This window comes from Streptomyces sp. Edi2 (assembly GCF_040253635.1).
Lineage (GTDB): Bacteria > Actinomycetota > Actinomycetes > Streptomycetales > Streptomycetaceae > Streptomyces.
Genome location: NZ_JBEJGX010000003.1, coordinates 1,431,920 through 1,887,888 on the forward strand (window position 1 = coordinate 1,431,920; position 455,969 = coordinate 1,887,888).

392 protein-coding genes, 9 tRNA genes, 5 pseudogenes and 1 riboswitch (2 of these 407 running past the window's edge) are annotated in these 455,969 nt (G+C 70.7%); of the genes and pseudogenes, 139 read left to right on the forward strand and 267 right to left on the reverse strand.

From position 1 onward, the window contains the following. The 3 genes and pseudogenes from ABR737_RS09750 to ABR737_RS09760 form a co-directional block, all read right to left on the reverse strand. Positions 1–228, reverse strand: the 5' end (the start) of a protein-coding gene (locus ABR737_RS09750) for a pyridoxal phosphate-dependent decarboxylase family protein (RefSeq protein ID WP_350249790.1). The gene continues 1,455 nt to the left of window position 1, outside the view; the window shows 228 of its 1,683 coding nt (coding positions 1–228); the start codon lies at positions 226–228; its stop codon lies off the left edge, out of view. 39 nt (positions 229–267) lie between these two features. Further along, entirely contained in the window at positions 268–867 is a 600-nt protein-coding gene (locus ABR737_RS09755) for a DUF4254 domain-containing protein (protein ID WP_350249791.1), read from the reverse strand. Between the two features lie 193 nt (positions 868–1,060). Continuing rightward, positions 1,061–2,066 (reverse strand): annotated as a pseudogene (locus ABR737_RS09760) (IS5 family transposase). Positions 2,067–2,309: 243 nt separating this feature from the next. Between ABR737_RS09760 and ABR737_RS09765 the strand changes: the two are divergent. Continuing rightward, positions 2,310–2,960 carry an HAD family hydrolase gene (locus tag ABR737_RS09765; protein WP_502964302.1) on the forward strand — a complete coding sequence of 217 codons (651 nt, stop codon included), beginning with the start codon at positions 2,310–2,312 and terminating at the stop codon, positions 2,958–2,960. Between the two features lie 12 nt (positions 2,961–2,972). Further along, the gene (locus ABR737_RS09770; protein ID WP_350249793.1) at positions 2,973–3,842 is read left to right on the forward strand and encodes a DUF1932 domain-containing protein; all 870 of its coding nucleotides are present in this window, start codon (positions 2,973–2,975) and stop codon (positions 3,840–3,842) included. A 25-nt stretch (positions 3,843–3,867) separates the two neighbouring features. Here ABR737_RS09770 and ABR737_RS09775 read toward each other — a convergent pair whose 3' ends face one another. Together ABR737_RS09775 and ABR737_RS09780 are read right to left on the reverse strand one after the other, a co-directional pair. Next, the gene (locus ABR737_RS09775; RefSeq protein WP_350249794.1) at positions 3,868–4,419 is read right to left on the reverse strand and encodes a guanylate kinase; all 552 of its coding nucleotides are present in this window, start codon (positions 4,417–4,419) and stop codon (positions 3,868–3,870) included. Continuing rightward, positions 4,416–5,456 (reverse strand): AAA family ATPase, encoded by a 1,041-nt coding sequence (locus ABR737_RS09780; RefSeq protein WP_350249795.1) that lies wholly within the window; start codon positions 5,454–5,456, stop codon positions 4,416–4,418. The genes ABR737_RS09775 and ABR737_RS09780 overlap by 4 nt, the downstream gene beginning before the upstream one ends. A 355-nt stretch (positions 5,457–5,811) precedes the next feature. On the opposite strand from ABR737_RS09780, the gene ABR737_RS09785 reads away from it, so the two are divergent. After that, on the forward strand, positions 5,812–6,162 hold the full coding sequence (locus tag ABR737_RS09785; RefSeq protein ID WP_350256734.1) for a helix-turn-helix domain-containing protein: 351 nt from the start codon (positions 5,812–5,814) through the stop codon (positions 6,160–6,162). On the opposite strand, the gene ABR737_RS09790 is transcribed toward ABR737_RS09785, so the two are convergent. Beyond that, on the reverse strand, positions 6,051–6,419 hold the full coding sequence (locus tag ABR737_RS09790; RefSeq protein ID WP_350257156.1) for a hypothetical protein: 369 nt from the start codon (positions 6,417–6,419) through the stop codon (positions 6,051–6,053). The two genes, ABR737_RS09785 and ABR737_RS09790, sit on opposite strands and share 112 nt — an antisense overlap. On the opposite strand from ABR737_RS09790, the gene ABR737_RS09795 reads away from it, so the two are divergent. Continuing rightward, positions 6,369–6,602 carry a hypothetical protein gene (locus ABR737_RS09795; RefSeq protein WP_350249796.1) on the forward strand — a complete coding sequence of 78 codons (234 nt, stop codon included), beginning with the start codon at positions 6,369–6,371 and terminating at the stop codon, positions 6,600–6,602. The two genes, ABR737_RS09790 and ABR737_RS09795, sit on opposite strands and share 51 nt — an antisense overlap. Before the next feature lie 211 nt (positions 6,603–6,813). Beyond that, entirely contained in the window at positions 6,814–7,299 is a 486-nt protein-coding gene (locus ABR737_RS09800; protein WP_350249797.1) for a hypothetical protein, read from the forward strand. A gap of 124 nt (positions 7,300–7,423) precedes the next feature. On the opposite strand, the gene ABR737_RS09805 is transcribed toward ABR737_RS09800, so the two are convergent. Next, complete coding sequence (locus tag ABR737_RS09805; RefSeq protein WP_350249798.1) at positions 7,424–9,625, reverse strand: NACHT domain-containing protein; 2,202 nt, start codon at positions 9,623–9,625, stop codon at positions 7,424–7,426. A 292-nt stretch (positions 9,626–9,917) separates the two neighbouring features. Between ABR737_RS09805 and ABR737_RS09810 the strand changes: the two genes are divergently transcribed. Next, complete coding sequence (locus ABR737_RS09810; RefSeq protein WP_350249799.1) at positions 9,918–10,157, forward strand: hypothetical protein; 240 nt, start codon at positions 9,918–9,920, stop codon at positions 10,155–10,157. A gap of 496 nt (positions 10,158–10,653) precedes the next feature. Further along, complete coding sequence (locus ABR737_RS09815) at positions 10,654–11,766, forward strand: tyrosine-type recombinase/integrase (protein ID WP_350249800.1); 1,113 nt, start codon at positions 10,654–10,656, stop codon at positions 11,764–11,766. A gap of 3 nt (positions 11,767–11,769) precedes the next feature. Here ABR737_RS09815 and ABR737_RS09820 read toward each other — a convergent pair whose 3' ends face one another. Beyond that, positions 11,770–13,170 (reverse strand): C39 family peptidase, encoded by a 1,401-nt coding sequence (locus ABR737_RS09820; protein WP_350249801.1) that lies wholly within the window; start codon positions 13,168–13,170, stop codon positions 11,770–11,772. A 205-nt stretch (positions 13,171–13,375) separates the two neighbouring features. Here ABR737_RS09820 and ABR737_RS09825 point away from each other — a divergent pair, with 205 nt between their 5' ends. Together ABR737_RS09825 and ABR737_RS09830 are read left to right on the forward strand one after the other, a co-directional pair. Then, positions 13,376–13,960: a uridine kinase family protein gene (locus ABR737_RS09825; RefSeq protein WP_350249802.1), complete on the forward strand. Its 585-nt coding sequence runs from the start codon at positions 13,376–13,378 to the stop codon at positions 13,958–13,960. Positions 13,961–14,436: 476 nt separating this feature from the next. Next, positions 14,437–16,341, forward strand: a complete 1,905-nt coding sequence (locus ABR737_RS09830) for an AAA family ATPase (RefSeq protein WP_350249803.1) — start codon at positions 14,437–14,439, stop codon at positions 16,339–16,341. A gap of 62 nt (positions 16,342–16,403) precedes the next feature. Here ABR737_RS09830 and ABR737_RS09835 read toward each other — a convergent pair whose 3' ends face one another. The 11 genes from ABR737_RS09835 to ribD all read right to left on the reverse strand — a co-directional run bounded on the left by ABR737_RS09835 (position 16,404) and on the right by ribD (position 26,788). Then, on the reverse strand, positions 16,404–17,651 hold the full coding sequence (locus ABR737_RS09835; protein ID WP_350249804.1) for a serine hydrolase domain-containing protein: 1,248 nt from the start codon (positions 17,649–17,651) through the stop codon (positions 16,404–16,406). 170 nt (positions 17,652–17,821) lie between these two features. Next, on the reverse strand, positions 17,822–19,024 hold the full coding sequence (locus ABR737_RS09840; RefSeq protein ID WP_350249805.1) for a hemolysin family protein: 1,203 nt from the start codon (positions 19,022–19,024) through the stop codon (positions 17,822–17,824). Continuing rightward, the gene (locus tag ABR737_RS09845; RefSeq protein ID WP_350249806.1) at positions 19,021–20,394 is read right to left on the reverse strand and encodes a hemolysin family protein; all 1,374 of its coding nucleotides are present in this window, start codon (positions 20,392–20,394) and stop codon (positions 19,021–19,023) included. The genes ABR737_RS09840 and ABR737_RS09845 overlap by 4 nt, the downstream gene beginning before the upstream one ends. A 174-nt stretch (positions 20,395–20,568) precedes the next feature. Beyond that, positions 20,569–21,021, reverse strand: a complete 453-nt coding sequence (locus tag ABR737_RS09850) for a PH domain-containing protein (protein ID WP_350249807.1) — start codon at positions 21,019–21,021, stop codon at positions 20,569–20,571. 81 nt (positions 21,022–21,102) lie between these two features. Further along, positions 21,103–21,951 carry an ATP phosphoribosyltransferase gene (hisG, locus tag ABR737_RS09855; RefSeq protein ID WP_350249808.1) on the reverse strand — a complete coding sequence of 283 codons (849 nt, stop codon included), beginning with the start codon at positions 21,949–21,951 and terminating at the stop codon, positions 21,103–21,105. 51 nt (positions 21,952–22,002) lie between these two features. Then, the gene (locus ABR737_RS09860) at positions 22,003–22,275 is read right to left on the reverse strand and encodes a phosphoribosyl-ATP diphosphatase (RefSeq protein WP_046929067.1); all 273 of its coding nucleotides are present in this window, start codon (positions 22,273–22,275) and stop codon (positions 22,003–22,005) included. Between the two features lie 126 nt (positions 22,276–22,401). Continuing rightward, complete coding sequence (ribH, locus tag ABR737_RS09865) at positions 22,402–22,887, reverse strand: 6,7-dimethyl-8-ribityllumazine synthase (protein WP_086720683.1); 486 nt, start codon at positions 22,885–22,887, stop codon at positions 22,402–22,404. Positions 22,888–23,000: 113 nt separating this feature from the next. Continuing rightward, on the reverse strand, positions 23,001–24,341 hold the full coding sequence (locus ABR737_RS09870; protein ID WP_350249809.1) for a bifunctional 3,4-dihydroxy-2-butanone-4-phosphate synthase/GTP cyclohydrolase II: 1,341 nt from the start codon (positions 24,339–24,341) through the stop codon (positions 23,001–23,003). Continuing rightward, complete coding sequence (locus ABR737_RS09875; RefSeq protein ID WP_350249810.1) at positions 24,338–24,991, reverse strand: nicotinamide mononucleotide transporter family protein; 654 nt, start codon at positions 24,989–24,991, stop codon at positions 24,338–24,340. Before ABR737_RS09875 ends, ABR737_RS09870 begins: the two co-directional genes overlap by 4 nt. Then, positions 24,988–25,659 carry a riboflavin synthase gene (locus tag ABR737_RS09880; RefSeq protein WP_350249811.1) on the reverse strand — a complete coding sequence of 224 codons (672 nt, stop codon included), beginning with the start codon at positions 25,657–25,659 and terminating at the stop codon, positions 24,988–24,990. The genes ABR737_RS09875 and ABR737_RS09880 overlap by 4 nt, the downstream gene beginning before the upstream one ends. Before the next feature lies 1 nt (position 25,660). Further along, positions 25,661–26,788 (reverse strand): bifunctional diaminohydroxyphosphoribosylaminopyrimidine deaminase/5-amino-6-(5-phosphoribosylamino)uracil reductase RibD, encoded by a 1,128-nt coding sequence (gene ribD / locus ABR737_RS09885; protein ID WP_350249812.1) that lies wholly within the window; start codon positions 26,786–26,788, stop codon positions 25,661–25,663. Between the two features lie 149 nt (positions 26,789–26,937). Next, positions 26,938–27,068, reverse strand: a riboswitch (FMN riboswitch). Positions 27,069–27,239: 171 nt separating this feature from the next. Here ribD and ABR737_RS09890 point away from each other — a divergent pair. Continuing rightward, a complete protein-coding gene (locus ABR737_RS09890) occupies positions 27,240–28,016 on the forward strand; it encodes an SDR family oxidoreductase (protein WP_350249813.1) in 777 nt (258 codons plus the stop codon). 40 nt (positions 28,017–28,056) lie between these two features. Here ABR737_RS09890 and ABR737_RS09895 read toward each other — a convergent pair whose 3' ends face one another. Beyond that, positions 28,057–29,376, reverse strand: coding sequence for an ROK family transcriptional regulator (locus ABR737_RS09895; RefSeq protein WP_350249814.1), 1,320 nt, complete (start codon positions 29,374–29,376; stop codon positions 28,057–28,059). Between the two features lie 70 nt (positions 29,377–29,446). Here ABR737_RS09895 and ABR737_RS09900 point away from each other — a divergent pair, with 70 nt between their 5' ends. Next, on the forward strand, positions 29,447–30,694 hold the full coding sequence (locus ABR737_RS09900) for an MFS transporter (RefSeq protein WP_350249815.1): 1,248 nt from the start codon (positions 29,447–29,449) through the stop codon (positions 30,692–30,694). Positions 30,695–30,836: 142 nt separating this feature from the next. On the opposite strand, the gene ABR737_RS09905 is transcribed toward ABR737_RS09900, so the two are convergent. After that, the gene (locus tag ABR737_RS09905) at positions 30,837–31,325 is read right to left on the reverse strand and encodes an acyl-CoA thioesterase (protein ID WP_350249816.1); all 489 of its coding nucleotides are present in this window, start codon (positions 31,323–31,325) and stop codon (positions 30,837–30,839) included. Positions 31,326–31,548: 223 nt separating this feature from the next. On the opposite strand from ABR737_RS09905, the gene ABR737_RS09910 reads away from it, so the two are divergent. Both ABR737_RS09910 and ABR737_RS09915 read left to right on the forward strand, forming a co-directional pair. After that, complete coding sequence (locus tag ABR737_RS09910) at positions 31,549–32,100, forward strand: SMI1/KNR4 family protein (RefSeq protein WP_350249817.1); 552 nt, start codon at positions 31,549–31,551, stop codon at positions 32,098–32,100. Between the two features lie 187 nt (positions 32,101–32,287). Further along, complete coding sequence (locus ABR737_RS09915) at positions 32,288–32,926, forward strand: HhH-GDP family DNA glycosylase (protein ID WP_350249818.1); 639 nt, start codon at positions 32,288–32,290, stop codon at positions 32,924–32,926. Positions 32,927–32,987: 61 nt separating this feature from the next. Here ABR737_RS09915 and ABR737_RS09920 read toward each other — a convergent pair whose 3' ends face one another. The 3 genes from ABR737_RS09920 to ABR737_RS09930 all read right to left on the reverse strand — a co-directional run bounded on the left by ABR737_RS09920 (position 32,988) and on the right by ABR737_RS09930 (position 35,743). Further along, entirely contained in the window at positions 32,988–33,527 is a 540-nt protein-coding gene (locus tag ABR737_RS09920) for a cysteine hydrolase family protein (RefSeq protein WP_350249819.1), read from the reverse strand. A 70-nt stretch (positions 33,528–33,597) separates the two neighbouring features. Continuing rightward, positions 33,598–34,218 (reverse strand): DNA polymerase ligase N-terminal domain-containing protein, encoded by a 621-nt coding sequence (locus tag ABR737_RS09925; protein WP_350249820.1) that lies wholly within the window; start codon positions 34,216–34,218, stop codon positions 33,598–33,600. A gap of 139 nt (positions 34,219–34,357) precedes the next feature. Next, positions 34,358–35,743: a uracil-xanthine permease family protein gene (locus ABR737_RS09930; protein ID WP_350249821.1), complete on the reverse strand. Its 1,386-nt coding sequence runs from the start codon at positions 35,741–35,743 to the stop codon at positions 34,358–34,360. A 342-nt stretch (positions 35,744–36,085) separates the two neighbouring features. Between ABR737_RS09930 and ABR737_RS09935 the strand changes: the two genes are divergently transcribed. Beyond that, positions 36,086–36,748 (forward strand): DUF5995 family protein, encoded by a 663-nt coding sequence (locus tag ABR737_RS09935; protein WP_350256735.1) that lies wholly within the window; start codon positions 36,086–36,088, stop codon positions 36,746–36,748. Positions 36,749–36,854: 106 nt separating this feature from the next. Here ABR737_RS09935 and ABR737_RS09940 read toward each other — a convergent pair whose 3' ends face one another. The 3 genes from ABR737_RS09940 to ABR737_RS09950 form a co-directional block, all read right to left on the reverse strand. Then, on the reverse strand, positions 36,855–38,555 hold the full coding sequence (locus tag ABR737_RS09940) for a flavin monoamine oxidase family protein (RefSeq protein WP_350249822.1): 1,701 nt from the start codon (positions 38,553–38,555) through the stop codon (positions 36,855–36,857). 141 nt (positions 38,556–38,696) lie between these two features. After that, complete coding sequence (locus ABR737_RS09945; RefSeq protein WP_350249823.1) at positions 38,697–39,512, reverse strand: carbon-nitrogen hydrolase family protein; 816 nt, start codon at positions 39,510–39,512, stop codon at positions 38,697–38,699. Positions 39,513–39,808: 296 nt separating this feature from the next. After that, positions 39,809–40,840 (reverse strand): LysR family transcriptional regulator, encoded by a 1,032-nt coding sequence (locus ABR737_RS09950; protein ID WP_350249824.1) that lies wholly within the window; start codon positions 40,838–40,840, stop codon positions 39,809–39,811. A 54-nt stretch (positions 40,841–40,894) separates the two neighbouring features. Here ABR737_RS09950 and ABR737_RS09955 point away from each other — a divergent pair, with 54 nt between their 5' ends. Then, positions 40,895–42,379 (forward strand): MFS transporter, encoded by a 1,485-nt coding sequence (locus ABR737_RS09955; protein ID WP_350249825.1) that lies wholly within the window; start codon positions 40,895–40,897, stop codon positions 42,377–42,379. 73 nt (positions 42,380–42,452) lie between these two features. Here ABR737_RS09955 and ABR737_RS09960 read toward each other — a convergent pair whose 3' ends face one another. The 8 genes from ABR737_RS09960 to ABR737_RS09995 all read right to left on the reverse strand — a co-directional run bounded on the left by ABR737_RS09960 (position 42,453) and on the right by ABR737_RS09995 (position 50,593). Then, positions 42,453–42,908, reverse strand: a complete 456-nt coding sequence (locus ABR737_RS09960) for an Lrp/AsnC family transcriptional regulator (RefSeq protein ID WP_159747959.1) — start codon at positions 42,906–42,908, stop codon at positions 42,453–42,455. A 10-nt stretch (positions 42,909–42,918) separates the two neighbouring features. Further along, positions 42,919–44,382, reverse strand: a complete 1,464-nt coding sequence (locus tag ABR737_RS09965; RefSeq protein ID WP_502964303.1) for an amino acid permease — start codon at positions 44,380–44,382, stop codon at positions 42,919–42,921. Between the two features lie 399 nt (positions 44,383–44,781). Then, positions 44,782–46,245 carry a GuaB1 family IMP dehydrogenase-related protein gene (locus ABR737_RS09970; protein ID WP_350249826.1) on the reverse strand — a complete coding sequence of 488 codons (1,464 nt, stop codon included), beginning with the start codon at positions 46,243–46,245 and terminating at the stop codon, positions 44,782–44,784. Between the two features lie 178 nt (positions 46,246–46,423). Beyond that, a complete protein-coding gene (locus tag ABR737_RS09975; protein WP_336050903.1) occupies positions 46,424–46,867 on the reverse strand; it encodes a barstar family protein in 444 nt (147 codons plus the stop codon). Beyond that, positions 46,864–47,331 carry a guanyl-specific ribonuclease gene (locus tag ABR737_RS09980; RefSeq protein WP_350249827.1) on the reverse strand — a complete coding sequence of 156 codons (468 nt, stop codon included), beginning with the start codon at positions 47,329–47,331 and terminating at the stop codon, positions 46,864–46,866. Before ABR737_RS09980 ends, ABR737_RS09975 begins: the two co-directional genes overlap by 4 nt. A gap of 210 nt (positions 47,332–47,541) precedes the next feature. Continuing rightward, on the reverse strand, positions 47,542–48,558 hold the full coding sequence (locus ABR737_RS09985) for a sugar-binding transcriptional regulator (protein ID WP_350249828.1): 1,017 nt from the start codon (positions 48,556–48,558) through the stop codon (positions 47,542–47,544). A 281-nt stretch (positions 48,559–48,839) separates the two neighbouring features. Next, entirely contained in the window at positions 48,840–49,523 is a 684-nt protein-coding gene (gene rpe, locus ABR737_RS09990; RefSeq protein WP_129297384.1) for a ribulose-phosphate 3-epimerase, read from the reverse strand. A 161-nt stretch (positions 49,524–49,684) separates the two neighbouring features. Continuing rightward, positions 49,685–50,593, reverse strand: coding sequence for a LysR family transcriptional regulator (locus tag ABR737_RS09995; RefSeq protein ID WP_350249829.1), 909 nt, complete (start codon positions 50,591–50,593; stop codon positions 49,685–49,687). Between the two features lie 329 nt (positions 50,594–50,922). Between ABR737_RS09995 and ABR737_RS10000 the strand changes: the two genes are divergently transcribed. Then, the gene (locus ABR737_RS10000; RefSeq protein WP_350249830.1) at positions 50,923–51,615 is read left to right on the forward strand and encodes an SDR family oxidoreductase; all 693 of its coding nucleotides are present in this window, start codon (positions 50,923–50,925) and stop codon (positions 51,613–51,615) included. 87 nt (positions 51,616–51,702) lie between these two features. Here the strand turns inward: ABR737_RS10000 and ABR737_RS10005 are convergent, their stop codons facing one another. Further along, positions 51,703–53,136, reverse strand: a complete 1,434-nt coding sequence (locus tag ABR737_RS10005) for an RsmB/NOP family class I SAM-dependent RNA methyltransferase (protein WP_350249831.1) — start codon at positions 53,134–53,136, stop codon at positions 51,703–51,705. Positions 53,137–53,279: 143 nt separating this feature from the next. After that, positions 53,280–54,218, reverse strand: coding sequence for a methionyl-tRNA formyltransferase (fmt, locus tag ABR737_RS10010; RefSeq protein WP_350249832.1), 939 nt, complete (start codon positions 54,216–54,218; stop codon positions 53,280–53,282). A 249-nt stretch (positions 54,219–54,467) separates the two neighbouring features. Here fmt and ABR737_RS10015 point away from each other — a divergent pair, with 249 nt between their 5' ends. Further along, a complete protein-coding gene (locus ABR737_RS10015) occupies positions 54,468–55,025 on the forward strand; it encodes a hypothetical protein (RefSeq protein WP_350249833.1) in 558 nt (185 codons plus the stop codon). 129 nt (positions 55,026–55,154) lie between these two features. Here ABR737_RS10015 and ABR737_RS10020 read toward each other — a convergent pair whose 3' ends face one another. From ABR737_RS10020 to pyrR, 14 genes are all read right to left on the reverse strand, one after another. Next, positions 55,155–57,293, reverse strand: a complete 2,139-nt coding sequence (locus ABR737_RS10020) for a primosomal protein N' (protein ID WP_350249834.1) — start codon at positions 57,291–57,293, stop codon at positions 55,155–55,157. 123 nt (positions 57,294–57,416) lie between these two features. Further along, entirely contained in the window at positions 57,417–58,625 is a 1,209-nt protein-coding gene (gene metK / locus ABR737_RS10025; RefSeq protein ID WP_350249835.1) for a methionine adenosyltransferase, read from the reverse strand. Positions 58,626–58,878: 253 nt separating this feature from the next. Further along, positions 58,879–60,114: a bifunctional phosphopantothenoylcysteine decarboxylase/phosphopantothenate--cysteine ligase CoaBC gene (gene coaBC, locus ABR737_RS10030; RefSeq protein WP_350249836.1), complete on the reverse strand. Its 1,236-nt coding sequence runs from the start codon at positions 60,112–60,114 to the stop codon at positions 58,879–58,881. Positions 60,115–60,243: 129 nt separating this feature from the next. Then, complete coding sequence (gene rpoZ, locus ABR737_RS10035) at positions 60,244–60,516, reverse strand: DNA-directed RNA polymerase subunit omega (protein WP_005319902.1); 273 nt, start codon at positions 60,514–60,516, stop codon at positions 60,244–60,246. A 71-nt stretch (positions 60,517–60,587) separates the two neighbouring features. After that, a complete protein-coding gene (gene gmk, locus ABR737_RS10040) occupies positions 60,588–61,208 on the reverse strand; it encodes a guanylate kinase (protein WP_350249837.1) in 621 nt (206 codons plus the stop codon). Between the two features lie 38 nt (positions 61,209–61,246). Then, on the reverse strand, positions 61,247–61,570 hold the full coding sequence (locus ABR737_RS10045; protein ID WP_006607450.1) for an integration host factor: 324 nt from the start codon (positions 61,568–61,570) through the stop codon (positions 61,247–61,249). A 215-nt stretch (positions 61,571–61,785) separates the two neighbouring features. Further along, on the reverse strand, positions 61,786–62,694 hold the full coding sequence (gene pyrF / locus ABR737_RS10050; protein WP_350249838.1) for an orotidine-5'-phosphate decarboxylase: 909 nt from the start codon (positions 62,692–62,694) through the stop codon (positions 61,786–61,788). Further along, positions 62,691–63,800 carry a quinone-dependent dihydroorotate dehydrogenase gene (locus ABR737_RS10055; RefSeq protein ID WP_350249839.1) on the reverse strand — a complete coding sequence of 370 codons (1,110 nt, stop codon included), beginning with the start codon at positions 63,798–63,800 and terminating at the stop codon, positions 62,691–62,693. The genes pyrF and ABR737_RS10055 overlap by 4 nt, the downstream gene beginning before the upstream one ends. 80 nt (positions 63,801–63,880) lie before the next feature. Next, positions 63,881–67,192: a carbamoyl-phosphate synthase large subunit gene (gene carB, locus ABR737_RS10060; protein WP_350249840.1), complete on the reverse strand. Its 3,312-nt coding sequence runs from the start codon at positions 67,190–67,192 to the stop codon at positions 63,881–63,883. Then, positions 67,185–68,354: a glutamine-hydrolyzing carbamoyl-phosphate synthase small subunit gene (carA, locus tag ABR737_RS10065; protein ID WP_350249841.1), complete on the reverse strand. Its 1,170-nt coding sequence runs from the start codon at positions 68,352–68,354 to the stop codon at positions 67,185–67,187. The genes carB and carA overlap by 8 nt, the downstream gene beginning before the upstream one ends. After that, entirely contained in the window at positions 68,351–68,947 is a 597-nt protein-coding gene (locus tag ABR737_RS10070) for a PH-like domain-containing protein (RefSeq protein ID WP_350249842.1), read from the reverse strand. The genes carA and ABR737_RS10070 overlap by 4 nt, the downstream gene beginning before the upstream one ends. Further along, positions 68,944–70,230 (reverse strand): dihydroorotase, encoded by a 1,287-nt coding sequence (locus tag ABR737_RS10075; RefSeq protein WP_350249843.1) that lies wholly within the window; start codon positions 70,228–70,230, stop codon positions 68,944–68,946. Before ABR737_RS10075 ends, ABR737_RS10070 begins: the two co-directional genes overlap by 4 nt. Before the next feature lie 2 nt (positions 70,231–70,232). Continuing rightward, positions 70,233–71,228, reverse strand: a complete 996-nt coding sequence (locus ABR737_RS10080; protein ID WP_350249844.1) for an aspartate carbamoyltransferase catalytic subunit — start codon at positions 71,226–71,228, stop codon at positions 70,233–70,235. A 93-nt stretch (positions 71,229–71,321) separates the two neighbouring features. Then, entirely contained in the window at positions 71,322–71,912 is a 591-nt protein-coding gene (gene pyrR / locus ABR737_RS10085) for a bifunctional pyr operon transcriptional regulator/uracil phosphoribosyltransferase PyrR (RefSeq protein WP_350249845.1), read from the reverse strand. Positions 71,913–72,133: 221 nt separating this feature from the next. Between pyrR and bldD the strand changes: the two genes are divergently transcribed. Beyond that, the gene (bldD, locus tag ABR737_RS10090; RefSeq protein WP_030987313.1) at positions 72,134–72,634 is read left to right on the forward strand and encodes a transcriptional regulator BldD; all 501 of its coding nucleotides are present in this window, start codon (positions 72,134–72,136) and stop codon (positions 72,632–72,634) included. Positions 72,635–72,830: 196 nt separating this feature from the next. On the opposite strand, the gene nusB is transcribed toward bldD, so the two are convergent. The 14 genes from nusB to ABR737_RS10160 form a co-directional block, all read right to left on the reverse strand. Continuing rightward, positions 72,831–73,265: a transcription antitermination factor NusB gene (nusB, locus tag ABR737_RS10095; protein ID WP_350249846.1), complete on the reverse strand. Its 435-nt coding sequence runs from the start codon at positions 73,263–73,265 to the stop codon at positions 72,831–72,833. A 2-nt stretch (positions 73,266–73,267) separates the two neighbouring features. After that, entirely contained in the window at positions 73,268–73,834 is a 567-nt protein-coding gene (gene efp / locus ABR737_RS10100) for an elongation factor P (protein ID WP_030076436.1), read from the reverse strand. 66 nt (positions 73,835–73,900) lie between these two features. After that, complete coding sequence (locus ABR737_RS10105; RefSeq protein ID WP_350249847.1) at positions 73,901–75,007, reverse strand: aminopeptidase P family protein; 1,107 nt, start codon at positions 75,005–75,007, stop codon at positions 73,901–73,903. 75 nt (positions 75,008–75,082) lie between these two features. Continuing rightward, positions 75,083–75,940: a Pro-rich N-terminal domain-containing protein gene (locus ABR737_RS10110; RefSeq protein ID WP_350249848.1), complete on the reverse strand. Its 858-nt coding sequence runs from the start codon at positions 75,938–75,940 to the stop codon at positions 75,083–75,085. A gap of 279 nt (positions 75,941–76,219) precedes the next feature. Beyond that, positions 76,220–76,660: a type II 3-dehydroquinate dehydratase gene (aroQ, locus tag ABR737_RS10115; protein ID WP_350249849.1), complete on the reverse strand. Its 441-nt coding sequence runs from the start codon at positions 76,658–76,660 to the stop codon at positions 76,220–76,222. Next, a complete protein-coding gene (gene aroB / locus ABR737_RS10120) occupies positions 76,657–77,796 on the reverse strand; it encodes a 3-dehydroquinate synthase (RefSeq protein ID WP_350249850.1) in 1,140 nt (379 codons plus the stop codon). Before aroB ends, aroQ begins: the two co-directional genes overlap by 4 nt. Beyond that, on the reverse strand, positions 77,793–78,350 hold the full coding sequence (locus tag ABR737_RS10125; RefSeq protein ID WP_350249851.1) for a shikimate kinase: 558 nt from the start codon (positions 78,348–78,350) through the stop codon (positions 77,793–77,795). Before ABR737_RS10125 ends, aroB begins: the two co-directional genes overlap by 4 nt. Next, a complete protein-coding gene (gene aroC / locus ABR737_RS10130) occupies positions 78,347–79,531 on the reverse strand; it encodes a chorismate synthase (protein WP_350249852.1) in 1,185 nt (394 codons plus the stop codon). The genes ABR737_RS10125 and aroC overlap by 4 nt, the downstream gene beginning before the upstream one ends. Positions 79,532–79,669: 138 nt before the next feature. Continuing rightward, entirely contained in the window at positions 79,670–80,497 is an 828-nt protein-coding gene (locus ABR737_RS10135) for a shikimate dehydrogenase (protein WP_350249853.1), read from the reverse strand. Beyond that, a complete protein-coding gene (gene mltG, locus ABR737_RS10140; RefSeq protein ID WP_350249854.1) occupies positions 80,494–82,212 on the reverse strand; it encodes an endolytic transglycosylase MltG in 1,719 nt (572 codons plus the stop codon). Before mltG ends, ABR737_RS10135 begins: the two co-directional genes overlap by 4 nt. Positions 82,213–82,339: 127 nt before the next feature. Continuing rightward, the gene (ruvX, locus tag ABR737_RS10145; protein ID WP_350256737.1) at positions 82,340–82,804 is read right to left on the reverse strand and encodes a Holliday junction resolvase RuvX; all 465 of its coding nucleotides are present in this window, start codon (positions 82,802–82,804) and stop codon (positions 82,340–82,342) included. A 14-nt stretch (positions 82,805–82,818) separates the two neighbouring features. Beyond that, positions 82,819–85,488 (reverse strand): alanine--tRNA ligase, encoded by a 2,670-nt coding sequence (alaS, locus tag ABR737_RS10150; RefSeq protein ID WP_350249855.1) that lies wholly within the window; start codon positions 85,486–85,488, stop codon positions 82,819–82,821. Further along, on the reverse strand, positions 85,488–85,832 hold the full coding sequence (locus ABR737_RS10155) for a DUF6167 family protein (protein ID WP_350249856.1): 345 nt from the start codon (positions 85,830–85,832) through the stop codon (positions 85,488–85,490). The genes alaS and ABR737_RS10155 overlap by 1 nt, the downstream gene beginning before the upstream one ends. Positions 85,833–85,840: 8 nt before the next feature. After that, on the reverse strand, positions 85,841–86,275 hold the full coding sequence (locus tag ABR737_RS10160; RefSeq protein WP_350249857.1) for a DUF948 domain-containing protein: 435 nt from the start codon (positions 86,273–86,275) through the stop codon (positions 85,841–85,843). Positions 86,276–86,468: 193 nt separating this feature from the next. Between ABR737_RS10160 and ABR737_RS10165 the strand changes: the two genes are divergently transcribed. After that, complete coding sequence (locus ABR737_RS10165; protein WP_350249858.1) at positions 86,469–88,700, forward strand: ATP-binding protein; 2,232 nt, start codon at positions 86,469–86,471, stop codon at positions 88,698–88,700. Positions 88,701–88,773: 73 nt separating this feature from the next. On the opposite strand, the gene rpsD is transcribed toward ABR737_RS10165, so the two are convergent. Then, positions 88,774–89,385, reverse strand: a complete 612-nt coding sequence (gene rpsD, locus ABR737_RS10170) for a 30S ribosomal protein S4 (protein ID WP_030987289.1) — start codon at positions 89,383–89,385, stop codon at positions 88,774–88,776. A 182-nt stretch (positions 89,386–89,567) separates the two neighbouring features. On the opposite strand from rpsD, the gene ABR737_RS10175 reads away from it, so the two are divergent. Next, complete coding sequence (locus ABR737_RS10175) at positions 89,568–90,320, forward strand: DUF2470 domain-containing protein (protein WP_350256738.1); 753 nt, start codon at positions 89,568–89,570, stop codon at positions 90,318–90,320. Between the two features lie 22 nt (positions 90,321–90,342). On the opposite strand, the gene ABR737_RS10180 is transcribed toward ABR737_RS10175, so the two are convergent. The 4 genes from ABR737_RS10180 to ABR737_RS10195 all read right to left on the reverse strand — a co-directional run bounded on the left by ABR737_RS10180 (position 90,343) and on the right by ABR737_RS10195 (position 94,771). Further along, entirely contained in the window at positions 90,343–91,716 is a 1,374-nt protein-coding gene (locus ABR737_RS10180; RefSeq protein WP_350249859.1) for a replication-associated recombination protein A, read from the reverse strand. 90 nt (positions 91,717–91,806) lie between these two features. Next, on the reverse strand, positions 91,807–92,448 hold the full coding sequence (locus tag ABR737_RS10185) for a vitamin K epoxide reductase family protein (RefSeq protein WP_350249860.1): 642 nt from the start codon (positions 92,446–92,448) through the stop codon (positions 91,807–91,809). Positions 92,449–92,783: 335 nt separating this feature from the next. Then, a complete protein-coding gene (gene hisS, locus ABR737_RS10190) occupies positions 92,784–94,046 on the reverse strand; it encodes a histidine--tRNA ligase (RefSeq protein WP_350249861.1) in 1,263 nt (420 codons plus the stop codon). An 11-nt stretch (positions 94,047–94,057) separates the two neighbouring features. Then, entirely contained in the window at positions 94,058–94,771 is a 714-nt protein-coding gene (locus ABR737_RS10195; protein WP_350249862.1) for an MBL fold metallo-hydrolase, read from the reverse strand. A gap of 162 nt (positions 94,772–94,933) precedes the next feature. Between ABR737_RS10195 and ABR737_RS10200 the strand changes: the two genes are divergently transcribed. Then, positions 94,934–95,761 (forward strand): peptidylprolyl isomerase, encoded by an 828-nt coding sequence (locus ABR737_RS10200; protein WP_350249863.1) that lies wholly within the window; start codon positions 94,934–94,936, stop codon positions 95,759–95,761. 250 nt (positions 95,762–96,011) lie between these two features. Next, positions 96,012–97,241 (forward strand): DUF349 domain-containing protein, encoded by a 1,230-nt coding sequence (locus tag ABR737_RS10205; protein WP_350249864.1) that lies wholly within the window; start codon positions 96,012–96,014, stop codon positions 97,239–97,241. Positions 97,242–97,374: 133 nt separating this feature from the next. Here the strand turns inward: ABR737_RS10205 and ABR737_RS10210 are convergent, their stop codons facing one another. The 15 genes from ABR737_RS10210 to pgsA form a co-directional block, all read right to left on the reverse strand. After that, entirely contained in the window at positions 97,375–100,017 is a 2,643-nt protein-coding gene (locus tag ABR737_RS10210) for a RelA/SpoT family protein (protein ID WP_350249865.1), read from the reverse strand. 174 nt (positions 100,018–100,191) lie between these two features. Beyond that, positions 100,192–100,740 (reverse strand): adenine phosphoribosyltransferase, encoded by a 549-nt coding sequence (locus tag ABR737_RS10215; RefSeq protein ID WP_350249866.1) that lies wholly within the window; start codon positions 100,738–100,740, stop codon positions 100,192–100,194. Continuing rightward, positions 100,737–101,858 (reverse strand): protein translocase subunit SecF, encoded by a 1,122-nt coding sequence (gene secF / locus ABR737_RS10220; protein WP_350249867.1) that lies wholly within the window; start codon positions 101,856–101,858, stop codon positions 100,737–100,739. Before secF ends, ABR737_RS10215 begins: the two co-directional genes overlap by 4 nt. Position 101,859: 1 nt before the next feature. Next, complete coding sequence (gene secD / locus ABR737_RS10225) at positions 101,860–103,644, reverse strand: protein translocase subunit SecD (RefSeq protein WP_350249868.1); 1,785 nt, start codon at positions 103,642–103,644, stop codon at positions 101,860–101,862. Between the two features lie 151 nt (positions 103,645–103,795). Continuing rightward, on the reverse strand, positions 103,796–104,344 hold the full coding sequence (yajC, locus tag ABR737_RS10230; protein WP_350249869.1) for a preprotein translocase subunit YajC: 549 nt from the start codon (positions 104,342–104,344) through the stop codon (positions 103,796–103,798). A gap of 162 nt (positions 104,345–104,506) precedes the next feature. After that, positions 104,507–105,598: a Holliday junction branch migration DNA helicase RuvB gene (gene ruvB, locus ABR737_RS10235; protein WP_350249870.1), complete on the reverse strand. Its 1,092-nt coding sequence runs from the start codon at positions 105,596–105,598 to the stop codon at positions 104,507–104,509. A gap of 82 nt (positions 105,599–105,680) precedes the next feature. Next, on the reverse strand, positions 105,681–106,301 hold the full coding sequence (gene ruvA / locus ABR737_RS10240) for a Holliday junction branch migration protein RuvA (protein WP_350249871.1): 621 nt from the start codon (positions 106,299–106,301) through the stop codon (positions 105,681–105,683). Further along, positions 106,298–106,876: a crossover junction endodeoxyribonuclease RuvC gene (gene ruvC / locus ABR737_RS10245; protein ID WP_350249872.1), complete on the reverse strand. Its 579-nt coding sequence runs from the start codon at positions 106,874–106,876 to the stop codon at positions 106,298–106,300. Before ruvC ends, ruvA begins: the two co-directional genes overlap by 4 nt. A gap of 170 nt (positions 106,877–107,046) precedes the next feature. Then, positions 107,047–107,799, reverse strand: a complete 753-nt coding sequence (locus tag ABR737_RS10250) for a YebC/PmpR family DNA-binding transcriptional regulator (RefSeq protein WP_350249873.1) — start codon at positions 107,797–107,799, stop codon at positions 107,047–107,049. Between the two features lie 131 nt (positions 107,800–107,930). Next, positions 107,931–108,524 (reverse strand): pyridoxal 5'-phosphate synthase glutaminase subunit PdxT, encoded by a 594-nt coding sequence (pdxT, locus tag ABR737_RS10255; protein WP_350249874.1) that lies wholly within the window; start codon positions 108,522–108,524, stop codon positions 107,931–107,933. 8 nt (positions 108,525–108,532) lie between these two features. Continuing rightward, the gene (gene pdxS, locus ABR737_RS10260) at positions 108,533–109,444 is read right to left on the reverse strand and encodes a pyridoxal 5'-phosphate synthase lyase subunit PdxS (RefSeq protein ID WP_350249875.1); all 912 of its coding nucleotides are present in this window, start codon (positions 109,442–109,444) and stop codon (positions 108,533–108,535) included. Positions 109,445–109,605: 161 nt separating this feature from the next. Continuing rightward, entirely contained in the window at positions 109,606–110,157 is a 552-nt protein-coding gene (locus ABR737_RS10265; protein WP_350256739.1) for a LemA family protein, read from the reverse strand. Positions 110,158–110,867: 710 nt separating this feature from the next. Then, entirely contained in the window at positions 110,868–112,028 is a 1,161-nt protein-coding gene (locus ABR737_RS10270) for a glycosyltransferase family 4 protein (protein WP_350249876.1), read from the reverse strand. Next, complete coding sequence (locus tag ABR737_RS10275; RefSeq protein WP_350249877.1) at positions 112,025–112,999, reverse strand: phosphatidylinositol mannoside acyltransferase; 975 nt, start codon at positions 112,997–112,999, stop codon at positions 112,025–112,027. The genes ABR737_RS10270 and ABR737_RS10275 overlap by 4 nt, the downstream gene beginning before the upstream one ends. Then, entirely contained in the window at positions 112,996–113,652 is a 657-nt protein-coding gene (gene pgsA, locus ABR737_RS10280) for a phosphatidylinositol phosphate synthase (protein WP_350249878.1), read from the reverse strand. The genes ABR737_RS10275 and pgsA overlap by 4 nt, the downstream gene beginning before the upstream one ends. Before the next feature lie 276 nt (positions 113,653–113,928). Between pgsA and ABR737_RS10285 the strand changes: the two genes are divergently transcribed. Together ABR737_RS10285 and ABR737_RS10290 are read left to right on the forward strand one after the other, a co-directional pair. Beyond that, a complete protein-coding gene (locus ABR737_RS10285) occupies positions 113,929–116,127 on the forward strand; it encodes an elongation factor G-like protein EF-G2 (RefSeq protein ID WP_350249879.1) in 2,199 nt (732 codons plus the stop codon). A gap of 209 nt (positions 116,128–116,336) precedes the next feature. Beyond that, the gene (locus ABR737_RS10290; protein WP_350249880.1) at positions 116,337–117,992 is read left to right on the forward strand and encodes an AbeC-like domain-containing protein; all 1,656 of its coding nucleotides are present in this window, start codon (positions 116,337–116,339) and stop codon (positions 117,990–117,992) included. A gap of 35 nt (positions 117,993–118,027) precedes the next feature. Here ABR737_RS10290 and ABR737_RS10295 read toward each other — a convergent pair. From ABR737_RS10295 to ABR737_RS10305, 3 genes and pseudogenes are all read right to left on the reverse strand, one after another. After that, positions 118,028–119,231 (reverse strand): annotated as a pseudogene (locus ABR737_RS10295) (YncE family protein). Then, positions 119,231–120,019 (reverse strand): polysaccharide deacetylase family protein, encoded by a 789-nt coding sequence (locus ABR737_RS10300; protein ID WP_350256740.1) that lies wholly within the window; start codon positions 120,017–120,019, stop codon positions 119,231–119,233. Before ABR737_RS10300 ends, ABR737_RS10295 begins: the two are co-directional and overlap by 1 nt. A gap of 124 nt (positions 120,020–120,143) precedes the next feature. Continuing rightward, the gene (locus ABR737_RS10305) at positions 120,144–120,701 is read right to left on the reverse strand and encodes an HIT family protein (RefSeq protein WP_350249881.1); all 558 of its coding nucleotides are present in this window, start codon (positions 120,699–120,701) and stop codon (positions 120,144–120,146) included. Between the two features lie 67 nt (positions 120,702–120,768). Between ABR737_RS10305 and ABR737_RS10310 the strand changes: the two genes are divergently transcribed. Next, a complete protein-coding gene (locus ABR737_RS10310) occupies positions 120,769–121,410 on the forward strand; it encodes a potassium channel family protein (protein WP_350249882.1) in 642 nt (213 codons plus the stop codon). A gap of 82 nt (positions 121,411–121,492) precedes the next feature. Here ABR737_RS10310 and thrS read toward each other — a convergent pair whose 3' ends face one another. The 3 genes from thrS to ABR737_RS10325 all read right to left on the reverse strand — a co-directional run bounded on the left by thrS (position 121,493) and on the right by ABR737_RS10325 (position 125,339). Beyond that, the gene (thrS, locus tag ABR737_RS10315) at positions 121,493–123,472 is read right to left on the reverse strand and encodes a threonine--tRNA ligase (RefSeq protein WP_350249883.1); all 1,980 of its coding nucleotides are present in this window, start codon (positions 123,470–123,472) and stop codon (positions 121,493–121,495) included. Between the two features lie 122 nt (positions 123,473–123,594). Further along, entirely contained in the window at positions 123,595–124,773 is a 1,179-nt protein-coding gene (locus tag ABR737_RS10320) for a hypothetical protein (RefSeq protein WP_350249884.1), read from the reverse strand. Beyond that, positions 124,773–125,339 (reverse strand): DUF4365 domain-containing protein, encoded by a 567-nt coding sequence (locus ABR737_RS10325; RefSeq protein ID WP_350249885.1) that lies wholly within the window; start codon positions 125,337–125,339, stop codon positions 124,773–124,775. Before ABR737_RS10325 ends, ABR737_RS10320 begins: the two co-directional genes overlap by 1 nt. A gap of 199 nt (positions 125,340–125,538) precedes the next feature. Between ABR737_RS10325 and ABR737_RS10330 the strand changes: the two genes are divergently transcribed. Then, the gene (locus tag ABR737_RS10330) at positions 125,539–126,264 is read left to right on the forward strand and encodes an exonuclease domain-containing protein (protein WP_350256741.1); all 726 of its coding nucleotides are present in this window, start codon (positions 125,539–125,541) and stop codon (positions 126,262–126,264) included. A 136-nt stretch (positions 126,265–126,400) separates the two neighbouring features. Here ABR737_RS10330 and ABR737_RS10335 read toward each other — a convergent pair. From ABR737_RS10335 to ABR737_RS10350, 4 genes are all read right to left on the reverse strand, one after another. Then, a tRNA-Val gene (locus ABR737_RS10335) sits at positions 126,401–126,472 on the reverse strand. A 117-nt stretch (positions 126,473–126,589) separates the two neighbouring features. Next, a complete protein-coding gene (locus tag ABR737_RS10340; protein ID WP_350249886.1) occupies positions 126,590–127,051 on the reverse strand; it encodes an SRPBCC family protein in 462 nt (153 codons plus the stop codon). A gap of 86 nt (positions 127,052–127,137) precedes the next feature. Continuing rightward, positions 127,138–127,209 (reverse strand) — tRNA-Val (locus ABR737_RS10345). Positions 127,210–127,263: 54 nt separating this feature from the next. After that, a complete protein-coding gene (locus tag ABR737_RS10350) occupies positions 127,264–127,695 on the reverse strand; it encodes a TIGR02611 family protein (protein WP_350249887.1) in 432 nt (143 codons plus the stop codon). Positions 127,696–127,885: 190 nt separating this feature from the next. On the opposite strand from ABR737_RS10350, the gene ABR737_RS10355 reads away from it, so the two are divergent. Together ABR737_RS10355 and ABR737_RS10360 are read left to right on the forward strand one after the other, a co-directional pair. Next, a complete protein-coding gene (locus ABR737_RS10355; RefSeq protein WP_003959770.1) occupies positions 127,886–128,299 on the forward strand; it encodes an SsgA family sporulation/cell division regulator in 414 nt (137 codons plus the stop codon). Between the two features lie 227 nt (positions 128,300–128,526). Beyond that, complete coding sequence (locus ABR737_RS10360; protein WP_350249888.1) at positions 128,527–129,096, forward strand: CGNR zinc finger domain-containing protein; 570 nt, start codon at positions 128,527–128,529, stop codon at positions 129,094–129,096. Between the two features lie 66 nt (positions 129,097–129,162). Here the strand turns inward: ABR737_RS10360 and ABR737_RS10365 are convergent, their stop codons facing one another. Next, positions 129,163–129,318, reverse strand: a complete 156-nt coding sequence (locus ABR737_RS10365) for a hypothetical protein (RefSeq protein ID WP_018087659.1) — start codon at positions 129,316–129,318, stop codon at positions 129,163–129,165. A gap of 68 nt (positions 129,319–129,386) precedes the next feature. Then, entirely contained in the window at positions 129,387–129,848 is a 462-nt protein-coding gene (locus ABR737_RS10370; protein WP_350249889.1) for a hypothetical protein, read from the reverse strand. Positions 129,849–130,041: 193 nt separating this feature from the next. Here ABR737_RS10370 and ABR737_RS10375 point away from each other — a divergent pair, with 193 nt between their 5' ends. Beyond that, the gene (locus ABR737_RS10375) at positions 130,042–130,569 is read left to right on the forward strand and encodes a DsbA family protein (protein WP_350249890.1); all 528 of its coding nucleotides are present in this window, start codon (positions 130,042–130,044) and stop codon (positions 130,567–130,569) included. 88 nt (positions 130,570–130,657) lie between these two features. On the opposite strand, the gene ABR737_RS10380 is transcribed toward ABR737_RS10375, so the two are convergent. The 3 genes from ABR737_RS10380 to ABR737_RS10390 are packed head-to-tail and all read right to left on the reverse strand — an operon-like array spanning position 130,658 to position 133,412. Beyond that, positions 130,658–131,488 (reverse strand): GNAT family N-acetyltransferase, encoded by an 831-nt coding sequence (locus tag ABR737_RS10380; RefSeq protein ID WP_350249891.1) that lies wholly within the window; start codon positions 131,486–131,488, stop codon positions 130,658–130,660. Between the two features lie 35 nt (positions 131,489–131,523). Next, positions 131,524–132,348 carry an aminotransferase class IV gene (locus tag ABR737_RS10385; RefSeq protein WP_350249892.1) on the reverse strand — a complete coding sequence of 275 codons (825 nt, stop codon included), beginning with the start codon at positions 132,346–132,348 and terminating at the stop codon, positions 131,524–131,526. Further along, positions 132,345–133,412 carry a chorismate-binding protein gene (locus tag ABR737_RS10390; RefSeq protein WP_350249893.1) on the reverse strand — a complete coding sequence of 356 codons (1,068 nt, stop codon included), beginning with the start codon at positions 133,410–133,412 and terminating at the stop codon, positions 132,345–132,347. The genes ABR737_RS10385 and ABR737_RS10390 overlap by 4 nt, the downstream gene beginning before the upstream one ends. A 177-nt stretch (positions 133,413–133,589) precedes the next feature. On the opposite strand from ABR737_RS10390, the gene ABR737_RS10395 reads away from it, so the two are divergent. The 5 genes from ABR737_RS10395 (at position 133,590) to ABR737_RS10415 (ending at position 134,060) form a co-directional block, all read left to right on the forward strand. After that, positions 133,590–133,662: transfer RNA gene (locus tag ABR737_RS10395), tRNA-Gly, on the forward strand. Between the two features lie 35 nt (positions 133,663–133,697). Next, a tRNA-Cys gene (locus tag ABR737_RS10400) sits at positions 133,698–133,771 on the forward strand. Position 133,772: 1 nt separating this feature from the next. After that, a tRNA-Val gene (locus ABR737_RS10405) sits at positions 133,773–133,844 on the forward strand. 38 nt (positions 133,845–133,882) lie between these two features. Further along, positions 133,883–133,954: transfer RNA gene (locus tag ABR737_RS10410), tRNA-Val, on the forward strand. 34 nt (positions 133,955–133,988) lie between these two features. After that, positions 133,989–134,060 (forward strand) — tRNA-Val (locus ABR737_RS10415). A gap of 135 nt (positions 134,061–134,195) precedes the next feature. Here the strand turns inward: ABR737_RS10415 and ABR737_RS10420 are convergent. The 3 genes from ABR737_RS10420 to ABR737_RS10430 all read right to left on the reverse strand — a co-directional run bounded on the left by ABR737_RS10420 (position 134,196) and on the right by ABR737_RS10430 (position 136,126). Continuing rightward, the gene (locus tag ABR737_RS10420; protein ID WP_350249894.1) at positions 134,196–134,474 is read right to left on the reverse strand and encodes a TFIIB-type zinc ribbon-containing protein; all 279 of its coding nucleotides are present in this window, start codon (positions 134,472–134,474) and stop codon (positions 134,196–134,198) included. Between the two features lie 74 nt (positions 134,475–134,548). Continuing rightward, positions 134,549–135,649, reverse strand: a complete 1,101-nt coding sequence (locus ABR737_RS10425) for a phosphotransferase family protein (protein ID WP_350249895.1) — start codon at positions 135,647–135,649, stop codon at positions 134,549–134,551. 267 nt (positions 135,650–135,916) lie between these two features. Then, positions 135,917–136,126, reverse strand: coding sequence for a hypothetical protein (locus ABR737_RS10430; RefSeq protein ID WP_350249896.1), 210 nt, complete (start codon positions 136,124–136,126; stop codon positions 135,917–135,919). Between the two features lie 611 nt (positions 136,127–136,737). Here ABR737_RS10430 and ABR737_RS10435 point away from each other — a divergent pair. Further along, entirely contained in the window at positions 136,738–138,093 is a 1,356-nt protein-coding gene (locus ABR737_RS10435; protein ID WP_350249897.1) for a serine/threonine-protein kinase, read from the forward strand. A 289-nt stretch (positions 138,094–138,382) separates the two neighbouring features. Here ABR737_RS10435 and ABR737_RS10440 read toward each other — a convergent pair whose 3' ends face one another. The 8 genes from ABR737_RS10440 to ABR737_RS10475 all read right to left on the reverse strand — a co-directional run bounded on the left by ABR737_RS10440 (position 138,383) and on the right by ABR737_RS10475 (position 150,370). Next, entirely contained in the window at positions 138,383–139,198 is an 816-nt protein-coding gene (locus ABR737_RS10440) for a TrmH family RNA methyltransferase (protein ID WP_350249898.1), read from the reverse strand. Positions 139,199–139,255: 57 nt separating this feature from the next. Beyond that, positions 139,256–140,488 (reverse strand): uroporphyrinogen-III C-methyltransferase, encoded by a 1,233-nt coding sequence (gene cobA, locus ABR737_RS10445; RefSeq protein WP_350249899.1) that lies wholly within the window; start codon positions 140,486–140,488, stop codon positions 139,256–139,258. 166 nt (positions 140,489–140,654) lie between these two features. Further along, a complete protein-coding gene (gene cobT / locus ABR737_RS10450; RefSeq protein WP_350249900.1) occupies positions 140,655–145,058 on the reverse strand; it encodes a nicotinate-nucleotide--dimethylbenzimidazole phosphoribosyltransferase in 4,404 nt (1,467 codons plus the stop codon). A gap of 236 nt (positions 145,059–145,294) precedes the next feature. Beyond that, positions 145,295–146,515: a precorrin-6y C5,15-methyltransferase (decarboxylating) subunit CbiE gene (cbiE, locus tag ABR737_RS10455; protein WP_350249901.1), complete on the reverse strand. Its 1,221-nt coding sequence runs from the start codon at positions 146,513–146,515 to the stop codon at positions 145,295–145,297. Between the two features lie 172 nt (positions 146,516–146,687). Continuing rightward, positions 146,688–147,323: a GNAT family N-acetyltransferase gene (locus ABR737_RS10460; protein ID WP_350249902.1), complete on the reverse strand. Its 636-nt coding sequence runs from the start codon at positions 147,321–147,323 to the stop codon at positions 146,688–146,690. A 287-nt stretch (positions 147,324–147,610) separates the two neighbouring features. Then, positions 147,611–148,468: a MetQ/NlpA family ABC transporter substrate-binding protein gene (locus tag ABR737_RS10465; protein WP_350249903.1), complete on the reverse strand. Its 858-nt coding sequence runs from the start codon at positions 148,466–148,468 to the stop codon at positions 147,611–147,613. 94 nt (positions 148,469–148,562) lie between these two features. Then, positions 148,563–149,297: a methionine ABC transporter permease gene (locus tag ABR737_RS10470; RefSeq protein ID WP_350249904.1), complete on the reverse strand. Its 735-nt coding sequence runs from the start codon at positions 149,295–149,297 to the stop codon at positions 148,563–148,565. After that, positions 149,294–150,370 carry a methionine ABC transporter ATP-binding protein gene (locus ABR737_RS10475; protein WP_350249905.1) on the reverse strand — a complete coding sequence of 359 codons (1,077 nt, stop codon included), beginning with the start codon at positions 150,368–150,370 and terminating at the stop codon, positions 149,294–149,296. Before ABR737_RS10475 ends, ABR737_RS10470 begins: the two co-directional genes overlap by 4 nt. A 651-nt stretch (positions 150,371–151,021) precedes the next feature. Between ABR737_RS10475 and ABR737_RS10480 the strand changes: the two genes are divergently transcribed. Beyond that, positions 151,022–151,390 carry a hypothetical protein gene (locus ABR737_RS10480; RefSeq protein ID WP_336054751.1) on the forward strand — a complete coding sequence of 123 codons (369 nt, stop codon included), beginning with the start codon at positions 151,022–151,024 and terminating at the stop codon, positions 151,388–151,390. Then, a complete protein-coding gene (locus ABR737_RS10485; protein ID WP_350249906.1) occupies positions 151,383–151,841 on the forward strand; it encodes a hypothetical protein in 459 nt (152 codons plus the stop codon). The genes ABR737_RS10480 and ABR737_RS10485 overlap by 8 nt, the downstream gene beginning before the upstream one ends. Before the next feature lie 112 nt (positions 151,842–151,953). Here ABR737_RS10485 and ABR737_RS10490 read toward each other — a convergent pair whose 3' ends face one another. Both ABR737_RS10490 and ABR737_RS10495 read right to left on the reverse strand, forming a co-directional pair. Further along, on the reverse strand, positions 151,954–152,490 hold the full coding sequence (locus ABR737_RS10490) for a GNAT family N-acetyltransferase (protein ID WP_350249907.1): 537 nt from the start codon (positions 152,488–152,490) through the stop codon (positions 151,954–151,956). A 371-nt stretch (positions 152,491–152,861) separates the two neighbouring features. Continuing rightward, positions 152,862–154,004, reverse strand: a complete 1,143-nt coding sequence (locus ABR737_RS10495; protein WP_350249908.1) for a glycerophosphodiester phosphodiesterase — start codon at positions 154,002–154,004, stop codon at positions 152,862–152,864. A gap of 307 nt (positions 154,005–154,311) precedes the next feature. Between ABR737_RS10495 and ABR737_RS10500 the strand changes: the two genes are divergently transcribed. Beyond that, on the forward strand, positions 154,312–154,980 hold the full coding sequence (locus ABR737_RS10500) for a lysophospholipid acyltransferase family protein (protein WP_350249909.1): 669 nt from the start codon (positions 154,312–154,314) through the stop codon (positions 154,978–154,980). A gap of 140 nt (positions 154,981–155,120) precedes the next feature. Here the strand turns inward: ABR737_RS10500 and ABR737_RS10505 are convergent, their stop codons facing one another. The 6 genes from ABR737_RS10505 to ABR737_RS10530 all read right to left on the reverse strand — a co-directional run bounded on the left by ABR737_RS10505 (position 155,121) and on the right by ABR737_RS10530 (position 162,853). Continuing rightward, positions 155,121–157,091 carry a bifunctional metallophosphatase/5'-nucleotidase gene (locus tag ABR737_RS10505; RefSeq protein ID WP_350249910.1) on the reverse strand — a complete coding sequence of 657 codons (1,971 nt, stop codon included), beginning with the start codon at positions 157,089–157,091 and terminating at the stop codon, positions 155,121–155,123. Positions 157,092–157,366: 275 nt separating this feature from the next. After that, a complete protein-coding gene (locus ABR737_RS10510) occupies positions 157,367–158,911 on the reverse strand; it encodes an MFS transporter (protein WP_350249911.1) in 1,545 nt (514 codons plus the stop codon). Then, positions 158,908–159,459, reverse strand: a complete 552-nt coding sequence (locus ABR737_RS10515) for a TetR/AcrR family transcriptional regulator (RefSeq protein ID WP_350249912.1) — start codon at positions 159,457–159,459, stop codon at positions 158,908–158,910. Before ABR737_RS10515 ends, ABR737_RS10510 begins: the two co-directional genes overlap by 4 nt. Positions 159,460–159,613: 154 nt before the next feature. Beyond that, positions 159,614–161,056, reverse strand: a complete 1,443-nt coding sequence (gene argH, locus ABR737_RS10520; protein ID WP_350249913.1) for an argininosuccinate lyase — start codon at positions 161,054–161,056, stop codon at positions 159,614–159,616. A gap of 117 nt (positions 161,057–161,173) precedes the next feature. Next, the gene (locus tag ABR737_RS10525; RefSeq protein ID WP_350249914.1) at positions 161,174–162,367 is read right to left on the reverse strand and encodes an argininosuccinate synthase; all 1,194 of its coding nucleotides are present in this window, start codon (positions 162,365–162,367) and stop codon (positions 161,174–161,176) included. Between the two features lie 117 nt (positions 162,368–162,484). Beyond that, positions 162,485–162,853 (reverse strand): DUF488 domain-containing protein, encoded by a 369-nt coding sequence (locus ABR737_RS10530; RefSeq protein WP_350249915.1) that lies wholly within the window; start codon positions 162,851–162,853, stop codon positions 162,485–162,487. A gap of 151 nt (positions 162,854–163,004) precedes the next feature. Here ABR737_RS10530 and ABR737_RS10535 point away from each other — a divergent pair. Further along, positions 163,005–163,078, forward strand: a tRNA-Pro gene (locus ABR737_RS10535). Between the two features lie 89 nt (positions 163,079–163,167). Here ABR737_RS10535 and ABR737_RS10540 read toward each other — a convergent pair. Together ABR737_RS10540 and ABR737_RS10545 are read right to left on the reverse strand one after the other, a co-directional pair. Then, on the reverse strand, positions 163,168–163,650 hold the full coding sequence (locus ABR737_RS10540; RefSeq protein ID WP_350249916.1) for an SAM-dependent methyltransferase: 483 nt from the start codon (positions 163,648–163,650) through the stop codon (positions 163,168–163,170). A 39-nt stretch (positions 163,651–163,689) separates the two neighbouring features. Beyond that, entirely contained in the window at positions 163,690–165,033 is a 1,344-nt protein-coding gene (locus ABR737_RS10545; RefSeq protein WP_350249917.1) for an NsdA family TPR-like regulatory protein, read from the reverse strand. Between the two features lie 277 nt (positions 165,034–165,310). Between ABR737_RS10545 and ABR737_RS10550 the strand changes: the two genes are divergently transcribed. Both ABR737_RS10550 and ABR737_RS10555 read left to right on the forward strand, forming a co-directional pair. Beyond that, entirely contained in the window at positions 165,311–165,727 is a 417-nt protein-coding gene (locus ABR737_RS10550) for an ATP-binding protein (RefSeq protein ID WP_350249918.1), read from the forward strand. Further along, the gene (locus tag ABR737_RS10555) at positions 165,724–165,918 is read left to right on the forward strand and encodes a hypothetical protein (RefSeq protein ID WP_350249919.1); all 195 of its coding nucleotides are present in this window, start codon (positions 165,724–165,726) and stop codon (positions 165,916–165,918) included. The genes ABR737_RS10550 and ABR737_RS10555 overlap by 4 nt, the downstream gene beginning before the upstream one ends. Before the next feature lie 196 nt (positions 165,919–166,114). Here ABR737_RS10555 and ABR737_RS10560 read toward each other — a convergent pair whose 3' ends face one another. The 7 genes from ABR737_RS10560 to ABR737_RS10590 form a co-directional block, all read right to left on the reverse strand. Further along, positions 166,115–167,236 carry a mechanosensitive ion channel family protein gene (locus ABR737_RS10560; RefSeq protein ID WP_350249920.1) on the reverse strand — a complete coding sequence of 374 codons (1,122 nt, stop codon included), beginning with the start codon at positions 167,234–167,236 and terminating at the stop codon, positions 166,115–166,117. A 268-nt stretch (positions 167,237–167,504) separates the two neighbouring features. Further along, a complete protein-coding gene (locus ABR737_RS10565; RefSeq protein WP_350249921.1) occupies positions 167,505–168,092 on the reverse strand; it encodes an arginine repressor in 588 nt (195 codons plus the stop codon). Between the two features lie 8 nt (positions 168,093–168,100). Further along, complete coding sequence (locus tag ABR737_RS10570; RefSeq protein WP_350249922.1) at positions 168,101–169,336, reverse strand: acetylornithine transaminase; 1,236 nt, start codon at positions 169,334–169,336, stop codon at positions 168,101–168,103. Next, the gene (gene argB, locus ABR737_RS10575) at positions 169,333–170,262 is read right to left on the reverse strand and encodes an acetylglutamate kinase (protein WP_350249923.1); all 930 of its coding nucleotides are present in this window, start codon (positions 170,260–170,262) and stop codon (positions 169,333–169,335) included. The genes ABR737_RS10570 and argB overlap by 4 nt, the downstream gene beginning before the upstream one ends. 67 nt (positions 170,263–170,329) lie before the next feature. Next, positions 170,330–171,508 carry a bifunctional glutamate N-acetyltransferase/amino-acid acetyltransferase ArgJ gene (argJ, locus tag ABR737_RS10580; RefSeq protein WP_350249924.1) on the reverse strand — a complete coding sequence of 393 codons (1,179 nt, stop codon included), beginning with the start codon at positions 171,506–171,508 and terminating at the stop codon, positions 170,330–170,332. A 67-nt stretch (positions 171,509–171,575) separates the two neighbouring features. After that, positions 171,576–172,604: an N-acetyl-gamma-glutamyl-phosphate reductase gene (gene argC, locus ABR737_RS10585; protein WP_350249925.1), complete on the reverse strand. Its 1,029-nt coding sequence runs from the start codon at positions 172,602–172,604 to the stop codon at positions 171,576–171,578. 293 nt (positions 172,605–172,897) lie between these two features. Further along, the gene (locus tag ABR737_RS10590; protein WP_350249926.1) at positions 172,898–173,422 is read right to left on the reverse strand and encodes a P-loop nucleotide/nucleoside kinase family protein; all 525 of its coding nucleotides are present in this window, start codon (positions 173,420–173,422) and stop codon (positions 172,898–172,900) included. 409 nt (positions 173,423–173,831) lie between these two features. On the opposite strand from ABR737_RS10590, the gene rox reads away from it, so the two are divergent. Continuing rightward, positions 173,832–175,298: a rifampin monooxygenase gene (gene rox / locus ABR737_RS10595; RefSeq protein ID WP_350249927.1), complete on the forward strand. Its 1,467-nt coding sequence runs from the start codon at positions 173,832–173,834 to the stop codon at positions 175,296–175,298. A 167-nt stretch (positions 175,299–175,465) separates the two neighbouring features. Here rox and ABR737_RS10600 read toward each other — a convergent pair whose 3' ends face one another. The 3 genes from ABR737_RS10600 to ABR737_RS10610 form a co-directional block, all read right to left on the reverse strand. Continuing rightward, entirely contained in the window at positions 175,466–176,863 is a 1,398-nt protein-coding gene (locus ABR737_RS10600) for a flavin monoamine oxidase family protein (protein ID WP_350249928.1), read from the reverse strand. Between the two features lie 88 nt (positions 176,864–176,951). Continuing rightward, positions 176,952–177,797: a class I SAM-dependent methyltransferase gene (locus tag ABR737_RS10605; protein WP_350249929.1), complete on the reverse strand. Its 846-nt coding sequence runs from the start codon at positions 177,795–177,797 to the stop codon at positions 176,952–176,954. 241 nt (positions 177,798–178,038) lie between these two features. Next, positions 178,039–178,644 carry a TetR/AcrR family transcriptional regulator gene (locus ABR737_RS10610; protein ID WP_502964304.1) on the reverse strand — a complete coding sequence of 202 codons (606 nt, stop codon included), beginning with the start codon at positions 178,642–178,644 and terminating at the stop codon, positions 178,039–178,041. Positions 178,645–178,755: 111 nt separating this feature from the next. On the opposite strand from ABR737_RS10610, the gene ABR737_RS10615 reads away from it, so the two are divergent. After that, positions 178,756–179,874: an FAD-dependent oxidoreductase gene (locus ABR737_RS10615; protein WP_350249931.1), complete on the forward strand. Its 1,119-nt coding sequence runs from the start codon at positions 178,756–178,758 to the stop codon at positions 179,872–179,874. 105 nt (positions 179,875–179,979) lie between these two features. On the opposite strand, the gene ABR737_RS10620 is transcribed toward ABR737_RS10615, so the two are convergent. After that, positions 179,980–180,363: a DUF5997 family protein gene (locus tag ABR737_RS10620; protein WP_350249932.1), complete on the reverse strand. Its 384-nt coding sequence runs from the start codon at positions 180,361–180,363 to the stop codon at positions 179,980–179,982. Between the two features lie 58 nt (positions 180,364–180,421). Here ABR737_RS10620 and ABR737_RS10625 point away from each other — a divergent pair, with 58 nt between their 5' ends. Beyond that, on the forward strand, positions 180,422–181,249 hold the full coding sequence (locus ABR737_RS10625; RefSeq protein WP_350249933.1) for a LysR substrate-binding domain-containing protein: 828 nt from the start codon (positions 180,422–180,424) through the stop codon (positions 181,247–181,249). Between the two features lie 94 nt (positions 181,250–181,343). Here the strand turns inward: ABR737_RS10625 and ABR737_RS10630 are convergent, their stop codons facing one another. Continuing rightward, positions 181,344–181,535: a DUF1059 domain-containing protein gene (locus ABR737_RS10630; protein WP_350249934.1), complete on the reverse strand. Its 192-nt coding sequence runs from the start codon at positions 181,533–181,535 to the stop codon at positions 181,344–181,346. 163 nt (positions 181,536–181,698) lie between these two features. Here ABR737_RS10630 and ABR737_RS10635 point away from each other — a divergent pair, with 163 nt between their 5' ends. From ABR737_RS10635 to ABR737_RS10645, 3 genes are all read left to right on the forward strand, one after another. Further along, positions 181,699–182,787 carry a class I SAM-dependent methyltransferase gene (locus tag ABR737_RS10635; protein ID WP_350249935.1) on the forward strand — a complete coding sequence of 363 codons (1,089 nt, stop codon included), beginning with the start codon at positions 181,699–181,701 and terminating at the stop codon, positions 182,785–182,787. 116 nt (positions 182,788–182,903) lie between these two features. Next, positions 182,904–183,653 carry a helix-turn-helix transcriptional regulator gene (locus tag ABR737_RS10640; RefSeq protein ID WP_350249936.1) on the forward strand — a complete coding sequence of 250 codons (750 nt, stop codon included), beginning with the start codon at positions 182,904–182,906 and terminating at the stop codon, positions 183,651–183,653. A gap of 204 nt (positions 183,654–183,857) precedes the next feature. Then, entirely contained in the window at positions 183,858–184,340 is a 483-nt protein-coding gene (locus ABR737_RS10645) for a YybH family protein (protein ID WP_350249937.1), read from the forward strand. A 117-nt stretch (positions 184,341–184,457) separates the two neighbouring features. Here ABR737_RS10645 and ABR737_RS10650 read toward each other — a convergent pair whose 3' ends face one another. The 5 genes from ABR737_RS10650 to ABR737_RS10670 form a co-directional block, all read right to left on the reverse strand. Then, a complete protein-coding gene (locus ABR737_RS10650; protein WP_350249938.1) occupies positions 184,458–184,832 on the reverse strand; it encodes a DUF4333 domain-containing protein in 375 nt (124 codons plus the stop codon). 16 nt (positions 184,833–184,848) lie between these two features. Next, positions 184,849–185,565 carry a GVDTG sorting domain-containing protein gene (locus ABR737_RS10655; RefSeq protein WP_350249939.1) on the reverse strand — a complete coding sequence of 239 codons (717 nt, stop codon included), beginning with the start codon at positions 185,563–185,565 and terminating at the stop codon, positions 184,849–184,851. A gap of 390 nt (positions 185,566–185,955) precedes the next feature. Beyond that, positions 185,956–186,528: a histidine phosphatase family protein gene (locus ABR737_RS10660; RefSeq protein WP_350249940.1), complete on the reverse strand. Its 573-nt coding sequence runs from the start codon at positions 186,526–186,528 to the stop codon at positions 185,956–185,958. A 43-nt stretch (positions 186,529–186,571) separates the two neighbouring features. Next, complete coding sequence (locus tag ABR737_RS10665; RefSeq protein ID WP_350249941.1) at positions 186,572–187,024, reverse strand: GNAT family N-acetyltransferase; 453 nt, start codon at positions 187,022–187,024, stop codon at positions 186,572–186,574. Positions 187,025–187,270: 246 nt separating this feature from the next. Continuing rightward, positions 187,271–188,776 (reverse strand): aminotransferase-like domain-containing protein, encoded by a 1,506-nt coding sequence (locus ABR737_RS10670; RefSeq protein ID WP_350249942.1) that lies wholly within the window; start codon positions 188,774–188,776, stop codon positions 187,271–187,273. Here ABR737_RS10670 and ABR737_RS10675 point away from each other — a divergent pair. Both ABR737_RS10675 and ABR737_RS10680 read left to right on the forward strand, forming a co-directional pair. Continuing rightward, a complete protein-coding gene (locus tag ABR737_RS10675; RefSeq protein ID WP_350249943.1) occupies positions 188,775–189,797 on the forward strand; it encodes a DMT family transporter in 1,023 nt (340 codons plus the stop codon). The two genes, ABR737_RS10670 and ABR737_RS10675, sit on opposite strands and share 2 nt — an antisense overlap. Positions 189,798–190,123: 326 nt before the next feature. Continuing rightward, positions 190,124–190,333: a DUF1918 domain-containing protein gene (locus ABR737_RS10680; RefSeq protein ID WP_350249944.1), complete on the forward strand. Its 210-nt coding sequence runs from the start codon at positions 190,124–190,126 to the stop codon at positions 190,331–190,333. A 162-nt stretch (positions 190,334–190,495) separates the two neighbouring features. On the opposite strand, the gene ABR737_RS10685 is transcribed toward ABR737_RS10680, so the two are convergent. Beyond that, positions 190,496–191,719 (reverse strand): glycoside hydrolase family 10-like protein, encoded by a 1,224-nt coding sequence (locus ABR737_RS10685; protein ID WP_350249945.1) that lies wholly within the window; start codon positions 191,717–191,719, stop codon positions 190,496–190,498. A 168-nt stretch (positions 191,720–191,887) separates the two neighbouring features. Between ABR737_RS10685 and ABR737_RS10690 the strand changes: the two genes are divergently transcribed. The 7 genes from ABR737_RS10690 (at position 191,888) to ABR737_RS10720 (ending at position 198,309) form a co-directional block, all read left to right on the forward strand. Further along, entirely contained in the window at positions 191,888–192,745 is an 858-nt protein-coding gene (locus ABR737_RS10690) for a 3-hydroxybutyryl-CoA dehydrogenase (RefSeq protein WP_350249946.1), read from the forward strand. 284 nt (positions 192,746–193,029) lie between these two features. Next, positions 193,030–193,155, forward strand: coding sequence for a hypothetical protein (locus ABR737_RS10695; protein WP_350249947.1), 126 nt, complete (start codon positions 193,030–193,032; stop codon positions 193,153–193,155). A gap of 144 nt (positions 193,156–193,299) precedes the next feature. Continuing rightward, positions 193,300–193,710: a hypothetical protein gene (locus tag ABR737_RS10700; protein WP_350249948.1), complete on the forward strand. Its 411-nt coding sequence runs from the start codon at positions 193,300–193,302 to the stop codon at positions 193,708–193,710. After that, the gene (locus ABR737_RS10705) at positions 193,707–194,246 is read left to right on the forward strand and encodes a type VII secretion system-associated protein (RefSeq protein ID WP_350249949.1); all 540 of its coding nucleotides are present in this window, start codon (positions 193,707–193,709) and stop codon (positions 194,244–194,246) included. The genes ABR737_RS10700 and ABR737_RS10705 overlap by 4 nt, the downstream gene beginning before the upstream one ends. A 510-nt stretch (positions 194,247–194,756) precedes the next feature. Beyond that, a complete protein-coding gene (locus ABR737_RS10710; RefSeq protein WP_350249950.1) occupies positions 194,757–196,103 on the forward strand; it encodes an MFS transporter in 1,347 nt (448 codons plus the stop codon). Between the two features lie 519 nt (positions 196,104–196,622). Continuing rightward, entirely contained in the window at positions 196,623–197,144 is a 522-nt protein-coding gene (locus ABR737_RS10715; protein WP_350249951.1) for a hypothetical protein, read from the forward strand. Beyond that, on the forward strand, positions 197,134–198,309 hold the full coding sequence (locus ABR737_RS10720; protein WP_350249952.1) for an MAB_1171c family putative transporter: 1,176 nt from the start codon (positions 197,134–197,136) through the stop codon (positions 198,307–198,309). The genes ABR737_RS10715 and ABR737_RS10720 overlap by 11 nt, the downstream gene beginning before the upstream one ends. A 305-nt stretch (positions 198,310–198,614) precedes the next feature. On the opposite strand, the gene ABR737_RS10725 is transcribed toward ABR737_RS10720, so the two are convergent. Both ABR737_RS10725 and ABR737_RS10730 read right to left on the reverse strand, forming a co-directional pair. After that, the gene (locus ABR737_RS10725) at positions 198,615–200,033 is read right to left on the reverse strand and encodes an aldehyde dehydrogenase family protein (protein ID WP_350256742.1); all 1,419 of its coding nucleotides are present in this window, start codon (positions 200,031–200,033) and stop codon (positions 198,615–198,617) included. A 159-nt stretch (positions 200,034–200,192) separates the two neighbouring features. Then, the gene (locus tag ABR737_RS10730) at positions 200,193–201,008 is read right to left on the reverse strand and encodes an SDR family NAD(P)-dependent oxidoreductase (protein ID WP_350249953.1); all 816 of its coding nucleotides are present in this window, start codon (positions 201,006–201,008) and stop codon (positions 200,193–200,195) included. A 572-nt stretch (positions 201,009–201,580) separates the two neighbouring features. Here ABR737_RS10730 and ABR737_RS10735 point away from each other — a divergent pair. Then, positions 201,581–201,838, forward strand: a complete 258-nt coding sequence (locus ABR737_RS10735) for a hypothetical protein (protein ID WP_350249954.1) — start codon at positions 201,581–201,583, stop codon at positions 201,836–201,838. A gap of 56 nt (positions 201,839–201,894) precedes the next feature. On the opposite strand, the gene ABR737_RS10740 is transcribed toward ABR737_RS10735, so the two are convergent. The 3 genes from ABR737_RS10740 to ABR737_RS10750 all read right to left on the reverse strand — a co-directional run bounded on the left by ABR737_RS10740 (position 201,895) and on the right by ABR737_RS10750 (position 204,588). Continuing rightward, entirely contained in the window at positions 201,895–202,425 is a 531-nt protein-coding gene (locus tag ABR737_RS10740; RefSeq protein WP_350249955.1) for an NUDIX domain-containing protein, read from the reverse strand. A 48-nt stretch (positions 202,426–202,473) separates the two neighbouring features. Next, positions 202,474–203,811, reverse strand: a complete 1,338-nt coding sequence (locus tag ABR737_RS10745; protein ID WP_350249956.1) for an NsdA family TPR-like regulatory protein — start codon at positions 203,809–203,811, stop codon at positions 202,474–202,476. A 183-nt stretch (positions 203,812–203,994) separates the two neighbouring features. Then, entirely contained in the window at positions 203,995–204,588 is a 594-nt protein-coding gene (locus ABR737_RS10750; RefSeq protein WP_350249957.1) for a TetR/AcrR family transcriptional regulator, read from the reverse strand. An 82-nt stretch (positions 204,589–204,670) separates the two neighbouring features. Between ABR737_RS10750 and ABR737_RS10755 the strand changes: the two genes are divergently transcribed. Further along, positions 204,671–205,609: an oxidoreductase gene (locus tag ABR737_RS10755; protein ID WP_350249958.1), complete on the forward strand. Its 939-nt coding sequence runs from the start codon at positions 204,671–204,673 to the stop codon at positions 205,607–205,609. On the opposite strand, the gene ABR737_RS10760 is transcribed toward ABR737_RS10755, so the two are convergent. From ABR737_RS10760 to infC, 8 genes are all read right to left on the reverse strand, one after another. Beyond that, positions 205,584–206,804 (reverse strand): PP2C family protein-serine/threonine phosphatase, encoded by a 1,221-nt coding sequence (locus tag ABR737_RS10760; protein WP_350249959.1) that lies wholly within the window; start codon positions 206,802–206,804, stop codon positions 205,584–205,586. The genes ABR737_RS10755 and ABR737_RS10760 overlap by 26 nt on opposite strands. Positions 206,805–207,212: 408 nt before the next feature. Next, positions 207,213–209,738 carry a phenylalanine--tRNA ligase subunit beta gene (gene pheT / locus ABR737_RS10765; RefSeq protein WP_350249960.1) on the reverse strand — a complete coding sequence of 842 codons (2,526 nt, stop codon included), beginning with the start codon at positions 209,736–209,738 and terminating at the stop codon, positions 207,213–207,215. After that, entirely contained in the window at positions 209,738–210,889 is a 1,152-nt protein-coding gene (gene pheS / locus ABR737_RS10770; RefSeq protein ID WP_350249961.1) for a phenylalanine--tRNA ligase subunit alpha, read from the reverse strand. Before pheS ends, pheT begins: the two co-directional genes overlap by 1 nt. A 227-nt stretch (positions 210,890–211,116) precedes the next feature. Then, the gene (locus ABR737_RS10775; RefSeq protein WP_350249962.1) at positions 211,117–212,277 is read right to left on the reverse strand and encodes a sensor histidine kinase; all 1,161 of its coding nucleotides are present in this window, start codon (positions 212,275–212,277) and stop codon (positions 211,117–211,119) included. An 83-nt stretch (positions 212,278–212,360) separates the two neighbouring features. Next, entirely contained in the window at positions 212,361–213,215 is an 855-nt protein-coding gene (locus tag ABR737_RS10780) for a TrmH family RNA methyltransferase (protein ID WP_350249963.1), read from the reverse strand. A gap of 130 nt (positions 213,216–213,345) precedes the next feature. Continuing rightward, the gene (gene rplT / locus ABR737_RS10785; protein WP_006607577.1) at positions 213,346–213,729 is read right to left on the reverse strand and encodes a 50S ribosomal protein L20; all 384 of its coding nucleotides are present in this window, start codon (positions 213,727–213,729) and stop codon (positions 213,346–213,348) included. A 105-nt stretch (positions 213,730–213,834) separates the two neighbouring features. Next, positions 213,835–214,029 (reverse strand): 50S ribosomal protein L35, encoded by a 195-nt coding sequence (gene rpmI / locus ABR737_RS10790; protein WP_006607578.1) that lies wholly within the window; start codon positions 214,027–214,029, stop codon positions 213,835–213,837. 127 nt (positions 214,030–214,156) lie between these two features. Beyond that, positions 214,157–214,867, reverse strand: a complete 711-nt coding sequence (infC, locus tag ABR737_RS10795; RefSeq protein ID WP_189098393.1) for a translation initiation factor IF-3 — start codon at positions 214,865–214,867, stop codon at positions 214,157–214,159. Positions 214,868–215,197: 330 nt separating this feature from the next. Between infC and ABR737_RS10800 the strand changes: the two genes are divergently transcribed. Beyond that, positions 215,198–215,578, forward strand: coding sequence for a DUF1844 domain-containing protein (locus ABR737_RS10800; protein WP_159479919.1), 381 nt, complete (start codon positions 215,198–215,200; stop codon positions 215,576–215,578). A gap of 86 nt (positions 215,579–215,664) precedes the next feature. On the opposite strand, the gene ABR737_RS10805 is transcribed toward ABR737_RS10800, so the two are convergent. From ABR737_RS10805 to ABR737_RS10820, 4 genes are all read right to left on the reverse strand, one after another. Beyond that, positions 215,665–216,435: an MIP family channel protein gene (locus ABR737_RS10805; RefSeq protein ID WP_350249964.1), complete on the reverse strand. Its 771-nt coding sequence runs from the start codon at positions 216,433–216,435 to the stop codon at positions 215,665–215,667. 116 nt (positions 216,436–216,551) lie between these two features. After that, positions 216,552–217,283, reverse strand: a complete 732-nt coding sequence (locus tag ABR737_RS10810; protein WP_350249965.1) for an SseB family protein — start codon at positions 217,281–217,283, stop codon at positions 216,552–216,554. A 77-nt stretch (positions 217,284–217,360) separates the two neighbouring features. Continuing rightward, on the reverse strand, positions 217,361–218,533 hold the full coding sequence (gene mycP, locus ABR737_RS10815; RefSeq protein ID WP_350249966.1) for a type VII secretion-associated serine protease mycosin: 1,173 nt from the start codon (positions 218,531–218,533) through the stop codon (positions 217,361–217,363). Continuing rightward, positions 218,530–219,828 carry a hypothetical protein gene (locus tag ABR737_RS10820; RefSeq protein WP_350249967.1) on the reverse strand — a complete coding sequence of 433 codons (1,299 nt, stop codon included), beginning with the start codon at positions 219,826–219,828 and terminating at the stop codon, positions 218,530–218,532. The genes mycP and ABR737_RS10820 overlap by 4 nt, the downstream gene beginning before the upstream one ends. A 235-nt stretch (positions 219,829–220,063) precedes the next feature. Here ABR737_RS10820 and ABR737_RS10825 point away from each other — a divergent pair, with 235 nt between their 5' ends. Beyond that, positions 220,064–221,317, forward strand: coding sequence for an amino acid deaminase/aldolase (locus ABR737_RS10825; RefSeq protein WP_350249968.1), 1,254 nt, complete (start codon positions 220,064–220,066; stop codon positions 221,315–221,317). A 33-nt stretch (positions 221,318–221,350) separates the two neighbouring features. On the opposite strand, the gene ABR737_RS10830 is transcribed toward ABR737_RS10825, so the two are convergent. The 4 genes from ABR737_RS10830 to ABR737_RS10845 all read right to left on the reverse strand — a co-directional run bounded on the left by ABR737_RS10830 (position 221,351) and on the right by ABR737_RS10845 (position 226,262). Continuing rightward, positions 221,351–222,619 carry an HAD family hydrolase gene (locus ABR737_RS10830; RefSeq protein ID WP_350249969.1) on the reverse strand — a complete coding sequence of 423 codons (1,269 nt, stop codon included), beginning with the start codon at positions 222,617–222,619 and terminating at the stop codon, positions 221,351–221,353. Between the two features lie 112 nt (positions 222,620–222,731). Beyond that, positions 222,732–223,517, reverse strand: a complete 786-nt coding sequence (locus ABR737_RS10835; RefSeq protein ID WP_350249970.1) for a 3-oxoacyl-ACP reductase — start codon at positions 223,515–223,517, stop codon at positions 222,732–222,734. Continuing rightward, positions 223,514–224,884, reverse strand: a complete 1,371-nt coding sequence (locus ABR737_RS10840) for an aldehyde dehydrogenase family protein (protein ID WP_350249971.1) — start codon at positions 224,882–224,884, stop codon at positions 223,514–223,516. The genes ABR737_RS10835 and ABR737_RS10840 overlap by 4 nt, the downstream gene beginning before the upstream one ends. Positions 224,885–224,894: 10 nt before the next feature. Then, entirely contained in the window at positions 224,895–226,262 is a 1,368-nt protein-coding gene (locus ABR737_RS10845; protein WP_350249972.1) for a glutamine synthetase family protein, read from the reverse strand. Positions 226,263–226,335: 73 nt separating this feature from the next. On the opposite strand from ABR737_RS10845, the gene ABR737_RS10850 reads away from it, so the two are divergent. From ABR737_RS10850 to ABR737_RS10860, 3 genes are all read left to right on the forward strand, one after another. Then, positions 226,336–227,067, forward strand: a complete 732-nt coding sequence (locus ABR737_RS10850) for a FadR/GntR family transcriptional regulator (protein WP_350249973.1) — start codon at positions 226,336–226,338, stop codon at positions 227,065–227,067. Between the two features lie 132 nt (positions 227,068–227,199). Beyond that, a complete protein-coding gene (gene eat / locus ABR737_RS10855; protein ID WP_350249974.1) occupies positions 227,200–228,687 on the forward strand; it encodes an ethanolamine permease in 1,488 nt (495 codons plus the stop codon). Between the two features lie 114 nt (positions 228,688–228,801). Continuing rightward, positions 228,802–229,500 (forward strand): gamma-glutamyl-gamma-aminobutyrate hydrolase family protein, encoded by a 699-nt coding sequence (locus ABR737_RS10860; protein WP_350249975.1) that lies wholly within the window; start codon positions 228,802–228,804, stop codon positions 229,498–229,500. 85 nt (positions 229,501–229,585) lie between these two features. On the opposite strand, the gene ABR737_RS10865 is transcribed toward ABR737_RS10860, so the two are convergent. Then, positions 229,586–230,518: a LysR family transcriptional regulator gene (locus ABR737_RS10865; protein WP_350249976.1), complete on the reverse strand. Its 933-nt coding sequence runs from the start codon at positions 230,516–230,518 to the stop codon at positions 229,586–229,588. An 86-nt stretch (positions 230,519–230,604) separates the two neighbouring features. Here ABR737_RS10865 and ABR737_RS10870 point away from each other — a divergent pair, with 86 nt between their 5' ends. After that, positions 230,605–231,801, forward strand: coding sequence for a TDT family transporter (locus ABR737_RS10870; protein ID WP_350249977.1), 1,197 nt, complete (start codon positions 230,605–230,607; stop codon positions 231,799–231,801). An 18-nt stretch (positions 231,802–231,819) separates the two neighbouring features. Here ABR737_RS10870 and ABR737_RS10875 read toward each other — a convergent pair whose 3' ends face one another. The 3 genes from ABR737_RS10875 to ABR737_RS10885 form a co-directional block, all read right to left on the reverse strand. Then, a complete protein-coding gene (locus ABR737_RS10875) occupies positions 231,820–232,557 on the reverse strand; it encodes a helical backbone metal receptor (protein WP_350249978.1) in 738 nt (245 codons plus the stop codon). Positions 232,558–232,650: 93 nt separating this feature from the next. Next, a complete protein-coding gene (locus ABR737_RS10880) occupies positions 232,651–235,260 on the reverse strand; it encodes an ABC transporter permease/substrate binding protein (protein ID WP_350249979.1) in 2,610 nt (869 codons plus the stop codon). Next, entirely contained in the window at positions 235,253–236,497 is a 1,245-nt protein-coding gene (locus tag ABR737_RS10885) for a quaternary amine ABC transporter ATP-binding protein (protein WP_350249980.1), read from the reverse strand. The genes ABR737_RS10880 and ABR737_RS10885 overlap by 8 nt, the downstream gene beginning before the upstream one ends. A 227-nt stretch (positions 236,498–236,724) precedes the next feature. On the opposite strand from ABR737_RS10885, the gene ABR737_RS10890 reads away from it, so the two are divergent. The 4 genes from ABR737_RS10890 (at position 236,725) to ABR737_RS10905 (ending at position 241,285) form a co-directional block, all read left to right on the forward strand. Further along, positions 236,725–237,639, forward strand: a complete 915-nt coding sequence (locus ABR737_RS10890; RefSeq protein ID WP_350256743.1) for a 5'-3' exonuclease — start codon at positions 236,725–236,727, stop codon at positions 237,637–237,639. Between the two features lie 49 nt (positions 237,640–237,688). Continuing rightward, positions 237,689–238,543 carry a siderophore-interacting protein gene (locus ABR737_RS10895; protein WP_350249981.1) on the forward strand — a complete coding sequence of 285 codons (855 nt, stop codon included), beginning with the start codon at positions 237,689–237,691 and terminating at the stop codon, positions 238,541–238,543. Between the two features lie 332 nt (positions 238,544–238,875). Continuing rightward, a complete protein-coding gene (locus tag ABR737_RS10900; RefSeq protein ID WP_350249982.1) occupies positions 238,876–240,396 on the forward strand; it encodes an FAD-dependent monooxygenase in 1,521 nt (506 codons plus the stop codon). A gap of 226 nt (positions 240,397–240,622) precedes the next feature. Beyond that, on the forward strand, positions 240,623–241,285 hold the full coding sequence (locus ABR737_RS10905) for an SGNH/GDSL hydrolase family protein (protein WP_350249983.1): 663 nt from the start codon (positions 240,623–240,625) through the stop codon (positions 241,283–241,285). Between the two features lie 173 nt (positions 241,286–241,458). Here ABR737_RS10905 and ABR737_RS10910 read toward each other — a convergent pair whose 3' ends face one another. Then, on the reverse strand, positions 241,459–244,275 hold the full coding sequence (locus ABR737_RS10910) for a DEAD/DEAH box helicase (RefSeq protein ID WP_350249984.1): 2,817 nt from the start codon (positions 244,273–244,275) through the stop codon (positions 241,459–241,461). A 285-nt stretch (positions 244,276–244,560) separates the two neighbouring features. Between ABR737_RS10910 and ABR737_RS10915 the strand changes: the two genes are divergently transcribed. Then, a complete protein-coding gene (locus ABR737_RS10915) occupies positions 244,561–244,848 on the forward strand; it encodes an alpha-amylase inhibitor (protein WP_350249985.1) in 288 nt (95 codons plus the stop codon). A gap of 260 nt (positions 244,849–245,108) precedes the next feature. Here ABR737_RS10915 and tatC read toward each other — a convergent pair whose 3' ends face one another. The 10 genes from tatC to ABR737_RS10965 form a co-directional block, all read right to left on the reverse strand. Continuing rightward, on the reverse strand, positions 245,109–246,071 hold the full coding sequence (gene tatC / locus ABR737_RS10920; RefSeq protein WP_350249986.1) for a twin-arginine translocase subunit TatC: 963 nt from the start codon (positions 246,069–246,071) through the stop codon (positions 245,109–245,111). A gap of 62 nt (positions 246,072–246,133) precedes the next feature. Then, positions 246,134–246,421 (reverse strand): Sec-independent protein translocase subunit TatA, encoded by a 288-nt coding sequence (gene tatA, locus ABR737_RS10925; protein ID WP_350256744.1) that lies wholly within the window; start codon positions 246,419–246,421, stop codon positions 246,134–246,136. Between the two features lie 208 nt (positions 246,422–246,629). Then, on the reverse strand, positions 246,630–246,833 hold the full coding sequence (locus tag ABR737_RS10930; RefSeq protein ID WP_350249987.1) for a hypothetical protein: 204 nt from the start codon (positions 246,831–246,833) through the stop codon (positions 246,630–246,632). 16 nt (positions 246,834–246,849) lie between these two features. Beyond that, positions 246,850–247,098, reverse strand: coding sequence for a hypothetical protein (locus tag ABR737_RS10935; RefSeq protein ID WP_350249988.1), 249 nt, complete (start codon positions 247,096–247,098; stop codon positions 246,850–246,852). Between the two features lie 70 nt (positions 247,099–247,168). Next, entirely contained in the window at positions 247,169–248,119 is a 951-nt protein-coding gene (locus ABR737_RS10940; RefSeq protein WP_350249989.1) for a helix-turn-helix transcriptional regulator, read from the reverse strand. Between the two features lie 16 nt (positions 248,120–248,135). Next, positions 248,136–249,104 (reverse strand): helix-turn-helix transcriptional regulator, encoded by a 969-nt coding sequence (locus ABR737_RS10945; protein ID WP_350249990.1) that lies wholly within the window; start codon positions 249,102–249,104, stop codon positions 248,136–248,138. Between the two features lie 164 nt (positions 249,105–249,268). Next, positions 249,269–249,643, reverse strand: coding sequence for an FKBP-type peptidyl-prolyl cis-trans isomerase (locus tag ABR737_RS10950; protein WP_018087767.1), 375 nt, complete (start codon positions 249,641–249,643; stop codon positions 249,269–249,271). Positions 249,644–249,700: 57 nt separating this feature from the next. Next, positions 249,701–250,609 (reverse strand): FKBP-type peptidyl-prolyl cis-trans isomerase, encoded by a 909-nt coding sequence (locus tag ABR737_RS10955; RefSeq protein ID WP_350249991.1) that lies wholly within the window; start codon positions 250,607–250,609, stop codon positions 249,701–249,703. A gap of 238 nt (positions 250,610–250,847) precedes the next feature. Further along, on the reverse strand, positions 250,848–252,209 hold the full coding sequence (gene pafA, locus ABR737_RS10960; RefSeq protein WP_350249992.1) for a Pup--protein ligase: 1,362 nt from the start codon (positions 252,207–252,209) through the stop codon (positions 250,848–250,850). Between the two features lie 9 nt (positions 252,210–252,218). Continuing rightward, complete coding sequence (locus ABR737_RS10965) at positions 252,219–253,481, reverse strand: MFS transporter (protein ID WP_350249993.1); 1,263 nt, start codon at positions 253,479–253,481, stop codon at positions 252,219–252,221. A 133-nt stretch (positions 253,482–253,614) separates the two neighbouring features. Between ABR737_RS10965 and ABR737_RS10970 the strand changes: the two genes are divergently transcribed. Next, positions 253,615–254,664, forward strand: a complete 1,050-nt coding sequence (locus ABR737_RS10970; RefSeq protein ID WP_350249994.1) for a LacI family DNA-binding transcriptional regulator — start codon at positions 253,615–253,617, stop codon at positions 254,662–254,664. Positions 254,665–254,734: 70 nt separating this feature from the next. Here ABR737_RS10970 and prcA read toward each other — a convergent pair whose 3' ends face one another. The 6 genes from prcA to arc all read right to left on the reverse strand — a co-directional run bounded on the left by prcA (position 254,735) and on the right by arc (position 260,882). After that, a complete protein-coding gene (gene prcA / locus ABR737_RS10975) occupies positions 254,735–255,613 on the reverse strand; it encodes a proteasome subunit alpha (protein WP_350249995.1) in 879 nt (292 codons plus the stop codon). 69 nt (positions 255,614–255,682) lie between these two features. Continuing rightward, on the reverse strand, positions 255,683–256,528 hold the full coding sequence (gene prcB / locus ABR737_RS10980) for a proteasome subunit beta (protein WP_350249996.1): 846 nt from the start codon (positions 256,526–256,528) through the stop codon (positions 255,683–255,685). Next, positions 256,480–256,872, reverse strand: a complete 393-nt coding sequence (locus tag ABR737_RS10985; RefSeq protein WP_350249997.1) for an endonuclease domain-containing protein — start codon at positions 256,870–256,872, stop codon at positions 256,480–256,482. Before ABR737_RS10985 ends, prcB begins: the two co-directional genes overlap by 49 nt. 47 nt (positions 256,873–256,919) lie before the next feature. Beyond that, positions 256,920–257,138 (reverse strand): ubiquitin-like protein Pup, encoded by a 219-nt coding sequence (locus ABR737_RS10990; RefSeq protein ID WP_088796879.1) that lies wholly within the window; start codon positions 257,136–257,138, stop codon positions 256,920–256,922. 189 nt (positions 257,139–257,327) lie between these two features. Next, positions 257,328–258,839, reverse strand: a complete 1,512-nt coding sequence (dop, locus tag ABR737_RS10995) for a depupylase/deamidase Dop (protein ID WP_350249998.1) — start codon at positions 258,837–258,839, stop codon at positions 257,328–257,330. Positions 258,840–259,115: 276 nt separating this feature from the next. After that, a complete protein-coding gene (gene arc / locus ABR737_RS11000) occupies positions 259,116–260,882 on the reverse strand; it encodes a proteasome ATPase (protein ID WP_350249999.1) in 1,767 nt (588 codons plus the stop codon). Between the two features lie 249 nt (positions 260,883–261,131). Between arc and ABR737_RS11005 the strand changes: the two genes are divergently transcribed. Beyond that, entirely contained in the window at positions 261,132–261,425 is a 294-nt protein-coding gene (locus ABR737_RS11005; RefSeq protein ID WP_088796882.1) for a ferredoxin, read from the forward strand. 45 nt (positions 261,426–261,470) lie between these two features. Here ABR737_RS11005 and ABR737_RS11010 read toward each other — a convergent pair whose 3' ends face one another. The 3 genes from ABR737_RS11010 to ABR737_RS11020 form a co-directional block, all read right to left on the reverse strand. Then, positions 261,471–262,043 carry a hypothetical protein gene (locus tag ABR737_RS11010; RefSeq protein WP_350256745.1) on the reverse strand — a complete coding sequence of 191 codons (573 nt, stop codon included), beginning with the start codon at positions 262,041–262,043 and terminating at the stop codon, positions 261,471–261,473. 202 nt (positions 262,044–262,245) lie between these two features. After that, positions 262,246–263,172, reverse strand: a complete 927-nt coding sequence (locus ABR737_RS11015; protein ID WP_350250000.1) for a tRNA (adenine-N1)-methyltransferase — start codon at positions 263,170–263,172, stop codon at positions 262,246–262,248. A 215-nt stretch (positions 263,173–263,387) separates the two neighbouring features. Next, a complete protein-coding gene (locus ABR737_RS11020) occupies positions 263,388–264,653 on the reverse strand; it encodes a site-2 protease family protein (RefSeq protein ID WP_350250001.1) in 1,266 nt (421 codons plus the stop codon). A gap of 174 nt (positions 264,654–264,827) precedes the next feature. Here ABR737_RS11020 and ABR737_RS11025 point away from each other — a divergent pair, with 174 nt between their 5' ends. Together ABR737_RS11025 and ABR737_RS11030 are read left to right on the forward strand one after the other, a co-directional pair. Then, positions 264,828–265,823, forward strand: coding sequence for a RecB family exonuclease (locus ABR737_RS11025; RefSeq protein ID WP_350250002.1), 996 nt, complete (start codon positions 264,828–264,830; stop codon positions 265,821–265,823). Positions 265,824–265,878: 55 nt separating this feature from the next. Continuing rightward, positions 265,879–266,550 (forward strand): response regulator, encoded by a 672-nt coding sequence (locus ABR737_RS11030; protein ID WP_088796887.1) that lies wholly within the window; start codon positions 265,879–265,881, stop codon positions 266,548–266,550. 95 nt (positions 266,551–266,645) lie between these two features. On the opposite strand, the gene ABR737_RS11035 is transcribed toward ABR737_RS11030, so the two are convergent. The 4 genes from ABR737_RS11035 to metH all read right to left on the reverse strand — a co-directional run bounded on the left by ABR737_RS11035 (position 266,646) and on the right by metH (position 274,828). After that, positions 266,646–268,244 carry an ABC transporter substrate-binding protein gene (locus ABR737_RS11035; protein ID WP_350250003.1) on the reverse strand — a complete coding sequence of 533 codons (1,599 nt, stop codon included), beginning with the start codon at positions 268,242–268,244 and terminating at the stop codon, positions 266,646–266,648. 89 nt (positions 268,245–268,333) lie between these two features. Beyond that, positions 268,334–269,941 (reverse strand): ABC transporter substrate-binding protein, encoded by a 1,608-nt coding sequence (locus tag ABR737_RS11040; protein WP_350250004.1) that lies wholly within the window; start codon positions 269,939–269,941, stop codon positions 268,334–268,336. 363 nt (positions 269,942–270,304) lie between these two features. Next, complete coding sequence (locus ABR737_RS11045) at positions 270,305–271,018, reverse strand: HAD family hydrolase (protein WP_350250005.1); 714 nt, start codon at positions 271,016–271,018, stop codon at positions 270,305–270,307. 300 nt (positions 271,019–271,318) lie between these two features. Then, positions 271,319–274,828 (reverse strand): methionine synthase, encoded by a 3,510-nt coding sequence (metH, locus tag ABR737_RS11050; RefSeq protein ID WP_350250006.1) that lies wholly within the window; start codon positions 274,826–274,828, stop codon positions 271,319–271,321. Between the two features lie 269 nt (positions 274,829–275,097). Between metH and ABR737_RS11055 the strand changes: the two genes are divergently transcribed. From ABR737_RS11055 to ABR737_RS11075, 5 genes are all read left to right on the forward strand, one after another. Beyond that, positions 275,098–275,862 carry an IclR family transcriptional regulator gene (locus ABR737_RS11055; RefSeq protein WP_350250007.1) on the forward strand — a complete coding sequence of 255 codons (765 nt, stop codon included), beginning with the start codon at positions 275,098–275,100 and terminating at the stop codon, positions 275,860–275,862. Between the two features lie 229 nt (positions 275,863–276,091). Further along, complete coding sequence (locus ABR737_RS11060; RefSeq protein WP_350250008.1) at positions 276,092–276,880, forward strand: MIP/aquaporin family protein; 789 nt, start codon at positions 276,092–276,094, stop codon at positions 276,878–276,880. Between the two features lie 49 nt (positions 276,881–276,929). Continuing rightward, positions 276,930–278,480 carry a glycerol kinase GlpK gene (glpK, locus tag ABR737_RS11065; protein ID WP_350250009.1) on the forward strand — a complete coding sequence of 517 codons (1,551 nt, stop codon included), beginning with the start codon at positions 276,930–276,932 and terminating at the stop codon, positions 278,478–278,480. A gap of 2 nt (positions 278,481–278,482) precedes the next feature. After that, positions 278,483–280,087: a glycerol-3-phosphate dehydrogenase/oxidase gene (locus tag ABR737_RS11070; RefSeq protein ID WP_350250010.1), complete on the forward strand. Its 1,605-nt coding sequence runs from the start codon at positions 278,483–278,485 to the stop codon at positions 280,085–280,087. Positions 280,088–280,342: 255 nt separating this feature from the next. After that, positions 280,343–281,014 (forward strand): FadR/GntR family transcriptional regulator, encoded by a 672-nt coding sequence (locus ABR737_RS11075; protein WP_350250011.1) that lies wholly within the window; start codon positions 280,343–280,345, stop codon positions 281,012–281,014. Positions 281,015–281,085: 71 nt separating this feature from the next. Here the strand turns inward: ABR737_RS11075 and ABR737_RS11080 are convergent, their stop codons facing one another. The 8 genes from ABR737_RS11080 to ABR737_RS11115 all read right to left on the reverse strand — a co-directional run bounded on the left by ABR737_RS11080 (position 281,086) and on the right by ABR737_RS11115 (position 290,180). Further along, the gene (locus ABR737_RS11080; protein ID WP_350256746.1) at positions 281,086–281,871 is read right to left on the reverse strand and encodes an SDR family oxidoreductase; all 786 of its coding nucleotides are present in this window, start codon (positions 281,869–281,871) and stop codon (positions 281,086–281,088) included. A gap of 217 nt (positions 281,872–282,088) precedes the next feature. Beyond that, the gene (locus ABR737_RS11085; protein WP_350250012.1) at positions 282,089–283,018 is read right to left on the reverse strand and encodes an amidohydrolase family protein; all 930 of its coding nucleotides are present in this window, start codon (positions 283,016–283,018) and stop codon (positions 282,089–282,091) included. A 79-nt stretch (positions 283,019–283,097) separates the two neighbouring features. Then, the gene (locus ABR737_RS11090; protein ID WP_350250013.1) at positions 283,098–284,099 is read right to left on the reverse strand and encodes an aldo/keto reductase; all 1,002 of its coding nucleotides are present in this window, start codon (positions 284,097–284,099) and stop codon (positions 283,098–283,100) included. A 7-nt stretch (positions 284,100–284,106) separates the two neighbouring features. Next, on the reverse strand, positions 284,107–285,138 hold the full coding sequence (locus ABR737_RS11095) for an ABC transporter permease (RefSeq protein ID WP_350250014.1): 1,032 nt from the start codon (positions 285,136–285,138) through the stop codon (positions 284,107–284,109). Continuing rightward, the gene (locus ABR737_RS11100) at positions 285,135–286,826 is read right to left on the reverse strand and encodes a sugar ABC transporter ATP-binding protein (RefSeq protein ID WP_350256747.1); all 1,692 of its coding nucleotides are present in this window, start codon (positions 286,824–286,826) and stop codon (positions 285,135–285,137) included. The genes ABR737_RS11095 and ABR737_RS11100 overlap by 4 nt, the downstream gene beginning before the upstream one ends. A 29-nt stretch (positions 286,827–286,855) precedes the next feature. Further along, positions 286,856–287,884, reverse strand: coding sequence for a sugar ABC transporter substrate-binding protein (locus ABR737_RS11105; RefSeq protein ID WP_350250015.1), 1,029 nt, complete (start codon positions 287,882–287,884; stop codon positions 286,856–286,858). 158 nt (positions 287,885–288,042) lie between these two features. Then, entirely contained in the window at positions 288,043–288,840 is a 798-nt protein-coding gene (locus ABR737_RS11110; protein ID WP_350250016.1) for an SDR family NAD(P)-dependent oxidoreductase, read from the reverse strand. After that, entirely contained in the window at positions 288,837–290,180 is a 1,344-nt protein-coding gene (locus tag ABR737_RS11115; RefSeq protein WP_350250017.1) for an enolase C-terminal domain-like protein, read from the reverse strand. The genes ABR737_RS11110 and ABR737_RS11115 overlap by 4 nt, the downstream gene beginning before the upstream one ends. A 260-nt stretch (positions 290,181–290,440) precedes the next feature. Here ABR737_RS11115 and ABR737_RS11120 point away from each other — a divergent pair, with 260 nt between their 5' ends. Continuing rightward, entirely contained in the window at positions 290,441–291,628 is a 1,188-nt protein-coding gene (locus ABR737_RS11120; RefSeq protein ID WP_350250018.1) for a PAC2 family protein, read from the forward strand. Positions 291,629–291,675: 47 nt separating this feature from the next. Here the strand turns inward: ABR737_RS11120 and ABR737_RS11125 are convergent, their stop codons facing one another. From ABR737_RS11125 to ABR737_RS11145, 5 genes are all read right to left on the reverse strand, one after another. Further along, a complete protein-coding gene (locus ABR737_RS11125) occupies positions 291,676–294,732 on the reverse strand; it encodes an NPCBM/NEW2 domain-containing protein (protein ID WP_350250019.1) in 3,057 nt (1,018 codons plus the stop codon). Between the two features lie 163 nt (positions 294,733–294,895). After that, positions 294,896–296,125, reverse strand: a complete 1,230-nt coding sequence (mshC, locus tag ABR737_RS11130; protein WP_350250020.1) for a cysteine--1-D-myo-inosityl 2-amino-2-deoxy-alpha-D-glucopyranoside ligase — start codon at positions 296,123–296,125, stop codon at positions 294,896–294,898. Between the two features lie 132 nt (positions 296,126–296,257). After that, entirely contained in the window at positions 296,258–297,145 is an 888-nt protein-coding gene (locus tag ABR737_RS11135; RefSeq protein ID WP_502964305.1) for an SCO1664 family protein, read from the reverse strand. Between the two features lie 5 nt (positions 297,146–297,150). Next, complete coding sequence (locus tag ABR737_RS11140) at positions 297,151–297,741, reverse strand: DUF3090 domain-containing protein (protein WP_350250022.1); 591 nt, start codon at positions 297,739–297,741, stop codon at positions 297,151–297,153. A gap of 120 nt (positions 297,742–297,861) precedes the next feature. Continuing rightward, entirely contained in the window at positions 297,862–298,560 is a 699-nt protein-coding gene (locus ABR737_RS11145; RefSeq protein WP_350250023.1) for a histidine phosphatase family protein, read from the reverse strand. 59 nt (positions 298,561–298,619) lie between these two features. Between ABR737_RS11145 and corA the strand changes: the two genes are divergently transcribed. Further along, complete coding sequence (gene corA / locus ABR737_RS11150; RefSeq protein ID WP_350250024.1) at positions 298,620–299,612, forward strand: magnesium/cobalt transporter CorA; 993 nt, start codon at positions 298,620–298,622, stop codon at positions 299,610–299,612. A 37-nt stretch (positions 299,613–299,649) separates the two neighbouring features. Here the strand turns inward: corA and ABR737_RS11155 are convergent, their stop codons facing one another. Next, positions 299,650–300,438, reverse strand: a complete 789-nt coding sequence (locus ABR737_RS11155) for a ferritin-like domain-containing protein (RefSeq protein WP_350250025.1) — start codon at positions 300,436–300,438, stop codon at positions 299,650–299,652. A gap of 281 nt (positions 300,439–300,719) precedes the next feature. Further along, positions 300,720–301,775, reverse strand: a complete 1,056-nt coding sequence (locus ABR737_RS11160; RefSeq protein WP_350250026.1) for an LLM class F420-dependent oxidoreductase — start codon at positions 301,773–301,775, stop codon at positions 300,720–300,722. Positions 301,776–301,902: 127 nt separating this feature from the next. Here ABR737_RS11160 and ABR737_RS11165 point away from each other — a divergent pair, with 127 nt between their 5' ends. Together ABR737_RS11165 and ABR737_RS11170 are read left to right on the forward strand one after the other, a co-directional pair. Beyond that, positions 301,903–302,886 carry an aldo/keto reductase gene (locus tag ABR737_RS11165; RefSeq protein WP_350250027.1) on the forward strand — a complete coding sequence of 328 codons (984 nt, stop codon included), beginning with the start codon at positions 301,903–301,905 and terminating at the stop codon, positions 302,884–302,886. Then, positions 302,883–305,672 (forward strand): helix-hairpin-helix domain-containing protein, encoded by a 2,790-nt coding sequence (locus tag ABR737_RS11170; protein ID WP_350250028.1) that lies wholly within the window; start codon positions 302,883–302,885, stop codon positions 305,670–305,672. Before ABR737_RS11165 ends, ABR737_RS11170 begins: the two co-directional genes overlap by 4 nt. 191 nt (positions 305,673–305,863) lie before the next feature. Here ABR737_RS11170 and ABR737_RS11175 read toward each other — a convergent pair whose 3' ends face one another. Further along, entirely contained in the window at positions 305,864–306,535 is a 672-nt protein-coding gene (locus ABR737_RS11175; RefSeq protein ID WP_350250029.1) for a hypothetical protein, read from the reverse strand. 47 nt (positions 306,536–306,582) lie between these two features. On the opposite strand from ABR737_RS11175, the gene ABR737_RS11180 reads away from it, so the two are divergent. Continuing rightward, positions 306,583–306,771: a DUF5703 family protein gene (locus ABR737_RS11180; RefSeq protein ID WP_006607658.1), complete on the forward strand. Its 189-nt coding sequence runs from the start codon at positions 306,583–306,585 to the stop codon at positions 306,769–306,771. Positions 306,772–306,857: 86 nt separating this feature from the next. Here ABR737_RS11180 and ABR737_RS11185 read toward each other — a convergent pair whose 3' ends face one another. From ABR737_RS11185 to ABR737_RS11195, 3 genes are all read right to left on the reverse strand, one after another. Further along, positions 306,858–307,625, reverse strand: a complete 768-nt coding sequence (locus ABR737_RS11185) for a chaplin (RefSeq protein ID WP_350250030.1) — start codon at positions 307,623–307,625, stop codon at positions 306,858–306,860. Between the two features lie 173 nt (positions 307,626–307,798). Then, complete coding sequence (locus ABR737_RS11190; protein ID WP_129297185.1) at positions 307,799–308,032, reverse strand: chaplin; 234 nt, start codon at positions 308,030–308,032, stop codon at positions 307,799–307,801. A 143-nt stretch (positions 308,033–308,175) separates the two neighbouring features. Further along, on the reverse strand, positions 308,176–309,501 hold the full coding sequence (locus ABR737_RS11195; protein WP_350250031.1) for a M20/M25/M40 family metallo-hydrolase: 1,326 nt from the start codon (positions 309,499–309,501) through the stop codon (positions 308,176–308,178). A gap of 461 nt (positions 309,502–309,962) precedes the next feature. Here ABR737_RS11195 and ABR737_RS11200 point away from each other — a divergent pair. The 7 genes from ABR737_RS11200 to ABR737_RS11230 all read left to right on the forward strand — a co-directional run bounded on the left by ABR737_RS11200 (position 309,963) and on the right by ABR737_RS11230 (position 325,358). Beyond that, positions 309,963–310,047, forward strand: a tRNA-Leu gene (locus tag ABR737_RS11200). A gap of 951 nt (positions 310,048–310,998) precedes the next feature. Continuing rightward, positions 310,999–312,267: an MFS transporter gene (locus tag ABR737_RS11205; protein WP_350250032.1), complete on the forward strand. Its 1,269-nt coding sequence runs from the start codon at positions 310,999–311,001 to the stop codon at positions 312,265–312,267. After that, positions 312,267–315,566 carry a type I polyketide synthase gene (locus ABR737_RS11210; RefSeq protein WP_350250033.1) on the forward strand — a complete coding sequence of 1,100 codons (3,300 nt, stop codon included), beginning with the start codon at positions 312,267–312,269 and terminating at the stop codon, positions 315,564–315,566. The genes ABR737_RS11205 and ABR737_RS11210 overlap by 1 nt, the downstream gene beginning before the upstream one ends. A gap of 47 nt (positions 315,567–315,613) precedes the next feature. Beyond that, the gene (locus tag ABR737_RS11215) at positions 315,614–322,960 is read left to right on the forward strand and encodes a MupA/Atu3671 family FMN-dependent luciferase-like monooxygenase (RefSeq protein WP_502964477.1); all 7,347 of its coding nucleotides are present in this window, start codon (positions 315,614–315,616) and stop codon (positions 322,958–322,960) included. 179 nt (positions 322,961–323,139) lie between these two features. Next, entirely contained in the window at positions 323,140–324,081 is a 942-nt protein-coding gene (locus ABR737_RS11220; protein ID WP_350250035.1) for a pseudouridine synthase, read from the forward strand. 137 nt (positions 324,082–324,218) lie between these two features. Beyond that, a complete protein-coding gene (locus ABR737_RS11225) occupies positions 324,219–324,893 on the forward strand; it encodes an HAD family hydrolase (protein WP_350250036.1) in 675 nt (224 codons plus the stop codon). A 15-nt stretch (positions 324,894–324,908) separates the two neighbouring features. Continuing rightward, on the forward strand, positions 324,909–325,358 hold the full coding sequence (locus tag ABR737_RS11230) for an NUDIX domain-containing protein (protein WP_350250037.1): 450 nt from the start codon (positions 324,909–324,911) through the stop codon (positions 325,356–325,358). Positions 325,359–325,446: 88 nt separating this feature from the next. Here the strand turns inward: ABR737_RS11230 and ABR737_RS11235 are convergent, their stop codons facing one another. The 3 genes and pseudogenes from ABR737_RS11235 to ABR737_RS11245 all read right to left on the reverse strand — a co-directional run. Next, positions 325,447–327,066: an ABC-F family ATP-binding cassette domain-containing protein gene (locus ABR737_RS11235; RefSeq protein WP_350256748.1), complete on the reverse strand. Its 1,620-nt coding sequence runs from the start codon at positions 327,064–327,066 to the stop codon at positions 325,447–325,449. A gap of 380 nt (positions 327,067–327,446) precedes the next feature. After that, positions 327,447–328,955 (reverse strand): cytochrome P450, encoded by a 1,509-nt coding sequence (locus ABR737_RS11240; RefSeq protein WP_350250038.1) that lies wholly within the window; start codon positions 328,953–328,955, stop codon positions 327,447–327,449. Positions 328,956–328,994: 39 nt separating this feature from the next. Next, positions 328,995–329,351, reverse strand: a pseudogene (locus ABR737_RS11245) (transposase); the annotation flags it as partial. Between the two features lie 90 nt (positions 329,352–329,441). Here ABR737_RS11245 and ABR737_RS11250 point away from each other — a divergent pair. From ABR737_RS11250 to ABR737_RS11260, 3 genes are all read left to right on the forward strand, one after another. Beyond that, complete coding sequence (locus tag ABR737_RS11250; protein WP_093492918.1) at positions 329,442–329,843, forward strand: hypothetical protein; 402 nt, start codon at positions 329,442–329,444, stop codon at positions 329,841–329,843. 264 nt (positions 329,844–330,107) lie between these two features. After that, positions 330,108–330,911, forward strand: a complete 804-nt coding sequence (locus ABR737_RS11255; protein WP_350250039.1) for a response regulator transcription factor — start codon at positions 330,108–330,110, stop codon at positions 330,909–330,911. Next, entirely contained in the window at positions 330,908–332,044 is a 1,137-nt protein-coding gene (locus tag ABR737_RS11260) for a sensor histidine kinase (RefSeq protein WP_350250040.1), read from the forward strand. The genes ABR737_RS11255 and ABR737_RS11260 overlap by 4 nt, the downstream gene beginning before the upstream one ends. Before the next feature lie 152 nt (positions 332,045–332,196). On the opposite strand, the gene ABR737_RS11265 is transcribed toward ABR737_RS11260, so the two are convergent. The 6 genes from ABR737_RS11265 to ABR737_RS11290 all read right to left on the reverse strand — a co-directional run bounded on the left by ABR737_RS11265 (position 332,197) and on the right by ABR737_RS11290 (position 338,890). Beyond that, positions 332,197–333,606 carry an MFS transporter gene (locus tag ABR737_RS11265; protein WP_350250041.1) on the reverse strand — a complete coding sequence of 470 codons (1,410 nt, stop codon included), beginning with the start codon at positions 333,604–333,606 and terminating at the stop codon, positions 332,197–332,199. Next, a complete protein-coding gene (locus tag ABR737_RS11270) occupies positions 333,603–334,214 on the reverse strand; it encodes a helix-turn-helix domain-containing protein (protein ID WP_350256749.1) in 612 nt (203 codons plus the stop codon). Before ABR737_RS11270 ends, ABR737_RS11265 begins: the two co-directional genes overlap by 4 nt. Positions 334,215–334,415: 201 nt before the next feature. After that, positions 334,416–335,126 carry a cytochrome b/b6 domain-containing protein gene (locus tag ABR737_RS11275; RefSeq protein ID WP_350250042.1) on the reverse strand — a complete coding sequence of 237 codons (711 nt, stop codon included), beginning with the start codon at positions 335,124–335,126 and terminating at the stop codon, positions 334,416–334,418. After that, complete coding sequence (locus ABR737_RS11280) at positions 335,110–335,862, reverse strand: molybdopterin-dependent oxidoreductase (protein WP_350250043.1); 753 nt, start codon at positions 335,860–335,862, stop codon at positions 335,110–335,112. The genes ABR737_RS11275 and ABR737_RS11280 overlap by 17 nt, the downstream gene beginning before the upstream one ends. An 80-nt stretch (positions 335,863–335,942) precedes the next feature. Beyond that, entirely contained in the window at positions 335,943–336,914 is a 972-nt protein-coding gene (locus ABR737_RS11285; protein WP_350250044.1) for a tetratricopeptide repeat protein, read from the reverse strand. A gap of 320 nt (positions 336,915–337,234) precedes the next feature. Then, on the reverse strand, positions 337,235–338,890 hold the full coding sequence (locus ABR737_RS11290) for an FAD-binding dehydrogenase (protein WP_350250045.1): 1,656 nt from the start codon (positions 338,888–338,890) through the stop codon (positions 337,235–337,237). Positions 338,891–339,097: 207 nt separating this feature from the next. On the opposite strand from ABR737_RS11290, the gene ABR737_RS11295 reads away from it, so the two are divergent. From ABR737_RS11295 to ABR737_RS11330, 8 genes are all read left to right on the forward strand, one after another. Then, positions 339,098–339,991, forward strand: coding sequence for a DMT family transporter (locus tag ABR737_RS11295; protein WP_350250046.1), 894 nt, complete (start codon positions 339,098–339,100; stop codon positions 339,989–339,991). A gap of 127 nt (positions 339,992–340,118) precedes the next feature. Then, positions 340,119–340,652, forward strand: a complete 534-nt coding sequence (locus tag ABR737_RS11300; protein ID WP_350250047.1) for an NUDIX hydrolase — start codon at positions 340,119–340,121, stop codon at positions 340,650–340,652. Between the two features lie 43 nt (positions 340,653–340,695). Continuing rightward, the gene (locus tag ABR737_RS11305; RefSeq protein ID WP_350250048.1) at positions 340,696–341,106 is read left to right on the forward strand and encodes a YidH family protein; all 411 of its coding nucleotides are present in this window, start codon (positions 340,696–340,698) and stop codon (positions 341,104–341,106) included. Between the two features lie 3 nt (positions 341,107–341,109). Beyond that, a complete protein-coding gene (locus ABR737_RS11310) occupies positions 341,110–341,469 on the forward strand; it encodes a DUF202 domain-containing protein (protein WP_350250049.1) in 360 nt (119 codons plus the stop codon). A gap of 182 nt (positions 341,470–341,651) precedes the next feature. Then, complete coding sequence (locus ABR737_RS11315; protein ID WP_350250050.1) at positions 341,652–342,623, forward strand: MBL fold metallo-hydrolase; 972 nt, start codon at positions 341,652–341,654, stop codon at positions 342,621–342,623. Positions 342,624–342,829: 206 nt separating this feature from the next. After that, positions 342,830–343,882, forward strand: a complete 1,053-nt coding sequence (locus tag ABR737_RS11320) for a phosphotransferase family protein (RefSeq protein WP_350256750.1) — start codon at positions 342,830–342,832, stop codon at positions 343,880–343,882. A gap of 7 nt (positions 343,883–343,889) precedes the next feature. Beyond that, positions 343,890–345,140: an acyl-CoA dehydrogenase family protein gene (locus ABR737_RS11325; RefSeq protein ID WP_350250051.1), complete on the forward strand. Its 1,251-nt coding sequence runs from the start codon at positions 343,890–343,892 to the stop codon at positions 345,138–345,140. A 149-nt stretch (positions 345,141–345,289) separates the two neighbouring features. Next, a complete protein-coding gene (locus ABR737_RS11330; RefSeq protein WP_350250052.1) occupies positions 345,290–345,931 on the forward strand; it encodes a MerR family transcriptional regulator in 642 nt (213 codons plus the stop codon). On the opposite strand, the gene ABR737_RS11335 is transcribed toward ABR737_RS11330, so the two are convergent. The 4 genes from ABR737_RS11335 to ABR737_RS11350 all read right to left on the reverse strand — a co-directional run bounded on the left by ABR737_RS11335 (position 345,919) and on the right by ABR737_RS11350 (position 350,242). After that, positions 345,919–346,548: a class I SAM-dependent methyltransferase gene (locus tag ABR737_RS11335; RefSeq protein WP_350250053.1), complete on the reverse strand. Its 630-nt coding sequence runs from the start codon at positions 346,546–346,548 to the stop codon at positions 345,919–345,921. The two genes, ABR737_RS11330 and ABR737_RS11335, sit on opposite strands and share 13 nt — an antisense overlap. 444 nt (positions 346,549–346,992) lie before the next feature. Next, positions 346,993–347,598, reverse strand: a complete 606-nt coding sequence (locus ABR737_RS11340; protein ID WP_350250054.1) for a TetR/AcrR family transcriptional regulator — start codon at positions 347,596–347,598, stop codon at positions 346,993–346,995. Positions 347,599–347,626: 28 nt separating this feature from the next. Beyond that, on the reverse strand, positions 347,627–349,288 hold the full coding sequence (locus tag ABR737_RS11345; protein WP_350250055.1) for an AMP-binding protein: 1,662 nt from the start codon (positions 349,286–349,288) through the stop codon (positions 347,627–347,629). Between the two features lie 180 nt (positions 349,289–349,468). Beyond that, positions 349,469–350,242 carry an SDR family oxidoreductase gene (locus tag ABR737_RS11350; RefSeq protein WP_350250056.1) on the reverse strand — a complete coding sequence of 258 codons (774 nt, stop codon included), beginning with the start codon at positions 350,240–350,242 and terminating at the stop codon, positions 349,469–349,471. A 273-nt stretch (positions 350,243–350,515) separates the two neighbouring features. Here ABR737_RS11350 and ABR737_RS11355 point away from each other — a divergent pair, with 273 nt between their 5' ends. Both ABR737_RS11355 and ABR737_RS11360 read left to right on the forward strand, forming a co-directional pair. Beyond that, entirely contained in the window at positions 350,516–351,793 is a 1,278-nt protein-coding gene (locus ABR737_RS11355; protein WP_350250057.1) for an exo-beta-N-acetylmuramidase NamZ family protein, read from the forward strand. A 211-nt stretch (positions 351,794–352,004) separates the two neighbouring features. After that, positions 352,005–353,258, forward strand: a complete 1,254-nt coding sequence (locus ABR737_RS11360; RefSeq protein ID WP_350256751.1) for an MFS transporter — start codon at positions 352,005–352,007, stop codon at positions 353,256–353,258. A 105-nt stretch (positions 353,259–353,363) separates the two neighbouring features. On the opposite strand, the gene ABR737_RS11365 is transcribed toward ABR737_RS11360, so the two are convergent. Further along, on the reverse strand, positions 353,364–354,386 hold the full coding sequence (locus ABR737_RS11365) for a LysR family transcriptional regulator (protein ID WP_350250058.1): 1,023 nt from the start codon (positions 354,384–354,386) through the stop codon (positions 353,364–353,366). 167 nt (positions 354,387–354,553) lie between these two features. Beyond that, positions 354,554–357,385, reverse strand: a complete 2,832-nt coding sequence (locus ABR737_RS11370; RefSeq protein ID WP_350250059.1) for a penicillin acylase family protein — start codon at positions 357,383–357,385, stop codon at positions 354,554–354,556. A 277-nt stretch (positions 357,386–357,662) separates the two neighbouring features. On the opposite strand from ABR737_RS11370, the gene ABR737_RS11375 reads away from it, so the two are divergent. Together ABR737_RS11375 and ABR737_RS11380 are read left to right on the forward strand one after the other, a co-directional pair. Beyond that, positions 357,663–358,283, forward strand: coding sequence for a hypothetical protein (locus ABR737_RS11375; RefSeq protein WP_350250060.1), 621 nt, complete (start codon positions 357,663–357,665; stop codon positions 358,281–358,283). A gap of 230 nt (positions 358,284–358,513) precedes the next feature. Further along, positions 358,514–359,956: an amidase gene (locus ABR737_RS11380; RefSeq protein WP_350250061.1), complete on the forward strand. Its 1,443-nt coding sequence runs from the start codon at positions 358,514–358,516 to the stop codon at positions 359,954–359,956. Between the two features lie 98 nt (positions 359,957–360,054). Here ABR737_RS11380 and soxR read toward each other — a convergent pair whose 3' ends face one another. After that, positions 360,055–360,669 carry a redox-sensitive transcriptional activator SoxR gene (soxR, locus tag ABR737_RS11385; protein WP_350250062.1) on the reverse strand — a complete coding sequence of 205 codons (615 nt, stop codon included), beginning with the start codon at positions 360,667–360,669 and terminating at the stop codon, positions 360,055–360,057. Positions 360,670–360,826: 157 nt separating this feature from the next. Here soxR and ABR737_RS11390 point away from each other — a divergent pair, with 157 nt between their 5' ends. Further along, positions 360,827–361,288 carry a MaoC family dehydratase gene (locus ABR737_RS11390; protein WP_350250063.1) on the forward strand — a complete coding sequence of 154 codons (462 nt, stop codon included), beginning with the start codon at positions 360,827–360,829 and terminating at the stop codon, positions 361,286–361,288. Between the two features lie 112 nt (positions 361,289–361,400). On the opposite strand, the gene ABR737_RS11395 is transcribed toward ABR737_RS11390, so the two are convergent. Next, positions 361,401–362,051, reverse strand: a complete 651-nt coding sequence (locus ABR737_RS11395; protein WP_350250064.1) for a TetR/AcrR family transcriptional regulator — start codon at positions 362,049–362,051, stop codon at positions 361,401–361,403. Between the two features lie 144 nt (positions 362,052–362,195). Next, entirely contained in the window at positions 362,196–363,347 is a 1,152-nt protein-coding gene (locus ABR737_RS11400) for an acyl-CoA dehydrogenase family protein (protein ID WP_350250065.1), read from the reverse strand. A gap of 151 nt (positions 363,348–363,498) precedes the next feature. Between ABR737_RS11400 and ABR737_RS11405 the strand changes: the two genes are divergently transcribed. The 3 genes from ABR737_RS11405 (at position 363,499) to ABR737_RS11415 (ending at position 365,970) form a co-directional block, all read left to right on the forward strand. Then, complete coding sequence (locus tag ABR737_RS11405; protein WP_350250066.1) at positions 363,499–364,146, forward strand: TetR/AcrR family transcriptional regulator; 648 nt, start codon at positions 363,499–363,501, stop codon at positions 364,144–364,146. A gap of 87 nt (positions 364,147–364,233) precedes the next feature. Next, positions 364,234–364,971: a hypothetical protein gene (locus tag ABR737_RS11410; protein ID WP_350250067.1), complete on the forward strand. Its 738-nt coding sequence runs from the start codon at positions 364,234–364,236 to the stop codon at positions 364,969–364,971. 411 nt (positions 364,972–365,382) lie between these two features. Then, positions 365,383–365,970: a GNAT family N-acetyltransferase gene (locus ABR737_RS11415; RefSeq protein WP_350250068.1), complete on the forward strand. Its 588-nt coding sequence runs from the start codon at positions 365,383–365,385 to the stop codon at positions 365,968–365,970. 218 nt (positions 365,971–366,188) lie between these two features. Here the strand turns inward: ABR737_RS11415 and ABR737_RS11420 are convergent, their stop codons facing one another. The 5 genes and pseudogenes from ABR737_RS11420 to ABR737_RS11440 all read right to left on the reverse strand — a co-directional run bounded on the left by ABR737_RS11420 (position 366,189) and on the right by ABR737_RS11440 (position 372,539). Then, on the reverse strand, positions 366,189–367,271 hold the full coding sequence (locus tag ABR737_RS11420; protein WP_350250069.1) for a Zn-dependent alcohol dehydrogenase: 1,083 nt from the start codon (positions 367,269–367,271) through the stop codon (positions 366,189–366,191). A 199-nt stretch (positions 367,272–367,470) separates the two neighbouring features. Next, positions 367,471–368,865: an aldehyde dehydrogenase family protein gene (locus ABR737_RS11425; RefSeq protein ID WP_350256752.1), complete on the reverse strand. Its 1,395-nt coding sequence runs from the start codon at positions 368,863–368,865 to the stop codon at positions 367,471–367,473. 162 nt (positions 368,866–369,027) lie between these two features. Beyond that, a pseudogene (locus ABR737_RS11430) lies at positions 369,028–370,102 on the reverse strand (MFS transporter). Next, positions 370,103–371,635 carry a CitMHS family transporter gene (locus tag ABR737_RS11435; RefSeq protein WP_350250070.1) on the reverse strand — a complete coding sequence of 511 codons (1,533 nt, stop codon included), beginning with the start codon at positions 371,633–371,635 and terminating at the stop codon, positions 370,103–370,105. It abuts the pseudogene before it with no gap. A 217-nt stretch (positions 371,636–371,852) separates the two neighbouring features. Beyond that, positions 371,853–372,539, reverse strand: a complete 687-nt coding sequence (locus ABR737_RS11440; RefSeq protein WP_350250071.1) for a TetR/AcrR family transcriptional regulator — start codon at positions 372,537–372,539, stop codon at positions 371,853–371,855. A 139-nt stretch (positions 372,540–372,678) separates the two neighbouring features. Between ABR737_RS11440 and hmgA the strand changes: the two genes are divergently transcribed. Both hmgA and ABR737_RS11450 read left to right on the forward strand, forming a co-directional pair. Then, complete coding sequence (hmgA, locus tag ABR737_RS11445; protein ID WP_350250072.1) at positions 372,679–374,028, forward strand: homogentisate 1,2-dioxygenase; 1,350 nt, start codon at positions 372,679–372,681, stop codon at positions 374,026–374,028. A 16-nt stretch (positions 374,029–374,044) separates the two neighbouring features. Next, complete coding sequence (locus ABR737_RS11450; RefSeq protein WP_350250073.1) at positions 374,045–374,791, forward strand: GntR family transcriptional regulator; 747 nt, start codon at positions 374,045–374,047, stop codon at positions 374,789–374,791. A gap of 629 nt (positions 374,792–375,420) precedes the next feature. Here the strand turns inward: ABR737_RS11450 and ABR737_RS11455 are convergent. Further along, on the reverse strand, positions 375,421–376,812 hold the full coding sequence (locus ABR737_RS11455) for an MFS transporter (protein ID WP_350250074.1): 1,392 nt from the start codon (positions 376,810–376,812) through the stop codon (positions 375,421–375,423). 215 nt (positions 376,813–377,027) lie between these two features. Here ABR737_RS11455 and ABR737_RS11460 point away from each other — a divergent pair, with 215 nt between their 5' ends. After that, the gene (locus ABR737_RS11460) at positions 377,028–378,290 is read left to right on the forward strand and encodes a type ISP restriction/modification enzyme (protein ID WP_350250075.1); all 1,263 of its coding nucleotides are present in this window, start codon (positions 377,028–377,030) and stop codon (positions 378,288–378,290) included. Between the two features lie 338 nt (positions 378,291–378,628). On the opposite strand, the gene ABR737_RS11465 is transcribed toward ABR737_RS11460, so the two are convergent. From ABR737_RS11465 to ABR737_RS11475, 3 genes are all read right to left on the reverse strand, one after another. Then, positions 378,629–378,892 (reverse strand): hypothetical protein, encoded by a 264-nt coding sequence (locus ABR737_RS11465; protein ID WP_328388142.1) that lies wholly within the window; start codon positions 378,890–378,892, stop codon positions 378,629–378,631. Positions 378,893–379,163: 271 nt separating this feature from the next. Continuing rightward, positions 379,164–379,970: an SGNH/GDSL hydrolase family protein gene (locus ABR737_RS11470; RefSeq protein ID WP_350250076.1), complete on the reverse strand. Its 807-nt coding sequence runs from the start codon at positions 379,968–379,970 to the stop codon at positions 379,164–379,166. A 336-nt stretch (positions 379,971–380,306) separates the two neighbouring features. Next, a complete protein-coding gene (locus ABR737_RS11475) occupies positions 380,307–381,017 on the reverse strand; it encodes a YoaK family protein (protein ID WP_350250077.1) in 711 nt (236 codons plus the stop codon). A gap of 222 nt (positions 381,018–381,239) precedes the next feature. Here ABR737_RS11475 and ABR737_RS11480 point away from each other — a divergent pair, with 222 nt between their 5' ends. The 6 genes from ABR737_RS11480 (at position 381,240) to ABR737_RS11505 (ending at position 389,541) form a co-directional block, all read left to right on the forward strand. Then, positions 381,240–381,665: a hypothetical protein gene (locus ABR737_RS11480; RefSeq protein ID WP_350250078.1), complete on the forward strand. Its 426-nt coding sequence runs from the start codon at positions 381,240–381,242 to the stop codon at positions 381,663–381,665. 1 nt (position 381,666) lies between these two features. Next, positions 381,667–382,767, forward strand: a complete 1,101-nt coding sequence (locus ABR737_RS11485; RefSeq protein ID WP_350250079.1) for a GNAT family N-acetyltransferase — start codon at positions 381,667–381,669, stop codon at positions 382,765–382,767. A gap of 467 nt (positions 382,768–383,234) precedes the next feature. Further along, entirely contained in the window at positions 383,235–384,050 is an 816-nt protein-coding gene (locus tag ABR737_RS11490) for a glycosyltransferase family 2 protein (RefSeq protein WP_350250080.1), read from the forward strand. After that, a complete protein-coding gene (locus ABR737_RS11495; RefSeq protein ID WP_350250081.1) occupies positions 384,047–385,183 on the forward strand; it encodes a glycosyltransferase family 2 protein in 1,137 nt (378 codons plus the stop codon). Before ABR737_RS11490 ends, ABR737_RS11495 begins: the two co-directional genes overlap by 4 nt. After that, the gene (locus ABR737_RS11500) at positions 385,180–385,983 is read left to right on the forward strand and encodes a polysaccharide deacetylase family protein (protein WP_350250082.1); all 804 of its coding nucleotides are present in this window, start codon (positions 385,180–385,182) and stop codon (positions 385,981–385,983) included. Before ABR737_RS11495 ends, ABR737_RS11500 begins: the two co-directional genes overlap by 4 nt. Positions 385,984–386,028: 45 nt before the next feature. Then, positions 386,029–389,541 carry a lipopolysaccharide biosynthesis protein gene (locus ABR737_RS11505; RefSeq protein WP_350250083.1) on the forward strand — a complete coding sequence of 1,171 codons (3,513 nt, stop codon included), beginning with the start codon at positions 386,029–386,031 and terminating at the stop codon, positions 389,539–389,541. 129 nt (positions 389,542–389,670) lie between these two features. Here the strand turns inward: ABR737_RS11505 and ABR737_RS11510 are convergent, their stop codons facing one another. Continuing rightward, entirely contained in the window at positions 389,671–391,017 is a 1,347-nt protein-coding gene (locus tag ABR737_RS11510; RefSeq protein WP_350250084.1) for a glycoside hydrolase family protein, read from the reverse strand. Between the two features lie 127 nt (positions 391,018–391,144). Between ABR737_RS11510 and ABR737_RS11515 the strand changes: the two genes are divergently transcribed. Continuing rightward, positions 391,145–392,257 carry a DUF5925 domain-containing protein gene (locus tag ABR737_RS11515; protein ID WP_350250085.1) on the forward strand — a complete coding sequence of 371 codons (1,113 nt, stop codon included), beginning with the start codon at positions 391,145–391,147 and terminating at the stop codon, positions 392,255–392,257. 197 nt (positions 392,258–392,454) lie between these two features. Further along, complete coding sequence (locus ABR737_RS11520) at positions 392,455–392,751, forward strand: hypothetical protein (RefSeq protein WP_350250086.1); 297 nt, start codon at positions 392,455–392,457, stop codon at positions 392,749–392,751. A gap of 329 nt (positions 392,752–393,080) precedes the next feature. On the opposite strand, the gene ABR737_RS11525 is transcribed toward ABR737_RS11520, so the two are convergent. The 7 genes from ABR737_RS11525 to ABR737_RS11555 form a co-directional block, all read right to left on the reverse strand. After that, positions 393,081–393,809, reverse strand: coding sequence for a nitroreductase family protein (locus ABR737_RS11525; protein ID WP_350250087.1), 729 nt, complete (start codon positions 393,807–393,809; stop codon positions 393,081–393,083). Positions 393,810–393,965: 156 nt separating this feature from the next. Then, positions 393,966–395,330, reverse strand: a complete 1,365-nt coding sequence (locus tag ABR737_RS11530; RefSeq protein WP_350250088.1) for an MFS transporter — start codon at positions 395,328–395,330, stop codon at positions 393,966–393,968. Next, complete coding sequence (locus tag ABR737_RS11535) at positions 395,327–396,214, reverse strand: thioesterase domain-containing protein (RefSeq protein WP_350250089.1); 888 nt, start codon at positions 396,212–396,214, stop codon at positions 395,327–395,329. The genes ABR737_RS11530 and ABR737_RS11535 overlap by 4 nt, the downstream gene beginning before the upstream one ends. Then, on the reverse strand, positions 396,207–399,398 hold the full coding sequence (locus ABR737_RS11540; RefSeq protein WP_350250090.1) for a non-ribosomal peptide synthetase: 3,192 nt from the start codon (positions 399,396–399,398) through the stop codon (positions 396,207–396,209). The genes ABR737_RS11535 and ABR737_RS11540 overlap by 8 nt, the downstream gene beginning before the upstream one ends. A gap of 138 nt (positions 399,399–399,536) precedes the next feature. Then, positions 399,537–400,643: an aminotransferase class I/II-fold pyridoxal phosphate-dependent enzyme gene (locus ABR737_RS11545; RefSeq protein WP_350250091.1), complete on the reverse strand. Its 1,107-nt coding sequence runs from the start codon at positions 400,641–400,643 to the stop codon at positions 399,537–399,539. 357 nt (positions 400,644–401,000) lie between these two features. Next, positions 401,001–402,008 (reverse strand): branched-chain amino acid transaminase, encoded by a 1,008-nt coding sequence (locus ABR737_RS11550; RefSeq protein WP_350250092.1) that lies wholly within the window; start codon positions 402,006–402,008, stop codon positions 401,001–401,003. 213 nt (positions 402,009–402,221) lie between these two features. Further along, positions 402,222–403,574, reverse strand: a complete 1,353-nt coding sequence (locus ABR737_RS11555; RefSeq protein WP_350250093.1) for a glutathionylspermidine synthase family protein — start codon at positions 403,572–403,574, stop codon at positions 402,222–402,224. Positions 403,575–404,742: 1,168 nt separating this feature from the next. Between ABR737_RS11555 and ABR737_RS11560 the strand changes: the two genes are divergently transcribed. The 4 genes from ABR737_RS11560 (at position 404,743) to ABR737_RS11575 (ending at position 409,332) form a co-directional block, all read left to right on the forward strand. Then, positions 404,743–404,910: a hypothetical protein gene (locus ABR737_RS11560; RefSeq protein WP_350250094.1), complete on the forward strand. Its 168-nt coding sequence runs from the start codon at positions 404,743–404,745 to the stop codon at positions 404,908–404,910. Positions 404,911–405,579: 669 nt separating this feature from the next. Then, positions 405,580–407,010 carry an isochorismate synthase gene (locus tag ABR737_RS11565; protein WP_502964306.1) on the forward strand — a complete coding sequence of 477 codons (1,431 nt, stop codon included), beginning with the start codon at positions 405,580–405,582 and terminating at the stop codon, positions 407,008–407,010. 588 nt (positions 407,011–407,598) lie between these two features. Beyond that, on the forward strand, positions 407,599–408,270 hold the full coding sequence (locus ABR737_RS11570; RefSeq protein WP_350250096.1) for a cyclase family protein: 672 nt from the start codon (positions 407,599–407,601) through the stop codon (positions 408,268–408,270). Between the two features lie 471 nt (positions 408,271–408,741). Next, positions 408,742–409,332: a GNAT family N-acetyltransferase gene (locus ABR737_RS11575; protein WP_350250097.1), complete on the forward strand. Its 591-nt coding sequence runs from the start codon at positions 408,742–408,744 to the stop codon at positions 409,330–409,332. Between the two features lie 268 nt (positions 409,333–409,600). Here the strand turns inward: ABR737_RS11575 and ABR737_RS11580 are convergent, their stop codons facing one another. The 10 genes from ABR737_RS11580 to ABR737_RS11625 form a co-directional block, all read right to left on the reverse strand. Continuing rightward, positions 409,601–409,723 (reverse strand): hypothetical protein, encoded by a 123-nt coding sequence (locus ABR737_RS11580; RefSeq protein WP_350250098.1) that lies wholly within the window; start codon positions 409,721–409,723, stop codon positions 409,601–409,603. Positions 409,724–410,026: 303 nt separating this feature from the next. Further along, positions 410,027–410,248 carry a hypothetical protein gene (locus ABR737_RS11585; RefSeq protein WP_350250099.1) on the reverse strand — a complete coding sequence of 74 codons (222 nt, stop codon included), beginning with the start codon at positions 410,246–410,248 and terminating at the stop codon, positions 410,027–410,029. Between the two features lie 78 nt (positions 410,249–410,326). Continuing rightward, positions 410,327–411,292: a pyrroline-5-carboxylate reductase family protein gene (locus tag ABR737_RS11590; protein WP_350250100.1), complete on the reverse strand. Its 966-nt coding sequence runs from the start codon at positions 411,290–411,292 to the stop codon at positions 410,327–410,329. After that, positions 411,193–412,347: a pyridoxal phosphate-dependent aminotransferase gene (locus tag ABR737_RS11595; protein ID WP_350250101.1), complete on the reverse strand. Its 1,155-nt coding sequence runs from the start codon at positions 412,345–412,347 to the stop codon at positions 411,193–411,195. The genes ABR737_RS11590 and ABR737_RS11595 overlap by 100 nt, the downstream gene beginning before the upstream one ends. A gap of 52 nt (positions 412,348–412,399) precedes the next feature. Further along, positions 412,400–413,656 carry a glutamate-5-semialdehyde dehydrogenase gene (locus ABR737_RS11600; RefSeq protein ID WP_350250102.1) on the reverse strand — a complete coding sequence of 419 codons (1,257 nt, stop codon included), beginning with the start codon at positions 413,654–413,656 and terminating at the stop codon, positions 412,400–412,402. After that, entirely contained in the window at positions 413,657–414,757 is a 1,101-nt protein-coding gene (gene proB / locus ABR737_RS11605; protein WP_350250103.1) for a glutamate 5-kinase, read from the reverse strand. Further along, on the reverse strand, positions 414,754–416,646 hold the full coding sequence (locus ABR737_RS11610; RefSeq protein WP_350250104.1) for a non-ribosomal peptide synthetase: 1,893 nt from the start codon (positions 416,644–416,646) through the stop codon (positions 414,754–414,756). Before ABR737_RS11610 ends, proB begins: the two co-directional genes overlap by 4 nt. Positions 416,647–416,713: 67 nt before the next feature. Then, positions 416,714–418,192, reverse strand: coding sequence for an AMP-binding protein (locus ABR737_RS11615; protein WP_350250105.1), 1,479 nt, complete (start codon positions 418,190–418,192; stop codon positions 416,714–416,716). Between the two features lie 7 nt (positions 418,193–418,199). Next, complete coding sequence (locus ABR737_RS11620; RefSeq protein WP_350250106.1) at positions 418,200–418,418, reverse strand: MbtH family protein; 219 nt, start codon at positions 418,416–418,418, stop codon at positions 418,200–418,202. A gap of 62 nt (positions 418,419–418,480) precedes the next feature. Continuing rightward, a complete protein-coding gene (locus tag ABR737_RS11625; RefSeq protein ID WP_350250107.1) occupies positions 418,481–420,280 on the reverse strand; it encodes a condensation domain-containing protein in 1,800 nt (599 codons plus the stop codon). A gap of 620 nt (positions 420,281–420,900) precedes the next feature. Between ABR737_RS11625 and ABR737_RS11630 the strand changes: the two are divergent. Continuing rightward, positions 420,901–421,234, forward strand: a pseudogene (locus ABR737_RS11630) (IS5/IS1182 family transposase); the annotation flags it as partial. A 9-nt stretch (positions 421,235–421,243) separates the two neighbouring features. Here ABR737_RS11630 and ABR737_RS11635 read toward each other — a convergent pair. From ABR737_RS11635 to ABR737_RS11655, 4 genes are all read right to left on the reverse strand, one after another. After that, positions 421,244–421,471, reverse strand: coding sequence for a hypothetical protein (locus ABR737_RS11635; RefSeq protein ID WP_350250108.1), 228 nt, complete (start codon positions 421,469–421,471; stop codon positions 421,244–421,246). Between the two features lie 412 nt (positions 421,472–421,883). Continuing rightward, complete coding sequence (locus tag ABR737_RS11645; protein WP_350250109.1) at positions 421,884–422,846, reverse strand: pirin family protein; 963 nt, start codon at positions 422,844–422,846, stop codon at positions 421,884–421,886. A 69-nt stretch (positions 422,847–422,915) separates the two neighbouring features. Further along, on the reverse strand, positions 422,916–423,692 hold the full coding sequence (gene ddaH / locus ABR737_RS11650) for a dimethylargininase (protein ID WP_350250110.1): 777 nt from the start codon (positions 423,690–423,692) through the stop codon (positions 422,916–422,918). Between the two features lie 37 nt (positions 423,693–423,729). Beyond that, complete coding sequence (locus ABR737_RS11655) at positions 423,730–424,116, reverse strand: GntR family transcriptional regulator (protein ID WP_350250111.1); 387 nt, start codon at positions 424,114–424,116, stop codon at positions 423,730–423,732. A 315-nt stretch (positions 424,117–424,431) separates the two neighbouring features. Between ABR737_RS11655 and ABR737_RS11660 the strand changes: the two genes are divergently transcribed. Beyond that, positions 424,432–425,361, forward strand: coding sequence for a GNAT family N-acetyltransferase (locus ABR737_RS11660; protein ID WP_350250112.1), 930 nt, complete (start codon positions 424,432–424,434; stop codon positions 425,359–425,361). Between the two features lie 22 nt (positions 425,362–425,383). On the opposite strand, the gene ABR737_RS11665 is transcribed toward ABR737_RS11660, so the two are convergent. Next, the gene (locus ABR737_RS11665; RefSeq protein ID WP_350250113.1) at positions 425,384–426,082 is read right to left on the reverse strand and encodes a class I SAM-dependent methyltransferase; all 699 of its coding nucleotides are present in this window, start codon (positions 426,080–426,082) and stop codon (positions 425,384–425,386) included. Positions 426,083–426,278: 196 nt separating this feature from the next. Between ABR737_RS11665 and ABR737_RS11670 the strand changes: the two genes are divergently transcribed. The 3 genes from ABR737_RS11670 (at position 426,279) to ABR737_RS11680 (ending at position 431,013) form a co-directional block, all read left to right on the forward strand. Continuing rightward, entirely contained in the window at positions 426,279–428,795 is a 2,517-nt protein-coding gene (locus ABR737_RS11670) for a SpoIIE family protein phosphatase (RefSeq protein WP_350250114.1), read from the forward strand. Positions 428,796–429,250: 455 nt separating this feature from the next. Continuing rightward, complete coding sequence (locus tag ABR737_RS11675; RefSeq protein WP_350250115.1) at positions 429,251–430,276, forward strand: lytic polysaccharide monooxygenase; 1,026 nt, start codon at positions 429,251–429,253, stop codon at positions 430,274–430,276. A 149-nt stretch (positions 430,277–430,425) separates the two neighbouring features. Beyond that, positions 430,426–431,013: a TetR/AcrR family transcriptional regulator gene (locus ABR737_RS11680; RefSeq protein ID WP_350250116.1), complete on the forward strand. Its 588-nt coding sequence runs from the start codon at positions 430,426–430,428 to the stop codon at positions 431,011–431,013. 157 nt (positions 431,014–431,170) lie between these two features. On the opposite strand, the gene ABR737_RS11685 is transcribed toward ABR737_RS11680, so the two are convergent. Then, entirely contained in the window at positions 431,171–432,097 is a 927-nt protein-coding gene (locus ABR737_RS11685) for an esterase/lipase family protein (RefSeq protein WP_350250117.1), read from the reverse strand. A 311-nt stretch (positions 432,098–432,408) separates the two neighbouring features. Here ABR737_RS11685 and ABR737_RS11690 point away from each other — a divergent pair, with 311 nt between their 5' ends. Then, positions 432,409–433,056: a pyridoxamine 5'-phosphate oxidase family protein gene (locus tag ABR737_RS11690; RefSeq protein WP_350250118.1), complete on the forward strand. Its 648-nt coding sequence runs from the start codon at positions 432,409–432,411 to the stop codon at positions 433,054–433,056. Between the two features lie 51 nt (positions 433,057–433,107). On the opposite strand, the gene ABR737_RS11695 is transcribed toward ABR737_RS11690, so the two are convergent. Continuing rightward, positions 433,108–434,268, reverse strand: a complete 1,161-nt coding sequence (locus tag ABR737_RS11695; RefSeq protein ID WP_350250119.1) for a DNA polymerase Y family protein — start codon at positions 434,266–434,268, stop codon at positions 433,108–433,110. After that, positions 434,265–437,900 (reverse strand): DNA polymerase III subunit alpha, encoded by a 3,636-nt coding sequence (locus ABR737_RS11700; protein WP_350250120.1) that lies wholly within the window; start codon positions 437,898–437,900, stop codon positions 434,265–434,267. Before ABR737_RS11700 ends, ABR737_RS11695 begins: the two co-directional genes overlap by 4 nt. Positions 437,901–438,206: 306 nt before the next feature. Between ABR737_RS11700 and ABR737_RS11705 the strand changes: the two genes are divergently transcribed. The 3 genes from ABR737_RS11705 (at position 438,207) to ABR737_RS11715 (ending at position 440,100) form a co-directional block, all read left to right on the forward strand. Beyond that, complete coding sequence (locus ABR737_RS11705) at positions 438,207–439,241, forward strand: DUF3533 domain-containing protein (RefSeq protein WP_350250121.1); 1,035 nt, start codon at positions 438,207–438,209, stop codon at positions 439,239–439,241. Continuing rightward, positions 439,238–439,561 (forward strand): nuclear transport factor 2 family protein, encoded by a 324-nt coding sequence (locus ABR737_RS11710; protein ID WP_350250122.1) that lies wholly within the window; start codon positions 439,238–439,240, stop codon positions 439,559–439,561. Before ABR737_RS11705 ends, ABR737_RS11710 begins: the two co-directional genes overlap by 4 nt. Positions 439,562–439,884: 323 nt before the next feature. Further along, complete coding sequence (locus ABR737_RS11715) at positions 439,885–440,100, forward strand: tautomerase family protein (protein WP_350250123.1); 216 nt, start codon at positions 439,885–439,887, stop codon at positions 440,098–440,100. A gap of 77 nt (positions 440,101–440,177) precedes the next feature. Here the strand turns inward: ABR737_RS11715 and ABR737_RS11720 are convergent, their stop codons facing one another. After that, positions 440,178–440,948, reverse strand: coding sequence for an SDR family NAD(P)-dependent oxidoreductase (locus ABR737_RS11720; RefSeq protein WP_350250124.1), 771 nt, complete (start codon positions 440,946–440,948; stop codon positions 440,178–440,180). Positions 440,949–441,092: 144 nt separating this feature from the next. Between ABR737_RS11720 and ABR737_RS11725 the strand changes: the two genes are divergently transcribed. Together ABR737_RS11725 and ABR737_RS11730 are read left to right on the forward strand one after the other, a co-directional pair. Then, entirely contained in the window at positions 441,093–441,761 is a 669-nt protein-coding gene (locus tag ABR737_RS11725; protein WP_350250125.1) for a TetR/AcrR family transcriptional regulator, read from the forward strand. Positions 441,762–442,130: 369 nt separating this feature from the next. Beyond that, positions 442,131–442,568, forward strand: a complete 438-nt coding sequence (locus ABR737_RS11730) for a subtilase-type protease inhibitor (RefSeq protein ID WP_350250126.1) — start codon at positions 442,131–442,133, stop codon at positions 442,566–442,568. Positions 442,569–442,757: 189 nt separating this feature from the next. On the opposite strand, the gene ABR737_RS11735 is transcribed toward ABR737_RS11730, so the two are convergent. The 3 genes from ABR737_RS11735 to ABR737_RS11745 all read right to left on the reverse strand — a co-directional run bounded on the left by ABR737_RS11735 (position 442,758) and on the right by ABR737_RS11745 (position 446,436). Beyond that, on the reverse strand, positions 442,758–443,834 hold the full coding sequence (locus ABR737_RS11735; RefSeq protein WP_350250127.1) for a S1 family peptidase: 1,077 nt from the start codon (positions 443,832–443,834) through the stop codon (positions 442,758–442,760). 500 nt (positions 443,835–444,334) lie between these two features. Further along, a complete protein-coding gene (locus tag ABR737_RS11740) occupies positions 444,335–445,279 on the reverse strand; it encodes a slipin family protein (protein ID WP_350250128.1) in 945 nt (314 codons plus the stop codon). 257 nt (positions 445,280–445,536) lie between these two features. Next, positions 445,537–446,436, reverse strand: a complete 900-nt coding sequence (locus ABR737_RS11745) for a S1 family peptidase (RefSeq protein ID WP_350250129.1) — start codon at positions 446,434–446,436, stop codon at positions 445,537–445,539. An 849-nt stretch (positions 446,437–447,285) separates the two neighbouring features. On the opposite strand from ABR737_RS11745, the gene ABR737_RS11750 reads away from it, so the two are divergent. Beyond that, positions 447,286–447,735: a cell division protein SepF gene (locus tag ABR737_RS11750; protein ID WP_350250130.1), complete on the forward strand. Its 450-nt coding sequence runs from the start codon at positions 447,286–447,288 to the stop codon at positions 447,733–447,735. Between the two features lie 105 nt (positions 447,736–447,840). Here ABR737_RS11750 and ABR737_RS11755 read toward each other — a convergent pair whose 3' ends face one another. Together ABR737_RS11755 and ABR737_RS11760 are read right to left on the reverse strand one after the other, a co-directional pair. Beyond that, positions 447,841–449,058, reverse strand: coding sequence for an acyl-CoA dehydrogenase family protein (locus tag ABR737_RS11755; RefSeq protein ID WP_350250131.1), 1,218 nt, complete (start codon positions 449,056–449,058; stop codon positions 447,841–447,843). A gap of 195 nt (positions 449,059–449,253) precedes the next feature. Continuing rightward, complete coding sequence (locus tag ABR737_RS11760; protein ID WP_350250132.1) at positions 449,254–450,906, reverse strand: MFS transporter; 1,653 nt, start codon at positions 450,904–450,906, stop codon at positions 449,254–449,256. 211 nt (positions 450,907–451,117) lie between these two features. Here ABR737_RS11760 and ABR737_RS11765 point away from each other — a divergent pair, with 211 nt between their 5' ends. Then, on the forward strand, positions 451,118–452,311 hold the full coding sequence (locus tag ABR737_RS11765; protein ID WP_350250133.1) for a putative hexosyltransferase: 1,194 nt from the start codon (positions 451,118–451,120) through the stop codon (positions 452,309–452,311). Positions 452,312–452,608: 297 nt separating this feature from the next. Beyond that, on the forward strand, positions 452,609–453,643 hold the full coding sequence (locus ABR737_RS11770; RefSeq protein ID WP_350250134.1) for a phosphatase PAP2 family protein: 1,035 nt from the start codon (positions 452,609–452,611) through the stop codon (positions 453,641–453,643). A gap of 106 nt (positions 453,644–453,749) precedes the next feature. Here ABR737_RS11770 and ABR737_RS11775 read toward each other — a convergent pair whose 3' ends face one another. Further along, positions 453,750–453,965, reverse strand: coding sequence for an I78 family peptidase inhibitor (locus ABR737_RS11775; RefSeq protein WP_350250135.1), 216 nt, complete (start codon positions 453,963–453,965; stop codon positions 453,750–453,752). Between the two features lie 533 nt (positions 453,966–454,498). Between ABR737_RS11775 and ctaD the strand changes: the two genes are divergently transcribed. Beyond that, a protein-coding gene (ctaD, locus tag ABR737_RS11780) for an aa3-type cytochrome oxidase subunit I (RefSeq protein WP_350250136.1) crosses the window boundary here: on the forward strand, positions 454,499–455,969 show its 5' portion. It continues 212 nt past the right edge of the window; the window shows 1,471 of its 1,683 coding nt (coding positions 1–1,471); the start codon lies at positions 454,499–454,501; its stop codon lies off the right edge, out of view.

Here is a 455,969-nt window from a genome sequence, read left to right on the forward strand (position 1 = left end):
CGAGGCAACAGGGTCGTCTGGAAGGTGTCCGCTGCCCACCGGTGAGCGCCCGTCTTCCTGACCCCAGCGCGGATACACGGGCCCCGCACCCTGATGGCTCAGCACCTCATCAAGTGCACCGCGGATGAGCTCGACAAGCACGTCCGCGTTGTCGCCATCGGGGCGCAGAAACAGGCCATTGCGCCAGTCTGCGAAACGATCCCCATACCCGGAGCAATCAGTTGTCATGGCGGACCCCAGTGCCTTGGAGGAGCAACACGACCGCGCTCATCGTCCGGGCTTCCCGTAGAGCTTCATGCGCTCAGGTCGGGACGTGCGCCGTCGGCCGGAGGCAAGGTCCTCACAGGCGACTGAGATAGACCACACGAGATCGTCACGCTGACGACGCACAACCGCGACACGTTCCGCGGCGCCAGCGTCACCCTCGACGAGTTGCTCGGCATGCATGATCCGCAGCGTCTCCACCGACAGGCGATCCAGCGCCGAACCGATCGACTCAGTAAGGGGAGGCACGTCTTGGTCCGCACTCCACGCCGCATCAAAGATTCGATCGATCTGCTCGATGAGTTCGTGGCGACGGCTGTTGAGTTCGTCGATCTCCCGCTTGATGGCCGGAATCTCCCCGTCTCCAGCTCGCCGCACCCGATCTTCGGCGTCCCACTGCCGGCTGTTGTTCAAATGCAGCCGGTTCAGCGGCGGCAGCAACTCCGACGAGCGAGGAAACGGCATCCCGGCGAGAGCATCCTCGCACCATCCACGTTGCCCATTTTGCATGTCGAGGCAGGACTTACCCTGAAGGATTACAGTTCGCGGGTCTTGATCACGCTCACCCGTATCCAGATCCAGCTGAGCTGGCATATTCGTCATCAGCGGTATCCCCCTTCGGTATCTCGTTGGATCAGCCCCTGCCGACGGCCATGGGAGACAGCCGTGAGCGCGAGCGGAGGGTGGATGCCAGAGTGGCTCATCGGCGCGAGTCGATCACATCACCGTTGTGATATGCCCATGACTCGCGCGCCAATCGATCACTGAAGCGATTAGGGCCTGTGTGATGTCGTGATCAATCGGCTGCTCGCAAGAGGTCTTCGATCCAGATCATCGAGGCGCGAACTTCGAGGCCGGCGAGGTAGCTCTCGGGCATCTTGTCGAAGCGTGTGGCGATGCCGCGCCAGTCCTTCAGCCGGTTGATCAAGCGCTCGACGGTGTTTCGTTCCTTGTAGAGGCGTGCGTCGTGGCTGACGGGCCTGCCTCCTCGGCTGCCTTTCTTCTTGCGGTTGGCGGCTTGGTCCTTCTTCTCCGGGATGACTGCCTTGATGTTGCGTTTCCGCAGGTAAGAGCGGTTGCCGCGGGACGAGTAGGCCTTGTCTGCGGCGACGGCGCCCGGCCGGGTGCGGGGCCGGCCGACCGGCAGGCGGACACGGATCTTCTTCAGCACGGGGAGGAACTGCGGGCCGTCCGCGGCCTGCCCGGCGGTCAGGACGAACGACAGCGGCCGGCGCTTCCGATCGGCGGCGAGGTGAATCTTGCTGGTCAACCCGCCACGGGACCTGCCGAGCAGGGCCTCCTTCAAGCGGAGCTTGCGCCGTCGCCGGACGCGTCGCCGCTCTTCCCGCTCGGGGCCGCTTCCGTCGTCCCGCCCGTTCTGTCCCGTCTCGCCGCCCCCCTTTTGCCGGGCCTGTTCCTGCTCGGCGGCAGCTTCGTCCAGGGCGTCCATGACGTCCTTGCCGATGCGCATCCCGGCGGCGTCGTGGTGGCCGCGGGAAGTGGTGGAGTCCACGCTGACCAGGGACAAGTCCGTCTTCCCCTGACGGGCGGCCTCGGCGATCAGACCCTCCAGAAGGGCCGTGAAGACACCAGCGTTCCGCCAGACCCGAAAGCGTCCGTAGATGGTGGGCCAGGGACCGAACTCGCCCGGCATCTCACGCCACTGCGCGCCTGTCCTGAACCGCCAGATCACCCCCTCGAACTGATCCCGCAGCCTCTCGGGGTACGGACGCGTACTCGCCTATCGGCAGATACGGCTCGATCAACTTCCACTGCTCGTCGGTGAGTTGCCTGCGCGTCACAGTCTTCGTTCCTACCGGATCCGCCCTCCCCGCGGATCCAGATCAGCAGGATTGATCACAACACCACACAGGCCCTAGCAGCGCCGCTGTGAACGTCACAGCACAGAGCAGGACTTGGCGAATCTGGGCCGCCTCGTCATCGACGCGCCCGCCGGCCGGCCAGCCCAACTGCGCGAGGTCTCGTCATCATGGCGCCCAACTGTGTGCTCCGGGCGAACCACGGGTCCCGTAAGGTCTGCTTCCATGCAGCGGTTGGCGATCTTCGATCTTGATAACACCCTTGTTGACCGCCAAGGTCCCCTGACCGACTGGGTCTCGGAATTCTCCTCACAGTACGCGCTGAGTGATCTCGACCGGGCGGATCTGCTCCAGTTGGTGCACGCGCGTGCCTACCCCTCGGCCTTCGAGGCGATCCGTGCTCAATACGGCCTTACCCCTTCGGCCGAGGCGTTGTGGCGTGACTACAGCGCATACATGGCTCGTTCGGTCACCTGCCCTGCTGATGTACTTGAGGGCCTGTCCACGCTCCGACGCATCGGATGGCAGGTCGTCGTCGCCACGAACGGCACCACCGAGATCCAGACCGCGAAAGTGGCTATGTCAGGGATCGTCGATCATGTTGATGCGGTGTGCGCCTCTGAGGCAGTCGGAGTGCGCAAGCCGGAGGTAGCGATGTTCGAGAAGGCTGCCGCCGCATGCGGAGCCGACCTCGCACTCGGCGGCTGGATGATCGGCGACGGCGTGGACACCGATGTCCGCGGCGGCAGAGCGGCCGGACTACGCACCATCTGGGTCAGCGGCAGCAGGACCTGGCCCGGAGGCGACGCGGAGCCGGACCACACCACCAGTGATGTATGTCAAGCGATCGCTCTCCTGCTCACCACCGTGGGCTGAAAGGACCTCGTCGTGGACTCTGAAGCGATCACGGTTGGGCTGCTGCATCCTGGCAGCATGGGCGCCGCCTTCGGCGCCCAGTTGCGACGGCACAACGTGCAGGTGTTGTGGTGCGCGGACGGCCGCAGCAGCCGGTCCCGGGCACGGGCCGAGAACGCCGGTCTGGAAGACGTACATCACCTTCCGCAGCTGGTGGCGCACTCCGATGTGCTGCTGTCTCTGTGCCCGCCTGCCGCGGCGGTGGATGTCGCACAGCAGGTGGCTGCCTGCGGCTTCGACGGCCGGTTGTACATCGAGGCGAACGCGATCACGCCGCGCCGCGTCAGGGATGTCGCAGAGCTTCTTCCCGGCGCCGTGGTCATCGATGGCGCGGTGGTCGGCTCCCCGCCGGTGGGTGGCAAGCAGCCCACGTTGTATCTGTCCGGCCCCGCTGACGGCTGCTCTCAGGTCGCGTCCCTGTTTGCCGCGAGTGACGTAAAACCCCATGTGCTGGGTGCCGAGGTGGGTACGGCCTCTGCGCTGAAGCTGTCGTATTCGAGTTACCAGAAGGTCTCCCGCATCCTGGCGGCGCTCGCCTACGGCGTCGCTGATGCGAACGGCGTTGCCGACGAGCTCGTCAAGATCGCCGGGAAACGGGGTGGCAGCTACCTGACCGAGACTGGCTACATCCCCAAGACTGCCTCCCGTGCCTGGCGCTGGGGCCCTGAACTGCACGATGCAGCAGATCTGCTGCGGGAGGCCGGGCTGCCGGACGATCTGATGCGAGCAGCCAGCGGAGTTCTTCACCAGTGGGCGGGCGCCCGAGACCGTGAACTCACCGTCGCCGAGGCGCTCGCGCTCCTGCATGTCGACCACGGTCGTGAGGGGCATGACGAACCATAGCCGGGTCCGCGCGGTTCGCCCGCGGTCAGATACCGCGGCGAATCAGCAGATCGATCTTTTGCGCCGCCTCTGCAGGCGAGATGACGTCGGTATCGATCCGTAGGTCCCAAGCGAAATCCGTGCTGGTCTCGATCTCCCGGGCCGTCGCGTCCCAGGCGGAGAGGCGGGCTTCGGTATCACTGTCACCACGCCCCTTGGAGCGGTTCGCGGTGCTCTCCCGCGAACACCACAGGAGCACGCTGTTCCACGAGGCGGGGAACTTCTCCGCCACCGCTTCAATCCCTGCGATCTGCCCGAGATGCAGGATGGGAATGCACCCGTCCTGCATGGCCTGGGCAAGGCTGGGACGGTCCACGAGGTAGATGTTGCCGTACCTGTGGTTGCGGTAGATCACGTCTCCGCGTGCCTCAAGCTCTGCGAGCTGCTCGGCGGTCCCCATGCGGTAGCCATGGGTGCGGCCACTACCAATCTTGAGACGCGTGAACGCGCGATAGGCGTCGTTGAAGTCGCACAGTGCCGTGGTGATGGTGTCCTTCCCGGATGCGGGTGGACCGTACAGCAGAATGCCCTGGCTCATGCGAACACGGTCCCGAAGACCTGCCGAACCTGATCAGTGAGGGAGATCGCCGTACCGAGACGGTTGTCGACCACCAAGTGCGGTACAACCGGCCGAATTTCCGGATCAATCGTCGCCGCGTACTCGTCCCAGTTCTGCAACTTCCAGCTGTCGCGGGCTGCCGAGCGGAAGCTGATGTACTCGTGCATGGTCTCAAGGTCACACCGGATCCAGATGACCGCCACCGTCACTCCCCGTGCCTCACACCGGTTGATCAACCGGCGCATCCACCGCTCGTCGCTCACCTCGGCAACGAATGGCGCGGTGAGCACAGTGCTGATCGAACAGTCGACATTGGCGTAGGCGGTCTCCAGCAAGCACTGGTACTCCAAGGGCCGCACCTTCTCCCGATATGCCGGGGAGTGGCGGTCGTTTGGATCGCTTCCCAACTCGACGAGCAGCCGCTCAACAAGCGGTCGGGTGATGGGATCTTTATCGAGGACCGGCCACCCGGTGAGCCGCGAGATGAACCGTGAGAACTCCGACTTCCCACTGCCGGCGAGGCCGCCCACCATCAAGAGGGTGGGTCGATTCGGATCGCCGCCCGTGTGACGACGTTTCCACGCATCAATGATGCGCTGCTGAACCTCCTGCCCCTTGCTGTCGGCACTACCCGGAGCGATCTGCAGTACCGCGCGCTCAACGGCTAGCACGTGGTCGCCGAGCGGCTCCACCTTCGAGGGCGTGAGCCGGAGCTGCGTCTGCTCACCCGGCAACGCCTTCCGGAACCCCAACTCAGGCTCGGTAGCCCGGTACAGAAGGCAGTAGGCCCGGCGGTAGTGCGGGCCGGGATACACCTCACCCTGCTCGTGCTGCCACAACGTTTGGAAGTTCGCTGCCGGCACGGTGAGTCCGGCGGCGCGCGCCACTTCACGTAGCCGCTCACCGGCACCCTCAAGCGTCAGGCCATGTGCTTCGCGCATGGAGCGAAGCTGGCCCGGATGCCACCCCGCGCGGGTCTTCGCCATGACTTCTACCGCCTGCCCGTTACTCACCATGATCGGGACACTAAGTCTGCCCCGCGCGAACGCATGTGTAAGCGGATGTTGAAAAGTCACGTCGCTCGATGATGAGCGGCTTGGCCAAGCACCAGTGATACTCCGCGGCACCGAACGCAGATGTGATGGGCCCCACCCCGGCGGAGGACCTGCCGGAGCCAAGGTTGATCACTCGGCGAGGGAGACGATCACAGTGTCGAGACCGCGAACTACCGAGGTAGCTGCTGCGTGGGGCGGTCGCCGGTGCACCGCCTGCCGGTGCCACTTGAGCCGGTATAACAGCGACACCGTCTGTTCCGCCTGTAACCGCACTGAGACTGTGGCACAGCCAGCGTGTCCCTTCGTCCCGACCCAGGTGTGGACCTACGAGGACATCAAAGACTCCTTAGTTCAGCGGGACTTCGGCAGGCTCTGCCAGCTCGTACGAGAACGCGGCCATCTCCGTCAGGAGGACATAGCGCTCCTGACAGGCCTGAGCCAGGCTTTCCTATCGATGCTTGAGTCTGGACAGCGGAGGCTCACGAACATCGATCGCATCATCGTGCTTCTGGACGGCTTGAACGCACCCGCTGATCTCACAGGCCCGATGCTCCGTCAGTCCCCCTCGGGCCGGCTCCACCGTGCCAAGCGGTGTCCTGACCCGGCCGCGGGCACGAGGTCGCCAACCAGCTCAAGTACCTCTCCAACGTCTTCCCCCTCACCCTGATCTACGTCGGTGTCGGCGTTCAGGAGCGCGGCATCCTGCACGAGGGCTTCGAGCCGGGCAACAGCCCGCTCGCCCAGTTCGGCCGCCGCACCACCGCGCTGACGCTGGCCCCGTTTCAGGTCGCCGACGAGGAAGGCCGCCGCCAGTGGCGGCTGCTGCTCAAGACGATCGAGCACAAGCTCGTCCTCGCCGACACCTATCCCGGCATGCTCGCCGAGGACCTCTCGGACTACCTCTTCGCCCGGTCCACCGGCCACTTCGCCTCCCTGATGGCGCTGATCAACCGCAGCTGCCTGCGCGCGATCCGCACCGGCGCCGAGCGCCTGGACGAGGAGCTGATGAGCCGCGACCGTTGCCGGAGCCCGGCTCGCCCTGGCAGGCCGATTCCTCCAATACCTCGGAGGCAACCTCACCCGCTCCGCCGAAAAGCACTGGCGTGACATGTTCGGCGACGGGGGCCAGGAGTACACGCCGACGAGCAACGCATCGACGGCGTAGTACGCGTCTTGCTTGCCCGGGCGATCGACCAGGCAGCCGAAAGGCCCGGGGCTTATGACCGCAGCCTTCTTCGCCCTGGAGGGTCAACGATGAAAAGGTTTACTGCTCAGATGAATGGAATCGGGGGCGGATCCACGAAGAGTCCGCGTTGAAATGGAAGCACGTTCCAGCTACCGCATCATGTGCCTGGCTGGCATCCGTCAACTCGACCTCACGCAGCACTGCCTGAAGACCTTCGCCGACTGTGACAAGCCCCGGATCGACCGGCGGAAGCAGCATCAGACGCTGTGGCTGCCGGCAACGAATCCGCCGGCTGCCTGGTATGTATACCCCCTTCCGTTCTCATGGGACTGGCCCCGGAATGCCCATCTGGCGTTTGAGCATGCGCCGGGCGAAACCTGGGAGGGCGACACCATGGTGCCCGGCATCGAGGTGCGGCTGGCTAACGCGCGGCCCATCTTCGGCTGGGGTGAGCACTCCATCCCGGCCGACGCTCCACTGCGTCGGGCGAGACTGCACCGGACCTGCCGCAACTGGCAGTTCGCCTGGTGGCTGCGGGCCAACCGAGCAGTTCCTGAAGCCGAACCCTCTGCCGCCACTGCACACCCCGAAGGTCCGGAGCAGTTGCTGCTCAGGTAGCCCAGAGCGGGGCCGGGTCACAGAACCTGGCCCCGCCTGGGTTCGTAAAGAGCGTCGAACCCGGTGGGGACAACCGACGTCCGCATTTGTGGGCATGCATGCGAAGAATTTATGGATTCCGACATTACCTCAAAAGACTCCTATAGACTTCCGAATGACGGAACTTATACGAGGGCCCCGCCTTCCGCAGAACACCGAGCTTATGGGCATGCTCGAGAAACGTCATGAGCCGCAGTGGCGTTTGACTGAGAATTGCCCTGAGTGGGCGGGCGATCACGAACATCCCCCAGGCCGTATATCGAAAGGCGAAAAAGATCCCAACGACAAGTCCGATAATCACTCCCAGACCACAGAACGCCACGGCAAACACCACCACAACCTCGTCTACCATTTCAGGAGGGGTGGTTGGCGGGAGGGAAAAGCACGCCCCTAGCACGGCGGCTACGGAAATCGCCGTAGAACCTGCCCATATAGCGAATATCTTCACGAACGTCCTACGGTCAATTCGCAGGCTTCCCAGTGGGCTAATTGGCAGCGCCGTGTCCGCGGTGCGTGGAGTCCAGCAAAAACCCATGAGGAATAGGACGACTCCGCAAGCAATCCACCCGATCGACTGAGTCGAGAAAAGAATGCTCGCCAGGTTCGGCCCTTCACGCATATGCAAAGTTCCGGCATAGCTCTCGTCCATCGACTGGCGCGTCATCCTGGCCACGCAGCCAGCCGCAGCGCCGATCAGGGCGATATAGGGCTTGAACTTCCAACGGACACCATTCGTCAAGACCCTGTAGGAGCTCCTGAGCACTGACCGCAAAGTAAGGAAAGTCAGCAACGCAAAGATAGCAGGGATCGTGAACGCGACGGCGGATACTCTCTCGTGGAGCAGAGGAAGGAAGAGAAGGAGGAAGGTCGCCAGTGCCAGTCCTAGACTCGTCCATGTCACCGTTCGTCGCGATACACGGTGGAAATCCCACCATCTGATCTCTGTTGCTCCGCCAAGGGTCAGGCTCATATGTCGGGCAATGGCACGATGTGCGCGCACCGCCCTCTCCGGGGTGAGTCGCCCTCGCGGACTTCCAGAGGCATCGCCTGAATACACAGCAGGGATATACGCACGAAAGAGATACTTCTTGACGGCTTCCGCATCGGGAAACCGGGATCGGTCACACAATTCGTCAGGTGAAGGTACCGCGTGTGCGCCACTCGCGGGTCTGGCCTTGTAAATAGTTCGACAGACAAACAGGGCCAGAGGCGTACGCAAGGCTTCTCCCAGCACGCTATTGCTACCGAGCTCTTGAACGATCGAGTCCCAGCGCCTCGCGGTCTGGGTGCCCGCACCCCCAGAGTCACGCAACAGGTAGTCGCGAGCTTCTGCCGCAGGCACGGGACTCACTTCAATCCCCGCCGCCCCGGTTAGGCGAATGCCAGCACCTGAACCAACCGTCAAGGCCGATCGGAAGTCTTCCGTACGACTGGACAAAACCATCGGCAGTCCCATCAGAAGGGACTGATTAATCTTATCTAGGACCGAGTACCTGCTCTGGCTGGGAACTTCGTCGAATCCATCCAGGATCGGCAAGATGAACTTTCTCTTGAGAAGAGCACTTGCCTTACTTGGGGAGCCTTCTTCATCCAGATAAGGGTACTCGGTGAACGGATGCTCAAGAATCAGCCGCTCACTCATCCAAGAGTGAAGGTCGTGATCGTCAGGGTTCCATTCAGCCAGCGGAAAGATAACTGGCACGGGACCTCCGCTTTCCCTCTTTTCCAGCAGGTCCCATTGGAGCCGGGAAAGCAAAATCGTCTTTCCGGCTCCAGGCTCCCCGAGCACAACGAGTCGGCCGGTCGGGCAACGTTCGAGTATCTTAGTTAGATCATTCCCCTGACCATCAAGATCATCAACGCGCGTGAGCCAATCAGCGGATTGGTCAGCCGTAAACCCTGGGAAGTTTCTGGCAACTTTACTTTGCTCTTCCAGGTCGTCAACTAGGTCGCTTGGGGCTGCCGTCCATGGAACTGGCATGGGGTAAGGATCGTTGAGGCGGAATCTGCGTTCTGTTTGAGCGCGTTCTTCGATAAGCCCTTGCGCCAGTCTGTCAGCCGCATCGTGCAAGCTCTTACCGCTTACGCGCTCGAACCGGGAAGTGCGTGAGCTGTTCCAGGTGATGAAAAGGCTCGCTACGCCCGAGAGGCCGGTGAAAGCCGCAAGGACTGGTAGTCCCTTCGAGCCCGACATGCTCAAGCCTCTTGCCGCCCAGAAGGCCATGCAGACAGCAAATGCCGCAAACGCTGCGACTGTGAACTTGTACCAAAACCCCCTGCGCATCATGCGGCAATTATGCCGCTGGGCTCCTCGAAGCCGCAGGACTACAGAGCATCAAGCGACGGCTCTCCTTCGGGCTTCGGTCCTTCAGTGAACGCTTCCTGGCGGTATGACTCGCTCGATGCTGGGTTGAGTGACCGGGCCAGCTACCGCCTGAGCGCGCTCGCGGAGCTGCGGAGTCCGGCTCATCAGCCCGAGGGAACTACCGCCTGCTCCGGCACCTGAGGTGTCTGCGCCAGTGGTCTGCCTCTTCAGTCAGAGATCATGGAGGTAGGCGCGGGGCCCAGGAGTCGTGTTCATGGGCCGCCCCGACCGCGCCACGCGGGCCGCCATCACTCAGCGCCGCGCCGACGCAATCGATCTGCGTCTGGCTGGGGTCGACTGGCTGACCATAGGCCGCAAACTCGCCGCCGCCCCGGCCATCAACAGCGACGGGATCGCGTATCCGCAGGGCTACGGCATCGAGAAGTACCGTCAGGGCCTGGAGCAGCCCAGCGACAAGCGGCTGATCGAGCTCGCCTGTAAGGATTCCCAATGATGCTTGTCAACTGGCGGGCGTCATGTTCCGCGTAGGCGGAGATCGCGCCGACAGAGCCGTCCACCCCCGCTCCCAGCGGGGGCAGCGCCTTGAGCAGCACGCAACTTCATTATCAGCATGGGTACCCCCATGGAGCGGCTGCTCAGACACCTCCGATGACCGCCCACCTCTGGGATTTTTCAGGGACTTTCAGCTCTGTCAGAGGGAGTTTCGAGGGACTTTCGGCCGCCTAAGGCGGCAAGCGCTTGAAAGGCCGGAAAGGGCCTCCGACGCAGGTCAGAGGCCCTTTCCAAGACGAAGTCCCAGGTGGCGGCGGACGAGTCGGCCTGTACGCCGGGTTCTGTGCCCCGATGCGGAGGCTTGCGCCCCCGGATGAGTGGCCACGTAGCAAAAATCTCTCCCGCAGCCCACATTTGGCACGGCCGGAATTCCGAGCTACAACAACACCCCCTGGCGGGAAGACCCGTCGGGGACGCTCGGACGGATTGGTGTGGATGTGGCTACGGTCCTGGACAAGGGCACTGGTGCACCTGGAAAGCGCTGGGTTGTCCGCTACCGGGAGCCCGGCGGGCGCAGTGCCCGGCAGCGCCAGAAGGCATTCGACCGCAAGAAGGATGCGGTGGACTTCGCCACGAAGGTGGAGAACGACAAGCGCGAGAACACGTACATCGACCCGAACGCCGGCAAGGTTTCCCTGCGTCGCTATACAGAGGACTGGCTCAACGGAGTGCTCATGTCGGGCGGCACCTGGGAATCGTACGAGCGCATCCTGCGGCTTCACGTCCTGCCGCACCTGGGGCGCAAGACGATCGCTCAGGTGACGGCCGCCGATGTGGAGGAGCTGTACGCGCGGTGGGCGAAGGGCGGGGCCAAACCGAACACTATCGACGCGCGCAGCATTGCACTGTCATCGCTCTTCTCCCACGCAGTGCGCCACAGGCGTATATCCAGCAACCCGGTCAAGGAAGCGGAGAAACCTGATAATCCGGTGGTTCCGGTCGACGAGCGCAGCCTTCCCAGCCTCGAAGAGATCAAGGCCATCGCACACGCCATCGGACCGCGCTTGGAACCTGCGGTGTGGCTGATGGCTTGCGGCGGACTGCGTATCGGCGAATCACTTGGCGTCTTTCCGGAGGATTTTCAGGACGGACTGTTGCGCCTACGGCGCCAGGTCGTCCGGTATCGGGATGAGGACGGACTCTATGTGGCGCGATACGCGCCCTTGAAACACCGGAAAGACGGTGAATGGCGCGACGTTCCGGTGCCGGAATTCTTCACTGCCGTCGCCGATCGGTTGCCCATTCTCAACCAGCAAGGCGGGATGACATATCCCGGGCTTGTCCGCGCTTCTTGGGATCGGGCCATCAAGCGGCTGGGGCTCACGCAATACACACCCCATGACCTCCGCCGCAAATGGGCGACCGTGACCTTGACGAACGGAGTGTCCATTCACGAGGTGTCCCGGTGGCTCGGACACCGGTCCATCAAGGTCACAGTCGATCAGTACGGCCACCTGACCCAGGACGGCCGCGAGCGCTGCCGTCAGGTGGTGGCGACGACCTTCCGGGGCTATCTCCCGGAGGAGCTGGCGGTCGGTCTGGCGGCCTGACCGCTACCGGATTCCGAGCTCGCGCAGGACCCGGTGCTGACTTGGTGCTGACTTCACCGGGAAGTAGAGGTAGCAGACACCCCCGGAACCGCTCTTGACCTGGCCTTTTTCATCGTAGCGCTTCGTCCGCAGCCAGATGTTCTCGAACTGGCGGCGCTTGTAGACGCGTCGGACCGCGGCGTCGTTCGGGGAGGCCGGGTCGTTGGCGATGACGTCGCCGTCCTTGGTGAAGCCGACGAGGGTCATCAGGTGGCCTGCGGTGCCGTAGCCCGCGCCGTCGAGTTCGGTCTTGAGGAAGGACTGGGAGGTGATGACCGGGATGCCTGCGTGGATGAGGCGTTCGGCGTCCGTGAGGGAGGAGAGGCGGGTGACGAGGGCCTGCAGGTCCCGGTAGGTGGCGGCGTAGGCGGCGTTGAAGGGCCAGTTGCCGCAGCCGTCGTACTGGTAGTCGAAGGTGTAGCGGGCGGCGTGGCAGACCTGGGGGTCGGCGTAGTCGGGGTTGACCCAGGACAGCTGCTGCCGGGTGGGCTTGCGGCCCCAGTATTCGACGATCATCTGGGAGGAGGTGGGGCTGCACCAGGCCTCGCCGCCGTTGTCGTACTCCGGGTACTGGCCCTTGTGGATCTCCTGCGAGTAGCGCGGGACGGTCAGCTCGCGGCCGACGAGGCCGGGCCTGGAGGCCGGCACCTCGAAGCGGTCGGGGAGGTCCGAGCCCATGGCGCCCAGCCGCCAGACGGTGGGGGTGCCGCTGCCACCGGGCTTGCGGTAGAGGGTGACGCGGAGCTCGTAGGAGGTCAGGCGGAGGCCGCTCGCCGGGGTGTCGATGGCGAAGGTGTCGGTCGAGATGCTGCTCTTGCCGTCCTTCTGGTCGTCGACGGAGGTACGGCGGATGTCGGCGTCGCTGTCGCCCGAGGTCCAGCGGCCCATGACATACCAGGGCGTGCGGCCGCCGTCGGAATAGGTGCCGCGCAGCTCGACGGCGATCCAGGTGCCGGGCGGGGTGTGCGCGTTCCAGGAGGCGACGACCTCGGTGGCCGGGACCGCGAGGCGGTGGACCGGCGACGTCCAGGTGGCGTACTCCCAGGTGGCGGATTTGCCGGTGTGGGGATCCCGGTAATCGAAGGTGCCGGCCGGGTGTGCCAGGCGGATGCCGGGCCGGGCGCCGGGCGCGAGGGCGGTGCCCTTGCCGCGGCCCCTGGCCCAGTCGGCTGTGGTGGTCCAGGCGTGATAGTCCACGAGGCTCTTCGGTCGGCGGGCGGGGGCGTCCGGGGTGGGGGCCGGGGCGGTGGTGCCCGCTGCGGGGCTGCGCGAGGCGTCGGCCGCCTGTGCCGAGGGAGCGGCGACACCCGCCGCGGCGGCGAGCGCGGCGGCCAGGACGGTGCGCCGGGGCGCGGAGCTGGTCATGGTGGAGGTCCCCCAGTCGGATGCGTACGCATGGGTGCGGGAGGTCGGGCCGGGGCCGCGGGCGGGCACGGGCGGGTCAGCAGTGGCTCAACTATTGCCGTTTCCGGCCCGCTTCGGAAGGCGCTGCGACGCGCGTCGCCCGAGGAATATTGGTGTGGACCACTGGCGTGCGAAGGGGCCCGGGTCCCGCGCGTACGCTGGCGCAATGGATCGTGATCTGGCGTCGCTCGCCGCCCGGCTGCGCGCCGTGCCGCCGTCGTGCGGGCCGGTGCGACTGATCGCGGTGGACGGGCACGCGGGGTCGGGCAAGAGTACGTTCGCCGACCGGCTGGCCGATGCCCTGGGTGGTGCGCCGGTGGTGCACACCGACGATCTCGCCACCCATGAGGAGTTGTTCGCCTGGAGCGAGCGCTTCACCCACCAGATCCTCCAGCCGCTTTCCCGGGGCGAGACGGCGCGCTACGGCGTCTACGACTGGGTGCGCGGGGAGTTCGGCGAGGTGCGTGAGCTGGTGCCCGCACCGCTGGTGCTGGTCGAGGGCGTGGGCGCGGGGCGGCGGGCGCTGCGCCCGTATCTGGCGTCCCTGGTGTGGATGGAACTGGCGCGCGAGCACTCCTGGGAAAGGGGGCGGCTCCGGGACGGACCGGGGCTCGCCGCGTTCTGGAGTGGCTGGATTCCGGCGGAGCGCGCGCACTTCGCAGCGGATCCTTCGCGTCCGTATGCCGACTTCCTGGTGCACCAGAAGCAGCTGGGGTACGAGGTGCTCATGGGACCGCCCACGACGCCCTGACCGGCCCCAGATCTCACGCTCCGTAGTGGACGGCGGCCGACGGGCCGAAAGGCGCCGACAGGGTCCCGCCGAGTGCCCCAACTCGGCTTGACCTGGGGGGCGTACAGGACTTACGTTCTCAATGTGCGGTTCTACGGACCGCCCGCAGATGCGAAGCCCCCGGTTGTTCCCCCGTGATCGGGGGCTTCGTTCTGTGCGAAATCCTCTCTTATCGCCGCTCGGCGCTGCCCCTTCCTTACCCTGGGTCACCGTATTCTTCGCGCCGCCGCGCCTCTCCCCCGCGTCCGCTCTTGCCCCGTACCGCCCTCTACGACCTGCACCGATCCCGCAGGTACGATGCGAGTCTGTGCCACCGCAGGCCAGGCCCGATGTGCGCGCGGCGAAGGTCAACTCCCGCTCTGCGTACGCCGGTTCCCCCGGTCGCGGCCGGGCACGCGCCCGGCGGTACTGGGGGACGTGTTGTGTGGGGGGACGGGATGGATGTCGGCGCTCAGGGTTCGCCCGCCCCGGCCGAGCTCGCCTGGCTGCGCGCGGTCGACGCCTACACCGTGGGCGCCTATCCGCAGGCGGAGGAGGAGTTCCGGGCCGCGGTACGACTCGATCCGTCGATGGCCGACGCCTGGCTCGGCCTGCACGCACTGCGCGCCGACACCTCCATCGCGCTGCTGCGGATGCACCGGCACCGTGATCGCTTCGGCGAGATGCGTGGCCGTCACCGACGCACCCTCAACTCCTGGTACTGGCTGGGGTGGTGGGTACAGCCGGTGCTGGAGACCGGCCGTGACCTGCTGCTCGCCCACGCCTCCCACTGGCTCGACGGCCGTCATGTCGCCGAGCTGGACCAGGCGCTGGCCGGCTGTCCGCCGGTCGACACCGACCCTCAGGTGCGCTTTCTGCACGCCTGCCGTGCCTATCTCGTCAAGGACTGGGACCAGCTCGTACGGCATACCGAGCCGCTGCTCGGCGATCCGGTGCTGGGCATCGAGGCGGGGCTGTTCGGCGGGATGGCGCGGGTGCGGCTGGAGATGTACGGACAGGCCGAGCCCCTGCTGTCGGCCGCGTTGATGCGTTGCCGCAGCGAGCAGCCGCAGCGCAAGGAGCTGCGCTATTGGCTCGCCCGCGCCCATGAGGGCACCGGTCGCAGTGCCGCGGCGCTCCCCCTCTACCGCGCGGTGCACCGCGTCGACCCGGCGTTCATGGACACCGCGGCGCGGCTCGCCGCCATCGCGGAGGGGGACGGGCTGGACGAGGGCGCCGATCTCGCGGCGGTCTCCGCATCCGGCCTGGGCCAGGAGGCGGGCGGCGATCTGGCCCCGCTCGATCCGGTCGACGGCCGTGAGCTGCTGGTGACCGGCGAGGCGGACGGGGCGGACGGGGCGGACGGGGAGATCGGTGGCATCCCGCCCATGGGCGATGCCGCGGCGCGGGTCAAGGCGGCGGCTCCGATGCCGCGCGGCGCCGAGCGGCTGCCCGCCGGGCCGGCCGATCCGGTGCTGCTGGAGAAGGCCCTGGCGGAGCTGGAGCGGATGGTCGGCATGGAGCCGGTCAAGCGGCAGGTGCGAGCGCTGTCCGCCCAGCTGCGCATGGCCCGGCTGCGCGCGAGCCAGGGGCTGCCGGTGCAGCCGCCGAAACGACACTTCGTCTTCTCCGGCCCCTCCGGCACCGGCAAGACGACCGTGGCGCGGATACTCGGGCGGGTCTTCTACGCCCTGGGGCTGCTGGGCGGGGACCATCTCGTGGAGGCCCAACGCTCCGATCTCGTCGGCGAATTCCTCGGGCAGACCGCCGTCAAGGCCAATGAGCTGATCGACTCGGCTCTGGGCGGGGTGCTGTTCGTGGACGAGGCGTACAGCCTGTCCAACTCCGGCTACAGCAAGGGCGATGCCTACGGCGACGAGGCGCTGCAGGTGCTGCTCAAGCGCGCCGAGGACAACCGCGACCGGCTCGTGGTCATCCTGGCCGGCTACCCGGAGGGCATGGACCGGCTGCTGGCCGCCAACCCCGGCCTGTCCTCCCGCTTCACCAGCCGCGTCGACTTCCCCAGCTACCGGCCGCTGGAGTTGACCGCGATCGGCGAGGTGCTGGCCGCGGAGAACGGCGACCGCTGGGACGAGGAGTCCCGCGACGAGCTGTGCAGCATCAGCGGCCATGTCGTCGACCAGGGCTGGATCGACGAACTGGGCAACGGCCGCTTTCTGCGCACCCTTTACGAGAAGAGCTGCGCCTACCGCGACCTGCGGCTCTCCACCTGGCGCGGCACCCCCACCCGCGACGATCTCGCCACCCTCCGGCTGCCCGACCTGATGCAGGCCTATGGCGAGGTCCTTTCCGGCCGCGGCCCGGACGTCCAGGGACCACCGCCGAAGGGGCTGGATCTCTAGGCGCCGGGCCCGCGGCCTCCCCTCAGCTGTGGAGCGGGACCGTGCGACCCACCCCCGGCAGATCACTTTGTCCGGGCCCCGGAGTTCCCGCCGCCACCGGCGTGGGAGAAGGCGGCTTGCACGATGCGCAGTACGTACGGCATCTCGCTGCTGTCCGGTGGAGCCGTGTAGTTGAGGGAGTAGACGAGGCGGCGGCCTCCGCCGGGGGTGGCGAAGACGGCATTGGTGTAGCCGGGCTCCGTGCCGGTCTTGCCCCAGAGCACGGTCTGGTCCGGCAGTGTGACACGCATGATCCCGCCCGCGCTGAAGCAGGGCACGGCCTTGCCCCCGGGCTCGGTGAGGCTCGCACAGTGGTGGTTGCCGCTGCCGTTGACCACCGAGCCGGGGTCGGGTACCTGGAAGACCAGCTTCTGCTGCGCGGACGGCAGAAGGCGGCCACGGAACAGGGCGGCCAGGAACCGGTCCAGGTCGCCCGCAGTGGAGATCATTCCTCCTTCGGCCCATGCATAGGGGCTCTGTTCGGTGACGTCGGCGAGGTGACGATGGTCCTTGTTGCCGGTGACGGAGCGGTACCCGTGGGCGTGCGGCGCCGGCAGGACCGGATCGTCGGCGTCCGGTACATACGTATGGCGCAGGCCGAGAGGTCGTGTGAGGCGCGTCCGTACTTCGTGCGCGTACGAATGGCCGGTTGCCTTCTCGATGATCAGCCCGGCGATGAAGTAGTTGATGCCGTTGTACTGCTGTACGCGGCCCGGCGGGGACTCAGCCGGCTGTCGCAGCGCCGCGCCGACCACCTCTGCTGGTGTCCAGGACCGGAAGCGGTGCCCGACGAACCATTCGTTCGTGCCGTCTCCGTCGAGCGCCGCATCGGCGGGCGGCAGGCCACTGGTGTGGTCGAGCAGCTGTCTGATCGTCACGTCCTTGAAGGCGGCCGGGATCAGGTCGGGCAGCCGACGCCGTGCGGGGGCCTCGAGGTCCACACGGCCCTCGGCGGCGAGCTGGAGCAGGACCGTGGCAGTGAAGACCTTGGAGATGCTTCCGATGCGGAAGTATGAGCGGGGGTTGACGGGCGCGCGGGTCGCGATGTCCGCCACTCCCCCGGTGCCGGACCAGGCTTCCCCCGAGCCGCGGACCTGGAGCAGAGCGCCGGTCACCGCGCTCTCCGGCAGCCCGGTGAGGGACGCGCGCAGGGCCGTGGGGTCGAGTGCCGGCAGCGGTGCGGCTGCCGCCGTCCGGTCGGAGGCGGATAAGGCGGGGACGGGTGCGGCGGGGACGGCAGCGGCGAGGACACATGCAGCCGTCAACGTCACAGCGGCCGCCACCTTCCCTCGGCGCCAACGTGCTGTTTTTCGTAATGCCTTCATGCCTGCGAGCTTGTCGCTCCACGATGATGCGGGGCATCAGGGACGACCCCTGAGCGGTCCCGGAACCGGATCGGGGATCTCCCTGATGACGCCCCCGGAGAAGGGCACCCACCGGCTCAGCGCGCCATGGCTTTGCCCTCGGCCGGCAGCGGTGCCTCCTCACGGGGCTCGCTGACCCGGTCGCCCGGAGCACGCTCGCCCGGAGCGCGCTCTCCCGGAGCACGGTCGCCCGCGGTCCGGTCTCCCGCGGCCCGCTCGCCCCTGGGGCGGTGGCCACGGGCGGCGGGGGCCCGGTGGTGGGCCGGGTCGCGGACCTCGCCGACCAGCATCTCCAGGACGTCCTCCAGCGCGACCAGGCCGAGCACCCGGCCGGTCGCGTCGGCGACCGCCGCCAGATGGGAGGCGGCCCGGCGCATCGCCGTGAGGGCGTCGTCCAGGGGCAGCTCGGCGCGTAGCGTCGTCATCGGATGCCAGATGCGCTGGGGCACCGCGCGGTCGCGTTCCTCCAGGTCAAGGACGTCCTTGACGTGCAGATAGCCCATGTACGCGCCGCCGGGCGCACACACCGGGAAGCGGGAGTAGCCGGTCCGTACGGTCAGCTCCTCCACCTGGCGGGGCGTCACCGTCGGTTCGACGGTGACCAGTGCCGCCCGGTCGAGGAGGACGTCCGTGACCGGCCGGCTGCCCAGTTCCAGCACGTCGGAGAGCTGTTCCTGCTCGGCCGGATCGAGCAGGCCCGCCTGCACCGAGTCCTCGACGAGATGGGTCAGCTGCTCACTGGTGAAGACCGCCTCGACCTCGTCCTTCGGCTCCACGCGGAAGATCCGCAGCACCCCGTGGGCGCAGGCGCCGAGCAGCGCGGTGACCGGGCGGCACAGCCGTGCGAAGGCGACCAGGCCCGGGCTGAACCACAGCGCGGTCTTCTCGGGTGCCGCCATCGCCAGGTTCTTGGGAACCATCTCGCCGATGACGAGGTGGAGGAAGACAACGAGCGCCAGGGCGATGACGTAGCCGAGCGGGTGGACCAGGGCGGCGGGCAGGCGGACCGCCTCGAAGACCGGTTCCAGGAGGTGGGCGACGGTGGGCTCGGCGACCGCACCGAGCGTCAGGGAGCAGACGGTGATGCCGAACTGGGCGGCGGCCATCATCTGCGGAAGGTTCTCCAGGCCGTGCAGCACCTGCCGGGCCCGGGAGGAGCCTTCGGTGGCCAGCGGTTCGATCTGGCTGCGGCGTACCGAGACCAGGGCGAACTCGGCGCCGACGAAGAAGCCGTTGGCGAGGACGAGCAGGACCGCGAAGAGCAGCTGGACCAGGGTCATCGGGCCACCTCCGCGACCGCCGCGACGGGCTCACGGGTCGGCTCGGGTGCGGCCGGCACCGTGACGGTGGCGGTCCGTACGATCCTTATCCGCTCGGCGCGGTGGTGCGACACCAGCCGTACCCGCAGCCGCCAGCCGTCGAGTTCCGCGATGTCGCCGGGGGCCGGGATCCGGCCGAGTATGTGTGCCACCAGTCCTGCCACCGTCTCGTACGGTCCTTCCGGGGCCTCCAGGCCGATCCGCCTGAGGGTGTCCACCCGGCAGCCGCCGTCCGCGTCCCACGCGGGGCGGCCCTCCTCGGGCGGGGCCTGGCCCAGTTCGGGCAGGTCCACCCGGTCGTGCTCGTCACGGACCTCGCCGACGAGCTCCTCGATGATGTCCTCCAGGGTGACCACGCCGGCCGTGCCGCCGTACTCGTCGACGACCACCGCTATCGGCTGTTCGCTGCGCAGCCGCTCCAGCAGCGCCTGCACCGGCAGGGTCTCGGGCACCAGCAGCGGCGGCACCGCGATCCGGCCCGCCGGGATGCGCAGCCGGTCGTGCGCGGGGACGGCCAGCGCGTCCTTGAGGTGCACCATGCCGACGACCTCGTCGAGGCGGGTGTGGTAGACGGGGAAGCGGGAGAGTCCCGTGGCGCGGGTCAGGTTCACCACGTCCTCGGCGGTCGCGGACGCCTGCAGGGCGCTCACCCGTACCCGCGGCGTCATGACGTTCTCGGCGGTCAGATCGCCCAGCGAGAGGGTGCGGACGAACAGGTCCGCGGTGTCCTGCTCCAGGGCGCCCGCGCGGGCGGAGTGCCGGGCGAGCGAGACCAGTTCGCCCGGGGTACGGGCGGAGGCCAGCTCGTCGGTCGGCTCCACGCCCAGGGCGCGCACCAGACGGTTGGCGACGGTGTTCAGCAGGGTGATCACCGGGCGAAAGAAGCGGGAGAAGGCGCGCTGGGGGCCGGCGACCACCCGGGCGACGGGCAGCGGCTTGGAGACCGCCCAGTTCTTCGGCACCAGCTCGCCGACGACCATCTGGACCGCGGAGGCCAGCAGCATGCCGACGACGACGGCGGTGCCGGGCACCGCGCCCGCGGGCAGGCCGGTGGCGGCCAGCGGTCCGGACAGCAGCTCGGCCAGCGCGGGCTCCGCGAGCATACCGACCACCAAGGAGGTGATCGTGATGCCCAGTTGGGTGCCGGACAGCTGGAAGGAGAGTTCCCGCAGGGCGGAGACGACGGTGGTGGCGCGGCGGTCGCCGTCGGCCACCGCCCGTTCGGCGTCCGCCTTCTCGACGGTGATGAGTCCGAACTCGGCAGCGACGAAGAAACCGTTGGCCAGGATCAGGACGAGAGCCGCGGCGAGCAGCAGCAAGGGGCCGGTCATGCCGCCGCCTCCGTGGTATGCGGGGGCTGGGGAGGGGCGGCGCAGGTACTACAGGACGATCCGTCCATTGCCGGAGGGAGTCACTCCTCGGGTCGGTGTTGGCCCCTTGAGGGGCAGGGCGCAGGGTGCGCCCCGGAGAACAGAGTAAACAGCGGGACCCTGATTAGGGCAGGCTCAACCGGCCGTGTGGTCGACAGCACCGTGCTTCTCGGTGAGATCGCGCAGCGCACGGGCGTCCCGGATGGCCTGCTCCCTGGCGATACCCGGCTGGATGCCCATGGCGGGCAGGCTGGTGCCGTCGGCGAGGTCGAGATGGACCCAGGGGTCGCCCTCGCGGAGGTTGACGCGCAGGACCTGGGCCCAGGCCAGGTCGCGCTTGGTGGTGAGGTTGACCACCGTGACGCCCTCCTGCCGCGCCACCACCTTGGGGCGGCCGAGCAGCAGGAGGACGGCGAGCACCAGCAGCCCGGTGACGACGAAGCTCAGCCGCTCGCCGCCGGTCAGCTTCGGCAGCAGCAGCGCGATCACGGTGAGGGCGGCGAGCTGGGCGATGCCGACGGTGTACAGGACGACCCGGGTACGGGTCGGCCGGAACGTCACCGGGAGGCTGGGCAGGGGCGCGGACACGTCGTCGGGTCTTCCATCGGGGAGGCAGCGGTGCGTACGGGGGTCAGGAGGCGCGGGGGCCGGAGCCGGCCCGGCCGCGGGTCAGAGCCGGCAGGCGTGGATACCGGTGGTCAGGATCGCGCGGGCGCCGAGGTCGTAGAGCTCGTCCATGATGCGCTGGGCATCCTGGGACGGGACCATCGAGCGGACCGCGACCCAGCCCTCGTGGTGCAGCGGGGAGACGGTCGGCGACTCCAGGCCGGGGGTGAGGGCGACGGCCTTCTCGACGTGCTCGACCCGGATGTCGTAGTCCATCATCACGTACCGGCGGGCCACCAGGACACCCTGCATCCGGCGCAGGAACTGGCGCACCTTCGGGTCGTCGTCCGGCGCACCGGTGCCGCGGATGACCACGGCCTCGGACTTCAGGATCGGCTCGCCGATGATCTCCAGCCCGGCGTTGCGCAGGGTGGTGCCGGTCTCCACGACATCCGCGATGATCTCGGCGACGCCGAGCTGGATGGCGGTCTCCACGGCGCCGTCGAGGTGGACGACGGAGGCGTCCACGCCGTTGTCGACGAGGTGCTGCCGGACCAGGCCGGAGAACGAGGTGGCGATCGTCATGCCGCCGAACTCGCTGACGTCCTTGGCGGTACCCGGACGGGTGGCGTAGCGGAACGTCGAGCCGGCGAAGCCGAGCTGGAGGATCTCCTCGGCCGGCGAGCCGGAGTCCAGCAGCAGGTCACGGCCGGTGATGCCGATGTCGAGCTTGCCGGAGCCGACGTAGACCGCGATGTCGCGCGGACGCAGGAAGAAGAACTCGACCTCGTTCTCGGCGTCGACCAGGACCAGTTCCCTGCGGTCCTTGCGCTGGCGGTACCCGGCCTCATGGAGCATCGCCGACGCAGGCTCGGACAGTGAACCCTTGTTGGGGACAGCGATGCGCAGCATGAGAGCGAATTCCTTTGCACTGAGGGGTGTTGCGGTGGGTGCGGGGGTGGATCAGAGGTGGGCGTAGACGTCGTCGAGGGAGATGCCCTTGGCGACCATCATGACCTGGAGGTGGTAGAGGAGCTGGGAGATCTCCTCGGCGGCGGCCTCGTCGGACTCGTACTCGGCGGCCATCCACACCTCGGCGGCCTCCTCGACGACCTTCTTGCCGATCGTATGGACACCGGCCTGTACCAGCTCGGCGGTGCGGGAGGTGGCGGGGTCGCCCGTGGCGGCCTTCTGCTGGAGCTCGGCGAAGAGCTCCTCGAACGTCTTCTTGGACATGATGGTGAACACCCTACGCGGTGATGTCACCGCGGCGCGCAGCGCCTCGACCGAAGGGTGGTGGCGGGCGACGGGCGGGCGTGCAACGCCTCGACTGAAGGGTGGCGGCGGGCGACGGACGGGCGGTCAGCGCCAGGGCTCGGACACGGTCCGCAGCGTCGCGGCGGTGGCGACCGCGGCGGTGACGGCCTCGTGGCCCTTGTCCTCGGTGGATCCTTCGAGGCCGGCGCGGTCGAGCGCCTGCTGCTCGGTGTCGCAGGTCAGCACGCCGAAGCCGACCGGTACGCCGGTGTCCACCGACACCTGGGTCAGGCCCTGGGTGACGCCCTGGCAGACGTAGTCGAAGTGCGGGGTGCCGCCCTTGATGACCACGCCGAGGGCGACCACCGCGTCATAGCCGCGGCCGGCCAGCACCTTGGCGACGACCGGCAGCTCGAAGGCGCCGGGGACCCGCAGCAGGGTGGGCTCGTCGATGCCGAGCTCGGTCAGGGCGCGCAGCGCGCCGTCCACCAGGCCGTTCATGACCTGCTCGTGCCATTGCGCCGCGATGACGGCCACCCGCAGGTCGCCACAGTTCTTCACGGTCAGTTCGGGTGCGCCCTTGCCGCTCACGGTTCTCCTCTTACGGGTGGTGGTGCTGGTGCCGTTCTTACGGGTGGTGGTGCTGTCTTAAGGGGTGGTGCTGTCTCAGGGGTGGTGCCGGGTGCTGGCGTGATGCCGGGTGGCTACTGGTTATCGCAGGTGGTGGCGGCGGTGGGTGCCGCGTCCGCCGCTCCGGCCGCCCCCGTGGTGGCACCGGGGTCGAGCCAGGGCAGGTCGTGCCCCATCCGGTCCCGCTTGGTCCGCAGATACCGCAGATTGTGCTCACCGGCCTTGACGGGCATCGGCTCCCGGCCGGTGACCTGCAGGCCGTACCGCACCAGGGCGGCGGTCTTCTCGGGGTTGTTCGTCATCAGCCGCAGCGAGTGCACCCCGAGGTCCTGGAGCATCTGCGCGCCGGCGGCGTAGTCGCGGGAGTCGGCGGGCAGGCCGAGTTCGAGGTTGGCGTCCAGGGTGTCGCGGCCGCGCTCCTGGAGCTCGTAGGCACGCAGCTTGGACAGCAGCCCGATACCGCGTCCCTCGTGGCCGCGGAGGTAGATCACCACGCCCCGGCCGGCTTCGGTGATCCGCTGCAGCGAGGCCGCCAGCTGGGGGCCGCAGTCGCAGCGCAGCGAGTGGAAGATGTCCCCGGTCAGGCACTCGGAGTGCACCCTGACCAGGACGTCCTCGCCGTCGCCGAGCTCGCCCGCGACCAGTGCGATGTGCTCGACGCCGTCGACGGTGGAGCGGTAACCGTATGCGGTGAACTCGCCGTGGGCGGTGGGCAGCCGGGTCTCGGCCTCGCGGCGGACGGTGGGCTCGGAGGACTGCCGGTAGGCGATCAGGTCCTCGATGGAGATGATCGACAGCCCGTGCTTACGGGCGAACGGCACCAGCTCGGGCAGCCGCAGCATCGTGCCGTCCTCGCCCGCGATCTCCACGATGGCGGCGGCCGGACGCAGCCCGGCGAGCCGGGCGAGGTCGACGCCTGCCTCGGTGTGGCCGTTGCGGACCAGCACCCCGCCGGGCCGGGCGCGGAGCGGGAAGATGTGGCCGGGCCGGACGAAGTCGCCGGCGACCGATTCGCCGGAGGCCAGCAGCCGCAGGGTGGTGGCGCGGTCGGCGGCGGAGATGCCGGTGGTCACGCCGTGGGCGGCGGTGGCGTCGACGGAGACGGTGAAGGCGGTCCGCATCGACTCGGTGTTGTGCTCGACCATCTGCGGGAGTTCCAGCCGGTCCAGCTCCGGGCCCTCCATGGGGGCGCAGATCAAGCCGCGGCACTCGCTCATCATGAAGGCGATGATCTCGGGGGTGGCCTTCTCCGCGGCGAGCACGAGGTCGCCCTCGTTCTCGCGGTCCTCGTCGTCCACGACGACCACGGGGCGACCGGCGGCGATATCGGCGATGGCCTGCTCGACGGGGTCGAGGGCCAGGGACACCTCGTCGCCGGCGTTCTCGGTGTCATACCAGCTCTTGAGGGCGGTCATGCCGCTGCTCCTTCCAGGACGGTGCGGCCGGCGGCGCGCGAACGCAGCCACCAGTCGCGCATGCCCCACACGACGAGGGCGAGATAGACGACGTAGACGAGGCCGGAGAAGGCGAGGCCGCTGCTGAAGGCGAGCGGGACGCCGACGAGGTCGACCAGCAGCCAGGCGCACCAGAACTCGACCAGTCCGCGGGCCTGGGCAACCATCGCGGCGAGCGTGCCGACGAAGATGTAGGCGTCCGGCCAGGGGTTCCAGGACAGCTGCGGGATCAGGGTGAACAGGGTGCCGACGGCCGCGGTGCCCACGGCGGTGCCGCCCAGCAGCAGGCCGCGCTCGCGCCAGTCGGCGAAGCGTACGGCGATGGAGCCGTCCTGCGCCTGCTGCCGGCCGCGCTGCCACTGCCGCCAGCCCCACAACGCCACGCCGATGACCAGGAGTTGCTTGCCGACGCCGCCGCTGAGGTGGGCGGAGGCATAGGCGGCGACGAGGATCACGCCGGAGAGGAACTGGGCGGGCCAGGTCCAGATGGAGCGCCGCCAGCCGAGCGCCAGGGCGGCCAGACCGATGGTGTTGCCGATCATGTCCGACCAGATGACGTGTTGTCCGAAGGCGGTGAAGGCGACGCCGTTCAGCGAGTCGAGGACGCTCACCGGTCCATCTCCTTGAGCTCGTCGAGATCCTTGAGGTCGCCGGTGCCCCGGCCGAGCAGCCGCTCGACGTACTTGGCGAGGACGTCGACCTCGAGGTTGACCGGGTCGCCGGCCTTCTTGATGCCCAGGGTGGTCAGGGCGAGGGTGGTGGGGATGAGGCTGATGGTGAAGTAGTCGTCCGCGGCGTCGACGACGGTGAGGCTGACGCCGTCGACGGTGATGGAGCCCTTCTCGACGACATAGCGGGACAGCGCGGCCGGCAGCGCGATCTTGACGATCTCCCAGTGCTCGGCGGGGGTGCGTTCGAGGATCGTGCCGGTGCCGTCGACATGGCCCTGGACGAGGTGTCCGCCCAGCCGCCCGCCGAGCGCCATGGGGCGCTCCAGGTTGACCCGCGCGCCGGCGGCCAGCGCGCCGAGGCTGGAGCGGTTCAGGGTCTCGGCCATCACATCGGCGGTGAATTCACCGTCGGCGGTGTCCACCACGGTCAGGCAGACGCCGTTGACGGCGATCGAGTCGCCGTGCTTGGCGTCCTCGGTGACGACGGGGCCGCGCAGTCGGAAGCGAGCGGAGCGACTGGGGGCACCCCCAGCGGTAGCTGGGGGAGCGTCACCGAGGTTGTCGACGGCGACGACCTCACCCAGTTCTTCGACGATTCCGGTGAACACTTCAGTTCTCCTCGGGGAGGGCGTGGCGGATGGGGCTGGCGGTGATGCGCAGGTCGGGTCCGAGCCGTTCGGTGTCGGTCACGTCGAGCCGCAACGCCTGGGCGATGGTGGTGATTCCGGCGTCGCCGACGGCGGCCGGTCCGGCACCGAGCAGCACCGGGGCGAGATAGCCGACGACCTTGTCGACGGCCTGGGCGGCGAGGAAGGCCCCGGCGAGCGTGGGGCCGCCTTCGAGCAGGACGGAGCGCACCTCGCGCTCGTACAGGGCCTGGAGCAGGGCGGGGATGGACAGCCCGCGTCCCGCTGCGGCGCGTGGGAGTCGGAGGAGCGGGGCGAGGCCTTCGAGGTGGCCGGCGTCGGCGTCCTCGGCGACCGCGATGAGGGTGGGGGCTGTGCCGTCCAGGACACGGGCGCCGGCCTTGACGGCGGTGGCACCGGAGTCGACGACGACCCGCAGCGGCTGGCTGATCTCGTCGTCGGCGAGTCCGCCGATCCGGGCGCCGAGCTGCGGGTCGTCGGCGCGGGCGGTGCCGGAGCCGACGATGACGGCGTCCGCGGCGGCCCGCAGCCGGTGCACATCGGCGCGCGACTGGGGCGAGGAGATCCAGCGGCTGGTGCCGTCGGCGGCGGCGATCCGGCCGTCGAGGGTGGCGGCGTACTTCCACAGGACGAACGGGCGGCGGCGCAGGACCGAGGTCAGCCAGGCCTCATTGCCGGCGGCGGCCTCGTCGGCGAGCAGTCCGCCCTCGACGTCGATCCCGGCGTCGGCCAGGGTGACCGCGCCACCGGTGGCCGTCGGGTCGGGGTCCGAGACGGCGTAGACGACGCGGGCGATCCCGGCGTCGATCAGCGCCTGGGCGCAGGGGCCGGTGCGGCCGGTGTGGTTGCAGGGTTCGAGAGTGACCAGTGCGGTGCCACCCCGTGCCCGCTCGCCCGCGGCACGCAGGGCATGGACCTCGGCGTGCGGCCCGCCGGCCCGCTGGTGCCAGCCCTCGCCGGCGGTGCGGCCGGCGGAGTCCAGGATGACGCAGCCGACGACCGGGTTAGGGCTGGTGTGCCCGAGACCGCGCGCGGCGAGCTCGATGGCTCGGCGCATCGCCGCGGTCTCGACGGGGGCTGCGGTGGCCACCGGGTCCTCCTGCCTCTCAGGGCACGGACTCCGGGGCTGTCTGGACGACAGAAAGCGGAACAACGCCACGGGAACACCGCGGCCGGAAAGGAGAACCCGTCCGGAAAACCCGGACGCGCCGCCGACGGCGGTGTACCGAAGCTGGCCCGCCGCGCACTGCCTCCCATCCGGACTTTCACCGTCGGTGCAGGAATTTCACCTGCTCAACCGGCCGCTGGCTGCGGACGGGTCGCGGACTGTTACCGCCGGTTCGGAATTACACCGACCCCGGAGTGCGCTGCTGCTTCTTATGTCAGTACAGCTTCAGTCTGCCACGCCCGGTAGTCGCCCATGCGGGCGAAGCGCTGTGGGCTGCCTCACAACACTCGGCGCGCCGCCTGTCACAGAGGGCGCACGTCATTCGTCATAGCGGAGAAGTACACACCCCTTCTCCCCCAAGGACTGATCCGCGATGGCGACAATTCTGGTGACCGGCGGCACGGGCACGCTCGGGCGGGCCCTGGTCGGCCGGCTGCTCGACGAGGGCCATGACGTCCGGTCGCTGAGCCGGCGGCCGCACACCGGCACGGCACGCCCGCGCCCGCATTCGTACGCGGTCGACCTGCGGGACGGCACGGGCCTGCCCGAGGCGTTGACGGGCGTGGACGCGATCGTGCACTGCGCCTCGTCACCGACGGGCGGGGACACGGAGGCGGCCGGGCGGCTCGTCGCGGCGGCGAGGGCGGCGGGCGTGGCGCACCTGGTGTACATCTCGATCGTCGGCGTGGACCGGGTCCCGATCGGCTACTACCGCACCAAGCTCGCCGTGGAGCGCCTGATCGAGGACTCCGGTATCGGCTGGACGGTGCTGCGGACGACGCAGTTCCACAACCTCGTGCTCGACGTGATCAAGGCGGGCGCCCGGTCGCCGGTGCTCCCGGTGCCGACGGGCGTACGGGTACAGCCGGTCGAGGTACAGGAAGTCGCCGCCCGGCTGGCCGAGTTGGCGGTCGGCGAACCGGCCGGGCGGGTCACCGACATGGGTGGTCCCGAGGTGCTGGACGCCCGGGATCTCGTACGGGCCACGCTGGAGGCGGGCGGGCGGCACCGACTGCTGATGCCGCTGTGGCTGCCGGGCGCGTCCGCCGCGGCACTGCGCCGCGGCGGCAACCTCACCCCGGAACACGCCGACGGACTGCGGACCTACGCCGAATTCCTTGCGGAGCGCGCGGGGGCCGGGGCCCGTTGATGTGTGCCACGGTTGGCGCGCATGCCATCACCTCGCCGGCTCACCCCGCGGACGTGAACAGCTCGTTCTGAGCGGCCTCGCGCGCGGCGAGGACGGCGCCGCGCAGCACCGCCCGCCCCCCGACCGTCCCCGCGCGGACGTCGGCGCGCAGCGGGGAGAGCCGGGCCAGCTGCCCGGCGACCCGCCCGGCGAGCTCCCGGCCGCCGCCCCGGCCGATCTCCCCGCCGAGGACGACACACCCGGGGTCGAGCACGGCGCACACCGCCGCCACGCCGAGGGCGATCCGCGCGGCCAGGGCGTCCAGGAAGGCGGCAGCGGCGTCGCCGTCGGGCCCGGCGGACACGGCGGACACGGCAGAGACGGCGGACACGGCGGTCCGTACGACGGCTTCAGCGGGCGGGGCATCGGCGTCGGCGTCGGCGTCGGCGTCGGCGTCGGCGTCGGCGTCGGACGGGAGCGTAGGCGCCGTCTCGGGCCCGGTGCCGGACGCGGTCGGCAACAGGCCGTGTTCCGCGGCCAGGGCGCAGATCGCGGTGGAGCCCGCCAGGGAGTGGAAGCCGCCGTCGCAGCCGCTCGCCGAGGGCAGCGCGGCGGTGCCGGGGACCGGCAGAAAGCCGATCTCTCCGGTGCCGCCCGAGGCGCCGCGCCGCAGCGCGCCGTCCAGGACGACCGCGGCGCCGGTGCCATGGCCGAGCCAGAGCAGGACGAAGGTGTCGCGGTCGCGGGCCGCGCCGTCCCGCTGCTCGGCGAGGGCGGCTAGATTGACCTCGTTCTCCAGCAGGACGGAGCCGGCACGCCGTGCGCGCAGCGCGCCGACCAGGGCGGCATGCCAGGACGGGACCCAGTCGGTGCCGCCGAGCCGCCCGGTGGCGGGGTCGACCAGGCCGGGGGCGCCGACGGCGATGGTGTGAGCGTGCTGTGCACCAGTCGCGGCAAGCGCCTTGTCCACGGCGACGAGGGCCGTGGCCACGGCCGCCTCGGGCGTGTCGTCGGCGCCGATGGGGACCGTGCGCTCGTCGCGTACCTCGCCGAGGAGGTCCGCGACCGCGACGGTGACACTGCGCGTCCGCAGATCGAGGCCGACGAGATGCGCCCGGTCGGCGACGATTCCGTAGAGCCGGGCATTGGGGCCGCGCCGCTGTGCGCCGCTCTCGCCGACCATGGCGATCAGCCCGGCCGCCTGGAGACGTTCGACGAGATCCGCCACGGTCGGCCGGGACAGGCCGGTCAGCGCGGTGAGCTGACTTGCCGTCAAGGGACCTTCGGACTGCAGGAGTTGCAGAGTCAGGCGGTCGTTGATCAGCCGTGCGGTGGCCGGGGAGGCGGTGCGGCCGGCCGCGGCCGCGCGCGGTGCATGCATGGCGTGAGTCTTCCCTCCGGTGGGGCCAACGCCCTTATTATCAGGCAGGGTTCCTGATAGTTTACGCGCCATGGCTGGCAACGGTGTCCCTCACGACGTCACCCCGCTCCCCCGCGAAGAGCTGCGCCGCGCCCGCCGCTCCGTGGCCCTGGTGTTCCTCATTCACGGCTCGGTCACCGGCAACTTCGCGACCCGTATCCCCTGGATCCAGGACCACACCAGCATCTCCCCGGGCCAGCTCGGCCTGGCGCTCGCCTTCCCCGCGATCGGTGCGTCCCTGGCGATGCCGCTGGCCGGCCGGATCACCCACCGCTTCGGCGCCCGCACCGCGCTGCGCGGTCTGCTCGCCCTGTGGACCCTGTCGCTGCTCCTGCCCGCCCTCTCCCCCGGCCTGTACACCCTGTGCCCGGCGCTGCTGCTGTACGGGGCGGCCGCCGGGGTGTCGGATGTCGCGATGAATGCGCTGGGTGTGGAGACCGAGGACCGGCTCGGCAAACCGATCATGTCGGGGCTGCACGGTATGTGGAGTGCGGGCGCCCTGCTCGGCTCGGCGGCCGGCACCGTGGCCGCGCACGCCGGGTGGGATGCCCGGCTCCATCTGACCGGTGCGGCGCTCGTCCTGACCCTGTTCGGCGGCCTCGCCTGCCGGGGCGTACTGGATCTGCGCAGCACGCCCGAGGAGCATCCGCCGCCGCGCTTCGCGCTGCCGCCGAGGTCGGCGCTGCTCATCGGGGCCCTAGGGTTCTGCGCGGTCTTCGCGGAGGGCGCCGGCCTGGACTGGTCGGCGGTCTACCTCCGCGACGCACTGGGCACCGATGCGGGCCTGGCGGCCGCGTCGACCACCGCCTTCGCCTGCACCATGGCCGCCGCCCGGCTGGCCGGGGACAAGGTGGTGGCCCGCTTCGGCGCGGTGCACACGGTGCGGGCCGGCGGGGTGCTGGCCGCCGCGGGCGGCCTGCTGATCATCGCGGCCCGGCATCCGGCCATGGCCATGGGCGGGTTCGGGCTGATGGGCCTCGGGATCGCGGTCGTCGTCCCGCTGGCCTTCGCGGCCGCCGGGCGCAGCGGTCCCGCACCCAGCCAGGCGATCGCCGGTGTCGCCACGATCACCTACACCTCCGGGCTGATCGCCCCGTCCGCGATCGGCGGCATCGCCCAGGCGACCTCGCTGACGGCGTCGTTCATGCTGGTGACGGCACTGGCGTGCGGGCTGGTGCTGGGCGCGCGGGTCCTGCGGGTACCGAGCCGTACGGCGTCCGGCGGCACCCCCGCGATGACCGGCGACCTCGGCGGCCTCGGCGACCTGGAGCGGTCGTGAGCACGGCCCGCTACGGATCGCCGATGGCTGCGGACGTGCGCCCGGCAGCTACGGGTCACCGACAGCCGCGGACGTCAGCGCGGCAGCTACGGATTACAGACAACTGCGGACGTGCGCCCGGCAGCTCCGGATCGCCGACGGGTCAGGCCGCGTCCGCCCCGGCGTCCGCGGCCGGCTCCTCCGGCCGGAGCAGCTGCGCCGCGACGCTCCGGGCGCGGTCGGACCAGGGAGTGGGGCGCAGCGTCTGCGCATCGACGCGGACCAGCACCCGGTGGCCGTGGGCGTAAGTCTCGCTGCCGTCGGCCGAGCAGATCCGGAAGCCGTAGGTGAGTCCGGTGCGGCCGAGGCGGGCGACCCAGAGGTGTGCCGCATAGCGGCCGGGCCGGGTGACCGGGCGCTCGTAGGAGACGCGCATCTCCTTGATGACGTTGCACATATCGCCCGCGGCGGCCCAGTCACCGTCGAAGCCGAAGCCATGGCCGTGCCAGTACTCCGCCCAGGCGCGCTCGGCCAGCAGCGGGTAGCGGGAGTTGTGGAGCATGCCGAGCGCGTCGAGGTCGTCGAAGTGGACGGTGACGGGCACCAGTTCGCCATACGGAACGGTGGTGGCCTGCAGGGTTTCGACGCTCACGGGTGGTGCTCCTGGGGTCTGGGTGCGCCGTCCGGCGCTGTTGATGCGGATGCCATCGATGATGCGGATGGCGTCAGCGGTACGGACGGCATTCATATGACGAACCGAGACCATGGTAAGCGGCCGCTTAGAATGCTCCGTCCCAAGAGGAGTCAGGCGACGCAGCGAAAGCAGCAACCGGACCGGAGGGGCGCCCCTTCTTGCCTGTTGCTACGGTCGCCGGATGGAGAGCTGGGACGAGGGCACCGTGCGCGCCCGGATACGCGAGATGGCCGCGCGGGACGGGGAGCGGGCGCGCTTCGGGGCGGATACCCACCGGTACGAGCTGGCGCCCGCGCTGCCGGAGGCGGAGATCAGGGCGTTCGAGGAAGCCCACGGGATCGGCCTGCCGGCGGAGTACCGGTCTTTCGTCGCGGTGGTGGGCAACGGTCCCGCCGGTCCCGGCCACGGGCTGATGCCGCTGACCACCCCCCGACCGGAGGCCGGGGAGGAGTGGGCCGTGGACGACGAGTGGGAAGAGGACCGGCTGCCGGGCCGGCTCGCCGCGCCGTTCCCCCTCACCGAACCCCTGCCCGGCCGGATCGGCGCATCGACCGGTGAACTGACCCGGGGCACGCTCATGCTGGCCGAAGAGGGCTGCGGCATGTACCTCCGGCTGATCCTGGCCGGCCCGCGAGCGGGCGAGGTCTGGCGGATCGACCCGGACTGGGGCGGCTTCGTCCCGGCGAGCCCCGGCTTTCGCGACTGGTACACGGAGTGGCTGCGGCAAACCTGACCACGCCGCACGCCGTCCGGGCCACGCTCGGCCCAAGCCTTCGGCTCGGAATGACACAGGATCGTTTGCACGCCGCAGGCCGCGGGGGGACGCTGAAATGGCCATCGAGTAGCTGCCGCGGCCGCTCGAACCGGCCTGGAGGGATGCGCGTTTCGCGCCGTGAGCCGCCCGGGAAGGTGAGTGCGTCATGAGCAAGAAGGACGAAGCCATCGTTCGGGCCCTGCTCGACCGGCACGGCCGCACCTACGCCGCCCAGGCGGGCATCAGGCTGCGGAGCACACCGGCACCGCTGTACCAGCTCCTCGTGCTCTCGTTGCTGCTGTCCGCCCGCATCCGGGCGGACATCGCGGTCGAAGCCGCCCGCGCACTGTTCTCCGCCGGGATGCGCGATGCCCGGCGGATGTCGGAGGCCACCTGGCAGCAGCGCGTCAATGCCCTCGGCGAGGGCGGCTACCGCCGCTACGACGAGCGGACCTCCACCCAACTCGGCGACGGAGCCGCACTTCTGCTGGAGCGGTACCAGGGCGACCTGCGCCGGCTGCGCGAGAGCACGGACCCGACGAAGCTCCTGCGGGACATCCCCGGCATCGGCCCCACCGGAGCGGACATCTTCCTCCGGGAAGCGCAGGCCGTGTGGCCGGAGCTCTCCCCTCGCCTCGACCGCAAGGTACTGGACGGGGCGCAGCGCCTCGGACTCCCCACCTCTCCCGAGAAGCTGGCGTCCCTCGTCGACGACGCCGACCTCCCGCAATTCGCCGCGGCGCTGGTACGGGTCGCCCTCGACAAGCGGAAAGCCGAGGAGGTGCGCTCCGCGGCAACAGCCTGAGGGCCGGACCTGATGAACGAGTCCTGCGCCCGGGGGGGCGGAGTCGGGCCGTCCTTCCCGCTCAGAAGATTTCCTCGGCGGTGCAGCTGACGATGCGGGCCTGCATATTGCGTTCCATCATCTGCAGGGCGGCTTCCGCGAGATCCCGGTGGATATGCGCGCAGGCGTCCTCGACGACGGTGACGCCGATGTGCCGGATATGAGCGTCGAGCGCCGAATAGAGCACGCATTGTTCGGTGACCTGGCCGCAGAGCACGATCGTGCCGATGCCGTGCTGGTGCAGGAGGTATTCCAGGGGCGTCTCGTAGAAGGCCGAGTGCCCCGCCTTGACCACGAACAAGGAGTTCTCATCCGGCCGCAGCGGCTCCACCAGGTCCGCGTGCGGGCCGCTGAGCACGGTGTCCAGCAGCTCGTCATGGTGCGAGCGCCACAGCCCGAAATTGTCGTTGACGTAAATGACCTCGGTGTCGCCGCGCCGGGCCCGTTCGATCAGTGACGTGAGGCGCGGCAGCACCGTGCGTACCGAGGGCAGGAGCAGTTCGGCGTCCTCGTGGTCGTAGGAGTTGAGCATGTCGATCACGATCAGTGCGGTGCCGGACATGGCGCGGCCCCCGGTCAGCCCCGGGCCGGACGCGCGCGGACCGCGTCCCCGGGCCAGGTGTCGTCGCTCATCACGGGCTCCCCTGCTCCCCGGGCTCCTCCTGGGCGACGCGCTTGAGGGTCCGGCCGCTGCGGACGGACCGGGCCCGGTGGGCGTCGGGGGTGCCACGGTGGCCGGCCCGCTCGTCGCTCTCCTTGACCAGCAGCCAGGCCTCCCGCTCCCCGGGGCCGCCGCCGCGGAACCGGGTGAGCGCATAGCCGCCGTGCAGCTTGCTGCCGTCGAGCCAGAACGAGGCATGGCCCCGCTCCAGTGCCTCGCCGAAGGTGCGGCTGCGGTCTTTCCTGCCCGGGAGAGGCCGGTAGCTGCCCTCGTCCCAGACGATCACGGTGCCTGCGCCGTACTCCCCCTCCGCGATGACTCCTTCGAAATCCCGGTACTCCAGCGGGTGGTCCTCGGTGGGCATCGCCAGCCGCTTGTCCTGCGGGTCGGCGGACGGACCCTTCGGTACGGACCACGACTTCAGTACGCCGTCGACCTCCAGCCGGAAGTCGAAATGCAGGGTGCGGGCGTCATGGATCTGCACCACGAAACAGGGCGCGTCACCGGACGGGGCCCGCCCGCCCTGCGGCTCGACGGTCCGGTCGAAGTGCCGCTTGCCACGGTACGTAGTCAGTCTGTCCCTGCTGGTCACGAGTCGGCTCACCTCTCTGCGCAGGCCGCACCTTTCACTGTGGCGTGCGGCGGACAGCGGCGCATGTGCACCCGCGGGCCCGCGCCGAGGCGACGGGCACCACCTGCCGGGCCGAGGGGGACGCCGGGCGTCGCAGGCATCAGTCCTCGCGGTCCGTGGGCTCGGTGTACTCGCTGGTCCCGGCGTCGAGGAGGGGCGTGCGTGACCGGCCGGCCGCCCCGGAGAGCCAGCGCAGGGAGTGGTAGCCGGTGAGCACGGTGAGCGTCCCCAGGGCGATGCCGCTCAGTTCGAAGTGCGCGCTGAACTTCAGCGAGACACCTCCGATGGCGATGATGATCCCGGCCGCGGCGGGAATGAGGTTCAGGGGGACCGAGAAATCCACCTTGTTCCGCACCCAGATCTGGGCTCCCAGCAGGCCGATCATGCCGTACAGGATGACGGTGATACCGCCCAGCACCCCGCCGGGGATCGCCGCCACCACCGCGCCGAACTTCGGGCACAGGCCGAAGAGCAGGGCGAAGCCGGCCGCCGCCCAGTAAGCCGCGGTGGAATAGACCCTGGTGGCCGCCATCACGCCGATGTTCTCGGCGTAGGTCGTGGTGGCGGGGCCACCCACCGCGGTCGACAGGACGGTTGCGGTGCCGTCGGCGATGATGGCCATGCCCATCTTGTCCTCCAAGGGGTCGCCGGTCATGGCGCCGACCGCCTTGATGTGTCCGGCATTCTCCGCGATCAGCGCGATGAGGACCGGCAGCGCGACCAGGACCGCGGAGGCGGAGAAGTTCGGTGCGTGGAAGGCGGGAAGGCCGATCCAGTCAGCCTTGGCGACGCCTGAGAAGTCGATGCGCCAGTGATCCGTGAGCTTGCCCGCACCGTTGACCGAGTGGATCTTTCCCGCGGTGCGGTCAAGAACCCAGGACAGCGCATAGCCGAAGACCAGCCCCAGGAAGATGGCGATCCGCGACCAGAAGCCTCGCAGCACGACGAGGGCGAGTCCGGTGAACAGCATCGTCGCCAGCGCCGTCCACTGGTCCTGGGGCCAGTACGTGGACGCCGTGACGGGGGCGAGGTTGAAGCCGATCAGCATCACGACCGCGCCGGTCACCACCGGCGGGAGCACGGCGTGGATCACCCGCGCCCCGACGGCATGGATGACGATGCCGCAGCCGGCCAGGGCGGCGCCGACCACGAGCATCGCCCCCGTCAGCGTGCCGGCGTCGCCCCCCTGGCCCGCGATCACGGCGGACACGCCCACGAAGGACAGCGAGGAGCCCAGGTAGCTGGGGATGCGTCCGCGGGTCATCACCAGGAACAGTGCGGTGGCCACCCCCGACGCCATCAGGGCAAGACTGGGGTCCAGGCCCATGAGCACGGGGGCGACAAAACATGCCCCGATCATCGATACGACATGCTGGGCGCCGAGCGCGATCGTCCGCCCCCACGTCAGGCGTTCCCCGGGCCTGACCACCTCGCCGGGCTTGAGATGCCGCCCGTCTCCATGCACTGTCCACCCGAGGCCGGCCATGATCACTCTCCACTCCGCGACGCCCTGCACGTCACAGAGCCGAGGTGATTCATAGTCGAACGACTGCGTCTGGACAAACCGAAGCCGCTGAGTAGCCGGGGAGCCTCGGCCCGAAGGCGGTCGCCGCGTCCACTCCAGCCCCCACAACGAGGCGCGCCGTTCGTTACCTCGTTCCGGTCAACGAGCGGGAGGCGGCCTCCCTATCCGTGATCGGAGTGTCACTCTGAGTGGATGACGACGACTCAGCGCTATGACATCCGCGGCAGGCCGGGCCCGGTCGCAGGGCCCGCCTCCCGGCCACCCGCCGCCCGGCCACCCGGCGGACCGGAGTCCACGGCCGCGATGGAGGTGGCGGATGTACTGGCCCGGATGCGGGCGCTGGCCGAGGCGCTGCCCGCCGAGGACGGGGTGGCCGTCTTCAACGGGGTCTACCTGGCGGTCACCGAAGCGGTAGCGCGGCAGATCGGGGACGGCGCGTTCCGGGACCCGGCGGCCGCGGGCGCACTGGACGTGCACTTCGCGCGGCGGTACTTCGACGCGGTGGACGCCACGGCCGCCGGGCTGCGGCCGCCGGCCTGCTGGCGTCCGCTCTTCCAGCTCCGCCGCCACCCGGGAGTGCATCCGCTGCAGTTCGCGATGGCCGGGATCAATGCCCACATCGGCCACGATCTGGCACTGGCGGTGCTGGACACCTGCCGGGCGCTGGAGTGCGAACCGGCCGCGCTGGAAAGCGACTTCGACCGGGTCGGCGGGGTGCTGACGGGCCTGGAGGAGCAGGTCCGCGAGCGGCTGATGCCCGGCCCCGATGTGCTGGACGTGGCCGATCCGCTGACGCATCTGATCGGGTCGTGGAGCCTGGACAAGGCCAGGGACGGTGCCTGGGTGGCGGCCAGGGCGCTGTGGAGCGTCCGCAGGCTGCCGGAGGTGGCCGAAGAACTCACCGAGCGGCTGGACGCCGGGGTGGGCCTGGTCGGACGGATGCTGCTGACTCCACTGCCCGGCTGATCCGCCGCCCCCACCCCGGCGACCTCGACCGCCCCGGCAACCCCAGCTCCTGCGACGGCACCGTGCGCCGCCCCAGGGGACTGCCCCAGGGGGCCGTCCCAGGGGCCTAATCCTCGGGCAGTTCGACCGGTGCGATCTCGTCGTAGACGTCGCCCGGGCCCGGGTTCGTGGCATCGGTCGCACCGCCGAAGTGGTGCATCACGCCCCACACCGCGTTCAGTGCGGTCTGCACGGCGCCCTCGGCCCAGCCCGCGGTCCAGGAGATGTCATCGCCCGCGAGGAACAGGCCCCGCTTGTCCCCGGGGAGCCGGTCCTGCATGAAGTGGGTGAACAGGCGGCGCTGGTAGCGGTAGTGGCCGGGGAGGTTCGCCTTGAAGGCGCCCATGAAGTAGGGCTCGTTCTCCCAGGACACGGTGACCGGGTTGCCGATGATGTGCTTGCGGATGTCGACCTTCGGATAGATCTCCGACAGCGACTTCAGCATGACCTCCATCCGCTCGTTCGCGTCCAGCGGCAGCCACTTGAGGCTGTCGTCGCACCAGGTGTAGGAGAGGCAGATGACGGCGGGCTCGTCCGGGCCGTTGTCGAGCAGGTAGGTACCGCGGGTCATCCGGTCCGTCAGCGTCATCGACATGACGTCGCGGCCGGTGTCCTCGTCCTTGTCGAGCCAGAACGGCCGGTCGACGGGCACGAAGAGCTTGCTGGACTCCATGTAGTGGGTGCGCTCCATCGCCGTCCAGTGGTCGATGGGGAACAGCGCGTCATCACAGTCGATCTTGCTCAGCAGCATCCAGGACTGCGCGGTGAAGACGGCGGCCTCGTAGGTGCGGATGTCGCCGTCGGCGTCGGTCACCGTGATGTGGTTGCCCGCGGTGCGGTTCAGGCGGGTGACCGCGGGCCGCGGCGTCCCGTCGTGCAGCGACGACAGCGAGGTGCCCGGCGCCCAGTGCACGATCTTCTGCGGCTCGCGCTCCCACAGGCGCAGCGGCAGCTGCTGGCTGCCGCCGACGATGCCGCGGTGGTGGTCGTCGGCCTCGGTGTAGACGACCCGCAGGATCTCCAGGATGGAGTTGGGGAAGTCGGTGTCCCAACCGCCGGTGCCGAAGCCGACCTGGCCGAAGATCTCCCGGTGGCGGAAGGACTTGAAGGCCGTCGAGTCGCAGAGGTAGCCGTAGAAGGTCTGGTTGTCGAGCTTTTCGACGAGCCGGGACCAGATCTCGCGGATGCGCGGGACGTCGCGCTCGCGGATCGCCTGGTTCATGTCGGAGAAGTCCGCGCCCTCTTCGAGGCAGGCGTTCCAGGCGTCCATGACCTGGTGGTAGACCTCGGGGAGGTCGTCGACCGTACGCGCGTAGTGGGACTCGCCCTTGAGGTCGACGACGGTCGACGGGGTGTCCGCCGCCAGCGGGTTGGGGAACGGCGTGGTCTTCAGGTCCACCAGGTCGATGTAGTGCTGGAGCGCCGTCGAGGACGGCGGGAAGCGCATCGCGCCCATCTCGGCGGACAGGCCCGCGGCATCGGCCGGAGTGCCTTCGAAGCCGACGGTCCGCAGCCGGCCGCCTATCTGGTCCGCCTCGTAGACGACGGGCTTGAGCCCCATCTTCATCAGCTCGTAGGCGGTGATGATGCCGGAGAGGCCGCCGCCGATGACCGCGACCTCCTTGCCGTGCCCGGTCGCGGGGATCTGGCCGAGGCCCGCCGGGTGAGCGAGGAAGTCGTCGTAGGCGTACGGGAAGTCCGGGCCGAACATGGTGATCGGCGGCTGGGCATCCGCGTGGTGGGCGGCGGTGGGCACCGTGGACGTCATCGGGGGCGGACTCCTTGCAGACAGGGCAGAGCAGGCAGGGCGGCGCGGGCCGGATGGTCCGGCCTGCGGCGGATCAGGGGGTCGGGCGGGGTCGGATCAGGGGGGCGGGCGAGGTTGGATCAGAGGCCGGGCGGGGCCGGTTCAGGCCAGCGGGCCGTACAGCTCCGGCCGGCGGTCGTGCAGATAGGGGTTGTCCGCCCGGGATTCCTTGAGGAAGGCGGGGTCGACCTCGGCCTGTACCAGCTGCTCGGTGCGGCCGGCGCGGGTGCGGACGACACCATCCGGGCCGGCCAGGCAGCTGAGGCCGACGAACTCGAACTCGCCCTCCGCGCCGACCCGGTTGACGTACGCCACGTACATCTGGTTCTCGAAGGCGCGGACCGGGATGACGGACTCGGCGACGAACTGGAAGGGGTGCATCTGCGCGGTGGGCACCAGCAGCAGGTCGGTGCCGGCCAGCGCATGAGCCCGGACGTTCTCCGGGAACTCCACGTCGTAGCAGATCAGCAGGCCGATGCGGAGGCCGGCCAGCTCGGCCTGGACGACGGCCCGCTCCCCCGGGGTGAACCATTCGTGCTCGAAGCAGCCGAAGAGATGCGTCTTGCGGTAGTTCGCGAGGCGCTTGCCGTCCGGCCCGATCAGCTGCGCCGAGTTGTACACCGCGGCGCTGTCGGTCTCGTCCTGCGCGGCGCGCTCGGGGTAGCCGTAGAGCACCGCGATGCCGTGCTCGGCGGCGATCTTCCCGATGGCCCGGGCGCTGTCGCCGTCGGCGGTCTCGGCGAGGCGGTGGACGTCGGCGCCGATGGCGTAGCCGGTGAGGAACAGCTCGGGGCAGGCGAGCAGCCCGGCACCGGTCGCCGCCGCGGCGCGGGCCGCGTCGTCGAGGACCCGCAGATTGTGCGCGACATCGCCGGGCCGGCCCGAACTCTGGAGCAGGGCGGTGTGCAGCGACGTCATGGGACCCCTCGGCGAGGACGGTACGGGCGGACGCATTGACGGTACGGGCCGCCGACGATTCGGGACAAGGAGTCACCGTTGCGCGCCGAGGGATGATTCATTGCGCGTTCAAGGGAATGTTCGGTGATTCGTTGCGCGCCACGCCGCCGGGACAGCGGGCCCGTGCACAGCCTGGCCCCTTGGGCACGCCCGGCCCCGGCTCCCGTGCACGCCCGGCCCCGCAGCGGGCAAACGAGCAGACCGCCCTCGGGGTCCGCCGAGCGGCAGCACCACGGCGGCCACGGCGGCCACGGCGCTCAGCCCTCGCCGGGCGGCAGGTCCGGGTCCCGGTCCAGGTCCAGGTCCCGGTCCGGGTCCAGGTCCGGGTCCAGGTCCCGGCCCGGGTCCAGATCCCGGTCCGGGTCCAGGTCCAGATCCCGCAGCATGTCCCGCACCATCTTCCGCACCGTCGCGCGCAGCCACCGGTGCCCCGCGTCCGCCTCGTGACGCGGATGCCATGCCATCTCCATGGTCATCGGCGGCAGCGCGAACGGGACCGGCAGGGTGCGCAGCCCCAGGCCGCGGACCATCGAGGCCGCGGCCCGGGCATTGGCCAGGCCGACCGCGTCGGTGTCCCGGACCATCATCAGCGACGCGGCGAAGGTCGGGACGGTGGCGATCACCCTGCGCCGGAGCCCGCGTTCGGCGAGCGCCGCATCGACCGGGCCGGTCAGCCGGCCGCGCCGGGAGAAATTGAGATGCGGGGCGTCGGCGAACCGCCGGGCGGTGAGCTTCCCCGTCGTCAGCGGGTGCCCCTCACGCACCACCGCGACGTTGTGGTCGACGAACAGCTCCTCCCTGCGGATCTCCGGCTCGGGGCTGTCGATGACGCCGAGCTCCAGGTCTGCCGCACCGTCCCGCAGCAGCGGCACATCGACATGACTCTCGCCGAGGAAGCGCAGCACGACCTGCGGAGCCTCCTTCGCCACGCGGGCGACCAGCCGCGGGCCGAGGGCGGTGACGAAGAGGTCGTTGGCGTAGAGGGTGAACACCCGGACCAGCTGGGCCGGGTCGGCCGGCGCGGACGGGGCCAGCACACCGTGCGCCGCCTCCACCAGCCGGCGCACCTCGGCCCTGATCTCCAGGGCACGCGGGGTGGGCACCATGTGGCGGCCGGCCCGCACCAGGACGGGGTCGCCGATGGTGCGGCGGATGCGGCCGAGCGCGCGGCTCATGGCGGGTCCGGAGAGTCCGAGCCGGTCGGCGGCCGCGGTCACGCTCTGTTCTTCGAGCAGGGCATCCAGCGCCGTCAGCAGGTTGAAGTCGATGTTTGCGTCTCGCGCAATCATGCAGTGCACACCTTGCATTTGAGGTCAACTCGCCAGGACTCTAGCGTCCCTGCCATGACCTCGACCGTGTCCCCTCCCGACTCCTCTCCCGGCTCCCATTCCCGTTCCTCTTCCGCCTCCGCCTCCTCCGACGCCCCCGCCCGGCGGCGCTCGGTGACGGCCGCGATGTGCGCCTGTGTGCTGGTCGCGCAGTCGCTGGTGGCCGCGATCAATCTCGCGATACCCAAGATCGCCGCCAGCGGGCTGCACCCCTCCCCCGCCCAGCTCCTGTGGATCGTCGACACCTACGTCCTGGTCTTCGCGGGGCTGCTGATCCCGGCCGGTGCGCTCGGCGACCGGGTCGGCCGCAAGGGCGTACTGCTCACGGGGCTCGGCGTGTTCGCCGCGGGTGCGCTGCTGAGCGCGTCGGCGGCCGGGCTGCCGGTGCTGCTGACCGGCCGGGCGCTCTCGGGTGCGGGGGCCGCGCTCCTGGTGCCGGCGACGATGTCCGTCCTGCTGCACTCTGCCCCGTCCGACCGCAAGGCCGGGGCGGTGGCCGCCTGGAGCACGGCGGTCGGCATCGGCGGGATGGCGGGCAACGCGGGCGGCGCGCTGATCCTGCAATACCTGCCCTGGCAGGGGCTGTTCTGGGGGTATGTGCCCCTCGCGCTGGCCCTGCTGCTCTGGGTCGCGACCGCCGCACCCCGGGTTCCCCGGCAGACCGCGGCGCTCGATCTGCCGGGCTCGGCACTGCTGATCCTCGGAGCGACGGCGCTGCTCTTCGGCATCATCGAAGGCCCGGGCCTGGGCTGGACCTCCGCCCCGGTGACCGGCGCCTTCGCCCTCGCGGTGGTGGTGTTGGCGGTGTTCGTCCGGCACGCGCTGCGGGCGGCGCACCCGGTGCTGGACCTCCGGCTGTTCCGGCTGCCGCGGCTGCGCGCAGGCAGCGTCGGCATCGCCGTCACCTTCTTCGGGATGTTCGCGCTCTTCTACGTCAACGCCCAGTTCCTGCAGTACGTGAAGGGGTACTCACCGCTGCAGACGGGCTGCGCGATCGTGCCGCTGGCCGTCGGGATGATGGCGGTGACGAAGTACGGGATGCGCGGGGCGCAGCGGGCCGGTGAGGCCAGGACGGCGGGCGCGGGGCTGGCACTGATCGCGGCCGGTCTGCTGCTGCTCTCCACCGCGGACGCCCACACCCCGTACGTCCTCTACCTGGTGTTTCTCCTGGTGATGTCGGCCGGTGCGGGGCTGGCGATGCCGACGCTGTCGCATGCGATCGTGGCGTCCGTCCCGGCCCGGCGGTCCGGCATGGGGTCCGGACTCCAGGGCGCCGCACGGGAGTTGGGGGCGGCGCTGGGGATCGCGGTGGTGGGCACCGTCCTGTCCGTGCGCTTCGCCTCGGGTACCGGGGACGGCGCCGCCGCGGCCACCGCGTTCACGGCGGCGACGGCGCTGGGTTACCGGATCGCGGCGGGTGTGGTGCTGGTGGTGGGCGTCGCCGTGGTGCGCGGCCTGCGTACCGGGGCGCGGGCCGAACGGAGCCGGGACGCGGCCTGATGGGGCGGCGTGCGCGCCAGGCGCCGCGGGCCGGTCCGCACCGGCTCGGAGGACCCCCCTGGCCCGGCGCCCCCTAGCCCGGCGCCCCCGAGCTGTAGCGCCGCAGCAGCGGCGAGAGCACCAGGACGGATTTCGTCCGCTCCACGAACGGTTCGCCCGCGATGCGCTCCAGCACCCGCTCGAAGTGCCGCATGTCGGAGGCGAAGACCTGGACGACGGCGTCCGCCTCACCGGTGACGGTGGAGGCGGACGCCACTTCCGGGTAGCGCGACAGGCCGCGGTGGATCGACTCGGGCGAGGTGTTGCGGCGGCAGTAGATCTCGATGAACCCCTCGGTCTCCCAGCCGAGCGCGGCCGGGTCGACCCGTACCGTGAAGCCGGTGATCGCGCCGTCGGCCCGCAGCCGGTCCACCCGGCGTTTGACGGCCGGCGCGGACAGCCCGACCTCCTGGCCGATATCGGCGTAGCTGCGGCGGGCGTCCTCGGCGAGGGCGTGGACGATGCGTTCGTCGAGATCGTTCAGTCGCACTGCGGGTGGATCACTTCTCTGCGGTGGCCAATCGGGAGCGGCGCAAGCCGTAACCGAAGTAGACCACAAGGCCCACGACCATCCAGACACCGAAGACCACCCAGGTCACGGCGCCGAGGCTGCCCATCATGTAGAGGCACAGCAGAAAACCGATCGCCGGGAAGAGCGGCGAGAGCGGGGTACGGAAGCTGCGCGGCATGTCCGGGCGGGTGCGGCGCAGCACGATCACCGCGATATTGACCAGCGCGAAGGCGAACAGCGTGCCGATGCTGGTGGCGTCGGCCAGCTGGCCCAGCGGCACCGCGGCGGCGAGGATCCCGCAGAACAGCGAGACGATCACGGTGTTGGCCCGCGGCGCACCGCTCTTCGGGTGCACCTTGGCGAACACCTTGGGCATCAGCCCGTCCCGGGACATCGCGAAGAGGATGCGGGTCTGGCCGTAGAGCACGGTCAGCACGACGCTGGCGATGGCGATGACCGCACCGAAGGCGAGCAGCACGGCCCAGAAGCTCTGGCCGGACACGTCCTTCATGATCCCGGCGAGCGCGGCCTCCGAGCCCTTGAACTTCTGCCAGGGCATCGCGCCCACGGCGATGGCCGCGACCAGGCAGTACAGCGCGGTGACGATCACCAGCGAGAGCATGATCGCGCGCGGCATGTCGCGCTGCGGGTTCTTGGCCTCCTCACCGGCGGTGGAGGCGGCATCGAAGCCGATGTATGAGAAGAACAGGGTGGCGCCGGCCGCGCTGACACCCGCCATGCCCATCGGCATGAAGTTCGCGTAGTTGCCCGACTTCACGCCCTGCACGGCGACGCCGCAGAACAGCAGCAGGGCAATGATCTTGACGATGACCATGATCGTGTTGGCGCGGGCGCTCTCCTTGGCCCCGCCCAGCAGGAACACCATCGCCAGCAGCACGACCAGCAGGGCCGGCAGGTTGAAGACGCCGCCGTCACCGGGCGGCTGGGACAGCGCGTCCGGGATGGTGAACCCCAGCGTGCCGTCCAGCAGCTCGTTCAGATACTGGCCCCAGCCCACGGCGACGGCCGCGACCGAGACGCCGTACTCCAGGATCAGGCACCAGCCGCAGACCCAGGCGACCAGCTCACCGAGGGTGGCGTAGGCGTAGGAGTACGACGATCCGGAGACCGGGATGGTGCCGGCCAGCTCCGCGTAGGACAGCGCGGAGAACAGGGCGGTGATGCCGGCGATGACAAAGGAGAGGATGACCGCGGGCCCGGCGTCCGGGACGGCCTCGCCGAGGACCACGAAGATGCCGGTGCCGAGCGTGGCGCCGATGCTGATCATGGTCAGCTGCCACATGCCCATCGAGCGGCGGAGCGTTCCCCCCTCGCCCTGGCCGCCCTCGGCGACCAGCCGCTCGACGGGCTTGCGCCGCATCAGCCGGGTGCCGAGGCCACCGGAGGACTGCGGTGGGGGCCCTGCGGGCGGGGCTGCGCCGTGCTCCAACACTGGGGTGGCTCCTTTATCGCTGCCGATCAGATAACGGTACGGAGGACGACGACCGGCAGCGGTCGGTACACGGGCATGCCGAAGCAACCCGCAGCAGGAGACCGCCGAGCAGACGGACTCCGTCACTCCACGTACAGCGCATGACCTTACGGCCCGCCGCTGACCTGCCGTAATGCAGGTTCCTTGCGCAACAGCGACAGATCGTTGCGCACCGGTGCGCCGGGCGGCCGTTCGTTGCGCGCCGGGGGTCGATGGTACGGGCTCCGAGAGGGTGAAGCGGAACCGGGGGCGCTGGTTCCGGGTAGCCGAACGGCCCCGCACCGAGTCGGACGCTGTGCGTCCGACTCGGTGCGGGGCCGGTGAGCGGCGGTGCCGGGACGGGGCAGGCCCCGTGGCGGGTCAGTTCCAGCTGTCGTGCAGCGGCTTGCCCTCGGCGTAGCCGGCGGCGCTCTGCACCCCGACCACGGCCTTGTCGGCGAACTCCGCCAGGGAGGCGGCGCCCGCGTAGGTGCAGGAGCTGCGGACCCCCGCGATGATCGTGTCGATCAGGTCCTCGACGCCGGGGCGCGCCTGGTCGACGAACATCCGCGAGGTGGAGATGCCCTCCTCGAAGAGTCCCTTGCGGGCCCGGTCGTAGGCCGACTCATCGCTTGTACGGTTGCGCACGGCACGCGCGGAGGCCATCCCGAAGCTCTCCTTGTACGGCCGGCCGTCGGCGGTGTGCTGGAGGTCGCCGGGCGATTCGAGGGTGCCGGCGAACCAGGAGCCGACCATGACGTTGGAGGCGCCCGCGGCCAGCGCCATCGCGACATCGCGGGGGTGGCGCACCCCGCCGTCGGCCCAGACGTGCTTGCCGAACTTCTTCGCCTCGGCGGCGCACTCCAGGACCGCGGAGAACTGCGGCCGGCCGACGCCGGTCATCATCCGGGTGGTGCACATCGCGCCCGGTCCGACGCCGACCTTGATGATGTCCGCGCCGGCCTCGATCAGATCGCGGACGCCCTCGGCGGCGACGATGTTGCCCGCCACGATCGGCACCTGCGGGTCCAGTCCGCGGACCGCCCGGACCGCGGTGATCATCGACTCCTGGTGGCCGTGCGCGGTGTCCACCACGAGGGTGTCCACACCGGCTTCCAGCAGCGCCTTGGCCCGGCCGGCCACATCGCCGTTGATACCGACGGCGGCCGCGATCCGCAGCTTGCCGTTGGCGTCCGTGGCGGGGGTGTACAGGGTGGCGCGGAGCGCGCCCTTGCGGGTGAGGATGCCGATCAGCATGCCGTCCGCGTCGACCGCGGGCGCGAGCTTGCGGTTGGCGGCGTCCAGGCGGTTGAAGGCCTCCCGCGGGTCGATGTCCGCATCCAGGACGAGCAGGTCCTTGGACATGACCTCGGCCACCTGGGTGAAGCGGTCCACCCCGGCCAGGTCGTGCTCGGTGACGACGCCGACCGGGCGGCCGCCCTCGACGACGATGCCCGCGCCGTGCGCCCGCTTGGGCAGCAGCGCCAGGGCGTCGGCGACGGTCGCGACCGGGGACAGCACGATCGGGGTGTCCAGGACCAGATGGCGGCGCTTGATCCAGGTCACCACGTCGGTGACGACATCGAGCGGGATGTCCTGCGGAATGACGACCAGACCACCACGGCGGGCGACGGTCTCGGCCATCCGGCGGCCGGCGATCGCCGTCATGTTGGCGACCACGAGAGGGATGGTGGTACCGGTCCCGTCGTGGGAGGACAGGTCCACTCCCTGACGGGAGCCCACGGCGGAGCGGCCGGGCACCATGAACACATCGTCGTAGGTCAGGTCGTAGGGCACCGAAGAACTCTCTTCGAGCGCGCCGTTCTTCGGATTCAGGAATCGCATACGGCCAGGATACGGGCCCTGACCAGGGCTCATGTGATAATCCGAGCCTTTCCCCGGCCGTGTGTGCGATCCGCCAAAAGCGCCGTGGACGGGCAGGTCGGGCCACGCCGGAACGGGGGCGCTCCGCCGCCCGGCGGGCCGCACCGCATCGCCGCCGGTCAGGCCTGGTGTGCCGCCGCTACACGCCCTGCCGGTCGCGTCCCCTGGCCATGATCACGGCCAGTCCGGTGTCCGTGTCGCGCCAGTAGCCCACCGCATCCGCCAGTACGCCCTCGACGATGCTCCACTCGTCCGGCGACGCGGCCGCATAGCCCTGCCAGCCCGTCACGACGAGCAGCCGGCCGCGGTCGGCGGGGCACCAGGACAGATCGGTGAGGCAGTCGGCGAGCGCGTCCCAGTTGCGGCCGAACCAGTCCGGCAGCCGCAGCGCGCGGGCGCACCGGTCCATGAAGGCGGCCTTGTCCGCGACCCCCTCCAGATCCAGGGACGTGCCGGTCCAGCCGGCGTCCCGCGCGGCGGCCAGCGCCTGGGCCACCGAGCGCTCCGCGGGCCAGGGCAGCACCCCGGGGGGCGTACGTCCGTCGAGCACCGCGGCGAGCGGCCGGGGCACGGAACCCGTCATCGAAGCACCGCCTTGAAGGTCCGGTAGTGGTCGTCGGTGTAGTACGTCTCATGGCTGTGTCCGGTGACGAGCCGGCGGGCTCCGCGGTCCGGCGAGCCGGGCGTGGGCACCGTGTACTCGTGGTAGTAGCCGCGCGGCTGACGGGGCAGCAGCCGCTCGCGGTTGCCGAAGACGGTGCCGTCCTGCGGATACGGGAAGGGACCGCCGGCATCGATGAGCCGGAGGGTGTCCCGGGCCGGGGCGGGCAGTGCGCCGGCCGGCACGACCGGCATGCCCCGCGGCCGGTCCGGGGCGCCGGAGGGTCCCGGCGCATCGGCGGCGGCCGTGGCGGTGGACCCCGGTAATCCGGACGAACTCCCGCCTGCGCCACCGCCCGTGGCACAGCCGGTCAGCACGAGGAGCAGCCCGGCGAGCAGCGTGCCGAGGACAGCGGCGGCACGACGCGGGACGGAGCGGATCACCATGCGCCGATGCTGTCACAGGGCCGCGCAGGCTGCTCGTCGATGACCGGCGCCGGGGGTGCACGGGGCGGGCGGCGGGGCGGTCGCGCAGGGGCGGGGTCGCGAGGCGCCGGGGCGGTCCGCACGGGCGGGCGCGCTCACGCACGGGTGGGGCGGCTGCCCGGTGGGGCGGTCACGCGGGGCCGTCCGCCGCCGCGTCCCGCCCGGCGTGGGTCACGCCCCGTCAGGGTCCGCCCGGTCCAGTGCGGGGCGCGGTCCGGGACCGGTCTCCAGCAGCAGGTGGTCGGCCGCGGCGGTGTCCGTGACCAGGCTGGTCACCAGGCCGGAGCGGAGCACCGCGCCGATCGCGTCGGCCTTGCGCCGGCCGCCGGCGATGGCGACGACCTCCGGGATACGGCGGAGCCGGTCCGCCTCGACGGTGATGCAGCGCTCGCCGAGGTCCCGGCCGATACGGCGCCCTTCGGCATCGAAGAGGTGCGCCGACATCTCGGCGGCCGCCCCGAGCGAGGCGTAGTGCTCCCGTTCCTGCTCCGACAGCATGTCGTAGACGGTCGAGACGCCCGGTTCCCAGGAACCGATGGAGACGCAGGCGACGGTGACCTTGTCGAAGTAGTCGAACGCGCGGGCGATCCCGGTCTGGCGGCGCAGCGCCTCGGCGGTCGCCGAGTCGGGCAGCAGCATCGGCGCGTAGATCGGATGCGCCTCGCCGCCGGCGACATCGGCCGCACGGCGCACCGCCTCGACCGAGCCGCGGTCGGCGGTACCGGCGTCGTAGACACCGGTCAACTGCACCACGGTGCACGGCGGGAGGCGGTGCAGCGCGGCCGCCATATGAATGGTCGACCGGCCCCACGCCAGCCCCAGCACATCGCCCTCGGTGACCAGCTCACCGAGCAGATCGGCGGCCACCTCGCCGAGGTTCTCCGGGTCGGCGGCGTCGTCGGGCGGGTTCTGCACGCCGAAGGCGGGGGGAGCGTCCGCGGGCGACTCGACGACGACCGCGTGCCGCAGGCCGTAGCGGGCCCGCAGAGCGTCGGAGCGTTCGGCGTCCAGCTCGGAGGGCACCCGGATCTCGATCCGTACGAGATCACGTTCCAGGGCGGTCTCCAGCACCCGCGCGACCTTGAACCGGCTGACGCCGAACTCCTCCGCGATCTGGATCTTCGACTTGCCCTCAAGATAGAAACGGCGGGCCATGGCCGCGGCCTGCACCAGCTCGGCAGGGCCCATTCCGGACTGTGGGCGGCTGGCTACCACGAAATTCTCCCCTTTTGCGCATCTGATCGAGTCTTTGCTCATCCTTTCAGAAACCCGGCGGCAACGGGGACCATGACCGCCCCGACCCTCGTGAACGCTCGGTTACCCCCCGTACAACGGGCAGCAGAGCCCCCGCCACGGCGGATTCCCGTGGCGTGAATCAGCCGGGCCGCCGGCTCCCGCCTCCAGGGCCTGTCTTCCCTCCCGCCTGCCCTACGGGCGAACGACGGGACTTCGACGACAGGCCCGCGCGCTCAGTGCGCGCAGCCCCAGCCCGCCGCCGCGGTCGCCGTCTCGGCCTGCTCGCGCAGGTCCCGGACCGCCTTGGCCGGGTCGTCCGCGCCGTACACCGCGGAGCCCGCCACGAACACATCGGCGCCCGCTTCGGCGCACCGCTCGATGGTGGCCGCCGAGACCCCGCCGTCCACCTGGAGCCCCAGCTGCAGGCCGTGCCGGGAGATCAGTTCACGGGTGCGGCGGATCTTCGGCAGCATGATGTCCAGGAACGCCTGGCCGCCGAAGCCGGGCTCCACGGTCATGATCAGCACCATGTCGAGCTCGGGAAGCAGGTCCTCGTACGGCTCGATCGGCGTGGCCGGCTTCAGCGCCATCGACGCCCGCGCGCCCTTGGCCCGGATCTCCCGCGCCAGCCGCACCGGCGCGGCCGCCGCCTCCACGTGGAAGGTCACCGACCCGGCTCCGGCCTCGATGTACTGCGGCGCCCAGCGGTCCGGGTCCTCGATCATCAGATGCAGGTCGAGGGGGGTGTCCGTCGCCTTGCTCAGCGACTCGACCACCGGCACACCAAGGGTGAGGTTCGGGACGAAGTGGTTGTCCATGACGTCGACGTGCAGCCAGTCGGCGCCCTTGACGGCCTGCGCCTCCTCGGCGAGGCGGGCGAAGTCTGCGGACAGGATGCTGGGGTTGATCAAGGCCATGCCCCCAGTATGGCGTGCGGGCCGGGAGCGAGCGGCGGCGGGAGGGACGGGGCTCGGCGGGCCTGGGACACCCGGCACCCCCGGACGCGGAGTGCAGGCCTCGAAGGCGCCGAAGAGCGCTCACCCGTGCTGGTGCTCCGCCTGGCGCCCCGCCCGCTCGGTCAGTCCGCGGACGCCGCGCGCACCGGTTCTCCGCCCGGGCGGCCGCTGCCGCCGGGCGCCGGGCTCGCGGCCCCGGCTCCCTCCGCCTTCGTCTCGCCGCCCTGTCGGCGCAGCGTTGCGGTGGCGATGTTCAGGAAGTCCGGTACGGGGCCCGCGCAGTTGTCCTCCGGGACCGCCAGGCAGGTCTCGACGGGCGGGGCATCGGTGACGGGCAGGTAGACGAGATCGGGGCGGGAGTACGACGCCGCGACGCTGAGGGGGACGAGTGCGAGGCCCTGCCCGGAGGCGATGAGCTCGAACTTCTCCTCCAGTGAGGAGGTCCGCCGCGTCCTGACGTCGAGGACCGGCTCGCCGTCGAGAGCGGCCGACGTGAGGGTGCGACGACCGGCCAGCCGATGGGTCACGGGCAGGCACGCGACCTTGGTCTCGTGACCGATGGGGACGGTGCGCAGCCCCGCGTCGTCGAAGGGGCGCCGGAGGTATCCGACATGCGCGCGGCCGTCACGGAGCGGCGCGTCCTGCTCCCACCAGCGCAGCGGAAACACATCGATCTCGACGTTCGGGTGGCTCGCCGTGAACGCCCGGATCGCCTCCGACACACGCAGGCCGGGCGAGAAGGCGACGACGAGCCGCTGCGCGCCCCGCTCGGCCTCGTGCACGCGCCGCAGCGCCGCCTCCACCACCGTGCTGATCCTGCGCGCCTCGTCGTACAACTGCCGCCCCGCGGCGGTCAGTTCGACGCTGCGCGTGGTCCGTGTGAACAGCAGGCAGCCCAACTCCTGCTCGAACGCGCGGATCTGCCGGCTGAGGACCGGCTGCGCGATGAACAACGCCTGTGCCGCCCGGCCGAACTGCCGGTGCTCGGCCACCGCGACGAAATAGCGGAGCTTGCGCAGATCCAAATCCATGCCCGAAAGGTATCAACGTGACGGAAAGGGTATTGGACGCCCGGGCGGAACCCCTCGGAGACTGACCTCATGATCGCCCTCGCCCCTCCGGCGGGCGGCACCCACGCGGACCTCCGCCCCGCGGCACGGCGCACCTCATGCCCGAGGTGCTGAACCGTCAAGTGGTCCACGCACGGCCTCCGTTGGACGGCCGTGCCGCCACGTTCACCGGCCAGGTCAACGAGGCTTCGCAGCAGCCCCGGCCCATATGCCCTTACCCCACAGTCCTGACCCACGCGTCCTGACCAACGCGTCCTGATCCACCCGCCCTGACCCACAAGAGGAATCACATGACCGACATCCGCAAGACCGCCCTCGTCATCGGGGCCTCCCGGACCCTGGGCCTCGGGATCGCCGCCGAGTACCTGCGCCGCGGCTGGGACGTCATCGGCACGGTCCGCGGCAGCCGGCGCACCGGTCTCCACGACCTGGCCGAAACGTCCGGTGGACGGCTGACCATCGAGTCGCTGGAGATGACCGAGCCGGAGCAGATCTCGGCACTGCGCGACCGGCTGGCCCGGCACACCCTCGACCTGCTCTTCGTCAACGCCGCCATCACGCGCGGCGACATCCCGATCGGCGAGGTCCCGACGGACATGTTCACCGAGGTCATGGTCACCAACGCCCTCAGCCCGATGCGCGTCGTGGAATCCCTGCGCCCGCTGGTCGCGCCCCACGGGACCATCGGCGTCATGTCCTCCGACCAGGGGAGCATCACCCTGAACACCGAGGGCGGCCAGGATCTGTACCGGGCCAGCAAGTCCGCCCTGAACCAGCTGATGCGCAGCTACGCCGTCCGCTATGCCGAGGACACGCACAGACTGCTCCTCGTCAACCCTGGCTGGGTACGCACCGAACTCGGCGGTCCTGAGGCCGAGCTCAGCGTGGAGGAGAGCGTTCCCGGGGTGGTGGAGACGATCGAGCACCACCGAGAGCCCGGTCTGCACTTCGTCGACTACCAGGGGCAGGTCGTGCCCTGGTAGACGCCGTGACCGGGCCCGACCGGGACTGACAGGTCCCGACCGGACCCCGCCGAGCCGTTGTTCCTGCTGAAGAGAAGCGCGCTGCGCTCAGCCGGTCCGGCGCAGCAGTGCCAGATACATCGCGTCCGTGCCGTGCAGATGCGGCCACAGCTGGACGTCCGGGCCGTCGCCGAGCGCCGGGACGCCGGGCATCAGCGGGCGGGCGTCGATCCACTCCACCTGCACCGGCTCACCGCCCCGCCCCTTGAGGACGTCGTCCACCACGGCCCGGGTCTCGGCCGGATGCGGCGAGCAGGTCGCATAGCCGACGACGCCGCCGACCCGTACGGCCGCGAGCGCCTGCCGAAGCAGTTCGCGCTGCAGCGGGGCGAAACCGTCCAGGTCCTCGGGGCGGCGGCGCCAGCGCGCCTCCGGACGGCGGCGCAGGGCCCCCAGACCGGTGCACGGCACGTCGACCAGCACCCGGTCGAAGGAGGCGGGCCGCCAGGCCGGGCGGGTGCCGTCGGCGGTGATGACCGCATACGGACCGGGGTTGCCGTCGAGCGCCCGCGCCACCAGACGTGCACGGTGCGGCTGCTTCTCCGAGGCCAGCAGGGCGGCACCGCGCTCGGCCGCGAGCGCCGCCAGCAGCGCCGCCTTGCCGCCGGGGCCCGCACAGCCGTCGAGCCAGGCGCGGTCGGGGCCCTCGACGGGTGCGTTCGCCAGCGCGAGGGCGACGAGCTGGCTGCCCTCGTCCTGCACCCCGGCGCGCCCTTCGCTCACCGGGCCCAAGGCGCCCGGCTCCCCGCCCTCCGCGAGCCGCACCGCATACGGGGACCAGCGCCCGGGGAGCGCCCGCTCCTCGCCGGCCGCCGACAGAAGCTCCTCGGTGGTGGCCCGTCCCGGCCGGGCCACCAACGTCACCTCGGGGCGTTCGTTGTCCGCCTCCAGCAGGTCCTCGATGCCGGCCCGGCCCCCACCGAGCGCGTCCCAGAGCGCCGAGACGATCCAGCGGGGGTGCGCATGCACGATGCCGAGGTGGTCCTCGGGGTCCTCGTCGTACTCCGGGGCGACCTGCTCCAGCCAGCCGTCCAGGTCATGGGCCGCGACCTTGCGCAGCACCGCGTTGACGAACTTCGCCCGCCCGTCGCCCAGCACCACCCGCGCCAGCTCGACGCTGGCGCTCACCGCGGCGTGCGTCGGAATGCGGGTGCCGAGCAACTGGTGCGCCCCGAGGGTCAGCACGTCCAGGACCGGCGGGTCCACCTCCCGCAGCGGCCGGTCCACACAGCGCGCGATGACCGCGTCATACGTGCCCTGCCACCGCAGCGAGCCGTAGACCAGCTCCGTCGCCAGCGCCGCGTCCCGGGCGTCGAAGTCGCCGCCCTCGCGTGCCTTGCGCAACAACGGCGGCAACACGAGGTTCGCGTACGCGTCCCGCTCGTCGACGGCCCGCAACGCCTCGAACGCGAGGACCCTGACCGGGTCCTTCTGCGGGCGGCGGTGGGGCTTGCTGGGGCGGCGGCGCGGCTGCTGGCTCACAGAAAAGGTGCTCCGGATACGAGATGAGGGGTCCCTCCCAGCCTACGCGGGCACGCGGGCGGACCGCGCGGAGAGGCCGGAGCCGGACCCCGGGGCCCGCCGCCCTCCGGCGGCTGCCGGCCCCTGGCAGCGGACGCGGGGGCTCAGTCCCCCAGCCGCTCCCCGCTCTCGATCCGCACCCCGCGCGCCCAATCGGCCGCCTTCATCGGCTTCTTGCCCTGCGGCTGGACCCAGCCGAGTTCGACGGGGTGGCTGCCGGTACCGGCGTACACCGCCTTCTTGGTCACGGCGAGTTCGCCGGGTGCGAGGGCGGGCTCGGTGTGGCCGGCTGCGTCAGCGGCCGACATCAGCTTGAGGCGCTCGCCGCGGAAGACCGTCCAGGCCCCCGGCGCGGGCGCACAGCCGCGGATCACCCGGTCGACCCGCAGCGCGGGCGCCGCCCAGTCCACCTTGGCGTCCTCGACCTCGATCTTCGGCGCGAGGGTGACCCCCTCGGGCGGCTGCGGCACCGCCTGCAGCGTGCCGTCCTCGATGCCGTCCATCGTCGCCACCAGCAGCCCGGAACCGGCGAATGCCAGCCGGGTGAGCAGATCGCCGCTGGTATCGGTCGGCCGGACCTCCTCGGTCAGCACCCCGAAGACCGGGCCGGAGTCCAGTCCGGTCTCGATCTGGAACGTCGAGGCGCCGGTCACCTCGTCCCCCGCCAGCACCGCATGCTGCACTGGCGCCGCGCCCCGCCACGCGGGCAGCAGCGAGAAGTGCAGATTGACCCACCCCTTGGCGGGAATGTCGAGCGCGGCCTTCGGCAGCAGCGCCCCGTAGGCAACCACCGGGCAGCAGTCCGGCGCGATCTCCCGCAGCCGGGCCAGGAAGTCCTCGTCGCGCGGCTTGACGGGCTTGAGCACCTCGATGCCCGCCTCCTCCGCCCGCTCCGCGACGGGGCTGGCGACCAGCCTCCGGCCGCGCCCCGCGGGCGCGTCGGGCCGGGTGACGACGGCCACGACCTCGTGCCGGTCCGAGGCGAGCAGGGCATCGAGGGCGGGTACGGCGACCTCGGGGGTGCCGGCGAAGACGAGCCTCATGGGTGGCGATCTACCTCTCACACGCAGCGGAACGACACACCAGTCTACGGGGACCGTCCCAGGCCATGGGCGGTGGATCAGGGGGCGTACGGCGTTTCCCGCGCCTTGTACGGAAGCTCGTGCGCCCCCATACCGTGACCAGAGCCGCTGCTGTCGCGTTGGTCAAACAGCATTGACCCGGACCGGGCCGCTTTGGCGGCCCGCTCCCTTTCACTCTTCCTTTTCCACGCCGGTTCGAGAGGCTTGCTCATGGCCGACCACGCAACCCACGACGCCCAGGCGCGCGCCAGCCTGCATCTCCTGGTGCGGGACATCGAACGGGTGCGCCGGCAGGTGGACGCACTGCGCACGCTGACCGCTCAGCTCGGCAACGTCTACCGGCCGCGGCGCACGGGCCCCTCCGCAGGCTTCGTCGTCTACGGACGCGCCCCCGCCCCGACGGTGCGCCTCGCCCAGGAGCTGCGGGACAGCGTCGAAACCCTGGTCACGGCCGCGGTCGACTTCGACCGTTCGCTGGGATTCTCCTGGGACGCGGTGGGCTCGGCACTCGGCGTCACCAAGCAGGCGGTGCACCGCCGTTACGGTGCCCGCCGGGCCGCCGCCCAGCCCTCCGCGGAGAGCAACGGCGGTGAGCCGACGGTGCGTTCGCCCGATGCCGCCGCCGCGAGCCGTGCGGTGACCATGACCGCGGGCCTGCCCGGCTCCCCGTCCGTCCCGGCCGCCCGCGCCATGCCCGCCCAGTCCTCCGCGGTCGCCCGCGACGAGCCGGCCCGCCCGGGCGCCTTCCCCGGCCCCCGCAACGGCTGAACCACCCCGGCACCGAGCGCCCTTGGCTCCCCCCGCCGCTCGCCAACGCCCCGGGACCACCCGCCGACAGCGGTCCCGGGGCGGCGCCATGTCCGAGGGCGCCGCCATGCCCGGCAGCACCCGGGCGCCTCAGCCCAGATCGGGCGGGTCGATCCGTACCCGCACCGCCTCGCCCTCCCGCTTGACCAGCCGGGCCGCGCGGGCGGCCTTGAGCGCCGCAGCGAGGGCGGCACCCTGGCCGGGGCGGACGCGGACCAGCGCGCGTTCCCACTGCTCGCCCGGCGGAGGGTCGCCGGGGCGGCGCGGGCGCGCGGGGTCCGACGCCGGCAGCGGAACGGGCCCCAACACCTCGGCGCCCTCGGGGAGTCCGGCGTCTTTCAGCAATGCGACGACATCCTCCGCGCGGCCGGCCACCGAGGCCATCCGCGACACCGGAGGGAAGCCCAGCTCGGCCCGTTCGGCAAGCTCGCGGACCGCATGGCCGGCCGGGTCCCAGCGCACCAGCGCCTGCACCGGCCGCAGCGTCGGCTCCGCGATCACCGCGACGGTGCCGCCCTCCGCCTGACCGCGGACCAGCGCGGCGGCGCCCAGCCAGCGGCGCAGCGCCTCCTCCCCCGCCCGCAGGTCCGGCCGCCCCAGCAGCGCCCAGCCGTCCAGCAGCAGGGCCGCCGCGTATCCGCCGTCCTCGGCCACCGGCTCCGCGCCCGGTGTGCTCACCACGAGCGCGGGCGCCCCCGGAACCGTTGCCAGCACATGATCACGCCCCGAGGTGCGCACCGGGACCGACGGGAACACCCGGCCCAGCTCCTCCGCCGTCCGCCGCGCCCCCACGACCTGAGCCCGCAGCCGCGCACCCCCGCACTCGGCACAGTGCCAGTCCGGCTCGGGCCGGCCGCACCAGGCGCAGGCCAGCTCGCCCGCGTCCTGCGACTCCAGCGGGCCCGCACAGGCCCGGCAGCGCGCGGGAGTACGGCAGCGTTCGCAGGCCAGGCGGGGCGCATACCCCCGGCGCGGCACCTGGACGAGCACCGGCCCGCGCCGCAGGCCCTCGCGCATCACCTGCCAGGCCATCGTCGGCAGCCGGGCGGCGCGCGCCGCGGCGTCCCGCGCCTCGTCACCGTCGCTGACCGTACGCACCAGCGGCGCAGCACTGCGCACCTGCTCGCGCTCGGCGGTCAGCGGGCGCGCCCAGCCGGTCTCGACGAGCTGGGCCGCCTCGACCGTGCAGCTCAGCCCGCCCAGCAGAAATCCGGCGCGCTCGTTGACCGACCGCTGGACAAGGACCTCACGGGCGTGCGGCTGGGGCGCATGCGGATCACTGTGGCTGGCGTCCCCGTCGTCCCACAGGGCGACCAGGCCCAGGCCGGCGACCGGCGCGAACATCGCCGCGCGCGTGCCGACCACGGCGCGCACCGCGCCACGGCTGACCGCCAGCCAACGGCGGTAGCGCTCCTCGGGCCCGGCATCGGCGGTCAGCAGCACATGCCGGCCCTCCCCGATCAGCTCGCCGAGGGCCGCGTCCACCCGCGCCGCGGCGCGCCCGTCCGGCACCACCACCAGCGCGCCACGCCCGCCGGCCAGCGCCGCGGCCACCGCTCGCGCCAGCTCCTGCGGCCAGGTCGCCCCGGGCAGCGCCGTCCACACCGCCCGCGGCACATCCCCCCGTGTCAGCGCCGCCAGGAACCCGGGGCCCGCGCCGTAGCGCGCCCAACTGCCGGGCTCGGGTGCGTCGTTGGGCGGAAGCGGGGCCGGCGACGGCTTGGCCTCCGCCCGCGCCCGGCGCGGCGGCACGGCCAGCTGCACCACATCGGCGAGCGTCCCGGCATAGCGGTCCGCCACCGCCCGGCACAGCCCCAGCAGCTCGGGCGTCAGCACCCGCTCGGACGACAGCACCTGCGCGATCGGGGCGAGCACCCCGCGATAGTCGCTCTCCGCGGCCCGCTCCACGATGAATCCGCTGACCAGCTTGCCGCCCTCACGACGGCCGCCCTTCTCCCCCGCCCCGAAGCGCACCCGCACCCGCACTCCGGGCTGGGCCTCGGCATCCATCGCCGCGGGTACCGCGTAATCGAAATAGCGGTCGAGGTGCACCAGCCCCTTGTCGACCAGCACCCGCGCCACCGGCAGCCCGGCGGCCAGCTCGGCGCCCCGCCACGTCCGCGGCTTGGCCCGCTCCGCCTTGGTCTCCCGCACGGCCTCCCGGATGAGGGCCAACTGCTCGCCCGCACCCGACGCCCCCGCCTCCGGTTGCCCGTTCTCCCTGCTCACAGCATCAGTCTTAGCAGATGGCACCGACAGCGCGGGGTGCCTGTGGACAGCCGACGGCCCCGGACCACTGGGGCGATCCGGGGCCGTCGGCCACTACACGGGCGGTTCGAAAACCGGGGAGTCCTAGAGACCCGCGGCCTTCTTCAGCGCCTCCACCCGGTCGGTGCGCTCCCAGGTGAAGTCCTCCAGCTCACGGCCGAAGTGGCCGTAGGCGGCGGTCTGGGCGTAGATCGGGCGGAGCAGATCGAGGTCGCGGATGATGGCGGCCGGGCGGAGGTCGAAGACCTCGCCGATGGCCTGCTCGATCTTGTCGGTGTCGACGGTGGCGGTGCCGAAGGTCTCGACGAAGAGACCGACCGGCTCGGCCTTGCCGATGGCGTAGGCGACCTGGACCTCGCAGCGGGCCGCGAGGCCGGCGGCGACGACGTTCTTGGCGACCCAGCGCATCGCGTAGGCGGCCGAGCGGTCGACCTTGGACGGGTCCTTGCCGGAGAAGGCACCGCCGCCGTGGCGGGCCATGCCGCCGTAGGTGTCGATGATGATCTTGCGGCCGGTGAGGCCGGCGTCACCCATGGGGCCGCCGATCTCGAAGCGGCCGGTCGGGTTGACCAGCAGCCGGTAGCCGTCGGTGTCCAGCTTGATGCCGTCCTCGACCAGCTGGGCCAGGACGTGCTCGACGACGAACTCGCGGATGTCGGGAGCGAGCAGCGAGTCGAGGTCGATGTCGCTGGCGTGCTGGGAGGAGACCACGACGGTGTCGAGGCGGACGGCCTTGTGACCGTCGTACTCGATGGTGACCTGGGTCTTGCCGTCGGGGCGGAGGTAGGGGATGGTGCCGTTCTTGCGGACCTCGGACAGGCGCTTGGACAGGCGGTGCGCGAGGTTGATCGGGAGCGGCATCAGCTCCGGGGTCTCGTCGCAGGCGTAGCCGAACATCAGGCCCTGGTCGCCGGCGCCCTGCTTGTCCAGCTCGTCGTCGTCGCCCTCGACGCGGTTCTCGTACGCGGTGTCGACACCCTGGGCGATGTCCGGGGACTGCGCACCGATGGACACCGAGACGCCACAGGAAGCGCCGTCGAAGCCCTTCTTGGACGAGTCGTAACCGATGTCCAGGATCTTGTTGCGGACGAGGTTGGGGATGTCGGCGTACGCCTTCGTCGTCACCTCGCCGGCCACATGCACCAGGCCGGTGGTGATCAACGTCTCCACGGCGACCCGGGAGGTCGGGTCTTCCTTGAGGAGAGCGTCGAGGATGGTGTCGCTGATCTGGTCAGCGATCTTGTCGGGGTGGCCCTCGGTGACGGACTCCGAGGTGAACAGGCGGCGGGACACATCGCTCCCTGGGGTTGCAGCGGCTGCTGGCTGATCATTGGCGGAAGGGCCGAGAGCTGCGCTCGGCCCGATCCACTCGCCAGTTTATCGGTCGTGTGCGGCGTTCGGGCACGCGGTCTCGATTTATGGACCCCCCGTGACCTGGGACACCACGGCCCTCGGTAGGACGATCACCTCGAGTATGGGCCGGGTCAAGGGGACATGCCGGAGTTTAGGCGGCCGGCAGGGTGACTCCGGGGTCCTTGCGGGCGTGTCAGGGGCGGGTATCGGCCAGGCGGGGCGCGACCAGGTCCCAGACCGTGTCGGCCAGGTCTTCCTTGGGGCCGTACGGGACCGGGGTCTCGGTTCCGTCGGCCGCCAGGATCACCGCCTCGTTCTCCGCCGAACCGAAGGTCTTGTGCTCGCCGACCTCATTGACGACCAGCAGGTCACAGCCCTTGCGGGACAGCTTGGCGCGACCGTTGGCGAGCACGTCATCGGTCTCCGCGGCGAAGCCGACCACGAGCTGTCCCGGTCGGGCCCGCTCGGCGGAGAGTTCGGCAAGGATGTCCGGATTTCGGACCAGAGTGACCGGTTCCGGCTCCTTCCCTTCGACCTTCTTGATCTTGCCATCGGCGTAGACGGCAGGCCGGAAATCGGCGACGGCGGCGGCCATGATCACCGCGTCGGCGTCCGCGGCGGCCTTCAGCACCGCCTCGTGGAGCTGACGGGCGGTGCCGATGCGGATCACGTCCACCCCGGCCGGATCGGGCAGCTCGGTGTTGCCGGCGATCAGCGTGACCCGGGCGCCGCGGGCCGCCGCCGTACGGGCGAGCGCGTAGCCCTGCTTGCCGGAGGAGCGGTTGCCCAGGTAGCGGACGGGGTCCAGCGGCTCGCGGGTGCCGCCCGCGCTGACCACGACGCGGCGGCCGGCGAGATCCTGCTCCGCCGCCCGGTCGCCGCGGGCCAGCACCCGGCGGCAGAAGGCGAAGATCTCGGCCGGGTCGGGGAAGCGGCCCTTGCCGGTGTCGACGCCGGTCAGCCGGCCGACCGCCGGGTCGATCACGAGGGCGCCGCGGCGCCGCAGCGTGGCGACGTTCTCCTGGGTGGCGGGGTGCTCCCACATCTCGGTGTGCATCGCCGGGGCGAAGATCACCGGACAGCGCGCGGTGAGCAGAGTGTTGGTCAGCAGGTCGTCGGCCAGGCCATGGGCCGCCTTGGCGAGCAGATCGGCGGTGGCGGGGGCCACCACGACCAGGTCGGCGGCCTGGCCGATCCGGACGTGCGGGACCTCGTGGACGGACTCCCAGACCTCGGTGCCTGCCGGCTTGCCGGACAGCGCCGACCAGGTGGCCTCCCCGACGAAGTGCAGCGCCGAGGCGGTCGGCACGACCCGTACGTCGTGCCCGGACTCGGTCAGCCGCCGCAGCAGCTCGCACGCCTTGTAGGCGGCGATCCCGCCGCTCACCCCCAGGACGACCCTGGGCCGCTCCCGCTCACGCCTGTCCATCGCTTCGCCGCTCCCCGGGCCTCGGTCCCTACGTGTATTGCCCCTATGACACACCAAGGGCCCGGCTGGGGCCCCTCCCAGCGTTAGCTGGGGGAGCTCCGCCGGGCCCTTGGCGAAGGATGCCGCTGCTTACTGGGCCGGGCCCTCGATGGCCTCGGAGGTCAGCAGGCCCGCGTTGATCTCGCGCAGCGCGATCGACAGGGGCTTCTCGTGGACGTGGGTGTCCACGAGCGGGCCGACGTACTCGAGCAGGCCCTCGCCGAGCTGCGAGTAGTACGCGTTGATCTGACGCGCGCGCTTGGCGGCGTAGATCACCAGGCTGTACTTCGAATCGGTGGCCTCGAGAAGCTCATCAATGGGCGGGTTGATGATGCCCTCGGGTGCGGTGATGGAAGAGGACACTCTCTACCTTCCGAAGGGGGATGAAGCAGGGGGGTAACGCAAAGTCTTCGACGGTCCGGGGAGCTACGCGGTCAGCCGCTGGTGTTCTCGTCTCCGGACCTGTCCAGCATCAAGGCTAGCAGCTCACGGCTGACGTCCTCGACGGAGGTGTTGACAAGCGTCGTATCGAACTCCTTCTCCGCTGCCAGTTCGATCCTGGCGGCGGCCAGCCGGCGCTCGATGACCTCCGGCGCCTCCGTGCCCCGGCCGGTGAGCCGGCGGACCAGCTCGTCCCAGCTCGGCGGGGCCAGGAAGACCAGATGCGCTTCCGCCATGGACTCGCGGACCTGGCGGGCGCCCTGCAGGTCGATCTCCAGCAGGACCGGCTCCCCGGACTCCAGGCGGTCCAGCACCGCCGTGCGGGGGGTGCCGTACCGGTTGCCCGCGAACTCGGCCCATTCGAGCAGCTCGCCGTTGGCGACGAGCTTGTCGAATTCCCCGTCGTCGACGAAGAAGTAGTGGACACCGTGCCGCTCCCCGGGCCGCGGCTTGCGGGTGGTGGCCGAAACCGAGAGCCAGACCTCGGGGTGGACCTTGCGCATATGCGCGACGACCGTGCTCTTGCCGACCCCGGAGGGGCCGGAGAGCACGGTCAGTCGCGGTTGTCTGGCCGGGGGCGCGGGGGTCGTCCCCCCGGAGACTGCAGAACTCATGCAGCGATTATTCCAGCTTCCCGGTGATGCCGGAAAATTCAGGAAGCAGTGCTGCCGAACTCGCGCTCCAGCGACGCGATCTGGTTGGAGCCAAGACCCCGGACACGGCGGCTCTCGGAGATCCCGAGCCGTTCCATGATCTGCTTGGCGCGGACCTTGCCGACGCCGGGCAGGGACTCAAGGAGCGCGGAGACCTTCATCTTGCCGATGACGTCGTTCTCCTGGCCCTGCTTGATGACCTCATGGAGGGAAGCACCGGAGTGCTTGAGCCGATTCTTGACCTCGGCGCGCTCCCGGCGAGCCGCGGCGGCCTTCTCGAGCGCGGCTGCGCGCTGTTCAGGGGTAAGGGGCGGAAGAGCCACGCCTACGTCACCTCGGATGTCGAACTGTCGGATACGGACCAGTGTGGAACCTAGTCACCCCGCACCTGCGGAGCAACGAGCAACGCGCTTACGTGCAGTGCTCTCGTCGGAGACTAGCGCCAGAGTGCGCCGGAGTCAGCGAGAACAAGCGAAAAGTCCTGGTCAGACTCTGCTGACCAGGACAATTCGGGACCAAAGTCCCCGTCGGAAGGCTCTCAATCGAGCGCGGTGCGCACTTCGCCGGCGAATCGGTCCGCCGCGGCGCGCAGCGCGGAGGTGTCCGGACCGTGCCGCAGCACCCCCCGGCTGACGCTCGGCACGACGTTGCGCACGGCGTCACCGAAGACCTTCGGGAGGTCGGCGGGGGTGGCGCCCTGGGCGCCGATGCCGGGGGCGAGCAGCGGGCCGTTGATCGCCAGGTCGAACGAGGAGAGATCGCCGAGCGTGGCGCCGACGACCGCGCCGAAGGAGCCCAGCGGCTCGGCACCGGCGTTCTCGGCGGCGAGGTGGCCGAGCATGGTCGCGGCGAGCGTGCGGCCGTCCTCGCGCACCGCCCGCTGGACCTCGGCGCCCTCCGGGTTCGAGGTGAGGGCGAGGACGAAGAGCCCGGCGCCGTTCTCGCGTGCCAGGTCGACGGCCGGCTTCAGTGAGCCGTACCCGAGGTACGGGGAAACGGTCAGCGCGTCGGAGAACAGCGGCGAGTCCTTGCGCAGGTAGGTCTCGGCGTAGGCGGCCATGGTGGAGCCGATGTCGCCGCGCTTGGCGTCCATCAGCACCAGGGCCCCGCGCTCGCGCGCCTCCTCGACTGCGGTCTCCAGGACGGCGAGGCCGCGGGAGCCGAAGCGCTCGAAGAACGCGGATTGTGGCTTGAAAAGTGCGACCGTCTCGCCCAGGGCCTCCACGACGGTCCGGGTGAACCGCGCCAGGCCCGCGACATCGTCGTTCAGGCCCCAGTCGGCCAGCAGCGAGGCGTGCGGGTCGATGCCGACGCAGAGCGGGCCGCGCTCGTCCATGGCGCGGCGCAGGCGGGCGCCGAAGGGGTTCGCAGACGAATCCTGCGGCCCGGAGGGCCTCGGTGAGGGGTGGTGGTCGGGCGACGGGCGGGCGCCGAAGGGCTCGGTCATGCGGTCACCTTCTTGTGCTCGGCGCCGACCGCGTCGGCGAGGGTGGCGTACGGGCTGTTGCGCAGACGGGCGGCGAGGCCCTTGTGGATCGCGCGGCACCAGAACGGGCCCTGGTAGATGAAGGCGCTGTAGCCCTGGACCAGGGTGGCGCCGGCCAGGATGCGCTGCCAGGCATCCTCGGCGTTCTCGATGCCGCCCACCCCGATGAGGGTGACCGTGCCGCCGACGCGGGCGTAGAGGCGGCGCAGCACCTCCAGGGAGCGCTCCTTGACGGGCGCGCCGGACAGGCCGCCGGTCTCGGCGGTCAGCGCCGGGTCCGAGGTCAGGCCCAGGCCCTCGCGGGCGATCGTGGTGTTGGTGGCGATGATCCCGTCCAGGCCGAGCTCGACGGCCAGATCGGCGACCGCGTCCACGTCCGCGTCGGCCAGATCGGGGGCGATCTTGACCAGCAGCGGGACCCGGCGGCCGGTGACCGTACGGTCGGCGGCCTCGCGGACGGCCGTCAGCAGCGGGCGCAGGTGGTCGACGGCCTGGAGGTTGCGCAGCCCCGGGGTGTTCGGGGAGGAGACATTGACGACCAGGTAGTCGGCGTGCCGGGCAAGCCGCTCGGTGGAGGTGACGTAGTCGGCGACGGCTTCGTCCTCCGGCACGACCTTGGTCTTGCCGATGTTGACGCCGACGGTGGCCGGGAAGACGGGGTTGCGGGCGGCCAGACGGGCCGCCACGGACGCGGAGCCGTCGTTGTTGAACCCCATCCGGTTGATCAGCGCGCGGTCCGCCACGAGCCGGAACAGGCGCTTCTTGGGGTTGCCGGGCTGCGTCTGGGCGGTGACCGTGCCGATCTCGACATGGTCGAAGCCGAGCATGGTCATCCCGTCGATCGCGACGGCGTTCTTGTCGAAGCCGGCGGCCAGGCCGAAGGGGCCGTGCATCCGGCGGCCCAGGGCCTCGGTGCGCAGCTCCCGGTAGCGGGGCGCGAGGGCGGCCGCCAGGAAGGTGCGCAGCACGGGGAGGCGCACGGCCAGCTGGATCCAGCGGAAGGCCAGGTGGTGGGCCTGCTCGGGGTCCATGCGCTTGAAGATCAGGTGGAAGAAGAGGCGGTACATCGTCGGGTGGGCCTTCCGGGGCGAGGAGTGCGAGGGCTCATGAAGAGGGGGACACCGCGTCGGTGTCCCCCTCCCGGCCGCTACTCCTCGCGGGCCGCGGTGAGATGTTCGGCGTGTTCCTGGAGGGAACGCACGCCCACATCGCCGCGGGACATCGCCTCGATGCCCTGGACCGCGGCGGCCAGCGCCTGGACCGTGGTCAGGCAGGGCACGGCGCGGGCCACCGCCGCGGTACGGATGTCGTAGCCGTCGAGCCGGCCACCGGTCCCGTAGGGGGTGTTGACGATCAGGTCGACCTGGCCGTCGTGGATGAGCTGGACGATGGTCTTCTCACCGTCCGGGCCCTCGCCCTCGGACTGCTTGCGCACCACCGTGGCGTTGATGCCGTTGCGGCGCAGCACCTCGGCGGTACCGGAGGTGGCGAGCAGTTCGAAGCCGTGCGCGACCAGCTCCCGGGCCGGGAAGATCATCGAGCGCTTGTCGCGGTTGGCGACGGAGACGAACGCCCGGCCCTTGGTGGGCAGGGCCCCGTAGGCACCGGACTGCGACTTGGCGTAGGCGGTGCCGAAGACCGAGTCGATGCCCATGACCTCGCCGGTGGAGCGCATCTCCGGGCCGAGGACGGTGTCGACGCCGCGGCCGTGGATGTCGCGGAACCGCGACCAGGGCATCACGGCTTCCTTCACCGAGATCGGCGCGTCCAGCGGCAGGGTGCCGCCGTCGCCCGTCTTGGGCAGCATGCCCTCGGCGCGCAGCTCGGCGATGGTGGCGCCCAGCGAGATCCGGGCGGCGGCCTTGGCCAGCGGTACGGCGGTGGCCTTCGAGGTGAAGGGGACCGTACGGGAGGCGCGGGGGTTGGCCTCCAGGACGTAGAGGATGTCGCCGGCCATCGCGAACTGGATGTTGATCAGTCCGCGGACGCCGACGCCCTTGGCGATGGCCTCCGTCGAGATGCGCAGCCGCTTGATGTCGTAGCCGCCGAGCGTGATCGGGGGCAGCGCACAGGCGGAGTCGCCGGAGTGGATGCCGGCCTCCTCGATGTGCTCCATGACGCCGCCGAGGTAGAGCTCGTGGCCGTCGTAGAGCGCGTCGACGTCGATCTCGATGGCGTCGTCGAGGAACCGGTCGATGAGGACCGGGTGGCGGTCGATCAGGCCGGCGTGGCGGGTGAGGTACTCGCCGAGCGACGGCTCGTCGTAGACGATCTCCATACCGCGGCCGCCGAGCACGTAGGACGGGCGGACCATGACCGGGTAGCCGATCTCGGCGGCGATCCGCTGGGCCTCGTCGAACGAGAAGGCGGTGCCGTACTTGGGCGCGGGCAGTCCGGCCTCGGTGAGCACCCGGCCGAAGGCGCCGCGCTCCTCGGCGAGGTCGATCGCCTCGGGCGAGGTGCCGACGATCGGCACGCCGTTGTCCTTGAGCGCCTGTGCCAGGCCCAGCGGGGTCTGGCCGCCGAGCTGGACGATGACGCCGGCGACGGGGCCCGCCTGGGTCTCGGCGTGCACGATCTCCAGCACGTCTTCCAGCGTCAGCGGCTCGAAGTACAGACGGTCGGAGGTGTCGTAGTCCGTCGAGACGGTCTCCGGGTTGCAGTTGACCATCACGGTCTCGTAGCCGGCGTCGCTGAGCGCGAACGAGGCGTGGACGCAGGAGTAGTCGAACTCGATGCCCTGGCCGATGCGGTTGGGGCCGGAGCCGAGGATGATCACGGCCGGCTTCTCGCGCGGGGCGACCTCGGTCTCCTCGTCGTAGGACGAGTAGAAGTACGGGGTCTTCGCGGCGAATTCGGCGGCGCAGGTGTCGACCGTCTTGTAGACCGGGCGGACGCCGAGGGCGTGCCGGACCTCGCGGACGACGTCCTCGCGCAGCCCGCGGATCGCGGCGATCTGGGCGTCGGAGAAGCCGTAGCGCTTTGCGTCCGCAAGGATCTCAGGGTGGAGCTTCTCGGCGGCCGCGATCTCGTCGGCGATCTCCTTGACGAGGAAGAGCTGGTCGACGAACCAGGGGTCGATCTTCGTGGCGTCGAAGACCTCCTGGGGCGTGGCGCCGGCCCGGATCGCCGCCATGACGGTGTTGATCCGGCCGTCGGTGGGGACCTGGGCCTTCTCCAGCAGCGCGGCCTTCTCGCCCGGCTCGGTGACGAAGTCGAACTGGCTGCCCTTCTTCTCCAGGGAGCGCAGGGCCTTGTTCAGCGCCTCGGGGAAGTTGCGGCCGATGGCCATGGCCTCGCCGACGGACTTCATGGTCGTGGTGAGCGTGGCGTCGGCGGCCGGGAACTTCTCGAAGGCGAACCGCGGCACCTTGACGACGACATAGTCGAGGGTCGGCTCGAAGGAGGCCGGGGTCTTCTCGGTGATGTCGTTGGGGATCTCGTCGAGGGTGTAGCCGACGGCGAGGCGGGCGGCGATCTTCGCGATCGGGAAGCCCGTGGCCTTGGAGGCCAGCGCCGAGGAGCGCGAGACGCGCGGGTTCATCTCGATGACGATGACCCGGCCGTCCTCGGGGTTGACCGCGAACTGGATGTTGCAGCCGCCGGTGTCGACACCGACCTCGCGGATGACGGCGATGCCGATGTCCCGCAGGGTCTGGTACTCGCGGTCGGTGAGTGTCATCGACGGCGCGACGGTGATCGAGTCACCGGTGTGCACGCCCATCGGGTCGAAGTTCTCGATGGAGCAGACGACCACGACGTTGTCGTTCTTGTCGCGCATCAGCTCCAGCTCGTACTCCTTCCAGCCGAGGATGGACTCCTCCAGGAGCACCTCGGTGGTCGGCGAGAGCGTCAGGCCCTGGCCGGCGATCCGGCGCAGCTCCTCCTCGTCGTGCGCGAAGCCGGAGCCGGCGCCGCCCATGGTGAAGGAGGGGCGGACGACGACGGGGTAGCCGCCGAGTTCGTCAACGCCCGCGAGGACGTCGTCCATGGAGTGGCAGATGACCGAGCGGGCGGACTCGCCGTGGCCGATCTTGGCCTGGACGGCCTTGACGACCTCCTTGAACAGGTCGCGGTCCTCGCCCTTGTTGATCGCCTCGACATTGGCGCCGATCAGCTCGACGCCGTACTTGTCGAGGGTGCCGGACTCGTGCAGCGAGATGGCCGTGTTCAGGGCCGTCTGACCGCCCAGGGTGGGCAGCAGGGCGTCCGGGCGCTCCTTGGCGATGATCTTCTCGACGAAGTCCGGGGTGATCGGCTCGACGTAGGTGGCGTCGGCGATCTCCGGGTCGGTCATGATCGTCGCCGGGTTGGAGTTCACCAGGATGACGCGCAGGCCCTCGGACTTGAGGACCCGGCACGCCTGGGTACCGGAGTAGTCGAACTCGGCGGCCTGGCCGATGACGATCGGGCCGGAGCCGATGACCAGGACGGACTGGATATCGGTGCGCTTAGGCACGCTGGCCCTCCATCAGGACGGTGTTCATCAAAGACGTGAAGCGGTCGAAGAGGTACGCGGCGTCGTGCGGACCCGCGGCGGCTTCGGGGTGGTACTGGACGCTGAAGGCCGGCTGGTCGAGGAGGTGCAGACCCTCCACCACGTTGTCGTTGAGGCAGACGTGGGAGACCTCGGCGCGGCCGAAGGGGGTGTCGGAGACGGTGTCGAGCGGGGCGTCGACGGCGAATCCGTGGTTGTGCGCGGTGACCTCGACCTTGCCGGTCGTACGGTCCTGCACCGGCTGGTTGATGCCGCGGTGGCCGTACTTGAGCTTGTAGGTGCCGAAGCCCAGCGCGCGGCCCAGGATCTGGTTGCCGAAGCAGATGCCGAACAGCGGCGTCTTGCGCTCCAGCACTCCCCGCATGACGGAGACCGCGTGGTCGGCGGTGGCCGGGTCGCCCGGACCGTTGGAGAAGAACACCCCGTCCGGGTTCACCGCGTAGACGTCCTCGACGGTGGCGGTGGCGGGCAGGACGTGCACCTCGATGCCGCGCTCGGCCATCCGGTGCGGGGTCATGCCCTTGATGCCCAGGTCGATCGCGGCGACGGTGAACTTCTTCGTACCGATCGCCGGGACGACGTAGGACTCCTTGGTGGCGACCTGCGTGGACAGGTCCGCGCCCTGCATCTCGGGGGCCTGGCGCACCTTGGCCAGCATCATGCCCTCGTCGGCCAGCGCCTCGCCGGAGAAGATGCCGACCCGCATGGCACCGCGCTCGCGCAGGTGGCGGGTCAGCGCGCGGGTGTCGACGCCGCTGATACCGACGACGCCCTGGGCGACCAGCTCGTCGTCCAGGGAGCGCACCGAGCGCCAGTTGGACGGGGTACGGGCGGGGTCGCGGACGACGTAGCCGGCCACCCAGATCCGCTGCGACTCGGGGTCCTCGTCGTTGACACCGGTGTTGCCGATGTGCGGGGCGGTCATGACGACGACCTGGCGGTGGTACGAGGGGTCGGTCAGGGTCTCCTGGTAGCCGGTCATGCCGGTGGAGAACACCGCTTCGCCGAAGGCCTCCCCCACCGCCCCGTAGGCGCGGCCGCGGAAGCTGCGGCCGTCCTCCAGGACGAGTACGGCGGGGATCCCCCTTGTGCCGTGGGCGGTGCCCCTGGTGGAGGTCGTCATCGTGCCCCTTCCGTTTCGGTGTGCTCGGTGGTGCTGGTGGTGTTCTCGGTGGTGCTCAGCCGGTTGACGGCCTCGACCCAGGCCGGGTGCGCGTCCGCCCGGTCGGAGCGGAAGCCGGAGTCGAGCTGCCGGCCGCCGTGCTCCCAGGTGACGATCAGCAGGCCGCCCTCGGTCAGGACCTTGCCGGCGATGCCCTTGTCGAGGCGGGCGCCGCGCAGTGCGGTGGCCGGCACGAAGAAGTCCGCCGCGCCCGGCCGTACGACGTCCAGGCCCTGCTCGGTGAGGGTCAGCTCGGCGCGGCTGCGGGTCCCCAGGCCACGCGCCACGATCCGGTCGAGCCACTGCCCGGCGGTGGTGGAGCCGTGGTAGCGGCCCGACAGGGTCAGCAGGGGGGTGCCGGGGTCGTCGGGGGCGGACGGCAGCTCGGGCAGGTCGCCCTGGAGCGTGCCGCGCCACTTCCAGCCCTGGCGCATCAGCCAGTAGACGAAGACGACGAAGACCAGCAGGCCGGCGACCCAGCCGAGCCGTGCGGCCCAGTCGGTGACCGGAGCGGAGTGCTGCGCCGCGGCCAAGGTGCTCAGTGGAGGTGTCACGCCAGCTTCCCGTCGACGACCGTTGCCCGGCCCCGCAGGAAGGTGTGGGTGACACGCCCCGGCAGCTCGCGGCCCTCGTAGGGGGTGTTGCGGCTGCGGGAGGCGAAGCCCGCGGGGTCCACCTCTCCACGGTAAGCGGAATCGAGCAGCGTGAGGTTGGCGGGCTCACCAGCCGAGACGGGACGGCCGTGGCCCTCCAGGCGGCCGATGTGCGCCGGGCGGAAGGACATCCGGTCGGCGACGCCGGCCCAGTCCAGCAGCCCGCTGTCGACCATCGTGTGCTGGACGACGGAGAGCGCGGTCTCCAGGCCGACCATGCCCATGGCCGCCGCGCCCCACTCGCAGTCCTTGTCCTCGTGCGGGTGCGGGGCGTGGTCGGTGGCGACGCAGTCGATCGTGCCGTCGGCGAGCGCTTCGCGCAGCGCCAGCACGTCGGCCTCGGTGCGCAGCGGCGGGTTCACCTTGTAGACGGGGTTGTAGCTGCGGACCAGCTCATCGGTGAGCAGCAGGTGGTGCGGGGTGACCTCGGCGGTGACGTTCCAGCCCTTGGACTTCGCCCAGCGGACGATCTCGACCGAGCCGGCCGTGGACAGGTGGCAGATGTGCACCCGGGAGCCGACGTGCGCGGCGAGCAGCACATCGCGGGCGATGATCGACTCCTCGGCGACCGCGGGCCAGCCGCCGAGGCCCAGCTCGGCGGAGACGATGCCCTCGTTCATCTGGGCGCCCTCGGTGAGCCGGGGCTCCTGGGCGTGCTGGGCGACGACTCCGTCGAAGGCCTTCACGTACTCCAGGGCGCGCCGCATGATCACGGCGTCGTCCACGCACTTGCCGTCGTCGGAGAAGACCCGGACGCCGGCCGCGGAGTCGTGCATCGCGCCGAGCTCGGCGAGCTTCTTGCCCTCCAGGCCGACGGTGACCGCGCCGACGGGCTGGACGTCGCAGTAGCCGGACTCCTTGCCCAGCCGCCAGACCTGCTCGACGACGCCGGCGGTGTCCGCGACGGGGAAGGTGTTGGCCATGGCGTGTACGGCGGTGAAGCCGCCGACGGCGGCCGCCTTGGTGCCGGTCAGCACGGTCTCGGAGTCCTCGCGGCCCGGCTCGCGCAGATGGGTGTGCAGGTCGACCAGGCCCGGCAGCAGGACCTTGCCGCCGGCCTCGATGACCTGCGCGCCCTCGGCGCCGAGCCCGCTCCCGACCTCCGCGATGATCTCGCCGTCGATCAGCACGTCCTGCGGTTCGCCACCGAGGACCTTCGCGCCGCGAATCAGGGTCTTGCTCATGGTTACTTGCTCTCCTCGGTGCGAGTGCTGGTGCCGTTGCCGGCGGTCAGGGCGGGCTCGTTGCCGCCCAGAAGCAGATAGAGGACGGCCATCCGGATGCTGACGCCGTTGGCGACCTGTTCGACGGCGGTGCAGCGGGGCGAGTCGGCGACCTGGGCGGTGATCTCCATGCCGCGGTTCATCGGGCCGGGGTGCATCACGATCGCGTGCTCGGGCATCCGGGCCATCCGGTCGCCGTCGAGGCCGTAGCGCCGCGCGTACTCCCGCTCGGTCGGGAAGAACGCCGCGTTCATCCGCTCGCGCTGGACGCGCAGCATCATCACCGCGTCGGACTTGGCGAGGACGGCGTCGAGGTCGTAGGAGACCTCGCAGGGCCACTGCTCCGCCCCGATCGGTACCAGCGTCGGCGGCGCGACCAGGGTGACCTCGGCGCCGAGCGTGGTCAGCAGGTGGACGTTGGAGCGGGCGACCCGGCTGTGCAGGATGTCGCCGACGACGGTGATGCGGCGGCCGGCGAGGTCCTGGCCCAGTCCCGCGTCGGCGCCGACGAGCCGGCGGCGCATCGTGAAGGCGTCCAGCAGTGCCTGGGTGGGGTGTTCGTGGGTGCCGTCACCGGCGTTGACCACGGAGCCGCCGATCCAGCCGGAGGTCGCCAGGCGGTGCGGGGCGCCGGAGTCGTGGTGCCGGATGACGACGGCGTCCGCGCCCATCGCCTCCAGGGTGAGGGCGGTGTCCTTGAGCGACTCGCCCTTGGAGACCGACGACCCCTTTGCGGAGAAGTTGATGACATCGGCGGAGAGGCGCTTCGCCGCGGCCTCGAAGGAGATACGGGTGCGGGTCGAGTCCTCGAAGAAGAGGTTGACGACGGTGCGTCCGCGCAGGGTGGGGAGCTTCTTGATCGGCCGGTCGGCGACCCGGGCCATCTCCTCGGCGGTGTCGAGGATCAGGACGGCGTCGTCGCGCGTGAGATCGGCGGCCGAGATGAGGTGACGCTTCATCCGGTTTTCTCCGTGAGTGAAGGAGGTGTACGGGAATATCCGTCGAGCGGGCATGCCTGCGGACCCGGGGTCACCGGGTCCGTGCGCGGTGCGCTATCGCTCGCCGGCCGGGGCGGGGTGCTTCACGCCGAGCAGCACGGCGTCCCGGCCGTCCTCCTCGGTGAGCTGGACCTTGACCGTCTCCCGCAGCGACGTGGGGAGGTTCTTGCCTACGTAGTCGGCACGGATCGGCAGTTCGCGGTGGCCGCGGTCGACGAGGACCGCCAGCTGTACGGCGCGCGGCCGCCCGATGTCGCCCAGCGCGTCCAGCGCGGCGCGGATGGTGCGGCCGGAGAAGAGCACATCGTCGACGAGCAGGACTACGCGTCCTTCGATGCCGTCGGCGGGGATGTCCGTGCGGGCGAGCGTGCGGGCCGGGCCCAGGCGCAGGTCGTCGCGGTACATCGTGATGTCGAGCGAGCCGACCGGGACCGTGCGGCCGGTGATCTCTTCGAGCTTGGCGGCGAGCCGCCGGGCGAGGAAAACGCCACGGGTGGGGATCCCCAGGAGCACCACATCGTCCGCGCCCTTGGCGCGCTCGACGATCTCGTGGGCGATACGGGTGAGCATCCGCGCGATGTCCGGGCCTTCGAGCACCGGGCGTGCGGGGAGCCGATCCGTCGTGTCGGCACTGCTTGCGTCCATATGAAACGGACCTCCTTCTCCGCCTCACGGGACGGACCTTAAAGGACGTCGGAATTACGCAGCCCAGGCTATCAGGACCCCTCACCGGAGCGGTCCGCACCCCTGACGGGTGAGGGTCTGCCCCGTTCCGCTTGACGAAGTCAGATTACGCTGCGTAACCTCACAGTGAGTTACCAGCCCGCGGCGGAGCCGCATGTCGATACAGCCGTCTGGGGAGTTTTATGTCCAGCGAATACGCCAAACAGCTCGGGGCCAAGCTCCGCGCCATCCGCACCCAGCAGGGCCTTTCTCTCCACGGCGTCGAGGAGAAGTCCCAGGGCCGCTGGAAGGCCGTGGTGGTCGGTTCGTACGAGCGCGGCGACCGCGCCGTGACCGTGCAGCGCCTTGCCGAGCTGGCGGACTTCTACGGCGTTCCGGTGCAGGAACTGCTGCCGGGGACGACACCGGGCGGAGCGGCCGAGCCGCCGCCGAAGCTGGTGCTCGACCTGGAGCGCCTGGCCCATGTCCCGCAGGAGAAGGCCGGCCCGCTGCAGCGCTACGCCGCCACCATCCAGAGCCAGCGCGGTGACTACAACGGCAAGGTCCTCTCGATCCGCCAGGACGACCTGCGCACCCTCGCGGTCATCTACGACCAGTCGCCCTCGGTGCTGACCGAGCAGCTGATCAGCTGGGGCGTGCTGGACGCGGAAGCGCGCCGTGCCGTGCAGCACGACGAGATCTGATCCACCGCACCACCTGCAGAAACGTGCCGCCGCTCCGGGTCTCCGGGGCGGCGGTTTCTGCGTACCGGCGCACAGACGGCGCACACCGGCGGCGCACAATGCGCCAGGAGAGCCCCCGTACGGCGTTCTGCGGGCATGCGAAGGGCCCGGAGCACTGGCCTTCGCTCCGGGCCCGTTCACACGCTCTGCCGACCGCCTACTGCGCCTCGCGCCGCAGGCTCGGCTTCAGCTCCTTGAACCGGCCGAGGAGGCCGTTGACGAAAGCCGGGGAGTCGTCCGTGGAGAACTCCCTGGCGAGCTGCACGGCTTCGTCGATCGCCACCGCGTCCGGCGTCTCGTCCACCCACAGCAGTTCATGGGCGCCGAGCCGCACGATGCTGCGGTCGGCCGCCGGCATCCGGTCCAGGTCCCAGTCGACCGCGTAGGTGGAAATCAGCTCGTCGATCCGGGCGACATGGTCCGCGTACCCCTCGACCAACTGCAGGGTGTATTCGTTCACCGGCGGCTGCCGTGGGTCGGTCCGGGCGTGCCGCATCCAGTCCGCGAGCACGGACTGCACATCGGCACCGCGCTGGTCGGCCTCGAAGAGAATCTGGAAGGCGCGCTTACGGGCCTTGGTACGGGCAGCCACGGTTAGCTGTTCACCCGGCCGAGGTAGTCGCCGGTGCGGGTGTCGACCTTGATCTTCTCGCCCTCGGTGATGAAGAGCGGCACCTGGATCTCGTAGCCGGTCTCCAGCGTGGCGGGCTTGGAGCCGCCGGTGGAGCGGTCGCCCTGGACGCCGGGCTCGGTGTGCTGGATGACGAGCTCGACGGCAGCCGGCAGCTCGACGTAGAGCACCTCGCCCTCGTGCTGCGCCACGACGGCCTCGAAGCCCTCGAGGAGGAAGTTCGCGGCGTCACCGACGGCCTTGCGGTCGACCATCAGCTGGTCGTAGGTGTCCATGTCCATGAAGACGAAGTACTCGCCGTCCATGTACGAGAACTGCATCCCGCGCTTGTCGACAGTGGCCGTCTCGACCTTCACGCCGGCGTTGAAGGTCTTGTCCACCACCTTGCCGGAGAGCACGTTCTTCAGCTTGGTGCGGACGAAGGCCGGGCCCTTACCGGGCTTGACGTGCTGGAACTCGACGACGGACCAGAGCTGGCCCCCTTCGAGCTTGAGCACCAGGCCGTTCTTGAGGTCGTTCGTGGAAGCCACGGTTGCGGAATCTCCTGGACTGCAGGTTGTGGGTACCTCGGAGCCGTACGCCGCAAGCCGTGGGGCTCACAGCGCGAGCAGCTCCTTGGTCGTGATCGTGAGTAGCTCGGGCCCGCCGTCCGCCTCGGGGCGGACGACGAGTGTGTCGTCGATCCGGACACCCCCGCGGCCCGGGATGTGAACCCCCGGCTCGACGGTGACCGGCACGCAAGCGTCCAGTTTACCCATGGCGGCAGGGGACAATTGAGGGTCCTCGTCGATTTCGAGCCCCACACCGTGCCCGGTCCATGCTCCCAGCCGCTCCCCGTACCCCGCGGCGTCCAGCACATGGCGGGTCACCCGGTCCACCTCGCGGCACTCCACATCCGGCGCAAGCGCCTCGCGCCCGGCCCGCTGGGCTGCGAAAACGAGATCGTACAGCTCGATCTGCCAGTCCGAGGGCGTGGTGCCGATGACGAAGGTCCGGCCGATCTCACAGCGGTATCCGCGGTAACTGGCGCCCAGGCAGAGGCTGAGGAAGTCACCCTCCTCGACCCGCCGGTCGGTGGGCAGATGCCCGGGGCGGCCGGCGTTCGGGCCGGTCGCGACGGACGTGGGGAAGGCCGGGCCGTCCGCGCCGTGGTCCACCAGCCGGCGTTCCAGTTCCAGTGCCAGATGCCGCTCGGTGCGGCCGACCAGGATCGATTCCAGGAGTTCCCCCAGGGCCTGGTCGGTGATCTCCGCGGCGATCCGCAGACAGGCGATCTCGTCGTCGTCCTTCACCAGCCGCTGCGCCTCGACCGCGCAGGCCAGGTCGGTCAGCCGCAGCCGGGGCGCGACCTGCGAGAGCGCACGGTGCCGGGTGACGGTGAGGTGGTGCTCCTCGACGGCCAGGGTGTCCGCGCCGGCCGTCGCGGCGAGGTCGGCGCCGGCCACGACCGGGTCGCCGCCACGGGTCGGCAGCACCGACACCCGTACGTCATCGGCCGGCCGGCCCTCGGCGGGATCACCGCTCAGCGGCATGCCGCACAGCAGCACCTCGTCGGCCGGGGCGAGCAGCAGCGCGGCGCCGGGCGGCGCGCAGCCGGTGAGGTAGCGGACGTTCGCGGGGCGCGAGATCAGTGCGGCGGCACTTCCGGCCCCGGCTACGCGGTCGCGCAGCCGCGTGCGCCGGGCCGCGTACAACTCGGACATATCACGAGCGTACGGCGGCTCCTCCGGGGCGGCCGGTCGAGCGGGGCCGCCCGGGGGACCGGGCTGCCGCGGCCGTTACCAGCTCGGCGGGCTGGCGATGCTGCGGGCGACGACGTCGTCCAGCACCCGCACCGTCGTGGCGACGTCGTGCTGGGAGTTGTCGATGATCGGCAGGCCGGAGCCGTACCAGCCGGCCATCCGCCCGTGGATCCTCGCCACCTCTTCGTCGGACAGCCGGCGGTTGCCGCTGCGCCGGGCGTTGCGCTCCAGGACGATCTCCAGGCCGGGCAGCAGCACGATCGGCAGCAGGCCGGGGCCCACGTGACGCTTCCAGCCGCCCAGACCGATGACCGGCCGGTCGGGGAAGACGGCGTCGTCGAGGATGCAGGAGATGCCGTTGGCAAGGAAGTTGCGGGCCGCGAAGCCGCAGGTGCGGCGGGCGAGGCGGTACTGCGCCTCGGAGTGGTCGTTCCAGCCGGCCTGCGGGTCGGCGAAGCCGGACCGGACCCATTCGCGGACGTCGTCGAGGCTGATGTGCGCGGTCGGCACCCGGCGGGTGTCGGCCCAGTGGCGCGCCACGCTGGTCTTCCCGGCCCCGGCCGGGCCGATGAGCAGCACCGCGACGGCCGCATGCGCGGCGTCCGGCGCCGTGGTGTCGGTGGGCGGGCTGGGCAGCGGCACCGGGGCGCCGGGGGGCAGCTGGACATGGCCGGTGATGTCCGTGCTGTGCGGCACGGGCGGGGCCTGCTGGGGCACGGGCCCGTGCCCGCCCTGGCCGGAGGCCGGCTGCTGCGCGGGCGGCGGCGGAGCGGCCGGGGCCGGCGGCGAGGCGGGCGGGGTGTGCTGTCCCGGGTGGGGCGTCCAGTTCATGGCGGCGCCGGGTGATGCCTGCCCGTGGGGCGGTGGCAGCGGAGCCCCCACTGCGTAGTGCATCCGGTGGCTCTCCGTCTCGTGCGGTCGACTCGTGCGGTCGATGTGGTGCGGTGCTCCTCCGGCTCGCGCCGGGTCGGGTGCCCCAGGCGCGCCCGGGGCTCGGCTGCCCGGTGCGCCCGACGGCAACCCGGCGGCCCCAAGGGGCCGTTGTGCCCCACGGCCGTCGGCGTGGGCGGGTGCTGCTGCGAACGGTACCCTCCCGGATGCGGAAGGGGCGCCCGCTGCCCCGGGCGCTCGGTGCGGGAACGGCCGGGGGCGGGACAAGGTGCCCGAGGGGCGTCAGCCGTTCAGTTCCTCGGCCAGCGCACGGAGCGCGAGACGGTAGGAGCCGATGCCGAAGCCGGCGACCGTGCCGCTGGCGACGGCCGCGAGGACCGAGTTGTGGCGGAACTCCTCGCGCGCGTACGGGTTCGAGATGTGCACCTCGATCAGCGGGGCGGTGCGCTGGGCGGCCGCGTCCCGCATGCCGTACGAATAGTGCGTGAAGGCACCGGGGTTGATGACGACCGGGAGGGATCCGTCGGCGGCCTCGTGCAGCCAGCGGATCATCTCGCCCTCGTCGTTGGTCTCCCGGACCTCGGCCTCGAAGCCCAGCTCCTTGCCGAGCCGGGCACACTCCGCGACCAGTCCGGCGTAGGAGGTGGCGCCGTAGACCTCGGGCTCACGGGAGCCCAGCCGCCCGAGGTTGGGCCCGTTGAGGACGAGCACCCGACGGGTCATGCCGCGATCTCCGCGTGGGCGGCGAGCAGCATCGCCGGGTCCGGGCCCTCCAGGACGGTCGGCTTGGCGAGGCCGTCCAGGACGATGAAGCGCAGCCGGTCGCCGCGGGACTTCTTGTCGACCTTCATCGTCTCCAGCAGCTTGGGCCACTGGTCGCCGCGGTAGGTCAGCGGCAGCCCGACGGACTCCAGCACGGAGCGGTGCCGGTCGGCGGTGGCGTCGTCCAGGCGGCCGGCGATCCGGCCGAGCTCGGCGGCGAAGACCATGCCGACGGAGACGGCCGCGCCGTGCCGCCAGTTGTAGCGCTCGTTCTTCTCGATGGCGTGCGCGAGGGTGTGGCCGTAGTTGAGGATTTCGCGCAGGCCGGACTCCTTGAGGTCCGCGGAGACGACCTCGGCCTTGACCCGGATGGCCCGCTCGATCAGCTCGGCGGTGTGCGCACCGTCCGGGCGCTTGGCGGCCTCCGGGTCCGACTCGATCAGTTCGAGGATCGCCGGGTCGGCGATGAAGCCGGCCTTGATGACCTCGGCCAGACCGGAGACGTAGTCGTTGACCGGCAGCGAGTCCAGCGCGGCCAGGTCACAGAGCACCCCGGCCGGCGGGTGGAAGGCGCCGACGAGGTTCTTGCCCTCGGCGGTGTTGATGCCGGTCTTGCCGCCGACCGCCGCGTCCACCATGCCCAGCACGGTCGTCGGCACCGCGATCCAGCGCACCCCGCGCAGCCAGGTCGCGGCGACGAAGCCGGCCAGGTCGGTGGTGGCGCCGCCGCCGACGCCGACGATCACATCGCTGCGGGTGAAGCCGGACTGGCCGAGCGCCTTCCAGCAGTACGCCGCGACCTCGGCGGTCTTGGACTCCTCGGCGTTCGGCAGCTGGATGGCGACGGCCTCGTAGCCCTGGGAGGCCAGGTCCTCGCGCAGCGCCTCGCCGGTGGCGGCCAGCGCCTCGGGGTGCAGCACCGCCACCCGCCCGCCCGTCGCCCGCCGCCGCCCCGAGTCGAGGCGCTCCGCGCCACTGTGACTCCCACCACCGATCAGGCCCGCGAGTTCGCCGAGCAGCTGCCGCCCGACAAGCACCTCGTACGGGTCGGTGCCCGCCGTGCCGCCGACCTGGATACGGGTGGCCTGCTCCGTCATGCCTGTTCCTCCCTGTGGGCGGCCCGCGGGCGGTGTCCCGCGGCCGGCCGTAGCTCCAAAGCGTCCAGGATCGCCTCGGCGACCTGCTCGGGGGTGCGCTCCCCCGTTTCGATCACGGCGCGCGCGGCCGCGGTGTACAGCGGGCGGCGGTGCTCCATCAGCTCGCGCCACTGCTTGCGCGGGTTGACGGCCAGCAGCGGGCGGGGCGCGTCCAGGCCCACCCGCTTGACGGCGTCGGCGAGTTGTACGTCCAGGAAGACCACCGGCAGCCCGGTCAGCAGCGTGCGGGTGCCGTCGTCCAGGATCGCGCCGCCGCCGAGCGAGAGCACCCCGGGGTGGCTCTCCAGCGCCTCGCGCACCGCCGTCCGCTCCAGCCCGCGGAAGTACGGCTCGCCCTCGTCGATGAAGATCTCGGCGACCGGCCGGCCGGCCGTGGCCACGATGTCGGCGTCGGTGTCCCGGTAGCCGACGCCCAGCCGCTCGGCCAGCAACGCGCCCACCGTCGACTTGCCGGCCCCGGGCGGGCCGATCAGCACGACGACCGGCGACGTCATCGGATCGCCAGGTGATCGAGGTAGGTCTGCACATTGCGGCGGGTCTCCGGCACGCTGTCGCCGCCGAACTTCTCCACCACCGCGTCCGCCAGGACCAGGGCCACCATCGCCTCGGCGACGATGCCCGCGGCCGGCACGGCGCAGACGTCCGAGCGCTGGTGGTGCGCCTTGGCCGCCTCACCGGTGCTCACATCGATGGTCGCCAGCGCCTTCGGCACCGTCGCGATCGGCTTCATCGCGGCACGCACCCGCAGCAGCTCGCCGGTGGTCAGCCCGCCCTCGGTGCCGCCGGAGCGGCCCGAGCTGCGCTTGATGCCGTCGTCGGTCGAGACGATCTCGTCATGGGCCTTCGAGCCGGGCACCCGCGCCAGGTCGAAGCCATCGCCGACCTCGACGCCCTTGATCGCCTGGATGCCCATGAGGGCGGCGGCCAGCCGGGCGTCCAGGCGCCGGTCCCAATGGACGTGTGAGCCCAGGCCCACCGGCACGCCGTACGACAGCACCTCGACCACGCCGCCGAGGGTGTCGCCGTCCTTGTGGGCCTGGTCGATCTCGGCGACCATCGCCTTGCTCGCGTCCGCGTCCAGGCAGCGCACCGGGTCGGCGTCCAGCCGCTCGACATCGGAGGGCTTCGGGTAGACCCCGTACGGGGCCTTGGCCGCGCCCAGCTCGACGACGTGCGAGACGATCTCGATACCGGCCGTCTCCTTGAGGAAGGAGCGGGCCACCGCGCCCAGGGCGACCCGGGCGGCGGTCTCGCGGGCGGAGGCGCGCTCCAGGATCGGGCGGGCCTCGTCGAAGCCGTACTTCTGCATACCGGCGAGGTCGGCGTGGCCGGGGCGGGGACGGGTCAGCGGCGCGTTACGGGCGAGTGCGGCCAGCTCCTCCGGGTCCACCGGGTCGGCCGCCATCACCTGCTCCCACTTGGGCCACTCGGTGTTGCCGACCATCACGGCCACCGGCGAGCCCAGCGACAGGCCGTGCCGCACCCCGCCCAGGAACGTGATCTCGTCCTGCTCGAACTTCATCCGGGCACCGCGGCCATAGCCGAGCCGGCGCCGGGCCAGGGCGTCCGCCACCAGTTCCGTGGTGATCGGGACTCCGGCCGGAAGGCCTTCCAGCGTCGCCACGAGTGCGGGGCCGTGCGACTCCCCCGCCGTCAGCCAGCGCAACCTGCTCAACGGTGCTCCTCATGTACTGCTCATCCGCGTACGGTCTTCCCCCGATCCTCCCACGTCGCGCGCGAGGGGCGGCGCCCAGTCCAGGGGGCGGACCGGGCGCGGGCGGACAGGCCGGACGGACCGGGCGGGGCCGGACGGTCAGCGGGCGGCGAGCGCCGCCTCTCCGGCCTTGCGCATCGCGACCAGGGGTGCCGGGGACCGCCCCGTCATCTGCTCCACCTGCAGTACGGCCTGGTGGACCAGCAGGTCGAGGCCGCCCACCACCCCGCCGCCGCGGGCGGCCCAGGCGGTGGCCAGCGTCGTCGGCCAGGGCTCGTAGAGGACGTCGAAGAGCGTGCCGGGCCGGTCGGGGACGGCGGCGGCGAGCGCGTCGGTGGTGCCCGCCGGGGTGGTCGCGATGGTCAGCGGCGCCTCGAAGGCCGCCGCGGCGTCCTCCCAGGCGGCGGTGCGGACCATGACGCCCAGCCGCTCGCCCCAGCCGCGCATCTCGTCGGCGCGTGCCCGGCTGCGGACGTATGCGGTGACCTCACCGGTGCAGATGCGGGAGAGCGCGGCCAGCGCCGAGGAGGCGGTGGCGCCGGCGCCCAGCACCGACGCCCGCCCGACCTGCCGCACTCCGCGTTCGCGCAGCGCGGCGAGCATGCCGGGGATGTCGGTGTTGTCGCCGAGGCGGCGCCCGTCGGCGGCGAGGACGACGGTGTTCACCGCCTCGACCGAGGACGCCGTGGGGCTGATCTCGTCGAGCAGCGGGATCACCGCCCGCTTGAGCGGCATGGTCAGCGACAGGCCCGCCCAGGTGGCGTCCAGGCGCTCCATGAAGGCGGGCAGCGCCGCTTCGTCGACCTCGTGGCGGTCGTAGGTCCAGTCGCTCAGCCCGAGTTCCCGGTAGGCGGCGCGGTGCAGCACCGGCGAGAGGGAATGGGCAATCGGGGATCCGAGCACCGCGGCTCGACGGGTGGCGCTCATTGCTTGTTTTTCTCTTGTTCCTTTTCGTAGATGCGCCGGTTTCGCTCGTGCTCTTCGTTCGTCTCGGCGAACAGCGTCTTTTCCGGGTTGATCGAGACGAAGTAGTACCAATTGCCCTTGGCCGGGGCGATGGCCGACTTGAGCGCCACTTCACCCGGGTTGCCGATCGGGCCCGGCGGCAGTCCCTTGAACTTGTAGGTGTTGTAGGGATCGTTGAAATTGCGCAGGTTGTCGACGGAGCCGGTGTCCAGCGTGCTCTGGGATTTCGCGTAATTCACCGTCGAGTCGAAGTCCAGCAGGCCGTACGTCTCGGTGTTGTTCGGCTTGAGACGGTTGTAGACGACGCGCGCGACCTTGACGAAGTCATGCTTGTACTTGCCTTCGGCCTGCGTGAGGCTCGCGACGGTCAGCAGCTGCATCGGCGAGTCGAGCTTGAGCGAGCGGGCCTTTCCTTCCAGGTCGTACTTCGTGTAGACCTGGTTCGCCCGCGCCACCATCTGCTTGAGGACCTCGGCCGGTTTCGTCTTTCCGCCGACGCTGTAGGTCGACGGGTAGAGGAATCCCTCCAGCGGGTCCTTTATCTTCGGCGAGTTGTTGGCCCACGACGGCAGCCCGAGGCTCTTGACGTCGCTCTTCGCCACGTCCTTGGTCGTGCCTGCCTTGATGCGCAGCTTTTGGTCGATGAGTTTGTAGACGTCGCCGGCCCGGAGCCCTTCACGGATCGTGAGGCCGTTACGGCTCTTGGGATCGAGCATCATCTCGATGGCCGCGGCGCCCGACATCTGCTTGCGCAGGGTGTACGTCCCCGGCTGCAGGCTCTTCGCCTTCTGGTTCTCGTCGGCCGCCTCGGTAAAGGCACCGGGGCTCTTGATGACACCCTCGCGCTGGAGGATCTGGCCCATTTCCGAAAGCGGCGAACCGTCCGGAATGTCGACCTGGATCTCGCCGGACCCCTCCCCCTCGTAGTCGGGGGCCGATCCGAAGTGGGCCATGAAGAAGTCATAGCCGAAGTAGCCGACCGCGCCGACGGCTCCGGCGAAGACCAGCGCGACGACCAGGCAGGCGGTGCCGCTGCGCCGTTTGTTCTTCTTGCCGCGGCGCTCGCGGTCGGCCCGGCGGGTCTCGCGCGGGTCGTCGTCGTGGTCGTCGTCGCCGCCCGCGAAGAACGCATGCTCCGGCTCCGGCTCGCGGGGCTCCGGCTCGGCCCGCCAGTCGTCACCGGGGCCGTCGCCCTCGCCGTAGTGCGGCTGGGGCTCCGGCTGCTGCGGATGCTGCGGGCTCTGCTGCTGCGGATGCGGCGCCTGCTGATACTGCTGCTGCTGCATCTGCTGCTGCTGCATCTGCTGCTGTTGCGCCTGCTGCTGTTGCGCCTGCTGCTGCAGATGCTGCGGCTGGGGCGGCGGATAGGCGTCAGGGGTCGCGTAGTAGTCGGGACTCGTCCCGCTGTACGGGTCGACCGGCGGCTGCTGCCCGTAGGGGTCGTACGGGTCGTACGGCAGCTGCCCGCCCTGCGTACCGTCCCAGCCGCCGTTGTACTGCTGCTCGGCATACGGGTGCTCGGCATACGGGTCGGCGTGTTGCTGGGGATACCGGGCGGCCTGCTGTCCGTCCCACGGGGGCTGCTGCGCCTGGCCTCTGGAGGCACCCTGCTCGCCGTAGAGCGGGTCCTCTGGATGCCACGGTTCGGAGCCGTAGCCCCGGCCATACTCGGTCATCGATCCCCTAGAGCCGAGAGGCGGTGTGCTCCGGACCGGCAGCGCGCTTGCTGAATCCGACCCGCCTCTACTTGCACGCGCGGCTGTTCGAACGCCGCACATCGCGCGGAACGTTACCGTACCGCGATCAGATGACCACTTCGACGCTCTCGCCCGGGGGTTCCCCGGAGACACGTTCGGCCTCCAGTGCGCTCTGCAGGATCACCACCGCGGCGGCCTGGTCGACCACCGAGCGGCCCTTCTTGCTGCGCACACCAGAGGCCCGCAGACCCTGGGTCGCGGTGACCGTCGACATCCGCTCATCGACCAGCCGGACCCCTACGGGTGCGATGTTCCGGGCCAGCTCCTGGACGAAGCCCCGGACCTTGGCCGCGGCCGGCCCCTCTCCCCCACTGAGGGAGCGGGGCAGACCGACCACGACTTCGAGGGGTTCGTACTCCTCGACGATCGCCTTGAGCCGCCGGTGCGCTGACGGAACGTCACGTCCCGGCACGGTCTCCACGGGGGTGGCGAGGACCCCGTCGGGGTCGCACGAGGCGACCCCGATACGGGCGTCCCCGACATCCACGGCGATGCGCCGTCCGCGTCGCATCTCACTCACGCGCGTCAGGCCGCCTCGGCGACAAGGCGCTCGACGGCCTCGATGGCCTCGGGCACCGCGGCGGCGTTCTGCCCGCCGCCCTGGGCGACGTCCGGCTTGCCGCCGCCACCGCCACCGAGCGTCTTGGCGGCCGTACGCACCAGGTCACCGGCCTTGATGCCGCGCTCACGGGCGGCCTCGTTGGTGGCGATGACCGTCACCGGGCGGCCGTTGGCGACTGTGAAGAGCGCCACAACGGCCGCCCGGCCGCCCTGGATGCGCCCGCGGACATCGAGCACCAGCTTGCGCAGGTCGTCGGCGGAGGTGCCGTCCGGGACCTGCCCGGCGGCCAGTGCCACCCCGCGGACGTCCTTGGCGCCCTCGGCCAGCCCGGCGGCGGCCTGCAGCACCTTCTCCGCGCGGAACTTCTCGATCTCCTTCTCGGCGTCCTTCAGCTTGGCCAGGACACCGGAGATCTTCTCGGGCAGCTCCTCCGGGCGTCCCTTGACCAGCTCGGTGAGCTGGGAGACGACGGTGTGCTCACGGGCGAGGAACTTGTAGGCGTCCACGCCGACCAGCGCCTCGACGCGGCGTACGCCGGAGCCGATGGAGGACTCGCCGAGCAGCTTCACCAGACCCAGCTGAGCGGTGTTGTGGACGTGGGTGCCGCCGCACAGCTCCTTGGAGAAGTCACCGATGGTGACCACTCGGACGCGGTCGCCGTACTTCTCGCCGAATTCGGCGATGGCGCCCTGCTTCTTGGCGTCGTCCATGCTCATGACCTCGGCATGGACATCGAGCTCACGGGCGAGCACATCATTGATCTTCTGCTCGACATCGGTGAGGACCGAGCCCGGCACGGCGGCCGGCGAGCCGAAGTCGAAGCGGAAGCGGCCCGGGGAGTTCTCCGAACCGGCCTGGGCGGCCGTCGGGCCGAGGGCGTCGCGCAGCGCCTGGTGGGTGAGGTGGGTGGCGCTGTGGGCGCGGGCGATGGCACGCCGGCGGGTGATGTCGATGGCGGCGTACCCGGCGGAGCCGAGCACCACCTCGCCGACCTGGACGACGCCCTTGTGGACGGTGACACCGGGCACCGGCTGCTGGACGTCGCGGACCTCGACGACGGCGCCGGAGTCCAGCTTGATCCGGCCGGTGTCGGCGAGCTGGCCGCCGCCCTCGGCGTAGAAGGGGGTGCGGTCCAGGACGACCTCGACGTCGTCACCCTCGTGGGCGGCGGGCGCCGGGACGCCGTTGACCAGCAGGCCGACGACGGTGGACTCGCCCTCGGTGGCGCTGTAGCCGGTGAATTCCGTGGCGCCGGACTTGTCGGCGACCTCGCGGTAGGCCGACAGGTCGGCGTGGCCGCTCTTCTTGGCCTGGGCGTCGGCCTTGGCGCGGTCCCGCTGCTCCTTCATCAGGCGGCGGAAGCCGTCCTCGTCCACCGACAGGCCCTGTTCGGCGGCCATTTCGAGGGTGAGGTCGATCGGGAAGCCCCAGGTGTCGTGGAGCAGGAAGGCCTTGTCGCCGGGCAGGACCGCGGAGCCGGCGGCCTTGGTGTCGGTGACGGCGGTGTCGAGGATGTTGGTGCCGGCCTTCAGCGTCTTGACGAAGGCGGCCTCCTCGGCGAGGGCGACCGTCTCGATGCGGCGGCGGTCCTCCAGCAGCTCCGGGTACTGCTGGCCCATGGTCTTGATGACCACGTCCAGCAGCTCGCCGACGACCAGCCCGCTCGCGCCGAGCAGGCGCATGTTGCGGATGGCGCGGCGCATGATGCGGCGCAGGACGTAGCCGCGGCCCTCGTTGCCGGGGGTGACGCCGTCACCGATGAGCATCGTGGACGTACGGATGTGGTCGGCGACGACGCGCAGCGAGACATCGGTGGCGTCCGAGGCACCGTAGTGCACGCCGGAGAGCTCGGTGGCCTTGTCGATGACGACGCGCAGGGTGTCCGTCTCGTACATGTTCGGGACGTCCTGCAGGATCATCGCCAGGCGCTCGAGGCCGAGGCCGGTGTCGATGTTCTTGCTGGGCAGCTCGCCGAGGATCTCGAAGTCCTCCTTGCCCGTGCCCGCACCCCGCTCGTACTGCATGAAGACCAGGTTCCAGATCTCCACGTACCGCTCGTCGTTGACGGCCGGGCCGCCCTCGACGCCGAACTCCGGGCCGCGGTCGTAGTTGATCTCGGAGCACGGGCCGCAGGGGCCCGGGACGCCCATGGACCAGTAGTTCTCCGTCTTGCCCAGCCGCTGGATGCGCTCTTTGGGCACCCCGACGACCTCGTGCCAGATGCGCTCGGCCTCGTCGTCGTCGAGGTAGACGGTGATCCAGAGCTTCTCCGGGTCGAGGCCGTAGCCACCGTCGGCCTGGGAGCCGGTCAGCAGCTCCCAGGCGTACGTGATGGCGCCTTCCTTGAAGTAGTCGCCGAAGGAGAAGTTGCCGCACATCTGGAAGAACGTGCCGTGCCGGGTGGTCTTGCCGACCTCTTCGATGTCCGGCGTACGCACGCACTTCTGGACGCTGGTGGCGCGCGGGGCGGGCGGCTTGACCTCACCGAGGAAGTACGGCTTGAAGGGGACCATGCCCGCGTTGACGAGCAGCAGCGTCGGGTCGTCCGCGATGAGCGACGCCGACGGCACGACGTTGTGCCCGCGCTCCTCGAAGAAGCGCAGCCAGCGGCGGCGGATTTCAGCCGACTCCATCAGTGGTCCTCTTTTCCAGTCGGTCCGGTCAGACCGGTGTGTCCGGTTGTTCTCGTGGTGCGGTACTGCGGTTCGAGCACCGCGCGGCGCGGCGCGGGCAGCTCGCGCACCTCGCCCGTCTCCCCGAGGCCCAGGGCCTCGTGCAGCTGCTCTTCACGGTCCGCCATTCCGGTCCGTACGTCCAATGCAAATTGGCGCAGCCGGTGTCCGGTCTCGACGGCCTTGTCCGCGGCCTGTGCGGCGAGGCTGTCGGGCTGCAGCTTGCGCAGCTTGCTGTGGACCTTGTTGGTGGCCCAGACCCCGGCGGCGGCGCCGGTGGTGAACCAGAATGCGCGGCGGAACATCGCTGTGATCAGTCCTTGGAGCGACGGTTGCGGCGCCCGCCACGGCGGGCGCCGGGCAGGATACGGCCGGGGACGACGGTGCGCCGGGACTCCGGTTCGCCCTTCATGCCGATCGCGCGGCGCACGCCGTAGCCGAACGCCGCGACCTTGACCAGCGGGCCGCCGAAGGCGGAGGAGACGGTCGAGGAGAGCGCGGAGGCGTTGGCGGTGACCTCTTGGACGTCGGCGGCAATGGCGTCGACGCGGGCCAGCTGGGTGTGCGCGGAGCGGACGGTCGCGGAGGCGTCGGCCAGGAGCGGGACGGCCTGCTCGGACACCTCGGCCACCATCTTGGTGGTCGCCTTGAGCGTCTGCGCGAGCCTCACCAGCACGAGGGCGAGGAACGACACGAGGATCGCCCAGAAGACGGCCACGAGGATCCCGGCCACCTCTCCACCGGACACGTTGGCACCACACTCCGACTGATTTGGTCTGGGCTCATTCCCGATCGGCGCTCCCGCTCGAACGGCACCCTTGACCTTATCGCGCCGTGACTGTCCGTCCGTACCCCGTTCCCCCTCGAACGCGGAGCGCGGGCCCGGGATTCCCGAGGCGTGATTGTACGGTCCGCATCCTGCCGAGTACGCTCCGTGTGCCATGCGACGCCTCACGCGCCCCGGCCCTGCTCCCCGTCCCTCCCCCGCGCGTCTGCGGGAGCCGGACCGGCCGGGGAATCTGCCCGCGGAGCTGGGCGGCTTCATCGGCCGCCACGACGAACTGGCCGCGCTGGCACGGCAGCTGGAATCCGCCCGGCTGGTGACCCTCACCGGCCTGGGCGGCGTCGGTAAATCGCGGCTTGCGCGCCAGGCGGCAGGGATCTTGCAGGATCGCTTCTGCGATGGGGTGTGGCTGGTCGAACTGGCCGCCCTGCGCGAGCCGCACCTCCTGGCACACACCGTCGCCGAGGCACTGGGAGCCACCGGCCACAGCGGCCGCCCGGTGCGCTCCGCCCTCTGCGACCTCCTCGCCGACCGGGACCTGCTGCTCGTCCTGGACGGCTACGAGCACCTGGTCGACGCCTGTGCCGAACTGACCGGGCAGCTGCTGCGCCGTGCCCCCGGGCTGCAGGTGCTGGCCGCGGGCCGGCGTCCGCTCGGGCTGGAGGGGGAGCGGACCGTGCCGCTGCCGCCGATGAACACCGCCGACGCGGCCGCCCTCTTCGCCGAGCGCGCCGCGGCCGTCGTCCCCGGGTTCACCGTGGGGCCGTCCGACGAGGCGGCGGTCACCGAGCTCTGCGAGCGCCTGGACGGCATTCCGCTCGCGCTGGAGCTGGCCGCCGGACGGCTGCGCGCCCTGTCCGTGGACCAGGTGCTGCACCGGCTCGACGACCGTTTCCGGCTGCTGACCGGCACCCGCCCGCGCCGCTCCCCCGAGTTCTCGGCCCCGTTCGCGCCGGAGGGGCACCGCGCCCGGCTCCCGGCCCCCCGCGAGCCGGGAGAACCCCCGCCGCGCCACCAGACGCTGCGTACCGCGATCGGCTGGAGCCATGAGCTGTGCACGCCCGAGGAACGGCTGCTGTGGGCGCGGTTGTCGGTCTTCGCCGGGCACTTCGATCTGGAGGCGGCCGAATACGTCTGCTCGGGGCCGGAGCTGCCGGCCGGCGAACTCCTCGACGTCCTCACCGAGTTGGTGACCCAGTCGGTCCTCGTGCGCGAGGAGACCGCGGCCGGGGTCCGCTACCGGATGCTGGACACCGTACGGGCCTACGGGGCGGGCTGGCTGGCGGTGACGCCCGACGGCGAGCGGCTGCGGCGCCGGCACCGCGACTGGTATCTGGGGCTGGCCACCTGGTGCGAACTGGACTGGTTCAGCTCCCGGCAGGCCGAGATCGCGGCCCGGATCGAGGCCGACCTGCCCAATGTGCGGGTGGCGCTGGAACAGAGCCTGGAGACCCCCGCCGATACCCACCTGGGCCAGTACCTGGCGGGCACGCTGTGGTTCTACTGGGTGGGCTGCGGCCGTCTCGCCGAGGGCCGGCACTGGCTGGACCGGGCCCTGGAGCTGGAGAGCACCCACGACGAGGCGCGGCTGAAGGCCCTGTGGGTGGCCGGCTATGTCGCGGTGCTCCAGGGGGACACCGTCGGCGCGCTGGGGGCCCTGCAGGAGTGCCGTGACAAGGCCGAGCGGACCGGCAACACCACCGCGGCCGCGTACGCACTGCACCGCACCGGCTGTCTGGCCCTGGTCAGCGACGACATGCCGCGCGCCGAGAAGCTGCTGCGCGCGGCGCTGGTCCGCTACCGGGAGATCGGCGAGCTCAACAGCAATGTGCTGCTGGGACAGGTCGAGCTGGCGATGGCGGTGGCCTTCCAGGGCGAGCTGGCGGACGCGGTGCGCCTGTGCGAGGACGTCCTGGAGGTGTGCGAGGAGCACGGCGAGCGCTGGACACTGGCGTACGCCCAGTACGTGCTGGCCTTCGCCGCCTGGTCCCGTGGCGACGGCAAGCGGGCCCGTGCGCTGCTGGAGGAGTGCCTGGCCATCGATCACACCTTCCACGATCTGCTCGGGGCGGTGCTGGCGATCGAGCTGCTGGCCCTGGTGACGCTCGGCGAGGGCGACGCGGAGGAGGCGGCGGTGCTGCAGGGCGCCGCCGGGCGGATCTGGCCGTCGGTGGGACTGCCGCTGTTCGGCTCACGCCACTTCAACCAGCCGCATGCCCGGTGCGAGGAGCAGGCGCGCGAGCGGCTGGGGGACGAGCGCTACGAGCACTGCCGGCGCGTGGGCGGGCGGCTCGACCTGGACGCGGCGGTGGCCCGGGTCCTGCGGCCCGCCGGCCTGCTGCCCGCACCGCCGCGCGCGGTGCGGAGCACGGCACCCGGGCACGAATGAGCCCGCCGCCTCCCCCTCCGCGAGGGCGGGGAGACGGCGGGCCGAGCGCGTGGCGCTGCGCCTGCTGTGGTGCTTAGCGGGCGTAGTACTCGACGACGAGCTGCTCGTCGCAGATCACCGGGATCTCCTTGCGGTTCGGGTCCCGGTCGAGACGGAACGCCAGAGCCGGCAGGTTGACCTCGAGGTAGCGCGGGGTCTCACCGTCGGTGTCGTAGCCACCCTCACGGGCGACCTGGAAGGGGTGCTTCTCGCGGCTGCGCTCGCGGACCATCACGACGTCGCCGGGGCGGACGCGGAAGGAAGGCTTGTCGACCTTGCGGTCGTTCACCGAGATGTGGCCGTGGACGACCATCTGACGAGCCTGGTAGATGGTGCGGGCGATGCCCGACCGCAGGACGAGCGCGTCCAGACGGCGCTCAAGCTCGATGATCAGCGCTTCGCCGGTCTTGCCTTCGACCTTCCGAGCGCGGTCGTAGGCACGCGCCATCTGGCGCTCGCTGATGTCGTACTGCGCACGCAGGCGCTGCTTCTCGAGCAGACGGACCTTGTAGTCACTGCTCTGCTTGCGGCCACGGCCGTGCTCGCCGGGCGGGTAAGGACGGGCCTCGAAGTACTTGACGGCCTTCGGCGTCAGCGCGATGCCGAGCGCGCGGGACTTCTTGACCTTGGGACGCGACTGGTTCACGTGGAACGTTCCTCCATGTAAGTTAGGTGAGGCTTACCTTAGCGCGAGGAGAACGCATGTTTCGACCTGGGATCCCCCTGCCCAGTGCACACCGCACCGAGGCGGGTCAGCCGCGTCCCGTGGAAGACGCCCAGCGGCCCTCCGCCGCCGAGCGCATACGAACCCTCGTCGAGTCCCATGGTATGGCGTCCTTGAGCATCCCCGGTGTCGAGGACCCCGACGAAGCCGGTCTCTCGGCTCCTGTCTGCCGGACCGTGACACCCGGCGGAGACGTGCTGTTGCTGGTTCCAGGCGACTCTGCGGCGGCTCGGGCGGCCGCACACGCGCAGGACGACGACGTCACAGCCGTGATGGAGATCACGGACGTCGCACCCGTTTCGGTGCCTCATCGCATCCGCGGACGGGCCTGGGTGGCCGGCTGGCTGACCCCCGTACGCAATGACCAGCGCGCCGAGGCCGCCATGCTGCTCGCCGAGCGGCACCCGGTGGGAGAGCTGCTGGGCATCGGTGAGGCGCTGCAGCCGGACCCGGCACCGGGCCTGTACGGGCGGACCGCCTGGATGATGCTGCGCCTGGAGGTCGGCGAGGGCGCGGTGGACGATCTGTGGGGCGCCGAGTCCGTCGAGCCCGACGAGTTCGCCGTCGCGGCCCCCGATCCGCTGGCCGCCCACGAGGCGGAGCTGCTGCAGCATCTGCACGCGGCGCACAGCGAGCAGGTGCGCGGGCTGTGTGCCCTGCTGGGCGACCGCCAGGAGACCTGCGGGCTGCGTGACCGGGCCGTGCCGGTGGGCCTGGACCGCTTCGGCCTGCGGGTCCGCTTCACCGACGCCGAGCAGCGGTCCTTCGACGCGCGGTTCGACTTCCCCGAGCCCGTGCGGGACGTGGCGGAGCTGCGGCGGGCGATGCATCTGCTCTTCGAGGCGGCGGCCGAGTAGCGGGGGCCCGGAGCGGCCGGGGCTATTCGGTGGCGGCGGCCTCGCCGGAGGCCGGGCCCAGGCGGATGCGGACCCGCTCGACCACATCGGCGTAGCGCGCCTCCGCGCCGTGGCGGGTGGGCTCGTAGTACCGCTTGCCGTGCACCTCGTCCGGCGCGTACTGCTGGGCCGCGATACCGCCCGGCAGGTCGTGCGGGTACTGATAGCCCTGGCCGTGGCCGAGCTTCTGAGCGCCCTTGTAGTGGCTGTCGCGCAGATGCGGCGGTACCGCACCCGCCTGACCGGCCCGGACGTCCGCCAGGGCGGCGTCGATCGCCATGTACGCGGCGTTCGACTTCGGCGCCAGGGCGAGCGCGATGGTGGCCTGGCTGAGCGTGATCCGCGCCTCCGGGAAGCCGATCATCGCCACGGCCTGGGCGGCGGCCACCGCGGTCTGCAGGGCCGTCGGATCGGCCAGGCCGATGTCCTCGCTCGCCGAGATCATCAGCCGGCGGGCGATGAAACGCGGGTCCTCCCCCGCCTCGATCATGCGCGCGAGGTAGTGCAGCGCGGCGTCGACGTCCGAGCCCCGGATGGACTTGATCAGCGCGCTGGCGACGTCGTAGTGCTGGTCGCCGTCCCGGTCGTACTTCACCGCCGCCCGGTCGACGGACTCCTCCAGCGTCTGGAGGGTGATCTCCTTCTCCCCCTTGGCCAGCGCAGATCCTGCACCGGCCTCCAGCGCCGTCAGCGCCCGCCGGGCATCGCCGCCCGCGATGCGCAGCAGATGCCCCTCGGTGTCCTCGGGGAGGGTGACCGAGCCCGCCAGACCGCGGGCGTCGCTCAGCGCGCGCCGCAGCAGCCCGCGCAGATCGTCGTCCGTGAGGGGTTCGAGGGTCAGCAGCAGCGAGCGGGACAGCAGCGGCGAGATCACCGAGAAGTACGGATTCTCGGTCGTCGCGGCGATCAGGGTGACCCAGCGGTTCTCCACGGCGGGCAGCAGGGAGTCCTGCTGGGCCTTGCTGAAGCGGTGGATCTCGTCCAGGAAGAGGACGGTCTCCTTGCCGAAGCCGCCGGAGGCGCGCCGGGCGCCGTCGATCACCGCGCGGACCTCCTTGACGCCCGCCGTGATGGCCGAGAGCTCCACGAAGCGCTTGTTCGTCGCCTGGCTGACGACGTACGCCAGGGTCGTCTTGCCGATGCCCGGCGGGCCCCACAGGAACACCGACGACGGCCCCGCAGGGCCGCCGTCGCCCTCGCCGACCAGCCGGCGCAGCGGCGAGCCCGGCTTGAGGAGATGCTGCTGGCCCACGACTTCGTCGAGGGTGCGCGGACGCATCCGCACGGCGAGCGGGGACCCCGCGGGGTCCTTCTCCTGACGGTCTTCGGCAGCGGCGGTGAACAGGTCGGGCTCCACGTCCACGAGCCTATGTCACCCCACTGACAACGCCCCGGGCGCCGTTGACGTGGACGGCGGCCGGGGCCTGCGGCGGATGCGCGCGGGTGACTAGATCAGCGTGCTCCAGTACGACCACCACTTGGTGAGGATCAGCATCGCGATCACGCCGTACCAGACCACGGGCACCACCCAGTGGAACTCCACCACGGCGGAGCGCAGCCCCGCGGGGGCCGGGATGATGCCGTGCTTGAGGTTGTGGGCGGTGGTGTACCAGAACATCAGGATGGTGACGCACCAGGTCAGCGTGCACCACAGGCACAGTGAGTTGATGCTGTACAGCGACTGGGACATCAGCCACATACAGAAGACCGCGGCCAGCCCGGTGCCGACGTTCAGGCCGATCCAGTACCAGCGGCGGAAGCGGGCGCCGGCCAGCAGGGCCATCCCGATCGCGATCACCACGCCGAAACCGACCAGCCCGGCCATCGGGTTCGGGAAGCCGAAGACCTCCGCCTGCTTGCTCTGCATGACACTGCCGCAGGAGATGATCGGGTTGAGGCTGCAGGCGGGCTTGAAGTTCGGGTCCTTCAGCAGCTCGAACTTGTCCAGGGTGATGATCCAGGCCGCCAGCAGACCCAGCGCGCTGGTGATCACCAGGAGCAGCGCGAAGCCGCGGCCGGAACCGATCCTGTCCGCGCCGCTCGCGCGGTCGTCGTCGGTGGACACGTCGTCAAGCGCTGTCGTCGTCATATCGCCGTTCCGTCGATCCCTGGGGAGATGGGGCTGAGAAAGCGGGTCCGCGAGCGCGGCACCGCCGTTCATTCTGCCCCAACTCCACCATGACCCACTGTGCGATGAACATAAAGCCGAAGGCTCCGTACACAGCGTTCTCTCAGGTTCGCGCCCTGCCCGCCCGCCCTGCCGCGCGCTGCGGCACCGGCCGCCGCCAGTGGCGGGGCGCGTCCAAAACCCTCCGCCGGGATGACGGCTCAGCGGGCGTTGACACCGGGCACCGGGCACCGGCAGCACGAGGGGCCCGGACGGCAGCTCGCCGTCGGGCCCCTCAGTTCTCTCGCCGCGCGGCCTCAGCCGAGCCTGCGCCGGACCTCCTCGGCCACGCCGTCCAGCGCCACCGCGGTCTGCTCGCCGCTCTCCAGGTCCTTGAGCTGGACGACGCCCTCGGCCAGGTCCCGCTCGCCCGCCACCAGCGCCAGCCGCGCGCCGGAGCGGTTGGCGGACTTCATGGCGTTCTTCAGGCCCTTGCCGCCGAACGCGAAGTCGGTGGCGACACCGGACCGGCGCAGCTCGGTGACCACGCCGAACAGCACCCGCCGGGCCTCCTCGCCGAGCGGGACGGCGTACACGGCGGTGGCGGCAGGGATGTCGAGCGTGATGCCCTCCGCCTCCAGCGCCAGCACCGTGCGGTCGACGCCCAGGGCCCAGCCGACGGACGGCAGCGCGGGGCCGCCGATCATCTCGGAGAGGCCGTCGTAGCGGCCGCCGCCGCCCACCGCCGACTGCGAGCCCAGGCCGTCGTGGACGAACTCGAAGGTGGTGCGGGTGTAGTAGTCCAGGCCGCGCACCAGCTTCTCGTCGTCCTCGAAGGCCACGCCCGCCGCGGTCAGCAGCTCGCGCACCTGCTCGTGGTACGCCTTGCAGGCCTCGCAAAGGTAGTCGCGGAGCTTGGGCGCCCCGTCGAGCTGCTTCTGCACCGCTTCGCGCTTGTCGTCCAGGACGCGCAGCGGGTTGATCTCGACCCGGCGACGGGTGTCCTCGTCCAGGTCGAGCCCGCCCAGGAAGTCCTGCAGCGCGGCGCGGTAGACGGGACGGCACTCCTTGTCGCCCAGGGAGTTGAGCAGGATGCGGAAGTTCCGCAGGCCCAGCGCGCGGTAGGCCTGGTCGGCCAGGATGATCAACTCGGCGTCCAGCGCCGGGTCTTCGGCACCGATGGCCTCGGCGCCGACCTGGGAGAAGTGGCGGTAACGGCCCTTCTGCGGACGCTCGTAGCGGTAGTACGAGCCGGAGTACCAGAGCTTGACGGGGAGATTGCCGGCCTTGTGGAGGTTGGCCTCCAGCGCGGCCCGCAGCACGGACGCGGTGCCCTCGGGACGCAGCGCCAGCTGGTCGCCGCCCTTGGTCTCGAAGGCGTACATCTCCTTGGTCACGATGTCGGTGGACTCGCCGACCCCGCGCGCGAACAGCTCGACGTTCTCGAAGCCGGGCGTCTCGATGTAGCCGTACCCGGAGTTCTTCAGCGGCGCGGCGATCGCCTCGCGCACCGCGAGATAGGTGGCGGACTGCGGCGGAATCAGGTCGTACGTGCCCTTGGGGGCCTTGAAGGTGCTCACGGAAACTCTCGTCACATTCCTCGTCGTGGAGCGGCGGTGAAGCCGTCTCCGCGGCCGGCGGCCACTTCCCGGAGGAAGGGGTTGGTGGCGCGCTCGTGGCCGATGGTGGTCTGGGGGCCGTGGCCGGACAGGACGACGGTCGAGTCCTCCAGCGGCAGGCACACACGCGCCAGCGACTGCAGGATCTCGGCGTGGTCGCCGCCCGGCAGGTCGGTGCGTCCGATGGAGCCGGCGAACAGCAGGTCGCCCGAGAAGAAGACCGGCGGAATGTCGGCCTGCTCGGGCATCCGGAAGGTCACCGACCCCTTGGTATGGCCCGGGGCGTGCGCGACGGAGAATTCCATCCCGGCGAGTTCCAGGGCGGCACCGTCGCTCAGCTCCTTGACGTCGTCCGGCTCGCCCACCGTGAGTTCGCCCAGGAGCTGCTGACCGATGGAGCGGCCGAGGGCCTTCTCCGGGTCGCTCATCATGTAGCGGTCCTCGGGGTGGATCCAGGCCGGGACGTCGTGTGCGCCGCACACCGGGACGACCGAGGCGACGTGGTCGATATGACCGTGCGTGAGAACGACCGCGACGGGCTTGAGCCGATGCTTTGCGACCGCGTCCTCGACTCCTGGGGCCGCCTGGTGGCCCGGGTCGATGATGACGCACTCCTCGCCTGCGGCGGGGGCGACCAAGTAGCAGTTGGTGCCCCAGGCCCCGGCGGGGAACCCGGCAATCAGCACGTTCGTCCTTACGGTCGGTGTGGAGGCCGGCCCGCAAGGCCGCTCCTCCCGGACATCTCGGCAGCTCCAGAGCCTACCGGCGGGACTCCCGGCAGGGCGAACCCGTATACCGTACGGCCACGGCGCACGAGCGCGATCGATGATCGGACAAGGAGACGACCGGTGGTCAGCAAAGATCAGCGGCGGCGGCAGCTCGCCCGCGAGAAGTACGAGCGTCAGCAGCAACGGCGGTCCGCGGCCCAGCGCAAGACCAAACGCCGCAATGTGATCATCGCGTCCGCCGCGGCAGTCGCGCTGGCCGCCGGCGCCGTCGTCTACGTCTCCGCGGGCCTCGCGGGCGGCAGCGACCAGGAGGACAGGGCCGCGGCCCCGACGCCGTCCAAGGCGCCGGACCCCTGCGGCCGGCCCGCGAAGGGCAGCCCGTCGAAGAAGACCTGGCCCAAGGAACCGGCGATGTCGCTCGACACCTCGGCCTCGTACTCCGCGAAGCTGGCGACGACCTGCGGCACCATCGGCATCACACTGGACGCCGGCAAGGCGCCGCACACGGTCAACTCCTTCGCCTTCCTGGCCGGCCAGGGCTACTTCGACCACAGCAAGTGCCACCGCCTGATGAACGAGGGGATTTTCGTCCTGCAGTGCGGCGACCCGAAGGGCACCGGCCAGGGCACCCCCGGCTACACCATCCCGGACGAGAACCTGAAGGACCCGCGGCTCAAGGGCGGCATCTATCCGGCGGGCACCGTCGCGATGGCCAACCGCTACGACGGGGCGAGCGAGAAGACCCGCAACTCCGGCGGCAGCCAGTTCTTCCTCGTCTACCAGGACAGCAAGCTGCCGGCGAACTACACACCGTTCGGCACCATCACGGGCGGTATGGACGTCCTGAAGAAGATCGCCAAGGCCGGATCCACGACCGACCCGCAGACCCGCAACAGCGCGCCCAACGCCACCGTCGTGATCGACAAGGCATCCGTGAAGAAGTCCTGACCGGCCGGACGACCTGGGGCGGCACCGCGGCGCCGCCCCGTGCGAACCGCGGAATTTCGTCGTGCTGGATGCGGACAGCGGACCGCAGGTCGCCTAGATTGGCGTTGTGTAGGGTGCCTGCTCCGACGGCTGCCACCCTCACCCGCAATTCAGCCCGTCGGACCGGCCAGGGCGCGGCTCTGCCGGACAGAAACTGTGGACGATGCCGGGGGGCCGCACGCCCCCGTCGGCATCATGTGGAGGAGGCGCTGTGAGCAGCGACCCATGGGGCCGCGTCGACGAGACGGGGACCGTGTACGTGCGTACCGCCGAGGGCGAGCAGGTCGTCGGATCGTGGCAGGCAGGAACTCCCGAGGAGGCCCTCGCCTACTTCGAGCGCAAGTATGAGGGCCTGGTCGTCGAGATCGGCCTCCTCGAGCGCCGGGTCAAGACCACCGACCTGTCGGCGAAGGACGCGACGACCGCGATCGAGCATCTGCGCACCCAGATCGACGAACACCACGCGGTGGGCGATCTGGACGCGCTGCGCAAGCGGCTGGACAAGCTCGTCGAGGCCGTCGAGTCGCGCCGCGAGGAGCGCAAGGCGCAGAAGGCGCGGCAGAGCGACGAGGCTCGCCAGGCCAAGGAGAAGCTGGTCGCCGAGGCCGAGGAGCTGGCGGCCAGTGAGCAGTGGCGGGCGGCCGGCGAGCGGCTGCGCGCGCTGGTCGACACCTGGAAGGGCCTGCCGCGGCTCGACCGCAAGGCGGACGACGAACTGTGGCACCGCTTCTCGCACGCCCGCTCGGCGTTCTCCAAGCGCCGCAAGGCACACTTCGCGTCGCTGGACGCGCAGCGCGAGGAGTCCCGTAAGGCGAAGGAGAAGCTGGTCGCCGAGGCCGAGTCGCTGTCGAACTCGACGGACTGGGGGGCCACCGCGGCCCGCTACCGCGAGCTGATGGCCGACTGGAAGGCCGCGGGCCGCGCCCAGCGCGAGCACGAGGACGACCTGTGGAACCGCTTCCGCGGCGCCCAGGACGTCTTCTTCCAGGCGCGCGGCGAGACCTTCGCGGAGCGCGACGCCGAGCAGCGGGAGAACCTGACCCGCAAGGAGGAGCTGGCCGTCGAGGCCGAGAAGCTGCTCCCCGTCTCGGACCTGAAGGCCGCGCGGTCGGCGTTCCGCTCGATCAACGAACGGTGGGAGGCCATCGGCCACGTCCCCCGGGACGCCCGCCCCAAGATCGAGGGCCGGATGCACGCCGTCGAGCGCGCCATCCAGGAGGCCGAGGAGAGCGAGTGGCGGCGGACGAACCCTGAGGCGCGGGCCCGCGCCGCGGGGCTGACCGGCCAGCTCCAGGACGCGGTCGACAAGCTGCAGAAGCAGATCGACACGGCCAGGGCGGCGGGCAACAACGCCAAGGCCGACAAGCTCGGCCGGGAGCTGGAGGGCCGCAAGGAGCTGCTGGACCAGGCGCTCAAGGGCCTGGAGGAGTTCGGCGGCTGATTCTTGCGCCTAAACCGGCGCCGCTTTCGCGGAAATGGTTGATCGCCGTTGGGGTTCCTCAATTGATGCCTGAGGTGCCTGACACGAAAAGGGGGCCCCGGTACCCAGGTACCGGGGCCCCCTTCCTTGGCGGCTACGGCCTACGGGCCGACGTCACCCGGTAGACGTCGTACACGCCCTCCACGCTCCGTACCGCCTTCAGGACGTGCCCCAGGTGCTTGGGGTCGCCCATCTCGAAGGTGAAGCGGGAGGTGGCCACCCGGTCGCGGGAGGTCTGGACGGCGGCCGACAGGATGTTGACGTGCTGGTCGGACAGGATGCGGGTGACGTCCGACAGCAGGCGGGAGCGGTCCAGCGCCTCGACCTGGATGGCGACCAGGAAGACCGAGGACTGGGTGGGCGCCCACTCGACGTCCAGGATCCGCTCCGGCTGCCGGGACAGCGAGTCCACGTTGACGCAGTCGGCGCGGTGCACCGAGACGCCGTTTCCGCGGGTGACGAAGCCGATGATGGGGTCGCCCGGCACCGGCGTACAGCAGCGGGCCAGCTTGACCCACACATCGTCGACGCCCTTGACGACCACACCGGGGTCGGCGCTGGAGCGGCGCTTGGAGCGCGGCCGGATCGGGGTGGACTCGGCGATGTCCTCGGTGGCCTCGTCCTGGCCGCCGAGCGCCTGCACCAGCTTCTGGACGACGCCCTGGGCGGCGACATGGCCCTCGCCGATGGCGGCGTAGAGCGAGGAGATGTCCGGGTAGCGCATCTCGTGCGCGAGGGTGACCAGGGAGTCGCCGGTCAGGATCCGCTGGATCGGCAGGTTCTGCTTGCGCATGGCGCGCGCGATGGCGTCCTTGCCCTGCTCGATGGCCTCGTCGCGGCGCTCCTTGGAGAACCAGCCGCGGATCTTGTTGCGGGCGCGCGGGGACTTGACGAAGCCGAGCCAGTCGCGGGAGGGCCCGGCGCCCGTTGCCTTGGAGGTGAAGACCTCCACCAAGTCGCCGTTGTCCAGGGTCGATTCGAGCGGGACGAGGCGCCCGTTGACCCGCGCCCCTATCGTGCGGTGGCCGACCTCGGTGTGCACCGCGTAGGCGAAGTCGACGGGGGTGGCACCGGCCGGCAGCGCTATCACATCGCCCTTGGGCGTGAAGACGAAGACTTCGTTGCGGGACAGGTCGAAGCGCAGCGACTCCAGGAACTCGCCCGGGTCCTCGGTCTCCTTCTGCCAGTCGAGCAACTGCCGCAGCCAGGCCATGTCGTTGACGGTGTCCTGGCCCTTGCCGGCGTTCTTCGGCACATCCGTACGGATCTTGGAGGCGCCGGCCACCGCCTCCTGCTTGTACTTCCAGTGCGCGGCGATGCCGTACTCGGCGCGGCGGTGCATGTCGAAGGTGCGGATCTGCAGCTCAACGGGCTTGCCGCTGGGGCCGATCACCGTCGTGTGCAGCGACTGGTACATGTTGAACTTGGGCATCGCGATGTAGTCCTTGAACCGGCCGGGGACCGGGTTCCATCGCGCGTGGATGGTGCCGAGGGCGGCGTAGCAGTCGCGGACGGTGTCGACGAGGACGCGGATGCCCACCAGGTCGTAGATCTCGGCGAAGTCGCGGCCGCGCACGATCATCTTCTGGTAGACGCTGTAGTAGTGCTTCGGGCGGCCGGTGACGGTGGCCTTGATGCGGGCGGCGCGCAGGTCGGCCTGGACCTCGTCGGTCACTATGGCCAGGTACTCGTCGCGCTTGGGCGCCCGCTCGGCGACCAGCCGGACGATCTCGTCGTACATCTTGGGGTAGAGGATCGCGAAGGCGAGGTCCTCCAGCTCCCACTTGATGGTGTTCATGCCCAGGCGGTGGGCGAGCGGAGCGTAGATCTCCAGCGTCTCGCGGGCCTTCTTCTCCTGCTTTTCCCGCTTGAGGTAGCGCATGGTGCGCATGTTGTGCAGCCGGTCGGCGAGCTTGATGACCAGGACGCGGGGGTCCTTGGCCATCGCGACGACCATCTTGCGCACCGTTTCGGCCTGCGCGGCCTCGCCGAACTTGACGCGGTCGAGCTTGGTGACGCCGTCGACCAGCAGCGCGACCTGGTCACCGAAGTCGCCCCGGAGGGTGTCCAGGCCGTATTCGGTGTCCTCGACGGTGTCGTGCAGCAGGCCGGCCATCAGCGTCGCCGGGTCCATGCCCAGCTCGGCGAGGATCGTGGTCACCGCGAGCGGGTGGGTGATGTACGGGTCGCCGCTCTTGCGCTTCTGGCCGCGGTGCCAGCGCTCGGCGACCTGGTAGGCGCGCTCGATCTGGCGCAGCGTGCCGGTCTCGATCTTGGGGTCGTTGCCGCGGACGGCCCGCAGCAGCGGCTCCAGGACCGGGTTGTACGGGCTGGAGCGCTGGACGCCGAGCCGGGCCAGGCGGGCGCGGACCCGGTTGGGCGAGCCGGAGCGGCCGGCGGAGGTGGGGGCCGGTGGCTTGGGCGGGGCGGGCTGGCCGGCCTTGGCGGGCGGCTTGGCCGCACGGGACGGCGCCGCCGGCTGGGGCGAGGAGGCCGCCGGGCCCGGCTTGTCCGTACCCGGCTCGGGCGCCGGACGGGGCCGCTCGGCGGGGGCCTGGGAAGCGGTCGATCCGCCGTCCTTCGGCCGGGGCGCGGTGGTGCCGTCGGACGCGCCCGGCCGCTCGGGCTGGGGCGCGTTCGAGGGCGCCGCGGCCGCCGGCTTCGGCTCGTCCGGGCGCGCGGCGTCGGATCCCGCCGGACGCAGTCCGGGGGAGAGCGGCTGGGCCTCGTCTGGCAAGAGCACTCCTCAGGCGGCTGGGACCCCAGGACCTCGAACGGGCCGGGGTGCCATGGTATCGACCTCGGGGCCACTGCTCCCCCGCGGCCGGGGTTCCGTACATGACACAGCAGCAGGGGCACCCGGATTCTTCCGGATGCCCCTGTTTGCGTGACGGTGCGCTGCGAGCGCGGCTCAGACCGTGATCAGGGCCTCCAGCACGGCGCCCTTCAGGCCCGGCTCCAGCCGTTCCCGCCCGGCCAGGAAGCCCAGCTCCAGCAGGACCGCCACGCCCGCGACCTCGGCGCCCGCGCGGCGGATGAGCTGCAGCGAGGCGTCGGCGGTGCCGCCGGTGGCCAGGACGTCGTCGATCACCAGCACCCGGTCGCCCGGGGCCAGCGCATCGGCGTGCATCTCGATCTCGGCCGTGCCGTACTCCAGCTCGTACGCCTGTCCGAGCGTCGCGCCGGGCAGCTTGCCCGCCTTGCGTACGGGGACGAAGCCGATACCGGCCCGGACCGCGACCGGAGCGGCGAGTATGAACCCGCGGGCCTCCAGGCCCACGATCTTGTCCACGCGGTGCCGCCCGCACAGCTCGGCGAACGCCTCGGTCAGCGCGCCGAAGGCGGCCGGGTCGGCCAGCAGCGGAGTGATGTCCTTGAACACCACGCCCGGCTGGGGGTGGTCCGGGACGTCCGCGATCCGGCTGAGCAGCAGCTCACGCAGCTCTGCGGGGGCGCTCACCGGCGCTTGCCCGACGGGCGGCCGCGTCCGCGGTTGCGGGAGGCGGGCTGCCGGCGGGGGCCGACGACCGCGGCGCCGTCACCGTCCTCGGCCTCAGCCGCGTCGGCGGCCTCGTCCTGGGCGTCCTCCTGGCCCGCGGCCTTGGCCTCGGCCGAGGCACGCTTCGCCATGACCCGCTTGGCCAGGGCCTTCATCTGCGGCTCACGGCTCTTCAGGTCCGCGACCAGCGGGGTCGCGATGAAGATCGAGGAGTACGCACCGGCGGCGAGGCCGACGAACAGGGCCAGCGAGATGTCGTTGAGCATGCCCGCGCCCAGGACACCGCCGCCGACGAACAGCAGACCGGCGACCGGGAGCAGCGCCACGACGGTGGTGTTGATAGAGCGCACCAGGGTGCCGTTGATGCTGCGGTTGGCGATCTCGCTGTAGGTGAAGCGGGTCTGCTTGGTGATGTCCTTGGAGGCTTCCTTGAGGCTGTCGAAGACGACGACCGTGTCGTAGAGGGAGTAACCGAGGATCGTCAGCAGACCGATGACCGTGCCGGGGGTGACCTCGAAGCCGACCAGGGAGTAGATGCCGACCGTGATCGTCAGGTCGTGGATCAGCGCGACCAGGGCGGCCACCGCCATCCGCCACTCGAAGGCGATGGCCAGGTAGAGCACCACGAGGACCATGAAGATCCCCAGGCCCAGCCATGCCTTGTTGGCGATCTGCTCACCCCAACTCGGGCCGACCAGCTGGGTGTTGACGTCGTTGACCGGGACGTTCAGGTCCTTGGCGAGCTCTTCCTGGACCGGCACCGACTGCTTGGTGTCCAGACCGCTGATCTGGATGCGCAGCGCGCCGCCGCCGAGCTTCTGCACCATGGCCTGGTGGCCGCCGGACACCGATTCGGCCTTGTGCTGGGCCTCCGAAGCGGAGACGGAGGTGTTCGGGGTGGTGAAGACCGCGCCGCCGGAGAACTCGATGCCCATGTTCAGGCCGCGCACCCCCAGACCGACGAGCGCCACGATGGTGATGAGGATCGAGAGGCCGTACCAGATCTTCCGCTTGCCGATGAAGTCGTAGCCGACCTCGCCGCGGTAAAGCCGGGCGCCGATGTTGCCGAGCTTGGACATCTCACGCCTCCTTCGTGGTGGGGGCGGCGCCGCGACGACGGCGCAGCGGCGGCTTGGCGCCCAGGCGCTTGGGGTCGAGGCCGGACCAGGAATGACCGTCGGAGAAGAACTTCCGCCGGGCCAGCAGGGTCATCAGGGGCTTGGTGAAGAGGAAGACCACGACGACGTCGAGGACGGTGGTCAGGCCCAGCGTGAAGGCGAAGCCCTGCACCTTGCCGACGGTGACGGCGAACAGCACCGCGGCGGCCAGGAACGACACGAAGTCGGAGACCAGAATCGTGCGGCGGGCCCGCGGCCAGCCGCGCTCGACGGCCGGACGGAGCGTGCGCCCCTCGCGGATCTCGTCCCGGATGCGTTCGAAGTAGACGATGAACGAGTCGGCGGTGATACCGATGGCGACAATGGCACCACAGACCGCCGGGAGGTTCAGCGCGAACCCGATGGCCGGGCCGAGCAAGGTCATGATCGTGTACGTCAGGACCGCCGAGACACCCAGGCTCGCCAGCGCGACCAGCGCCAGCCCCCGGTAGTAGGCGACCAGGTAGATGACGACCAGTGCGAGGCCGATCGCGCCGGCGATCAGACCGGCGTGCAGCTGATCGCCGCCGAGCGCCGCGGTGACCGTGGTCTCGTCGTCGATCTTGAAGGAGAGCGGCAGCGCACCGTAGGAGAGCATGTTGCCCAGGTCCTCGGCGGACTGTTGGGTGAAGCCGCCGGAGATGGTGGCTCCGCCGCCCATGATCGGCTTGTCGACCGACGGAGCGGACACGACCGCACCGTCGAGGACGATCCCGAACTGGTTCTGCGGCGGCGCCTTGGTGGCGAGCTTGCCGGTGATGTCCCCGAACTTCTTGCCGCCCTCGGAGGTGAAGTCCATCTGGACGATCCAGCCCTGGCCCTGCTGGCTGTCGAAGACGGCCTTGGCGCTGCTGACGTTCGTGCCCTCGACGCCGACGGGACCGAGCGCGTACTTCTGGGCGCCGTCCTCCTTGCACGCCACGATCGGGTCGGACGGCTTGGTGTTGGCGGCCTTCTTGCCTGCGGCGGCGCGGCTCTCCTTCGTGGAGCAGTCGAGCGCGTTGAGCTGCTTCTGGAGGGCCGGCGGGATGGCCGCTCCGCCCGGGGGCGTCGGCTGCGCCGGGGGCGCGGAGGGCTTGCCGGACGGGGTGGGCTTGGCGGACGGCGCCTTCTTCAGCGAAGCGGTCACCGCGCGGCCCTGCGTCGTCGGCTTGGAGTCCGGCGACTGCGGGGCGGAGGCCTTCTGCCCGTTGCCCTGGCCGCCCTTGGCCGGGTCACCGGCGGCCTTGTCGCCCTTGCCCTTGCCGTTCGCACCGCTCTGAGAGGGGCCGGGCTTGGGCTGCTCGGGGGTCTTGGCGCCCGCGGTGGTGGTCAGCACCGGCCGGAACCCGAGCTGGGCGGTGGTGCCGACCTGCTCACGCGCCTGCTTCGCGTCCGTCCCCTTGGGGATGTTCACGATGATGTGGTCCCTGCCCTGCGTCTGGACCTCGGACTCGGTCACACCGAGACCGTTGACCCGTCGCTCCATGATGTCGGCGGCGGTCTTCATATTGGTCTCGTTGATCGCGTTGGGCTTGCCCGGCTGGTTCTGGGCCGCCAGCGTGAAGCTGGTGCCGCCCGCCAGGTCGATGCCCAGTCGCGGCGTCAGCGTGCCGGAGTAGAACATGCCTCCGATCAGCCCTGCCATGGCGATCAGGACCAGGATCAGGGTGCGGCCCGGATGCCCCTGGCTCGCGGGCGCCCTGCGGCCCTTCTTCGGTGCTGCCACCTTCTCGTATCTCCCTGTCCAACCCCTCGGCCCGGGTTGCCGGCCGAGGAGCCACGAAGTCTTGTGGGGACGTGCCCCCGCCGGAGCCTAGACCGTCCCGGAACCGCGGCGCACGACACTCCACGCGTGCTCCGCGGTCCCGTGGGGCGGACTACTTCGCTTCGTCGTCGCCGGACTTCTTGTCGTCCTTGGCGGTGTCCGCGTCGGCCTTGACGGTGTCCTTGGCGTCGCCGGCGGCCTTGGTGTCCCCCGCCTCGGCGGCGGCAGGCTCGTCCGCGTCGGCCTCGGCGGCCGTGGTCTCGGTCTTGCCCAGGTCGATCTTGTCGCCCTTGTCACCCTTTTCGGTGGCCGGGGCGGCGGTTCCGGTCAGCGAGGAGGCGTCGTCCGGGACGACCGGCTCGTCGCCGTGGATCGGGTCGGCACCGTCCAGGATGCGGTTGTACTCCTCGTCCGCGAGCACCGCGCCGATGGCGTTCTTGGCGTAGATCGCGTGCACGCCGGGGGCGACCTCCAGGAGGACGGTTTCCTCGTGGATTTCCTTGACGGTGGCGAACATGCCGCCGATCGTCCGGACGCCGGTACCGGCCTGCATTTCGTTGCGCATCTGCGCGGCCGCCTGCTGCTTCTTCTTGGCAGACCGGGTCATCAGGAACATGGCCCCGATGAGGACGATGAAGGGGAGGAGAGTCACGATGTTCACGGGACGGAAATTCCTTCGCACGACCGCGGATGCGCGATCTCATATACGGGGGTGGGTATGCCGCCCATACGAACGGCATCGGCGGAGTCTAGGCGAGTCCCCACCAGTGGAACAACGCCCAGCATCCCACCGCAGTTCCTGACCGGGCGAGTCCCCGCGCCGTCACGCTCCGAACAAGCCCTGCTGGCCGCTGCTGCCGGTTTGCTGCTGCGGCGGAACGAGGCCCAGATGGGCCCATGCGGCCGGGGTCGCGATCCGGCCCCGAGGGGTCCTGGCCAGCAGTCCTTCCCGTACGAGGAACGGCTCGGCGACCTCCTCGACGGTCTCCCGCTCCTCCCCCACCGCGACCGCGAGGGTGGACAGGCCCACCGGGCCGCCGCCGAACAGCTTGAGCAGGGCCGTGAGCACGGCGCGGTCGAGGCGGTCCAGGCCGCGGGCGTCGACCTCGTAGACCCCGAGGGCCTGGGAGGCGATCTCGCGGGTGATCAGGCCGTCGGCCTTGACCTGGGCATAGTCGCGGACGCGGCGCAGCAGGCGGTTGGCGATACGCGGCGTGCCGCGGGAGCGGCCGGCGATCTCGGCGGCGCCCTCGGGTTCTATGTCGAGGTCCAGCAGCCCGGCCGAGCGGTGGATGACCCGCTCCAGCTCGGCGGGGGCGTAGAACTCCATATGGGCGGTGAAGCCGAAGCGGTCGCGCAGCGGCGGCGGCAGCAGACCGGCCCTGGTCGTGGCCCCGACCAGGGTGAACGGGGGGAGCTCCAGGGGGATGGCGGTGGCTCCCGGTCCCTTGCCGACGATCACGTCGACGCGGAAGTCCTCCATCGCCATGTAGAGCATTTCCTCGGCGGGCCGGGACATCCGGTGGATCTCGTCGAGAAACAGGACCTCGCCCTCCTGCAGGGAGGAGAGGATCGCGGCGAGGTCGCCGGCGTGCTGGATGGCGGGCCCGGAAGTGATCCGGATCGGGGCGCCCATCTCGGCCGCGATGATCATGGAGAGGGTCGTCTTGCCGAGGCCCGGCGCCCCGGACAGCAGGACGTGGTCGGCGGTGGCGCCGCGGGCGCGGGCGGCGCGCAGCACCAGGTCGAGCTGTTCGCGCACCCGCTCCTGGCCGACGAATTCCCCGAGGTCCTTGGGCCGCAGCGCGGCCTCGACGGCGGTGTCCTCGCCGTCCGCGTCGGCGCCGACCAGCCGGTCGGGCGCCCCCGGGTCGGCGTCCTCTGCGGTGTGCGGTGCGGTGTCGTCCCAGTTCACTGCGGATTGCCTCGTGGGGTCGGGGCGGCCGGGCCGCCTGCGTGGTCGTACGGTCGGGGGCGCGAGGCCCGGCCGGCGGCGGTCATCGCGCCCGGTTCAGAGTCTGCAGGGCCGCCTTGAGCAGCTGCGGCACCTGGGGGCTGCCGCCCTCGGCGACGGCCGCCTCGGCCTGCGGGGCGACCGCGGCGACCGCTTCGTCCGCCTCGCGGGTGGCGTAGCCGAGGCCGATCAGGGCGGCGTGCAGCTGGTCGCGCCAGCCGGCCGTGACGGCGCTGCCGACGCCCGCGCGGCCGGTGCCCACCGGCTCGCCGAGCCGGTCCTTGAGCTCCAGCAGCAGCTTCTGCGCCCCCTTCTTGCCGATGCCGGGCACGGCGGTGAGGGTCTTCTCGTCTCCGGTGGAGACGGCGAGGCGCAGGGTGTCAGGGGAGTGCACGGCCAGCATCGCCTGGGCGAGCCGGGGGCCGACGCCGCTGGCGGTCTGCAGCAGCTCGAAGGTCTGCCGCTCGTCGTCGTCGGCGAAGCCGTAGAGGGTGAGCGAGTCCTCGCGGACGACGAGGGAGGTGGCGAGCTTGGCCGGCTGTCCGATACGCAGCGCGGACAGGGTGTCCGGCGTGCACTGGACGGCCATGCCGATACCGCCGACCTCGACGACGGCGGTGTCCGGGGCGAGGGCCGCGACCGGGCCGGAGACGAAGGCGATCATCGGGTGCCCTTCTGGGGAGCCGTCCGGCGGGTGCCGGAGGACGGGACGGTGGCGGAGGCGGCGCGGCGGGCCGCGGCATGCGCCTGCTGGAGGCGGTTGACCGCGGGGGCGCGCCAGATGTGGCAGATGGCGAGGGCCAGGGCATCGGCGGCGTCGGCCGGCTTCGGCGGTGCGTCCAGCCGCAGCAGACGCGTGACCATCGCCCCGACCTGGGCCTTGTCGGCCCGTCCCGATCCGGTGACGGCGGCCTTGACCTCACTGGGGGTGTGCAGCGCGACCGGCAGCCCGCGCCGGGCCGCGCACAGCATGGCGACCGCGCTGGCCTGGGCGGTGCCCATGACCGTACGGACGTTGTGCTGGCTGAAGACCCGCTCCACGGCGACGTACTCCGGGCGGTACTCGTCGAGCCAGGCGTCTATGCCGCGCTCGATCTCGACGAGACGCTGCGCGATCTCGGCGTCCGCGGGGGTGCGGACGACGCCGACGCCGACCATGGTCAGCGGGCGCCCCGCGACCCCGTCGACCACGCCGACCCCGCAGCGTGTCAGCCCCGGGTCCACCCCCAGCACCTTCATCGCTCCCCGCCCCTCGCACTGTCGCCCGGCTGTTCCTGATCGGGGATCGCACGCCCCCGAGGAGAGCGCATGCCCCCTGATCAGCACAGTAACGGCTGCCACTGACAAACGGACGGGCCGACGGGGTGTGTCCCCGTCGGCCCGTCAGTCGACCGAGCGTGCCACGCCTGTCAGGCGTCGACCTTGGCCATCACATCGTCCGAGACGTCGAAGTTGGCGAAGACGTTCTGCACGTCGTCGCTGTCCTCCAGCGCGTCGATCAGCTTGAAGATCTTGCGCGCGCCCTCTTCCTCCAGCTCGACCTGCATGGTCGGGACGAAGTTGGCGTCGGCCGAGTCGTAGTCGATGCCGGACTCCTGGAGGGCGCTGCGGACCGCGACCAGGTCGGTGGCCTCGCTGAGCACCTCGAAGGACTCGCCCAGGTCGTTGACCTCCTCGGCGCCGGCGTCCAGCACCGCGCCCAGGACGTCGTCCTCGGACAGTTCACCCTTGGGGACGATCACCACGCCCTTGCGGTTGAACAGGTACGACACCGAACCCGGGTCGGCCATCGAACCGCCGTTGCGGGTCATGGCGACGCGGACGTCCGAGGCGGCACGGTTGCGGTTGTCGGTAAGGCACTCGATGAGCACCGCGACACCGTTGGGGCCGTACCCCTCGTACATGATGGTTTCGTAGTCGGCGCCACCGGCTTCGAGACCCGCACCGCGCTTGACCGCGGAGTCGATGTTCTTGTTGGGCACCGAGCTCTTCTTGGCCTTCTGAATGGCGTCGAAGAGGGTCGGGTTGCCCTCCGAGTCGGCACCGCCGGTACGGGCCGCGACCTCGATGTTCTTGATCAGCTTCGCGAAGAGCTTGCCGCGCTTGGCATCGATCACGGCCTTCTTGTGCTTCGTCGTAGCCCATTTAGAGTGGCCGGACATCCGCCTGTCTCCTTCGCGTAACCAACGTCTGGATGAACGTCTCAGATCCTACCGGGGCCGGGTCACACGGTGTTACTCCCGCCCGTCGCCCGGCCACGACCCCTGAGGGAGCGCCGGGGCCGCCCTCCGGATCAGCCCCGGGCCCGCCGCACCATGTCCACGAACAGGGCGTGGACCCGGTGGTCGCCGGTGAGTTCCGGGTGGAAAGACGTGGCGAGGACGTTACCTTGCCGCACGGCCACGGTGTGCCCGTCATACGTCGCCAGCACCTCGGCCGCGCCGCCGACCGACTCGACCCAGGGCGCCCGGATGAAGACGCCCTCGACCGGTCCCCCGGGGATCCCCGCGACGTCGACGGCCGCCTCGAACGACTCGTTCTGCCGCCCGAAGGCATTACGGCGCACGATCATGTCGATGCCGCCGAACGTCTCCTGGTCCTCACGGGCGTCCAGCAGCTTGTCCGCGACCATGATCATGCCGGCGCAGGTGCCGTAGACCGGCTTGCCCGCACGGACGAACGCGCGCAGCGGCTCCAGCATGCCGAAGACGACCGCCAGCTTGGACATGGTGGTCGACTCGCCGCCCGGTATCACCAGGCCGTCGATTTCGGCCAGTTCCTCGGAGCGGCGCACCGGCCGGGCCTGGGCACCGGCGTCCGCGAGCGCCTTGAGGTGCTCGCGGACGTCGCCCTGGAGGGCCAGCACACCGATGGTGGGAGTGCTCATCTGCCGTCCTACCAGCCGCGGTTGGCGTAGCGCTCGGTCTCGGGGAGGGTGTCGCAGTTGATGCCGACCATGGCCTCGCCCAGGTTGCGGGAGGCGTCCGCGATGACGGCGGGGTCGTCGTAGAAGGTGGTGGCCTTCACGATCGCGGCGGCACGCTTGGCCGGGTCGCCGGACTTGAAGATGCCGGAGCCGACGAAGACGCCCTCGGCGCCGAGCTGGCGCATCAGCGCGGCATCGGCCGGGGTGGCGACACCACCGGCGGAGAACAGCACGACCGGCAGCTTGCCGAGCTCGGCGACCTCCTTGACCAGCTCGTACGGGGCGCGCAGCTCCTTGGCGGCGGCGAACAGCTCGTTGTGGTCACAGCCGCGCAGCTTGGCGATCTCGCCCTTGATCTGGCGCAGGTGGCGGACCGCCTCGACGACGTTGCCGGTGCCGGCTTCGCCCTTGGAGCGGATCATGGCGGCGCCCTCGGCGATCCGGCGCAGCGCCTCGCCCAGGTTGGTGGCACCACAGACGAAGGGGGTGGTGAACGCCCACTTGTCGGAGTGGTTGACCTCGTCGGCCGGGGTCAGGACCTCGGACTCGTCGATGTAGTCGACACCGAGCGACTGCAGGACCTGGGCCTCGACGAAGTGGCCGATCCGGGACTTGGCCATGACCGGGATGGAGACGGCGCTGATGATGCCGTCGATCATGTCGGGGTCCGACATCCGGGCCACGCCGCCGTCCTTGCGGATGTCGGCGGGGACCCGCTCCAGGGCCATGACGGCGACGGCGCCCGCGTCCTCGGCGATCTTCGCCTCTTCCGGCGTGACGACGTCCATGATCACGCCGCCCTTGAGCTGCTCGGCCATCCCGCGCTTGACGCGCGCGGTTCCGGTCTCGGGGTTCTGGGGCGTGGTGGGCGTGCTGGACACGGTTCGACCTCACTCAATCCGGGTGGCTGTACTGCTGCGCCCACACAACCGTTGGTGAGCGGCCCGGGGAAAGGGCCAATTAGAGGTCAGTGGCTCGTCACTACTGGGAGTCGCAGAGTCCGGCACGCCCGCGCGGGACCCGCTGCCACCCCGCTGTCCGCTCAGTTCCCGGCCGAGCGGTCGTCCAGGACGACCGGCGGCTCGTCGTCCATCTCGAAGGCCAGCGGGAACGGCGCATGGCCCGCCAGCCGCAGATAGCGCACCACCCGGTGGCGGCGGACGGCACGCGCAGCCCGTACGGCATCGTTGTGGAACCGCCGGGCCATCGGGACCCGGCGCACGGCGGCCGTGAGCTCGGTGACCGTTCGCTCACCGCCCGGGGCCTCCCGTACGGCCTCCAGCTGGGCTTCCTCGGCGAAGATGGCCCGCAGCGCCTGGCTCAGCTCACTCTCCGCGACCTCGCGGTGGTCCTCCGCCGCCTGCCGGGCCTCGTGCGCGGCCTGGTAGAGCACGATCGAGGCGGCGGGATCGAGAATCCCCGACGTACCCACCTCCTGCGCGACGGACGCCCGCCGCAGCAGTTGGGCGTCGAGAGCCGCCCTGGCCGCGTCGATACGCGCGTGCAGGCGGTCGAGGCGGCCCGCCGTCCAGCTCAGGTAGATGCCGATGAGGACGATCGCGGCGGCGATCCAAATGAACGTGGTCACGGCCAGTCACCATACGCGCCTGCGGCGCGTTGTTTTGCCCCACGTTTTTGGCTGTCCCGCCGTGGGCGGTTGCCGCCGTTGCGCCTGGCGGCGGGCCGGGTCCGCTGGGCGGGGCTGTTGGGTGCCGGTGACGGGCCTGCGCGGGTGGGTGTCCGGACTGCTTCGCTTTACGTCCGGACACCCACCCGCTCCGGCCCGTCCCCTCCCATGGGGGGGGTGGGAAGAAGGCCGGTGGGGGTGGACCTGGGTGGTCCGGTGCGCGTCGCAGACCTGGGCAAAGGGCCGTGGGCAAAGGGAGCCCCATGGCTCAGGGAATGGCCGTGGCACAGGGAATGGCCGTGGCACGGGGAATGGCCCTGGCACGGGGAATGGGCTGCGGCACGGGGAAATGTCTGTGATCGACGCCCGCCCCCACCCACCTTCACCATCTCCCCCACGGGAGGGGACGGGCCGGAGGGGCCTGGTGTGTGGACGTAAAGCGAAGCAGTCCACACACCAGGCCCCGCAGGCCCGTCACCGCACCCACAGCCCCGCGCAGCGGACCCCGCCCGCCGCCAGGCGCAACGGCGGGAAAGCCAAAAACAGGGGCGAGGCAAAGCGCAGCGGACCCAGCCCGCCGCCAGGCGCAACAAGAGAAGCCCCCACGGTGGGGCGGCCGAAAACGTGGGCCCAAGGCAAAGCGCAGCGGAACGGCGGGAAAGCCAAAAACGTGGGGGTCAATCCTTGGCCAGCCACCGCCGGGCCCGAAGGCCCACCCTCTCGTCGGTGGCCACCGACACCGCCCCGGTGGTCACCGTCTCGTAGACGGCGAGAATGTCGGCACCAACGGTGCCCCAGTCGAAGCGCCGCACATGACGGGCGCCACGTTCCCGCAGCTCCGCGAGACGCGCCGGGTCACGAAGGAGCCGCACCGCCCCAGCGGCGAGCGCATCCGCGTCCTCGTTGGCGAACAGTTCGCCGGCCTCGCCCTGGTCCAGGACCTGGGCGAAGGCGTCGAGGTCGCTGGCCAGTACGGGCGCGCCGGCCGACATCGCCTCGACGAGGATGATGCCGAAGGACTCGCCGCCCGTGTTGGGCGCGACATAGAGATCGACGCTGCGCAGCAGCCGGGCCTTGTCCTCGTCGCTGACCATGCCGAGGAATTCGACCCGGGAGCGCATCTCGGCGGGCAGCGCGGCAACCGCTTCCTCCTCGTCACCGCGTCCGGCGACCAGCAGCCGGGCGTCCGGTACCTCGGCCAGGATCGCGGGCAGCGCCTTCATCAGGACCGGCAGGCCCTTGCGCGGTTCGTCGATCCGGCCGATGAAGCCGATGGTGCGGCCCTGCCACTCGGCCTTGGCCTCGGCCGAGCCGAAGAAGCCGACGTCCACGCCGTTGGGGATGACCACCGCATCGCCGCCGAGGTGTTCGACGAGGGTGCGGCGGGCGTATTCGCTCACTGCGATGCGGGCGCTGATCTTCTCCAGCGCGGGCTGCAGGATCGGATATGCGGCGATCATCGCCCGCGAGCGCGGGTTGGAGGTGTGGAAGGTCGCCACGATCGGGCCCTGTGCCGCCCAGCAGGCGAGCAGGCCGAGCGAGGGCGAGGCGGGTTCGTGGATGTGGATGACGTCGAAGGCGCCGTGCTGCAGCCAGCGGCGCACCCGGGCCGCGGAGAGGAAGCCGAAGTTGAGGCGGGCGACCGAGCCGTTGTACGGGACGGGGACGGCGCGGCCTGCGGAGACGACGTACGGCGGCAGGGGGGTCTCGTCGTCCGCGGGAGCGAGGACGGAGACCTCGTGGCCGAGCCGGATCAGGTGGTCGGCCAGGTCCCGGATGTGGAACTGCACGCCGCCGGGGACGTCCCAGGCGTACGGGCAGACGATGCCGATCTTCACGCGGTCTCCGTTCCGGACGCCGCGGTGCCGCCCGGGGCGCCGGACTGCTCGCGCGGCTCCAGGTCGGCGAGCCAGAGCCGCTGCAGCATGTGCCAGTCCTCGGGGTGGTCGGTGATGCCGGAGGCGAAGGCGTCGGCGAGCGCCTGGGTCATCTGGGCAGCTTTCTCGGCACGGGTACCGGTCTCCGGGGCCTCGATCTCGGGGTGGACCCGGCCGCGCATGACGGCGGTGTCGTCGAACCAGAGCGTGACGGGCAGCAGCATCGCACCGGTCTGGAGGGCGAGCACCGCGGGACCGGCCGGCATCTTCGCCGCCTCCCCGAAGAACTTGACCTCTATCCCGGAGGCGGACAGATCGCGGTCGGCGACCAGGCAGACCAGACCGCCGGCCCGCAGCCGCCGGGCGAGCGTGCCGAAGGCGGAGCCGCCGGTGTGCGGCAGCACCTCCATGCCCAGGCCCTCGCGGTAGGCGACGAAACGGTCGTAGAGGGATTCCGGCTTGAGGCGCTGGGCGACGGTGGTGAAGGGGACACCGAGCTTGGTGGTGACCCAGGCACCGGCGAGGTCGTAGTTGCCCATGTGCGGCAGGGCGAGGATGACACCGCGGTCGCTCGCGAGCCCGTCCACCAGGTGGTGCACGTCCTCGGGCGTGAAGCCGCCCCTTATCCGGTCCTTGCTCCAGGCAGGCAGCCGGAAGGACTCCATCCAGTAGCGCATGTACGAGCGCATCCCGGCCCGGGAGAGCTCGGCGAGCCGCTGCGGGGTAGCGTCCGGGACGACCCGGGCGAGGTTCGCCTCCAGCCGCAGGACGCCCTTGCCGCGGCGCTTCCAGACGGTGTCGGCGATCCGGCGGCCGAGCCCTGTGGCCACGCCCTCGGGCAGCTTCTTGACGGTGCTCCAGCCCAGCGCGTAGAGCGCGTCCGCCAGTTTTTCGGTGTCCAGCCGCGGCCGGCGCATGCTGAGTGGACTCATACGCCCGTTCCCCCTTGTGCCATGGCGTCGGCCTCGGCCGACTCCCGTCGTACCGTCACCACACGCTGGCCGAGGGTGACGGCGCTGCCGACGCCGACGATCCACAGAGCGATCGGCAGCAGCACCTCGACACCGGGCACCCCGAAGGCGTGCAGACCCGACAACCCGCAGGCGACCAGCGTGATGACCAGCCGCTCGGCGCGCTCCACCAGCCCGTTGACGTTCACCGGCAGCCCGATGGCCTCGCCACGCGCCTTGGTGTACGAGACCACCTGGCCGCTGGCGAGGCAGAAGATCGCCATCGCGCAGAGGATCAGGCTGTCGCCGCGCCCCGCGTACCAGAGCGCGAGCCCGCCGAAGATCGCCGAATCGGCGACCCGGTCGAGGGTGGAGTCGAGGAAGGCCCCCCACCGGCTGGAGCGCCCCAGCTGTCGTGCCATGTTGCCGTCGACCAGGTCGGAGAAGACGAACAGGGTGATGACGACCGTGCCCCAGAAGAACTCCCCCAGGGGGTAGAAGACCAGAGCGCCGGCCACCACGCCCCCGGTGCCGACGAGAGTGACCGCGTCCGGGCTGACGCCGATACGGATGAGCAGGGCGGCGAACGGCGTGAGAACACGCGTGAAGAACGCACGCGCGTACTTGTTCAGCATGGCCTTCCCGGAGGTCGATATGGGCCGCGCGGTCAAGGGGCCACCGGCTGGCCCATCGTAGCCAGGAGGTCTTGGGCCACCACGAACGCATCGCGGCGCGGAGCGCATCCCACGGCTCGGGGACGCCGCCGCGCGCCCGTGAACGCGCCCGCGGGCCCCGCCGGGCGCCGCTACGGGGCCCTTGGGAGCACAGGCGCCCCGTGCCATGTATGGACGTGGCATGGCCTCGGTGGAAAGCTCGAATCACCGCAAAGTGTCGACCTGGAGGCGAGACACATGAGCGAGAAATCGAGTACACACCCGCGAGCCGCCGGCAGGGCACCAACGGCCGGCCAGCCCACGGCCCTGCGGAATGTGGTGTTGGTCGGCCACTCCGGATCGGGAAAGACCACCCTGGTCGAAGCCCTCGCGCTGGCATCCGGCGCGGTCAACCGGGCGGGCCGGGTCGAGGACGGCGGGTGTCTGTCGGACTACGACGAGATCGAACACCGCCAGCAACGCTCCGTACAGCTCTCCCTGGTCCCGGTGGACTGGGGCGGAGTCAAGATCAATATCTTGGACACCCCCGGATACGCCGATTTCGTCGGGGAACTCAGGGCCGGTCTGCGCGCAGCGGACGCGGCCCTTTTCGTTGTCTCGGCGGCCGACGGCGTGGCCGGGGCGACCCGGATGGTCTGGGACGAGTGCGCGGCCGTCGGCATGCCGCGCGCGCTGGTCGTCACGCACCTGGAGGCGTCCCGCTCCGACTTCGACGAGATGACCGAGCTCTGCCGGGCCTCGTTCGGCGGCGAGGACCCGGACGCCGTCGTGCCCCTCTACCTCCCGCTGTACGGGACACCCGGCGCCGACGGCCACTCCCCTGTGCACGGCCTGATCGGCCTGCTCACCCGGAGGGTCTTCGACTACTCCTCCGGCGAGCGCACCGAGCGCGCCCCCACCGAGGACGAGCTGCCGCAGATCGAGGCGGCCCGCAACCGCCTCATCGAGGCGATCATCGCCGAGAGCGAGGACGAGTCCTTGATGGACCGCTACCTCGGTGGCGAGGAGATCGACGTCAAGACCCTGATCGGGGACCTGGAGACGGCGGTTGCCCGCGGCACCTTCCACCCCGTCCTGGCCGCGGCCCCGGCCGCCGAGGGTTCCAAACAGGGGCTGGGCACCGTGGAGCTGCTGGAGCTGATCAGCGGCGGCTTCCCGACCCCCGCGGAGCGCGAGGCACCCGCCGTGACCCGCCCGGACGGCACCCCGCGCCCGGCGCTGAGCTGCGACCCCGACGGCCCGCTCGCGGCGGAGGTGGTCAAGACCTCCTCCGACCCGTATGTCGGCCGGATCTCCCTCGTACGCGTCTTCTCCGGCACTCTGCGCCCGGACGAGATGGTGCATGTCTCCGGCCACGGGCTGGAGGACCGGGGGCACGAGGACCACGACGTCGACGAACGGGTCGGGGCGCTGTCCACCCCGTTCGGCAAGCAGCAGCGCCCGCTGCCCCAGGCCATCGCCGGCGATCTGGCCTGTGTGGCGAAGCTGACCCGCGCCGAGACCGGCGACACCCTGTCCGGCAAGGACGACCCGCTGCTGATGGCGCCCTGGACGATGCCCGACCCGCTGCTGCCGGTCGCCATCCAGGCGCACAGCAAGGCCGACGAGGACAAGCTGTCGCAGGGCCTGGCCCGCCTGGTCGCGGAGGACCCGACGATGCGCCTGGAGCACAATCAGGCCACCCATCAGGTGGTCCTGTGGTGCCTGGGCGAGGCACATGTCGATGTCGCGCTGGAGCGGCTGCGGGCCCGCTACGGCGTCCAGGTGGACACCGTGCCGCACAAGGTGTCGCTGCGGGAGACCTTCGGCGCCCCCGCCGCGGGCCGTGGACGCCATGTGAAACAGTCCGGCGGGCACGGCCAGTTCGCGATCTGCGAGATCGAGATCGAACCGCTGCCGGGCGGCTCCGGCATCGAGTTCGTCGACAAGGTCGTGGGCGGCGCGGTACCCCGGCAGTTCATCCCCTCCGTGGAGAAGGGCGTACGCGCCCAGGCCGAACGCGGGGTCGCCGCCGGACATCCGCTCGTCGACATCCGCGTCACGCTGCTCGACGGCAAGGCGCACTCGGTCGACTCCTCGGACGCCGCGTTCCAGACGGCGGGCGCGCTGGCGCTGCGCGAGGCGGCCGGTGAGGTCCGGGTCGATCTCCTCGAACCGGTGTCCGAGGTGAGCGTGATGGTTCCGGACGATTTCGTCGGCCAGGTGATGAGCGATCTGTCGGGGCGCCGGGGCCGGGTCGTGGGCACGGAGCAGTCAGGGGCAGGGCGCACGGTGGTGCGCGCCGAGGTGCCCGAGATCGAGATCGACCGGTACGCCGTCGATCTGCGCTCCCTCTCGCACGGCACCGGGCGGTTCTCCCGCGCTCACCTGCGGCATGAGCCGATGCCGCCGCAGCTCGCCGACAAGTGGCGGGAACAAGCCGAGAACGGCGCATAGTTAACGGCGGATCAGCCGTTGGAGCGGTCGCTGTCCGGCTCAACTCCCCTGGGCCGGCCGGCGGCTGTACGCTGAGTTCCTGCCGTTGCCTCAGGGGGCCGGCGGCAGGAACCGAGGTCACGGGCTCGAACACAGGCTCTCAGCAGGTGTGCCGTCGGCGGAAGTCGGGAAGAGCCGCATCATCGGATGTGTGGGGTGTGGGGGCGGTAGTGGCAGACGGCTTTGACTTCAGTCCCGGGGCACAGGTCCCGCTCTCGGGGAGCGCCGGGCAGACGGCGGCGACCCAGGCACTGGCCTCGGCCGCCTATCGGGACAGTCCGCTGGCCGATATCTCCAAGGCGGACTCCGACTCCGGCAAGTCCGCGATCAAGAAAGCCAAGCTGTCGCTGTTCGCGCCCAATCTCGGCGAGGCGTTCTCGCGTGCCGTGCAGGTGCGGATGCTCGGCGGCGGCCGCGCCGCGCTCATCCAGTCCTTCGGGACCGAGCCGCAGACCATCGTCGAGCACTGCCTGTCCGCCACCCGCGTCCGCAAGCAGCGGGACGCCAAGCTGACGGTGCTGATGGTGCTGTTCGGGGTGCTGTTCCTGCCCGGGGTGCTGGTGTGGCTGGGCGTTTTCCAGCTGCGGAAGATGCTCTCCAAGGACGGTGCGGGCAAGGGGCTTTCGCTGCTCGGCGGGCTGCTGCTGACGGTGCTGGCCGGCGTCGGCCTGTTCTTCATGATCAAGCTGCCGTTCACCGGCTTCTGGCCGCTGTACGCCCGCGCCATGGTCGTCGCCCCGGTGATCGGCTGGTGGCTGGCCAAGCAGATCTGTGAGAAGACCGCGGTGGCCATGCGGGACTCCTGGAAGGGGCTGCTGGAGGGCGGCGGCGTGGCCGCGAAGATCCCCGAGGCGGTGCCGCAGGACCCGAACCAGATCGCCGCCGAAACCCTCCGGCAGAACCTTGCCAAGATCTCCGCCGAGCAGACCAGCAACGTCGTCTTCTACGCCGGCCCCAAGGGGATACTCGGCATGGGAACGCGCTGGGGCAGCTGGCAGCTCGCCGAGGAGCTGACGCCGGCGCCGGGGACCGCCGAGATCCACCCGTTCCGCAGCTGGGACGTGATCCGGGCGATCCACGACAAGCTGCGGCTGCTGGAGCGCAGTCCGCTGCACACCGGCGGCTTCCCCACACCGTCCGTACGCCACTGGATCGTCTCACCGGTCGGAGAGAAGGCCGCCGCCGTCACCCGCCCCGAGGGCACCCATGTGGAGGCGTACCAGATCCGCGGGCACGAGATAGAGCGGATCTGCAACGAGCAGCAGTTCGGCAGCGGCAACCGCCACTACCTCGGCGTCCAGTTCGTGCTGTGGGACGGCCAGTTGGTGATCACCCTGATGATCACCGTCACGGTGCTGCACGAGACCCTGCGCATCGAGGTGACCGGTCACGCCCTCGGCCCGGTCAACGGCCTGTTCACGACGAAGCCGGAGCCCAAGACCAAGGAAGTCGCCAAGGTCGTCAAGTTCTGGGAGACCAGGACCCAGCACCTCCCGCTCATCGAGCCGCAGGAGGTGGTCCGGCTCGCCGCGCGCGCCCCGCTGACCTGGTTCCCGCCGGTCCTGGACTTCCTCGGTGGCAAGCTGACCCTCCCCGAGCCGTTCGGCCTGCGGCACGTCTGGGCGGACAAGCCCTGGCGCCACCGCTTCATGGCCGATGACGCGCTGCGCGCCGCCACCCCGGTGCTGCGCACCGTCCACGCCGCCGCGATGAGCGTCCTCAAGGAGAACGGCGTGGACACCGAGCGCTTCACCAACCGTTCCCTGGTGCTCAGCGGCATGATCCAGGGAGTGGAGCCGCAGAAGGCGGACGAGTACAACGCGTAGGACCTGCGAGACAGGCCCTACGAGAGGGTGTCCCTCTAGCGGAAGATGCCCGTGTGCCCGAGGGAGTACCGCCCCGGCTGCGGGTAGACCGCCAGTCCGTGCGGGCCCTGGCCGACGCGGATCTTGGCCAGGGTTTTGCCGGTACGGGTGTCCAGCGCGTAGACCTCGGAGTGGTAGCGGCCGGACAGCCAGAGGACCTTGCCGTCGGTGGACAGGCCGCCCATGTCGGGGCTGCCGCCGCCGCGGATGTGCCACTTGCCGATGAGGGAGCCGGTCTTGAAGTCGAGCCGGGAGATGGAGCCTTCGCCGCGGTTGGAGACGTACATGTAGCGCGAGTCGCGGCTGACGTAGAGGCCGTGGGCGCCCTTGCCGGTCGGCATGAGCTTGGGCTGTGCGAAGGTGTCGCCGTTGAGGACCCAGATGCCGTCGGCCATCATGTCGGCGACGTACCAGGTCCTGCCGTCCGGGGCGATCTTCACGTCCTGCGGCATCGCCCCCTCGAACGGCAGCTTCTCCTGGCCGATCACCTTCATCTTCTCGGTGTCGACCTTGAGCAGTTCACCGGAGAACTCGCAGGAGACGATGAAGTACCGCCCGTCGGGCGAGAAGTCGGCGTGGTTGACGCCCCCGCAGTTGACCGGCAGCGTCTTGCGGATCTCCATGGTGTGCGGGTCGCGGAAGACCAACTGCCGGTCCATCGAGGCCATCACGATGGCGTACTTCCCGTTGGGCGTGAAGTAGAGGTTGTACGGGTCGTGGACCTTGACGGGCTTGCCCGCCTTGCCGGTGGCGGGGTCGATGGGGGTCAGGTCGTGCCCGCGGTTGTTGTTGACCCAGAGCGTCTTGAGGTCCCAGGACGGCACGACGTGCTGCGGCTGTACGCCCACCGGAATGGTCTCGATGACCTTGTAGGTCTTCGGGTCGATGACGCTGACCGTGTCGGAGCCGGTGTTGGGGACGTAGATCCGCGAGGGGAAGTCCTTGACCTGCGGCGCCAGCTTGCCCGGCCGGTCCGCCGCGTAGAGGTCGTGCTCGTCCAGCAGCGGCGGCATCCCGGGCAGGCCGGAGGTGGCGGCCTTGGCCGGCGCGCGTTCGACCGGCCGCGGGCTGTGCCCGGCCCGCCCGGTCTCGCCGCCGCCGGCAGCCCGCCACCGTCAGCGCGCAGGCGAGGGCGAGCAGCGCGGCCCGGTGACGCGCGCGCGGACGGGGACGGTCATGGGTACGGTTCCGGTCAGCCATCAGGTCACTAGCTCCGTTGTCGTCACCGCGCGCAGACCGCGCCGGCGGAGGCCGTCGAGGATCGGGGGCAGCGCCGCCACCGTGCCGGCGTGCCCGAGGTGGAGGCTCACGATCGAGCCCGGCCCGACCGCGTCCAGGACCGTGCGCCGGACGGCCGGTGCTCCGGGGTCGTTCGCGTCGAGGGAGTCCACGTCGTAGGAGAGGACATGCGGATAGCCGGCCTTGCGGGCCAGCCCGGTTACCAGGTCCGTGGCGCGCTGGGCCTGCGAGGGGCGGAACCAGCTGCCGATGGTCCCGGTGAGGGCGCGCAGCCGGTCGGCGCACCCGGTGATCTCGGCGTAGGCCTCGGCGGCCGGCAGGGCGCAGATGTTGCGGTGGTGGAGGGTGTGATTGCCCAGCTCATGGCCGCCGTCGAGGATCCGGCGGGCCATCGCGGGCTGCTCGTCGAGCCAGTCGCCGACGGCGAGCACCGTGACGCGGGCGCCGGCCCGCTCGGCCTCGGTGAGCAGGGCGGTGGCCCTCTTGGGGTCGCCCCTGCCGTGGAAGGTCAGCGCGACCGCACGGCCGTTCCGCGGCCCGTGCGCGATCTGCACGGGCAGGCCGGGCACCCGGGCCGGCGGCCGGGCGGTGCGGGCCCGGGCGGGTGGCGCATGCCCCGCAGCGGAAGAGCCCGCACCGGAAGGGCTCGGCCCGCCGGACCGTACGGCGCCGGAGTCGTCGTCGCGGTGCGGGTCGCAGCCCGACACCAGTGCTCCGGCGGCCGCGGCCGAGGCTGCCGCGCGCAGCACGGAGCGGCGATCTAGGGAAGTCACCACCCCATTAGAGAGGCAACTAATCCGAATTAGAGAGATATGCCCGATTCATCCGGGGTGTGTCGCCTCGGATGCCGGCCCGGGACGTTGAAGACAGACCCTAGACCGGCCAGGCGTCCGCGAGCATCGCCCGGGTGTCGGCGAGGAGTTGGGGCAGCACCTTGGTGTGACCGACCACCGGCATGAAGTTGGTGTCGCCGCCCCAGCGCGGGACGACATGCTGATGGAGGTGGGCCGCGATCCCGGCACCGGCGACGCCGCCCTGGTTCATCCCGATGTTGAAGCCGTGCGCCCCGGAGGCGGTGCGCAGCGCGGTCATCGCCCGCTTGGTCAGCTCGGCCAGCTCCGCGGTCTCCGGCCCGTCCAGCTCCGTGTAGTCGGCGACGTGCCGGAACGGGACGATCATGAGGTGACCGCCGTTGTACGGGTAGAGATTCAGCACCGCATAGACGTACTCGCCGCGCGCGATCACCAGACCGTCCTCGTCCGACTTCGCGGGGATCGTGCAGAACGGACAGCCGTCGCCCGCCCCCGGGCCGGTCGGTTTGTTCTCGCCCTGGATGTAAGCCATCCGGTGGGGCGTCCACAGACGCTGGAAAGCGTCCTGCGTCCCGACTCCGATCTGCTGCTCCGGCTCGCTTGTCATACGGGCCAGCATATGGCGTCGCCCGTTGGCGCCGTGTCGTTGGGGCGCATACCTCGGCCCGCTCCGCGATGCTGAGCCGGTGGACAGGGAACAGCGGCTGCGGGCCTGGGAACGAACCGCCCAGCCCTATCTCCTTGCCGCCTCCCTCCTCTTCCTCGCCTCGTACACGGTCCGGGTCCTGGTACCCGGCCTCTCCCCCGGCTGGAAAACCTGGTGGGAACTGGTCACCGTCGTCACCTGGAGCATCTTCGTCGTCGAATATCTGGCCCGGCTGGCGCTCAGCAACGACCGGCGGCACTTCCTGCGCACCCGCTGGCTGGATCTGATCGTGACCGTACTGCCCCTGCTGCGGCCCCTGCGGATCGTCGACATGCACGAGCGGATGCAGCGGCGTCGGGACCATCCACGGCTCGTCCTCGAATCACGGGTGATGGCGTACACCGGGATCACCGCGCTGCTGCTGGGGTTCGCGGCCAGCCTGGCCGTTTACCACGACGAGCGCGCGGCCCCGGGCGCGAACATCCACACCTTCGGGGACGCGGTGTGGTGGGCCTGCTCGACGCTGACGACCACGGGGTACGGCGACGCCACGCCCGTCACCCCGCGCGGCCGGCTGGTCGCGGTGGCGCTGATGTTCGTCGGGGTGGCGCTGGTCGGAGCGGTGGTGGGCTCCTTCTCCTCCTGGCTGCTGCGCCGCTTCCGGCAGGACGGCGAGACATGAATACGACGGCGGGACATGAAGGGGGACAGGAAGAAGCCCCGGAGAGCGGGTCGCTCTCCGGGGCCCGGTGCTCACGCAGGCGTCACACCTGGACGCGGCGCTCCACGACGCCGAGGATCTCGGCGATCGCCTCGTCGCGCGGGATGCCGTTCTTCTGCGACCCGTCGCGGTAGCGGAAGGAAACCGCGCCGTTGGCGACGTCCTCGTCACCAGCGATGATCATGAACGGCACCTTGGCCTTCTGCGCGTTCCTGATCTTCTTCTGCATCCGGTCCGACGAGGAGTCCACCTCGATCCGCAGACCCTTGGCCTTGGCCTGCGCGGCGAAGTCCTGCAGGTAGGGGACGTGTGCGTCGCCGATCGGGATACCGGTTGCCTGGACCGGCGCCAGCCACGCCGGGAACGCACCCGCGTAGTGCTCCAGCAGCACCGCGAAGAACCGCTCGATGGAGCCGAACAGCGCACGGTGGATCATCACCGGACGCTGCTTGCTGCCGTCGGCGGCGGTGTACTCCAGGTCGAAGCGCTCCGGCAGGTTGAAGTCCAGCTGGACGGTCGACATCTGCCAGGTCCGGCCGATGGCATCCTTGGTCTGCACGGAGATCTTGGGGCCGTAGAACGCGGCGCCGCCCGGGTCCGGGACCAGCGGCAGGCCCTGCTTCTCGGCCACCTTGCGCAGCGTCTCGGTGGCCTCGTCCCAGGCCTCGTCGGTGCCGACGAACTTCTCCGGGTCCTTGGTGGACAGCTCCAGGTAGAAGTCGGTCAGACCGTAGTCGCGCAGCAGGTCGAGCACGAAGGTCAGCGTGGCGTCCAGCTCGTCCGCCATCTGCTCCTTGGTGCAGTAGATGTGCGCGTCGTCCTGGGTGAAGCCGCGGGCACGGGTGAGGCCGTGCACGACGCCCGACTTCTCGTAGCGGTACACGGTCCCGAACTCGAAGAGACGCAGCGGCAGTTCACGGTACGAGCGGCCGCGCGCGTCGAAGATCAGGTTGTGCATCGGGCAGTTCATGGGCTTGAGGTAGTAGTCCACGCCCTCGTCGAGCTGCATGGGCGGGTACATGCCGTCGGCGTACCAGTCCAGGTGGCCCGACTTCTCGAACAGCTTCCCCTTGGTGGCGTGCGGGGTATAGACGAACTCGTACCCCGACTCCTCGTGACGCCGGCGGGAGTAGTCCTCCATGACCCGGCGGATGATGCCGCCCTTGGGGTGGAAGACCGCCAGGCCCGAGCCGATCTCCTCGGGAACGGAGAACAGGTCGAGCTCGGCACCGAGCTTGCGGTGGTCGCGCTTCTCGGCCTCGGCCAGGAACTCCAGATGCGCCTTGAGCTCGTCCTTGGTCGGCCAGGCGGTGCCGTAGATCCGCTGCAGCTGCTTGTTCTTCTCGCTGCCGCGCCAGTAGGCGGCGGCCGAGCGCATCAGCTTGAACGCCGGGATGGCGCGGGTGCTGGGGAGGTGCGGACCGCGGCACAGGTCCTTCCAGCACAGCTCGCCGGTCTTGGCGTCGAGGTTGTCGTAGATGGTGAGCTCGCCGGCGCCCACCTCGGCGGAGGCCCCCTCGGCGGCCTCCGCGGCCGAGCCCTTGATCCCGATCAGCTCGAGCTTGTACGGCTCGTCGGCCAGCTCCTCGCGCGCGGCGTCATCGCTGACCGCCCGGCGCGCGAACTTCTGCCCGCGCTTCTGGATCTCCTGCATCTTCTTCTCGATGCGCTTGAGATCGTCGGGGTGGAACGGGGTCTCGACGTCGAAGTCGTAGTAGAAGCCGTCCTTGACCGGCGGACCGATGCCGAGCTTCGCCTCCGGGAACAGCTCCTGCACGGCCTGCGCCATCACATGCGCGGTGGAGTGCCGCAGGATGTTCAGACCGTCCTCGGAGGAGATCTCCACGGGCTCGACCGCGTCGCCGTCGGCGACCTCGTACGCCAGGTCCTTCAGCTCTCCGGCGACCCGCGCTGCCACGACGCTGCGCTCGCCCTGGAAGAGGTCGGCGGCCGTAGTGCCCGTGGTCACCACGCGTTCATCCCGCTCGGAATCGCGTTGGATGGTCACACGGACGTCTGACACCGGTCTCTCCTGACTCATGTCTCTTCACGTCAGCGATTGCTGCGCAGCCGAATCGTACCGAGCCACCGGACCCGACCGCGAAACGGTTTCACCACCCCGGCCCGAAAGCCGCCCCCGCGCGGCTATTCCTCGGCGCCGCACGCCTCCTCGAAGAAGTCGAGGTTTTCCTGCAGCGACTTCAGCAGCCGGTCCCGTTCCGCCTCGTCGACCTGTACGGGCGTGACATCGCGGCCGCCGGTGATCCGGCGGAAGCCGCCCCGGCTCTCCAGCCGTCCGCTCACCCGGATGGGCAGCCCCACCAGGTGCGCGTGTCCGGCGATGCGGTAGTCCTCCTCCCCCAGCGCGACCCGCACCTGCACCACGTCCGCCCCGGTGATCACCCGCAGCCGCACCGCGCCGGGCCCGCCAGGACGCTCCCTGCGCAGCCGTATCACCGCGCCGGTCACCCGGACGGGCAGCGACGGCTCGTCCCGTACATAGCGCTGGGCCGCCTGCTGCAGGGCGGGCAGGTCGCCGGGCGAGAACTCCACCGGTTCGGGGCGGGCCGGGCAGCCGGCCGGGGCACCGGCCCCGGGCGACCACTCGACCGCGATCCGCACCCCCTCCGCGTCCCGCACCAGCGCGATCAGGGCCTGGACCAGCTCATGGCAGACCCCCAGCTCGACGGCCGCGTCGAAGGCCTCCATCCCGCCGGTGGCCCGCTGGTAGTCGGTGGCGTCACGGGCCGCGTGCAGCGCCCGCTGCAGCCCGGCGACCGCAGCGCGACCGCAGCGCACCGGGACGAACCCGGTCAGCCGGCGCCCGGCCGCCACCGGACCGACCAGCACCTCGCCCAGGAACCCCTCGGCCTGCCGTTTGTGCCGGGCGCCGTAGTAGCCGGCCCTGCCGTACGTCCCCAGCGCCCCGGCGATCAGCATCGAGCGGGCCGCACCGCGCAACTGCTCCTGGGCGACCCAGTACGCCGCCCCCGAGCCGCCGTCGGGCACCTCGCGCTCCCAGCGCACCTCGTCGCTGGGCACCGCGAGCCCCACCAGCACCTCGCGGGCGGAGGCCGCGGAACTCTGCGCCAGCGCCGCCAGCGCCTCCGCGAGCAGTTCCCCGCTGTCGGGAAAACGGCGGTCGTGCGGCACCAGCAGGCTGGTACCGGCCGCGCCGCCGGGCGGTGTCCACCGGGCGTAGTGGCCCGCGGCCCCGCCCCGGCGCCGCCAGCCGTGCCGAGCCAGCAGCGCGCTGAGCACCGCCGGATCGAGCTGTGCGGGATCCAGGAGCCGCGCGTCATATTCGTCGGTCGGCCGGTACATCAAGGTCTCCCTCCCGCCCCGACCCGCGTCATGATCTCGCAGAGCGCACGGTCGTCGAAGATCCGCGCGGTCGGGATCCGCACGGTGGTCCTGCGCCGGCCGGTCACCGGATGACCGGCCAGGTTGATCCAGTAGCAGCAGTGCCGGAGCGCGAGACGGTCGTGGGAGGCCCGCAGCCAGTCCTCCTGGTTCCGCGGGACCAGCATCACGACCAGGATCTTGTGCACCGATACGGGCGTACGGGCCAGCTTCACCAGGTGGGCGTTGTCGAGCGTGAAGGCGAAGGTCGGCCCCGGCGGGCGGGGAGCGGTCTGGTAGGTGCACTTGAGCTGCACCTTGATGGTGACTTCGTCGTCGACGGTGTGGCCTGGCGCGCCATGACTGACGTGCCAGTCGATTCCGTTGTCCGGGAAGGGCTGCGCCAGCGAACATCCCGCGGCGGCGGCGACCGCGTGCAGATAACCCACCTGAAGGGTCTCCATGCACGCAGTGGTGGCGAGTCCGCCGCGCTGCGGTGTGGTCAGCTGAGGCAGCAGCCCGCCCGGTTCGGGCTGCGCGAGCGTCATCGCGGGGGTGCCTTCCGGGCTGTGCCGATCGGTACGGGTGGATGACGGGGAGAAGGCAGAACACGTCGGCCCGTCCCTCTGGTTGTCTCCGCGTCAAGTGCTCCGCAAACAAAGACGGTTCGAGCACCGGGCGGCTCGGGTATCACCAGCTCGGGTGGTGTGCATGCCATCCACCGTACGAGCGCGAGGAGTTGGGATGATGCCGTGCTGGTATGACGGACCGCTTGCCGCCTTCGACACCGAGACCACGGGCATCGACGTCGAGCGCGACCGCATCGTCTCCGCCGCCCTGGTGGTCCAGGAGACACCGCGTTCCGCGCCCCGGATCACCCGGTGGCTGATCAACCCGGGCGTCGACATACCCGAGGCCGCCACGGCGGTGCACGGCCTGACGGGAGACCATCTCGCACTGCACGGCCGCTGGCCCGCGCCGGTGCTGGAGGAGGTCGCGCGCGCCCTGGCTGCCCAGTCGATGGCGGGCCGCCCGCTGGTCGTGATGAACGCCCCGTTCGACCTCACGCTCCTGGAGCGCGAGTTGAAGCGGCACCGCGCCAGCTCGCTCGCCGCCTACCTGGGGGGCCATCCGCTGCGCATCCTCGATCCCCGCGTCCTCGACAAGCACCTGGATCGCTACCGCAAGGGCCGCCGTACGCTCACCGATCTGTGCGCCCACTACGAGGTCGAGCTGACGGACGCCCACGAGGCGGCCGCCGACGCGCTCGCCGCGCTACGCGTCGTCCGGGCCCTGGGCCATCGCTTTGCGGAGCGCCTGGAGGGGCTGCACCCGGCGGAGCTGCACACCCGCCAGGCCGTCTGGTACGCCGCCCAGGCGCGTGGCCTGCAGGCGTGGTTCGAGCGCAGCGGCAACCCCGAAACCGTTGATCCGCATTGGCCGCTGCGTCCCGAACTCCCCGCCGCGGCCTGATCTCTCATCAGCAATTCCGGCCCGGCCGGCAAAGGCACCTGGCTGAATTCCCGGTGCGGTGTTCTCCCACCGCGGTGCCGCCTTGGCCCAACGAAAAGAACCGGGCCGCTTTTTGCGGCCCGGTTCTTGATCCCGGTGGGCGATACTGGGTTCGAACCAGTGACCTCTTCGGTGTGAACGAAGCGCTCTCCCACTGAGCTAATCGCCCGGGTGCCTGCGGGGTATCCCCCGCGAACGAGCAGAACAATACAGGCCGCCCGGGGCTTCCATCAAATTCCTGTTCCGCCGTGGCCGGGGGCCGTCCCGCCGGGGCACGCGCGGTGCCTCATCCGCGGGCCAGCCAGGCGGCGAGCCCGCGGCGCCCGGACCGCATCATCAGCGCGTGATTGGCGACGAAGACCGGCCGGCCCAACAGCGCGATCCGCCGCAGCAGCGGCTTGCAGACCTCGACGTCCTGCTCGAAGACGGCGCGGGTGCCGCCGGCCCCGGGCACCACCGTCCAGCGCGCCCAGCCGGCCAGATCGCCGCGCATCCCTATCTCCAGCACCCCCGCACCGGGGTCCCGTACGCGCTCGCTCGCCACGACCGTCAGGTCGTACGGCAGCACCGAACGGAAGCGGGCGATACCGCTGCGGTCGTCGAGCGGGTTCACCTCGCGGACCTGCGGCCACCACCGGGGGTAGGCCTCGGCGCGTTCGAGGACGGCGTAGACGACGGTCGGCGGGGCGTTGAGCAGCCAGACGGTGCGGAAGCGGTAGCGGTGCAGTCGGCGTGACCGGGCGGGCATGACCCCAGTGTGCGCCCCAGGGCGGCGCATGCGCGCAACAACTGCGACGGCCCGGAGACTTGAAGTCTCCGGGCCGTCGTCCGGGGTGGGCGATACTGGGTTCGAACCAGTGACCTCTTCGGTGTGAACGAAGCGCTCTCCCACTGAGCTAATCGCCCGGGCGCACCGCCAACATTACCCCACGTCGGCGGGCACTTCTGACCATTGCGACGTCACTCGGAGATGTTCCACGGCATCGCGAGGCCGAACTTCCAGACATAGACCGCGAGCAGCGCGGCGATGATCACCAGGCCGATGGCGGTCAGGGTGATGTTGCGCCGCCGCACCTTGGGGTTGAGCGCCTTCCGGGCCGCTTCCGTGACCTTTCGCTTGGTCCAGCGCAGCACCAACTGGGCCCAGACGAATTCCGTCGCCCAGATCGCCATACCGGCGAAGATCACCAGCCAGCCCGGTCCCGGCAGCGGCAGCATGATCACGCCGCCCACCACGACCGCGAGGCCGACGACGAAGACTCCGACCTGCCAGCTCACGTGCAGCGGCCGGGAGCGCTTGATGAAGTGCGGCGCTCTCGAACCGAGCGGCTGCTCGGCCGGAGCGGCGTCCTCCTCCACCGTTCCCGGCCCCCCGTTACTCTGCGTATTCATACCCGCAAACTTACCGGACGGGATGGCTCCGGCGGAATTACCGCCGAGGACGATCTCGCAATCCGCCGGAAGAGGTACCTGAAGCCACACAAAACCGTCAGAGGGGTTTACAACGGCACCGTAGGTGGCATGTCGATTTCGCCGACGTGCGAATCCCCGAGCGCACACTGAGCGAAAGGCCCTGGCGCTTATGAACACCACGGTCAGCTGCGAGCTGCACCTGCGCCTCGTTGTGTCGAGCGAGTCCTCACTGCCTGTACCCGCGGGCCTGCGGTATGACACGGCCGATCCTTATGCCGTGCATGCCACCTTCCATACCGGAGCCGAGGAGACCGTGGAGTGGGTTTTCGCCCGCGACCTCCTCGCCGAGGGCCTGCACCGGCCCACGGGCACCGGAGACGTCCGCGTATGGCCGTCCCGGAGCCACGGACAGGGCGTTGTCTGCATCGCCCTGAGCTCCCCGGAGGGCGAGGCCCTGCTCGAGGCGCCCGCACGGGCCCTCGAGTCGTTCCTCAAAAGGACCGATGCCGCCGTACCACCCGGTACGGAGCACCGGCATTTCGATCTCGACACCGAGCTCTCCCACATCCTCGCGGAGAGCTGAGACGCAGCACGGTTACCGAAAGCACCCACCCGCTCACACTTGCGCCCGTCCGACTCGGGGAGACGGCGCAGGACCGACAAGTTCATACGGCACACTTCGGCGTCGTCGCCGCGGACCCACCGCGGAGTCGGCGCTGAAGCTTGTTCCGGGCGCTGGATTCGGCGACCATGCGGCAACCACACCGGGGGCGGTACCCGTCCGGCCCCACCCTGCCAGGGAGCGGAACCGTGCTGATCAGCCATGACACCCGGTGCGCACTCGACGCGGTCGTCGATCTGCTGAACACCGCTCCGGAGGGCGACTCGCCCGGAGCGCCGGACAGCCTGACCGGCCTCGCGGCCCTCGAGGACTTCGTCCGGCGCAATGACGTCAGCGACGTGGGGGCGCTCGGTGCGGGCGACCTGGCGGCCGTACGGTCCGTCCGCGCGCGGTTCGCGCGGATCTTCGCGGCCGACGACGACCGCACCGCGGCCGAACAGCTGAACTCGCTGGTCGCCTCGGCGGGGACCACACCGCAGCTGACCGATCACGACGGCTACGACTGGCACGTCCACTACTTCGCGCCCGGCGCGTCGGTCGCCGAGCACCTGGCCGCGGACGGCGGGATGGCGCTGGCCTTCCTCCTCGTTGCCGGAGAGCGCGAACGGCTGCGGCGCTGCGAGGCGCCGGACTGCCGGCATGCCTTCGTCGACCTCTCGCGCAACCGCTCCCGGCGCTACTGCGACAGCCGCACCTGCGGAAACCGGCTGCATGTCGCGGCCTACCGGGCGCGGCGGCGGGAGGCCGCGGCGGGCTGAGTGCCGGGCGCGGCACCCCGGCGCGGTGCACAGCGGCAGGGTGAGCGGGGGCGGCGCGCAGCCGCTTCACAGCAGGAAGAGGTCGTGCACCGCCCCGAGGAGGAGCAGAAAGCCGATGACGGCGAGGAAGAGCATCAGCGGCGGCTGGGACAGCGCGAACAGGCAACCGCGCGGTTCGGGGGACGGGGCGTCGTCTTGGGCGAGGGCGCACTCATCGTTCATCTCGCGCGCATCATGACGCAGATGATCGTGCCAATGCGCCCGATAAGCGCCTCAGCTGCGGTAGTTCATCAGATCCCGTGCTTTTTCAGGATCGCTTCGATGTCCGAGAAGTCATCCTTGGGTGCGCCGCCCTTGCCCTGAGCCGCCTTCCCCTTGGGTGCCGGCTGTGCCGCACCCCGGGCGGCGCCGAGGGAGGGCGCGGAGGCGGCCGGAGCCACCGCGTCGGACCGGCCGGCCGCCGCGGCCTTGCGCTCCTTGCGGCTGCCGAGCCCGCCCCTGCGGCGCTCCACTCCCCTGCTGATCATGAACAGCACGGCGGAGAGCGCGAGCACACCGAAGCCGGCCCAGACCGTGGGCTTGAAGACGATGTTGGTGACCCAGTCGATGACGCCCGTCATCACCAGGCCGATGGGAATCAGGGAAAAAGCGGCGATGCGGGTCGCGGCCAGGAACCGCTTGCGGTATGCCGTCAGCGCGGCGATGCCCAGGCCCGCTGCCGACACCGCGGCACAGACGGTCGAGGTCAGCATCCGGTCCTCCTGCTGCTGAAAGGGCGAGCAGGCGCTCTGCTCCCTTCCATCCTGCCTTGTCCGCCCGTGCCCGGGCCATGTTCCGGGACGGGCTCAGGGACATCTCGGGGTCGCGCTCCTCCGCAGGTGCCGGTTCGGTCACCGGCCGGGTACCACCGGGTGCCGGCCGGCGGCAGGCTGGAAGACTGGCCCCATGAACGACGCCACCACCTCCGCCACCCGCCCCGACCGCCCCGTTCTGGACGTGTGGTGCGAATTGCAGTGCCCGGACTGCCACACCGCCCTGGAGGACCTGCGGGCGCTGCGGGCGCGCTACGGCGACCGGCTGGACGTCCGGCTGCGCCACTTCCCCCTCCCCAAGCACAAGCACGCCTACGTCGCCGCCCAGGCCGCCGAGGAGGCCATCGAACAGGGCCAGGGCTGGCCGTACATCGAGGCGGTGCTGGCGCGCAGCGAAGAGCTCGGCACCCGCGGCGAGAAGCTGCTGCTGGAGGTCGCCGGGGAGCTGGGGCTGGACGCCGAGGAGCTGGACACCGCGCTGATCGACGGGCGGCATCTGCTGATCGTCGACGCGGACCAGGCCGAGGGCAAGGCGATCGGGGTGACCGGGACCCCCACGTATGTGATCGGCGGCGAGCGGCTGGACGGTGGCACGAGCCAGGAGGGGCTGCGCGCCCGTATCGAGGAGATCGCCGACCGGCTGCTGGCCGGGCAGGGCTGAGCCGGGCCGCACGGGCGCAGCCGCGCCTCACGGCGCAGGCGATCCTCACGGGCACCGGCCGGGCTTCACGGGCGCCGGCCGGGCCACCTCACAGGATCGGCTTCCACAGCAGGTACCCGGTGGGCCGGTAGCCCAGCGAGGTGTAGAGGCCGAGCGCCGGCGCGTTGTCCGCGTAGACGTTGAGGCCGAGGGTGGTGTGTCCGGCGGCCAGGCTCTCGCGCTCGGCGACCAGCATCAGGGTGCGGCCGTGGCCGTGCCCGCGGTGGGCGGGACCGACCCGTACATCGACGACGTAGCCGCCGGGCTGGTCCGGCATCCGCAGGGCGACCCAGATGCTGCCGACGTCCGCGCCGCGGTGGGCCAGGACGCGCAGCGCCTGGTCGGGCGTGTCCACACCGTCCGGCAGCAGTGCGCGATGGCCCGCGGCCGAGCTCTCCTCGGCGCGTGCGCGGGGCATCCCCTGGCCCAGCTGCGTCCGGATGTGCTCGGCGAGCGCGGCGTCGCGCCAGGCCGGGTACTCCGCCTCGCTCAGCGCACGGTCGCTGCTGCCCCCGGGCAGCCGGGGCGGGCCGTCGAGGGGTTTGCTCATCGTGCGGCTGCGCTCGGTGTAGCCCAGCGCCGCGGCGAGCCGGGCGGCGGCCCCGGCGCCGGCCGGGACGGTCACCTCGATCTGCCGGCAGCCCCAGCCGCGCAGCACCTCCTCGGCGGCGAGTGCGGCGACCGTGGCGCGGCCGCGGTGGCGGTCCGGCTCCTCGACGGTCAGCTCCGCGATCCGGCCCGCCGCCGGGCCGAACCGGGCATCCGTCGTCAGCCGGATCGCCCCGACCCGGCGGCTGTTGACGCAGATGTCGTACGAACGGGCCCGGCGCCCGTCGTCCTGTCGCTCTTCGGGTCCCGCAGGGCGCAGCGTTGTGGTCACGAGGACTTTCTACTCGCCCGTGCGCGGGCCCGTCATCACCGCGGATCGAAGTCGGCGGCGGACTGCTCGTCGAAGATCCGCATGGCCTCCGCGGTCACCGGGCCCGGGCCGTCGGCGAGTTGGCGGTCGTCGACACGGGTCACGGCCTGGACGTCGCGCAGGGTGGAGGTCAGGAAGATCTCCTCGGCCCGCTCCAGCGCGTCCAGCGGCAGATCGGTCTCCTTGGCGCCGGCCCAGCCGACGGTCAGGGCGCGGGTGATGCCCGCCAGGCAGCCGGAGTGCAGCGGCGGCGTGTGCAGTTCGCCGTCCAGGACGACGAAGACGTTGGAGCCGGTGCCCTCGCAGAGCGCGCCCACGGTGTTGGCGAACAGCGCCTCGGAGGCGCCCCCTTCACGCGCGCGGGCCAGGGCGACGACGTTCTCGCCGTACGACGTGGTCTTCAGGCCGGTGAGCGCCCCGCGTTCGTTACGGGTCCACGGGACGGTGACGGCCGCGGTGGTGTCGGGCCGGCGCGTGGTCTCGGAGAGCGCGATGACCAGGGTGGGGCCGGCGTCGCCGCGGTCCGAGCCGAGGGGTGAGACGCCCCCGGTGTAGGTGAGCCGCAGCCGGCCCAGGGCCATCGGGTTGGCGTCGAGGACCGCCGCGCAGCCGCGCCGTACCTCGTCGAGATCGGGATCGGGCAGTCCCAGTCCGCGGGCCGAGGTGGTCAGGCGCTCCAGATGACGGGTGAGGGCGAAGGCGCGGCCGCGTTCGGCCTTGATGGTCTCGAAGACTCCGTCGCCGACCGTCAGCCCGTGGTCGAAGACCGAGACCCGGGCGCCCTCGGCGTCCTGCAGCGTGCCGTTGAGCCAGATCTTCATCGCTTTCCTCCACTCGCCTCGTGCAGGCCCGACGCTACCGCGAGCAGCCTGCGCGCCTTCAACTCGGTCTCGGCCCACTCCCGCTCCGGATCGGAGTCCCAGATGATCCCGGCGCCGGCGCCGAAGCGGAGCACCGGGCCGCCGGGCGGGGTGCGGTCGATCCAGAACGTACGGATGCCGACCGCGAGCTCGCCGGTGCCGCGGTCCGCGTCGACCCAGCCGATGCCTCCGCAGTAGGGGCCGCGGGGTGCGGTCTCCAGTTCGTCGATGATCCGCAGCGCGCTGGTTTTGGGGGCACCGGTGACCGACCCGGGCGGGAAGGTGGCGTCCAGCAGATCCGCCCAGGCGGTCTTCTCGTTCGCTTCGGCCAGCTCACCGCGCACCGTGGAGACGAGGTGGACCAAGCCGGGGTGCTCCTCGACGGCGCACAGTGCCGGGACGGTGACGGAGCCGGTGGCGCAGACCCGGCCGAGATCGTTGCGGACCAGGTCCACGATCATCACGTTCTCCGCCCGGTCCTTCGCCGAGAGGTCCGCCGCGGTCCGGCCGGTGCCCTTGATGGGGCCGGAGGCGACGGTGCGGTCCTCGCGCCGCAGATACAGCTCCGGGGATGCGCTGGCGATCTCGACGCCGTGGCCGGGCAGCCGGATCGTGCCCGCGTGCGGCGCGGGGTTGCCGCGGGCCAGCACCGCGGACAGCGCGTCCACGTCGGCACGGGCGGGGTCGGGCAGCGGCGCGGTCAGTACCCGGCAGAGGTTCACCTGGTAGACGTCGCCGGCCGCGATGTGTTCACGGATACGCCGCACACCGCCGGTATAGGCGTCGCGGTCCAGGGAACTGGTCCAGGCGCCGGGTGCGGGGCCGCGCCAGCCGTCGGGGGCCGGGCCGTCCGCCGCGGTGGCCGGCCGTACGTCGCCGAAGCGGGCGCAGACCACCGCGCCCTCGAAATCGGCGGCCACGGCCCACCAGCCCGTGGAGTCCAGAGCCGCGGGATCGCTGGTCACATCCAGCAGGTCGGTGGCTATCAGGCCGCCGAAGCGTGCCATCGGAGCGAAGTCGTGCACGTCAGCGAGTCTATGGCGGCGGCCCCGAGGCTGCCTGTGCCGAGCGAGCAGCGCAGCACGCTGCACAAACGCGTTTTTGTACTGGCCCCGGAATCCGCTAGAGTTCAACACGTCGCCGGGACGCACAAGCGCCCCGGAGGACACGTAGCTCCCGGACGTAGTCTGGGAGAGACATCTGCGGACGTAGCTCAGTTGGTAGAGCACCACCTTGCCAAGGTGGATGTCGCGAGTTCGAGTCTCGTCGTCCGCTCGATGTGGGGGATCTTCCCGAACCCCCTCACTCCTGGTGGAGTGGCCGAGAGGCGAGGCAACGGCCTGCAAAGCCGTCTACACGGGTTCAAATCCCGTCTCCACCTCCAAGGACGATTAGCTCAGCGGGAGAGCGCTTCCCTGACACGGAAGAGGTCACTGGTTCAATCCCAGTATCGTCCACTGGATCCCCGAACGTGCTTGACCGGGGTTTCCGTCCCGCGCGATTAGCTCAGCGGGAGAGCGCTTCCCTGACACGGAAGAGGTCACTGGTTCAATCCCAGTATCGCGCACGCAGCTGTGGATCTTCGTGATCCGCGGTCCCGCGGACGATTAGCTCAGCGGGAGAGCGCTTCCCTGACACGGAAGAGGTCACTGGTTCAATCCCAGTATCGTCCACACCTGATCCCGAGGGCCGGAGCATTTCGCTCCGGCCCTCGGTCGTTGTTCGGGAGAGACAGGGTCCATTCGGCAGAGGCCGGGTTCAGGAGAGACCGGTCAGGACGAAGAGACCGTTCCCGACGAAGAGACCGGTCAGGACGAGAAGAGCATGTGGCCGAAGCCGCGGTGGTGTCCGTGGTGCCCATGGTGGCCGTGGTGGCCCTGGTGCGGGGCGCCCCAGGCGGGGGCGGCAGGGTAGGCCTGCGGGGCGGGCAGCGGCGGGGGCTGCTGGGACCACTGCGACTCGAGGCGGGTCAGCGCCTCCAGCTCCCCGTAGTCCAGGAAGATCCCCCGGCAGCCGGCGCACTGCTCTATCTGCACGCCATTGCGCTGGTATGTCTGCATCGGTGCATGGCACTTGGGGCACTGCATCGTCGGCTCCACTCCTGTCATCCGGCACTGCTCACTTGCGGCGCCGCCGGAACGTCCGCCCGGCGGCGGGGTGTTCACCTTACGTCCGGGCCGCCGGGCGCCAACCGGTCGGGCGGGGACGTCATCCGGTCGGGCAGGGAGGCCATCCGGGCGCAGGCGACGACGACCGCCGCCTCGGACTCGTCCAGGGAACGGGAGGCGGTGACGGCCTTGGCGACGGCGAGCGCGGCGGTCTGCACGGTCAGGGCGCGGGCCGGAACCTCCAGGTCGGGCCAGGGGTCGCCGGACGGCCGGACGGCGGGGCCGCCGGCGGCGCGGTAGGCGGCGAGGAAGCGTGCCCAGATCTCCGGTGCGAGCAGGCCGGTGGCGAACCACGCGGCGGGACGGGCCAGGTCCCAGGCACCGTCGCCCGTGCCGAGGTCATCGATGTCGATGAGGAGCCAGGGGCCGTCGGTGGCCGGGTGGCGGACCAGCTGGCCCAGGTGCAGATCTCCGTGGCAGAGGGTGCCGGTGCGCGGCGGCGGGGCGGCGCCCTGGGCCCACGGCGGCAACAGGGCCCAGGCCCGCTCGACGGCTGCGGCGGCCGCGGGCAGCGATCCCGGGCCGGACCGGAGTGCGGGCGCCGGGCCGTCGGCAGCGGCCAGGGCGGTGCGCAACCGGGCCAAGGCGCGGGCGGCCTTGGCGGGACCGCGCATCGGCGGTACGGGGCCGGGCAGTTGGCGCGGGTCGACGGTGTGCAGACGGGCCAGCAGGCGGGCGGTGTCCTCCCAGGGCGCGGCGCCCGGATCGTCGGGCGGAACGGGGCTGCCGTACGGCCAGCGGGTGAGGGCGCGGCCGTCCTCGGTGAAGGTGAGGAAGCCGCCGGGGGCGGTGACCGGGAGCGGGGGCAGCAGGATGCCGTGCAGAAGGGGGTGGGCGGCGACCTGCAGCCGGGTGGCCAGGTCGTGCGGGTCACCGTCGGGGGCGTGCGCCTTGGCGACCGTAGGGCCGCTGCGGACGACCGTGCCGTCGGGGCGGTCGGCCAGCACCTCTGGGGCCGGGGCCGGGGCGGCGGCCGGGTCGGGAGCGGTGGCCGGGTCGGGGGCGGCGGCCGGGGCGGGAGCAGTGGCCGGAGCACCGCGCCGGGGCGTCGCCGCGGACAGGGCGGCGAGGCTGTCGAGCAGTGAGGTGGCCATCGTTCCCCCTGGTGCTGCGCGAGCCGGATGGCGTCGTGGGTGGTGGGCCGTGAAGGGTGCGCCATGAGTGGTGCGAGCTGCGGGCGGCCCGGAGGGGGATCGTACGCGCGGTGCGGGCGGGCGGTGCAGGGCAGCGGCCGGGAAACCCGAAGGCCGGGCATCTCCCCAGATGCCCGGCCTTCGTGCCGTCCGCCGCACCCCCGTCCCCACGGGGCTAACAGCCGGAGGTCCCCGTCCCGGGCCGCTCTCCCGGGACCGGGGCGCCGCTCAGCGCCCCAACATTCCGACCACGGACGACGCCTGTGTCATCACGGCCTCCCAGCCGCCGAAGACCACGACGAGAACGCAGGCCAGCGGCAGCACCATGGCCACCGCGACGAGGGGATGGCGCGTGCCGGAGGGCGGCGAGCCGCCGGGCGCTGCGGCGGCTCGCCGCCCCTGCGCCCGAAGGGCCGTCCGCCCTGAGGTCTGCACCATCGTCCCGCTCCCGTCGTGACTGGGGCGGCGGGCGTCTGACCTCGGGGGACGAGTGCTGCGCCCGCCGCTTGTGGACAACAGTAGGCAGCCGGCCGGCCGCGGGCGTCATGCCGTCGTACCGATTGATCGGCCTCCGGGAGGATGACGGCCCGGCGCCACGTGTACTCCCCTGGGTGGAGAGACGGCGCCCAGGCCCCGGGGATCTCCCCCAAGGGGGAGAGTTGCGCTGCCCTGGCCCGCGCACTCCTGAGGGTGACCTCGCTCACGCCGCCCGCTCCCCCGCGCACCGCGATCCCGCCCCTGCGGACCGCGGCACACACCCCCTTTTTCCGCCTCTTGGCCGCATCCCCGGCATCCGGGACCAACCACACCCGATCCCGTTTCGTCCCGTCAATTTTCCTTCTACGGCGGGTCATTGGGATCCCTCACGGTAAGCCGGGACGCCCGGCGGCCGGATTTCCCCGCGCGCTGCGGGAATCGCACCCACCACCGGCAATCAGGCCGCCGACGCATGCGCGGCCTCTCAGCACAGCGTGCCGTCAATCCGTAAGCTGTGCCACGTCAGACGGTTGGCAGCGGAGGGGGCTCCCCACCGCAGGTAGGGGACGGACATGGCGATGATGCGGCTCCGACGCGAGGACCCGCGTGTCGTCGGGACGTTCCGGCTGCACCGCCGGCTCGGCGCGGGCGGGATGGGCGTGGTCTATCTCGGCTCGGACAAGCGCGGGCAGCGGGTGGCGCTCAAGGTGATCCGGCCGGACCTGGCGGAGGATCAGGAATTCCGCTCGCGGTTCGCGCGGGAGGTCTCGGCCGCCCGGCGGATCCGCGGCGGCTGTACGGCCCGGCTGGTCGCGGCCGACCTCGACGCGGACCGCCCCTGGTTCGCCACCCAGTACGTCCCGGGGCCCTCGCTGCACGACAAGGTCAACGAGGGCGGCCCGCTGTCCCCGGCGCAGGTCGCGGCCGTCGGCGCCGCGCTGTCCGAGGGGCTGTTGGCCGTCCATGACGCGGGTGTGGTGCACCGCGACCTGAAGCCTTCCAACATCCTGCTGTCGCCCAAGGGCCCGCGGATCATCGACTTCGGTATCGCCTGGGCGACCGGCGCCAGCACGCTGACCCATGTCGGTACGGCCGTCGGCTCACCGGGGTTTCTGGCGCCGGAGCAGGTGCGCGGGGCCGCGGTGACACCGGCGACGGACATCTTCGCGCTGGGCGCCACCCTCGCGTACGCCTGTACCGCGGACTCCCCCTTCGGGCAGGGAAGTTCGGAGGTCATGCTCTACCGCGTGGTCCACGAGGAGGCACAGCTGGCCGGGGTGCCGGACGCCTTGGCGCCACTGCTCGCCTCGTGCCTGGCCAAGGATCCGGCGGACCGTCCCAGCACGCTGTCGCTGTCGCTGCGCCTCAAGGAGATCGCGGCCCGTGAGGCGCACGGCCCGTCGGGCGGACCGCTGGAGAACGGCGCGGGCGCGGGCGCCGGCTGGCAGCGCGCGGAGCGCCGTCCTTCGGACCGGCCGACCGGGCAGCGTGCCGAGGAGTACGCCCGCCAGCGCACCGAGCGCCGGACGGCCGGCAACTCCTCGCCGCGTCCGCACCCGTCCCGCCCCCCGGCTCCGCACGACGCGGTCTCCCGGCCGTCCGGCCCGGCCCCGACCGCGGGGAAGAACCCGCGGAAGCCCGGCGGACGCACGGTGCGACGCGCCCCGGCCGCACGGCCCGCGGGAACGGGCGGCAAGCGCGCCCCGGTACGTACGACATCGGGCGGGCGCCGGCCCGGCCCCGACCGCCGGCTGCTGCGCCAGCGCGTCATTGTGTTCGTGGTGGTGACCCTGCTGGTGGCGCTCGGCATCGCGGCGGCCCAGGGGTGCCAGGGGCCGGCCCACGGGCTCGGCGTGCAGCGGCCGGGGACGGTTGCCTCGTCCGGGGGTGCGGAGGGGCCTTACGGGGTGGGGGAACAGAACCCCTAAGGGGTGCGGAGGCCCCCTCGGGGCCTCAACGCGGCGGGCGCGGGGCGGTATTCCCGTGTGGGGGCGGGGGCAGTTCCCGGGGAATTCGGCGTCCCGCGGGATTCGGTGCGGAATTCCTTTGGCTTTCGGGGCGGTACCCCATGGGCGGACGGGGCTGCCGGGAGGTGGCCGATCAGCCGGGGCGAGCCGACTGCCCGGACCGGCCGATCGGCCGGCTGACCGGGCAGGACAGCCAGGCGAACTGACCGGACGCGAAGTGGCCGCACCCTGACGGGCCGCAGGCCTTGCCCTAAGCCGGCCGGCCCGTCGCCACCGCGTAGAACGCCACCGCGGCGGCCGCGCCGACGTTGAGCGAGTCCACGCCGTGTGCCATCGGGATGCGGACCCATTCGTCGGCGGCCCGCAGGGCGCCGGTGCTCAGACCGCCGCCCTCCGCGCCCAGCATCAGGGCGGCGCGCTCCAGGGTGTGCGGAGCGGCTTCGGCGATGCCGGTGGCCTTCTCGGCCGGGGTGAGGGCGAGCAGGGTGAAGCCCGCTTCCCGTACGGCGGCCAGGTCCCGGGGCCAGCTCTCCAGGCGGGCGTACGGCACGGAGAACACCGCGCCCATGGAGACCTTGACCGAGCGGCGGTAGAGCGGGTCGGCGCAGTCCGGGGAGAGCAGCACCGCGTCCATGCCGAGGGCCGCCGCGCTGCGGAAGATCGCGCCGATGTTGGTGTGGTCGTTGACCGCTTCCATGACGACGATGCGCCGCGTCCCGGCGAGGAGTTCGGTGGCGTCCGGCAGCGGTTTGCGCTGCATGGAAGCCAGCGCGCCACGGTGGACGTGGTAGCCCGTCACCCGCTCGGCGAGGTCCGGGCTGACGGCGTAGACCGGCGCCGGGACCTCGTCGATCACATCGCGCATCACATCGACCCACTTGGCCGAGAGCAGCATGGAGCGCATCTCGTAACCGGCCTGCCGGGCGCGCCGGATGACCTTCTCGCCCTCGGCGATGAAGAGCCCTTCCGCGGGCTCGCGCCGGCGCCGCAGCTCGACGTCGGTCAGGCCGGTGTAGTCGGCCAGCCGGGGGTCGTCCGGATCGTCGACGGTGATGATTTCTGCCACGGGAAGAGAGTGCCTTGTCGGTGTCGGGGTGCCAATGCCGCGTCCGGGACCGGCTAGCTAAAGAGGGGCGGGGGCGACGGTGACGACGTCGCCGATGACGATGACCGCAGGGGGACGGACGCCCTCGGCCCGTACGGTGTCGCCGAGCGTGGCGAGAGTGGCGTCGACCCGGCGCTGGGCGGCGGTGGTGCCTTCCTGGATGACGGCGGCTGGGGTGTCGGCGGGCCTGCCGTGTGCGATGAGCTTGGCGGCGATGGCGCCGCTGTTCTCCACGCCCATCAGGACCACGAGGGTGCCGCGCAGCTTGGCGAGCGACGGCCAGTCCACGAGCGAGCGCTCGTCGTCGGGGGCGACATGGCCGCTGACGACGGTGAATTCGTGGGCGACTCCGCGGTGGGTGACCGGGATGCCGGCGGCGCCGGGCACGGAGATGGTGCTGGAGATGCCGGGGACGACCGTGCAGGGGATGCCGGCCTCGGCGAGCGCCTGGGCCTCCTCCATTCCGCGGCCGAAGACGAACGGGTCGCCGCCCTTGAGCCGGACCACGGCCTTGCCGGCCTTGGCGTGCTCAATCAGGGCGTTGTTGATGGCCTCCTGGGCCATGAACCGGCCGTAGGGGATCTTCGCCGCGTCGATGACCTCGACGTGCGGCGGGAGTTCGGCGAGCAGGTCGCGGGGGCCGAGCCGGTCGGCGATCACCACGTCCGCCTCGGCGAGCAGCCGGCGGCCGCGGACGGTGATCAGGTCGGGGTCGCCGGGTCCGCCGCCGACCAGCGCCACGCCCGGGGTGTGCGGTCGGCGGTGGTGCGGGGCGGCGATGCTGCCGTCGCGCAGGCCCTCGACGATGGCGTCGCGCACGGCGGCGGAGCGGCGGGGGTCGCGGCCGGTGAGCACGGCGACGGTGACGCCCTCGCTGCGGCCGGTGGCCGGGGTCCAGGCGGTGGCCGCCTCGGCGTCGTCGGAGCGTACGCACCACACCCGGCGGTCCTCGGCCTCCCGGGACGCGGCGGCGTTGGCCTCCGGGTCGTCGGTGGAGATCAGCGCGTACCAGGCCTCGGCGAGGTCGCCGTCCCGGTAGCAACGGCGCTCCCACCGGATCTCGCCGGCGTCGGCCATCGCCTCGACGGACGGGGTGGCGGACGGCGAGATCAGCAGCACCTCGGCGCCCGCGGCAACGAGGGTCGGGAGCCGGCGCTGGGCGACCTGCCCGGCGCCCAGGACGACCACCCGGCGGCCGGACAGCCGCAGTCCGACGGGGTAGGCGGCGTGTTCGGCGGCGTGATCGGCCATGGCGGTACGGCTCCTTGTGCGGATGCTGCGGGGTTCGGCGACCGGCTCAGCCGCTGCGGCTCTGGAGCGGCTGGTGCGAGGGACGGCCCGGGACGGCGGTACGGCCCCGGCCCACAGCCTATGGGGCTGCGGGCCGGGGGTCATGCGGGGACGGTGGCCGCCCCGCTCAGCTCTTCTCAGTGACTCCGGCGGAGTCGAAGGTGGCGACCTCGTGCATGGCGCGGGCGGCGCTCTGCACCACGGGCAGCGCGAGCAGGGCGCCGGTGCCCTCGCCGAGGCGCAGATCGAGGTCGACGAGCGGGCGCAGGCCCAGCTTGTTCAGGGCCGCGACATGGCCCGGCTCGGCGCTGCGGTGTCCTGCGATGCAGGCGGCCAGCGCCTCGGGGGCGATGGCACGGGCCACCAGGGCGGCGGCGCCGGCGCTGACCCCGTCGAGGATCACCGGCGTACGCAGCGAGGCGCCCCCGAGGATCAGTCCGACGAGGGCGGCGTGCTCCAGGCCGCCGACCGCGGAGAGGACACCGATGGGGTCGGCCGGGTCGGGCTGGTGCAGCTCCAGGGCGCGGCGGACAACATCGACCTTGCGGGCGTGCGTCTCGTCGTTGATGCCGGTGCCGCGGCCGGTGACCTCGACCGGGTCGACGCCGGTGTAGACGGAGATCAGCACGGCGGAGGTGGTGGTGTTGGCGATGCCCATCTCGCCCGTGAGCAGCGCCTTGTTGCCGGCCGCGACGAGGTCACGGGCGGTGTCGATACCGACCTCGATCGCCTTGAGCACGTCCTCCTGGGTCATCGCCGGGCCGGCCGTGAAGTCGTCGGTGCCGGCGCGCACCTTGCGGGGCAGCAGGCCCGGGGTGGCGGGCAGGTCGCTCGCGACACCGACGTCCACGACACAGACCTCGGCGCCGACCTGGTTGGCGAAGGCGTTGCAGACCGCGCCGCCGCCCAGGAAGTTGGCGACCATCTGGCCGGTGACCTCCTGGGGCCAGGGGGTCACGCCCTGGGCGTGCACCCCGTGGTCACCGGCGAAGATCGCGACGGCGGCCGGCTCCGGGATGGGCGGCGGGCACTTGCGGGACAGTCCGGACAGCTGCGCGGAGATGATCTCCAGCATGCCCAGCGCCCCGGCCGGCTTGGTCATCCGCTTCTGCCGCTCCCAGGCCTCGCCGAGCGCCTTGGCGTCCAGCGGCCGGATGCCCTGCAGGGTCTCCTGGAGGAGGTCGTGCGGGCTCTCGCCGGGCAGCGCGCGCCGGCCGTAGGTCTCCTCGTGGACGACCCAGGACAGCGGGCGCCGCTTGGACCAGCCGGCCTGCAGCAGCTCGGGCTCCTCCGGGAACTCGTCGACGTAACCGATGCACAGGTAGGCGACGACTTCGAGGTGTTCGGGCAGGCCCAGTTCGCGGACCATCTCCCGCTCGTCGAAGAAGCTCACCCAGCCGACGCCCAGGCCCTCGGCGCGGGCGGCGAGCCAGAGGTTCTCGACGGCGAGCGCGGAGGAGTACGGGGCCATCTGCGGCTGGGTGTGCCGGCCGAGGGTGTGCCGGCCGCCGCGGGTGGAGTCGGCGGTGACCACGATGTTCACCGGCGTCTCGAGGATGGCCTCGATCTTCAGCTCGCGGAACTGCTTGGCGCGCGCCTTGGGCAGCGACTTGGCGTAGGCCTCCCGCTGCGACGCCGCGAGCTGGTGCATCTTCTCGCGGGTCTCGTCCGAGCGGATGACCACGAAGTCCCAGGGCTGGGAGTGGCCGACGCTGGGGGCGGTGTGCGCCGCCTCCAGGACGCGCAGCAGGACTTCGTTGGGGATCGGGTCGCCGAGGAAGCCGTTGCGGATGTCGCGGCGTTCGCGCATCACACGGTGCACGGCGGCCCGCTCGGAGTCGTCGTACCCGGCGGCCGGGGACGGCAGATCGGCTGCGTCGGGCGCCTCGGGGCCGGAGCCCTCGGGCACCTCGGCGGGCTGCTCACCTGCCGCATGCGGCAGGTCGTCGCCGAGCTGGACGAGCGCGGCGGCGTCCTGCTGCTGAGGCGTCTCGTCCTGCTGCCGAGGCGTCTCGTCGGCGGGGGCGTCGGCAGCGGGGGCGCTGTCGGGCGCGGGCCCGGCCGTCGGGGGCTCGTCGGCCTTGGCCTGCGGGGCCGGGGCGTCCGCGGTGGACGGCTCGCCGGAGGCCTGGGCCGGGATGTGGACGGCTACGGGAGGGGCGTCGGCGGGCAGGTCCTCGGGGGCCTGGGGCTCGGAGGTGTCCGTGGGGACGGCCGTCTCTGCGGGCCCGGCCGTCTCTGCGGTCGGGGCGGTCTCGTCGGTCCCGGCAGCTTCGTCGGTACCGGTAGTTTCGGCAGTTTCGTCGGTAGCGGCAGGCTCGTCGGTCACGGAGATCTCGTCGGTCTCGGCGGTGTCGGCGGTGTCCGTGGTCGCGGCAGTTCCGGCGGGCTCGTCGGCCGGCGCGTCCGCGGCGGGGCCGGTGTCCGGGGTCGCTTCGGCCGTCGGGGCGTCCGGCTCGCCGAGCCGGTCGGGGGCGTCGGGACCGGCCCCTTCGGGCTGCTCCTCGACGGCGGTGTCCGCGGCCTGCGGGGCGTCCTGCAGTGCAGACACCTCCGCGGTCTGCTGCCCGGCGGCGTCGTCCACGGGGGCACCGGGCTGTGGCTCTCCGGCGGCCGGTTCCTGCGCCTCGGGCGGCTCTATGACCGCCTGCTCCAGGGGCGCGCCCTGCTCGGTGACGGGCTGACCGACGAGGTCCTGGGGCCCGGTGCCGGGGGCCGGGGCGACGGCGGACTCGGAAGCGGGGACGTCGGTGCCGGTGGCCTCGGCGGAGACGGCGTCGGCGTCGGCGTCGGCGTCGGCGTCGGCGGGGATGGTGTCCACGGCCTCTGCGGGAGCTTCCTCGGGGGCGTCGACAGGCTGCTCCAGGTAAGCGCTCTGCTCGTCCTGCGGTGCCGGGGCCGGGGCCTGGTCGGCGGCGACATCCGCCAACGGCTGTGCGGCGACGGGCTCCCCCGTAACCGGCTCCCCTGCGACGGGCTCCCCGGCCTGGGCGGCGGCGACGGCTTCGTCCGCGGCAGGGCCCGGGTCCCCGGCGGACTGCACCGGCAGCTCGGGCTCGGCTCCGGCTTCAGCTCCGGTTCCGGCAGGGCTGTCCTGGTCCGCGGGCTGCTGCAGGGCCTCGGCGGCGGCCGTCCCGGACTGCTGGGCGGCCACGGCGGAGTCGTCCGGTGCGGGCAGATCCGATGCGGGCACGTTCGGTACGGCGGCCTCAGGCGCGGCGGCCTCCGGCGCGGGAGTCTCCACCGCGGCTGTTTCCTCCATACCCGGCACGGCCGTATCCGGCAGGACGTCCGGAGCCACGTCCTGCGGCTGCGGCTGCGGCTGTGCCGACGCCTCGGCCGCGGCCTGCACGTCCGGCGCCTCCTGCACCGCATCGGCGACGCCGGCGGCCTCCGCGGCGACGGCCGCGACATCACCGGCCGCGGCTGCGCCCTCGGCCGGCAGCGGCATCGGCTGCGGCTCCACGGGCGGCACCGTGTCCTGCGGGACGGGCGGCGCGGGCTCGGCGACGGGGGCGACGGGCGCCTCGGGTGCGACAAGCGCCTCGGGGGCGACCGTTTCTGCAAGGGGGGCCGATGCCGTGGCCTGGGCCGCGGCCTCGTTCCACGACGGCACCTGCGAGGGGATCTCGCCGAGCTGCGGGCCGGGCAACGGGCCCTGGCCCGCGGCCCCATAGGTCTGCTCGGCGGACAACTGACCGCCGTAGGCCTGCCCACCGTAGGGCTGTCCGCCGTAGGACTGCTCGGCATACGGCTGCCCGGCATAGGGCTGCTCGCCGTGCGGCTGCCCGGCGTAGGACGCCCCCGCAAGGCCCTGCTCCGCCGTGGCCGCCTCCCCGAAGGGCTGCTCGGCGTACGGCAGGCCCGCGTCGGCCGACGACTGTTCGCCCACGATGGCCTCGGGCGCCCCGGCCGGGGCATCGAAGTATTCGGGTCCGCCGGTGGGCGGTCCCGCGTGCCTGCCGGCGGGCTGCGCGGGCGCGTCGGCCGGTCCGCGGTCGGCGAGCGAACGGACCACTCCGCCGGTCGCGTCGGGGACGGGCGGGCCCATGTGCAGCGGACGGCGCGGGGGCGTGGCGGGCGCCGCGGCGCGGGACTGCTGCGGCGCCGCGGGCTGCGGGATACGGACCGCGCTGAGGTCGACCGAACCGGAGTCCCGGCCGCCGCTCTCGTGGTCACCGGCCTGGGCGGGCATCGGCTCGGAGCCGGCGACCCCCTGGGCGGTCGCGTCGTACGGCTGCTGCTGCAGGCCGGGACCCTGGTGGGTCTCCTGCGGCTGCGGGAGCGGCTGGGCCGCCGACTGCTCGCTCCAGGCGCCCTGGGCACCCGGCATCAGCAGCAGATCGTCGTCCTCGACGACGCCGTCGGCCTGGTCGGCATAGGGGTAGGCGCCGGGAGGGGGCACCATGCCCGGCTGCTCCGTCGGTCCGGCGTCGGCAGGGGAGGGAGCGGCCGCCGGCTGCGGCTGCCCGGGATGTCCGCCTGCGTTCTCCGGCTGTCCCTCGCCCGGGACCTGGCCGGTGTCGGTCATGCGTACCCCTCGCCCATTGGTAGTGCTCCTTCCAACCGCTCGTGCGACGCGCTCGACCGGGGCGCGCCGACGCCCCGATAGCTAGAACGAGCGAGCACGCCTCGCGGCACGTCCGCTCTCCAGAGCTTCATATTCGGCCAAAACCACGGCATTTTCCGGATATTGGTGTACGAAGCCGAATGCGGAACGGCGGCGCAACGATCCGCCAGCCTACCTCGCGCGGGTTGCCGTGCTGGTCATGGGTGAGGAACGCGATAGCCGCTCAGCAAAAACACCACGGACCGCTCGCGTTCGACCCAGACGGAGGTGTCCAGGTCCACGGACTGCAGCAGCGCGCACTCGATTTCGTAGCCGCCGTCGGCCAGTGCCCGGCCCAGGACTTCGGCCTCGTCGCGGGTGGCGGCGTGGGTGACGATCCGTTCGGGACGGCGGGCCGCGCAGGCGGTGACGACCTCCGCTCCCCCGCCGCCGACCCGGATCACATCGGGCTCGGGCAGGTCCTCCAGGACCTGCGGCGCCCGCCCGTGCATGACCTGGAGTTGGACACCGTGGCGGCGGGCGAGGGCGGCGGTGCGTCCGCAGGCGTCGGGGTCGGCGTCCACCGCGATGACGGCGGCACCAAAGCGCCCGGCCTCCACCGCGGCGGCTCCGCTGCCCGCGCCGATGTCCCAGACGAGGTCGCCCACCTGGGGCCCGAGGCGGGCGAGTTGTGCGGTGCGCAGCTGGACGGACTCGCCCTCGCCCAGGGCGCCGCCGTAGGCCCGGGCCGGAAGTCCCCAGCCGCGCGCGCCCGTCGGATAGCCGACCTCGCGGCCGGCGATCCAGCCGGTCCCCTGGGCCGCGGCGCCGCCGGGCGAACCCCCGATGACAATGACGACATTGGGGTCACGCCAGACATGATCGGCGGCCTTGTCCGATGTGAGTACCGTCACCCGCTCCCGTTCGGTGCCCAGGTCCTCGCAGATGACGAAGGTGCGGTGGACGCCGCCGAGCAGCAGGGCGAGTTCGGCGGGCCCGGCGCCGGGCGAGGTGAGCACCGCGACCTTGGTGTGGGCGCGGCAGACGTTCACCGCGCGGCGCAGATCGCGGCTGTGGGCGACCACGACCTGGGCGTCGTCCCAGGGCATTCCGGCCCGGGCGAAGGCGGCGGCGACGGAGGAGACGGCCGGTACCACTTCGACTTCCAGGCCGTGCTCGGGTGCCCGCAGGGTGCGTACGACGCCGAAGAAGCCGGGGTCGCCGTCGGCGAGCACGACGGCGGTGCCGCGGTGCTGGGCGATGCGGCGGGCTGCCAGGGTCACGCTGCCGAGCCGGATCCGCTCGGCGTTCGGCGGGACTTCGGGCAGTGCGAGGTGGTGAGCGGCGCCGGCCACCAGCGTGGCGGCACCGAGGGCGGAGCGGGCGGCGGCGGCCAGCGCGGAGCCGTCCCATCCGATCACCGTGACCCGGTCGGCCATGCTCGTCAGTCTCCTGGGGCTGCTGTGGTTGTGCGCGGGGGCGGCAGGCGGACCGGCTGCGGGCGGCCGCAGGCCGGTGAGGTGCCGCTGGGGCGCTGGTCCGCGCGGGTCGCGCAGATGCGCGGCAGGCCGAGGGTACCCCGAGAGGTACGGACCGGAGTGCGGGCGTGGGTCAGTTCCACTCGGGGTAGGAAAATGCGTTCTCCTCCGCAGGCCCGCCCGGGATCGCGTCCAGGTCCTCGGGCAGCAGGCTCCACACGATCAGATCGGTGCGGATGTCCGTCCAACCGCCGTCCTCGGTGCGGCTGCGGACGATGAAGGCGTTGCGCAGCACGCCCTCGCTGATGCAGCCGATCTTCTGGGCGACCTGCTGGGAGGCGGTGTTGCCGGCAGCGGTGCGCAATTCGATGCGTTCGAATTTCTGGTCGTGGAAGAGCCAGTGGGCGACGGCGAGCGAGGCCTCGGAGGCATACCCCTCGCCGCGGGCCCAGGAGGCGACGACGTAGCTGATCTCGCTGGAGCGGATCCGCCAGTCGGTGTGGCGCAGCTGGATCACGCCGACCAGGCGCTGGGTGAGGAATTCGGTGACCGCGAAGTCGATGCCGTGGCCCGAGGTCCGTTCGGCGGGGGCGTTCTCGGTGGTCCAGGTGCGCGCGGCGGCCTCGGTGTACGGCTGGGGTATCGCGGTCCAGGCGGCGACCAGCTCGTCGTTCATCATGGCGGTGAGGGACGGCACGTCGGCCTCTTCGAAGGGGCGCAGCACCAACCGGTCCGTGCTGATGGAGATGTCCGGAAAGGTGGATGTCATGCCGCTGCTCCCACGCCGTTGACTGTGGTGTCCGGAACGTCGCGGGCTGTGAGACCGCGAGGTCACGGGCCGTCTTGACCGTCTTGAATGCACCAGCATGCAGCATCGGCCCGCGGGTGTGCACGCGCGTGGGCCCCGGCCGCGTGCTGCGCGGATCCGGGGCCCGGTGGCCACGCCTGCGGACGGCCGCCTTCCGGTGACCTGCGCAGGGGCGGCCGCACGTCCGCACCCGCCCCCCGAAGGAGGGTGGGCGGCGGGGAAAAACGCTCAGGACAGGAGCGGCGGCGTCAGCTCTTGGCGGGGCCGAAGGCCGGGATGACCGAGCCGTCCTTGTACTTGTCCTCGATGAACTTCTTGACCTCGGGCGAGTTCAGGAGCTTGGCCAGCTTCTTGATCCGCGGGTCGCTCTCGTTGCCCTTCTTGACGGCGAGGAAGTTGGCGTAGGGGTTGCCCTTCGCCTTCTCCAGGGCGAGCGCGTCGGTGGAGGGCTTGAGGTGGGCGCCGATGGCGAAGTTGCCGTTGATGATCGCGGCGTCGACGTCGTCGATGCGCGGCGCGGTCTGGGCGGCCTCCAGCTCGGTGATCTTGATGCCCTTGTCGTCCTTGACGTCGGTCAGCTTGGCGTCGGAGCCGACGCCGGGCTTGAGGGTGATCACCCCGTTGTCGGCGAGCAGCTTGAGCGCCCGGCCCTCGTTGGAGGGGTCGTTGGGGACCGAGACGGTGCTGCCGGACTTGAGCTGGGACAGCTTGTCGATCTTCTTGGAGTAGACCCCCAGCGGCTCGATGAGCACGTTCTGGACGGGCACGATGTGCGTGCCGTTCTCCTTGTTGAAGGTGTCGAGGAACGGCTTGTGCTGGAAGAAGTTGGCGTCGACCTGGCCGTCGTCGGTGACCTTGTTGGGGATCTTGTAGTCGTTGAACGGCTTGACGACCAGCTTGAGGCCCGCCTTCGCCGCCAGCTTGTTCTTGACGAAGTCGAGAATGGCGCCGTGCGGAGTGGGGCTCGCGGCGACGACGAGGGGGGCGTTCTTGTCGCCCTTGCCGGTGCTCGCGGTGGTGTCGGAGGGGGCCGAGCAGGCGCTCGCGCCGAGGGCGACGGCGGAGGCGGCGGCTACGGCGACGGAGATCTTGACGGTGTTGCGCACGAAGAGTGCCTCTTTCTTGTTGCCACGCGCGCGTTCACGCGTGATGTCCGCCCGGCAAAGGGTCCGGGCTGCGGGGTGGAGCGGTGCTCCGGTATCAGGCGGCCTCGGTAACCGCGGCCGGTTCCTCGGCACGGGCGCGGCGCAGGCCGACCCGCAGGAAGGAGGTACGGGTGCCGCGCTCGGCGAGCCGGCGGACGACGAGGTCACCGAGCAGCTGGACGAGGGAGACCAGGACGATCAGCTCCACCACGGTGGCGATCATCAGTGAGGTCTCGTACTGCTGGTAGCCGTAGGTATAGGCGAGGTTGCCCAGGCCGCCGCCGCCGACCGCACCGGCGATCGCGGAGTAGCCGATCAGCTGGATGACGAGCGTGGTGACGCCCGCGATCAGCGCGGGCAGCGCCTGCGGGAGGAGCACCTTGAAGATGATGGTCCAGGTGCCGCCGCCCATGGCGTGGGCGGCCTCGACCAGGCCGCCGTCGACCTCACGCAGTGCGGCCTCCACCAGCCGGGCGAAGAACGGGATGGCGGCGAGGGCCAGCGGGACCACCGCGCCGGTCGGGCCGATCGAGACGCCGACCAGGAGGCGGGTGAACGGGATCAGCACCACGATCAGGATCAGGAACGGGAAGGACCGCCCGATGTTCGCGATCCCGCCGAGCACCTTGTTGACCACGACGTTCTGCAGGATGGCGCCCCGCTGGGTCAGGTGCAGCAGCACACCGACGGGGATGCCGATGAGCACCGCGTAGAACGTCGACCACCACACCATGAAGAGGGTGTCGAGGGTGTTGTCGTACAGCAGCGGCTGCATCTCGGTCCAGGTCACTTGGCACCTTCCTTCTCCAGCGTGGCGCCGGCCGCGACGACGCTCAGCGCGTCATCGACCGCCTGGCCCGCAACATCCGCCACGTCCACCTGGAGCCCCTGCTCGCGCAGGAAGCCGATGGGCACGACGTTCTCCTCGAAGCGGCCGGGCAGCTCGATGCGCATCCGGCCGACCTGCTTGCCGCCGACGGTGTCCATGGCGGCGCCGAGGATCGAGATGTCGACGTTGTAGGTGCGCGACAGCTCGGAGATCACCGGGCGGGTGGCGGCCGAGCCGTGGAAGGTGACGTCGACGACGGTGCGGTCGTCGGCCGACGGTTCGCCGCCGACCGGGAACAGCTCCCTGGCCAGCTCGGAGCCGGGGGTGGCCAGCAGCTCGGCGACGGTGCCCTGCTCGATCACCCGGCCGTTCTTCATCAGCGCGGCCGAGTCGCAGATCGTCTTGACGACGTCCATCTCGTGCGTGATGAGCACGATGGTCAGGCCCAGCTTGCGGTTGAGGTCACGCAGCAGCTGGAGGATGGAGCGGGTGGTCTCCGGGTCCAGGGCGCTGGTGGCCTCGTCGGAGAGCAGCACCTTGGGGTCGCCGGCCAGCGCGCGGGCGATGCCCACGCGCTGCTTCTGGCCGCCGGAGAGCTGGGCGGGGTAGGCCTTGGCCTTGTCGGCGAGGCCGACGAGGTCCAGCAGCTCCAGCGCCTTGCGGGAGCGCTCACGGCGGTCGACCTTGAGGATCTCCAGCGGCAGCTCGACGTTGTCCTGCACGGTGCGCGAGGACAGCAGGTTGAAGTGCTGGAAGACCATGCCGATGTGGCTGCGGGCGGCACGCAGCTGGGCGCCGGCGCGCTTGCCGCGCCCGGCGATGGACGTCAGCTCCTGGCCGGCGACGGTGACCGTGCCGGAGGTGGGGCGCTCCAGGAGGTTGAGGCAGCGGATGAGGGTGGATTTTCCGGCGCCGCTCTGGCCGATGACGCCGTACACCTCGCCCTCGCGGACGTGCAGATCGACGCCGTCCAGGGCGGTGACTTCGCGGTCTCCTGAACGGTAGACCTTGGTCAGGCCCGTTGTGGTGATCACTAGGGAATTCCGTCACTGTCGAGTGCTCGGCGGCTCGCCCGCCGGGCACGGGGCATTCTTGCGAGTGCGGCAGAGGGGAACGGGGAGCGGCGGCGGGCGCGGGGCCCGGCTCCGGGTTCCGGTGACGCGGGGCGGCCGGGGGCGTCGGGAGTCCGACGTACGGCTCATGGCAGGGTCTCGCTTCGGGGCGCGAGGCTCAGGCGGGGGCCCTCAGCGGTCACACATTCGACACATGCAACGAGCACCGGGCGTCAGGTACGCCTCGGTCGCAGGGGTGCGGTTGCTCGTCGTGGTCATGGCGGCAAGTAAACCAGACAGCGGGATGGCCGGATCAAGCCAGTCCGCATGGCGGACACACCTGATCAATCCGTGGACAGGGCCGCACGGGACGCGGGTGACCTCCACCGATCCGGCCGTGGCCTGCGCGGATGCCGGAGGGAGCGTAGGGGCGAGGACACCCCCGGGCAGTACTTCCGCCCGGTGGGTTGTGGCCAACGCCACGGTCCGGTCCCGAGGTCATCGCCCCCGCGGTTTCCGCCGCCGGGCGGCCGGCCACGGTGGGGCCGGACGCCGCCACCCGCCCGCCGCCGATTAGCATCGCCCCATGCCCCACAACCCCACGGCGCGCAGCCACGTGGCCCGGAGGTCGCGGTGATCGACGCGCTGACGATCGCGGTCGCGGTGACCGCTCTCGCCCTCGCCGCCTGGTGCGGCTTCGCCGCCTTCCGCGACCAGCCGACCAAGGACTGGCACTTCATCGGCATGGCCCTGGTGTCGCTTCTCGGACTGGTCCAACTGGTCGTTGCCGGCGTGCAGTTGGCGGGTGGAGCGGCACCGGACAAGGGCACCGCGCTCTTTGTCTCGTATCTGCTCGGGGCGGCCGCCTGTGTGCCCGCGACCGGGTTCATGTCGCTCTCGGAGCGCACCCGCTGGGGTTCGGCCACCGTCGCGGCGGGTGCCGTGGTGCTGGCGGTACTGGAAGTGCGGCTGTTCGACATCTGGGGAGGCGGCAGTGCCTGAGACCACGGCAACCACGGCGGCGGACGGCACCGCGGCGACCGCCCCGGCGAGGCGTTCCCTGGGCACCGGCCCCGGGCGCCTGCTGGTCACGCTCTACGGCATCTTCACCGTCGCGGCCGCCTCCCGCTCGCTCTACCAGCTGATCGCCCAGTTCGACCGGGCTCCGCTGGCATACAGCCTCTCGGCGGTTTCCGCGGTCGTCTACGGGTTCATCACCTTCTCGCTGGTGCGCGGGGGTGAGGGCGCCCGCCGGGCCGCGATCGCCTGCTGTGCCCTGGAACTGCTCGGGGTGCTCGGCATCGGCACCTGGACGCTGCTCGACCGGTCCGCTTTCCCCGACGCCACGGTCTGGTCGGACTACGGCATGGGCTACCTCTTCATTCCGGTCATCCTGCCCGTCACCGGCCTGCTGTGGCTGCGCCGGGCCCGTACAGAGCAGCCCGCCGCCTGAGGGCGTCCCCCCAGGGAGCCGGAAGGCCGGAAGGGGGGTGTGGGCCCCGGCCGCGCGGCCGGGAGCCACACCCCCCTTTCTCATGCCGGGGCGGCTTCACGCCCGGGCTGCATCACGCCTGGGCGGCGAACTCCCCCTGGCTCGGTTCGGCGGGCGTCCCCACGGCCTCCGTGCGGAGCTCCTTCTCCAGCGTCACCACGCTCAGCCGGGGGGTGCGCTGCTCGGTGCCCACGGGCGCATAGCCGCGGCTGCGGTACAGCCGCAGATTGCCCTCGCTGCGGTGGCCGGTGAACAGGCGGTAGCGGGTGGCCGACCGCTCGGCCGCCAGCCGCGCCTCGACGGCGTCCAGCAGCCGCCCGCCCAGGCCGTGCCGCTGCATCCGCGGGTGCACGATGAGCTTGGCTATCCGCGCGGTGCCGTCCTCGTCGACCGTGCCGCGCACGGACCCGACCACCTCCTCGCCGAGCCTGGCCACCATGACGCAGCCCTCGCCCAGTTCGGCGCGCAGCGCCTGCAGCGTCTGGGTGAGCGGTTCGATGCCGTAGTCGTCGTACAGCGCGGCTTCCTGCTGGTAGCAGAGGTACTGGAGTTTGAGGATCTGCTCGGCGTCCTGGTCGGTCGCCGCAGAGATGGTCACGCTCGTGCCCATGCGCGTATGCCTCCCCTATTCGGTTCGTTGGTCCGGGCGCCGAGGGTGAGAGGGTGCGCCCGGAACGATGTGCCCTGACGGACGGCGCCGTGGGGTACCCGTCGCCGCCCTGACGTGGCTGACACTGCTTCTTCCGGGTTCCCCGGTATGTGGCAGCGGCAATCTCCGCCGCGAGCATTCTGCGCAGGCATATGGGGCAGACGGAACGGACCGGCACCGAGCTCTCCTGTGACATTCCCAACTCAGATGAGAGTGCTGGGGAGTCAGTGCAGTCGGAGGAGAGCGCAGGGGAGGTGGTGCCGGTCCGGACTCCGTCACGTCGGCGGTCCGACGCGAAGGGGCCGCACCGAGGCCGTGCCGGGCCCCGATGGTCAGCCCTTGCGGAACTCCGCGGCCGCCAGCAGCGCGGTGTCGGGGTTGTCGGAGAACAGGCCGTCGATCCCCGTGCCCAGGAGCGCCTTGAAGAAGGGCAGGGAGTCGCCGTAGGCGTTCGGGTCGGTGCCGCGGCGCAAGTCCGTCGGCAGGAAGGTGTTCTCGTTGCGGACGGTGTAGGGGTGCAGCACCAGTCCGGCGGCGTGCGCGTCCTTGACCACGGAGCTGGGCTTGCCGAGCTTGCCGTCGGCGTCCCGGGGGATGATCACGGTCAGGTCCGGGCCGATGCCCTGGGCGAAGCCGGCGAGCCACTTCAGGCCCTCGGGCTTGACCAGGTCGGCCACGGTGCGCGGGTCACCGGACACCGTGAAGTCCCAGGGCTGGTCCTTGAGCGTGCCCAGCAGGACCACCTTGGGGCAGTCGACCAGCTTGTCCAGGCGCTGGATGCTGCTCGGCTCGAAGGACTGCAGGAAGTTCGGGGAGTTCTTCCGGTGCCGGCCGTGCGCCCGCAGCGCCTTGGCCAGCCGCTCCTCCAGGCCGAGGCCGAGCTTCCGGAAGTAGGTGGGGTGCTTGGTCTCGATGTGCAGCCAGACGCGGCGGCCCCGCTTGCGGCCCTCGCGCTCGGCCCACTGCAGGACCTCCTCGAAGGTCGGCACCTCCCACACGCCGTCGTAGAGGGTGTTGTGCTGGCGGGTGCCCGGTATGCGCTCCTTGGCGCGCAGGGTCTTGAGCTCGGCGAGCGTGAAGTCCTCGGTGAACCAGCCGGTCAGCTTCACCCCGTCCACGGTCTTGGTGGTCTTGCGGTCCGCGAACTCGGGGTGCGCGGAGACATCGGTGGTGGCGGTGATGTCGTTCTCGTGACGGCAGACCAGATGCCCGTCCTTGGTGGGGACGAGGTCCTGCTCGATGACGTCCGCGCCCATGTCGAGGGCGAGTTGGTAGGAGCCGAAGGTGTGCTCGGGGCGGTAGCCGCTGGCGCCGCGGTGGCCGACGATCAGCGGCACCGGCAGTTCCTGGGGCGCGCCCTCCCGGGCACGGGCGCTCGCGCTCGCCTGGCCGGCTCCGCCGAATACCGCCGCTCCCGCGCCGAGCGCCGCGGCCCCCAGTACCGTCCGTCGTCCCGGCTGCTGCCGCTTGTGCATGCCCACGCTCCTTGTCCGAGGTGTTTTTGTTTGTTCCAGGTGCTTCCGGGTGTTTTCCGGCGTGCGGTGAGGCGTGTTGCACACCGGCCCACGGAACCAGGCTGATCGTAAGCACGGACGGGTCATGCCGGGGAGACGCCCACCAACATAGGGGGGAACATGGTGGAAACACACGTCAACCGTGGGTCAACTGTGCGTATCGACCTCGTGAACCCGGCGTGCGAGCGGGAGTGACCCGCGAGTATTGTCCTGGGCTGCAGAGTTCTGCGCCCGCTTGACGTTGACCAGTCGCGACCCGGAGGGCCCGTTGTCCCGCATTGTGCTGAAGGCGATTCTCGGATTCGTCATGCGTGTCCTGTACCGCCCGAAGGTTGAGGGCATGGAGCGCATTCCGGCGACCGGACCGGTGATCCTGGCCGGCAATCACGTCACCTTCATCGATTCGCTGTTCCTGGGCCTGCTGGTCAAGCGCCCGGTGTACTTCATCGGCAAGGACGAGTACGTCACCGGCAAGGGCCTCAAGGGCCGGCTGATGGCCTGGTTCTTCACCAGCACCGGCATGGTCCCGGTGGACCGCGACGGCGGGCACGGCGGGGTCGCAGCGCTGATGACCGGCCGCCGGATCCTGGAGGACGGCAAGGTCTTCGGCATCTACCCCGAGGGCACCCGCTCCCCCGACGGCCGTCTCTACCGCGGCCGTACGGGCATCGCCCGGCTCACCCTGATGACCGGCGCGCCCGTCGTCCCGTTCGCGATGATCGGCACGGACAAGGTGCAGCCCGGCGGCAAGGGCCGCCCGCGCATCGCCCCGGTGACGGTGCGCTTCGGTGAGCCGCTGGACTTCTCCCGCTACGACGGCATGGACCGCGACCGCTATGTGCTGCGGGCCGTCACCGACGAGGTGATGAGCGACGTGATGGAGCTGTCCGGCCAGGAGTACGTCGACATCTACGCCACCAAGGCCAGGGCCGCCTGACCTGCCCTCCACCCGCACCACGGGCCCCGTCCGATTTCCGGACGGGGCCCGTGGTGCGTGCGGTGCGTGCGGTGCTCCCCCCGGGGGGGCAGCAGGCACTCGGCCCGCCCGGGGTCAGCAGGCACCCGGCCCGCCCCGGATCAGCAGGGCACCCGGAAGCCGCCGGGGGCGCGCTGGCCCTCGGCGCCGCCGGTCAGCGCCGTACGCAGCGCCGCCTCGGGCCGCGGTACCACGCTGCCGTCGGCCTGCAGCAGTTGCTGGCGCTGGGTGACGGTGCCGGTGCGGGCGCCGGGCACCCCCGCGTTCTTGACCCGCACCCGGTTCAACGGTGCGGGCGTGAGCTGCTTCTTGGTGCGGACGAAGGAGATGAAGCTCTCGTAGTCGCGGGTGTGCCGGACCGGTGCGGTGAAGCCGGTGAAGGCGCTGAAGCCGTCCTGGTTGATGAGGGTGTACGAGGGGGCGGCGAGGCGGTAGCGGCGGCCGGTGTCGAGTGCGGAGCCGTCGATGAAGACGTCGGCGGGGTCGATCCGCCGGCCGACCGGTCCCGCGGCGTCGAAGGTGTAGCGGACGTTTCCGGAGACCGCCAGCGGTGAGAAGCCAAGCCCGCCGCCGGCCGTCGGCGCCCACTGTTCCTCCAGCGCGTCATGGATCTGCCGGCCGGTGACGGTGACGGTCAGGATCGGGTCGCCGAAGCCCACGGAGTTCCAGGCCTGCGCAAAGGTGAGGGTGCCGTCGGTCTCCTGGTTGCGGATCAGGTCGCCGGCGATCAGCGCCTGGCCGACGCGCGGGGCGACCGCGATCACGGCGAGGTCGGCGGGGGTGTTGGGGTGGTCGGCGGGGTCGTCCATCGGGCCGTGCGGCTGCCGGCCCGCCCACAGCGCCCAGTCGGCGACGAGGTTGCCCATGGTGGACTCCCCCAGCGTGTTGCGCCGCCGGGTGAAGGAGGCGGTCTGGGTGCCGATCTTGGTGCGGGCGCGGCGGGAGGCGTAGTCCGCCCAGTAGCCGGCGATCGAGCGCAGCTCGGGATCCGGCGTCACATCGCGGGTGTTGGGGTGGTTGGTGGAGGTGGTCAGCTCCCGGATCACCGCTCCGGTGTCCGGGTCGAGGCGGAGGTTGATCTCGTTGATGATCTGCCCGTAGCAGCCGGCCTCGACGAAGGGGCGGGGGTCGCCGTTGGGGTCGGGGAGCATCATGGTGAAGGCGCGGTGCCAGTGGCCGGTGACGATGGCATCGATGTCGGGCGAGACGCGCAGCGCCAGTTCGTAGGCGGGTCCCGAGGGGTTCTTGCCGCTGGAGAAGTCGCTGCCGGCCACCGCGCCGTCGTGCATGCTGAGCACGATCGCATGGACGCCGCGCTTCTTGAGCTCCGCGGCACAGCGGTTGGCGGTCTCCAGTTCGTCCAGGGTGCGCAGTCCCGGCTGGTAGGAGCCGGGGAACGACTCGGTGCCGATGGCGGTCAGATGGATGAAGCCGATCGCCAGCCGGCGGCCCTGCCCGGCATCCACGTACTCGATGTTGTACGGCGCCAGTACGGGCTCGCCGGTCGCGTTCCACACCATGTTGGCGCAGTAGTAGGGGAACTTCGCGCCCTCGAAGCGGCGCCCGGTGGAGTCCTTGAAGTCGTCGTCCCGTCCGACGACCGGGAAGGCGTCACCGTCGCCCATGTGCGAGGTCAGGAAGGCCGCCGACTTGTCGAACTCGTGGTTGCCGGTCGAGGCGAAGTCCATGCCCATGGCGTTGAGCGCCTCGATGGTGGGTTCGTCGGCGAAGGAGGAGGCGTCGAACTCCCAGCCGGAGAAGAGGTCGCCGGGGGCGAAGAAGAGCGAGTTGTCGCGGCCGTCTCTCAGCCGCTCCAGGTGGGCGGCCATATAGGCCACGCCGCCCACGGTGTACGTCTTCCCGCCGGCACCGGTGATGAGGGAGTTGGCGCCCGGGGCGCCCTGCAGGTAGCCGTGCAGATCGGTGATGTTGAGGAGCTGGACGTCGACGTATTCGTCGGCGGTGGCCGCGTCGCGGGCGTGGCCGGTGGCGTAGGCGTTGCTTCCGATGGCGCTCGCGGTGGCCAGGGCCCCCGCGGCGGTGAGGAAGGAGCGTCGTCCGATGTCGCGCACTGCGTCACTCTCCTGAACGAGCCGTCCGTAGGGGGACGACGGGAGAGTCAAGCGAGCCGCGCCGGACGGCCGGTCACCAGCACACGTACCGGGCGTGAACAGGCGAGGGACAGTCGCCCCCAGGGCGTGTCCCGTGGATCATGGCCGGTGCACGGCACCGTGATCCACAGGACACGCCCTGAGGCGCGGTGGGTGCCCGCCGTCCGGCGGATCGGCCCGGGAGTGTGCCCCGGTCTCGCGGGCCCGCGGGCCCGCGGAGTGCGGCGAAACACCCGCTAGCTGTTCGCCAGCTCCTGGCCGCGGAGCAGGAACCAGGCGGCCACCGCGGCGGACAGCAGGACCGCCGCACCCACCGCGGCCGCGGCGTCCACCCCGGCGACGAAGGAGTGCTGTGCGGCCTTGACCAGCGCCGCGGCCTGTTCGGCGGGGAGGTGGCGGGCCGCCTCGAAGGCGCCGCCGAGCGATTCGCGGGCGGCGTCCGTGGCCGGCGCCGGGACGCCGGGCGGGGCGGCGAAGCCCCGGTAGTTGGCGGTCACGATGGACCCCAGCAGCGCGATCCCGAGCGCGGCGCCCAGCTCGTACGCCGTCTCGGAGACCGCGGAGGCCGCTCCTGCCTCCTCCTTGGGGACGCTGGAGAGGATCACATCGGCGGTGACGGTGAACGAGAAACCGGCGCCGATGCCGACGACGAAGAGGATCAGGCACAGGGCGGCGGTGCCGGTGTCGCCGTGCAGGGTGGTGCAGCCGACGAGCGAGAGCCCGACCACGGCGAGGCCGCCGGCCACCACGATCCGTACGGACAGCCGGCGGGCGACCCAGCCGGCCGCAAGACCGGCGCCCACCGCACCGATCGCGGCCGGGAGTTCGGTGAGCCCGGCGTTGAGCGGCGAGCGCAGCTGCACCATCTGGAGGAACTGGGAGAGGAAGAAGACCAGGCCGGAGAGTCCGAGGATGGTCAGCAGGTCGGCCAGCACCGCCCCGGAGAAGCCGCGGTGGTGAAAGAGCTTCATGTTCAGCAGCGGCGAGGCGAGGGTGAGCTGCCGCCGGACGAACACCACCAGGGCGAGCACCCCGATGACGGCGGCCAGCGCGATGTCCCAGCGGTAGCCCTCCACCGCCGCTTCCTTGATGGCGTAGACGACGGCGACGATGCCCACCAGGGCCAGCAGCACACTGGGGATGTCCCACGGACCGGGATCCGGATTGCGCGACTCCGGGATGACCCTGGCGCCGACGGCCACCAGCAGCGCCATCACCGGCAGGTTGATCAGGAAGACCGAACCCCACCAGAAGTGCCCCAGCAGAAAGCCACCCAGGACCGGCCCCACGGCCATGCCGGCCGAGGCCATCGCACCCCAGATACCGATGGCCAGACTGCGTTCCCTGGGGTCGTGGAAGAGGTTGCGGATGAGCGCCAGGGTGGCCGGCATCAGCGTGGCGCCGGCCACGCCCTGCAGCGCACGGGCGGCGATCATCATCTCCGGGGTGGTGGCGTACGCGGCGAGCACCGACATGGCGCCGAAGCCGACGGAGCCGATCAGCAGCAGCTTCTTCCGGCCGATGCGGTCGCCGAGGCTGCCCATGGAGACCAGCAGACCGGCGATGACGAAGGAGTAGATGTCACCGATCCACAGCAGCTGCGTCCCGGACGGCCGGAGGTCTTCGCTGAGGAAGGGCGTGGCGAGGCCGAGGACCGTGGCATCGACGCCGACCAGCAGGACGGCGAGGACGAGGACGGCGAGCGCGAGCCAGCGTCCCGGCCGGGGCTGGTCGTCCACATGAGCCGAGCCGGCCGGTTCTGACGCTATGGTCTCGGTCATTTCTCCATGCTCCGTCGGATGCCGCCGAGCAGCAGCTCGGCGATCGAGTGGTTGAGGTCATTGCGGGCGACCCGTCCTTCGTGGACGGCCCAGGCCCCGGCACCGATCAGGCCGTAGAAGGCCTCGGTGAGCCAGGCGGCGCTCAGCTCGATGCGGAAGTCGCCCTCTTCCTGGCCGCGGCGGAAGAGGGCGGAGATACGGGCGTCCAGCTCCGCCCAGCCGGCGTTGATCTCGCCGTCCTCGAAGAGCTGGTTCTCGGTGAAGAGGAAGGCCAGGACGGCGGCGACCGGTTCGGCCTCGGCGATCAGACGGCGCAGCGCCTCGACCGCGTCCCCCTCCTCCAGCCGCGCCGCGTCCATCGCCTGCACGAACTGCGCGATGCCGTGCTCCTCCAGCGCCCTGATCAGGGCGTCCCGGCCGGCGAAGTGCCGGTGCAGCGTCGCGCGGCTGATGCCCGCGGCGCGGGCGATCTCGTCCATCGGCGTCGATGCCCGGCGCGTGAGCAACGCGGCGGCTTCCTTGAGTACCCGTTCACGATCCACAGCCATGAGACATATAATAGCTGAATGAGACGTTGATGTCTCACGCGACCCTCACCACACGCACGACGGCGGCCCGCCCCCGGTGTCTCCCGGGGGCGGGCCGCCGTCGCACACTCCTGCGACCAGGAGGTATCTCCCTCCAGGTCGGCTCGGTGGCCCGCTAGGCCGGCTCGGTGGCCTTCTTGGCCGCCGCCCACTCCTGCTGCTTCACCAGATCGGCCCGCACCTCGGCGAGCTGGACCGCCACCGCGGAGGGCGCGGTGCCACCCCGGCCGCTGCGCGAGGCGAGCGCGCCGGGGACGTTGAGGACGCCGCGGACCTCGGGGGTCAGATGCGGTGAGATCTTGGCGAACTGCTCGTCGGTGAGCTGGTCCAGCTCGATGCCGTGCGCCTCGCACTCCTTGACGCACTCACCGGCGACCTCGTGCGCCACCCGGAACGGCACACCCTGCTTGACCAGCCACTCCGCGATGTCGGTGGCCAGCGAGAACCCGGCCGGAGCCAGCTCTTCCATCCGCTCGCGGTTGACGGTCAGGGTCGCCATCATGCCGGTGAACGCCGGAAGCAGCACCTCCAGTTGGTCACAGGAGTCAAAGACCGGCTCCTTGTCCTCCTGGAGGTCACGGTTGTAGGCGAGCGGCAGCGCCTTGAGCGTCGCCAGCAGACCGGTCAGATTGCCGATGAGGCGGCCCGACTTGCCCCGCGCCAACTCCGCGATGTCCGGGTTCTTCTTCTGCGGCATGATCGAGGAGCCGGTCGAGAAGGCGTCGTGGAGCGTGACGAAGGAGAACTCCTTCGTGTTCCAGAGGATGATTTCCTCGGCGATCCGGGAGAGGTTCACCCCGGTCATCGCCGTGATGAAGGCGAACTCCGCGACGAAGTCACGGGAGGCCGTGCCGTCGATGGAGTTGCCTGCCGAGCCGTGCTCGAAGCCGAGGTCGGCCGCGACCGCCTCCGGGTCGAGCCCGAGCGAGGAGCCGGCCAGCGCACCCGAGCCGTACGGGGAGACGGCGGTGCGCTCGTCCCACTGCCGCAGCCGTTCCGCGTCCCGCGACAGCGACTGCACATGCGCCAGCACATGGTGGGCGAAGAGCACCGGCTGGGCGTGCTGGAGGTGGGTACGGCCCGGCATCGCGACGTCCGGGTGGGCCTCGGCGAGGGAGACCAGCGCCTCCTGGAGGTCGGCGATCAGCCCGCCGATGATCCGGGCGTGGTCGCGCAGGTACATCCGGAAGAGCGTGGCGACCTGGTCGTTGCGCGACCGGCCGGCCCGCAGCTTGCCGCCGAGGTCCGCACCGAGCCGCTCCAGCAGCCCGCGCTCCAGGGCGGTGTGGACGTCCTCGTCGGCGATGGTGCCGGTGAACGAGCCGTCGGCGACGTCCGCGGCGAGCTGGTCGAGCCCGGCGTGCATCCGGGTCAGCTCGTCCTCGGTGAGCAGCCCGGCCTTGTGGAGCACCCGGGCGTGCGCACGGGAACCGGCGATGTCGTACGGGGCCAGCCGCCAGTCGAAGTGGACGGACGCCGACAGTTGGGCCAGCGCCTCGGCCGGTCCATCGGCGAAACGGCCGCCCCAGAGCCGGACGTCACCGGTGTTGCTGCTCACTGCTGCTCCTCAAGGCTGCTTCGGATACGCGACCTCCCCCTGGGTCCCGGGGACCAGGGGGTACCCCCGCCGCGAGGGCGGGGAGGCGGGCCGTCGTACGGAGTTAACGAGACGGGCTCAGGCCAGGTCGCGCTTGGCCGCGATCTTGCTCGACATGCCGAAGAGCTCGATGAAGCCCTTCGAGAGCGACTGGTCGAAGGTGTCGCCGGTGTCGTACGTCGCGAGGTTGAAGTCGTACAGCGACTGGTCCGACTTCCGGCCGGTGACCACGGCGCGGCCGCCGTGCAGGGTCATCCGGATGTCGCCGGACACGGCCTGGTTGGCCTCGTTGATGAAGCCGTCCAGGGCGCGCTTGAGCGGCGAGAACCACAGACCGTCGTAGACCAGCTCGCCCCAGCGCTGCTCGACCTGCCGCTTGTAGCGGGCCAGTTCGCGCTCGACGGTGACGCTCTCCAGCTCCTGGTGCGCGGTGATCAGCGCGATCGCGCCGGGCGCCTCGTAGACCTCACGGGACTTGATGCCGACCAGCCGGTCCTCGACCATGTCGATCCGGCCGATGCCCTGGGCGCCGGCCCGCTCGTTGAGCTGCTGGATGGCCTGCAGGACGGTGACGGGCTTGCCGTCGAGGGCGACCGGGACGCCCTCCTTGAAGGTGATGACGACCTCGTCGGCCTCCCGCTGGACGGCCGGGCTCTCCGTGTACTCGTACACGTCCTCGATCGGCGCGTTCCAGATGTCCTCCAGGAAGCCGGTCTCCACGGCCCGCCCGAAGACGTTCTGGTCGATGGAGTACGGCGACTTCTTGGTGGTCGCGATCGGGAGGTTCTTCTCCTCGCAGAACGCGATCGCCTTGTCCCGGGTCATCGCGTAGTCGCGGACCGGGGCGATGCACTTCAGGTCGGGGGCGAGGGAGGAGATACCGGCCTCGAAACGGACCTGGTCGTTGCCCTTGCCGGTGCAGCCGTGGGCGACGGTGGTGGCGCCGTGCTTCTTGGCGGCGGCCACCAGGTGCTTGACGATGGTCGGCCGCGAGAGGGCGGAGACCAGCGGGTAGCGGTCCATGTACAGGGCGTTGGCCTTGATCGCCGGGAGGCAGTACTCGTCGGCGAATTCGTCCTTGGCGTCCGCGACCTCGGCCTCGACCGCACCGCAGTCGAGCGCACGCTTGCGGATGACGTCCAGGTCCTCGCCGCCCTGGCCGACGTCCACGGCAACGGCGATGACCTCGGCGCCCGTCTCCTCGGCGATCCAGCCGATACAGACAGAGGTGTCCAGGCCGCCGGAGTAGGCGAGTACGACGCGCTCGGTCACGGGTTTCTCCTTACGGTGCATACGCTGATGGGTATAAGTATGCACTCCACCGTATGTTTCGTCAACGGGAAGGCGAACACGCAGGTCAAACGGCGGGCCGTCGACGCCGCGGGACCCTCAGAAGCCCTCCCGCAGCACCTCGACCAGGACGTTCACATGACTCACGGACACATCCTTCGTGGCCGTCAGCAGCGTCAGCGGCCCCTGCGCCGCCCGCTCCCGCAGCCTCTCCAGCGCCGGCTGCACCGCCTCCTGCGCCAGCTCCTCGCGGTACCGCTCGGCGAACTCCGCGAACCGCGGTCCCTCGTGGTGGAACCAGCGGCGCAGCTCCGACGAGGGCGCCACGTCCTTGCACCACTCGGTCAGCTGCGCGTCCGCCTTGGACAGCCCGCGCGGCCACAGCCGGTCCACCAGCACCCGCGCCCCGTCCGCCGGCTCCGGCGCCTCGTAGACCCGGCGCACCCGGAGATCATTCTTCGCGGACATTTCATCCATAACACCATCGAACCACGCCGGCCGGGCCCCCGCCGGAGGCCCGCGACGACGCCTGCGAGCACCCGCTTTGGATTCATGGCCCCGGACAGGGTATTTTTCTTCTGCACGCCCCGGCCGGGAGTTCTCCGGCCGGCACGAGCACCGGGACGTGGCGCAGCTTGGTAGCGCACTTGACTGGGGGTCAAGGGGTCGCAGGTTCAAATCCTGTCGTCCCGACGGTGCAGTAAGGGCTTCGAGCCCAGGTCAGGGCCTTGCTCCCGCTTCGGGGGAGCAAGGCCCTTGATCGTTTTCTGCGGGATAACGCCTTACGCGCGAGGATCGGTGTAGTAGTCGGCCAGCATCTCCGAGGGCCAGGCGGGCTCGCGTACGCCGCCCTGCGGTCCCATCACGCTGAACCAGGGCTTGATGTCCAGGATTGGTGTGCCGTCCACGGCATCCAGTGCTTCCACGTGCAGATCCAGGCCGTCCACTTTGAGCAGGCGGCATCGGGAGATGCCCAGCCAGTTCATTCGGCGCATGTTGCGGTGGGCGAAGGTGCCGCCTGCCGGCCAGTCGGGGTTGCCGCGGGGGCGCCGGGGCTCAGGGTGCAGATCGGTGGGATCGGTCAGGTGGAAGCGGAAGACGACCTCGATGTGGGAGAAGTCCTCCAGACCGACGACGGCCCCCTCGGTGAACTGCTCCGGGTCGATACGGATGATGGAGCGAGTACCGCCCCAGTAATCGTCCGTGGGGTCGACGCGACCACCCACCACGTGGGCGACGGGTACGACCTTGAACTCTTCTGTCATGGGGACTGCACTCCTCGGGGAACTGGGTAGAACGGGTGGTCAGGCGGACTCGGCCAGGTAGGCGGCAGCACGGCGATCGAGTTCGGCCACCGTGGGAATGCCGCGCCCACGTACGGGCGACAGGGCACGACGCATGTCCAAGGCAGTACGACGGGCGCGCGCCGAACGAATGCCGTCCATGGAGTCCAGCGCACGCGACCAGGTGGCGCAGGCTTCCTCCATGGCTCCCTGCCTCGCCTGGACGGCACCGAGATACCCAAGGGTCACGGCGTGCGTGCGGGTGAACGAGGAGGCAGCGCGGGTGCGGACGCTGCGCCGGAACTGCTGCTGTGCGCCGTTCAGATCCCCGATGTCGCGCAGAGTACACGCGGTCTCATGCGCGAGGCTGGCCTCGCTGAAGAAGAACACCCGGGCCGGGTCCTCGTCACCGGAGCGGGCGGATGACAGGTCGTCCTCGGCGCGGAGCAACGCGGCGACGGCGGCCTTCTTCTGTCCGGCGGCGGCCAGCGCGCGGGCATGGACCACGCCCAGCAGTGCGCGCTCGCGCGGGGTCGCGAGAACGTAGCGAGCACCATCCATCGAGGCCGTGGCAACGTTCAGGGCGTGGCTCGGGTGTCCGAGGTCCACCGCCTGGTGAGCCATGGCGCGGAGGACGTGCCCCGCCAAAGGCGCGTCACCGGCCTCTGCCGCCAAGCTCACCGCAGTCGTGAAGTAGCGCTGCGCGAGAGAGTGTTCAGCGCTGTCGAACGCCATCCAACCGGAGAGGTAGGCCAGTTCACCGGCGGCGGAGAACATCTCCCGCCGCACACTGCCGTCCGTGTAGTGACCGTTGAGGTACGCGGCTACATCGGTCGTGAGGTACTGGACCGCTGCCGTGCGGGCGTGACCGCCGCCGTGTCGCTGATCGACACGGGAAAACATGGCCGCCATGTCTCGGACGGTCTCCAGGTCCCGGCGGCCGACCTTGGGGCGGTTCGTCGTGGAAGGCACGGTGGAGCGCTCAGCCATCTGCGTCCACCACGCGGGGCCGGGCACGGCCAGCGCGGCGACTGAGTATGCGGCGGCGGTGAGGGCACGCCTGCGCCCTATGTCCAAGTCGTCTCTCCCCAACTCGTTGAGCGCTGCCAGGGTATCCAGACGCCAGGCGGGCGCGTCTTCCAAGGGATTGGCGGCGAACCCGATCTCGCTCAACGTGACTGGTCTGCGGAGTTGGCGGGAGAGGGCTTCGGCCAGGTAACGCGCCGTGCATTCGGAGGGCTTGGCACCGGCCACCCAGTGGGCGATGGCGGAGCGGTTCGTACGCACAGCGTCTCCGGCCTCACCTCCGATGGAACGCACCGAACGGGCCAGCGTCTCGTACGTCACCCCAGCCGACTTGATCATGTCTTGGAGCAGGATGTTACGTAAGCGCTGCTGTCCGCCTGAGCCACCCATCCGACCTCCTCCCTGGTGACGCGGCCCCACCCAACCCCAGCCGGGTCGTGAGGCCAACGTCTAAACGCGTTAAACGCGTTGCTCCCTTGCACGCCCTTGGACACGTGGCGTGACGCTCGTTGACTGGAGCGTAGCCGCCGTCCAGGAAAGTACAGCGGCTCGAAGAAGATTGCCCGCCCCCGCACTCCGCCGGTGGTGGGCTGCAGCCGACACCGACGAGGTCCCGATGACCATGACCGCATCCCGTCGCACCGGACACCCCGGATACAGCGAGACGCTGCTGCGCAGACCCGAGAGCGTGGCCGTCGCTCGCCGTCTGGTGCGCTGCGCGCTGGCCGCCTGGGGCATGGAGGAACTGGCCGACGACGGAGCTTTGGTGGTCTCCGAGTTGGTGACGAACGCCGTGCAGCACGCACGGAGCGAGGTGATCCGGCTGGTCGTCAGCCGTCCCGGCCCGGACAGGGTGCGGATCGGGGTGGTGGACCGGTCGAAGGCTCCTCCACGGCACCGCCCGCCGGGGGACGAGGACGACAGCGGGCGGGGTCTCGTGCTGGTGGCCGGAGTGACGGCCGCCTGGGGTACCGACCGGCTCCCCTGGGGCAAGCGGGTCTGGGGCGAACTGCACAGGAAGGACAGCCGGTGAGCGGTGCGGGGAAGCCCTGGGTGGGCGATCTGGTGCACGACGAGAGTGCCGGCCGGACCGGCATCGTCAGCGATGTACGGAACGGCGTCTATGTGCTGCGACCGGAGAACGGGCCAGGGCACTGGCTCTGCGAGGTCCCCGGGCGGCTGACGGTCGTGGTTCGGCGTGAAGAGCGGCGGAGTGACGGCTGAGCTGAGGCGGGGTGAAGTGAGGCCAGGCCGGGCGAGGTGAGGTGGCGTGAGGCGAGGCTAGGCCAGGTGAGGTGCGAACCCGGCCGCCCCGGCGGGGAAAAGCCCGCGCGGGGCGGCCGGGTTCGCGACCTGGTTCACGGCCGGGGCTACGGCCCGGTTCGCGGCCCGGTTGGCGCGCCGGTTTCGCGGCCAGGGGCTACGGCACCGGCGGGACCGGGTCCGACAGGTCGCGCCGGTCCGAGAGGTCGCGCTGGTCCGACAGGTCCCGCTGGTGCGGTATGGCGATCTCGTCCGGCTTCTGGAGGGCCACGGTCCGGGCCGGGGAGGGGATCCGGATGCCCTCGGCGCGGTAGCGCTGGTGCAGCCGCTTGATGAACTCGTGCTTGATGCGGTACTGGTCGCTGAACTCGCCGACACCGAGGATCACCGTGAAGCTGATCCTGGAGTCGCCGAAGGTGTGGAAGCGGACGGCCGGTTCGTGGTCGGGGTCGCCGCCGTCGACGTCCTTCATCACGCTCTCGACGACCTCGGTGGTGACCCGCTCGACATGGTTGAGGTCGCTGTCGTAGCCGACGCCCACCTGCACCAGGATCGTCAGCTTCTGTTCAGGGCGGGTGAAGTTGGTCATGTTGGTGCCGGCCAGCTGGGCGTTGGAGATGATCACCAGGTTGTTGGAGAGCTGGCGGACCACGGTGTTCCGCCAGTTGACGTCCACGACATAGCCCTCCTCGCCGCTGCTGAGCCGGATGTAGTCACCTGGCTGCACCGTCTTGGAGGCGAGGATGTGCACGCCCGCGAAGAGGTTGGCGAGGGTGTCCTGAAGGGCCAGGGCGACGGCGAGACCGCCCACGCCCAGGGCGGTGAGCAGCGGGGCGATCGAGATGCCCAGGGTCTGCAGGACGACGAGGAAGCCCATCGCCAGGACGATGATGCGGGTGATGTTGGCGAAGATGGTCGCCGATCCGGCCACCCCGGAGCGGGACTGCGCGAAGGTCTTCACCACTCCGGTGATCACACGGGCCGCGGTGAGCGTGACGACCAGGATGAGCAGCACCATCAGCGTCCGGTTGACGGTGCGTCCGACCGCCTCCGTCAGCGGCAGCGCCGCGGCGGCCGCCGCCAGACCGCCGGTGACCGCCGCCCAGGGCACCACCGCCCGCAGCGCGTCGACGAGGATGTCGTCCCCGCTCCACCGGGTTTTGAGGGCGTGTTTGCCCAGCCACCGCAGGCTGACCCGCAGCAGCAGGCCCGCCACGATGCCGGCCGCCAGCGCGGCCCCGGCCACGATCAGATCGTGCAGTGTCACCGCGCGGTTCACCGGCCGGCTCCTCCTGCGACCGGAAGAAGCGGACCTGCTATGAGCCGGATGTGATGTCTCGTCACCATGCCACCTGCTTGTCTCTAGGGCTGCGTAGGCGCCGGGACATCCGGGGACGTCCCGGCGCGAACTGCCATCCTGCCGTATGGGGTTCGGCAGGCAGCGGGTGGCTCGGGTGGGATGGTGCACGGTGCGCACGGCCGCCGCCGGGGGCGGGGCGGTCCGCTCCCCGGCGTGACGAAAGGCGCGGGGAGCGGCGCGGGCGGTGTCAGTGCGCCTTTTGCGCCAGGCGCAGCAGATGGTCGGCGAGGGCCTGGCCGCCCGCCGGGTCGCGGCTGATGAGCATCAGGGTGTCGTCGCCCGCGATGGTGCCGAGGATGTCGTGGAGTTCGGCCTGGTCGATGGCCGAGGCCAGGAACTGGGCGGCGCCCGGCGGGGTGCGCAGGACCACGAGGTTGGCGGAGGCCTCGGCGGAGATGAGGAGTTCGCCGGAGAGGCGGCGCATCCGCTCCTCCTTGGCCGACTCCCCCAGCGGCGCCCGCGGCTTGCGGTCGCCGCCCTCGCTGGGCACCGCGTAGATCAGCTCGCCGCCGGTGTTGCGGATCTTCACCGCGCCCAGCTCGTCCAGATCGCGCGAGAGCGTCGCCTGGGTGACGGACAGGCCGTCGTCGGCGAGCAGCTTGGCGAGCTGGCTCTGGGAGCGGACCGGCAGCCGGTTGAGGATGTCCACGATCCGGCGGTGGCGGGCGGTGCGGGTCTGCGGTACGGCCTGGCCGCCGTTCTGCGCCTCGGTGTCCCGCGGCTCGTTGCCCTGCGGCTCGTTGCCCTGCGCCTCGTTGTCCTGCAGCTCGCTCATCGTTGTCGTCAGTCTCCGGCTCGTCGTTCCCCGTCGGCCCCTTGGCGGACCGTGTTCAGGACGCCGGGGAGCTTGTGGAGGAACACTTCCGCTTCGTCGTCGGAGACGATCAGCGGCGGGGCGAGCCGGATGACATCCGGCGCGACCGCGTTCACCAGCAGGCCCGCGTCCTGAGCCGCCTGCTGCACCTGTGGCGCGAGCGGCTCCGTCAAGACGATACCCAGGAGAAGGCCCGCACCGCGGACCTGGCCGACCAACGGGTGGCCCAGGGCCTCGGTCCCGTTCCTCAGCCGCTCGCCGACCCGCTTGACGTTCTCCAGGACTCCGTCGGCCTCGATGGTGTCCAGGACGGCGAGGGCGCCGGCGCAGACGACCGGGTTGCCGCTGAAGGTCGAGCCGTGCGAACCGGGCGTGAGCAGCCGGGCGGCCGGGCCGAAGGCCAGGGTGGCGCCGATCGGCAGACCACCGCCCAGGCCCTTGGCGAGGGTGACGATGTCGGCCTCGATGCCCTGCGCCTGGGACTCCAGCCAGTGTCCGGTCCGGCCGATGCCGGTCTGGATCTCGTCCAGGACCAGCAGGGTGCCGGTGGCGGCGGTGATCTCGCGGGCGGCCCGGAGGTAGCCGGGCGGCGGGACGATGACGCCGTTCTCGCCCTGGACGGGCTCCAGGATGACGAAGGCGGTGTCGGTGGTGACGGCGGCCCGGAGCGCTTCGACGTCCCCGTACGGGACGTAGTCGACGTCACCGGGCAGCGGCGCGAACGGTGCCTGCTTGGCGGGTTGGCCGGTGAGGGCGAGGGCGCCCATGGTGCGGCCGTGGAAGCCGCCGGCCGTGGAGACCATGTGGCGGCGCCCGGTCAGCCGGCCGATCTTGAAGGCGGCTTCGTTGGCCTCGGCGCCGGAGTTGGAGAAGTAGACCCGGCCGGGCCGTCCGGCCAACGCGAGCAGCCGCTCGGCGAGGGCCACGGTGGGCTCGGTGACGAAGAAGTTCGAGACATGGCCGAGGGTGGCGACCTGGTCGGAGACGGCGCGGACCACCGCGGGGTGGGCGTGGCCGAGGGCGTTGACCGCGATGCCGCCGAGGAAGTCCAGGTACTCGTTGCCGTCGGCGTCCCACACCTTGGCGCCCTCGCCCCGGACGAGCGGGATACGGGGGGTGCCGAAGTTGTCCATCATGGCGCCCTGCCAGCGGCCGGCGAGTCCTGCGTTGGTCACCGGGCCGTGGCCGTGTGCCGCGTCGTTCATGTCGCCCCCTCGATCGTGTTCGCGTCCGGCACGACCATCGTGCCGATCCCTTCGTCGGTGAAGATCTCCAGCAGAATCGAGTGCTGGACCCGCCCGTCGATGACCCGGGCGGTGTGGACACCGTTGCGGACGGCGTGCAGACAGCCCCGCATCTTGGGGACCATGCCGCTGGCCAGGTCGGGCAGCAGCTTCTCCAGTTCGCTGGCGGTGAGGCGGGAGATCACCTCGTCGCTCTGGGGCCAGTCCTCGTACAGCCCCTCGACATCGGTGAGCACCATCAGCGTCTCGGCGCCGAGGGCCGCGGCCAGCGCGGCCGCCGCGGTGTCGGCGTTGACGTTGAAGACACCGGAGGCCCCTGAGGCGGCGTCCTCCGCGTCGCTGCTGCGGGCAATCGAGGAGATGACCGGGATCCGGCCGTCGTCCAGGAGGGCGTGGACGGCCCCGGGGTCGATGCCGGTGATCTCGCCGACCCGGCCGATGTCCACCCGCTCGCCGTCGATGTCGGCGAAGTGCTTGGTCGCGGTCATCAGATGGGCGTCCTCGCCGGTCATGCCGACGGCGAGCGGACCGTGCTCGTTGAGCAGTCCCACCAGCTCGCGCTGCACCTGGCCGGCCAGCACCATCCGGACGACGTTCATCGCCTCGGGCGTGGTGACCCGCAGGCCGCCCTTGAACTCCGACTCCAGGCCGAGCAGGTCCAGCTGGGCGCTGATCTGCGGGCCGCCGCCGTGCACGACGACGGGGCGCAGTCCGGCGTGCCGCAGGAAGACCACGTCCTGGGCGAAGGCCCGCTTGAGCTCTTCGTCGACCATGGCGTTGCCGCCGAACTTGATGACGACGGTCTTGCCGTGGTGCCGGGTCAGCCAGGGCAGCGCCTCGATGAGGGTGCGCGCCTTGGGGAGCGCGGTGTGTTTGCGGGTACTCATGCGCCGGCCTCGCTTCTGGGGGCGTGCTGCGGGCACAGCACACGCCGGTGGTGGTGGGTGCACTCGCTCATGAGGAGTACGCGCTGTTCTCGTGGACGTAGTCGGCGGTCAGGTCGTTGGCCCAGATGACCGCGGACTCGGTGCCGGCCGCGAGGTCGGCGGTGATGCGTACCTCCCGGTAGCGCATGTCGACCAGGTCGCGGTCCTCTCCCACCGAGCCGTTCCTGCAGACCCAGATGCCGTTGATGGCGACGTTCAGCCGGTCGGGTTCGAAGACGGCGGAGGTGGTGCCGATGGCGGACAGCACCCGGCCCCAGTTGGGGTCCTCACCGTGCAGGGCGCACTTGAGGAGGTTGTTGCGGGCGATCGAGCGGCCGACCTCCACCGCGTCGTCCTCGCTCGCCGCGCCGACGACCTCGATCCGGATGTCCTTGCTGGCGCCCTCGGCGTCCCCGATCAGCTGCCGGGCCAGGTCGTCGCAGACCGTGCGCACCGCCTCGGCGAACGCGGCGGTGTCCGGTACGACGCCGGAGGCGCCCGAGGCGAGCAGCAGCACCGTGTCGTTGGTCGACATACAGCCGTCGGAGTCGACCCGGTCGAAGGTGGTGCGGGTCGCCTCGCGCAGCGCCGTATCGAGCGCGGCGGCCGGCAGATCGGCGTCGGTGGTCAGGACGACGAGCATGGTGGCCAGGCCCGGTGCGAGCATGCCGGCGCCCTTGGCCATCCCGCCGACGGTCCAGTTGTCCTGGGTGACGACGGCGGTCTTGTGCACGCTGTCGGTGGTCTTGATGGCGATGGCGGCCTTCTCGCCGCCGTGCGGGGTGAGTTGGGCAACCGCCTGGTCGACGCCGGGCAGCAGCTTGTCCATCGGCAGCGTGACGCCGATCAGGCCAGTCGAGCACACGGCGATCATGCCCGCCTGATGCCCGCCGGTTTCGTCGTACCCCGCGGTGTTCAGCGACTCGGCGACCTTCTCCGCGGTGGCGTGGGTGTCCTGGAAGCCCTTCGGGCCCGTACAGGCGTTGGCGCCACCGGAGTTGAGGACGACGGCGGACAGCTCGCCGCTCTTGAGCACCTGTTCCGACCAGAGCACCGGCGCCGCCTTGACGCGGTTGGAGGTGAAGACACCGGCGGCGGCCAGTCGCGGCCCGTTGTTCACCACGAGGGCGAGGTCCGGGTTGCCGTTCTCTTTGATCCCGGCGGCGATGCCCGCCGCCGTGAACCCTTGTGCTGCCGTGACGCTCACTGCTTCTTCTCCTCCATCGCTTCACCGGCCCCGCCGGTCACGCCCTGCTGCCCCGCGTCCGCCCCTGTCACGGCGCCACCCCGACCTTCGGCAGCCCGGTCCCCTCCGGGAGGCCGAGGGCGATGTTCATGCTCTGCACCGCGCCGCCCGCGGTCCCCTTGGTGAGGTTGTCGAGGGCGCTGATCGCGATGATCCGGCCGGCCGCCGCATCGAGCGTCACCTGCACCTGAGCGGTGTTGGAGCCGTACACGGCGGCGGTCGACGGCCACTGACCCTCGGGCAGCAGCTGCAGGAACGGCTCGTCGGCCAGCGCCTTCTCGTACGCGGCCCGTACGGCACCGGCGTCCACGCCGGGCTTCGCCTTCGCCGAGCAGGTGGCGAGGATGCCGCGCGACATGGGGGCCAGGGTCGGGGTGAAGGAGACGCTGATCCGCTCGCCGGCCACCGCGCTCAGGTTCTGGATCATCTCGGGGGTGTGCCGGTGCCCGCCGCCGACGCCGTACGGGCTCATCGAGCCCATGACCTCGGAGCCCAGCAGATGCGGTTTGAGGGCCTTGCCGGCGCCGGAGGTGCCGGTGGCCGCGACGATCACGGCCTCGGGCTCGGCGAGCCGGTCCGCGTACGCGGGGAACAGGGCGAGCGAAACGGCGGTGGGGTAGCAGCCCGGGACCGCGATGCGCCGGGTCCCCTGGAGCGCGGCGCGGCCCCCGGGCAGCTCCGGGAGGCCGTAGGGCCAGGTGCCCGCATGGGCCGAGCCGTAGAAGGCCTCCCAGTCGGCGGAATCGCTGAGCCGGAAGTCGGCGCCGCAGTCCACGACCAGCACATCCGGCCCCAGCTCCTCCGCGACCGCGGCGGACTGGCCGTGCGGCAGCGCGAGAAAGACGACGTCGTGCCCGGCCAGCACCTCGGCGGAGGTCGGCTGGAGCTCCCGGTCGGCCAGCGGGGCCAGGTGCGGCTGCAGCCCGCCCAGGCGCTGCCCGGCGTTGGAGTGCCCGGTCAGCGCCCCGATCTCCACCTCCGGGTGCCCCAGAAGCAGGCGCAGCACTTCACCACCCGCATACCCGCTCGCACCGGCCACTGCTGCTCGTACCGTCATGGACCTCTCCTCCTTGATGGCATGACTATACGGATAGTGGCAGTTTTATGCAATGGGGTGGGGGTGGAGGTGCGGAGGGGATGCGGGTGGGGATGCGGATGGAGATACTTCCTCGGCGGCGCGCTGCTGACGCTCGGGGCCTGCGCGGTGCTCCTCGGTGCGCGGGCGTCCGCCCTGCGGCGGGCGTCCGCACGGCTGTGACCACGCCCGTCCCACTGCACCGGCAACGGGATCACCAGCCCGACCGGCCCGCCCCCAGTTGCGACTCTTCGTTTTTGCGCAGCGGGCAGGCCTCAGCCCTTGACGGCCTCTGCGATCTGCAGGGCGGCCTGGGCAGGGGTGAGGTGCGCGGTGTCGACGACCTCGGCCTCGCTGTGCAGCCAGGTGCGGGCCGCCTCGGCGTAGGGCTCGAGGTATTTGAGGCGGAACGGGGAGTCGGGGCCGAGAACGGTGTCGCCCGCGATGCGCCCGCGGAGGGTGTCCTGGTCGGCGTGGAGGACGAAGTGCCGTACCGGAATGGCATGGTGGGCGAGGCCGGTGCTGATCTCGCGCCAGTACTCCTCGACCAGGACGGTCATGGGCATCACCAGAGTGCCACCGGTGTAGTCGAGTACGCGGCGGGCGGTCTCGACCACGAGCGGCCGCCACGGCGGCCAGTGCTGGAAGTTGTCCGTCCCCGGCAGCCCCGGCGTGATGTCCATGAGTGTCTCGCCGACCTTCTCGGCGTCGAACACCCGTGAATCCGGGATCAGCTGCTGCACGAGTGCACTGGTCGTCGTCTTGCCCACACCGTGGGTGCCGTTGAGCCATACGATCATGGGCCCCCACGCTAGCGCCGTACGGCCGCGGAACGGGCGTCGTCGCCGGGGAGTTTGTCCGTAAACCGTCCATGGCCGACGCCGGCAAGAAAAGGCAAAGGCAAGGAGGTTGCCCATTCCTTGCCACTCTCAACGTATAGCGCACCGGGGGGCTTGCGGCAAGGGCCGGGGTGTGCCGCAGAATGCTCGGCCAAGGCCAGGACCTGCGGAGATGGCAGATCGCGAAGGTGCGTGGGCTGTCGTCGGCGTATGCAGATGTGTGCCGACTGCATGCCGATGGATGTTGGCGTACGGGTTGCGCGGGGACGTCGGACCGCCAGTGGACTCGGCGGTGCGGTGGCGGTGCGGTGGCGGGGACTCTGCGCGGGGCAGTCGGCCGAAATCCGATTTCGTGAAACGGGGCGTTTTGATGATTGACGTGATCGTGGTCGGCGGCGGGCCGACCGGGTTGATGCTGGCATGTGAGCTGCGGCTGCACGGCGTGCAGGTGGTCGTGCTGGAGAAGCTGGCCGAGCCGACCGGGGAGTCCCGCGGGCAGGGTCTGCACGCGCGCAGCGTCGAGCTGATGGACCAGCGTGGCCTGCTGGACCGGTTCCTCGCGGTCAGTGAGAAGTTCCAGGTCGGCGGGCTCTTCGGCGGCATCATGAAGGCGTGGCCCGACGGGCTGGAAACGGCTCACCCGTACGCCCTCGCCACTCCGCAGCCGGTCACCGAGCGGCTGCTCCACGAGCGCGCGGTCGAACTCGGTACCGAGATCCGGCGCGGCTGCGAAGTGGTCGGGCTGAGCCAGGACGAGGACGGCGTGACCGTCGAGCCGGCGAGTGGGGATGCCCCTGGCAGCGGCGCAGCCGCCGGAGGGGGAGGCACGCGCCTGCGTGCGCGCTACCTCGTCGGGTGCGACGGCGGCCGCAGTACGGTGCGCAAGCTGCTCGGGGTCGGCTTCCCCGGTGAGCCCGCCACGGCCGAGACGCTGCTGGGTGAGATGGAGGTGACCGAGGAGCCGGAGACGATTGCCGCCGTCGTCGCGGAAGTCCGCAAGACCCAACTGCGGTTCGGTGTCGCCCCCGGGGAGAACGGGGTGTGCCGCGTCGTGGTCCCCGCCGACGGGGTGGCCGAGGACCGTGCGACCGCGCCGACCCTGGAGGAGTTCAAGCGGCAGTTGCGCGCGACCGCGGGCACCGACTTCGGGGTGCACTCGCCGCGGTGGCTGTCCCGGTTCGGCGACGCCACCCGGCAGGCCGGGCGCTACCGGGTGGGCCGGGTCCTGCTGGCCGGCGACGCGGCACACATCCACCCGCCGACCGGCGGGCAGGGGCTCAACCTCGGCGTGCAGGACGCGTTCAACCTCGGCTGGAAGCTGGCCGCCGAGGTCAACGGCTGGGCGCCGGAGGGGCTGCTGGACAGCTACCACGCCGAACGGCACCCGGTGGGCGCCGCAGTGCTGGACAACACCCGCGCGCAGATGACACTGCTGGGGAGCGATCCTGGGGCGACCGCACTGCGGGGGCTGTTCTCGAAGCTGATGGACTTCGAGGAGGTGAACCGGTACGTGACCGGGATGATCACCGCGGTCGGGGTCCGCTACGACTTCGGCGGGGGCCACGAACTGCTCGGCCGGCGGCTGCGGGACGTGCCGCTGAAGCAGGGGCGCCTCTACGAGCTGATGCACGGCGGCCGCGGGCTGCTGCTCGACCGGACCGGCCGGCTCTCGGTGGCGGGCTGGGCGGACCGGGTCGACCACGTCGTCGACGTCGGTGCGGAACTGGACGTGCCCGCGGTCCTGCTGCGGCCGGACGGCCATGTGGCGTGGGTCGGTGACGACCAGCAGGATCTGCTTCGCCGGCTGCCCAGGTGGTTCGGCGCTGCCGTCGGCTGAGCACGCGGCGCGCCGGCCACTTCGGGACGACCGGCCGGGCAAGCGGGGCGGTGCAGGTGGAGCGGTGCAGGTGGGGCGGTGCAGGTGGGGCGGGAGCCAGCGGGCGGAGAGGGGCGGGCGCGCGGGGCGGAGCAAGCGGATCAGAACAGGCAGTTAGGGCAAGCAGATCAGGACGAGCGGTCCGGCAGGCCGACGGCGTGCCGGGCGCGTGACAGCGCGAGCAGGGTTTCCTGGGCGGCCCGTTCGCCGGAGCGCACCGCTCCCTCCATCAGGCCGTGCATCAGCGTGGCCGACTCGGTGCTGGCCCAGTGGATACGGCCCACCGGCTCGCGCAGCGCACTGCCGTAATTGGTCAGGGTGCCCGGCGGGAAGTAGCCGATCATCCCGCCCAGCGACCACTGCTGGGCGGACCAGTCGGTCTCCAGGTACTGGGCGGGGTGACGTGCCTCGGGGCCGAACCGCTCGGCCAGCGCGTCCAGCCAGATCTCCCGTCGCCGGGCCGGGTCGAGGCGGCCCAGGTGCAGGGCTCCGGTGCTGAACGCGTAGCTGCTGAGCACTCCCGGCCGTCCCGACCGCGGCGTCTGGTCGATGGTGACCGGGACGGGCGACCCGGGTGCGAGGGTCTGTCCCGACAGCCGCTGCTCGCGCCAGAACGGCTGTGGGTACGCCGTGTGCACCCGGATGATCGCCCCCGGCACCACCCGCTGCAGCAGATGGCTGGAGCGGGCGGGCAGCGGCGGATCGAAGGTGATCCGCCCCGCCAGCACCGGGGGCGTGGCCACGATCACCCGCTGCGCCCGCACGGTGAGCGAGGGGGCGACCACCTCGATGCCGGTGGCGTCGTGGGCGATCCGCTGAACGGGGCTGGACAGGTGCACCCTTGCCCCCAGGTGCGCGGCCATCCGCCGCGCCACTTCGGGGGCTCCGCCGTCCACGAGGTGGGATTCGGTCTTTCCGGTGTCGGTGTAGTAGCCGAAACCGCCGCCGCCCCGGGCCAGGGTGAGGGCACCCAGCAGGGAGACCTCCGCCGGGTCCGCGCAGAACAGCAGGTTCATGGTCGATCCGAGCAGGGTGCGGGCGGTGGCCGAGGGCACATTGCGCGGGTCGGAGAGCCACTGCCCGAGGGTGCGGGAGTCCCATGCCCGGGCGCCCCGTGCGGACCACGGGGCATCCGCCGGGAGGCGCCGCGTCATCAGTTGCAGCCGCGCCATCGCCAGGCCGAGGGCGAGGAGCGTCTTGGGGCCGGTGGCGGGGAGGGCGCCGTGGTACCGGTGGTTGACTCCGTCGAGGCGCAGGAGGTGATCGCCCCGCTCGTACTGGCGGTACACCTCAAGTCCCAGTTCCCGGCAGAGCTGAAACATCCGGTGCTGCCCTTTGCCCAGCCAGGTCCCGCCGGCCGACACCACGGTCCCGTCGGGAAGTTCACGGTTCCACGCCCGGCCGCCCACCCGGTCCCTCGCCTCGACCACCACCACCTCATGGCCGGCCTGGACCAGTCGTCTCGCGGCTGCGAGTCCGGCGAACCCGGCGCCCACCACGCACACGTCTGCCTGCACCTGTGCCATGGCCCACCTCCAGGGTCAGCCTCGCCCACCGGGCCGGGCTCCGCCCGGCGAGTGATCCATCAGGGCGCGCGACCTCTGAGGTGTCTGCCTATCGGACGGTGGTACGCCCGGCGCGGAGCACATGCCCGCTGAACGCATCGGCGTCGGTGGCGGGGTCGGCGACGGCGTCGCCGTCGGGAGTGGCCCCGCCCAGGTACCGCGCGAGCAGTTCGGGCCCCGTGAAGTCCTCGATGTCGTCCAGCTTCATCGCGCGCAGCTCGTCGGCGATGCCGTCCGGGGTGAAGAGGCTGAGCCAGGGTTCGCCGAACTCCGCCACCCGCCGTGTGGCGGCCTCGTACGCGGCGCGGAGCTCCGGAGCCATCGACGGCGACGGTTCGACGAAATAGTCGAACACCACGTGGACGGGCGCGGTGTGCTCGGCCACGCAGCGCAGTGTGGCGAGGACGGCGTCCCGTGTCAGGTAGGGCGTGACCCCGAGCCAGATGAAGAACGCCGGTCGGGTGCGGTCCAGCCCGGCCGCGTCCAAGGCCTCGGCGAGGGTGTCGCGTTCGAAGTCGGTCGGGGCGAAGACCAGCGACGGCGGGAGGGCGATCCCGGCCGCGGCCATCTGCTGCCGCTTCCACTCCTGGGTGTCCGGATGATCGACCTCGAACACCGTCAGGCCGGGGTGGGGGTTGCGGTAGGCGAAGGTGTCCAGGCCGGCGCCGAGCACCACGGCCTGCCGGGTGCCGGCGGTCACCGCGGCGGCGAGCGAGTCCTCGGCGAAGCGGCTGCGCGCGGCGACGAACCGGATGTTGTGCCGGGCGACCGGGTCGTCGGGCGGCGGCAGCATCGCGTCGGGGTCGAGGTGGAGGAGGACCTTCGACGCCAGCGGGTCGGTGAAGACCCGCTGGGGATCGGCCTGGTGGCGCGCACGGGCGTGCGCTGTCCTCATCGCGGTACGGCTCGGCTGACCGGCTTCCATGTGTACCCCCAGTAACTTCCGGCTCAAGGACCTCAGGTATGTCGTGTGCGACGCCCGAGTATTCCGTGTGGGACGCCGGTCCGTCCGGGATTTTCGGTTTCCTCGCCCCGCCCGGAGCTGGTCGGTTCCGGTTGGTCCCGGTCGGCCCTGGCCGGTCCCGGTCGGTCTTGGTCGGTCCCGGTCGGTCTTGGTCGGTCCCGGTCGGTCCTTGTCAGTCCTCGGGGTGGGTGGCCGCCCAGCCGTGTTCGAGCAGGGCGAAGGCCCCTTCGGCGGCGCCGCGCGGGTCGGTGTGCCGCTGGATGAGCCCACGGGTCTCCAGCGCGAAACGGGCGAGGGCGGCGCAGGTGACGTCGCCCTCGGGGGCACCGGTCTCCTCGGTGATGGCCCGGGCGACGGCCGCTTCGTGCCGCATCCACATGCGGTGGGAGTAGTCGCGCAGGGTCGGGGTGTCCTCGACCATGCGCAGGAACGGGGCGCACCGCGGATCCTTGGCGAGGTCCTGTGTCAGCAGGATCTGCTCGCGCAGCGCCTGCGGGATCGACTGTCCGGGGGCGCGTTCCCGCACGGCGGCGACGAGCGCCGCCTCGATGTCGTCCTCCTCGTCGAAAACCAGCGCTTCCTTGCTGGGGAAGTGCTTGAACAGAGTGGTCACCGATACGTCGGCGGCGTCCGCAACCTCCTTGACGGAGACCTCGTCGTAGCCGCGGTCGAGGAAGAGCTCCAGTGCGGCGTCGGCCAGCGACTTGCGGGTTTGGGCCTTCTTGCGCTCACGGCGCCCGGTCGGTTCGGTCACCGTCGCAGCGTATCCCGAAGGCATCACGAAGCGCACTCACTGCGAAAGTTAACTCATTGCACTTATTTAGTGGATGTGCTTTCTTGGTTGTGCCGGATCTCCCGGCGGATCACCCACGTCCGAGGGGACAGCCCCATGAACGCCACTCGTCACCCCCGTATCGCCGTCGTCGGCGCCGGTCCGGGGGGCCTTGTCTGCGCCCGCGTCCTGCAGCGCCACGGTCGCCCCGTCACCGTTTTCGAGCGGGAGGCCTCCGCCGGAGCCCGCCCGCAGGGCGGCTCCCTCGATATGCACGGCGGCACCGGTCAGGCCGCCCTGCGCGCGGCGGGGCTGCTCGACGGCTTCCGCGCCCTCTCCCGTCCCGAAAGCCAGGAGTGGCGCCTGCTCGACCCCGCCACCGCCGCCGTCCTGCCCGCGCAGGGCCCGCCGGACGACCACGGCGAGGAGGACAGGCCGGAGATCGACCGCGGTCAGCTGCGCGATCTGCTCCTGGATTCGCTCACCGCGGGCAGCGTGCGGTGGGACCGCGCCGTCAGCGGGGTCACCCCGCTCGGGGACGGCACCGGCCGCCTGCTCTTCGCTGACGGGACCACCGAGGACTTCGACCTGGTGATCGGCGCCGACGGCGCCTGGTCGCGGGTGCGCCCGGCCCTGTCGGACGCCGTACCCGGCTATACCGGGATCACCTTCATCGAGGCCGGCTTCGACGACTGCGACACCCGGCATCCCGATCTTGCGCGGATGGTCGGCGCCGGCACCATGGTGGCCGGGGCCGACAGTAAGGTCCTGTTCGCCCAGCGCAACAGCAACGACCACATCCGGGTCTACATAGGCTTCCGCGGGCCGGAGGACTGGCAGGTGGCCGCGGGTGTGGAGCTCGGTGACACGGCGGCCGTGCGGGCGCACCTGCTGACGATGTTCAACGGGTGGGACGAGCGCCTGCTCGCTCTGCTGCGCGACAACGACGGCGCCTTCATCCCCCGGCCCCTCTTCGCGCTGCCCGTGCCGCCCACCTGGGAGCACGTCCCCGGCGTCACCCTGCTGGGCGACGCCGCGCACCTGATGCCGCCGCTCGGGCTGGGTGCCAATCTCGCCATGCTGGACGGCGCCGAACTCGCCCGGGCCCTCGTCACCGAACCCGGCGTCGACGATGCCGTCCGTGCGTACGAGAGCGTCATGCTGCCGCGCTCGGCCGAGGCCGCCAAGGGCTGCGCGGAGGGGCTGGCACACCTCCTGCCCCCGACGGGCGCCTGAGCACGCCCCGCTGCCACCACGGGTACGGGGTCGGGGTCGGGGCGGCCCGACGAGAAAGGAGCGGGAGCAGGACCAGGAGTGGAATCAGGAACGCGATCGGCCGGGCTACTCGTCCCGGGCCGCGTTCTTCTCCTTGATACGGACCGCTTCCTTGCGGACCTCGGCCTGGGTGGCGCGCTCCTTCTGCAGCCACTCGGGGCTGTCCTGCTTCAGCGCGTCGATCTGCTCCGTGGTCAGGGGCTCGGTGACACCGCCCCGCGCGAGGCCCGAGATGGAGATGCCCAGCTTCGCCGCGACCACCGGCCGGGGGTGCGGGCCGTTGCGCCGCAGGTCCTGCAGCCACTGGGGCGGATCGGCCTGGAGGGCGTTCAACTCGGTGCGCGAGACGACACCCTCCTGGAACTCGGCGGGGGTGGCCTCGAGGTACACACCCAGCTTCTTCGCCGCGGTGGCGGGCTTCATCGTCTGGGTGCTCTGGTGCGACGTCATGGTGTCCAGGGTATCGATCGTGTGCGCTACCTCCGACCACGACCGGTAACCTGTCCACGTGACTGGCTCGGCAGAATCCCCTTCGTTCCGTCTCGCGTATGTCCCGGGGGTGACGCCCACGAAGTGGGTGCGGATCTGGAACGAGCGGCTTCCCGACGTTCCTCTGACCCTCGTCGCGGTGTCCGCCGCGGAGGCGTTCGGCGTCCTGCGGGGCGGCGACGCCGACGCGGGCTTCGTGCGGCTGCCGGTGGACCGGGAGGACCTCAGCGCGATCCCCCTCTACACCGAGACGACCGTCGTCGTGGTCCCGAAGGACCACCTCGTGACGGCCGCCGACGAGGTGTCCGCCGAGGATCTGGCCGACGAGATCGTCCTGCACCCCCTCGACGACACCCTGGACTGGGAGCACCGGCCGGGGCGGCCCGCGAACGAGCGCCCGGCCACGACCGCGGACGCCGTGGAGCTGGTGGCGGCAGGGGTGGGAGTCCTCGTCGTCCCGCAGTCCCTCGCCCGTCTGCACCACCGCAGGGACCTCACCTACCGTCCGGTGTCGGACGCCCCGGCTTCACGGGTCGCGCTGTCGTGGCCGCAGGACGAGACCACCGACCTGGTGGAGGACTTCATCGGGATCGTCCGCGGGCGGACCGTCAACAGCTCACGCGGACGCCGCCCGGATCCGGCCCCGGCGCAGCCGAAGGGCAAGGGCAGCGAGACGGGCGGTGCCCGGCGGAAGCCCACGGCCGGGAAGACCGCCGGGAAACCGGCGGCGAAATCAGCGGGGAAATCGGCCGGGAAATCGGCGGGGAAGCCGTCCGGCAAGAGTTCACAGGGCGGCTCCGGCGGTGCGAGGGGCGCCAAGCGCGGCAAGCCCCGGCGCCGGTCGTAGCCCGCGGGCGCCCGTCCGCGGCCCTCGGGCGGCCGCATCCGGGCAGACCGACGCCGCCGTCCCGCAGCGGGGACGGCATACGGCCGGCCACGCCTCAGGCGTGCTGCGGAACCTCGTCCTTCATGGCCGCCCTGATCTGCTCCCGCAGCTCCGGGCTGTCCTGGTGGCCGTGAACGGATACCGCGTGTTCACTGGCGGCGCGGAGCACCTCTTCCTCCTCGCCGGCGATGACGAGGGTGCAGTTCATCTCGCTGGGCTGGTCCCGGCAGTCGATCTTCTTGCGCATGGTGCACCTCCTCTCCCTCTCCCCCCTTCCCAGTGTCGCCCCAGGTCACCACCCCCCGTATACGGCGAATCCCGTATGGCGCGCGGGGTCGCCGTCCTGCTGCAGTGGGACAAGCGACAAGGACGAGAGTGAGACAAGGACGAGGGTGGGAGAGGTGAGAGACATGGCTGCCTCCGCCGATGTCACCCCCGGTGCCACGGTGGACGAGGACCGGGTACAGGAGTTCCTGGAGAGAGTGACCGCCGACAACGGCGCCGCGATGGCCGGCCTGTGCACCTCGCTCGGCGACCGGCTCGGCCTGTACCGCGCGATGGCGGGCGCCGGTCCCCTCACCTCCGCACAACTCGCCGCCCGCACGGAGCTGGTCGAACGCTACGTACGCGAATGGCTGACCGCCCAGGTCGCCGGCGAGTACGTCAGCTACGCGCCCGGTACCGATACCTATCTGCTGCCCGACGAGCACGCCGCCGTCCTGGCGGACCCGGATCTGCCGACGTACGCGGCCGGGTTCTCCACCGTGCTGCAGGCGGTCTACGCCACCGAGGACATCCTCATGGAGGCCTTCCGCACCGGCGAGGGCGTCGGCTGGGAGGAACACGGGGCGGCGTTGTTCGCCGGCACCGCGAAGTTCTTCCGCCCCGGTTACTCGGCCGCGCTGGTACCGGAGTGGCTGACCGCGCTGGACGGTGTGGTGGAGAAGCTGGAGCGCGGCGCGCGCGTCGCGGACGTCGGATGCGGCTACGGCTACTCCACGACGCTCATGGCACAGGCCTTCCCCCGGTCACGCTTCGAGGGCTTCGACTTCCACCGGCCGTCCATCGAAGCGGCCCGCGGCATCGCGGCCGAGCGGGAACTGGACGACCGGGTCAGCTTCCAGGTCGCCACCGCCCAGGACTTCCCCGGCGAGGACTTCGACCTGATCACGTTCTTCGACTGCCTGCACGACACCGGTGACCCGGGCGGCGCACTGCACCACGCCGAGCAGGCCCTGGCCGACGGCGGCACCTGCATGGTCGTCGAGCCGAACGCCTCGGCAAACGCCCAGGAGAACGTCAACCCCGTCGGCCGGGCGCTGACCGCAGGCTCGGTTGCCGTCTGTCTGCCGTCCGCGCTGGCCCAGCACGGCCCGCAGGCGCTCGGAAACCACGCGGGAGAAGAGGTGATGCGGCAGCTCGCCGACGAGGCCGGACTCCACCACTGGCGACTCGCCGCGCAGAGCCTCGTCAACCGCGTCTATGCCGTCGGGCGCTGAGGCGCCTGACGCGCCCGGCCGGTCTTCCCCCGGCCGGCCGGGTGGCCGACGCGCGCCGGCCGTTACCCGCTCGGCGCGCGTTTGACTGCCCTGTGCCCCCTCGGCACGCTGGAGGTATGAGCGCGGCCGCGGAGGCCGGCCTGCGGCGCATTCTCGCCGTCGTGGACCTTCTGATCGATGCCGTCGACGAGGACACCCTGGTCCCGGCGCTGCTGCCGCTGCTGCTCGGTGCCCTTCCCGGCGACAGCATCATCTGGTCCCCCCGCGCCGGCTCCGCCGACCGGCCGCTCACCCTGCCCGCCGGCCTGTTGACCCAGGACATCCGGGAGGCGTTCGCCCGCGAGTCGGCGGCCGATTCCCTCGTCACCCACACCACCCTCGGCCCCGGCACCCCGATGCGCCGCTCCACGCTGCAAACCCGCAGCGCCTTCCACGCCCTCGCCGCCTATACCGACGTCTACCGGCCGCTGGACGCCGAACAGCAGCTCGCGATGTCGTTCCCGGCGGGCTACGCGGCCGGCGTGCCGCGCAAGGTGTGTGTGGCGATCAGCCGCAGCGGCAGCGACTTCTCCGACGACGACGTGGCGGCCGCGGCCCTGCTGCGCACCCGGCTCAGCCACGTCCTCAACCGGCTCGCCCCGCCCACACCTGCACCGTCCCCCGTCACCCGCCGCGAGTCCGCCGTACTCACCCTGCTCGCCCGCGGCCTGACGAACCAGCAGATCGCCCGGCGGCTGGCGATCAGCCCGCGCACGGTCGACAAGCATCTGGAACACGCCTACGCAAAGCTGCAGGTGGGCGGCCGGGTCGAGGCGGCGAACGCCTGGCTGACCCGGGGGCCGGCGGCGCTGCGGCTCGCGCCGTAGGCCAGGTGCCCGCGCCGCCTCCTCGGCCCCTCGCCTGCTCGACTGCTCGGCTCCTCGACTCTTCCTCTCCTTGACGCCCCACCTCGTCGACGCCGGCCGGGGTCGCTTCCCGCCGATGAGTTTCCGTCCGCGGCGGGGTCTACCGGTTGCACGGATATTCCGTGCGCCGCGCCGCCCCGGCGCCGTCCGACGGGAGGAGTCCTCGTGACCACCGACATCACACCCACACCCACAGCCACACCCACAGCCACACCCACAGCCGACGAGGTGCAGATCCGGGAGCTGCTGGAGGACCGGGCCGCCGCGACGACGGCGCGGGACGCGCGGCGGTTCCTCGCCGCCTGCGCGCCGGACCTGGTGGACTTCAGTCTCGCTCCTCCGCTGCAGTTCACGGGGCCACAGGCGCTGGACCAGCAGGCCGTCGAGGCCTGGTACGCAACCTGGGAGGGGCCGATCGAGGTGTCGCTGACCCAGGTCGAGATCACGGTCGGCGACGATGTCGCCTTCAGCCACAGCATCAACCGGATGCACGGGACGAAGAAGGACGGCTTCGAGGTGGAGCTGTGGAGCCGGGCAACCGTCGGCCTCCGGAAGATCGACGGCACCTGGAAGATCACCCATACGCACAGCTCGGTGCCGTTCCTGATGGACGGGTCGGGGCGCGCTGCCCTGGACCTCAAGCCGTAGGTCACGGGGCGTCCTTGACCGCTCCGCCTTGCCGGAGCCGGCCGGGGTGCGAGCCACCACCCAGCGCGACGGGCACCGGTCACCGCGGCCGGGACCGCCCAGCGCTGCCGGGACCTCTCACCGCGGCAGGGCGTGGCGCCGATAGGTGACCTCGTTGTGGCGGACCTGGGTGACCTCGACGCTCAGGTGCCGGTCCGGGCCGAGGGGGAAGTGGGCCGTACAGCGCACCTCGTCGTACGGCACGGGCCGGAGATCGCCGGAGCAGTGCACCGCATCGGGCCCGTGGCGGAAGGGCAGGGTGAGCTGGCCGCTGAGCGTCCTGGCGATCTCGGTGCGCAGCACGGTGTGGGTGCCGCCGTCGACCACGCTGGTGGCGTCGCGGGCACGGAGGTGGACGGCGGCGAGCGCGCACACGCCCGCGAGGACGAGGGCCGCGGTGACGGCGGTGACGAGACCGATGACCAGGCCGCGTCGTGGTGGATCTGCGGTCATTGTGCGCTCACCGCCGTCAGCTCCCGGTGCCGCGAGGGTGCCGCCGGCGGGCGAGGACTCCCCAGCCGGCCGCGGCCAGCAACAGCAGTCCGCCCGCGGTCGTGGCCGCCCCGCCGCTGCCGGCCGCGCCGCCGAGGCCGGTGTCCGCCCCGCCCTGGGGCACGACCTGGTCGGCACCGCCGGAGACGACCATGGTGCCGGTGAGGGTCTTCCGGCCGTCGCCGGACTGCTCCCCGTACTCCTCGCCGCCTCCGCTGCCGTGGTCGTCGCCGTCCTCCCCGCCGCGCACCCCGCCGTCTTCCTCGCTGCCCGCCCGTCCGGTGTCCAGGGCGCTCTGCCGGGCCCGGGAGGTGCCGCCGCAGGTGAGGGTGACGCGGTAGGAGCCGGGCGCGGTGTTCTCCGGGAGGATCGCGGTGCCGCCGAGCCGCCCGCTCCGGCCGGCGAGCTCCAGCGCGGGGATGTTCGCGTCGTCGAAGGTGGCCTCCGCGGTGTCACCGGAGCACTGCCCGCCGTCGGAGACGGAGAATGCGGCGCCCGGTGCCACCGGGTCGGGCTGTACGACCACCGCTTCCGCGGTGCCCGGCGCGGAACCGGCCTCGGCGGCGGCTCCGGTCACCGTCCCGGTGGCGGCTTCGGCGGCGGCATCGGCACCGCCGTCGTCGCCGAAGAGCAGGACGGACACCGCCAGGGCGCCGGCCGCCAGCGCGTACAGAGGAATCTGACGTATGGGCATAACCCGAGAGAAGCGTCCGGCCCGGCGGCGCGCACCTCGATGACGGGCCCCGGCGGGGCCAACTTCCGCGGGAGGCGCCGGGCCGCAGCCTCTTCCCGCAGGTCACAAGGGTGCGTACGCCCCGGACGGCGGAACGCGCCGGATGGGCTTTCCGGGTGGTGCCCGGGGGCGGCCCCGGCACTTGAACCTCACCCCGCGTGAGGAGGCATCGTTGCTCCGTTACTCCGTTACTCCGTTGCTGCCTGAACGCCGGCACCTGGAAGGCCGGGGCCCTCGCCGAGACGGGCGGACCGACCGTACGGGCTGGTCGCGCTCGTGTTCCAGGGTGTGCTGACCGGTGTGCGGCTGCGCCGGGGTCCGGTGGGTGGCGCGGCGTAGCGCGGGGCCGCCTCATGCCTCCAGCTGGAGGTCCCACTTCTTGTCGGACCGGCCGGTGAGGGTGGTCACCGAGAACGGCTGGACGTCTATCCGCCAGTACGTGTGCGGGGGTGCCTGGAGCACGTACACCAGGGCGGCGCGGACGACACCGGGTTCGGCGACCGCGAGGAGTCCGTCGGCGTCCTCGACCGGCCGGGTGTCCAGCCAGCCGCCGACGCGCCTGATGAAGGCCAGCAGGGACTCCCCGCCGTGCGGTGCCACGCGGGGATCGGCCAGCCAGGCCTCCACCGCGCGCGGTTCGTCGGCGGCCACCTCTCCCAGCGTGCGGCCCTGCCAGCGTCCCATGTCGCAGTCGCGCAGCGCCGGTTGCGGCAGCGGGCGCAGGCCGAGGGCTTCGCCGGTGTCGCGGCAGCGGGCGGACGGCGAGCAGTAGCGCAGTTCGGCGGCGGCGAGCCGGCACAGGACGGGCGCGGCACGCTCCGCCTGGTGCCAGCCCGCGGCGTCGAGCGGGCGGTCGTCGCCGAACCGCGTTCCGAGCAGCGAGGAGCTGCGGCCGGCGGCGATCAGCTTGAGTCGGACGCTCATCCGGCGATGGTAAGAGCAGTACCGCCGCAATGGCCCCTCTTGATCAGATCTCGACAGGACCCGGATCGACCAGCCCGAGGGTCATCCACTGCTCCGGGGACACCAGGGGGCGGAAGCCGACCTTTTCGTACACGCCGTGGGCGTCCTTGGTGGCCAGCGTCAGGCGGCTCGGCCCGCAGGACGCCATATGGTCGGCGATGGCCTCGACCAGGGCGGTGCCCAGGCCCTTGCCGCGGTCGTCACGGCAGATGTAGACGTCGCAGAGCCAGGCGAAGGTGGCGTGGTCGGTGACCACCCGGGCGTAGCCGGCCTGGCGGCCGGAACCGGCTTCGTACAGGCCGAAGTTGAGCGAACCCGCGACGGCGCGGTCATGCAGCTCCCGGGACCGGCCCACGGCCCAGTAGGCGTCCGCGGACAGCCAGTGGTGGACCAGGCCGGTGTCCAGGCGCGCCGGGTCGGTGGAGATCTCGTAGCCGTCGAGGGCGTGATCGTTCATGCCGGGAGGTTCGCAGAAGGGTGGGGTGGCGTCGAGCCGATACCGGCGTGGAGGGCTCCGGCAGCGTCGAGCCGATACCGGCGTGGAGGGTTCCGGCAGCATCGAGCCGATACCGGCGTGGAGGGCTCCGGCGGCGTGGAGTATTCCGGCAGCGTGGAGGGCTCCGGCAGCGTCGAGGGTTCCGGCCGCCCGCCGTTCTCAGTGGGAGACCCTGCGCGCACCCGCTCCCCTCCCCGCCCGTCCCGTTCAGTCCGCCGAAACCCCCAGCTCCTCGCACGCCGTGCGGAGCCTGCGGACGCCTTCCGTGATCGCGGCGGTGCCGGACGCGGCCGCGAAGCTCAGCCGCAGATGTGCGGCCGGCGGCTCGGCGGCGAAGTACGGCCGGCCGGCCGCGACCGCGACGCCCGCCCGCAGCGCCGCACCGGTCAGCGCCGCCTCGTCCGTGCCGTCCGGCAGCCGCAGCCAGAGGTGGTAGCCGCCCGGCGGGACGTAGAGACCGCCCGGCGCGGGGGCGTGGCCGTACGCCGCCCCGTGCCCCCCGCCCGGCCCGGCGAGTCCCGGCAGGTACCGGTGCAGGGCGGCGGTCAGGGCATTGCGGCGGACGGTCAACTCGCCGGAGACCAGCCGGAGATGGCGGGGCCAGGCGGGCGAGCCGACGAGTTCCAGAGCGGTTTCCTGGAGCGGGCCCGGCACGAAGAAGCTGTCGACGACCTGGATGGCGCGCAGCCGGTCGAGGACCGGACCGTGGGCGGCCAGGGCGCCCACCCGCAGGTGGGGCGAGGTGGCCTTGGTGAGCGAGCGGACATGGACGACCGTGCCGTCCCGGTCGTCCGCCATCAGGGTCGGCGGCAGCGCGGGGGCGTCGCCGTGGACCAGCAGCCGTGCGAAGTCGTCCTCGATCACGAAGGCACCGGCCGCGCGGGCCACCCGCAGCACCTCGCGCCGCCGGTCGTCGGCCAGCACCGCGCCGGTCGGGTTCTGGAACAGCGGCTGGCAGACGAACAGCCGCGCGCCGCTGGCCCGGAAGGCGTCCGCGAGCAGATCCGTACGGACCCCGTCCGCGTCCACCGGTACGGGCACCGGCCGCAGTCCGGAGGCGCGGGCCACGGCCAGCATGCCCGGGTAGGTCGGGGACTCGACGAGCACCGGCGCGCCGGGGGCGGCGAGGGCGCGCAGGGCGGCGTTCAGCGCGCTCTGGCCGCCCGCGGTGATCAGGACGTCGCTGGCGGCCAGCGGGCCACCGGGGCCGGCGATCTCGCGGGCGAACCAGGCCCGCAGCTCCGCCACCCCGCCGACCGTGGGGCGCGCCCAGACGCCCGGCCGCCGCCCGGCGCGCGCCAGCGCGGCGGCGAGGGCGCGTTCCGGCTGCAGATCGGGGTGCAGATAGCCGCCGATGAGTTCGATGACGCCGGGGGCCGGGGTGGCGAGCGTGGCGAGCACACCCGAGGCGTCGACACTGCGCGGCACCTGGTCGCCGGCCGGCTCGGCGCTCAGCGCGATCTCCTGCCAGGAGGTGTCGATCGGCCGGGGCGCCTCACCGCATGGCTCGGCGCGGAAGGCTCCCGCGCCCGGCCGGGTCACGACCAGGCCCTCCGCCACCAGCTCGGCGAGCGCCCGCGAGACGGTCACCGGACTGACGCGATGCCGCTCCACGAGGGCACGGCTGGAGGGCAGCTTCTCTCCTGGAGAGTAGCGGTTCAGCTCCACTCGAAGGGTCGCGGCCAGCTCAGCGCCGCTGCTACGCTCGTGCATGAGAGACAACGATAGCGCTACCGCCACGGTGCCGATAGCGGTCAGCACTCCGGGCGCCCCGGTCACCGCCGCTCCGGTCACCGCTGCTCCGGAGACCCAGCAGTCCCCCAAGGCGGGGGAGATCCCGGAGATCCCGGAGGCCGCCGCGCCCGCCGGCCCCGCCCCCGCCGGCCGGGGCGCCCTGCTCGCCGGGCTCGGCGTCGCCGCCTTCTCGCTCACCTTCCCCGCGACCGCCTGGGCGCTGGAGGGCATGGGGCCCTGGACGGTGGTGATGCTGCGCAGCGTGCTGGCCACCCTGCTGGCCGGCGGCGCGCTGGCCGCCTTCCGGGTGCGCCTTCCCGAGCGGCGGCACTGGCTGGGCATCGCGGTCGTCACGGGCGGTGTGGTCCTCGGCTTCCCGCTGCTGACCACCCTCGCGCTGCAGACCTCCACCACCTCGCACGCGGCTGTGGTCGTCGGCCTGCTGCCGCTGACCACCGCGGCCTTCTCGGCCGTACGGACCGGTGCCCGGCCCTCCCGGACGTTCTGGATCGCCTCGCTGGTCGGCGCGGCCGTCGTCATCGGCTTTGCGGTGCAGCAGAGCGGCGGGGCGCCGGGCCGCGGGGATCTGCTGCTGTTCGGATCGCTGCTGGTGTGCGCGGCCGGCTACACCGAAGGCGGCCGGCTCGCCCGCCATATGCCGGGCTGGCAGGTGATGGGCTGGGCGCTGGTGCTGGCGCTTCCGCTCACGGCGACGGGCGCGGCGGTGGCGCTGTCCGCGGAGCCGCTGCGGCTCACGGCGCACTCGGTCGGCGGACTGCTCTGGCTGGCGTTCGGCTCGCAGTTCCTCGGGATGGTCGCCTGGTACCGCGGGATGGCCGCGATCGGCATCTCCAAGGCGAGCCAGCTGCAGCTCGCCCAGCCGCTGCTGACCCTGCTCTGGTCCGTGCTGCTGCTGGGCGAGCGGCTGCCGCCGGCCGCCCCCGCGGCGGCGCTGGCGGTCCTGGCGTGCATCGCGGTCACCCAGCGGACCCGTGGATGACCGCGGGCGCACCGGGGGCGCCGGACCCGCGCCACGGGAACACCCGGCCGGGACCGCCGGACCGGGACCACCGCCCCGCCGGCCCGCCGGCGCCGCCGGGCCGGACCCACCGGGACCACCCGACAGCGACCACCGGAAAGGGATGAACCCATACCTTCCGGGGTGCGACCACGGCCCGCGGACGTAAACTTGCCGCGACGGCAGGTACCGCCGTCCGGGCCGTTGCCAGGCCCGTAAACCGTGGAAATCGTTGGCCGTTCAACCGTCGGCCGTCGCACTGGCCGGCCCGCGGGTCGTACGGCCGCCCCGAGGCGGGGAGGACCCTGATGCACGCAAGCAGGGGCGACCGGTTGGTGGTGCACGGCAGGACCGTCGGGCATCACGACAAGGTCGTCGAAATCGTCGAAGTACTGGGCCCGAACGGCGATCCGCCCTACCGCGTCCGCGCCGAGGACGGACACGAGGCGATCATGTCTCCCGGCCCCGACTCGGTCGTCCGGCACACCAAGGCCACCGACATCGGCACCGGCCGGTAGGCACCGGCACCGGGCGGTAGACATCAGCACCGGGCGGTAGACACCGCCACCGGCCGACGGCCCCCGGCCGGCGCACGCCACCCTGCCCGGCCCCGACCCGGTACCGGAATCTCCTCACACGCCGCGGTCCGCGCGGACCCTCCCGGTCGGTGCGGGCCGCCGCTACGCCCGTGCCGCGGCGTAGTGGTCACGCACGACCCTCGCCATGGCACCCGCCCGGTCCTTGGCCACCTCCTTCGCCGAGAAGAAGACATGGCCGCCCACCTGCGGATAGCCGCGGGCGAAGGTGAGGTGGCGGGAGAGTTCGGCCGGGTCCTTCCAGGCGGGGGGCTGTGCCTCGCCCGCCTTGTACAGGGCCTCGCCGATGTAGAGGTCCACACCGGTGCCGTTGACGGTCCGCGCCCACCAGGGCACGAGTTCGGCGTAGTCGGCGGCGCTGAAGCCGAGGGGCCAGTAGACCTGCGGCACGAGGTAGTCGAGCCACCCCTCACGCACCCAGCGGCGGGTGTCGGCGTACAGGTCGTCATAGGTCTGCACCCCGGCCTGGGTGCGGGAGCCCTGCGGGTCGGTGGCGCGATTGCGCCAGACCGCGAACGGACTGACGCCGAAACGCACCCGGCGCCCGGCCCGCCCGCCACCGTCCAGCCTGGCCGCCACCTCGTGGACCAGCCGGTCGATGTTGTCCCGGCGCCAGGCCGCCCGGCTCTTGAAGCCGCTGCCGAACTCGTCGAACGCCTCATCGTCGTCGAAGTCCTCCCCCGCGACCGGGTACGGATAGAAGTAGTCGTCGAAGTGCACCCCGTCGATGTCGTAGCGCCGCACCGCGTCGAACATCGCGTCCTGGACGAAGCCGCGCACCTCCGGCAGACCGGGGTTGTAGTAGAGCTTGCCGCCGTACGGCAGGACCCAGTCGGGGTGCCGGCGGGCCGGGTGGTCCGCTGTGAGCCTGCCGGGGTCGGTGTGGTTGGCGACCCGGTACGGGTTGAACCAGGCGTGGAGTTCGAGATTGCGCCGGTGGGCCTCGCGGACCGCGAAGTCGAGCGGATCCCACCCGGGGTCGCGGCCCTGCTGCCCGGTCAGGCACTGCGCCCATGGCTCGTACGGTGAGGGCCACAGGGCATCCGCGGTGGGCCGCACCTGGAAGAACACCGTGTTCAGCTTGCGGGCGACGGCCGTGTCGAAGTGGGCGCGCAGTTCGCGCTGTTGCGCGGCGGGCTGGAGCTTCGTACTGGAGGGCCAGTCCAGGTTGGCCACGGTCGCCAGCCACATGCCGCGCATCTCGCGCCGCGGCGAGCCGGCCGCGGGCGCCGCCGCCCCCGTGGTGAGCAGCGAAGAGGCGGCGCCCAGCGCGGCCACGGCGAACCCTCTGCGTGTGATATGCCTCATCAAGAATTCCCCAGGTTGTCCGGTTCGTCCCGTCCTGAGGGTTCACAATGCCCGCCCCGGCGCCCGTGGCACAGCACCGCGCGGAGTAACGTCGGGGCCGAGGCGGCCGCCGGACCCTTACGGCGTAACGGCGGATCGCCGGTCCTGAAGATCAGCGAAAGGCACGATGTGACCGACATCGAACGCGTCGGAGTGGTCGGTTGCGGCCAGATGGGCGCCGGCATCGCCGAGGTGTGCGCCCGCGCCGGGCTGGACGTCATGGTCGCGGAGACCACCGGCGAAGCTCTGGAGCTGGGTCGCACCCGCTTGACCAACTCCCTCGGCAAGGCCGCCGAACGCGGCAAGATCAGTACCGAGGAGCGCGACGCGACGCTCGACCGGCTCAGCTTCACCACCGACCTCGGTGAGTTCGCCGACCGCGATCTCGTCATCGAGGCCGTGGTGGAGAACGAGCAGGTCAAGACCGAGATCTTCCAGGTCCTCGACCAGGTGATCACCCGGCCGGACGCCATCCTGGCGTCCAACACCTCGTCGATCCCGCTGGTGAAGCTGGCGGTCGCCACCTCCCGGCCCGACCAGGTCATCGGGATCCACTTCTTCAACCCGGCTCCGGTGCAGAAGCTCGTCGAGCTGATCCCCGCCCTGACCACCGGCGAGGAGACCATCAAGCGCGCCGAGTCCCTGGTGCAGGACGTGCTGGGCAAGCATGCGATCCGCGCCCAGGACCGCTCGGGCTTCGTGGTCAACGCCCTGCTCATCCCGTATCTGCTCTCCGCGATCCGGATGTTCGAGTCGGGCATCGCCAGCCGCGAGGACATCGACAACGGCATGGAGATGGGCTGCGCCCACCCGATGGGCCCGCTCAAGCTGGCCGACCTGATCGGCCTGGACACCGTGACCTCGGTCGCCGCCTCCATGTACGAGGAGTACAAGGAGCCCCTGTACGCCGCTCCCCCGCTGCTCGCGCGCATGGTCGACGCGGGCCGGCTGGGCCGGAAGTCGGGGTCGGGCTTCTACCCGTACTGAGGCAGCGCGACGGCGCCGCCAAGTGGCGCTCTTCCAGGGTGAGTTCACCCTGGAACAGCGCCTTCGGCCGGCCCGGACCACCCCGGGTGGCTCCCGCCACCCCCGCCGGGCCCGCCTCCGCACAGCCTCGGAGGGCAGGCGTGTCTCTGCACGCATGGTGGTGCTACCGAGTGACGACGGCCGGTTGGGCTGTGTCGCCTCGCGTTACGTCGCCCAAAGGCGTCCGGCCACCGGCCGGCCATCGACAGAGACACCTCCGGGACGAAGGACCGGGACCGCCCGGGTTGTGGACCTCTCACGGCGCCGCGCACGCCTTCCATCAACCCAGCGCCCATGACGCCAAGACCTGGGCCGCTGACCACCTCACCACGGTCCTCGCAGGCCAGGCCACCCACGCCGCCGGCGATTGACCGCAAGCCATCAAGGGGGCCCGGGAGATCTTCCCCGACGGGACCAAAGGAGAATGGACGCCGCCCCCCCATACGAGCCTCAACGCCCGTCGCTCCCGCCCCTGAAGCACCGCCCGCCAGTCAACTGCCCGAAGGATGGACCCGATGAGTGGTCACCAGGTCCCCGACCGTTTCGAAGTTCTCGCCTTCAACGGCGACCAGCAGGCCGACGCCGTCCTGCGCTGGGAAGGCGACAACTACGATTTCACCGTGCTCGCCGACGGCCCTTGGGGGCATGTCACCGGCAGAGCGGATGACTGCTTCGAGGCGCTCACCCGCATCCGCGAGCAGATCGAACCCCAGGGGTGGCTCCTGGGTGTCAACGGCTCGCGTCGCGACACCTGGCCCTCCGGGATGTGCCGTGGGATGGGGGGTTTCCTCGTCTACTGGCTCAGGCCCGGGCTTCGCCCCACCGGCGCCGATCGCATCCAGACATTCCACCCCGCACCCCCCGAGACGCTGGCCACGGTCGCCGAGCAGATCGCCTTCGAAGAGCAGTGGAGCCAGTCGCTGTGACCACCCCAGCCGGCCCTGCCCCCGCCGTTCCCCCGGTCACCGCGGCTCTGCGCGCCCAGGCCGCACAGCAGCGCGGCGGCTACGTGTACGCGATCGACCCGTACTTCGACCCCAACGGCGCCGTCCCCCCGTACGGCATCGTCGGCGGCTGGTCCGTCGGCAGCTCCGGCCGGCTCGTTTCCTTCCAGCACAACCCGAAGTACCGCCCGTCGCCGATGGCGTTGGAGTTCCCGTCCCCTGTCACCGCCCTGGACGCAGCCCTGCAGCGCGCCGTCACCGGTTACGGCAGCGAGCAGGAACTCCTCGCGGCCTTCCGCGACGCCCCGCTCATCCTGTTCGCCCAGGAGGGGCAGACCGGCCTCTACACCGTCGTCGAGAACGACGGCAGCCGCTACATCCCGGCCTTCACCCACCCCACCCACACCCCCGGCACCTGGCACCGGTGGCACCAGACCACCGGCCATCAGCTCGCCGCCACCGGCCTCCCGATCCGCCTCAACCCCGGCCACCGCATCAGCCTGACCATCCCGGGATAGGCCGGGAATCAAGCCGGCGGCGAGAACGCCGGCCCCAACTCTCCGCCCTCCACCCCGTCCTCCGGCCTCCCCGGACAGAACACCTAGGCACTCGTGGAGGCCCCGCTGCTCGCCGCTGGCCTGCTCACGGCGCTCGGCCCCCGACGCCGCACGGCCCTGTGGCAGTCCGCCATGGGCGCCAAGGGCCGCCGCGCCCCGGAGCTTCGCCTCCTCGCCGCACAGCAGACCGAGGATCAGGCAGCGAAGATCGCCGAACTCCCGGACCCCTGCCAGGAACAGATCTCCGGCGCCAGGTGCGGGCCGTATCCCGGGACACGGGGGTCGTGCGACCCGAGACGGCCCCGGGCACTACGGAGCGGACGACATACCGTCAAGTCATTCGCCAAAACGGCAGTTCGGAATCATGCCAGGCGCTACGGCCGCGCTGTTGCACCGGTCTTCGCGTCCGCACACTGCTGATCAGTTGGTTCCGTTACGAACAGCCCGTCCCTCATAGTGATCTCTTGGAGCATGATGCGCCGGACCTCGCGCACGCCCACTGGACGCCCCCGGCTGTCCGCCGCCCACAAGGCGGGACTCGCCGGCCTGGTGGGAACCACAGTCGAGTGGTACGACTTCTTCGTCTTCTCCACTGCATCCAGCCTGGTCTTCCCAGAGTTGTTCTTTCCCGGAGCACAGCAGACCACCGGTCTGCTGGCATCGTTCGCGACGTTCTGGGTCGGCTTCCTGGGCCGCCCTGTCGGTGCAGCGCTATTCGGCCATTTAGGGGACCGGCTAGGACGAAAAAGCAGTCTGGTGGGGACGCTTCTGCTGATGGGGGCGGCTACCACGGGCATCGGTCTGCTGCCTAGTTACGACGAGGCGGGGATCACCGCTCCGGTGCTGCTGTGCGTCCTGCGGCTCGTCCAAGGGATCGCAGTGGGCGGCGAGTGGGGCGGCGCAGTACTGCTGGCCGGTGAACACGCGCCGCAGGGACGGCGGGTGATCCTGACGGCCATGGTGCAGCAAGGGACCCCGCTGGCCTCAATCCTGACCAGCGCGGTCTTCATCCCGTTCTCGCGACTGGGTGACGGCGAATTCCTGGCCTGGGGCTGGCGGGTCCCCTTCCTGCTCTCCACCGTCCTCATGGCCGTCGGCCTGGTCATACGGCTGAAGGTGCCCGAATCCCCGGAGTTCGAGGGACTGTCGGCGCAGGGGCGGGTGGCGCCCGCCCCGGTGCGCGACACCTTGCAGCGACACTTCCCGAAGATGGCCGTGTGCGTCGGGGCCTGCGCCGTTCCGGTTGCCGGGACGTATCTGGCCGGCACCTTCGTGCTGTCCTGGGCGACCGTGCACATCGGCTTTCCCCGGGAGAAGGTGCTGGGCGTGGTGTTGTGCGCGGCTGTCGCCCGGTTCCTGCTCCAGCCCGTCGCTGCGATAGCCGCCCAACGCTTGGGGGCCGCAAGGATCTGCGCCGTGGGGCTGGCTATGTACTTGCTCGCCATTCCGCTCACCGTCCTGGCGTTGGGGAGCGGTTCGCTGCTCCGGATCGCGCTGGGGGTGTGCGCGTTGGAGTCCGCCAGCGCCGTCGTCTACGCGGTGGTCGCCGCCCTGCTCGTCGATGCCTTCCCGGTCCGTGTGCGCTACACCGCGATCTCCTTGGCCCAGCAGTTGGCTGGTGTGGTGTTCGGGGGCACGGCGCCGGCCCTGGCCCAGGCCCTGGTCACGGTGGGGCACGGCTCGCTGTGGCCGGTGGCCCTCTACCAGGCGTTCCTGGCCGTCCTGTCAGCCTGTTGTCTGCCGGCTCTGGCGTCCGCCCGGCGCACCGCCACGGCGGCCGCACACCCCCGCCAGGAGGTGGCCGATGCGCCAGGGTAGTTTCCGTGGGGCAACACCATTGGCAGGGCTAGACTCTCTGCCCTCTTGGTGGACGCCGGGTCGGCTCCTGCCTCCGTTGGGAGACCTCTGTTGAGAAGGGCGGGAGATGCGCAGTAGCGGATCGGCACGCGGCGAGGACGACCGTCCGCTGCTGCTGCCCCCCGGGCAGCGCCTCAACAAGCTGATCGAGACGCTCTCTCCCGATGAACGTACCCGTCCCGGTTACGCGCGGCTCGCCAAGGAGATCCGTGAGACAACCGGAGGCGCCATCTCTGCTACCTGTCTCCGGGAGCCGGCTACCGGAAAGAGACGCAACCTCACGCTGGAACAGCCGGACATTCTTACGCAGGTCTTCGGAGCACCACCCGAGTCCCCCCGCAGCTGGACCCCGTGGCTGAGGCAGCGTGCCTTTAAAAAATGCCCAGGTGGGCCGGGTCCATTGTGATGTCACTGATGTGCCGGATCGCACGCGCCCCGAAAAGCGACCGGTCTTCCCCGCAGCAGGCTATTGGGAGAGGAATGCCCAAAAAATACGCTCGATTACATCAGCGTTGCCAGTCGGCTCTTGACCAACTCAGTCTGCCACGCCCTTTCACCATCGATGCTTTGTGCCAGGAGCTGGCCGCACAGCGCGGACGTCCGTTGCATCTGCATCCGCTGCCGAAACAGGCCGCCCGGAACAGCATCTGCGGCATGTGGCTCGCCACCAAGACCGACGACCACATATTTTTCGAGAAGCGCACCAGCCGCGTGCACCAGGAGCACATCGTGCTGCATGAGATCGGGCACATGCTGTTCGACCACCGTGGCACGGACCTGGGGCACGGCGAGGTCCCTCAGGTCCTGTTCCCCGATCTGAACCCGCAGTTGGTTCAACAGGTGCTCGGCCGCGCCAGCTACACCAACCGTCAGGAACAGGAGGCGGAGATGCTCGCCAGTCTGCTGCGCATCCGTGCTTCACCGTACGCCGCCCGAGCTCCGCACGGCGTGCTGGGCCGACTGGAAGCCGCGCTGGGCGCGCGTGCCGCGGATGAACGCTGAACCCTCCCACGCACTGCACTGGTTCGAGTACCTGTGTGTGGGCTGCCTGTGGCTGGCTCTGGCGATACGGGCCTCCGCCGCCATGCGCAGCCCTGAACAGCGTGGACTGTGGCTGGCCGTGGCCACCGCTTCGGTGGCCATGACGCTTACGCTCCCCGCCACGACCCAGCTCGCCTTCCAGGCCACCGGAGGGGTCCACGCCATCGCCCTGGCGAGGAACATGAGCGGAGTGCTCTCGTCGGGCGCGGTCCTGTACTTCGTCTCGGCGGCCGCCGGCGGCCGCCGATTGCGCCTGAGCGCGTGCTACGTGACGAGCCTGGCCATAGTTTCCCTACTGGTCCTGGATTTCCTGGCTCCACCACACCAGGAACATGCCGTGACGAGCCAGGGTGGGCCGACTCCCTCCACTGCCTATTGGCTCGTCTTGATTGTGGACCATCTCGCTGCGGACATCTCCTGCACCGCCTTGTGCCGCCAGTACGGCAGACGCACGGCCAACCCTGTCCTGCGGGCAAGCTTGCGGATGTTCGGAATCGGCACCGCGCTCTCCTGCCTGTTCTGGCTCTGCCAGCTCATCAACCTGCTGCACCGCACCGATCGGATACTGCCGCTCCTCCCGTACGTCATGAACATGCACGGGCTGCTGCGCGCGATCGCCCTCCTGACGCCCTCGTTGTGGGCCGTGCGGGGCGCCACCGCGGAGATCTGCACCATCTGGCGCCTGTGGCCGCTGTGGCGCGACCTGGTACAGGCTGTGCCACACGTCGCGTTCATCAAACCCCGCCACCGACTGCTGGAAATCGTGTGGCCGCATGCGTCCTGGCGGCTGCTGGCCTACCGCAAAATCATCGAGACCCGGGATGCCATCCTCGTTCTCAATGACTATGTCGCCGCCGGTGCGTGGGCTCGCGCGCGCCGCCATGTGGCCGCCGTGGGTGTCAGTCACGCCAAAGCCGATGCGACAGTCCTCGCGTGTGTGATGTCAGGGGCACGCAGCGCCAAGCTCGCCGGTCTGCCTCAGCAGCAGTCCGCCGGCACTCTCGTCAGCTTCGAAAACGACGACCTCGAAAGCGAGAAGGCATTCCTCCTCGACATGGCGCGAGCTTACGCCTCGGCCCCGGCCCGGAACTTCGCGATCCATCCGGACACATCCGACAGGAAGTGAATTCGGCATCGCTGTACTCGAAGCAGCTCAAACTCCACCAATGCGAGCCACGTTCACGCCATCTGACGCAGGCGAGTCAGCAGATATCCTCAACCAGCTCGTACGCGACATAAAGCGTGGCAGGGCAGGGAAATGACGAAGCCCCTTGTCGTTGGTGTACTGAGCGGAATCACGGAACCATCGAGAAGGGGCTTCGCCACGTCACCCCGCCTGCCCTGCTCTCTTCACCCTTCCGTCATGGGATGAAAAGGGTTCACTCAGAGTGCGGGGCAGAGCCGTCGGCGGCGTCACCAGGCACAGCACTGTCAGAGTTGTAGCGACTTTGTCTGCAGAAATTCCATGAGCCCATGCTTGCCGAGTTCTCGCCCGACGCCTGATTGCTTATGGCCGCCGAAGGGAGCGAGCGGGTTGTATGCCCCGCCGTTAACCGTCACTTGGCCGCACTCCATCGAGCGCGCAAAGGTGATCGCCTGCTCCTCCTCGGCCGCCCACACGGCCCCTGCCAGGCCATAGTCAGAGTCATTGGCGATGCGCAGAGCGTCCCCCTCGTCCTCGTACCTCATGAACGAGAGCACAGGGCCGAAGATCTCCTCGCGAGCAATGCTCATCTCGGCAGTGACGTCAGCAAAGACTGTCGGGCGGACGTAGTGGCCCTTGTCTCGTCCTTCAGGGGCCTCAGGTCCACCCGCGACGAGACGGGCGCCCTCTGCCATGCCACGACGGATGTAGTCGCGGACTTTCTCCCGCTGGGCGCTGCTCACCACCGGGCCCAGGCGGCAGCCGGGATCGGCCGGGTCGCCGGGAACATAGGAAGCAACCTCCTCGACGGCGATCCGAACCGCCTCTTCATAGTCATCGGCATGCACCAATGTGCGCGTCAACGCATTGCAGGACTGTCCTGCATTGCGCATCACGTCAGCGACATTGACGCGGACAGCCTGTGCCAGGTCCGCTCCGGGGAGGATGACACCGGCGGACTTGCCACCAAGTTCCAGGGCTACCCGCTTGACATCAGCGCCGGCAAGTGACCCGATGCGCTTCCCGACAGACGTGGACCCCGTGAACGAGACCATGTCGACGCCAGGGTGGCGTACGAGTGCCTCCCCAGCTTCCGTGCCCCTGCCGGTGACCAGGTTGAAGACCCCCATAGGGAGGCCCGCGGCTGCCACGCACTCGGTGAACATCTGGGCCGAAAGAGGAGTCAACTCCGCAGGCTTGAGCACCACCGTGCAGCCCGCGGCGAGTGCGGGAACAACCTTGCAGACGATCTGGTGCACCGGGTAATTCCACGGTGTGATGGCGCCCACGACTCCGACGGGCTCAAGCAGGACAAGCGAGTTGCCCACGCGCTCCTCGAAGGCGAAGTCGGCCACAAGCTCAGCATGCCGGCGCGTCGTGGTAACCGGCAGACCGGCTTGTACCCTGCGGGAGAACCCGATGGTGGTTCCCACCTCGGCGGTGATGAGTGAGGCCATCTGATCCTGGCAGGCGGCGAGTTCGTCAGCCAACGCAGCCAGTAACTCGGCACGGCGAGCAGGCGTGGTGGCCGCCCACCCCCGCAGTGCCGAACGAGCCGCGTTGACTGCGGCATCAACATCGGCTGCAGAACCGGCCGGGACAGCTCCGACAACACGCTCGTCCGCCGGATTGATGACCTCGATGACGTCTGTTCCTGCCGCAGGTCGCCAGTGCCCTCCGATGAACACCTCATCGTGTGCATTCACAAACATGCTCCTCCGTATGTCGGGCGGTAGCGGAAACACAGGCGTGAAGACTGTATGACACACCGACCTCGGTCATTCGTGAGAGGCCGTCGACTCGTTGGCAGCACTCAGCCGGCCCCGCCGCGGGCCCTGTGGAGCTGGCCCGCGGAGGGCGGTCCGCTACCGGCGCGGGGTGCGCGCCTCGATCCGGTGGTCGAAGGCGGCGCCGCCGACGCCGACCGTGGTCACCCCGCCGTCGACGGTGAGGACTGCCCCGTTGACGTAGGACGCGGCGGGCGACAGCAGCCAGTCGATCGCCTCGGCGACCTCTTCCGGTTCGCCCGGCCGCCTGGCGGGATTCAGCCGGTTCGCCTCCTCGTACGCCTCCTCGGCGCCGCCCGCCAGCCCCGCCTCCGCCGCGAACCGAGCCATCCGCTGGTCGGCCATCTCCGTACGCACCCAGCCCGGGCAGACCGCGTTGGCCCGCAGCCCCTGCGGCCCGTAGTCGACGGCGAGGGAGCGGCAGAGGTGGAGCAAACCCGCCTTGGACGTCGCATAGGCGGCGTTGCCGGCGCTGTTGCGGAGCGCGCCGACCGAGGCCACCGCAACCACCGCGCCGCGGGCAGCCAGCAGATGCGGCAGCGCGGCACGCAGCAGCAGGAACGGGCCGGTGAGGTTGGTCCGTATCAGCTCTTCCCAGTCCTCGACCTCGGTGTCGCCGACCGCGCCACCCCGCCCGATTCCGGCGTTGAGCACCACACCGTCGAGTCTCCCGTAGGCCGTCACCGTCGTCTCGACGAGCTCGCGCACGGCCTCGGGGTCGGCGGCGTCGGAAGGGTGGGCCAGCGCTCCGGTCTGCTCGGCCACCCGGCGCAGTGGCTCGGGCCGCCGCCCGGAGATCACGACCTGATGGCCGGCGGTGCGCAGCAGCCGGGCGGTGGCGGCCCCGATCCCCGTTCCCCCGCCCGTCACCAGGACAACACGCTGTTCCGACATGGTCGTTCGCCTCCGAAGTGGTCAGCTTCCGGTTCCCCGCACCGCGAGCATACGAAGCAGCGGCACCGCCAAGCCGACCGGGTACCGACGCCCTCGGCACCGCGACCGGGTGCGGGGCGAGGAACTACCGCGGCGGAGGGCAACGGCGAACAGCTCGCGAGCTGTCCCGAAGAGGGTCTTTCCGGCCGGCAGCTGCGGCCAACGCCCGCGCCCAGGGCATCACGTAGCCGGAGCCGCACGTGAGGGTGGCTGTCCGCCCGCCGCTCGGGGGAAAACCGGCGGGCGGACCCCGGGCCGGCGGGCGCCCGTCCGCCGGCTTCGGCCCCCGTGGCACTCTCGAGTCAACTCCGGTGCGGGCGCCCGCGGGAGCGTGTGAACCGCCCCGTCCGGGGTGCGCCATTCACACCCCGTGCGGACGCCACCCCGCCGGTCACGCCCCGTCATCTCACACGGGGTGTGAACCGCAGACCCGCATATCCCCGCCGCACACGCTCCCGCCCTTCGCCGCAGCGCAGTTGACTGCTGCCCGTACGGACAACGAAGTCGCTGACTGAAGGAATGAGGAGCGGACCGTGACCGCCCACCCCGAACCCGATCTGGTCACCGCCGACTTAGCCGAGCTGAGGCGTCTCCTGGACGTCCGCTCCGCCCGGGTCGACGGCCAACTCGCCCTGCTCGCCCAGCGCTCCGAGCAGCAGGCGCGCGACGCGGACGATGTGCAGGCCCGCGTCGCACGACTGGAGCACACCCGCTGGCCCCTGCCGTCCCTCGCCGCGCTCACGGGGCTCGCGGCGCTGATGGTCGCGCTCTGGCAGGCGCTCGGCCGGTGACCGCCGGGCCGCGGTCACCGGCCGGTTCCGGCCGGTTCCGGCCAGGTCCCGCCGGGTCAGCCCAGGCGGAGGTGATGCAGCATCAGCAGCGCGGCGGCCATGCCCGCGGCCGGCACCTCCCCCCGGGCCACCATGTCGGGCACCAGCTTCAACGGCACCCACTCCCGCCGCTCGGACTCGAAATCGTCCTGGGGCAGGCCGGTGTACTCGCCCTCCTCGGACCAGTAGACGTGATGCCGGGCATCGGTGAGGCCGTTGGAGGGCTCCACCGTGAGGAGGTGGTGAAGGGGGCCCGGGCGCCACCCGGTCTCCTCTTCCATCTCCCGGGCGGCCGCCGCCGCGATGTCCTCACCGTCCTCGACGACACCGGCGGCCAGCTCCCAGCCCCAGGTGTCGGTGATGAACCGGTGCCGCCACAGCAGCAGCACCTCTTGGGCCTCGTTGACCACCGTGGCCACGGCGACGGGCCGCATCCGGATCAGATAGTGATCCAGGTGTCGGCCGTCCGGCAGTTCCACATCGGCCAGGTTGACCCGGAACCACGGATTCGCATAGACGGGCTTTTCGCTGAGACTGTTCCAACGCACGTAACTGCCACCTTCCGCTGAGGAGCCGGCAAGGTGACACGAGCCCGGTCACAGCGGAACGCGCAGCACCTCGTCGATGAGATCGGCAGCCTCGTCCGTCGCGGAGCTCCCGGTCTCCGCCAGATGCTCGCGCACCGCCCGCAGCCGGTCCCGCAGCCGTTGCGACTCCATGCCCCGAGCCTGCTCCGTCATCTGCGCGGCATTGGCCACGGCCCGGTCCGCATCGCCTTGACGCAGCTCGATATGGGTGAGCATGGCCAGCCGGTGGACCCGGCCGCGGTCGTGTGCGGGGGTGTCGACGGCGGCGTCCGCCTGCTCCCGGGCGGCCCGCAGGTCACCGAGGCTGAGCAGCGCCTCCGCCACTTGTACGTTCACCAGGCCGGGCTGGACGTAGCCCGTCTCGGCCGGCTCCTGTCCGGGCCGGATACGCTCCGCGGCCGCCTCCGCACGCCGGATGCACGACAGCGCGCCCGCGCCGTCGCCGAGCCGTGCGTAGGCCTTGGCCTGCATCGCGTAGAGGTCCGCGGCGAGCGCCGGGGTGATCTGCGGGCCCGCGGCCCGCAGCGCCGCCTCCGCGAAGGCGACCGCCTGGCGGTACTCCCTCACGAAAAGGGACTGGTTGACCAGCAGCGCGATGACATACGCACCGAGGCCGCGGTCCCCGCTGGCCTTGGCCAGCCGCAGCGCCTGATGGAAGTAGCGCTGGGCCAGCCCGAGAGCGTCCGAGTCGTACGCACAGATGCCCGCGACCGAGACCAGCCCGCCGGTCGCCCGGTGGAGCTGACGCCCCGTCGCATCGCTGTAGCTGCCCCGCAGCAGCGGCGCCGCCTCGGCGTTGAGGAATCCCACGATGCGCGCTCTGGTAGCGATACCACCCGCCTTCCGGTACATCGTCTCGTAGTGCGTCCGCGCGGCGCGCAGCATCTCGATATCGGCCATACCGACCCGCGTCAGCCCGTCGCGCGACACATCGGAGTCCTCGGGCGGGTTCTCCCACTCCCATACGGGGATGACCGCGGAGGTGCCGGTGAGCGCGGGGGCGTCGAGGATATGCGGCCGTTGCTGCTCGTCGGAGCGCCACAGCGCGGTGGCCCGCTCGACGAAACCGGAGAGCGGGGTGCCGGCGGCACGCCCCGCCCCCGGGCCGCTGAGCCCGATGTCATCGAGCCCGACCGGCCGGTGCAGCCGTTCGCCGAGGATTTCGCAGATGAGGTCCGGTACCTGCCCGCGCGGCCGCTGGCCCTTCAACCACCGGGCCACCGCGGTGTGTTCGTACCGCAGTGCCAGGCCACGGCAGCGGCCGAGCCGATTGATGCGCGCGGCGAGGCCGGCATGCGAGATACCGGCCTCGTCGAGGATCGCGTCGAGCAGGGTGTTGGGCTCCATACCGGCCTCCCGGTGAGCCGGGCCCGCCCACGGACCATCAGCTCATGGCCTTGTCGACTTCACCACTGTGTCAGTCGAGCGTAGTAAAGCGCCCCTCACACGGGGTGTGAAGGGTGCCGGTCGCGGTGAAGGATGCCGGACGCCGGGGACAGGTGCCGGACGCGGGAGAAGGTGCCGGGAGACTCAACTCGGCGCGCAGCCGCGCAACATGTACGTGATGACCGCATCGAGGCCGGCGTCGACCTCCTCGGCCGAGAGCACCCCGCTCACCGCGAAGCTGGCGAAGCCGTGCAGGGTGGTGAACACCGGCATCCCGATGTCGTCGACGGGCCCCTCCCGCACCTCACCGCTGCGCTGCCCCTCCGCGACCAGCTCCACCGCCGTCGCCCCCAGCCGCTGGCCGGCCGTGATCAGCGCCTCGGACGCCGCCGGGTCGTGCTTGACCGCGTACATGAGGTCGAGCAGCTCGGCATTGGCGACGGCGAAGTCCACATAGGCGCGGACGAGTCCGCCGAGCCGGTCGGCGAAGGCCTCGCCCGCCGCCGCCAGGGACGCGGCCAGCGCCTCGTCCAGCCGGTCGAATCCGGCCAGCGCCAGCGCGTCGAGCAGCGCCTGCTTGTCCTTGAAGTGCCGGCTCGGCGCGGCGTGGCTGACGCCGAGGTCGCGGGCCAGCTCCCGCAGGGACAGGGCGCCCGGCCCCTTCTCGCGGAGCGTCTGCTCGGCGCGGGTGAGCAGCGCGGCGCGCAGGTCTCCGTGGTGGTAACGACGAGTCTGCATGACCGCCATCCTATCCCCCGTGTATGCACTGGCTACATTGTTGTCATTGACATCATTGTAGGCGTTGCCTACATTGACGCCCATGACTCACACCCCGAAGTGGAACGCAGCCGACCTTCCCGACCAGACCGGCCGCACCGCCGTCGTCACCGGCGCCAACAGCGGACTCGGCATCGCCACCGTCGACGCCCTCGCCCGCGCCGGTGCCCATGTCGTCCTCGCCGTACGCGACACCGCACGCGGCGAGGCCGCCGCCGACACCGTGCGGGGCGCCCGGGGCAGCGTCGAGGTCCGCCGCCTCGACCTTGCCGACCTCGCCTCCGTACGCGCCTTCGCCGCCGCCTGGCAGGGCCCGGTCGATCTGCTGATCAACAACGCCGGCGTCATGAACATCCCGGAGTCCCGGACCAAGGACGGCTTCGAGATGCAGTTCGGCACCAATCACCTCGGCCACTTCGCGCTGACCAACCTGCTGCTGCCCTACGTCACCGACCGCGTGGTGACCGTGGCCTCCGGCGCCCACCGGATGCCCGGGACCCGCATCCACTTCGACAACCTCAACCTGGCCGGCGCCTACCGCCCCATCACCGCCTACAGCCAGTCCAAGCTGGCCAATCTGCTGTTCACCCTGGAGCTCCAGCGCCGTCTCGCCGCCGCGGGATCGCCGGTGCGCGCCCTCGCCGCGCACCCGGGCTGGGCCGCCACCAACCTCCAGGGCGCCGACGCCAGCGCGCTGCGGCGCGCGGTGATGCGGGTGGGCAACCGCGTGGTCGCCCAGGACAACAAGGCCGGTGCGCTCCCCACGCTCTACGCCGCCACCCAGGACCTGCCCGGTGCCTCCTACCTCGGCCCCGACGGCCTCGGCGAGATGCGCGGCGCACCGACGATGGCCGGCAGGACCGCCGCGGCCAGCGACCCGGCGAGCGCCCGGCGGCTGTGGCAGGCGTCCGAGGAACTGACCGGCGCCACCTTCCCCTCCTCCCTCGGCGGGGAGGTCACCGCGCAAACCGCTCGCCGGTAGGCGGGCTGCCGGCCCTCGCCGCCGGCACCCGCACCCGGTCGTTGCTCAGCATCACCAGCGCCACGTCATCGGTGAGGCGCCCGTCCGCATGCCGCAGCAGCGCCTCCCGCACCTCCCCGACCACCCCCGCCGGCGAGGGTCCGCACGGCGCCGCGGCGGCCTCGACGCTGCTGCGTAACTCCTGGGCCAGCGGGAAGAACTCCCCTGCCGCGTCCCGGGCGTCGGCTGCCCCGTCGGTGTGCAGGAACAGCCCCTCCCCAGGCCGCAGTTGCCCGCACCGCACCGCGGACAGCTCCTCGGGCAGCGGGAACAGTCCCAGCGGCGGCATCGGCTCGGCCGGCGCGATCGGGGCGACCGCCCGGCCGGCGACCCGGTACGGCCAGGGATGCCCGCAGTTCAGCGCCGTGACGGACCCGTCCCGCGCCACCTCCAGAAGCAGCAGGGTCACGAACTCCTCGGCGAACGCACTCACCGGGCCCGCGTCACCGACCGCCGGCCGCTCCATCAGCGCCCGCTCCCGCAGATGCCGCTGGTGCGACCGCTCCAACCGCCGTAGTACCTCGCCCAGTTCGGGTTCGTCGTGCGCCACCTCGCGGAAGCTGCCGAGCATCGCGGCGACCGTGCCGATGGCCTCCAGACCGTGCCCGCGCACATCCCCGATCACCGCCCGCACGCCGTGCCGGGTCCCTACGACCTCGTACAGATCCCCGCCGACCATGGCCCCCTCGCTCGCGGAGAGGTGGCCGGCCGCCAACAGCACCCCGTCGACCCGCCGGGGCAGCGGCCGCAGCACCACCCGCTGCGCGGCGACGGCGACCTCGCGGGTGCGCTCCAGCTCCCGCACCAGCCGCAGCCGCCGCCCGGCCGTCAGATAGCTGGCGCCGATCACCGCGAGGATGGCACCGCAGGTCATCATGCGCGTGCCCACCCCGGTCCCGGGCTCCACCGCACCGAAGGGCACCAGCGCGATCAGCGCGCACACCCCGCCGAGCAGCACACACCGGCGGCGGCCGGTACCCGCACAGGCGATGGCCGGTGCGGCGGCGAGCAGCTGCAGCGGTTGGCCGCTGGTCGGACGGCACAGCTCCCAGGCCACCACGCCGAGCACCCACAGGCCGGGCAGAACGAACACGAAGGCGCGCCGGACGGCTGCCGCTCCGGCGCCGCCTCCGCCCGTCGCCCAGGTTCGGATCATGCCGATGGTCCCCCTAGCCGGTCCGGTGGTCCCCCGGGGGTCTCGTCGCACTCCCCAGCAGGCGTTGAGCGGCCCGGCCGGGCCCACCGCCGCGCTCACACGGGCCGCCGCAACCGGGTCGATTCTTGCGACGTTCCGTATCCGTCCGACGACAACCCGTACATCCGTCACCCGATCGAGTGATGGTGTCCGGATCCGATCGCCTCCCGCGGTCAGCGGGACGCCCACGGCGAACCACAACGCACCACAGCCTCAGCGCCTCCGGCCCGCCCCGGCGCCCCCACACAGCCCTCTCGGACCCGCCCGTCGCAGACCCCACTTCGCACACCGCACACGACGAGGGCGCGGACGGTCTCACCGTCCGCGCCCTCAGCCCTCAGCGCACGCCGTCGTGTGGCAGGCCCACGCTCAGCCGCGCAGCACCGCGCCCGTCCGCTCCACGGCCGCCGCGACCGCCGCGTCACGGGCCGTCGAGGCCTCCTCCGCGGTCAGCGTCCGGTCGGCGGCACGGAAGCGCAGCGCATACGCCAGCGACTTCTTGCCCGCGCCGACCTGCTCACCGGTGAAGACGTCGAACAGCCGCAGCGATTCGAGCAGTTCACCCGCGCCGTCGCGCAGCGCGTCCTCCACCTGCGCGGCCGGGACCGCCTCGTCGACCACGAGGGCGACGTCCTGGGTCGCGACCGGGAAGGCCGAGATCTTCGGCGCGCGCAGCGGGCCTGCCCCGGCCCGCTCCAGGCGGTCCAGGTCGATCTCCATCGCGCAGCTGCGCTCGGGCAGGGCCAGCGCCTTGATGACCCGCGGGTGCAGCTCACCGGCGTTGCCGACCAGGATCTCCTCGCCGTCGGCGACGGCGAGCAGCGCCGCGCAGCGGCCCGGGTGGAACGGAGCGTGCTGGTCCTGACGGACGATCAGCTCCACACCGGCCTCCCGTGCGACGGTCCGGCCCGCCTCGATGGCGTCCGCCCAGATCGCGGGGCGTGCGCCGCCCCACCAGCCGGCTTGCTCACGGCCCCCGGCGAGCACCACGGCGGCGCGCCGCGGCTGCTGCGGGAGGGAGGCGTCCAGCGAGGCGATCTCGTCGTCGGTCGGCCGGCGGTCGACGACCAGCCGGGAGGCCGGCTGCTCGTCACCGGTCGCCCGGAAGACCGGCCCGGTCTCGAAGAGCGCCAGATCGTGCGTACCCCGGCCGTAGTTGCGGCGCAGCGCGTTCAGCAGCCCCGGGATCAGGGTCGTGCGGAGGTCGGGCTCCTCGTCGGAGAGCGGGTTGACGAGGGTGACGGCCGCGCGGCGCGGGTCGTCGGGCTCGATGCCGAGCTGGTCGAGGATCGCCGAGCCGGTGAACGGGTAGTTCAGCGCCTCGACGTAGCCGGCGCCGGCCAGCGCCCGGCCGACCCTGCGGTGCAGCCGCTGACGCTCGGTCAGCCCCCGGCCGGCCGGCGGCTTCGGGAGGGTGGAGGGCAGGTTCTCGTAGCCCTCCAGCCGGATGACCTCTTCGGCCAGGTCGTTGGGCTCGCTGAGGTCAGGACGCCAGGACGGCACGGTCACGACCAGCTCGTCCTGGCCGTAGGCGTCGCAGCCGACCTGCTGGAGGCGGCGGACGACGGTCTCCCGGCCGTAGGCGACACCGGCGACCTTGTCCGGGTGGTCGGCGGAGAGGGTGATCGTGCGCGGCCCGCGGGGGGTGACGACCTCGGTGACGCCCTCCCCGGCGGTGCCGCCCGCGAGCAGCACCAGCAGATCGACGGTGCGCTGCGCCGCGGCGGACGCGGCCTCCGGGTCCACCCCGCGCTCGAAGCGCTTGGCGGCCTCCGAGGACAGCTTGTGGCGGCGGGCCGTACGGGCGATGGAGAGCGCGTCGAAGTGCGCGGCCTCGATCACGACGTCGGTGGTGCCGCGCTGCTCGCCGGTCTCCGGGTCGGTGACCCCGCCCGCGATCTCGGTGTTGGCGCCGCCCATGACACCCGCGAGGCCGATGGGGCCGCGGTTGTCGGTGATGACCAGGTCCGCGGCGTCCAGCACCCGCTTGGTGCCGTCCAGGGTGGTCAGCTTCTCACCCGCGGTCGCCCGGCGGACGCCGATCGGACCGTCCACGCTGGTGCGGTCGTAGGCGTGCAGCGGCTGGCCGAGCTCCAGCATCACGTAGTTGGTGATGTCGACGGCCAGCGAGACCGGACGCATCCCGGCCTTCTGCAGCCGGCGCTGCAGCCAGAGCGGGGAGCGCGCCTCGGGGTTCAGACCGCTGACCGTACGGGCCGTGAAGCGGTCGCAGCCGAGGGGGTCGGAGACCTGGACCGGGTAGCCGGCGGAGTTCGGCGGCGGCACGTCCAGCAGCGCCGGGTCGCGCAGCGGCAGCCCGTACGCGGTGGCTGTCTCGCGGGCCACCCCGCGCATCGACAGGCAGTAGCCGCGGTCCGGGGTGACGGCGATGTCCAGCACCTCGTCGACGAGCTCCAGCAGCTCGATCGCGTCGGTGCCCACCTCGTACTCCGGCGGCAGCACGATGATGCCGTGCGTGCCGTCGTCGCCCATGCCCAGCTCGTCGCCGGAGCAGATCATGCCGTGCGAGGTCTTGCCGTACGTCTTGCGCGCGGCGATCTTGAAGTCGCCGGGCAGCACGGCGCCGGGGAGGACCACCACGACCTTGTCGCCGACGGCGAAGTTCCGCGCGCCGCAGACGATTTCCTGGGGCTCGCCGGTGCCGTTGGCCTGGCCGACGTCCACCGTACAGAAGCGGATCGGCTTCTTGAAGCCCTCCAGCTCCTCGATGGTCAGCACCTGGCCGACGACGAGCGGGCCCTTGAGGCCCTCGCCGAGGCGCTCGACGGTCTCGACCTCCAGGCCGACGGCGATGAGCTTGGCCTGTACGTCACGGCCGGTCTCCGTCGCCGGCAGGTCGACGTACTCCCGCAGCCAAGAAAGCGGGACCCGCATCAGATCTCCATCCCGAACGGCCGGGTGAACCGGACGTCGCCTTCGAACATGTCACGCATGTCTTCCACGTTGTGCCGGAACATCAGCATCCGGTCGATGCCGAACCCGAAGGCGAAGCCGCTGTACTTCTCCGGGTCGACGCCACAGGCGATGAGCACCTTGGGGTTGACCATTCCGCAGCCGCCGAGCTCGATCCAGCCCTCGCTGGAGCAGGTGCGGCAGGGACGGTCGGGGTTGCCCACGGACTCGCCACGGCAGACGTAGCAGACCATGTCCATCTCGGCGGACGGCTCGGTGAACGGGAAGTAGTTCGGCCGCAGCCGGGTCTTCATGTCCGGGCCGAACAGCGCCCTGACCATGTGGTCGAGGGTGCCCTTGAGGTCGGCCATGGTCAGGCCCTCGTCCACGGCCAGCAGCTCGATCTGGTGGAAGACCGGGGAGTGCGTGGCGTCCAGCTCGTCGGTGCGGTAGACCCGCCCCGGGCAGACGACGTAGACCGGCGGCTCGCGGTCGACGAGCGTACGGGCCTGGACCGGCGAGGTGTGGGTGCGCAGCACGACGCCGCTCTCGTCGCCCTCGGTGCTTCCCCCGGACTCCGTCCGGGAGGTGCCCCCACCCTGGACGAAGAAGGTGTCCTGCATCTGGCGCGCCGGGTGGTCGGGCACGAAGTTCAGGGCGTCGAAGTTGAACCACTCCGCCTCGACCTCGGGGCCCTCGGCGACCTCGTAGCCCATCGCCACGAAGACGTCCGCGACCCGCTCCATGAAGGTGGTCAGCGGGTGCCGGGCGCCGGCCGGGGTGCGGTCGTAGGGCAGCGTGACATCCACCGCCTCCTCGACCAGCACGCGGGCGTCGCGCTCCGCCTCCAGCTCCTCCTGGCGGACCTTGAGCGCCTGGTTGACCCGGCCGCGGGCCTGGCCGACGCGCTTGCCGGCGTCCGCCTTGGCGTGCGGGGGCAGGGCGCCGATCTCACGGTTGGCGAGCGCGAGCGGCGAGCGGTCGCCGGTGTGCGCGACCTTCACCTCACGCAGCGCCTCCAGGTCGCCCGCGGCGGCGATGGCGGCCAGCGCCTCGTCCAGCCGTGTGGCGATCGCTTCCGGTTTCAGGGCTTCGACCTCGACAGGGTCGTACGACTTATTGGGTGCGGACATCTCTTCCCGTGCTTCCGGTGGACTGGCTTGGCTTGGCTCGCGTCGCCTCGGCTGTTCGATCACAAACTTCGCTCACAAACGTCGATGACGAACGTCGATCACGAACGTGGGATACCGAGCCCGCGTGTGCCCGCGATGCCTGTGCGCCAAAGGTGCCAAAGGTCAAGTCTAAGGGGGACGGGCCACGCGGCAGGCCCGAGCCCCTGCGGGGCGCCCGCCGCGTCCTGTCACGCCATGAAGGCAGGGGCCGCGACGGGCAGGCTAAATCGGAACTGGGCGCCGCCGGCCGGGGCGCGGCCGACCGTGATCGTCCCGCCGTGAGCCTCGACGATGCCCTTGACGATATAGAGGCCCAGGCCGGTGCCGCCGCGCTTGCTGCCCCGCCAGAAGCGGGTGAACACGCGGCTCATCGATTCCTCGGGGATGCCGGGGCCCTCGTCGCTCACGGTGACGCTCGTCCCCTCCCCGCTGGTCGTATCCGCTACCGGTCCGACCTCGATGGTGACCGTTCCCTCGCCGTGGCGCACCGCATTTTCCAGCAGGTTGCCCAGCACCTGGTCCACCTTGTCCGGGTCCGCCCACAGATCGGGCAGCGGTTCCAGCATCCGGATCAGGAAGCGGTCGGGCCGCTGGCCCGCGGTGGTCTGCGCCTGGACGTGCCGGCGGACCGCGGCGCTCATGTCCACTCGCTGGCGGCGCACCTCCAGCCGCCCCGAGTCGATCCGGGAGATGTCCAGCAGCTCGGCGATCAGGCGGGTGACGCGGTTGGCGTCGGCGTCCACCGTCTCCAGCATCAGCCGCTTCTGGTCGTCGGTGAAGCGTTCCCACTTCTGGAGGAGGGTGGCGGTGAACCCCTTGACGGAGGTCAGCGGTGAGCGCAGTTCATGGGCGACGGTGGCGATCAGCTCGGCGTGGCTGAGCTCCGTACGGCGCCGGGCCTCGGTGCCGCGCAGCGCGATCACCAGCCGCTGGACCGGACCGGTCGGACGGTTGCGGACATAGCGGGCGGAGACCAGCACCTCGCGGCCGCCGAGCAGCAGATTGCGCTCGGGCTGGCCGCGGCGGATGGCGAGGCCGCCGTAGGGATCGGTGAGCCGCCACCAGCGGCGGCCCTCGATGTCCTGGAGCGGCAGGGCGTGCTCCAGGGGGCGGCCGAGCGCGTCCCCGGGGAGAATGTCGGTGATCTTGGCCGCCGCTGCGTTGAAGCAGATCACCCGGCCGGTCTCGTCGGCGACCACCAGGCCGTCGGGCAGATCGTCGGGATCCAGCCCGAGACCGGTTTCCACCGCGTCCCGGCCTGCCGGAGCGGTGGACGACGGCCCGCGTGCCGGTCCGCCGGACGGGCAGCTGTCAGCGGTGACTGCGGTGCCGGAAGTCCTCAGATCCATCCCCGTTACCCCCTTCCGGGCCCCCGAGCACGCAAGCCTACTAGCTCGGATCGATGGCGCCGCGGAGTTCGTGAGGACGCCCCTCAGGCGGGTGACACCGCGCGGCATCCGCCGGGGCTGCGCTGGGCCCGGGCGGAGGCGTAGAGGCAGACCGCGGCCGCCGTCGCGAGGTTGAGGCTTTCGGCCCTGCCGTGGATGGGCACCCGCACCACCGCGTCCGCCAGCGCCCGGGTCTCCTCCGGCAGCCCCCAGGCCTCGTTGCCGAAGACCCAGGCGGTGGGGCCGCCCATCGAGCCGGTGTCCAGCTCGGCGTCCAGGTCACGGTCGCCCGCACCGTCCGCGGCGAGGATCCGTACGCCGGCGGCCTGCAGCCCGCTCACCACCCGCTCGACCGGGACGCCCACCGCGACCGGGAGGTGGAAGAGCGAACCCACCGACGCCCGTACGGACTTGGGGTTGTACAGGTCCACGGAGGCGTCCGTCAGCACCACGGCGTCCGCGCCCGCGGCGTCCGCGCAGCGCAGCACCGTACCGGCGTTGCCTGGGTCACGGACGTTGGCGAGCACCGCGATCAGCTGCGGGCGGGCGGCCAGGATCTCCTCGAACGGCGAATCGAGGAAGCCGCAGACGCCGAGCAGGCCCTGCGGGGTGACGGTCTGGGAGATGTCGGCGACGGTCCGGTCGTCGGCGAAGTGGACCCGCACCCCGGCCGCGCGGGCCGCCTCGATGATCTCGGCGTGCCGCTCGGCGGCCTCGACCGTGGCGAACAGCTCGGTCAGCGTGGGCACCCCGCCCGTGCGGTGCGCGATCGCCTCCCGTACGGCCTGCGGGCCCTCGGCGATGAACCGGCGCTCCTTGCCGCGGAAGGCACGGCGGGCCAGCCGCCTGGCGGCGGTGACTCGCGGGGAACGCGGGGAGATCAGCTCGGGGGTGCCCATGGGCGGCGGCTCGCTTCTGTGGTTCGGTGCGGGGGGCCGGTCTGCTGACGGGACAGGGCCGGTCCGGAAAAGCGGCGGACCCGCAGGCCGGGGCCTGCGGGTCCGCGTCACAACGTCGTCAGGCTGAAGTTCAGGCAGCCTTCGGGGCGTTGACGTCGCTCGGAAGCGCCTTCTGGGCGACCTCGACGAGCGCGGCGAACGCGTTGGCGTCCGTCACCGCGAGGTCGGCCAGGATCTTGCGGTCCACCTCGATGTTGGCGGCCTTCAGACCCTGGATGAAGCGGTTGTACGTCATGCCGTTGGCGCGGGCAGCGGCGTTGATGCGCTGGATCCACAGCTGACGGAAGTCGCCCTTGCGCTTCTTGCGGTCGTTGTAGTTGTAGACGAGGGAGTGGGTGACCTGCTCCTTCGCCTTGCGGTACAGGCGGGAGCGCTGGCCCCGGTAGCCGCTGGCCTGCTCGAGGATCGCCCGGCGCTTCTTGTGGGCGTTGACTGCCCGCTTGACGCGTGCCACTTGTTAACTCCTTGTAGCGGGGCCGTGGTTGTCGTCACACGGCCCGGTTCGATTGGGTCCCGGTCCGAGTCGCGCGCCCCCTCCTGTTCAGTGGGGCGCGGCGACTCACTTGCCGAGAAGCTTCTTGATCTTCGCGGCGTCGCCCGGGGCCATCTCGGCGTTGCCGGTGAGGCGACGCGTCACGCGGGACGACTTGTGCTCGAGCAGGTGGCGCTTGCCGGCGCGCTCGCGGAGCACCTTGCCGGAGCCGGTGATCTTGAAGCGCTTGCTGGCACCGCTGTGCGTCTTGTTCTTCGGCATGCGCCGTTCTCTCCTCGTCAGTGGCGCTCCCGCAGGCAGGGATCCGGCAAGCGGGAGCGTCAGATGTATCAGTTAGGTGTCCGCGGCGCGGTGCCCCGGACGGACTCCGGGGCGCACGCCTCGGGGATCACGCCTGGGCGTGCTCCTCGGTGGGCTCCTCGGCAGGCTCCTCCACGGACTGGTCCGCGGCGACTCCGCCCTGGCGCTCCGCCTTGCGGGCGGCCTGCGCCTCGCGGGCCTCGGCCATCGCCTCGGTCTTCTTCTTGTGCGGACCGAGGACCATGATCATGTTTCGGCCGTCCTGCTTCGGATTCGACTCGATGAAGCCGAGGTCCTCCACGTCGGACGCGAGCCGCTGCAGCAGCCGGAAGCCCAGCTCGGGGCGGGACTGCTCGCGACCACGGAACATGATCGTGATCTTGACCTTGTCACCCTGCTTGAGGAACCGGACGACGTGACCCTTTTTGGTGTCGTAGTCGTGCGGGTCGATCTTCGGCCGGAGCTTCATCTCCTTGATGACCGTGTGCGCCTGGTTCTTGCGCGCCTCACGGGCCTTCATGGCCGACTCGTACTTGAACTTCCCGTAGTCCATGAGCTTGCAGACGGGCGGGCGAGCGTTCGCCGCCACCTCGACCAGGTCGAGGTCGTACTCCTGAGCAAGCTCAAGGGCCTTGGCAAGCGGAACAATCCCGACCTGCTCGCCGCTGGGACCGACAAGTCGCACTTCGGGAACGCGAATCCGGTCGTTGATGCGGGGCTCGGCGCTGATGGATCCTCCTCGGTAGCACCACGCGACGGCCTGGCGGACTGCCGCGTAACGTCTTTTCGGTGTGACCAACCGCGCGGTACATGAAAAATGCCCCGGACGGGACACAGGCGGGGCTCCACATAGATCTGGAGCACCGTCGCGAAGTCTCCGCGGGGCGCAGCCGGACCGTTGACCCGCCAACCTGAGGTCGGCCGGGTGGGAGAACGGAGCCTCCACTTGTGGGCCGGTCACATGCGTGTCCGGCCGGTCGGAACACCAGAATACACGAGTCAAGAGGGTGGCACCCACTCCTGTGCCGCCGCGGCCTGCCCGGGGCCAGGATGACACTCCCGGACGCGGGGCCCGGGCCCCCTGCCCATAGGCTGGAGCCGACCCCTCAGCAGGAAGAAGCCCGAAGACATGAGCGACCAGACACCGCAGCAGCCCGACGTCCCGAACGCGGCGAACCCTGACTTCGACTCCATGACCCGTGACATCGCCGAGGTGCCGGCGGTCGAGGTGATCACCACGGTCGCGGTGCATCTGATGAGCTCGGCGGCGGTCAACCTCGGGCTCGCCGAGGAGGGCGCGGCGCACAAGGACCTGGACGAGGCGCGCAAGCTCATCCAGGCGCTGGCCGGGCTGGTCACCGCCAGTGCCACCGAGATCGGCTCGTACCACGCGGCGCCGCTGCGGGACGGTCTGAAGTCGCTGCAGCTGGCGTTCCGCGAGGCCTCGGTCGTGCCGGACGAGCCGGGCCAGGGCCCCGGGGAGAAGTTCACCGGGCCGGTCTACGGCTGAGCGGCGCCACGGAGATACACCGACGACGAGCCCCGGCCCGGGAAGGGCCGGGGCTCGCGGCGTCCGTGCCGGGGGCGGCGGGCCGGTCAGCCGGATTCGGCGGATTGCGTGGTGGCCTCGGGCGGCACCGCGTCGTCGGCGACGAGGACCGGCTCGTGCGGCGGGTGGGTGATCTGGTGCACCACCGCCGCGATGGCGCCGCCGATCAGCGGCGCGACGATGAACAGCCACAGCTGGGTGATGGCCGCGCCGCCCGCGAACAGCGCCGGGCCGATGGAGCGCGCCGGGTTCACGGAGGTGCCGTCCAGGGGGACGCCGATGAGGTGGACGGTGGCCAGGGCCAGGCCGATCGCCATTCCGTTGAAGCCGATCACGGCCACCTTGTGGGTGACCGACAACCAGACGTAGACCAGCAGGAAGGTCATCACCATCTCGGCGACGAACGCGCCGCCGAGGTTGAGGTGCACCGCCGAGCGGTCTCCCCAGCCGTTCGTGCCGAAGGCCCCATGGGTCTGCAGCCCCGGGACCTGCCGGGCCACCAGGAAGAGCAGCGCCGAGCCGACGATGGCGCCGACCACCTGGGCGATCCAGTATTCGGCGGCCGTCCGCAGGGTGAGCCTGCGGGCCAGCAGCATGCCCAGCGTCACCGCGGGGTTGAGATGGCAGCCCGAGATCGGGCCGAGGGCGTAGGCAAGCGCCACCATGGTGAAGCCGAAGGCCAGGGCGATGCCGAAGGTGCCGATGTATTCGCCCGCCAGCACGGCCGAGCCGACGGCGAAGAACACCAGGAGCAGCGTGCCGAGGAACTCGGATACGACCGTGCGGGTCAGTACCTTCGAGATCTCCGTTTTCTCCATGGGGGGCTCTCCTCGCGTGGATCTTGAGCTCTCCTCGCATTGTGCGGCCCCGGAGACGAACGCGCCCGTCGGCGGCCCGGGGCCCGCCCGTCGCACCCGGGCCCCGGCGGTGGTGGTCAGCGCCGGTAGAGCGGTTCCCCGGCCGTCGTGGTGCCGGGCGGCAGGAGGGCCAGGTCCAGGCCCTTCACTAGCCGGGCGCGCAGGATCTCGTCGGCGGCCAGCGCCCGGGCCAACCGCTGGGCGACCTCGGCGGCCGGGGCATCAGAAGCGAGGCCGAGGGCGAGGGTGGCGTCGGTCTCGCCGGACGGGGCGAGACGGGCGACGAGCACGCCGGGCTCGGCGTCGAGCAGGGCACGCAGGGCGTCGGTGACGGCCGGGTCGGCGAGCGGGTCGGCGCTCGTCCGGCCCTCGGCCAGGGCACGCAGGGCCGGACCGGTGAGCTGGTAGGTGACCGGGCCCGCCAGGTCGACGACGACCGTGTCGGCCTTCTCGTGGGAGGCGGCGAGCAGCGCCTGCTGCAGCGGGACCGCGACGGGGCGGGCGTCGGCACGCCAGCGCTGAAGTGACTCCATGCAGGTGAAGGCGGGCAGGGCGCAGCGACCGTCGGGGGCCTGGAGGGTGGGGACGGCCATATCGCTGGTCTTTTCGCGGCGCAGACCGTCGGGGCCGGTCTCCACCTCGCCGAGGACCGCCACCACGGGCACCAGGACGCGCGCGCCGGCCAGCGCCGCCAGGAGCTGGGGCTCGGCGGCCCGGTCCGTCCCGTACGCCGCCAGGGCTGCCGCGAGCGCGGGGTCGGCCGAGCCGTCGTCGTCGGAGAAACCGGGGTCCGGGATGTTCTTCTGCACGAGGTGAGCGTATCGGCCGGGGGTGGTGCCCCTGACGTGCGGTCCGGTGGGGTCCCGCGCGGTGGGGCGGGTGCCGGTCAGTGGTGCGCGGGGCGGCGGCGCCAGAGGACGACGGCGGCCGTGAGGAAGGCCAGGCCGGCGGTGCCGGCGGCCCAGGGCAGCCAGTTGGCGGGGGTGTCCGCGGTGTCGTCGGCGGTGGGTCCCGGGCCGAAGTAGCGGGTGGCGTAGCCGGCGGGGGCCGGCTTCTGCGGGGTGGGCTTGAGGTCCGCCGCGGCGTCGAGGGCGGCGGCCGGGTCGATCAGGCCGGCACCGTAGTCGTCGTCGCGGCCGCCCTCGGGGCTGTCCTGGGCGGTGGAGGTCAGCAGCCGGCGGATCTGGTCCGGGCTCAGGCCGGGATGTGCGGAGCGGATCAGGGCGACGGCCGCGGAGACGAAGGCGGCGGCGGGGCTGGTGCCCCAGCCCGAGAGGTAGCCGTCGTCGTTGTCGGCCATGACGATGTCGAAGCCGGGCGCGCTGACCGTGGCGTACCAGTGCCGGGTGGAGAACCGGGCCCTGCCCCCCAGATGGGTGACGGCGGTGGCGGTGATGACGCCCGGGTAGGCGGCGGGATAGGAGACGTGGTTGCCCTTCTGGCCGCCGTTGCCCGCGGAGGCGACGACGGGGATGCCCTTGCCGAGGGCGTACTGGATGGCGGCGTCCTCGCGTGGTTCGGGGTGCGCGGATTCGCTGTCGTCGCCCAGCGACATATTGATCACGTCGGCGCCGTGGTCGGCGGCCCAGCGGATGCCGTCGGCGAGCGCCCCCGCCTTCTCGGTGCGGGCCCGCTCGCGCTGGGTGTCGCTGTCCTCGAGGATCACCCGGACCGGCAGGATCTCGGCAGCCGGGGCGAGCCCGAGCACTCCGTTGTCGCGGCCGCCCGCGCCATGGCCGTGACCTGCGATGATGCTGGCCATGCCGGTGCCGTGCCGGGCCCAGGCGGAGTCTCCCGGCCCGGCGCCGAAGCCGACCAGGTCCTGCTCGGGCAGCACCTGTCCTTCCAGGTCGGGGTGGTTGGCATCCACGCCGGTGTCCAGGACGGCGACGGTGATGCCCTCGCCCTTGGTGGTGCGCCAGGCCTGCTGGGCGTGGACGGCTTCGAGGGCCCATTCCTGGGCGCGGACGGTGTCGGCCCGGGCGGGAACGGCGGGCAGCACGGCGAGCACCGCCGAGGCCAGCGCGAGGGCGGTACCGCGCCGCACGGACGTCGTCATGACGGGGCCTGCCTTGTCGGTGTCGGGCTGCCGGCCGCCTTGCGGAAGTCCGCCTCGATACGGTCCGCAAGGTCCTTCGCGTCGTGGCCCAGACCGGATTCGGCCGGGGCGGTGGTGGTGCCGGGCCGGACCGCGGCCTCGGCGGGCTGCGGCTCGGTGAACGTGCGGCCGTCGGCGAAACCGGAGACGGCGTAGACGACGGCCGGGAGGTCGGTGAGCACCCGGACGGTCCAGCTGGCCCGCTGGGCACGTCCGAAGTCCTCGGCCGCGGTGCCCTTGGCCGCGTACGGCAGCGGCATCAGGTCCGTGCGGGTGCCCAGGTTCTTGCTGCTGAAGCGGGTGTTGAGGGCCGTCATCGCGGACGGGCCGGCCTTGGTGGTCTGCGCGCCGACCGTGATGACGGCGCTGCGGGTGGCGTCGACGTAGGTGGCGCGCAGCAGCCGGACACAGCCTGCCGGGGCGAGCGTGGCCGCGAGCTTGGGGTCGTAGGCGCCGGTGCAGCCGGTGTCGGGGGCGACGGCGATCCGGGTCCAGGTCCGGTCGGCGCCGCCGGGGCCTGAGCCCAGGCCTTTGACGGTGCGGGGAAAGAGCGTGTCGACGGGGGTGTCGTGCCAGACGTCGCGGCCCTTGCTGAAGACGGCCTCGGCCGTGGGGGCGGCGCCGGAGGCATCCTCGGTGAGCCAACTCCCCGCCGCCGCACCGCCGATGAGCCCGATGCCGAGGATCAGGCAGGCCGCGGCGGTGAGCACCCGGGCGCCGGGGCGGCGGAAGGGGGCGGCCGGTGCGCCGGTCCCGTGCCCAACTCCCTGGCGAGGGAGGGGGCTACGGGGCCACGGCACCGGTGACGGGCGCCCGGCGGAGCGTTCGCCGGGGCCGCTCCACAGGTCCTGGCTGCGGGCGAGGTGGAAGGCTGCGGTGTCACGGAAGGCGGGGGTGTCACGGAAGGCGGTGGGCTGCGAGGGGCCGGGGGCGGCGGGTCCGGCGGCGGCCGGTCCGGTGGGGGCCGGGGAGCCGGGGGCGCGGTCCGGGCGGGGCGCCAGCGGCGCGCCGGCGGCGGGTGGCTGCGCGCGGGGCGGGGCGGCAGGGCGGGGCGGTACGGGGTGCGGGCCGGCGGCGGCCGGGGCGCCGGGCGCGGACGGCGGCAGGGGTGGCATCGGCGGCTCGGGCGGCACCCGGCGCAGCACGGCCGTCTGCGGGTCGTCGGCCGGTCCCGGTGCCGCGGCGGGCCGCCGGGGTGGCTGCGGGGGTATGGGCGGGACGCGTTGCGCATCGGCGAATTCCGCGTCGGTGCTCACCCGCGCTCCCCCTCGCGCCGCTGACCTCCGGGCCCGATCCGCAATCGGGGCACGGTGGTTCGTATCCGGACAACACGCCGCTGACCTGCTGGTTGCGGTGTTCGAGTCACTGTAAGCGCTGACGCCGTCGGTGCTCCAACCCATGTCCGCTCTGTCGCACAACTCCCCTCTACCCATTGGTAGGGGCACCTCCCACGCCCTTTTGGCGGCGGGGAAGGTCTGGCAGGCTGCGGCCATGCCCCCGCACACAGTCGATACATATGGCGACAAGGCCCCTCCTCATGCTCTCCACCCGGCCGGGGAGACCCCGTTCGACCGGGCCACCGCCCATCTCGACGCGCCGCTGGCCGTCGTCGACCTGCAGGCCTTCGATGCCAACGCCGCCGATCTGGTGCGCCGCTCCAAGGGCAAGCCGATCCGGGTGGCGAGCAAATCGGTGCGCTGCCGAGCGCTGCTGGAGCGGGTGCTGGCGCGGGACGGCTTCGCGGGGATCATGAGTTTCACGCTCGCCGAGTCGCTGTGGTTGGCGCGCTCGGGCTTCACGGACATCCTGCTGGCCTATCCGTCGGCGGACCGGGCGGGCTTCGCCGGGCTGACCGGCGACGCGCGGCTCGCGGCCGCGGTGACGGTGATGGTCGACGACCCGGCGCAGCTGGATCTGATCGATGCGGCCCGGCCGGCCGGCGGGGCGGGCGAGGAGGTACGGGTGTGTCTGGAACTCGACACCTCCTACCGGCTGATGGGCGGGAAGGTGCGGGTCGGTGCCCGCCGTTCGCCGCTGCGGACGCCCGACCGGCTGGCCGCGCTGGCCCGGACGGTGGTGCGCCGCCCCGGTTTCCGGCTGGTGGGGCTGATGGCGTACGAGGGTCATGTGGCCGGTGTGGGCGATGATGTCGCCGGTAAGCCGGTGTTCTCGCGGGCGATCCGGATGATGCAGGCAGCGGCGCGCAAGGAGCTGGCGCAGCGCCGCTGGGAGGCGGTACGGGCGGTGCGCGCGGTGGCGCCGCGCCTGGAGTTCGTCAACGGCGGCGGGACCGGCAGTGTCCAGCACACCGCGGCGGAGGCGGCGGTCACCGAGGTCGCGGCCGGGTCGGGGCTGTACGTGCCGCGGCTGTTCGACAACTTCCGTTCGTTCAGCGGGCGTCCGGCGGCGCTGTTCGCCCAGCCCGTGGTGCGCCGTCCGGGCCCCGGGGTGGTCACGGTGCTGGGCGGCGGCTATCCGGCGTCGGGGGCGGCGGGCCCCGACCGGCTGCCGGTGCCGTATCTGCCGGCCGGGCTGCGCTACGACCCGCAGGAGGGCCCCGGCGAGGTGCAGACGCCGCTGCTGGGTCCGGCCGCCGACGGGCTCCGGATCGGCGACAAGGTGTGGTTCCGGCACGCCAAGGCCGGTGAGCTGTGTGAGCGGTTCGATCAGCTGCAGTTGATCGACGGGGAGCGGGTGGTGGGGACGGTGCCGACGTACCGCGGCGAGGGCCACGCCTTTCTCTGACCCGGCGCGGCCCCCGCCCTGTGAGCGGTGCGCTCAGTACACCGTGTCCTTCTGGTCCGGGATGACCGAGCCGTCGGGGCGGTGGACCGGGCCGAGGGTGCCGTCCGGCCGCATGTAGCCCGTGGTCGCGCACGGGTACGCGTCGGCCTGGCGCTTCTTCGGCTCGATGAACATCGGGTTCACGAGCCAGCGGTGGTCGGCGTTGTCGTACGCACGGCACATCAGCTCCGCCTTGTTGCGGTTGATGGCCAGGTGCCCCGCGGTGGCATCGCCGACGAAGGTCACATCGGTCTCGGCGTCGCCCGCGGCGAAGGCGGGACGGTGCGCCCGGTCCTGCTGCTGCCAGGCCTTGGCGCCCTTGACGTGGAAGATCTCCTGGTTGATCCAGCAGCGCTTGCCGTCCATGTACGTCAGGACCTCGCCATGGGTGTCCTTGACGTCGCCGCAGCCCTGGACGCCGGTGGTGAGCCGGCCGTGGCTGACGAGGTTGCGGATGCCGATGGTGTGGGCGCGGTCGATGCCCACGCCGGGTGCCCAGGCGCGGACGAGCGGCTCCGCCGAAGCGGAGACGATGTAGACGTTGAAGCCGGCCTTCTTGAGGGTGCGGATGAGGTCGCGCTGCTGGGCGTAGTAGCGGACGTACCCCTCCATCGTGTGCGTGCCGACCTTCTGCTCGCTGCCGACCGGCGCGGCGAGGTTCTCGGCGCGGGCGGCGCGAGCGAACCCGGTCAACTGTGCGGGGCTGTGGCCGGCGAAAAGCTGGGTGATCCAGACGTACGAGGGCACCGTGCGGCGGTGGTTCCACTCGCCGGCGAACGCGGTCTTGCCGGTGGAGGTCTTCTCGTCCTGGTAGATGTCGAGGATCTCGTCGGTGCAGCCGGTGTCGGTCGAGGTCGGCAGCGGCCGGCCGGCCGGCACGGAGGTGCCGCAGGCCTTGGTGAGGGCGCGGGCGGCGTCCGCGGTCAGCCACTTGTTGGTGGCCTGCCAGCTCGCGGGGCGCAGCACCTTGTCGTGCCGCAGCATCCAGGCCAGGGTGGCGTCGGAGACGTCGTTCTTGACGACGGTGTTGTCCCAGTCGAAGGTCGCGACCGGCCGCGCGCCGTCGGAGCCGGCACAGCTGCCCTGCTCGTCGATTATTTTCTGCAGCTTGGCACGGTTGTCGCCGTACCAGCCCTTGGTGACATGGAGGGTGGGGCAGTGGCGCGGGGCCGGGCCCGCCATGGCCGTCTGGGCGGCCACGACGCCGCCACCCACGACCGCAAGGGCAGCACCCGCTGCAAGCCAGCGACGCTTGGTGAGCATGGAACGCACTCCTGTCGAATGAGGAACCGAAGGCGGACGCTAGCGTATGGCGGCCGGACGTCGTACGACGTCCGGCCGCCATCGCGCTGACGCGGAGGTGAACAGCGAGCGGTTACACCGGGGTGACGTAGGCGCCCGCGATACCGCCGTCGACCAGGAATTCGGCGGCGTTGACGAACGAGGAGTCGTCGCTGGCGAGGAAGGCGACGGCGGAGGCGATCTCCTCGGGCTCGGCGAACCGCCCGACGGGGACGTGCACCAGGCGGCGGGCGGCGCGCTCCGGGTCCTTGGCGAACAGCTCCTGCAGGAGCGGGGTGTTGACCGGTCCCGGGCACAGGGCGTTGACCCGGATGCCCTCGCGGGCGAACTGCACGCCCAGTTCACGGGACATGGACAGCACGCCGCCCTTGGAGGCGGTGTAGCTGATCTGCGAGGTGGCGGCGCCCATCACGGCCACGAAGGACGCGGTGTTGATGATGGAGCCGCGGCCCTGCTCGCGCATGTAGGGCAGCGCGTGCTTGCAGCAGAGGTACACCGAGGTGAGGTTGACCTCCTGGACGCGCTTCCAGGCGTCCAGGCCGGTGGTGAGGATCGAGTCGTCGTCGTCCGGGGAGATCCCGGCGTTGTTGAAGGCGATGTCGACCGAGCCGTAGGTGTCGAAGGCGGTCTTGTACAGCGCCTCGACCTGGTCGGAGTCGGTCACGTCGACCTGGACGAAGAGGCCGCCGACCTCGGCCGCGGCGGCCTTGCCCGCCGTCTCGTCGATGTCGGCACAGACGACGTTGGCACCTTCGGAGGCCAGTCGGCGGGCGGTGGCCAGGCCGATGCCGCTGCCGGCACCGGTGATCACGGCGGTACGGCCGACGAGGCGGCGGCACACTGCGGTCTGCTCGGTCACTTGGTCTCCTCGGTGCTGATGAAGATGTTCTTGGTCTCGGTGAAGGCGGTCAGTGCGTCCGGGCCCAGCTCACGGCCGAGGCCGGACTGCTTGAACCCGCCGAAGGGGGTCCAGTAGCGCACGGCGCTGTGGGAGTTGACGGAGAGGTTGCCGGCCGCGACGCCGCGCGAGACCCGCAGGGCGCGGCCGACGTCACGGGTCCACAGCGAGCCGGCCAGGCCGTAGTCGCCGGCGTTGGCGAGCCGTACGGCGTGGGCCTCGTCGTCGAAGGGGAGGACGACGGCGACCGGGCCGAAGATCTCCTCGACGGCCGTACGGTCCTCGGGGCGGCCTTCCAGGACGGTGGCCGGGTACCAGAAGCCCTTGCCCGCGGGCGCCTCGCCGCGGATGGCGGCCGGGGCGTCCTCGGGGACGAAGGACCGCACCCGCTCGCGCTGGGCGGCGGAGATCAGCGGGCCCATCTGGGTGGCGGGGTCCGCCGGGTCGCCGACGGTGAACGCCTTGACGGCGGGCTCCAGCAGCTCCAGGAAGCGGTCGTAGACGGAGCGCTGGACAAGGATGCGGCTGCGGGCGCAGCAGTCCTGGCCGGTGTTGTCGAGGAAGGAGCCGGGGGCGGCGGCCGCGGCGGCCTCGATATCCGCGTCGGCGAAGACGATGTTGGGGCTCTTGCCGCCGAGTTCGAGGGTGAGCCGCTTGGTCTGCGCCGCGCAGCGGGCGGCGATCTGCCGGCCGGTGGTGGTGGAGCCGGTGAAGACGACCTTGGCGACGCCGGGGTGGTCGACCAGCGCGGTGCCGGTGACCGGTCCCTCGCCGGGCAGCACCTGGAACAGGCCCTCGGGGAGCCCGGCCTCCAGGGCGAGTTCGCCGAGCCGGAGCGCGGTGAGCGGGGTGGTCTCGGCGGGCTTGAGGAGAACGGCGTTGCCGGCCGCGAGCGCGGGGGCGGTGCCCCAGGCGGCGATCGGCATCGGGAAGTTCCAGGGGGCGATGACGGCGACCACGCCCAGCGGCTCCTGGACGGTGAGGTTCAGGCCGCCGGCGACCGGGATCTGGGTGCCGGTCAGGCGCTCCACTCCCCCGGCCGCGTAGTGCAGCAGATCGCGGACGTTGCCCGCCTCCCACCGGGCGTTGCCCAGCGGGTGGCCGGCCTCCTTCAGTTCGAGGGCGGCGAGCGGTTCGATGTGCGCGTCGACGACGTCGGCGAAGCGGCGCAGGATGCGGGCCCGGTCGCCGGGTGCCACCGCGGCCCAGGATTCCTGGGCGGCCGCGGCCCGGCGGACCGCCGCGTCGACCTCTTCGGGAGAGGTGGTGGGGACGGTGGCCACCACCTCCTCGGTCGCCGGGTTGAGAATCTTCAGCTCGTGCAACACGCGTGGTTCCTTACATGCGCTCGAAGGAGCGGAAGCGCTCCCAGTCCGTGACGGCGGCGTCGTAGGCGTTCTGCTCGACGCGGGCCATGTGGCGGTAGTGGTCGACGACCTCGTCGCCGAACGCCGCCCGGGCGATCGGGCTGTTCTCCCACAGCTCGGCGGCGTCGCGCAGCGTGGTGGGGACATGGGCGGCATCGCCGGTGTAGGCGTTGCCGGTGGTCGCCTCGGGGAGTTCCAGCTCGTGCTCTATGCCGTAGAGACCGGCCGCGACCATGCCGGCGACCGCGAGGTAGGGGTTCACATCGCCGCCGGGCAGGCGGTTCTCCAGCCGGTGGGCGCGGCCGTGGCCGACCACCCGCAGGGCGCAGGTGCGGTTGTCGGGTCCCCAGGCGACGGCGGTGGGCGCGAAGGAGCCGGGGCGGAAGCGCTTGTAGGAGTTGATGTTGGGCGCGTAGAGGAGCGTGAAGTCACGCATCGCGGCGACCTGGCCTGCCAGGAAGTGCTGCATGGTCTTCGACATGCCGTACGGGCCGTCGTCGTCGGCCAGCACCGGGCGGCCGTCGGCGTCCTGCAGCGAGAGGTGGATATGACAGGAGTTGCCCTCGCGCTCGTCGTACTTCGCCATGAAGGTGAGCGACATGCCCTCCTGGGCGGCGATCTCCTTGGCGCCGGTCTTGTAGATGCTGTGCTGGTCGCAGGTGGTGAGCGCCTCGTCGTAGACGAACACGATCTCGTGCTGGCCGAGGTTGCACTCGCCCTTGGCGGACTCGACGGTCATGCCCGCCGCGCCCATCTCGTTGCGGATCCGGCGCAGCACGGGCTCGACCCGGCCGGTGCCGAGGACGGAGTAGTCGCCGTTCCACTGGTTGGCGGGGTTCATGTCGCGGTAGCCGCGGGACCAGCCGTCCTCGTAGGAGTCCTTGAAGAGCATGAACTCCAGCTCGGTGCCGGCGTAGGCGCTCCAGCCGCGCTGGGCGAGCCGGTCGAGCTGACGGCGCAGGATCTGCCGGGGCGAGGCGACGACCGGGGAGCGGTCGTGCCAGGCGAGGTCGGCGGTCATCAGGGCGGAGCCGGGGTTCCAGGGGATGCGGCGCAGCGTGCCGGGGTCGCCGTGCATGGCGAAGTCGCCGTAGCCGCGTTCCCAGGAGGACATCGCGTAGCCCTCGACGGTGTTGAGGTCGACGTCGACGGCGAGGAGGTAGTTGCAGCCCTCCGTGCCGTGGTCGAGGACGGTGTCGAGAAAGTATCGGGCCGCGAACCGCTTGCCCTGGAGCCTGCCTTGCATATCGGTGAAGGCGAGGACGACAGTGTCGATCTCCCCGGCGTCGACGAGGACCCTGAGCTCCTCGACGGAGAGTGGGGGCGTGCGGTCTGCCACGGTGTTGCCTCCTGTCACTGCATCCGGAGGTCATAAGGTAGGCACACGAACCATTGATTGGGAAGGGGTATCGATGGACGGTGCGGCGGACCGGTTGGCACCCGTACTGCGACCGGTGCGGGCGGGCAACGGTTTCGAGGAGGCGCTGGAGCAGATACTCCAGGTCGTCCGGCTCGGCCTGGTACCCCAGGGCGAACGGCTGCCCGCCGAGCGCGAGTTGGCGGAGCGGCTGCAGATCAGCCGGGTCACCCTGCGCGAGGTGCTGAAGGTGCTGCAGGACGAGGGCCTGGTGGAGAGCCGGCGCGGGCGCTACGGCGGCACGTTCGTCCGGGTGCGCTCGGAGAACCACGGCGAGGCCGAGCTGCGGCGCCGGATCGAGAAGGTCGACGTCGAGGACACCCTGCGCTTCCGGGAGGTGCTGGAGGTGGGCGCGGCCGGGCTGTGCGCGGCGCACGGGCTCTCCGGCGAGCAGAGCGGCCGGCTGCGCGAAGCGCTCGCCGCGACCCAGGACGCACCGCTCGCCGACTACCGCCGGCGCGACACCCTGCTGCATCTCACCCTCGCGGAGCTGTCCGGGTCGGCCTCGCTGGCGGCGCAGTACGCGGCGGTGCGGGCGCGGGTGAACGATCTCCTGGACTGCATTCCGCTGCTGGTCAGGAACCTGGAGCACTCCCAGACCCAGCACACCGCGCTGGTGGAGGCGGTGCTGGAGGGCGATGCGGACGGTGCGCGCGAGGTGATGCGCGAGCACTGCTGCGGGACCGCGGCGCTGCTGCGGGGGTTCCTGACCGCGCCGTCACCCTGAGCACCCGCCCGGGGACCGTGCGCGCGCGTTCACCATTCTTTTACGTACAGGTCTTGCGCCGAGCCGACCCGCCAGCAAAGGTATGCGGCTAAACCTTTGCTCGTTATCCCCTCGGCGAGGCAGGAGCGGCTCATGGCCGACAGCACGGAATCGCAGACCGCACCGCCCACCGCGTCCCCGGGCGGCAGCTCCCCGGACGGCGGCGCATCATCCGACGAGAGCTATCTGGAGCGGCGCACACTGCGCCGCGGCAGCGCGGGACCCCTGCTGCTGACCGGCCTGGGCGTCGCCTATGTCGTCTCCGGCGACTTCTCGGGATGGAACAACGGTCTGGCGCAGGGCGGCTTCGGCGGCCTGGCGATCGCCGCCGTCCTGATGGGCCTGATGTACACCTGTCTGGTCTTCGCGCTGGCGGAGCTGGCCTCGATCCTGCCGACCGCCGGCGGCGGCTACGGCTTCGCCCGGCGCGCCCTGGGCACCTGGGGCGGCTTTCTGACCGGCACCGCGATCCTCATCGAATATGTGCTGGCACCGGCCGCGATCTCCATCTTCATCGGTGACTACGTCGAATCGCTCGGCCTTTTCGGTCTGCACTCCAGCTGGCCGGTCTACCTCGCCTGCTTTGTGATCTTCATCGGGATCCATCTGTGGGGCGTGGGCGAGGCGCTGCGCTTCAGCCTGATCGTCACCGCCATAGCGGTCGCCGCGATCGTCGTCTTCGCGATCGCCGCCCTGACCGACTTCCATGTGGACACGCTCAACGACATCCCCGTGAAGGCCGGCGCGTTCGGGGCCAACTCCTGGCTGCCGTTCGGCATTCTGGGGATCTGGGCGGCCTTCCCGTTCGGCATGTGGTTCTTCCTCGGCGTCGAGGGCGTACCGCTGGCGGCCGAGGAGACCAAGGACCCGGCCCGGTCGCTGCCCAAGGCGATGGCCGCGGCGATGGGCATCCTGCTGGTGCTGGCGCTGATCACCTTCACCGCCGCCACCGGGGCACGCGGCTCGGCGGCGATCCAGTCGGTGGGCGACCCGCTGGTCCAGGCGCTGCAGCCGCACGGCGCGCCGACCACCATCAGCCGGATCGTCAACTACGCGGGGCTCGCGGGCCTGGTGGCGTCCTTCTTCTCCCTCATCTTCGCCGGCTCCCGCCAGCTCTTCGCGCTCTCCCGGGCCGGCTACCTGCCCCGTTTCCTCTCCCTGACCAGCCGGCGCAAGGCCCCCTACCTGGGGCTGCTGGTGCCCGGTGCGCTGGGCTTCGCGCTCGCCGCGGCCACCGGCGACGGCGCCCGGATGCTCAATGTCGCGGTCTTCGGCGCCACCATCTCCTATGCGCTGATGGCGCTCTCGCACCTCGTGCTGCGCCGCCGCGAGCCCGGGCTGCCCCGCCCCTACCGCACCCCCGGCGGCATGCTGACCTCGTCCGTCGCGTTCGTCCTGGCCTGCTCGGCGCTGGTGGCGACGTTCCTGGTCGACAAGGAAGCCGCCTTCATCGCCCTCGGCGTCTACGTCGTCGCGCTCGCCTACTTCGCCTTCTACTCCCGCCACCGGCTGGTGGCCGCGGCCCCCGAGGAGGAGTTCGCGGCGCTGGCGGCGGCGGAGGCGGAGCTCGAACGCGGCTGACCGGCACCCCCGGGACGCAGCCATGGCCGGCCGGGCACCTCCGGCCGGCCCCGTCCGTCCCCGCACGCACTCACTCCACCCGCCCCACTCACGCCCCACGGAGGACCGCACCCCATGTCCCAGCCCCTCATCGGCATCAGCACGTACCAGGAAGAGGCCCGGTGGGGCGTATGGGCCCTGCCCGCCGCGCTGGTGCCCGCCGGTTATCCCAAGCTGGTGCAACGCTCGGGCGGGCTGGCCGCGCTGCTGCCGCCGGGCGATCCGGACACGGCCGCCGCGGCCGTGTCCCGCCTGGACGGGCTGGTGATCGCGGGCGGCGCGGATGTGCAGCCGGCGCGCTACGGCGCGGAGCCGCACCCCAGGACCGGTCCGCCCGCCCTGGACCGGGACGCCTGGGAACTGGCCCTGATCGAGGCCGCGTTGGCGGGCGGCGTACCGCTGCTGGGCATCTGCCGCGGCCTCCAGCTGCTGAACGTGGTGCTGGGCGGCACCCTGGTCCAGCACCTCGACGGACATGCCGGAGCCCCCGGAGTCTTCGACCGGCACGACATCAAGCCGGTCCCCGGGACGCTGCTGGGCCGGGCGCTGCCCGAGCCGGTCTCCGTGCCGACGTACCACCACCAGGCCGTGGACCGGATCGGCCGCGGGCTGGTGCCGTCCGCCTACGCGGAGGACGGCACCATCGAGGCACTGGAACTCCCGGGCGCGTACGGCTTCACCCTGGCGGTGCAGTGGCATCCGGAGGCCGGGGAGGACACCCGGGTGATGGAGGCCCTGGTGGCGGCGGCGCGCGAGGCATCCGCCGCCAAGTGAGGGGGACGGGACGGGCCGCCGGGCCCGCGCCGCCCGCGGGCCCGGCACGTTCAGAGCGCCCCGTACGGCCCCGGGCCCGGCGCCCTCAGGACGCCCCGCGGGTCAGTCCCAGCAGGTCGCGGGCCGGGCCCGCGGGCCGCTGACCGGCGGGCCACACGGCCCGCAGCTCGCGGCCGAGCCGCAGCTCCCGCACCGGAATCTCGACCATCCGATGCGCGGTCAGCTCCTCGCCGACCGCGAGTTCGCTGAGCACGGACGGCGCCGCCTCGCTCACCACGGCCGCCTTCACGGCAGTGGTCGAGGCGAGTTCGAGGAGCGGTTCGGCCAGCCCGCCGTGCCCGGCGAGCGCCGCGTCCAGCACCTGGCGGGTGCCCGAGCCCCGCTCGCGCAGGATCAGCGGGGTGGCCGCGAGTTCGGCGGCGGTCAGCTCCCCCCGGCGCCGGGCCCACGGGTGCGACGGAGCGGCGACCACGACCAGCCGGTCCTGCCCGATGACCGTCCCGTCCAACCCCGCCGGCACCTGCAGCCCCTCCACGAAGCCGAGGTCCGCTTCGCCGCCCAGCAGCCGCTCGGCCACCGCGCCGGAATTGCCCGCAAGCAGCGATACGGCGGTCCCGGGCCGCCGCGCGCGCAGGGCGATCAGCCACCCCGGCAGCAGATACTCGGCGATCGTCATGCTGGCCGCGACCCGCAGCCGTGAATCGCGCTGCCCCCGCAGCGCCTGCGCACCGGCGTCGAAGGCCTCGGCAGCCTCCACCACCCGGCGCGCCCAGTCCGTCACCAGGGCCCCGGCATCCGTCAACCGGGAGCCGCGCGGCGAGCGTTCGACCAGCGCCACTCCCAACTGCCGCTCCATGGAGCGGAGGCGGCTGCTGGCGGCGGGCTGGGAGATGCCCCGCGCCCGGGCGGCCCGCCCCAGACTGCCGAGCCGGGCAATGGCGAGCAGCAGCTCCAGCGCACCGAGATCCGGGACCCGGTGTGCCAGCGATACGGCGGCCGGCCCGGCGTCATCACTCATAAGTCCCCCTGCACATAACGCCAGCTTATGCCCTCATAGACACGAGGTCCCTGGTGACGGCCGTCCCGGGCGCCCACGCTGTTCTCATGGCATCTCCCGCGCAAGCACCTTCCCGCCCCGGCACCGACCCCGGCACCAGCGCCGACACCGCCCCCCAACCCGGTCCCGCCGCCGGTCCCGTCCCCGACCCCGGCACACCCGATACCGCGCCCTCGGTCCGCCATCTCGGGCCGAACTGGTACGCCGCCGTCATGGGCACCGCGATCGTCGCCAACGCGGGCGCGGTCCTGCCGCACACCTCCCCCGTCCTGCACATCGCCTACCGGGTCGTCTGGGCGCTGTCGGCGCTGATGCTGCTGACGCTGCTGGCCGCGCGAGGTGTGCACTGGGTCCGCCACCGCGACCAGGCGCGCCGCCATCTGCTCGACCCGGCCGTCGCCCCCTTCTACGGATGCCTGGCCATGGCCCTGCTGGCGGTCGGCGGCGGCACGCTGGCCGTGGGCCGGGAGGTCATCGGCGAACCGGCCGCGGTGGCCGCCGACGCCGCGCTGTGGATCCTGGGCACCCTTGTCGGCCTCCTCTGCGCCGTCGGGATCCCGTACCTGATGGTGACCCGGCACCGTATCGAGCCCGGCAGCGCCTCTCCCGTCTGGTTGCTGCCGCTGGTCGCCCCCATGGTCTCGGCGGCACTCGGCCCGGCCCTGGTCCCGTATCTGCCGGCCGGCCAGTGGCAGGCGGCCCTGCTGTTCGCCTGCTACGCCCTGTTCGGCGTGTCGCTGCTGGCCACGCTGCTCGTCCTGCCGCTCGTGGTGTCCCGGCTGATCCACCACGGCCCGCTCCCCCTCGCGCTCACCCCCACGCTGTTCCTCGTCCTGGGCCCCCTGGGGCAGTCCACCACCGCGGTGGTCAACCTCGGCCATGCCGCACCGGGCGTCGTGGACGCCACCTCCGCACACGCCATGGGCGCCTTCGCGGTGCTCTACGGCGTCCCGGTCATGGGCTTCGCCCTCCTCTGGCTGGCGATCGCGGCCGCGATGGTGGTGCGCGCCGTCCGCAACGGCATGGGTTTCGCGATGACCTGGTGGGGCTTCACCTTCCCCGTCGGGACCTGCGTCACGGGCGCGGCGGGGCTGGCCCGGCGCACCGGCCTGACCGCCTTCGACTGGCTCGCGGTGGGCCTGTTCGCGCTCCTGGTGACCGCCGTGGCGGTGACCGCCACCCGCACCGCAGCCGGCCTGGTCCGTGGACACCTGCTGGCGCCGCCCCGTCCGGTCACGGCCTGAGGGCCGTACGCCGCTCCCTCACCGCGCCGCGGCCAGCGCCTCGGCCAGCTCGCCCGGAGCTCGCACCAGGGAAGGCCCGTACCAGGTCAGATACCGGCCGCTGACCAGCGCCGCGGGCAGGCCGGGGAACGCCTCGGGACCGTCCGCGGCGCTGAAGCGGTACGGCTCGTCGGGCAGCACCACGAGGTCGGCGGCAAAGGCCCGGAGCACATCGAGCGGGACACGGGGGTAGCGGTCGGCGTGGTCCGCGCAGAGATTGCGGACGCCCAGGCGCGCCAGGAGGTCCCCGGCGAAGGTGTCCCGGCCCAGCACCATCCACGGGCGCCGCCAGACGGGCACCACCGCCGCCCGCTCCGCCGCCGGGGCCGGCAGCTCACGCCAGGCGGCCTCGGCGCCGTCCAGCCACGGCGGCCGGGCCAGCCCGCAGCCGTGGACGAGGACCCGCTCCAGCTCCCGGAACGCCTGCGGCAGGGTCCGTACTTCGGTGACCAGCACCGAGATCCCGGCGGCGCGCAGCGCGGCGAGGTCCGGCTCCCGGTTCTCCTCCTCGTTGGCGAGCACGAGGTCGGGGGCGAGGGCGGCGATCCGCTCCGTGTCCGGGTTCTTGGTGCCGCCGATGCGTACGACATCGAGCCCGGCCGGCTCGCTGCACCAGTCGGTGGCCCCCACCAGCAGCCCGGGGGCGGTGCAGGCGACCGCCTCCGTCAGCGAGGGCACGAGGGAGACCACGCGGCGCGGCGGAGTGCGGCTCGTCATGGCGCCAGCCTCGCACGGAACGGACGGCCGAGCCCCGCCACCGAAGGATCCGGTGGCGGGGCTCGGCCGCGGCGGCGTGGGCGCCGATGAGGGTTACTTCACGGGTGCCATCTTGTCGACGATGCCCGGATGGGCATCGATCCACTTCTGGACGCCCTTGTTCTCGTTGCCCTTGCCGGCCGCCTGGATGTCCTTCTCCAGGCTGCCGAGCTCATCGGCGCTCATCTTCCAGTTCTTCAACCAGCCGTTGAACTCCGGGAATTTCTCCGGGAAGCTCTTGTTGCCGATCGTCTTGATCTGGTTGTTGGCGCCCCAGGTGCCCTGCGGGTCCTTGAGCTTGGTGAGGTGGTACTTGCTGTACGCCCAGTGCGGGGACCACAGGACCACCGCGATGGGCTCCTTCTTGGCGTAGGCCCGCTCCAGCTCGGTGAGCATGGCGCTGGTCCCGGCCTCGGTGACGTCGAAGCCGTCCAGGCCGTACGCGGGAGACACCACGCTCTTGAGGCGCTTCATCTCGCCGGTGCCGGGCTCGATCCCGATGATCTTGCCGCCGAAGGTGTCCTTGTGCTTGCGCAGATCGTCCAGGGTCTTCACGCCCTTGACGTAGGACGGTACGGCGATCTCCAGGGAGGTCTTGTCGTACCAGGCCCCGACATCGACGAGATCCTTTTTGTACTTGTCCCAGTACTGCTTCTGCGCCACCGGAAGCCAGCCGTCGGTTTCGACATCGACCTGCCCCGTCGACAAACCGGTCCACATCGGGCCGACATCGAGGTTCTGCAGCTTCGGCCTGTAGCCCCGCTTCTCCAGGATGTTCTTCCAGAGGTACGTGGTGGCGATGCCCTCATCCCACGCCGGGTAGCCCATGGTCGGGGTCTTGCCCGCGTCCTTGCCCTTGGCGTAATTGGCCTTGGCGGACGGCGCCAGCTTGTTGACCATGCCCGGGTGCTGCTTGAGCCAGGCGCGCACGCCCTCCTGCTCATGTCCCGTCCCGGCGTTCTTGACCTCGCTCTCCAGGCTGGTGAGCTGCTTCTCGTCCAGGTGGAAGTTCTTCATCCAGCCGGCGACCTGGGGCTCGTCGTGGGAGAAGCCCTTGCGGCCCAGCATGTGCAGGCTGTCCCCGGAGCCGAAGGAGCCCTTGGGGTCCTTGAGCTTGGTCAGCTTGTACTTGTCGTAGGCCCAGTGCGGCGACCACAGCGTGACGGCGATCGGCTTCTTGTCGTGGATCGAGCGGTCCAGCTCGGTGAGCATGGACGAGGTGCTGGACTCCACGACCTTGTACTCGCCGCCCAGGCCGTAATCCTTGAGGACCTTGTCCTTGAGGATCTTCATCTCGCCCGCGCCCGGCTCGATGCCGACGATCTTGCCGCCGAAGGTGCCGCCCTTGCCCTTGAGGTCGTCCAGGGTCTTGACGTCCTTCATATAGGACGGGACCGCGATCTCCAGGGAGGTCTTGTCGTACCAGGCGCCCAGGTCCTCGAGCTTGTTCTTGTACTTCTTCCAGTACTCCGCGTGGGTCGTCGGCAGCCAGGCATTGGTCTGTACGTCGATGTCACCACGGGCCTGGCCGGTGAAGAGCGGGCCGGCGTCCAGGGCCTGGGCCCGGGGCTTGTAGCCGCGCTGTTCCAGGATCTCCTTCCACAGGAAGGTCGTGGCCTTGCCCTCGTCCCAGTTGACGTAGCCGAGGCTGACCGGCCGGCCGTTGCCGTCGGTGCCCCCCGCGCCGCTGCCGCTGTCCTTGCCGAAGACGCTCATCCCGCCGGCGACCAGCGCGAGCACGACCACGGCGACCGTCGCCAGGGAGGTCGCGGGCTTCCAGTGGAGGAACTTCAGGCCGCCGAGCGCGGCCTGCGCCTTGGCCAGCGCGCGCCGGCCGAGCGGGGAGACCCGCTGGTTGAGCGCGCTGGTCATCCGGTCCAGGTACACCGCGAGGATGACGACCGCGAGACCGCCCTCCGCGCCCAGCTTCACGTCGACCGAGCTGAGCGAGAGGTAGACGGTGCCGCCGAGGCCGGCCCCGCCGACCATGCCGGCGATGACGACCATGGACAGCGCCAGCATGATGACCTGGTTGATACCGGCCATGATCGTCGGCAGCGCGAGCGGCAGCTGTACGCGGAAGAGCGTGCGCCGCGGATGGGTACCGAACGCGTCGGCGGCCTCGACCAGTTCACCGTCGACCTGCCGGATGCCCAGTTCGGTCATGCGGACCGCGGGCGGCATGGAGAAGACGATGGTCGACACGATGCCGGGGACGGCGCCCAGGCCGAAGAAGAGGATGCCGGGGATCAGGTAGACCATCGCGGGCATCGTCTGCATCAGGTCCAGGACCGGACGCACCGCTCCGCTGACGGCACGGTTGCGGGCCGCCCAGATACCGAGCGGGACGGCGACCGCGACCGTGATGATGCAGGCCACCAGCACCAGCGAGAGCGACTGCATGGTCTGGTGCCACTGCTCGATCGAGTCGATCAGGGCGAAGCCGATGAAGGTCAGCACGGCGGCCGGCAGGCCCCGCAGCCACCAGGCGATCACCGCGAAAATGCCCGTCAGGAGCAGCGGCGTGGGGCCGGAGAGGACCGCGAGGATGCCGTCGTAGAAGCCGCCCAGCACGGTCGTGACGAAGTGGAAAAGCCACTCGGCGTGGTCCCGCAGCCATTCGACCAGGCTGTCGGCCCAACTGCCTATCGGAATCCTAGGCACCGGCGTTCACCTTGTCCTCGGGGTCGTGGTCCGTGGACGTGTTCCCGGACGTGGGCTCGGAGGTCTTCTCCACCGGTGTCTTCGTCGGCGTCTTCTCCGCCGGCGTCTTCTGCGCGGCCGTCCCGCCGTCGGCCCCGGCCGGGACGGTGCCGGCCGGCGCCGGGCTCTGCTCCGCGGCCTCCCCGAGGACGGCCAGCAGCCGCTCGGCCGTGACGGCGCCGACCAGCGTGCCCTGCTCATCGGTCACGGCGACCGGAACGCTGCTGGTCGAGCAGGGCGTGAACAGCTCGACCAGCGGGGTGTCGGCACCGACCACCGCGGGCGCCGCGGCCCGGAACTCCGCCGCGGTGGTGAGCTTGCCGCCCTCCGGGGTCGTGGCGCCGAGCACGGTCCCGACCTCGGCCATGATCGCGCCCGCGGTCAGCACCCGGGTGCGGTCCACGTCCTGGGTGAAGGAGGCGACATAGTCGTTGGCCGGTGTGACGAGGATGTCCTCGGCGCTGCCGATCTGCACGATCCGGCCGTCGCGCATCACGGCGATCCGGTCGCCGAGGCGCATGGCCTCGTTCAGGTCATGGGTGATGAAGACGATGGTCTTCTTCAGCGACTTCTGCAGCTCCAGCAGCTGGTCCTGCATATCGCGGCGGATCAGCGGGTCGAGCGCACTGAAGGACTCGTCCATCAGCAGCAGATCGGCGTTGGTGGCCAGCGCACGGGCCAGTCCCACGCGCTGCTGCATACCGCCGGACAGCTCGTCGGGCCAGGACTTCTCCCAGCCCTTGAGCCCGGTGAGTTCCAGCGCTTCGGTGGCGCGCGCGATGCGCTCGGCGCGCGGTACGCCCTGCACTTCGAGGCCGTAGGCGGCGTTCTCCAGCACACTGCGGTGCGGGAAGAGCGCAAAGTGCTGGAAGACCATGGAGATCTTCTGGGAGCGGACCTTGCGCAGCTCCTTGTCGCTGAGCGACGTCAGGTCCTGGCCGTCGAAGCGGACGGTCCCCGCGGTCGGCTCCAGCAGCCCGTTGAGCGTGCGCAGCAGCGTGGACTTGCCCGATCCGGAGAGACCCATGACGACGAATATCTGGCCCTCGTCGACCTCGATCGAGGCGTCGATCACCGCGGCAGTGGTGCCCTCGGCCCGCAGCTCCTCCCGGTCGGCGCCGGCTTCGAGTTTGCGGACCGCGTCCTCGGGTCGTCTGCCGAACACTTTGTACAGGTGCTCGGCTTGCAGCCTGGCCACATATGCCTCTCTTGTCGATCGGAGGACGACCTGCCACCCCCGTAGCCAGGTCGCGGAGCGGGACGGGTTCCGCCCGCCTTTACCGGTCGAAAGGTTGAATCTCGACCGGGTCCACTCCGGCTGCGCACCTGCCCTTCTTTATCTGGCTCAAACAAAGCTGTGATTCAGCTCACTTCGGCGTGACGTATGGGGCATACGGCAAGATGCGGGATGTGACTCGACGCCTGATGCTCCTCGACACCGCCTCTCTCTACTTCCGCGCCTATTTCGGGGTACCGGAATCAGTCAAGGCCCCGGACGGCACCCCGGTGAATGCGGTACGCGGCCTGCTGGACTTCATCGCCCGGCTCGTCCAGGACCACCACCCCGATGACCTGGTCGCCTGCATGGATTTCGACTGGCGCCCCCAGTGGCGGGTCGACCTGATCCCCTCGTACAAGGCACACCGGGTCGCCGAGGAAGCCCCGTCGGGCTCCGCGGAGCCCGACGAGGAGGAGATCCCCGACACCCTCTCGCCCCAGGTGCCGGTCATCGAGGACGTCCTGGACGCCCTGGGCATCGCCCGCATCGGGGCGGCCGGCTACGAGGCCGATGACGTCATCGGCACCCTGACCGCGCAGGCGAAGGGCCCGGTGGACATCGTCACCGGCGACCGCGACCTCTTCCAGCTCGTCGACGACCGGCGCGGCATCCGCATCCTGTATCCGCTCAAGGGCGTCGGCACCCTCCAGATCACCGACGAGGCCCTGTTGCGCGAGAAGTACGGCGTGGACGGCCCGGGTTACGCCGATCTGGCGCTGCTGCGCGGCGACCCCAGCGACGGCCTGCCGGGCGTACCGGGGATCGGCGAGAAGACCGCCGCCAAACTGCTGGACACCTACGGCGACCTGGCGGGCATCATGGCCGCCGCCGGCGATCCGGCCTCGAAGGTGACCCCCGCCCAGCGCAAGCGGCTGCTGGAGGCGCGCCCCTATCTCGCCGTCGCCCCGAAGGTCGTGAAGGTGGCCACCGACGTACCCGTCCCCGCCGTCGACCCCACCCTGCCCGCCGAACCGGCCGACCCCGAGCGCCTGGAGGCACTGGCCGCCCGATGGGGCCTCGGTGGCGCCCTGCAGCGTCTGCTCCTCACCCTGAGCCGATGACCTGTTAGGTTAGGTATACCTAATAAATATCGTCTCAGGGGAGATTGCCGTGGCAGCAGAGCGTCCGTCCCGCAAGAAGCCCACCGTGCACCGCGCCCAGGTGCAGCGTACCGAGCAGCTCACCCCGCACATGGTCCGAGTGGTACTGGGCGGTGAAGGGCTGGCGGAGTTCACGGCGGGCGAGTACTCCGACCATTACGTGAAGCTGGTCTTTCCGCTGCCCGGCGTGCGCTACCCCGAGCCGTTCGACATCGCGCAGATCCGCGCCGACTTCCCTCGCGACCAGTGGCCCAGCACCCGTACGTACACCGTGCGCGCCTGGGATGCCGGAACCCGCGAGCTGACCGTGGACTTCGTGGTGCACGGCGACGAGGGCCTGGCCGGGCCGTGGGCGGCCACGGTGAAGCCGGGTGAGGAGATCTTCCTGCTCGGCCCCGGCGGCTCGTACGTCCCCGAGGCCGGAGCCGACTGGCACCTGCTGGCGGGCGACGAGAGCGCGCTGCCCGCCATCGCGGCCTCCCTGGCCCGGATGCCCGCGGGGGTGCCGGTGCACGCCTTCATCGAGGTGGCGGGCCCGGAGGAGCGCCAGGAACTGGAGGTACCGACCGGCGCCGAGGTCAGCTGGCTGTACCGCGGTGCCGCGCCGGTCGGCCGCGAACTGGTCGCCGCCGTACGGGGGCTGGAGTTCCCGTCCGGTCAGGTCCAGGCGTTCGTGCACGGCGAGGCCGGGTTCGTGAAGGAGCTGCGCCACCTGCTCCGCGTCGAGCACGCGATCCCGCGTGAGGCCCTGTCCCTCTCGGGGTACTGGCGCACCGGCCATAACGAGGACGGCTGGCAGGCCGCCAAGCGCGACTGGAACCAGCAGGTCGAGGCCGAACAGGAGTCTGCGGCAGCGGCTTCCTGACCGCTGCGGCCTCCTCCTGACCGCTGCGGCGGATTCCCCTGCGGCCCTTCCTTCCCCGCCGAACCGCCGCCCCGCCTTCCCTTCTCACCGCGTTCCCTTCTCCCCGCGTCCCCTTCTCCCCGCCTTCCGGACCGGAAGGCGGGGCAGTCGTCGTGCCCGTTTGCCACCGGCCCGGACCGGTGGAGCCGTGGTGTCGACGGCACATCGGGGGCTATCGGTCCGGTGTCGGCGGCATATCGGGGAATGTCGGTCCGGTGTCGGTGGGGTCCGGCACCCTTCGAGAGGTCCCGCCGGGTGTCCGTCCGGCTGGGGGTTGGAGAAGGGGATTTCTTGTGCATGACGTAGTGATCGTGGGGGCCGGCCCGGTTGGTCTGTTCCTTGCCTGCGAGCTCGGGCTCGCGGGTTGCTCTGTCCTGGTGCTCGAGCGGGAGCCGGGGATCGGCTCCCCGTTGAAGGTGAAGCCGCTCGGGATCCGGGGCCTGTCCGCCGCGTCGGTCGAGGCGTTCTACCGCCGCGGGATGCTGCGCCCACTGCAGACCGCATCCGGCATCCCACACGATCCCGGCGCGGAACTCGACGCGGACGAGCCGTCACGCCCTCGTGGCGTGGGCCATTTCGCCGGCATGATGCTCGATCCGGCCAACCTCGACCTCGCAGCCCTGCCGTACCGGCTTCCCAGCCCGGCGTCGGAGGGCATGCCGACGTACCTCGACACGGTCGAGACGCTGCTGTCCGAGCAGGCATCCACACTCGGCGTGGAAATCAGGCGCGGCGTCACCGTCTCAGCCATCGTCCAGAACGAGGAGAGCGCGATCGCGCAAGCCGGTGCGGACGAGTACGCGGCGCGCTGGGTCGTCGGCTGCGATGGCGGACGCAGTGCGGTGCGTCGGCTCGCGGGCTTTGAATTCGTCGGCTCCGAGCCGCAGTTCACCGGATATCTCATGCACGCCACCGTTGCCGATCCCGAGAAGCTGCGCCCTTGGTTCAACCTGACGCCGACGGGCATGTACCTCCAGATGCCCGCGCCGGGGCACATCGGCGTGATGGACTTCGACGGCGGCGCGTTCGATCGCTCGCAGCAGCCGACTCGCGACCACCTCCAGGCGGTGCTGCGCCATGTGTCCGGCACCGATGTGACGCTGAGCGACGTACATATCGCCTCGAGCTTCACCGATCGGGCGATGCAGACGACGACCTACCGGCGCGGACGCGTCCTGCTCGCGGGCGACGCCGCTCACATCCACTCGCCCCTGGGCGGGCAGGGACTCAACCTCGGCATCGGCGACGCCGTGAACCTGGGGTGGAAGCTCGCGGCGACCGTGCGGGGATACGCGCCGGACGGGCTGCTCGACACCTACACCCGCGAGCGCCATCCGATCGGCGCGGCGGTGCTCGACTGGTCGCGCGCCCAGGTGGCGGCCATGCGGCCGGACCCGCACGGCCAGGCGGTCCAAGGAGTGATACGCGACCTGCTCGGGACCCGTGACGGAACGACCTACGTGTTCCAGCGGGTGTCGGGATCGTCGATCCGTTACGACCTGGGCGGCGAGCATCCCCTGGTCGGCCGCAGCGCCCCAGACCTTCGCTTCGAAGACGGCACCCGCCTCGGCGACCTGATGCGGGACGGACGGGGCGTCGCGCTCGATTTCAGCACCGACCCATGCCTGCGCGGGGCAGCGAGGGGCTGGGAGAGCCGAATGCGGTATGCAGCCGGTCCGGCGCGGAACGACCTCGGCCTGGGTGCCGTGCTGGTCCGGCCCGACGGCGTCATCGCCTGGGCAGGTGATCGCGCCCCTGACCGTGAAGCGTTCGAGCGGGCCGCCGGCCAGTGGTTCGGCGCTCCGGAAAGCTGAAGCAGCCACCCCGTCCGCGTGAGCTGCTGCCCCGTTCTCCTCAGCTGCTGCCCCGTTTCCTTTCGTTCCTGCTCCTTCCTGCAAGCGCCAAAAGGCCGCGCAGGGAAGCGTTCCGATGCGATGTCAGCCGCCGGAACATCACCGTTCTCATCTTTTTCCTCTCCTCACCGGAGTTCTCACCCCGAGTTGTCACCCCGAGTTCCATTCCCGAGTCCAAGGAGCGCACATGACGATCACCATCCGGCCGGGAAGCACTGTGATGTTCACCGGCGATTCGATCACCGACTGCCAGCGGCTGGAGAGCGAGGACGGTCTCGGGTTCGGCTACCCGCTGCGCGTCGCGGGCGAGTGGGGACTCCGGCACCCTGACCGCCCCGTGACCTGGCTGAACACCGGGGTGGGCGGCCACAAGGTGAGGGATCTCGAAGCCCGCTGGCGGACAGACGTACTCGACGCGCGCCCGGACGTGGTGTCGATCCTCGTCGGGGTCAACGACATGGGCTGGCACACGCTGGACCCGGAGGGGTACGTGATCCCCGTGGAGGACTTCGAAGCGGGTTATGACCGTCTGCTCGCGCCCCTCGCCGAGGCCGGCACGGAGCTGATACTCATCGAGCCGTTCCTCCTGCCGATCCACGGCGTCGTCGAGGCCGGTGACGTGCTCATCGGAGAGAAGGAGCGGGAGGAATGGCGCACCGACCTGGACCCGAAGATCCAGGTCGTACGCAAGCTCGCCCGCACGTACGGCGCTCAACTGCTCGCCGCCGACGGCATGTTCGCCGAGCTCGCCGCGACGGCCGGGCCGGAGTACTGGGCCGCGGACGGCGTGCACCCGACGCCGGCCGGTCACGCCGCCCTCGCGGCGGCCTGGCTGCGCCTGGTCGCGTGACCGGGCCGCGCGGCGCGAGGAAGTGGCCGCACGCGACGCGCAGCGGGCGGCCGCCGACGGCCGGCGGGCGTGGGGCATCCGCCTCCGCCCGGTAGACGACAGCAGCCGGCGCCGCACCCCTGCCATGAGGGGTGCGGCGCCGTGGCACTGCCGGGCCGGGCCGGCCCTGCCGCTCAGCCCACCGACGAATACGCCACCACGCCGCGCAGCACACCGTCCACGGCCTTGCGGGCGGTACGCGCCACCGTGCCGCCGGGCGGGGCCGCCGCGGCGATCTGGCCGAGGACGTCGACCAGCTGCTTGCACCAGCGGACGAAGTCACCGGCGGGCATCTCCGCCTCCCGCAGGACCTCGTCGAGGCCGAAGCCGGAGGCCCAGCGGTACGCGGCCCAGGCGAAGCCGAGGTCCGGCTCGCGCTGGCCGACGCCCTCCGCCTGGTTGATCTTGTGGTCCTCCTCCAGGGCGTCCAGCCGGCCCCAGATGCGGACCATCTCGCCCAGCGCGTCCCTGGCCTTGCCGGCCGGCAGCTTGGGTGCCACCGCGTCGTCCGCCTGGCGTGCCTCGTACACCAGCGCCGAGGCGCAGGCCGCCAGCTCCGCCGGGCCAAGGTCCTCCCAGACGCCCTCGCGCAGGCATTCGCTCGCCAGCAGATCCAGCTCGCCGTAGAGCCGGGCCAGGCGGCGGCCCTCATCGGTGACCGTGTCGCCTTCGAGGTAGTCCAGCCCGGTCAGCAGGGCGCAGATCCGGTCGAAGGTGCGGGCGATGGTGTTGGTCCGCCCCTCGATCCGGCGCTCCAACTGGCGGGTGTCGCGCAGCAGTCGGTGATAGCGCTCCGCCCAGCGGGCGTGGTCCTCGCGTTCGGCGCAGCCATGGCAGGGGTGCGCCCGGATCTCCGTCCGCAGCCGGGAGATCTCGCGGTCGTCGGCCGCCGCCGAGCGGGGCTTGCGGTGCCGCGACGGCACCCTGTGTCCCGCCTTCGTCCGCAGCGCGGAGGCCAGATCGCGGCGCGACTGCGGGCTGCGGGCGTTGAAGGACTTGGGGATCCGCATCCGGTCCAGCGCCTCGACCGGCACCGGGAAATCGATCGACCCCAGCCGCTTGACCTGCCGCTCGGCGGTCAGCACCAGCGGACGCGGGCCGTCCTGCGCCTCGAAGCCACGATGGCCGTTGGTCCGCCCCGACGGCATACCGGGGTCGAGGACCAGCGCAAGGCCCGCGTATTTGCCGGTCGGCACATGGATGACGTCGCCGGGCTTCAGCTTCTCCAGCGCCGCCGCGGCCGCCACCCGCCGCTGTGCCGCGCCCTGCTTGGCCAGCTCCGTCTCCCGCTCCTTCAGCTCCCGCCGCAGCCGGGAGTACTCCTCGAAGTCGCCGAGGTGACAGGTCATCGAGCCGCGGTAGCCCTCCAGCCCCTCCTCGTTCTTCTGCACCTGCCGCGTGATCCCGACCACCGACTTGTCGGCCTGGAACTGCGCGAAGGACATCTCCAGCAGCTCCCGCGAACGGTGCCTGCCGAACTGCGAGACGAGGTTGACCGCCATGTTGTACGACGGCTTGAAGGAGGACCGCAGCGGATACGTACGGGTCCCGGCGAGCCCGGCCAGCGCGCCCGGGTTCATCCCCCGCTGCCACAGCACCACCGCATGGCCCTCGATGTCGATCCCGCGGCGCCCTGCGCGGCCGGTCAGCTGGGTGTACTCACCGGGGGTGATGTCGGCATGCTGCTCGCCGTTCCACTTCACGAGCTTTTCCAACACCACGGAACGCGCGGGCATGTTGATGCCCAGCGCCAGCGTCTCGGTGGCGAAGACGGCCTTGACCAGGCCCTTGACGAACAGCTCCTCGACGACCTCCTTGAACGTCGGCAGCATGCCGGCGTGGTGCGCCGCGATGCCCCGCTCCAGACCCTCCAGCCATTCGAAGTAGCCCAGCACATGGAGGTCGTCGTCCGGGATGCCGGCCGTCCGCGCCTCCACTATGCGGCGGACCTCCTCGCGGCCCTCCTGGTCGTTGAGCCGCAGGCCCGAATACAGGCACTGCTGGACGGCGGACTCGCAGCCTGCGCGGCTGAAGATGAAGGTGATCGCGGGCAGCAGGCCCTCGTTGTCGAGGCGGTCGATGACCTCGGGCCGGCTGGGCGTCCAGATCCGGGCACGCTGGCGCCGCTCACGCTCACGGTCCGCCTCGCGCAGATTGCGGCCCCGGCGCTTGTCCCGGCCGAACGTCGGCCGGCTGTTCTCCATCCGCGCCAGCCGCTCCAGATCGGGATTGACCTCGCGGCGGCCGCCGCTCCGCCCGTCCCGCTCCTCGAACAGGTCGTATATCCGGCGGCCCGCGAGGACGTGCTGCCACAGCGGCACCGGGCGGTGCTCGGAGACGATCACAGCCGTGTCACCACGGACCGTGTCCAGCCAGTCGCCGAACTCCTCGGCGTTGGAGACCGTCGCCGACAGTGACACCAGCGTCACCGATTCGGGCAGATGGATGATCACCTCTTCCCAGACGGCGCCGCGGAAGCGGTCGGAGAGGTAGTGCACCTCGTCCATCACCACATAGCCGAGGCCGACCAGGGAACGGGAACCGGCATAGAGCATGTTGCGCAGCACCTCGGTGGTCATCACGACCACCGGGGCTTCGGAGTTGACACTGTTGTCGCCGGTCAGCAGACCGACCTTGTCGGCGCCGTAACGCTTGACCAGATCCTGGTACTTCTGGTTGGACAGCGCCTTGATGGGCGTGGTGTAGAAGCATTTTCGGCCCTGCTCCAGGGCCAGGTGGACGGCGAATTCGCCGACGATCGTCTTTCCGGATCCGGTAGGGGCCGCGACCAGCACGCCCTTGCCGGCCTCCAGGGCCTGGCACGCCTCGACCTGGAACGGGTCCAGGCCGAAGTCGTACATCTCTCGGAAAGGGGCGAGTGCGGTGGCCTGCTCGGCCGCCCGGAGCTTGGCGGCGGCATAGCGCTCAGCAGGGGACATGTCCTCGGTCATCGTGCTTACGAGCCTACCGGCCACCTCTGACAACGACCGGATCTTTATGCCCAGCCTTTGCCCGGCCCCCTGCGGTCCCGGAACCCGGGGCACCCGCGCACGAGGCAGCGGACGGCCGGGTGCCGGACGGGAACAATATCGCTGTCATGATCACCAGCGAACCCCTAAGATCATCTTGATGATTCCGTGCCTCCGCGGGATGTCAGCGGCGCCTTATGACCGAAGGCGTCGCCCGCGGGCGGAGCGGAGGAGGCTGCGTATGCCTCCGACGACGAAGGGGGACCGATGAACAAGTTCAAGGCAGCAACGGTGTCCGCGGCGCTGGCCGTGACCGCGGTGGGGATTCCGATGGCGACGGCCGGTCCGGCGGCAGCTGCGGGCGTGGGCAAGTGCGTCAAGGCGACGTGGCACCCGAGCAAGAACTCCGTGTACATCGTCAACGACTGCACGAAGAAGATCAAGGTGCAGATCGCCGAGCGCTTCTGGCCCGACAGCGACTGCTACACGATCAAGCCGAAGGGCGAGCTCCACTACACGGGCACCGGCCAGCTGCAGGGCATCAAGTACTGCTGAAGCCGTACCGACCGGGGCAGCCCCGTCTCCGCGCTTGCCGCGGCCGGGCAGATCACGGTGAAGGGGCGGGGAGCCGGCCATACGGCCCCCCGCCCCTTCGTCCGCTCGTACCACGCGACGGACCGGCTTCGCGCCGCGCGAAAGGGGAGGCTCCGGTGGAGCCTCCCCTTTCACTCATTCTCCGGCGTTACGGGGCCACGTCCCCACGTCGCGCCGAGCCCGGGTGAGAGGGCATCAGCCCCCTCCGGCTGCTTCCTCCGTCAGGTGACGTCGTCGAAGCCGCGGTGCCTCGCGTCGCCGTCTCCGCTTGCCTGCTCCGGCAGCGCCGCGGTCGCCGGCACCGGCTCGATCTCACCGATGTCCTCAGGCGTCAGATCGAGGTCGGAGGCCTCGTCGTCGGCCGGCCCCGACGCGAGCCGTCGCCGCCGCCGGGCATCGTTGGCCAGCGCAATTCCGACCGCGCCGAAGTACAGCGCGACGATTGGGACCGCCAGGCCGAGCATGGTCACCGGGTCCGTACTCGGTGTCGCGATCGCCGCGAAGACCGTGATGCCCATGATCATCGCCCGCCACCAGCCGAGCATGCGCTTGCCGGTGATGACACCGGCGAAGTTCAGCATGACCAGGAGCAAAGGCAGCTCGAAGGACAGGCCGAACACGATGACCATCCGCGCGATGAGGTCGAGCAGCTTGTCCAGCGTGAGGAGGTTGCCGATGCCGACCGGGGTGAACTGGAGGAGGACGTCCGCCGTGGTGGGCAGCACCCGGTAGGCGAAGTAGCCGCCGGCCAGGAACAGCGGAAAGCCCACACCGACGAAGCTGAGCGCGTACTTCTTCTCGTTGCGGTGCAGCCCCGGGGCGAGGAAGGCCCAGAGCTGGTAGAGCCAGACCGGCGCTGACAGGATGAGACCGGCGACCAAGGAGACCTTCAGCGCGAGGGTGAAGGGGCCGAGCAGGTCCATCATCACGATGCTGGCGCACCGCGACCCCTTCTCCTGCTTGGCGAGGTCGGTGAAGAGTGAGTCGCAGCCCACCGACTGCAGCACCGGCTTCGTGAAGAAGTTGATGATTGCTTCGTAGAAGAAGGCCGCGACGACCGTCGCAATGACGATGGCCAGCATGCCTTTGGCGAGCCGGTTGCGGAGCTCACGCAGGTGCTCCACGAGAGGCATCCGCCCCTCGGGGTCCTTCACCTTTTGCTTTTTGGGGGCAGACTTGAGCAACCCACGTCCTCATCTCATGCGACGGGCAGCGGCCCGCGCCACTGCCACAGTCAAGCCCTGGTTCAGCGCTGCACGCTGTGATCGTTCTCGGCGACCGGTCGACCGCCGTTCACGTCACCAGGAGCCGCCTTGATGGTCCGGGGTGCACTCTGCGAGTCGGGGTTCGGCGGATCGGAGGGGGCTTCCTGCTGCTGGCCGCCCTCGGACTTCATCGCCTTCGCCTCGCTCTTGAGGATGCGGGCGGACTTGCCGAGCGAGCGGGCCATGTCGGGCAGCTTCTTGGCACCGAACAGCAGGACGACGACGACGAGAATGAGAATGATCTCAGGAGCGCCGATCTTTCCGAACAACATAAGCGTCTACCTTCTCACCGAGGCGGCTGGGATGGAGCCAGGCCGGACATCCGTCCGCCCGCCGTGCTAGCAGCGATCGTAACGCTCACCGGTAAACGCTGGGCAACCCCTGTGCGCACTCCCGGTAGCGGGCCGCGCCGCATACTTCGGCCCTGCGGAACAGCCTACCGTCCACACGTACGAGCGCTTCGGCCCGTCACGCCTGCTACTCCGTTTCTCGCCACTGCCCCGATGCGGCCAGCGGTGCCGCCGCCCGCTCCAGGTCCTCGGCGGCCCGCTGGATCCGCTCCGAACTCGCGCCGACCTGGCGGGCCAGCCGTCGCACCTCGGCGAAGACACGTACGGCCAGGACACCGAGCACGGCGATCCCGGCGAAGCCGAGGGCGATTGCGATCATGGGCCAGAGCATGGGGCGAGCCTATCGGTCAGCCCGTGTGCAGCCGCAGCGTGCGGACCCCGCCGCCGGTCAGCAGCTCGACGATCCGCTCACCGGCCGGTTTGCGCACCGCGCGGCGGCAGTCGGGGCAGGTGAAGGAGTAGAAGGTGGTGCGGCTGCTGGCGCCGATCGCCAGCCGGAAGGCGTCCGAGGCCAGCTCGAAGCGGCCCCGGCAGTCCGGGCAGGCCGCTTTGAAGAGCACCGGCGTGGACATGCCCGCCAGGGTGGTGGTCATCATCGTGGTCGTCATCCTTCGCTGCCGTCCCGTGCTCCCTGCGCACGGCGGTGCGCCGCCCGGCGCGCCGTCTTCACTCGCCGTACGCCGCGAGCGCCTGGTCGGCGGCCTGCCGCGCGCTGTCCGCGAGTTCCTGCGGCGCCACGATGCGGCCGTCCCGGCCCAGGCGCAGCGCCAGCCGCCGCAGCGAGGCCGGATCGGGGGTGCGCAGCGTGATGCGCAGTCCGCCGTCGGGAAGCTCCTCGGCGCTGTCGTGCGGGTAGTACTCGGCGACCCAGCGGCCGCCGGGCCCGACCTCGATGGACACCTCGGGGTCCTCGGCCGCGGGCTGCACCAGTCCCTCCGACAGGTCGCGCAGCTCGACCGGCGGCGGGTCGGCGGGGGCGTCCAGCAGCTTGATCTCGGCGACCCGGTCGAGCCGGAAGGTCCGCCGGGCCTCGGAGAGCCGGCACCACGCCTCCATATAGGTGTGGCCGACGGCGAACAGCCGGATCGGGTCGACCTCACGCTCGGTCAGCTCGTCGCGGGCCGGGGAGTAGTAGCGCAGCCACAGCCGCCGCCGCTCGGCGATGGCCCGGTCCACATCGGCGAAGACCCCGCCCTCGGACTCGAAGGTCACCGACAGCCGGGCACTGGCGCCGGCCGCCTCGCCGGCCGCCGCCTCCAGCTTGGCGGTGGCCCGCAGCAGCGCCTGCCGGTCGCCCTCGCGCAGTCCGGGGAGGGTCGCCACGGCCCGGGCCGCGACCAGCAGCGCCGTCGCCTCGTCGGCCGCCAGCCGCAGCGGCTCGGCGACATCGTCGGGGTTGTGCCACCAGATGCGGTCGCCGTCGGTGTCGATGTCCAGGAGGTCGCCGCCGCGGAAGCTCGTCCCGCACATCGGCAGGACGTCGAGGTCGCCGATCAGCTCGTCCTCGGTGATGCCGAAGGCGCGGGCGACGTCCCCGACGCGGGCGCCGGGGCGCTCGCGCAGATAGGTCACCAGTGACAGCATCCGGCGGGTCTGGTCGATCGCGTTCGTCGCCATGGGTCTCGTATCCCTCTCAGCCCTTGGCCACGGCACGCAGCCGGTCGATGACCTCGGCGCGCAGTTCCGCAGGTTCCAGTACGACCACATCGGGCCCGAACTCCACCAGCCAGGCGTCGAGGCCGTGGCCGTTGGGGATCTCCAGCTCGTCCCAGCCGCCGCCCAGCTCGCGGACGGTGAGCGCGCGGGCGCGCAGCGGATAGCCGTGCTCGGCGCGGAGCTTGATCCTGGCGGTGCCGGTCGCGGTCTCCCCGGCCCAGCTCTCGACGGTCTCGCGGACGGTGACGTGATCGGGCACCGGCGCGGTGAACGCCCCTTGCCGGGAACGGACCTTGCCGGTGATCCGGGAGAGCCGGAAGACCCGCTCCGCCTTGCGCTCGCGGTCCCAGCCGGCGACGTACCAATGCCCCCGCCAGCACTCCAGGATCCACGGTTCGACCTGCCGCTGCTCGGGGCGGGCGGCGTTCGACTTGCGGTAGTCGAAGACGACCGGGCGGCGGTCCCGGCAGGCCAGCATCAACGGCTCGAAGGCGGCCTCATGAGCGGGGATACGGGGTTCCAGGGCGCTGTGCGGCTGCCCGGCGTCGTAGTCCGTACCGTCCCCGGCCAGCGGCATACCGGCCGCGCGCAGCTTCTGGAGCGCACCGCTGGCGGCACCGGCCAGCCGGGCCTGCTGCCAGATCTTCGCGGCGAGCCCCAGGGCGGCGGCCTCCTCGGCGTCCAGGGTGATCGGGGGCAGGCGGTTGCTGTCGCGGCGGGCGAGGTAGCCGATATCGCCCTCGATGCCCTCGACGGTCTCGATGACCAGGCCGAGCTCGCGCAGATCGTCCTTGTCTCGCTCGAACATGCGGTTGAACGAGTCGTGGCTGCCGGCCTCGATATAGGCCTCGATGGACGACCTCAGCTCACGCTTGGTCAGCGGGCGTCGCGTCCCCAGCAGGCACAGCGCCAGATTCATCAGCCGCTCGGCCTTGGCAATGGCCATCGACGCCCTTTCTCGTTGAACTCCCGATCGTTGACCGTACCGCTCGGGGAGGTCAGGGCAAAGCCGGAACGGTAAGCAGGCGGACACGCCCGAGGGCCCGCGCCATGGCGGCACGGGCCCTCGGAAACGTCAGCGGCGGTCGCGCACCGCGACCGGCAGTGGTCTCAGACGGAGACCAGGTCGCAGACGAAGATCAGCGTCTCGCCCGGGGCGATCCGGCCGCCGCCGGCACCGCGGTCGCCGTACGCGAGGTGCGCGGGGATGGTGAGCCGGCGGCGGCCGCCGACCTTCATGCCCTGCACGCCCTGGTCCCAGCCGGCGATGACCTGGCCGGCGCCCAGCTGGAACTGCAGCGGCTTACCGCGGTTCCAGCTCGCGTCGAACTCCTCGCCGGTGCTGAACGACACGCCGACGTAGTGGACGGAGACGGTGTCCCCGGCCTTGGCGACCGGCCCGTCGCCCTCCGTCAGGTCCACGATCTCGAGCTCGGTGGGAGCCGGGCCCTCAGGAAAGTCGATCTCGGGCTTGTCGATGCTCACGAATGTGCTCCTACTTACGAATCTTTACGATTACGGCGTCAGTCTCGCAGATCTGCGTCAGCTGACGCTGAGCACGTCCACGGAGAACACCAGATCGGAGCCGATGGACTTCTGCTGCTGAGCGGTCAGCTTGCTCTTGGGGACCACGATCAGCACCCGGCTGCCGGCCTTCTTCCCCTTGAGGCCTTCCTTCCACCCCGGCAGCTGCGCGACCGGCACATCCTGCGCCCCGGGCTGTCCCGGCGCCCAGGTGTCGGCGATCACCTTGCCGTCCTTCCAGGTGACCACCGTGTAGTTGGCCCGCACGATGCTCTTGTCACTGATCGTCGCGCCCTTGCCCTGGATGATCGTCTCGCTCTTGACGTCCTTCGGGGCGTCCTGGCCCTTGGGCAGGGTGATCTTCGGCGCCTTGTTGTCGATGGCGGTCCCGACCTTGGGGAGATCGGAGTCGTTCTGCGCGACCGGCTTGCCCTCGATCTTGCTCGGCATGATCTTCTTGAGGTCGACGACGAAGACCAGCGTGGAGTTGGCAGGAATGTTCTGCTGCGCCTGGGCGCCGTATCCCTTGTCCGGCGGGATGACCAACTCGACACGGCTGCCGAGCTTCTGACCCACCAGGCCCTCGTCCCAGCCCTTGATGACCTTGCCGCTGCCGATCTCGAAGGTGGCCGGCGCGCCACGGTCCCAGCTGTTGTCGAAGGCCTTGCCGTCCCAGGTCTGGCCGAGGTAGTTGGCGTTCAGGGCCTCGCCCTTCTTCACCTCCGGCCCGTCACCCTTTTTGAGGACCTTGACCTGAAGCTTCTTGGGAGGGGCGCCCTCGCCCTTGTCGACCTTGGGCTTGGCATCCGCCTGGCCGCTCACCGCCGGCGCGGCGCCGGTCTGGGATGAGTCGTCATTGCCGCAGGCCGCTGCAGAAACGAGAAGCAGGGGCACGGCGATCAGGGCTGCGATTGGGCGTCGGCGCACGTATATCCCTCAAAACGGGCTGCGATCAGTGAATGGACAGATCCACTCTAGCCACGCGACACGACAATGGCGGGCCCGTGTCACACGGACCCCGCCACTGTCCCATCCGACCGGCCCCTTCACCGGCACCCCACGCCTGGGATACCGCTACTCCACCGGGCCGGAGTCCCTACCGTGCGTCACACAGGGACCCGGCCCGGCACCGGCGGCGGCACGCTCCCGCATCCGGTGCCTCCGGTCACATGCCGGCGATCAGCTTCTCCACCCGGTCGTCCACCGAACGGAAGGGGTCCTTGCACAGCACCGTGCGCTGCGCCTGGTCATTCAGCTTGAGATGCACCCAGTCGACCGTGAAGTCACGGCGTTGCTCCTGCGCCCGGCGAATGAAGTCACCGCGCAGCCTGGCGCGAGTGGTCTGCGGCGGCACCGACTTGCCCTCGAAGATCTTCACGTCATTACAGATCCGCGCCGCTTGCCCCTTCCGCTCCAGGAGGTAGTACAGCCCCCGGCGGCGGTGGATGTCGTGATAAGCGAGGTCTATCTGCGCCACCCGGGGGTGGGACATGGTGATGTTGTTCTTTGTGCGATACCGCTCGATCAGTTGATGTTTCATCACCCAGTCGATCTCGGTGGAGATACGGTCCAGCTCCTCCTCCCGGATCGCCTCGAGCGTGCGGCCCCAGAGTTCCAGGACCCGTTCGACGGTGCCCGTACGGATTCCGCGGCGGTCGCAGAAATCCACGGCCTTTTCGTAGTACTCCTGCTGGACCTCGAGCGCCGATGCCTCGCGCCCGCTGGCCAGCCGCACCTTGCGCTGCCCGGTGATGTCATGGCTGACCTCACGGATGGCCCGGATCGGGTTCTCCAGCGTCAGATCCCGCATGACCGTGCCCGCCTCGATCATGCGCAGTACGAGATCGGTGGCCCCGACCTTCAGCATCATGGTCGTCTCGGACATATTGGAGTCCCCGACGATGACATGCAGCCGGCGATAGCGCTCGGCATCCGCATGCGGTTCATCGCGGGTGTTGATGATCGGCCGGGAACGGGTGGTCGCCGAGGAGACCCCCTCCCAGATGTGCTCCGCGCGCTGGCTGACGCAGTAGACGGCGCCCCGCGGAGTCTGCAGCACCTTGCCCGCGCCGCACAGCAGCTGACGGGTGACGAGGAACGGGATGAGGATGTCCGCGAGCCGGGAGAACTCACCATGACGGGCCACGAGGTAATTCTCGTGGCATCCGTAGGAGTTTCCCGCCGAATCGGTGTTGTTCTTGAAGAGATAGACGTCGCCCGCGATTCCCTCCTCGTGCAGGCGGCGTTCGGCGTCGACGAGCAGGCCTTCGAGAATGCGCTCGCCGGCCTTGTCGTGCGTGACCAGCTCGGTCACGTTGTCGCACTCGGGAGTTGCGTATTCCGGGTGCGAACCCACGTCCAAGTACAGGCGGGCGCCGTTCCGCAGGAAGACATTGCTGCTGCGGCCCCATGACACGACACGGCGGAAGAGGTACCGCGCCACTTCGTCAGGCGACAGTCGGCGCTGTCCCCTGAACGTGCACGTGACGCCGTACTCGTTCTCCAGCCCGAAAATGCGGCGGTCCATGACTGAACATTACGCCTGACGGCCTGCTCTGAAACCGGGTTCGACGGCCCCGTTTCGATCATTTTCCGCCGGGGCCGCACCTGCCGTACGCAGCACGGGATCCCCGAGAAATCGCTTCGTCGACAAAAGGACGAGCAGCGCGGCGAGCCCACCGGCGCCGGCCACCGTGAAACCCGCCACCGCGCCGCCGCCTTCCACGGCCGGGCCCACCACGGAAGCACCCACCGCCGATCCGACACCGAACGTCGTCACCAGCCAGGAAAACGCCTCCGTGACCGTGCCCCGGGGCGCATGACGGTCCACCACCACGAACGCACAGGCCAGCGCCGGCGCCAGGAACACCCCCGCGACCCCGGTCAACACCGTCATTCCGGCCACCCCCGGCACCAGCACCAGTGGCAGATAGCCCAGCGCCAGCAGCCCGATCAGCAGCCGCAGCCGGCTCTCCGGCCGCCCCGGCCACTCGCGCGCGCCGTAGCCGAGGCCACCGATCAGCGCGCCGATACCCAGCGCGGACAGCAGCCAGCTGGAGACCGCCATCCCCCCGCCGTGCTCCTCCGCATACGCCACCGCCGCGACCGCGATCGAGCCCAGCGCCAGCCCCACGAAGAAGAACGCCCCGATCAGCACCAGCATCCCGGCCGAGCGCAACGCACCCAGCCAGTGCGCCTCACGCGGCCCGCTGCGCCACTGCCGGGACGGTTCGGAGACCACGACGGAGAGCGCCCCGAGGACCCCGAGCAGGTTGATCACCAACAGCGCCGCCCCCTCCGACCAGGCCGCCACGCACAGTGTCACCAGCAACGGTCCCACCGCGAACATGACTTCCTGCGCCACCGCGTCCAGCGCATAGGCGGCGTGCACCCGGTCCGCACGCTTGAGCACCCCGGGCCACAGCGCCCGCAGACCGCCCTCCAGGGGCGGGGTGAAGAAACCGGCGATCACCATGGCGGCGTAGGCGAGCCACAGCACATCCAGGCCGACGGCCGCGAGCAGCGCCATCCCGAGCGCGGAGAGCACCGCGGCGGGCAGCATCACCCGCGGCTGGCCGTAGAGGTCCACCGCCCGGCCCAGCAGCGGCTGGCCGATGGCGTTGCAGACGCCGTAGACCGCGGAGAGCGCACCGGCCAAGGCATAGCTGCCGCCCTCGGCGCGTACGAAGAGGACCACGGCCAGTGCCGCGGTGGCGTTCGGCAGCCTGCCGACCAGCGTCCCCGCCAGAAGCCGGGCCGCATGCCGGGTTCTGAGCAGCTCCGCATATCCCGCGGCCATCCCTGCCCCTTTTCTTCCGTCCGGACCGGTCGGACCGGCCGGACATGGTACGTATAACCTTCGCCGTTATACGTATCATGACCCTGATCCGCAGTCCACCCGCCATCGCCGTGCGCAAGGAGCGAAACCCCCGGTGACCAGCAACGAGACCAGCACACCCGGCCGGCGCCCGGCCGCCGCGCGCACGACCAGCCGGGACGTGGCCCGTGCCGCCGGAGTCTCCCAGGCCGCCGTCTCGCTCGTGCTGGGCGGCAAATGGCGCGGCCGGGTCTCCCCCGCCAAGGCCGAAGCCGTCCGCACCGCCGCCCGCGAGCTGGGCTACCGCCCCAACCTTGCCGCCCGCAGCCTGCGGATGGGCCGCACCCGCACCGTGCTGCTGGTCGTCCCCGCCCTGACCACCGAATTCTTCGCCCGCGTCTACACCGGAGCGGCCCGGGTCGCCGCCGAGCACGACTTCGGAGTGGTCCTCTACCCCTCCCCCGAGGGCATCGGCCCGGCCCGCGACCCCTTCGACTCCGCGGCGGCCACCCTGGACGGCGTGATCGCCTCGTCGATGGCCGCCGAAGCCCTCACCGCGCTCCGCGACGCGGACCTGCCGCTGGTCATGCTGGACAGCGACCCCGACGACGACCGGGCCACCGCCACCGTCAACCTCGACATCGCCGACGGCGTCCGGCAGTTGACCGGCCATCTGACGGCCCTCGGCCACCGCCGCATCACCCACCTCGCCGCCGATGTGGACTCCTGGACCTTCGAGCTGCGCGCCCGCGCCGTCACCGAGGCCCTGGAGGGCACCCCCGGCGCACTGCTGCGCCGGCAGCCGGCCGCCCTCCGGGTCGACGCCGGGCTGCACGCCGCCCACGCCGCCCTGACCGCCCCCGGCCCCCGCCCCACCGCCCTGCTCTGCGACGACGACCTCATCGCCGCGGGCGCCTGCAAAGCCGTACGCCGTCTGGGCCTGCGGGTGCCCGAGGACGTCTCCGTCACCGGCTTCGACGACCTGGCCCTGGCCCTCGCCGTCGAGCCGGAACTGACGACCGTACGGCTGCCCGCCGAGGAGTTCGGCGAGGCCGGGATGCGGGCCCTGATGAGCGTGCTCGACGGTCAGCCGGCCGAGGCCCCGACCCTGCCGGTCGAACTGATCACCCGGGGCTCCACCGCTCCGGCCGCGGACGTCCCGTGAAACGCAGCGCGCCCCGGCGGGCAGTGACCCACCGGGGCGCGCGACCGGGGACACGCCCCGCAGCCTGACGTCAGAGCAGGGGCTCCCCGTCGGAGCCCTCGTCGCCCGACGCTCCCTTGCTCTTGTCCTGCTTGCTTCCCTTGTCCTTCGCGCCCTTGTCGCCGCTTTCGCCGGCGGTGGCCCCGGACTCCCCGGCACCGGCGTCCGCATCCGCATCCGCGTCCGCCGCCTCACCGGCGTCCGCCCCGCCGCTCTCGTCCAGCAGCCGGGACAGCTGCCGCCCCAGGATCCGCTTGAACTTGCGCTGCTGGGGACGCGTACGGTCCAGCGTCGCGACCTCCAGCTGCTCGGCGGTCAGCCGGCGCTCGCTGCCGTTGTTGTCCCGCGACAGCGACTCCATGGCCAGCTTGAGCGCCTCGGCCAGCGTCATACCGTCGCGGTGGCGCTGGTCGAGGTAGCTGCTGATCTGGTCCGCGTTGCCGCCGACCGCCACCGAGCCGTGCTCGTCGACGATCGAGCCGTCGTGCGGAAGGCGGTAGATCTGGTCGTCCTCGGGGGCCGCGCCGACCTCGGCGACGATCAGCTCGACCTCGTAGGGCTTCTCGGCGGCGCTGGAGAAGATCGTGCCGAGCGTCTGGGCGTAGACATTCGCCAGACCCCGCGCGGTCACGTCCTCACGGTCGTAGGTGTAGCCCCGCAGATCGGCGTAGCGCACCCCGCCGATGCGCAGGTTCTCGAACTCGTTGTACTTGCCGACCGCCGCAAAGGCGATCCGGTCATAGATCTCGCTGACCTTGTGCAGGGCGCGGGAGGGATTCTCGGCGACGAAGACCACGCCGTCGGTGTACTGCAGCACCACGACACTCCGGCCGCGCGCGATGCCCTTGCGGGCGTACTCGGCGCGGTCCGCCATGGCCTGCTGGGGTGAGACATAGAACGGCGTCGACACCGGCTATCCGTCCCTTCCTGTCAAAAGCTCTCTCGGTAGCTGGGGGAGCATTGCGGAACATCCGTCCCGTCAGAGCAGCGCGGCGCGCGGGCCGTCGGGCTGTTCGAGGCGGCGCTCGTGCACGGCACGGGCGATCTGCGAGACCTCGTCGTCGGTGAGCCTCTTGAAGCCGTCCTCGGTGATCACCGTGACGATCGGGTAGATCCTCCGCCCCATGTCGGGCCCGCCGGTCGCAGAGTCGTCATCGGCCGCGTCATACAGGGCCTGGACGACGGCGGTGGCGGCCTGATCCTCCGTGAAATCCTCCCGGAAGAGCTTCTTCAGCGCACTGCGCGCAAAGACCGAGCCGGAACCCGTCGCCGCATAGCCGTGCTCCTCCGACCGCCCGCCGGTCACGTCGTACGAGAAGATCCGGCCCTTCTCGCGGTCGAGGTCATAGCCGGCGAACAACGGCACCACGGCCAGGCCCTGCATGGCCATGCCCAGGTTGCTGCGAATCATCGTCGACAGACGATTCGCCTTGCCCTCCAGGGAGAGTTGGGCGCCCTCGACCTTCTCGAAGTGCTCCAGCTCCAGTTGGAAGAGCTTGACCATCTCCACCGCGAGGCCCGCCGTGCCCGCGATGCCGACCGCCGAATACTCGTCGGCCGGGAAGACCTTCTCGATATCACGCTGCGCGATGACATTGCCCATGGTCGCCCGCCGGTCGCCGGCGAGCACCGCGCCTCCGGGGAACGCCGCGGCAACGATCGTCGTGCCGTGCGGCGCCTCGATGGCACCCTGCACCGGCGGCAACGGGCGGTTGCCCGGCAGCAGCGTGGGCGAGTGCTCACCGAGGAAATCCATGAAGGACGAGGATCCAGGCGTCAGGAAGGCAGCTGGCAGACGCCCGGTGATTCGGGTATTGGCTTCCACACGTTTCCTTCCAGATACTCGGCCGCCCGCCTCAATACGTCCGGCCGATCCTTGAATTGACCCAAGGCTGCACTGCAACTGAAGCACAGTACGCCTCGGACCTTACCCGTCTCGTGATCGTGATCCACCTGCACGGGGTGGGCAGTGCTCGCGGCCCGCCGGCACCACCACGCGCGGCCGGACGTTGCACCCCTTGGCCATCTGACGAGCCTGGTGGCAGGCCGGCGCGCACCCCCGGCAGCGGGCCGGCAACCCACCAAGCATCGCCCTGTTCCTTGCGAAGGCTGTCCGCGGCTTGTCCTCCGTGCACCACGGACAGCCTTCACGCCTGACTCTTCTGGCACTCGAAGCCCCCGCCGCCGCAAGCCTTCGATCCCAAGGGCATCGAGGCCTACTGACCGCCCTTTTGAACGAAGGAGCGCACGAAATCTTCTGCGTTCTCCTCGAGGACATCGTCGATCTCGTCCAGCACCGAGTCCACGTCGTCCGACAACTTCTCCTGGCGTTCCTTGAGGTCTTCCGAGGCCTGCGCGTCCTCTGTCTGCTCCTCGACCTCTTCCGTGGAACGCGTGGCCTTCGCCTGTCCGCCGCCGCTGTCCTTGGTCGCCATGTCCCTCACCCCGCTCGGTTCGCCCCGCTCGATGTGACCTTCAAGATCCGACCCTACAAGCAGGGTCCGACATCGGCCCTGCAGTTGCTGCAACGCCCGGGAGTCACCTCATTGATTCCCGCACCGCGGCGATTTCAGCCGCGGATCGGCTGTGGATCTTGAGGAATTCTGTCGTGCACCTGCCGAAACTCAGCGTCCGGACAGCGTCCTCACCAGCTCCTCCGCGGTACGGCAGCGGTCAAGAAGCTCCTTGACGTGCTTCCGGGTCCCCCGCAGCGGCTCCAGGGTGGGAACCCGTTGCAGGGAGTCACGCCCGGGCAGATCAAAGATGACCGAATCCCATGAGGCGGCCGCGACATCGTCCGCGTACTGCTCGAGGCAGCGGCCGCGGAAGTAGGCCCTGGTGTCCTCCGGAGGCTTCTGCTCGGCCCGCTCGACCTGGGGCTCGTCCAGGAGCCGCTTCATCTTCCCGCGGGCCGCCAGACGGTTGTACAGGCCCTTCTCGGGCCGCACGTCGGCGTACTGCAGGTCGATGAGGTGCAGTCGCGCCGCGTCCCACTCCAGGCCGTCGCGGCGCCGGTAGCCCTCCATCAGCTCCCGCTTGGCGACCCAGTCCAGCTCGCCGGACAGGCTCATCGGGTCGTTCTCCAGCCGGCCGAGCACGTCCTCCCACCGGGTCAGGACGTCCTTGGTCTGCTCGTCCGCATCCGCTCCGTAGCGGTCCTCGACGTATTTGCGGGCCAGCTCGAAGTACTCCATCTGGAGCTGTACGCCGGTGAGCGTGCGGCCGCTGCGGAGCGTGATCAGGTGTTGCAGGGAGGGGTCGTGCGAGACCTGGTGGAGGGTGCGCACCGGCTGGTCGACGGCCAGGTCGACGGCGATGAAGCCGTCCTCGATCATCGAGAGCACCAGGGAGGTGGTGCCCAGCTTCAGGTACGTCGAGATCTCGGAGAGGTTCGCGTCCCCGATGATCACGTGGAGCCGGCGGTACTTCTCCGCGTCCGCGTGCGGTTCGTCGCGGGTGTTGATGATGGGCCGTTTGAGCGTCGTCTCCAGCCCGACCTCCACCTCGAAGTAGTCGGCGCGCTGGCTGAGCTGGAAGCCGTGCTCGTGGCCGTCCTGGCCGATGCCGACCCTGCCTGCGCCGGTGATCACCTGGCGGGAGACGAAGAACGGCGTCAGGTGCCGCACGATGTCCGAGAAGGGGGTCTCCCGCTTCATCAGGTAGTTCTCGTGCGTCCCGTAGGAAGCGCCCTTGTTGTCGGTGTTGTTCTTGTAGAGGTGGATGGGCTGGGCGCCGGGTACCTGGGCGGCCCGTTCGGCCGCCTCGGCCATGATCCGCTCGCCGGCCTTGTCCCACAGCACGGCGTCACGCGGGTTGGTGACCTCGGGGGCGCTGTACTCGGGGTGGGCGTGGTCCACGTAGAGCCGGGCGCCATTGGTGAGGATCACGTTCGCCAGGCCGATGTCCTCGTCCGTGAGCTGGCTGGCGTCCGCGTTGTCACGTGCGAGGTCGAAGCCGCGGGCGTCCCGCAGCGGGTTCTCCTCCTCGAAATCCCAGCGGGCACGGCGTGCCCGGTGCATCGCGGCCGCGTAGGCGTTGACGACCTGGGACGAGGTGAGCATGGCATTGGCGTTCGGGTGACCGGGGACGGAGATCCCGTACTCCGTCTCGATTCCCATTACTCGCCGTACGGTCATGCGGCCCTCCTTGCCCGGCGGCGCCCCCGGATGGGGTCGGCGCTCAAGTACCGCTGTGCCTCCGGTCCGTGCGCGTGCCCCGCGCCCGCACAGGGTGACGCAGCGATACCGAAGAGCCTAGAACGCCTTTGCGGCGCTGGGGAGATCATTACAGTCATTGCTCCAGTCCGGTTTTCCCTGGTCCACCGCGCCCTTATGGGGTGCGGTTCCGGCTCCCCCGGAAATGCGTCCGGCTGCGGACGCCCCGTGCAGGACATCCGCAGCCGGAGAGCGGTGTTACAGGTATTGGCCGGTATTCGCCACCGTATCGATGGAACGACCGGTGTCCGCGCCCTGCTTTCCGGTGACGAGCGTACGGATGTAGACGATCCGCTCGCCCTTCTTTCCGGAGATACGGGCCCAGTCGTCCGGGTTGGTGGTGTTGGGCAGGTCCTCGTTCTCCTTGAACTCGTCCACGCAAGCCTGGAGGAGGTGGGAGACGCGGAGCCCCTTCTGATTGTGTTCGAGGAAGGCCTTGATGGCCATCTTCTTTGCGCGTCCTACGATGTTTTCGATCATCGCACCTGAGTTGAAGTCCTTGAAATAGAGGACTTCCTTGTCACCATTGGCGTAGGTGACCTCCAGGAAGCGATTCTCCTCGGATTCCGCGTACATCTGCTCAACGACCGACTGGATCATTCCGCTGACTGCGGCCTTCCGCGAGTCGCCGTGTTCGGCGAGATCGTCGGAGTGCAGTGGCAGCCTTTCCGTGAGGTACTTCGAGAAGATGTCCTTGGCGGCCTCCGCGTCCGGGCGCTCGATCTTGATCTTCACGTCGAGACGGCCGGGGCGCAGGATCGCCGGGTCGATCATGTCCTCGCGGTTCGAGGCACCGATCACGATCACGTTTTCCAGGCCCTCGACACCGTCGATCTCGGAGAGCAGCTGCGGGACAATGGTGTTCTCCACGTCCGAGCTGACACCGGACCCCCGGGTACGGAAGAGGGAGTCCATCTCGTCGAAGAAGACGATGACGGGGGTGCCCTCGCTCGCCTTTTCCCTGGCCCGCTGGAAGACCAGCCGGATGTGCCGCTCCGTCTCACCGACGTACTTGTTGAGCAGCTCGGGGCCCTTGATGTTGAGGAAGAAGCTCTTCCCCGCGGGCTGCCCGGTCACCTCGGCGACCTTCTTGGCAAGGGAGTTGGCGACCGCCTTGGCGATGAGCGTCTTGCCACAGCCCGGCGGGCCGTAGAGCAAGACGCCCTTGGGCGGGCGGAGTTCGTGCTCCTTGAAGAGGTCGGGGTAGAGGTACGGAAGCTCGACCGCGTCCCGGATCAGTTCGATCTGGCCGCCCAGACCGCCGATCTTGGTGTAGTCGATGTCCGGAACCTCTTCGAGGACGAGCTCCTCGACCTCGCTCTTCGGGATGACCTCGTAGACGTAGCCGGAACGGGGCTCGAGGAGCAGGGCGTCGCCGGGGCGGATGGTGATGTCCAGCAGCGGCTCGGCGAGCCTGACCACCCGTTCCTCGTCGGTGTGCCCGATCACCAGGGCGCGCTCGCCGTCCTCGAGGATCTCCTTGAGGGTGACGATGTCGCCGGCGCTCTCGTACTCCATGGCCTCGACCACGTTGAGCGCTTCATTGAGCATGACCTCTTGGCCGCGCCTGAGGTCCCCGGTCTCCACACTGGGGCTGACATTCACCCGGAGCTTTCTGCCTCCGGTGAAAATGTCGACCGTGTCGTCCTCGTTCGCCTGCAGGAAGACACCGAAGCCGGCCGGCGGCTGCGCGAGCCGGTCGACCTCCTCCTTGAGCGCCACGATCTGGTCGCGGGCCTCGCGGAGAGTATTGGCGAGACGCTCGTTCTGCGCCGAGACGCCGGCCAGGTTGGTCTGCAGCTCGACGATCCGCTCTTCGAGAATCCTCGTGTGACGCGGAGAGTCGGCGAGCTTGCGTCGCAGGACGGCGATCTCCTGCTCGAGATAGGCAACCTGGCCGGCGGGATCTTCAGACCCCCGCCCCGGCCGGATGCCGCGGTTGATGTCGTCGTCGTGGGCTGCCACGGTCCTCACCTCCTCCAAGGAGCTGGACGCTTCCTGACCCTACCTGGGCCGGTGCAGGTTGAAACCCCTAGATCGAAAAGACTGTCGGGGCGTGTCCGATCTTCACCCTTGCGCACGTCCTCACGCCAAGGGAATACCCACCCAACAACATCGGAAAGCGAGCGGTTGTATCGTCGAGTCGGTCAACACCCGTCAGGGCTGGCGCCACTTAGACAAAAACGGTTCACGTACGCAGGAACGGCAGGCGAGATGACCGCACAGGACGAAGCCCCAGAGCTGGAAGTATGGATCGACCAGGATCTGTGCACCGGGGACGGCATCTGTGCGCAGTACGCGCCGGAGGTCTTCGAGCTCGACATCGACGGGCTGGCTTATGTGAAGAGCACCGAGGACGAGCTGCTGCAGGACAAGGGGGCCACAACCCCCGTCCCGCTGAAGCTGCTCGATGACGTCCGGGACTCCGCGAAGGAGTGCCCCGGGGACTGCATCCACGTCCGCCGGGTCAAGGACCTGGTCGAGGTCTACGGCCCGGACGCGGAGTAGCCGGCGCGGCGCGGACCGCGCCGGCCGGACACATGATGTGACAGATCACAGACTCTGGGTGCTCATAGCCGCGGGGAGTTCGCTCTGGACGAACTTCCCGCCCTTCCACTGCCATTTGACGCTCTGGTGCACATCGGGGCAGCAGCGCGGGACGTCGAGCGTGGAGTAGCCCAGCAGGGCCGCTGAGATCGCGCCATCCTTGACCGTCAGGGTTTGGACGGTGCGGCGGCGGGCGGGGTCGAGGAGGGTCGCCACGATCCGGGGTGCGGCCTTGGGGCCGGACGGCTGCGCGAGGACGTAGACGCCGCTGGGCGGGGTGCCGGTCTGGCTGTGGCAGCGGACGACGGCAACGGTCTCTGTCGTGCCGTCGCCGTCGAGGTCCCCGGAGGCCTTCTTCACCACGTCGAGGCGGTTGGGGCCGCAGTCGACCGGAAAGGTCACCTTGCCCGGGTCGGGGGCCGCGGTGCGCGGGCCGGCGGCGGCAACAGGGGAGGTCGTGGCCTTGGCGGCGGGAGGCTGGACGAAGGATGCGGCCGCCACGACCGCCGAGATGGCAGTGGCAGTGGCGAGCCAGTGCATAGGGCGCGGCTGGGTGTGCAAAAGGTCCTGGCCTGCCATGGGCTGCACGCGGGGTAACTCCTGTGAAGTGCTGTAGCGGTGGGAGTGCCCAGCATCGTTCCACAGGAGGGTGCGCCAAGGAACCGGCCCGGCCGGAGTTTTCCGTGCAGATCCGGTGGGGGAAACGACGGAGCGCCGCCGGCGGTTCCCGGAGGGGAACTCGTCGGCGGCGCCTGGTGATTCGGTGGCCGGATCCGGGCGGTCAGCCGCGCTCGGCGGAGCTGCCCTGGGAGGCAGCCGCCTGGTCCTTGCCCGGTCCGGTGTAGTCCTCGCCGTAGGCGCCCTTGGCGGGGCGGCGGCGGCGCAGCGGGGGCTCGACGCCGTCGGCGAGCCGGCGGGCGGTCAGCAGGAAGCCGGTGTGGCCGATCATGCGGTGGTCGGGGCGGACGGCCAGGCCCTCGACGTGCCAGGTGCGGACCATGGTTTCCCAGGCCGAGGGCTCGTTGAAGGTGCCGTGTTCGCGGATCGCCTCGACCGTGCGGGCCATCTGCGTCGTCGTCGCGACGTAGGCGCAGAGGATGCCGCCGGGGACCAGGGCCTTGGAGACGGCCTCCAGGCACTCCCAGGGGGCGAGCATGTCGAGGATGACGCGGTCGACGTCGGCGTCGGAGAGGTTGTCCTGCAGGTCACCGACGGTGAGCGTCCATGCGGGGTGCGGACCGCCGAAGTAGCGCTCGACGTTCTGGGTGGCGATCTCGGCGAAGTCGGCGCGGCGCTCGTAGGAGTGCAGCATGCCGTCGTCGCCGATGGCGCGCAGCAGGAAGCTGCTGAGCGAGCCGGAGCCCACACCGGCCTCGACGACGCGGGCGCCGGGGAAGATGTCGGCCATCGCCAGGATCTGCCCCGCGTCCTTGGGGTAGACCACGGCGGCACCGCGGGGCATGGACAGGACATAGTCGGGGAGCAGCGGGCGCAGCGCGAGGTAGGCGACGTTCCCGGTGGTACGGACAACGCTGCCCTCGGGAGCACCAATCAGCTCGTCGTGGGGGAAAGCTCCCTTGTGGGTGTGGAAGCTTTTTCCCTCTTCGAGCGTGAAGGTGTAGTGGCGTCCCTTGGGATCGGTGAGCTGGACCTGGTCCCCGACCTTGAAGGGCCCGCGACGGCGGGCGGCACCGGTCGGTTCGGACATGTGACCAGCCTACCGGCCCGTTGGGACGCCGCGGACCAGTGGGCAGGGCGAGTGAGCCGAAGGGGGCGCGCCGGTGTCGAGAGGGCATGGGGGTGCCCCCTGGTCGAGCGCAGCCGAGAGCTTGGGGGAGAGCGCAGGGCCCGACGGAGGAGGGAGCGAGCGCGGTCGCTCCCTCGACACCGGCTTCTGCGCTCCCGGAGGCGAACCGAGCCCTGTTAAGCAGCCTTGCGGGCCATGGCGGAGACGAAGGCCCGCTCGACGTCGGCGGTGGACAGGACGCCGTAGATCTCGCCGGTCTCCTCGATGACGAGGTATTCGGTGGCGGGGGTGGCGCGCAGGTACTCCAGAAGGTCCTCGCCGGCGAGTTCGGCGGAGACCCGCATACCGTCCTTGAGGTCCTGGGCGAGGGTGCCGACGGCGACCCAGGGGCGGCGGTGGTCGGGGACGCCGATGATGGCGGCCTCGCGGACGAGGGCGGTGGGGGTGCCCTGGCGGTCGACGACGACCAGGGCGCGGGCGCCGGCGTCGTTGGCGCGGCGCAGCGCCTCGGAGAGCGGGGTGTCGGTCTCGACGGGGACGGCGCGCCGGGTCAGGGTGCGGGCGGTGAGGTCGGGGAGCCGTTCCCGTAGCCGGGCCATGCGCAGGCTGTTGCCGGCGCCGGTCCAGATGATCGCGGCGAGGATCGCGGCGAGCAGGGCGTCGGTGAGCGAGTCGGCGCCGCCGATCTCGGGGCGGGCGGTGCCGAGGACGCCGGTGTGGGTGACCAGCGGCAGGCCGATGAGGACGGTGACGGCGAGCGCGCGGCCGACCCAGGCGGCGGCGATGGTGCCGCTCATGGGTTTGCCGGTGATCTTCCAGACGATGGCGCGCAGCATCCGGCCGCCGTCCAGGGGGAGCCCGGGCAGCAGGTTGAAGATGGCGACGATGAGGTTGGAGATCATCAGGCCGGCGAGCAGGACGCCGGGGACGGTGCGGGGTTCGACCAGCTGCATACCGGCGTAGAAGACCCCGGCGAGGACGAGGGAGAGCAGCGGGCCGACGAAGGCGAGGACGAACTCCCTGCCGGGGGTCTCGGTCTCCTTCTCGATCTCCGAGACGCCGCCGAAGAACTGCAGCTGGATGCGCCGTACGGGGAGCTTGAAGCGGAGCGCGGCAACGGTGTGGGCCAGTTCGTGGACGAGCACCGAGGCGTAGAAGGCGACCGCGAAGAACAGCGAGACGAGATAGCGGGCGGCGCCGAGCTCGGGCAGTACGCGCTCCAGCTGGCCGCCGAAGACCCAGGTGATCAGGGCGGCGACGAGGAACCAGCTGGGCGCGACGTAGACGGGCACACCGAAGGGACGGCCCATCAGGATGCCGCCCCCGCCGGGCTTCCGCTTGCGCGGCGTGGGTGCCTTGGGCCCGTTGCTGCCCTCGGGCGGCTCGGGCGGCTGGGGCCGCACGGACTCCTCGGGGTCCTGCGACTTCCCGCTCTCGTCCACGGCGTCCCCTCATCGAATACGGCATTCGCCCCTGCTCGGCCTGATATCTCGATCATGCAGGGCGCAGGGGTCCAGGGTCGATGGTATGCGGAGTGCCCCGGCCCGATCCGCTGCGGGGCCCTTGCGCGGTGACCCGTCCGCGCCTGTCAGTGGCGGGCCGTAGGGTTTTGTGGCATGGGATGGAGCACGGAGCAGGCCGAGGCGGGCACACAGGGCGGGGAAGCCGGGGCGGGCACGGAGGCTGCCGGGGCGGGCACGGAGGCTGCCGGGGCGGGCACGGAGGCTGCCGGGCCGGGGGCGCCGGGCGGGGAGCGGACGCCGCGGCCGCCGGTGGCGCTGTCGCCGTCGCGGGCGAGCGATTTCATGCAGTGTCCGTTGCTCTACCGCTTCCGGGTGATCGACAGACTGCCCGAGAAGCCGAGCCCGGCGGCGACCCGCGGCACGGTCGTGCATGCCGTGCTGGAGCGGCTCTTCGATGCGCCGGCGGCGGAGCGTACGGCCGTCGGAGCGCGGGCGATGGTCCCGGGCGAGTGGGAGAAGCTGCTGGCCAAGCGGCCGGAGCTGGCGGAGCTGTTCGCGGACGACGCGGAGGGCGAGCAGCTGGCGCAGTGGCTGGCACAGGCCGAGGCGCTGGTGGAGCGGTGGTTCTCGCTGGAGGACCCGACGCGGCTGGAGCCGGCCGACCGGGAGCTCTATGTCGAGACGGTGCTGGAGTCGGGGCTGCAGCTGCGGGGGTTCATCGACCGGGTGGATGTCGCGCCGACGGGTGAGGTGCGGATCGTCGACTACAAGACCGGCAAGGCGCCGCGGCCGCAGTTCGCCGAGGGCCCGCTGTTCCAGATGAAGTTCTATGCGCTGGTGATGTGGCGGCTGCGCGGTGTGGTGCCGCGGCGGCTGCAGCTGGTCTATCTGGGCAGCGGCGATGTGGTGACGTACGACCCGGGTGAGGCCGATCTGCGGGCCGTGGAGCGGAAGTTGCTGGCGCTGTGGGAGGCGATCCGGCTGGCGACGGAGACCGGCGACTGGCGGCCGCGGCCGACGAAGCTGTGCGGCTGGTGCGACCACCAGGCGCACTGTCCGGAATTCGGCGGCACTCCCCCGGTGTATCCGCTGCGGATCCGCCCGCCGGAGGGCGGCGGGGTGCCGCAGGGCAGAATGGGGGACATCTAGCGCAGTTGCCCTACCAGGCGCCGATCGCCCGGACAGGCCTGTCAAAGGAGAGCTTGTGGCCATCCGCGTCCTGCTGGTCGACGACCAGCCCCTGCTGCGTACGGGATTCCGGATGATTCTGGAGGCGGAGCAGGATCTGGCGGTGGTCGGGGAGGCCGGTGACGGTCTGCAGGCGCTGGAGCAGGTGCGGGCGCTGCAGCCCGATGTGGTGCTGATGGACATCCGGATGCCCCGGATGGACGGCGTCGAGGCGACCCGGCAGATCACCGGGCCGGCGAAGGACGGCCCGGCGAAGGTGCTGGTGCTGACGACGTTCGATCTGGACGAGTACGTCGTCGAGGCGCTGCGGGCGGGGGCCAGCGGCTTCCTGCTCAAGGACGCGCCGGCCCATGAGTTGGTGCAGGCGATCCGCGTGGTGGCGGGGGGCGAGGCGATGCTCGCCCCGAGCATCACGCGCCGGCTGCTGGACAAGTACGCCGGGCATCTGCCGTCGGGCGAGGAGCCGGTGCCGGACACGCTGCACACCCTCACCGAACGCGAGGTGGAGGTGCTGAAGCTGGTGGCGCGCGGGCTGTCGAATGCGGAGATCGCCGCGGATCTGTTCGTGAGCGAGACGACGGTGAAGACGCATGTGGGTCATGTGCTGACGAAGCTGGGGCTGCGCGACCGGGTGCAGGCGGCGGTGTACGCGTACGAGAGCGGGCTGGTGCGCCCCGGCGCCCAGTAGCCGGCGGGGCCTGACGGCCCGGCAGACGAACGACGGCGGGGCCGGCCCGGGAAAAACCTCCCCGGGCCGGCCCCGCCGTCGTGTGACAGGTCCGGTCAGGCCTCGGACGACTTGCTGATCTCCCAGAACCGGAAGACGGTCGAGGGGTCCAGGGTCCATTCCAGGCCGGAGACCCCTTCGCGGGCCACCGCGTACTGCTTGCCCTGCCAGAGCGGGATCATCGGCACGTCCTGCGCGACGATGTCCTGCAGCCGCCGGAATTCGGACTTGGTGGCGCCCCGGTCCGGCTGGTCGGCCGTCTTGGGCAGCAGGTGCCCGGTGATGGTGGGCGAGCTGTAGTGGTTGGCCACCACGCTGTCCTTGCCGAAGAACGGCGCGGTGAAGTTGTCGGGGTCCGGATAGTCGGGGATCCAGCCCTTGACGTAGACGCCGAACCGGCCGGCGGCCACGCCCTGCTCGTACTGCTTGGTGGGCAGGGTGCGCACCTTGGCGTCGAACAGGCCGTTGGCGTTCAGCTGTTGGGCGATTTCCTCGAAGGCCGGGACGGTGCCGGGGCCGAAGCGGTCGGGGGTGGCCCACAGCGTGAGCGGCACCTTGCCGTTGAAGCCGGCCTGGCGCAGCGCCTCTTTCGCCTTGTCGGGCTTCGGGCTGTCGCCGTAGGTGTTGAAGAAGGAGGTGCTGTGGCCGGTGATGCCGGCCGGGACGATCGAGTACAGCGGTACCGCGGTGCGCTGGTAGACGTCCCGGACCAGGGTCGAGCGGTTCAGGAGGTAGGCGATCGCCTTGCGGACGCCCAGCTTGCCGGCGACCGGGTCCTTGACGTTGAAGACCAGGTGCATGACCTCGGCGCTGGCACCCTCCACGACCTGGGTGCCGTGCTGCTGCTTCAGCGAGGCGTTGTCGAGTGCCGCGATGTCCTTCATGGACAGACCGCGGTAGGCGACATCGACGTCGCCCTTCTCGACGGCCGTCTTGAGCTTGTCGGGGCGGTTGAAGAACTTCACGGTCATCCCGGAGTTCTTGACCTTGGCGGGGCCCTTGTACGAGCCGTTGACGCCGAAGACGGCCTTCTGGGAGCTGTACTCCTTGAGGGTGTAGACGCCGGAGCCGGTGGCCTTGCCGTCGGTGCGCAGCCGGTCGGCGGGGTAGTCCGCGTGGTCGACGATCGAGCCGGCGCCGGAGGCTATCTTCATCGGGAAGGTCGCGTCGGGCGTCTTCAGCCGGAAGATCACGGTCTTGGCGTCCGGTGCCTCGACCGAGTTGAGCGCGGAGAACATCACGGCGGGGCCGTTGCGGTCCTTGATGCGCCGGGTGCGGTCGAAGGAGTACTTGACGTCCTTGGAGGTCAGCGCGTCACCGTTGCTGAACTTGAGGCCGTCCTTGAGGGTGCAGCGGTAGACCTTGCTGTCACCGTCGGTGAAGCCGCAGCGTTCGGCGGCCTCCGGCTCGGGGGTGGTGCCGCCCTTGGGGAAGCTCAGCAGGGACTGGAAGACGTTGTTGAACAACAGCCATGATCCCGGCTCGTAGCCGGATGCCGGGTCGGTGGACTGGACCTTGTCCGTCATTCCCATGACCACGGGCTCGCCGGTGCCGGCCGCCCCCGAGTCGTCCGTGCCGCACCCGGCGACCGCGAGCAGAGCTGTGGCCAGCCCCGCTCCGATCGGGGCAGCCAGCCACTGGTCACGCTTCCTCACTAAACGGTCCTCACGTTCTGGGTGGTGCCTGTCGGGCCGTGGCGGGGAAGCCGCGGCAGGGGTGTACTGCATCGGTCGGACCCGCGGGCTCAGTCGGCGACGCCGCGGCCGAGCTCCCAGATCTGCAGCGACGAGGAGGAGTTGAGGGCCCACTCGATGCCGGTGACGTCATCGCGGGCGACCACGTACTGCTTGCCCTGCCACAGCGGGAGCAGCGGTACATCGTCGGCGATCAGGTCCTGCGCCTGCTTGAAGTTGGCCGCGGCGGCGTTGCGGTCGGTCTGCTGCCGGCTGTCCGGGATCAGCTGCGACTCGATCTTGGGATTGCGGTACGGGGAGCCGAGGAAGTTCTGCTTGCCGATGAACGGCGCGATGTAGTTGTCCGGGTCCGGGATGTCCGCGAACCAGCCCATGTTGTAGACGCTGTACTTCCCGTGCAGGGAGTCGGTCCGGTACTGCTGCCAGCTGTCGACGCCCTTGACGCTGACGTCGAACAGCTTGGTGCTGTTGAGCTGGGTCTGCAGCGCACGGACTTCCTTGCCGGTGCTGGAGCCGTAGTGGTTCGTGGTGTACGCGAGGGTGAACTTCACCGGGGTGGTGACGTTCGCCTGCTGCAGCGTCTTACGGGCCGCGGCCACACTGGGGTTCCCGTACTTGCTGAAGAACGAGTTGATGTGACCGGTGAGGCCGGTGGGAACCATCGAGAAGAGGGGGTCGCCGGTGTAGGCGTAGACGTCGCGCACCAGCTCCGAGCGGTTGACGATCTGCGCCATCGCCTTCCGCACGGCCTTGTTGGAGACGGCCGGGTCCTTGGTGTTGAAGGCCAGGTAGCGGATCTCCTGCCCGGGCATCTCCTGGATCATGACGTGCTTGTCCTGGGAGTTCTGCAGGCCCCGGATCTGGTCGGGCGACAGCCCGCGGTACATCAGATCGACATTGCCCTTGCGCAGCGCCTGCTCCGTGCCCTTGGAGTCGGCGAAGAAGCGCATCTCGACCTTGTCGTTCTTCACGTTCACCCCGCCCTTGTAGCCGGGGTTCTTGGTGAAGGTGGCCTTGGTGATGCGGTTGTTCTTGCGCTCCGTCTTCAGCGTGTACGGGCCGGAACCGACCACGTCGAAGCCGCTGTAGAGACGGCCCTTGGGGTACACCTCGCTGTCCACGATGGCCGCGGCGGGGGTGGCGAGCTTCTGCGGGAAGGTGGCGTCCGGCTTGCGGAGGTGGAAGACCACCTCCTTGTCGCTGGGCGCCTCGACCTTGTCGATGTCGTCGAGCAGCGAGACCGGACCGTTGGTGTTGTTGATGGTCCGCATCCGGTCGAGGGAGAACTTGACGTCCTGTGCCGTCAGGGCGTGTCCGTTCGAGAACTTCAGGCCACTGCGCAGGGTGCAGCGGTACTGCTCGTTCTGGGTGTCGCGGAACCCGCAGGACTCGGCGGCCTCGGGTACCGGCGCGGTGCCGGTCCTGGGCAGCCGCATCAGCGTCTGGAGGGTGCCGCGCAGCATGTTCCACGTATCGACGTCATAGGCCTGCGCCGGGTCGAGCGGCGCGGGCGCCGCCTTGGTCGCCTCGATCTCGGTGGAGACTCCCACGACGATCGGATCGCCGCCTTCGCCCGCGCCGTCCGTGCTGCCGCAGGCTGCGAGAACGGGGGCGAGGAGACCGGCCAGCGCCGGCAGCACCAGGGTCTTGCGATTCATCGTCGGCAGGTTCCTTATCAGCGCAGAGGTGTTGCTCGCGTCGACATTAGTAGGAACGGCCAGCCACTCTCAGACACAAAGGAGTTGATTCGATATGGGCTCCGGATAACGACGGGTGGGTGATCGATATCCGGACGGTGGAACGATTCGCGCGTTGCTCCACCAATCCGGACACTTACCCCCGCCCAAAACCCCCGGCAGCCCCTCTGGAACACCCATGGGCACCACTGTCGACGGCCCGGCACGTGAGAAACGTCACGCGTTCAAGGATCCGCGGCGAGGCCGGAATTCGGCCAGCACATTCGTCACGGAAAATGAGCGGGCCGCTCCCCTCGGTTCTGAGGGGCATTCTCCGGGACACGCTCAGTGCACGGCTCCCCGGCTTTCCGTGATGAGCGTACGGAGAAATGGCAGATCCACTTCTTCCAGCGAGGGCACGACCGTACGGCCCGCGACCGGCGGGATCGGCGCCACCGAGGGCACCGCGACGACCGGGCAGCCCGCGGCCTCACCTGCGGTCACACCGGTCAGCGTGTCCTCGATGACCGCGCAGCACGCCGGGTCGGCCCCCAGTCGCGCGGCGGCCGTCAGATACGGGTCCGGGTGCGGCTTGGTGCGCTCCAGGTCGTCGCCCGCCAGGGTCAGCCGGAAGTTCTCCGGGCCCAGGGAGTGCAGCATCTGGTCGACGATGGCGCGGTGCGAGGCGGAGACCAGCGCGGTCGGCACCTCGTGGGCGGCGAGTTCGGCCAGCAGTCTGCGGGCGCCCGGCATCAGCGGGACGCCGCGCCCGACCCGGGCCAGGAAGGCGGCGTTGAGCAGCACGCTGAGCTCGGTCAGGCTGATGTCGACGCCGGTGGCCTGAATCAGATACCCGGCACTGCGGGTCATCGGGCCGCCGACCACGACCTCGCGGTGGGCGTCGTCGAGGATGTGGCCGAGCTCGGCAAAGACTTCCGCCTCCGCCTCCCACCAGAATCCCTCGGTGTCGACGAGCGTGCCGTCCAGATCGAGGAATACGGCTTGGAGGGTCGCGGGTTCGGCCGTTCGGGTGCCGACTGCGGGGATGCTGCTGGTCATCCATCCACCTCCGTTGCGACGTCCCCGGAGGGACGAAAGGGCCGGTCGCCATCCCCGGCTGGGGAAACGACCGGCCACTACCGGACCGATAAGTGTACGACGGTACGGACCGGAATGCGTGGTGAGCGAGGTCAGGGCCGTTCCGGAGGGGTTTTGGGGCGGCCCCGGCCCGCTCACGGCCGTTCCGGAAGGGCCCCCGGGCGGGCCCCGGGCGGGCCCCGGCCCGCTCACGCGGGATCACCGAGCGTCACGACGACTCTCGCGGCGCTCCCGCCCCCGAGTTCGCGCCGGGGCGCCCCGCTACCGGGCGTTGAAGTACTTCGCCTCCGGGTGGTGGATGACGATGGCGTCGGTGGACTGCTCGGGGTGCAACTGGAACTCCTCGGAGAGCTCCACGCCGATCCGCTCCGGCTGCAGCAGGTCGGCGATCTTGGCGCGGTCCTCCAGGTCGGGGCAGGCGCCGTAGCCCAGCGAGAAGCGCGCGCCGCGGTACTTCAGCGCGAACATGTCCTCGACGTCGGCCGGGTCCTCGCCCGCGAAGCCCAGCTCGGCGCGGACCCGGGCGTGCCAGTACTCGGCGAGGGCTTCGGCCAACTGGACGGACAGGCCGTGGAGTTCGAGGTAGTCGCGGTAGGAGTTGGCCTCGAAGAGCTCGGCGGTGGCGCCGCCGATCCTGGAGCCGACCGTGACGACCTGGAGGCCGACGACATCCCTCTCGCCGGTCTCCTCGGGGCGGAAGTAGTCGGCCAGGCACAGGCGCCGGCCGCGGCGCTGGCGGGGGAAGGTGAAGCGGGTGCGCTCGGTGCCGTCCTCGTGCAGCAGGATCAGGTCCTCGCCCTTGGACACACACGGGAAGTAGCCGTGCACGACGGCGGCTTCCAGCAGGTTCTCGGTCTGGAGCTTGTCGAGCCAGCCCCGCAGCCGGGGGCGGCCCTCGGTCTCCACCAGCTCCTCGTACGTCGGGCCGTCACCGGTGCGGGCCTGCTTGAGACCCCACTGCCCCTTGAAGAGGGCGCCCTCGTCCAGCCAGGACGCATAGTCGGCGAGCTGGATGCCCTTGACGACGCGGGTCCCCCAGAACGGCGGCTCGGGGACCGGGTTGTCGATGGCGACATCGGAGCGCACCGCGCCCTCGGGCTCCTCGACCTCCAGCACGGCCGTGTCCCGCTTGGGCACCCGGCGCTGCTTGAGTTCGGGGAGGGTGGCGCCGGGCACACCGCGCTTGACGGCGATCAGGGCGTCCATCAGGCGCAGGCCCTCGAACGCGTCGCGGGCGTAGCGGACCTCGCCCTCGTAGATCTCGTGGAGGTCCTGTTCGACGTAGGCGCGGGTCAGCGCGGCGCCGCCGAGGATGACGGGGAAGTCGGCCGCCATCTTGCGCTGGTTGAGCTCTTCCAGGTTCTCCTTCATGATCACCGTGGACTTGACCAGCAGGCCGGACATCCCGATGACGTCGGCGCGGTGTTCCTCGGCGGCTTCCAGGATCGCCGAGACCGGCTGCTTGATGCCGAGGTTGACCACGTTGTAGCCGTTGTTGGACAGGATGATGTCGACGAGGTTCTTGCCGATGTCATGGACGTCGCCGCGGACGGTGGCCAGCACGATGGTGCCCTTGCCCTCGTCGTCGGACTTCTCCATGTGCGGCTCCAGGTAGGCCACCGCGGTCTTCATGACCTCGGCGGACTGCAGCACGAACGGCAGCTGCATCTGCCCCGAGCCGAACAGCTCACCGACGACCTTCATGCCCTCCAGCAGGGTGTCGTTGACGATGTCGAGGGCCGGACGGTCCTGAAGGGCCTCTTCCAGGTCGGTGTCGAGGCCGTTCTTCTCACCGTCGATGATGCGCCGCTTGAGGCGCTCCTCCAGCGGCAGGGCCAGCAGCTCCTCGGCCCGCCCGGCCTTCATCGACTTGGTGTTGACGCCCTCGAACAGCTCCATCAGCTTCTGCAGCGGGTCATAGCCCTCGCTGCGCCGGTCGTAGACGAGGTCGAGGGCGGCCTTGACCTGCTCCTCCTCCAGCCGCGCGATCGGCAGGATCTTGCTCGCGTGCACGATCGCGGAGTCCAGGCCGGCCTTGACGCACTCGTCCAGGAAGACGGAGTTGAGGACGATGCGGGCGGCCGGGTTCAGGCCGAAGGAGATGTTGGACAGACCGAGCGTGGTCTGGACGTCCGGATGACGCTTCTTCAGCTCGCGGATCGCCTCGATGGTGGCGATGCCGTCGCCCCGGGACTCCTCCTGGCCGGTGCAGATGGTGAAGGTCAGGCAGTCGATGAGGATGTCCGACTCGTGGATGCCCCAGTTGCCCGTCAGGTCCTCGATCAGCCGCTCGGCGATGGCGACCTTGTGCTCGGCGGTGCGGGCCTGGCCCTCTTCGTCGATGGTGAGCGCGATCAGTGCCGCGCCGTGTTCTGCCGCCAGCTCGGTGACCTTCGCGAAACGCGACTCCGGGCCGTCCCCGTCCTCGTAGTTGACGGAGTTGATCACCGCTCGGCCGCCGAGCTTTTCCAGGCCGGCCTGGAGGACGTTCAGCTCCGTGGAGTCCAGCACGATCGGCAGGGTGGAGGCGGTGGCGAACCGGCCGGCCAGCTCCTCCATGTCGGCCACCCCGTCCCGGCCGACGTAGTCGACGCACAGGTCGAGCAGGTGGGCACCCTCACGGATCTGGTCGCGGGCCATCTCCACGCAGTCGTCCCAGCGGCCCTCCAGCATCGCCTCCCGGAACTTCTTCGACCCGTTGGCGTTCGTCCGCTCGCCGATCGCCAGATACGAGGTGTCCTGGCGGAACGGCACCGTCTGGTACAGCGAGGCGGCGCCCGGCTCGGGGCGCGGCTCACGGGCGGTGGGGGCGGTGCCGCGGACCCGCTCGACGACCTGTCGCAGATGCTCCGGCGTCGTACCGCAGCAGCCGCCGACCAGCGAGAGGCCGTACTCGGCGACGAAGGTCTCCTGGGCGTCGGCCAGCTCCCCGGCCGTCAGCGGATAGTGCGCCCCGTCCTTGCCCAGCACCGGCAGACCCGCGTTCGGCATACACGCCAGCGGGATACGGGAGTGCCGGGCCAGGTAGCGCAGGTGCTCGCTCATCTCGGCGGGGCCGGTGGCGCAGTTCAGGCCGATCATGTCGATGCCCAGCGGCTCCAGCGCCGTCAGCGCCGCACCGATCTCCGAACCCAGCAGCATGGTGCCGGTCGTCTCCACGGTCACCGAACAGATCACCGGCAGGTTGGTGCCGGTGGCCTTGAGCGCCCGGCGGGCACCGAGAATGGCGGCCTTGGTCTGCAGGAGGTCCTGGGTGGTCTCCACCAGCAGGGCGTCCGCGCCGCCGGCGATCATGCCCTCGGCGTTCTGCTGATAGGCGTCACGCAGCGTGACATACGGGGCGTGGCCCAGCGTCGGCAGCTTGGTGCCGGGCCCCATGGAGCCGAGGACGTAGCGCTGCTGCCCGGTGGAGGCGGTGAACTCGTCGGCCACCTCACGGGCGATCCGTGCGCCGGACTCCGACAGCTCGAAGACCCGCTCGGCGATGTCGTACTCCGCGAGCGCGGCGAAGTTCGCGCCGAAGGTATTGGTCTCCACGCAGTCGACACCGACCGCGAAGTACTCCTCGTGCACCGAGCGCACGATGTCGGGCCGGGTGACGTTGAGGATCTCGTTGCAGCCCTCCAGCTGCTGGAAGTCCTCCATGGACGGATCCTGCGCCTGCAGCATGGTGCCCATCGCGCCGTCCGCGACGACCACCCGCGAGGCCAGGGCCTCGCGGAACGATGCGACGCGGGTCGTGCTGATGGGCGATGGCGTGTTCGAGGCCATGGAGATGCTCCCGTGGTTGCGACGGCTGTCGGCTTTGCACCCTCCTTCAGAGGGCGCACCCGGCCAGCGTAGCTGCCGGTCCGGTACACGTGTTCCCCGTTCCACGCCGTGGACAGCACTGCTGCGCCCCGCTTCCACCCCGCTGCGCGCCCATCCGTGATCGTTGGCAGACTCCGTTCGCCCAGCAAAAGGTTGCAGAACGCTGACTCCAGTCGGCATGGACCGATATCGTTCAGCATTGTCGAACCGCTCACTTCGGAGGTTGCCCGATGGCACGCACCATCCAGTCGCTGGAGCGCGCCGCAGCGATGCTGCGGCTGCTCGCGGGAGGGGAACGGCGACTGGGACTCTCCGACATCTCCTCCTCACTGGGACTGGCCAAGGGCACCGCCCACGGGATCCTGCGCACGTTGCAGCAGGAGGGTTTCGTCGAGCAGGACGCCACGTCCGGCCGCTATCAGCTGGGCGCGGAGCTGCTGCGGCTGGGCAACAGCTATCTGGACGTGCACGAGCTGCGCGCCCGCGCCCTGGTGTGGACCGACGACCTGGCCCGCTCCAGCGGCGAGGCCGTCTACCTGGGGGTGCTGCACCAGCAGGGGGTGCTGATCGTCCACCACGTCTTCCGCCCGGACGACAGCCGGCAGGTGCTGGAGGTGGGCGCGATGCACCCGCTGCACAGCACGGCGCTGGGCAAGGTGCTGTCGGCGTACGACCCGGTGGCACACAGCGAGATCGTCGAGGCGGAGCGAACGGCGTTCACCTCGCACACGGTGACCGGGCTGGCGGACTTCGAGCGGCTGCTGGACCTGATCCGGGCGCGGGGCTGGGCCGCGGACGTGGAGGAGACCTGGGAGGGCGTGGCGTCGGTGGCCGCACCGATCCACGACCGGCGGCGGATGCCGGTGGGCGCGGTGGGCGTCACCGGGGCGGTCGAGCGGGTCTGCCAGGAGGGCGATCTGCGGCCGGAAATCATCGCCGCTGTAAGGGATTGCGCACGCGCTGTGTCCCGGGATCTTGGTGCAGGGCGATTCTGACCGGATTCACCCCATAAGTTCACCTAAGTTTTTCGCCACGGAACCCTTGACGGGGTTCTACCGGTGAACAAAACTGCCGTTCGTCGGTCGGCATTGTCGAACACCTAACGGCAATATTCGTTATGGTGGGGCAGTGCCGCGGGCCGACCACCGCCCTCTAGGAGGGCGCGGACCACCGGACGGGACCCGGGGTTCGTCTTCCCCTGGACGAAGGACAAAGGAGTCGCGGGTGTCCAGCTCCGACATCTTCATCAGCGAGACCATCGGTACCGCTGTTCTGATCTTGCTCGGCGGTGGCGTCTGCGCCGCCGTCACGTTCAAGCGCTCCAAGGCGTTCAACGCCGGATGGGTCGCCATCGCCTTCGGGTGGGGCTTCGCCGTCCTCACGGGTGCCTACATCGCCGCGAAGTCCGGCGCCAACCTCAACCCTGCGGTCACCATCGGTCTCGCCATCAAGGGCGGCATCGAGTGGAGTCAGGTGCCGGTCTACTTCGGCGGCGAGATGCTCGGCGCCATGATCGGCGCGGTACTGGTGTGGATCACCTACTACGGGCAGTTCCAGGCCCATCTGAGTGACCCCGAGGTGCTGGCCGACCACTCCGGCGAGGAGGGACTGGTCGACCAGTCCGCTGCCCCGTCGGCCGGACCGGTCCTCGGCATCTTCTCCACCGGCCCGGAGATCCGGAACGCGGTGCAGAACCTGGCCACCGAGATCATCGCCACCACCGTGCTCGTGCTGTCGATCCTCACGCTCGGTCTGAGCGACAACGGAAAGGGCGTCGGCGCCATCGGCACCCTGCTGGTCGCGTTGGTCGTCACCGGCATCGGTCTGTCGCTCGGCGGTCCGACCGGGTACGCGATCAACCCGGTCCGCGACCTCGGCCCGCGCATCGTGCACGCGCTTCTGCCGCTGCGGAACAAGGGCGGTTCAGACTGGGGCTACGCCTGGATCCCGGTCGTCGGCCCGCTCATCGGCGGAGCCATTGCCGGGGGCATCTACCAGGTGGCATTCGCCTGAGCCGCCTGACCGCCCCGACTCCGCCCGCACCGACTTCTTGGAGCACACCATGAGCGACACCCCCAGCACCGCCTCGCACGGCCACGGCCCGTTCATCGCGGCCATCGACCAGGGCACCACGTCCAGCCGCTGCATCGTCTTCGACAAGGACGGCCGGATCGTCTCGGTCGACCAGAAGGAGCACGAGCAGATCTTCCCGAAGCCGGGCTGGGTCGAGCACGACGCCACCGAGATCTGGAACAACGTCCAGCAGGTCGTCGACAGCGCCGTCCACAAGGCCGGGCTCACCGCCGCCGATGTCAAGGCGATCGGTATCACCAACCAGCGCGAGACCACCCTGCTGTGGGACCGCACCACCGGTGAGCCGGTCCACAACGCCATCGTCTGGCAGGACACCCGCACCGACGCGCTCTGCAAGGAACTCGGCCGCAACGTCGGCCAGGACCGCTTCCGCCGCGAGACCGGCCTGCCGCTGGCCTCGTACTTCGCCGGCCCGAAGATCCGCTGGCTGCTCGACAACGTCGAGGGCCTGCGCGAGCGCGCCGAGCGCGGCGACATCCTCTTCGGCACCATGGACTCCTGGGTCATCTGGAACCTGACCGGCGGTGTCGACGGTGGTGTGCACGTCACCGACGTCACCAACGCCTCGCGCACCATGCTGATGAACCTTCACCGTCTCGAGTGGGACCCGAAGATCCTCGCGTCGATGGAGATCCCGGCGGCCGTCCTGCCGGAGATCAAGTCCTCCGCCGAGGTCTACGGCCGCGCCACCGGCGGTGTGCTGGCCGGTGTCCCGGTCGCCTCGGCGCTCGGTGACCAGCAGGCCGCGCTGTTCGGCCAGACCTGCTTCGAGCAGGGCGAGGCCAAGTCCACGTACGGCACCGGCACCTTCATGCTGATGAACACCGGCCACGAGCCGGTGAACTCCTACAACGGCCTGCTGACCACGGTCGGCTACCGCATCGGCGACCAGCAGCCGGTCTACGCCCTGGAAGGCTCCATCGCCGTCACCGGCTCGCTCGTCCAGTGGATGCGCGACCAGATGGGCCTGATCAACAGCGCGGCCGAGATCGAGACCCTGGCCAGCACGGTCGAGGACAACGGCGGCGCGTACTTCGTGCCGGCCTTCTCCGGCCTGTTCGCCCCCTACTGGCGCTCGGACGCGCGCGGCGTCATCGCGGGCCTGACCCGCTATGTCACCAAGGCGCACATCGCGCGCGCCGTGCTCGAGGCCACCGCCTGGCAGACCCGCGAGATCACCGACGCCATGACCAAGGACTCCGGCGTCGAGCTGACCGCGCTCAAGGTCGACGGCGGTATGACCTCCAACAACCTGCTGATGCAGACGATCTCGGACTTCCTGGACGCACCCGTGGTGCGCCCGATGGTCGCCGAGACCACCTGTCTCGGCGCTGCCTACGCGGCCGGACTGGCCGTCGGCTTCTGGTCCAGCACCGACGAGCTGCGCGCCAACTGGCGCCGGGCCGCCGAGTGGACCCCCCGGATGGAAGCGGCCACCCGTGACCGCGAGTACAAGAGCTGGCTCAAGGCTGTGGAACGTTCCATGGGCTGGCTCGATGACAGCACTGTCGAGGAGTAAACATGAGCACCCTGCAGAGCGCCCCGGCACTCGGGACGCACCCGGCCAGTGGTTCGCACGCGAGCCGCGCCGAGACTCGGGAGCAGCTTTCCAAGGCGACGTACGACCTCCTGGTGATCGGCGGCGGCATCCTGGGCATCTCCACCGCCTGGCACGCCGCCCAGGCCGGACTGCGGGTTGCCCTGGTGGACGCCGGTGACTTCGCCGGCGCCACCTCCTCCGCCTCCTCCAAGCTGCTCCACGGCGGTCTGCGCTACCTGCAGACCGGCGCGGTCAAGCTGGTGGCGGAGAACCACTTCGAGCGGCGTGCGGTGTCCCGCCAGGTGGCACCGCACCTCGCCAACCCCCTGACCTTCTACCTGCCCGTCTACAAGGGCGGCCCGCACGGCGCGGCCAAGCTCGGGGCGGGCGTCTTCGCCTACTCGGCGCTGTCCGCGTTCGGCGACGGCGTCGGCCACGTCATATCCCCGGCCAAGGCGCAGCGCGACGTGCCGGAGCTGCGGACGGACAACCTCAAGGCCGTGGCCGTGTACGGCGACGACCAGATGAACGACTCCCGGATGGCCCTGATGACCGTCCGTGCGGCGGCCGCGGCCGGCGCCACGGTCCTCAACCACGCCGAGGTCACCGGCCTGCGCTTCACCCAGGGCCGGGTCACCGGTGCGGAGCTCAAGGACCGTATGGAGGGCGAGGAGTTCGGCGTCAACGCCCGCCTGGTGCTCAACGCCACCGGCCCGTGGGTGGATCACCTGCGCAAGATGGAGGACGCGAACGCGGCTCCCTCCATCCGGCTGTCGAAGGGCGCGCACCTGGTCCTCAAGCGCACCGCCCCCTGGAAGGCCGCGCTGGCCACCCCGATCGACAAGTACCGCATCACCTTCGCCCTCCCCTGGGAGGACATGCTGCTGCTGGGCACCACGGACGAGGAGTTCGAGGGCGACCCGGCGGACGTGTCGGTCACCGAGAAGGACACCGCGCAGATCCTGGACGAGGCGGCCTTCTCCGTCCGTGACCAGCAGCTGTCGCGCGATCTGATCACGTACTCCTTCGCGGGTCTGCGGGTGCTGCCCGGCGGCCCCGGCGACACCTCCAAGGCCAAGCGCGAGACGGTGGTGACCGAGGGCAGCGGCGGCATGCTGTCGGTGGCCGGCGGCAAGTGGACGACCTTCCGGCACATCGGCCGTACGGTCATGAACAAGCTCGCGGCGCTGCCCGGCCACCCGCTGGCCGAGGACATGGAGCCGATCGCACACCTGCCGAAGAAGCTCCCGCTGCCCGGTATCGCCAACCCGAACGCGGTGGCGCACCGGCTGCTCGTCGACGGCGGCACGCCCGGTCCGCGGATGGCCCCGGAGACCGCCCGGCACCTCGCCACCCACTACGGCTCGCTGTCCTTCGACATCGCCCGGCTGGCGAACGAGAACCCGGCACTGGCCGAGCGCATCCACCCGGACGCACCGGAGATCTGGGCCCAGGTCGCCTACGCGCGTGACCACGAGTGGGCCGAGACGGTCGACGATGTGCTGCGCCGCCGCACCACGCTGATGATCCGCGGTCTGGACACGGAGGACGTGCGGACCAAGGTCAAGGACATGCTGGCCGGCTGACGGCGGCACCCGGCCGCTGCGGACGGCGGCCACAGAGCTGACGGCGCCTCACGGTGACGTACAGCGCAGGACGAGGGGGCGGTTCACGGGGCCGCCCCCTCTGTCGTCCCCCTGGGCAGCGCCGCATACGGGAGCGGACGGCGCGCACGAGGGCGGACGGGGGCGGCCTGCCGGGCCATAATGAGCTCAGACATCGGATGTCTGTGACGGCATCCGGATGGCGGTATCCGGGCGGGTGCGAGCGGGGAGGTCGGCATGGCGGTCACCGACGAGGCCATCGAGAAGATCAAGGGCATGATCGTCTCCGGCGCGCTGCGGCCGGGCGACCGGCTGCCGAAGGAGAGCGAGCTGGCGGCCGAGCTCGGCCTGTCCCGCAACTCCCTGCGTGAGGCGGTCCGCGCGCTCTCCCTCATCCGCATCCTGGATGTGCGCCAGGGCGACGGCACATACGTCACCAGCCTCGATCCGCAACTCCTGCTGGAGGCCATGAGCTTCGTGGTGGACTTCCACCGCGATGACACCGTGCTGGAGTTCCTTGCCGTCCGCCGGATCCTGGAACCGGCCGCCACCGCCATGGCGGCCGGCCGGATAGGCCTGGAGGAACTGAACGCCCTGGAGGCCCAGTTGAACGCGCTGGGGCCGAGCCCGTCGGTGGAGGACCTGGTCGCCTGCGATCTGGAGTTCCACCGCGGGATCGTCGCGGCGTCCGGCAACTCCGTGCTCTGCTCACTGCTGGACGGGCTGTCCGGGCCGACCACCCGGGCCAGGATCTGGCGGGGGCTGACGCAGAAGGACGCGGTGACCCGCACCCTCACCGAGCACCGCGCGATCCTCGGCGCGCTGCGCGACCGGGACGCGGAGGCGGCGCGGGCGTGGGCGACGGTGCATATCGCCAGTGTGGAGCAGTGGTTGCGCGCGTCGCTGTGAGGCCGGTTGCCGCCCACGGTTGAGGTCCCCCGGCGTTGTCGCCCCGGCGGATACCCCTACGGCGCTCCCGGTCAGGCCGCGAAGCCTCCGTCCACCGCGATCGAGGCGCCCGTGATGTACCGCCCGCCCTCGCCCGCCAGATGGGCCACGGTCGCCGCGACGTCCCAGGCCCGGCCGTACGTCCCCAGGGCGGTGAGCCCGGCCTGCATCGTCGCGCTCTCGCCGTCGGCCGGGTTCATATCGGTGTCGATGGGGCCCGGGGTGATGAGGTTGGCGGTGATGCCGCGCGGCCCCAGTTCCTTGGCCAGGGTCCGGGTCAGGCCGGAGAGGGCGGCCTTGCTGGTGGCGTAGAGGGTGCCGCCGGGGAAGGCCACCCGCTCGGCCATACAGCTGCCGATGGAGATGATCCGGCCGCCCTCGGCCAGATGGGCGGCCGCGGCCTGCGCCGCCAGGAACGGGGCCCGGACATTGGTCCGCAGCACCCGGTCGACATCGTCCAGGGAGATCCCCTCGAAGGGGCCGAGCACGCCGATGCCCGCATTGTTCACCAGGATGTCCAGCCGCCCGAACCGTTCGACGGTGCCGGCCACCGAGGCCCGCACCGCCTCCGCGTCACCGCTGTCGGCCCGTACCGCCCAGGCCTGCCCACCGCCCCGCTCGATCTCCTTGACGACCTGGCCGGCCTTGTCCTGCCGGCTCTGATAGGTCAGGGCCACCGCCGCGCCGTCGGCGGCCAGCCGCAGCGCCGTCGCCTCGCCGATGCCCCGGCTGCCGCCGGTCACCAGGGCCACCTTGCCGGTGAGCGGCCGGGGGCCGTTCGCCGCCGGGGCCCCCGCCGTCGCCGTCACGGCCGCCATCACGGTCGCCGTCGTCGCGGTCGCCGTCATCGTCATCACCTTCGCATCGAGTCGTCCGTCGTCGTGCGCGGCCGTCCGCAGTCTCACGGAGCCGTCCGCAGTTCTGCGGAGCCGGCCGCATTCCGCACCCGGTACACCGCTCTGCCGGCGTTCTCCGTGGTGCGACTCGATCCTCCGGCGGGACGGAATCCGAAGCTGGCGGAATCCGGACGCCGCGTCAGCGGCCCGGCGGCGCCTGCGTGGACGGCGGCTCCTGCGGGGCCCGTGACGTCTGCCCGGCCGGTGACTCCTGCCCGGCCGGTGACTCCTGCGTCGACGGCGTCCCGACGCCGTACACCCGCCCCGCCGTTCCTCCGAAGACGTCCGACCGTTCCGCCGGCCCGAGGTGGGCCGTCGCCGACTCCGCGAGTGCCACGACGTCCTCGTAGCCGGCCGCCAGCGTGCACACCGGCCAGTCGGAGCCGAACATCACCCGGTCGGGGCCGAAGGCCTCCAGGACGTGCCGGGCATAGGGCAGGATGTGCTGCGGCCGCCAGGCGTCCCAGTCGGCCTCGGTGACCAGCCCGGACAGTTTGCAGCTGACGTTCGGCAGCCCGGCGAGGGCGGTGAGGGCACTTGCCCAGGGTTGCCAGTCCCCCGTCGCGACCGCCGGTTTGGCGGCGTGGTCCAGGACGAAGGACAGCTGGGGCACGGCGCGTACGGCGGCGTGCGCGGCGGGCAGTTCGCGCGGGGTGACCAGCAGGTCGTAGACCAGCCCGGCGTCGGCCACGATGCGCAGGCCCCGGAGCACGTCCGGGCGGCGGAGCCAGTCGGGGTCCGTTTCGTCCTGCACCTGGTGCCGGATGCCCACCAGTCCTGCGGGCAGCGCCGCGAGCACTTCCGCGAGCGCAGGGTCGCGGAGGTCGGCCCAGCCGACGACGCCGGTGACCGGCCCCTCCCCCGCCGCGAGGGTGAGCAGTTCGGCGGTCTCCTCGTACGAGGACGACGACTGGACGAGGACCGTGCCGTCGAGGCCGTGCGCGGTCAGATGCGGGGTGAGATCGCTCAGCGCATAGCCGCGGCGGATCGGATCGGCCCACGGCCCGTCCATCCACGGCTGCTCGCGCCGGGTCGGATCCCACAGATGGTGATGGGCGTCGATACGCATCAGGGGCGCGCTCCGGGGTCGGGGTCGGGGGCGAGGTCGTCAGCCTCAGGGCGGTGGCCTCGGGGTCCTCGCGTCGGGCTCAGCCGTGCAAGGGCAGCGGAAGATCGGCGTCGAGCAGGCCGCGGGCGACGAGCGTATGCCACAGCTCGTCCGGGATGTGACGGGTGAACAGCGCGGCGTTCTCGGCCATCTCCTCGGGGCCGGCGGCACCGACGACGGCCGAGGCGACGGCACGGTGCCCGAAGGGGAACCGGAGCGCGGCGGCCTTGAGGGGAATACCGAACTCTGCGCAGACGGCAGCAAGTTGACGCGCCCGGTCGAGAACGGCGGCCGGCGCGGGCGCGTAGTTGTAGGGCGCGCCGGGTGACGGGTCGGCCAGCAGACCGGAGTTGTAGACGCCGCCGACGACCACGGAAGTGCCGCGGCGCTCGCACTCCGGCAGCAGATCGTCGAAGGCGGTGCGCTCCAGCAGGGTCCACCGGCCGGCGCAGAGCACCACGTCCACGTCCAGGTCGGCGACCAGGCGGGCCAGCAGACCGCTGTGGTTCATGCCGAAGCCGATGGCGCGCACCATGCGCTCGGCACGCAGCTCGGCAAGGGCCGGGAAGCCGGTCTCGTACACCTCCCGCAGCTGCTCCTCCACGTCGTGGAGGTAGACGATGTCGACGGCGTCCACGCCGAGCCGCTGCAGGGACGCGTCCAGCGTGGCGCGGATCCCGTCGCGGGAGAGGTCCCGTACCCGGGCCCGGGCGGGGGTGTCCACAAAGCCTTCGCCGGCCGCCCGCTCCCCCGGCGCGAGCGGCCGCAGCCGGCGGCCGACCTTGGTGGAGAGGGTGTAGGCGGCGCGGTCGCGGCCGCGCAGCGCCCGGCCGAGGCGTTCCTCGGACAGGCCCACGCCGTAGTGCGGGGCGGTGTCGAAGTAGCCGGCGCCGGTGGCGAGGGCGGTGTGGACGACGCGCTGCGCCTGTTCCTCGGGGACGGCGCGGTAGAGGTTGCCGAGCGGTGCGCAGCCCAGACCCAGGGGCGGGACGGTGACACCGGTCCGTCCCAGCTCCCTCGGTCCCTGTGGGGGACAGTGCATGCGGGCCTCAGTCCTGCTTCTCGCCGCTGGTGAACCGGGAGATGACCAGCGCGATGATGATGATCATGCCGTTGAGGAACTGCGTCCACAGCGGTGGCACGCCGCCCAGGGTCATCACATTGATGACCAGCTGGAGCGTGAGGACACCGGTGAGCGCGCCGAAGAGCGTGCCCCGGCCGCCCTTGAGGCTGATGCCGCCGATCACCGCGGCGGCGAAGACCTGGAAGATCCAGCCGTTGCCCTGGCTCGCGGAGACCGCGCCGTAGTGGCCGGTGTAGAGGATGCCCGCGAAGGCGGCGAGCAGTCCGCCGACGGCCAGCACGATCCAGGTGAGGCGGTCCACCCGGATGCCGGCCGCGCGGGCCGCCTCCGGGTTGCCGCCGATGGCGTACAGCGCCCGCCCGTGCCGCAGGTAGCCGAGGGCCGCGCCGCCGAGCGCGAAGAGGGCGAGACAGATCCAGACGGCGGCCGGGACGCCCAGCCAGTCGGCCTGGCCCAAATAGGCGAAGGACTCCGGGACATTGCCGATGGACCGGCCCTCCGAGAGGCCCACCTGCAGGCCGCGGAGCATGGTGAGCATGCCGAGGGTGGCGATGAAGCCGTTGACCCGCAGGACGAGCATGAGGAAGCCGTTGGCGGCACCGATCGCCGCGCCCACGGCCAGGCACAGCGGGATCGCGGCCCAGGCCGGGAAGAGTTCCAGCCCGGCGAAGCGGCCGCCGTGTGCGGGCATCACCAGCCACAGGGCGACCACCGGTGCCAGGCCGATGGTGGACTCCAGCGACAGGTCCATCCGCCCGCTGATGAGGATCAGCGCCTCGCCGAGCACCAGCAGGCCCAGCTCCGTGGACTGCTGGATGACGCCGACGAGGTTGTCCTGAGTGAGGAACGCGGGCGACACGATGAAGCCGATGACACCCAGCACGAAGATCACCGGCACCAGGGAGAGATCCCGCCAGCGGGCCGGATCGATCCGGGGCCGGCGGCGCGGTGGGCGCTCCGCCACATCGGTGGCCGGCGGCGAGACGGTCTCGGTCATGGCGCGGTCCCTCCCGTTCCTTGCGTTCCTTCCGTTCCCCGCGGGGTACGGGCCTCCGGCGCGGGATCGCGGCCCGTACCGGACGGACCGGGCCCGGCGTCGGCATCGGCATCGGTGTCCTCGCCGGCGCCTGCGCCCTCCGCCATGCCCTCCATCGCGGCGACGAGTTCGTGATCGCGCCAGCCGGCGGCGAATTCGGCGGTCACCCGGCCGTGGAAGACCGCCAGCACCCGGTCGCAGACCCGCAGGTCGTCCAGCTCGTCGGAGACGATCAAGGCGCCGCTGCCGCCGTCCGCGACCTCCCGTACGACGCCCAGCAGCGCGTCCTTGGACTTGACGTCGACGCCGTTGGTGGGCCGGACGGCAACCAGCACGGCGGGCTCGCGGGCCAGCGCACGGGCGATCACGACCTTCTGCTGGTTGCCGCCGGACAGCCCGGACACCGGCTGGCCGGGCCCGGTGGCCCTGATGTCCAGTGCCGCGATCATCCGGCGGGCGAACGCACGGGTCCGGGAGGGCAGTACGGTGCCCATCGGCCCGAGCTGGTCGGCGACGGTGAGCGTGGCGTTCTCGGCGACGCTGCGGCCCGGGACGAGCCCTTCGCGGTGCCGGTCCTCGGGCACGTAGCCGATGCCCGCGGCGAGGGCGTGCGGCACGCTGCCGGTACGGACCGACCGCCCGCGCACGGTGATCCGGCCGCCGTCGGGGGCGCGCAGCCCCGCCAGCGTCCGGCCGATCGCGGTGCTGCCGCTGCCCGTGGCACCCGCGAGCCCCACCACCTCGCCGGCCCGTACGGTCAGGTCGAGCGGCGCGAAGTGCCCTGCGGCGGCCAGGCCCTGGGTGCGCAGCACCGGCTCCCCGGGCGGGCGCGCGCCCGTCCGCGGCTTGCGCGCGGGACCCGCATCCTCACCCGTCATCGCCGCCACCAGCGCGTCCTCGGCCAGCCCCGGGACGGGCGCGGTCAGCACATGCCGGGCGTCACGGAAGACGGTGACGGTGTCGCACAGCTCGTGGACCTCCTGGAGGTGGTGCGAGATGAACAGGAAGGCCACACCCCGGTCGCGCAGCTCCCGCAGTTTGCCGAAGAGCCGGTCGATGCCGGCGGCGTCCAGCCGGGCGGTGGGCTCATCGAGGATGATCAGCCGGGCGCCGAAGGACAGCGCACGGGCGATCTCCACGAACTGCCGCTGCTCGACGCCGAGTTCCTTGATCCGGGCGGCCGGGTCGACCTCGACGCCGTACCCGGCGAGCAGTTCGCGGGCCCGTTCGCGCAGCGCCCGCCAGCGGATGGTGTGCCCGCCCTGGAATCGGCCGAGGTACAGGTTCTCCGCGACGGTCAGCTCCGGCACCGTCATCGACTTCTGGTAGACGCAGGCGGCCCTGCGCTGCCAGGCGGCGGTGTCGCCCCAGCCGGGCGCGGGCGCGCCGCCGAAGGTGACCCGGCCGGCGTCCGGGCGTGTCATGCCGGTCAGTACGGACACCAGGGTGGACTTGCCCGCGCCGTTACGGCCGACGAGGGCGTGCGCCTCTCCGGGGCGCACGGCCAGCCGGGCGCCGTCGAGGGCGACGGTGGGTCCGTAGCGTTTGACGATCCCCTCGGCGTGCACCGCCGCCGCGGGCCCGTGCACCGCGGGCCCGTTCACCGCCGGCTCGGCCCCGTTCCCCGCCGTCGCGGGCCGGCCGGACATCGCCTCGTCCGCCTCATCCGCCGCCACCGCTACTTCTTCTTCTCGAGCTGGTTGGCCCACAGTTTCTTGTCGTCGACGGTGTCCTTGGTGACCAGGGGCGCCGGCAGCTGGTCCTCCAGACCGTTCTTGATCTTCACGATGGTCGAGCCGTGGCCGGTGGGGCCCGGGGTGAAGGTCTTGCCCTCCAGTCCGGCCTTGGCGTAGTACAGCGCGTACTTGGCGTAGAGGTCGGCGGGCTGGGAGAGGGTGGCGTCGATCTTTCCGGCGCGGATGGCGTCCAGTTCGTCCGGGATGCCGTCGTTGGAGATGATGGTGATGTGCCCGTCGGAGCCGGCCGGCCGCAGGAGTTTCTTCTGTTTCAGAAGGGCGAGCGTCGGCTGCAGGAAGGCGCCACCGGCCTGCAGATAGATGCCGCCCACGTCCGGGTGCTGGGCGAGCAGGCTCTGCAGCTTGCCGGAGGCGACCTCGCCCTTCCAGTCGGTGGCCAGCTCATGCACGGTGATCTTCGGGAACTTCTTCTTCATGCACGCCGCGAAGGCCTCGGAGCGGTCCCGCCCGTTGATCGAGCTGAGGTCGCCCTGGAGTTCGGCGACCCGGCCCCTGCCGCCCAGTTTCCTGCCGAGGTAGTCACAGGACTTCTCGCCGTAGGCGCGGTTGTCGGCACGTACGACCATGTAGACCTTGCCCTCGTCGGGGCGGGTGTCGACGCTCACCACCGGGATCTTCTTCTCCGCCAGGCGCCGCAGCGCGGCGGCGATGGCCCCGGTGTCCTGCGGCGCCATGACGATGGCCTTGGCGCCCTGGTCGGTCAGCGCCTGCACATTGGAGACGACCTTGGCGATGTCGTTCTGCGAGTTGGACAGCGGCAGCGCGGCCGGCCCGCCGTGGGCCAGGTCCTTTTCGAGGTACTGCTGGTAGGAGTTCCAGAAGTCGGTGTCCGTACGGGGCATGTCGATGCCGATCCTGCCGCCCGCGGTGCTTCCGCGGTTGCAGCCGGCGAGCGCGGCGGTGGCGAGCAGCACGGCACAGGCCACCGCGCCGGTCGTACGCAGTCTCATGGTGGTCCCTCGGTCGTGGTGTGCGGCTGGTGCGGGGCGCTGTACGGGTCGGGGCGGATGCGGGCCGAGGCGGGGTACGGGTCGGGGCCGGATACGGGCCGAGGTCGGACAGGGGTCGGGGCCGATGACCGGTCTTGGCCGGTCAGGTGGCGGGCAGGTCACGTGACGGGCCGCAGCCGCAGCCCCTGCATCCCCCCGTCCACGGCGAGCGCCGTCCCGGTGATGCCGGAGGCGGACGGGGACGCCAAGGAGGCGATGGCGGCGGCCACTTCGTCCGCGGTGACCATCCGGCCCATCGGCTGGCGGGCGTTGAGGGCGGCGCGTTCGGCGGCCGGGTCGTCGGCCCGGTCCAGCAGCCGGCCGACCCACGGGGTGTCGGCGGTCCCCGGATTGACGCAGTTGACGCGGATGCCCTCCCGGAGGTGGTCCGCGGCCATCGCGAGGGTCAGCGAGAGGACCGCGCCCTTGCTGGCGCTGTAGAGCGCGCGCTGCGGCAGGCCCGCGGTGGCGGCGATGGAACAGGTGTGGGTGATGGAGACCCGGCCCGGGGCGCCGGCAGCGGTGCGGCGCAGCGCCGGGAGTGCGGCGCGGGCGGTGCGCACCAGGCCCAGCACGTTCACGTCCAGGACCCGGCCCCACTCCGCGTCGTCGTTGTCCTCGACCGTGCCGACGGCACCGATACCGGCGTTGCCGACGAGGGTGTGCAGGGCGCCCAGCTCCCCCACCGCTTCGCCGACGGCGGTGCGCACCGCGGCGTCGGAGGTGACATCGGCCGTGACCGGGATCGTCCCGGGGGGCGCGCCGGAGGGGTCCCGGTCCAGGACGGCGACCTTGGCGCCGCGCGCCAGCAGCAGGGCGGCGGTGGCCGCCCCGATGCCGGAGCCGCCGCCGGTGACGAGCGCCGCCATCCCCTCGAAGTCGGCCGGTGGCCGGGCGTGGTGCGGTGCGGAACTCATGCGGAGACCTCCTGTTCGCCGTGCCGGCTGTGCGGGGAGCGACGGGCGCGCCATACCGGCCCGTCGGGGAAGCGGTGGGCGGCGACCGAGGCAGGCTTCATCCGGGCCGAGAAACCGGGCGCGGACGGGGCGCGGTAGCGGCCGCGCTCGACGACGACGGGATCGCTGAAGTGGTCGTGCAGATGGTCGACGTACTCGATCACCCGGTCCTCCCAACTCCCGGACACCGCCACATAGTCGAACATCGCCAGGTGCTGCACCAGCTCGCACAGCCCGACCCCGCCGGCGTGCGGGCACACCGGCACGCCGTACTTCGCGGCCAGCAGGAGGATCGCCAGGTTCTCGTTGACCCCGGCCACCCGCGCCGCGTCGATCTGGACGAAGTCCACGGCGCCGGCCTGCAGCAGCTGCTTGAAGACCACCCGGTTGGCGACGTGCTCGCCGGTGGCGACCTTCACGGGCTGGCCGGAGCGCACCGCGGCATGCCCCAGGACGTCGTCCGGGCTGGTCGGTTCCTCGATCCAGTGCGGGGCGTACGGCGCGAGCGCGGTCATCCATCGGACCGCCTCGGCCACGTCCCAGCGCTGGTTGGCGTCGACGGCGATCCGTACGCCGGGGCCGACCGCGTCCCTCGCCAGCCGCATCCGCCGCTTGTCGTCGTCGAGGTCGGCGCCCACCTTCAGCTTGATCTGGCCGAAGCCCTCGGCCACCGCCTTCTTCGCCAGCCGCACCAGCTTGCCGTCGTCGTAGCCGAGCCAGCCGGGCGAGGTGGTGTACGCGGGGTAGCCCTCGGCCTTGAGACGGGCGGCGCGCTCGGCCCGGCCGGGCGCCGCGGCGCGCAGGATCGCCAGGGCCTCGGCCGGGGTGAGGGCGTCGGAGAGATAGCGGAAGTCGACGAGGGAGACCAGCTCCTCGGGTGTGAGCGCGGCCAGGAACTCCCACACCGGCAGGCCCGCCCGGGCGGCGGCCAGGTCCCAGGCGGCGTTGACCACGGCGCCGGCCGCCATCTGCATCACGCCCTTCTCGGGGCCGAGCCAGCGCAGCTGGGAGTCATGGGTGAGGTCGTGGTGGAGTGCGGCGAGAGCTGCGGCGGTGGCCGGTACGGGGCGGCCGACGACGTACGGGGCGAGGGACCGGATCGCGGCGGCCATGACCTCGTTGCCGCGCCCGATCGTGAAGCAGAGGCCGTGGCCCCGCGGCCCGCCGCCGGTGTGCAGCACGACATAGGCGGCGGAGTAGTCGGGGTCCGGGTTCATGGCGTCCGAGCCGTCGAGCTGTTCCGAGGTGGGGAAGCGGACGTCGTGGACCTCGAACCCGGTGACGGTGTCGGCCGCAGTCATGGGCATGCCCCCTGAGATGTTGCGGAAGAACATCGGACCTCTCCCGGTCATCCGATGTATAGACCCGCGCGTCGGGCACCGTCCAGACCCCGTACGGAAGTTGACCGAACGTGGCCGCAACAGATCGGATGAATCTCGACCCCCTCACGCAAAGGGGCTGCGAACCGGCACCACGGACGCCGTAGTCTTGGGAACGCACGCAATGGAACTGCTGCCGGCGGCCGCCCCAGGTGGCCGGACCGGTCGGAAGGAGGCGCTGGGTGATCGAGCTCGAGGGGGTGCCCGAGCTGATCGACCCGGTCATGGTGGCCGCGTTCGAAGGCTGGAACGACGCCGGCGACGCCGCCTCCGCCGCGGTCGCGCATCTCGACCGGGAGTGGAAGGGCGAGGTCTTCGCCGCGCTGGACGCGGAGGACTATTACGACTTCCAGGTGAACCGCCCCACCGTCTTCCTGGACGGCGGCGTACGCAAGATCACCTGGCCGACGACCCGGCTCTCCGTCGTCCGCGTCGGCGACAAGAACGGCAAGGGGCGGACCCGCGATCTCGTCCTGGTCCGCGGTATCGAGCCCAGCATGCGCTGGCGCTCGTTCTGCAACGAAATCCTCGGCTTCGCCCATGAGTTGGGCGTGGAGATGCTGGTGGTGCTGGGCTCGCTGCTCGGGGACACCCCGCACACCCGCCCGGTGCCGGTCAGCGGGGTCACCTCCGACGCGGAACTCGCGAGCCGCCTGGACCTGGAGGAGTCCCGCTACGAGGGCCCGACGGGCATCGTCGGCATCCTCCAGGAGGCGTGCACCCACGCCGGTGTCCCGGCGGTGAGCCTGTGGGCCGCGGTGCCGCACTACGTCTCCCAGCCGCCCAACCCGAAGGCCAGCCTCGCGCTGCTCAACCGCCTGGAAGACCTCCTCGACGTGCGTATCCCGCTCGGTGAGCTGAGCGAGGACGCGCGCGCCTGGCAGCTGGGCGTGGACCAGCTGGCGGCCGAGGACAGCGAGGTCGCCGAGTACGTCCAGTCGCTGGAGGAGGCCCGGGACACCGCCGACCTGCCGGAGGCGTCCGGCGAGGCCATCGCCCGCGAGTTCGAGCGCTATCTGCGCCGCCGTGACCCGCAGGCCCCTCCCGGTGTGGCGACCGAGGGCGGGCTCGCCGAGGGCCGGGACAGCTCCTACCTCCGCGACTCCGCCGGCGGCCGCGGCCGCCCGCCCCGCCCGGTGTCCAAGGAGCCGCGGGAGCCGAAGCCCGGCGACGACAGCGGTACGCCGCCGAAGGACACCGGTACGGGCCAGAAGGACTCCGGTACGGCGCCGGTGGACACCGGCAAGGGCAACAAGGGCTCCGGTGACGCGCCCGACCCACCGGCAGACCCGCCGGGAGGCGCCCCGGGAGGCGCGGACTCCGCCGACTCCACACGGCCGGAGGACGGCCCGGAGGACGCCGGAAACTGAACGCCCTGCGCTGCCCCTCCCCCCGAGGCGGGAGGGGCAGCGCCTGCTCACCCCGAGCAGTGGAAGCGCGCCCCCGCCCAGTCGCCGTGATCGCCGGACTTCTTGCCGTCGGTGTCGGTCACCTTGAGGCGTACGTGCCGGACGCCGCCGAGCGGCACGTCCACCGCCACCGGTGCCGAGGCGCCGGTCAGTTTCGGTGAGGTCCACAGCACCTTGCCGTCCCCCTCCACCGAGAAGGCGACCTGCCCGTAGTCGGCGATCTCGTCGTCGATCCCGGCATCCGCGGTGAAGGACGTACAGCGCCCGCCGGTGAAGAACTCCAGGTCCGAGTCGGCGTGCGTCCCGAGGCCCTTGGCGTACGTCTTCCCGGCGAGGGTGAGCGGATGGCCGTCCGCCGCCCCCGACTCGCCGTTGCTGCGGTCCCGTTCGGCCGGCCCGTAGCCATTGGTGCCGCTCAGCCACTCCAGGTCGCTCGCCCAGGTGTCCTGGGCGGGCGCCTTCGGGACGGCCCGCACCTCGAAGCGGTGCACCGCCGTGCGCGGCGCACCGGCCGAGCGGTAGCGGACGGTGGCGGTCACCGTGACCGGGTCCGCGCTCCTGGCGTCCTTCGGCGCGGTGAGCGTCGGCGTGTCGCGCAGGGTGGTTCCGGCCGCGATCCGCGCATGGCGCACCGGCGCCGAGACGGTCCAGCCCTTGGGCGCGGACAGGGACACCGACACCTCATGTGCCGTACGGGTGCCCGCGGTGAGCGCCGTCCGTACGGCCGTCGGCACGCCCTTGGTCACTTCCTGACCGCCCGGCGTGGATACCGCGACCGTCGCGCCCGGGGTCCGGCCGCCGACCGCGCTCGCGCCCTTCAGCAACAGGGTGAACGCGCGGCCGGTGGGGCGGGAGGCGGTCTTGACCCGGACGACGCCCGCGCGGTCGGCGGGGTCGTGGATCCAGCCCTCGTCCGCCGCCTCGAACGCGCCCGCGGACGGCAGCCGCTTCAGCGGACGGCCGTCCAGGGTGACGCCGCGCGGGGCGTCCCCGGTGTGCACGGTGAAGCGGTACGGCCGGGCCGTCTGCTTCCCCCGGAACGAGCCCCGCAGGGCGCCGATGCCGATCCGTACGTCGCCGCCGCCGGAGCGCGGTGCCGCCACCTGCACCCGCTGGGTGGCGCTGCTGCCGTCCCGGTGCGCGCGGGTCACCCCGTCGTCCTCGTAGAGGGTGAACGAGGAACGGCCCTGCGGATAGACGTCCCAGGCGAGCGGCGAGTGTGCCGTCCGGTCCTGGTACGACCTGATGCCGGGCCACATGGGCACGGCGGCACCGGCCCTGACGAAGAGCGGCAGGGTGTCCAGGGGCGCGCTGTAGCCGTTGATGGTGGCCGGCCCCCGGTAGGTGCGTCCGGTCCAGTAGTCGACCCAGGTGCCCTTCGGGAGGTAGATGCCGTCGCGGGTTCCGGTGTCCTGGTAGACGGGCGCCACGAGGAAGTCCTGGCCGGTCAGGAACTCGTACTTGGCGGCGTCGGTGGCGGCCTTGGGGTCGTCGGGGTATTCGAGCGACAACGGGCGCACCGGCCCGACGCCGGTCCGGGTCGCCTCGGCCGCGTAGGAGTACATGTAGGGCAGCAGCGACTCCTTCAGCTTCAGATACTTCCGGTTGACGGAGGTGTAGGGCTCGCCCTGGCGATAGGGCTGTTTGTCGCTGTCCGCCCAGCCGTCCATCGTCATCATCGCCGGGAGGAAGGACTTCCACTGCAGGTCGCGGACGTAGGTCCGGGGGCTGCCGCCGAAGATGCCGTCCACGTCGCCGGTCGTGTAGGCGAGTCCGGACATCGTCGCGCCCGCGTAGGTGGGTATCTGCCAGCGGATGTAGTCCCAGGTGCCGCTCTGGTCACCGGACCACTGGACCCCGCAGCGCTGGGCGCCCGACCAGCTCTCGGGGGCCCAGGTGAAGCCCCGGGCATCGCTGTTGTCCTCGATGCCCTTGTAGGCGTCCTTGCAGCCGTCCAGGGCGAATTTGTAGCCGTCGCCGACCCAGGCGACATCCAGTTTGGCGATCCGCTGGCCCGCCTTGACCTGGTCGGCGAGCTTGCCGATGCCGTCCTCGGTCCACAGTCCGAGCTTCATCTTCCGCTCGCCGAGGCCCTTGGAGGTCTCGGCCAGGTTCTCGTAGCCGCAGCCGTAGCCGTCGTTGACCAGCATCCAGCCGTTGGGCAGGTCGTGTGCCGTGTAGCCGTCGGCGACCTTCAGGGCGTCCAGGGTGTGCCGCTCCCCCCGGTTCGCATTGTGCAGATAGCAGTCCGAGTCGCCGATCTCCAGGCCGTACAGCGGCGGCAGGAAGGGCTTTCCGGTCAGCGAGGTGTACTGGCCGATGACGTCCTTGGCGCTCGGCCCGGCGAAGTAATAGGCGTCGAAGCGGCGTTCCTTCGCGCGCGTCGTCACCGGCTCGTCGAAGGCGTACGTATTGGGCGCGTACGTATTGCGGAAGACCCCGTATCCCGCGGACGAGAGGTAGAACGGGACGGAGTTGGGGTGTCCGCCGTCGTCCCAGTGGTAGTCGACGCCGACCTCGACGGTGTGGCCGCGGTGTGAGGTGTTGCCGCGCCCGTTCTGCATCCCGGCGCCGTAGAACTGCTCGTCGCTCCCCCGCGCCAGGGTCTGGGTGGTGGTCGCGTCGTCCCAGCTCAGCCCCTTCGCCTCGGACCACACCAACGAGCCGTCGGCCCGCCGCAGTTCGAAGCGCAGCGGCGCCTTGAAGGCCTTCAGGGTGACCTGCGAGGTGCTGAGTTCGTAGGCGTCCCCGGCGTCCCGCCAGTGGGTGGCGGGCGGTGCGCCCCGGGGCAGCACGATGTCCTTGCCGGTCGGGTCGGTGAAGGTGCCGTCCGGGGCGAGTTCGATACGGAAGGTCCGGTCCGTCACGAAGCTGACGCGTGCCTCGGCCCGGCCCGCGTGCAGACGGTAGACGGGTCCGTCCGCGGCGAAGCCGGTGATGTCGCCGACGGTCTGCGCGGGTGCGCGGCCGTCCGCCCGTACGCTGCCCGCCGGCCCCGCGACGGCCGCCACGAGTCCGAGCAGCGCGGCAACGACCGCCACCCGCAGTGCTGTTGGTTTCCTCATGCCCGCAGCTCTAGTGCGCGCCCGGGCCGCGCCACCATGGACTCTTGGGCCGGGTTGCTGGATTTCTGCGCGCCCGCCGGCCGGCGGGCCGGCACGAAGGATGGCAAGAGGGGCGCCTCCGCCGGTCGGCGAAGGCGCCCCTGAGGACGGGTGCGGCGGGTGGTTACAGGGCCACGCCGAGCAGTGCGTCGACCGCACGGGAGACGAGGCCGGGAGCGCCCTCGTCGCTGCCGCCGCCGGACTCCTGCGCCGCGGCCCAGCGGTCCACGGCCGCGAGGGCGGCCGGGGAGTCCAGGTCGTCGGCCAGCGCCGTACGGATCTCCTCCAGGAGGGCGTCGGCGGACGTGCCGTCGGGACGGGAGACCGCGGCACGCCAGCGCGCCAGCCGCTGAACGGCCTCCTCCAGCACCGCGTCGGTCCACTCCCAGTCGGCGCGGTAGTGGTGCGCCAGCAGCGCCAGGCGGATCGCCGCCGGGTCGGTGCCGTCGCGCCGCACCACGGAGACGAAGACGAGGTTGCCCTTGGACTTGGACATCTTCTCGCCGTTCAGGGCCACCATCCCGGCGTGCACATACGCCTTGGCGAAGGGGTACTCGCCGGTGAGCGCCTGGGCGTGCGAGGCGCCCATCTCGTGGTGCGGGAAGGCGAGGTCGGAGCCGCCGCCCTGGACGTCGAAGCCCATGCCGAGGAGGTCCAGGGCGATGGCGACACACTCGATGTGCCAGCCGGGCCGGCCGCGGCCCAGCGAGCCGCCGTCCCAGCTCGGCTCGCCGTCACGGGCGGCCATCCACAGCATCGGGTCGAGCGGGTTCTTCTTGCCTTCGCGCTCGGGGTCGCCGCCGCGCTCCGCGGACAGCAGCCGCATCGCCTCGGCGTCCAGCCCGGAGACCTCGCCGAAGTGCGGGTCGGCCTCGACGGAGAAGTAGGTGTCACCGTCCAGCTCGTAGGCGGCGCCGGCGTCGCGCAGCCGCTCCACCAGCGGGACGATGCCGGGTATCGCCTCGACGGCGCCTATGTAGTGGCGGGGCGGCAGCATCCGCAGGGCCGTCATGTCCTCGCGGAAGAGGGCGGTCTCGCGCTCGGCAAGCGCCGTCCAGTCGACGCCGGTGGCAACGGCCCGCTCCAGGAGCGGATCGTCGACATCGGTGACGTTCTGCACGTAGTGAACCTGGCGCTTCGTGTCGAGCCACACGCGCTGAACCAGGTCGAACGCGTTGTAGGTCGCCGCGTGCCCCATGTGGGTGGCGTCGTACGGCGTGATGCCGCACACGTAGATACGGGCGACGGGACCGGGGTCGAGGGTTACCCGTCCGCCGGTCGCGGTGTCGTGGATCCTCAGGTCGCGGCCCTGGCCAGGCAGGGCGGGGACCTCAGAAGCGGGCCATGCATGCATGAGATGAGCCTAACCGGACGGATGTTCCGTCTACGAACGGGATCAGAGGTCTGGCCGGAAAGGCGGTCTTGTGTTCAGCGTCCGAACATGCAAGCGGACCGGGCGGTGTCCCGCCGCGCCCACGGCGGAATCTCAGACCGGCGGCCAGGGGATGGCGGGCCATTCGCCGCTCGGCTCCGGGTGCCGGCCGCTGCGCAGCAGCCCGGCCACCCGCGCCCGCAGCGCCGCGACCTCGTCATCCGTGATCAGTTCGGCCAGTCGGGCGGCGAGCGGCCCGGAGTCCTCCAGTGCCTCCTGAAGGCCCCGCAGCACCTCCAGCGCCTCGTCGGTCAGCGGCTCCCCCGCCCACCCCCACAGCAGGGTGCGCAGCTTGTCCTCGGCGTGGAACGTGACGCCGTGGTCGATGGCGAAAAACTCTCCGCCGGCGCCGGGCAGCAGGTGGCCGCCCTTGCGGTCACTGTTGTTGATCACGGCGTCGAGTACCGCGAGCCGCCGCAGCCGTGGATGGTCGGCGTGCACCAGCAGCGCGGTGCGGCCCTCGCCGACCTGCGCGAAACCGACCGCCTTCCAGCCGGGGCCCGGCTCCTCGTCCTCCACCAGGGCCAGCAGCTCGGGCACCTCGTCGCTGCTCTCCGGCGGATCGATCCACTCCTGGACCATGCCGGTGCCGTGGGGGCCGTCGCGCAACACCGTGACCGGGATGAGGTCCCAGCCGCAGGCGCGGGAGATCTCGTACGCGGCGACCTCGCGCTGGGCGAGCGTGCCGTCGGGGAAGTCCCACAGCGGGCGCTCACCGGCGACCGGCTTGTAGACACAGGCGGCGGTGCGGCCGTCCTGCGCGACCGTGCAGTAGAGAACGGCGTTGGACGCCTCGGGGATGCGGCCGCGTACGGTCAGCTCACCGTCGGTGAACAGGGCGTCCGGCCGGTCCCCGGCGGGTTCCGGCGCGGCCGGCGGCGGGTCTTTCGGTGCGGCGGGGCCGGGCAGCGGCGCGGCCTGCCCGGCAGGTTCGACGGGCATGGCGCTCAGGCGTCCCGCCGGTATCCGTTCTGGCGCGGGCATACGTGTCCCTCCGGGTCGAGCGGCAGGCTGCACAGCGGGCACGGCGGGCGGCCGGCGTTGACCACTTCGAGCGCCCGCTTGGCGAACGCCCTGGCCATGGTTCCGGTGAGGCGCACCCGCAGCATCGGCGGGCCGTTCTCGTCGTCCTGGAGCAGCCGCTCCTCCGCGTCGGCGAGGTCTTCGTCGCTGTCCCCCTCCAGCTCGACCAGGGCCTGTGCCTCGACGATCATCCGCTCGTCCTCGCCGTCCCAGGCGAGCGCCATCGTGCCGACCCGGAACTCTTCCTCGACGGGCGATTCCAGCGGGGCGGAGTCGGCCAGCTCGGCGGGCGAGACGGCGGGAACCGGGGCGTTGCCGCCGCTGCGCCGTACGACCTCGTCCAGCAGCTCGTCGATCCGCTCGGCGAGTGCCGCGACCTGGGTCTTCTCCAGGGCGACGCTGGTGGTGCGGCCGGAGGCGGTGGCCTGGAGGTAGAAGCTACGGCGGCCAGGCAGCCCGACCGTACCGGCCACGAAGCGGTCCGGCGCGTCGTAGAAGAACACCTGACGGGACAACGTCCTGCTCCGATTGCTCGACTGCGGGGTCACTGCGGTCGCTGCACGTCCTGCGGTCACTGCGCGGATCGCAGGTGCGTGGCGGGCAGCGCCGTCGCACCACCCTACTGCGCCGACTGATCACGCTGCTCCCGCACCACCGCCGACGGCCGCGTCCCGGTCGGCCCCCGCGCTGCCGCCGCCCTCCCGGGGCGCGAGAGAGCCGAAGTCACCGGTGTCCCCGAGCCGTACGAGGTAGGGGCGCAGCCGGGTGTAGCGGATCGCGGTGACCGAACAGGGCTCGACGGAGATCCGCTGGAAGAGGTCGAGGTGCATGCCCAGGGCGTCGGCGACCAGGGATTTGATCAGGTCGCCGTGCGAGCACATGACGTAGGCCGCCTCGGGGCCGTGCGTCTCGTCGATGCGGGCGTTCCAGTCGCGTACCGCGTCCACCGCCCTGGCCTGCATCGCGCGCATCGACTCGCCGCCGGGGAAGGCGGCCGCTGAGGGGTGCTGCTGGACGACCTCCATCAGCGGCTCGTCGCTCAGCTCGGCGAGTTTGCGGCCCGACCAGTCGCCGTAGTCGCATTCGCTGATCCGGTCCTCGACGTGCAGGGTGAGCCACGGCCGGGATTCCAGCAGCGGCGCCACGGTCTCCCGGCAGCGCTGCAACGGGCTGGAGACGACCGCGGTCAGCGGCACCCGGGACAGCCGTGCGGGCAGCGCGGCGGCCTGGGCGGCGCCGTGCTCGTCGAGGGCGACGCCGGGGGCCCGTCCGGCGAGCACTCCGGCGGTGTTGGCGGTGGAGCGGCCGTGCCGCACCAGGATCAGCGTGGGCATGGGCGCCACCCTACGTTCCCGGTCCGTGTTCCTGGCGGGCGGCGGCGTGACGAGCGAGAATGCCAGGTGTGATCGTGGACTGCGCCATCTACCGGGACGGCCGCCGCGCCGAGTGTGCGACCGACTTCTCCCGCGCGCTGGAGGAGGCGCGGGCCAAGGGTGATGCCTTCCTGTGGCTAGGGATGTACGAGCCGACGGAGCGCGAGTTCGATCTCGTCAGCAGCGGATTCGGGCTGCATCCGCTGGCCGTCGAGGACGCGCTCAAGGCGCATCAGCGGCCCAAGCTGGAGGTCTACGACGACTCGCTGTTCATGGTGCTGAAGCCGGTCACCTACGACGACGAGGCCGCCACGGTGACCTCGTCGGAGGTGATGGTCTTCCTGGGCGAGGCGTTCGTGGTCACCGTCCGGCACGGCGAGGCCAGCCCGCTGGCGGCGGTGCGCCGACGGCTGGAGGAACACCCGGAGATCCTGCGGCACGGCCCCGGCGCGGTGCTCTACGCGGTCTGCGACGCCGTGGTCGACCACTACATCGAAGTGGCCTCCGAACTCCAGCTGGATCTGGAGGGGTTGGAGGCAGAGGTGTTCGCTCCGGTGCGCCGGGACACCAAGAACACCGCGGCCGAGATCTATGCGTTCAAGCGCGAGGTGCTGGAATTCCGGCGGGCGACCGGCCCGCTGGCCGCACCGATGACCCTTCTGCAGAACCCCGGCGTGCCCTACGTGCACGACCACGCCCGGCCGTTCTTCCGCGACGTCGACGACCACCTCACCCGCGCCAACGAGTCGGTGGAGAGCCTCGACCGGCTGCTCTCGGACATCCTCGCCGCCCATCTGGCGCAGATGGGCGTACGGCAGAACGACGACATGCGCAAGATCTCGGCCTGGGCGGCGCTGGCGGCCGTACCGACCCTGATCGCCGGCATCTACGGCATGAACTTCGAGCACATGCCGGAGCTGAAGTGGCGTCTGGGCTATCCGGCGATCCTGCTGGTGATGATCGTCATCGAGATCTCGCTCTACCGGCTGTTCAAACGCCGCGGCTGGCTGTGACCCGGGCGGTCCCGGCGGCCGGGCGCCCGCGGAGGGCTCAGACGAGCTCCGGCGCCGAGGTGGCCGGGCCGCCCAGCGCGTCCCGGCGCTCGGGCATCCGGAGGCTGACCATCCGCCGCCAGCCGCCCAGCCGCTCATAGCCGTACATCGCCCGGATCCCGGTGATGATCCCGCCGTTCTTCGCCTTCGGCCACCGCAGGATGCGGCCCATGTGGTCCATCACGGCCAGGCTGACGTCCCGGTAGATGACGATCTCGGCGTGGGCGCAGTCGTGCAGGATCCGCTGGATGGTCCGGCCGTGGCCGAGGCGGGCCAGCCGCAGCAGTTCCTCGTGGCAGTACGCCAGGTGGTTGTCCTCGTCGTGGGAGATCACCCGGATCGCCTTGCCCACCTCGGGGTGGTCGCCGAAGTACTTGGTGAGCATCACCATCTGGTCGGCGGCACGCTGTTCGGTGACCCGGCTGTGGGCGAGGTAGGTGATGATGTCGAGCTCGGTGAGCGGTTCGTCGCGGCGCAGCTTGTCGTGTGCCAGGCCGATGCCCTGCCGCTCCAGCAGCGCGGTGTAGTCGGTCTCCACGGGGACCGCGGCGGGCGTCAGGCCGCGTTTGCGCAGCAGGGCGTGGAAGATCCGGCCGTGCTTGTCCTCGTCCGCGCCGTGCCGGGTGACCTTGGGCGCCAGCTCGCGCAGCGCGGCGGGCACGAGGGCGGCGATCCGGCCGTTCTCCCAGCCGCCCTGGGCCTCTCCGCTGGCCGCGATGGAGCAGAACAGGCGGTAGGAGTCGTCGTTGTCGACGATCTCCTGGAACAGGCTTCGGGCCGAGATCATCTGCGCCACCTCCGAACGGACACACCCGTAGGAAAAGTCAAAGGGCGTGTTCCGCGGGAGGCAACCGGAGCGGCGGTCCGTACGGCTGTCCGGGCAATGTCCGTCCTGGTGGCGGGCGTAACCCGGGCGCGCATCACCGCGTTGTGCTGCCTGCCGGCCGTGGCGGGGAAGATCCCCCGAGCCCCCGCCACGGCCGCGGGGCCGACCGGCCCGGCGCTGCGGACGCCGGGCCGTGTGCCGGCGCCGGAGGGTTTCCGGTACGAGCCTGCCGGCCCGGTGGCCTACGCCAGGCCGGCCCGCTCCAGCGCCTCGGTGCCGGCCCGCAGCGAGGCGAGGCGGTCCTCCAGGGTGAAGCCCGCGGGGGCCAGCGTCAGGGTGGTCACTCCGGCCGCCGCGTAGGCCTGCATCCGCTCGGCGATCCGCTCGACGGAGCCGAGCAGCGTGGTCTGGTCGATCAGCTGCTCCGGGATCGCGGCGGCGGCGCCCTCCTTGTCGCCGGACAGGTACTTGCTCTGGATCTCGGCGGCTTCCTTGCCGTACCCCATGCGCTGGGCGAGCTGGTTGTAGAAGTTCTGCTTCGGGCTGCCCATACCGCCGACGTACAGGGCGGTGTACGGACGGAACATGTCGGCCAGCGCGCTGACGTCCTTGTCCGCGCCGACGGCCAGCGGCAGCGTCGGACAGACGTCGAAGCCCTCCAGCGTCTTGCCCGCCTTCTCGCGGCCGGCCCGGAGGTGCGAGATCGCGGTCTCCTCCAGGTGGTCGGCCGAGGGGAAGATCAGCAGAGCGCCGTCGGCGATCTCACCTGTCTGCTGCAGGTTCTTCGGGCCGATCGCGGCGATGTAGAGCGGGATGTGCTCACGCTGCGGGTGGACGGTGAGCTTCAGCGGCTTGCCGGGGCCGCCGGGCAGCGGCAGGGTCCAGTGCTCGCCCTCGTAGGACAGCCGCTCGCGGGTCATGGCCTTGCGGACGATGTCCACGTACTCGCGGGTGCGCGCCAGCGGCTTGTCGAACTTGACGCCGTACCAGCCCTCGGACACCTGCGGCCCCGAGACGCCGAGCCCCAGGCGGAACCGGCCCCCGGAGAGGGAGTCCAGGGTGGCGGCCGTCATCGCGGTCATCGCGGGCGCACGCGCCGGGATCTGGAAGATCGCCGAACCGATGTCGATCTGCTCGGTCTGGGCCGCGACCCAGGAGAGCACGGTGGCCGCGTCGGAGCCATAGGCCTCCGCGGCCCAGCAGACGGCATAGCCCAGGCGGTCGGCCTCCTGCGCCACCGCGAGATTGTCGGAGTCCATCCCGGCGCCCCAGTAGCCGAGGTTGATGCCAAGCCTCATGCCGCTCCCCTTACCGATCAGTAACGTCGCTGTTCCGGGGACTGTAGCGCGCACCCCCGCCGGCCGTCATCGGCGGGTTGTCCACAGGTCCCCTGTTCCCGGCTCATGCCCAGTAATCTCAAGGCCCATGGAGCAAAGGCACCTCGGCCGTACGGGCCTTCGCGTGTCCCGCCTCGGGCTCGGCACCCTGAACTGGGCCCGCGACACGGACGAGCAGGAAGCCGCCGACCAGCTCAAGGCGTTCTGGGAGGCCGGCGGCACTCTCGTGGACACCGCCGACATCTACGCCGACGGCGGCGCCGAGTACCTCCTGGGCCGGCTGACGGAAGGACTCGTTCCGCGCGAGGACCTGGTCATCGCGACCAAGGCCGGCAACGTCCTGGCGGCGGACCGCCGCGTCGACGGCTCCCGGCGCCATCTCCTCGCCGCCCTCGACGCCTCCCTGGAGCGGCTGGGCACCGAGTACGTCGACCTGTGGCAGCTCCACGCCTTCGATCCGCACACGCCGCTGGAGGAGACCCTGCAGGCCCTCGATCTCGCCGTCACCAGCGGCCGGGCGCGCTATGTGGGGCTGTCGAACTTCTCCGGCTGGCAGCTCGCCAAGGCGGCCACCTGGCAGCTGGCCGCGCCCGGTGTACGCAACCGGCTGGCGAGCACACAAATGGAGTACTCCCTGCTGCAGCGGGGCGTCGAGCGGGAGGTGCTGCCGGCGGCGCTGGACCTCGGCATGGGCCTGCTGCCGTCGTCGCCGCTCGGGCGGGGCGTGCTGACCGGCAAGTACCGCCATGCGACGCCGGCCGACTCGCGAGGCGCCTCGGAGCATCTGGCCCCGTTCGTCGCGCCGTATCTCGACGAGACGGCGGGCCGGGTCGTCGAAGCGGTCACCACCGCCGCCGACGGACTGGCCGTCACCCCGCTCCAGGTCGCGCTCTCCTGGGTCCGCGACCGCCCCGGAGTGACCGCGCCGATCCTGGGCGCCCGGACGGAGCAGCAGCTCAGAGCCGCATTGTCAGTGGAGACCCTTAGTCTTCCTGACGAGATCCGCCGGGCGCTGGACGATGTTTCGGCTCCGGTGCACCACTACCCCGATCACGACTGGAGCACGCTGTGAGTACCGACCGCCTCGCCGGCGAAACCCCGCCCGAGCAGGAGGCCGCGCCCGGGACTGCGGATGCCCAGACACCCGACGACGCCACGGCGCCCGAGGCCCCCGCGGCACCGGAGGGCGCCACGGCACCGGAGGACGACGCAGCGCCGGCGGGCGACGCCACGGTGCCGGGCCCGGACGCGACGGCATCGGAGGACGCCGCAGCACCGGAGCCGGACACGCAAACGGAGGTGGAGGCGGAGGCTGCAGCGGAAACGGCTGCAACGGGCACCGACGCGACGGCGCCGGAAAGCTCCCCGGCACCGGCCGCGGACACGGCAGCTCCGGTGAGCGAGCCGGCTCCCGCGGCACCCGGCACCGGGGACCGGGCTACCGACGCCGAGGACCGGGCTCCCGACTCCGGGGCGGCGCGGGAGACCGCGGCGCCCTCGGTGCCCGCAGCGCCCGCAGCGCCCGCAGCGCCCTCGGCGCCCGCGTCGGCCAAGGCGACCGCGGACGCGCTGGCCGCGGCGGTACGCGCGGTGGAGAGCGGCGAGCGCCTGGCCGCCTCGTTCTTCAACGATGCACCCCGTTCCGCCCCCCGCCCCGCCCAGCCGGCCGCACCCGCCGCCCGGCCCCGCGAGGACGGCCCGGAGAACGGCAGCCGCGCCCCGCAGCAGAGCGCCCCCCACGGCCCCGCCCCGGAGGCCGCCCGGCCCGGCACCGCACCCGACGCCGGCGGCCCGGCCAGTCCCCCGGTCACGGACACCGGCGCCATGAGCCCGGCCGCCGCACCGGCTCCGGCCGGCCCGGTTCCCGCCCCCCGCCCCGTCGTGGCCGCGGCCCCCGGCATCGAGGGCGTACGGCAGGTCCTCACGGCGGGCGGCGCGCCCCAAGCGCTGGCGGAGCCCGCCGCGGAGGTGCTCGGGGAGCGGGCCGCCGAGGCACTGAGCGAGGACCCCTGGCAGTTGCTCGGTGTGCCCGGGGTGCGCCCCGAGCAGGCCGACGGCTTTGCCCGGGCGCTGCTCGGCCCGGCCTGCGGCCCCGGCGACGAGCGGCGCGCACAGGCATTGGTCGGCTGGCTGCTGGAACAGGCCGCCGTGGCGGGGCACTCCGCCCTGGAGGCCGCCGCGCTGCGCGCCGCCCTGGCCCAGCGCTCGGTGCCCGACCCCGACGAGGCCCTGCAGACCGCCATCGCGGACGGTGCCGTACTGGTCTTCCAGGACGCGATCGAAGAACCGGGCCGGGCACGTCCCACCACGGGCGACGACGAGGACGACGAGCAGCCGGTCCGGATCCTGCTCGGCCTGGACCGGTTCGCGATGGCCGAGGAGAGCGTCGCCGACGGCCTGGCACGGCTGCTGAACACCTTCGAAGCGGTGGCCGGGCCGGAGCAGGACACCGCGGCGGACGGCGGGGAGCCCGGCGGCGGCACGGCAGCCGCGGAGCCGGCCGACGCCGACCGGAGCCCGGCCACGGAGAGTGCCGATGCCCCGGCCCCCGGCGCCGGAGACACCGGAGCGCCCGCCGACACCGACGGCACCACCACCCCCCGGCCCGTACGCCCCTCCGCCGCCGCCTGGGAGGCCGCGGCGGCCGCCGCACCGTCGCCGTCGGCCGCGGAGCTCATCCGCGCGGCGGCACACAGCGGCCTGGTGGCGCACACCGGTGCCGAGGCGGCCTGCGCGGAGCCCGCCGCGCTGATCGCCGCGGCCCGCTCGCTGGGCCTGCGGACGTACGGTGCCACGCACACCGAGAACGGCCGCCGGCGCCTGGCCGCCCACCTCGCCGCAAACGCTCCGGAGGCCGCCGGCGCGGCCATGGACCCCGGTGCGGCCGCGGCGACCGTGTCCGGCCTGCTGTCCGGCCGGCAGGGTCCGGGCCGCGACGCCGACGGCGCCCTGGCGCTCGATCTGCTGGTCGTGCTGGACGCCCCGCAGCTGGATCTGGAGGCCGCCGCGCTGCTCGTCGAGTCGCTGACCGACGGCACCCGCCTGGTGCTCAGCGGCGACCCGGGGGGGCTGTGGTCCGCCGGTCCCGGCCGGCTGTTCGCCGATCTGCTGGCGGCCCGCTTCTGCCCTCAGGTCGCCTCCCGCACCCCGGACTTCGGCCCGATCGGCGAGCTGGTGTCGGGCATCGGCATCGGCGAGCTGAGCCAGGTCGAGGCGCCCGGCAAGGAAGTGGTGATCGTTCCCGCGCGGGATGCCGGAGAGGCGGTGCACCGCACCGTCCAACTGGTCGCCGACTCCGTGCCCCGGGCGCTCGGTGTTCCCGCGGAGCAGACCCAGGTCATCACCGTCGGCCACGGCGGCGCGGCCGGCACCCGCGCGCTGAACGCCGCCCTCAAGGAACGGCTCAATCCCGGCCCCGGCCGATTCGGCGGATTCGACCCCGGCGACCGCGTGGCTTACACCCCGGCACCCGGCCGCACGGTGCCCGGCACGGTCACCGGCGCGGACGCATCCGGGCTGCAGCTCGACTGCGACGGCACCGCGACGGTGGTACCGCGCGAGCAGGTCGGTGCGGGGGCCGTACGCCACGGCTGGGCGCTCACCGCGCACCAGGCGGCCGGGATGCGCTGGCCCGCCGCAGTGGTCGTGCTGCCCGGGGACGCCGCCGCCGGCCTGACCCGCGCCTGGGTCTACACCGCCTTCAGCCGCGGCGAACGGCATCTGTCGGTCGTCCAGGGCGTCGATCAGGCGCTGCCCCGCGCCGTCGCCGAGGTACCCGTCAAGGAACGCACGACCCGGCTGCGCACCCTGCTCCAGCACAGCGTCCAGAGCACCGAGGAGCCGCCCGCGGCCGGCTGACCGGCTACCGGGCCCGCTCCCCCGCACCGCACGCCCCGCAAGCCGCTGCCCCGGTCCGTCAGCAGCCTCCTGCCGACGGACCGGGGCAGCGGTCGGTGTACGGGATCAGGATGCGGTGGCGGGGCCGGGGCAGCGGCTTGCGGGCCGGGGTACGGCGGCGGGGCAGGACCCAGCCCGCGCCCCGCGCCGGTCTACCTTCCGCGGTCGGGCGTTTCCAGATCGTCGTCGTCCAGCTCCTCGTCGAAGACCGCGCTGACGTCGAAGCGGCACACCACCCGCTGGGGGTCCGCCTGATCGAACGGCGCCGACAGCCACTCCCCCGGCTCGGCCGGGTCGTCGGCGGCCGCCACCCACAGGGTGGAGTCGCCCTCCTCCAGGCCGAATTCCTTGTGCCGGGAGGCGATCTCGTCCGGTTCGAACTCCCCGAAGAGCACGCCCAGCGCCGCATGCACGCTGGTACCGACGACCGCGGCGGCGTCGGCGCTGCTGCCGGCCGCCTCGTCGGCGGCGTCCGGATCGAGGTCGGCGATGCGCTGGGCCTGATGCAGCAGCCGCTGCGGTTCGGCGACGGTGTAATCGCGCCGGATCAGCAGGCTCAGCGCACTCGGCTCCTCCGGGCCCGCGTAGGCGGGCAGTGCGTCGCTCCCGGGGATCTCGAAGGGGGTGACCTCGTCGTAGGTGTCGTACAGCAGCTCGTCATAGACCTCTGCCGCCGCGGCGAGCTCGTCGAACGCGGCGTAGACGGCCGGATCGTCCTGCCCCGAGCGGCGTTCGACCGCGTCGAGGTGACGGTCCAGCGCGGCTTTGACCGCCTCGGCGGCGGCACGTACCTCGGCAGCGGAAGGCTGCGCAGCATCAGACATAGTGCAGACGCTATCCGTACCGGGGCCGGTCCCGCACAATAGATGCGATGCCGGAATACGAATTCTGCGATGTGTACGTGCCACGGGGAGTGTCCCGCAAGGCCGCCACTCGCCTGCTGACCGACCATGCCGAGTACGGACACTGGGAGTTGGACCGACTGCGCCTGAACCCGGACGGGAGTCGCAAGGTGCGGCTGCGCCGCCGGATCATCCGCCAGCTCCGCGCCACATGGTGAGCGCCACCGGCGTCTGAGCACGGCAGAGCGGGCCCCGCTGGGCAGGGCCCGCTCCCGTGGAACGCCGGTGCGCTATGTCGTGCTGCTCACCGACGGGCGGCGCGCGCCTTGCGGTAGATCAAGGCGCCCCCGAGCAGCAGCCCGGCGCTGGCCGGAATCGCGTAGCCGACCCCTCCGGCACCCGTCTGCGCGAGGTGACCGACAGGCTTGGGAGGCGTCACGATCTGGCTGTGCCCCCCGGTCTGCGGCTTCGTCCCCGGCGTGTGCGGCGACTGCTGGCTGGGCTTGCCCGGCTGATGGGGCTTGCCCGGGTGGTGCGGCTTACCGGGCTGGTGCGGCTTGCCCGGGTGATGCGGCGTGCCGGGCTGGTGCGGCTTGCCCGGGTGGTGCGGCCTGCCCGGGGCCGGTGTCGACCCATTGGCGCAGTGGTTGCCGAAGGCCGGGTTCAGCAGCCCGGCCGCCGAGACATTGTTGCCACAGGCATTCACCGGCACGTCGACCGGAGCCTGGACACTGTTGCCCGACGCGACACCCGGCGAGTTCGACGCCCCGCCGGCGGCGTTCGCACCGCCCTGGTGTCCGCCCTGGTGTCCGCCGACGTGACGGCCGCCGCCGACGTTGGCGCAGTGGTTGCCGAACGCGGGGTTCAGCAGCCCGACCACATTGACGGTGTTGCCGCAGGCGTTCACCGGAACGTGAACCGGTACCTGGACGCTGTTGCCGGACCCCACACCGGGCGAGTTCGCCGCGCCTCCGGCGGCTCCCGCGTCGGCCTGTGCATAGCCGGCGGCCATGGCGAGTACGCCACTGGCGGCCGCCATGGTGACCAGGCCCTTTCGTGCGACCTGTCTCATAGGTTGTTCCCCTGCCTAGTGCCTTACAGGAATACGGGCAAGTGAGGATCTTCGGAAAGATCCACCGGCCCGCCGAATACCCAGCGGCTCCGGAATGCGTGGTGCGCCTTCCGGAGCCGGACCGAGTCAGCCCCTTACCGGGTGCAAATACAACGCCAAAGGACGCCAGAAGGTCACTTGTTGACGCAGCCCGCGCCGAACGCGGGGTTCAGCAGCCCGATCACGGAGACCGTGTTGCCACAGGCGTTCACCGGAACGTGTACCGGCACCTGGATGGTGTTGCCGGACACCACACCAGGAGAGTTCAGGGCAGCACCCTGGGCACCCGAGTCGGCAACAGCCAGGCCCGCACCGGCGAGCACGACACCACCGGCCACTGCAGCAGCGGCGACGACCTTCTTGATCATTATTCCTCCTTGTAGGCAATTACGATCCCAGCCGCGGACCGCACTCACTGCAACGAGAAAAATGCTGTTGAAGCTACGAACACATCGGCGGGTTCACCCTTTTCAGCGAAGCCGGCGCGAAAGGCAGGTAATCCGCGCCGAATTCAGCTCTGGTCGATGAACCGGTCGAGCACCCGCACCCCGAACTTCAGTCCGTCCACCGGCACTCGCTCGTCCACACCGTGGAACATCCCTGCGAAGTCCAGCTCGGGCGGCAGCTTCAGCGGGGCGAAGCCGAATCCGCGGATCCCGAGATCGTCGAAGGACTTGGCGTCCGTACCGGCGGAGAGCATGTACGGCACGGCGCGCGCGATCGGGTCCTCGGCCTGCAGCGCCGACTGCATCGCCTCGACCAGCGCACCGTCGAAGGTGGTCTCCAGCGCCTTGTCGGCGTGGACGTCCTCCCGCTTCACCCGCGGGCCCAGGATCCGGTCCAGGTCGGCCAGGAACTCCTCCTCGTGGCCCGGCAGGAAACGGCCGTCGACATGAGCGGTGGCCTGCCCCGGGATGACGTTGACCTTGTAGCCGGCGCCCAACTGCGTCGGGTTGGCGGTGTTCTTGAGCGAGGCGCCGATCAGCTTGGCGATCCCGCCGAGCTTGGCCAGGGTGGCGTCCATGTCCTCGGGGTCGAGCTCGGTGCCCAGGGCGTCCCCGAGCTGGTCGAGGAAGGAGCGCAGCGTCTTGGTCACCCGCACCGGGAACTCGTGCCGGCCCAACCTGCCGACCGCCTCGGACAGTTCGGTGATCGCGTTGTCCTTGTGGATCATCGAACCGTGACCGGCGTTGCCGTCCACCGTCAGCTTCATCCAGTGCATGCCCTTCTGGGCCGTCTCGATGAGGTAGAGCCGCACCTGCTCGTTGACGGTGAACGAGAAGCCGCCGACCTCGCTGATCGCCTCCGTGACGCCCTCGAAGAGATGCGGGTGGTGGTCGACGAGCCAGCGCGCGCCGTAGGTGCCGCCGGCCTCCTCGTCCGCGAGGAACGCCAGCACGATGTCCCGCGGCGGCTTGCGCCCGCTGCGCAGCCGGTCACGGACGACGGCCAGCGTCATCGCGTCCATGTCCTTCATGTCGACCGCGCCCCGGCCCCAGACGCAGCCGTCGGCGATCTCCCCGGAGAACGGGTGGTGGGTCCAGTCGTCGGCGTTGGCCGGGACCACGTCGGTGTGCCCGTGGATGAGCAGCCCGGGCCGCGAGCGGTCCTCGCCCTCGATCCGGGCGACGGTCGAGGCGCGGCCCTTGTGGGACTCGAAGATCTGCGGCTCCAGGCCGACCTCGGCAAGCTTCTCCGCGACGTACTCGGCGGCGGCCCGCTCCCCCGGGCCGGAGTGGTCGCCGTAGTTGCTGGTGTCCATCCTGATCAGATCCCGGCACAGGTCGACGACCTCGTCCTCACCGGTGACCGCACGGCCCGACTGCGACTCGCTCATGCCGCACCCTCGCTTCGCCCGGCCCCGCATTCGCAGGACACGCACCTCTCCACGGTTCGCTCGCAAAGCTCGCTCATGCCGCACCCTCACTTCGCTCGGCCCCGCATTCGCGGGGCACGCACCTCTCCATGGTTCGCTCGCAAAGCTCGCTCATGCCGCACCCTCGCTTCGCTCGGCCCCGCATTCGCGGGGCACGCACCTCTCCATGGTTCGCTCGCAAAGCTCGCTCACAATGCCTCCTCCGGCTTCACGGCCGCGTCGCGCGCCCCGGAGAGCACGGCCCACGGCGGGGTCCACTGCCATCCTCCACCCGTCGCCCGCTGTGCCCAAGGCCGCAATACTCCCGACATGCCCTGGTCACAGCCCTGCTTCCGGCCGAATGCCGGGGTGATCGACCACCCGCGAATGTTTGCTATTGTTTTCCACGTCGGAACGGCCCAGGCCGCACCGGCAGACACCTTGTCCGGGTGGCGGAATGGCAGACGCGCTAGCTTGAGGTGCTAGTGCCCTTTATCGGGCGTGGGGGTTCAAGTCCCCCCTCGGACACTGACGGAACGGGCGGCATCGTGATCACGATGCCGCCCGTTCGGCGTTTCCGGGGACAGGGACAGGGACGCGGACCACTGACGGCGTGAGGCCGCCCGAGGTCCGCGTTTGGTTTGTTGATCTTCGCTTCCTCAGGCCTCGGGGGGCTGACTGCCGGGCAGCGGGTGGCCGGCCGCGACGACCAGCCGGGGGCGGCGTCGCGGCGACCAGGTGGCTGGTGGAGTGCCGATGGCCCGTGCGCGGAGGTCACCGTCGTCCCTTCGTCCCTCTGTGCCGCAGCCCGAGCCGTGGGCCGAGACGCGGATATTCCCGGAGGCCCTGCCGAGCCGGCGCGGTCCCCGCAGGCGTGAAGCGGAGCGGGGTAATCCCATTCCCCTTTTCCCGGCCCCACATCCCTCTCGGCAAAAGGGAATGCGTCCTAAGACCGCCGTAACTCGACCGGATTCCAGCGCGGCTGACCAGAAGTCTTGATCGGCCGGGGCGCACATGCTTGACTGGTGAATGAGAATGAGTAGCCGCTCGGGGCCTTCTATTGCTGCCGTGAGCCGGGGGGATGCGAGTCTGCGGCATGGGCGACTCAAGGCGAGTGTTGATACCGGCCGGCTCGGCGGGGATTTCGGGTGCCATGGTTCAGGCACCCCACGGATGACGCGGTGAAGTATCGGAGATGATACGGGAGTTGGCGACAGGAGAGGCCGCAAGAGGCCTCGGAACACGCGCGCAGGCTGCGGTTCGGGCCGGCCGCCGGAACCATGCATATACCACCTGACCTGGGAGTTCAGCAGCTCGGAGAATCGGCAATTCTGATATGCCTCCGGGTTGGTTCCAAGCCGTCTCCCCCCGTCGGGACGTGCGCTCCCCTTTCCGCCGGCTCGGCCGGTGACAAGGAGAGCAAACCGTTCCGCCTCAATTCATCGGTTCACGGCCTTCGGTGGACCAGAGGAAACGTGAATGGGATACTTCCGTCTGCTCGTCGTCGGGAATGGAATCTCGGCGTACGGCAGTTACCTGAATTTAGTGGCGCTGAACGTCTTCATCTACGACGTCACGGGCAGCGCGTTAGCCGCCGGACTCTTCATGGCCGTACGCCTGGCGACCAGCTTCGCGTCGGGCTTTGTGAGCGGCCGCCTCGTCGCGGCTTACGACCGCAAGCGCCTGATGATCGGCGCCGACCTCTGCCAGGCCATATCGCTGCTGACACTGCTGCTGGCCCCTGAGGGGGCGCGCGCCACGCTGCTCTACTTCCTCGCCGTGGTCACCGGCGGTTGCTCGACGCTCTCACAAGTGGCTCTGCGCAGCAGCATTCCGGAGATCGTCGGCAGCGAGCACCGGGCCCGCGCCAACGGCCTGCTGGTCGTGGGCCGGTCGCTGGCCATGATCGTCGGCTTCGCCTCGTCGGGCGTGGTGGTGGCGCAGTACGGCTACTCCACGGCCTTTGCGCTGGACGCCGTGAGCTTCGTGATCTCTGCGACGATCATGTTCCTGCTGCCCCTGCGCACCCGGGCAAAGGCGCCGGTGGAAGCCCCCGAGGGCGGCCCGGGGGAGGCCTCCGGTGCCACGGCGTGGACTGTCCGGATGCTGCTGCGGACGGCCCCGCTGCTGATGGTGATGATCGCCGTACGGGCGGCGGACGGGCTGGGCTCCTCTTCCCACAACATTGCCTTACCCCTCTATTCCCACGGCCTGGACCCCGGCCATCCGGCCACCTTCATCAGCCAGTTCTGGGCCACCTGGGCGATCGGCAACATCGTGGCTCAGCAAGTGTTCAGCCGGGTCGCCAAGCGGACCGGCCGGACGCCGGGCGAGCAGGCGTTCGCGCTCGGGGCATGTGTGATGTCGGCGGGGTTCATCGTGGTGTTCTGCGGGCTTCCCACCGTGCCGGCCATCATTGCCGCGCTCGTCGCGGGGGCCGCCGACGGATTCACCGAGACCGTGTACGTCACGAGGCTGCAGGCCGCCCCTGACGAGCAGCGCGGTCGCCTCTTCGGGCTCTCCGCCTCGGCCGAGAACGCCGGCTTCGGTCTGGGGATGCTCGTCAGCGGGGCGCTGCTGGAGACGTTCTCGCCGCTGCAGGTGGTGGCGTCCTTCCACGGCCTTGCCATCGTCCTGTGCGTCCTCCTGCTCCTGGTGAGCCTGCGACGGGCCGGCGCGGCCGTCCCGCGCAGGGAGGAACCGGCCGGCCCGGACCTGCCGGCGGCGGCGGCGGAGGGACGCAGCTGATGACGACAGGCACCCCCGACCCTCGCATCGCTGTCATCGGCATGGCCTTTCGGCTGCCCGGCGCCGCCACTCCCGAGGAGTTCTGGCGCATCATCCGCGACGGCACGGACTGCATCACCCGGTTCACGGAAGAAGAGTTGGCTGCCGCCGGTATTCCCGCTGAGCAGTACCGGGCGGCGGATTTCGTCGGCGCGTCCGGTGTGGTGGATGACATCGCCGGATTCGACGCCCAGCACTTCGGGATGAGCGCCCGCGAGGCCCAGCTCACCGAGCCTCAGCAGCGCCTGTTCCTGGAGTGCGCCCAGCACGCCCTGGAGAACGCCGGATACCCGGACGAGCGGGACGGCAACCGGGTGGGTGTCTACGCCAGTACGGGCTACCACCTGTACGCCCTGCAGAACTACCTGCTCCACAACGTGCTGCCCGGCCAGGCCGTCGACGACTGGATGGCCGGGATGCAGATCACGATCGGCAACTACAACGATTTCACGGCCACGCGCGTCGCCTACCGGCTCGGTCTCACCGGACCGGCCCTCAGTGTGCAGAGCGGGTGCTCCAGTTCCCTGGCCGGAGTGCAACTCGCCGCACAGTCGCTGCTCATGGGCGACTGCGACATAGCCCTCGCCGGCGCGGCCGCCCTCCATGTGCCGCAAGTACTCGGCTATCGCTACGTCAAGGGCTCGATTCTGTCCAGGTCCGGATGCCTGCGGCCCTTCGACGCCGACGCGGACGGGACGGTCGGCGGTACGGGGGTGGTGGCCGTCGTGCTGAAACGGCTGGAGCGGGCCGTCGCCGACGGCGACACCATCCATGGCGTCATCCGCGGCTGGGGCATCGGCAACGACGGTGCCGGCAAGAAGGCGTTCAGCGCTCCCAGCGCCCAGGGCCAGCGCGCCGCCATTCGCCAGGCGCTGGAGCGTGCGGGTGTCGGCGCGGAGACCATGGGCTACTTGGAGGCCCACGGCACCGGCACGCACAAGGGCGACCCGATCGAATTCGACGGTGCCACCGCCGCGTACCGCGAGGACACCGACCGCACCGGCTACTGCGCCCTCGGCTCGGCCAAGGCCAACATCGGCCATCTCGACGCGGCCTCCGGAGTGGCCGGACTCGTCAAGACCCTCCTGGTCCTGCAGCACGGCGTCATCCCGCCGATGGCGAACTTCAGCAAGCCCAACCCCGCCATCGGCCTGGACCGCAGCCCGTTCTACATTCCCCGGACCGCCCGGCCGTGGCCCGAGAGCGACACCCCGCGCCGTGCGGGCCTCTCCTCCCTCGGTGTCGGCGGCACCAACGTCCACCTCGTCCTCGAACAGGCCCCCGACCCCACGCCCCGGTCCGGCACCGCCGCCGTGCCGGACGTACTCCTGGTCTCGGGGAGCACCGAGGAGGCCCTGGCCGCCAACGCCGGCGCCCTGCGCGACAGCCTGCGGCAGCAACCCGGCGCACACCTGGCGGACCTCGTCACCACCACCGCCCTCGGCCGCGTCCACGGCCGGCACCGGCTCGCGGCCCGGGGCACGACCCCGGTCGCCCTCGCCGACGCCCTCGACGCCTGGCTGAGCGGCACCCACCCGGCAGCGGTGACGACGGGAACGCCCCTGCGGGAAGGCTCCGCCCGCGTGGCCTTCCAGTTCACCGGGCAGGCCAGCCCTTACCCCGGTATGGCCACCGCCCTGTACGAGCGCTTTCCCACCGTGCGCGACGTGCTCGACACCTGTGAGCGCCGTTACCGCGACCTCACCGGCGGCTCCCTGCTCGCCGGGCTGCTCGGGAACGGCTCGCAGACGGACGGGCCGTGGCACACCGACACGGCGCAGCCCGCCCTGTTCGCGCTGCAGTGCGCCCTCGTCGATCTGTGGCGCGACGCCGGTATCGCTCCGGACTTCGTGGCCGGGCACAGCGTCGGCGAGTACGCGGCGCTCCACGCTGCCGGAGCCCTGTCGCTCGACGAGGGGCTTCGCGTCACCGCCGCTCGCGGCCGGCTGATGCAGCAACGCTGTCTGCCGGGTGCGATGACCGCGGTAGCGCTCGACCGGGAGGCTGCCCAGGCGCTGGCCGCCGAGGTGCCGGGCCTGGAGCTGTCCGTGACCAACGGGGAACGGGCCAGGGTGCTCGCCGGGCCCGCCACGGCCGTGGACCGGCTGGACGCCCTGCTCGACGAGCGCGGCATACCGGGCGAGCGACTGCCCGTGGCGCGCGCCTTCCACACGGCCTTGATGGAGCCCATGCTGGAGGAATTCCGGACGGTCCTCGGCGAGGTGGCCTTCCGGCCGCTGCGCATCCCGTTCGTCAGCGGGCTCGACGGCGTGACACGCCCGCCCGGGTGGGCCCCGGACGCCGCGTACTTCCTCCGGCACACCCGTGAGCCGGTCCGCTTCGACGAGGCGCTGCGCGGCATCGGCCGTCATGAGCCCGATGTGCTGCTCGAGATCGGGCCGCACACCACCCTGAGTGGTCTGGCGCGCCGGGCGCTGCCGAGCGTGCGGTCGTTGCCGTCCATGCGGCGTGGCACCGCGCTCGGGGCGCTCTGGGGCGCGGCGGCCGCGTTGCACTGCGCGGGAGCGGACGTCAAATGGCGTGCGCTCCTGACGGGCTGCGGGGGCCGGCGGATACCGCTGCCCGGATACCGCTTTCAGCACAAAGACCACTGGACAGGGCCGGAGTTGCCGGTCCTGCCCACCAGAAACCCAGAGATACATGGAGTCGCAGTGGGACAGCACGAGGCAGTGATGGAGCGGATACGTCGAAGCATCACCGAGTCGACGGCGCGGCACCTCAGCCATGATCCATCGGCCATCACCAGCGACACCTCCTTCTTCGACCTCGGCGCCGACTCCCTGCAGATGATCAGCGTGCTGCGCGAACTGGAGCAGGAGCATCAGGTCAAGGTGACGATGCGAGAGCTGTTCGAGGAGACGGGGACGCCGGGCCTACTCGCGAAGCTCATCGCCGACCGGCTGCCTGGAGCAACGGCGGCGGTGGCGGAGCCGGTGGCGGAGCGGGCCTGGGAGCCGGAGTCCGCGGCGGAGCGGGCCTGGACTCCGGAGCCTGCCGACCGGCACTCCCCCGTCGTGCGAGAGCGAGAGCCGGTGGCCACCCACGCCCTGTCCGCTCCGGAGGCCGCGCCCGTCGCCACCGCTCCCGACTACGCCACGCGCCAGGAGCTGGAAGACCTCGCCCACAAGCTTCACCAGATCTCGCAAATACAGCTGCAGATGATGTCCCAGATCTCCCAGTTGCTCTCGCTCCAGGCTGCTTCGGCGACGCTCGGGGTCCACGGCAAGGCTGCCGAGTGACCGGGCTGAACGGCGTCGGTGCTGCCCTTGACCGGGATCTGGCGGCCATGGCCGAACTCTCGCAGCGCATCGCCGAGCAGATGGGCGCCGATGCACCCGCCGCGGAGCGACCTGCTGAGCCGCACCGCATGCACGGCCCCCGGGTAACCGTCCCGCGTGCCTCCGGCATGATCCAGGGCACCTCGCCGCGTTCCCAGCAGGAGCATCTGGACGACCTCGTACGCCGCTACACCGCCAGGACCCCGGCCTCGAAAAGGATCGCCCAGCGCTACCGCCGCGTGCTGGCCGACAGCCGTGCCGTCGTCGGCTTCCGCACCAGCACCAAGGAAATGCTCTACCCCCTTGCGAGCCGCCGGGCGAGCGGGGCGCGGCTGACGGACGTCGACGGCAACGAGTACGTCGACATCACCATGGGCTTCGGCGTGCTGCTCTTCGGCCACGAGCCGGCCTTTGTCACCGAGGCTGTCCGTGAGCACCTGTCGCGGGGCATCCAGCTCGGCCCCCGCACCACCGAGACAGGCGAGGCGGCCGAGTTACTGGCCGAGCTGACCGGCCTGGAGCGGGTGGCGTTCGCCAACTCCGGTACGGAAGCCAACTCCGCGGCCATCCGCCTGGCCCGCGCGGCCACGGGCCGAGGCAAGGTCGTCACCTTCCTGGGTGCGTACCACGGCCATGCCGACAATGTCCTCGGCCGTCCCCCGGGCGCAGGGGCGGATCGGGCCACCGTGCCCGTCTCCCGCGGTATCCCGCACAGTGCCGTCTCGGATCTGCTGGTGCTCGATTACGGCAGCGACGCGGCCCTGGAGGCGATCGAGCGGCAGGCCGGGGAGATCGCTGCGGTGGTGGTGGAACCGGTGCAGAGCAGACACCCCTCTTTGCAGCCCGTCGAGTTCGTACGGAAGCTGCGCGAGCTGACCCGCCGCCACGGCATCGTGCTGATGTTCGACGAGATGCTGACCGGCTTCCGCCCCGCGCTGCGCGGGGCGCAGGAGCTGTACGGCGTCCGCCCGGACCTCGCCACCTACGGCAAGCTGCTCGGTGGCGGCTTCCCCATCGGAGCCATCGCGGGCCGCGCCGACATCATGGACGGCGTCGACGGCGGCTACTGGACGTACGGCGACGCCAGTTACCCGCCCGCTGACACCACGTTCTTCGGCGGTACGTACCTCCAGCACCCGGTGTCGATGGTCGCCGCGCGCGCCGTTCTCGCGCACCTCAAGGAGCACAGCCCGCGCCTGCAGGAACAGCTCAACGCGCGTACCGCCGGACTGGCCGACACGCTCAACGGCTTCTTCGAGGCCGAGGAGTTCCCCCTGCGGATGAGCCACTTCGGCTCCCAGTTCCGTTTCGAGCACCGCGCCGACATGGAGCTCCTGTACCACCACCTGATGCTGCGTGGTGTGCATGTCTGGGAGTGGCGCAACTTCTTCCTGTCCACCGCCCACTCGGACGGCGATATCGAGTTCATCGCGGATGCGGTGCGGGGCTCGCTGCGCGAGCTGCGGTCGGCGGGCTTCTTCCCGGGCGGCCGGCCCGCGGCCCCGAAGACGGTGGTTCCGAAGACGGTGGTTCCGAAGGCGACGGTTCCGAAGGCAGTGGCACCGGAGCCGGCCGCCCCCACCGCGGCATCCGCCGCAGTGACCGCCATGCCCCGGAACACCGCTGCGGCCACCGCACCCCGCCCGGCCCCCGCGAAGGCGGCCGCGCCCCGCACCCCCGACTTCAGCGTCTACTTCTTCGGCGACTACCCACAGGACGCCGCCACGCCCCGCCACGGCAAGTACGAACTCCTCATGGAGACCGCCCGCTTCGCCGACCGGCACGGCTTTCACGCGCTGTGGATGCCCGAGCGCCACTTTCACTCCTTCGGGGGCCTCTTCCCCAACCCGGCGGTGCTCGCCGCCGCGCTGTCCCGCGAGACCGAGCGCATCCGGCTCAACGCCGGTTCCGTGGTGCTGCCGCTCCACGACCCGATCCGCGTGGCGGAGGAGTGGTCGATGGTCGACAACCTCTCCGGCGGGCGGGTCGGCATCGGCGTGGCCGGCGGCTGGAACGCCAACGACTTCGTCTTCTTCCCCGACCGCTTCGGCCGGCATAAGGAGGTGATGTACGAACAGGTGCAGCAGGTAAGGGACTTCTGGCGCGGTGAGGCGCTGCGGCGGACCACCGGTGACGGCGAGGGCGAGGTGCGGCTCTTCCCCCGGCCCGTGCAGGACGCCCCGCCCATGTACACCGCGGTGGTCGGCAACCCGGAGTCGTACGAGCTCGCCGCCCGCCACGACCTGGGCATCGTCACCAACCTGATGACGCAGAGCGTCGAACAGCTCCAGGAGAACATCGCCCGCTACCGCCGCACCCGCGCCCGGCACGGCCTGGATCCGGACGCCGGCCGGGTGGCCGTCCTGCTGCACACCTACCTCGCGGCAGACCACGACACCGCGCGGACCGGGGCGTACGAACCGCTGTCCCGCTATATGCGCGCGTCCCTGTCACTGTTCAGCGGCGTCACCAACAGCCTGGGGCACAGCGTCGACCTCGCCACCCTCAGCGAGGACGACCTGGAAACGGTGTTCCGCCGTGCGTACGGCCGCTACTGCGACCAGCGGGCCCTGATCGGTACGGTGGACAGCGTCGGCCCGGTGGTGGACGCGGTGACCACGGCGGGCGCCGACGAGATCGTCACACTGGTCGACTTCGGTGTCGCGCCGGACGAGCTGCGCGCGGGCCTCCCCCATATCGCCGCGTTGCGCCGTCGCTACCTGGAGAACCCGGAGAAGCCTGCTGCCCCGGCAGCCTCCGCGCCGGCCGCTGCCGCCTCCGTGGCGGCCGCCCCCGCACCCGTGCCTCGCGACACGCCTGGTGACGCGTCTGGTGACGCGCCGCTGTCGCCGGGACAGGAGCGGATCTGGTTCCTGGAGCGGCTGCTTCCGGGACGTACCGCCTACAACGAGGTCAAGGCGATCCGCCTGGACGGCCCGCTCGATGTGCCTGCTCTGCGCGCGGCTCTGCACGGCCTCATCGCCCGCCACGAGGGGCTGCGCACCGTCTTCCACGAGACGGGAGGCGAGCCGCGGCAGGTGGTGCAGGCATCGGCCCGGCCGGACTTCGAGGTCGTGGACGGCACCAGCCGTCCAAAGGCCGCGGTCCAGGAGGTCCTGGCGGCAGAGAGCGCCCGCCGTTTCGATCTGGCGGCCGGCCCGCTGTTCGTCAGCCGTCTGGTCAGAGTCGCTGACGAGGAGCACGTCCTCGTCCTCTCCCTCCACCACATCGTGGTCGACGCGGCCTCCGCCACCGTCCTGGCCCGCGACCTGTCCGCCCTCTACCGCGCCGGACTCGGCAAAACCGCCCCCGGTCTGCCGGTACTGCCCTGGAGCTACGCGGAGTACGCAAGCGAGCAGGCGGCGTCCGTGGACCATCCCAAGGCCGCCGAGGACCTGGGCTACTGGCTCCATGCGCTGGGCGGTGATCTGCCCGTGCTCGACCTGCCCGCCGACCGGCCGCGCCCCGCAACGATGACCTCCAACGGCCGGGCGGTCTTCCGCACCCTGGATCCGGAACTCTCCCGGCAGCTACGGGAGTTGAGCCGTACGCACCGGAGCACCCTGTTCATGACCCTGCTCGCCGGGTACGCGGCGATGCTGCACCGGGTCACCGGTCAGGAGGACATCGTCATCGGCGTCCCCGTCTCCGACCGGCCGAAGCGGGCCGAGGACCTGCTCGGGTTCTTCGTCAACACCCTCGCGCTGCGCTTCGACCTGTCCGGCGATCCCGGGTTCGGCGGGCTGCTGGACCGGGTGCGTACCGTCGCTCTCGACGCGTACGACCACGCCGGCGTGGCGTTCGAGACGGTGGTCCGCGAGCTCGCGCTGCCACGGGCGGTGGACCGTACCCCGGTGTTCCAGGTGCTCGCCGAGTTCCAGCGCAGCGAACCGTTCCGCTTCGACCTGCCCGGCATCGTGGCCACACCGCTGGACGCCGGTCCGGACAAGGCCCTGACGGATCTCACCCTCTACTTCACCGACCAGCCGGAGGGCATCCGCTGCCACCTGGAGTACCACACCGACCTGTTCGATCCGGACACCGTCGAGCGGTTCTTCACCACCTTCCGGGACCTGCTCACGGCGGCCGTCGACGCCCCCGAGGCACCGCTGTCCCGGCTTGCCGCCGTGGCGGCCTGCGGGGAGCCCGTACCGGAATCCTGGCAGCGCGGCCCCTCCCGTACGTCGCCGGACACCGCCGTGCACGAGCTGGTGGCCCGGCAGGCCGCCGCAGTCCCGGGCCGCACGGCGGTGATCAGCGGCGGCACCGTCCTGACCTACCGTGAACTGGACGAGCGTGCCGAGCAGTTGGCCGCCGTTCTCCAGGCACAGCACGCGGACGGCAGCGCCGGTGACGTGGTGGCCCTGTGGCTGCCACGCTCCGCCGATCTCGTCGTGGCCATGCTCGCGGTGCTCAAGGCGGGCCGCGCCTACGTGCCGCTCGACCCCTCCCTCGGCCGGGCGCGCGCCCAGCAGGTGATCGCCGAGTCCGGGGCCCGGATCGTGGTGTCCACGCGGGCCGAGGCGGCCGCACTGGCGCTGCCCGGCGGACTGACCACCGTGACACCCGACGCCACCCCGCGCCGGCCCCGTCGCACCGCGGCCGCCACCGACCGCGAGTCCCCGTGCTGCGTCCTCTACACCTCCGGCAGCACCGGCACACCCAAGGGCGTCGCGGTGCCCCACCGCGCCGTCGTCGACCTGTGCCGGTGGCACCACCGGCGCTTCGCCTTCACCACGGCCGACCGCAGCGCCGTCGTCTGCAGCCAGAGCTTCGACGCCTCGATCCTGGAGATCTGGCCGGCACTGACCGCGGGCGCCTCGGTCACGATCGCCGACGAGGCGGTCCGCAAGGACCCGCTCGCCCTCGCCCGGTGGTACGCCGGGCAGGGCGTCACCTTCTCCATCCTGCCCACGGCACTGGGCGAAGCGGTGCTGCAGCTGCCGCCCGGCAACCAGCCGCCGCTGCGTCATCTGCTGCTCGGTGGTGACGTGTTGCGCACCCGCCCGCGGCCCGAGGCACCGTACGAGACGGTGAACGTGTACGGGCCCACCGAGGTCACGGTGCTGTGCACGGTGGAGACCGTGGCCCCTCAGGGCTCTCCCCCGGCTGACGGGGCGATCGCCATCGGCCGCCCGGTCGACAATGTGCGCCTGCGCGTGGCCGACGAGTCGGGCAGCCCGGTGCCGGTCGGGACCGTGGGGGAGTTGTTCGTCGGCGGCCCGGGTGTGGCCCTCGGCTACCTGCACCGGCCCGAATTCACCGAGGAGCGGTTCCTGCCGGACCCGGACGGTGGCCCGGCCGCCCGCCTGTACCGCACGGGCGACCTGGTGCGCTGGACCACGGACGGAAAGCTCGAGTTCCGCGGCCGGACCGACGACCAGGTGAAGATCCGCGGCTTCCGGATCGAGCCGGAGGAAGTCTCCCGCGTACTCAACAGCCTGGACGGCGTGCGCGAGGCGGCCGTGCTGACCCGCCGCAACGAAGGGGACGAGGCATATCTCGCCGCCTACGCCATCCCCGCCGACCCGGTCGGCGAAGCCCCCGACGACCGGCAGGCGTTCGCCGACCTGATGGCCGACGAACTGGCCGCCCGGCTGCCGGAGTATCTCGTGCCGCGCGCCTGGGAAGTCCTCACCGAGCTGCCCCTGACAGGCAACGGCAAGCTGGACCGCGCCAGGCTCTCGCCGCCCGGCCTCGTCGCCGCGGCACCGCGGCGGGAGCGACGTGCCACCGGTGAGGAGGCGGATGCCGGCCCCGGCACAGGAGCCGAGCCCGGCCTTCGCACCGACCTCGTCGAGCGGCGGATACGGGAGCTCTGGGCGGCCGAGTTCGCCCTCGACGCCGACGGCATCGCGGCAGATGCCTCGTTCTTCGACCTGGGCGGCCACTCGATCACCGCGATGCGGCTGGTCAACCGGGTCCGGGAGGAGTTCGGGACCGAGTACCCCATGGTGCGGTTCTACCAGGAGCCAACGCTGCGGGCCATGACGTCCTGTCTCACCGGGGAAACAGGAGAACGCGGACCGTCCGGAGCCGATCACGGGAGCGGCGCCGTCGAACGCCGGGCGCCCGCCACCGAGCAGCAGGCGCGCTTCGCCTCGGTTCACGCCCGTCACCCTCTTCCGCAGGTCTTCAACGTCGCCATGCGGATCAGCTTCTCCGGGGCCCTGGACGTGGCGGCGCTGCGCACCGCACTGACCCGCCTCACAGAACGGCACGAGGGCCTGCGGACCCGCCTTGCCAAGGACGGCGAAGGCTGGCAGCAGGAGGTGCTTCGTCCCCGGCCGGTGGACCTCTCCGTCGAGGACCTGACCGCCCGGCCTCCCCAGGAGCGGGATGCCGCCTTGGCGCGCGCCGGCGCCGAGGCCGCGGAGACGCCGCTCGACCCCGTCGGCGGCGTTCCGATGACCCTTCGCCTGCTGCGCACCGGCGAGAAGACCTGGGTGCTGCTGTTCGCCCTGCACCATGCCCTGTGCGACGGATGGTCCGTCAGCCTGCTGCTGAAGGAACTGGCCGCGCTCTACACCGCGGCCATGACAGGTGTCCCGCACACCCTGACACCCGTGCCCTATCAGCCCATCCCGTACGCGCAGTGGCAGCGCGACCACGCCGATGCAGCCGCCGACGAGCGGAAACTGGAGTTCTGGCTGCGCCAGTTGGACGGCGTGCCCTTCGGCGTCGGCCTGCCGCTTGACCGGCCGCGGTCGACGATCGCGAGCGGGCAGGGCGGGATGGTGATGTTCACCGTGCCGGCCGAGGTGCGTACCGCCGTGGAGCAGCTGGCCAGGCAGCGGGGCACGACCCCGTTCGTGGTCACCGCAGCGGCCCTGGGGCGGATGCTGTCGCAGAAGTCCGGGCAGCCGGACGTCTTGTTCAATATTTCCTACGCCAACCGTGAGCGGCGCGACTTCGAGTCGCTGGTGGCCTGTGCGACCACGGGGTTTGCACTCCGGGTGCGCAATGGCGCGGCCGGTCCCTTTGCTTCTCTGACGGACCAGGTCGCCCGTACGACGGTGGAGTGCATCGATCAGGTCATGCCGGTACGCCGGATCGCCCCGGTGATGCGGGAGCGCAAGGGCATCACCATGCCCGACCAGCTGGCGGTCGGCTTCGCCTACCAGAGCTCGCTGGAGACCGACATCGAACTACCGGGGCTGACCACGACTGTCGAGGATCTTGCCCCGGCCGCATCCCGGGCGGACCTCACCGTCGGGCTCGTGCCCACCGGGGACGTACTCGCGGGTTTCATGGAGTACTCGGCCGACCTGTGGGACCGCGCGACCGTCGAGGGGTGGGCCCGTGACTACGTCGAGCTCCTGCGGAAGGAGGTGCGGCAGGCTCAGGGCGGCTGAAGGACAAGAAGGCCGGGGGCCACCGGGCCCCGGCCACCTTGAATGCCCTGGTCACGGCCGGTGTGCGGGCGGCGGCCCGCGGCCCCGGCCCGACTCTGCCGCGGACACGGAGCGGGCGGGTCCCCGAGCCGCCCCGGGCCCGCTTTGCGTTGCCGGCCGGGCTGGGGTTCTCTTGCCGGGTGAGACGCAGATCCCCGGCCCCTCCTGCCCCGCTCCCCCAGCGTGACGGTATCGATCCCGTACGGGTGCGGCTGCCCGCCGATCCGGACGGGGTGTGGGGCACGGTCCGGGAGCATCTGGTGCACCGGTTCCAGGGGGCGATCGGGGCGCAGCGGGTGGACGCGATGCTGGGCGCGGGGCGGTTCGTCGGGACCGGCGGCGCGCTGAGCGGGGCGGAGCCGTACGAGCCCGGGCGGTATGTGTGGTTCCACCGGGACTTCGCGCCGGAGGTGCCGGTGCCGTTCGAGGTGCGGGTCGTCCACCGCGACGAGCGGATCGTGATCGCCGACAAGCCGCACTTCCTCGCCACGACGCCGCGCGGGCGGCACATCACCGAGACCGCGCTGGCCCGGCTGCGGCGCGAGCTGGAGCTGCCCGCGCTGCAGCCCGCGCACCGGCTCGACCGGCTGACGGCGGGGCTGGCGCTGTTCGTCGTACGGCCCGAGGACCGGGGCGCGTACCAGGGCCTGTTCGGCGGGCGGCGGGTGCGCAAGGAGTACGAGGCGGTGGCGCCGTACGACGAGGCGGTGGCGCTGCCGGTGACCGTGCGCAGCCGGATCGTGAAGGAGCGCGGGGTGATGGCCGCGCGCGAGGAGACCGGTGCGGCCAATGCGGAGAGCCGGATCGAGCTGGTGGAGCGGCGGGGCGGGCTGGGCCGGTACCGGCTGCTGCCCGCGACCGGCCGTACCCATCAGCTGCGGGTCCATATGAACGGCCTCGGGCTGCCGATCCTCCACGATCCGGTCTATCCGGTGGTCGGGGACCCGGACCCGGACGACTTCAGCGCGCCGCTCCAACTGCTGGCGAAGGTGCTGGAGTTCACCGATCCGGTGGACGGCAGGACTCGGCGTTTCGAGAGCGGGCGGCGGCTGGCGGCGTGGGACCCGGCTCCGCCGGCGTGATCGCGGACCTGGCGGCGGGGCGCTCCCCTACCGCGTTCGGGCCGGCGGTGACCCGCACGGAATTTGCGGTGCGGACGGCGGCCGGGTCTGCCTAAGGTGCGCCGGTCGGTGGAAGCGGGAGAGGGACGGGCGGGCGCATGCTGATTTTCGATGCGGATGACACGTTGTGGGAGAACAACGTGGTCTTCGAGCGGGTCATCGACGAGTTCCTGGACTGGATGACCCTTCCCGGGCTCGACCGGGCCGGGGTGCGGGCCGTGCTCGACGGGATCGAGGCGGCGAACGCGGTGACCCTCGGATACGGCAGCAAGGTGTTCCTGCACAGCCTCGGGGAGTGCGTGGCGCGGCTGCGGGGCCGGGCCGCGACGGACGAGGAGACGGCGCGGATCTCCGGATGGGCCGCGGCCTTCGACCGGGACCACGTGGAGCTGATCCTCGGGGTGGCCGAGACCCTTGCCGAACTGGCCCGGCGGCACGATCTGCTGCTGCTGACGAAGGGCGACACCGAGGAGCAGCGGCGGAAGGTGGCGAACTCCGCGCTGGCCGGGTACTTCCGGGGCGTCCACATCGTGGCGGAGAAGAACACCGCCACGTATGAGGAGCTGACCCGCTCCTACGACCTGGAGCCGAGCTCGGCGTGGATGATCGGGAACTCCCCCAAGTCGGACATCCTGCCGGCCCGTTCCGCGGGCCTGAACGCGGTGTTCATCCCGCACGACCACACCTGGGTCCTGGAGCACGACGAGCTCGACGCCACCGACGAGAAGGTGCTGCGGCTGTCGGCGTTCGGTGAACTGCTGCGGCACTTCTGAGAAGAAGGGGGGGACATGACGGTGGTGGGACCCAAGGTGTCCTGTGTCTTCGTGTGCCATGACGGCGCCGGGCGGGTGTTGCCGGCCCGGCGGAGCACGGGGGCCAGGGACGAGCCGGGGACCTGGGACTGCGGCGCCGGGGCGCTGGAGTTCGGTGAGTCCTTCGAGACGGCCGTGGCACGGGAGGTGTACGAGGAGTACGGCGTGCGGCCGCTCGCCATCGAGCAGATCGGGGTGCGCAATGTGCTGCGCGGTGACCCGGTCGACTCGCACTGGGTCGCGGTGGTCTTCGCCGTACGGGTGGAACCGGACGAGGTGACGATCGGCGAGCCGCACAAGTTCGATGCGCTCGCCTGGTGCGCTCTTCAGGAGCTGCCGGTGCCGCTGCATTCGCAGTGCGGGGAGACCCTGGAGCTGTTCGGCACGGGGGCCGGCGCGCGGCGGGCCGGCCGGCCGCGGGGCTGACCACGGGGCCGGGGCCGCCGACGCGGGCGACGGGGCGGAGGACGAGGCAGGTGACGGGGCGGGGGACTTCTCCCCCGCCCCACTCCGTCTACAGCGGTGCGATATCGGTCAGTTCACCGTCCTCCAGGGCGAGCCGGCGCGTGATGCCGATGTCCCGGAGGAACGCCTGATCGTGGCTGACGACGAGAAGCGCGCCCTCGTAGGAATCCAGGGCCGTGACCAGCCGGCGGACCGACGCAAGGTCGAGGTTGTTGGTCGGCTCGTCGAGCATCAGCAGCTGCGGGGCCGGCTCGGCCAGCATCAGCGCGGCGAGCGAGGCGCGGAAGCGTTCGCCGCCGGAGAGCGTGCCGGCCTGCTGGTCGGCGCGGGCGCCCTTGAACAGGAAGCGGGCGAGCCGGGCCCGGATGCGGTTGTTGGTGGCGTCCGGCGCGAAGCGGGCGACGTTCTCGGCCACGGTCAGCTCGGGGTCGAGGACGTCCAGCCGCTGCGGCAGGAAGCGGTAGGGGACATGGGCTTCGGCCGTCCCTTCCTGCGGGAGGATCTCGCCGGCGAGGGTCCGCAGCAGGGTGGTCTTGCCGGAGCCGTTGCGGCCGGTCAGCGCGATGCGTTCGGGGCCGCGTACCTCCAGCTCGGCCCGGGCGCCGAAACGGGTGCGCAAGGCGTGCAGGGTGAGCACCGTGCGGCCCGGCGGCACGGCGGTGTGCGGCAGGTCGATACGGATCTCGTCGTCGTCCCTGACCGCCTCGGCCGCCTCGTCCAGGCGCTCTCTGGCCTCCTTGAGTCGTTCGGTGTGCAGGATGCGGTGCTTGCCCGCGGATACCTGGGCCTCCCTCTTGCGCTCGTTCATGACGATCTTCGGCTCGCGCTTGTTGGCGTTCATCTTGTTGCCGTAGCGCACCCTGCGTGCCAATTTGATCTGGGCGTCGGCCAGTTCGCGTTTCTGGCGCTGGACGTCCGCCTCGGCGGCCCGCACCGTCCGCTCGGCCGCTTCCTGTTCGACGGCCAGGGCGTGTTCGTAGGCGCTGAAGTTGCCGCCGTACCAGTGGACCTCCCCGTCGCGCAGGTCGGCGATCCGGTCGACGAGTTCGAGGAGTTCACGGTCGTGACTGACCACGACGAGCACACCGGACCAGCCGGTGACCGCGTCGTACAGCCGCCGCCGGGCCGGCCCGTCCAGGTTGTTGGTGGGCTCGTCGAGCAGCAGGACGTCGGGACGGCGCAGCAGCAGGGCCGCCAGCCGCAGCAGGACCCCCTCACCGCCGGACACCTCGCCGATGGTGCGGTCGAGGTCGAGGCCGGGCAGCCCGAGCTGGTCGAGGGTGGCGCGGGCCCGTTCTTCGACGTCCCAGTCGTCGCCGATGGCGGTGAAGTGCTCCTCGCTCGGGTCGCCGCCCTCGATGGCGTGGAGGGCGGCGCGCGCGGCGGCGATGCCGAGCGCTTCGTCGACCCGCAGGTGTGTGTCGAGCGAAGCGTGCTGCGGGAGGTAGCCCACCTCGCCGGCGACTTTGACGCTGCCGGCGGTCGGGGAGAGTTCGCCTGCGATCAGCTTCAACAGGGTGGACTTTCCGGCCCCGTTGGAGCCGATGAGGCCCGTACGGCCGGGGCCGACGGCCAGTTGGAGGTTTTCCAGGACGGGGCTGCCGTCGGGCCAGCTGAAGCCGAGGCCGGTGCAGACGAGGGCCGCGGACGACGCGGAGGTGGGTGGCATGGACACAGGGGTCTCCTGGGCGCGAAGGGGGGAGGGGAATGCGCTGGGAGACACCGCGTCATCGGCGCGTCGTCGAAACGCCGGGGTGCGTCGGGTACGCCGTACGTACGCCGAGGTCGCGGACGGGCCGCGCGAGGCATGAACCGCCGCTCCGGATACCGGAAGCGCAGGGCGGATCACCGTCGCGGGCGCGGTGTCTCAGGACCTCAGACGAGCAACGGCCTTCTCCGATCGGCGGCAATGGGACCGAGAACGAAGATACGGGGGACGCCGCCAAAACGCAAACGCTATTTTCGTTGCGTTTGCGTCGGCCGGTTTCGTGGGGGTTCCGTTCGCTTCCCACGGGGCGTGCGGCGTCCCCGGGCCCTCGGGGGTTCCCCCTACTCCCCCGCTCCGCCGCATGGGCGCAGGCGCACCCGGGCCGGACCGGTTGCCTGGAGGGTGATCCCGGCGGCGACCGGCACCTCCTGGTCCACGGCTTCGAGTTCGTACCTCCGCAGCAGCGTGGCCAGCGCCAGCACGGACTCCAGCATCGAGAAGTGCTGCCCGATGCAGGCGCGCGGCCCGCCGCCGAACGGGAACCAGGCGTAGCGGTGCCGTTCCGCCTCACGCTCGGGTGCGAAGCGCCGCGGATCGAAGCGTTCGGGGTCCTCCCACAGCTCCGGGCTGCGGTGGGTGACCCAGGGCGCGACGACCACATCGGCACCGGCCGGGATGCGGTATCCGCCGATCTCCGTGGCGGCCACGGCCCGGCGGCTGATGACCGGTGCCGCCGGATACAGCCGCATGGACTCCTTGAGCGCCTGGGTCAGATACGGCAGACGGTCCAGGTCGGCGGCCGAGGGGGTGCGCCCGCCCAGCACCCGGTCGATCTCCTCGCGCACTCTTTGCTGCTCTTCGGGGTGCCGGGCGAGGAGGTGGAGGGTGAAGGCGAGGGAGGTCGCGGTGGTTTCGTGCCCCGCCAGCAGGAAGATCAGGACCTGTTCGCGGACCTCGGTCGCGTCGAGGGAGCCGTCCTCGTCGTTGCCGGCCGCGGCCAGCAGGGACAGCAGGTCATCCCCCTCGTCCATCTCGTTCCTCTCGTCCCTCACCTCCCTCTCGCCCCTCTCGTCCGCCCCGCCCGCCTCGCCCGCCTCGCCCGCCGACGTGGCCGCCCCGCGCGCCGCCCGCCGGTCCGCGATGACGCGGTCGCACAGGGCGTTCAGCTCGTCGGTGGCGGCCCGGACCCGCAGGTTGGCGGGGGTGGGCCAGTCCCGCGGGACCTTCACGGGCACGTAGGCACGCCGTACGACATAGGAGTTGATGACCGGGGCGCACCGGTGGAAGGTGTCCTCGACCGCCGCCGCGTCCAGGCCGAACAGGATCCGGGCGACGGTGCGCAGCGCCAGCCGGTTCATCTCGGGGATCAGGTCGACGGTGTTGTCCCCGGCGGTGCGCCAGCGCTCGGCGAGGGTGCCGGCCTCGGTCGTGATCGCCGCGGCGTAGCTGTCGACCCGGCGCTTGGTGAACAGTGGCTGCACCAGCCGCCGCTGCCTGAGGTAGTCGGAGTCCTGGCTGGTGAGCAGGCCGTTGCCGAAGGCCTGCCGCACCTCTTCGTAGAGCGGGTGGTCCTTGCGGAAGTTGGCGGCCTGGGAGGCGAGGATCTGCTGTACGCCCTCGGGCGCGAAGACCGCGTGGAACACACTGCGCAGACCGGGCGGGCCGGCCGCCAGCCGCACCACATCGCCGTGCGTACGCCGCGCGTTGAGGAACGTGGTGAGGGAGTCGCGCCGCAGGTCGAGCATCGAGCCGAGCACGGGGAGACCGGCGGGCCCGGGGATCTCGCTCTCCGGTGCGGGGCCGGGGTGCGGACCGGGGCGGGGGTGGGGCTGGGAGTCGGTGTGGTGCATGCCGGATGTCTATCCAGCGGACCCGGGTTCCTACCGTTCCTAAAGACTGAGCGGGAGTGGGTCCTGTCGCCAGAACCCACGCTCAGCCGAGCGCCCCGAACGGTCTTGGGCGTTCTGGTCCACCGCGTTCCTGCCGCGTTCAGCTCCATCGGATCGTGTCCGTGGTCCGGGTACGCGGGGGCGGTTTCCCTCACGCCCCCGGTCACCTGGTCCGGCCTGGGCGGTCCGATGCCCGCGAGCATCGCTCTGGTGCTGGCGGGGCGGTGCCGTCCGTCGCCGGATCGGGTGTCCGAGGGAGCGCCTGCCGATGGCCACCGAGGCGGCGGCGTGTCGGCTGGTCTTGCGGTGTGTGGTGGTCAGCGGCTTCTGCCAGTGCTGCGCACCCCACATGCTGGTGTCACATACCCGACTTCGAGGGCCAGCAGTTGAAAACCCCGCCCGGACCTCCCGCATTGGGGCCGCGGCGCCGCCCGTAGCATGTGCCGGATGATCGACAAGCGTGCCGGACGGGCAGCCACCGCGGCCCCGTGCCGGGTCACCGTATGCCGCGGCTGCTGCTGCGGCGATGCGGCCAAGATCCCGGGCGTCGACCACGCCGGGCAGATACCGCGGTTGCGCGCGGCGCTCGACGGCGCGGCGCCGGTACGGGCCTCGGAGTGTCTGGACGTCTGTGACCAAGCGAATGTGGTCGTGGTCCAGCCGTCGCCCGCGGGCCGGGCGGCCGGCGGGCGCCCGGTGTGGCTGGGGCTGGTCAACGACGACGACGCGCTGGCCGATATCGCCGCGTGGATCCGGGCCGGCGGTCCCGGCCTGGCCGAACCGCCGGGAGTGCTCGACCTCTATGCGATCACGGTGTCACGACGGGTACGGGAGGGGCTGGAGGGCTGAGGCGCCACGACGGGGCACGATGGGCACGGGGGGGGCGGATGGGCCACCGGGGCCCGGCGGGGCCGTCGTGGAGCCCCGATAGGGCCGCCCTGGTGCCACGACGGTGCCGCGCCGCGCATCGAGCCGCCCGCTGCCCGCCCCCCCTTGAAGGACACCGCCACCGGTTACCGGAGTCTTACGACAGCGGGCCGGCCCGCCCGCCACCGCGCGTACTGGTGTTGGCTGGGACCATGACGCCTCTCTCCAGAAGGGCACGCTGAGCCCGTGCACCCCGCAACGCCGCCCTCCGCGCCCCCGCCCGTCCCGCTGCACGGGCCGCCGCGCCGTGTCCTGGTCGTCGAGGACGACCCGACCGTCGCGGAGGTCGTCACCGGCTATCTCTCCCGCGCCGGCTACACCACCCGGCACGCCGCCGACGGATTCGCCGCCCTCGACGGGGCCGCGGAGTTCCGTCCGCATCTCGTGGTGCTCGATCTGATGCTGCCCGGCATCGACGGTCTGGAGGTGTGCCGCCGGCTGCGCCGCGCCGACAACGGACCGGCGGTCCCGGTGGTGATGCTGACGGCCCGCGGCGAGGAGGCGGACCGCATCCTCGGCCTGGAGCTGGGCGCGGACGACTATGTGACCAAGCCCTTCAGTCCGCGGGAGCTGGTGCTGCGGATCGGCTCGGTGCTGCGCCGTGCGGAGTCCGCGCCGCCGGCCGCGGCACCCTCGGCCGTCCTGCGGGCCGGTGATCTCAGTGCCGACCCCGGCGGCCGGCGTGCCGACCGCGGCGGACGGGAACTCTCCCTCACCGCCCGAGAGTTCGACCTGCTGGTCTTCCTGATGCGCCACCCCGGTCAGGTCTTCTCCCGGGAGGAGCTGCTGGCCCGGGTCTGGGGCTGGGAGTTCGGCGATCTGTCCACGGTCACGGTGCATGTGCGGCGGCTGCGCGAGAAGATCGAGGCGGATCCGGCCGCGCCGCGGCTGGTGACGACGGTCTGGGGCGCGGGCTACCGCTTCGACCCCATGGAGGACGAGCCCCCGCCGGAGCCCGGGCCGCTGCCGGGAGGCGATCCGCTCTCATGACGGACTTCCTGGTCATCGTGGCGTTGGCGGCGCTGGGCGCGGCGCTGGCGGGCCTGCTCGCCGCGCCCGCGGTACGGGTGCTGCGGCGGCGTTCGGTCGCGCTGTCGCTGTTCGCGGTGGCGGTGCTGGCGGTGGCCGCGATGGCGGCGGGCACGGTGGCGGTCGCCCAGGCGATGTTCCTGTCCGGGCACGACCTCGGCGTGGTGATGGCCGTGGTGGCCGTCTCCGGGGTGGTGTCGCTGGCGGCCGCGCTGCTCTTCGGCCGCCGGATCGCGGCGGGCAGCCGGGAGCTGGCACGCTCGGCCCGTACGGTCGGCAGCGAGGGCGGCTTCGTGGCGCCGGCCGAGCCGCCCACCGCCGAACTGGCCGCGCTGTCCCGGGCGCTGGAGGAGACCAGCGGGCGGCTCGCCGACGCACGGGAGCGGGAGCGGGCGCTGGATGCCTCCCGGCGCGATCTGATCGCCGGGATCTCGCACGACCTGCGCACGCCGCTCGCCGGGCTGCGGGCGATGGCCGAGGCGCTGGAGGACGGGGTCGCCGAGGACACCGCGCGCTACCACGCACGGATGCGGGTCGAGGTCGACCGGCTGGCCGCCATGGTCGACGACCTCTTCGAACTCTCCCGCATCCAGGCCGGGGCGCTGGCCCTGACGCTGTCGCGGGTGTCGGTGTACGACCTGGTGGACGATGCCCTCGCCGGGGCCGGGCCGCTGGCGCGGGCCGGCGGGGTGCGGCTGGTGGACGGCGGGGTGGTACCGCTGCCGGTGCAGGTGGACGCCCAGCAGATCACCCGCGTGCTGGGCAATCTGCTGGTCAATGCGATCCGCGCGACACCGGCGGACGGCACCGTCGCGGTCAGCGCACGGCACGAGAAGGGCCGGGTGATCCTCGCCGTCGAGGACGGCTGCGGGGGCATCCCGCAGGAGGATCTGGCGCGGGTCTTCGACACCGGCTGGCGCGGCGGCTATGCCCGCACCCCGCGCGCGGACGGCAAGGGCGGCGCCGGGCTGGGCCTGGCGATCGTCCGCGGGATCGTGGAGGCCCATGAGGGCCGGGCGACGGTACGGAACACCGGGGCGGGCTGCCGCTTCGAGGTCGAACTGCCGTCGGCGGAGGTGGCGGTGGAGCCGTAGGGGGCGGCCGATGAGGCCGCGGACCCGGGGACGGGCTCGCGGACGGACCGCGGGCCCGAGCCTCCGCGGCCTGGGCGTACGGGCGCTCTGGCGCATCTCAGCGCCGTGGCGGCAGCTCAGCGCCCTGACACACCTCGGCGCCCTGGCACACTTCAGCGCCGCGCCGCCGCCCCGTCCCGGCCCTCCGGGTCCGGGCCGCGTTCTCCGGGCTCCTCTTGGTGCTCGGCCCGGTGCTCGGAACGGCACTCCTCCCGGCGTTCCTCCTGGCACTCGGCCAAGCGCTCCTCCCCGTGCCCCTCCCTGTGCCCCTCCCGACCCTCGTCCCCCGTCCGGCGCACCGGCAGGTCGCGGACGGCCCCGACCGGTGAGAAGAGCAGGATCAGGGCGGCCAGCGGCACCCCCGCGGTCATGATCCACATGGCCGTGCGGAGGCCGAGGGCGGAGCCGAGCGCACCGCCGAGCAGCGCGCCCAGGGGCAGCGTGCCGTAGTTGAGGAAGGAGCTGCCGGCGATCAGCCGGCCGAGCAGGGCCGGCGGGCAGTAGCGCTGCTGGAACCCCGCCTTGAGGGTGTTCCCGCCCACCGCGCCCGCACAGACACCGAAGCTGCCCGCGACGTAGAGCAGCGCCCCGGCGCCGTGGGCGGCGAGGGGGATGAGCAATGCGGTGCCGGACAGGCCCAGTTCGCACAGCAGCATGGCGCGGGCCGTGCCGAACCGTTCGGCGGCCCGGCGCGCCAGGAAGGCGCCCGCGATCCCGCCCGTACCGGCCAGCGCCAGCAGCCCGCCGACCGCACCGGGCGGCAGACCGACCTCGCGGACCAGGAAGACCGCCGCGATCGACTGGTACCCCATGAGCGCGAGGTTGGAGGCGGCACCGAAGAGCGTCAGGGTGCGGAACCACACATCGCCGGTGACCAGCCGCAGCCCCTCGGCGATGTCCGCGACCAGGGTCCGTGGTGCACGGTCGCGGGGGTCCGGGCGAGGTTCACGGTGCCGGATGCGGAGCAGGCACAGCAGGGATACCAGGAAGGTGGCCGCCTGGGCGGACAATGCGTGCACGGCGCCCGCCAGTTGGACGATGAGGCCACCCGCCCCCTGCCCCGCGATCTGCGCCGCCGAGGCGCTGCCGTGCAGCTTGGCGTTGCCCTCGGCCTGGTCGGCCGGTGCGAGCAGGCCGGGGAGATAGGCGCTGTAGGCGGTCTGGAAGACCACCGCCGCCGCACCTGCCAGCAGGGCCACGGCGATCAGCAGACCGAGGCTGAGCCCGCCGTACCCGGCGAGGACCGGTACGGCGGCGAACAGCACCAATGACAGGCCGGCGGCGCCCAGCATCAGCGGGCGGCGGCGCGTCCGGTCCACCCAGACACCCACCGGGAGGCCGATGAGCAGCCAGGGCAGCCAGCCGCAGGCGCTGAGCAGCCCTACCGCGAAGGTGGAGGCATGCAGGGTGGACACCGCCACCAGCGGCATCGCCACGGTGGTGACCGCCGCCCCGAACTTCCCCGCCGTCTCGCCGCACCACAACAGCCGGAAGTCACGATGGCGGCGCAGCAGTCCGCTCACCGCTCGTCACGCTCCTTGCGCGGGAAGGCCTGCAACTGGACGACGATGGGCTGTTCCTCGGGGATGCCCTCGCGGGTGCCCTCAGGGGCGCTCTCGGATGTGCCCTCGGGGGTTCCCTCGCCGGATCCACTGTGCGCCGCCGCCCGGTGCCGTGCGACGACCTGCTCCAACTCTTCATTCAGTGCGGCGAGTTGTTGGGGCGTCAAGCGCAGATCGTGCCACTGGGAGAGAGTGCCGGCGTCCCGCCATTCCGGGGCCCAGTCCTCGGCGAGGTAGCTGACGACCCGGTTGAAGTGCTGCTGGACGATTTCGTGCACATAGAGCGCCAGCGCGCCACGGGTGTCCGGATCGTCGCGGAATTCGGTGGTGTCGAGCCGGTGGGCGACCCGGACCGCCCGCCACCAGCGCTCGCGCTTGGTGCCGCGGCCGGTCTCCTCCTCGATGAAGCCGTGTTCGGCGAGGTGCCGCAGATGCCAGCTGACCGTACCGGTGTTCTCGCCGAGACGGCGCCCGAGCCCGGTGGCGGTGTCCGGCCCGTCGAGCCGTAGCAGCTCCAGGATGCGCATCCGCAGGGGGTGGGCGACCCCGCGCAGACTGCGGGCGTCCATCCGGCGGGTCGGAGGCGCGGCCGGCGGTGTAGACGTCGGCGTCGGACGGGGCGGCTGCTGTGGCATGGAGGCGTCGGACATGAACGGCAGCCTAGAGTTGCAGAGACTCCTCTGCATAGAGTTCCCTGCAGAGAGATCTTTGCAGAGAACTCTGTGCAGAGGAGTCTTGCCAACGGACGGGAACGACAACGCCGTTGAGGGCTAGGCCGTGTCCTGGCGCCCGGCTCCGTCCGCACTCTCCCCCGCTTCCCCGCCGTCGTCCCCGTCTCCGTCCGCCTTCCCCTCCCCGGGCACCCACAACGGATGCTCGCGCCGTGCCCACTGTGCGTCGACGGAGCCGGTGCGCAGACCGCGGCGTGACTCGGGGTCGCCGTACGCCTTCCAGACATGGCCGGCGATCACGATGATCACGGCGAGCGCGAGCCAGTCGTGGACGAAGGTGGCACCGGTGCGCCAGACCAGGGGCGCGAGACCCGTGAACCACATCAGCAGGCCGGTGCCGAGCATCACCAGGACCGCACCGGCGATCCAGGCGGCGTAGAGCTTCTGCCCGGCGTTGAACTTGCCGGCCGGGCGGCCGCCTCGGCGGCGCAGTGCGGCGCGCAGCCACTGGCGGTCGTGCGGGCCGTAGCGGTTGAGGCGGGTGAGGTCGGCGCGCAGGGCGCGGGAGCCGAGGCCCAGCAGCAGGGGGACGGGCAGCAGGATGCCGGACCACTCGTGGACGGTGACCATCAGGTGGCGGCGGCCGACGAGTTCGGCGAGGAAGGGGAGGTAGAGACAGCCCGCGGTGAGGACGCAGACGGCCATCAAGGTGGCGGTGGCGCGGTGCACCCGGTGTTCGGCGGGGGTGAAGCGCGGGACGCGGGGGCGTGCCGGGGTGGCCCCGGTCCGGCTCTCAGGTGGTCGGGGCATCGTCGCGTCCGTTCGACCGGCCGACCCAGGCGTCGATGTCATATCCGAGGTTCTCCCAGTAGCCGGGCTGGACATGGTCGGTGACGGTGATCCCGGAGAGCCACTTGGCCGACTTGTAGAAGTACATGGGCCCGACATAGAGGCGCACCGGGCCGCCGTGGGCGTGGGCGAGCGGCTTGTCCTGCATCCGCAGGGCGACCAGGACGTCGTCGCGGCGGGCCTGTTCGAGGGTGAGGGATTCGCTGTAGGTGCCGTCGAAGCAGGTGAAGCGGACGGCCTTGGCCTCGGGGCGGACGCCCGCGGCGTCGAGGAGGGCGGAGAGGCGGACGCCCTCGAAGGGGGTGGCGGGCACCCGCCAGCCGGTGACGCACTGGACATCGCGGACGAGCCGGGTCTGCGGCAGCCGGCGCAGACCGGCGAGACTCAGGGTGGCCGGGTGGCGGACCAGGCCGTCGATGGTGAGGCGGTAGGTGCGTGCGTCCTTGGCCGGTACGGAGCCGGTCACGGAGTAGTAGCGGAAGCCGCCGCCGCCCGGGAGCAGCCCGGTCAGGCCGGTGGGGTCCTGCTGTGCGGCGGCCCCGAGGGTGCTGTCGTAGGCGCTCTGCAGGAAGGGGGCCGCGGCGACGCCCGCGGCACCGGCGGCGAGCATGCCGAGCACCACCCGGCGGCCCACGGGGGTGCCGTGCCCGTCCTCGCCGCCGCCCGCCGGGCGGGGCCTCTTCGCGTCCTTGGTCACCCTTCGATTCGACCACCCCGCGGGCGCCCGGGCCAGCGTCCCGGCCCCGGCGTCAGACTTTCGTCATCAGCGCCGCCGGGTCACGGCGCGGCGGCTTCCCGGGCGCGGCACAGTGCGGTGGCCCGCGCGGCCCGGAACGCGCCCGCGCCGTCGCGGCCCGGGTACGACCACGGGGCGTGCGTGGCGTGCGGACCGATCCGCTGGAACAGCGTGGCGGCCTCGGCGATCCGCCCTTGGTGGAAGGCTGCATGGGCGAGGAAGTTGAGATCGATCTTGCGGCGCGGGTGTTCCTCGCCCTCCCACTCCAGCCACCAGTCGACGGCGGCCTGCAGCACCTGCCGGGCACGCCGGGTGGACCAGTGGCCCGAGTCCGCGGGGTCGCAGGGAGCAAGTCCCGCGGCGGCGAGGACACGGTAGCGCTCGGCGTACGCCACGACGGGGAGGAGAGCGAGCGGGGAGTCGGCGGGGGCACGGGCCGCCGCGCGGGCCGCGAAGACATGGACCGGGTGCCGCGGATCGTCGGTGACGCCGGTCAGCTGCTCGGCCAGGGAGGCCGTCATGAGGTGGTGTGCGTGGTGGTGGTCGCGGTGGCGGGCGCACACCTGGCGGAAGGCGTGGGCCCGTTCGTCCGGGGTGCCGGTGCGGCGGGCGAGGATCAGCGCGCCGAGCCAGGGGGTGGGGTCGTCGGGCAGCATCCGGGCGGCGGTGGCACAGGCTCCGGCTGCGGCCTCGGCGCCGCTCTCGCCGCGCAGGGCGAGATGGACGGTGGCGAGGGCCAGGAGGGTGGCGGCGTCACCACTGTCCGGTTCGGCGAGCAGCCAGTCGCCGGCCCAGGTGGCGCTGCCGGGGCAGGTGGCCAGGACGGTTAACCGGTGGCCGCGCAGATCCCAGTGCGCACCGGTCCCGGCGAGCAGGGTACGCACCCTGGCCCACTGGCCGAGTGTCAACGCCTCGGCCGCGGGGGCCAGTTCAGCGTCGTCCAGGGCCGGTGTGAGCACCGGGGTGCCGGGGCAGCGGGCGCGCCGGAGGGGTGGCGGCATCGTTGGCGACATCGAAATCACGGGTCAGGGGCTCCATCAGGGGCTCCACGGCGCGCCGCACCGGCCGTCCCACCGCACCGAGTCGTCCTCGGCAGGCGGGGACCGGATCCGCGCACCTCTACAGAGGGTGACGACTTGGTCCGCACCAGTCATCACGCACAGCAAAGCGGCCCGCAGAGCTCCGCGTCAAGGCGCGAAGGGGAATGGCCTGATCCGCCCCCTCTCTGCCGCACCGCCTTCCCCTCCCCTCCTCTCCCTCCCTCTCCCGCACCGCATCCCCCGCGGCACCGCACCGACCCTCTCCGTCAGGACGCCGCCCCTCCCCACCCCGGTCAGGACACCGCCCGCGCCGCCGCCCGTCCCGCCGTCCGCCCGGAGAAGAGACAGCCCCCGAGGAAGGTGCCCTCCAGCGAGCGGTAGCCGTGCACCCCACCGCCGCCGAACCCGGCCGCCTCGCCCGCCGCGTACACGCCGGGCAGGGGCGCGCCGCCGTCGGTCAGCACCCGCGAGGAGAGGTCGGTCTCCAGACCGCCGAGCGTCTTGCGGGTGAGGATGTTCAGCCGTACGGCGATCAGCGGGCCGGACTTGGGGTCGAGCAGCCGGTGCGGCGCCGCGGTGCGGATCAGGCGGTCCCCGAGGTAGGCGCGGGCCCCGCGGATCGCGGTCACCTGGAGGTCCTTGGTGAAGGAGTGGGCGATCTCCCGGTCCCGCGCCACGATCGCGTCGCGCAGCGCCTCCTCCGCTATCAGCGGCTCCTTGGTCAGCTCGTTCATCCGCCGCACCAGGTCGGTCAGCGAACGCTCGACGACGAAGTCCGCGCCACGGTCCATGAACGCCTGCACCGGCCCCGGTGCGCCGGCCCTGGCCCGGCCCAGCACCCCGCGGATGCTCTTGCCCGTCAGATCGGGGTTCTGCTCGGACCCGGAGAGGGTGAACTCCTTCTCGATGATCTTCTGGGTGAGCACGAACCAGGTGTGGTCATGGCCGGTCCGCATGATGTGTTCGAGGGTGCCGAGGGTGTCGAAGCCGGGGAAGAGCGGCACCGGCAGCCGTTTGCCGCGCGCGTCGAGCCACAGCGGGGACGGTCCGGACAGGATCCGGATGCCGTGCTGCGGCCAGATCGGGTTCCAGTTGTCGATGCCCTCGGTGTAGTGCCACATCCGGTCGCGGTTGATGATCCGGCCGCCGGCCGCCTCGGCGATGCCCAGCATCTTGCCGTCCACATGCGCGGGCACCCCGGACAGCATCCGCCGCGGGGGCGTGCCGAGCCGTTCGGGCCAGTTGGCGCGCACCAGCTCGTGATTGCCGCCGATACCGCCCGAGGTGACGATCACGGCCTGGGCCTTGAGCTCGAAGGCGCCGGCCACCTCACGGCTGCTGGGCCGGCCGCGCTCGGCGTCCGAGGGCTCCAAAACCTCGCCGCTGACGGTGTCCACGCTCCCCGCGGTGCGCGACAGCCCGGTCACCCGGTGGCGGAAGCGCAGCTCCACCAGTCCGCGGGCGGCCCCGGCCCGCACCCGGCGCTCGAAGGGGGCCACCAGCCCGGGCCCGGTGCCCCAGGTGATGTGGAAGCGGGGGACGGAGTTGCCGTGCCCCATCGCGTCGTAACCGCCGCGCTCGGCCCAGCCGACTACGGGGAAGAGCCGTACGCCCTGCCGGTGCAGCCAGGCGCGTTTCTCGCCGGCCGCGAAATCGACGTAGGCCTCGGCCCAGGAGCGCGGCCAGTGGTCCTCGGGCCGGTCGAAGCCGGCCGTGCCCAGCCAGTCCTGCCAAGCCAGCTCGTGGCTGTCGCGGATGCGCAGCCGGCGCTGTTCGGGGGAGTCCACCAGGAAGAGACCGCCGAAGGACCAGTGGGCCTGGCCGCCGAGGGACTGCTCGGGCTCCTGATCGAGGAGGATCACCTTCCGTCCGGCGTCCACCAGTTCCGCGGTGGCCGCCAGGCCCGCGAGCCCCGCTCCGATCACGATCACATCAGCGTCGTACGCCATCTCAGCAACTCCTCAACGGGGCTCGCCGGGCGCCCCGGCCGCCTGGTGGAACGATCCTCAGCGCACCCGACTGCCGCGTCAACCACCTGGTTACCGCGCAGTACACAGAGGCGCGCGGGAGAATGGTCGGTGACGAGGGCCACCCCACGCCCGCCGCCTGGTGACTATCCTCAGGCGCATCCCCCGCCCCCCGATACGAGGTGCGACGTGACGGTGATACTGCTCGCCCTTGGAGCGGCCTGCTGTCTGGGACTCGGTTTCGTGTTTCAGCAGGCCGCGGCGCAGCACGCTCCGATGAAGGACTACCTCTCGGTACGTCTGCTGCTCGACCTGGTGCGGATGCCGCTGTGGCTGGCCGGTATCGGTCTGATGGTGGTCGGGATGGCGCTCGGCGCGATAGCGCTGGGGATGGGCGACATCACCCTGGTGGAACCGCTGCTGGCGACCAACCTGCTGTTCGCGATGGCGCTGTCGCGGCGGCTGACCCGGCAGCGGCTGGGCCGGAGCGGCTGGGCCGGGCTGTGGCTGCTGGCGGGCGGGGTGACGGCCTTCATCGTGGCCGGACAGCCCCAGGGCGGGCAGCGCAGCGCGGATCATCTGTGGCAGTGGCTGATCATGGGCATGGTGCTGGGCACCGCGTTGCTGCTGGCGGCGGTCGCCAAGCGGGAGCGGGTGCATGTGAGCCTGGAGGCCGCCCTGCTGGGGGTCGCGGCGGGCCTGATCTACGGGCTGCAGGACGCGCTGACCCGGATCAGCGGGGAGCACTTCAGCCAGGGCGGCTGGTCGGCCCTGGTCACCAGCTGGCAGCCGTACGCCATCGTGGTGCTCGGGGTGCTGGCGCTGGTGCTGGTGCAGAGCGCCTTCGAGTCGGCGCCGCTGCGGCTCTCGCTGCCCGCACTGACCGCCGCCCAACCGCTGGCCGGCATCGCCTGCGGGGTGGGGTTCCTCGGCGACCAGCTGCGGGTGACGCCCGGGGCGCTGGCGTGGGAGGTGGCCGGGATCGTGGCCGTCGTCGCGGGCATCGTGCTGATCGGCAGCCATCCGGCGATGCCGCCGGGGTCCGGCCGGCGGGAGAACGTACGGGAGCTGCAGCCGCACTGACCACAGCCGCAGTGAGGAGGGCGTCCCGGGCCGCTCCCCCGCGGTGGTGACCGCCCCGGACAACCGCCGCCGGGGAGACCGCCGCCCGGAGAGCCGGGCCCGGGGCCCGGGTGGTTGCATGGCTGCCATGACCGATCAGCAACCGCTCAACGCGGACGAAATCCTCGACGTCGTCGATGAGAACGATCAGGTCGTGAGGCAGGCCCCACGCGGTGAGACCTACGCCCGCAGGATGCGCACCCGCTGCGCGTTCGTCCTCGCCAGGGACGAGGCGGACCGGATCTTCGTCCACCGCCGCACCCCGCAGAAGCTCGTCTTCCCCTCGCACTACGACATGTTCGTGGGAGGGGTGGTCGGCACCGGCGAGACCTACGACCAGGCGGCGCTGCGCGAGGCCGAGGAGGAGCTGGGGGTCCAGGGGCTGGAGCCACCCGAGCCGCTGTTCAAGTTCCTCTACGAGACGGCCGAGCACACCTGGTGGTCCGCGGTCTACCAGGTGCGCTGCACCCTGCCGGTCGCCCCGCAGGAGTCGGAGATCGACTGGTCCGCGTTCCTGACCGAACAGGAGCTGGCCCGGCGGCTGGACGAGTGGCCGTGGACGCCGGACGGGCTCGCCGCGTACCGGGAGCTGCTGGCCCGGCGGGAGACGGGGGACCTCTGAGGCGCCCCGGGCAGGGCACCGGACGGCCGATAGGGTTTCGGCCATGATCCTTACCGAGGCACTGCGGTCGGCCGGCGCCGCGGTACGCCTGTGGTTCTCGCCCGCCCGGGTCCGTGAGGAGGGCGAGACCCCCGACTACCGCTTCTCGCTCGCCAACGAGCGCACCTTCCTCGCCTGGCTCCGCACCGGGCTGGCGCTGATCGGCGGCGGTTTCGCGGTGGACCAGTTCCTGCCCCGGCTGCACCAGGGGCTGCGAGTGACCTTCACCGTCGTCCTGCTGGTGGGCGGCGCGCTGTGTGCGCTGCGGGCGGTCAATCACTGGGTGCGCTGCGAGCGCGCGATGCGGCGCGGTGAGGACCTGCCGGTCACCCGCTTCCCCACGGCGCTGGCGCTGAGCGTCGGCCTCCTGGCGGTGGCGGTGGTCGTACTGGTCCTCCTGGGCCGGACGACCTGACCGGTGGCGGGCACAGTGACCCCGGGCGCGGGGCCGCCGCGGCCGGCGCCCGACCGGGACCCGGGGCTGCAGCCGGAGCGGACCAGGCTGGCGTGGCGGCGTACCACGCTGTCCGCCACGGCGATGGCGGTGCTGGCCGCCCGTCAGCTGCTGCGGAACGCCGCTCCCGGGCCGGTGGAGGTGGTGCTGGCGGCGCTGACCGGCCTGTTGTGGATCGCGTTCGTGGCGCTCGCGCACCGCCGGATGCAGGCCATGGTCACCGGCCGCCCGCCGGGCCTCTCCCCGCGGACGGCCCTGCTGCTGGTCGGCTGCACCTTCGGGCTGGCGCTGTGCGGCGCGGTGATATTGCTACCGGGGCACTGAGCCGGGTGCCTGGCCGGGGTGCCGGGCCGGGAAGCTCAGCCGTAGTGCCGGGCAGGGGTGCGACGCCACCGCCGAGCGCGGTGGAGGTACCGTGACGCGACCCCCGCCGTCCCGGGTCGGGACCGACTCCCGCCCCGGCAGCGGGGCATGAGGGACCACCGGACGAGGGGACACAGACCCGCATGGGCGACTCGGCAGCACGGAACACGCCGGCACAGACCACGGCAGCACACACCTCGGCGGCACCGCCCCCCGAGCCCTACCTCACCGAACTGGCCGCCGGGGTGCACGCCTTCATCCAGCCGGACGGCGGCTGGTGCCTGAACAACGCGGGCTTCATCACCGACGGGGACGCCACCCTGGTCGTGGACACCGCCGCCACCGAGAGCCGGGCGCGCGTGCTGCGCCGCCGGATCGCCGAGAGCGGCGCGCCCGCGCCCCGCATGGTGGTCAACACGCACCACCACGGCGACCACACCTACGGCAACTGCGTCTTCGCGCCCGAGGCGACGGTCATCGGGCACGCCTCCTGCCGCCGTGAGCTGCTGGCCGCCGGACAGCAGTTGCACGCGGTCTGGCCCGAGGTGGAGTACGGCGACATCCGGGTGACGGCGCCCGAGGTCACCTACACCGACGAGCTGGCCCTGCACGTCGGGGACACCGAGGTGCGGCTGATCCACCCGGGCGTGGCGCACACCACCGGCGACACCGTCGTCTGGCTGCCGCGGCAGCGCATCGTCTTCGCCGGCGATCTGGTCTTCCACGGCGGTACCCCGTTCGTCTTCATGGGGTCGCTGTCCGGGTCGCTGCGGGCGCTGGAGCTGCTGCGCACCCTGGACGCGGTCACCGTCGTCCCCGGGCACGGCCCGGTGACCGGCCCCGAGGTGTACGACGGCATCGAGCGCTATCTGCGGTTCGTCGGCCGGCTGGCGCAGGAGGGCCGGGCGGCCGGCCTTACGCCGCTGGAGGTGGCCCGGGAGGCGGACCTCGGCCCGTTCGCGGAGCTGGCCGAGAGCGAGCGGCTGGTGGCGAATCTGCACCGGGCGTACGCGGAGCTGGCGGGCACCGCGCCGGGCGCCCCGCTCGACCTGATGGCCGGGTTCGGCGATATGACGGTGATGAACGGCGGGGTGCCGATGGCGTGTCACGCCTGACCACAGCCGTGCTGCCGGAGGCCTGAGAGGAGGCCGGGGCGAACGGGCCGGGGCGTCCCGGGCCTCCGGTACGGCGGAGACGTGGCGGAAAATCCTCGCGTGACCCACGCCCCACGCCCCGGCACTGGACGCCATACCGACTAGTCGGCATGATCGTGCTGCAACCGGTCGACCGACCGACCGTCCACTCCGTACGGAGGAGCACGATGAGCAAGGGCACCCCTCCCCCGCAGGCCCAGGACCGGGAGGATCCCCCCGGTCTCGACCTGGAGCGATTGCGTGAGCATCTGGGCCGGGAGCGGCCGGGGCTGGCCGGCGGCCCGCTGCGGGCCCGGCTGATCGAGGGCGGGCGGTCCAACCTCACCTACCGCGTCACCGACGGTGCCGCCTCCTGGGTCGTCCGCCGGCCGCCGCTCGGCCATGTGCTGGCGACCGCGCACGACATGCGGCGCGAGCACCGGGTCATCAGCGCCCTGCACGAGACGCCGGTGCCGGTGCCCGAGGCGCTGCTGCTGTGCGAGGACGAGTCGGTCATCGGCGCACCCTTCTATGTGATGGAGCTGGTCGAGGGCGTGCCCTACCGCACGGCCGACCAGCTGGCCCCGCTCGGGCCCGAGCGCACCCGGGCCGTGGTGCTCTCCCTGGTCGATACACTCGTGGACCTGCACGCGGTGGACCCGGAGGCGATCGGGCTCGGCGACTTCGGCCGCCCCGAGGGCTTCCTGGAGCGCCAACTGCGTCGCTGGGGCAAGCAGTTGAGCGCGTCGAAGAACCGTGACCTGCCCGGGATCGACGAGCTGCACGAGACGCTGGGCCGGTCGCTGCCCGCCTCGCCCGCCCCGGCCGTCGTCCACGGCGACTACCGCCTCGACAACGTCCTGATCGGGGCCGACGACACCCTCAAGGCCGTCCTGGACTGGGAGATGTCCACGCTCGGCGATCCGCTGACCGACCTCGGCCTGCTGGCGATGTACAGCTCGGACCTGGGCCTGCCCCGGTCGCCGGTGAGCACCACCAGCGGCGCCCCCGGCCACCCCTCGCCGGGCGAGCTGATCGAGCGCTATGCCACCCGCTCCGGCCGGGACACCTCCGCCATCGCCTGGTACACGGCGTTCGCCTGGTTCAAGCTCGCCGTGATCCTCGAAGGCATCCACTACCGCTTCACGCTCGGCCAGACCGTCGGCGCCGGGTTCGACCGGATCGGCGAGCTCGTCCCCGTCTTCATCGACCACGGACTCTCCACCCTCAAGGAAGGCTGAGGCACCCATGGACTTCGCATTCGACGCCCGGACCGAGGAGTTGCGCGCACGGCTCCTGACGTTCATGGACGAGCATGTATACCCGGCCGAGCAGACCGCCCATGAGCAGCGGGCCGCACTCGCCTCACCGTGGGACACCCCGGCGATCGTCGAGGAGCTGAAGGCCGAGGCCCGGCGGCAGGGGCTGTGGAACCTCTTCCTGCCGGACGCGGAGCACGGCGCCGGGCTGACGAACCTCCAGTACGCACCGCTGGCCGAAATCACCGGCCGCAGCCCCCAGTTGGCGCCCACCGCACTGAACTGCGCGGCGCCGGACACCGGCAACATGGAGGTGCTGGCGCAGTTCGGCAACGAGGCGCAGCAGAAGCAGTGGCTGGAGCCGCTGCTGGCCGGTGAGATCCGGTCGGCGTTCGCGATGACCGAGCCGGAGGTGGCCTCGTCGGACGCCACCAACATCGAGACGCATATCGCGCGGGACGATGGGGGCACCTCCCGCTCGAGCGGAGCCGAGAGTGGGGGAAGCTACGTCATCAACGGGCGCAAGTGGTACATCTCCGGCGCGATGAACCCGCTGTGCCAGATCTTCATCGTGATGGGCAAGACCGACCCGGACGGCGCGGACCTCCGCCGCCAGCAGTCGATGATCCTGGTCCCGCGGGACACCCCCGGCGTGGAGGTCAAGCGCGCCATGCAGGTCTACGGCTACGAGGACCACTACCACGGCGGCCACGCCGAGGTGGTCTTCCACGACGTGCGGGTGCCGGCGGGCAACCTGATCGGCGAGGAGGGCGGCGGCTTCGGCATCGCTCAGGCGCGGCTCGGCCCCGGCCGGATCCACCACTGCATGCGGCTGATCGGCATGGCCGAGCGCGCCATCGAGCTGATGTGCCGCCGCGCGGTGACCCGTACGGCGTTCGGCAAGCCGCTGGCCCAGCAGGGCGTGGTGCAGGAGTGGATCGCGGATGCCCGGGTGGCGGTGGAGCAGCTGCGGCTGCTGGTGCTGAAGACCGCCTGGCTGATGGACACCGTCGGCAACAAGGGTGCTCACACCGAGATCCAGGCCATCAAGATCGCCACTCCGCGCACCGTCGTGGACATCCTCGACAAGGCGGTACAGCTGCACGGCGCGGGCGGCGTCAGCCAGGACTTCCCCCTGGCGGAGCTGTGGGCCGGCGCCCGCACGCTCCAGCTGGCGGACGGCCCCGACGAGGTGCACCAACGGTCGCTGGCGCGCCGTGAGTTGAAGCGCTACCTGTAGGGACCGAAGGACCGGGGCCGCCCGGTACCGCAGCCGTGCCCGAGGGGGTGGGGACCTCGGGCACGGCCCGCGTACGCCGCGGGCGGGGCGCCTTGTCCACCGATCGGAGCGGACCCCGGCCCGGCGGGCCCCGCCGTTATCCTCGGGGGATGCGTATCGGCGAACTGGCGCGGCGGACCGGGGTGCCGGTTCCGTCGATCAAGTACTACACCCGGGAAGGCATGTTGCCCCCGGGCGAGCGCATCAGTCCGAACCAGGTCCAGTACGCCGAATCGCACATCCGGCGGCTGAAGCTGATCCGGGCACTGACCGAAGTGGGCGGCTTGTCCATCGCGGCCGCCGCCGAGGTACTGGCCGGCATCGACTCTCCGGGCACCACCCCGCACGGCATGCTCGGGACCGCGCAGTCGGCGGTCAGCAAGGTGGCCGCCGAGCGGGGCACCGACGAGATGTGGGAGCGCGCCGAGCGCGAGGTCGCGGAGCTGGTGCGGCGGCACGACTGGGCGGTGCGGCCGGAGAATCCGGGGTGGCGGACGCTGGTGCAGGTCGTGGTGGCCTACCACGAGCTCGACCAGAGCGCGCTGCTCGGCCTGCTCGACCGGTACGCGCAGGCCGCCGGGTCCCTGGCCGCCGCCGAGCTGGCGGCGTTCGACGGGGTCCCGAGCCTCGACGCCCAGATCGAGGGTGCGGTGCTCGGGACCGTGCTGGGCGACACGGCGATGGCCGCGCTGCGGCGTATCGCTCAGGAGGACGTGGCCCGGCGGGGGCAGGCGCGGTCTCAGACCGGGTGAACGGGGTCGCCGGCCGGCACGAGGTGATGCACCCGGGCCGGCGGCAGGTTGCCCAGCACCAGTTCGGTACGGAAGGTGTGCCGGTCGAGTATGCGGCGCAGCGCGTTCTGGCCGTCGAGGGCGTGGACCCGGGCGGCCGGGCCGCTGAACGTGCGGCGGACCGTGGCGCCGCCGACGTAGCCGAAGAAGGAGAGCGTGCCGCCGGGCCGCAGGGCGCCGAGCAGCCGGTCGAAGATGTCCGTCGTGGTGGGGGCGTCGAAGTTCGCGAACGGCAGGCCGCAGACGATCGTGTCGTAGGTGCCGAGTTCGTGCTCCTGCACCAGGCCGGTGAGGAACTGCAGCCGGGGGTCGCTGCCGTAGGCGCCGTGCAGGATGTCGACGAAGCGCGGGTTGGCCTCGACCAGGTCGAGGGTGTCCTCCCGGCCGAGCGCGTCGGCGATGTGGCGGGTCACCGCGCCGGTGCCGGGGCCCACCTCCAGGACCGCGCGGGAGCGGCCGGGGCTCGGGATCAGGTAGCGGGTCAGGGCCCTGCCGAGCCGGGGACTGCTCGGAGCAATCGCGCCCACCTCCCGGCGCGTCCGTGCGTACTCCCGGAGAAACAGCGTCACTTCAGCCACAAGGCCACCCACATCGGTAGTGATAGCAGAACTATCGATACCGTAAGTTACGGACCGCGGATGAGGACAGCCCCGAACCGTGACCGCCCCTTGAGTGTCGTTGCCCAGGAGCGCGTTCCCACAGGTCTTGCGCGCAATCCAATAAATTCCTGAAGATGCGGTGAAGGCCCTCAGGGGCGCGCCGAGAGGCGGTCCGGATCGGCCCGATGTGGCCGGTCCGGCACACAGGGCGAGGGAGTGTGAGGAACGCCACTCCGGCGCGTGTGGCCAACGGAACACCGCGGTCGGCCGGTGCGGACGGTCGACATCCTGGCCCGCGGCCGGGCTCGCACGCGGTGGCCGGGCGGGGCCGGAGGCGGTCAGTCCGCCCCGGGCCTCGGCCCCTGGGTCTCCGCCCCCGGGAGCTCCGGCCCCCGGACGCGGCGTGCGGCGTGCGGCGCGCGCCTACGGCCGCAGGGCGCGCAGCAGCAGATCCGCCAGGTGATCGGCGACCTGCTGCGGGCTGAGCGGTCCGTCCTCGCGGTACCACGTGCCCAGGTGGTGCACGGAGCCGAAGTGGTAGTCCACGACCAGGTCGGCGGGGATGTCGGCGGCGAAGACACCGGTGCGCTGGCCCTCCTCGACCAGGGCCCGGAACCGCTCGTGGTAGCGGCGCCGTTCGGCGCGTACCTGCTTGTCCTTCTCCGGGCTCAGCTGGTGCATCGAGCGGAAGAAGATCTTGGTGTCGTCGAGGTTCTCGATGGTGGTGACGACCACGTCGGCGGCGGCGTCCCGCAGTCGCTGCTCCACCGGCGCGTCGGCACCGGCGAAGTGGTCCAGCCGCTCCTGCTGGAGTCGCAGGACCCGGCCGTAGACCTCGTGGAGCAGATCCTCCTTGGAGCCGAAGTAGTGGTACAGGGCGCCCTTGGTGACGCCCGCCGTATCGACGATCTCCTGGACGGAGGTGCGGTCGTAGCCCTGCTCGGCGAAGAGCCTGGTGGCGGTCGCCAGCAGCCGCTGGGCCACCGGCTTCGCACTGCCGCTGCCGTTGCCGTCCTTCGTGCCGGCCATCGCCCTCACCTGCTCCTTCGTGCTCTCGTCATGCGCGGTGGCGCAGCTCCCGTCGGAGGATCTTGCCACTCGTGGTCTTCGGAAGCTCGGCCAGGATCTCCACCGCACGGGGATATTTGTACGCGGCGAGCCGTTCCTTGCAGTAAGCGGCCAGCTCGGCGGGTTCCGGGGACGTGCCGGGGCGCAGGCTGACATAGGCCTTGACCGACTCGCCGCGGTAGGCATCGGGCACGCCGACGACCGCCGCCTCGCGCACCGCCGGATGGCTGTAGAGGACGTCCTCGACCTCGCGGGGCCAGACCTTGAAGCCGGAGGCGTTGATCATGTCCTTCTTGCGGTCGACGACGTACAGCCAGCCGCCGGCGTCCATGAAACCGATGTCACCGGTCCGCAGCTCGCCGTCCGGGATGGCCTCGGCGGTGGCGTCGGGGCGGCGCCAGTAGCCGGGGACGACCTGGGGGCCGCGGACCGTTATCTCACCCTGCTCGCCGAACGGCAGGTCCCGGCCCCTCTCGTCGGTGATCCGCACGACGGTGTCGGGGCCGGGGACGCCCACGGCGAGCGTGCCGGAGACCTTGTCGACCGGTGCCTCCCTGCCGGGCGGGACGCTGGCACAGGGGGCGGTGCACTCGGTCAGGCCGTAGCCGTTGTGGAGGTAGGGCCCGAAGTCGGTGCGGAACTTCTCGACGAGGGCGGGCGGCAGCGGCGCACCGCCCGAGGACATGGTCCGAAAGGACGCGAAGTGGTCGCGGGTGACCTCGGGGTGCGCCATCAGCGCCATATAGGCGGTGGAGGGCCCGACCGTATAGGCGGGGCGGTGCTCCAGGAAGGCGTCCAGGACGACGCCGGCGTCGAAGCGGTAGGCGAGCGCGAGGGTGCCGGAGTTGGCGACACAGGCGGCCAGTTCGCAGACCATGCCGGTGATGTGGAAGAGCGGGGCGAGTGCGAAGTAGGTGGCGCCTTCGGGCAGGCCCAGGCCGGTGCGCTGGCGTTCGGCGTTGTAGGTGATGTTGCCGTGGGTGTTGGTGGCGCCTTTGGGGGTGCCGCTGGTGCCGGAGGTGTAGCTGATCAGCGCGAGGTCGTCGGCGGTGAGTTCCGGGTCGGTGGGCACCGCGCGGATCCTCCCCGCGGTGCGGGCGACGGTCAGCAGGTCGTCGGCGCCCTCCTGCGGGCCGAGCCGGTCACCGCGCAGCACCCGCCGGTCGTCCCGGGTCTGCAGGTCCCGCTCCCAGGCGGTGAGCGCGATCCGTACGGTCGGCGCCCCGGCGGCGGTGGCCCGCAGAAAGCCGTCCCAGGTGCGGTCGGCGCAGATGACGGCGGTGACCTCGGCGTCGTCCAGGATGTGCCGCATTTCGGCGGACTTGTACATGGGGTTGACCGGCACCACCACCCCGCCGGCCTTCCACACGCCGAGCAGGGCGAGCACGAAGTGCGGGGTGTTCTGCAGCATGACCGCGGCCCGGTCGCCGCGCCGGAAGCCGCGCTCGGCGAGGTGGGCGGCGATGCCGTCGGAGAGCGCATCGGTCTCGGCGTAGGACAGCCGGCCGTCGAAGTAGGCGAGCGCCGTACGGTCGGGGGCCCGGCCGACCGCGGACCGGAAGGCGTGCAGCGTCGAGGGGGGCGGCTGGACGGGGGCGCGCTGGGCGTCGGTGAGCTGTGCCAGCCACGGCATGTCCTGGTAGGAGGTCATCGGGGTGCGGCCCTTTCTTCCTGATCGCCTGAATCATCCCTGCGGGGAAACTGCCCGGGTGACGCGGGGTGGCGGGGGACGTGGGGTGGCAGGTGACGTGCGGTGACCTGCCGGGCCCGGCCGGCCGTCGGCCCGTCGGCCCGCCCGGCCCGCCCCCCTGCGCCGCCGGGGCGGGTGGTCCTAGGAGCCGTCTCCCTCGGCCTGCTCCAACTTCCGCTGGAGGTGGTTCATCCCGCCGAGCCAGCGGTCGGGGTCGGCCGCCCGCGCGGTGTAGTAGTCCGCGACCTCCGGGTGCGGCAGGACCAGGAAGCGGCCCTCGGCCATCGCGGCGAAGAGGGCGTCGGCGACGTCCTCGGGCTCCACGGCCGTGGGCGTCAGGACCAGGTCCCCGGCGACGCCGGTGGCGGCCAGCATGTCGGTACGGACGCCCTGCGGGCAGATGGCGTGGACGTCGATACCGCGGTGCCGGTAGGTCAGCGAGAGCCATTCGGCGAAGGCATAGGCGCCGTGCTTGGTGACGCTGTACGGGGCCGCGGCGACCATGGTGAGCAGCCCCGCGGCGGAGACGGTGGAGATGAAGCGCCCGCTGCCGCGCTCCAGCCACTCCGGCACCAGCTCCCGCGCGGCCCGGACATGTGCCATGACATTGACGTCCCAGGCCAGCGCCCAGTCCTCGTCGGGCGCCTCGGCCCCACCGCCGGTCCCCACCCCGGCGTTGGCGCAGAAGATGTCGATACCGCCGCCGAGCGCCGCCCGTGCGGCCGGGACGACGGCGGAGGCGTCGCCGGCGACCGCGATCGCCCCGATCTCCCCGGCGGTCTTCGCCGCCTTGGCCTCGTCCAGATCGTTGACCACGACCCGGGCGCCCTCGGCGGCGAACCGGCGGGCCAGCGCGGCGCCGATCCCCCCGCCCGCCCCGGTCACGACAACGGCCTTGTCCCGTACGGCTTCCACCCTGGGTCTCCCTCGGTCGGGTCGATTCGACTCAGGCAGACTAACCAGTCGGTATGTCCCGGCGGAAGAGTCCTTGCGGTACCGGCCGGGTCCGAGCGGACGCGTCCTTGCCGCAGCGGCCGCGCGCATACGGAGGAGTCCTTGCCGCACCCCGCCGGGCCCATGCCGAAGAGTCCTTGCCGTACCGGCCGGGTCCATTCCGCCACGCCCCGGAGCGGGCTAGCGTGCACACGACACGTACCCGGTTGATTCCCTGATCACGGAGGTGTGCGGATGGCTCTGTCGAGACGCGTTCTGCTCGGGCGGCTGGCGACGGCGGGAGCGGCCGGTGCGGCACTGGCCACGGGCGCGGGGCCCGCGCAGGCGGCGGACCCCGCGCACGGCGGCGGACGGCGGGTGCACACCGGCTTCGACCGGCTGGCCGCCGACGGCTACCGCCTCCTGGACGGCCACCGGGCCGGCCTCGTCACCAACCCCACCGGTGTCACCCGGGATCTGCGGCACATCGTGGATGTGATGCACGCCGACGAACGGGTGCGGCTGACCGCCGTCTTCGGCCCCGAGCACGGCTTCCGCGGCACCGCCCAGGCCGGCGGCTCCGAGGGCCGCTACGACGATCCGGCCACCGGCCTGCCGGTCTACGACACGTACAACAAGAGCGGCAGGGAACTCGCCGGCATCTTCGGCGCCTCCGGGGTGGACACCGTCGTCTTCGACATCCAGGACGTGGGCGCGCGCTTCTACACCTACATCTGGACGCTGTACGACTGCATGGTGGCGGCGGCGCTCGCCGGCAAGCGCTTCGTCGTCCTCGACCGGCCCAATCCGGTCACCGGCCGCTCGGCCACCGGCCCGGTGCTCGACAAGGCGTACGCCTCGTTCATCGGCCGGGAGCCCATCGCGCAGGCACACGGGATGACGGTGACGGAGCTGGCGCTGCTGTTCAACGGCGAGTTCGTGCCGCAGGCGGCCGGGCGCCCGGTGGAGCTGGAGACCGTACGGATGACCGGCTGGCGGCGCACCGACTTCTTCGACGCCACCGGCCTGCCCTGGGTGCCGCCGAGCCCCAACATGCCCACGCCCGACACCGCCCTGGTCTACTCCGGCACCTGTCTCTTCGAGGGCACCAACCTCTCCGAGGGGCGCGGCACCACCCGCCCCTTCGAGCTGCTGGGTGCGGACGGCATCGACCACCGCTGGGCCGCGGCCGCCACCGGACTGGGCCTGCCCGGCGTCCACTTCCGGGAGGCCTACTTCGCCCCCACCTTCTCCAAGTTCCAGGGCAAGACGATCGGCGGCGTCCAGCTGCACGTCCACGACCGCGAGGCGTTCGACCCGGTACGCACCGGCATCGGGCTCCTGGTGACCGCGAAGCGGGTCTGGAGCGGCTTCGCCTGGCGTCCCGACAACGGCATCGACCGGCTGACCGGCTCGTCGACCGTCCGCAAGATGATCGACGCGGGCGCGGATCCCGACGGGATCGTGGCCGCCTGGCAGGAGGGGCTGAGGCGCTTCCGGGCGGTGCGACGACGGTATCTGCGGTACCCGTAAGCGTTACCCGGCAGAGGCGTTGGGCGGTCTCAAGAACCGAGACAGCCCATTTCACCTCTTGACTGCCCCCTGCACCGAGCCGGAAAGTGCGCTGGTGAGTAGTGACGCGACATCAGCGCAGGGACCAGCGCATGGATCAGCACATGGACCAGCGCAGGCATCAGCAGATTCTCCCCCGGAGACGAAGGGGGAAGCCGGCGGCGGTGAGAGCCTGCGCCGGGTGGCGGTGGCCTCCTTCATCGGGACGGCCATCGAGTTCTACGACTTCTACATCTACGGGACGGCCGCCGCGCTCGTCCTCAACCAGGCGTTCTTTCCGACGCTCGACCCGGTCAACGCCACCCTCGCGTCCTTCTCCACCTACGCGGTGGCGTTCGCCGCACGGCCGCTGGGCTCGGTGCTCTTCGGCCACTTCGGTGACCGGGTGGGCCGGAAGTCCGTCCTGGTCGCCTCGCTGCTGCTGATGGGGCTCTCGACGGCGTGCGTCGGCCTGCTCCCCGGCTACGACACCTGGGGCGTCTGGGCGCCGTTGCTGCTGCTCGTGCTGCGCTTCCTGCAGGGCATCGGCCTGGGCGGCGAGTGGGGCGGGGCCGCACTGCTCGCGGTCGAGCATGCGCCGCGCAGGCGCCGCGGGCTGTATGCGGCCTTCCCGCAACTCGGCCCGTCCGTGGGGTTCTTCGCGGCGACCGGGGTGTTCTGGCTGCTGTCGTCCGTGCTCGATGACGCGGCGTTCGGCTCGTGGGGCTGGCGGGTGCCGTTTCTGCTGTCGTTCCTGCTGGTCGGCGTGGGGCTGTTCGTACGGTTGAAGATCAGTGAGACGCCGGTGTTCGCGAAGGTGCTGGACGCACAGGAAGCGAGCAAGGTCCCCGCCGTCGAGGTGCTGCGCCGTCATCCGCGCGAACTGCTGCTGGGCGCGGGCGGCATGATCGTCGCGTACGGCCTCTTCTACACCGCGACGACCTACTGCCTGTCCTACGCCACCGCCACCCTCGGCATCTCCCGCAACACCATGCTGGGGCTCTCCCTCGTCGCCTGCCTGTTCCTGGCCGCCGGTACCTGGCTCGCCGCCACCCGGTCCGACGCGGCCGGGCGCCGCAAGCTGATCCTCGCCGGGAGCGCTCTCGCCGTCGTGTGGGGTCTGGTGCTCTTCCCGCTGCTGGACACCGGGTCACCGGTGCTGATCGCCCTCGGTATCGGCGGCGCGCTGTTCTGCATGGGTGTGGTGTACGGCCCGATGGGCGCGTATCTGCCGGAGCTGTTCGGTGCGCGGGTGCGGTACTCGGGCGCCTCGCTGGCCTACAACCTGGGCGGCGTTCTCGGCGGCGCGGTGGCCCCGCTGGTCGCCACCCGGCTCCAGTCGGCATACGGATCGGCCTCGGTGGGCTGGTACGTCAGCGCGATGGCGGTCGTCTCGCTGCTGTGCGTGCTGGCGCTGCCGGAGACCCGGGAGCGGGAGCTGGTCTGACGAGCCGGTGACGCCGCGCGCTCGCAAGCCCCCGGTGACGCCGCGCGCTCCCCCCGAGCACCCGGTGACACCGCGCGCTCGCAAGCCCCCGGTGACACCGCGCGCTCACGAGCTCAGCCACCATCGCCCGCTCTCCCTCGACAGCGCGTCCCACAGGAGGTTGAGCGGGTGGCCGGGGGCGTAGGAGTCCCGCTCGCCGCGGCGGGTGAAGACGCCGACCAGCACCTCGGTGCGAGGACCCACCTCCCCGACGATCTCCAGGGTGCGCAGCCCGCCGGCTTCCGGGAGGCGGCCGTTCGCGGCGGCCTCGCCGATGCCCCGGGTGACCAGCATCGCCCCGCTGACCACCCCCGACCGCAGCAGTTCGAAGCCGTAGTGCGCGGCCTCGATCTCGGCCGCCACGGACAGCTTGTGCCGGTAGTCGGGGCCGTACCAGGAGGTCAGGAAGCGGCTGATCAGGCCGCGCGTCGAGACGACCAGCGGGAGCCGGGGCAGGTCGTGGGCGCTGAAGGAGGTGCCGGGGAGCCGTTCCGGCGGGAGGTTCGTCAGCAGGGAGAGCCCGCTGCGCCGCCATTCCATGACCTCGTACGGAGCCAGCAGTTCCGCTTCGTCGCCTTCGGTGACCACGACGCTGCCGCAGACCAGATCGAGCTCCTTGGAGCGCAGCTTGGTGAAGAGGTCGCCGGTGCGGACATGAGTGACCTTCAGGTCGACGTCGTCGCGCTCGTAGTCCTGGGTGACGCGTTCCACCGCGTCCAGCAGAAAGCCGAGGGTGTAGCGGGTGGTGCCGACGGACAGCGTCCGGCCGAGCCGGCGGCGGGCGTCGCGCACCCCGTCCGACCACTCCCCCAGCGTGCGCCGCGCCAGCTCGACCAGCGCCTCGCCGGTCGCGGTGAACAGGGCGTCCTGGCCCCGCCCTTGCTTGAGGACCAGCTCCTCGCCGCACAGCGCGGCAAAGGTGCGGTTCATGGTGTCCAGCTGCTTTTGCACACTGGACTGTTCGCGGCCCAGCCGCCGCGCGGCGCCCAGCGCGGTGCCCGCCTCGCGGACGACGATCAGTGTGCGCAGCTGGTCCATGGTGGTATCCAGCAGCTCCGTCGGGTACTGCTGCGGACCTGACAAGGCCATGCCTCGCTTTCCCATTCCCTGGAGTTCAGAACCCTGCAGCATAACCCCCGTGGAATCACGGCTCCGAGGGCAGTCGGGCTTACGGGAAGGGGGACGGCAAGGCACCGGACGGGCGCGCGAAGGCCCCGGGCGGTGATACCCCGGGGCCTCGCCGTGCCGCGCTCCCGCTACCGGTGTGCCGGGAACTCCACGACCTGCTGATAGGTCGGCCGGTTCTGCCAGCTGATGGTGTCGTGGGTCAGACCGCCCACCGCGCGGTGGATGATCGCGTCCGCGCACCACTGGTCGCCGGCCTTGCAGCTGTCGTCGCCGGGGTCGACCTGCTCGGCCGTCTTCCCGCTCGCCTGCTGGAGGGTGGCCAGCAAGGTGTCGCGGCAGGCGGACAGTTCACCGTTGCCGCAGTACGGCTGCGCCAGCGGGCCCGCCACCTTGTCGCCCAGCACCGACCGCAGATCCTTGTCCGCATAGCTCCACCAGCCGTACTGGAAGGCCGATCCGGCGTGCGCCCCGGTGGGGCCGTGGCCGGCCGACGGGGATTCGTCGATGCCGAGATTGGCCCGCAGCGCGTCATAGAGGTCGCCGCCCAGCCCTGGCTTGAAGACCGCGTCGATCATCAGCGGCCACCAGGCGTCCATCAGGCGTACGGCATCGGGGTGGGTGTAGGTGTGCGAGCCCGCGGCGGTCTCCTTCCGCTGGGCGCCGTCCTTGCGCCAGGCCTCCAGCTGCTGGACCGCGGTCTTCAGCTGAGGGTCGGTGACGGGCTTGCTGTTCAGGACCCGCAGGAGTTCGGGCAGCACGTCCTCGCCGCGCAGGTCGGTGACGGCGGCCTCGGACATGGCGCGGGTCAGCGAGGCCCGGGTCACCCCGCCGTTCTCGGTCAGGGCGCGCACCCGGTCGTCCAGCAGATTGCCGCGGTGCACCGACCCGTTGCCGAAGCCGGCCGAGTCGTAGTCCTTGGCCTGCTTGTTGTTCCACGAGATGTAGTAGTCCTGGTCGACGGACTGCGGGTGCTGGGCGGGCGGGGTGTAGTCGGTGGAGTTGGTGTCCGGGTCGTAGCCCTTCCACTCGTAGGCGTCCTCCGCCTTGACGGGCAGTGCGGGGTCGACATCGGGGTTGCGGACCGGGTTGAGCCCGCTGTTGTAGTACGCGATGTCACGGGAGTCGGCGTAGAACCAGTTGAAGGCGTAGCCGATGTGCCCGGCGGCCTGCTGGAACGTCTTGGCGTCGTGGACGTAGGACGGGTCGTTGAACATCTGGAAGCCGATGATCGAGTCGGCCTCGTGGCGGTAGGTGGAGCGCTGCGCGGTGTAGGCGACGGGCTTGCCGTCGACGGTGGCGCGGTGGGTGACGGTCCCGTACTTCGTCCGGAAGACCTGCATCCGGTAGGAGCCGGCCGCCGTCGGGTCGGCGACGGTGGGCTTCCAGGAGTTGGTGCGCTCCAGCTTCTCCATGGGGACGCAGGCGCCGCGGTAGCGGTAGGAGGCGGAGTCCTTGGTGGGCGCCGAGCCGTCCGCGTTGCACAGCTCCACGGCGTAGGTGTCGGTGATGTCCTGGCCGGCCGAGGTGGCGCTCCAGGCGTAGTCCTGACCGCGGCCGAGCTGGACGTACATCCCGACGCCCGCGAAGGAGGCGCCGCGGGCGCTGATGCCCGGCCCCTGGATCTCCTGGAGCATCAGGAGCTGCGGCGCGAAGTAGCCGGTCTGCGGGCCGAAGACGGCGACCGGGTGGCCGCTGGCGGAGTGCTTGCCGGAGACCAGCAGGGCGTTGGACATCCCGCGGTGCTGGGTCGGGTCGAAGCTCCCCTTGGGCAGCACCCCGTCCTTGAAGAGGCCTTCCAGCTTCCTGTACTTCTTGGGAGCCTTGACCGGGTCGCGGGGCGGTGTCCCGCTCTTGACGGTGGCCGCGCCGGTGCGGTCGAAGACCAGCGGCTCGGGGGTGACCGAGCCGCGGTCGGGCAGTGCGGTGCCCTTGGCCTTGGCCGGCTTGACCGCGTAGGGGAAGCTGCTGCCGTCGTGCAGGGTCTTGGCCGCCTCGGGGTCGTTGCGCTCCCGGAAGGACTCCCAGACCTGGGTGCCCTTCTCGACGCCGTACTTCTGCTGGGCGGAGAGCAGCGCGAGGGCCGAGGGGACCTCGCCGCCTCCGCCGTTGCCGAAGAGTCCGCCGACGACGGAGGCGAGGGCTATCAGGTCGGTGAGCTTGAAGGGCTGGATCTCACCGGCGTTGGTGATCGCGTCGACATGGCCGGTGAGGACGTACTCACCGGGGAAGTAGCGGCCGTTCTTGGACTGTTCGCGGTAGGCGTTGATGCCGTCGACGTAGGCCTGGGCGTCTTCCATGGCCAGTTTGCCGCGCTCGCCGTTGTGGTCCTTGATGTAGTCGACCTGCCGCTGCAGATCGTCCTCGGTGTACGGCGCCTGCGGCCAGAACTGCTGCTCCAGGCCCTGGTTGGCGAGCGCGCCGCCGGCGAAGGAGGTCAGTTCGCCGCGGCCGATGTGGCGGAAGAGGTCCATCATCCAGAGCCGGTCCTGGCCCGCGGCGTAGCCGGCGCCGTATTCGGTGCCGTAGCGGGTGGTGCCCTTGATGTGCGGCACCCCGGTCTTCTTGTCCCGGGTGATGGTCACGTCGCTCCGGGGCGTGGTGACCTTGCCGACCTGGTCCTGGGGGACGCCGAAGGAGGCGTCGTTGAAGAACTGGCCGAGGGTGTCGTCGGTGAGCGACTGGTAGCCGCTCGCCAGCGCGCCGTACGGGCCGAGCTGGTCGGTGGTGTGCTCGGGGTGGGTGCCGAACAGCTTGTTGCCGAGGATCTCCACCAAGGTGGCGTTGCCGGTGGCGCCGGGCGGCAGGATGTCGCCGCACTGGCCCTGGCAGTAGTCGTGGGCATCGTTCGGTGCGGCGGCCGCGGCCGCGGCCGCGGTGGGGGGCGGTGCCAAGAGCATGGCACCCAAGGCGAACAGGGCCGCCGCGGTGGCGGTCCTGAGCCTTCCGGTACGTCGTCGCATTCCGGCTCCTCGCTGGGGGTCCCCTGCCCGTCACGAGCGCGGGGGAGGGCGGGCGGGACGTTACCGCCGGTTATCCCTGACCGGAAGATGAACAACAGTCAACTTTTGCTCATCCGGCGGGAGTTTCCGCCGACGCCGCCCCGGCAGCCCGACGACCCGGCACCCCGACCCCCGGACCATCACCCCTGAAACCGCAAGAAAGTTCGAGGGATCCAGTTGGTGATCGGCTACGTCCCATCTCCGTTCAGTCGGATCCTCCCCACGGAGGTGGGATGAAATGGCCGGTTTCAGAGCCCTCGCAGAACAGGTCCGCAATCCACGACTCGTCGCGGCTCAGCGACGCACGGCCCTGCGCAAGTGCCTTGAACGCTTCGCCCCTTACGGGCATCGGGCGACCTGGCACCATCTGTGCACCCGGGCCGGTATCGCGACCCAGGACCGCGACCCCGATCCGGAGCGGCTGATGGCCGCGCTCGCCGAGCTGGAAGAGGCCCGCACTCTCTGGCTCGCGTACGAGCAGGAGTTCGCCGCCCGGCGCCGCAAGGAGAAACACGACGGCATCCGGCAGCCCGGCGCGATCGACGAGTGGCACCGGCGGACCTGGGGCGGCTGCGACATCGTGCCGTGCGAGTCACCGCAGCGCCACCCCGCGGCCCGCCTCGCGGTGGTGCTGCACCGCATGATCGTGGCGATGGAAACGGGCCGGCCGCGCCGCGACTGCCCGGTGTGCGGCGGCACCCGCTTCGCCTGGCTCCCGGATGCGGTGGACGCACCGGCGCCCGGGCCGGCCTGCCTGCAGTGCGGGGTGCTGGCCCCGCCGTCCGTGCTGACGCACGAGGCGCTGACCACGGCGGGCCGGGTGCGGGTGCACGAGGCGGAGGCGTTCGCGGCGGCCTGACCGGCGCCGGGGGGACGGCCGGCGCATGGGGCCGCGCGCCTTCCCGGCCGTCCCCGTCCGGCTCCGGGCGGGCATCCCGTTCCTTCTACGGCCTTTACGGGCAGCCCCTCCACCTGAAACAACTGTTCACGGGCCGGCCCCCGCACCGGCATCGCGCCCGGCCGGCGCCGGCCCTCCCGCCCGTACGACACCAGGGCCGTGCGGGCACCCTGAGGAGAGGCTGGACGTCCATGGCCGACCTGCACGATCTGACCGCGCTCGAACAGGCCGAGAAGATCCGGTCGGGCGAGCTCTCCCCCGTGGAGCTCACCGAGCACTATCTGACGCGGATCGAGCGGCTCGACGACTCACTCGGCGCCTTCCTCACCCGCACCCCGGAGATAGCCCGCAAGCAGGCCTCGGACGCCGAGAGCGAGGCCACCGCGGCCCGCCGGGAGGGCCGTGCGCTCCCGCCGCTGCACGGCGTCCCGGTCCCCGTGAAGGACCTCAACCAGGTCGCCGGGGTGCGCTGCACGATGGGTTCCCGGGCGCTGGACGGGCAGGTGCCGACCGTCGACGACCATGTCGTCCACAAGCTGCGGGCGGGCGGCACGATCCTGCTCGGCAAGACCAACACCCCCGAATTCGGGCTGCCGTGCTACACCGAGAACGACCTGGCGCCGCCCGCCCGCACCCCGTGGGACCCGGAGCTCTCGGCGGGCGGCTCCAGCGGCGGGGCGGCCGCCGCCGTGGCCGGCGGCCTCGCCCCGCTCGCGCACGCCAGCGACGGCGGCGGCTCGATCCGTATCCCGGCCTCGGTCTGCGGGCTGTTCGGCATCAAGCCCAGCCGCGGCCGGGTCAGCGGCGGCCCGCTGCTGCACGACATCTCCGGCCTGGCCACCTCGGGACCACTGGCCCGTACGGTCGCGGACGCGGCCACCCTGCTGGACGTCATGGCGGGCACGATGCCCGGCGATCCGTTCACCGCGCCGCCACTGCCGCCCGGCGAAACCTTCGCCACCCACGCCCGCCGCGACCCCGGACGGCTGCGGATCGCCTGCCTCACCGAGCCGCCCGTCCCCGGCATCGAGCTCCACCCCGACTGCCGCACCGCCACCACCGACACCGCCGCCCTGCTGACCGGGCTCGGCCACGAGGTCGAGGAGCTGTCCCTGCCGGCCGACGACGGCATCCTGCTCGCCTTCACCCGGGTCTGGTCGGTGCTCGCCGCGAGCCGCCCCGTGCCGCCGGAGCGCGAGGAGCTGCTGATGCCGCTCACCCGCTCGCTGCGCGCCCGCGGCGCCGAGGTCTCCGGTACGGACTTCGCACGCTCGATGTACGCGTTCCGGATTCTCGCCCAGTCCGTCGCGGACGGCCTGATGCCGCCGGGCACCGGCTATGACGTGATCCTCTCGCCGACCCTGGCCGCGCCCCCGGTCCCGGTCGGCGGGCTGCGCAACGACGCCGACCCCCAGGCCGAGTTCGCCGCCATCGGCGCCTTCACGCCGTTCACCGCGCTCTACAACGCCACCGGCCAGCCCGCGGTGAGCGTCCCGCTGCAGTGGAACGCCGAGGGGCTGCCGATCGGGGTGATGCTGGCCGGGCGCTACGGCGACGAGGCCACCCTGATCGCGCTGTCGGCGCAGCTGGAGCAGGCCCGCCCGTGGGCGGACCGCACCCCGTCCATGTGGTGAGGAATCCGGCACACCCGCGCCCGCCCCGTCATGGGGGCGGGCGCACCCGCGCTGGAGGTTGGGCGCGCATCCGCGCCACGAGGCGGACGCCTCCGCGCTCACGGCTCGTCGGTACAGCAGCCCCGCTCGTCCGTACAGCCGCCCTGCTCTTCCCGCTCGCCGGGCTGAGCCCTCTGAGCCCTCTGAGCCTTCGTATGCCGCTGCTGCCGCTGCTCACCGCCCGCGCGCTGCTGTGCCCCCTCCGGGTCCTGGACGCTCCGGTCGACCCGCAGCCGTCGCGCGCCGGGCCCCTGCTCACCGAGGTTGTCGTACGGATTGGACAGCCCGCAGGTCTCCAGCGAGAGGCAGCCACAGCCGATGCAGTCCGACAACCGGTCGCGCAACTCGACGAGTTGGGTGATCCGCTCGTCCAGCTCGGCGCGCCAGACCGCGGAGAGCCGGGCCCAGTCGGCGCGGTTGGGCGTGCGCTCGTCCGGCAGCTCGGCCAGCGCGTCACGGATCACCGCGAGCGGGATCCCCACCCGCTGCGCCGCCCGCACGAACGCGACCCGACGCAGCGCGTCACGGGTGTAGCGCCGCTGATTGCCCGCCGTCCGGGTGCTGCTGATCAGCCCCTTGGACTCGTAGAAGTGCAGCGCGGAGACCGCGGCACCGCTGCGCGCGGAAAGCTGGCCGACGGTGAGCTCGTGAACCTTGTACGGAAGCTGGGGCACGGTTCAACCCTAGGCGACCTCGGGGGTGGCTTCCCGGCCTGCGGGGCTCGCCGGACCGTTGACAGCGGGCACCCGCACTCAGCATGCTGAGCAAGCGCTTAGTAAGCATCGGCCGGTGCACCACAGCGGCGGATGGATCCCGAGGAGGCGGACGAAAATGGCACAGCCCCGAGTGTTCGGATCGCTCGACGAACTGCGCGAAGCAGTCGGTGAGGAGCTGGGCACCAGCGACTGGCTGGAGATCGACCAGAAGCGGATCGACCTGTTCGCGGAGGCCACCGGCGATCACCAGTGGATCCATGTGGACCAGGAGAAGGCCGCGGCCGGCCCCTTCGGCACCACCATCGCGCACGGCTATCTGACGCTGTCGCTGCTGCCCGCCTTCGTACCGCAGCTGATGCGGGTCGACAACGTGAAGATGGGCATCAACTACGGCACCAACAAGGTCCGTTTCCCCGCCACCGTCCCGGTCGGCTCACGACTGCGCGCCACCGCCAGGATCGCGGAGGTGACCGAGGTTCCCGGCGGCGTCCAGCTCGCCACGGTCGTGACCATCGAGCGCGAGGGCGGCGACAAGCCGGTCTGCGTCGCGGAGTCGGTCAGCCGCTTCTACCTGTAGCCGGGCGGCGGCCGGACCACGGACCGCGGGATTTCGCGGCTCCCGACGGCCCGGCCGGCCCGTGGCGTTCCGTTCCCGAAAGCGGGCCGCGCTCTCCCGCGCGGGCGGCGGTCTACCCCTCGCCCGCGGCGGCCCGGTCCACCGGCGCACCCACCATGCGCAGCACGAGGTCGGCATAGAGGGTGCCGACCTCGTCGGGCGTGCGCGGGCCCTGTGCCGTGAACCAGCGGGCGACGTCCACACACAGCGACAGCACCGCGAGGGTGGTGCCCGGCACGTCGTCGGCCTGGAACTCCCCGCTGTCCGCACCGTCCTGGATGATCTGCCGCAGCACCCGGTCCGTACGGCGGCGCAGACCGGTGATCTCGGTGTAGTGCTCGGGGCTCAGCGCCTGGAGCTCGTACTGGATGACCCGGGCGGTGGTGTGGTGCTCCGCATGCCAGCGGGCGAAGGTCCGTACGGCGTCGCGAAGGCGCTCGGTGGCGCTGCCCTCGGCCCCGGCGGCGGCGTCCATGATGCGCAGCGCCTTTTCGTGGCCGATGCCGCTGATGCGGTACAGCAGCTCTTCCTTGGTCTTGTAGTGGATGTAGAGGGCGGCAGGGCTCATACCGGCCCGGCCGGCGATGTCACGGGTGGTGGTGGCGTGGTAGCCACGCTCGGCGAAAGCCTCGACGGCGGCACTGACCAGGCGCCGCGCGGCGTCCGGGGTCACCCCGGCCCACTCCTCGTTCTCCGCTTCGGCCCGCTTCGCCGCCGCACCCATCGCGTACCCCGCTCCTCGATCCGCCAGGGACCCTCCTCTGACGGATCGAACACCATATCGCGCCGCTGAGCAAGCGCTTAGGGCCTGGCGGCAGGCAGCCGGTCCGCCCGCGGACGGACCGGTGAGCGCCCGCGGACGGACCGGTCAGAAGGCGGAGACCCCGGTCAGCGCACGGCCGATGACCAGCTTCTGTATCTGGCTGGTGCCCTCGTACAGGGTCATCACCCGGGCATCCCGCAGCAGCTTGCCGACCGGGTACTCGTCGATATAGCCGTAGCCGCCGAAGACCTGGAGGGCGTTGTTGGCGGCCCGCACCGCGGCCTCGGAGGCGAACAGCTTGGCCTTCGACGCGGCGGTGACGAACGGCTCGCCGCGTTCGATCAGATCGGCCACCTGCCAGGTCAGCAGGCGCGCCGCGTCCACGTCCACGGCGATATCGCTGATCAGCTCCTGCACCAGCTGGTGCCGGGCGAGGGGCTTGCCGAACTGCTCGCGCTCGCCCGCGTAGCCGAGCGCGGCGTCCAGGGCGGCCTGGGCGATGCCCACACAGCCGGCAGCCACCGACATCCGGCCCTTGGCCAGCGCGGACATCGCGACCGAGAACCCCTTGCCCTCGGGACCGAGCATGGCGGCGGCCGGGACCCGTACACCCTTCAGCACCAGCTCCGCGGTGGCCTGGCCGCGCAGCCCCAGTTTGCCGTGGATCTCCCGGCGCTCCAGGCCGGGGCTGTCCGCCGGGACGAGGAAGGCGCTGATGCCCTGGTGTCCCGGAGCGCCGCCGGTGCGGGCGAAGAGCAGGACGACATCGGCCCAGGTGCCGTTGGTGATGAACATCTTGGTGCCGTCGATGACGTACGCGTCCCCGTCGCGGACCGCCCGGGTGGCGAGGTTCGCGGGGTCGGAGCCGGTGCCCGGTTCGGTCAGACCGAAGCAGCCGACCGCCTCGCCGGAGGTGAGCCGCGGCAGCCACGCCCGCTTCTGCTCCTCGTCGCCCCACGAGGCGAGCGTCTTGGCCACCAGCCCCAGGGAGACCGAGACGATGCCGCGCACCGAGGAGTCGGCGCGGCCCAACTCCTCGGTGACCAGGACGTAGGAGAGGTGGTCGCCGCCGGAGCCGCCGTACTCCTCGGGGACGGTGAGCCCGAGGAAGCCGAGACCGCCCAGCTTCTTCACGATGCCGCGGTCGACCTGCTCCGCGCGGTCCCAGGCGGTGGCGTACGGGGTGATCTCGCGGTCGGCGAAGTCCTTGGCGAGCTGCCGTACCGCGGCCTGCTCCGCGCTGAGCTCCAGGTTCATCTCGGGCCCCTTGTGGACGAGAACGTGGACGAGAACGTGGGCATGAACATGAACGAGTACGTGGACGCGACCGCGTACACCGGTGGGCACATGCACCACACCACTTAATTAGCACTGCTAGTTTTTGTTCGACAGCCCTACTATGTGCGTCATGGCCCGACCCCGCAAGCCCCTGCTGAGCCGCGAGCGCATCGTCTCCACGGCGCTGGCGCTCATCGACTCCGAAGGGCTGCCGGCGCTCTCCACCCGGCGCCTGGCGGCGGAGCTGGGCGTGAGCGGGCCGTCCCTCTACAACCACTTCACGACCAAGGACGAGATCCTTGACGCGGTGGCCGACACGGTCATCGCCCAGGTCGATGTGTCGGGCTTCGAGGCGGGCGCGGACTGGCGCGCCGGGCTGCTCGCCTGGGCCCGCTCGTACCGCGCCGCGCTCGCCGCGCACCCGCAGATCGTGCCGTTCCTCGCCCAGGGACCCGGCCGCCGCCCGGCCGGCCTGAAGATGGCCGATGCGGCGTTCGGCGGGATGGTCGAGGCGGGATGGTCGCCCGCCCAGGCCACCAGGGTCTGTGCGATGGTCCGTTACTTCGTGGCCGGCTCCGCGCTGGGCTCGTTCGCCCGCGGCTTCGTGGACGACCCGAGCGCCTACGACCCCGCCGACTACCCGCACCTCGGCCAGGCTCACCTCCTGGCGGAGCATCAGCGCCAGGTGGACGAGGGCGCGTTCGAGACCGGACTGCAGGCACTGGTGGACGGCCTGGCCCTGCAGCACCCGGAACTCCTGCCGCCGGACGGCCGCTGAGGACGCAGGGCGCCCCGGGCACGTCAGCGATGTCAGCGGTGTCAGGCATGTCAGCGGTGTCAGCGGTCCGCCGTAAGCTCCTCGATCATGAGCGAGAACCGACTGGACGACCTGCTGCGGGCCGGCTTCACCGACCGGCTGGGCGAGCAGGACAGGAAGCTGCTGGCGCGCCGCGCCCTGCTCAAGGCCGTCGGCGAGAACCCGCCCTTCCACCTCCCGACCTGTTGGTGGTACGTGGTGCCCGCTGACAGCTACGAGGGCTTGTTCGCGGCACTGAACCTCCACGACCGGGTGCCGGTCACCTTCCGCGAAGGACTCGACGTGGCCGACCTGCCGGCCCGGCCGCACGCCGACCCCGTCTTCATCACCCCTGAAATCGACGGCTGGCGCCTGATATTCGGCAACCTCGACAGCGTCATCGGCCGGGGCTGGGACGACATGACGGGGGCCGTGGAGCGACTGAGCGCCCACTGCGGCCAGGCGCAGATGTTCTACGAAGACTTCGCGGGCGGGGCGGACATCTGGATGGTCGCCGAAGCCGGTCACATCCGGCGCCGGTACGCACAGGAGAGCACCCCCGAATGGGTGGGCGAGCCCCTGCCCTGGGAAACACTGGCTGTGGACGACGAGGACTTCGACCCGGAGTTCGACGAGGCCGAGCCCGACGAAGGCACCGCCGGCGCCATGGAAGCGTGCGAGCACTTGTCCGTGCACCCACGCCCGGTCGACGACGACGCCGAGATACGCGGCCACGGCTGGCTGGCCATGAGCGCCCCGCAGGTGGGCCACAAAGCACTGGAAGAACTGGCCCGAACACAGCCGTAGTTCTACGGAGCCGTAAACCCGTCGCGCAAATACCGGGGCGTCCCCTGCGCCAGCGCATCGACGGCCGCCGCGAAGCGAGGTCGCAAGCGCTGAGGAGGCACCGCGCCTTGGCCGAGGCATCGAACTGCGCAAGGATTTCCCTCAAGGGCGATATCGCCGTGTCCAGGCCGCTCCAGCGAGCTGTCCCCACCAGCCAACACAGACCCGGCCTGCGTCGCGCCACGACCACCCGCCCGCGACACGTGCACGCGGGTACGACCCGATGCGCTTCTTCACCGGAGGAGCACAGCTTTCTCCACGACGAACAGAACAGGGCCCTGAAGGCTTGTCCCGTAAGTGATCTCCGTTGGCCGACCGGCCAGTTGGAGCGATGCGCCGGGCAGCGCCGGGTCGTGGGAGATGATGCCGCTCATGACTTTTGCGATTACGCCCGCCATCCCCGCCGGGGCTCTCTCCGCTACCGACCAACCCGCCCTGCCGTCACCAGGCAGTGATGTGCTCCTGCGGCCCTGGGAAACGGACGACGCCCCCGTCCTGCAATGCGCCTTCCAAGACCCGTCCATCCAGCACTGGCACACGCACCACGTCACTTCTCGGGAGGAAGCCCAGGAGTGGATCACGACCTCCCATCGGTCCTGGCAGCAGGAGCAGGCCGCTCAGTGGGCCATCGCCAGGGCCGACAGCGGTGAGGTACTCGGACGGATAGCCCTGCGCTGGATGGACCTTCTCCACGGCCTTGCCGAGTGTGCTTACTGGGTCCTGCCGGATGCGCGCGGTATCGGCCTCGCTCCGCGTGCCCTCGCCACATTAGCCACCTGGGCGCTGGACGAGGCCGGCTTCCACCGCCTCGAACTCGCGCACTCGGTCGGCAATGACGCCTCCTGCCGAGTGGCCACCAAGACCGGCTTCGTACTGGAGGGCACCCGGCGCGGCGCGCATCTGCAGCGGGACGGCCGGCACGACATGCACCTCCATGCCCGTGTCCAGGGCGACACCTGAGCTGCTATCCGGCGGACGACCGTGACATGCGCCGACTTGAGTGAGTCAAAAACAGGGGCTTGGCGCCCCTTCTCGGCCACGGACGCGCGCCCGCCTCCGGGGAGGGCTGGGGACCGGAGCGGTGGCTGATGCTCCGTTCCCCGTTCCCGCCGCCGGGCCGGTCGTCCAGCCGCGACCGATGACGGCCCGACCCGGTCCCACCCTGCCCCTCCCGGCGCCTAGAACACCACCAACGCCCGCCCGCCCTTGCCCGCCAGCATGGCGTCGAAGGCGGACGGGATGCCGTCCAGGGTGATGCGCTCGGTGACCAGGGCGGACAGGTCGAGGGCGCCGGAGCGGACGTGTTCCGCGATGACGGGGAGGTCGCGGGCGGGGTCGCTGTTGCCGTAGACGCAGCCGGAGAGGGTCCGGCCGAAGTAGAAGAGCTCCAGGGCGGAGAAGGCGACCTGCTGGTCCTGTCCGCCGATGCCGACGACCGTCGTACGGCCGCCGCGGCGGGTCGACGACCAGGCCGTGCGGATGGTGTCGGCGCGCCCCACACACTCCACGGCGACATCGGCACCCACACCTGAGGTGAGCTTGCGGATGCGCTTGGCGGTGTCGTCGCCCGCCACCACGAACTCCGTCGCGCCGGCCGCGCGGGCCAGCTCCTCCTTCTCCGGTGAGACGTCCACGGCCACGATCGGGCCCGCACCGGCGATCCGCGCGGCCTGCAGCGTGGCCAGGCCCACCCCGCCGACGCCGAAGACCGCGACCGACTCCCCGGCCCGTACCCGGGCGTTGTGGTGCACGGCGCCCCAGCCGGTGAGTACCGCGCAGCCGAGCAGCGCCGCGTCGGCGAGCGGCACCCCGTCGGGCAGCGGCAGCGCGGCCCGCGCGGGCACCACGGTCTCCTCGGCGAACGCGGCGGTGCCGAGGCCAGGGTAGAGGTCGGTGGCGTCGGCGGCGAGGGTGGCGTACGGCGCCTCCGCGGCGTGGCCGGAGCGGGCGCACAGCCACGGCTCGGCCAGCCCGCAGAAGTGGCAGTCACCGCAGGACGGCGCCCAGTTGAGGACGACCCGGTCGCCGGGGGCCACCGTGGTCACCTCGGGCCCCACCGCGGTGACGGTGCCCGCGCCCTCGTGACCGAGGACGGCCGGGGCCGGCTGGCGCAGGGTGCCGTTGGACAGGGACAGGTCGGAGTGGCAGACGCCGGCGGCGGCGAGCCGGATACGGACCTGGCCGGGACCGGGCTCGGGCAGGTTGATCTCGGTGACCCGCAACGGGGCGTTGACGGCGGACAGTACGGCGGCGCGGATCACGAAGGACTCTCCTCGGTGCGGAGGCGGAGGGCGGGACTTGCAGGGCTGACGGGGGCCGGCGGGACTGGCGGGGGCGGCCGGCCCGGCGAGGAAAGGGGCGCGGCACGGCGGGATGCGGCACGGCGGGATGCGGCACCGGCCGAGCCCACCACCGCACCGCCCCGCACCGCCCCGCCGGGCCCCGCGCCGCCCCGCCGCATCAGAACTGCAGCGACTTGGTCTGCAGGTATTCGGTCAGTCCGTGCGGGCCCAGCTCGCGGCCGATGCCGGACTGCTTGTAACCGCCGAACGGGGCAAGGGGGTTGAACCGGCCGCTGTTGATGTCGACCTGCCCGGTGTCCAGGCGGCGGGCGAAGGCGACCGCCTCGGCATCGTCGCCCGCCCAGACCGCGCCGGCCAGCCCGTAGACGGTGTCATTGGCGATCCGGGCGGCGTCGTCCTCGTCCTCGTACTTCAGGATCGACAGGACCGGGCCGAAGATCTCCTCCTGGGCGATGGTCATCTCCGGCGTGACATCGGCGAAGACGGTCGGCGCGACGTAGAAGCCCGGCCCGGCGGGCGCCTCGGGGCCGCCCGCCACGACCCGCGCGCCCTCGACGATGCCCTGCTCGATGTAGCCGCGCACCCGGTCCCGCTGCTTGGCGCTGACCAGCGGACCGACCCTCTCCCCCGGGACGTACTTGGCGGCCGCCGCGGTCGCCAGCTCGACGGCCTCGGCGTACCGGTCCTTGTGGACCAGCATCCGGGTCCAGGCGCTGCAGGTCTGGCCGGAGTTGGCCATGACATTGGCGACGCCGACCGCGACCGCCTTGGCCAGATCGGCGCTGGGCAGGATGACATTGGCGGACTTGCCGCCCAGCTCCAGCGCCACCCGCTTGACCGCGGCCCCCGCGAGGGCACCGATCCGCTTGCCGACGGCCGTCGAGCCGGTGAAGGAGACCAGGTCGACCCCCTCGTGCTCGGCGAGCGCCTGCCCGGCGACCGGGCCGAGTCCGGTGACGAGGTTGAAGACACCGGCGGGTATCCGGGCCGCGTCGACGCACTCCGCGAAGAGCTGGGCGACCAGCGGGGTGTCCTCGGCGGGCTTGAGCACCACCGTGCAGCCGGCCGCGAGCGCCGGGGCGACCTTGGCGACGATCTGGTGCAGGGGGTAGTTCCAGGGCGTGATCGCGCCCACCACACCCACCGGCTCGTGCAGCACGGTGGAGTTGCCGATCTTCTCCTCGAAGGAGTAGGTGCCGGCCAGTTCGGCGTACGAGCCGCAGACCGCGAGCGGTATCCCGGCGTGCACCTTCGTGCTGAAGGCGAGCGGCGAGCCGAGTTCGGCGCTGACGGTCTCGGCGATCTCCTCGGCGCGCGCGGCGAGTTGGTCGCGCAGTGCGGCCAGCCGGGCCGCGCGCTCGGCGGGCGGGGTGGCGGCCCAGCCCGGCAGCGCCGCGCGGGCGGCGCGGACCGCGGCGTCCACGTCCTGCGCCGAGCCGGCCGGGACGGTGGCGATGACCTGCCCGTCGGCCGGGTTGACGACCTCGATCGTGCCGCTGCCCCCGGCGGGCCGCCAGCTTCCGTCGATGTACATCGCGTCGTGCTGCTTCACGTCGTGGTCCTCCCGGGCCGGCTGCTGGTCGTCCACCCAAACTAGCGCCGGTAGTTTTGTACGCGCCAGGAATCCGCCACACCGTGCGGGGTGACGGTCACCACGAGACTAGGGCGCGCCCGCAACCCCCCGCCCTGGTGGATGGACCCCATGTTTCCCGGGTCATGTGGGGGAATCCCCCCTTGCCGTGCACCGCGTCCGCTCTCCGGCCTGCCCCTCCCGTGACGGCGCGACCGGTCCGCCGGCCGCCCGCCCCGTACGGGCGGCCATCGCGCCGGAGGCCAGCAGCAGCGCGCCGAGCAGGACGAAGGGCGCGGCGGTGCCCGCGAGTCCGGCCAGCAGGCCGGCGCCGGCAGGGGCGGCGACCTGGCCGAGCCGGTTGCCGGTCAGGCGGAGCGCCAGCGCCGTACTGCGGGCCCGGTCGGGAGCCGCCTGGACGACCGTCGTCATCGACAGCGGCTGGCCGACGCCGAGACAGAAGCCGAGCGCGAGGAGTATCGCCGCCAGCGCCGCCACCGGAACCGGCAGCACCAGGCCCACGCACAGCAAACCGGCCAGCGCGCAGCTGCCGGCCATCAGCGCGGTGCGTCCCAGCCACCGGATCATCGGCGTCATCACCAGCCGGCAGGCAATGGTGGCCGCGGCCCGCAGGCTGAGCAGCACGCCGATGGCCGTCGGGGCGATGGCGCTCGTCGGGGCCATCCGGCCGTCGTGCTCGGAGATGACGAGTCCGGCGGCGACCGGGCCGATCAGCTGGCCCAGGGAGGCGCCGATGGTGAAGTGGCCGAAATTGCGGTCGCGTTCCTCCGGCGCGCTGCGGCGGGCGACGATCGACTGGGCGCCGATGACGAAGCAGAGGTGCCCCAGCCCCATCACCCCGCTCCAGGCGGCCATCACGGGCAGCAAACCGGCCAGCCCGCTGAGCGCACAGCCACCGCTGATCAGCGCCACCCCGACGACCAGCAGCGGGGCGCAGCGCCCGTGGTCGGTACGGCGGCCCAGCGGGACGGCGACGAGCAGCGGGAGCAGGGCGTAGACGGCGGTGATCACGCCGATGGCGCGTTCTTCCCCAAGCTCTCAACTACGTTCGAGCAGGGGAGACCCCAACCCCCAGGGCGAGGGCCCGGTAGGAGACGGCGGGCCTGGCCATGCTCACCGCTCCCTGAGCGAAGGAGAAGGTGAGGACCAGGCGCAGCAGCCAACCCCTGCCGGGCCTCGCGGCGCCGGTACCGGTCATCTAGAGGATGCCGAAGAGCACACCGGCGCACAGGACCACCAGGGAGGTCAGCGCGGCCCACTTGACGGTGAACTTGGTGTGGTCGCCGAACTCGACCTTGGCCATGCCCACGAGGACGTAGACGGCGGGAACCAGCGGGCTGGACATGTGCAGGGCCTGTCCGACGAGGGAGGCCCGGGCGATCTCGATGGGGGCCACGCCGTGGGCGGCGCCTGCCTCGGCGAGGATCGGCACGATGCCGAAGTAGAAACCGTCGTTGGACATGAAGTAGGTCAGCGGGATGCTGAGGACGCCGGTGACGATGCCCATGTGCGGGCCGAGTGCGTCGGGGATGCCGCTGACCAGCCAGCGGGCCATATGCTCGACCATGCCGGTGCCGGTGAGCACGCCGGTGAAGACGGCGGCGGCGAAGACCATTCCGGACACATTGAGCACGTTCTCGGCGTGCGCGGCGATGCGGGCCTTCTGGTCCTTCATGTGCGGGAAGTTGACCGTCAGGGCGAGGGCCGCACCGAGCAGGAAGAGGACCGGGATCGGCAGGGCCTGCAGGATCAGCAGGGTGAGCAGCGCGACGGTGAGCGCGGCGTTGAACCAGTAGAGCTTGGGGCGCAGGGTGGCCCGCTGCGGGTCCAGGACCTGGAGACCGTCGTCGTCGGAGTCTGTGACGGTCTCGCTGTCGCTGTCGGCATCAGCGTCGGCGTCGGACCGGTCCCCGGAGCCGGTGGCCGCACCGCGGTCCGCGTCCGTGCCGGTGCCCGCGCCGCCGGTGCCTCGCTGCGCACCGCCGCCGACGAGCCCCTTGCCGCCGGCGCCCCCCGCGCCACCGGCACCCGCGCCGACCAGCACCTGTTCGGTCTCCTGCACGGTCTGCTGCTCGTCCGGGGCCTCGGTCACCAGCCGGGTGTCGCCGAGGGTCAGCGTGCCGAGCCGCTTGCGCTCGCGCCGGCCGAGGACGTACGCGAGGGCGAACACCGCGACCAGGCCGACGGCCAGGGCCGGGATCATCGGGACGAAGATGTCGCCGGCGTCGAGCTTGAGGGCGGTGGCGGCGCGGGCGGTCGGTCCGCCCCAGGGGAGGGTGTTCATCACGCCGTTGGCGGTGGCGGCGACACCGGTCATGACCACGAGGCTCATCTTCAGCCGCTTGTAGAGCGGGTAGAGCGCGGAGACGGTGATCATGAAGGTGGTGGAGCCGTCACCGTCGAGCGAGACGATCGCGGCGAGCAGGGCCGTGCCGAGCACCACCCGCACCGGGTCGGCCTTGCAGAACTTCAGGATGCCGCGGACGACCGGGTCGAAGAGCCCGACGTCGATCATCACCCCGAAGTAGATGATGGCGAACATCAGCATCGCGGCCGTGGGGGCCAGGTCGCCGATGCCCTTGAGGACGTAGTCGCCCAGGTGCGCGCCCTGTCCGACCAGGACGCAGAACAGCGCGGGGATGAGCACCAGCGCGGCCATCGGTGACATCTTCTTCATCATGATCAGCGCCAGGAAGGCTGCGATCATGACGAATCCGAGGATTGTCAGCATTAGGGGTACCTCACGTTCGCCCTTGAACATCTGCCGGGGGGTGGCAGTTCAGGTGACGGTAGGTCCCGCCAACTTTTGTTAACAAGGCCTTGACATGCGAGCAATACGAGCAAAACCCCAGGTCAATACGGATCTCCCCGGACGGGCGTGCGCACAACCGGCAACCCGCCGCCGGCTGGGGCACCGGGACGCGGGGCCGCCGGAGCCCGGCCGGCCCTCACGCCTCCGCCGTCTCCCCCTCCGCCGTCTCCCCCTCCCCCGCACCCGCCCCGTCCAGATAACGCGCGAGGTAGGCCCAGAGCAATTCCTTGGTCTCCGTGACGATGGCAGGATCACCGGCCGGGTCCGTGCGGAAGGCGAGCTGGAGCAGTGCGTCGGCCGTCTCGACACCGACCAGGAAGGCGGTGCGCAGCCGCTCGTCGGCGGTGTCCAGACCGAGCGGGCCGGCGAAGAGGGCGCGTAGCCGGTCGGCGACCTCGTAATTGGCCTGCCGAGAGGCGGGCGGAGCGGGGACGGTGAACTCCACCAGGGCGAAGCCCGGCACGGTCCGCTTCATGGCGAGGTATTCGTCGACCACCACGTCCATCGCATGGCGCCACTGGAGCGGCCGGCCGGCCGGAGCGGTCAGCCGGGCGGTGATGCGGTCCGTATAGGCGTCGAGATTGCGCCGGGCAAGGGCCTCGGCCATGGCGCGCTTGTTGGGGAAGAAGCGGTAGACGGAGCCGATCGGGACACCGGCGCGGCCGGCCACGGCCCGGGTGCTCAACTCGTCGTAACCGGTCTCCTCCAGGACCTCGGCACAGGCATCGAGGATTCTGGCCAGGCGCCGGGCGCTGCGTTGCTGGACGGGTGCACGGCGCAGGGCGGCGGACGGGGGGCCGGGGCGGGGGGTCGGCTGCTGCACCCGTCCATCCTGCCCCTCGCCCGGACGGGCGGAGCGCCATCGCCGCGATCCGGCCGCCGCGGCCGGGAGTCTCCGTTGACGGCCCCCGACGGCAATCCTAAGGTCTTGCATAGGATTCCTTGAGCGGCGGGAGTACGCGATGGCAGGCACGGGCAACGAGCAAGCGAGGAAGACGGCCGAGGGGCTGGAGTACATCACCGGCTTCGGCAACGAGCACAGCTCGGAGGCCGTCCCCGGCGCGCTGCCGGTGGGCCGCAACTCCCCCCAGCGCGCCCCGCTCGGCCTGTATGCCGAACAGCTCAGCGGGTCCGCGTTCACCGAACCGCGCGACCACAACCACCGCTCCTGGCTCTACCGCATCCGCCCGTCGGCCGCGCATCCGCCGTTCGTCCGCGCCGGGCAGCGCGCCGTCCGCTCGGCCCCGTTCACCGACTGCGCCCCCGACCCCAACCGGCTGCGCTGGAATCCCCTGCCCGAACCCACCGGCCCGGCCGACTTCCTGGACGGGCTGTGGACGCTGGGCGGCAACGGCGACGCCACCCAGCGCACGGGCATGGCCGTCCACCTGTACCAGGCCAACACCTCCATGGAGCGGCGGGTGTTCGGCAACGCGGACGGCGAGCTGCTGATCGTGCCGGAGCGCGGCGGGCTGCTGCTACGCACCGAACTCGGCCTGCTGCACGCCGAACCGGGTGAGGTGGCGTTGATCCCGCGCGGCATCCGCTTCCGCGTCGAGCTGCTGGACACCGCCCACGACGGCGGGCAGGGCCCGACCGCCCGCGGCTATGTCTGCGAGAACTACGGCCGCCCCTTCCAGCTCCCCGACCTGGGCCCGATCGGCGCCAACGGCCTGGCCAACGCCCGCGACTTCCGCGCACCGGTCGCCGCCTACGAGGACGTCGAGGGCCCCGTCGAGGTCGTGAACAAGTTCTGCGGCAACCTCTGGACGGCGACCTACGACCACTCGCCGCTGGATGTCGTCGCCTGGCACGGCAACCACGTCCCGTACGTCTACGACCTGCGCCGCTTCAATGTCATCGGCTCGATCAGCTACGACCATCCCGACCCGTCGATCTTCACCGTGCTCACCGCCCCCTCCGACACCCCGGGGCTGGCGGGTGTGGACTTCGTGGCCTTCGCGCCGCGCTGGCTGGTCGGCGAGGACACCTTCCGGCCGCCGTACTTCCACCGCAATGTGATGACCGAGTACATGGGGCTGATCGAGGGCGCCTACGACGCCAAAGCGGAGGGCTTCATCCCGGGCGGCGGCTCGCTGCACAACATGATGTCGGCGCACGGGCCCGACCGGGAGACCTTCGACCGGGCGAGCGCCGCCGAGCTGCGGCCGCAGAAGATCGACGACGGACTGGCCTTCATGTTCGAGACCCGCTGGCCGCTGACGCTGACCGAACAGGCCCGGGACGCCGGCCATCTGCAGCGCGGCTACGACGACGTATGGCAGGGTCTGCAACGTCATTTCCGCCTGTGACACCGGGGAACGCCTCGTGACCACCTTCGCTCCCGACTCGCTCGCCCTGAACCGCAAACTGCCGCTGTGGTACCAGGTCTCGCAGTCGTTGCGCGCCTCCATACTGGGCCGCTCACCCGAGGCCTCGCTGCGGCTGCCCACCGAGGACGCACTCGCCGCGCACTACGGCGTGAGCGTGCTGACCATGCGCCAGGCCCTCAAGGAGCTGGAGGCGGAGGGCCTGATCAGCCGGCACCGGCGGCGTGGCACCTTCATCGAGCCGAGCGCGCAGCGCGGTGCGCCGGTGCGGCTGCTGGGCTCGGTGGACGCGATCGTGGCCCAGCAGTCCGGGATGAGCACTGAACTGCTGGAGCACGGCCCCACCGCCGTACCGTCCGAACTGTCCGAGTATTTCCCGGACATGACGGAGGTGGCCGGATTCCGCCGGCTGCGCAGCGACGAGAAGACCGGCGAGCCCACCAATCACGCACACAACTACGTACGCCCCGAGGTCGCCGAGCTGATCGATCCGGCGGATCTGCTGCGCTGGCCGATGACGAAGGTACTGCGGGACGGGGTGGGCATACGGATCAGCCGGATCACCGACAGCGTCGAGGCCCGGCTGGCCGACCCGGAGACCGCCCGCCTGCTGCAGGTCCCGCTGCTCAGCCCGATCCTGCATTACACGGGTGTCACCTACGGTGAGGACGGCGACGTGGTCGATGTCGCCCGGATTCATTACCGGGGCGACCGCTTCTCCTTCACGGTGACGTTGGAGGCGTAGCGGTTTGCTGCGCATTGCCTCGCCACGTTTTCGGCTGTCCCGTCGTGGGGGTTCGCCGCCGTTTCGCCTGCGGCGGGCCGGGTCCGCTGCGCGGGGCTGTGGGTGCGGTGACGGGCCTGCGGGGCCGGTGTGTGGGACTGCTTCGCTTTACGTCCCACACACCGGCCCCTCCGGCCCGTCCCCTCCCGTGGGGGAGGAAGTGACGGTGGGTGGGGGCGGGCGTCGATCACAACCAATTCGCCGTGCCACGGCCATCTCCCTGTGCCACGGCTATTCCCCTGTTCCCACGGGCATTACCTACGTCCACGACGCGCACTGGACCAGCCACAGTCACCCCCACCGGCCTTTTCCCACCCACCCAACGGGAGGGGACGGGCCGGAGCGGGTGGGGTGCCGGACGTAAAGCGAAGCAGTCCGGCACCCCACCCGCGGAGGTCCGTCACCGCACCCGACAGCCCCGCGCAGCGGACCCGCCCGCCGCAGGCGCAACGGCGGGACAGCCGACAACGTGGGCAGGGGCAAAGCGCAGCGAACCGGCCCGCCGCCAGGCGCAACGGCGGGCGCACCGCGGAGCGGGCGAAAAACGGCGCGCAACCCCCACGTCGGGCCAGACAAAAACGTGGGAAGCCTCAAATCCGCTCAAGGCTCCGCCCAGTACTCCGCGGCCCCAGCAGTGCCACGTCCAAACACAGCAGCACCATCAGCCCCGCCGACCCCGCGAACACCGCGGCCGCCCCGAGGTCGTTCAACACGCTCAGCGCGATGAACGGCAGCACGACCGACGTGAGCCGGGACAGCGAGTAGGCGATGCCGATCGCGCTGCTGCGCAGGCCGGTCGGGAAGAGTTCGGTCTGGTAGACGTGGAAGGCGTTGGAGAAGACATTGCTGCACACCGTCAGCAGGAAGCCGAAGGTGACGATGGCCCAGGAGGCGGTGGCGAAACCGAAGGCCAGACCGCAGCCGGCGATACCGAGCGCCGAGGCGATGATCAGCGTCCGGCGCTCGATCCGGTCGATGAGCGGGACGGACAGCGCGGAGCCGACCGGGTAACCGCAGAAGCTCAGCGCCGCGTACAGCAGCGACTCGGTGACGGTGTGGCCCTTCGCGGTGAGCACCACCGGCGCCAGCGACCCGAAGCCGTAGTAGCCGACGGTCTGCAGCACCTGGAAGATCCACCACATGACGGTGCGCCGCCGCTGGTCGCCCCGGAACATCTCGGCCAGCGGCACCTTCCGCTCCGGTACGGTCTCCGCCTCCGGTACCGACGGCAGACTGCCGCCGCTCTCCCGGGCCACCCGCTCCTCCAGCCCGGCCACGATGCGTTCGGCGTCCTCGCCACGTCCTTGCACCACCAACCAGCGTGGAGATTCCGGGAGTTGGCGGCGCATCACCTGGAGGAACCCGGCGCCCAGCGCACCGGCGACCAGCAGCCAGCGCCAGCCCTCGACGCCCAGTGGCTGATGGGCGGCCACCAGCCGGGCGCCGAGCAGCGCGGCGACCGGAACGCCGAGGAACCCGAAGGTGTACGCATGGGCGATATAGCGGCCGCGTACCGCCCGGGGCAGGAACTCCGCGAGATAGGTGTCGACCAGTACGAGTTCGGCGCCCAGCCCCAGGCCGGACAGGAAGCGCAGCACGAGGAACCAGGACAGGTCCGGGGCAAACGCGCACAGCAGTGAGAAGAGCGAGTACGCCGCCAGGTTGATCATGAACATCCGGCGCCGCCCGAAGCGGTCGGCGAGCACCGAGAGCACATTCGCGCCGACGAACATCCCGAGGAAACTCGCGGCGATCACCCAGGACTTCGCGGTGGGCCCGAGGTGCCACTGTTCGGCGAGGGCCGCGGCCAGCACGCCGCCGAGGAAGATCTCGTAGAGGTCGAAGAAGGCCCCGATGCCGACGACGAGGGTGATCCGGCGGTGCCACCGGGACGGCGGCAGCCGGTCCAGTCGTGCGGCGGCCCGGATGCCGGTGGGGGTCCCCCCGCGCCGTTCAGGCGTGGGAGAGGTGGTGTCCGTCATGGCGGTCCTCCCCTGAGCAGGTCCCGGCGCGCAGGACGGAGCCAGGTCCGCACCGCGTGGTCGGGCGTACGGCGAGGACCGTACTCCTTCAAGATCAGCAAGCGGAAGACCGCCTGCCCGCCCCGGACGGTGGAGGTGGCCTGCGGATTCGGTACCGCCGCGGGGCCGGTGGATACCATGCCGGGGTCAACCGAACGGTCCGGGAGGGGCTCCGCGTGACGGCGAAGCAGGACGCGCCACGGCTGTCCGATCTCATGCCCTGGTCCGTGGCGCCGCTGCGGCTCGGCCGCTCCTGGGTGCTGGCACCGGATCCGGCCACGCTGCGGGCCCGCTGGGCGGCGCTGGTGGACGCCGAGGACGCGGCGGCCCGCGAGCGGCTGTTCCGGCCGTCCCGGGTCCGGACCCTGCACTCCGCCGTCGGCCAGCTGCCCGGCCAGGCCACGGCGACCGAGCGGCTCTACCGTGCGAGCGGCCCGTGCCCCGAGCCGGTACGGGTGGCACACGGCCCGTTCGACCAGCAGTGGCTGCTGCCCGATCACCGGCTGATCGACGGCGCGCGGCCGGAGTTGTGGCGGGTGGCGGACGCACGGCAGCTGTTCGTGGTCGAGTGGGGGCAGGTGCCGCAGGTGCCCGGCCCCGCGGTGGTGTGCTCCGCGCTGCTGCCCGACGGGCGTTCACCGGCCGGCCGCCCCGGACGGATCCGTCCGTTCTACCGGCGGCCCGGCGGACACGAGCCCAATCTCGCCCCGGGCCTGCTCGCCCTGCTCGGCGGGCGCCTGGACCGCCCGGTGGCGCCGACGGACCTGCTCGCCTGGCTCGTCGCGAGCGCCCGGCACTCCCCCGAGGGCTGCACGGTCCCGCTCACCACCGACCCGGAGTTCTGGGACCGCGGCGTCGCCCTCGGCGAGCGGCTGCTCTGGCTCGCCACCCGGGGCGCCTACGCTCCCGGGGCGGACGGCGGGCACGGCAGCGAGGGGCCCCGGATGCCGGGCGGCCGGCGCCCGTACGTACGCTCCGCACTCCCCGCCCGCGGGCTGCCGCAGGACGTCGCCTACGACCCGGCGGAAGAAGCGCTGCTGCTCGGCGGCGGCCGGATCGCTCCGGTGCCGCCGGGCGCCTGGGACTTCCACGCGGGTGGCGTACGCGTCCTGGAAGCGTGGCTGGCCGAGCGCACCGGCACGGCCGCGGCGGGCCCGGACGCACCCGAGGCCGGTTCGCTGGCGGCGCTGCGCCCCGCCGACTGGCCGCAGGAGTGGACCTCCGAGCTGCTGGAGCTGATCACCGTGCTGGCGCTGCTGTCCGAACTGCAGCCGCGGTGCGAGGAGTTGCGGCGGCAGACGGAGGACGGTGGTCCGCAGCTGTCGGCCGGCGAACTGCGGGCAGCCGGCATTCTCCCGGCGCCCGTCTCCGCACACCGCCCGGCCTCGGTGCTCGACCACCACGAGGAGGGCCCGGAAGGGCAGTTCGCGCTGCTGTGAGCCGCGGGGGCCGGGGGGCCGGGGGGGCTGGAGGCACGGGCGCTTCTCCGGGAAGCGGCCGACCCGGCGGCCCGGGTCTCGCGGAGGGCCCGGAGCGCCCCGTCAGAGCACACAAAACCACCCGTTGCCGGGCAACGGGTGGTGGGGAGTGCTGCGCCGGCCGGGTGGGGGACGGGGCCGGAGCAATCGAGCGGGTGCCTCACGGCATCTTCGGGGCAAGGATTCCCGCCCCGGCGAGCACACCGACGAGCTGCCGGCGCCCTGAGCCTGACGAGCGATCGGACCGCGGTGCCGCGCCGGGACGGTGTGATCGCCCGAGATGCCGCTTCAGCAGCGGATCAGCCGTGACCCCCGAACAGCGAGCGCCGCAGCCTGCGCAGCGGCGCGAACAACGACACCCTGGCGCCGCGGCTGTTCCTCACACGCGAGCGATCACGCGCGGTGAGCTCCTGCATCAGCGAAGTCGCGCCCTCCACCTCGCGCTGCGGGATGGCGGGACCACCCAGCACCGCGAAATGGCGGTCGAGACGCGCACTGGACGCACCGCTCCCGCAATTGATGGCAGGGACTCGCGCCCTGCTACGCACTGTTATCTGTTCCATGACTCTCCCCACCCTACGAGGGCACCCCGGCCCGGGCAGGGTAACCCTATCTCTCTCGGAGGACACGCGTGCAGACCGGTCAACGGATTCACCTGCCCCGCCTTGACGTTGACGAACACCATACGGAATGTCACGTACACCGCATGGACCAGGGCGAGTTGAGCGACATCGGGCTGTGGTGGGGCCGCACGGGGCGCCTGACGGGCCGCCAGGGCGCACGAGGAGAGACCGGGATCTCACTGCCTTTCCCCGGCGCCCGGCGAGCGGATGATTACGCAGCGGAGGCGAACACCGGCAGATAGCCGCCGGACTGCCCGGCGGCGGTGGGGTGGTAGGACTCCAGGACGGGGAAGGTCACGCTGTGCAGCCAGGCGCTGCCGGAGCAGAGCTCATGGCCGGAAAAGGTGGCGTTGACATCGGCGAAGGTGAAGCCGTGGTCGGCGGCCCGCTTGGCGGTGACGCCGTTGATGTCGTCGGCGGCCGCGTTGATCGCGGCACGGGACTTCTCCGAGAGGCCCGCGATGCAGGTGCCGCGGAGTTTGTAGAAGTGGGGGTATCCCACGACCACCACATGCGCGGCCGGGGCCTTCTGGGAGATGGCGCTGTACACCCCGTCGAGCTGATCGGGCAGGGTGGTGTCGATGTAGGTCCTGGCCTGCGCCACCCGGGCCAGGCAGGCGCTCTCCCCCTGGAGCGCACAGGTCGTCATGGTGTCGGCGAAGCCTGCGTCGTTGCCGCCGATGGTGATGCTGACCAGGCCGGTGGAGCTGTCGAGCGGGGCGAGCTGACCGCTGAGAACGTCACCCGTTCGGGCGCCGGAACAGGCGGTGAAGCGGAAGGAGGAGGGGGAGTGCGCGGCGGCCCACAGGGCCGGGTAGGCCTTGGTGCTGCGCTTGCAGGAGCCGCTGGCACTGTCGTAGCTGCCGGCCCCCACACCGGAGGAGTAGGAGTCGCCGAGGGCAACATAGCCCGTGGTGGTGGGGAGTTGGGCCGACACGGCGGCGCTCGCGCCGGTGAGCGCGAGCGCCGTGGTGACGAAGAAGGCGGACGTCAAGGCCGCAAATCGGGACAGTCTCATGGAACCTCCCTTAGCAGGGTCTCTGCCACATTCGTCGTAGCAAAACTCGTGGGTAGCCGGAAGTGTCCATGCCAAAAATCATCGGCAGTTCACGGCAAATATCCCGATACGAGGGGATGTTCACCCTCCCGTCACGGCGCCGACTCCGGGGACACGGGTGCTTCTCCTGTCGGTGCTTGTCCTGCGGGTGCTTCTCCTGTGGGTGCTTCTCCTGTGGGCGCTTCTCCTGTGGGCGCTTCTCCTGTGGGCGCTTCTCCTGTGGGCGCTTCTCCTCTCCGTATCTCGGCGTCCTCCTCTGCGGGCCGGTGTGCTGCGGGCCGACGTGCGGCGGACCGGTCATTCCTCGGAGGGGCCCAGGCGGCCGGTGAGGCCGGGAACGAGGAAGGCGGTGGCCGCGATGACCACGGCCACCAGCAGGATCACCAGCGTCGGACGCGTCCCCAGACCGAGCAGTCCGGCGCCGAGCAGGCCCCCGGCGAACATCGCGGAGACCGAGACCAGCCGGCGGCCCGCGACGTGGCTGCCGTACCCAAGGCGCTTGTCGTGCCCCAGCGGTGAGCCGCTGACCAGGGCCGTCATCGCCCGGGTCTCCACCGTCGTCGTGAAGTCGGGGGCGGCGGTCCGTATGGCGGTGACATTGCGCATGCCCATCGCCACCGCCATCAGCCCGACGACCACCAGGCGCCGCCCCGGCGGCAGGCCCCGGACCGGCCCCCACTCCCATGCGGCCGCCGCGGCCCCGGCCAGCAACGTCGCCTCCGTCGCCAGCGCGACCGGGAACCACTGGCGCCGCCGCACGGCCAGCGCCGATTCCCACCGCGCCCCGAGCGCCGCGCCCAGGGCGAAGGCGCCGAGCGACACCACCGTCGCCAGGACCGGCAGACCGCCCTGACCGGCAATGCCGAACCCGAGGAAGAGCAGATTGCCGGTCTGGGTGGCGGTGAAGACCTGACCGAGCGACAGAAAGCTGACGGCGTCGAGCACTCCGGTGGCCACGGTCAGACACACCATGATCACCGTCAGGGCGATTCCGCTCGGCGGCTCCACGGGCACGGCTCCTTCCGGCGGTCACCTCACCTCGCGGCACGTCCCCCCAGTCTCCGGACGACCGGCCCGCGCCACCGCCATTGCGCCGTCCGAGGGCGGCCCGGCGTCTTCACCCCCGCACGGTTGCGTAGGTTTCCGGCCTTCGTCATGTCTTGACGGTGCTCCGAGCGTTGCGCGACATTGAGGCCCGGCATCCGGCGCTTATGGGGGGCAAAGCTGCCAATGCACACCAAGACCATCGCTCGTCACGGCTCGCACGACCTGCCGCCACCCGGGGAGCGACCGGCGAGCGCCACCGCGTCGCTGGTCGCGGGGATGGCGGTCGGCATCGGCATCATGGGAGCCGTCCTCGCGCTCGCCGATATCGGCTCACCACTCCGGGCACCGTTCACGCTCTTCTTCCTTCTGATGGCACCGGCCGCCGCGCTCGCCGTGGCACTGGGCCGGATGGATCCGCTCGGCCGCGCGGTCGCCGCCGGGGCCGGGGCGCTGGCCGTCGATCTGCTGGTGGCGCAGACCATGCTGGCGCTGCATCTGTGGTCGCTGCGCGGCGGCGTGCTCGCGGTGGCGGCGCTCAGCGGCGTCCTGCTGCTGGCCGGCTCGGTACGGCGGCGCACAGGCCGGGGCCCCGGAAGCCGGGCGGGTTGAGATGGACGTCGCGGTGTACCGCCCCGGCGAACTGACCGGGGCCGACCGGAGTGCCTGGACCGCCCTGCAGTCCCGGGCACGGTCCCTGGGGACGCCGCAGCTGGCGAACCCCTTCCTCTCCCCCGAGTTCGCGCTGGCCGTCGGCCACTGCCGGAGCGGCGTACGGATCGCGGTGCTCCACGAGCACGGCGAGCCGGCCGCGTTCCTGCCCTTCCAGCGCTCGGCGCTCGGGACCGGGCGGGCGGTCGGCCTGGGCGTCTCCGATGCGCAGGGGCTGGTGCACCGGCCCGGGTTCCATTGGGACGCCCGGGAGTTGCTGCGGGCCTGCGGGCTGTCGGTGCTGGAGTTCGATCACCTGGTGGCCGGTCAGCACCCCTTCGAGACGGCCGCGTTCAGTGGTCACGCCTCACCCGTCATCGATGTGGACCAGGGCTTCGAGGCCTATCTGGCAGGGCTGCGGGCCCGGTCGCCGAAGTTCACCCGCACCACTCTCGCCAAGGAACGCAAGCTCGGCCGGGACGTCGGGCCGCTGCGCTATGTCCACGACGAGCGGGACCCGGCGGCGCTGCGGACGCTCATGCAGTGGAAGTCGGCGCAGTACCGCAGGACGGGGCGCAGCGACCGCTTCGCGCACCCCTGGATCGTCCGGCTGGTGCAGCACCTGTTCCATACCCGCAGCGCTTCCTTCGCGGGGCTGCTGTCGGTGCTGTACTCGGGCGAGCGGCCGGTCGCGGCGCATTTCGGGCTGCGTTCGGAGTCCGTACTCGCCTGCTGGTTCCCGGCCTACGACCCCCGGTTCGCGAAGTTCTCCCCGGGACTGGTGCTGCATCTGCGGATGGCGCAGGCGGCGGCCGCGGAATCCCTCGGGTATCTCGACCTGGGGCGTGGCGCTAAGGACTACAAGGAATCCCTCAAGACCCGTGAACTGCTGGTGTCCGAGGGGTGGGTGATGCGGCGGCATCCGGTGGCGCTGGGGCATCGGGCGCGGCGCGCGCCGGTGCGTGCGCTGCGCAATGCGGTGCTCGCCAGACCGGAGCTGTTCGCGCCCGCCGACCGCCTGCTCAAGCGGGTGGGCCGAATCCGGTCGGGCGGTGACGCATAGCCCGTCAACGGCGGTCCGTGGCGGGGTTTTGCGGAGTTCCGGAGGGCGCAACGGGGCGTGCGCCGGTGCATTCATACGGGCGTGCCCCCGAGTGCACCAGTCAGTTGCCGCAAAGGGTATTTGACGTGGAAGGGCGTGCCCTACAGTCCCTGACATCAATACCGACGCACATCCACCCGCACCGGACGATCATCACAAGACGGCTCTGGGGAGAGCCCGCGCGACACGATGCAACGACCGGTGCGGTGCGCGGTGGGGGGGTCCCGTGCGCACGGTCTTCGCTTGCCGATCACAGCTTGCCGAGGGCCGGAGCACGAGCCGCGCAGCCGGAATCACGCGTGCCTGCTGCCCTGTCCGCACGGTGAACGCTGCCGTGCGACCGGGGTGTGAACCCCCCTTTCGACCCGGATAACCACAGAGACCGCCCGGGGGTGGGCGGTCCACCGGACGAGAGGGCAAGAAACCCGATGAGCTCGTTCCTTCGCCCGGCCGACGCGGAAGAACCGCCGCTGACGCTGCTGCCGGACCAGGCCGTCTACCGTCCCGTTTCCTCGCATCTGGCCATTGCTCCACCGGTCAGTGTCGTCATCCCGGCGATGAATGAAGCGGAAAATCTCCCGTATGTCTTCAAGACCCTGCCGGACTGGATCCATGAAGTGATCCTGGTCGACGGGAATTCCACCGATGACACCGTTCAGGTCGCCCGTGACCTGTGGCCGGACGTCACGGTCGTACCGCAGCGCGGCAAGGGCAAGGGTGACGCGCTGATCAGCGGTTTCGCGGCCTGCACCGGCGAGATCATCGTGATGATCGACGCGGACGGGTCGGCCGACGGCGGCGAGATCGTCAGCTATGTCTCGGCACTGGTCTCCGGGGCCGACTTCGCCAAGGGCTCGCGGTTCGCCAACGGCGGCGGCACGGACGACATGACGCCCGTACGCAAGCTCGGCAACCGCGTACTGACCGCCGTGGTCAACACCAAGTTCGGCGCCCGGTACACCGATCTCTGCTACGGATACAACGCCTTCTGGCGGCACTGCCTGGACGAGATAGCTCTGGACTGCGCCGGGTTCGAGGTCGAGACGCTGATGAACATCCGGGTGGTCAAGGCCGGGCTGCGGGTGCAGGAGATCCCCAGCCACGAGTACAACCGCATCCACGGCGTCAGCAATCTGCGGGCGGTGCGGGACGGGCTGCGGGTGCTGCGGGTGATCCTGAGCGAGCGGAGCTCCCGGCGGAACCGGGCGGCCCGGCCCGCGCTGATCACCGGGAACGTCCGGTGAGCGCGGCGAGACCGGCGGCCGGCCCGGCACCACGGATCTCCGTCGTCATCTGCGTCCACACCGAGGACCGGTGGGACGACATCCTCGCCGCGGTGGCGTCGGTGGACGGCCAGTCGAATCCCGCCCATGAGCTGGTGGTGGTGGTGGACCACCACCCCGCGCTCCTGGCCCGGCTCAGGGAGCACTTCGGGGGCGCTCGCGCGGGCGCATCAGCATCTTGTGCGCCCGCAACTCCCGTGCGGATCATGGCCAATTCGGGACCCCGCGGGTTGTCCGCGGGGCGTAACACCGGTGTTGCCGTGGCCGGCGGCGAGGTCATCGCCTTCCTGGACGACGATGCGGTGGCCGAGCGGGACTGGCTGCGCCACTTCGCCGCGGCCTACGCCGACCCGGCGGTGATGGCGGTCGGCGGGCGCACCGAGCCGGTCTGGGCGTCCGGCCGCCGTCCCGCGTGGTTCCCCGAGGAGTTCGACTGGGTGGTGGGCTGTACGTACCGCGGTCTGCCGCCGGGCAGGGTGCGGGTGCGCAACGTCCTGGGCGGCAATGCCTCCTTCCGCAGGGTGGCGTTCGATCTCGTCGGCGGGTTCGCCGTCGGTATCGGCCGGGATGCCGGGCGGCGCCCGCTGGGCTGCGAGGAGACCGAGCTGTGCATCCGGATCAGCCGCTCGCTGCCGGACGCCGTGCTGCTGATCGACGACCGGTCGGTCATCCACCACCGGGTCCCGGCCGTGCGGGAGCGGTTCGGCTACTTCCGCAGCCGGGCGTATGCCGAGGGCCTGTCCAAGGCGCTGGTGACCCGCAGCGTCGGCGCACGGGACGGGCTGTCGGCCGAGCGGCGCTATACGACCCGGGTGCTGCCCGTAGGGGTGCTGCGCGGGGTGCGCGACGCGCTGCTGGGCCGGCCGGGCGGCGCCGGGCGGGCGGGCTCGATCGTGGCCGGCGTGACCGCCGCCGCGGCCGGCTATGCGTGGGGCACCGCACGGGCACGGGCACGGGCACAGGCACGGACACGGGCGCAGAAACGATCGTGGTCACGGGCACGCGGAAAGCCCTCGGGGAGACGGGGAGTTGGCCGGCCTGCGGAAGGTGCGGCCGCGGGGGCGGCACCGGAGCGCGAGGGGGCGGAGGTATGAGCGAACGGCCGCCTGTGGTGCCGATAGTGATGTACCACGCGGTGACCTCGGCTCCGGCGCCCGCCGTGCGGGCGCTGTCCGTGCCGCCCGAGGCCTTCGCCGCGCAGGTCGCGGTGCTGGCCGACGCCGGCTTCACCCCGCTGACCACCGCCGCGCTCGCGGCGGCCTGGCGGAGCGGCGGGCCGCTGCCGGCCAAGCCGGTGCTGATCACCTTCGACGACGGCTACGAAGGCGTGTACCGGCACGCGCTGCCCGCGCTCGCCCGGCACGGTTTCCCGGCCACTCTCTTCGTCTCGACCGGCTGGCTGCCCGGCCCGTACGACACCGGTGGCGCCCTGGACACCATGCTCGACTGGGACCAGGTGCGGAAGCTGGCCGCGGCGGGTGTGGAGATCGGCGGGCACAGCCACAGCCATCCGCAGCTCGACGGCCTCGGTGACGCGCGGCTGCGGCACGAGGTGCTGCGGTGCAAGGAGATCATCGCCGAGCAGGTCGGCACCCCACCGGAATCCTTCGCCTACCCCTACGGCCACTCCAGCCGGCGGGTACGGCGGACGGTGCGCGCGCTGGGATTCTCGCAGGCGCTCGCGGTGGGCAATGCGCTCGCGGCCCGCCGTCAGGGGCCGTACGCCCTGGCCCGGCTGACGGTGCGGCGCCGTACGGACACCGAGGAGTTCGCCCGGATCATCGAGGGCCGCGGGCTGGTCCGCGCCTTCGCCGGGGACCGGGTGCTCACCAAGGGGTACGCGGTGGTCCGCAGGGCGCGGCAGGCGGTCCGGCTGTGCACACCGGGCCGCTGAGCACACCGCGGCACGCCCGCGGCGGAGGAAGGGGCAACGGAGCCGGTGTCTGACACCACCACCAAGGCCGAGGAGCATGCGAAACCGGAGCCCCGGGGAGGCGGCGGCCGCGCGCTCCGGCTCCCCGGGCGGGGCGGCGGAAGTCCGCTGTTCCGCAACGCCTATGCGCTGATGCTCAACACCGGCGTCTCCGGGCTGCTCGGTCTGGGGTTCTGGCTGGTCGCGGCCCGTTACTACACGGAGTCCGCGGTCGGCCAGGGCTCGGCGGCCATCGCCGCGATGAAGCTGCTGGCCGGGCTGACGGCGGTGACCCTGACCGGCGCGCTGGCCCGCTTCCTCCCGGTCTCCGGGCGGAGCACCGGCCGGCTGGTACTGCGGACCTACGCGGTCAGTTCGGCCGTGGTGGCCGCCGCCGCGGCCGTCTTCCTGCTCACCCTCGGCCTCTGGGGGCCCTCCTACCGCTTTCTGCACGGCCCGCTGAACGGCCTCGGCTTCCTGCTGGCCGTGGTCGCCTGGTCGTTGCTCACCCTGCAGGACGGGGTGCTGACCGGGCTGCGCAGCGCCCTGTGGGTGCCGTTGGGCAACCTCTCCTTCTCCACGGTGAAGCTCGGGCTGCTGGTGGTCTTCGCCGCGGCGCTGCCCACCGCCGGGGTCTTCGTCTCCTGGGCCGCGGCGATCGCGGTATCGGTGATTCCGCTGGGCTGGCTGATGTTCCGGCGGCTGGTACCCCGGCACGTACGGGCCACGCACCACACCGCACGGCCGCCGTCGCTCCGGGAGATGGGCCGCTTCCTGGCCGGCGACTCCACCGGGTCGCTGTTCTCGCTCGCCGTGGTCTATCTCGTGCCGGTCCTGGTGGCCTCGCAGGTCAGCGCGGCCGACAATGCGTACTTCTACATCACCACCACCATCGGCGGCACGGTCAATCTGCTCGCCCTCAACATGGGCGCCTCGCTGACCGTCGAGGGGGCGCACGATCCGGCGCAGCTGGCCCACCACACGCGGGCCGCGCTGCGGCGGATGGCCCGCATCATGCTCCCGGTCTGTGCCGTCCTGTTCGCCGGCGCTCCCCATATTCTGGGGATCTTCGGCCCGGGGTACGCGGAGGCGGCCACGCCGCTGCTGCGCTGGTTCGCGGTGGGGGCGGTGCTGCGGGTCGTGATGGAGGTCCATTTCGCGGTGCTGCGTGCCCAGAGCCGTACGTCCGGACTGGCCGCGCTGCAGGGCCTGTTGTGTGTGCTGGTGCTCGGGCTGACACTGGTGCTGCTGCCGCGGATGGGGCTGACCGGCGCCGGTGTCGCCGAGATCTCCAGCCTGGCGGTGATCGTCGCGATCGCCGGGGTCCGGCTGAGCCGGGTACTGCGCGGGACGGTGCCCGCGCCGGCCACCCGCACACCGGCGGGCGGCCCCGCCGCCCCCGACGGGGTTGCGGCGGACCTGTCCGTCCACGGGGACCTGGGGGATGCGGTGCGAGGGGACCGGGCGCAGGGCGAGCCGGCGGTCACCACCGTGCCCGACTCGCTGCCCGGGGACGGTCCGCCGGGCCGCCGCGCCCCCCTCGTACGCCTCCGAAGCCGCCCCGACCTCGCCGTCTGGGCGCTGCTGGCCACCGCGCTCGCGCTGTTCTGGCTGCCGCTGCGCGGGATGGGCGACACCGCGCTGGACCGGATGGACGGGCTCGGGCTGATCTCGGTGCTGCCCGTGGCGACGCTCGCCGGGGTCGCCTTGCTGGTGGCGGCCTTCGGCGCGGCGTTGTCGCTCGCCCGGCCGCGGCGGGCGCTGCTCGCCGCGGTGCTGCTGCTGACGGTGGTGGCGCTGCATGCGCTGCCGGCCGTACTGGAGACCGAGCCGCGCTTCCCGACGGCCTGGCAGCATCTGGGATTCCTGGACTACCTCGGCAGAACCGGCACCGCGGTACCGGACCTGGACGCCCGCTGGAGCTGGCCCGGCTTCTTCGCCGCGGTGCAGTTCGTCGCCGGGGCCTGCGGGGTCACGGACTTCACCGAAGTGCTGCGCTGGTGGCCGCTGACCGTACAGCTCCTCTACCTGGCGCCGCTGTTCCTCCTCCTGCGGGCGGTGCGGGCGAGCTGGCGGGCGAAGTGGTGTGCCCTGTGGCTGTTCGCGCTGTGCGGCTGGGTCGGCCAGGACTACTTCTCCCCGCAGGGGTTCACCTACCTCCTCTACCTGGCCTTTGTGGCGATCCTGCTGGTGTGGTTCCGCGACCCCCGTCCGACGTGGGGCCGGCGCCGGCCGGGCGAGGCGGAGGTGCGGCCGGCCGGCCGCGGTCAGCTGGTGACGCTGCTCGGCGTGCTGATCGCCCTGTTCACGGCGTCGGTGGCGGGCCATCAGCTCACCCCGTTCGTGATGCTCGGTGTGCTGACCTTCCTGGTGCTCGCCCGCCGCTCCAGCCTCTACGGTCTGCCGCTGCTGTGCGGCGTCCTGGTCCTGGCCTGGATCGGGTTCCTGGCGGAGCCCTACTGGTCGGGCCACTTCGACGAGCTGTTCGGCGGGCTCGGCGGCATCGGCGGCAATGTCGCCTCGTCCGTCACCGACCGGATCGGGGGCGGCGATCCCACCCACAAGCTGGTGCTCTACACCCGGGTGGCACTGGCGGGCGGGGTACTCGCGCTGGCCTGCTGGGGAGTGCTGCGACGGCGGCGGGCGGGCTTCACCGAACGCGCGCTGCCGGTGCTGGCCTTCGCGCCCTTCCTGGCGTTCGGGATGCAGTCCTACGGCGGCGAAATGGCGCTCCGGGTCTTTCTGTTCGCGCTGCCCGGCGCCGCGGTGCTGGCCGCGCTGGCGCTGTTCCCGCGCGAGACCGGCGCCCGGCGCGGTCTTGGTCCGCTCGCCGCGCTGCTGACGGGCCTGCTGCTGGCCTTCGGCTTCCTCGTCGCCCGCTGGGGCAACGAGCCGTTCGAGCGGGTCCGGCCGGGCGAGGTCGCGGCGATGGACTACGTCTATGCGCACGACCGGCCGACCGCGCGGCTGCTGTGGCTGAGCAGTGACCCGGTCAACAGCGTCACCCCGGCGATGCCCTGGGGCGCCAAGGACATGGAGCGGGTGCAGTACGCACCGGTCCTGGCGCCCCGCGATCCGGACCGGGTGGGCCCGGTCGTGACCGCCCTGCGGGACGCGGGGCCGCAGTCGTACCTCATCGTCAACCATGCCCAGTCGGAGTCGCTGCGGCTGGATTCCGGGTACCGCAAGGACTGGGAGGCCCGGCTGCGCGCCGCCCTGGACCGGCGCCCCGAGCTGCGGCGGGTGCTGTCCCGTCCGCAGGCGGCGGTGTACGAGCTGACGCGGCGCCCGGCGGGCGAGGTCCCGCCGCCCCGGCCCGGCAGGGCGGGCCCGCAGGTGACCTGGACGCCGTGGTCGGTGCTCGGTGCGCTGGCGGCGCTCGCGCTGCTCGTGGTGCTGGCGGCCCGCGAGGTACTGCGGGTCGCGGTCTTCCCCGGTGTGCGTCAACTGCACTGGATCCAGGGGATGTTCTGGTTCTCGCTGCCGCTGCTGGTGGTGTTCCTGGCGTCGCTGGTGCAGCGGTTCCTGACGATGTCGTGAGGGATAGCCGGGTGCATGCCGTCGTGAGGGATACCGAGTGCACACCGTCGTGAGGGATGCCGCGAGCACGCCGCCGAGGAACCGTCCGGGAACGCGGCACGCGCGGGTCAGGTGCGGGTCAGATGCCGGTCAGGTGCGGCCGATCCACCGCACCTCGTATCCGGCGAGGGTGACGTCCTTGCCGTCCACTCTCGCCACGGCGCGGCGGTCCCTGGTGTTGACCAGCAGCGCCGTCCGGTCATCGGCCAGCCCCCGTACCGTCGTACCGCCGGTGTCCAGGTCCTGCGGCCGCTCCCCCGGCGGAAAGGCGCGGGAGAACCGGGACAGCAGGTCCATCATCGGCAGCTCCGTCCCCCCGTCGTCCCGTGCGGTGCTGGTCCACAGGCATCCGGGGCAGTGCGCTCCCTGGGTCTCCGGGTTCCAGTAGAACCCGCTGCCGGCGCCGCCGGCCGCCATCTCGATCAGCGCAGTGGCCTGTACGGCGGTGCGGCGGCGCTCGCTCCAGCCCGCCCGGTCGTCGTTCCCGTCCGGGATCTCGACGTACCACTCCGCCCACCACAGCGGCAGCCCGCTCTCCTTGCGCAGCCACCGTCCCACGTCGGCGAATTTGCGGGTGGCGGCGAACGCGTCCGGGGCGTACCGGTTGTCCTTGCTGTAGCTGGAGCCGTCGACGACCAGGAAATCCGCGCCGGCCTTGTGCCGGTTCCAGTACGCGAAGGCGTCGAGGGTGCGCCGGTCGATGCTGCCCCAGGGGCCCTTGAGGGGGGAGGCGTAGGTGTCGTCGCCCGGGACGTAACTGTCCATCACCAGATACGGGCCACCGACCTGATTGGCGCTGTTCACCTTCTTCACCGCGCGGTAGACCAGGTTGTACAGGCGGGTATAACCCTCGTAATTCCAGCGGCCCGTGGCGTCGTCGAAGAATCCCTTGAATTCGTTCCAGACGACGAAGTGCCGGACGTCCGGATAGCGCTGGGCAACCTTTCCGGCGAGCGCGGCGAAGTCCGCGTAATGCGCCGGTTCCGGCGCCTTTTCCAGGGTGCTCCAGTCGGTGTGTCCCGCCGTGCCGCCCTTCATCCAGTCCGGTGCGCAGCACAGGGTCAGTACGGGGGTGCCGACGGTCTTCCGGATCAGCGCGAGCCGGCGGTCCAGGTCGGCGAAGTCATAGCGGCCCGGACTCGGTTCGGGGTTGTCCGCACCCCAGCCCATCAGGTGCTGGTTCTGCGGCATCGGGTGGGCGGACAGCAGCCGGGCGGCCCGTGCGGTGGCCGCGTCGGTGCCGTCGTCCGCGCTGAACTGGGTGTGGGTGAACCCCCAGCCCACCGTGGGGCCCGCGACGCGCGGGCGCGCGGGCCGCTTCCCGTCCCCGCCCTCGTCACCCGGAAGGCAGCACAGGACCAGCAGTATCGCCAGCACCGCCACCCCCGCCGCGATCGCGAATCCCCGGGCCTGACGTTCCCCACCATGGCGTCGCACAATGGGCAGATTAGCCAGCGAACCACCCGCTACGCCCGAGTTTCTGAGTAACAGTTCTGTTCTGGTACAGGGAAAACGCCGGGATAATCCGTGTACGTGGCGGGCGGCCGTGACAGATCATGGCGGCATGTGTGCCGATCACGTCCAGCCGTCCGCCGCCGAGGAGTCCCTTCCGCTCCGGCTGACCATGGACGACAGCGATGCGCCCGCCGATGTCGTCGATGCGCTCTTCCTCGGGCGGTTCGCCAAGGGAGAGCAGCCGTACTCCCGCAGCCGGTCCATGGACCGGGTGAAGTCCGGACTGACGCTGCTGCCACCGGGCGCACGGGTCCTGCGCTCGGCGAAGGACGAGGACCGCAGCGCCACGCTCGCCGAGGGCGACGGTTTCACCCTGCTGGTCTCCCGCTGGAACCGCGGCGCCGATGTGACGGTCACCGCCGTCACCGACGAACTCGCCGAGAAGGTGCTGGGCCAGGCCGCCGACGGCGCGCAGGACGAGCCGGAGCCGCAGCCGGAGAACGTCCCGATGGGCTTTTGGTACTTCTCCCCGCGCCGCGGCCCGCACCGCACGTCCCGGCAGATCTCGGCGGGCACCTGGGAGGAGATCCGGCCCAACTACACCGCGCCGGTGGCCGAGGCCATGGACCGGCTGATGAAGGTGGCGCCCGAGGAGATCGCCGGCCGGCTGCTGTTGCTGCACGGCCCGCCCGGTACGGGCAAGACCTCCGCGCTGCGCACGCTCGCCCGCTCCTGGCGCGACTGGTGCCAGGTGGACTGCGTCCTGGACCCGGAGCGGCTGTTCAACGACGTCGGCTATCTGATGGACATCGCGATCGGCGAGGACGACAGCACCGGCAAGGGCCGCTGGCGGCTGCTGCTCCTGGAGGACTGCGACGAACTGATCCGCGGTGAGGCCAAGCACGCCGCGGGCCAGGCGCTGTCGCGGCTGCTCAATCTGACGGACGGCCTGCTGGGCCAGGGCCGTAACGTCCTGGTCGGGGTGACCACCAACGAGGATCTGGAGCGGATGCACCCGGCCGTGATCCGCCCCGGCCGCTGCCTGGCCCGGATCGAGGTCGGGCCGCTGACCCGCCCCGAAGCCGTGCGCTGGCTCGGCACGGAGCAGGGCATCGGCCGCGAGGGCGCCTCGCTCGCCGAGCTGTACGCCCTGCGGCGCGGCACCCGGCCCGCGACGGTCCCGGCCCAGGACTCGGGGGCCGATGCCGGGCTGTACCTCTGACCGGCGGTCACCGGCGGTCCGCGCCGGTCCGCCGTCTTCCCGGGCCTCGTGAGCACCCCCGCCCCCGCAGCCCCGGAGATCCCGTCAAGGACGGCCGTACCGCTGCCACAACGCCGGACCGCGGTGCGGCAGCGGCTGACCTCCAGCCGACACCGGCGGCATGGCGCATCGACGCCCGATCCGCGATCGTATGCGGCATGGAGTCCGACGAAACCGAGATGCGCGCAACGGTCCGCCAGCTGGCCGAGGCACTGGAGACGATGCTCAACCTGATCAGAGCCGACGCGCTTCCCACCACTCCCGAGGCGCACCGCCTCATGCGGACGGCGATGGCCTTCCTCGACGAGACGTCCCACCGGATCACCGCCCCGGACGGGCCGGGAGAGATCCTCCCCCTGGCCGTCGCACTCAACAAGCTGATCATCAAGGGGCGGGAGCAGATCCTCGACGACGCCATCGCCGCTTCACCCGTACCCGACCATCCGGACGTGTGAACAGGCCGCACAGGGTGAACACGCCGCGCCGGCCCGGAAGGAACGGAGGCAGCGTCCGCGCCCTCGGCTCCCCTGGTTTCGTGGGTTCCCTGGGTTCCCTGGGCGTCTCGGCATCGGCGGTCAGCAAACCGAAGCCTCGGAGATCTTGAACCACTTGCGGTCCGCCTCCGAGCGATCGGGGCCCTTCTCACCTGGCCGGTCATGCCGGGAACCCGACTGGCTGCGTCGCCATCGCCCCGCTCGTCACTTCGCATAAACATCACGGTCATCGGCGTCGATGCCTTGCGTCCTGCCATGGAGTGCTCGCCATGTACGGAGACGACGATGCGTTACACAGTCCAGGGCTCCCCCCAACGCTCACGATATGTCACTTCCCGGACAGGACGACGGCGACCGACAGCGAAGGAAACAGCAGGCCAGCCAAGAGGGATTAGTGCGCCGGGAACGACACCGTCGGGTATTCCCAAGATCTGCTTGAGTTCTTCGTACAGCGTGAGTGAGGCACTGGGGAGGGATTCGACAGTGGGGATGTCAAAGGCTTGCAACGTCGTGAGCGTGGCTCCGAGTCCAACGGATCGAGCGGCCAGCAGCAGGTTCTGCACTGCGGGGTAGATCGAAGCTCCGCCGAAGAAGTCTGCTGGGTTACGGCTTGCCGGGAGAAAGCAGGCGATAATGATAACTGGGACTTCATCAAAGTTCGCGGCGAGCGTGGCCCCCGAAGAAATCTGACGCTCCTCGTCGGGAATCCGTTCATTTCGCACTTCAGGAGAGTTGAGCCGGGCTTCGTGGTGGTACCAGCCTCGCTGGTACCACCGAGTGAGCTGTTCCTTTATGCAAGGGTCACGGACAACGATGAACCGCCACGGCTGGCGATTCTTTCCCGAACCTGCCTGTATGGCATGACGAAGCACGTAGTCAATAAGTTCTGGAGACACATCAGCTCGTCGAAACCTACGCACCGAATTTAAGGTACGGATGCAATGCGAAACCGCATCGATCGACGCCATTGAAAGCGCTTCACTATCGACGGCTTGACTATTCAGTGTGGGGGATTCCATGACGCCCTCAACCCTTGACAGTATCAATTGGCAGTAACACTTGACTGAGCGCGGAGAACTCCACAGCGCATAGATCGACATTCGAAAACATGGGAAGTCTCCGCGACGGGCCAAGCCTCAGTCGCATATCCGGATCCGAGCTGCGACGCGAAGACACTAATTTGGTACCGCTAACGATGCTTCAACCTGCGACGCCGCAGCCGCCTTGGCCGGCAGCGATTTCAGCCTTGTCACCGGCGAGAGCGCAATGGGCACCAACATCACAGCAGACGCCCCTGCTGCAACCCAAAGAGCGGAATGCAGTCCGACCTGGTCGGCAACGAGCCCACCGACTGGGCCTCCCAGCGCTCCACCACCGAACATGAGCATCCTCGTAGCGGCACTCATTCGCCCCATCAACGGATCGGGAGTGATGGCCTGGCGCAGACTCACGATGACGACGTTAGCGACGCTTACTCCCATATAGGCGATAAAGAAGGATGCGATGAACAGGCCCCACAACACTGGCTTGGGACCCCTTGCCGCCGGAATCAATAACGGTCCGAGAAATATCACTGCGACCGATACCGCATAGATCCTTCCTACCGCAAATCGGCGAACGATCGGCCCCGAGACAACGGCACCAATCAGCCCGCCCACCGAACCTGCTCCAAGTATGAAACCCACACCGGAGGGAGACAGCCCGGCATTTTGCACCGCGTACAGCAGGAACAGCGATGAGACCATAATCATGAAGAAATTACAGGAGCTGCCCACCAAGGCAATCGCCCGAAGATATCGATTGCCAAATACCCACCGTAAGCCCTCGGCCAGATCTGTTCGCAAACGTCGCTTCTCGACAGATGCTGATACAGGTTCAGGAGCCCGGATGGAGAAGAGGGAAACCACTGACACCGCATAGGATACGGCGTTTACAGCCATTGCCGTCGGCGCAGAAAGCGAGCTCACCAGCAGGCCTGCGATTCCCGGGCCGACCACCTCGGCACTTGACGATGTCGTGCTCAGTTTCGCATTGGCATCGAGGAGCGACCGGCGATCTCGGACGATCGATGGAACATACGACATCCAGCTGACGTCGAAAAGCACCGATGCGATGCCGATGCCCAGTGCCAGAACGTACAGCACGGGCAAGTTCAACAGACCGGTCATGGAGAATACCGGCACCAGACCGATCAAGACCATGCGGGATATATTCGCACCCAGCATCATCGGACGCTTCTTGGATCTATCGACCCAAACGCCGAAGAGCAGTGCCAGACCCAGGTAGGGGACCATCTGCACGAAGCGCAGCATACCCAGCTCGCCAGGACTTGCCTGGAAAACCAGAACAGCGGTCAAGGGGAGCGCGAGTGCCGTGATCTGGATCCCGTACAAGGACAGCGTCTCGCCGCCCCAGAACCTGAGAAATTCAGCATTCCGCCAAAGACTGGCCGGCGGGGATTCCCCGGACGGGGCGACGTTGGTCTCCCCACCGTCACTCCCGTCGCCTCCCCCAGGGGCATCGTCCACGTTCTTCGTCATACGGCGCCTCCATCACAGGCATGGGCCGAGTGTGCCTGGGCCAAGGTGCGCCGAACGATGTCAGTCAGGGTCACGAGCGCGTCACCAACCCAAATCGAGTGATGGTTGCCCATGACAATGTGCTCCGCTACGGCTTTACCCCAGTCCTGCCAGCAGAGCGTCTCGCCCGGCGTTCGGGGATCAGCTGCCGTCCCCGGACAGCCCTGCTCGGCCACCGATTCGCTCGCCCTGATGAGGGTGATCAAACCGGGATACCCGATGCCCTCCACACGGTGATCGAAAAGCGCCACGACATGAGCCCTGAAGACCGTATAGCGATCCAGCAGGAACTCTGCATCGATTTCGTCAGGGAACAGATCAGCCTGCTCTACAGCCGAAAAAACCATCTCAGGCGACGGCTCCTCCCCAAGCCCGGCGAGGACCGAGTCCACATCGGAGGATACGCCTCGCGATGCCCCTATAAGATCCTCCAGGAACTTGTGCAGCAGGACCTTCTCAGATGGCAACGGTTCTGGATTGGGAACCTCTGCATCAACAATCACAAGAACGGGGACTTCCTCCCCAAGAAGGATCAGCTTCCTTGCTACCTCGAAAGCTACCGTGCCACCCAGGGACCAGCCCAACAAGCAGTAAGGCCCCTTGAGGTTGGACGCTATGAGGGATTTTACGTGCGTTGCAGCCAGCTCTTCGATAGACCCTGCCAGCGGGGCACCACCATCGAAGCCTGGCGCTTCGAACCCGTAGACGGGTTGTTCCGAACCGAGTTCTCGGGCCAGATCAACATAGGCATAGGCAGAGCCGGAGACCGGATGAACACAATAAAGCGGAGGGAGACTACCGGATGGGCGTAGAGGCACCAGCGTCCCAGAATATTCGTCAGCCACAGTTCCCTCCCACCTCCGGCTTTGAGGCGACCAGGTCGTCTATCGCAGCAGCCACGGCCCCCACCGTTGCGGTCCCGTAAAGCATCCGCACACCAATCTTCACACCGAACCTCTTATTGAGACGGCTCACTGCCCGCATTGCCTGCAGGGAGTTGCCACCCATATCGAAGAAACTGTCCTCCACCCCGACATTGGGCCTGGATAGCACCGCAGAATAGACATCGGCGACTCCCGCCTCGCTCATCGTGACGGGCGCCCCGGACTGCCGGTCAAATCCTTCCACACTCATCTCTTCGGGAAGAGGCAGAGCAGCCCGATCTATCTTCCGGGCAGGCGTCAGGGGAAATTCATCAAGCATCACCCAACTGGTCGGCACCATGTACTCGGGCAGCTGCTTCGCGAGATGGCTACGAAGGTCAGCTGTGTGCAGGGCATCGCTATCGTGAGTCGTAACATAGGCGACCAGCCGCTTCTCGCCTCGCGAATCAGGCCGCAGCAGCACCGTGGCCATTTTGACTCCCGGGTGAGTGAGGAGAATGGACTCGATCTCACCGAGCTCGATACGGAGGCCTCTGAGTTTCACCTGGTTATCGAGGCGACCCATGAAGTCCACTTGCAGATCTTTGGTCCAGCGAACTTGGTCACCACTGCGATAGACCTTGCCACCCGGGTGAAATGGATCATCGATGAACTTCTCTGCCGTCAAGTCCGGCTGGTTGAGGTAACCTCGTGCTAATCCCTCATCGCCTCCGATAAGGAGCTCACCAGGAACTCCGCGCGGCACCAGGTTCCCATCGCTGCCTACGATGTAGACACGGCGGTCGAACTCTGGAGCTCCGATCGGCGGCGAAGACTGCCATATTGTCTTCTCGCAGTTGTACTCAAGACAGGCAATCGCCGCCTCGGTCGGGCCATAGAGATTGACGAACTGACGGCCAGGCAAATTCCACTTGTTGACCAGCTCCGCAGGGAGTGCGTCCGCGCCACCCATGACGTACTTCAGGTCCGGGTAGGGGCCGGCCACAACCAGGGAGAGCATCGCCGGCGACAGCCCCGCGTAGGTGACCCGCTGATCGCGCATAAGTGTGGCCAGAGCTTCCGGGGAGGAAGCGTCCACGGGTGCCACCAGGACCAGCGACGCGCCGCCGATAAGTGCCGTGAAGATCTCTCCGATAGACATGTCGAAGGTGAGCGCAGGGAGCTGCAGCAGACGGTCGTCGGGCGTGAAGCCGAACGTGCGCCAGTACGCCTCGATGAAGCAGCGCAGAGCGCGATGTTCAATCAGTACGCCCTTGGGCCGACCAGTCGAGCCGGACGTGTAAAGAACGTAGGCCAGAGAGTCACGGGTCGCCCACTCCTCTATGGACGAATCCACAGCTGAAGATTCCAGGTCCTCCCATTGGGTGTCCAGCAAGAGGGTGTTCCAGCCGTCGGGCTCTGGCAAATCCCCGACCATCGTAGAACGGGTGATGACCAGGGGTGTCTGGGTATCGTGCAGGATATGATCCAGCCTGGACACCGGGTGGGAAGGGTCAATCACGGTGAAGGCTGCCCCAGCCCGGAGGACTCCGACCAGCGCCACGAGTGTGTCGAGATCGCGGTCCATGGCAATAGTCACGACTTGCTCATGGAGTACACCCTGCGCGCGCAGGTAATGCGCCAGAACATCGGCCCTACGGATGAGTTCACCGTATGTCAGCTCGACCCCACGGCAAATGGCGGCAACCCTGTCCGGTCCTTCGGCGGCCACTCGCGCAATGGTGGCATGAACTGGTTCGGAACTATAGGGAAACTTGCCGCCGTACCCGGCTGCAAGGATCTGCTCCCGCTCGGAGCCGGTAAGTATCGAGAGCTTGGAGAGCGGAAGACTCGGACTCGCAGCTGCTGAAGCCAGTACGCTCTGCAGGTGTGCAGCCATGGCCTCGATACGCCACCGGTCGAATAGGTCGAGTGCATATTCGATAGTCAGTGTCAGGCCTTCGCCCGATTCGGTGAAGGCCACCGCGAGATCGTAGCGGGCTCGCGTAACCGCGGCTGCAACCGGCTCAACCTCCAGGCCGTCCAGCACGAGTCCGGATCCGGACGTGTCATCGGAAAGGACCTGAACTCCGACCTGGAAAAGTGGATTTCGGCCGGACGCACGGACGGGCTGTACACGAGCCACAACCTGATCGAACGGGACATCCTGGTTGTCATAGACATCCATATTCGATCCGGAAACTCGATCGATCAGCTCGGAAAAGGTCGGGTCACCTGAGAGGTCCGAGCGCAGCACGGCCATATTAATGAATAGACCGACGACCTCCTCAAGCTCTTGTTCCATGCGACCCAATACGGGGATCCCTACAGAAATGTCTTCCTGACCCGTGTAACGACTGAGCACCACGTTCAATGCAGCAGTGACGACCATGAAGAGAGTCGCGTTCTCCTGGCTCGCCAACGCATAGATGCTGCGGACCAAACTGGTTGGCAACTCGACTCTGACAACATCACCCCGCTGACTTGCTACTGCGGGTCGGATCCGGTCACTGGGGAGCTCCAGGGCAGGAAGCCCCGCAAGCGCATTTTCCCAGAACTGTAGCTGCTGTTCCCACGACGCTGACAGGCTGCGCTGCCGCAATACGTGCTCAGCATAGGTGGCACGTGGCTCGGGCAAGGAGGGATCACGACCGCCAATGAGCTGCTGATAAGCAACGCTGAGTTCATGGCTTAACACCCCCGCCGACCAACCGTCAGTGACGATGTGGTGGAAACTCAATGCCAACACGTGCTCGTTATCTGCAAGGCGGATCAAAGAAAACCGATGGAGTGGCCCCGTCTCCAGATCGAAGGGCGTGTCACCTGCTTCTTGCAGCCACTCGTCAAGACGGCGCTGGCATTCATCGGCCGGGAAGTCGCTAAGATCAATCTCCGCAAGGCGAACCTCTGCAATGGGTGAGATCACCTGGTACGGAACGCCGTCGTTGGCATGGAAGGTGGCGCGCAGCTGTGGGTGCCGTGCGACCAAGTAGCTCAGTGCCTTGTTGAGTGCAACCGTGTCCAACTCACCGCGGATTCGGTATGAATTGAGCAGATTGTACGCAGTCTCGCCGCGGTTGAGCTGTGCCAGGAACCACAGTTGGTCTTGCTCGAAGGACAGCCCGAGCCGCTGTCCCGGGGTTTCCTGTTCGGGTATTTTACTCATCTCGCACTACTCCGATTCATGACGATCTGACACCGTTAAGCAAGCGGCAACAACTGCTCCGGCGCTCTCCTTGCACCTCAACCGACGGAGCCAACTCCGAGTTCTCGCGCCGGCGCGGAAATACCTCTGGCCCCGCTTTCAGCCGGAAGTAAAAACCTTCGGCGGCCTGAGCACGGATTCGATCCGCCGTAAACCTTCGGTTAGCGACTGGGGCTCGCGGGCAAAACAGAGACGGAACCCGTTTCCGGACCCAACTGTCTCGCCGGGCATCACCATGACCCCCAGGTCAAGTGCACGCTGAGCGAAGGCCATCGGCGGTTCGCCGGTCATCAACTGGATCCAGGCGAAGGGCGTTCCATGTGGTGGCACAAGCTGTATCGCATCTGAATGACGATCGGCCCACTCGCGCAGCAGCGCCAGACCGCCCGACGTGAGACGCCTGTATTCCTCGATGTACTGAGCACGCTGCTGCAGCACTTCGACAGCAAGGCTCTCGCACAGGACCGAGTTGGAGATGGTGGTGAGATGCTTTCGCTCAATGCAGGCTGACACCAGGTCAGGTGTGCCGAACAGCCAGCCGATGCGTAGGCCCGGAAGACCGTATACCTTCGACAGGCTGGATACCGAGAGAACACGATCGCTGCGGGTGGCGAGAGAAGTCGAGAGGTCGACCGAGTACTCCTCGTCAAGGAGCAGATACCCGTCATGACGCTGAGCCAGTGACACCAGCGCGTCGAGGTCGGCAGCATTGATGCGCTGGCCAGTCGGATTGCACGGTGTACTGGCGACGATCAATCTGAGTTTGGGACCAGCAATTGCTGCAGCTGCCTCGACGTCGACAGTCAGATCTGGCCGAAGGCCAATAACGTCAACATCGGCGCCTAATGAAGACGGCGCCTCCGCATGCTGCTGCCACCCGGGGCTGAAGGTGATGACTTGATCGCCAGGACGGAGCAGGGCGCTGTACACGAGGTAGAGTGCTTCCTGGGCTCCATGAGTGATCAATGTCGAGTTGAGCTCGCCGCTGTACAACCGAGCCACCATCTCGCGCAAGCGCTCGGTGCCCCGGTCGTGCCCGTAGTCGAGCACGAGGCCATCGTGGACCTTCAAACCCGCCAGGGTTCCACACTGCACGTTGCTGTCGCCTAAGTCGATATCGAACCGGCCTGCAGCATCTTCGAACACCCAACGCCGCATGGGGTACGCAGCTGACCGATTGGCCGTGTCGACCGGTAGAGAGGTCATCGGTGGCTCCTCTGCGGAACGGAGGGGACACGGGCCCCGAGCCGTTCCCGAAGCGTGGGGCCGAAGGAGCCTTCCGCAATGCGCTCCGCAGGACCGGTCGTGTTGATGTGTCCGCCATCGCTGACCTGGATCTCCAGTTCGCCACCGGGCATCCGCACCGTCGGCTCAGGGTCAACAAGAGCAGGGCAGCTCAGCCGAGCGGATATCTCCTCGAACAGTCCCTGGTAGGTACTGACTGGTTCTGGGCTGAGGACGGAAGGATGCAGGGTAGACAAAATATGCTCCTCTGAATTAGATATTCACCCACCGTCCGCAAACCATCGATCCGAGTGGGCTGCACGACACTTCTAAGGCCTCTTAGCTTGGCGAGTCGAAGTTCAAAGGAACCTCTGTCAGCCAGTCTTTGTGTCTCGCGGACTCACCACGGACGACTTCGGCATAGGTCTCTTCCAGCCGAGAGGCGACCGGCCCCATGATGCCTTCGCCAACTCGGAGCCCATCCACACTCGTGATAGGCAGGATTTCCCACGCGGTACCGAGGAAGAAAACCTCGTCGGCAAGGTACAATTCAGTGCGGTCCACCTCCCTCTCCTCGACCGTGATGTCTGCCTCACGCAGCAAAGTGATCGCACTTTCACGAGTGACGCTTTCCAGAACGCCACTTGTGATGGATGGAGTGATGACAACTCCATCACGAACTAGTGCGACACAGGCTCCAGGCCCCTCACTCACCTTGCCTCGCTCATTGAGGAGGATCGGCCAGTCATGGCCGTTCTCACGCGCCTCCAGCACAGCCAGCCGACCATTGTGGTAGTTCGAAAATGCCTTGGCTCGGGGTGGCATCGTGGTTTCGTTAATTCGCGCCCAGGAACCAAATGCAGCGCGACAGCCGCGAGCTGCGAAGAGATTACTGCTCATCCGCCAGGTATCGATTACCACCTCGCAGTTCACATCGGCTGGTACCAGCATCTCCCGTAGTGGGTCACCAGGGAACGCCCAGGGCCGGATGTAGACGTCCTCACGATATCTATTGAGAAGCAGGAGCTCCAATACAGCTTCACGTAATTCTGCAAACGAGTACGGGAGACGTAACCGGCAGAGACGCGCTGAGGCAAAGAGCCGGTTTAAGTGCTCATCCAACCGGAACACGAAAAGTCTCTGCCTATCGGCAGAGAGGTACGCCCTGAGACCCTCGAAGACAGCCGAAACTGATGAATGACCAACCGCTCTCACATGAACCGTGGCATTGTCCCACGCTATGTTCTCGCCGCTGCGCCAGATCCATTCGGGATGCCGGTCAGGAGCGCCGGCACAATCTTCATCCGGCTGTTTCAAAGGCTCGGTGTCATTGAGTTCCTTCGTCATGGGTGCATGGCCATCCTGTGCTATAGGTGCGTGGTCAACTTACAGAATCCCGCCGCCAGTTGCCCGCGGCAGAAGTCTTACCTGCCGAACCGTTGGGCCTTGGGGAGTTACGTGTTCGGTGATCCAGGCCCGAAGCTGTCTGGACTTTTCTTGAAGTCCACAGCACATCACTTGGTGGAACGCCAATCTCGGCGCATCATTCAGTAAGAAAACTCAGACGTCTGCAGAATGAAAGACGGTCCCGACTCCGACGGAAGCGCTAGTCCCCAGATTGATGATTGCATCCTCGCCGGCTGGAATTCCTCGGATCTGAGATCCGGCATATCCATCCGGAGTGATAAACACGCCCCAGACCGCATCCCAATTCTGGATGCGACGAGACTCGGGATTCACGACGGGCTCGTTTCGGGGAATCACCCTACGCTGCACGATGTACCCGTCTTTGGACGCCGACGAGAGCGCTTCTTTCCAATCAGCAGCAGTGGATTCCCATCCTGCTACGATGCCATCCCCACTGTAGCCAACATGCGGCTTCAGAATGAGATGCTCTCGGTTGTCCTTGCAGTAGTCAATGAGATCGACCAACCCTTCGCTACTTTCTGTAGGGCCCGCCACAAGGGTCCGGGTCCAGGGCAGTATTCGATCTATAACGTCCTTTTCTGTGGATGAAAATGCGTGACGCCACCGCGGGTCAGATAACAGCGCCAGACATCCTTTATTTGCGACGAGCCCGCTCTGCATCTTCGTCCAAAGAATTACCTTGCCGTCCTCATGGGCACGGAAGATCGGTTCAACAGCGCGATCGCCAGCGGGGTCCGCAAGCACCTCGTCGATGTCGAAGCACCGCAATATGACGTCGATCGGTTTGCCCTGGAGAAATAGCCGCCCGCCCTGGCTACGTACCTGGCTCACCTCGCCCAGCACGACGTCCAGCCCGAAGCGGCGCATCATTTCTTGGTATGAACGGTATACCGAGAGATATGGGTTCAGGCCGCCGTTGGTTTCAACGAAGGCAACTACCGGATCCGCGCCACCTGTTAAAGGTTGCGATACCCTTCGCAGAATTTTCGCAATCCGCTCGCCAGTATGAATGTAGTCGAGCTGGAATTCCTCGGCGAATTCACGAAAAGCTTTCACCTGCAACAGCAGCCGGGAGATCTCGGCCCGGTCTATCCCGCCCAATGCGCTGTCCACATTGTATTCAAGAAGCTTGAAAGAGCTTCCATCGTGATAGAGATCGGCGCGTCCGTACATCTCAGGCAAGCCGGTTAATCGGCGCATCAACCCGGCACGTCGGGGGTCGATGCCGAGAGCTGCACAGTACGCTGTGGTGTCGCCGTCGAAGAGTCGCTCAGGGAGCGAGGACATGAGCCCAAAGAGATCAACGAGGTCAGCAGCACAGCGCTGAATTTCGGTCTCGTCGACAAAGAAAGGACGGGGAATCAGGCGACCGGCGCAAGCGGCCGATAATACTGGCGGGATGTCGATGCTCTGCATAACATCAAGTAATCCCGAGTTACCGTCTAGACAACGTTGTAAATATCCGTCAGTGGCACGATCGTTCATCAAGATCAGCTCTTTTGCGGTCTACTCTGCGCTAGTCACAGTCGCTTATCTGCAGGGATACCCAGAACGAAATTGGACATATCTCTTGCCTCACGTCCAGACACCGCGCACCCACCGCGTCTGGAGTTTGACCCTAATCGCTGACTGTCTATACCTGACAGTCATTCATGACACCCGGAAGCTCTATTATCCTGCCATGTACCGCCTTGGATGGCAAGGAATATTGTCGATACGACACACGACTGAGCATTTAACGCAAGTTGAGCACATAGCGACATGTTGTCCATTTTGTGATCATCCGGGTGGCATCCGCTTTGGTGAGATTGGCACCTGAGTCTGGAGCAGCAGTGCATGGCTTTCGCCAGGTGCGACGCCGGCACTTGTCTCAGCTTGGCTTTAACTCAATGCCACTGCCTTGGGGCCGGCAGTGCGACTGCCTCCATGCCCTGAAGGTTTCAGCTGGCCAGCGGGATAACCGCGGTGATCGTGGGCGTCGAGTTGCCGGCATGGGTGGCGTTTTTCCGCCACTGCGCCGGACTGCTTGTCGTGCAGCGGCTTCGTTGCGCCGCTCAGGGGCCGGCAACCGCGACGGTGTACGACTACCTGGTGCGCGAGGATCCGCAGTCCGGTGCAGGCCGCCGACTGCACGCACATTCCCTGGAACACCACCCCGGGTCCCTTGCGAGGCAGGGCCGTCAGGGTGCTCTCAGTCAATCCCCTCGCTGATGCCTTTCCATCTGACTGCAGAGCCGTGGTGTGGGAGCCGGCGACTCTACGGAACGACAAAACTCCAGACAGTGGGTTCTCGACCGCCATCCCCCATGCTGCTGCCGGGCACCTCGCGTGCTTATCCACCCATCGGCCGATGTGCTCAACCGCAGCCTGCGGCATCCGGTCTGGGCAGCTCGTCGTCCTGCTGGGGCGGATCAGAGCCCGGCAGAGGCGCTCGCCGAATGAATTCCCGCCAGTGGCAATCACTCGCCAGTCTGCACGCGGAGCACGACACCGTACTGGTCAGCCCGCCACTATCTGCGCTCCGTCGTCAGCCGCCGACCGGGAAGCGGGCTCTCAAGTCGCCTGCTTTCAAGCTCTGATGACGCAACGGATCGCCGAACTCTATCCCGTGAGGCCGAACCCGATACTCACCAACTTGTGCACCATCGCCAGCGTGGCACGACCCATGACGCACCCCCTCCGCAGCGCCCACCTCGCCGACGAGACGGTCGTCGGGCCGAAGATGATCGTCAGGTTCGACGACGGCCTGGCCGGCGCAGCTACCGCGTCTCCAACCAGCTGCGAGTCACAGAGCCCCGGGCCCTACTTCGCCCCCCGGTAGTCATGCCCGACGTCATCAGGCGTCATATCCGGTCAACGGCATACCTGATCATCCGGACACGTCACCGCAGCGCCAGTTCTTCGCACCTCGACCGAGCACACGAGCCCTCTTCTACCTCGCCGATGTCGAGCCGGCGCATCCTTCGCGATGCTCCGCGGCGGGCCCTCTGCCACCCCCAACGCCACCTCGGCATCCTGGCGAAGCCCAAAAGGAAGCAGTGGCGATGCACCGCTACGACGTTAGCTTGGCACGCGGTCCAGTGTGGCAAAGCAACTCGTTCGACAAGATCGAGCTTCCGCTGGTTTATTGGTGTCACGCCCTGGCGATGCTTCCAGCTGTGCTGGTGCTGTAGTTCTGGCCGGACGCCGGGACCGATGTGGCTCACGATGCACCCGATCACCACCCAACGTGAGCAGTCGATCAAGCCGGCGACCGGCCTGCTTCCTCGGCCCTGTCCCCTTGCTCGGCAGCTCTCCCGCTGATCGACGCGCTCCAGTGTCGTTCTGTCCAAACGCGATCAGCTCGGCGATACCCGCTGCCTTCCCTCTTTTCCCGTACGCATTCGCCGACACGGCCAGGCCACTATCGTCGCCGTCTGGGTTTCGTGTATTTACTCTTCGATGAACGGCATGATGAGTCACGTGATTCACCCAATGGAAGGACGTCTCGGTGATTGACCATCACATACCCTGTCGCGACCGCGCATTCCAGTTCGCCACTGAACTCTCCTCGGCAGCGGTCAAGGAGAACTCCCCCCTTCTCATGAGCTGGTCAACGCGGATACCCGCAGTTGACCATGTGAAATTCTGGGCTAGCGCGCAAGCGCTTACTGATAACGCTTTCCTTTGGCTTTCGTCTTGGGGAGGCCCACGGATCGTTACGGCCGGCAGCACCGTAGAGCTTAACGGATCCGGTCCGGAACGGTTCATCGATGTCCGACGGGCCTGGTCGCGTATTTCCATGACTGTGCGTCGAAATTGCAACCTCCCAGACGCGCCGGGTCCGATACTCGTCGGCGGATTCACCTTCGCTCCCCAAGAGGGGAAGCACAACGACGCGCACTCGCTGCCCGACGGCCGGATGACTGCTCCTGCAGTTCAGTTGGTCGACTATCCCTCTGGCGATACCTACCTCACGGTAAACCTACGTATCGAGCCGGGTACCAGTGCTACGCAGGCGCTCACCGACCGGTTCACGCTGGTTGACAAGTTGATCAACGGCAAATTTCCGCACGGTGGAAAGGTCGTCAACCGGCAAGTGGTGTCGAAAACTGAAGTACCACTCGGGGCAGACTTCCAGAAGCTTGTTGCACAAGCAGTGGATGAGATCCGCAACGGGACCTTCGAGATGGTGGTGACGGCTCGCGAACTCCAGGTCAGGCTGGGCGAAGACTTTGACCTGCTGACAGCGGTCGAAAGCCTGCGCTCCTCCTCCCTTGGGGCAACCGTATTCGCAGCGCACACACGAAACGAAGGGCTTAAACAATGCTTCTTGGGTGCCACGCCTGAATATTTGGTACGCCTCAAGGGTGACACTGTACAAACCCTGGGGCTGGCCGGATCAACACCGCGGGGTCTCGATCCAGAAGAGGACTATGCCCTGGAACGCGAGCTGCTGGCGAACGAAAAGCTCCGCCATGAGAATGCAGTGGTGACAGAGATGCTGAGTCGGGCACTTTCTGATGTTTGCCATCGGATCGAGGTAGCGAAGGAGCCCACAGTCCTAAAGTTGACCAACATACAGCATCTGGCCACGCATCTATCCGGGCAACTGGCATCTTCTCCGCCTTTAGGCATCCTCGACCTGGTGGCCAAGCTGCACCCCACTCCCGCGCTGGGCGGCTATCCGCGGCACGCGGCGCTCAACTGGCTTGGGCAAAATGAGCCGATCAATCGAGGCTGGTTCGCCAGTCCGGTTGGATGGGTCGACGGTCACGGCACGGGCGAATTCGCAGTGGCTATCCGCTCGGCTCTTGTGCAGGGCGAACTCGCCTCACTTTATGCCGGCTGCGCAATCGTTGAGGGCTCAGAGCCCGACGCCGAGTACGAGGAAACGAGCATCAAGCTGCGTACGATGGCCTCCGCGCTTGGCTGCTTGTGAAGACGAGGGTCTCCAATGTGCGTCAACACCGGTGTCAGCTGCAGATATAGAGTGCCGTAGGTGCGGCCTTGCGGGACACAGGCGCCCCCAGCCCCGGCAAACTGAAGGTGCACGTGGTGACCGGGAGGCATACCTGGGATGTGCGCAGGTGCTCCCTCAGCCACACGTGGGTGGGCTTGCTGCTACGCGAGGCGAGGTTGTCGGTGACGATCACGGTCCCGCCGGCGGTGTTGGCGTCGCCGCCCCGCTCCAGAAGCCGCTGGTGGTTGACGCTGGTGCGCAGACATGGTGTTCTGCCGGCCGCCCGTCGGCAGGGCCCCAGATACCCACGTCCGCTCCGGCCTGCGGGTGCAGTCCAGATGGGCCTGGCATGGCAACTCGCCGACGAACAGCAGCAGTCGGCACAGGTTGCGGTTACTGATACCGGGCCACCGCAGATCTCGACGATACGTCGCCAACTCACCTTGGATGCGACAGACTGTCATGGGAGAGGTCAACATGCCTCCCACTGCCAGGAGTTGGCAGACTACACACAGGATGTGCCCAAGAATTTACGTTTGGTCGCAGACAGCGCAGTGAGGGTAAGTAATGACATTCGTTGACATTAGTCAGGGTTGGTACGTGGGCATGCCGTCGTACGATGCCGACTGGTACCCAAAGTTCTCGGTTGATGCCGTCATGACGCCAGAAACGGATCCAGCGAGCGTCGGTCGCACATTCACCGGGTTACACATCTTCCCGCATAACGGCACACACATCGAGAGTGGATTTCATTTCTTTGCCGACCGCGAGAAGATTGACGAGGTTCCGCTCGAAACCTTCGTCGGGCCGGCGCTGATCGCTGACCTGTCGCACAAACAGGATCTTGAGCCCATCACTGCCGATGACCTCGACAAGGCTGTCGGCGAAGTATGGCAGCCCGGACATCGGTTGCTCGTCCGTACTGATCACCCCATGCGTCACCTTGGGAAGTCCGATTACTGGGACACACCGCCCTACCTGACGCCCTCTTCAGCCGCCTGGATGGTGGACCATGACGTAAGTCTCGTCGGCCTTGACTGCCTCACCGAGCAACCAGGTGACCGCACATCACCGGTCCATCGAAGGCTACTTGAGGCTGGGATTCCGATCTTGGAGAACATTCAGAACCTCCATCTCGTGAGCAGCAGAGACGTCCACTTGGTCGCACTGCCGATCAAGGTCAGCGGCGTGGAAGCGGCTCCAGCACGTGCACTTGTATTCGAGAACTGGGGGCGCTGACAAGCGCCTGAGGAGAACCGAGGCAAACCCACTGCACCAGTCGGCGGCCGAGCCGAGCCGGGCGGTACGGGGGATGGCGGCATTGTTGTGGCCGCCATCCCCCCAGGTCTTTCACCACGATGCCCGGACGACCTACGGCCAGGTAGTCGAAATCTTCCTGCCACCGGCCTCGGCCGTGCGCCGCGCGGCCGTTCCCCTCACCGTGAGCGGCAAGCCGAGTCTCTGGCAATGATCGCCAGGCGCCGGAGCCCTGCGCCGTCGCGCGCGACTGGTGACTCGTGCAGCTGTGCCCGGCCAGGTTCTCCCGGCTCGTCACGCCACGAGAGCCGGCCCAACCAGCGCCCGGCGGCACCGACACGTCATGCGGTAGGCACGCCGGGAACAGCTTGCCTGCTTTGACCTTCCCGTCACCCCCGCAGACCCGATCTGATCACCGACCTTGGGCCTGAAGGGAGTTGACATAATGCGCCCATGACCTTAATTGACCCCGTATCCGCCGTCGTTCCCGCCGGCATGATGAGTCGGCACGAACAACCCGTGATTCAGCTTGCAGGAGGCGTGGAGCTGCGACCATGGCAGCAGACAGATGCGTCAGCTTTGGTCGCCTCCAGTCTCGATCCCGCAATCCGACAGTGGAACCGGGTCCGCCCCCTGTCACCCGAGGAAGCGCGGCAGAAGATCGCCCGATGGCACGAGCGCTGGCGGACTGAATCCGCAGCGGTCTGGGCTATCTGTCGCACGGCTGACGAAGAGATCCTCGGGTTGATCGGCCTCGGCGACATCGACCTCCACGGTGGCAGTGCCGAATACCTTTACTGGGTTCTGCCGGCCGCCCGCGGTACCGGCGTTGCGACACATGCGACAGTCGCACTCAGCCGCTGGGCCTTCGACGACTTGGGGTTGCACCGACTCCAACTCACCCACTCGACCGCCAACGAAGCGTCCTGCCGGGTTGCCACCAAGGCGGGGTTCGAACTGGAGGGAACCATGCGAAGCGCACTGCTGCACGCAGACGGGTGGCACGACGAACACCTGCATGCTCGTGTACGAGGTGACGAATAGGGAATTGGCGGGCGGGGAGCTCCCCCGTCACCATGCATCGCACACGCCGGCTGGTCGCGCGGGCCGATCCGGCCGAGGCCCTGACCGTGGGCGGCGATGTGGCAGAGGGGCCCGTTCAACAGGTGCAGGACCCGGCACCTGCCAGGGCAGTGGCGCAAGGTCCCGGTCGCCGGATCCCTCGTGCCGCGGCGTGGGGAGGGGACGAGGGTAGAAGTGCTCGCGTCGGACTACCGCCTGCGCCACCTGCGGAAGAGGCATATACGCGGTCTCATGCGGGGAATTCGCCGGGAACAGAGTGCCACTTGACGCCATTGTCGGTGACGAAGAACATCGCGCCGGTCTTCTGCCGGTTGCGGTAGCCCTCCGGCTGCCCGCCCGGCCCTCCAGCCACGCCGGCACCGGCAGTGCGTCGCGGACCACCGCCCACTGGGCGTCCGTCATGCCGGAGGGATACCCCCGCGTCCTGGGCGGGCGGTCGGCCGCGTTCCCGAATCGGTGCCCGAGGCCATCGCACGCCGACGGCGTCGAGTTGAACTCGAAAGACGAAACCACGGGCTCGCGAACGGCACTTGCGTGCTGGTCGCCGAATGCCCTGCACTCACCACGGTGACGATGCCGTCACGTGTGGTGAGCGCAGGGGTGGGGTGCAGAAGCGTCATTCTTGACGCCCAGACGTGCGGTGCCCTCGTGCCGGTTAGCGCGCGACACGGATGGTCACCGATGCAGATGTGCGGTCCGTCCTCGCGTGCTGGTGGTGCTTGTCGGTCGAGTACAGCACCGAACGGAACTGCAGCTCGCCGGTGTACCTGGCCTTGACGTTGACGCGTGCATCACCGCTGAAGTTCTGCTTCCCCTTCCGCCAATGGCCCCTAGAGATCGCGCGGGCCCCGGCCCGGCTCCAGCTGCTGGTCACCATCCCCGGGATCGGCCTGCGCACCAGGGACCGTGTTCGACCAGAACCATCCTCGTGATCTATAGAGAGACGGCTTCTCCCTCACTTCGATGGACCGCACCGTGGCAACGCAGAGCCCGCGTGTTGGTCCAACGGGGGCTCCCCAGTAGCCAGACGGCTCAGCGACAGGTCCACCGCCGCTTCCAGAGCTGCCCCCACCGCGCCCGTCAACTCGCGTTTCTCGAGAATGTCCAGAGCCGCTTCCGTCATCCCCCCGGGAGAGGCCACCGAATCGACGACGGCATCGGGCGTAAGCCCGCCCCCGGTGAGCAGTGCACCGGTGCTCTTCACGGCATGTGCCGCGAGTTGGTCAGCCACCTCGCGTCCCAGTCCCTGAACGGCGGCAGCCTCCGCCAGCGCCTGCGCGAATCGGGCAACCAGGGCCGGCCCTGCGCCGGACAAACTGCTCACCGTCTCCATCTGTGCCTCGTCCACGCCAAGTACACGACCGAGTGAACCAAAAACACCGCGCGCCAGTTCCAGATGCTCTCGATCTGCGCCAGAGCCCACCGAGAGCGCGGTGACGCCTGCACACAAAGCGACCGCCACGTTCGGCACCGCGCGTATCACCGGAACACCCGGCAATGCCGCAGCCACGGCATCGGTGTGCCAGGAGGCAACCAGAGAGACCAGAAGCTGGTCGGCACTGACCACTTGCACGAGACCGCCCAGAACCTGCCTCATCTCGTGAGGGTGTACAGCGAGGATGACGATATCCGCGCCCCGTACGGCCTCCGGGGCGCTGGGCATAGCCACCAGGCCGAATTCCGCAGCCAGAGCGCGGGCCCCGGCTCCGGTGCGGGACACGCCCCGGAGCCGTTCCGGTGACCAGCCCGCCGTGACCAGGCCGCTCACAACAGCTCGTGAGATCCGGCCACAGCCGATGAACGCTATCGTGGTCCGCGCCCTCAACTCGTCTCCTCGATCAGACCGGCCACCGCGGAGATCCCGCGCAGCAGTCGCTGCTCCGGCTCGGTTCCTACGGAGATCCGGACGAACCGATCGCACGAAGCTCCATACCCGGTGCCCGGAACAACGCTCACCGCATGCCGGCGCAGCAGCTCCTCAGTAAAGTGCTCCGCATCCAGTCGAGACTTCCCCAGGGACGCGAACAGATAGAACGTCGCGTCACCCGGCATGCACGCGACGCCTCGCGAGGCGAGCTCCCCGGCCATCCGATTGCGCATCGATACGACGCGTGCGATCTGCGGACGCGTTTGCTCCAAGATCGTCTCGAAATGCTCGGCGAGATAATGGCACAGTATCGTCGGTGCACAGGTGATGATGTGTTGCTGGAGCTTGATGATCTGGTCGATCAACAGCTGATGCGCCACCATATAGCCTACGCGCCAGCCTGAGATGCCGTAATTTTTCGACATCGAGTTGCAGACGATCGTGTGATGCTTATGTGGATCGAATGAACCAACGGACAGGAACTCGGCTCCCTCAGGAACGAACTCGTGGTACGCCTCATCGGCGATGATGAACAGGCCATGCTGTTCGGCTAGTTCATGTAGTCTCCGCAGTTCGTCCACACCGAGCCTGCGCCCAGAGGGGTTTTGTGGGTTGTTCACGATGATCGCCTTGGTACGTGGGGTCACATACGAGGCAAAGTCATCGACCGAGTCCTGCCACGGAGTCATCACCGGCACGCCCCTGCACAGGCGTACTTGCTCGGGGTAACTCACCCACAGTGGCTCCGGGATGATGACCTCGTCGCCCGGATCCAAAATGGCGCTCAGCGCCATGAAGATGGCCGCCTTCGAACCAGCGGTCACGATGATTTCGGTTTCGGGATCGAGGGGCAGTCCGCAATCTAACTCGTAGTACTTGGCCAGCTTCTCGCGGAGTAACGGCAGTCCACGTGAGTGTGAGTAATGATGGATCTTCGCCTGCGGCAGATCATCGAAGGACGGTACCGGGATGTCGAAGAAAGCCTCACCGAGCGACAGTGTCACAATATCTGCACCGTCGCCTTGCATCTCGTAAACCCGATTATTATGGCTTATCGAAGAGGCCTCGGCGAGGCTGTCGAGAAGGCTCGCATGGCGAGGTATGGGCATCTCGTCGCCTCTCGTGGTCAGCGGGGGCCCAGACGGGAACTGAGGCGATTGGTCAGAGAACACGGACCTGCCCGCTCCCCCACACGACGTTCTTTACACAGGTCAACGATTCAAGGCCCATGGGTCCACGAACATGAAGCTTCTGCGTGGAGACACCGATCTCGACTCCGTAGCCGAACTCGCCGCCGTCAGAAAAACGAGGGGAGCTGTTGACAAATACGCTGCCGGAGTCGATCGACCGCGCGAAACGCCGGGCTACCGCGATGTCCTGAGCAACGATAGCGTCAGCATTGCGGGTGCCCCACCGGTTGATGTGCGCCACTGCCGCATCGAAGTCGGGCACAACCTTGACCGCGAGAATCATGTCGAGGTACTCAGTCCCCCAATCGCTCTCTCGCGCCGGCTCCGCGTTCGGCCAGACTTGCTGTGTTCGAGCGTCGCCTCGTATTTCCACGCCAAGCCCCTGGAGTTCATCCAGGACCTTCGCCAGCCATGAATCAGCGAGATCCTCGTGGACCAACAGCGTCTCCACTGCGTTGCACACGCTGGGACGCGAAGTCTTGCCGTTGATGACGATTTCCGTGGCCATGTCCAGATCGGCGGTGTGATCCACGTACACATGGCAGTTGCCATCGCCATCGATGACAGTCGGCACAGTGGCGTGGTCCTGCACCGTCTTGATCAAGCTGGGTCCACCACGCGGGACGAGCAAATCCACGTAGCCATCGGCGCGCAGCAGTTCCAGAGCAGCCTCACGAGAGGAGTCTCGAATCAGTTGCACCGCGTCCTTTGGCACTTCGTCATAGCGCTCCAGAACACGAGCAATCACGTCGGCAACGGCCACATTCGTGTGCATAGCGATCGACGACCCTCGCAGCACAGCGGCGTTTCCGGATTTCAGACACAGGGCAGCGACATCGGCGGTTACGTTCGGCCGGGCCTCGTAAATAACTGCGATGACCCCGAGAGGGTCACGCACCCGGTCGATCTGGATACCATTGGGGCGAGTGTCGCCCTTGACCACCTGTCCTACCGGGTCGGGCAAACCCATGATAGTGCGGATCGCGTTGACCATTCCCGTGATGCGCGAATCCGTGAGAGTGAGGCGATCCACCAGAGTGGCTGAAGTCCCCGCCGCGCGGGCTGCCTTCACATCGAGCGAGTTAGCGGTCTTCAGTTGATCCCGGCTCTTGTCGATGGCAACAGCCATCTCGTCAAGAACCCGATCCTTGATTTCCGTATCCAACTCACGCACCCTGACTGATGCTTCACGGGCACGACGGCAGACATCGATGACTGAGATGGACATTCAGCTCTCCAATAGACTTATGTAATCGGATGGGTGAAGTACGACCTGGCCGTCCGCCAACTGGCGTGGTGCGACCTGGGACATGTCTGGGGCAGCGACGCTCGAACGGCCACGGGCGATAACACCATGGGAATCAACAACCACGTCCACTACATCACCGGACTTGAAATTCCCCTCAGAAGCCTGCACATGGCCTTTCGTCAGGGGTCGGCCGTCAGCGGCTGCGGCTACGGCGGAGGGATTGCACAACAGCCGGCCGGTGGGGGCAGCAGACAGTGCGCGCCATAGCTGGCCCAGATCTGCACGCTTCTTCGGCTGCCGGGGACGCACCAATGTGCCGACGTTCTCCCCTCTCACAGCTCCCTCGATTGAATCTGCCACGGAAGCACCAGCGATCACACAGGCGACGCCCGCCAACGTCGCGATCCAAACGGCGCACAGCTTGGTGGGCATACCACCGGTTCCCGGCCCTTCGACCGGACTCCCTGCCAGGTGTTCCACTTCCGGTGTCATGGCATCCACGACAGGAATCCGGCGCGCATCTGTACTCTGGCGCGGATCGCTCTCGTACAGGCCGGAGACATCGGTCAGCAGGACGAGCAAACCAGCTCCCAGCGTGGCGCTGAGCAGGGAAGCGAGCACGTCATTGTTTCTGACCATGACGGCATCGTTCTCGTTCACCACGGGCACCCACCCCCGGTCGAGTGCCTCTTCCAGCGCATCGCGGACACCGTCACGGTGATCGGGCCCGGTCAAGTCGAACGGGGTGAGGAGGAACTGAGCTGCTTGCAGGCCATTCTCTTCCAAGCTGCACCGGAACGCATCGAACAGAAGACCCTGGCCGATCGCTGCGGCCAATTGCCGAGAGCCGGCACGTCCTTCGGCGTGACGGTTCAGGCGCACATCGCCCAAAGCAATGGCGCCGGAAGCGACAAGCAGGATTTGATGACCGTCCGTCCGAAGCTTGGCGACGGCCTCAACCAGCGTGGCAAGTTTCCGCTGATCCACTTCACCATCAGTGATGAGAGAGGACGTCCCGACTTTGATGACGATACGTTTGAGGTGAGCGTTTTGAGGAGCAGGGGTCCTGGTGATGCTCATGAAGAATCACCCAGCAACTCACTCATCTCATCTTGCGATAGATTCGAGATCTTCTCTTTGAGTAGCAACCCGACTTCCACCGCAAGGGAAGAGACTGTGGGCGACTCAAAAAGTCTCGCCAACGGTAGCTCGACCCCGAACTTTTGCCCCACGCGGTTGACAACCCGAACAGCCAGAAGCGACTCACCGCCAAGATGGAAGAAATTATCCGTGACGCTCACTCGCTGCACATCAAGGATGCTGGCAAATATATCCGCCAACTCCTCCTCCACAACGCCACGGGGAGCGGTGTAGATCTCGTTCGAAGTGGCCAGTGAATCGTCGAGAGCCGACAATTTCCCACGATCGACCTTGCCACTCCCATTGAGGGGCATCTGCTCAAGAAAAAAGAACGAAGAAGGCCTCATGTAGTCAGCAAGGTGTCGACTCACATGGTCACGCAATTCATCGGCAGAAACCCTACGACGCGAGTGCAAGTGTGTCACGTATGCGACCAATCGCTTAAGCCCGTTTGCAGACTCCCGCACGCCGGCCACGGCTTCCTTTACCAGGGGGTGCCTGGAGATTACAGCCTCGATGTCTCCCAATTCGACGCGCATCCCGCGAATTTTAACCTGGTGATCCTCGCGTCCGGCATAACGAAGACAGTGATGAGCGTCAAAGTATCCCCGGTCACCGGAACGGTACATCCGTTCACCCGAATGCAGGGGGTGGGGGATGAAATTCTCTGCCGTCTTGGCAGGGTCCCCCAGGTAACCGCGAGCCAACCCGATGCCACCCATATAGATGTCTCCGACCACTCCAGTCGGCACCGGATCCAGATCCTTGTTCAGGACGTAAACTTGATTGTTCGCGAATGGGAGTCCGATGCTCACCGAGCCGTCGACGAGCCCATCGGCGGGACTGCACGTGTAGGTGGTGGAATCGATGGATACTTCAGTCGCTCCCCACGTGTTGTGCAGCTCGCCAGGCATGGACTCGAAGAACCGGGCCACCGTCGCCGGGAGCAGTGCTTCACCGCTCGAAACGGTGCACCGCAGTTTGGGGAGTGATATTTGCGCGTCCTCTTCTATCACATCCAGAACCATATTCAGCATGCTGGGCACTACCTGGAGGAGTATCGTCCCGTAGCGGGCTGCGGCCTCAAGTACTGCACGAGGGTCCTTGTGTGCACCTGGACGAACCAAGGCTACTCGTCCGCCGAATGCGAGTGGCCAGAAGAGTTCGAGGGCTGAATCATCGAAAGTAAGAGTGGTCTTGTGCAAGACCGTTTCGCCGGGCTGAAGCTGGTGCTCTTGCTGCATACACAGCATGCGGTTGACCCAACCTAGATGGGTGCTCCCGACCCCTTTGGGTGTCCCGGTGGAACCGGATGTGAAGTACACGGATACCAGATTATGCGGTGTCACCGGGACCGCTGGACTCGCCTCTGAAAACGAGGAAATAACGGGCCAGTCCGAGTCGGGGCAGATGATGAACGCCTCTGTGGCCAAATGGGATCGATAGCGGTTATCTCCGATACAGAATCGGACGCCGGCTTCGTCCAGGATCTGATTGAGCCGGTTGCTCGGCACTGTGGGATCAAGTGGCACATACGCTCCGCCCGCCTTCAAAATTGCGAGCAAGGCCACGACCAAATCTGGCGATCGATCCATGCATAGAGCGACCGGACTATCTAACTGCAGCCCATGCTCTAAAAGGAAATTGGCCAGCTGATTTGCGCGCGCATCAAGCTGTCGATAGCTAAGCTGTTGGTCACCGAGGACCACCGCGGTATGGTCCGGGGTTGCCATGGCCTGAGCTTCAAAGAGATGATGCATGCACTGAAATGGCGAAATTTCAAGGCTCCGGTTTTCCGGACCGGAGACCGGCACGCGTACGCGCTTCATGGGAAGTCCCCTCCATCAGAGCTTTCATTCATCCGTCACTCAAAATCCGCGAATCATGAAGAGTGGACTATGTGTTTCCGGCAAGAGCCCGTCGATCAACTTTACCGTTGGGCGTCAGCGGAAAATCCTTGAGCGCAACAAATTCGCTGGGCACCATGTACTCAGGAAGGGCATGCAGGCAGGCATCCCGCACGTCCGAGGGGGTAACTTCCGTACCCTGCTCGGCCGTGTAATAGGCCACGAGATTCAGACGATCAGCCTTACGGTCGCCTACAACCACTGCACGGCGCACACCCGGAAGGCTGACGATGGCGGCCTCTACCTCCCCGGGTTCGACTCTGTATCCGTTCATCTTTAGCTGATCGTCTACACGTGCAATGAAGTGGAAATTATCTCCGTCGAACAGCACTCGATCACCCGTGAAATAGCACCTGAGCTTTCTGCCATCTTGATGCCTGATGTTCCTGAACTTCTCCTCCGTGAGTTGCCTGTCGCCCAGATAGCCGGTTGCTACACAACGACCGGAAATAACAAGCTCACCCTCCTCCATCGATCGGAAGGGGCGAAGCCGCTCACCATCGGACATCAGCAATTCGGCGCTGACAACTGCTGTACCAATCGGCGGGAAATCTGGCCACGCTTCAGGATCTCCCGCAAGCCTATATTGGGTCACCAGATGCGTCTCGCTGGGACCGTACTGGTTGATCAATCCAATTTCGGATTTGCCGCAAAACTCCCTCACCTCATCGTTGATGACCAGCTTCTCGCCAGCCACCGCGATCTCCTGCAGAGCGGGAAGTTTGGTATCGGTGGCGGTGGCCACCAATGCCAAACTATGCAGGGCGCCAACCGGCATAAAGAGCCGGCTCACCTCATTGCTCAGTGCTAGCTGCATCACTTCGAAGGGATCGCGCCGCTCTTGATCGTCGGCTATAACAAGCTTGGCGCCAGACGACCAGGTGGCGACCATGTCCTCATAAATTACGTCAAAGCCAATGGAAGACGCATGCAGCGTGTGGGGAAGAGCGGTGTGATCCCAATGCTCAACATGCCATGCAGCCAGATGCTCGAGAACCACCGGAGGAACCGCGACTGATTTCGGCTCCCCTGTTGAGCCGGACGTCGCAATGACGTAGGCAACCTCAGCGTCAGCGAGTTGCCGACGAGGTCGGCTGCGGACTTTGGAGTAGTTGTATCGAGGAAGGTCGGAATCGATATGCCACTCGATCTCATCGTGCAGAACCAGCGTGGGACCAGCGCTATTGAGGATCCGCTGTGTCCGCGCTGCGGGCATACTGGGATCGATCGACAGCACACCTGCGCCTGCCCGCCATGCACCAAGTACTGCAGCACACCGCAACCAGGAACGTGTGTCGTAGAGGCAGACGAGGTCGCCCTGTCCGATTCCCTTTTCTACGAGACCGCCACACATTTCTGCAGATAATTGGTCGAGGTCGCCGTACGTATAACTTTTCCCGTGATCGACGACTGCTATGGACTGACTGTGTCTTTCTATCGAAGCAACAAGCGACTGGATCATAGACATCAGATACTCACCGACCTCGTGCTTCCGTTGTGTTGCGAAGACTCAATGGACGCATATCTGCCCAAGTTTCGGTGATGTACTTTAGGCATTCCGCTTTGGAGCCGATTCCATCCACCCCACGCCAACCTGCTGGTATGACCTTGCCAACCGGCCAAAGAGAGTACTGTTCTTCGCCATTCACCACCACCTGGAAGGCGGCATGAGTCTCATTCTTCTGGCTGTCCATGCGATTCCTTGAGCTCAGGTGAGTTCTGACCGATCCCTAACTCGCCGCCTCGGTGATACCTGTTAGATTCCCGCGTTGCTGCCGGGCTGTGCAGATTTCACGAGGGCGCCGATCCGAACAGCAAGATCCTCAAACACGGGACACTCGAACATAAGCCTCACGGTGGGCTCTATGTTCCACGTCTTGCGAATGCGCAGGATCACCTTTGTGGCCAGCAAGGAGTTCCCTCCCACGCTGAAGAAGTGTGCTCCACGAGGAACTACTGGTACCCCCAGCACCTCGGACCATATTGCGGCCAATTGAATCTCCGTCGGTGACCGGTCACCGTTGGGGGTTGACTCAAGGCCGGGATTTGTTTCTCGTTGGCCCGCCTGAGCGCTATCCTCAACGAGCTTTCCACAACGAGCACTGTGGGCGGTGCGACTCTGGGGAAGACCTGGGATGCTTTCGACTGTTCTGCTCTGGTCCGTGACCAGAGCAGTCAATATTGTGCGATAGTCCGACGCCAGATCCTGGATTACGGCGTGATCAAAGAGGGCATGTGGGAACTCGAACCAGCACTTCAGTCCCATTGAATCATGGATTGCTTTGAATTCTAGATCGAACTTTCCCGTCAGAGTTCGCATTTCCTCAAGCTCGACGGATACCCCCGGAAACTCGGGAGCCGGGACGGCATCGTTAACCGTGCACATCACCTGGAAGACCGGGTTGATTCCTGCGTCGCGTTTCACCTGCAGCGCATCTACGACCTGATCAAAAGGAACCCGTTGGTGAGAGAGTGCATCGACGGAAGCGGTCCTGACTCTTCGCAGTACGTCGCCCAGAGGCGTGTCGCTGGTAACTTCTGCCCTGATCGCTACCGTGTTCACAAACAGGCCTACGATCGACTCCCACTCCGGACGCGACCTATTGGCAACTGGCGCACCAATAATTATGTCCTCGTTGCCAGAATGACGGTGCAGCAAGATCAGAAGGGCTGATGCAGCGATAGTGAACAGCGAGATATTGTCCCTCTGCTGCAGTTTTGAGATCGCGGCGACGAGGTCAGACGGGAGATCGATATCTGCCCATCCACCAGCTCTGGAAGCATCATCAGAGCGGGGCCTGGTACAGGGTAGCGTGAGTACCTCTGGCGCGTCCTTGAGCTGCTCTGTCCAATAGCTCAGCTCCGAGCTGAAGCAGTCGCGCTCGGCTAAGTCGGCTTCCCATATTGCGTAGTCGGCGTATTGCAGATCCAGAGCCGGCAGCCCGGGCTCCCGGTCGGCTATCCGTGCGGAGTACAGACTCCCCAGTTCTTGGAAGAGGATTTTTTCCGACCAGCCATCAGTCACGATGTGATGGATGTTGAGCATCAGGTAGTGGTCCCGTGGCGCGAGACGCCATAAGGTCGCGCGTATCAGGGGCTCACCGATGAGCTTAAAGGGGCGGTTGGCTGCAGTTTCCAGCTCCCGCTGCATTACAGTTTCTCGTTCTTGCTCCGAGAGCCCGGCCATGTCGACACAGGGGATATCCAGATCGAGAGACGGCGCGATGACCTGTATTACTTCGTCCCCGGAGTGAGAAAATGTCGTACGGAGGCTCTCGTGGCGACTGACCAAGTCGCCTATTGCGTGCCGGATTTCGTCCACCTGGAGTTGCCCCCGCAGGCGCAGAACGAACGGCGTATTGTACGACTGATTTATCCCCTCCAGTTGGTTGATAAACCACATGCGCTTTTGTGCGGACGAAGCCGGTAACACGCCGTCGCGAGAGAACGGAGTTATGGTCTCCTGCGGGTCGACGCTAGAAAGTCGTTGTAAAAATCTCCGCAAAAGATCTTCCTGATTCCGAGCCTGCCCGCCGGCGGAATACCCGGTACTCATCATGGTTCCTTTCAGGACATGCAAGGAGAGGAGATTTTGACGCCCAGCTGTGTGAGATCGAACGAGCCTTCGCCGCATCGAGTGCATACGAAGCTGTCAGTTCTGTCAACCTCTATTCCTCACCGGCGACCGCCGCTGATCTGAACAACGGGTTCAGTGCCGCAGGTCACCGCCTGCGAGCGGTCAGGGTTCGCATGATTCGCGCCCTACAGTGGGCAATATCCCGTTTTGCCCAACTATTACAACTCGCCGTTGGCGCCATTTTCAGCCACGGGCCTCGATTAAATGTCCCCTGGCATGCGATTTCTGATGTAACAATTCGGGCGAACGCGGCCAGATGACCCCAGGGCGGTAGTTAAAGGTGTCCAATTCCCCTCTTGCCGTACGGAATGCGCCAGTCGTAGCTTCTTGATCCATGTGTTCCTGGATGGAGATGGATACCTGCCAGGCGGGTCGCCATTTCCGTGGTTGTTTTTTTACAAGCTTGACTCACATTTGGGCCCGGATAGACATTAGTTAGGCCAACGATTCCTTTGTGCCTAACGGTTGGCATCTTTCCATCATGCGCGAAGGAGTCGGATCTCGTTGGTTGGCTCTCAAGTGCCGATGTGAACGGCATTGAGCCGCTCGTCCGCAGCATTCCGCCCGTCCGTTCCCCTCGCGGCCCGCGCCGCTGCAGGCCGGCGAAGCTGCACGCCGACAAGGGCTACGAACTACGCCCCCGTGCGCCGATGGCTCCACAAGCGTGGTTTCCGGCACCGCATCGCCCGCAAGGGCATCGAGTCCTCGCAGCGGCTCGGCTTTCCCCGCTGAGGCCTCGAACGGACCGATTCCCGGCTCGCCGGCTGTCGCCGACTCCACTGCCGCTACGAGCGTAAGGCCGACCACTTCTTCGCCTTCCTCGCCTTCCTCGGCATAGCCGCAGCTCTCATCTGCCGCCGCCTCACCCAATGAAGCGACACCTTAGCCAGGTAAGTTCAGGAGGTATTCAGCTGCGATCCCGGCCTGGTGGACAGCCAGATCGTGCGAGGAGAGGCCGACGGCGAGTGCCGTAAAGGCCGCGGTCATCCATTTTCCGCTACGAAAGCTTGAGCCGTCGAGCGTCCACAGCTGGACACTTAAGGCCGAGGCAAGAGCGCGGTCGGGATTTACTGAGGGCAGGCCGTGCCTGTCCGACTGCTCAGCCACCATGTGGTCAGGGGCAGGCGCCAGGGTGCCGTAAACGATGAGCGCAGCATCCTTGTGGAACCGTTTGCGCGGCGGCAGCGCCAGCTATGTCACGAAGCCCGTCGTGCCTCAGCGACGCTGCCCATAGGCGGGAATCTGCCGGCCCTGCGACTCCCCCACCGCAGAGCTCCAGCGCGGCCGTCTCATCATGGTTCACCTGAACTTGCCGGATTCCCCGCCCCCACACGTGACGCCATGTCAGCAACGTCGGCACGGGGTCGGCATGAGGCTGACCAGACTGGTCACAGACGGCCGACCCGCAACTCCCGCGCTGCTCGCTGCAGCGCCCAGATCGGCTGGCCGGCTCACCTCGGGCGTCTCCTCTCGGGTACAAGAAGCCGCGCCGGGTAGCTAAGGGCTGTCCCGTAGGCCCAGGTCAGCGTACTCGTCCCCGCGCCTTCAGGGGCCCGGGCGGAACTTCGGGGGCAATCAACCGGTCACCGTCGTAGCCCTGCACCTCGCCAAAGCGAGCACCGTCCATCCAGTCCGAACGCGCCTCTTCGATCTCTTCCTGCGACCGCCCCACGAAGTTCCACCACATGAGGATCTTCTCCTCGAACGGTTCGCCGCCGAGCAGCATCAGGCTGCTGTCGGAGTCGGCGCGCAGGGGCAGTTCGCTGCGTCCACAGCCGAGGTAGAGGAGGGCGCCGGGGGCGAGGCGCACCCCGTCGACCTCGCTCTCGCCGGAGATGGCCAGCGCCGCGTACTCGAAGTCGGGGTCGACCGGCAGGCGGGCGTCCGTGCCGGCGGCGAGCGTGAGGTCGGCACCGGCCAGCGGGGAGTAGGTGGTGCCGGGTGAGGCGGCGCCGGCCAGCTCGCCCAGGACGACGGTGGCGGACAGTCCGCCACCGCCGGTGATCACCGGCAGTTCGGTGTGGTGCTCGAAGGCCGGGGCGGTGTCGCGGTGTCCGCCGGGCAGCGCCACCCACAGCTGGGCGCCGTGCAGGATGCGGCCATGGCCGGCCGGTGACTCCTCGGAGTGGGCGATGGCCCGGCCCGAGGTCATCAGGCCCAGCTCCCCCGGCCGTACGGTCTGCAGGCTGCCGAGGCTGTCGCGGTGCAGGACCTCGCCCTCGCGCAGCCAGCTGACGGTCTGCAGGCCCATGTGCGGGTGCGGCGGCACCTGCATCCCGGGCTCACCGGCGATGTCGTCGGGGCCGTAGTGGTCGACGAAGCACCAGGCGCCGACCATCCGCCGGCCGAGGTTCGGCAGGAGTCTGCGGACGACGGTGCTCTCACCGAGCGGCACCTGCTTACCGGGCTGGACGTCGCGGACCGGGCCCGTACGGCCGTTGCCGCCGCACGGATGGGGCGCGGGTCTGAGGTCGAGGTTGCTCATGGCGCCACGATAGGCACGGCCGGGGGTACGGCCCGGGCAGGCGCACGAGCTGCCCGGGGTGACGCCCCGTCACACATACAGCTCGCGCAGCCTCACGGACAGGCAGGTCACACAGCCCTCCAGCTTCTCGAACTCGCTGATGTCCACAGCGACCGGCTGATACCCCAGGTCGGTGAAGAGCTCCGCGCTCTTGGGTGCGGAGGCGGCCATCAGCAGGGCGCCGCCGCCGAGCAGCACGACATGGGCACCGGATTCCTCGGGGACGGGCAGGAAGCGGGTGAAGGCGGCGGGGTCGTCGACCAGGGGCGGATAGCCGATGACGGTGCCGTCGGGGAGGGCGGTCACCGCGGACTTGAGGTGCAGCACCCGGCTCACCGGTACGGCGACCACGCGGGCCCCCAACGGTTCGAAGACGGCGCGGAGTTGGCGTATGCCCTCGGCGTTGGTGCGGCCGCCGCGGCCGACGTAGAGGGTGTCGCCGACCTTCAGGACGTCACCGCCGTCGAGGGTGCCGGGCTCCCGGATCTCGTTGACGGAGCAGCCGAGCGCCTCCACGGCCGCGCGGGCGCCGGGCACCTCGGCCCTGCGGACGCCGGCGCCGGGGCGGGCGAGCAGCGCCACATTGCGGAACATCACCAGGGCGTCCTCGACGAAGACCGCATCGGGGCAGTCGTCGGCGGGACCGGCCTCGACGGTGTGCCAGCCGTGGTCGCGCAGCACCTGGACGTAGGCCTCCCACTGGCGCAGGGCGAGCACGGGGTCGACCGGATGCCGTTCGATATGGGTCACCAGGCCCTCGGCGAGGCGGGGGCCGGGACGGCGGACGAGCGCGTGCTTGCTGGGCATGCGGATCCTTTCGGGCATGGAGCGCGGTGGCTGCGGTTCAGGCGTCGGGGTAGGTCGCGCGCAGGGCGTTCTCGACGGCGGCGAGGGCGGCACGGTGGTCCAGGCCGAGGCGCCGGGCGCGGTGGGCGTAGCTCTCGGCGGCCGCGGCGGCTTCCTTGTCCGCGGCCTCCCCGGCCGCCGCGATGAAGCTGCCGTTGCGGCCCCGGGTCTCGATCACCCCGTCGGTCTCCAGGGCGCGGTAGGCCTTGGCGACGGTATTGGCGGCCAGGCCGATGTCTTCGGCCAGGCCGCGGACGGTGGGGAGTTTGTAGCCGACCGGGAGGCCGCCGTCCCTGGCCTGGTCCGCGATCTGGGTGCGTACCTGCTCGAACGGCGCGGCGGCCGCCGCCGGATCGATGGTGAGGGTCAAGGTCTGCGGGGACACGGTGGCGCTCCTGGTGCTGTGGGTGGGGCGGGCGGATACGGGGCGTGCTCGTACCCCTGAGGCCTCGGCCCCGGGATACGTGCCGTGCTCGCACCCGTCCGTCGGTGCGCGGTTTTGTCGCATCCATTGTGCGTCAGGAGCGCGGGCGGTGCGGGAAGGTGTGCGGGGGTCACTCCTCGGAGGGGTGACACCGACCGGGAGCGGCACCGATCGGGAGCGGCCCCGACCGGGGTGTGTGACACCGACCGGGAGAGCCGTCGAGGGCGCGGAAAAAGCAGCGGCACGACGGCGCACCGGCGCGTACTCTCCGCCGTCATGACACCTACCGTGCGCGACTACCGCCCTGCCGACGCCAAGGCCGTCGCCGACCTGCGGCGGGCCGTTCTGCCCTACCGGCTCGCCACCCCGCAGGGCATCGCCTGGGAGGTCTCCACCGCCCCCGCGGCGCAGTGTCTGCGGCTGTTCGTCGCGCAACGGGACGGCCGGATCGTCGGCGCGGTCCAGGCCGGGATGCTGCACGACGCCCAGGCCCCCGGCCAGGCCGCGGTGTCCCTTCAGGTCCACCCGGGACACCGTGGCCGGGGTACCGGCCATGCCCTGCTGACGGCGGCCGAGGACCACCTCTTCGCGGCAGGCGCCGACCGGATCTTCGTCCGGGCGGCCGACGAGCCCGGCACCCCGGCCTTCGCGCAGCGCCACGGCTACCGCCGTGCCCGCCCGGCCCACTACCTGCGCCTCGACCTCACGTCCTGCGGCCTGCCACCACTCCCCTCCGCGCTGCCCTCCGGCGTCCGGCTGCGCACCGGCGCGGACTTCGAGGCCGACCCGCGCCTGCTGTACGCCGCGGATACCGAAGTCACCGCCGACGAACCGGGCGAGGTGACCGTCGACGCCATGGCCTACGAGGACTGGCTGCTGCACACCTGGGAACACCCCGATATCGACCTGGACCTGACCTCGGTGGTGACCGTGGACGGGAAGATCGCCTCCTTCGCCCTGGCCGCAACGGACGGTGACGCCCGCTACTCCTCCGCCATGACCGGCACCCGCCGCGCCTTCCGCGGCCGGGGCCTGGCCCGGCTGGCCAAGGCCTTCTCCCTCCACCGCGCCCGCGACGCCGGCTGCGCCGAGGCCTTCACCCACAACGACGCCGGCAACACGGCGATGCTCGCCCTCAACCGCGCCTTCGGCTACCGGCCGTTCGCCGCGACGTGGCGGTATGTGCGGGAAAGGGCCGCGGACTGACGCGCCCTGACGCGCCGCCCGGTCACTTCGGTATGCCGGGCGGAAGCTCGGCGATCAGCGCATACCGCTCGTCGGCCACCTCCTTGCCCCACAGCACCGGGTCGTGCGAAAGGTCGTCGACACGGGTGTGTGCCGCCAACGGCTCGACCAGGGCGGCGAGTTCGCCGGCCGGGATGCCGATCGGCTCGGCCTCACCCCAGCGGCCCTCGACCAGTACCAGCCGCCCGCCGGGAGCGAGCAGCCCGGCCCAGTGGCGCAGGACGGCCGAAGGACCGGGCAGCGCCCACAGGACATGGCGCACCAGGACGGCGTCGAACCGCTGCTCTCCCACGGGTGGTTCGGTGGCGTCCCCGACCAGGAACGCGGCGTCGTGGCCCGCGAGCTTGCCGCGCGCCTGCGCGATCATGCGCGGGGAGCGGTCGACGCCCGTGACCCGGTGGCCCTGCTCGGCGGCGAGCAGGGCCAGGCTTCCCGTGCCGCATCCCAGGTCGAGGACGGCGGCGGGAGCGGACGGGAGCCAGGAGCGCAGCCGGGCGGCCCAGGCGGAGCGGACGGCGGTGTCGCGAAGGCCGTGGTCGGGCTCGTCGTCGAAGGAGGCGGCGGCTTCTTCCCAGTAGGCGGCGTCGGCGGTCGGCAGGGCCGATTCCCCCTGGCCGGCAGGGGGGTTGGGAAGGCCGGCGGAGGGCAGGAGGGCCGGGTCGGCGGGCGCGTCGGTACTCATACGCCGATGGTGCCAGGGACCACTGACAACGCCGGGTGGGCGCGTTCCCGCCGGGCCGGGGACGCCCCCGCGCCGGGCGCCGGGAAGAGCGCCCGGACAGGGTGAGGGAGTACCGTTGTAGGGGCCGGTCTGCAGCGGTGGCGCCGCCCCGGACAGAGCGCCTGCCGCATGGTGGGACCGGCATTGGACCGGTCAGATGAGTGCTTCCCAGAGCAGCCGTCTCTCCGGAGACGGGGTCTTCGACCTCACACGGACGGCCGTGGTGATGGCCGATCGCGCAGGGGTGGCGCAGGGCTGGACCGCGGGCGCCGAGCGGCTTCTGGGGTATCGGGTGTCCGAGGCCGTCGGCCGGCCGCTGGCGGACCTTTTCGCCGGGGTGGGTGCAGGCTCGGAACAGGACGGCAGGTGGGAGACCCGGCTGGCGTCGGCGGACGGCTGGAGCGGGCTGGAGGCCGTACGCCACAAGGACGGGCACCGGCTCGACCTGGAGTTCCGCGTGCTGCCGGTCATGGATGCCCACAGCGGCTTCTCGCGTCTGGTCCTTGCCGCCGAGATGGCTCGGACGCCGTGGTCAGGGGCGAGCCGGTCGTTTCTGGAGGGCATTCTCGGCATGTCGCCGATCGGTGTGGCCATGGTCAACGCCGATCTGCAGTTCGTCTGGCTGAACGACGCCCTGGAGCAGATGGGCGGTACCAGCCGCGAGCAGCGCCTCGGGAAGCGCCTGGCGGAGGTGCAGCCGGGCTTGGCCGTGGAGGCCATCGAGGCGGAAATGGGCCGGGTACTGCGTACCGGCACCCCCTCGGTCGGCTACGAATACCTCGGGCGCCCGCAGTCCGATCCCGAGCGCGAGCACGCCTACTCCACGTCGTTCTTCCGGCTGGAGGACGAGGCGGGACAGGTGCTCGGCATCTGCTACATGGTCCTCGATGTCACGGAGGGTTACCGGGCCCGGCAGCGGATGGCGCTGCTGAACAAGGCAGGGGAACGCATCGGCAGCTCCCTGGACGTCTGGCAGACCGCGCAGGAACTCGCCGATGCGGCGGTGCCGGATCTCGCCGACTTCGTCACCGTCGATCTGCTCGATGCGCTGCTCTCCGGGGAGGAGGCGGCGCCAGGACCGCTGGATGCGGCGGATCTGCTGACCATGCGCCGGGCGGGAGCGCAGTCCGTCCACGAGGGCTGTCCCGAGGCGGGGGTCGCCATCGGGGAGCCGACCGCCTATCCCCCGTCGGCGCCCGTGGTGGCGAGCCTCACCAAGGGCGAATCCACGCTGTTCGGGACGCTGGATCCCGCCGACGGTGACCGGTCGGCCGAGGACCCGGTCCGGGCGGCGCATCTGCGGGCCCTGGGCTTCCACTCGCTGATGGTGGTGCCGCTGCGGGCGCGGGGCGTCTTCCTGGGAGCGGCCGCGTTCGCCCGCTGGCAGGCCACCGGGCCGTTCCAGCCCGACGACCTGGTGCTCGCCGAGGAATTCGTCACCCGCGCCGCGATCTCCATCGACAACGCCCGCCGGTACACCCGCGAGCACACCGCGGCCCTCACCCTCCAGCACAGCCTGCTGCCGCGCGATCTGCCCGAGCAGTGCGCGGTGGAAGCCGCCTACCGCTATCTGCCGGCCGATTCGCTCAGCGGGGTCGGCGGCGACTGGTTCGATGTGATCCCGCTGTCCGGGGCCCGGGTCGCGCTGGTGGTCGGCGATGTGGTCGGTCACGGAATGCATGCCGCGGCCACCATGGGACGGCTGCGCGCCGCGGTACAGGCGCTCGCGGACCTGGACCTGTCCCCGGAAGAGGTGCTGGCGCATCTGGACGACATGCTCAACCGGGTCGCCCACGACACGAACGCCGACGACGGCGTCATCGGAGCCACCTGTCTGTACGCCGTCTACGACCCCGTCAGCTGCCGCTGCACGCTGGCCCGCGCCGGCCACCCGGCCCCGCTGCTCGTCGGCCCCGACGGCGCGGGCAAGCTGCTGGATCTGCCGACCGGCCCGCCGCTGGGGCTGGGCGGTATGCCCTTCGAGTCCGTCGAACTGCCGTTGCGGGAAGGGAGTCTGCTGGCCCTTTACACCAACGGGCTGCTGCTGGGGAAGGCCCTCGACCTCGACGGCGGGATCAGCAGGCTGCGGCAGGCACTGGCCGATCCGCAGGCTCCGCTGGAGGACATCTGCGAGACGGTGATCGGCGGTCTGCCGGGCGGGCGGCCGGTCGACGATGTGGCGCTGCTGCTGGCCCGTACCCGGGCCGTGCCCCACTCCCGGCTGGCCACGTGGGAGATCCCCGCCGACCCGTCCGCGGTCGGCGAGGCCCGCCGGACCGCGGCCCGCCTGCTGCGGGAATGGGATCTGGAGGATCTCGGCTTCTCCACCGAACTGATCGTCAGTGAACTGGTCACCAACGCCATCCGGCACGCCTCCGGGCCGATCGGCCTGCGGATGATCCGCGCGGGCGAGCTGATCTGCGAGGTCTCGGACGCCAGCAGCACCACCCCGCACCTGCGCCATGCGCGGACCACCGACGAGGGGGGCCGCGGGCTGTTCCTCATCGCCCGCTACGCCCAGCGGTGGGGCACCCGCTACACCGCCCAAGGAAAGATCATCTGGGCCGAACTGCCGCTCGGCCCGGCCACCGGGACCGCCCCGCCGGCCGACCTCGGCCCCCTCCTCGAAGACCGCGACGACCAGGCGGACTTCACGGGGGCGGAGGGGCGGTAGGGGGCGCTGAGGGCGGGAGCCGGGGAGCCGCAGGGGGAGCCAAGGGGGAGCCCCCGGAGGCGATCGAGGCGGACCGGCCCGGACCGTCACCGACTGCCGGACCGTCACTGACTACCGGACCGTCACTGACTCCGGTGCATCACGGACGTCGACGCGTCACGGACTGCCGACGCAGCAGTCCCAACTCCCGATGCCCGTTTCCTCCCCGCCTGCCTGTGCCCCCGCTTAGCGGCTCCTTAAGCCCGCCATAAAGATCCTCAGGACCCCCTCTCCAGGGGCAAATCCGCTGTTCAGCGGGGCTAGCGTGCTTCTCGTAAGGCAGCACTGCGGGCCGTCGTCGCCGCTCACCGGGGGACGGCGCCGTGGTCCGTATCCCGACCCCCCACCCCTGTGCCGCCTCGCACCCCGCTCGATGCAACGGATGCTCGATGCAACGGATGAAGGAGACCCCCACGATGACCGCTCGTCGCAAGGCCGCCGGGATCGCACTGGCCGGTATCGGCCCGCTCGCGCTCACCGTGCTCACCGCGAGCCCGGCCGCCGCGCACGGTTCGATGACGGACCCGGTCAGCCGGGTGTCGGCATGCTTCGCGGAGGGGCCCGAGAGCCCGAAGTCCGCGGCGTGCAAGGCGGCCGTGCGGGCCGGCGGCACCCAGGCGCTCTACGACTGGAACGGCGTACGGGACGGCGAAGCGGGCGGCCGGTCCAAGGCCCGTATCCCGGACGGCAAGCTGTGCAGCGCCAACAACCCCGAGTACAAGGGCCTGGATCTGCCCCGCGCCGACTGGCCCTCCTCCAGGATGCGGGCGGGCAGCCACACCTTCCACTACAAGGCCACCGCGCCCCACAAGGGGTACTTCGAGCTGTACCTCACCAAGAGCAGCTACAACCCGGCCAAGCCGTTGAAGTGGTCCGACCTGGAGTCGAAACCGTTCGCGAAGGTCACCGACCCGAAGCTGACCAACGGGGAGTACGTCTTCAACGGAAAGGTTCCGGCCCGGTCCGGGCGCCATCTGATCTACAGCATCTGGCAGCGGTCGGACAGCCCGGAGGCGTTCTACACCTGCTCGGACGTGGTCTTCGGGAAGGACAGCGGCCAGGCGGCGGCGAAGCCCGCGCCGACCGCCTCGGCACCGACCGCCCTCCAGCTCGCGGCGGGCGCCGACAAGTCGTCCATGGACATGAGCGGGCACGACCATGGAGGCAGCGGCACCGGCACCCACACCGATGCCGGCGCCCACTCCGGTGCCGTCACTCCGGCGGACGCCGATGCCCCCGCGCCGGGCGGCAGTTCGCAGGCCGGCGGCAACGCCCCGCAGGCCCAGGGCGGCGGCAAGCCGGCCGGGGGCCAGCAGCTGGCGGAGACCGGTGGTGACGGCTCCACCGCCCCGCTGGCCATCGGCGGCGCCGCCGTCCTGGCCATGGGCGCCGGGGTGCTGCTCGCCACCACCCGCCGCAAGGCCGCCCGGCACCGCGGCTGACGGCCGCACCGGGCTGACGCCCGCGCCCCGGCCGTCCCGGGAACGGCGCCGCCCCCTCCTTCGCCCCGGGGGCGGCGTCGCCGCGCGCCGGGCCGTCCGCCCCGCTCCGGAGGATGCTCTCCCCCGTAGTGGAGAGTACCCTCTAGAACATGGCCAGGCCCTCCCGCTTCGCTACCCCGCAGCTCCTCGACGCCGCCGTACGGCTGGCAGCCGAGTCCGGGCCGTCGGGCGTCACCATGTCCGCGGTCGCGGCGGCCGTCGGCGCGCCCAGCGGCTCGCTCTACCACCGCTTCGCCGGCCGCCCGGCGCTGCTCGCCGAGGTGTGGCTGCGCACCGTCGAGGACTTCCAGGAGGGCTACTTCACGGCCCTTGAATCGTCGGAGGACCCGCGCGCCGGGGGCCGGGCGGCGGCCCGGCACATCGTCGCGTGGAGCCGCACCCATCCGGCCGAGGCCTCGCTGCTCCTGTACGGGGAGCACGACTTCGGGTGGGACGACTGGTCCGACGAGCATCTGCTCCGTGCGGAAGAGGGGAACATCCAGGTACGGGCGGCCATGGCGGCGCTCGCGGGGGCGCTGGGGTGGCACGGCCGAGCGGGCCTGGACCGGGTGACGCTCGCCGTCATCGATCTTCCGCTGTCGCTGGTGCGCCGCCACCTGCACGGCAGATGCCCGCTGCCCGCGCACGCCGAGGACCTGGCGGAACAGTGCACCGATGCCCTGCTGGCGGACGACTGACGGCGGCGGTCCACCGCGCGTACGTGACCGCTGACGGCAGCCGGTCCACCGCCCCCGTACGGGGCGAGTCCCCTCCCCTACCGAGTGACTGACGGCAGCACTCCCCCCCCCATACGGGACGAGCCCACCCCCCGTACAGGCAGTGGGCCGCACCCGCTCAGCCGGACAGGCAGGTGGTCGGGGTGGCGTGCGCCGGGTCGAGGGCGTTGGCCGTCTCGTGGAAGGCGAGGCGGTCGGCGAGCCCGATGGCCACATGCTCGGAGATGTCGACGGCGCACAGGTCCTGGAGCACGACGTTGTGCACGTCGGGGCCGCTCAGGAACTGGGTCCGGTAGGGGGTGACGACCTCGTCGTACTTGGTCGCGATGACGGTGTAGTGCACTCCGGGGACGGTGTCGCCGCCCTCGTTGAGGCGGTTGAGGATGTCGGAGCCCACGATCTGGTCGGACAGCCCGGGGGTCGCCTTGTCGAGGTACTGCTTGGCGCCGGGGAAGTAGGGCAGCAGGCGGGTCAGCCCGTCCAGGTCGGTGCCGTGATTGTCGGGAGCCAGCCCGACCAGCGCGTTCACCTTGCCCGCGCCGCCGTGGAACTTCAGGTACACCCGCGGCATCATGCCGCCCTGCGAGTGGCCGACGATATCGACCTTCGAGGTGCCGGTGGCGGCCAGCACCCGGTCCACGTAGTCGGCGAGCTGCTGGGCGGAGGCATCGACCGGCCCCAGCCCGTGGAAGAACGGGACGCCGGGCAGCTGCCCGTAGTCCAGGGAGAAGACGCAGTAGCCGCGGGCCACCAAGTAGGGCGCGAGACCCAGCCAGTTGTCGATGGCGTTGCCCAGGGTGCCGTGCACCAGGACCACCGGCCGCGGGTGGTCGGCGGAGGGCTTGCAGGAGTAGTTGTTCCAGCCGCTGCGGACGGTGAGATGAGAGGGGCGGCGCGCAGCGTCTCCGGCCGGGGTGGTGGCGGGCGACGGGTGGGCGACGGCGGGCGTGGTGGGGGCCTCGGCGACGGCGGGCGTGGTGGTGACACCGAGGGCCAGGGCGAGGGCGGGAAGGAGGGTGAGCGCTCTTGACCAGCGCAGCTTCATACGATGCTCCTTGCGGGGTGAGGGGACTCCGAAGTGCTCGGTGAGCCGTTCACGCGATCCGGATCGCAAGGGCCAACGCAGTTGACTGGCAAGTAAGTTACGGCTGGGTAAGCGCGGAGTGCCAGCGGTGTGACGGTGAAGGAAGCCGCACACGACCCTCACCGGACGTCCGGGGCGCAGAGCGCCGGGGGTGTGCCTGCGCCCGGTCCCGCGCGTCGCGTCCGCCCGGGTGGCCGGAACCGCCCGTGCGCCGGAGCGGTCCCGTACAGTCGATCACGCCTTGACCAGCGAGATGGCATGAGGGGACACCGATGGAGACGGCAGGGACAGCGGATCTGACCGGCATTGTGGAGGTTTCGTCGGAGGGGGAACTGCGCGAGCTGATCGGCGAACCCAGCTCCCACGCGGCGCACAAGACCCGCCATCGGCTGCACGACCTCGACCGCCGGTGGCTGGCCCGCTCGCCGTTCTGTGTGATCGCCACCGCGGATGCGCGAGGCCGGTGCGATGTCTCGCCCAAGGGCGACCCGGCGGGCTTCACCCACGTCCTGGACGACACCACCCTGGTGATCCCGGACCGCCCCGGCAACAAGCGCCTGGACGGCATGATGAACATCCTCGGCAATCCGCATGTCGGGCTGGACTACTTCGTCCCGGGGCGCGGTGACACCCTGCGGATCAACGGCCGCGCCCGGCTGCTGCGCGACGCCCCGTTCTTCGACGAGCTGACCGTGAAGGGCAACCGCCCGCGACTGGCGCTGCTGGTGGAGGTGGAGGAGGTCTTCTACCACTGCTCCAAGGCGTTCCTGCGCTCGGAGCTGTGGAATCCGGAGACCTGGCAGCCGGACGCCATGCCCTCGCGGGCCCGGATCGTCAAGGGCGTCGAGCTCCAGGACATGCCGCTGGAGGAGCTGGAGCGGCACTACGGCCCGGAGTACGCAAAGAGGCTCTACGGCTGAGGCACCGGGGGCACCGGGGCTGTAGGGGGCACGCCCTCGGGGAGATGCCCCCTACGGCCGGGCGGCCCCGGGGCCGAGGGGCTTGGTGCCCGGGGGCGGGAGCGGAGGCGGGGGCGTACGGCCGTGCGGGCCGAGTGTCGCCGCGGGGCGTACGCTCCCCGCGCCGAAGCGCGCCTTGGCCCGGTCGACGGCCGCCTCGATGCGGTGCGCCTTGTCGTCGGAGGGGTCGAAGGTCAGCTGCCGCGCGGCGAGTTCGGCACGGCACAGATCCTCCGCGCGCAGCGCCACGGACCGTACCCGCGCCCGCTGCAGCCCGAGCGCGGCATGCAGCGCATAGGCCGCCCCGGTCAGCGCGGGCCCGTGCGCGGTCGGCCCGTCCAGCCGCCGGGTGCGGGTCGTGGTGGAGCGGTCGGCGTAGCGGACGGTGAGGGTGAGCGCACGGGCCACCTGCCCGCTCGCGCGCATCCGGGCACCGAGGTCGTCGGCGAGCGAGAGCAGCGCCCGGCGGCGTCTGGCCGGGTCCAGTTCGTCGTGGGCGAAGCGGTGTTCCGCGCCCATCGAGCGGGCCGCGGCGTTGGGCGTCACCGGCGTCGGGTCGATGCCGCGGGCCCGCTCGTACACGAGGCGGCCGGTCTTCGCGCCGAGGATCCGCTGCAGGGTCGCGGGCGGTGCGGCGGCGACCCGGCCGATGCTGTCGAGCCCGTACGCGCACAGGGCGCGGGCGGTGGCCGGGCCGACGCCGTGCAGTGCCGAGGCCGGGCGGCGGTCGAGGAAGGCGGCGACGGCCTCGGTGTCCTCGGGGACGGCCCGGATCTCCCCGGGTGCGGCTGCCCGGGCCGCCATCCGGGCGAGCAGCGGGTTGGCGCCGATCCCGATCGTGCACCGTACGCCGTGCCAGGCCAGCGCGCGCAGCCGCACCAGTTCGGCGATGCCCGCCGCGTCCCGGTCGAAGTAGCGCAGCGCACCGCGCACATCCGCCAGCACGGCGTCCGGCGGCAGCGCCTCGATCACCGGGGTGAACCGCGCCAGCAGCCGCAGCAGTTGCTCGAAATCTCCGGCGCTCACGGGGGTGTCGTCGGCGGCCCGGAAGCGGATGTGGAGCATGCCCGGCTGCTGCGGGGCGGCGGACGGCTCCACGGGGGCTGCGGACGGCCTCGACGGTACGCCGGACGGCTCCGGCGGTAGCGCGGGCGGCCTCGGCGCGGGGGTCATCCCGCGCTCCCCGGGCTGGAGTGCCACAACTTACGTCCGGTGGCGGCGCGTTCGCCCGCGGGCTGGAGGTCGGCCCACGGGTGCAGCTCATAGCCGGTCTCCAGCCGGATGGTGCGACCCGGGGCAGCGTCCGGGGCGGCGTCCGGCCCGGGCTCCCGGCCCGCCCCGCGCCCCTCCCCCGGCCCCTTGTCCGCCCCGTCCTGCCCGTCATCCGCCTCGGCCGCCGGCTCACCCGGTCCCGCCGCGAGCCGGGCGGCGACCGCCTCCAGCCCGCCCTCGCGGCGGAGTTCGGCCAGCTCGGCGAGGTTCCAGGCGGCGGCGCCGACCACGCTGAGGCTGCGCGGGCCGCGCCGCTGGACCGTACCGCGTACCAGCAGCAGCCAGGAGTGGAAGACGGTGTGCGCGCACGCCTCGTGGGAGTCGTCGAAGAAGGCGCAGTCGACCAGGCCCGTACTGTCGTCGAGGGTGGTGAAGATGACCCGGCGGCCGGAGCGGATCGGCGGCGTCTGGGTGGCCGCCTTGGCCCCGGCGACCAGCACCGTCTCGCCGTGCCGGGCGCCGCGCAGCAGCCGGGCCGGCAGCGCGCCCAGCTCGGCGAGGAAATCCCGGTGGTCGGCCATCAGATGGCGGGAGGTGTCCATGCCGAGGACGCCCAGCTCGGCGCTGAGCCGTTCGACATCGCTGAGGTCGGGCAGCCCCGCCGGCTCGACCTGATCGGCCGGCGCCGCCCGCGGTGCACCCGCGCCGTCCAGGGCCCCGGACGGCAGCGTCAACTGCCCGTCGGACGCCTGCCGTCCATGACGGTGCAGCTCGGCGAGGTACAGCAGCAGGTCCCGCCGGTTCGCGCCGAAGGCGTCCAACGCGCCCACCCGGGCGAGGCGTTCGGCCACCGGGCGGCTCGGCCTGGCCCGCTGCCACAGGTCCTGGAGGGAGTGGTAGGGCTGCCCGGCCGCGATCCGCCGCGCCTCGGCCTCGCTCATGCCGTGCACATCGCAGAGCGCGAGCCGCAGGCCCCAGACCGCACCGGAGCGGGGTCCGCCACCACCAGAACCGGACACCAGTTCGATCCGGTGAGCGACCGCCGACCGGTTCACATCCAGCGGCAGCACCGGCACCCCGCGCCGCCGCGCGTCCGCGAGCAGCAGCCGCTTCGGATACATCCCGGGGTCGTGGGTGAGCAGCCCGGCGTAAAAGGCCGCGGGGTGGTGCGCCTTGAGCCAGGCGGACTGGTAGGTGGGCACCGCGAAGGCCACCGCATGCGCCTTGCAGAAGCCGTACGAGCCGAAGGCCTCGACGATCTCCCAGGTGCGCGCGATGACCTCGGGCGGATAGCCGCGCCGCTCGGCGCACCGGGCGAACCAGGCGCGGAGCCGGCCCTGCAGCTCGGGGTGCGACAGGGCGCGCCGCTTCTCGTCCGCCTCGTCCCTGGCGCAGCCCGTCATGATCCGCAGCAGCTCGATGATCTGCTCGTGGAACACCACCACCCCGTAGGTCTCGCGCAGCGGTTCCTCCAGGTCAGGGTGCGGGTAGTGGACCGGCTTGCGGCCGTGCCGGGCCTCGATGAAAGGCCGCACCATATCGGCGGCGACCGGCCCCGGCCGGAAGAGGGAGATGTCGACGACCAGATCGTGGAAGGTGGCGGGCTGCAGCCTGCCGACCAGGTCGCGCTGGCCCGGCGACTCGATCTGGAAGCAGCCGAGCGTCTCGGTCGAGCGGATCAGGTCGTAGGTCGCCCGGTCGCCGGGCGGCACCTGCGCGGGGTCGTCGAGGTCGATCCGGCGCCCGGTGGCCCGGCCGATCTCGGCGACCGCATGCGCCATCGCGGACTGCATCCGTACGCCCAGCACATCGAGCTTGAGCAGCCCCAGGTCCTCCACGTCCTCCTTGTCGAACTGGGACATGGCGAGCGGGGACATGGCGAGCGGGCCGCCCTCCCCGCCCCCGGTGTGGGGGACCTCGGTACTGGTGGGCACGACGGGCGTACGGTCCAGCAGCGTGGCGTCGGAGAGCAGCACCCCGCACGGGTGCATGGCGATCCCGCGCGGCAGCGCGTCCAGCGCCTCGACCAGCTGCCACAGCCGCTCGTCGCCGGCTTCCCGGACCCCGCGCAGCTCCGGCAGCTCGGCCAGCGCCGCCCGTGCGTCACGGGCGCGGATGTGCGGGAAGGCCTTGGCGAGGCGGTCCACCTGCGCCGGGTCCATGCCCAGGGCGGCGCCCACATCGCGTACGGCGTGCCGTACGCGGTAGGTCTCGGGCATCGAGACGGTCGCGACCCGCTCCGCGCCGAAGCGGTCGAAGATCGCCCGGTAGGCCTCCAGCCGGCGGGCGGACTCGACATCGATATCGATATCCGGCAGCGCCGCCCGCCGCTCGGACAAGAAGCGCTCCATCAGCAGCCCGTGCTCGACCGGATCGGCGTGGGCGATGCCGAGGAGGTGGTTGACCAGGGACCCGGCGCCGGACCCGCGGGCCGCGACCCGGATGCCCATCTCCCTTACGTCGTCCACCACTTGAGCAACCGTCAGGAAGTACGAGGGGTAGCCGAGCCGTTCGATCGTGCGCAGCTCGTCGTCCAGCCGCGCCCAGCGCACGCGGTCGCGGTCGTAGCCGCGCAGCACCATCCCGGCGGCGCAGCGCGAGCGCAGCACCCGGGCGGCGGTGCGGCGGCCGGCCCCGACCAGGCGGGGCTCGGGGAAGTGGACCCGGCCGAGCCCGATGTCGTCCTGCGGGTCGACCAGGCACGCGCCGGCGGTCTCCTCGGTCATGGTGAGCAGCCGGTGGGCCAGGCCGCGCCGGAATCCGGCCGCCTCGGCGATCCGCTCGGCGGTGTGGCGCATGGTGGCGGCGTCCTTGAGCCAGCGCTCGCCGCTGTCCCAGGACTCGGGCCGGTGCCGGTCCACCGGCACCAGACGGCGGGCGGAGTCCAGGACATCGGCGACCGGCCCCTGACCGGGATCGGCATAGCGGACCGCGTTGGTCAGGACGGCGCGGACGCCCTGGTCGACGGCGAAGCCGAGGGTACGGGCGGCCAGCCGCCCGGAGCCGGGGCCGCTGCCGGGCCGCCCGTGGTCGACGACCTCCAGGCACAGCGCCTCGCCGTACAGCTCGCGCCAGGGGGCGAGGAGCCGGGCGGCGCGGTCCGGGCGGCCGGCGGCCAGCGCCCGGCCGACCTCGGAGTCCGGTCCGAGCAGTACGGTCAGCCCGTCCGTGGTGGATTCCAGGGCGCTCCACGGGAGGACGGGCCGCTCGGCCCGGCCGGCGTGGGCAGCGGAGACCAGCCGGCACAGGGTGGCCCAGCCGGCCGCTCCGTCGCGGGCCAGGAAGACGGCGCGGGCCGCGGACTCGTCGAGGAAGGCGCCGCCGCGCACCGGGGTGCGCCGCCGCGCGGTAGCGGTGCCGACGGGGCCCGCTCCGTGCTCCGCCACGGCGAGTTCGGTGCCGAACAACGGGCGGATTCCGGCCTCGGCGGCGGCCTTGGCGAACCGTACGGCCCCGGAGAGCCCGTCCCGGTCGGTCAGCGCGAGGGCATCCATCCCGCGTTCGGCGGCACGCGCGGCGAGCCGCTCCGGATGGGAGGCGCCATAGCGCAGGGAGAACCCCGAAGCGGTGTGCAGATGCGTGAACCCGGACATCCGCACCTCCTGCACCTCACCCGCCCCCGGCCGACCTTGCGTCCCTCATGTCTCTCGTTCCTCCCCTCCACCATAACCCGCTCATCGAACATTCGTACGAACATGTGCCCCGGGGCCGCCTCCCGCCCTCCACCGATCAGCCCCACCCGCTCTGCACACCCCCACCGCCCACCGGAAGATGGCGAAACAAAAGCACAAGAATCACCCGTATCACCTGCAGCACCCGCACTACCTGCAGCACCCGCATCACCCACAGCACTCAAGAGCCCCGGACCGGCAGCCGGAAGTGTGGCGAGGAGCAACCGCATGGCCACAACGGACGACGGCGCCCGCACCACCTTCCTCGGGGAGGTGAAGAGCGCGGTGACGCCCCATGCGTCGCTGCTGGTGCTCGGCGTGCTGGGGCTGATGATCGCGTTCATCACCTCGTACACCGGCGCCTTCCACCACCCCAGGCCGACCGGTGTGCCGCTCGCCGTCGTCGCCCCCGCACAGGTCAGCGGGCAACTGGTGGACAAACTGGACCGGCTGCCCGGCTCCCCCCTGGACCCGCGCGCGGTGCCCTCCGAGCGGGCGGCGCGAGCGCAGCTCGCGGACCGGACGGTCGACGGCGCACTGCTCGTCGCCCCGCGCGGCCGCACCGACCGGCTGCTGGTGGCCGGTGGCGGCGGCGCCTCCCTCGCCCAGGCGATCGAGCTGGTCGTCCGCTCGGCGGAGAAGGCCGAACACCGCACCGTACGCACGGTGGATGTGACCCCGGCGGCTCCTGGTGACAGCCGCAGCCTGTCGTCCTTCTACCTGGTCGTCGGCTGGTGCGTCGGCGGCTATCTCTGCGCCGCGATCCTCGCGATCAGCGCCGGGGCACGCCCCTCCAACGGGCACCGGGCGGTCATCCGGCTGGCCGCGCTCGCCCTGTACGCGATCGCCGCGGGACTGGCCGGAGCGATCATCGTCGGCCCCGTCCTCGGCGCCCTGCCCGGCGCCTTCCTCGGACTGTGGGGGCTGGGCGGCCTGGTCGTGTTCGCGGTGGGCGCCATCACCCTGGCCTGCCAGGCCCTGCTGGGCATCATCGGCATCGGCCTGGCGATCCTGCTGATCGTCATCCTCGGCAACCCGAGCGCGGGCGGCGCCTACCCCTATCCGATGCTGCCCCCGTTCTGGCGCGCCCTCGGTCCCGCCCTTCCCCCGGGGGCGGGCACCTGGGCCGCGCGCTCCCTTGCCTACTTCCGCGGCAACGCGGTCACCGGCCCGCTCCTGGTGCTGTCCGCCTGGGCGGTGGGCGGCACCTTGATCACCCTGGCACTGTCGATCTTCCGCAAGAAGGGCGAGACCCCCTCATGACCATCTCCCCCAGCCGACTGGCCCACCCCGCGGTACGCGCCCTGGTCACGGCCCTCAACGGCAATGACGAGCAGGCCTTCTTCGCCGCCCTCACCCCTGACGCCACCATGTCCGACGACGGCTCCGACCGGGACCTCCGCGAGTGGTGCGAACGGGAAATCTTCACCACGCGGGGGCACATGGACGTGCAGTCCGAGTCGCACCAGGGCCTGTCCCTCGTGGCGGACTACCGCAACGACACCTGGGGCGGGATGCGTACCCGCTGGCGGTTCACGGTGGAGGACGGAAAGGTGAGCCGGTTCGAAACGGGGCAGGCCTGATGCCCGTCGAAGCCGGGCAGGCGGGATGCCCGTCGGGGCCGGGCAGGCGGGATGCCCGTCGGGGCCGATCTGCGACACTGGGAGAACCATGCCGGCGCAAGCAGCGACTGACACCGGCGTCACGGCTCGACGGCGAATCGGGCAGGCCGGACGAGGGCCGGGAGCCGGTCACGAGCTGTTCGGGCAGCCCACGGCAAGCCGCGCGGATCGCCGGCCCTCTTCTCCCCCAAGTGGACACCGAGCCCACCGAGCCCACACCGCATTCGGCCCCGGTACTCGGGGGGCATGACGACCGGGTCTCACCCTCACCTGGGAGGCATCCGATGCCATTCATCGACATCAAGGTGATCGCAGGGGTATTCACCCCCGAAGAGAAGCAGAAGATGGTCGAAGATGTCTCCGAGGCGTTGATCGCCATCGAAGGTGAGGCACTGCGCCCGGTGACGCATGTCGTGATCACCGAGACGCCCAGCGGCGACTGGGCAATCGGCGGCAAGACCCTGACGGCCGAGGACGTCCAGGCCAAGAGGGCCGGCTAGCACGCCACACCGCCCTGCTGACCCGACTTCGCCGCCCGCGGACACCACGTCCCCGAGCCCAGTCCGCACCCTGGGGCTCACATATGCGTGCCGCCGTCGATCCGGATCTCCGTGCCGGTGATGAACGCGCCGTCCTGCGAGGCGAGCATCGCGATGACGCCCGCGACCGTGTCCGGGCTCGCGAAGCCCTTGCCGAGGGCCGGGGTGAGCTTGACGAACAGGCTCATGTCGGCGTCCTCGGGCAGGCCCGGGACGCCGTCGCTGGTCATGCCACTGGCAATGGAGCCCGGCGCCACGCAGACCGCGCGCAGCCCCTGCTTGCCGTACTCGCTCGCGAGGGCGTGCGTCATGGACTGGATGCCGCCCTTGCTCGCCGCGTACGCCGACATGTACGGGTGCGCGAACGAGGCGGAGGTGGAGCTGAAGTTGACCACGACCGGCGCACGGCCTTCCAGGAGCGCGGGCAGCGACTCACGGATCATCAGGAACGTGCCGGTCAGGTTGATCGAGATGACCTGCTGGAAGTCGGCCAGGGCGGTCTCGTGGGTGTGCGAGGCACGCAGGATGCCGGCCGCGTTGACCAGGACGTCCAGGCCGCCGAGGCCGGCCACCGCGGCGGGGACGGCGGTGCGGACCGCCGCCTCGTCGGCGATGTCCAGCACCGCGGTCTCCAGCCGTCCGGCGGCGCCTTCCGCGGCCGCACGGTCGGCGGTGACCCGCAGCCCTGCCGCCTCGATGTCCGCCGCCACCACCCGGCCGCCCTCGGCGAGGATCCGGTGAACAGTGGCCTGGCCGATGCCGGAGCCGGCCCCGGTGATCAGGGTGCGGCGGCCGTCAAAGCGGTTCATGGTCCGGTTCCGTTCTCGAGGTGCGGTGGTGCGGTGGTGCGGTGGTGTGGTGCGGTGAGGCATTGGCACCGTACGCCTGCATGGCACATCGTGCCACCCTCGCGTTACGTGCCACTACGGCACGAAGTTCCGTAGGCTGAGGTCATGCCGACCCCGCCGCACCCGACCCCGCTCCCTCGCCCCTCGCTCACCGAGCGGCGCAAGGCCGAGACCCAGCTGGAGATCGCCCGTACCGCGGCGGCCCTCTTCGCCGAGTGCGGCACCGCCGTCACCGCCGACGACATCGCACGCGCCTCAGGAGTCGCCCTGCGCACCTTCTACCGCTACTTCCGCACCAAGGAGGACGCGGTGACGCCGCTGCTCGCCGACGGGGTGCGGCAGTGGACCGACGAGCTGGCCGCCGCGCCGGCCGGAGCGGGCGCACCTCCCGTACGCGAAGTGCTGGAGCGGTCGGCCCGCCGGTCGCTGACCCCCGCCGACGAACCGGCCGCGGAGGCGCTGCGCTGGACTCGCGGACTACTGCGGGCGATGCCGGGCGATCCCGCGCTGCGCGCGGTCTGGCACCGGGTCCACCACGACGCCGAGGAGGCACTGATGCCGCTCCTGGCACGGCTGACCGGCGCAGGCCCGCTGGAGGTGCGGCTGGCCGCGGCCGCCGCGAATACCGCGATGCGGGTCGCGGTGGAGGAGTGGGCGGCGGGAGACGGGGCGCCGGACGGCCCGCGGGGGCCCGGCGAGCTGGTGGTCCGGTGCCTGCGGACGCTGACGGCCGGGCTGCCACAGCTCGACGGGGCGTACGGGCGGGCCCGGTAAGCCGAGCTGCCGGTGGCCGGTTCTTACCTCAGCGGGCACCCCGGGCCGCACGGAGGGCGCCTCGGGCCCCGCTCTTCGGCCAATCGCCGGAGATCGAAACCCGCCCGAACGGCCGGTCGGCGGCCGGATTCCTCCCTTCCGGGTGCGGGTGACCTTTGCCAGGGGCATGACCGGCACCGCATCCCCGCTGGCCGAGCCCCCTTCCCCCCGGGCGCCACGTACCGCTTCCGGTTGCGTTCGCGCCATTACTCTCAGCTTTCGCCTAATGACTCAAAGCGATCGCCTGATGCGCACTCAGGATGCTTTCGGGGTGCGGTTGGGCCAGACTCCCGTCCGGTATCTGCACCTTCGAGCAAGGGAGTGTTCGTCATGCGGTACATCACTGGGGCGGTCGCGCTCGGCGCGGCGCTGGTCCTGGGCACGCTGGCCACCACCGCACAGGCCGCCGCACCGGCGCAGCCGGCGCGGACCGGTGGTCTGTACGCCCCGACGGAACTGGTGCTGACGGTGGGCCAGGGCGAAAGCCGTGCGACCGCCACGGTGCAGCGCGCCGTGACGCTCAGCTGTATGCCCGGGGCCAGGGGTAGCCACCCGGACCCGCAGGCCGCCTGCACCCAGCTGCGGGCGGTGGCCGGCGACTTCAACGCGATAACCGGTGCCACCTCGGACCGCCTGTGCACCAAGGAGTGGAACCCCCTCGTGGTGACCGCGGACGGTGTGTGGCAGGGCAAGCGGGTCTCGTACAGCTACACCTTCGCCAACCCCTGTGCGATGCGCAGCGACAGCGACGTGGTCTTCGCGTTCTGAGCTGAGCTGCTTCAGATCCCCGGGCACCGGAGGGTGGTGCCCGGGGATAGTCATGTGCGGCAGGCATCGTGGCCCGGCGGCCGCTCCGGGACGTCAAGCGTGTCCAGGAGCCGGTGCCGTGCACGAGGAGCCGGTACCGCGCGCCGGGAGGAGTGCACCGCCATGGAGGAGTGCACCGCCGTGCGAGGGTCAGCCGATCTTCGCGCCGTAGGCCTTCAGGGCCTCCGGGACCGGCTGGAAGAAGGTTTCGCCGCCCTGGGAGCAGTCACCGCTGCCGCCGGAGGTGAGGCCGATCGCGGCATCGCCGTCGAAGAGCGCGCCACCGCTGTCACCGGGCTCGGCGCAGACATCGGTCTGGATCAGACCCTCGACCGTGCCCTCCTGGTAGTTGACGCTGGCGTTCAGCGCCTTGACCGTGCCGTCGTGGACCTGGGTGGTACTGCCGCTGCGCTGCACCTTCTCACCGACGGTGGCCTCCGCGGCCTTGGTGATCTTCTGCGTGCTGCCGTTGTAGAGGTCCACCGCGCTGGGGTGCGCGGTGTCACCGGTGTACTTGGCGAGGGAGAAGTCGTCGCCCGGGAACTTGGAGTCCTCGGTGGTCGCGATCGCCGAGCCGCCCTGCTTGTCGGACCAGCTCTTGATCTCGTTGCCGCAGTGGCCGGCCGTCAGGAAGTACGGCTTACCGTCCTTGACGACGTTGAAGCCGAGCGAGCAGCGGGCTCCGCTCCCCCAGATCGCGTCGCCGCCGCCGATGAAGGGTTTGAACTCACCCTTGCTGTGGCGCACCTCGACCTTGTCGCCGAGGGCCTTGGCGACCTTGGTGAGCCGGTCCAGCTTGGTGCCCTTGACCGTACGGTCGGCGGTGACCACGACCTTGTTGCTCTGCGGGTCGATGCCCCAGGACGTGCCGGGAATGGTCGCCTTCGACTTCAGCGTCCGCCGGGCCGAGTCGAGCTGGGCGAAGGTGTGCCGGACGAGTCTGGCTTCCGCCCCCTTGGCCCGCACGGCACGGGCCTGCGCCTTGTTCACCACATTGACGACCAGCTTCTTGGCCTTGGTGTCGTAGAAGGAACCGGCCGTGTCCGTCTTGAGGTGGGAGGCGAGGGTCGCCGCCGCGGTGGAGGTCAGCTTGGCGAGCGCCGGGGTGCGCGCGGGGGCCGTGGACGCATTGGCGTTGGCGAGGGTGACAGTGGCGGTGGCGGCGAGCGCAAGGGCTCCCGCACCTGCGACGATGACGCGCCGGTTGGGTATGCGACGGTGCTTCAAGTCAGGGCCTCCGTGGGGGGAAGAGCCCGGAAACTGTGGGGAGTTGCGCGGGCCCGGAGAGTGAGGAGTCACGGCAGGAACGGATCTGCCCGGGGAGCGGATCCCGGGAGGCGCGTCCATGCCAACGTGCGGGGCCGAGTATTGCCATCCGCCTCACTCGCGCACAAGACCGGGTTCCGGTCTCACATACGGGAGTTCACCATTTCGCCACACGACGGTCACACCGGTGTCCGCACATCTCGACCCCGAGTGCGGACATCAGCAGGCACCCCAGGCGCGCGGCGGACAGCAACGTGTGAGGACTATAGCTGGCCGGAAAATGGCGTCCGGGAACCGGCCCCCGTACAGCAGGGAACGCGGCAAGTGCCTGGATAAGAAGGCATATACAGCCACCAGGCGGACATCGGGGATGAAGCGCCCACTACCCCGCTACGACTTCCACCGGCCTCCGCCGACCTCCGCCGAACCTCCCCCACCCCGGCCTCCGCCGGCCTGCCCCGCTACGACAGATCCTCGGCGTCCGGAAGGTCCTCCAGCTCCGGAGTCGGCGCGCCCTCCTCGACGCCCTCGACGGCCGCACCCGAGGCCCCGGACCGTCCCGGTCCGGCCGGCCGGTCTGCCGGACCGGCCGTCCGCCGCTCGGCGGCCCGCTCCGCTTCGGTCGCCGCCGTCTGCGCCTGGGCCTGCAGCCCGGAGCGCTCCAGGAACCGCAGCAGTTCGACCGGGAAAGGCAGGACAAGGGTGGAATTCTTCTCGGCGGCGACCGCCACCACGGTCTGCAGCAGCCGCAGTTGCAGCGCCGCGGGCTGGTCGGACATCGCCAGGGCCGCCTCGGCCAGCTTCTTGGACGCCTGCAGCTCGGCATCGGCGTTGATCACCCGGGCCCGCCGGTCCCGGGTCGCCTCCGCCTGGCGGGCCATCGACCGCTTCATCGTCTCCGGCAGCGAAACGTCCTTGATCTCCACCCGGTCGACGGTGACCCCCCAGCCGATGGCCGGGCTGTCCATCATCAGCTCCAGGCCCTGATTGAGCTTTTCCCGGTTGGACAGCAGGTCGTCCAGTTCGCTCTTGCCGATGATCGACCGCAGTGAGGTCTGTGCCATCTGCGAGACCGCGAAGCGGTAGTCCTCGACCCGGATGACCGCGTCGGCGGCGTCCACGACCTTGAAGTAGACGACCGCGTCGACCCGGACGGTCACGTTGTCCCGGGTGATGCCCTCCTGGGCGGGCACCGGCATCGTGACGATCTGCATATTGACCTTGCGCATCCGGTCGATGCCCGGAACGATCATGGTGAATCCCGGCCCGCGCACCTCGGAGACCAGCCGCCCCAGCCGGAGCACCACACCCCGCTCGTACTGCTTGACCACCCGCGCCGCGGCCACGAGATACACGGCCCCCACGGAGGCCAGCGCCACCCCGGTCGTCACCAGTTCTTCGACCATCACGGCTCCCTGACATGTGCCGCGCGCCGTCCGAATCGCGCTGTTTACCATGGTATGCCCGGGCCAGGGAAGGCGGGCGAGGAGGCTCACACCGGGCACGGGCGGGCGCGGCCGAGCCCCCGTCCACCGGTGGACGGGGGCCCTTGTGCTGCCGGAGCCGGTTCCGGCGATCGATACGGTTGCCCTTTGCGCGGTCGCCTCTCCGTACGGGTCCCGGCGCGCGCGGACCGGCCCGTACGGCGGTCATCCGGCCGGCGTCAGTAGACGCTCACCCCGTAGGCGCTCAGCGCCTCGGTGACCGGCTGGAAGAACGTGGTGCCGCCGGACGTGCAGTCGCCGCTGCCGCCGGAGGTGAGGCCGAGCGCCTTGGTCCCGGAGTAGAGAGGGCCGCCGCTGTCGCCGGGCTCGGCGCAGACGGTGGTCTGGATCAGTCCGGAGACGATGTCGCCGCCGCCGTAGTTGACGGTGGCGTTCAGCGCGGTCACCTTGCCGCTGTGGATGCCGGTGGTGGAGCCCCGGCGGGTAACCGTCTGGCCGACGGAGGGGGTGCCGGCGCTGGTGATGTCCTGACTGCCGACCGTGCCCTCGTGGGAGACCGAGCCGGTGTACTTGATGATGCCGTAGTCGTTGCCGGGGAAACTGCTCCCCGCGGTCGGTCCGATGCTCGCACCGGAGCCGGTGGTCCACGGCGGATTGCCGTCGGTGCAGTGACCGGCGGTCAGGGCGTAGTAGGTGCTGCCGCTGCGGACGTTGAAGCCCAGAGAGCAGCGCCAGCCGGGGGCGTAGATGGCGTCGCCGCCGGAGATGAACTTGCGGAAGGTGCCCGCGATCCGGTCGATGCGGACCGCACCGGCGTTGCCGCCCGCGGCCCGCTCGATCTTGGCGATCTCCGCCTGGGAGACCGTGCGGTCGGCGGTGACGACCAAGGTGTGGCTCTTGCTGTCGACCCGCCAGGCGGTGCCCGCGACATCCGCGGTGCGTACCGCCTGGCCGGCGGCGGTGAGCTGAGTGGCGCTGAACGTCCTTGCGGGGGCGGGGTCTTGCGCATTGGCGGTGGGGATGGCGATGGCACCGACGGCCACCAGTCCGGACGCCACGGCGATCAGCCGGGTGCGTCTCGCTACGCCGCTGCGGGGGGTGGTGCGCTCGTTCCTCACTGATTCCTCCGAGGGGGATCGGGGGCCGCCGATGGGCAGGCCCGTGAGGCGCAGCCGAAGGGCACGCAAGAATCCGCACGTTCATTTTCGGCGTGCCCCTGACAAGCGCTGAGCGGAGTTTCGGGCGCGCCGCCCCCGCAGCGCAAGAGGGCCACACGCTTGTCTTGTGCCGGATACACGTGCTTCATGGCCGCACCACCCGCAACACTCCGCCCCGGCAGCCTCGTTGACGGCTGCCGGGGCGGCGCTGACCCCCTCGGTCGGGGGTGGGACGGGTCGGCGGGCGATGCGGTTCCGCCCCCGGGCGGTGGAGCGACGGGCGCGGTGGTGCGCCGGGCAGGGCGGTGCCGGGCGGCGGGAAGAGCCGACGGGTCAGGAAGAGCCGGCGAGTCAGGAAGGGCCGGGGAGCGCGGCCGGGGTCCCCATGGCCGTCGGTCCCCCTACGGGGTGTACGGGCGACGGTGGGGAGCGGGCCGGTCCGCCCGGCGGCGGGCAGGACGTGGGCCGGCACGGCGAGCGCACCGAGTCCGGGCCGGGCGAAGCCGCCGGCCGACCGCGAGGGGGCGCGCTTCGGCGGGGCATGTGCGCTGGTCCCGCCCATGAACCTACCCGCCGGTCCGGTCCGCCTCCCACTGACCGCTTCCCGTCAACGGAGGGTCAGGTACCGACCGTGAGGTTCTTCATACTGTCAGTTTCCTTACGGGGCGCATAAGGTGATGGCGCGCCACCCTCTTTGCACCAGATGTGTCACGAACCCCCCGTGCGGCGGCTATCCACTTGGCACACTGTCGGCCTGATGGACGACGATAGGGGTACACACACAGACACCGCGGGTGAGAGGAGGCGTCAATGGGATCGGTGCGCAAGGCGAGCGCCTGGCTTGGCCTCGTCGACGACAGTGATGACGAGCGCTACTACGACGACGACTACGCCGAGGGACCCGATGCCGGCGACTCGGGTGACAGCCCCTGGGTCACCGACCCCCGGGTCCGGGTGGCCGACGAGACCGCCCAGGACCAGGGCACCCGCATCGCCACGGTCACCCCGGAGAGCTTCCGGGACGCCCGCGGCATCGGCGAACTCTTCCGGGACGGCGTCCCTGTGATCGTCAACCTGACGGCCATGGAGCCCTCCGACGCCAAGCGGGTGGTGGACTTCGCGGCCGGTCTGACGTTCGGTCTGCGTGGTTCGATCGAGCGGGTCGCCACCCGGGTGTTCCTGCTGACCCCCGCCGACTACAAGGTCGTCAGCGGCGAGGCCCGCGCCCACCGCAACGGCGGTTTCTTCAACCAGAGTTGAGCGCGACCCGCGCGCTTCCGGCCGGGGGTCCGGGGGCTCGCGGCGGCAGCCGCCGGTGGCGGGCCCCCGGATCACGCAGCGACCCGAGTCAACGGGCGAGGCCGCTCACCGGAAGGCGTCCAGGCCGGTGAGCGCCTTGCCGAGCACCAGTTGGTGCATCTCGACGGTGCCCTCGTAGGTGAGCACCGATTCCAGGTTGGTCGCATGCCGCATGACGGGGTACTCCAGCGAGATCCCGTTGGCCCCGAGGATCGTCCGCGCCGTACGGCAGATCTCGATCGCCTCCCGTACGTTGTTCAGCTTCCCGAAGCTGATCTGCTCGGGGCGCAGCCGCCCCGCGTCCATCCGCCGCCCCAGGTGATGGGCCAGCAAAATTCCCTTGTGCAGTTCGACGGCCATGTCGGCGAGCTTGGCCTGGGTGAGCTGGAAGCCGCCGATGGGCTTGCCGAACTGCTCCCGCGTCTTCGCGTAGTCCAGCGCCGCCTCGAAGCTGGTGCGGGCGGCCCCCATGGAGCCCCAGATGATGCCGTAGCGGGCGTGGCTGAGGCAGCCGAGCGGACCGCGCAGCCCGGTGACCTCCGGGAGTACCGCGTCGGCCGGCAGCCGTACGTCGTCCAGGACGAGTTCGCTGGTCACCGAGGCCCGCAGGGACCACTTGTGCTTGATCTCGGGGGCCGAGAACCCCGGAGTGTCCGTGGGGACCAGGAAGCCGCGGATGCCGTCGTCGGTCCGGGCCCAGACCACCGCGACGCCGGCCACCGAGCCGTTGGTGATCCACATCTTGCGCCCGTTGAGCACCCAGTCGCCGCCGCCCTCGCGCTTGGCGTGCGTCCGCATCGCGGCGGGGTCGGAGCCGATGTCCGGTTCCGTCAGGCCGAAGCAGCCGATGACCTCGCCGGCAGCCATCCGGGGCAGCCACTGCTGCTTCTGCTCCTCGGAGCCGAACCGCCAGATCGCGTACATGGCGAGCGAGCCCTGGACGGAGACCAGGGAGCGGATACCGGAATCCGCGGCCTCCAGCTCCAGGCAGGCCAGGCCGTACTGGACGGCGGAGGCGCCCGCACAGCCGTAGCCGGTCAGGGACATCCCGAGGGCGCCCAGGGAGCCGAGTTCGCGGGCGAGTTCACGGATGCCGGGCAGTTCGCCGCGCTCGTACCAGTCGGCGATGTGCGGCAGGACGCGGTCGGTGGCCCACCCCCGGACGGTGTCCCGGACGGCACGGTCCTCGTCGGTCAGCAGATCGTCGAGGCCCAGCGGGTCGCCGGGGTCGAACGGCGGGACCGCCGAGGACGCCGAGGACGTGGCGGACGGCTTTGCGGGCATGGCGGGGCCTCCGGCGGGTTCAGCGCTGGCGAAAAACTAGCAGCGGTAGTTATTCGCTTCCGACGGTACGGCCCGCGGTGCCGCGCGGCAAGGGTCACCACCGCGCGGCGGAGCGGGCACACACCGGGCGGGGCAGACACACACCGGGCAGGCACCCACAAGGCGGGGCAGCGACGCCCGGAGGGGAAGCGCCGGTCAGCGGCCGGAGCTCGCCGGGGCGGGCTCGCCGCTGCCGCGGCCGGCACCGGCCGTGCCGTCGCCCGGAGCAGGCTCCCCGTCCGCCTCGGCCCGCTCCGTGGACTCCGCCGCCCGGCGCGGCAGCCGCAGCGCGATCCCCGCACCGACCAGCAGCAGCACGGCGCTGGCGACGAGGGTGACGTGCAGCCCGCGGACGAAGGACTCCCGGGCGGCCTCACGCAGCGCCGCCTTGGCGCCCTCCCCCAGGCCGACGGCCACCTTGTAGGCCTCGCCGAGGGAGTGCGAGGCCGAGGCGGAGGCCCGCCCGGGGACGCCGTCGACATGGTTCAGGCCCGGGGCGTAGGCGGCGTTCATGACGCTGCCGAGCAGGGCGACACCGATCCCCGCGCCGAGTTGGTAGGAGGTCTCCCCGATCGCGGCGGCGCCGCCCGACTGTTCGGCGGGCGCCTCGCTGAGCATCGACTCGTACGCCCCGAACAGCGTGGACTGGAAGCCGAAGCCGAGCAGGACGAAGCCCGTGGACAGCAGCCAGGGCCGGTCCTGGCTGCTCATCGCGGTCAGACAGAGCACCGCGACGGCGGTCAGCACGAAGCCGAGGGAGACCATGGCGCGCGGGCCGACGGCCTGCAGCATCTTCGAGCCGGTCAGGCCGGCGGCCATCGCGGCGAAGACCAGCGGCAGCATCCGCAGACCGGTCTGCAGCGGGCTCAGTCCGAGCACGAGCTGGAGGTACTGGACGGCGATCAACTGCAGGCCCACCAGGGCCAGCATGGCCAGCACGATGCAGCCGACGGAGGTGCCGAAGGCGGGCCTGGCGAACAGCCGCATATCGATCAGCGGGTGCTCGCGCCGGCGCTGGCGGCGGACGAACAGGACCAGCAGCAGCACGCCGAGGACGATGGGCAGGAGCGTGGTCGGGCCCAGCACGGCCGCGCCGCTGCCGATCCGCTTGACACCGAGGACGATGCCCAGCACACCGAGCGCCGCGACGATCGCACCGATCACGTCCCAGGGGCCGTTGCGCTCCCCGCGCGATTCGGGCAGCAGCCACCGTCCTATCAGCAGCATCGCGGCCATCATCGGGATGTTGATGAGGAAGACCGAGCCCCACCAGAAGTTCTCGACGAGGAAGCCGCCGAGGACCGGGCCGACCGCGGCGCCGACCGCGGCCACCGCGCTCCACACGCCGATGGCCATCGCACGCTCGCGCCGGTCGGGGAAGACCTGCCGCAGGATCGACAGCGTGGCCGGCATGATCATGGCGCCGCCGATACCGAGCAGGGCGCGGGCCACCATCAGGATCTGCGGGTTGGGCGCGAGCGCGGCGGCGGCCGAGGCCAGGCCGAAGAGTCCGTAGCCGAGAAGGAGGATGCGGCGGCGGCCGACGCGGTCGCCGAGGGTGCCGAACAGGATCAGCAGCGAGGCCGCGATCAGCGGGTAGACGTCGACGATCCAGAGGAGCTCCACCGGGCCCGGTCGCAGGTCCTCGGTGACGGAGGGCACGGCGACGTACAGGATCGTGGTGTCCAGTGCGACGAAGAGCAAACTGACGCAGAGCACGATCAGCACGGTCCAGCGGTTCGCGCCGCCGCCTGAAAGCCGGGGAACACCAGCCGTCCGTCCACTGCCGGACGCGGTCGTCCCGGACATGCAGCACCTCCAGTCATGCTCTCGCGGCCACGGATCAGGGCGCGAAAACGCCCCGGTGGAACCGGCGGCACAAGCGAGTAGAGAAGTCAGACTACGCGAGTCCCGGTGGGTGCCGCGTGGCTCACCTCACGATGAGACGCTCATCGCAGGGCCGTGCGTTCCCCACCCCGCCGTCGGCAATCGTTCTTCGGCCACCTGGATAATCTCCCGGATGAACGATCTTGCCTCCGCGGCCGTTCCCGGCCGGCCCGTGTGCGACGTGCCCGCCGCACGGGCCACGCTGCGCCGGGCCGCGCCCGCGCTGGCTGCCTTCGCGGCGGTCCGGCTGCTGGGGCTCGTCGTCCTCGGGGTCTGGTCCACGGCCAACGGCAAGGACTGGCACACGCTGCTGGCCGGCCGCTGGGATGCGCTCTGGTACACCCGGGTCGCCGAGCAGGGCTACGGCTACACCGTGCAGCTGCAGAACGGCGCTGTGCACTCCGACCTGGCGTTCTTCCCGCTGCTGCCGGCTCTGGAGCGGGGGCTGTCCGCCCTTGTGCCGCTGTCGCCCGCCGACGCCGGGCTGGTGGTGTCCTGGCTGGCTTCGCCGGCCGCCGCCTGGGCGCTGTACGCGACCGGCGAGCGGCTGCACGGGCACCGGGCCGGGGTTGCCCTGGCGGCGCTGTGGGCCGCGGTGCCGGTCGGGATCGTGCAGTCGATGGCGTACTCGGAGTCGCTGTTCACCGCGCTCGCGGCCTGGGCCCTGTATGCCGTGCTGACCGGGCGCTGGGTGTGGGCGGGGGCGCTGGCCTCGCTGGCCGGGCTGACCCGGCCGGTGGGTGCGGCGGTGGTCGCGGCGGTGTGGGTCACCGCGGCGGTGACGCTGTGGCGGCAGCGCTCCGGCGGCGTACGGGGGCGCTCGGCGCTGCGCGCGCAGCCGGGCCTGCTGCCCGGTGTGCTGCTCGCCCCGCTCGGCTGGTGCGGCTACTTCCTGTGGGTGGCGGCGCGGCAGGGCTCGTTCACCGGCTATCTGGACGTCCAGGCGGGCTGGGGCAACGGCTTCGACGGGGGAATCGCCTTCGGTGCCTTCATCGGGGACCAGCTGTCGGGGCCCTCGTTCGCGGCCGGACTCGGGCTGCTCCTCGGCGTCGGGCTGGTGATCTGGCTGTATCTGCGCGGCGTACGGCAGGGCCAGCCGCTGCCGCTGGCGGTCTACGGCGGCACGGTGCTGCTGCTCGCACTGACCGCCAAGGGCTACTTCGGGTCCAAGCCGCGGCTGATGCTGCCGGCCTATCCGCTGCTGCTGCCCCTGGCGGCCGGGCTCGCGCGCCGGCACCCGGTCCGGTCCTGGCTGGTCGTCGGCCTGGTGGCGGCCGCCTCCGCGGCGTACGGGGCGTTCTGGCTGAACGGTTCGGGCCCGCCGTGACCCCTGGAAACCCTTCACCACAACCCTTCGTAACCGTACGAGCACTTTCTGCGACACCCCTCCGGGGGAACGTCGCGCGCCCTCCGGACGGCGGGCGGATAAACTCTGCCGGAGAAAAGCAGATAAGGCGCTCATGGTGACGACACGCGGGCCGCGGGAAGCGATTGAGAATCGCCGGGAATTCACCGCCAAATCCCAGCTCCGAAGCCTCGATTGAGACACATTCCACATCACATCGTCATTACAAAGCGCACAGTTTGACCAAGCACCTACATCACACGCGGTAACGTCGATTGAGTGCGTACCGATGACAAGCTCGACCAGATGGAGGAGCAGCGCCCGACCGATCGCGTCCGGCCGCCCAGCATGACCCGGACCCGCCTGTGGCTGTTCTGGGGAACGCTGGCGGTATACCTCGCGATCGTGGCCGGGGTGCTGGTCACCTCCTGGCTGGTCACGTTCGACTGGCAAGTCATGTTCTTCAGGCCCTACAAGCAGTGGCCGGAGATCCATGCCTTCCTCGACTACTTCGTTGTACTGGGGCAGCGCGGACCGACCGCGGTGGCGGTGGCGGCATGGCTGGGCTGGCGCTGCTGGCGCCAGCGCAACCTCCACCCGCTGCTGGTGCTCGGCGCCTCGCTGCTGCTGCTGAACCTCACCGTGGGCGCCGCCAAGCTCGGCATGGGGCGGCTCGGCCCGCACTACGCGACCGTGGTCGGCGCCAACGAGATGGGGCTCGGGGGCGACATATTCCCCTCGGGTCACACCGCGAACGCCGTGGTCACCTGGGGTGTGCTGGCCTACCTGGCGACCACCTCGCTGCGCCGCCGCACGCTGTCGGTGATCGCCGCGCTGGGCGCGCTGGGCGTCGGCATGACCACCGTCTACCTCGGCACCCACTGGGTCAGCGATGTGCTGCTCGGCTGGGCCGCGGGGCTGCTGGTGCTGCTGGCGATGCCCTGGCTGGAGCCCGGGATCACCTGGTTCGAGGACCGCCTCATGGGCATCCTGCTGCGGCTGTGGCTGCGGCTGCGCCCCGATTCGCTGCGCGGCCCGCTGCCGGTCGGCTCGCTGGCTCCCGGGGTGTCCCGGCAGCGCATCGCCTCCGATGGCGAGGTCCTCGTCCGCGAGACGATCTCCGCGGGTACGGGCGGCCGGTCCGCCGCCCACAACCCGGACGCCTGGCCGCACCACGCCTCACGCCCGTACACCATCCGTTCGGAGCGCGCCCCGGTCACCCCTGCGGGCAGCCGGCGGCCGCCGCACGCGGACCGTTCGCGCACCACGCCGCTCAGCCCGATCTCCGGGCGCGGCCGCAACGCGAACGGCTGAGCACAGCGCAGGCAGCGGGGCCGGTACGCACACCCCGCCCCGCAGCGAAGGCCCCGGCCGCTCCCCTCGGAGGGAGCGGCCGGGGCCTTCGTCGTACGTACGGCGCTCAGCCCTGCCAGGTGCGGTGCACCGTGCCGTCCTTGACCTCGAAATTGAGCCGGCCGGCCAGGTACTCCATGGTGATGATCGCGCCCGGCGGCAGCGAGCGGACCGTGCTCCAGCCGCGCCCTCTGGCCTGCTCTTCGGCGTCCTGCTGAGCAAGGCCGGCATACGCCTCGATGTCGTCCTGAGGGTTGTCCGGAAGGTTCGGTACGTCAGCCATGACAGCCACCGTAGGCGTCCGGGGCGGCCCGCGGAAGCCCGGCCCTCTCACGCCTCGGTGACCTCCCGGTCCGGCCTTGGTCACACTTGTGTCACAGCGAACACTGGTGCGTTTGCCGGAACTTCCGTCACCCGTACGCGCCGTGTGATGGCGCAACCGGGTGGAAAATTAAGCGGCCGGAATTCCGCCTTGATCAAATGCGAAACGGGATGGGTCACTCGGCACATCACGGCAAGCCGTCCGAAAATAATCCCCGGTAAGTTTCGGATTACCCGCACCCGCCGCTCTTTATCGGCCGCCGGGAAATTGTCCAAGGAGACACACTCCGCACACATTTCCCGCACATCGCCCCGCTTGCCGCCTCCGTGCCCGCCCCTGCCCCGTCGGCCGGACCGTCCGGCGCTGTCCGCCGTGCCGTCCACCGGACCGCCTGATCCCACCGGAACGGACCGGAGCGCCACCTCGCTCTGCGCCCGCCGCGCGAGCATCATGTGCCGGGCCCCAGTACACCGTCGACGAACGAGGTGCAGCGGATGGCTACGGACACCGGCCGGGCGGCCCCGCGGCCTCCCAGGGCGCGGCGCCGCGGGTCGGTGCTGGTCGACTGGCTGACGACCACCGACCACAAGAAGATCGGGCACCTCTATCTGATCACCGCGTTCGGATTCTTCCTGGTGGGCGGCCTGCTGGCGCTGGTGATGCGCGCCGAACTGGCCCGTCCGGGGCTGCAGATCATCAACGCGGAGCAGTACAACCAGGCGCTGACCATGCACGGCACGATCATGCTGCTGCTCTTCGCCACCCCCGCGTTCGCCGGTTTCGCCAACGAGATCATGCCGTTGCAGATCGGCTCGCCCGATGTGGCCTTCCCGCGGCTGAACATGTTCTCGTACTGGCTGTTCCTCTTCGGCGGCCTGATCGTGCTGGGCAGTTTCCTCACGCCGTTCGGCGGCCCGGCCTTCGGGTGGACGGCCTACGCCCCGCTGAACTCGATGGTCCGCTCCCCCGGCGTCGGCGCCGATATGTGGATCATGGGACTGGCGCTGGCCGGCTTCGGCACCATCCTCGGTGCCGTCAACTTCATCACCACGGTCATCGTGCTGCGGGCGCCCGGGATGACGATGTTCCGGATGCCGGTGTTCACCTGGAACATCCTCTTCACCTCGATCCTGGTGCTGATGGCGTTCCCCGTGCTGGCGGCGGCGCTGCTGGTGCTGGAGGCGGACCGGCAGTTCGGTTCGGTGGTGTTCGAGGCGCAGTGGGGCGGTGCGCTGCTGTGGCAGCACCTGTTCTGGTTCTTCGGCCATCCCGAGGTCTACATCATCGCGCTGCCGTTCTTCGGCATCATCACGGAGATCATCCCGGTCTTCTCCCGCAAGCCGATCTTCGGCTACGTCATGCTGGTCGGCGCGACGATGGCCATCACGGCCCTGTCGGTGATGGTCTGGGCACACCACATGTTCGCGACCGGGGCCGTGCTGCTGCCGTTCTTCTCCCTGATGTCGTTCCTGATCGCGGCCCCGACCGGGGTGAAGTTCTTCAACTGGATCGGCACCATGTGGCACGGCTCGGTGTCCTTCGAGACGCCGATGCTGTGGTCGGTCGGCTTCCTGGTGAGCTTTCTGTTCGGCGGCCTGACCGGCGTCATCCTCGCCTCCCCGCCGATGGACTTCCACGTCACCGACTCCTACTTCGTCGTCGGCCACTTCCACTACGTCGTCTTCGGAACGGTCGTCTTCGCCACGTACGCGGGCTTCTACTTCTGGTGGCCGAAATTCACCGGCAAGATGCTCGACGAGCGGCTGGGAAAGATCCACTTCTGGACATTGTTCATCGGCTTCCACACCACCTTCCTCGTCCAGCACTGGCTGGGCGTGGAAGGCATGCCGCGGCGCTATGCCGACTACCTGGCCGCCGACGGCTTCACGGCCCTGAACACCCTCTCCACCGTCGGCTCCTTCCTGCTCGGTCTGTCCACGCTGCCGTTCCTCTACAACGTCTGGA

Excerpts from the sequence above, each read along its gene's own strand:
- ABR737_RS09755 (WP_350249791.1), bottom strand. The coding sequence starts at position 867 with ATGACGAATATGCCAGCTCAGCTGGATCTGGATACGGGTGAGCGTGAT.
- ABR737_RS09765 (WP_502964302.1), top strand. The coding sequence starts at position 2,310 with ATGCAGCGGTTGGCGATCTTCGATCTTGATAACACCCTTGTTGACCGC.
- ABR737_RS09775 (WP_350249794.1), bottom strand. The coding sequence starts at position 4,419 with ATGAGCCAGGGCATTCTGCTGTACGGTCCACCCGCATCCGGGAAGGAC.
- ABR737_RS09780 (WP_350249795.1), bottom strand. The coding sequence starts at position 5,456 with ATGGTGAGTAACGGGCAGGCGGTAGAAGTCATGGCGAAGACCCGCGCG.
- ABR737_RS09795 (WP_350249796.1), top strand. The coding sequence starts at position 6,369 with ATGCTCGCCGAGGACCTCTCGGACTACCTCTTCGCCCGGTCCACCGGC.
- ABR737_RS09800 (WP_350249797.1), top strand. The coding sequence starts at position 6,814 with ATGGAAGCACGTTCCAGCTACCGCATCATGTGCCTGGCTGGCATCCGT.
- ABR737_RS09805 (WP_350249798.1), bottom strand. The coding sequence starts at position 9,625 with ATGATGCGCAGGGGGTTTTGGTACAAGTTCACAGTCGCAGCGTTTGCG.
- ABR737_RS09810 (WP_350249799.1), top strand. The coding sequence starts at position 9,918 with ATGGGCCGCCCCGACCGCGCCACGCGGGCCGCCATCACTCAGCGCCGC.
- ABR737_RS09820 (WP_350249801.1), bottom strand. The coding sequence starts at position 13,170 with ATGACCAGCTCCGCGCCCCGGCGCACCGTCCTGGCCGCCGCGCTCGCC.
- ABR737_RS09825 (WP_350249802.1), top strand. The coding sequence starts at position 13,376 with ATGGATCGTGATCTGGCGTCGCTCGCCGCCCGGCTGCGCGCCGTGCCG.
- ABR737_RS09830 (WP_350249803.1), top strand. The coding sequence starts at position 14,437 with ATGGATGTCGGCGCTCAGGGTTCGCCCGCCCCGGCCGAGCTCGCCTGG.
- ABR737_RS09840 (WP_350249805.1), bottom strand. The coding sequence starts at position 19,024 with ATGACCCTGGTCCAGCTGCTCTTCGCGGTCCTGCTCGTCCTCGCCAAC.
- ABR737_RS09845 (WP_350249806.1), bottom strand. The coding sequence starts at position 20,394 with ATGACCGGCCCCTTGCTGCTGCTCGCCGCGGCTCTCGTCCTGATCCTG.
- hisG (WP_350249808.1), bottom strand. The coding sequence starts at position 21,951 with ATGCTGCGCATCGCTGTCCCCAACAAGGGTTCACTGTCCGAGCCTGCG.
- ABR737_RS09860 (WP_046929067.1), bottom strand. The coding sequence starts at position 22,275 with ATGTCCAAGAAGACGTTCGAGGAGCTCTTCGCCGAGCTCCAGCAGAAG.
- ABR737_RS09870 (WP_350249809.1), bottom strand. The coding sequence starts at position 24,341 with ATGACCGCCCTCAAGAGCTGGTATGACACCGAGAACGCCGGCGACGAG.
- ABR737_RS09890 (WP_350249813.1), top strand. The coding sequence starts at position 27,240 with ATGGCGACAATTCTGGTGACCGGCGGCACGGGCACGCTCGGGCGGGCC.
- ABR737_RS09895 (WP_350249814.1), bottom strand. The coding sequence starts at position 29,376 with ATGCATGCACCGCGCGCGGCCGCGGCCGGCCGCACCGCCTCCCCGGCC.
- ABR737_RS09900 (WP_350249815.1), top strand. The coding sequence starts at position 29,447 with ATGGCTGGCAACGGTGTCCCTCACGACGTCACCCCGCTCCCCCGCGAA.
- ABR737_RS09910 (WP_350249817.1), top strand. The coding sequence starts at position 31,549 with ATGGAGAGCTGGGACGAGGGCACCGTGCGCGCCCGGATACGCGAGATG.
- ABR737_RS09915 (WP_350249818.1), top strand. The coding sequence starts at position 32,288 with ATGAGCAAGAAGGACGAAGCCATCGTTCGGGCCCTGCTCGACCGGCAC.
- ABR737_RS09920 (WP_350249819.1), bottom strand. The coding sequence starts at position 33,527 with ATGTCCGGCACCGCACTGATCGTGATCGACATGCTCAACTCCTACGAC.
- ABR737_RS09930 (WP_350249821.1), bottom strand. The coding sequence starts at position 35,743 with ATGGCCGGCCTCGGGTGGACAGTGCATGGAGACGGGCGGCATCTCAAG.
- ABR737_RS09935 (WP_350256735.1), top strand. The coding sequence starts at position 36,086 with ATGGAGGTGGCGGATGTACTGGCCCGGATGCGGGCGCTGGCCGAGGCG.
- ABR737_RS09940 (WP_350249822.1), bottom strand. The coding sequence starts at position 38,555 with ATGACGTCCACGGTGCCCACCGCCGCCCACCACGCGGATGCCCAGCCG.
- ABR737_RS09945 (WP_350249823.1), bottom strand. The coding sequence starts at position 39,512 with ATGACGTCGCTGCACACCGCCCTGCTCCAGAGTTCGGGCCGGCCCGGC.
- ABR737_RS09950 (WP_350249824.1), bottom strand. The coding sequence starts at position 40,840 with ATGATTGCGCGAGACGCAAACATCGACTTCAACCTGCTGACGGCGCTG.
- ABR737_RS09955 (WP_350249825.1), top strand. The coding sequence starts at position 40,895 with ATGACCTCGACCGTGTCCCCTCCCGACTCCTCTCCCGGCTCCCATTCC.
- ABR737_RS09970 (WP_350249826.1), bottom strand. The coding sequence starts at position 46,245 with ATGCGATTCCTGAATCCGAAGAACGGCGCGCTCGAAGAGAGTTCTTCG.
- ABR737_RS09975 (WP_336050903.1), bottom strand. The coding sequence starts at position 46,867 with ATGACGGGTTCCGTGCCCCGGCCGCTCGCCGCGGTGCTCGACGGACGT.
- ABR737_RS09980 (WP_350249827.1), bottom strand. The coding sequence starts at position 47,331 with ATGGTGATCCGCTCCGTCCCGCGTCGTGCCGCCGCTGTCCTCGGCACG.
- ABR737_RS09985 (WP_350249828.1), bottom strand. The coding sequence starts at position 48,558 with ATGGGCCCTGCCGAGCTGGTGCAGGCCGCGGCCATGGCCCGCCGTTTC.
- rpe (WP_129297384.1), bottom strand. The coding sequence starts at position 49,523 with ATGGCCTTGATCAACCCCAGCATCCTGTCCGCAGACTTCGCCCGCCTC.
- ABR737_RS09995 (WP_350249829.1), bottom strand. The coding sequence starts at position 50,593 with ATGGATTTGGATCTGCGCAAGCTCCGCTATTTCGTCGCGGTGGCCGAG.
- ABR737_RS10000 (WP_350249830.1), top strand. The coding sequence starts at position 50,923 with ATGACCGACATCCGCAAGACCGCCCTCGTCATCGGGGCCTCCCGGACC.
- fmt (WP_350249832.1), bottom strand. The coding sequence starts at position 54,218 with ATGAGGCTCGTCTTCGCCGGCACCCCCGAGGTCGCCGTACCCGCCCTC.
- ABR737_RS10015 (WP_350249833.1), top strand. The coding sequence starts at position 54,468 with ATGGCCGACCACGCAACCCACGACGCCCAGGCGCGCGCCAGCCTGCAT.
- coaBC (WP_350249836.1), bottom strand. The coding sequence starts at position 60,114 with ATGGACAGGCGTGAGCGGGAGCGGCCCAGGGTCGTCCTGGGGGTGAGC.
- gmk (WP_350249837.1), bottom strand. The coding sequence starts at position 61,208 with ATGAGTTCTGCAGTCTCCGGGGGGACGACCCCCGCGCCCCCGGCCAGA.
- pyrF (WP_350249838.1), bottom strand. The coding sequence starts at position 62,694 with ATGACCGAGCCCTTCGGCGCCCGCCCGTCGCCCGACCACCACCCCTCA.
- ABR737_RS10055 (WP_350249839.1), bottom strand. The coding sequence starts at position 63,800 with ATGTACCGCCTCTTCTTCCACCTGATCTTCAAGCGCATGGACCCCGAG.
- carA (WP_350249841.1), bottom strand. The coding sequence starts at position 68,354 with ATGACGACCTCCACCAGGGGCACCGCCCACGGCACAAGGGGGATCCCC.
- ABR737_RS10075 (WP_350249843.1), bottom strand. The coding sequence starts at position 70,230 with ATGAGCAAGACCCTGATTCGCGGCGCGAAGGTCCTCGGTGGCGAACCG.
- ABR737_RS10080 (WP_350249844.1), bottom strand. The coding sequence starts at position 71,228 with ATGAAGCGTCACCTCATCTCGGCCGCCGATCTCACGCGCGACGACGCC.
- pyrR (WP_350249845.1), bottom strand. The coding sequence starts at position 71,912 with ATGGACGCAAGCAGTGCCGACACGACGGATCGGCTCCCCGCACGCCCG.
- bldD (WP_030987313.1), top strand. The coding sequence starts at position 72,134 with ATGTCCAGCGAATACGCCAAACAGCTCGGGGCCAAGCTCCGCGCCATC.
- ABR737_RS10105 (WP_350249847.1), bottom strand. The coding sequence starts at position 75,007 with ATGTCCGAGTTGTACGCGGCCCGGCGCACGCGGCTGCGCGACCGCGTA.
- ABR737_RS10110 (WP_350249848.1), bottom strand. The coding sequence starts at position 75,940 with ATGCACTACGCAGTGGGGGCTCCGCTGCCACCGCCCCACGGGCAGGCA.
- aroQ (WP_350249849.1), bottom strand. The coding sequence starts at position 76,660 with ATGACCCGTCGGGTGCTCGTCCTCAACGGGCCCAACCTCGGGCGGCTG.
- aroB (WP_350249850.1), bottom strand. The coding sequence starts at position 77,796 with ATGACGGAGCAGGCCACCCGTATCCAGGTCGGCGGCACGGCGGGCACC.
- ABR737_RS10125 (WP_350249851.1), bottom strand. The coding sequence starts at position 78,350 with ATGACGTCGCCGGTCGTCGTGCTGATCGGCCCGCCCGGGGCCGGCAAG.
- ABR737_RS10135 (WP_350249853.1), bottom strand. The coding sequence starts at position 80,497 with ATGAGCGCCACCCGTCGAGCCGCGGTGCTCGGATCCCCGATTGCCCAT.
- mltG (WP_350249854.1), bottom strand. The coding sequence starts at position 82,212 with ATGACCGAGTATGGCCGGGGCTACGGCTCCGAACCGTGGCATCCAGAG.
- ruvX (WP_350256737.1), bottom strand. The coding sequence starts at position 82,804 with ATGCGACGCGGACGGCGCATCGCCGTGGATGTCGGGGACGCCCGTATC.
- alaS (WP_350249855.1), bottom strand. The coding sequence starts at position 85,488 with ATGGAGTCGGCTGAAATCCGCCGCCGCTGGCTGCGCTTCTTCGAGGAG.
- ABR737_RS10155 (WP_350249856.1), bottom strand. The coding sequence starts at position 85,832 with ATGTTCCGCCGCGCATTCTGGTTCACCACCGGCGCCGCCGCCGGGGTC.
- ABR737_RS10165 (WP_350249858.1), top strand. The coding sequence starts at position 86,469 with ATGCGACGCCTCACGCGCCCCGGCCCTGCTCCCCGTCCCTCCCCCGCG.
- ABR737_RS10175 (WP_350256738.1), top strand. The coding sequence starts at position 89,568 with ATGGCGTCCTTGAGCATCCCCGGTGTCGAGGACCCCGACGAAGCCGGT.
- ABR737_RS10185 (WP_350249860.1), bottom strand. The coding sequence starts at position 92,448 with ATGACGACGACAGCGCTTGACGACGTGTCCACCGACGACGACCGCGCG.
- secF (WP_350249867.1), bottom strand. The coding sequence starts at position 101,858 with ATGTCCAAGCTCGGCAACATCGGCGCCCGGCTTTACCGCGGCGAGGTC.
- ruvA (WP_350249871.1), bottom strand. The coding sequence starts at position 106,301 with ATGATCGCCTTCGTCTCCGGCCCGGTCGCGGCCCTCGCCCCGGACACC.
- ruvC (WP_350249872.1), bottom strand. The coding sequence starts at position 106,876 with ATGAAGGTGCTGGGGGTGGACCCGGGGCTGACACGCTGCGGGGTCGGC.
- ABR737_RS10250 (WP_350249873.1), bottom strand. The coding sequence starts at position 107,799 with ATGTCCGGCCACTCTAAATGGGCTACGACGAAGCACAAGAAGGCCGTG.
- pdxT (WP_350249874.1), bottom strand. The coding sequence starts at position 108,524 with ATGAGCACTCCCACCATCGGTGTGCTGGCCCTCCAGGGCGACGTCCGC.
- ABR737_RS10275 (WP_350249877.1), bottom strand. The coding sequence starts at position 112,999 with ATGAGTCCACTCAGCATGCGCCGGCCGCGGCTGGACACCGAAAAACTG.
- pgsA (WP_350249878.1), bottom strand. The coding sequence starts at position 113,652 with ATGCTGAACAAGTACGCGCGTGCGTTCTTCACGCGTGTTCTCACGCCG.
- ABR737_RS10285 (WP_350249879.1), top strand. The coding sequence starts at position 113,929 with ATGAGCGAGAAATCGAGTACACACCCGCGAGCCGCCGGCAGGGCACCA.
- ABR737_RS10305 (WP_350249881.1), bottom strand. The coding sequence starts at position 120,701 with ATGCTGGCCCGTATGACAAGCGAGCCGGAGCAGCAGATCGGAGTCGGG.
- ABR737_RS10320 (WP_350249884.1), bottom strand. The coding sequence starts at position 124,773 with ATGTACCGGCCGACCGACGAATATGACGCGCGGCTCCTGGATCCCGCA.
- ABR737_RS10325 (WP_350249885.1), bottom strand. The coding sequence starts at position 125,339 with ATGACGCTCGCGCAGCCCGAACCGGGCGGGCTGCTGCCTCAGCTGACC.
- ABR737_RS10330 (WP_350256741.1), top strand. The coding sequence starts at position 125,539 with ATGCCGTGCTGGTATGACGGACCGCTTGCCGCCTTCGACACCGAGACC.
- ABR737_RS10340 (WP_350249886.1), bottom strand. The coding sequence starts at position 127,051 with ATGCCCGCCCGGTCACGCCGACTGCACCGCTACCGCTTCCGCACCGTC.
- ABR737_RS10350 (WP_350249887.1), bottom strand. The coding sequence starts at position 127,695 with ATGAATACGCAGAGTAACGGGGGGCCGGGAACGGTGGAGGAGGACGCC.
- ABR737_RS10355 (WP_003959770.1), top strand. The coding sequence starts at position 127,886 with ATGAACACCACGGTCAGCTGCGAGCTGCACCTGCGCCTCGTTGTGTCG.
- ABR737_RS10365 (WP_018087659.1), bottom strand. The coding sequence starts at position 129,318 with ATGAACGATGAGTGCGCCCTCGCCCAAGACGACGCCCCGTCCCCCGAA.
- ABR737_RS10370 (WP_350249889.1), bottom strand. The coding sequence starts at position 129,848 with ATGCTGACCTCGACCGTCTGTGCCGCGGTGTCGGCAGCGGGCCTGGGC.
- ABR737_RS10375 (WP_350249890.1), top strand. The coding sequence starts at position 130,042 with ATGAACGACGCCACCACCTCCGCCACCCGCCCCGACCGCCCCGTTCTG.
- ABR737_RS10385 (WP_350249892.1), bottom strand. The coding sequence starts at position 132,348 with ATGAAGATCTGGCTCAACGGCACGCTGCAGGACGCCGAGGGCGCCCGG.
- ABR737_RS10420 (WP_350249894.1), bottom strand. The coding sequence starts at position 134,474 with ATGCAGTGCCCCAAGTGCCATGCACCGATGCAGACATACCAGCGCAAT.
- ABR737_RS10425 (WP_350249895.1), bottom strand. The coding sequence starts at position 135,649 with ATGGCCACCTCACTGCTCGACAGCCTCGCCGCCCTGTCCGCGGCGACG.
- ABR737_RS10430 (WP_350249896.1), bottom strand. The coding sequence starts at position 136,126 with ATGGTGCAGACCTCAGGGCGGACGGCCCTTCGGGCGCAGGGGCGGCGA.
- ABR737_RS10435 (WP_350249897.1), top strand. The coding sequence starts at position 136,738 with ATGGCGATGATGCGGCTCCGACGCGAGGACCCGCGTGTCGTCGGGACG.
- cobA (WP_350249899.1), bottom strand. The coding sequence starts at position 140,488 with ATGGCCGATCACGCCGCCGAACACGCCGCCTACCCCGTCGGACTGCGG.
- cobT (WP_350249900.1), bottom strand. The coding sequence starts at position 145,058 with ATGACCGACACCGGCCAGGTCCCGGGCGAGGGACAGCCGGAGAACGCA.
- cbiE (WP_350249901.1), bottom strand. The coding sequence starts at position 146,515 with ATGGCCGACCGGGTCACGGTGATCGGATGGGACGGCTCCGCGCTGGCC.
- ABR737_RS10460 (WP_350249902.1), bottom strand. The coding sequence starts at position 147,323 with ATGACATCCACCTTTCCGGACATCTCCATCAGCACGGACCGGTTGGTG.
- ABR737_RS10490 (WP_350249907.1), bottom strand. The coding sequence starts at position 152,490 with ATGGGCACGAGCGTGACCATCTCTGCGGCGACCGACCAGGACGCCGAG.
- ABR737_RS10495 (WP_350249908.1), bottom strand. The coding sequence starts at position 154,004 with ATGCACAAGCGGCAGCAGCCGGGACGACGGACGGTACTGGGGGCCGCG.
- ABR737_RS10510 (WP_350249911.1), bottom strand. The coding sequence starts at position 158,911 with ATGACCGAGACCATAGCGTCAGAACCGGCCGGCTCGGCTCATGTGGAC.
- ABR737_RS10515 (WP_350249912.1), bottom strand. The coding sequence starts at position 159,459 with ATGGCTGTGGATCGTGAACGGGTACTCAAGGAAGCCGCCGCGTTGCTC.
- ABR737_RS10530 (WP_350249915.1), bottom strand. The coding sequence starts at position 162,853 with ATGTCCGCGAAGAATGATCTCCGGGTGCGCCGGGTCTACGAGGCGCCG.
- ABR737_RS10540 (WP_350249916.1), bottom strand. The coding sequence starts at position 163,650 with ATGACAGAAGAGTTCAAGGTCGTACCCGTCGCCCACGTGGTGGGTGGT.
- ABR737_RS10545 (WP_350249917.1), bottom strand. The coding sequence starts at position 165,033 with ATGATCAAGTCGGCTGGGGTGACGTACGAGACGCTGGCCCGTTCGGTG.
- ABR737_RS10550 (WP_350249918.1), top strand. The coding sequence starts at position 165,311 with ATGACCATGACCGCATCCCGTCGCACCGGACACCCCGGATACAGCGAG.
- ABR737_RS10565 (WP_350249921.1), bottom strand. The coding sequence starts at position 168,092 with ATGAGCGAGCTGCAGGACAACGAGGCGCAGGGCAACGAGCCGCAGGGC.
- ABR737_RS10570 (WP_350249922.1), bottom strand. The coding sequence starts at position 169,336 with ATGAACGACGCGGCACACGGCCACGGCCCGGTGACCAACGCAGGACTC.
- argB (WP_350249923.1), bottom strand. The coding sequence starts at position 170,262 with ATGAGTACCCGCAAACACACCGCGCTCCCCAAGGCGCGCACCCTCATC.
- argC (WP_350249925.1), bottom strand. The coding sequence starts at position 172,604 with ATGACGGTACGAGCAGCAGTGGCCGGTGCGAGCGGGTATGCGGGTGGT.
- ABR737_RS10590 (WP_350249926.1), bottom strand. The coding sequence starts at position 173,422 with ATGATCGTATGGCTCAACGGCACCCACGGTGTGGGCAAGACGACGACC.
- rox (WP_350249927.1), top strand. The coding sequence starts at position 173,832 with ATGATTGACGTGATCGTGGTCGGCGGCGGGCCGACCGGGTTGATGCTG.
- ABR737_RS10600 (WP_350249928.1), bottom strand. The coding sequence starts at position 176,863 with ATGGCACAGGTGCAGGCAGACGTGTGCGTGGTGGGCGCCGGGTTCGCC.
- ABR737_RS10605 (WP_350249929.1), bottom strand. The coding sequence starts at position 177,797 with ATGAGGACAGCGCACGCCCGTGCGCGCCACCAGGCCGATCCCCAGCGG.
- ABR737_RS10610 (WP_502964304.1), bottom strand. The coding sequence starts at position 178,644 with ATGCCTTCGGGATACGCTGCGACGGTGACCGAACCGACCGGGCGCCGT.
- ABR737_RS10615 (WP_350249931.1), top strand. The coding sequence starts at position 178,756 with ATGAACGCCACTCGTCACCCCCGTATCGCCGTCGTCGGCGCCGGTCCG.
- ABR737_RS10620 (WP_350249932.1), bottom strand. The coding sequence starts at position 180,363 with ATGACGTCGCACCAGAGCACCCAGACGATGAAGCCCGCCACCGCGGCG.
- ABR737_RS10630 (WP_350249934.1), bottom strand. The coding sequence starts at position 181,535 with ATGCGCAAGAAGATCGACTGCCGGGACCAGCCCAGCGAGATGAACTGC.
- ABR737_RS10635 (WP_350249935.1), top strand. The coding sequence starts at position 181,699 with ATGGCTGCCTCCGCCGATGTCACCCCCGGTGCCACGGTGGACGAGGAC.
- ABR737_RS10640 (WP_350249936.1), top strand. The coding sequence starts at position 182,904 with ATGAGCGCGGCCGCGGAGGCCGGCCTGCGGCGCATTCTCGCCGTCGTG.
- ABR737_RS10650 (WP_350249938.1), bottom strand. The coding sequence starts at position 184,832 with ATGACCGCAGATCCACCACGACGCGGCCTGGTCATCGGTCTCGTCACC.
- ABR737_RS10655 (WP_350249939.1), bottom strand. The coding sequence starts at position 185,565 with ATGCCCATACGTCAGATTCCTCTGTACGCGCTGGCGGCCGGCGCCCTG.
- ABR737_RS10660 (WP_350249940.1), bottom strand. The coding sequence starts at position 186,528 with ATGAGCGTCCGACTCAAGCTGATCGCCGCCGGCCGCAGCTCCTCGCTG.
- ABR737_RS10665 (WP_350249941.1), bottom strand. The coding sequence starts at position 187,024 with ATGAACGATCACGCCCTCGACGGCTACGAGATCTCCACCGACCCGGCG.
- ABR737_RS10675 (WP_350249943.1), top strand. The coding sequence starts at position 188,775 with ATGAGAGACAACGATAGCGCTACCGCCACGGTGCCGATAGCGGTCAGC.
- ABR737_RS10670 (WP_350249942.1), bottom strand. The coding sequence starts at position 188,776 with ATGCACGAGCGTAGCAGCGGCGCTGAGCTGGCCGCGACCCTTCGAGTG.
- ABR737_RS10680 (WP_350249944.1), top strand. The coding sequence starts at position 190,124 with ATGCACGCAAGCAGGGGCGACCGGTTGGTGGTGCACGGCAGGACCGTC.
- ABR737_RS10685 (WP_350249945.1), bottom strand. The coding sequence starts at position 191,719 with ATGAGGCATATCACACGCAGAGGGTTCGCCGTGGCCGCGCTGGGCGCC.
- ABR737_RS10700 (WP_350249948.1), top strand. The coding sequence starts at position 193,300 with ATGAGTGGTCACCAGGTCCCCGACCGTTTCGAAGTTCTCGCCTTCAAC.
- ABR737_RS10710 (WP_350249950.1), top strand. The coding sequence starts at position 194,757 with ATGATGCGCCGGACCTCGCGCACGCCCACTGGACGCCCCCGGCTGTCC.
- ABR737_RS10715 (WP_350249951.1), top strand. The coding sequence starts at position 196,623 with ATGCCCAAAAAATACGCTCGATTACATCAGCGTTGCCAGTCGGCTCTT.
- ABR737_RS10720 (WP_350249952.1), top strand. The coding sequence starts at position 197,134 with ATGAACGCTGAACCCTCCCACGCACTGCACTGGTTCGAGTACCTGTGT.
- ABR737_RS10730 (WP_350249953.1), bottom strand. The coding sequence starts at position 201,008 with ATGTCGGAACAGCGTGTTGTCCTGGTGACGGGCGGGGGAACGGGGATC.
- ABR737_RS10745 (WP_350249956.1), bottom strand. The coding sequence starts at position 203,811 with ATGGAGCCCAACACCCTGCTCGACGCGATCCTCGACGAGGCCGGTATC.
- ABR737_RS10750 (WP_350249957.1), bottom strand. The coding sequence starts at position 204,588 with ATGCAGACTCGTCGTTACCACCACGGAGACCTGCGCGCCGCGCTGCTC.
- ABR737_RS10755 (WP_350249958.1), top strand. The coding sequence starts at position 204,671 with ATGACTCACACCCCGAAGTGGAACGCAGCCGACCTTCCCGACCAGACC.
- ABR737_RS10760 (WP_350249959.1), bottom strand. The coding sequence starts at position 206,804 with ATGATCCGAACCTGGGCGACGGGCGGAGGCGGCGCCGGAGCGGCAGCC.
- pheT (WP_350249960.1), bottom strand. The coding sequence starts at position 209,738 with ATGCGGGTCCCGCTTTCTTGGCTGCGGGAGTACGTCGACCTGCCGGCG.
- pheS (WP_350249961.1), bottom strand. The coding sequence starts at position 210,889 with ATGTCCGCACCCAATAAGTCGTACGACCCTGTCGAGGTCGAAGCCCTG.
- ABR737_RS10775 (WP_350249962.1), bottom strand. The coding sequence starts at position 212,277 with ATGGATCTGAGGACTTCCGGCACCGCAGTCACCGCTGACAGCTGCCCG.
- ABR737_RS10780 (WP_350249963.1), bottom strand. The coding sequence starts at position 213,215 with ATGGGCACCCCCGAGCTGATCTCCCCGCGTTCCCCGCGAGTCACCGCC.
- rpmI (WP_006607578.1), bottom strand. The coding sequence starts at position 214,029 with ATGCCGAAGAACAAGACGCACAGCGGTGCCAGCAAGCGCTTCAAGATC.
- ABR737_RS10800 (WP_159479919.1), top strand. The coding sequence starts at position 215,198 with ATGAGCGACCAGACACCGCAGCAGCCCGACGTCCCGAACGCGGCGAAC.
- ABR737_RS10805 (WP_350249964.1), bottom strand. The coding sequence starts at position 216,435 with ATGGAGAAAACGGAGATCTCGAAGGTACTGACCCGCACGGTCGTATCC.
- mycP (WP_350249966.1), bottom strand. The coding sequence starts at position 218,533 with ATGACGACGTCCGTGCGGCGCGGTACCGCCCTCGCGCTGGCCTCGGCG.
- ABR737_RS10825 (WP_350249968.1), top strand. The coding sequence starts at position 220,064 with ATGCCCCCGCACACAGTCGATACATATGGCGACAAGGCCCCTCCTCAT.
- ABR737_RS10830 (WP_350249969.1), bottom strand. The coding sequence starts at position 222,619 with ATGCTCACCAAGCGTCGCTGGCTTGCAGCGGGTGCTGCCCTTGCGGTC.
- ABR737_RS10850 (WP_350249973.1), top strand. The coding sequence starts at position 226,336 with ATGGACGGTGCGGCGGACCGGTTGGCACCCGTACTGCGACCGGTGCGG.
- eat (WP_350249974.1), top strand. The coding sequence starts at position 227,200 with ATGGCCGACAGCACGGAATCGCAGACCGCACCGCCCACCGCGTCCCCG.
- ABR737_RS10860 (WP_350249975.1), top strand. The coding sequence starts at position 228,802 with ATGTCCCAGCCCCTCATCGGCATCAGCACGTACCAGGAAGAGGCCCGG.
- ABR737_RS10865 (WP_350249976.1), bottom strand. The coding sequence starts at position 230,518 with ATGAGTGATGACGCCGGGCCGGCCGCCGTATCGCTGGCACACCGGGTC.
- ABR737_RS10870 (WP_350249977.1), top strand. The coding sequence starts at position 230,605 with ATGGCATCTCCCGCGCAAGCACCTTCCCGCCCCGGCACCGACCCCGGC.
- ABR737_RS10875 (WP_350249978.1), bottom strand. The coding sequence starts at position 232,557 with ATGACGAGCCGCACTCCGCCGCGCCGCGTGGTCTCCCTCGTGCCCTCG.
- ABR737_RS10890 (WP_350256743.1), top strand. The coding sequence starts at position 236,725 with ATGCTCCTCGACACCGCCTCTCTCTACTTCCGCGCCTATTTCGGGGTA.
- ABR737_RS10905 (WP_350249983.1), top strand. The coding sequence starts at position 240,623 with ATGACGATCACCATCCGGCCGGGAAGCACTGTGATGTTCACCGGCGAT.
- ABR737_RS10910 (WP_350249984.1), bottom strand. The coding sequence starts at position 244,275 with ATGACCGAGGACATGTCCCCTGCTGAGCGCTATGCCGCCGCCAAGCTC.
- ABR737_RS10915 (WP_350249985.1), top strand. The coding sequence starts at position 244,561 with ATGAACAAGTTCAAGGCAGCAACGGTGTCCGCGGCGCTGGCCGTGACC.
- ABR737_RS10930 (WP_350249987.1), bottom strand. The coding sequence starts at position 246,833 with ATGCTCTGGCCCATGATCGCAATCGCCCTCGGCTTCGCCGGGATCGCC.
- ABR737_RS10935 (WP_350249988.1), bottom strand. The coding sequence starts at position 247,098 with ATGATGACCACCACCCTGGCGGGCATGTCCACGCCGGTGCTCTTCAAA.
- ABR737_RS10940 (WP_350249989.1), bottom strand. The coding sequence starts at position 248,119 with ATGGCGACGAACGCGATCGACCAGACCCGCCGGATGCTGTCACTGGTG.
- ABR737_RS10945 (WP_350249990.1), bottom strand. The coding sequence starts at position 249,104 with ATGGCCATTGCCAAGGCCGAGCGGCTGATGAATCTGGCGCTGTGCCTG.
- pafA (WP_350249992.1), bottom strand. The coding sequence starts at position 252,209 with ATGGACCGCCGCATTTTCGGGCTGGAGAACGAGTACGGCGTCACGTGC.
- ABR737_RS10965 (WP_350249993.1), bottom strand. The coding sequence starts at position 253,481 with ATGGCCGCGGGATATGCGGAGCTGCTCAGAACCCGGCATGCGGCCCGG.
- ABR737_RS10990 (WP_088796879.1), bottom strand. The coding sequence starts at position 257,138 with ATGGCGACCAAGGACAGCGGCGGCGGACAGGCGAAGGCCACGCGTTCC.
- dop (WP_350249998.1), bottom strand. The coding sequence starts at position 258,839 with ATGACCGTACGGCGAGTAATGGGAATCGAGACGGAGTACGGGATCTCC.
- ABR737_RS11005 (WP_088796882.1), top strand. The coding sequence starts at position 261,132 with ATGACCGCACAGGACGAAGCCCCAGAGCTGGAAGTATGGATCGACCAG.
- ABR737_RS11010 (WP_350256745.1), bottom strand. The coding sequence starts at position 262,043 with ATGGCAGGCCAGGACCTTTTGCACACCCAGCCGCGCCCTATGCACTGG.
- ABR737_RS11015 (WP_350250000.1), bottom strand. The coding sequence starts at position 263,172 with ATGTCCGAACCGACCGGTGCCGCCCGCCGTCGCGGGCCCTTCAAGGTC.
- ABR737_RS11025 (WP_350250002.1), top strand. The coding sequence starts at position 264,828 with ATGGGATGGAGCACGGAGCAGGCCGAGGCGGGCACACAGGGCGGGGAA.
- ABR737_RS11040 (WP_350250004.1), bottom strand. The coding sequence starts at position 269,941 with ATGAATCGCAAGACCCTGGTGCTGCCGGCGCTGGCCGGTCTCCTCGCC.
- ABR737_RS11045 (WP_350250005.1), bottom strand. The coding sequence starts at position 271,018 with ATGACCAGCAGCATCCCCGCAGTCGGCACCCGAACGGCCGAACCCGCG.
- metH (WP_350250006.1), bottom strand. The coding sequence starts at position 274,828 with ATGGCCTCGAACACGCCATCGCCCATCAGCACGACCCGCGTCGCATCG.
- ABR737_RS11055 (WP_350250007.1), top strand. The coding sequence starts at position 275,098 with ATGGCACGCACCATCCAGTCGCTGGAGCGCGCCGCAGCGATGCTGCGG.
- glpK (WP_350250009.1), top strand. The coding sequence starts at position 276,930 with ATGAGCGACACCCCCAGCACCGCCTCGCACGGCCACGGCCCGTTCATC.
- ABR737_RS11070 (WP_350250010.1), top strand. The coding sequence starts at position 278,483 with ATGAGCACCCTGCAGAGCGCCCCGGCACTCGGGACGCACCCGGCCAGT.
- ABR737_RS11075 (WP_350250011.1), top strand. The coding sequence starts at position 280,343 with ATGGCGGTCACCGACGAGGCCATCGAGAAGATCAAGGGCATGATCGTC.
- ABR737_RS11080 (WP_350256746.1), bottom strand. The coding sequence starts at position 281,871 with ATGGCGGCCGTGACGGCGACGGCGGGGGCCCCGGCGGCGAACGGCCCC.
- ABR737_RS11085 (WP_350250012.1), bottom strand. The coding sequence starts at position 283,018 with ATGCGTATCGACGCCCATCACCATCTGTGGGATCCGACCCGGCGCGAG.
- ABR737_RS11090 (WP_350250013.1), bottom strand. The coding sequence starts at position 284,099 with ATGCACTGTCCCCCACAGGGACCGAGGGAGCTGGGACGGACCGGTGTC.
- ABR737_RS11095 (WP_350250014.1), bottom strand. The coding sequence starts at position 285,138 with ATGACCGAGACCGTCTCGCCGCCGGCCACCGATGTGGCGGAGCGCCCA.
- ABR737_RS11100 (WP_350256747.1), bottom strand. The coding sequence starts at position 286,826 with ATGTCCGGCCGGCCCGCGACGGCGGGGAACGGGGCCGAGCCGGCGGTG.
- ABR737_RS11105 (WP_350250015.1), bottom strand. The coding sequence starts at position 287,884 with ATGAGACTGCGTACGACCGGCGCGGTGGCCTGTGCCGTGCTGCTCGCC.
- ABR737_RS11110 (WP_350250016.1), bottom strand. The coding sequence starts at position 288,840 with ATGAGTTCCGCACCGCACCACGCCCGGCCACCGGCCGACTTCGAGGGG.
- ABR737_RS11115 (WP_350250017.1), bottom strand. The coding sequence starts at position 290,180 with ATGACTGCGGCCGACACCGTCACCGGGTTCGAGGTCCACGACGTCCGC.
- ABR737_RS11125 (WP_350250019.1), bottom strand. The coding sequence starts at position 294,732 with ATGAGGAAACCAACAGCACTGCGGGTGGCGGTCGTTGCCGCGCTGCTC.
- mshC (WP_350250020.1), bottom strand. The coding sequence starts at position 296,125 with ATGCATGCATGGCCCGCTTCTGAGGTCCCCGCCCTGCCTGGCCAGGGC.
- ABR737_RS11135 (WP_502964305.1), bottom strand. The coding sequence starts at position 297,145 with ATGCCCGTCGAACCTGCCGGGCAGGCCGCGCCGCTGCCCGGCCCCGCC.
- ABR737_RS11145 (WP_350250023.1), bottom strand. The coding sequence starts at position 298,560 with ATGCCCACGCTGATCCTGGTGCGGCACGGCCGCTCCACCGCCAACACC.
- corA (WP_350250024.1), top strand. The coding sequence starts at position 298,620 with ATGCCAGGTGTGATCGTGGACTGCGCCATCTACCGGGACGGCCGCCGC.
- ABR737_RS11155 (WP_350250025.1), bottom strand. The coding sequence starts at position 300,438 with ATGATCTCGGCCCGAAGCCTGTTCCAGGAGATCGTCGACAACGACGAC.
- ABR737_RS11160 (WP_350250026.1), bottom strand. The coding sequence starts at position 301,775 with ATGAGGCTTGGCATCAACCTCGGCTACTGGGGCGCCGGGATGGACTCC.
- ABR737_RS11165 (WP_350250027.1), top strand. The coding sequence starts at position 301,903 with ATGGAGCAAAGGCACCTCGGCCGTACGGGCCTTCGCGTGTCCCGCCTC.
- ABR737_RS11175 (WP_350250029.1), bottom strand. The coding sequence starts at position 306,535 with ATGTCTGATGCTGCGCAGCCTTCCGCTGCCGAGGTACGTGCCGCCGCC.
- ABR737_RS11180 (WP_006607658.1), top strand. The coding sequence starts at position 306,583 with ATGCCGGAATACGAATTCTGCGATGTGTACGTGCCACGGGGAGTGTCC.
- ABR737_RS11185 (WP_350250030.1), bottom strand. The coding sequence starts at position 307,625 with ATGAGACAGGTCGCACGAAAGGGCCTGGTCACCATGGCGGCCGCCAGT.
- ABR737_RS11190 (WP_129297185.1), bottom strand. The coding sequence starts at position 308,032 with ATGATCAAGAAGGTCGTCGCCGCTGCTGCAGTGGCCGGTGGTGTCGTG.
- ABR737_RS11195 (WP_350250031.1), bottom strand. The coding sequence starts at position 309,501 with ATGAGCGAGTCGCAGTCGGGCCGTGCGGTCACCGGTGAGGACGAGGTC.
- ABR737_RS11205 (WP_350250032.1), top strand. The coding sequence starts at position 310,999 with ATGGGATACTTCCGTCTGCTCGTCGTCGGGAATGGAATCTCGGCGTAC.
- ABR737_RS11210 (WP_350250033.1), top strand. The coding sequence starts at position 312,267 with ATGACGACAGGCACCCCCGACCCTCGCATCGCTGTCATCGGCATGGCC.
- ABR737_RS11215 (WP_502964477.1), top strand. The coding sequence starts at position 315,614 with ATGGCCGAACTCTCGCAGCGCATCGCCGAGCAGATGGGCGCCGATGCA.
- ABR737_RS11225 (WP_350250036.1), top strand. The coding sequence starts at position 324,219 with ATGCTGATTTTCGATGCGGATGACACGTTGTGGGAGAACAACGTGGTC.
- ABR737_RS11230 (WP_350250037.1), top strand. The coding sequence starts at position 324,909 with ATGACGGTGGTGGGACCCAAGGTGTCCTGTGTCTTCGTGTGCCATGAC.
- ABR737_RS11235 (WP_350256748.1), bottom strand. The coding sequence starts at position 327,066 with ATGCCACCCACCTCCGCGTCGTCCGCGGCCCTCGTCTGCACCGGCCTC.
- ABR737_RS11240 (WP_350250038.1), bottom strand. The coding sequence starts at position 328,955 with ATGCACCACACCGACTCCCAGCCCCACCCCCGCCCCGGTCCGCACCCC.
- ABR737_RS11250 (WP_093492918.1), top strand. The coding sequence starts at position 329,442 with ATGATCGACAAGCGTGCCGGACGGGCAGCCACCGCGGCCCCGTGCCGG.
- ABR737_RS11260 (WP_350250040.1), top strand. The coding sequence starts at position 330,908 with ATGACGGACTTCCTGGTCATCGTGGCGTTGGCGGCGCTGGGCGCGGCG.
- ABR737_RS11270 (WP_350256749.1), bottom strand. The coding sequence starts at position 334,214 with ATGGACGCCCGCAGTCTGCGCGGGGTCGCCCACCCCCTGCGGATGCGC.
- ABR737_RS11275 (WP_350250042.1), bottom strand. The coding sequence starts at position 335,126 with ATGCCCCGACCACCTGAGAGCCGGACCGGGGCCACCCCGGCACGCCCC.
- ABR737_RS11285 (WP_350250044.1), bottom strand. The coding sequence starts at position 336,914 with ATGTCGCCAACGATGCCGCCACCCCTCCGGCGCGCCCGCTGCCCCGGC.
- ABR737_RS11290 (WP_350250045.1), bottom strand. The coding sequence starts at position 338,890 with ATGGCGTACGACGCTGATGTGATCGTGATCGGAGCGGGGCTCGCGGGC.
- ABR737_RS11300 (WP_350250047.1), top strand. The coding sequence starts at position 340,119 with ATGACCGATCAGCAACCGCTCAACGCGGACGAAATCCTCGACGTCGTC.
- ABR737_RS11305 (WP_350250048.1), top strand. The coding sequence starts at position 340,696 with ATGATCCTTACCGAGGCACTGCGGTCGGCCGGCGCCGCGGTACGCCTG.
- ABR737_RS11315 (WP_350250050.1), top strand. The coding sequence starts at position 341,652 with ATGGGCGACTCGGCAGCACGGAACACGCCGGCACAGACCACGGCAGCA.
- ABR737_RS11320 (WP_350256750.1), top strand. The coding sequence starts at position 342,830 with ATGAGCAAGGGCACCCCTCCCCCGCAGGCCCAGGACCGGGAGGATCCC.
- ABR737_RS11325 (WP_350250051.1), top strand. The coding sequence starts at position 343,890 with ATGGACTTCGCATTCGACGCCCGGACCGAGGAGTTGCGCGCACGGCTC.
- ABR737_RS11330 (WP_350250052.1), top strand. The coding sequence starts at position 345,290 with ATGCGTATCGGCGAACTGGCGCGGCGGACCGGGGTGCCGGTTCCGTCG.
- ABR737_RS11340 (WP_350250054.1), bottom strand. The coding sequence starts at position 347,598 with ATGGCCGGCACGAAGGACGGCAACGGCAGCGGCAGTGCGAAGCCGGTG.
- ABR737_RS11345 (WP_350250055.1), bottom strand. The coding sequence starts at position 349,288 with ATGACCTCCTACCAGGACATGCCGTGGCTGGCACAGCTCACCGACGCC.
- ABR737_RS11355 (WP_350250057.1), top strand. The coding sequence starts at position 350,516 with ATGGCTCTGTCGAGACGCGTTCTGCTCGGGCGGCTGGCGACGGCGGGA.
- ABR737_RS11365 (WP_350250058.1), bottom strand. The coding sequence starts at position 354,386 with ATGGCCTTGTCAGGTCCGCAGCAGTACCCGACGGAGCTGCTGGATACC.
- ABR737_RS11370 (WP_350250059.1), bottom strand. The coding sequence starts at position 357,385 with ATGCGACGACGTACCGGAAGGCTCAGGACCGCCACCGCGGCGGCCCTG.
- ABR737_RS11375 (WP_350250060.1), top strand. The coding sequence starts at position 357,663 with ATGGCCGGTTTCAGAGCCCTCGCAGAACAGGTCCGCAATCCACGACTC.
- ABR737_RS11380 (WP_350250061.1), top strand. The coding sequence starts at position 358,514 with ATGGCCGACCTGCACGATCTGACCGCGCTCGAACAGGCCGAGAAGATC.
- ABR737_RS11390 (WP_350250063.1), top strand. The coding sequence starts at position 360,827 with ATGGCACAGCCCCGAGTGTTCGGATCGCTCGACGAACTGCGCGAAGCA.
- ABR737_RS11395 (WP_350250064.1), bottom strand. The coding sequence starts at position 362,051 with ATGGGTGCGGCGGCGAAGCGGGCCGAAGCGGAGAACGAGGAGTGGGCC.
- ABR737_RS11400 (WP_350250065.1), bottom strand. The coding sequence starts at position 363,347 with ATGAACCTGGAGCTCAGCGCGGAGCAGGCCGCGGTACGGCAGCTCGCC.
- ABR737_RS11405 (WP_350250066.1), top strand. The coding sequence starts at position 363,499 with ATGGCCCGACCCCGCAAGCCCCTGCTGAGCCGCGAGCGCATCGTCTCC.
- ABR737_RS11410 (WP_350250067.1), top strand. The coding sequence starts at position 364,234 with ATGAGCGAGAACCGACTGGACGACCTGCTGCGGGCCGGCTTCACCGAC.
- ABR737_RS11415 (WP_350250068.1), top strand. The coding sequence starts at position 365,383 with ATGACTTTTGCGATTACGCCCGCCATCCCCGCCGGGGCTCTCTCCGCT.
- ABR737_RS11435 (WP_350250070.1), bottom strand. The coding sequence starts at position 371,635 with ATGCTGACAATCCTCGGATTCGTCATGATCGCAGCCTTCCTGGCGCTG.
- hmgA (WP_350250072.1), top strand. The coding sequence starts at position 372,679 with ATGGCAGGCACGGGCAACGAGCAAGCGAGGAAGACGGCCGAGGGGCTG.
- ABR737_RS11455 (WP_350250074.1), bottom strand. The coding sequence starts at position 376,812 with ATGACGGACACCACCTCTCCCACGCCTGAACGGCGCGGGGGGACCCCC.
- ABR737_RS11465 (WP_328388142.1), bottom strand. The coding sequence starts at position 378,892 with ATGGAACAGATAACAGTGCGTAGCAGGGCGCGAGTCCCTGCCATCAAT.
- ABR737_RS11470 (WP_350250076.1), bottom strand. The coding sequence starts at position 379,970 with ATGAGACTGTCCCGATTTGCGGCCTTGACGTCCGCCTTCTTCGTCACC.
- ABR737_RS11480 (WP_350250078.1), top strand. The coding sequence starts at position 381,240 with ATGCACACCAAGACCATCGCTCGTCACGGCTCGCACGACCTGCCGCCA.
- ABR737_RS11485 (WP_350250079.1), top strand. The coding sequence starts at position 381,667 with ATGGACGTCGCGGTGTACCGCCCCGGCGAACTGACCGGGGCCGACCGG.
- ABR737_RS11490 (WP_350250080.1), top strand. The coding sequence starts at position 383,235 with ATGAGCTCGTTCCTTCGCCCGGCCGACGCGGAAGAACCGCCGCTGACG.
- ABR737_RS11500 (WP_350250082.1), top strand. The coding sequence starts at position 385,180 with ATGAGCGAACGGCCGCCTGTGGTGCCGATAGTGATGTACCACGCGGTG.
- ABR737_RS11515 (WP_350250085.1), top strand. The coding sequence starts at position 391,145 with ATGTGTGCCGATCACGTCCAGCCGTCCGCCGCCGAGGAGTCCCTTCCG.
- ABR737_RS11520 (WP_350250086.1), top strand. The coding sequence starts at position 392,455 with ATGGAGTCCGACGAAACCGAGATGCGCGCAACGGTCCGCCAGCTGGCC.
- ABR737_RS11525 (WP_350250087.1), bottom strand. The coding sequence starts at position 393,809 with ATGGAATCCCCCACACTGAATAGTCAAGCCGTCGATAGTGAAGCGCTT.
- ABR737_RS11530 (WP_350250088.1), bottom strand. The coding sequence starts at position 395,330 with ATGACGAAGAACGTGGACGATGCCCCTGGGGGAGGCGACGGGAGTGAC.
- ABR737_RS11540 (WP_350250090.1), bottom strand. The coding sequence starts at position 399,398 with ATGAGTAAAATACCCGAACAGGAAACCCCGGGACAGCGGCTCGGGCTG.
- ABR737_RS11545 (WP_350250091.1), bottom strand. The coding sequence starts at position 400,643 with ATGACCTCTCTACCGGTCGACACGGCCAATCGGTCAGCTGCGTACCCC.
- ABR737_RS11550 (WP_350250092.1), bottom strand. The coding sequence starts at position 402,008 with ATGACGAAGGAACTCAATGACACCGAGCCTTTGAAACAGCCGGATGAA.
- ABR737_RS11555 (WP_350250093.1), bottom strand. The coding sequence starts at position 403,574 with ATGAACGATCGTGCCACTGACGGATATTTACAACGTTGTCTAGACGGT.
- ABR737_RS11570 (WP_350250096.1), top strand. The coding sequence starts at position 407,599 with ATGACATTCGTTGACATTAGTCAGGGTTGGTACGTGGGCATGCCGTCG.
- ABR737_RS11575 (WP_350250097.1), top strand. The coding sequence starts at position 408,742 with ATGACCTTAATTGACCCCGTATCCGCCGTCGTTCCCGCCGGCATGATG.
- ABR737_RS11585 (WP_350250099.1), bottom strand. The coding sequence starts at position 410,248 with ATGGTGACCAGCAGCTGGAGCCGGGCCGGGGCCCGCGCGATCTCTAGG.
- ABR737_RS11595 (WP_350250101.1), bottom strand. The coding sequence starts at position 412,347 with ATGCCCATACCTCGCCATGCGAGCCTTCTCGACAGCCTCGCCGAGGCC.
- ABR737_RS11600 (WP_350250102.1), bottom strand. The coding sequence starts at position 413,656 with ATGTCCATCTCAGTCATCGATGTCTGCCGTCGTGCCCGTGAAGCATCA.
- proB (WP_350250103.1), bottom strand. The coding sequence starts at position 414,757 with ATGAGCATCACCAGGACCCCTGCTCCTCAAAACGCTCACCTCAAACGT.
- ABR737_RS11610 (WP_350250104.1), bottom strand. The coding sequence starts at position 416,646 with ATGAAGCGCGTACGCGTGCCGGTCTCCGGTCCGGAAAACCGGAGCCTT.
- ABR737_RS11615 (WP_350250105.1), bottom strand. The coding sequence starts at position 418,192 with ATGTCTATGATCCAGTCGCTTGTTGCTTCGATAGAAAGACACAGTCAG.
- ABR737_RS11620 (WP_350250106.1), bottom strand. The coding sequence starts at position 418,418 with ATGGACAGCCAGAAGAATGAGACTCATGCCGCCTTCCAGGTGGTGGTG.
- ABR737_RS11625 (WP_350250107.1), bottom strand. The coding sequence starts at position 420,280 with ATGAGTACCGGGTATTCCGCCGGCGGGCAGGCTCGGAATCAGGAAGAT.
- ABR737_RS11635 (WP_350250108.1), bottom strand. The coding sequence starts at position 421,471 with ATGGTGGCTGAGCAGTCGGACAGGCACGGCCTGCCCTCAGTAAATCCC.
- ABR737_RS11645 (WP_350250109.1), bottom strand. The coding sequence starts at position 422,846 with ATGAGCAACCTCGACCTCAGACCCGCGCCCCATCCGTGCGGCGGCAAC.
- ddaH (WP_350250110.1), bottom strand. The coding sequence starts at position 423,692 with ATGCCCAGCAAGCACGCGCTCGTCCGCCGTCCCGGCCCCCGCCTCGCC.
- ABR737_RS11660 (WP_350250112.1), top strand. The coding sequence starts at position 424,432 with ATGACACCTACCGTGCGCGACTACCGCCCTGCCGACGCCAAGGCCGTC.
- ABR737_RS11665 (WP_350250113.1), bottom strand. The coding sequence starts at position 426,082 with ATGAGTACCGACGCGCCCGCCGACCCGGCCCTCCTGCCCTCCGCCGGC.
- ABR737_RS11670 (WP_350250114.1), top strand. The coding sequence starts at position 426,279 with ATGAGTGCTTCCCAGAGCAGCCGTCTCTCCGGAGACGGGGTCTTCGAC.
- ABR737_RS11675 (WP_350250115.1), top strand. The coding sequence starts at position 429,251 with ATGACCGCTCGTCGCAAGGCCGCCGGGATCGCACTGGCCGGTATCGGC.
- ABR737_RS11680 (WP_350250116.1), top strand. The coding sequence starts at position 430,426 with ATGGCCAGGCCCTCCCGCTTCGCTACCCCGCAGCTCCTCGACGCCGCC.
- ABR737_RS11685 (WP_350250117.1), bottom strand. The coding sequence starts at position 432,097 with ATGAAGCTGCGCTGGTCAAGAGCGCTCACCCTCCTTCCCGCCCTCGCC.
- ABR737_RS11690 (WP_350250118.1), top strand. The coding sequence starts at position 432,409 with ATGGAGACGGCAGGGACAGCGGATCTGACCGGCATTGTGGAGGTTTCG.
- ABR737_RS11695 (WP_350250119.1), bottom strand. The coding sequence starts at position 434,268 with ATGACCCCCGCGCCGAGGCCGCCCGCGCTACCGCCGGAGCCGTCCGGC.
- ABR737_RS11700 (WP_350250120.1), bottom strand. The coding sequence starts at position 437,900 with ATGTCCGGGTTCACGCATCTGCACACCGCTTCGGGGTTCTCCCTGCGC.
- ABR737_RS11705 (WP_350250121.1), top strand. The coding sequence starts at position 438,207 with ATGGCCACAACGGACGACGGCGCCCGCACCACCTTCCTCGGGGAGGTG.
- ABR737_RS11710 (WP_350250122.1), top strand. The coding sequence starts at position 439,238 with ATGACCATCTCCCCCAGCCGACTGGCCCACCCCGCGGTACGCGCCCTG.
- ABR737_RS11715 (WP_350250123.1), top strand. The coding sequence starts at position 439,885 with ATGCCATTCATCGACATCAAGGTGATCGCAGGGGTATTCACCCCCGAA.
- ABR737_RS11720 (WP_350250124.1), bottom strand. The coding sequence starts at position 440,948 with ATGAACCGCTTTGACGGCCGCCGCACCCTGATCACCGGGGCCGGCTCC.
- ABR737_RS11725 (WP_350250125.1), top strand. The coding sequence starts at position 441,093 with ATGCCGACCCCGCCGCACCCGACCCCGCTCCCTCGCCCCTCGCTCACC.
- ABR737_RS11730 (WP_350250126.1), top strand. The coding sequence starts at position 442,131 with ATGCGGTACATCACTGGGGCGGTCGCGCTCGGCGCGGCGCTGGTCCTG.
- ABR737_RS11740 (WP_350250128.1), bottom strand. The coding sequence starts at position 445,279 with ATGGTCGAAGAACTGGTGACGACCGGGGTGGCGCTGGCCTCCGTGGGG.
- ABR737_RS11750 (WP_350250130.1), top strand. The coding sequence starts at position 447,286 with ATGGGATCGGTGCGCAAGGCGAGCGCCTGGCTTGGCCTCGTCGACGAC.
- ABR737_RS11755 (WP_350250131.1), bottom strand. The coding sequence starts at position 449,058 with ATGCCCGCAAAGCCGTCCGCCACGTCCTCGGCGTCCTCGGCGGTCCCG.
- ABR737_RS11760 (WP_350250132.1), bottom strand. The coding sequence starts at position 450,906 with ATGTCCGGGACGACCGCGTCCGGCAGTGGACGGACGGCTGGTGTTCCC.
- ABR737_RS11765 (WP_350250133.1), top strand. The coding sequence starts at position 451,118 with ATGAACGATCTTGCCTCCGCGGCCGTTCCCGGCCGGCCCGTGTGCGAC.
- ABR737_RS11775 (WP_350250135.1), bottom strand. The coding sequence starts at position 453,965 with ATGGCTGACGTACCGAACCTTCCGGACAACCCTCAGGACGACATCGAG.